Origin of the sequence: Dryocola baronae (assembly GCF_051297175.1) — a bacterium.
Taxonomy (GTDB): Bacteria; Pseudomonadota; Gammaproteobacteria; order Enterobacterales; family Enterobacteriaceae; genus Dryocola.
On record NZ_JBINNY010000001.1, the window covers coordinates 3246277 to 3707649 of the forward strand.

411 protein-coding genes, 12 tRNA genes, 3 other RNA genes, 8 pseudogenes and 1 riboswitch (2 of these 435 cut by a window edge) are annotated in these 461373 nt (G+C 56.5%); of the genes and pseudogenes, 186 read left to right on the forward strand and 248 right to left on the reverse strand.

Annotated elements, in window-relative coordinates:
* The 3 genes from lolA to lrp all read right to left on the reverse strand — a co-directional run.
* Positions 1–268, reverse strand: the beginning of a protein-coding gene (gene lolA / locus ACSPHG_RS15480; RefSeq protein WP_435954398.1) for an outer membrane lipoprotein periplasmic chaperone LolA. It extends 344 nt beyond the left edge of the window; the window shows 268 of its 612 coding nt (coding positions 1–268); its start codon is at positions 266–268; its stop codon lies beyond the left edge, outside the window.
* 160 nt (positions 269–428) lie between these two features.
* On the reverse strand, positions 429–4130 hold the full coding sequence (locus ACSPHG_RS15485) for a DNA translocase FtsK 4TM domain-containing protein (protein WP_435954399.1): 3702 nt from the start codon (positions 4128–4130) through the stop codon (positions 429–431).
* 120 nt (positions 4131–4250) lie between these two features.
* Complete coding sequence (gene lrp / locus ACSPHG_RS15490) at positions 4251–4745, reverse strand: leucine-responsive transcriptional regulator Lrp (protein WP_000228469.1); 495 nt, start codon at positions 4743–4745, stop codon at positions 4251–4253.
* Between the two features lie 504 nt (positions 4746–5249).
* Here lrp and trxB point away from each other — a divergent pair.
* The 5 genes from trxB (at position 5250) to infA (ending at position 11078) form a co-directional block, all read left to right on the forward strand.
* Complete coding sequence (gene trxB / locus ACSPHG_RS15495; protein WP_435954400.1) at positions 5250–6218, forward strand: thioredoxin-disulfide reductase; 969 nt, start codon at positions 5250–5252, stop codon at positions 6216–6218.
* Positions 6219–6330: 112 nt separating this feature from the next.
* Entirely contained in the window at positions 6331–8097 is a 1767-nt protein-coding gene (gene cydD / locus ACSPHG_RS15500) for a heme ABC transporter permease/ATP-binding protein CydD (RefSeq protein WP_435954401.1), read from the forward strand.
* The gene (gene cydC, locus ACSPHG_RS15505) at positions 8097–9818 is read left to right on the forward strand and encodes a heme ABC transporter ATP-binding protein/permease CydC (RefSeq protein ID WP_435954402.1); all 1722 of its coding nucleotides are present in this window, start codon (positions 8097–8099) and stop codon (positions 9816–9818) included. The genes cydD and cydC overlap by 1 nt, the downstream gene beginning before the upstream one ends.
* Positions 9819–9876: 58 nt before the next feature.
* Positions 9877–10575 carry a leucyl/phenylalanyl-tRNA--protein transferase gene (gene aat / locus ACSPHG_RS15510; protein ID WP_435954403.1) on the forward strand — a complete coding sequence of 233 codons (699 nt, stop codon included), beginning with the start codon at positions 9877–9879 and terminating at the stop codon, positions 10573–10575.
* Between the two features lie 284 nt (positions 10576–10859).
* Positions 10860–11078, forward strand: a complete 219-nt coding sequence (gene infA, locus ACSPHG_RS15515) for a translation initiation factor IF-1 (protein ID WP_002211347.1) — start codon at positions 10860–10862, stop codon at positions 11076–11078.
* A 109-nt stretch (positions 11079–11187) separates the two neighbouring features.
* Here the strand turns inward: infA and clpA are convergent, their stop codons facing one another.
* Together clpA and clpS are read right to left on the reverse strand one after the other, a co-directional pair.
* A complete protein-coding gene (clpA, locus tag ACSPHG_RS15520; protein WP_435954404.1) occupies positions 11188–13461 on the reverse strand; it encodes an ATP-dependent Clp protease ATP-binding subunit ClpA in 2274 nt (757 codons plus the stop codon).
* A 28-nt stretch (positions 13462–13489) separates the two neighbouring features.
* Positions 13490–13810: an ATP-dependent Clp protease adapter ClpS gene (gene clpS, locus ACSPHG_RS15525; protein ID WP_167608508.1), complete on the reverse strand. Its 321-nt coding sequence runs from the start codon at positions 13808–13810 to the stop codon at positions 13490–13492.
* A 323-nt stretch (positions 13811–14133) separates the two neighbouring features.
* Between clpS and cspD the strand changes: the two genes are divergently transcribed.
* Positions 14134–14358: a cold shock-like protein CspD gene (gene cspD / locus ACSPHG_RS15530; protein WP_435954405.1), complete on the forward strand. Its 225-nt coding sequence runs from the start codon at positions 14134–14136 to the stop codon at positions 14356–14358.
* An 83-nt stretch (positions 14359–14441) separates the two neighbouring features.
* Here cspD and macB read toward each other — a convergent pair whose 3' ends face one another.
* Positions 14442–16388 carry a macrolide ABC transporter ATP-binding protein/permease MacB gene (gene macB / locus ACSPHG_RS15535; RefSeq protein ID WP_435954406.1) on the reverse strand — a complete coding sequence of 649 codons (1947 nt, stop codon included), beginning with the start codon at positions 16386–16388 and terminating at the stop codon, positions 14442–14444.
* Entirely contained in the window at positions 16385–17500 is a 1116-nt protein-coding gene (gene macA / locus ACSPHG_RS15540; RefSeq protein WP_435954407.1) for a macrolide transporter subunit MacA, read from the reverse strand. Before macA ends, macB begins: the two co-directional genes overlap by 4 nt.
* 138 nt (positions 17501–17638) lie before the next feature.
* Between macA and ACSPHG_RS15545 the strand changes: the two genes are divergently transcribed.
* Positions 17639–18586, forward strand: a complete 948-nt coding sequence (locus ACSPHG_RS15545) for a VirK/YbjX family protein (protein WP_435954408.1) — start codon at positions 17639–17641, stop codon at positions 18584–18586.
* Here the strand turns inward: ACSPHG_RS15545 and ACSPHG_RS15550 are convergent.
* Positions 18583–20238 carry an ATP-dependent endonuclease gene (locus ACSPHG_RS15550; RefSeq protein WP_435954409.1) on the reverse strand — a complete coding sequence of 552 codons (1656 nt, stop codon included), beginning with the start codon at positions 20236–20238 and terminating at the stop codon, positions 18583–18585. The two genes, ACSPHG_RS15545 and ACSPHG_RS15550, sit on opposite strands and share 4 nt — an antisense overlap.
* A gap of 230 nt (positions 20239–20468) precedes the next feature.
* Between ACSPHG_RS15550 and ACSPHG_RS15555 the strand changes: the two genes are divergently transcribed.
* The 7 genes from ACSPHG_RS15555 to ACSPHG_RS15585 all read left to right on the forward strand — a co-directional run bounded on the left by ACSPHG_RS15555 (position 20469) and on the right by ACSPHG_RS15585 (position 29692).
* Entirely contained in the window at positions 20469–21368 is a 900-nt protein-coding gene (locus ACSPHG_RS15555; RefSeq protein WP_435954410.1) for a LysO family transporter, read from the forward strand.
* A 143-nt stretch (positions 21369–21511) separates the two neighbouring features.
* Entirely contained in the window at positions 21512–23164 is a 1653-nt protein-coding gene (gene hcp, locus ACSPHG_RS15560; RefSeq protein ID WP_435954411.1) for a hydroxylamine reductase, read from the forward strand.
* 9 nt (positions 23165–23173) lie between these two features.
* Positions 23174–24142: an NADH oxidoreductase gene (hcr, locus tag ACSPHG_RS15565; RefSeq protein ID WP_435954412.1), complete on the forward strand. Its 969-nt coding sequence runs from the start codon at positions 23174–23176 to the stop codon at positions 24140–24142.
* Positions 24143–24245: 103 nt separating this feature from the next.
* Positions 24246–25970 carry a ubiquinone-dependent pyruvate dehydrogenase gene (gene poxB, locus ACSPHG_RS15570; RefSeq protein ID WP_435954413.1) on the forward strand — a complete coding sequence of 575 codons (1725 nt, stop codon included), beginning with the start codon at positions 24246–24248 and terminating at the stop codon, positions 25968–25970.
* 153 nt (positions 25971–26123) lie between these two features.
* Entirely contained in the window at positions 26124–27125 is a 1002-nt protein-coding gene (gene ltaE, locus ACSPHG_RS15575) for a low-specificity L-threonine aldolase (RefSeq protein WP_435954414.1), read from the forward strand.
* A 16-nt stretch (positions 27126–27141) separates the two neighbouring features.
* Entirely contained in the window at positions 27142–28593 is a 1452-nt protein-coding gene (locus tag ACSPHG_RS15580) for an SDR family oxidoreductase (RefSeq protein WP_435954415.1), read from the forward strand.
* A gap of 88 nt (positions 28594–28681) precedes the next feature.
* On the forward strand, positions 28682–29692 hold the full coding sequence (locus ACSPHG_RS15585; RefSeq protein WP_435954416.1) for a 3-beta-hydroxysteroid dehydrogenase: 1011 nt from the start codon (positions 28682–28684) through the stop codon (positions 29690–29692).
* Between the two features lie 5 nt (positions 29693–29697).
* Here ACSPHG_RS15585 and ACSPHG_RS15590 read toward each other — a convergent pair whose 3' ends face one another.
* Together ACSPHG_RS15590 and ACSPHG_RS15595 are read right to left on the reverse strand one after the other, a co-directional pair.
* Positions 29698–30528, reverse strand: a complete 831-nt coding sequence (locus ACSPHG_RS15590; protein WP_435954417.1) for an N-acetylmuramoyl-L-alanine amidase — start codon at positions 30526–30528, stop codon at positions 29698–29700.
* Positions 30525–30848, reverse strand: coding sequence for a heavy metal-binding domain-containing protein (locus ACSPHG_RS15595; RefSeq protein ID WP_435954418.1), 324 nt, complete (start codon positions 30846–30848; stop codon positions 30525–30527). Before ACSPHG_RS15595 ends, ACSPHG_RS15590 begins: the two co-directional genes overlap by 4 nt.
* A 108-nt stretch (positions 30849–30956) precedes the next feature.
* On the opposite strand from ACSPHG_RS15595, the gene ACSPHG_RS15600 reads away from it, so the two are divergent.
* The 6 genes from ACSPHG_RS15600 (at position 30957) to artJ (ending at position 35480) form a co-directional block, all read left to right on the forward strand.
* Positions 30957–31484 carry a lipoprotein gene (locus ACSPHG_RS15600; protein ID WP_435954419.1) on the forward strand — a complete coding sequence of 176 codons (528 nt, stop codon included), beginning with the start codon at positions 30957–30959 and terminating at the stop codon, positions 31482–31484.
* Positions 31485–31721: 237 nt separating this feature from the next.
* Positions 31722–32450, forward strand: a complete 729-nt coding sequence (gene artP / locus ACSPHG_RS15605; protein WP_435954420.1) for an arginine ABC transporter ATP-binding protein ArtP — start codon at positions 31722–31724, stop codon at positions 32448–32450.
* A 20-nt stretch (positions 32451–32470) separates the two neighbouring features.
* Positions 32471–33202, forward strand: a complete 732-nt coding sequence (gene artI, locus ACSPHG_RS15610) for an arginine ABC transporter substrate-binding protein ArtI (protein WP_435954421.1) — start codon at positions 32471–32473, stop codon at positions 33200–33202.
* Between the two features lie 8 nt (positions 33203–33210).
* Positions 33211–33927 carry an arginine ABC transporter permease ArtQ gene (gene artQ, locus ACSPHG_RS15615; RefSeq protein WP_435954422.1) on the forward strand — a complete coding sequence of 239 codons (717 nt, stop codon included), beginning with the start codon at positions 33211–33213 and terminating at the stop codon, positions 33925–33927.
* On the forward strand, positions 33927–34595 hold the full coding sequence (artM, locus tag ACSPHG_RS15620) for an arginine ABC transporter permease ArtM (protein ID WP_435954423.1): 669 nt from the start codon (positions 33927–33929) through the stop codon (positions 34593–34595). Before artQ ends, artM begins: the two co-directional genes overlap by 1 nt.
* Positions 34596–34748: 153 nt before the next feature.
* Complete coding sequence (gene artJ, locus ACSPHG_RS15625) at positions 34749–35480, forward strand: arginine ABC transporter substrate-binding protein ArtJ (RefSeq protein ID WP_435954424.1); 732 nt, start codon at positions 34749–34751, stop codon at positions 35478–35480.
* Between the two features lie 472 nt (positions 35481–35952).
* Here the strand turns inward: artJ and rlmC are convergent, their stop codons facing one another.
* From rlmC to ACSPHG_RS15690, 13 genes are all read right to left on the reverse strand, one after another.
* The gene (rlmC, locus tag ACSPHG_RS15630) at positions 35953–37080 is read right to left on the reverse strand and encodes a 23S rRNA (uracil(747)-C(5))-methyltransferase RlmC (protein ID WP_435954425.1); all 1128 of its coding nucleotides are present in this window, start codon (positions 37078–37080) and stop codon (positions 35953–35955) included.
* Between the two features lie 48 nt (positions 37081–37128).
* Positions 37129–37617, reverse strand: a complete 489-nt coding sequence (locus tag ACSPHG_RS15635; protein ID WP_435956038.1) for a YbjO family protein — start codon at positions 37615–37617, stop codon at positions 37129–37131.
* Positions 37618–37679: 62 nt separating this feature from the next.
* Complete coding sequence (potI, locus tag ACSPHG_RS15640) at positions 37680–38525, reverse strand: putrescine ABC transporter permease PotI (RefSeq protein WP_435954426.1); 846 nt, start codon at positions 38523–38525, stop codon at positions 37680–37682.
* Complete coding sequence (gene potH, locus ACSPHG_RS15645; RefSeq protein WP_435954427.1) at positions 38522–39475, reverse strand: putrescine ABC transporter permease PotH; 954 nt, start codon at positions 39473–39475, stop codon at positions 38522–38524. The genes potI and potH overlap by 4 nt, the downstream gene beginning before the upstream one ends.
* A 9-nt stretch (positions 39476–39484) precedes the next feature.
* Entirely contained in the window at positions 39485–40615 is a 1131-nt protein-coding gene (gene potG, locus ACSPHG_RS15650; RefSeq protein ID WP_435954428.1) for a putrescine ABC transporter ATP-binding subunit PotG, read from the reverse strand.
* Positions 40616–40770: 155 nt separating this feature from the next.
* The gene (gene potF / locus ACSPHG_RS15655; protein WP_435954429.1) at positions 40771–41880 is read right to left on the reverse strand and encodes a spermidine/putrescine ABC transporter substrate-binding protein PotF; all 1110 of its coding nucleotides are present in this window, start codon (positions 41878–41880) and stop codon (positions 40771–40773) included.
* A 508-nt stretch (positions 41881–42388) separates the two neighbouring features.
* Entirely contained in the window at positions 42389–42868 is a 480-nt protein-coding gene (locus ACSPHG_RS15660; protein ID WP_435954430.1) for a YbjN domain-containing protein, read from the reverse strand.
* Positions 42869–42958: 90 nt separating this feature from the next.
* The gene (rimK, locus tag ACSPHG_RS15665; RefSeq protein WP_435954431.1) at positions 42959–43861 is read right to left on the reverse strand and encodes a 30S ribosomal protein S6--L-glutamate ligase; all 903 of its coding nucleotides are present in this window, start codon (positions 43859–43861) and stop codon (positions 42959–42961) included.
* Between the two features lie 64 nt (positions 43862–43925).
* Positions 43926–44843 carry a LysR family transcriptional regulator gene (locus tag ACSPHG_RS15670; RefSeq protein ID WP_435954432.1) on the reverse strand — a complete coding sequence of 306 codons (918 nt, stop codon included), beginning with the start codon at positions 44841–44843 and terminating at the stop codon, positions 43926–43928.
* Positions 44844–44909: 66 nt separating this feature from the next.
* Entirely contained in the window at positions 44910–46166 is a 1257-nt protein-coding gene (locus ACSPHG_RS15675) for a nucleoside permease (protein ID WP_435956039.1), read from the reverse strand.
* A 41-nt stretch (positions 46167–46207) separates the two neighbouring features.
* Complete coding sequence (gene xapA, locus ACSPHG_RS15680; protein ID WP_435954433.1) at positions 46208–47041, reverse strand: xanthosine phosphorylase; 834 nt, start codon at positions 47039–47041, stop codon at positions 46208–46210.
* Positions 47042–47194: 153 nt separating this feature from the next.
* Positions 47195–47917, reverse strand: coding sequence for an oxygen-insensitive NADPH nitroreductase (gene nfsA / locus ACSPHG_RS15685; protein ID WP_435954434.1), 723 nt, complete (start codon positions 47915–47917; stop codon positions 47195–47197).
* A complete protein-coding gene (locus tag ACSPHG_RS15690; protein ID WP_435954435.1) occupies positions 47901–48200 on the reverse strand; it encodes a YbjC family protein in 300 nt (99 codons plus the stop codon). The genes nfsA and ACSPHG_RS15690 overlap by 17 nt, the downstream gene beginning before the upstream one ends.
* Before the next feature lie 181 nt (positions 48201–48381).
* On the opposite strand from ACSPHG_RS15690, the gene ACSPHG_RS15695 reads away from it, so the two are divergent.
* Positions 48382–48654: a GrxA family glutaredoxin gene (locus ACSPHG_RS15695; RefSeq protein ID WP_435954436.1), complete on the forward strand. Its 273-nt coding sequence runs from the start codon at positions 48382–48384 to the stop codon at positions 48652–48654.
* Between the two features lie 99 nt (positions 48655–48753).
* On the opposite strand, the gene ACSPHG_RS15700 is transcribed toward ACSPHG_RS15695, so the two are convergent.
* Positions 48754–49122, reverse strand: coding sequence for an inner membrane protein YbjM (locus ACSPHG_RS15700; RefSeq protein WP_435954437.1), 369 nt, complete (start codon positions 49120–49122; stop codon positions 48754–48756).
* Positions 49123–49419: 297 nt separating this feature from the next.
* On the opposite strand from ACSPHG_RS15700, the gene ACSPHG_RS15705 reads away from it, so the two are divergent.
* Complete coding sequence (locus tag ACSPHG_RS15705; RefSeq protein WP_435954438.1) at positions 49420–51099, forward strand: aspartate:alanine antiporter; 1680 nt, start codon at positions 49420–49422, stop codon at positions 51097–51099.
* A 208-nt stretch (positions 51100–51307) separates the two neighbouring features.
* Here ACSPHG_RS15705 and ACSPHG_RS15710 read toward each other — a convergent pair whose 3' ends face one another.
* The gene (locus ACSPHG_RS15710; RefSeq protein WP_435954439.1) at positions 51308–51853 is read right to left on the reverse strand and encodes a TetR/AcrR family transcriptional regulator; all 546 of its coding nucleotides are present in this window, start codon (positions 51851–51853) and stop codon (positions 51308–51310) included.
* A gap of 102 nt (positions 51854–51955) precedes the next feature.
* Here ACSPHG_RS15710 and ACSPHG_RS15715 point away from each other — a divergent pair, with 102 nt between their 5' ends.
* Complete coding sequence (locus tag ACSPHG_RS15715) at positions 51956–53173, forward strand: MFS transporter (RefSeq protein ID WP_435954440.1); 1218 nt, start codon at positions 51956–51958, stop codon at positions 53171–53173.
* A gap of 13 nt (positions 53174–53186) precedes the next feature.
* Complete coding sequence (locus ACSPHG_RS15720) at positions 53187–54002, forward strand: Cof-type HAD-IIB family hydrolase (RefSeq protein WP_435954441.1); 816 nt, start codon at positions 53187–53189, stop codon at positions 54000–54002.
* Positions 54003–54130: 128 nt separating this feature from the next.
* On the opposite strand, the gene ACSPHG_RS15725 is transcribed toward ACSPHG_RS15720, so the two are convergent.
* The 6 genes from ACSPHG_RS15725 to mntR all read right to left on the reverse strand — a co-directional run bounded on the left by ACSPHG_RS15725 (position 54131) and on the right by mntR (position 61228).
* Entirely contained in the window at positions 54131–55165 is a 1035-nt protein-coding gene (locus tag ACSPHG_RS15725) for an aldo/keto reductase (RefSeq protein WP_435954442.1), read from the reverse strand.
* A gap of 120 nt (positions 55166–55285) precedes the next feature.
* Positions 55286–56815, reverse strand: a complete 1530-nt coding sequence (locus ACSPHG_RS15730) for an efflux transporter outer membrane subunit (RefSeq protein WP_435954443.1) — start codon at positions 56813–56815, stop codon at positions 55286–55288.
* A gap of 1 nt (position 56816) precedes the next feature.
* Complete coding sequence (locus ACSPHG_RS15735; protein ID WP_435954444.1) at positions 56817–58394, reverse strand: DHA2 family efflux MFS transporter permease subunit; 1578 nt, start codon at positions 58392–58394, stop codon at positions 56817–56819.
* Entirely contained in the window at positions 58391–59530 is a 1140-nt protein-coding gene (locus tag ACSPHG_RS15740; protein ID WP_435954445.1) for an HlyD family secretion protein, read from the reverse strand. Before ACSPHG_RS15740 ends, ACSPHG_RS15735 begins: the two co-directional genes overlap by 4 nt.
* 114 nt (positions 59531–59644) lie before the next feature.
* Entirely contained in the window at positions 59645–60757 is a 1113-nt protein-coding gene (locus ACSPHG_RS15745) for an SLC13 family permease (protein WP_435954446.1), read from the reverse strand.
* On the reverse strand, positions 60758–61228 hold the full coding sequence (gene mntR / locus ACSPHG_RS15750; RefSeq protein ID WP_435954447.1) for a manganese-binding transcriptional regulator MntR: 471 nt from the start codon (positions 61226–61228) through the stop codon (positions 60758–60760).
* A 190-nt stretch (positions 61229–61418) separates the two neighbouring features.
* Here mntR and mntS point away from each other — a divergent pair, with 190 nt between their 5' ends.
* The gene (mntS, locus tag ACSPHG_RS15755) at positions 61419–61547 is read left to right on the forward strand and encodes a manganase accumulation protein MntS (protein WP_435954448.1); all 129 of its coding nucleotides are present in this window, start codon (positions 61419–61421) and stop codon (positions 61545–61547) included.
* A 320-nt stretch (positions 61548–61867) separates the two neighbouring features.
* Positions 61868–63451 (forward strand): phosphoethanolamine transferase family protein, encoded by a 1584-nt coding sequence (locus ACSPHG_RS15760; RefSeq protein WP_435954449.1) that lies wholly within the window; start codon positions 61868–61870, stop codon positions 63449–63451.
* 236 nt (positions 63452–63687) lie between these two features.
* Here the strand turns inward: ACSPHG_RS15760 and ompX are convergent, their stop codons facing one another.
* A complete protein-coding gene (ompX, locus tag ACSPHG_RS15765) occupies positions 63688–64194 on the reverse strand; it encodes an outer membrane protein OmpX (RefSeq protein WP_435954450.1) in 507 nt (168 codons plus the stop codon).
* Positions 64195–64563: 369 nt separating this feature from the next.
* Between ompX and rhtA the strand changes: the two genes are divergently transcribed.
* The 6 genes from rhtA (at position 64564) to ybiO (ending at position 71486) form a co-directional block, all read left to right on the forward strand.
* A complete protein-coding gene (gene rhtA, locus ACSPHG_RS15770) occupies positions 64564–65451 on the forward strand; it encodes a threonine/homoserine exporter RhtA (RefSeq protein WP_435954451.1) in 888 nt (295 codons plus the stop codon).
* 308 nt (positions 65452–65759) lie between these two features.
* On the forward strand, positions 65760–66263 hold the full coding sequence (gene dps / locus ACSPHG_RS15775) for a DNA starvation/stationary phase protection protein Dps (RefSeq protein WP_435954452.1): 504 nt from the start codon (positions 65760–65762) through the stop codon (positions 66261–66263).
* Between the two features lie 363 nt (positions 66264–66626).
* Positions 66627–67373, forward strand: a complete 747-nt coding sequence (gene glnH, locus ACSPHG_RS15780; RefSeq protein ID WP_435954453.1) for a glutamine ABC transporter substrate-binding protein GlnH — start codon at positions 66627–66629, stop codon at positions 67371–67373.
* A gap of 283 nt (positions 67374–67656) precedes the next feature.
* Positions 67657–68316 (forward strand): glutamine ABC transporter permease GlnP, encoded by a 660-nt coding sequence (gene glnP, locus ACSPHG_RS15785; RefSeq protein WP_435954454.1) that lies wholly within the window; start codon positions 67657–67659, stop codon positions 68314–68316.
* Positions 68313–69035, forward strand: coding sequence for a glutamine ABC transporter ATP-binding protein GlnQ (gene glnQ, locus ACSPHG_RS15790; RefSeq protein WP_435954455.1), 723 nt, complete (start codon positions 68313–68315; stop codon positions 69033–69035). Before glnP ends, glnQ begins: the two co-directional genes overlap by 4 nt.
* A gap of 192 nt (positions 69036–69227) precedes the next feature.
* The gene (ybiO, locus tag ACSPHG_RS15795; protein WP_435954456.1) at positions 69228–71486 is read left to right on the forward strand and encodes a mechanosensitive channel protein; all 2259 of its coding nucleotides are present in this window, start codon (positions 69228–69230) and stop codon (positions 71484–71486) included.
* Here the strand turns inward: ybiO and rlmF are convergent, their stop codons facing one another.
* On the reverse strand, positions 71487–72425 hold the full coding sequence (gene rlmF / locus ACSPHG_RS15800) for a 23S rRNA (adenine(1618)-N(6))-methyltransferase RlmF (RefSeq protein ID WP_435954457.1): 939 nt from the start codon (positions 72423–72425) through the stop codon (positions 71487–71489). It abuts the gene before it with no gap.
* Between the two features lie 92 nt (positions 72426–72517).
* Between rlmF and ACSPHG_RS15805 the strand changes: the two genes are divergently transcribed.
* From ACSPHG_RS15805 to ybiJ, 6 genes are all read left to right on the forward strand, one after another.
* Positions 72518–73144 carry a flavin reductase family protein gene (locus tag ACSPHG_RS15805; protein WP_435954458.1) on the forward strand — a complete coding sequence of 209 codons (627 nt, stop codon included), beginning with the start codon at positions 72518–72520 and terminating at the stop codon, positions 73142–73144.
* A gap of 183 nt (positions 73145–73327) precedes the next feature.
* Positions 73328–73588: a DUF1471 family periplasmic protein McbA gene (mcbA, locus tag ACSPHG_RS15810; protein ID WP_435954459.1), complete on the forward strand. Its 261-nt coding sequence runs from the start codon at positions 73328–73330 to the stop codon at positions 73586–73588.
* Between the two features lie 345 nt (positions 73589–73933).
* Entirely contained in the window at positions 73934–74920 is a 987-nt protein-coding gene (locus ACSPHG_RS15815) for a TRAP transporter substrate-binding protein (protein ID WP_435954460.1), read from the forward strand.
* Positions 74921–74982: 62 nt separating this feature from the next.
* A complete protein-coding gene (locus ACSPHG_RS15820) occupies positions 74983–75480 on the forward strand; it encodes a TRAP transporter small permease (protein ID WP_435954461.1) in 498 nt (165 codons plus the stop codon).
* Positions 75480–76781: a TRAP transporter large permease gene (locus tag ACSPHG_RS15825; protein WP_435954462.1), complete on the forward strand. Its 1302-nt coding sequence runs from the start codon at positions 75480–75482 to the stop codon at positions 76779–76781. The genes ACSPHG_RS15820 and ACSPHG_RS15825 overlap by 1 nt, the downstream gene beginning before the upstream one ends.
* 777 nt (positions 76782–77558) lie before the next feature.
* Entirely contained in the window at positions 77559–77816 is a 258-nt protein-coding gene (gene ybiJ / locus ACSPHG_RS15830) for a DUF1471 family protein YbiJ (protein ID WP_435954463.1), read from the forward strand.
* 140 nt (positions 77817–77956) lie between these two features.
* On the opposite strand, the gene ybiB is transcribed toward ybiJ, so the two are convergent.
* Both ybiB and dinG read right to left on the reverse strand, forming a co-directional pair.
* Positions 77957–78925 (reverse strand): DNA-binding protein YbiB, encoded by a 969-nt coding sequence (gene ybiB, locus ACSPHG_RS15835; protein ID WP_435954464.1) that lies wholly within the window; start codon positions 78923–78925, stop codon positions 77957–77959.
* A gap of 10 nt (positions 78926–78935) precedes the next feature.
* Entirely contained in the window at positions 78936–81095 is a 2160-nt protein-coding gene (gene dinG / locus ACSPHG_RS15840) for an ATP-dependent DNA helicase DinG (protein WP_435956040.1), read from the reverse strand.
* 168 nt (positions 81096–81263) lie between these two features.
* Between dinG and ACSPHG_RS15845 the strand changes: the two genes are divergently transcribed.
* The 3 genes from ACSPHG_RS15845 (at position 81264) to ACSPHG_RS15855 (ending at position 83463) form a co-directional block, all read left to right on the forward strand.
* On the forward strand, positions 81264–82388 hold the full coding sequence (locus ACSPHG_RS15845; RefSeq protein ID WP_435954465.1) for a ribosomal protein uL16 3-hydroxylase: 1125 nt from the start codon (positions 81264–81266) through the stop codon (positions 82386–82388).
* A gap of 140 nt (positions 82389–82528) precedes the next feature.
* On the forward strand, positions 82529–83287 hold the full coding sequence (locus ACSPHG_RS15850; RefSeq protein WP_435954466.1) for a MerR family transcriptional regulator: 759 nt from the start codon (positions 82529–82531) through the stop codon (positions 83285–83287).
* A gap of 68 nt (positions 83288–83355) precedes the next feature.
* Positions 83356–83463, forward strand: coding sequence for a hypothetical protein (locus ACSPHG_RS15855; protein WP_435954467.1), 108 nt, complete (start codon positions 83356–83358; stop codon positions 83461–83463).
* Here the strand turns inward: ACSPHG_RS15855 and ACSPHG_RS15860 are convergent.
* The 5 genes from ACSPHG_RS15860 to bglX form a co-directional block, all read right to left on the reverse strand.
* Complete coding sequence (locus ACSPHG_RS15860) at positions 83444–84175, reverse strand: ABC transporter permease (protein WP_435954468.1); 732 nt, start codon at positions 84173–84175, stop codon at positions 83444–83446. The genes ACSPHG_RS15855 and ACSPHG_RS15860 overlap by 20 nt on opposite strands.
* The gene (locus tag ACSPHG_RS15865) at positions 84159–85103 is read right to left on the reverse strand and encodes an ABC transporter ATP-binding protein (RefSeq protein ID WP_435954469.1); all 945 of its coding nucleotides are present in this window, start codon (positions 85101–85103) and stop codon (positions 84159–84161) included. Before ACSPHG_RS15865 ends, ACSPHG_RS15860 begins: the two co-directional genes overlap by 17 nt.
* Positions 85100–86257, reverse strand: coding sequence for an ABC transporter permease (locus ACSPHG_RS15870; RefSeq protein WP_435954470.1), 1158 nt, complete (start codon positions 86255–86257; stop codon positions 85100–85102). Before ACSPHG_RS15870 ends, ACSPHG_RS15865 begins: the two co-directional genes overlap by 4 nt.
* A gap of 537 nt (positions 86258–86794) precedes the next feature.
* Positions 86795–87706, reverse strand: coding sequence for a glycine betaine ABC transporter substrate-binding protein OsmF (gene osmF / locus ACSPHG_RS15875; RefSeq protein ID WP_435954471.1), 912 nt, complete (start codon positions 87704–87706; stop codon positions 86795–86797).
* A gap of 242 nt (positions 87707–87948) precedes the next feature.
* Positions 87949–90246 (reverse strand): beta-glucosidase BglX, encoded by a 2298-nt coding sequence (bglX, locus tag ACSPHG_RS15880; protein ID WP_435954472.1) that lies wholly within the window; start codon positions 90244–90246, stop codon positions 87949–87951.
* A 200-nt stretch (positions 90247–90446) separates the two neighbouring features.
* On the opposite strand from bglX, the gene dld reads away from it, so the two are divergent.
* Both dld and ACSPHG_RS15890 read left to right on the forward strand, forming a co-directional pair.
* Positions 90447–92192, forward strand: coding sequence for a D-lactate dehydrogenase (gene dld / locus ACSPHG_RS15885; RefSeq protein WP_435954473.1), 1746 nt, complete (start codon positions 90447–90449; stop codon positions 92190–92192).
* Between the two features lie 116 nt (positions 92193–92308).
* On the forward strand, positions 92309–92860 hold the full coding sequence (locus ACSPHG_RS15890) for a GNAT family N-acetyltransferase (RefSeq protein ID WP_435954474.1): 552 nt from the start codon (positions 92309–92311) through the stop codon (positions 92858–92860).
* A 60-nt stretch (positions 92861–92920) separates the two neighbouring features.
* Here ACSPHG_RS15890 and ACSPHG_RS15895 read toward each other — a convergent pair whose 3' ends face one another.
* Genes ACSPHG_RS15895 through budA form a run of 3 tightly spaced genes read right to left on the reverse strand, consistent with a single transcriptional unit; the run spans position 92921 to position 96195 of the window.
* Positions 92921–93691 (reverse strand): (S)-acetoin forming diacetyl reductase, encoded by a 771-nt coding sequence (locus ACSPHG_RS15895; RefSeq protein WP_435954475.1) that lies wholly within the window; start codon positions 93689–93691, stop codon positions 92921–92923.
* Positions 93692–93711: 20 nt separating this feature from the next.
* Positions 93712–95391, reverse strand: a complete 1680-nt coding sequence (gene alsS / locus ACSPHG_RS15900) for an acetolactate synthase AlsS (protein WP_435954476.1) — start codon at positions 95389–95391, stop codon at positions 93712–93714.
* 21 nt (positions 95392–95412) lie between these two features.
* Entirely contained in the window at positions 95413–96195 is a 783-nt protein-coding gene (gene budA / locus ACSPHG_RS15905) for an acetolactate decarboxylase (protein ID WP_435954477.1), read from the reverse strand.
* 103 nt (positions 96196–96298) lie between these two features.
* Here budA and ACSPHG_RS15910 point away from each other — a divergent pair, with 103 nt between their 5' ends.
* Entirely contained in the window at positions 96299–97171 is an 873-nt protein-coding gene (locus tag ACSPHG_RS15910; protein WP_435954478.1) for a LysR family transcriptional regulator, read from the forward strand.
* Positions 97172–97230: 59 nt separating this feature from the next.
* Here the strand turns inward: ACSPHG_RS15910 and pbpG are convergent, their stop codons facing one another.
* The gene (gene pbpG / locus ACSPHG_RS15915; protein ID WP_435954479.1) at positions 97231–98172 is read right to left on the reverse strand and encodes a D-alanyl-D-alanine endopeptidase; all 942 of its coding nucleotides are present in this window, start codon (positions 98170–98172) and stop codon (positions 97231–97233) included.
* 196 nt (positions 98173–98368) lie between these two features.
* Positions 98369–98956, reverse strand: a complete 588-nt coding sequence (locus ACSPHG_RS15920) for a Yip1 family protein (RefSeq protein ID WP_435954480.1) — start codon at positions 98954–98956, stop codon at positions 98369–98371.
* A gap of 166 nt (positions 98957–99122) precedes the next feature.
* On the opposite strand from ACSPHG_RS15920, the gene ACSPHG_RS15925 reads away from it, so the two are divergent.
* Positions 99123–99692, forward strand: a complete 570-nt coding sequence (locus tag ACSPHG_RS15925; protein WP_435954481.1) for a DedA family protein — start codon at positions 99123–99125, stop codon at positions 99690–99692.
* On the opposite strand, the gene ACSPHG_RS15930 is transcribed toward ACSPHG_RS15925, so the two are convergent.
* Together ACSPHG_RS15930 and mdtQ are read right to left on the reverse strand one after the other, a co-directional pair.
* The gene (locus ACSPHG_RS15930; RefSeq protein WP_435954482.1) at positions 99689–100462 is read right to left on the reverse strand and encodes an SDR family oxidoreductase; all 774 of its coding nucleotides are present in this window, start codon (positions 100460–100462) and stop codon (positions 99689–99691) included. The two genes, ACSPHG_RS15925 and ACSPHG_RS15930, sit on opposite strands and share 4 nt — an antisense overlap.
* Before the next feature lie 57 nt (positions 100463–100519).
* The gene (gene mdtQ / locus ACSPHG_RS15935) at positions 100520–101962 is read right to left on the reverse strand and encodes a multidrug resistance outer membrane protein MdtQ (RefSeq protein WP_435954483.1); all 1443 of its coding nucleotides are present in this window, start codon (positions 101960–101962) and stop codon (positions 100520–100522) included.
* A 284-nt stretch (positions 101963–102246) separates the two neighbouring features.
* On the opposite strand from mdtQ, the gene ACSPHG_RS15940 reads away from it, so the two are divergent.
* From ACSPHG_RS15940 to ACSPHG_RS15950, 3 genes are all read left to right on the forward strand, one after another.
* Positions 102247–102984 carry a class I SAM-dependent methyltransferase gene (locus ACSPHG_RS15940; RefSeq protein ID WP_435954484.1) on the forward strand — a complete coding sequence of 246 codons (738 nt, stop codon included), beginning with the start codon at positions 102247–102249 and terminating at the stop codon, positions 102982–102984.
* A gap of 126 nt (positions 102985–103110) precedes the next feature.
* Positions 103111–103194: a small membrane protein YohP gene (gene yohP / locus ACSPHG_RS15945; protein ID WP_072011146.1), complete on the forward strand. Its 84-nt coding sequence runs from the start codon at positions 103111–103113 to the stop codon at positions 103192–103194.
* Between the two features lie 85 nt (positions 103195–103279).
* A complete protein-coding gene (locus ACSPHG_RS15950; protein ID WP_435954485.1) occupies positions 103280–104194 on the forward strand; it encodes a LysR family transcriptional regulator in 915 nt (304 codons plus the stop codon).
* Positions 104195–104853: 659 nt separating this feature from the next.
* Here the strand turns inward: ACSPHG_RS15950 and ACSPHG_RS15955 are convergent.
* The 7 genes from ACSPHG_RS15955 to rhlE all read right to left on the reverse strand — a co-directional run bounded on the left by ACSPHG_RS15955 (position 104854) and on the right by rhlE (position 114713).
* Complete coding sequence (locus tag ACSPHG_RS15955; protein ID WP_435954486.1) at positions 104854–106248, reverse strand: glycoside hydrolase family 1 protein; 1395 nt, start codon at positions 106246–106248, stop codon at positions 104854–104856.
* A gap of 14 nt (positions 106249–106262) precedes the next feature.
* Positions 106263–108131: a PTS beta-glucoside transporter subunit IIABC gene (bglF, locus tag ACSPHG_RS15960; protein ID WP_435954487.1), complete on the reverse strand. Its 1869-nt coding sequence runs from the start codon at positions 108129–108131 to the stop codon at positions 106263–106265.
* Positions 108132–108262: 131 nt separating this feature from the next.
* Positions 108263–109105 (reverse strand): transcriptional antiterminator BglG, encoded by an 843-nt coding sequence (bglG, locus tag ACSPHG_RS15965; RefSeq protein ID WP_435954488.1) that lies wholly within the window; start codon positions 109103–109105, stop codon positions 108263–108265.
* A gap of 151 nt (positions 109106–109256) precedes the next feature.
* The gene (locus tag ACSPHG_RS15970) at positions 109257–110426 is read right to left on the reverse strand and encodes an alpha/beta hydrolase-fold protein (protein ID WP_435956041.1); all 1170 of its coding nucleotides are present in this window, start codon (positions 110424–110426) and stop codon (positions 109257–109259) included.
* Positions 110427–110455: 29 nt separating this feature from the next.
* Entirely contained in the window at positions 110456–112015 is a 1560-nt protein-coding gene (locus ACSPHG_RS15975) for a carbohydrate porin (protein ID WP_435954489.1), read from the reverse strand.
* A 291-nt stretch (positions 112016–112306) separates the two neighbouring features.
* Positions 112307–113239, reverse strand: coding sequence for a tRNA dihydrouridine(16) synthase DusC (gene dusC, locus ACSPHG_RS15980; protein WP_435954490.1), 933 nt, complete (start codon positions 113237–113239; stop codon positions 112307–112309).
* Between the two features lie 100 nt (positions 113240–113339).
* Positions 113340–114713: an ATP-dependent RNA helicase RhlE gene (rhlE, locus tag ACSPHG_RS15985; protein ID WP_435954491.1), complete on the reverse strand. Its 1374-nt coding sequence runs from the start codon at positions 114711–114713 to the stop codon at positions 113340–113342.
* A gap of 250 nt (positions 114714–114963) precedes the next feature.
* Between rhlE and cecR the strand changes: the two genes are divergently transcribed.
* The 5 genes from cecR to ACSPHG_RS16010 are packed head-to-tail and all read left to right on the forward strand — an operon-like array spanning position 114964 to position 120630.
* Complete coding sequence (cecR, locus tag ACSPHG_RS15990) at positions 114964–115632, forward strand: transcriptional regulator CecR (RefSeq protein ID WP_435954492.1); 669 nt, start codon at positions 114964–114966, stop codon at positions 115630–115632.
* 13 nt (positions 115633–115645) lie between these two features.
* The gene (gene hlyD, locus ACSPHG_RS15995; RefSeq protein ID WP_435954493.1) at positions 115646–116653 is read left to right on the forward strand and encodes a secretion protein HlyD; all 1008 of its coding nucleotides are present in this window, start codon (positions 115646–115648) and stop codon (positions 116651–116653) included.
* A complete protein-coding gene (locus ACSPHG_RS16000; protein WP_435954494.1) occupies positions 116640–118391 on the forward strand; it encodes an ATP-binding cassette domain-containing protein in 1752 nt (583 codons plus the stop codon). Before hlyD ends, ACSPHG_RS16000 begins: the two co-directional genes overlap by 14 nt.
* Positions 118378–119514 (forward strand): ABC transporter permease, encoded by a 1137-nt coding sequence (locus ACSPHG_RS16005; RefSeq protein ID WP_435954495.1) that lies wholly within the window; start codon positions 118378–118380, stop codon positions 119512–119514. Before ACSPHG_RS16000 ends, ACSPHG_RS16005 begins: the two co-directional genes overlap by 14 nt.
* Positions 119515–119523: 9 nt before the next feature.
* Positions 119524–120630 (forward strand): ABC transporter permease, encoded by a 1107-nt coding sequence (locus ACSPHG_RS16010; protein ID WP_435954496.1) that lies wholly within the window; start codon positions 119524–119526, stop codon positions 120628–120630.
* Here the strand turns inward: ACSPHG_RS16010 and ACSPHG_RS16015 are convergent.
* Complete coding sequence (locus tag ACSPHG_RS16015; protein ID WP_435954497.1) at positions 120592–120999, reverse strand: YbhQ family protein; 408 nt, start codon at positions 120997–120999, stop codon at positions 120592–120594. The two genes, ACSPHG_RS16010 and ACSPHG_RS16015, sit on opposite strands and share 39 nt — an antisense overlap.
* Before the next feature lie 133 nt (positions 121000–121132).
* Between ACSPHG_RS16015 and ACSPHG_RS16020 the strand changes: the two genes are divergently transcribed.
* Genes ACSPHG_RS16020 through ACSPHG_RS16030 form a run of 3 tightly spaced genes read left to right on the forward strand, consistent with a single transcriptional unit; the run spans position 121133 to position 124103 of the window.
* Positions 121133–121894 carry an endonuclease/exonuclease/phosphatase family protein gene (locus tag ACSPHG_RS16020; RefSeq protein ID WP_435954498.1) on the forward strand — a complete coding sequence of 254 codons (762 nt, stop codon included), beginning with the start codon at positions 121133–121135 and terminating at the stop codon, positions 121892–121894.
* Complete coding sequence (clsB, locus tag ACSPHG_RS16025; RefSeq protein ID WP_435954499.1) at positions 121891–123135, forward strand: cardiolipin synthase ClsB; 1245 nt, start codon at positions 121891–121893, stop codon at positions 123133–123135. Before ACSPHG_RS16020 ends, clsB begins: the two co-directional genes overlap by 4 nt.
* Positions 123135–124103: a lysylphosphatidylglycerol synthase domain-containing protein gene (locus ACSPHG_RS16030; RefSeq protein ID WP_435954500.1), complete on the forward strand. Its 969-nt coding sequence runs from the start codon at positions 123135–123137 to the stop codon at positions 124101–124103. Before clsB ends, ACSPHG_RS16030 begins: the two co-directional genes overlap by 1 nt.
* 140 nt (positions 124104–124243) lie before the next feature.
* Here ACSPHG_RS16030 and ACSPHG_RS16035 read toward each other — a convergent pair whose 3' ends face one another.
* The 6 genes from ACSPHG_RS16035 to moaA all read right to left on the reverse strand — a co-directional run bounded on the left by ACSPHG_RS16035 (position 124244) and on the right by moaA (position 127764).
* Positions 124244–124954: a Bax inhibitor-1/YccA family protein gene (locus ACSPHG_RS16035; RefSeq protein ID WP_435954501.1), complete on the reverse strand. Its 711-nt coding sequence runs from the start codon at positions 124952–124954 to the stop codon at positions 124244–124246.
* 88 nt (positions 124955–125042) lie between these two features.
* A complete protein-coding gene (gene moaE / locus ACSPHG_RS16040) occupies positions 125043–125495 on the reverse strand; it encodes a molybdopterin synthase catalytic subunit MoaE (RefSeq protein ID WP_435954502.1) in 453 nt (150 codons plus the stop codon).
* Positions 125496–125499: 4 nt separating this feature from the next.
* Positions 125500–125745, reverse strand: coding sequence for a molybdopterin synthase sulfur carrier subunit (moaD, locus tag ACSPHG_RS16045; protein WP_435954503.1), 246 nt, complete (start codon positions 125743–125745; stop codon positions 125500–125502).
* Positions 125738–126235 carry a cyclic pyranopterin monophosphate synthase MoaC gene (moaC, locus tag ACSPHG_RS16050; RefSeq protein WP_435954504.1) on the reverse strand — a complete coding sequence of 166 codons (498 nt, stop codon included), beginning with the start codon at positions 126233–126235 and terminating at the stop codon, positions 125738–125740. The genes moaD and moaC overlap by 8 nt, the downstream gene beginning before the upstream one ends.
* 3 nt (positions 126236–126238) lie before the next feature.
* Positions 126239–126751, reverse strand: a complete 513-nt coding sequence (moaB, locus tag ACSPHG_RS16055) for a molybdenum cofactor biosynthesis protein B (protein WP_435954505.1) — start codon at positions 126749–126751, stop codon at positions 126239–126241.
* A 23-nt stretch (positions 126752–126774) separates the two neighbouring features.
* Positions 126775–127764 carry a GTP 3',8-cyclase MoaA gene (moaA, locus tag ACSPHG_RS16060; RefSeq protein ID WP_435954506.1) on the reverse strand — a complete coding sequence of 330 codons (990 nt, stop codon included), beginning with the start codon at positions 127762–127764 and terminating at the stop codon, positions 126775–126777.
* A riboswitch (molybdenum cofactor riboswitch) is annotated at positions 127752–127886 on the reverse strand. It overlaps the preceding gene by 13 nt.
* A gap of 203 nt (positions 127887–128089) precedes the next feature.
* Between moaA and yvcK the strand changes: the two genes are divergently transcribed.
* Complete coding sequence (gene yvcK / locus ACSPHG_RS16065) at positions 128090–128998, forward strand: uridine diphosphate-N-acetylglucosamine-binding protein YvcK (RefSeq protein WP_435954507.1); 909 nt, start codon at positions 128090–128092, stop codon at positions 128996–128998.
* A 127-nt stretch (positions 128999–129125) separates the two neighbouring features.
* Here yvcK and uvrB read toward each other — a convergent pair whose 3' ends face one another.
* A complete protein-coding gene (uvrB, locus tag ACSPHG_RS16070) occupies positions 129126–131141 on the reverse strand; it encodes an excinuclease ABC subunit UvrB (protein ID WP_435954508.1) in 2016 nt (671 codons plus the stop codon).
* Positions 131142–132013: 872 nt separating this feature from the next.
* On the opposite strand from uvrB, the gene ACSPHG_RS16075 reads away from it, so the two are divergent.
* Complete coding sequence (locus ACSPHG_RS16075; protein WP_435954509.1) at positions 132014–132724, forward strand: ABC transporter ATP-binding protein; 711 nt, start codon at positions 132014–132016, stop codon at positions 132722–132724.
* A 29-nt stretch (positions 132725–132753) separates the two neighbouring features.
* Here the strand turns inward: ACSPHG_RS16075 and ACSPHG_RS16080 are convergent, their stop codons facing one another.
* The 6 genes from ACSPHG_RS16080 to bioB form a co-directional block, all read right to left on the reverse strand.
* Positions 132754–133272 (reverse strand): helix-turn-helix transcriptional regulator, encoded by a 519-nt coding sequence (locus tag ACSPHG_RS16080; RefSeq protein ID WP_435954510.1) that lies wholly within the window; start codon positions 133270–133272, stop codon positions 132754–132756.
* Positions 133273–133287: 15 nt separating this feature from the next.
* Positions 133288–133548, reverse strand: a complete 261-nt coding sequence (locus tag ACSPHG_RS16085; protein ID WP_435954511.1) for a hypothetical protein — start codon at positions 133546–133548, stop codon at positions 133288–133290.
* Positions 133549–133720: 172 nt separating this feature from the next.
* Positions 133721–134404 (reverse strand): dethiobiotin synthase, encoded by a 684-nt coding sequence (gene bioD, locus ACSPHG_RS16090; RefSeq protein WP_435954512.1) that lies wholly within the window; start codon positions 134402–134404, stop codon positions 133721–133723.
* The gene (gene bioC, locus ACSPHG_RS16095; protein ID WP_435954513.1) at positions 134397–135155 is read right to left on the reverse strand and encodes a malonyl-ACP O-methyltransferase BioC; all 759 of its coding nucleotides are present in this window, start codon (positions 135153–135155) and stop codon (positions 134397–134399) included. Before bioC ends, bioD begins: the two co-directional genes overlap by 8 nt.
* Positions 135136–136290, reverse strand: a complete 1155-nt coding sequence (gene bioF, locus ACSPHG_RS16100) for an 8-amino-7-oxononanoate synthase (RefSeq protein ID WP_435954514.1) — start codon at positions 136288–136290, stop codon at positions 135136–135138. Before bioF ends, bioC begins: the two co-directional genes overlap by 20 nt.
* Positions 136287–137327, reverse strand: coding sequence for a biotin synthase BioB (gene bioB / locus ACSPHG_RS16105; protein WP_435954515.1), 1041 nt, complete (start codon positions 137325–137327; stop codon positions 136287–136289). The genes bioF and bioB overlap by 4 nt, the downstream gene beginning before the upstream one ends.
* Positions 137328–137416: 89 nt before the next feature.
* On the opposite strand from bioB, the gene bioA reads away from it, so the two are divergent.
* From bioA to ACSPHG_RS16125, 4 genes are all read left to right on the forward strand, one after another.
* Complete coding sequence (bioA, locus tag ACSPHG_RS16110; RefSeq protein ID WP_435954516.1) at positions 137417–138706, forward strand: adenosylmethionine--8-amino-7-oxononanoate transaminase; 1290 nt, start codon at positions 137417–137419, stop codon at positions 138704–138706.
* 71 nt (positions 138707–138777) lie between these two features.
* Positions 138778–139458: a type 1 glutamine amidotransferase domain-containing protein gene (locus ACSPHG_RS16115; RefSeq protein WP_435954517.1), complete on the forward strand. Its 681-nt coding sequence runs from the start codon at positions 138778–138780 to the stop codon at positions 139456–139458.
* 14 nt (positions 139459–139472) lie between these two features.
* Positions 139473–139949 carry a kinase inhibitor gene (locus ACSPHG_RS16120; protein WP_435954518.1) on the forward strand — a complete coding sequence of 159 codons (477 nt, stop codon included), beginning with the start codon at positions 139473–139475 and terminating at the stop codon, positions 139947–139949.
* A 114-nt stretch (positions 139950–140063) separates the two neighbouring features.
* On the forward strand, positions 140064–141362 hold the full coding sequence (locus ACSPHG_RS16125) for a putative acyl-CoA thioester hydrolase (protein WP_435954519.1): 1299 nt from the start codon (positions 140064–140066) through the stop codon (positions 141360–141362).
* Positions 141363–141422: 60 nt separating this feature from the next.
* Here ACSPHG_RS16125 and pgl read toward each other — a convergent pair whose 3' ends face one another.
* Positions 141423–142421 (reverse strand): 6-phosphogluconolactonase, encoded by a 999-nt coding sequence (gene pgl, locus ACSPHG_RS16130; protein ID WP_435954520.1) that lies wholly within the window; start codon positions 142419–142421, stop codon positions 141423–141425.
* Positions 142422–142562: 141 nt separating this feature from the next.
* On the opposite strand from pgl, the gene ACSPHG_RS16135 reads away from it, so the two are divergent.
* Complete coding sequence (locus ACSPHG_RS16135; protein ID WP_435954521.1) at positions 142563–143381, forward strand: pyridoxal phosphatase; 819 nt, start codon at positions 142563–142565, stop codon at positions 143379–143381.
* Positions 143382–143435: 54 nt separating this feature from the next.
* Here the strand turns inward: ACSPHG_RS16135 and modC are convergent, their stop codons facing one another.
* The 4 genes from modC to ACSPHG_RS16155 form a co-directional block, all read right to left on the reverse strand.
* Positions 143436–144494, reverse strand: a complete 1059-nt coding sequence (gene modC / locus ACSPHG_RS16140; RefSeq protein ID WP_435954522.1) for a molybdenum ABC transporter ATP-binding protein ModC — start codon at positions 144492–144494, stop codon at positions 143436–143438.
* Positions 144495–144497: 3 nt separating this feature from the next.
* Entirely contained in the window at positions 144498–145190 is a 693-nt protein-coding gene (modB, locus tag ACSPHG_RS16145; RefSeq protein WP_435954523.1) for a molybdate ABC transporter permease subunit, read from the reverse strand.
* Positions 145190–145963 (reverse strand): molybdate ABC transporter substrate-binding protein, encoded by a 774-nt coding sequence (gene modA / locus ACSPHG_RS16150; RefSeq protein WP_435954524.1) that lies wholly within the window; start codon positions 145961–145963, stop codon positions 145190–145192. The genes modB and modA overlap by 1 nt, the downstream gene beginning before the upstream one ends.
* 144 nt (positions 145964–146107) lie before the next feature.
* Positions 146108–146257, reverse strand: coding sequence for an AcrZ family multidrug efflux pump-associated protein (locus ACSPHG_RS16155; RefSeq protein ID WP_271122198.1), 150 nt, complete (start codon positions 146255–146257; stop codon positions 146108–146110).
* 129 nt (positions 146258–146386) lie between these two features.
* Here ACSPHG_RS16155 and modE point away from each other — a divergent pair, with 129 nt between their 5' ends.
* From modE to gpmA, 7 genes are all read left to right on the forward strand, one after another.
* The gene (modE, locus tag ACSPHG_RS16160) at positions 146387–147178 is read left to right on the forward strand and encodes a molybdenum-dependent transcriptional regulator (protein WP_435954525.1); all 792 of its coding nucleotides are present in this window, start codon (positions 146387–146389) and stop codon (positions 147176–147178) included.
* Positions 147179–147254: 76 nt separating this feature from the next.
* Positions 147255–148733 carry a molybdate ABC transporter ATP-binding protein ModF gene (gene modF, locus ACSPHG_RS16165; RefSeq protein ID WP_435954526.1) on the forward strand — a complete coding sequence of 493 codons (1479 nt, stop codon included), beginning with the start codon at positions 147255–147257 and terminating at the stop codon, positions 148731–148733.
* Positions 148734–148947: 214 nt separating this feature from the next.
* Positions 148948–149964 (forward strand): UDP-glucose 4-epimerase GalE, encoded by a 1017-nt coding sequence (galE, locus tag ACSPHG_RS16170; RefSeq protein WP_435954527.1) that lies wholly within the window; start codon positions 148948–148950, stop codon positions 149962–149964.
* Positions 149965–149973: 9 nt separating this feature from the next.
* On the forward strand, positions 149974–151020 hold the full coding sequence (galT, locus tag ACSPHG_RS16175) for a galactose-1-phosphate uridylyltransferase (protein WP_435954528.1): 1047 nt from the start codon (positions 149974–149976) through the stop codon (positions 151018–151020).
* Positions 151021–151022: 2 nt separating this feature from the next.
* On the forward strand, positions 151023–152171 hold the full coding sequence (gene galK / locus ACSPHG_RS16180) for a galactokinase (protein WP_435954529.1): 1149 nt from the start codon (positions 151023–151025) through the stop codon (positions 152169–152171).
* Positions 152165–153205: a galactose-1-epimerase gene (galM, locus tag ACSPHG_RS16185; RefSeq protein WP_435954530.1), complete on the forward strand. Its 1041-nt coding sequence runs from the start codon at positions 152165–152167 to the stop codon at positions 153203–153205. Before galK ends, galM begins: the two co-directional genes overlap by 7 nt.
* Before the next feature lie 209 nt (positions 153206–153414).
* Positions 153415–154167, forward strand: coding sequence for a 2,3-diphosphoglycerate-dependent phosphoglycerate mutase (gene gpmA, locus ACSPHG_RS16190; protein WP_435954531.1), 753 nt, complete (start codon positions 153415–153417; stop codon positions 154165–154167).
* An 82-nt stretch (positions 154168–154249) separates the two neighbouring features.
* On the opposite strand, the gene ACSPHG_RS16195 is transcribed toward gpmA, so the two are convergent.
* Together ACSPHG_RS16195 and aroG are read right to left on the reverse strand one after the other, a co-directional pair.
* Positions 154250–156127, reverse strand: coding sequence for a metallophosphoesterase family protein (locus ACSPHG_RS16195; protein WP_435954532.1), 1878 nt, complete (start codon positions 156125–156127; stop codon positions 154250–154252).
* Positions 156128–156288: 161 nt separating this feature from the next.
* Positions 156289–157341: a 3-deoxy-7-phosphoheptulonate synthase AroG gene (gene aroG, locus ACSPHG_RS16200; protein WP_435954533.1), complete on the reverse strand. Its 1053-nt coding sequence runs from the start codon at positions 157339–157341 to the stop codon at positions 156289–156291.
* A gap of 314 nt (positions 157342–157655) precedes the next feature.
* Between aroG and ACSPHG_RS16205 the strand changes: the two genes are divergently transcribed.
* Together ACSPHG_RS16205 and zitB are read left to right on the forward strand one after the other, a co-directional pair.
* A complete protein-coding gene (locus ACSPHG_RS16205; protein WP_435956043.1) occupies positions 157656–158033 on the forward strand; it encodes a YbgS-like family protein in 378 nt (125 codons plus the stop codon).
* 117 nt (positions 158034–158150) lie between these two features.
* Complete coding sequence (gene zitB, locus ACSPHG_RS16210) at positions 158151–159080, forward strand: CDF family zinc transporter ZitB (protein ID WP_435954534.1); 930 nt, start codon at positions 158151–158153, stop codon at positions 159078–159080.
* Here the strand turns inward: zitB and pnuC are convergent, their stop codons facing one another.
* From pnuC to cydA, 20 genes are all read right to left on the reverse strand, one after another.
* A complete protein-coding gene (pnuC, locus tag ACSPHG_RS16215; RefSeq protein ID WP_435954535.1) occupies positions 159081–159797 on the reverse strand; it encodes a nicotinamide riboside transporter PnuC in 717 nt (238 codons plus the stop codon). It abuts the gene before it with no gap.
* Between the two features lie 23 nt (positions 159798–159820).
* The gene (gene nadA, locus ACSPHG_RS16220; protein ID WP_435956044.1) at positions 159821–160882 is read right to left on the reverse strand and encodes a quinolinate synthase NadA; all 1062 of its coding nucleotides are present in this window, start codon (positions 160880–160882) and stop codon (positions 159821–159823) included.
* A 312-nt stretch (positions 160883–161194) separates the two neighbouring features.
* Positions 161195–161321: non-coding RNA, RtT sRNA (locus tag ACSPHG_RS16225), on the reverse strand.
* Positions 161322–161336: 15 nt separating this feature from the next.
* Positions 161337–161412 (reverse strand) — tRNA-Lys (locus tag ACSPHG_RS16230).
* Positions 161413–161459: 47 nt separating this feature from the next.
* Positions 161460–161586: non-coding RNA, RtT sRNA (locus tag ACSPHG_RS16235), on the reverse strand.
* Positions 161587–161601: 15 nt separating this feature from the next.
* Positions 161602–161677 (reverse strand) — tRNA-Lys (locus ACSPHG_RS16240).
* A gap of 46 nt (positions 161678–161723) precedes the next feature.
* Positions 161724–161850: non-coding RNA, RtT sRNA (locus ACSPHG_RS16245), on the reverse strand.
* Positions 161851–161865: 15 nt separating this feature from the next.
* Positions 161866–161941 (reverse strand) — tRNA-Lys (locus tag ACSPHG_RS16250).
* Between the two features lie 41 nt (positions 161942–161982).
* Positions 161983–162058 (reverse strand) — tRNA-Lys (locus tag ACSPHG_RS16255).
* 165 nt (positions 162059–162223) lie between these two features.
* Entirely contained in the window at positions 162224–163015 is a 792-nt protein-coding gene (cpoB, locus tag ACSPHG_RS16260) for a cell division protein CpoB (RefSeq protein WP_435954536.1), read from the reverse strand.
* 9 nt (positions 163016–163024) lie between these two features.
* A complete protein-coding gene (gene pal, locus ACSPHG_RS16265; protein ID WP_435954537.1) occupies positions 163025–163543 on the reverse strand; it encodes a peptidoglycan-associated lipoprotein Pal in 519 nt (172 codons plus the stop codon).
* 26 nt (positions 163544–163569) lie between these two features.
* Positions 163570–164862 carry a Tol-Pal system beta propeller repeat protein TolB gene (gene tolB / locus ACSPHG_RS16270; protein ID WP_435954538.1) on the reverse strand — a complete coding sequence of 431 codons (1293 nt, stop codon included), beginning with the start codon at positions 164860–164862 and terminating at the stop codon, positions 163570–163572.
* 131 nt (positions 164863–164993) lie between these two features.
* A complete protein-coding gene (gene tolA / locus ACSPHG_RS16275) occupies positions 164994–166271 on the reverse strand; it encodes a cell envelope integrity protein TolA (protein WP_435954539.1) in 1278 nt (425 codons plus the stop codon).
* Positions 166272–166299: 28 nt separating this feature from the next.
* Positions 166300–166725, reverse strand: a complete 426-nt coding sequence (gene tolR / locus ACSPHG_RS16280; protein WP_435954540.1) for a colicin uptake protein TolR — start codon at positions 166723–166725, stop codon at positions 166300–166302.
* 10 nt (positions 166726–166735) lie between these two features.
* Entirely contained in the window at positions 166736–167422 is a 687-nt protein-coding gene (gene tolQ / locus ACSPHG_RS16285; RefSeq protein WP_202303823.1) for a Tol-Pal system protein TolQ, read from the reverse strand.
* Positions 167419–167823, reverse strand: coding sequence for a tol-pal system-associated acyl-CoA thioesterase (gene ybgC / locus ACSPHG_RS16290; RefSeq protein ID WP_367594026.1), 405 nt, complete (start codon positions 167821–167823; stop codon positions 167419–167421). Before ybgC ends, tolQ begins: the two co-directional genes overlap by 4 nt.
* Before the next feature lie 147 nt (positions 167824–167970).
* Entirely contained in the window at positions 167971–168264 is a 294-nt protein-coding gene (gene ybgE / locus ACSPHG_RS16295; RefSeq protein ID WP_435954541.1) for a cyd operon protein YbgE, read from the reverse strand.
* On the reverse strand, positions 168264–168377 hold the full coding sequence (gene cydX, locus ACSPHG_RS16300) for a cytochrome bd-I oxidase subunit CydX (protein WP_064544874.1): 114 nt from the start codon (positions 168375–168377) through the stop codon (positions 168264–168266). The genes ybgE and cydX overlap by 1 nt, the downstream gene beginning before the upstream one ends.
* 14 nt (positions 168378–168391) lie before the next feature.
* Entirely contained in the window at positions 168392–169531 is a 1140-nt protein-coding gene (gene cydB / locus ACSPHG_RS16305; protein WP_435954542.1) for a cytochrome d ubiquinol oxidase subunit II, read from the reverse strand.
* Positions 169532–169546: 15 nt separating this feature from the next.
* Positions 169547–171115 carry a cytochrome ubiquinol oxidase subunit I gene (cydA, locus tag ACSPHG_RS16310; RefSeq protein ID WP_435954543.1) on the reverse strand — a complete coding sequence of 523 codons (1569 nt, stop codon included), beginning with the start codon at positions 171113–171115 and terminating at the stop codon, positions 169547–169549.
* 700 nt (positions 171116–171815) lie between these two features.
* Here cydA and ACSPHG_RS16315 point away from each other — a divergent pair.
* A complete protein-coding gene (locus ACSPHG_RS16315) occupies positions 171816–173372 on the forward strand; it encodes a phosphatidylinositol-specific phospholipase C domain-containing protein (protein ID WP_435954544.1) in 1557 nt (518 codons plus the stop codon).
* Positions 173373–173522: 150 nt separating this feature from the next.
* On the opposite strand, the gene sucD is transcribed toward ACSPHG_RS16315, so the two are convergent.
* The 8 genes from sucD to sdhC all read right to left on the reverse strand — a co-directional run bounded on the left by sucD (position 173523) and on the right by sdhC (position 183257).
* A complete protein-coding gene (gene sucD / locus ACSPHG_RS16320) occupies positions 173523–174395 on the reverse strand; it encodes a succinate--CoA ligase subunit alpha (protein ID WP_435954545.1) in 873 nt (290 codons plus the stop codon).
* Positions 174395–175561: an ADP-forming succinate--CoA ligase subunit beta gene (sucC, locus tag ACSPHG_RS16325; protein WP_435954546.1), complete on the reverse strand. Its 1167-nt coding sequence runs from the start codon at positions 175559–175561 to the stop codon at positions 174395–174397. The genes sucD and sucC overlap by 1 nt, the downstream gene beginning before the upstream one ends.
* Positions 175562–175690: 129 nt before the next feature.
* A complete protein-coding gene (odhB, locus tag ACSPHG_RS16330; RefSeq protein ID WP_435954547.1) occupies positions 175691–176917 on the reverse strand; it encodes a 2-oxoglutarate dehydrogenase complex dihydrolipoyllysine-residue succinyltransferase in 1227 nt (408 codons plus the stop codon).
* Positions 176918–176931: 14 nt separating this feature from the next.
* Positions 176932–179739, reverse strand: a complete 2808-nt coding sequence (sucA, locus tag ACSPHG_RS16335) for a 2-oxoglutarate dehydrogenase E1 component (protein WP_435954548.1) — start codon at positions 179737–179739, stop codon at positions 176932–176934.
* A 274-nt stretch (positions 179740–180013) separates the two neighbouring features.
* A complete protein-coding gene (locus tag ACSPHG_RS16340) occupies positions 180014–180730 on the reverse strand; it encodes a succinate dehydrogenase iron-sulfur subunit (protein WP_435954549.1) in 717 nt (238 codons plus the stop codon).
* 15 nt (positions 180731–180745) lie between these two features.
* Positions 180746–182512 carry a succinate dehydrogenase flavoprotein subunit gene (gene sdhA / locus ACSPHG_RS16345; protein ID WP_435954550.1) on the reverse strand — a complete coding sequence of 589 codons (1767 nt, stop codon included), beginning with the start codon at positions 182510–182512 and terminating at the stop codon, positions 180746–180748.
* A complete protein-coding gene (gene sdhD / locus ACSPHG_RS16350; protein ID WP_435954551.1) occupies positions 182512–182859 on the reverse strand; it encodes a succinate dehydrogenase membrane anchor subunit in 348 nt (115 codons plus the stop codon). Before sdhD ends, sdhA begins: the two co-directional genes overlap by 1 nt.
* Positions 182853–183257 carry a succinate dehydrogenase cytochrome b556 subunit gene (gene sdhC / locus ACSPHG_RS16355; protein WP_435954552.1) on the reverse strand — a complete coding sequence of 135 codons (405 nt, stop codon included), beginning with the start codon at positions 183255–183257 and terminating at the stop codon, positions 182853–182855. Before sdhC ends, sdhD begins: the two co-directional genes overlap by 7 nt.
* A gap of 278 nt (positions 183258–183535) precedes the next feature.
* On the opposite strand from sdhC, the gene ACSPHG_RS16360 reads away from it, so the two are divergent.
* Both ACSPHG_RS16360 and ACSPHG_RS16365 read left to right on the forward strand, forming a co-directional pair.
* Positions 183536–183661, forward strand: coding sequence for a hypothetical protein (locus ACSPHG_RS16360; RefSeq protein WP_435954553.1), 126 nt, complete (start codon positions 183536–183538; stop codon positions 183659–183661).
* Between the two features lie 241 nt (positions 183662–183902).
* Entirely contained in the window at positions 183903–185189 is a 1287-nt protein-coding gene (locus ACSPHG_RS16365) for a citrate synthase (protein WP_435954554.1), read from the forward strand.
* A gap of 103 nt (positions 185190–185292) precedes the next feature.
* On the opposite strand, the gene nei is transcribed toward ACSPHG_RS16365, so the two are convergent.
* The 7 genes from nei to ACSPHG_RS16400 all read right to left on the reverse strand — a co-directional run bounded on the left by nei (position 185293) and on the right by ACSPHG_RS16400 (position 191602).
* Positions 185293–186084, reverse strand: coding sequence for an endonuclease VIII (gene nei, locus ACSPHG_RS16370; RefSeq protein WP_435954555.1), 792 nt, complete (start codon positions 186082–186084; stop codon positions 185293–185295).
* 16 nt (positions 186085–186100) lie between these two features.
* Positions 186101–187033, reverse strand: a complete 933-nt coding sequence (pxpC, locus tag ACSPHG_RS16375; protein ID WP_435954556.1) for a 5-oxoprolinase subunit PxpC — start codon at positions 187031–187033, stop codon at positions 186101–186103.
* On the reverse strand, positions 187027–187683 hold the full coding sequence (pxpB, locus tag ACSPHG_RS16380) for a 5-oxoprolinase subunit PxpB (protein ID WP_435954557.1): 657 nt from the start codon (positions 187681–187683) through the stop codon (positions 187027–187029). The genes pxpC and pxpB overlap by 7 nt, the downstream gene beginning before the upstream one ends.
* A 20-nt stretch (positions 187684–187703) precedes the next feature.
* Positions 187704–188447, reverse strand: a complete 744-nt coding sequence (locus tag ACSPHG_RS16385; protein WP_435954558.1) for a type 2 GTP cyclohydrolase I — start codon at positions 188445–188447, stop codon at positions 187704–187706.
* On the reverse strand, positions 188416–189873 hold the full coding sequence (phrB, locus tag ACSPHG_RS16390) for a deoxyribodipyrimidine photo-lyase (protein ID WP_435954559.1): 1458 nt from the start codon (positions 189871–189873) through the stop codon (positions 188416–188418). Before phrB ends, ACSPHG_RS16385 begins: the two co-directional genes overlap by 32 nt.
* 13 nt (positions 189874–189886) lie before the next feature.
* Positions 189887–190843, reverse strand: coding sequence for a YbgA family protein (locus ACSPHG_RS16395; protein ID WP_435954560.1), 957 nt, complete (start codon positions 190841–190843; stop codon positions 189887–189889).
* Between the two features lie 552 nt (positions 190844–191395).
* A complete protein-coding gene (locus tag ACSPHG_RS16400) occupies positions 191396–191602 on the reverse strand; it encodes a YbfA family protein (protein WP_435954561.1) in 207 nt (68 codons plus the stop codon).
* A 312-nt stretch (positions 191603–191914) separates the two neighbouring features.
* Between ACSPHG_RS16400 and kdpF the strand changes: the two genes are divergently transcribed.
* The 6 genes from kdpF to kdpE are packed head-to-tail and all read left to right on the forward strand — an operon-like array spanning position 191915 to position 199714.
* Positions 191915–192004: a K(+)-transporting ATPase subunit F gene (gene kdpF / locus ACSPHG_RS16405; RefSeq protein ID WP_139878070.1), complete on the forward strand. Its 90-nt coding sequence runs from the start codon at positions 191915–191917 to the stop codon at positions 192002–192004.
* Complete coding sequence (kdpA, locus tag ACSPHG_RS16410; protein WP_435954562.1) at positions 192004–193692, forward strand: potassium-transporting ATPase subunit KdpA; 1689 nt, start codon at positions 192004–192006, stop codon at positions 193690–193692. Before kdpF ends, kdpA begins: the two co-directional genes overlap by 1 nt.
* A gap of 13 nt (positions 193693–193705) precedes the next feature.
* The gene (gene kdpB / locus ACSPHG_RS16415) at positions 193706–195754 is read left to right on the forward strand and encodes a potassium-transporting ATPase subunit KdpB (RefSeq protein WP_435954563.1); all 2049 of its coding nucleotides are present in this window, start codon (positions 193706–193708) and stop codon (positions 195752–195754) included.
* Positions 195755–195766: 12 nt separating this feature from the next.
* Positions 195767–196342 carry a potassium-transporting ATPase subunit KdpC gene (kdpC, locus tag ACSPHG_RS16420; RefSeq protein WP_435954564.1) on the forward strand — a complete coding sequence of 192 codons (576 nt, stop codon included), beginning with the start codon at positions 195767–195769 and terminating at the stop codon, positions 196340–196342.
* Between the two features lie 10 nt (positions 196343–196352).
* On the forward strand, positions 196353–199040 hold the full coding sequence (gene kdpD, locus ACSPHG_RS16425; protein WP_435954565.1) for a two-component system sensor histidine kinase KdpD: 2688 nt from the start codon (positions 196353–196355) through the stop codon (positions 199038–199040).
* Positions 199037–199714 carry a two-component system response regulator KdpE gene (kdpE, locus tag ACSPHG_RS16430; protein ID WP_435954566.1) on the forward strand — a complete coding sequence of 226 codons (678 nt, stop codon included), beginning with the start codon at positions 199037–199039 and terminating at the stop codon, positions 199712–199714. The genes kdpD and kdpE overlap by 4 nt, the downstream gene beginning before the upstream one ends.
* Positions 199715–199767: 53 nt before the next feature.
* Here the strand turns inward: kdpE and pgm are convergent, their stop codons facing one another.
* Together pgm and seqA are read right to left on the reverse strand one after the other, a co-directional pair.
* Entirely contained in the window at positions 199768–201411 is a 1644-nt protein-coding gene (pgm, locus tag ACSPHG_RS16435) for a phosphoglucomutase (alpha-D-glucose-1,6-bisphosphate-dependent) (RefSeq protein WP_435954567.1), read from the reverse strand.
* Between the two features lie 21 nt (positions 201412–201432).
* Positions 201433–201984: a replication initiation negative regulator SeqA gene (seqA, locus tag ACSPHG_RS16440; protein WP_435954568.1), complete on the reverse strand. Its 552-nt coding sequence runs from the start codon at positions 201982–201984 to the stop codon at positions 201433–201435.
* A gap of 185 nt (positions 201985–202169) precedes the next feature.
* On the opposite strand from seqA, the gene ybfF reads away from it, so the two are divergent.
* The 4 genes from ybfF to fur all read left to right on the forward strand — a co-directional run bounded on the left by ybfF (position 202170) and on the right by fur (position 204828).
* Entirely contained in the window at positions 202170–202946 is a 777-nt protein-coding gene (gene ybfF, locus ACSPHG_RS16445; protein WP_435954569.1) for an esterase, read from the forward strand.
* 135 nt (positions 202947–203081) lie between these two features.
* Positions 203082–203363: a LexA regulated protein gene (ybfE, locus tag ACSPHG_RS16450; protein ID WP_435954570.1), complete on the forward strand. Its 282-nt coding sequence runs from the start codon at positions 203082–203084 to the stop codon at positions 203361–203363.
* 181 nt (positions 203364–203544) lie between these two features.
* Positions 203545–204075 carry a flavodoxin FldA gene (fldA, locus tag ACSPHG_RS16455; protein WP_435954571.1) on the forward strand — a complete coding sequence of 177 codons (531 nt, stop codon included), beginning with the start codon at positions 203545–203547 and terminating at the stop codon, positions 204073–204075.
* A gap of 300 nt (positions 204076–204375) precedes the next feature.
* On the forward strand, positions 204376–204828 hold the full coding sequence (fur, locus tag ACSPHG_RS16460; RefSeq protein ID WP_435954572.1) for a ferric iron uptake transcriptional regulator: 453 nt from the start codon (positions 204376–204378) through the stop codon (positions 204826–204828).
* 84 nt (positions 204829–204912) lie between these two features.
* Here the strand turns inward: fur and chiQ are convergent, their stop codons facing one another.
* From chiQ to nagE, 4 genes are all read right to left on the reverse strand, one after another.
* Positions 204913–205239 (reverse strand): ChiQ/YbfN family lipoprotein, encoded by a 327-nt coding sequence (chiQ, locus tag ACSPHG_RS16465; protein WP_435954573.1) that lies wholly within the window; start codon positions 205237–205239, stop codon positions 204913–204915.
* 47 nt (positions 205240–205286) lie between these two features.
* Positions 205287–206684, reverse strand: coding sequence for a chitoporin ChiP (gene chiP, locus ACSPHG_RS16470; protein WP_435954574.1), 1398 nt, complete (start codon positions 206682–206684; stop codon positions 205287–205289).
* 459 nt (positions 206685–207143) lie between these two features.
* Positions 207144–208811 (reverse strand): glutamine--tRNA ligase, encoded by a 1668-nt coding sequence (glnS, locus tag ACSPHG_RS16475; RefSeq protein WP_435954575.1) that lies wholly within the window; start codon positions 208809–208811, stop codon positions 207144–207146.
* 188 nt (positions 208812–208999) lie between these two features.
* Positions 209000–210949, reverse strand: coding sequence for a PTS N-acetyl glucosamine transporter subunit IIABC (gene nagE / locus ACSPHG_RS16480; RefSeq protein WP_435954576.1), 1950 nt, complete (start codon positions 210947–210949; stop codon positions 209000–209002).
* Between the two features lie 334 nt (positions 210950–211283).
* Between nagE and nagB the strand changes: the two genes are divergently transcribed.
* From nagB to ACSPHG_RS16540, 12 genes are all read left to right on the forward strand, one after another.
* On the forward strand, positions 211284–212084 hold the full coding sequence (gene nagB / locus ACSPHG_RS16485) for a glucosamine-6-phosphate deaminase (RefSeq protein WP_435954577.1): 801 nt from the start codon (positions 211284–211286) through the stop codon (positions 212082–212084).
* A gap of 26 nt (positions 212085–212110) precedes the next feature.
* The gene (nagA, locus tag ACSPHG_RS16490) at positions 212111–213259 is read left to right on the forward strand and encodes an N-acetylglucosamine-6-phosphate deacetylase (protein WP_435954578.1); all 1149 of its coding nucleotides are present in this window, start codon (positions 212111–212113) and stop codon (positions 213257–213259) included.
* Positions 213260–213266: 7 nt separating this feature from the next.
* The gene (gene nagC / locus ACSPHG_RS16495) at positions 213267–214487 is read left to right on the forward strand and encodes a DNA-binding transcriptional regulator NagC (protein ID WP_435954579.1); all 1221 of its coding nucleotides are present in this window, start codon (positions 213267–213269) and stop codon (positions 214485–214487) included.
* Between the two features lie 62 nt (positions 214488–214549).
* Positions 214550–215302, forward strand: coding sequence for an HAD-IIA family hydrolase (locus ACSPHG_RS16500; RefSeq protein WP_435954580.1), 753 nt, complete (start codon positions 214550–214552; stop codon positions 215300–215302).
* 281 nt (positions 215303–215583) lie between these two features.
* Positions 215584–217248 carry an asparagine synthase B gene (asnB, locus tag ACSPHG_RS16505; protein ID WP_435954581.1) on the forward strand — a complete coding sequence of 555 codons (1665 nt, stop codon included), beginning with the start codon at positions 215584–215586 and terminating at the stop codon, positions 217246–217248.
* Positions 217249–217496: 248 nt separating this feature from the next.
* Positions 217497–217573: transfer RNA gene (locus ACSPHG_RS16510), tRNA-Met, on the forward strand.
* Between the two features lie 12 nt (positions 217574–217585).
* Positions 217586–217670: transfer RNA gene (locus ACSPHG_RS16515), tRNA-Leu, on the forward strand.
* Between the two features lie 23 nt (positions 217671–217693).
* Positions 217694–217768 (forward strand) — tRNA-Gln (locus ACSPHG_RS16520).
* Between the two features lie 39 nt (positions 217769–217807).
* A tRNA-Gln gene (locus ACSPHG_RS16525) sits at positions 217808–217882 on the forward strand.
* Positions 217883–217899: 17 nt separating this feature from the next.
* Positions 217900–217976, forward strand: a tRNA-Met gene (locus ACSPHG_RS16530).
* 6 nt (positions 217977–217982) lie between these two features.
* Positions 217983–218057: transfer RNA gene (locus ACSPHG_RS16535), tRNA-Gln, on the forward strand.
* Between the two features lie 41 nt (positions 218058–218098).
* Positions 218099–218173: transfer RNA gene (locus ACSPHG_RS16540), tRNA-Gln, on the forward strand.
* Positions 218174–218270: 97 nt separating this feature from the next.
* On the opposite strand, the gene ubiF is transcribed toward ACSPHG_RS16540, so the two are convergent.
* A complete protein-coding gene (ubiF, locus tag ACSPHG_RS16545) occupies positions 218271–219446 on the reverse strand; it encodes a 3-demethoxyubiquinol 3-hydroxylase (RefSeq protein WP_435954582.1) in 1176 nt (391 codons plus the stop codon).
* Between the two features lie 135 nt (positions 219447–219581).
* Between ubiF and miaB the strand changes: the two genes are divergently transcribed.
* The 9 genes from miaB to ACSPHG_RS16590 all read left to right on the forward strand — a co-directional run bounded on the left by miaB (position 219582) and on the right by ACSPHG_RS16590 (position 228896).
* Positions 219582–221009 carry a tRNA (N6-isopentenyl adenosine(37)-C2)-methylthiotransferase MiaB gene (gene miaB, locus ACSPHG_RS16550; protein ID WP_435954583.1) on the forward strand — a complete coding sequence of 476 codons (1428 nt, stop codon included), beginning with the start codon at positions 219582–219584 and terminating at the stop codon, positions 221007–221009.
* Positions 221010–221226: 217 nt separating this feature from the next.
* Positions 221227–222288: a PhoH family protein gene (locus tag ACSPHG_RS16555; RefSeq protein WP_435954584.1), complete on the forward strand. Its 1062-nt coding sequence runs from the start codon at positions 221227–221229 to the stop codon at positions 222286–222288.
* Entirely contained in the window at positions 222285–222752 is a 468-nt protein-coding gene (ybeY, locus tag ACSPHG_RS16560; protein ID WP_435954585.1) for an rRNA maturation RNase YbeY, read from the forward strand. The genes ACSPHG_RS16555 and ybeY overlap by 4 nt, the downstream gene beginning before the upstream one ends.
* Positions 222753–222849: 97 nt before the next feature.
* Positions 222850–223728, forward strand: coding sequence for a CNNM family magnesium/cobalt transport protein CorC (gene corC / locus ACSPHG_RS16565; RefSeq protein ID WP_435954586.1), 879 nt, complete (start codon positions 222850–222852; stop codon positions 223726–223728).
* Between the two features lie 7 nt (positions 223729–223735).
* The gene (gene lnt / locus ACSPHG_RS16570; protein WP_435954587.1) at positions 223736–225277 is read left to right on the forward strand and encodes an apolipoprotein N-acyltransferase; all 1542 of its coding nucleotides are present in this window, start codon (positions 223736–223738) and stop codon (positions 225275–225277) included.
* Between the two features lie 354 nt (positions 225278–225631).
* On the forward strand, positions 225632–226558 hold the full coding sequence (locus ACSPHG_RS16575; RefSeq protein ID WP_435954588.1) for an amino acid ABC transporter substrate-binding protein: 927 nt from the start codon (positions 225632–225634) through the stop codon (positions 226556–226558).
* A gap of 197 nt (positions 226559–226755) precedes the next feature.
* A complete protein-coding gene (gene gltJ / locus ACSPHG_RS16580) occupies positions 226756–227496 on the forward strand; it encodes a glutamate/aspartate ABC transporter permease GltJ (protein ID WP_435954589.1) in 741 nt (246 codons plus the stop codon).
* Positions 227497–228174 (forward strand): glutamate/aspartate ABC transporter permease GltK, encoded by a 678-nt coding sequence (gene gltK, locus ACSPHG_RS16585; protein ID WP_435954590.1) that lies wholly within the window; start codon positions 227497–227499, stop codon positions 228172–228174.
* On the forward strand, positions 228171–228896 hold the full coding sequence (locus ACSPHG_RS16590; protein WP_435954591.1) for an amino acid ABC transporter ATP-binding protein: 726 nt from the start codon (positions 228171–228173) through the stop codon (positions 228894–228896). The genes gltK and ACSPHG_RS16590 overlap by 4 nt, the downstream gene beginning before the upstream one ends.
* Before the next feature lie 44 nt (positions 228897–228940).
* Here ACSPHG_RS16590 and ACSPHG_RS16595 read toward each other — a convergent pair whose 3' ends face one another.
* Positions 228941–229423 carry a zinc ribbon-containing protein gene (locus ACSPHG_RS16595; RefSeq protein ID WP_435954592.1) on the reverse strand — a complete coding sequence of 161 codons (483 nt, stop codon included), beginning with the start codon at positions 229421–229423 and terminating at the stop codon, positions 228941–228943.
* A 254-nt stretch (positions 229424–229677) separates the two neighbouring features.
* On the opposite strand from ACSPHG_RS16595, the gene leuS reads away from it, so the two are divergent.
* From leuS to lipA, 15 genes are all read left to right on the forward strand, one after another.
* Positions 229678–232260, forward strand: a complete 2583-nt coding sequence (gene leuS / locus ACSPHG_RS16600; RefSeq protein WP_435954593.1) for a leucine--tRNA ligase — start codon at positions 229678–229680, stop codon at positions 232258–232260.
* 14 nt (positions 232261–232274) lie between these two features.
* Positions 232275–232895, forward strand: a complete 621-nt coding sequence (gene lptE / locus ACSPHG_RS16605) for an LPS assembly lipoprotein LptE (RefSeq protein ID WP_435954594.1) — start codon at positions 232275–232277, stop codon at positions 232893–232895.
* Positions 232892–233923 (forward strand): DNA polymerase III subunit delta, encoded by a 1032-nt coding sequence (gene holA, locus ACSPHG_RS16610; protein WP_435954595.1) that lies wholly within the window; start codon positions 232892–232894, stop codon positions 233921–233923. The genes lptE and holA overlap by 4 nt, the downstream gene beginning before the upstream one ends.
* Complete coding sequence (gene nadD / locus ACSPHG_RS16615) at positions 233916–234578, forward strand: nicotinate-nucleotide adenylyltransferase (RefSeq protein WP_435954596.1); 663 nt, start codon at positions 233916–233918, stop codon at positions 234576–234578. The genes holA and nadD overlap by 8 nt, the downstream gene beginning before the upstream one ends.
* A gap of 31 nt (positions 234579–234609) precedes the next feature.
* Entirely contained in the window at positions 234610–235236 is a 627-nt protein-coding gene (locus ACSPHG_RS16620; RefSeq protein ID WP_435954597.1) for an adenosylcobalamin/alpha-ribazole phosphatase, read from the forward strand.
* 244 nt (positions 235237–235480) lie between these two features.
* On the forward strand, positions 235481–235798 hold the full coding sequence (gene rsfS, locus ACSPHG_RS16625) for a ribosome silencing factor (protein WP_435954598.1): 318 nt from the start codon (positions 235481–235483) through the stop codon (positions 235796–235798).
* Between the two features lie 3 nt (positions 235799–235801).
* A complete protein-coding gene (gene rlmH, locus ACSPHG_RS16630) occupies positions 235802–236272 on the forward strand; it encodes a 23S rRNA (pseudouridine(1915)-N(3))-methyltransferase RlmH (protein ID WP_121267148.1) in 471 nt (156 codons plus the stop codon).
* A gap of 29 nt (positions 236273–236301) precedes the next feature.
* Positions 236302–238203 (forward strand): peptidoglycan DD-transpeptidase MrdA, encoded by a 1902-nt coding sequence (mrdA, locus tag ACSPHG_RS16635; protein WP_435954599.1) that lies wholly within the window; start codon positions 236302–236304, stop codon positions 238201–238203.
* Positions 238204–238205: 2 nt separating this feature from the next.
* The gene (gene mrdB / locus ACSPHG_RS16640; protein WP_435954600.1) at positions 238206–239318 is read left to right on the forward strand and encodes a peptidoglycan glycosyltransferase MrdB; all 1113 of its coding nucleotides are present in this window, start codon (positions 238206–238208) and stop codon (positions 239316–239318) included.
* Positions 239319–239329: 11 nt separating this feature from the next.
* Positions 239330–240472 (forward strand): endolytic peptidoglycan transglycosylase RlpA, encoded by a 1143-nt coding sequence (gene rlpA, locus ACSPHG_RS16645; RefSeq protein WP_435954601.1) that lies wholly within the window; start codon positions 239330–239332, stop codon positions 240470–240472.
* 143 nt (positions 240473–240615) lie between these two features.
* Entirely contained in the window at positions 240616–241827 is a 1212-nt protein-coding gene (gene dacA, locus ACSPHG_RS16650; RefSeq protein WP_435954602.1) for a D-alanyl-D-alanine carboxypeptidase DacA, read from the forward strand.
* A 127-nt stretch (positions 241828–241954) separates the two neighbouring features.
* The gene (ybeD, locus tag ACSPHG_RS16655; RefSeq protein ID WP_435954603.1) at positions 241955–242218 is read left to right on the forward strand and encodes a DUF493 family protein YbeD; all 264 of its coding nucleotides are present in this window, start codon (positions 241955–241957) and stop codon (positions 242216–242218) included.
* Between the two features lie 82 nt (positions 242219–242300).
* The gene (gene lipB, locus ACSPHG_RS16660; RefSeq protein ID WP_435954604.1) at positions 242301–242942 is read left to right on the forward strand and encodes a lipoyl(octanoyl) transferase LipB; all 642 of its coding nucleotides are present in this window, start codon (positions 242301–242303) and stop codon (positions 242940–242942) included.
* Between the two features lie 323 nt (positions 242943–243265).
* Complete coding sequence (locus ACSPHG_RS16665; RefSeq protein WP_435954605.1) at positions 243266–244195, forward strand: YbeF family transcriptional regulator; 930 nt, start codon at positions 243266–243268, stop codon at positions 244193–244195.
* Positions 244196–244431: 236 nt separating this feature from the next.
* Positions 244432–245397, forward strand: a complete 966-nt coding sequence (gene lipA / locus ACSPHG_RS16670) for a lipoyl synthase (protein WP_435954606.1) — start codon at positions 244432–244434, stop codon at positions 245395–245397.
* A gap of 98 nt (positions 245398–245495) precedes the next feature.
* Here lipA and tatE read toward each other — a convergent pair whose 3' ends face one another.
* Together tatE and ACSPHG_RS16680 are read right to left on the reverse strand one after the other, a co-directional pair.
* Positions 245496–245699 (reverse strand): twin-arginine translocase subunit TatE, encoded by a 204-nt coding sequence (gene tatE, locus ACSPHG_RS16675; RefSeq protein ID WP_435954607.1) that lies wholly within the window; start codon positions 245697–245699, stop codon positions 245496–245498.
* Positions 245700–245827: 128 nt separating this feature from the next.
* Positions 245828–246616: a deaminated glutathione amidase gene (locus tag ACSPHG_RS16680; protein WP_435954608.1), complete on the reverse strand. Its 789-nt coding sequence runs from the start codon at positions 246614–246616 to the stop codon at positions 245828–245830.
* 105 nt (positions 246617–246721) lie between these two features.
* Between ACSPHG_RS16680 and crcB the strand changes: the two genes are divergently transcribed.
* A complete protein-coding gene (gene crcB, locus ACSPHG_RS16685) occupies positions 246722–247105 on the forward strand; it encodes a fluoride efflux transporter CrcB (protein WP_435954609.1) in 384 nt (127 codons plus the stop codon).
* 219 nt (positions 247106–247324) lie between these two features.
* Here the strand turns inward: crcB and cspE are convergent, their stop codons facing one another.
* The 7 genes from cspE to ACSPHG_RS16720 all read right to left on the reverse strand — a co-directional run bounded on the left by cspE (position 247325) and on the right by ACSPHG_RS16720 (position 255162).
* Complete coding sequence (gene cspE / locus ACSPHG_RS16690) at positions 247325–247534, reverse strand: transcription antiterminator/RNA stability regulator CspE (protein WP_004100146.1); 210 nt, start codon at positions 247532–247534, stop codon at positions 247325–247327.
* 195 nt (positions 247535–247729) lie between these two features.
* Positions 247730–248299, reverse strand: a complete 570-nt coding sequence (gene pagP / locus ACSPHG_RS16695) for a lipid IV(A) palmitoyltransferase PagP (protein ID WP_435956045.1) — start codon at positions 248297–248299, stop codon at positions 247730–247732.
* A gap of 205 nt (positions 248300–248504) precedes the next feature.
* The gene (locus ACSPHG_RS16700; protein ID WP_435954610.1) at positions 248505–251624 is read right to left on the reverse strand and encodes an efflux RND transporter permease subunit; all 3120 of its coding nucleotides are present in this window, start codon (positions 251622–251624) and stop codon (positions 248505–248507) included.
* Positions 251621–253075 (reverse strand): efflux RND transporter periplasmic adaptor subunit, encoded by a 1455-nt coding sequence (locus tag ACSPHG_RS16705; protein WP_435954611.1) that lies wholly within the window; start codon positions 253073–253075, stop codon positions 251621–251623. The genes ACSPHG_RS16700 and ACSPHG_RS16705 overlap by 4 nt, the downstream gene beginning before the upstream one ends.
* The gene (locus ACSPHG_RS16710) at positions 253072–254328 is read right to left on the reverse strand and encodes a TolC family protein (RefSeq protein ID WP_435954612.1); all 1257 of its coding nucleotides are present in this window, start codon (positions 254326–254328) and stop codon (positions 253072–253074) included. The genes ACSPHG_RS16705 and ACSPHG_RS16710 overlap by 4 nt, the downstream gene beginning before the upstream one ends.
* Before the next feature lie 11 nt (positions 254329–254339).
* Positions 254340–254678, reverse strand: a complete 339-nt coding sequence (locus ACSPHG_RS16715) for a copper-binding protein (RefSeq protein WP_435954613.1) — start codon at positions 254676–254678, stop codon at positions 254340–254342.
* A 67-nt stretch (positions 254679–254745) separates the two neighbouring features.
* Entirely contained in the window at positions 254746–255162 is a 417-nt protein-coding gene (locus ACSPHG_RS16720; protein ID WP_435954614.1) for a DUF2946 domain-containing protein, read from the reverse strand.
* Between the two features lie 393 nt (positions 255163–255555).
* On the opposite strand from ACSPHG_RS16720, the gene dcuC reads away from it, so the two are divergent.
* Positions 255556–256932, forward strand: coding sequence for an anaerobic C4-dicarboxylate transporter DcuC (gene dcuC, locus ACSPHG_RS16725; protein WP_435954615.1), 1377 nt, complete (start codon positions 255556–255558; stop codon positions 256930–256932).
* A 37-nt stretch (positions 256933–256969) separates the two neighbouring features.
* On the opposite strand, the gene dpiA is transcribed toward dcuC, so the two are convergent.
* Complete coding sequence (dpiA, locus tag ACSPHG_RS16730) at positions 256970–257650, reverse strand: two-component response regulator DpiA (RefSeq protein ID WP_435954616.1); 681 nt, start codon at positions 257648–257650, stop codon at positions 256970–256972.
* Entirely contained in the window at positions 257619–259280 is a 1662-nt protein-coding gene (dpiB, locus tag ACSPHG_RS16735) for a sensor histidine kinase DpiB (RefSeq protein ID WP_435954617.1), read from the reverse strand. The genes dpiA and dpiB overlap by 32 nt, the downstream gene beginning before the upstream one ends.
* Before the next feature lie 364 nt (positions 259281–259644).
* On the opposite strand from dpiB, the gene citC reads away from it, so the two are divergent.
* From citC to rna, 8 genes are all read left to right on the forward strand, one after another.
* Positions 259645–260703 carry a [citrate (pro-3S)-lyase] ligase gene (citC, locus tag ACSPHG_RS16740; RefSeq protein ID WP_435954618.1) on the forward strand — a complete coding sequence of 353 codons (1059 nt, stop codon included), beginning with the start codon at positions 259645–259647 and terminating at the stop codon, positions 260701–260703.
* Complete coding sequence (citD, locus tag ACSPHG_RS16745) at positions 260700–260993, forward strand: citrate lyase acyl carrier protein (protein WP_435954619.1); 294 nt, start codon at positions 260700–260702, stop codon at positions 260991–260993. Before citC ends, citD begins: the two co-directional genes overlap by 4 nt.
* Positions 260993–261901: a citrate (pro-3S)-lyase subunit beta gene (gene citE / locus ACSPHG_RS16750; protein ID WP_435954620.1), complete on the forward strand. Its 909-nt coding sequence runs from the start codon at positions 260993–260995 to the stop codon at positions 261899–261901. The genes citD and citE overlap by 1 nt, the downstream gene beginning before the upstream one ends.
* A 9-nt stretch (positions 261902–261910) precedes the next feature.
* A complete protein-coding gene (gene citF, locus ACSPHG_RS16755) occupies positions 261911–263431 on the forward strand; it encodes a citrate lyase subunit alpha (RefSeq protein ID WP_435954621.1) in 1521 nt (506 codons plus the stop codon).
* 3 nt (positions 263432–263434) lie between these two features.
* The gene (gene citX / locus ACSPHG_RS16760) at positions 263435–263986 is read left to right on the forward strand and encodes a citrate lyase holo-[acyl-carrier protein] synthase (protein WP_435954622.1); all 552 of its coding nucleotides are present in this window, start codon (positions 263435–263437) and stop codon (positions 263984–263986) included.
* Positions 263958–264842: a triphosphoribosyl-dephospho-CoA synthase CitG gene (gene citG, locus ACSPHG_RS16765; protein WP_435954623.1), complete on the forward strand. Its 885-nt coding sequence runs from the start codon at positions 263958–263960 to the stop codon at positions 264840–264842. The genes citX and citG overlap by 29 nt, the downstream gene beginning before the upstream one ends.
* A 30-nt stretch (positions 264843–264872) precedes the next feature.
* On the forward strand, positions 264873–266336 hold the full coding sequence (locus tag ACSPHG_RS16770; protein WP_435954624.1) for an anion permease: 1464 nt from the start codon (positions 264873–264875) through the stop codon (positions 266334–266336).
* Positions 266337–266513: 177 nt separating this feature from the next.
* Positions 266514–267311, forward strand: coding sequence for a ribonuclease I (rna, locus tag ACSPHG_RS16775; RefSeq protein WP_435956046.1), 798 nt, complete (start codon positions 266514–266516; stop codon positions 267309–267311).
* A 50-nt stretch (positions 267312–267361) separates the two neighbouring features.
* Here the strand turns inward: rna and ACSPHG_RS16780 are convergent, their stop codons facing one another.
* A complete protein-coding gene (locus ACSPHG_RS16780) occupies positions 267362–267652 on the reverse strand; it encodes a hypothetical protein (protein ID WP_435954625.1) in 291 nt (96 codons plus the stop codon).
* Positions 267653–267995: 343 nt separating this feature from the next.
* On the opposite strand from ACSPHG_RS16780, the gene ACSPHG_RS16785 reads away from it, so the two are divergent.
* The 4 genes from ACSPHG_RS16785 to ACSPHG_RS16800 all read left to right on the forward strand — a co-directional run bounded on the left by ACSPHG_RS16785 (position 267996) and on the right by ACSPHG_RS16800 (position 272084).
* The gene (locus ACSPHG_RS16785) at positions 267996–269225 is read left to right on the forward strand and encodes a sensor histidine kinase (protein WP_435954626.1); all 1230 of its coding nucleotides are present in this window, start codon (positions 267996–267998) and stop codon (positions 269223–269225) included.
* 17 nt (positions 269226–269242) lie between these two features.
* Positions 269243–270307, forward strand: a complete 1065-nt coding sequence (locus tag ACSPHG_RS16790; RefSeq protein WP_435954627.1) for an AraC family transcriptional regulator — start codon at positions 269243–269245, stop codon at positions 270305–270307.
* 95 nt (positions 270308–270402) lie between these two features.
* A complete protein-coding gene (gene metK / locus ACSPHG_RS16795) occupies positions 270403–271551 on the forward strand; it encodes a methionine adenosyltransferase (protein ID WP_435954628.1) in 1149 nt (382 codons plus the stop codon).
* A gap of 53 nt (positions 271552–271604) precedes the next feature.
* Complete coding sequence (locus ACSPHG_RS16800; protein ID WP_435954629.1) at positions 271605–272084, forward strand: BMC domain-containing protein; 480 nt, start codon at positions 271605–271607, stop codon at positions 272082–272084.
* 300 nt (positions 272085–272384) lie between these two features.
* Here ACSPHG_RS16800 and ACSPHG_RS16805 read toward each other — a convergent pair whose 3' ends face one another.
* The 21 genes from ACSPHG_RS16805 to ACSPHG_RS16905 all read right to left on the reverse strand — a co-directional run bounded on the left by ACSPHG_RS16805 (position 272385) and on the right by ACSPHG_RS16905 (position 295074).
* Positions 272385–273563: a hypothetical protein gene (locus tag ACSPHG_RS16805; RefSeq protein ID WP_435954630.1), complete on the reverse strand. Its 1179-nt coding sequence runs from the start codon at positions 273561–273563 to the stop codon at positions 272385–272387.
* Between the two features lie 264 nt (positions 273564–273827).
* Complete coding sequence (gene pduF, locus ACSPHG_RS16810; RefSeq protein WP_435954631.1) at positions 273828–274637, reverse strand: propanediol diffusion facilitator PduF; 810 nt, start codon at positions 274635–274637, stop codon at positions 273828–273830.
* A gap of 50 nt (positions 274638–274687) precedes the next feature.
* Complete coding sequence (locus tag ACSPHG_RS16815) at positions 274688–275605, reverse strand: glycyl-radical enzyme activating protein (protein WP_435954632.1); 918 nt, start codon at positions 275603–275605, stop codon at positions 274688–274690.
* Positions 275606–275692: 87 nt separating this feature from the next.
* Entirely contained in the window at positions 275693–278242 is a 2550-nt protein-coding gene (gene grpM, locus ACSPHG_RS16820; protein WP_435954633.1) for a glycyl radical diol dehydratase GrpM, read from the reverse strand.
* Between the two features lie 111 nt (positions 278243–278353).
* A complete protein-coding gene (locus ACSPHG_RS16825; protein WP_435954634.1) occupies positions 278354–278656 on the reverse strand; it encodes a BMC domain-containing protein in 303 nt (100 codons plus the stop codon).
* Between the two features lie 20 nt (positions 278657–278676).
* Positions 278677–280188, reverse strand: coding sequence for an aldehyde dehydrogenase family protein (locus ACSPHG_RS16830; protein WP_435954635.1), 1512 nt, complete (start codon positions 280186–280188; stop codon positions 278677–278679).
* A 41-nt stretch (positions 280189–280229) separates the two neighbouring features.
* Positions 280230–281015 carry a propanediol utilization microcompartment protein PduB gene (gene pduB / locus ACSPHG_RS16835; RefSeq protein WP_435954636.1) on the reverse strand — a complete coding sequence of 262 codons (786 nt, stop codon included), beginning with the start codon at positions 281013–281015 and terminating at the stop codon, positions 280230–280232.
* A 21-nt stretch (positions 281016–281036) separates the two neighbouring features.
* Positions 281037–281318, reverse strand: a complete 282-nt coding sequence (gene grpH / locus ACSPHG_RS16840; RefSeq protein WP_435954637.1) for a propanediol utilization system shell hexameric protein GrpH — start codon at positions 281316–281318, stop codon at positions 281037–281039.
* 178 nt (positions 281319–281496) lie between these two features.
* On the reverse strand, positions 281497–282696 hold the full coding sequence (gene tdcD, locus ACSPHG_RS16845; RefSeq protein ID WP_435954638.1) for a propionate kinase: 1200 nt from the start codon (positions 282694–282696) through the stop codon (positions 281497–281499).
* 29 nt (positions 282697–282725) lie between these two features.
* Positions 282726–283235, reverse strand: a complete 510-nt coding sequence (locus ACSPHG_RS16850) for a GlcG/HbpS family heme-binding protein (protein ID WP_435954639.1) — start codon at positions 283233–283235, stop codon at positions 282726–282728.
* 25 nt (positions 283236–283260) lie between these two features.
* Positions 283261–283533: a EutN/CcmL family microcompartment protein gene (locus ACSPHG_RS16855; RefSeq protein ID WP_435954640.1), complete on the reverse strand. Its 273-nt coding sequence runs from the start codon at positions 283531–283533 to the stop codon at positions 283261–283263.
* An 8-nt stretch (positions 283534–283541) separates the two neighbouring features.
* A complete protein-coding gene (locus ACSPHG_RS16860) occupies positions 283542–284255 on the reverse strand; it encodes an HFCD family protein (RefSeq protein WP_435954641.1) in 714 nt (237 codons plus the stop codon).
* A 23-nt stretch (positions 284256–284278) separates the two neighbouring features.
* The gene (gene pduL / locus ACSPHG_RS16865) at positions 284279–284971 is read right to left on the reverse strand and encodes a phosphate propanoyltransferase (protein ID WP_435954642.1); all 693 of its coding nucleotides are present in this window, start codon (positions 284969–284971) and stop codon (positions 284279–284281) included.
* A gap of 46 nt (positions 284972–285017) precedes the next feature.
* The gene (locus ACSPHG_RS16870) at positions 285018–286148 is read right to left on the reverse strand and encodes a 1-propanol dehydrogenase PduQ (protein ID WP_435954643.1); all 1131 of its coding nucleotides are present in this window, start codon (positions 286146–286148) and stop codon (positions 285018–285020) included.
* A gap of 325 nt (positions 286149–286473) precedes the next feature.
* Positions 286474–288120: an alpha-glucosidase gene (locus ACSPHG_RS16875; RefSeq protein ID WP_435954644.1), complete on the reverse strand. Its 1647-nt coding sequence runs from the start codon at positions 288118–288120 to the stop codon at positions 286474–286476.
* A 2-nt stretch (positions 288121–288122) separates the two neighbouring features.
* Complete coding sequence (locus ACSPHG_RS16880) at positions 288123–289763, reverse strand: glycoside hydrolase family 13 protein (protein WP_435954645.1); 1641 nt, start codon at positions 289761–289763, stop codon at positions 288123–288125.
* 91 nt (positions 289764–289854) lie between these two features.
* Positions 289855–290943: an ABC transporter ATP-binding protein gene (locus ACSPHG_RS16885; RefSeq protein WP_435954646.1), complete on the reverse strand. Its 1089-nt coding sequence runs from the start codon at positions 290941–290943 to the stop codon at positions 289855–289857.
* A gap of 2 nt (positions 290944–290945) precedes the next feature.
* Entirely contained in the window at positions 290946–291791 is an 846-nt protein-coding gene (locus ACSPHG_RS16890) for a carbohydrate ABC transporter permease (RefSeq protein WP_435954647.1), read from the reverse strand.
* Positions 291791–292708, reverse strand: coding sequence for a carbohydrate ABC transporter permease (locus ACSPHG_RS16895; RefSeq protein ID WP_435954648.1), 918 nt, complete (start codon positions 292706–292708; stop codon positions 291791–291793). The genes ACSPHG_RS16890 and ACSPHG_RS16895 overlap by 1 nt, the downstream gene beginning before the upstream one ends.
* Positions 292709–293971, reverse strand: a complete 1263-nt coding sequence (locus ACSPHG_RS16900) for an ABC transporter substrate-binding protein (protein WP_435954649.1) — start codon at positions 293969–293971, stop codon at positions 292709–292711. It lies immediately after the preceding gene.
* Between the two features lie 272 nt (positions 293972–294243).
* On the reverse strand, positions 294244–295074 hold the full coding sequence (locus ACSPHG_RS16905) for an alpha/beta fold hydrolase (RefSeq protein WP_435954650.1): 831 nt from the start codon (positions 295072–295074) through the stop codon (positions 294244–294246).
* Positions 295075–295363: 289 nt separating this feature from the next.
* Here ACSPHG_RS16905 and ACSPHG_RS16910 point away from each other — a divergent pair, with 289 nt between their 5' ends.
* Together ACSPHG_RS16910 and rnk are read left to right on the forward strand one after the other, a co-directional pair.
* On the forward strand, positions 295364–296740 hold the full coding sequence (locus ACSPHG_RS16910; RefSeq protein ID WP_435954651.1) for a GntP family permease: 1377 nt from the start codon (positions 295364–295366) through the stop codon (positions 296738–296740).
* Between the two features lie 159 nt (positions 296741–296899).
* The gene (gene rnk / locus ACSPHG_RS16915) at positions 296900–297310 is read left to right on the forward strand and encodes a nucleoside diphosphate kinase regulator (protein ID WP_435954652.1); all 411 of its coding nucleotides are present in this window, start codon (positions 296900–296902) and stop codon (positions 297308–297310) included.
* A 456-nt stretch (positions 297311–297766) separates the two neighbouring features.
* Here the strand turns inward: rnk and lafU are convergent, their stop codons facing one another.
* The 12 genes from lafU to ACSPHG_RS16975 all read right to left on the reverse strand — a co-directional run bounded on the left by lafU (position 297767) and on the right by ACSPHG_RS16975 (position 308102).
* Positions 297767–298798: a putative lateral flagellar export/assembly protein LafU gene (gene lafU, locus ACSPHG_RS16920; protein WP_435954653.1), complete on the reverse strand. Its 1032-nt coding sequence runs from the start codon at positions 298796–298798 to the stop codon at positions 297767–297769.
* On the reverse strand, positions 298798–299664 hold the full coding sequence (gene motA, locus ACSPHG_RS16925; RefSeq protein ID WP_435954654.1) for a flagellar motor stator protein MotA: 867 nt from the start codon (positions 299662–299664) through the stop codon (positions 298798–298800). Before motA ends, lafU begins: the two co-directional genes overlap by 1 nt.
* Positions 299665–299713: 49 nt before the next feature.
* The gene (locus tag ACSPHG_RS16930; protein ID WP_435954655.1) at positions 299714–300427 is read right to left on the reverse strand and encodes a FliA/WhiG family RNA polymerase sigma factor; all 714 of its coding nucleotides are present in this window, start codon (positions 300425–300427) and stop codon (positions 299714–299716) included.
* 27 nt (positions 300428–300454) lie between these two features.
* Complete coding sequence (locus ACSPHG_RS16935; protein ID WP_435954656.1) at positions 300455–300925, reverse strand: flagellar basal body-associated FliL family protein; 471 nt, start codon at positions 300923–300925, stop codon at positions 300455–300457.
* A gap of 7 nt (positions 300926–300932) precedes the next feature.
* Positions 300933–301772, reverse strand: coding sequence for a flagellar hook-length control protein FliK (locus ACSPHG_RS16940; RefSeq protein ID WP_435954657.1), 840 nt, complete (start codon positions 301770–301772; stop codon positions 300933–300935).
* On the reverse strand, positions 301753–302157 hold the full coding sequence (locus ACSPHG_RS16945; RefSeq protein ID WP_435954658.1) for a hypothetical protein: 405 nt from the start codon (positions 302155–302157) through the stop codon (positions 301753–301755). Before ACSPHG_RS16945 ends, ACSPHG_RS16940 begins: the two co-directional genes overlap by 20 nt.
* Positions 302154–302471 carry a flagellar protein FliT gene (locus tag ACSPHG_RS16950; RefSeq protein ID WP_435954660.1) on the reverse strand — a complete coding sequence of 106 codons (318 nt, stop codon included), beginning with the start codon at positions 302469–302471 and terminating at the stop codon, positions 302154–302156. Before ACSPHG_RS16950 ends, ACSPHG_RS16945 begins: the two co-directional genes overlap by 4 nt.
* 3 nt (positions 302472–302474) lie before the next feature.
* The gene (gene fliS, locus ACSPHG_RS16955; protein ID WP_435954661.1) at positions 302475–302867 is read right to left on the reverse strand and encodes a flagellar export chaperone FliS; all 393 of its coding nucleotides are present in this window, start codon (positions 302865–302867) and stop codon (positions 302475–302477) included.
* Positions 302868–302898: 31 nt separating this feature from the next.
* Positions 302899–304221 carry a flagellar filament capping protein FliD gene (gene fliD / locus ACSPHG_RS16960; protein ID WP_435954662.1) on the reverse strand — a complete coding sequence of 441 codons (1323 nt, stop codon included), beginning with the start codon at positions 304219–304221 and terminating at the stop codon, positions 302899–302901.
* Positions 304222–304420: 199 nt separating this feature from the next.
* The gene (lafA, locus tag ACSPHG_RS16965; RefSeq protein ID WP_435954663.1) at positions 304421–305305 is read right to left on the reverse strand and encodes a lateral flagellin LafA; all 885 of its coding nucleotides are present in this window, start codon (positions 305303–305305) and stop codon (positions 304421–304423) included.
* A 582-nt stretch (positions 305306–305887) separates the two neighbouring features.
* Positions 305888–306772 carry a lateral flagellin LafA gene (gene lafA / locus ACSPHG_RS16970; RefSeq protein WP_435954664.1) on the reverse strand — a complete coding sequence of 295 codons (885 nt, stop codon included), beginning with the start codon at positions 306770–306772 and terminating at the stop codon, positions 305888–305890.
* 445 nt (positions 306773–307217) lie between these two features.
* Positions 307218–308102: a flagellin N-terminal helical domain-containing protein gene (locus ACSPHG_RS16975; protein ID WP_435954665.1), complete on the reverse strand. Its 885-nt coding sequence runs from the start codon at positions 308100–308102 to the stop codon at positions 307218–307220.
* A gap of 480 nt (positions 308103–308582) precedes the next feature.
* Between ACSPHG_RS16975 and ACSPHG_RS16980 the strand changes: the two genes are divergently transcribed.
* Positions 308583–309500 carry a winged helix-turn-helix domain-containing protein gene (locus tag ACSPHG_RS16980; RefSeq protein WP_435954666.1) on the forward strand — a complete coding sequence of 306 codons (918 nt, stop codon included), beginning with the start codon at positions 308583–308585 and terminating at the stop codon, positions 309498–309500.
* Positions 309478–309954, forward strand: coding sequence for a hypothetical protein (locus tag ACSPHG_RS16985; protein WP_435954667.1), 477 nt, complete (start codon positions 309478–309480; stop codon positions 309952–309954). Before ACSPHG_RS16980 ends, ACSPHG_RS16985 begins: the two co-directional genes overlap by 23 nt.
* On the opposite strand, the gene ACSPHG_RS16990 is transcribed toward ACSPHG_RS16985, so the two are convergent.
* The 12 genes and pseudogenes from ACSPHG_RS16990 to ACSPHG_RS17045 all read right to left on the reverse strand — a co-directional run bounded on the left by ACSPHG_RS16990 (position 309951) and on the right by ACSPHG_RS17045 (position 320139).
* Complete coding sequence (locus tag ACSPHG_RS16990; protein ID WP_435954668.1) at positions 309951–310985, reverse strand: flagellar hook-associated protein; 1035 nt, start codon at positions 310983–310985, stop codon at positions 309951–309953. The two genes, ACSPHG_RS16985 and ACSPHG_RS16990, sit on opposite strands and share 4 nt — an antisense overlap.
* Before the next feature lie 53 nt (positions 310986–311038).
* Positions 311039–311968 (reverse strand): flagellar hook-associated protein FlgL, encoded by a 930-nt coding sequence (flgL, locus tag ACSPHG_RS16995; RefSeq protein ID WP_435954669.1) that lies wholly within the window; start codon positions 311966–311968, stop codon positions 311039–311041.
* Between the two features lie 19 nt (positions 311969–311987).
* On the reverse strand, positions 311988–313361 hold the full coding sequence (flgK, locus tag ACSPHG_RS17000) for a flagellar hook-associated protein FlgK (protein WP_435954670.1): 1374 nt from the start codon (positions 313359–313361) through the stop codon (positions 311988–311990).
* 91 nt (positions 313362–313452) lie between these two features.
* The gene (locus tag ACSPHG_RS17005; RefSeq protein WP_435954671.1) at positions 313453–313770 is read right to left on the reverse strand and encodes a rod-binding protein; all 318 of its coding nucleotides are present in this window, start codon (positions 313768–313770) and stop codon (positions 313453–313455) included.
* Positions 313770–314864, reverse strand: a complete 1095-nt coding sequence (locus tag ACSPHG_RS17010) for a flagellar basal body P-ring protein FlgI (RefSeq protein ID WP_435956047.1) — start codon at positions 314862–314864, stop codon at positions 313770–313772. Before ACSPHG_RS17010 ends, ACSPHG_RS17005 begins: the two co-directional genes overlap by 1 nt.
* A 40-nt stretch (positions 314865–314904) precedes the next feature.
* A pseudogene (gene flgH, locus ACSPHG_RS17015) lies at positions 314905–315570 on the reverse strand (flagellar basal body L-ring protein FlgH).
* 142 nt (positions 315571–315712) lie between these two features.
* Positions 315713–316498: a flagellar basal-body rod protein FlgG gene (gene flgG / locus ACSPHG_RS17020; RefSeq protein WP_435954672.1), complete on the reverse strand. Its 786-nt coding sequence runs from the start codon at positions 316496–316498 to the stop codon at positions 315713–315715.
* Between the two features lie 17 nt (positions 316499–316515).
* On the reverse strand, positions 316516–317253 hold the full coding sequence (locus ACSPHG_RS17025; RefSeq protein ID WP_435954673.1) for a flagellar basal body rod protein FlgF: 738 nt from the start codon (positions 317251–317253) through the stop codon (positions 316516–316518).
* A 20-nt stretch (positions 317254–317273) separates the two neighbouring features.
* A complete protein-coding gene (gene flgE / locus ACSPHG_RS17030; protein ID WP_435954674.1) occupies positions 317274–318470 on the reverse strand; it encodes a flagellar hook protein FlgE in 1197 nt (398 codons plus the stop codon).
* Positions 318471–318515: 45 nt separating this feature from the next.
* Positions 318516–319361 carry a flagellar hook capping FlgD N-terminal domain-containing protein gene (locus ACSPHG_RS17035; RefSeq protein WP_435954675.1) on the reverse strand — a complete coding sequence of 282 codons (846 nt, stop codon included), beginning with the start codon at positions 319359–319361 and terminating at the stop codon, positions 318516–318518.
* On the reverse strand, positions 319361–319789 hold the full coding sequence (gene flgC / locus ACSPHG_RS17040) for a flagellar basal body rod protein FlgC (protein WP_435954676.1): 429 nt from the start codon (positions 319787–319789) through the stop codon (positions 319361–319363). Before flgC ends, ACSPHG_RS17035 begins: the two co-directional genes overlap by 1 nt.
* A gap of 2 nt (positions 319790–319791) precedes the next feature.
* Positions 319792–320139 (reverse strand): flagellar basal body protein, encoded by a 348-nt coding sequence (locus ACSPHG_RS17045; RefSeq protein ID WP_435954677.1) that lies wholly within the window; start codon positions 320137–320139, stop codon positions 319792–319794.
* A gap of 91 nt (positions 320140–320230) precedes the next feature.
* Between ACSPHG_RS17045 and flgA the strand changes: the two genes are divergently transcribed.
* The 5 genes from flgA (at position 320231) to ACSPHG_RS17070 (ending at position 325670) form a co-directional block, all read left to right on the forward strand.
* Positions 320231–321013, forward strand: coding sequence for a flagellar basal body P-ring formation chaperone FlgA (gene flgA, locus ACSPHG_RS17050; RefSeq protein WP_435954678.1), 783 nt, complete (start codon positions 320231–320233; stop codon positions 321011–321013).
* A 108-nt stretch (positions 321014–321121) separates the two neighbouring features.
* Positions 321122–321400 (forward strand): flagellar biosynthesis anti-sigma factor FlgM, encoded by a 279-nt coding sequence (gene flgM / locus ACSPHG_RS17055; RefSeq protein WP_435954679.1) that lies wholly within the window; start codon positions 321122–321124, stop codon positions 321398–321400.
* A 12-nt stretch (positions 321401–321412) separates the two neighbouring features.
* Entirely contained in the window at positions 321413–321847 is a 435-nt protein-coding gene (flgN, locus tag ACSPHG_RS17060) for a flagellar export chaperone FlgN (RefSeq protein ID WP_435954680.1), read from the forward strand.
* 294 nt (positions 321848–322141) lie between these two features.
* A complete protein-coding gene (locus tag ACSPHG_RS17065) occupies positions 322142–323068 on the forward strand; it encodes a lysine-N-methylase (protein ID WP_435954681.1) in 927 nt (308 codons plus the stop codon).
* Positions 323069–323108: 40 nt separating this feature from the next.
* Positions 323109–325670 (forward strand): glycosyltransferase, encoded by a 2562-nt coding sequence (locus ACSPHG_RS17070; protein WP_435954682.1) that lies wholly within the window; start codon positions 323109–323111, stop codon positions 325668–325670.
* Between the two features lie 91 nt (positions 325671–325761).
* Here ACSPHG_RS17070 and ACSPHG_RS17075 read toward each other — a convergent pair whose 3' ends face one another.
* The 8 genes from ACSPHG_RS17075 to ACSPHG_RS17110 all read right to left on the reverse strand — a co-directional run bounded on the left by ACSPHG_RS17075 (position 325762) and on the right by ACSPHG_RS17110 (position 334100).
* Positions 325762–326583, reverse strand: a complete 822-nt coding sequence (locus ACSPHG_RS17075) for an FKBP-type peptidyl-prolyl cis-trans isomerase N-terminal domain-containing protein (RefSeq protein ID WP_435954683.1) — start codon at positions 326581–326583, stop codon at positions 325762–325764.
* Positions 326584–326802: 219 nt separating this feature from the next.
* Positions 326803–327405, reverse strand: coding sequence for a fimbrial protein (locus tag ACSPHG_RS17080; RefSeq protein ID WP_435954684.1), 603 nt, complete (start codon positions 327403–327405; stop codon positions 326803–326805).
* Positions 327406–327415: 10 nt separating this feature from the next.
* The gene (locus ACSPHG_RS17085) at positions 327416–327973 is read right to left on the reverse strand and encodes a fimbrial protein (protein ID WP_435954685.1); all 558 of its coding nucleotides are present in this window, start codon (positions 327971–327973) and stop codon (positions 327416–327418) included.
* A 69-nt stretch (positions 327974–328042) separates the two neighbouring features.
* A complete protein-coding gene (locus ACSPHG_RS17090) occupies positions 328043–329155 on the reverse strand; it encodes a fimbrial protein (RefSeq protein WP_435954686.1) in 1113 nt (370 codons plus the stop codon).
* Positions 329148–329717, reverse strand: coding sequence for a fimbrial-like protein (locus tag ACSPHG_RS17095; protein ID WP_435954687.1), 570 nt, complete (start codon positions 329715–329717; stop codon positions 329148–329150). The genes ACSPHG_RS17090 and ACSPHG_RS17095 overlap by 8 nt, the downstream gene beginning before the upstream one ends.
* A 36-nt stretch (positions 329718–329753) precedes the next feature.
* Positions 329754–332594: an outer membrane usher protein gene (locus ACSPHG_RS17100; RefSeq protein ID WP_435954688.1), complete on the reverse strand. Its 2841-nt coding sequence runs from the start codon at positions 332592–332594 to the stop codon at positions 329754–329756.
* 60 nt (positions 332595–332654) lie between these two features.
* On the reverse strand, positions 332655–333392 hold the full coding sequence (locus ACSPHG_RS17105) for a fimbrial chaperone (RefSeq protein ID WP_435954689.1): 738 nt from the start codon (positions 333390–333392) through the stop codon (positions 332655–332657).
* 66 nt (positions 333393–333458) lie between these two features.
* Positions 333459–334100: a fimbrial protein gene (locus ACSPHG_RS17110; RefSeq protein ID WP_435954690.1), complete on the reverse strand. Its 642-nt coding sequence runs from the start codon at positions 334098–334100 to the stop codon at positions 333459–333461.
* A gap of 344 nt (positions 334101–334444) precedes the next feature.
* On the opposite strand from ACSPHG_RS17110, the gene ACSPHG_RS17115 reads away from it, so the two are divergent.
* The 3 genes from ACSPHG_RS17115 to ACSPHG_RS17125 all read left to right on the forward strand — a co-directional run bounded on the left by ACSPHG_RS17115 (position 334445) and on the right by ACSPHG_RS17125 (position 337066).
* Positions 334445–334699 (forward strand): hypothetical protein, encoded by a 255-nt coding sequence (locus ACSPHG_RS17115; protein WP_435954691.1) that lies wholly within the window; start codon positions 334445–334447, stop codon positions 334697–334699.
* A 100-nt stretch (positions 334700–334799) separates the two neighbouring features.
* Positions 334800–335738, forward strand: a complete 939-nt coding sequence (locus ACSPHG_RS17120; protein ID WP_435954692.1) for a LysR substrate-binding domain-containing protein — start codon at positions 334800–334802, stop codon at positions 335736–335738.
* A 260-nt stretch (positions 335739–335998) separates the two neighbouring features.
* On the forward strand, positions 335999–337066 hold the full coding sequence (locus tag ACSPHG_RS17125) for a glycosyltransferase family A protein (protein WP_435954693.1): 1068 nt from the start codon (positions 335999–336001) through the stop codon (positions 337064–337066).
* A 13-nt stretch (positions 337067–337079) separates the two neighbouring features.
* Here ACSPHG_RS17125 and ACSPHG_RS17130 read toward each other — a convergent pair whose 3' ends face one another.
* The 12 genes from ACSPHG_RS17130 to ACSPHG_RS17185 are packed head-to-tail and all read right to left on the reverse strand — an operon-like array spanning position 337080 to position 348523.
* Positions 337080–337727: a hypothetical protein gene (locus tag ACSPHG_RS17130; protein ID WP_435954694.1), complete on the reverse strand. Its 648-nt coding sequence runs from the start codon at positions 337725–337727 to the stop codon at positions 337080–337082.
* Between the two features lie 57 nt (positions 337728–337784).
* Entirely contained in the window at positions 337785–338507 is a 723-nt protein-coding gene (locus tag ACSPHG_RS17135) for a class I SAM-dependent methyltransferase (protein WP_435954695.1), read from the reverse strand.
* Positions 338497–340692 carry a glycosyltransferase family 9 protein gene (locus tag ACSPHG_RS17140; protein ID WP_435954696.1) on the reverse strand — a complete coding sequence of 732 codons (2196 nt, stop codon included), beginning with the start codon at positions 340690–340692 and terminating at the stop codon, positions 338497–338499. The genes ACSPHG_RS17135 and ACSPHG_RS17140 overlap by 11 nt, the downstream gene beginning before the upstream one ends.
* Before the next feature lie 59 nt (positions 340693–340751).
* The gene (locus tag ACSPHG_RS17145; RefSeq protein WP_435954697.1) at positions 340752–341531 is read right to left on the reverse strand and encodes an FkbM family methyltransferase; all 780 of its coding nucleotides are present in this window, start codon (positions 341529–341531) and stop codon (positions 340752–340754) included.
* A 23-nt stretch (positions 341532–341554) separates the two neighbouring features.
* Positions 341555–341947, reverse strand: a complete 393-nt coding sequence (locus ACSPHG_RS17150; protein WP_435954698.1) for an FAD synthase family protein — start codon at positions 341945–341947, stop codon at positions 341555–341557.
* A 4-nt stretch (positions 341948–341951) separates the two neighbouring features.
* Positions 341952–342395 (reverse strand): flagellar export protein FliJ, encoded by a 444-nt coding sequence (gene fliJ / locus ACSPHG_RS17155; protein WP_435954699.1) that lies wholly within the window; start codon positions 342393–342395, stop codon positions 341952–341954.
* Positions 342392–343735: a flagellar protein export ATPase FliI gene (gene fliI, locus ACSPHG_RS17160; protein ID WP_435954700.1), complete on the reverse strand. Its 1344-nt coding sequence runs from the start codon at positions 343733–343735 to the stop codon at positions 342392–342394. Before fliI ends, fliJ begins: the two co-directional genes overlap by 4 nt.
* Complete coding sequence (gene fliH / locus ACSPHG_RS17165) at positions 343725–344438, reverse strand: flagellar assembly protein FliH (RefSeq protein WP_435956048.1); 714 nt, start codon at positions 344436–344438, stop codon at positions 343725–343727. Before fliH ends, fliI begins: the two co-directional genes overlap by 11 nt.
* An 8-nt stretch (positions 344439–344446) precedes the next feature.
* Entirely contained in the window at positions 344447–345457 is a 1011-nt protein-coding gene (locus tag ACSPHG_RS17170; RefSeq protein ID WP_435954701.1) for a flagellar motor switch protein FliG, read from the reverse strand.
* On the reverse strand, positions 345435–347060 hold the full coding sequence (gene fliF / locus ACSPHG_RS17175) for a flagellar basal-body MS-ring/collar protein FliF (RefSeq protein WP_435956049.1): 1626 nt from the start codon (positions 347058–347060) through the stop codon (positions 345435–345437). Before fliF ends, ACSPHG_RS17170 begins: the two co-directional genes overlap by 23 nt.
* Before the next feature lie 58 nt (positions 347061–347118).
* On the reverse strand, positions 347119–347484 hold the full coding sequence (fliE, locus tag ACSPHG_RS17180) for a flagellar hook-basal body complex protein FliE (protein ID WP_435954702.1): 366 nt from the start codon (positions 347482–347484) through the stop codon (positions 347119–347121).
* A 43-nt stretch (positions 347485–347527) separates the two neighbouring features.
* A complete protein-coding gene (locus ACSPHG_RS17185) occupies positions 347528–348523 on the reverse strand; it encodes a sigma-54 interaction domain-containing protein (protein ID WP_435954703.1) in 996 nt (331 codons plus the stop codon).
* 464 nt (positions 348524–348987) lie between these two features.
* Between ACSPHG_RS17185 and ACSPHG_RS17190 the strand changes: the two genes are divergently transcribed.
* Genes ACSPHG_RS17190 through flhA form a run of 7 tightly spaced genes read left to right on the forward strand, consistent with a single transcriptional unit; the run spans position 348988 to position 355246 of the window.
* The gene (locus tag ACSPHG_RS17190; RefSeq protein ID WP_435954704.1) at positions 348988–349848 is read left to right on the forward strand and encodes a FliM/FliN family flagellar motor switch protein; all 861 of its coding nucleotides are present in this window, start codon (positions 348988–348990) and stop codon (positions 349846–349848) included.
* Positions 349841–350215 (forward strand): FliM/FliN family flagellar motor switch protein, encoded by a 375-nt coding sequence (locus ACSPHG_RS17195; protein ID WP_435954705.1) that lies wholly within the window; start codon positions 349841–349843, stop codon positions 350213–350215. The genes ACSPHG_RS17190 and ACSPHG_RS17195 overlap by 8 nt, the downstream gene beginning before the upstream one ends.
* Positions 350212–350970: a flagellar type III secretion system pore protein FliP gene (gene fliP / locus ACSPHG_RS17200; protein ID WP_435954706.1), complete on the forward strand. Its 759-nt coding sequence runs from the start codon at positions 350212–350214 to the stop codon at positions 350968–350970. Before ACSPHG_RS17195 ends, fliP begins: the two co-directional genes overlap by 4 nt.
* A 13-nt stretch (positions 350971–350983) precedes the next feature.
* On the forward strand, positions 350984–351256 hold the full coding sequence (locus ACSPHG_RS17205; protein WP_435954707.1) for a flagellar biosynthetic protein FliQ: 273 nt from the start codon (positions 350984–350986) through the stop codon (positions 351254–351256).
* A gap of 1 nt (position 351257) precedes the next feature.
* Entirely contained in the window at positions 351258–352037 is a 780-nt protein-coding gene (gene fliR / locus ACSPHG_RS17210; RefSeq protein WP_435954708.1) for a flagellar biosynthetic protein FliR, read from the forward strand.
* A complete protein-coding gene (gene flhB / locus ACSPHG_RS17215) occupies positions 352030–353169 on the forward strand; it encodes a flagellar biosynthesis protein FlhB (RefSeq protein ID WP_435954709.1) in 1140 nt (379 codons plus the stop codon). The genes fliR and flhB overlap by 8 nt, the downstream gene beginning before the upstream one ends.
* A complete protein-coding gene (flhA, locus tag ACSPHG_RS17220) occupies positions 353153–355246 on the forward strand; it encodes a flagellar biosynthesis protein FlhA (protein WP_435954710.1) in 2094 nt (697 codons plus the stop codon). Before flhB ends, flhA begins: the two co-directional genes overlap by 17 nt.
* 380 nt (positions 355247–355626) lie before the next feature.
* On the opposite strand, the pseudogene ACSPHG_RS17225 reads toward flhA, so the two are convergent.
* Positions 355627–356286, reverse strand: a pseudogene (locus ACSPHG_RS17225) (C40 family peptidase); the annotation flags it as partial.
* 403 nt (positions 356287–356689) lie between these two features.
* Here ACSPHG_RS17225 and ACSPHG_RS24285 point away from each other — a divergent pair.
* Positions 356690–356779: a hypothetical protein gene (locus tag ACSPHG_RS24285; RefSeq protein WP_494516572.1), complete on the forward strand. Its 90-nt coding sequence runs from the start codon at positions 356690–356692 to the stop codon at positions 356777–356779.
* Here ACSPHG_RS24285 and malI read toward each other — a convergent pair whose 3' ends face one another.
* From malI to folD, 5 genes are all read right to left on the reverse strand, one after another.
* Entirely contained in the window at positions 356780–357796 is a 1017-nt protein-coding gene (gene malI, locus ACSPHG_RS17230) for a Mal regulon transcriptional regulator MalI (RefSeq protein WP_435954711.1), read from the reverse strand.
* Positions 357797–358022: 226 nt separating this feature from the next.
* Positions 358023–359522, reverse strand: a complete 1500-nt coding sequence (locus ACSPHG_RS17235) for a PTS transporter subunit EIIC (RefSeq protein ID WP_435954712.1) — start codon at positions 359520–359522, stop codon at positions 358023–358025.
* Between the two features lie 349 nt (positions 359523–359871).
* Positions 359872–360399 (reverse strand): metal-dependent hydrolase, encoded by a 528-nt coding sequence (locus tag ACSPHG_RS17240; RefSeq protein WP_435954713.1) that lies wholly within the window; start codon positions 360397–360399, stop codon positions 359872–359874.
* Positions 360400–360459: 60 nt separating this feature from the next.
* The gene (gene ybcJ, locus ACSPHG_RS17245; RefSeq protein ID WP_121265615.1) at positions 360460–360672 is read right to left on the reverse strand and encodes a ribosome-associated protein YbcJ; all 213 of its coding nucleotides are present in this window, start codon (positions 360670–360672) and stop codon (positions 360460–360462) included.
* Position 360673: 1 nt separating this feature from the next.
* The gene (folD, locus tag ACSPHG_RS17250; RefSeq protein WP_435954714.1) at positions 360674–361540 is read right to left on the reverse strand and encodes a bifunctional methylenetetrahydrofolate dehydrogenase/methenyltetrahydrofolate cyclohydrolase FolD; all 867 of its coding nucleotides are present in this window, start codon (positions 361538–361540) and stop codon (positions 360674–360676) included.
* Positions 361541–361726: 186 nt separating this feature from the next.
* Between folD and ACSPHG_RS17255 the strand changes: the two genes are divergently transcribed.
* Positions 361727–361803: transfer RNA gene (locus ACSPHG_RS17255), tRNA-Arg, on the forward strand.
* A gap of 203 nt (positions 361804–362006) precedes the next feature.
* Here the strand turns inward: ACSPHG_RS17255 and ACSPHG_RS17260 are convergent.
* Together ACSPHG_RS17260 and ACSPHG_RS17265 are read right to left on the reverse strand one after the other, a co-directional pair.
* Entirely contained in the window at positions 362007–362342 is a 336-nt protein-coding gene (locus ACSPHG_RS17260; protein WP_435956050.1) for a tyrosine-type recombinase/integrase, read from the reverse strand.
* A 118-nt stretch (positions 362343–362460) separates the two neighbouring features.
* On the reverse strand, positions 362461–362937 hold the full coding sequence (locus tag ACSPHG_RS17265) for a hemagglutinin repeat-containing protein (RefSeq protein WP_435954715.1): 477 nt from the start codon (positions 362935–362937) through the stop codon (positions 362461–362463).
* On the opposite strand from ACSPHG_RS17265, the pseudogene ACSPHG_RS17270 reads away from it, so the two are divergent.
* Positions 362864–363103, forward strand: a pseudogene (locus ACSPHG_RS17270) (SymE family type I addiction module toxin); the annotation flags it as partial. The gene ACSPHG_RS17265 and the pseudogene ACSPHG_RS17270 sit on opposite strands and share 74 nt — an antisense overlap.
* Before the next feature lie 38 nt (positions 363104–363141).
* Here the strand turns inward: ACSPHG_RS17270 and ACSPHG_RS17275 are convergent.
* Both ACSPHG_RS17275 and ACSPHG_RS17280 read right to left on the reverse strand, forming a co-directional pair.
* Positions 363142–363405 (reverse strand): hypothetical protein, encoded by a 264-nt coding sequence (locus tag ACSPHG_RS17275; protein WP_435954716.1) that lies wholly within the window; start codon positions 363403–363405, stop codon positions 363142–363144.
* Positions 363389–364168: a VENN motif pre-toxin domain-containing protein gene (locus ACSPHG_RS17280; RefSeq protein ID WP_435954717.1), complete on the reverse strand. Its 780-nt coding sequence runs from the start codon at positions 364166–364168 to the stop codon at positions 363389–363391. Before ACSPHG_RS17280 ends, ACSPHG_RS17275 begins: the two co-directional genes overlap by 17 nt.
* Positions 364169–364428: 260 nt before the next feature.
* On the opposite strand from ACSPHG_RS17280, the pseudogene ACSPHG_RS17285 reads away from it, so the two are divergent.
* Positions 364429–364614, forward strand: a pseudogene (locus ACSPHG_RS17285) (SymE family type I addiction module toxin); the annotation flags it as partial.
* Between the two features lie 305 nt (positions 364615–364919).
* Here ACSPHG_RS17285 and ACSPHG_RS17290 read toward each other — a convergent pair.
* Positions 364920–375539: a hemagglutinin repeat-containing protein gene (locus ACSPHG_RS17290; protein WP_435954718.1), complete on the reverse strand. Its 10620-nt coding sequence runs from the start codon at positions 375537–375539 to the stop codon at positions 364920–364922.
* Between the two features lie 66 nt (positions 375540–375605).
* Entirely contained in the window at positions 375606–377336 is a 1731-nt protein-coding gene (locus tag ACSPHG_RS17295) for a ShlB/FhaC/HecB family hemolysin secretion/activation protein (protein WP_435954719.1), read from the reverse strand.
* 665 nt (positions 377337–378001) lie between these two features.
* On the opposite strand from ACSPHG_RS17295, the gene ACSPHG_RS17300 reads away from it, so the two are divergent.
* Both ACSPHG_RS17300 and ACSPHG_RS17305 read left to right on the forward strand, forming a co-directional pair.
* A complete protein-coding gene (locus ACSPHG_RS17300; protein ID WP_435954720.1) occupies positions 378002–378943 on the forward strand; it encodes a fatty acid desaturase family protein in 942 nt (313 codons plus the stop codon).
* Positions 378940–380256 (forward strand): B12-binding domain-containing radical SAM protein, encoded by a 1317-nt coding sequence (locus tag ACSPHG_RS17305; RefSeq protein WP_435954721.1) that lies wholly within the window; start codon positions 378940–378942, stop codon positions 380254–380256. The genes ACSPHG_RS17300 and ACSPHG_RS17305 overlap by 4 nt, the downstream gene beginning before the upstream one ends.
* Positions 380257–380871: 615 nt before the next feature.
* Here the strand turns inward: ACSPHG_RS17305 and ACSPHG_RS17310 are convergent.
* Genes ACSPHG_RS17310 through ACSPHG_RS17345 form a run of 8 tightly spaced genes read right to left on the reverse strand, consistent with a single transcriptional unit; the run spans position 380872 to position 390132 of the window.
* Positions 380872–381531 carry a phosphatase PAP2 family protein gene (locus tag ACSPHG_RS17310; RefSeq protein WP_435954722.1) on the reverse strand — a complete coding sequence of 220 codons (660 nt, stop codon included), beginning with the start codon at positions 381529–381531 and terminating at the stop codon, positions 380872–380874.
* Positions 381532–381540: 9 nt separating this feature from the next.
* Complete coding sequence (locus ACSPHG_RS17315; protein WP_435954723.1) at positions 381541–382884, reverse strand: B12-binding domain-containing radical SAM protein; 1344 nt, start codon at positions 382882–382884, stop codon at positions 381541–381543.
* The gene (locus ACSPHG_RS17320) at positions 382881–384191 is read right to left on the reverse strand and encodes a B12-binding domain-containing radical SAM protein (RefSeq protein WP_435954724.1); all 1311 of its coding nucleotides are present in this window, start codon (positions 384189–384191) and stop codon (positions 382881–382883) included. Before ACSPHG_RS17320 ends, ACSPHG_RS17315 begins: the two co-directional genes overlap by 4 nt.
* A complete protein-coding gene (locus tag ACSPHG_RS17325) occupies positions 384188–385213 on the reverse strand; it encodes an N-acetyltransferase (RefSeq protein ID WP_435956051.1) in 1026 nt (341 codons plus the stop codon). Before ACSPHG_RS17325 ends, ACSPHG_RS17320 begins: the two co-directional genes overlap by 4 nt.
* Positions 385213–386559: a B12-binding domain-containing radical SAM protein gene (locus ACSPHG_RS17330; protein WP_435954725.1), complete on the reverse strand. Its 1347-nt coding sequence runs from the start codon at positions 386557–386559 to the stop codon at positions 385213–385215. The genes ACSPHG_RS17325 and ACSPHG_RS17330 overlap by 1 nt, the downstream gene beginning before the upstream one ends.
* Positions 386560–386561: 2 nt before the next feature.
* Entirely contained in the window at positions 386562–387950 is a 1389-nt protein-coding gene (locus ACSPHG_RS17335; protein ID WP_435954726.1) for a B12-binding domain-containing radical SAM protein, read from the reverse strand.
* 9 nt (positions 387951–387959) lie between these two features.
* Entirely contained in the window at positions 387960–389486 is a 1527-nt protein-coding gene (locus tag ACSPHG_RS17340; RefSeq protein WP_435954727.1) for a GH3 family acyl-acid amido synthetase, read from the reverse strand.
* The gene (locus ACSPHG_RS17345) at positions 389479–390132 is read right to left on the reverse strand and encodes a hypothetical protein (RefSeq protein WP_435954728.1); all 654 of its coding nucleotides are present in this window, start codon (positions 390130–390132) and stop codon (positions 389479–389481) included. Before ACSPHG_RS17345 ends, ACSPHG_RS17340 begins: the two co-directional genes overlap by 8 nt.
* Before the next feature lie 606 nt (positions 390133–390738).
* On the opposite strand from ACSPHG_RS17345, the gene ACSPHG_RS17350 reads away from it, so the two are divergent.
* Entirely contained in the window at positions 390739–392328 is a 1590-nt protein-coding gene (locus ACSPHG_RS17350) for a fibronectin type III domain-containing protein (protein ID WP_435954729.1), read from the forward strand.
* A gap of 412 nt (positions 392329–392740) precedes the next feature.
* Positions 392741–393766 (forward strand): methyltransferase, encoded by a 1026-nt coding sequence (locus tag ACSPHG_RS17355; protein ID WP_435954730.1) that lies wholly within the window; start codon positions 392741–392743, stop codon positions 393764–393766.
* Between the two features lie 394 nt (positions 393767–394160).
* On the opposite strand, the gene ACSPHG_RS17360 is transcribed toward ACSPHG_RS17355, so the two are convergent.
* From ACSPHG_RS17360 to ACSPHG_RS17375, 4 genes are all read right to left on the reverse strand, one after another.
* A complete protein-coding gene (locus ACSPHG_RS17360; RefSeq protein ID WP_435954731.1) occupies positions 394161–396164 on the reverse strand; it encodes a TonB-dependent receptor domain-containing protein in 2004 nt (667 codons plus the stop codon).
* Between the two features lie 85 nt (positions 396165–396249).
* Positions 396250–397320 carry a 7-bladed beta-propeller protein YncE gene (gene yncE, locus ACSPHG_RS17365; RefSeq protein ID WP_435954732.1) on the reverse strand — a complete coding sequence of 357 codons (1071 nt, stop codon included), beginning with the start codon at positions 397318–397320 and terminating at the stop codon, positions 396250–396252.
* Between the two features lie 215 nt (positions 397321–397535).
* Positions 397536–399620: a beta-galactosidase gene (locus tag ACSPHG_RS17370; RefSeq protein WP_435954733.1), complete on the reverse strand. Its 2085-nt coding sequence runs from the start codon at positions 399618–399620 to the stop codon at positions 397536–397538.
* Positions 399621–399631: 11 nt separating this feature from the next.
* Positions 399632–400864, reverse strand: coding sequence for an oligosaccharide MFS transporter (locus ACSPHG_RS17375; protein WP_435954734.1), 1233 nt, complete (start codon positions 400862–400864; stop codon positions 399632–399634).
* 324 nt (positions 400865–401188) lie between these two features.
* Here ACSPHG_RS17375 and ACSPHG_RS17380 point away from each other — a divergent pair.
* Positions 401189–402181 (forward strand): annotated as a pseudogene (locus tag ACSPHG_RS17380) (LacI family DNA-binding transcriptional regulator); the annotation flags it as partial.
* 18 nt (positions 402182–402199) lie between these two features.
* Here ACSPHG_RS17380 and ACSPHG_RS17385 read toward each other — a convergent pair.
* The 8 genes and pseudogenes from ACSPHG_RS17385 to ACSPHG_RS17415 all read right to left on the reverse strand — a co-directional run bounded on the left by ACSPHG_RS17385 (position 402200) and on the right by ACSPHG_RS17415 (position 410678).
* The gene (locus ACSPHG_RS17385; RefSeq protein WP_435954735.1) at positions 402200–403588 is read right to left on the reverse strand and encodes an amidohydrolase family protein; all 1389 of its coding nucleotides are present in this window, start codon (positions 403586–403588) and stop codon (positions 402200–402202) included.
* Between the two features lie 11 nt (positions 403589–403599).
* The gene (locus tag ACSPHG_RS17390; protein WP_435954736.1) at positions 403600–404550 is read right to left on the reverse strand and encodes a carbamate kinase family protein; all 951 of its coding nucleotides are present in this window, start codon (positions 404548–404550) and stop codon (positions 403600–403602) included.
* Positions 404551–404665: 115 nt separating this feature from the next.
* Positions 404666–406213: a xanthine permease gene (locus tag ACSPHG_RS17395; RefSeq protein WP_435954737.1), complete on the reverse strand. Its 1548-nt coding sequence runs from the start codon at positions 406211–406213 to the stop codon at positions 404666–404668.
* A 10-nt stretch (positions 406214–406223) separates the two neighbouring features.
* A complete protein-coding gene (locus ACSPHG_RS17400) occupies positions 406224–407636 on the reverse strand; it encodes a YlbE family protein (protein ID WP_435954738.1) in 1413 nt (470 codons plus the stop codon).
* Entirely contained in the window at positions 407633–409180 is a 1548-nt protein-coding gene (gene fdrA / locus ACSPHG_RS17405) for an acyl-CoA synthetase FdrA (protein ID WP_435954739.1), read from the reverse strand. Before fdrA ends, ACSPHG_RS17400 begins: the two co-directional genes overlap by 4 nt.
* Entirely contained in the window at positions 409158–409706 is a 549-nt protein-coding gene (locus tag ACSPHG_RS17410) for an oxamate carbamoyltransferase subunit AllH family protein (protein WP_435954740.1), read from the reverse strand. Before ACSPHG_RS17410 ends, fdrA begins: the two co-directional genes overlap by 23 nt.
* Positions 409707–409772: 66 nt before the next feature.
* Positions 409773–409976, reverse strand: a pseudogene (locus ACSPHG_RS24290) (oxamate carbamoyltransferase subunit AllH family protein); the annotation flags it as partial.
* A gap of 96 nt (positions 409977–410072) precedes the next feature.
* On the reverse strand, positions 410073–410678 hold the full coding sequence (locus ACSPHG_RS17415; protein WP_435954741.1) for an ankyrin repeat domain-containing protein: 606 nt from the start codon (positions 410676–410678) through the stop codon (positions 410073–410075).
* Positions 410679–411228: 550 nt separating this feature from the next.
* Here ACSPHG_RS17415 and ACSPHG_RS17420 point away from each other — a divergent pair.
* A complete protein-coding gene (locus ACSPHG_RS17420) occupies positions 411229–412158 on the forward strand; it encodes a LysR substrate-binding domain-containing protein (RefSeq protein ID WP_435954742.1) in 930 nt (309 codons plus the stop codon).
* A gap of 1 nt (position 412159) precedes the next feature.
* Here the strand turns inward: ACSPHG_RS17420 and nlpA are convergent, their stop codons facing one another.
* Positions 412160–412978, reverse strand: coding sequence for a lipoprotein NlpA (nlpA, locus tag ACSPHG_RS17425; RefSeq protein WP_435954743.1), 819 nt, complete (start codon positions 412976–412978; stop codon positions 412160–412162).
* Positions 412979–413210: 232 nt separating this feature from the next.
* Between nlpA and ACSPHG_RS17430 the strand changes: the two genes are divergently transcribed.
* The gene (locus ACSPHG_RS17430) at positions 413211–413462 is read left to right on the forward strand and encodes a DUF1158 domain-containing protein (RefSeq protein WP_435954744.1); all 252 of its coding nucleotides are present in this window, start codon (positions 413211–413213) and stop codon (positions 413460–413462) included.
* A 54-nt stretch (positions 413463–413516) separates the two neighbouring features.
* On the opposite strand, the gene ACSPHG_RS17435 is transcribed toward ACSPHG_RS17430, so the two are convergent.
* Together ACSPHG_RS17435 and ACSPHG_RS17440 are read right to left on the reverse strand one after the other, a co-directional pair.
* The gene (locus ACSPHG_RS17435; protein ID WP_435954745.1) at positions 413517–414461 is read right to left on the reverse strand and encodes a hypothetical protein; all 945 of its coding nucleotides are present in this window, start codon (positions 414459–414461) and stop codon (positions 413517–413519) included.
* A 286-nt stretch (positions 414462–414747) separates the two neighbouring features.
* Positions 414748–415623, reverse strand: a complete 876-nt coding sequence (locus ACSPHG_RS17440) for an MBL fold metallo-hydrolase (RefSeq protein WP_435954746.1) — start codon at positions 415621–415623, stop codon at positions 414748–414750.
* A 106-nt stretch (positions 415624–415729) separates the two neighbouring features.
* On the opposite strand from ACSPHG_RS17440, the gene ACSPHG_RS17445 reads away from it, so the two are divergent.
* A complete protein-coding gene (locus ACSPHG_RS17445) occupies positions 415730–416644 on the forward strand; it encodes a LysR family transcriptional regulator (RefSeq protein WP_435954747.1) in 915 nt (304 codons plus the stop codon).
* A gap of 61 nt (positions 416645–416705) precedes the next feature.
* Here the strand turns inward: ACSPHG_RS17445 and ACSPHG_RS17450 are convergent, their stop codons facing one another.
* From ACSPHG_RS17450 to ACSPHG_RS17465, 4 genes are read right to left on the reverse strand one after another with little or no spacing between them, the layout of a single operon-like run.
* Positions 416706–417365 carry an alanine--tRNA ligase-related protein gene (locus tag ACSPHG_RS17450; RefSeq protein WP_435954748.1) on the reverse strand — a complete coding sequence of 220 codons (660 nt, stop codon included), beginning with the start codon at positions 417363–417365 and terminating at the stop codon, positions 416706–416708.
* Positions 417366–417378: 13 nt separating this feature from the next.
* Positions 417379–418311: a LysO family transporter gene (locus ACSPHG_RS17455; protein WP_435954749.1), complete on the reverse strand. Its 933-nt coding sequence runs from the start codon at positions 418309–418311 to the stop codon at positions 417379–417381.
* Entirely contained in the window at positions 418308–419510 is a 1203-nt protein-coding gene (gene lysA, locus ACSPHG_RS17460; protein WP_435954750.1) for a diaminopimelate decarboxylase, read from the reverse strand. Before lysA ends, ACSPHG_RS17455 begins: the two co-directional genes overlap by 4 nt.
* Before the next feature lies 1 nt (position 419511).
* The gene (locus tag ACSPHG_RS17465) at positions 419512–420522 is read right to left on the reverse strand and encodes a PLP-dependent cysteine synthase family protein (RefSeq protein ID WP_435954751.1); all 1011 of its coding nucleotides are present in this window, start codon (positions 420520–420522) and stop codon (positions 419512–419514) included.
* A gap of 425 nt (positions 420523–420947) precedes the next feature.
* On the opposite strand from ACSPHG_RS17465, the gene ACSPHG_RS17470 reads away from it, so the two are divergent.
* The 9 genes and pseudogenes from ACSPHG_RS17470 to ACSPHG_RS17510 form a co-directional block, all read left to right on the forward strand.
* Entirely contained in the window at positions 420948–422066 is a 1119-nt protein-coding gene (locus ACSPHG_RS17470) for a YbdK family carboxylate-amine ligase (protein WP_435954752.1), read from the forward strand.
* Between the two features lie 488 nt (positions 422067–422554).
* Positions 422555–425602, forward strand: a complete 3048-nt coding sequence (fdnG, locus tag ACSPHG_RS17475) for a formate dehydrogenase-N subunit alpha (protein WP_435954753.1) — start codon at positions 422555–422557, stop codon at positions 425600–425602.
* A gap of 11 nt (positions 425603–425613) precedes the next feature.
* A complete protein-coding gene (fdxH, locus tag ACSPHG_RS17480; protein WP_435954754.1) occupies positions 425614–426498 on the forward strand; it encodes a formate dehydrogenase subunit beta in 885 nt (294 codons plus the stop codon).
* Positions 426491–427147: a formate dehydrogenase-N subunit gamma gene (gene fdnI / locus ACSPHG_RS17485; protein WP_435954755.1), complete on the forward strand. Its 657-nt coding sequence runs from the start codon at positions 426491–426493 to the stop codon at positions 427145–427147. Before fdxH ends, fdnI begins: the two co-directional genes overlap by 8 nt.
* Positions 427148–427414: 267 nt before the next feature.
* Positions 427415–429580 (forward strand): type I secretion system permease/ATPase, encoded by a 2166-nt coding sequence (locus ACSPHG_RS17490; RefSeq protein WP_435954756.1) that lies wholly within the window; start codon positions 427415–427417, stop codon positions 429578–429580.
* Between the two features lie 25 nt (positions 429581–429605).
* Complete coding sequence (locus ACSPHG_RS17495) at positions 429606–430832, forward strand: HlyD family type I secretion periplasmic adaptor subunit (protein ID WP_435954757.1); 1227 nt, start codon at positions 429606–429608, stop codon at positions 430830–430832.
* Complete coding sequence (locus ACSPHG_RS17500) at positions 430832–432124, forward strand: TolC family protein (RefSeq protein ID WP_435954758.1); 1293 nt, start codon at positions 430832–430834, stop codon at positions 432122–432124. The genes ACSPHG_RS17495 and ACSPHG_RS17500 overlap by 1 nt, the downstream gene beginning before the upstream one ends.
* Before the next feature lie 90 nt (positions 432125–432214).
* Positions 432215–436015 carry an Ig-like domain-containing protein gene (locus ACSPHG_RS17505; protein WP_435954759.1) on the forward strand — a complete coding sequence of 1267 codons (3801 nt, stop codon included), beginning with the start codon at positions 432215–432217 and terminating at the stop codon, positions 436013–436015.
* A 146-nt stretch (positions 436016–436161) separates the two neighbouring features.
* Positions 436162–437139: pseudogene (locus ACSPHG_RS17510) on the forward strand (aldo/keto reductase); the annotation flags it as partial.
* Positions 437140–437182: 43 nt separating this feature from the next.
* Here the strand turns inward: ACSPHG_RS17510 and ACSPHG_RS17515 are convergent.
* Together ACSPHG_RS17515 and ACSPHG_RS17520 are read right to left on the reverse strand one after the other, a co-directional pair.
* Positions 437183–438430 carry a mechanosensitive ion channel family protein gene (locus ACSPHG_RS17515; protein ID WP_435954760.1) on the reverse strand — a complete coding sequence of 416 codons (1248 nt, stop codon included), beginning with the start codon at positions 438428–438430 and terminating at the stop codon, positions 437183–437185.
* A 698-nt stretch (positions 438431–439128) separates the two neighbouring features.
* Entirely contained in the window at positions 439129–440022 is an 894-nt protein-coding gene (locus ACSPHG_RS17520; protein ID WP_435954761.1) for a LysR family transcriptional regulator, read from the reverse strand.
* Between the two features lie 173 nt (positions 440023–440195).
* Between ACSPHG_RS17520 and ACSPHG_RS17525 the strand changes: the two genes are divergently transcribed.
* The 7 genes and pseudogenes from ACSPHG_RS17525 to lldD all read left to right on the forward strand — a co-directional run bounded on the left by ACSPHG_RS17525 (position 440196) and on the right by lldD (position 447767).
* Entirely contained in the window at positions 440196–440609 is a 414-nt protein-coding gene (locus ACSPHG_RS17525) for a (R)-mandelonitrile lyase (protein WP_435954762.1), read from the forward strand.
* A 15-nt stretch (positions 440610–440624) separates the two neighbouring features.
* Positions 440625–441680 (forward strand): NAD(P)-dependent alcohol dehydrogenase, encoded by a 1056-nt coding sequence (locus ACSPHG_RS17530; protein ID WP_435954763.1) that lies wholly within the window; start codon positions 440625–440627, stop codon positions 441678–441680.
* 182 nt (positions 441681–441862) lie between these two features.
* Positions 441863–442276 carry a DUF2946 domain-containing protein gene (locus tag ACSPHG_RS17535; protein ID WP_435954764.1) on the forward strand — a complete coding sequence of 138 codons (414 nt, stop codon included), beginning with the start codon at positions 441863–441865 and terminating at the stop codon, positions 442274–442276.
* A 42-nt stretch (positions 442277–442318) separates the two neighbouring features.
* Positions 442319–443671 (forward strand): annotated as a pseudogene (locus tag ACSPHG_RS17540) (PepSY-associated TM helix domain-containing protein); the annotation flags it as partial.
* Positions 443672–444148: 477 nt separating this feature from the next.
* Positions 444149–445804: an L-lactate permease gene (gene lldP / locus ACSPHG_RS17545; protein ID WP_435954765.1), complete on the forward strand. Its 1656-nt coding sequence runs from the start codon at positions 444149–444151 to the stop codon at positions 445802–445804.
* Positions 445801–446589, forward strand: a complete 789-nt coding sequence (gene lldR, locus ACSPHG_RS17550) for a transcriptional regulator LldR (protein ID WP_435954766.1) — start codon at positions 445801–445803, stop codon at positions 446587–446589. Before lldP ends, lldR begins: the two co-directional genes overlap by 4 nt.
* Positions 446586–447767, forward strand: coding sequence for an FMN-dependent L-lactate dehydrogenase LldD (gene lldD / locus ACSPHG_RS17555; RefSeq protein WP_435954767.1), 1182 nt, complete (start codon positions 446586–446588; stop codon positions 447765–447767). Before lldR ends, lldD begins: the two co-directional genes overlap by 4 nt.
* A gap of 60 nt (positions 447768–447827) precedes the next feature.
* Here lldD and ACSPHG_RS17560 read toward each other — a convergent pair whose 3' ends face one another.
* On the reverse strand, positions 447828–448256 hold the full coding sequence (locus tag ACSPHG_RS17560) for an OsmC family protein (protein ID WP_435954768.1): 429 nt from the start codon (positions 448254–448256) through the stop codon (positions 447828–447830).
* Positions 448257–448464: 208 nt separating this feature from the next.
* Between ACSPHG_RS17560 and ACSPHG_RS17565 the strand changes: the two genes are divergently transcribed.
* Genes ACSPHG_RS17565 through ACSPHG_RS17580 form a run of 4 tightly spaced genes read left to right on the forward strand, consistent with a single transcriptional unit; the run spans position 448465 to position 450460 of the window.
* The gene (locus ACSPHG_RS17565; protein ID WP_435954769.1) at positions 448465–448998 is read left to right on the forward strand and encodes a tetratricopeptide repeat protein; all 534 of its coding nucleotides are present in this window, start codon (positions 448465–448467) and stop codon (positions 448996–448998) included.
* Positions 448979–449512 (forward strand): RNA polymerase sigma factor, encoded by a 534-nt coding sequence (locus ACSPHG_RS17570; protein ID WP_435954770.1) that lies wholly within the window; start codon positions 448979–448981, stop codon positions 449510–449512. The genes ACSPHG_RS17565 and ACSPHG_RS17570 overlap by 20 nt, the downstream gene beginning before the upstream one ends.
* Positions 449512–450255 carry an anti-sigma factor family protein gene (locus ACSPHG_RS17575; protein ID WP_435954771.1) on the forward strand — a complete coding sequence of 248 codons (744 nt, stop codon included), beginning with the start codon at positions 449512–449514 and terminating at the stop codon, positions 450253–450255. The genes ACSPHG_RS17570 and ACSPHG_RS17575 overlap by 1 nt, the downstream gene beginning before the upstream one ends.
* Before the next feature lie 40 nt (positions 450256–450295).
* Positions 450296–450460: a hypothetical protein gene (locus tag ACSPHG_RS17580; protein WP_435954772.1), complete on the forward strand. Its 165-nt coding sequence runs from the start codon at positions 450296–450298 to the stop codon at positions 450458–450460.
* 68 nt (positions 450461–450528) lie between these two features.
* Here ACSPHG_RS17580 and ilvN read toward each other — a convergent pair whose 3' ends face one another.
* The 11 genes from ilvN to entC all read right to left on the reverse strand — a co-directional run.
* Positions 450529–450810, reverse strand: a complete 282-nt coding sequence (gene ilvN, locus ACSPHG_RS17585; RefSeq protein WP_435954773.1) for an acetolactate synthase small subunit — start codon at positions 450808–450810, stop codon at positions 450529–450531.
* 3 nt (positions 450811–450813) lie between these two features.
* Positions 450814–452499 carry an acetolactate synthase large subunit gene (gene ilvB, locus ACSPHG_RS17590; RefSeq protein WP_435954774.1) on the reverse strand — a complete coding sequence of 562 codons (1686 nt, stop codon included), beginning with the start codon at positions 452497–452499 and terminating at the stop codon, positions 450814–450816.
* Positions 452500–452605: 106 nt separating this feature from the next.
* A complete protein-coding gene (gene ivbL, locus ACSPHG_RS17595; protein ID WP_435954775.1) occupies positions 452606–452704 on the reverse strand; it encodes an ilvB operon leader peptide IvbL in 99 nt (32 codons plus the stop codon).
* A 119-nt stretch (positions 452705–452823) separates the two neighbouring features.
* Complete coding sequence (locus ACSPHG_RS17600) at positions 452824–453846, reverse strand: CobW family GTP-binding protein (RefSeq protein WP_435954776.1); 1023 nt, start codon at positions 453844–453846, stop codon at positions 452824–452826.
* Between the two features lie 15 nt (positions 453847–453861).
* Positions 453862–454059 (reverse strand): YbdD/YjiX family protein, encoded by a 198-nt coding sequence (locus tag ACSPHG_RS17605; protein ID WP_271122450.1) that lies wholly within the window; start codon positions 454057–454059, stop codon positions 453862–453864.
* A 128-nt stretch (positions 454060–454187) separates the two neighbouring features.
* Positions 454188–456293, reverse strand: a complete 2106-nt coding sequence (gene cstA, locus ACSPHG_RS17610; RefSeq protein ID WP_435954777.1) for a pyruvate/proton symporter CstA — start codon at positions 456291–456293, stop codon at positions 454188–454190.
* Positions 456294–456841: 548 nt separating this feature from the next.
* Positions 456842–457258 (reverse strand): hotdog fold thioesterase, encoded by a 417-nt coding sequence (locus ACSPHG_RS17615; RefSeq protein WP_435954778.1) that lies wholly within the window; start codon positions 457256–457258, stop codon positions 456842–456844.
* Position 457259: 1 nt separating this feature from the next.
* On the reverse strand, positions 457260–458012 hold the full coding sequence (gene dhbA, locus ACSPHG_RS17620) for a 2,3-dihydro-2,3-dihydroxybenzoate dehydrogenase (protein WP_435954779.1): 753 nt from the start codon (positions 458010–458012) through the stop codon (positions 457260–457262).
* Positions 458009–458869, reverse strand: coding sequence for an isochorismatase (locus ACSPHG_RS17625; RefSeq protein ID WP_435954780.1), 861 nt, complete (start codon positions 458867–458869; stop codon positions 458009–458011). The genes dhbA and ACSPHG_RS17625 overlap by 4 nt, the downstream gene beginning before the upstream one ends.
* Positions 458870–458883: 14 nt before the next feature.
* On the reverse strand, positions 458884–460500 hold the full coding sequence (locus ACSPHG_RS17630) for a (2,3-dihydroxybenzoyl)adenylate synthase (RefSeq protein ID WP_435954781.1): 1617 nt from the start codon (positions 460498–460500) through the stop codon (positions 458884–458886).
* Positions 460501–461373, reverse strand: partial view of an isochorismate synthase EntC gene (entC, locus tag ACSPHG_RS17635; protein WP_435954782.1) — the 3' portion only. It continues 309 nt past the right edge of the window; the window shows 873 of its 1182 coding nt (coding positions 310–1182); the start codon falls outside the window, past its right edge; it ends in the stop codon at positions 460501–460503.

Below are 461373 nucleotides of genomic sequence, written 5' to 3' on the forward strand. Positions count from 1 at the left end.
AAAACCACAGGGTCTTACCGTCAGATACCAGGATGCTTTCATCCGGCTGAGTCATGTGCCAGTTAAACAGATTAGGGCGCTTCACCCATAAATCACCCTGACCTTCCTGCACGGCCGCACCGCTGCCGTCAGTGACCTTTTGCGTGAAGCTTGCGTGGAAGCTACTCACCTTGTCCAGACGCCCTTTCAGGTCGCCTGCGGCATCAGCCCAAACGCTAGTGGTGGCAAATGTAGTCAACAAAGCACAGGCAATTACGATCTTTTTCATTATTTTCCCTTTGTATTCATCTACCAGCGCGGGTGCGCGTGGTACCTCTGTTGCTCACTCTAGTGCAGTGCGAAACCGGAACAACAGAAGAAAAACCTGATTTATTGGTTATTTACCCTTCTTTGCAAAAAAGCCGCAGAGGCGGCTCTTTCGCAGAAGTTTACTCGAACGGCGGCGGGGCCAAAACTTCACGGTTACCGTTATGCCCCTGCGGGCTCACGATCCCCTGCGCTTCCATTTGCTCAACGATTCGCGCCGCACGGTTGTAGCCGATACGGAACTGGCGCTGCACGCCGGAAATCGACGCTTTACGCTTTTCGACGACAAACGCAACGGCCTGATCGAACAGTGGATCAAGCTCTTCATCGCCGTCCAGGCCACCGCCTGCACCACCCTCGCCTTCGTTATCGGAGGTGATACCTGAAATGTACTGTGGACGACCACGTGCCTTCCAGTCCTGCACTACCGCGTGAACTTCCTGGTCACGGACAAAGGCACCGTGTACGCGAACCGGCGTGGTGGAGTTCGGCCCGGAATACAGCATATCACCCATACCAAGCAGAGATTCAGCGCCGCCCTGGTCAAGGATGGTGCGCGAGTCGATTTTGCTCGACACGGTGAAGGCGATACGCGTTGGGATGTTCGCTTTGATAAGACCGGTAATGACGTCGACAGAAGGACGCTGCGTAGCAAGCACAAGGTGGATGCCCGCTGCACGCGCTTTCTGCGCCAGTCGTGCAATCAGTTCTTCAACTTTTTTGCCCACGGTCATCATCAGGTCGGCGAACTCATCCACCAGAACCACGATATACGGCAGCTTTTCGAGCATAGGATGCGTCGCATCCATGCTGTCGCCCGGCTTCCAGAACGGATCCGGAATCGGACGCCCCATACGCTCGGCTTCCAGCACGCGTTCGTTGTAACCGGCGAGGTTACGCACGCCGAGCGCCGACATCAGTTTATAACGGCGTTCCATCTCATTGACGCTCCAGCGCAGCGCGTTGGCCGCGTCTTTCATGTCGGTGACCACTTCGGTCAACAGATGAGGAATGCCTTCATAGACCGACAGCTCGAGCATTTTCGGGTCGATCATGATGAACTTAACTTCTTCCGGCGTCGCCTTGTACAGAATGCTTAAGATCATAGCATTCACGCCCACCGACTTACCGGAGCCAGTGGTACCCGCAACGAGCAGGTGAGGCATTTTCGCAAGGTCGGCGACGACAGATTCCCCGCCGATATCCTTACCAAGCACCACGGTGAGAGGCGAGGTGCTTTCGCGGAATTTAGCGCAGTCGAGAACTTCACGCAGGTAAACGGTCTGGCGCTTTTTATTCGGTAATTCCAGGCCGACATACGGCTTGCCCGGAATAACCTCTACAACGCGCACGGCAACCGTAGACAATGAACGAGCCAGGTCACGCGACAGGTTTGATATACGAGCAGCCTTGACACCCGGTGCCAGATCGAGTTCGAAACGCGTAATAACCGGGCCCGGTGAATAATCCACAACGTCGGCTTTGATGCGGTAATCAGCCAGACGCGCCTCAACAAGACGCGCCATTTGTTCCAGCGCAAAAGTATCCACCGGCTCAACTTCAGCTGGCGGAGAGGTAAGCAGATCCAGCGACGGCAGCGGCGTGGTCGGTTTTTGCAGCGGCCGGTCGTCGCCATTACGCATCAGGAACGGATGGATTAGACTTTCCTGCGGCTGCTGAGGCTGCTGATAGGCCTGATGCTGCGAAGGTGCCTGATAGGCTTCTTGCGGAGCATAGCTTTGATGTGCAGCAGGCTGAGCGGGTACAGCAGGCGCTTGTTCCGGGACAGGGCTTGGCGTAAACAACGGCTCGCTTGGGCCATCGTCCACCAGCTCTTTCATCGGAGAAAAACCAAAATCGTCGAGCGAGAACGGTGCGTTGGAAGCAGGCGCGGTTTGCTCATAGCGCTGATGCTGCTGGGCGGCAAACTGGCGGGCCAGTTCGGCTTGCTCTGCCGCGTCTTCATCTTCCTGAGACGGCTGCTCTTCTGCGTACTCATCGCCATAACGCTGCTGCTGTTGCGCGGAGAACTGGCGTGCCAGCTCGTCCTGCTGCATTTCGTCCGCATTATCGTCGGCGTAATCGTCGCTGTAGTCGCCGTTTTGACGACGTTCCGCGCGAGCCTGTTCTTCCGCCATGCGCTGCGACGGCAGCTTAATGCCGTAGGAGGCAAGTTCACGACGGGTAGGTACACGTACGCGATTTGGACGCGGCAGCTGCGGCCCAATCCCCTCTTTCACCTGCGCGCGTGGCGCATCGCTAGCAATGCTAAATACAGGCGAAAACGCTGCCGCTGCGCCTGCTGCTTTTGCCGCTTCTTTGACAACGGGCGCAACCGAAGTTACATCCGGCGCAGGCATCTCTGTTGGCATAACTGGCGGCATTGATGGCGTTGAAGGCATTGACGGTACTGTTGGTGTAGCCTCTGCGCGCTCGTACGGATCGGGCTTAGGTTCAATTACCGGCTGATACCAGGCGGCTAGCTGTTCCCTTTCACGAGCACGCTGCGCTTCAACCTCTTCAAAATGATAGAGCGGCGGACGCGCAGGTTTACTCTCTTCGACGGGTTCAGGCTGATATTCAGGCTCTGCAACAGGCGCTGCGGGTTCAGACCAGTGGCTGGTCATTTCCTGAGGTACCTGCTGTGCGGCTGGCCGTGGCGCAGCGTAGTTTTCAGGTGCCGGGGCAATAACCGGGTCAGGCGTAACCGTCGTTGGCGCAGGTTCCCAGGCGATAGCCGGGCTGGTCTGCGTTTCAGGCGCTGGCGTTTGAACCGGCGGCGTTGATGCAGCCGAGGAAACTGGCGCAGCGTAGGATTGATTTACCATCGTCGCGGCTGTCGCAGCCGCAAGCGGTTCAACGATGGAAGGACCGCTTAATAACGGATCGTATTCCTCTGATTCCGGAAGCGTAGCTTTATTACCGGAGAACAGCACGTCGTCCGCGTCGGCCTCAACGCCGCGCGCGGTAAACAGGACGTCATCTTCGTCATCCATGCGCTTGCCGGAGAACAAAGCGGCGTCCGTTTTACGCGCGTTAGGGTTGGCGAATTTCTCTGAGATGCGCTGCTTGCGGGCCAGCGCACCGCGCAGGATACGTGCACGACGGGATTCACGTTTTTCCATTGCTGGTTCGTGTTCATCGTCAAGCAGTTCGTCTTGATGTTCTTCGTAATCGTACTCTTCGTCCTGCCAGGTGTTATCCCGACGGGTTCGATTGCTGGCAAACGTCAGCACGGTTAACACCGCGCCGCCGATCTTTTCGGCAATGCTCACCCAAGACCAGCCGGTGAACAGCGTCAAGCCAGCCGCCCAGACGCAAAGCAACGCGATCGTACCGCCGCTGCTATTCAGCAGCGGCATCATCGCCGTACTCAACAGGCTGCCAATCACGCCGCCGGAGGCGAAGTACCAGATATCGTCAGCATTAATGGCGGCTAGACCACAGGAGGTCAACACCATGGCCAGAACGCCTATCAGGCGCAGCGACACCGCAAAGTAGTCGATGTAATCTTCACTGCCCCGCTGCCGCCAGGTGAACCAGCAGGCACCGATGATAATCACCGGAATGGTATAGGCCATCACGCCAAAGATGAAAAACAGGGTATCCGCAAGCCATGCGCCGGGTGCACCACCCAAATTATGGATAGGTTCATGCCACGCCGTCTGTGACCAGCTTGGATCGGAAGGATTAAAACTCAGTAAGGCGACCATCAGGTAGATGGCAAAAATGGCAACAAGGATCAGCAGCGCCTCAAGTAAACGGCGCCCGCTGCTAAGTGTCTTTAATGTTACTTCTTTATCTTCGGTGTATTCCTGGCTCAAGTAGACTCTCCAGGTCCTTAAATATATAGAGAGCAACAGTGCCGGGAGGATCCCGGCACTGTTGCTGTATGGATTACCAGGAGTGTAACCAAAATACGCGGATTTTGCACCTGGCCCGTGTTAACGGGTCTTAATAACCAGACGATTACTCTGTTTCACTTCTTCCATGACGACGTAGGTACGGGTGTCGTTCACCCCCGGCAGTCGTAACAGGGTTTCGCCTAATAATTTGCGGTAAGCCGACATATCCGGCACGCGGGTTTTCAACAGGTAGTCGAAATCGCCGGAAACCAGGTGACACTCTTGAATTTCTTCAAGTTTTTGCACTGCGGCGTTAAATTGCTCAAACACATCCGGCGCGCCACGATTCAGAGTAATCTCAACAAAAACCAGAAGTGATGCATCCAGATAATGCGGGTTTAACAGCGCCGTGTAGCCCTGAATAAAACCCTGTCGTTCCAAACGACGTACGCGCTCAAGGCACGGCGTCGGTGAAAGCCCAACACGCTTCGAAAGCTCGACGTTAGAAATTCGCCCATCCTTTTGCAGCTCGTTGAGGATATTACGATCGATGCGGTCGAGATCTTTGCCAGGGCGCTTTTTGCTATCTACCATTATTATTGTCTCTCTCTGTTCCTTCCATCACCTGCCATAACCCGGGTCAACGTCACTGTTCCGGGTGTACGTGAGAAGACCGGTGCCAAACGGCTGCTATCGACATCACGCATGGCGTCTGTCCACACCATGCGTAGATTTCAATGGCCCGGTAAATTTGCATCAGGTATGCGCGACGTTATGAAAACAATCACACCAAATGTTTTTTCTTCCTCGAATGTTTTCGCAAATGCTTAGGGGATTGTCAAAGCAAAACATCGCTTTTTAGTGGAACGTGCCAGATATCAGGCGCACTTGACGATTATTCATCACTTTACCTCCGTGACTAATCCCTCTCACAGGTTGAGTATTTATGCGGTTTAAGCGCGGTTTCAGCACATTGATTGAGCAAGGCTATTACACATATCGTTCACACAATTCCCTAACACCCTCGCTACACCTTTTTTTAAGTCGCCAAATTCCCTACAATCCCCCGATTGTCAGCAAACGTTCAATGAGGAACTCATGAGCACGGCTAAACACAGTAAGTTGCTTATTCTGGGCTCCGGCCCTGCGGGCTACACCGCAGCGGTCTATGCTGCTCGCGCCAACCTGAAACCCGTCCTGATTACCGGTATGGAAAAAGGCGGCCAGCTCACCACCACCACCGAAGTCGAAAACTGGCCGGGCGACCCGCATGACCTGACCGGGCCACTGTTGATGGAGCGCATGCACGAGCACGCCGCCAAATTCGAAACCGAAATTCTTTTCGATCACATCAGCAAGGTCGATCTGCAAAACCGTCCGTTCCGCCTGACCGGCGATAGCGGTGAGTACACCTGCGACGCGCTGATTATCGCGACCGGTGCCTCCGCGCGTTACCTGGGCCTTCCTTCTGAAGAAGCGTTCAAAGGCCGCGGCGTTTCTGCCTGCGCAACCTGCGACGGTTTCTTCTACCGTAACCAGAAAGTTGCGGTCATCGGCGGCGGTAACACAGCGGTTGAAGAAGCGCTTTACCTGGCTAATATCGCCTCAGAAGTGCACCTCATTCACCGTCGTGACAGCTTCCGTGCGGAAAAAATCCTCATCAATCGTCTGATGGATAAAGTGGCAAACGGCAATATCGTTCTGCACACCAACAAAACGCTTGATGAAGTAACCGGAGACCAGATGGGCGTAAGCGGCCTGCGTCTGCGCGACACCCACAATACCGATGTGACTGAAGAATTGGCGGTTGCAGGCCTGTTTGTGGCAATCGGGCATAGTCCGAACACGGCTATTTTCGCCGACCAGCTGGAGCTGGAAAACGGCTACATCAAGGTGCAGTCCGGCATTCACGGCAACGCCACGCAGACCAGCATCCCTGGCGTGTTCGCGGCGGGCGACGTCATGGACCACATCTACCGCCAGGCAATCACCTCTGCCGGTACCGGCTGTATGGCAGCGCTTGACGCCGAGCGTTATCTCGACGGATTAGCCGAGCAAAACAAGTAAAATTGATCCAGACACAAAGGCGGCTTAATAGGTCGCCTTTCTTTTCTCCCCGTTGTAACATTGCCAGCAAATTTTGCCTGATAATTCCTTTATCTACCTGCACTGGCATGCCATGAATAAAACCCGTCAACAAGAACTTAGCCGCTGGCTAAAGCAGCAAAGCATTATCTCCCGCCGCTGGCTTGGGCTATCCCGTATTTTAGGGCTGGTGAGTGGTCTGTTGATTGTCGCCCAGGCATGGATACTCGCCCGCCTGCTCAATCATATGATCATGGAGAACATCCCTCGGGAAGCGCTGCTTCTGCCGTTTATTCTTCTGGTGCTCGTTTTTATCCTGCGCGCGTGGATCGTGTGGCTACGTGAAAAGGTCGGGTTCCATGCCGGGCAGCATATCCGCCAGGAAATCCGCCGTAAGGTGCTTAATCGCCTGCATCAGGCTGGGCCAGCATGGATTCAGGGCAAGCCGGTGGGCAGCTGGGCGACCCTTGTTCTCGAACAAATCGAGGACATGCATGATTACTACGCCCGCTACCTGCCGCAGATGTCGCTGGCGGTCATGGTGCCGGTGCTCATTCTCGTGGCGATTTTCCCCTCTAACTGGGCCGCAGCCCTTATTTTGCTCGGCACCGCCCCGCTTATTCCGCTGTTTATGGCAATGGTCGGCATGGGTGCGGCCGACGCTAACCGTCGTAACTTCCAGGCGTTGGCTCGCCTGAGCGGCCATTTTCTCGACCGCCTGCGCGGTATGGAAACGCTGCGACTTTTCAATCGTGGGGCGGCAGAAACGGAAAACATCCGCGCTGCCTCCCAGGATTTCCGCCAGCGCACCATGGAAGTGCTGCGCCTTGCGTTTCTCTCCTCGGGCGTGCTGGAATTCTTCGCTTCGCTTTCTATCGCGTTGGTCGCCGTCTACTTCGGATTCTCCTATCTGGGCGAGCTAAACTTCGGCCATTACGGCGCGGGCGTGACGCTTTTTGCAGGTTTCCTGACCCTGATCCTTGCGCCAGAGTTCTTCCTGCCGCTGCGGGATTTAGGCACTTTTTATCATGCTAAAGCGCAGGCCGTTGGTGCCGCAGATAGCCTGATGACCTTCCTCGACGCCCCGCTCCAGCAGAAAGAAAACGGCAATATTCAGCTCGCTGGTGCTACGTCTATCACCATCGAAGCGCGCAATCTGACCATCCTTTCTACGGAAGGCCAGCCTCTGGCCGGGCCGCTGACCTTTACCCTGGCTGCCGGACAGCGCGTTGTGCTGGTTGGTCAGAGCGGCGCGGGAAAAAGCTCGCTGCTTAACGTGTTATCCGGTTTTCTGCCTTATCAAGGCGAGCTGCTGGTCAACGGCGTTGAGCTATCGCAGCTCGACCCCGCCTGGTGGCGTGAGCAGCTAAACTGGGTGGGTCAAAATCCGCAGCTGCCAGCCGCAACGCTTCGCGAAAACGTACTGCTCGCCGCTCCAGAAGCTGGCGATGCGGCGCTGAAAAGCGTGCTCGACAAAGCGTCAGTGAGCGAGTTTCTCCCTCTGCTTGCGCAGGGCGTGGATACGCCGTTGGGCGATCAGGCCGCACGTTTGTCCGTTGGGCAAGCACAGCGTGTCGCCGTGGCTCGAGCGCTGCTGGTCCCGGGCCAGCTGCTGCTGTTGGATGAACCCGCCGCAAGTCTTGATGCGCACAGCGAACAGCGCGTTATGGAAGCGCTGGGCGAAGCGTCCCGCCAGCAGACCACCGTGATGGTGACTCACCAGCTCGATTACATTACCGACTGGGACGATATCTGGGTGATGCGAAAGGGTACCATCGTTCAGAAGGGGAATTACACAGAACTCGCCGCTCAGGATGGCCCGTTCGCCGAGCTGTTGGCTAATCGTCAGGAGGAAATCTGATGCGTGCATTACTGCCCTATCTGACGCTGTATCGTCGCCACATCTGGCTGCTTTCGCTAGGCGTGGTGCTGGCAATCGTTACGCTGCTCGCCAGCATCGGCCTGCTGACGCTATCCGGCTGGTTCCTTTCCGCTTCCGCCGTGGTCGGCGTGGCGGGGATTTACAGTTTTAACTATATGCTGCCCGCAGCAGGCGTGCGCGGCGCGGCAATTACCCGTACCGCGGGGCGTTACTTTGAGCGCCTCGTCAGCCATGACGCGACCTTCCGCGTGCTGCAACATCTGCGGATTTATACCTTCAGCAAGCTGCTGCCGCTCTCCCCTGCCGGGCTTGCGCGTTTTCGTCAGGGCGAATTACTTAATCGCTTGGTGGCGGACGTCGACACGCTCGACCACCTTTATCTGCGGGTGATTTCTCCGCTGGTCGGCGCGTTTGTCGTGATTGTGGTAGTGACCTTCGGCCTTAGCTTCCTGGACGTAACCCTTGCGCTAACGTTGGGTGGCATCCTTCTGGCCACCCTGGTATTTCTACCGCCCCTTTTCTACTACGCCGGGAAACCAGCGGGTGAAGCGCTAACGGTGCAGCGCGGGCAGTATCGTCAGCAGCTAACGGCCTGGCTGCAGGGCCATGCAGAACTCACCATTTTCGGCGCGGCTACTCGCTACCGCGCGCAGCTTGATAACACGGAAGAACGGTGGCAGGAAGCACAGCGCCGTCAGTCCGAGCTTACGGCACTGTCGCAGGCGGTGATGCTATTGATTGGCGGACTGGCGGTGGTTGTTATGCTGTGGATGGCCGCGGCTGGCGTCGGCGGCAACACCACGCCGGGCGCGCTGATTGCGCTCTTTGTTTTCTGCGCCCTGGCCGCCTTCGAAGCGCTGGCACCTGTCACCGGCGCGTTTCAGCATATGGGCCAGGTTATCGCTTCGGCGCTGCGCGTTACGGAAATCACCAGCCAGCGGCCTGAGGTCACATTTGAATCACGCCCGCAGGATGCCCTTACGCAGGTTGCTCTCGAAGTTAATCAACTCAGCTTCACCTATCCAAACCAGCAGCAGAAAGCGTTAAACGAGATTTCGCTATCCGTTACGGCCGGGCAGCACGTCGCCATTCTGGGCCGCACCGGCTGCGGGAAATCGACGTTACTGCAGCTGCTGACCCGAGCCTGGGACCCGCAGCAGGGCGAAATTTTCATTAATGGCCAGCCGATTCGCGAATTCGATGCGAGCACGCTGCGCGCGGCAACCAGCGTCGTCCCGCAGCGCGTCCACCTTTTCAGCGCTACCCTGCGTGATAACCTGCTGCTCGCCGCCCCCTCTGCAAGCGATGAGCAACTTAGCGCCATGCTTGAACGTGTGGGACTTGAGAAGCTTCTGCTGGATGCCGGGTTAAACAGCTGGCTGGGCGAAGGCGGTCGTCAGCTTTCCGGCGGCGAGCTGCGCCGTCTGGCTATCGCAAGGGCGCTGCTGCATGACGCTCCGCTGATGCTGCTCGATGAGCCAACCGAAGGGCTGGATGCCGAAACCGAACGGCAGATTTTGAACCTGCTGGCGGAAGTAACGGCAGGGAAAACGGTGCTGATGGTTACCCACCGTCTGCGGGGTCTGGCCCGATTTGACAGCATAATTGTGATGGATAACGGTGAAATAATTGAACGTGGTAATCACGCAGAACTCATGGCTACCGGCGGGCGTTATTACCAGTTTCGCCAGCGTCTATAAAGACCGTGCATAGTCTAGAATCAATCAATAAATAACGTCCTGGTGGAGTGTTAAAGTCATGCGCCTGATACAGCTTTCTCGTGACTCTATTGCCTTCCCTTCACCGGAAGGAGCGTTACGTGAACCTAACGGGTTACTGGCGCTTGGGGGAGATCTCAGTCCTGCTCGCCTGTTGATGGCCTATCAGCGGGGGATTTTTCCCTGGTTCTCGCCGGGCGATCCCATTCTGTGGTGGTCACCCGATCCGCGCGCCGTGCTTTTTCCAGAGCATTTTCACGTCAGCCGCAGCATGAAGCGATTTCACAACCGCTCCCCCTACCGCGTGACGCTAAACCACGCTTTCGAGCAGACGATCGCCGGCTGCGCTGACGATCGCAGTGAAGGCACCTGGATCACCCATGATATTGTCGAAGCCTACACGCGCCTGCATGAGCTAGGTTATGCACATTCTATAGAAGTCTGGGAAGGTGATGAATTAGTCGGCGGCATGTATGGCGTTATTCAGGGCGCGCTGTTTTGCGGCGAATCCATGTTTAGCCGCCGCGAAAATGCTTCCAAAACCGCCCTGCTGGTATTTTGTCAGCACTTCTTGCGACACGGCGGTAAGTTAATTGATTGCCAGGTTTTAAATAGTCATACCGCATCGCTAGGAGCGATTGAAATTCCCCGCCGCGATTATCTGCGTTATTTGGCGACTTTCCGACCAGAAGCCCTGGTTTCGCACTGTTGGGTGCCACAAACGCTGCCGCAGCAATAATGTTTACGGCACAATTCGGCTGAGGGTGTTATAATTATTCGCGCAGAGTGAACTCTGCCCATTACCCCGCCGCCGTTTGGGAATTGCAGTTAAAGGGAACGCCCTACCGTTTATCTCTTCGCACCCCTTGTCGTAAGCGCACTCCGTGCTGCTTTCGCGTGGTTGACGGGTAATGTGCAAAATGCACTTTGCTGGTGAATTCACCAACAATTCTTTACATGATACGTGAACTTCGGCATTATCTTGCCGGTTCAAACTATGGTAGTGATACCCCCGAGGATTAGATGGCCAAAGAAGACAATATTGAAATGCAGGGTACCGTTCTTGATACGTTACCTAACACCATGTTCCGCGTTGAGCTGGAAAACGGGCACGTGGTAACCGCTCATATCTCCGGTAAAATGCGCAAAAACTATATCCGCATCCTGACGGGCGACAAAGTCACTGTTGAGCTGACCCCGTACGACCTGAGCAAAGGCCGCATTGTCTTCCGTAGTCGTTAATAGTTTTTAATTCCGCAGCCTGTTCCACAGCGGCTGCGATGAAAAGCAAAGCTTCATTTAATAGAAAGGCCGGGTGATTACCCGGCCTTTTTTTACGTCCCTTTCACGGCTAGTGCGCCGCTTCCGGTTTGTGCTTTTGCGCGCTGGCAAAGTTATAGGTCAGCTGCTGCTGGGCTTTGTCCAGCGCAACGGTTACCTGCCCGCCATCCACAAGCGTTCCAAACAGCAGTTCGTTAGCCAGCGGTTTCTTCAGGTTGTCCTGAATGACTCGCGTCATTGGACGTGCGCCCATCGCCCGGTCGTAGCCTTTTTCGGCCAGCCAGTCACGTGCTTCCTGGCTAACTTCCAGGGAAACGCCTTTCTGATCCAACTGTACCTGCAGTTCGACGATAAACTTGTCGACCACCTGATGAATAACCTCGGTGGAGAGGTGGTTAAACCAGATAATGTTATCCAGACGGTTGCGGAATTCCGGGGTAAAGATCTTTTTGATCTCTTCCATCGCGTCGGTGCTGTTGTCCTGACGAATCAGGCCAATAGACTTACGCTCGGTTTCACGCACGCCTGCGTTGGTGGTCATCACCAGGATAACGTTGCGGAAGTCCGCCTTGCGCCCGTTGTTATCGGTCAGCGTGCCGTTATCCATCACCTGCAGCAGCAGGTTAAAGACGTCCGGGTGCGCTTTCTCGATTTCATCGAGCAGCAGAACCGCATGCGGATGCTTGATAACCGCGTCGGTCAGCAGGCCGCCCTGGTCAAAGCCAACATAACCCGGAGGCGCGCCAATCAGGCGGCTCACCGTGTGGCGTTCCATATACTCGGACATATCAAAACGCAGCAGCTCAATACCCAGCGATTTCGCCAGCTGCACCGTCACTTCCGTTTTACCGACGCCGGTTGGGCCAGCAAACAGGAATGAACCCACCGGTTTATGATCGTGACCCAGTCCGGCACGGCTCATTTTGATGGCTTCGGTTAACGCCTCAATGGCTTTATCCTGACCAAACACCAGCATTTTCAGACGGTCGCCCAGGTTCTTCAGCGTATCGCGATCGCTTGCGGACACGCTTTTTTCCGGGATGCGGGCGATGCGCGCCACAACGGTTTCGATATCCGCCACGTTGACGGTTTTCTTACGCTTGCTCACCGGCATCAGGCGGCTACGTGCGCCAGCCTCATCGATAACGTCGATGGCTTTATCCGGCAGATGACGGTCGTTGATGTATTTCACCGCAAGCTCAACCGCCGCACGAATCGCTTTCGCGGTATAGCGCACGTCGTGGTGAGCTTCGTACTTGGTTTTCAGCCCGTTGATAATCTGCACGGTCTCTTCGACGCTCGGCTCAGTAATATCGATCTTCTGGAAGCGACGCGCCAGGGCACGGTCTTTTTCGAAGATATTGCTGAATTCCTGATAGGTCGTGGAGCCGATAACACGGATCTTGCCGCCCGACAGCAGCGGTTTGATAAGGTTTGCAGCATCAACCTGGCCGCCAGACGCCGCGCCCGCACCGATGATGGTATGGATTTCATCGATAAACAGAATGCTGTTCTGGTCCTGCTCAAGCTGTTTGAGCAACGCCTTAAAGCGCTTCTCAAAATCACCGCGGTATTTCGTGCCCGCCAGCAGCGAGCCGATATCCAACGAATAAATGGTGCAGTCCGCCATGACTTCCGGAACGTCGCCCTGCACGATGCGCCAGGCGAGGCCTTCGGCAATCGCCGTTTTCCCCACGCCCGATTCACCCACCAGCAGCGGGTTGTTCTTGCGACGGCGGCACAGCACCTGAATGGCGCGCTCCAGCTCTTTGTCGCGGCCAATCAGCGGATCGATACCGCCCACGCGCGCAAGCTGGTTGAGATTGGTGGTGAAGTTTTCCATACGTTCCTCCCCGCCTGCTTGCTCTTCGTTGACCGGATTTTCTGAACCCGACGCCTGATTTGGCTCGTCTTTACGCGTGCCGTGGGAGATGAAGTTCACCACATCAAGACGGCTGACTTCGTGTTTACGCAGCAGATAGGCCGCCTGGGACTCCTGCTCGCTAAAGATAGCAACCAGCACGTTAGCGCCAGTTACTTCACTGCGGCCAGAGGACTGGACGTGGAATACCGCACGCTGCAGCACGCGCTGGAAGCTGAGCGTAGGTTGCGTATCGCGCTCTTCTTCACTGGCCGGCAGCACCGGTGTGGTCTGTTCGATGAAGGCTTCGAGTTCCTGACGTAGCGCCACCAGGTCCACGGTACACGCTTCCAGCGCTTCGCGGGCCGACGGGTTACTGAGCAAAGCCAGTAACAAATGCTCGACGGTCATAAACTCATGTCGGTGCTCGCGCGCTCTGGCGAAAGCCATGTTTAAACTGAGTTCCAGTTCTTGATTGAGCATAGGCACCTCCCCCAAATTTTTGCCTTCTTCAGGCTTGTTCTAGCGTACACAGCAAAGGATGCTCGTTCTCCCTGGCATATTGGTTCACCAACGCTACCTTGGTTTCCGCCACTTCTGCAGTAAAGATGCCACAGATGGCCTTACCCTGATAGTGAACCGTGAGCATCAATTGCGTGGCACGCTCTACATCATAAGAAAAGAACTTTTGCAGCACGTCAATAACAAATTCCATCGGCGTGTAGTCATCGTTCATTAACATAACTTTATACATAGAGGGGGGTTTTAGCGCTTCGCGCAGTTTATCGCCCACCAATTGGTCAAAGTCTAACCAGTCGTTCGTCTTACCCATTGCGAATCGTCATCATGTTTAACCGTCTGGGGTTATCCAGACGAGGCCCCTAGGTTGAGTGTAATACGCTTTTGGCAACAGCAGCGGATTGCGTTAAAAAGAGCTGTTTTTCACCGTGCGCGAGCTGCGTCACAATAATGCCAATAGCGTTAACTGCTTCAAATTTTTGACTGATTTTCGCCCTTTCCCCCCCGTTGAACGCTTGACGCAGTGATTAAATTATCTACATTGTACTGGCGTGAGTTGGCGAGGTTTTGAACAGCCCGCCCTTACCCACCGGTTCATTCCATCTCACTATTAAGATTTACGAAGGATGTAGAAGCATGGAGACGGGTACAGTTAAATGGTTCAATAACGCCAAAGGGTTCGGGTTCATCTGCCCTGAAGGTGGCGGCGAAGACATCTTCGCCCATTATTCCACCATCCAGATGGATGGTTACAGAACGCTCAAAGCCGGGCAAGTTGTCAGGTTTGATGTACATCAGGGGCCAAAAGGCAATCACGCCAGTCTAATACTCCCTATTGAAGCGGAAGCGGCGGTCGCTTAACCCCTGCATTTTATTGTGTACATCCTCAAGTCAAAATGCCAGCCCTTACGGCTGGCATTTTTATCGTAAGGTCACCACCATTACTACTCGCGGGCCAGCGCGTCAATAGGATTAAGTCGCGCTGCGTTGCGAGCGGGCAGCCAGCCGAACAGCACGCCGGTCGCCGTAGAGCAGGCAAATGCGGTAAGCAGCGCCATCGGCGAAAAGCCAATCTGCCAGCCCGGTAAAAACAGCTGCAGCGTAAAGGCAATCAGCAGCGACAGCGAAATCCCCAGCGCGCCGCCAACCAGACAAACCAGCACGGCCTCAATCAAAAACTGCTGCAGAACGTCGCTTGCGCGCGCGCCGACGGCCATACGAATGCCAATCTCTTTCGTGCGCTCCGTTACCGACACCAGCATGATATTCATCACGCCAATCCCACCGACCAGCAGCGAAATAACCGCCACCAGCGTCAGGAACAGCTGAAGAGTACGTGTGGTCTTTTCAGCCGTTTTCAACAGGCTGTCCATGTTATAGGTGAAAAAATCTTTCTTGCCGTGGCGCAGCTCGAGGATGCGATTAAGCTGCTGCTCCGCCTCGTGGCTGGCGTATCCGTCTTTGATGCGCACGGTAATCGAGTTGAGCCAGCTCTGCCCCATCACGCGGCTCGCCATGGTGTCGTACGGCAGCCAGACGCGCAGCACCTTGCTGCTGCCGAACATCGACTGCTTCTCTTCCGCCACGCCAATCACCGTCGCAGGCATGTTGCCTACCAGAATCACCTCCCCCACCACGTTGGCTTTATTCGGGAAGAGCTGCCGCTTGCTGTTGCTGTCCAGCACCACCACCTGCGCGCGCCCGGCAAGCTGCTCGTTGTTGAACGCCGTGCCCTGACTCATCGTCATGCCGTAGACGTTGAAATACTGGCTGTTAACGCCGTTGACGCTCGCGGCCGCATCCACGTTGCCATAGCGCAGGCGCAAATTGCTGGAGATAGACGGCGTTGCAGATTCCACCCATGGCTGCCGCTCGATGGCCGCAAGATCGGTATTTTTCAGCGACTGCTGGTACTGCGGGTCGTCGTCACCGAAGTCTTTACCGGGGTAAATGTCTATGGTGTTGGTACCGATGGCACGGATATCGGCCAGCACAAGCTGCTTGGCCGCATCGCCGACGATGACGATCGACACCACCGAGGCGATACCAATAATGATGCCCAGCATCGTTAATAGCGTACGCATCTTGTTGGCGGCGAGCGCCAGCCACGCCATGGCGAACGCCTCGCGGAAGCTGCTAAAAATCTGCTGCAAAGGCGAAACGCCGGGGCGGGATGAGGTCGCGCCCTTCGCCGCCGACGCCTGCTTCACCGCTGGCGGATTGCTGATAATTTCGCCATCGCGGATTTCAATAATGCGCTGCGCCTGGGCCGCCACCAGCGGGTCGTGCGTAACGATAATCACCGTATGCCCCTGCTCGCGCAGCTGCTTGAGCGTGGCCATCACCTCCTCGCCCGAATGGGTATCGAGCGCCCCGGTCGGCTCGTCGGCGAGGATCACCTGTCCACCGTTCATCAGCGCGCGTGCGATACTGACGCGCTGCTGCTGGCCGCCGGAAAGCTGCGAAGGCAGATAGTCCACCCGCTCCGCCAGCCCAAGACGCATTAACAGCGCGCGGGCACGCTGCTGGCGATAAACCCGCGCCGTGCCGGCATAGACGGCAGGAACTTCGACGTTCTGCGTCGCGTTGAGATGTGACAGCAGGTGGTAACGCTGGAAGATAAACCCGAAATGCTCGCGGCGCAGGGTCGCCAGCTCGTCGCTCGTCAGCGCCGCAACGTCCACGCCGGCCACGGAATAGCTGCCGCTCGACGGTTTATCGAGGCAGCCCAGAATATTCATCAGCGTCGATTTACCCGAACCGGATGCGCCAACGATCGCCACCATTTCACCGGCTTCGATGGTAATACTGACGCCCTTGAGCACCTCAATCTGCTCGTCGCCGGACGGATAGCTTCTGCGAATATCCTTCAGCTCAAGCAGCGCCGTCATTGCGCGCTCCCGGCAGGGATTCCACCGATAACGACTTCATCCCCTTCTTCCAGCCCGGTCAGCACCTGCACCTGAGTGTCGTTACGCATGCCGATAGTAATTTCGCGCTCGCGCGTTTCGCCGGTGCGCAGCACGGTAACCTTGTAGCGGTTATCGCCAATCGGTTCGCCCAGCGCCGCCAGCGGAACGGTCAGAACATCCTTTACGCCGCCGAGCTGAATGTGTACCTGCGCGGTCATTTCCAGACGCAGCACGCCCTGCGGGTTCGGCACTTCGAAACGGGCGTTATAGAAAATAGCGTCGTTGACCTTTTCAGGCGTCGGCAGAATATCCTTCAGCTTGCCCTCATAGCGCGTGAGCGGGTCGCCCAACACGGTAAACCAGGCTTTCTGGCCCGGCTTGAGGTGGATAACGTCAGCCTCGGAAACCTGCGCTTTCACCAGCATCGTGCTGAGGTCGGCCAGCGTCAGAATATTAGGCGCCTGCTGGGCGGCGATAACCGTCTGCCCCTGAAGCGTGGTGATGGCCGTCACTTCACCGGCCATCGGTGCCACGATGCGCGTGAAGTCGAGGTTCGTTTTCGCGGTATCAAGGGACGCCTGATTACGCTGAATCTGCGCATCGATGGTGCCAATTTGCGCGAGCTTAACGTCCAAATCCGTGGCTGCGGTATCCAGATCCTGACGGGAAACCGCCTGGGTTTTCGCCAGCGCCTGCTGGCGACTTAGGGTCACCTGCGCAAGTTTAGCCTGCGCCTGCGCCTGACGACGCTGGGCTCGCAGCTCCATTAACGTCGCTTCCACTTCTTTAATCTGGTTTTGCGCCTGCTCAGGATCGATAACCCCAAGCAGCTGATCTTTTTTCACCTTGTCGCCAATGTTCACCGACAGCGTTTTCAACTGCCCGCTAACCTGCGCCCCAACGTCAACCTTACGCAAGGCGTCCAGTTTGCCGGTCGCCAGCACGCTCTGCTCAAGCGAGCTCTTACGCACGATCATGGTCTGATAAGACGGCGTTGGCGCGTTGAGAAATTGCCACAGCCAAATCGCCAACATCACGACCAGCAGTAAAAGCAGCCAATAGCGTTTCTTTATCTTTCCCTTAAATATCATAGGTATCCTGAAAAAATGCACGGTTAAACAAAGTGTCAACAAACGTAAAATTCACGGCGTGGGGGTCAGCCTGATTGAACTTATGTTGAGGTTACGAATGGTGAAATATCCCTCTCCATCGTGAACCGAGAATTTATTATGTCGCAGATTGCCGTAAACCAACTGACAACAACAACGCCTAACAGCGGCTGGCAACTGTTTCTTTCATTAGCAAAGGGACTGCAGCAGCCCGGCGACGCGTGGCGCAATACGAGCTATCGCCGTAAGTTTATGCTTCGCTCTCTGGCCTCGCCTTTTACCACGGGCCGACTTCTGTCAACGCTCGCCCGTCAGCCGCTGCTCGACGAGCTGCTCCGCGTGCAGCCGGGCTTGCCCTGCCGCCTGCATCGCCCTTACCTGACGGCGAATTTTAACCGCAAGGATACACTGGATGCATTGTGTTTCCATTATCAAACGCTGATCCGTACCCTGCCAGAAATGGTACTGCGCCGCCATCTTTCGGCGAGCGGCGCGCGCCTTGCGCAGCTCGAGGGCAAAGACGGCTCGCGCTACTTCATCGATTTATGCGCCATGGCCAATCTGGATAAAGAAGGCGAAGCGACGGTTATCATGCTCAACGAGGAGGGCACGATTCTGGCGGAGCTGACCTTTACCCTCTGCCAGCATCGGGGCCAATCAACGCTGTTTATCGGCGGCCTGCAGGGCGCAAAATCCTGGGTGCCGCACGAGGCGATCCAGAGCGCAACCAAAGCCTGCCACGGCCTGTTCCCGAAACGCCTGGTGCTGGAAGCCGTCTGCATGCTGGCCCAGCATTTCGAAGTGCAGCAGATTTTGGCGGTCAGCAACGGCGCGCATATTTACCGCTGCTGGCGCTACCACAAGAAGAAAAAAGGCAAGCTGCATGCGGATTACGACAGCTTCTGGCAGTCGATGAACGGCGTGCTGCTGGCCGACGGCTATTTCAAAATGCCCAACGAGGTGGCGCGCAAGCCGCTTGAAGAGATCGCCAGCAAAAAGCGCGCCGAATACCGCCGCCGCTACGCGCTGCTCGACGGTATGGCCGAGCACGTCAACGCCCAGTTCTAATCCGCCCGGCCTCGCGCCAGCCACAGCACGCGCGAGAACATCTTGCGTAAAAGCGAAGGGACGGCCTCGACTCCGCGCCGTCCCGCCTCCATCGCCACCTCAATCGCCAGGTCAGGCTTAGAGGATCGGTGAATCGCCTTCACAATCACGCGGCGCATGTTCATCGGTACGTTTTCGGGGATCTGCGCCACGCGATGGTAAACGTCCGCGAACCCCTGCCGGTACATGAAATGTTCCATGTCCATTGCCGGTAGCGCGGTTAAATGCTCGCGCTCCTGATCCTTGTCGTTATCCAGCAGCCCGCGCACGGTGGCGGCGTATTTTTTACCCGCCTCGTCACCGTCAACCAGCACGTGCCACTGAATGCCCATTCTGCGGGCGAACTTGATAAGCGGCTTGAGGCCCGACTGCGCGAACTCGATAACCTTCACGCCCTCGGCGTCGAAATGGTGGCCGCACTGGCGCGCGAGCTCGTTCATCACCCACACCTCGGTTTCTCCCTCCACCAGCAGCCAGCATCGCGCAAAAAGCGACGAGGCGCGGTTAAAGCGAATATGAAAGGCGATACGGCGGCTGTCTTCCGCGTTCATACCGCCGGGGCCAAGCCGCCAGGCGGCAACCTTAGAAGATTCGCGCACCAGGCGGCAGACGTGTTCGACGGGCGTCAGCGACAGCAGCTCGCCGGAGTTGGTGGTGGTGATTTTTTGCAGCGGCAGCAGGTTAAGCAGATGCCAGGCGACGGACAGCATAATGGGGTGCAGCCGCGTTTCCGGGTCTTCGACCAGCAGCAGCGGGCGGGCGTCCTTATCCAGCCTCACCGCGCCTTTTGCCTGTAACAGGGTGGAAAACATGCCCAGCAGAATCATGCGGTGGGTGCGGCTGTTGGGCTTGTCGATCATCCGGTTGATGACGTCGAGATAGCGCCAGCTGCGCTGTTCGTCACTGGAGCGGCGGCGCATCAGGCGCTGATGCGCCACGGCCCCCTGCTCCGAAAAATAGTGTTCCAGCAGCTGCACCATGGCGGAAAGCCCCTGGCGCAGCTGGGAATCGGTAAGGTTTTGCGGGCGTGACACCAGCTCACGGGCGAGGAAATCGAGCTGGCGGGCCGTCATTTCCGTTTCCGGCATGTCCGGAATGTTGCCGTTGCGCAGGCGGCGCATAAAGCGCGCGTCCCGCAGCCGCAGAACCGGATTCAGGCGGGTAATCTGCCGGGCAACGGCGTCGATATCGTCCAATTCAACGGGTCGCCCCAAATCGTTGAGGAAGCTGCGCAGCGTCAGCACCGTTCCGTCCTCCGCCATTTCACCTTCCAGACGGTACATAATGCGATGATAGCCGTCGCTGCCCTCTATCCAAACCGGGGCGAGGCTGCGATAGCGGCGTCCAAGATGGTGGCCCGGAGCCGCTTCGCGGAAGGTCAGCACGATATGGAGATGGTGCTCGCGCCCGGGCATATCGCCCGGTGGGAAGTAAAAATCTTCCCGGTTAAAATGATAGAGAGACTCGTGCGGCGAAAGCAGCAGCGTCAGGGCGTCCAGCAGGCTCGATTTACCCCAGGCGTTTTCACCGATGAGCACGTTGTTTTGCTCAAGCATCAACGACAGTCGATTAATGCCACGAAATCCGACGACTTCTACTCGTTCGAGAAACATACATCCTCCAGAGAAACGTGCTGCCTGTCCTTTAGGAGCCATGGCTGGCTTTTAAACGAGTATAGCGGGAAGAAACTTGAGATCGTAGGAACTTACGTCGCAGAACCTGCTCTGAGATCTGCCCGCCCCTTTGCATAAAAACCCCAATATTTCGGAACTTTACTCACTCTCTTTCTTTGGGTAGTGTGACACGTGCCGTTTTTATTATTAGCTCAAGGATTTTGCGCCTCATGTTTTCGGGATTATTAATTATCTTAGTGCCGCTCGTCGTCGGCTACCTTATACCCCTACAGCAAGCCAGCCTTTTAAAACTCATCAACCGCCTGCTTAGCTGGATTGTGTATGTGATCCTGTTTTTCATGGGCATTAGCCTCGCGTTTCTCGACAACCTTGCGAGCAACCTGCTGGCGATATTCCACTACTCTGCGGTGAGCGTGGTGATTATCCTGCTGTGCAACGCCGCGGCGCTTTTATGGCTGGAGCGCTCGCGCCCGTGGCATCACGCCCACCGGCAGGAAAAGCTGCCGTCGCGTATCGCTATGGCGCTTGAATCCCTGAAGCTCTGCTTTGTGGTGGTCGCGGGCTTCCTGCTTGGCTTAACCGGCTGGGCGTTTCTGCAACACGCTACCGAAGCCAGCGAATACACGCTGATTTTCCTCCTGCTGCTGGTCGGTATTCAGCTGCGTAACAGCGGCATGACGCTCAGGCAAATCGTCCTCAACCGTCGCGGCATGATTATCGCCGTGGTCGTGGTGATGAGCTCGATGGTCGCCGGGGTGATTAACGCCTTTGTCCTCGACCTGCCGATCAAAACCGGGCTGGCGATGGCCTCGGGCTTCGGCTGGTACTCGCTCTCCGGCATCCTGATGACCGAATCCTACGGGCCGGTGATCGGCAGCGCGACCTTCTTTAATGACTTAATACGCGAGCTGCTGGCGATTATGCTGATCCCAGGCCTGGTAGCGAAAAGCCGCTCTACCGCGCTTGGCCTGTGTGGCGCGACGTCCATGGACTTCACCCTGCCGGTATTGCAGCGCAGCGGCGGGCTGGAAATTGTCCCGGCGGCCATCGTACACGGCTTTATTCTTAGCCTGCTCACCCCGCTGCTGATGGCATTCTTCGCCTCCTGATACCCCGTTGGCGGTAGGCTACTGCCGCCAACCTTGCGCTAAATCAATCTCCCTCTAAGTTGCGGTAAAAAACCCTTTTCTCACGCTGGCACGAGGCATAACCTTAAACATGTATATTAAATATAACTTTAAAAGGTACGATCATGTTTTGTGTGCAATGTGAACAAACAATCCGCACCCCAGCGGGCAACGGCTGCTCTTACGCGCAGGGGATGTGTGGCAAAACTGCCGAAACTTCCGACCTCCAGGACCTGCTGATTGCAACCCTGCAGGGGTTGTCCGCCTGGGCCGTGGCGGCTCGCGCTGCCGGCATTATCGACCACGAAGTGGACAGCTTCGCGCCGCGCGCGTTCTTCTCCACGCTCACCAACGTTAATTTCGACTCCCCGCGCATCGTGGGCTACGCGCGTGATGCCATCGCACTGCGCGAAAGCCTGAAGGCGCGCACGCTGGCGGTCAATCCAGATACGGTCGTCGACAGCCCAATGGCCGAACTGCAGCTGGCGAGCGACGACCTGGGCGATTTACAGCGCCAGGCGGCAGACTTTGCGCCAAACCGCGATAAGGCCGACATCGGCGAAGATATACTCGGCCTGCGCCTGCTGTGCCTGTATGGCCTAAAGGGCGCTGCGGCCTACATGGAGCACGCCCACGTGCTGGGCCAGTACGATGAGGACATTTACGCCCAGTACCACAAAATCATGGCGTGGCTCGGCACCTGGCCTGCGGACATGGGCGCGCTGCTCGACTGTTCTATGGAAATCGGCCAGATGAACTTCAAGGTGATGAGCATTCTCGACCACGGCGAAACCACCAAATACGGCCATCCAACGCCTGCGCAGGTCAACGTGCGCCCGGTCGCGGGTAAATGCATCCTGATTTCCGGCCACGACCTGAAAGACCTCTACAACCTGCTGGAGCAAACCGAAGGCACCGGTGTAAACGTCTTCACCCACGGCGAAATGCTGCCCGCGCACGGCTATCCAGAACTGCGCAAGTTCAAGCATCTGGTCGGAAACTACGGCAGCGGCTGGCAAAACCAGCAGACCGAGTTTGCCCGCTTCCCGGGCCCGGTGGTGATGACCTCTAACTGCATCATCAACCCTGAAGTCGGCTCCTACGCGGACCGCATCTGGACGCGCAGCATCGTCGGCTGGCCGGGCGTAAGCCATCTTGAAGGCGACGACTTCACCCCGGTTATTGCCCAGGCACAGATGATGGCGGGCTTCCCGTACAGCGAAATCGAACACCTGATCACCGTCGGCTTTGGCCGCCAGACCCTCTTAGGCGCGGCCGATACCCTGATTGACCTGGTGAGCCGTGAAAAACTGCGCCACATCTTCCTGGTGGGCGGATGCGACGGCGAACGCGGCGAGCGTAGCTACTTCACCGACTTCGCAACCAGCGTGCCGAAAGACTGCCTGATCCTGACGCTGGCCTGCGGCAAATACCGCTTCAACAAGCTGGACTTCGGCGATATCGAAGGCCTGCCGCGCCTGGTGGACGCCGGGCAGTGTAACGATGCCTACTCGGCGATTATTCTTGCGGTCACGCTCGCAGAAAAACTCGGCTGCGGCGTTAACGACCTGCCGTTGAGCCTTGTGCTTTCCTGGTTTGAGCAAAAGGCGATTGTTATCCTGCTGACCCTGCTGTCGCTGGGCGTGACCAACATCGCCACCGGCCCAACCGCGCCGGGCTTCCTGACGCCGAACCTGCTCGCCGTCCTCAACGAGAAATTTGGCCTACGCGCCATTACCACCGTTGAAGAAGACATTAAACAGCTGATGAGCGCGTAAGGAGCCGCCATGACCATGCCAACGCCGCTGTACCCGCACCGCTTACAGGTGCATCACATCCATCAGGAAACGCCGGACGTCTGGACGCTGTCGCTGATCGCTCACGACTTCTATCCCTACAAAGCCGGTCAGTACGCGCTGGTGAGCATTCGCAACAGCGAAGAAACGCTTCGCGCCTACACGCTCTCGTCCACGCCGGGGCTTAGCCCGTTCATCACGCTGACGGTGCGTCGTCTTGAGAACGGCGTTGGCTCCCGCTGGCTGACGCAGGACGTGAAGGTGGGCGACTATCTGTGGCTTTCCGAAGGCCAGGGGGAGTTTACCTGCGAGGATAAGGCCAGCGACCGCTTCCTGCTGATGGCGGCCGGGTGCGGCGTTACGCCGATAATGTCGATGCGCCGCTGGCTGGCAAAACATCGCCCGCAGGCGGACGTGCAGGTGATATTCAACGTGCGCTCGCCGCAGGACGTGATCTTTGCCGACGAGTGGCGCAACTACCCGGTCACGCTGGTCGCGGAAAACAACGCCACCCACGGGTTTATCGCCGGGCGCCTGACCCGCGAAATCCTCGAAGCCGTGCCGGACATTGCAACACGCACCGTCATGACCTGCGGCCCCGCCCCCTATATGGAGCTGGTGGAAAAAGAGGTGAAGGCGCTTGGCGTGAGCGAGTTTTATAGCGAGAAGTTTTTCACCCCCGTCGCAGCGCCGGTAGACAGCGGGCTGAAGTTCACCACGCTTAAGCCGATGCGCGAGTTCTACGCCCCGGTCGGCAGCACGCTGCTGGCGGCGATGGAAAGCAACGCCGTCCCGGTTAACGCCGCCTGCCGCGCCGGCGTTTGCGGAAGCTGCAAAACGAAAATTGAATCCGGGGAATACACCGTGAGCAGCACCATGACGCTGACCGAGGCGGAAATCGCCTGCGGCTACGTGCTGGCCTGCTCGTGCCACCCGCAGGGGGATTTGGTTCTCGCCTGATATAAATCGTGCCGCCCGGCCCCGGGTGGCACATTCTGCCCTCTCCCTTTCATTTCATTGACTAAGCTTGTTAACGGTAACTGAATCGTGACAAGGAGAACCGATGAAACAGACCGTAGCCGCCTATCTGGCAAAAACTCTCGAAAGCGCAGGTGTGAAACGCATCTGGGGCGTAACGGGCGATTCCCTCAACGGCATCAGCGACAGCCTCAACCGCATGGGTACCATCGACTGGATGCCGACCCGCCACGAAGAGGTCGCCGCCTTTGCCGCCGGTGCCGAAGCGCATTTAACCGGCGAACTTGCCGTCTGCGCGGGCTCGTGCGGGCCGGGGAACCTTCATTTAATTAACGGCCTGTTCGACTGCCACCGCAACCGCGTGCCGGTGCTGGCCATCGCCGCGCATATTCCCTCAAGCGAAATCGGCAGCGGCTATTTCCAGGAAACGCACCCCGAAGAGCTGTTCCGCGAATGCAGCCATTACTGCGAGCTGGTGTCATCCCCGGAGCAGATCCCGCAGGTGCTGGCGATCGCCATGCGCAAAGCCGTGCTGAACCGCGGCGTTTCCGTTGTGGTATTGCCGGGCGACGTGGCGCTTAAACCCGCGCCTGAAACGGCCACCACGCACTGGTATCCCGCTCCGCAGCCGGTCATCGTGCCGCAGCAGGAAGAGCTGAAAAAACTGGCGCAGCTGCTGCGCTACAACGATAACATCGCGCTGATGTGCGGCAGCGGCTGCGCGGGCGCGCACGAAGAGCTGGTGCAGTTCGCGGCGAAGCTCAAAGCGCCGATCGTTCACGCCCTGCGCGGGAAAGAACACGTCGAGTACGACAACCCGTATGACGTGGGCATGACCGGGCTGATCGGCTTCTCGTCGGGCTTCCACACCATGATGAACGCCGACACGCTGATCCTGCTCGGCACGCAGTTCCCCTATCGCGCCTTCTACCCGACGGACGCGAAAATCATCCAGATTGACATCAATCCCGGCAGCATCGGCGCGCACAGCAAGGTCGATATGGCGCTGGTCGGCGACATCAAAGCCACGCTCTCCGCCCTGCTGCCGCTGCTGGAAGAAAAAACCGACCGCACCTTCCTCGACAAAGCGCTGGATAACTACCGCGAAGCGCGCGAGGGGCTGGACGATTTGGCTAAGGCGAGCGACGAAGACAAGCCGATTCACCCGCAGTACGTCGCCCAGCAAATCAGCAAGTTTGCCGCCGATGACGCGATTTTCACCTGCGACGTGGGGACGCCAACCGTCTGGGCCGCGCGCTACCTTAAGATGAACGGCAGGCGCCGTCTTCTCGGCTCGTTCACCCACGGTTCGATGGCAAACGCCATGCCGCAGGCGCTGGGCGCGCAGGCCACCGCGCCGCAACGTCAGGTTGTTGCCATGTGCGGCGACGGCGGATTCAGCATGCTGATGGGCGATTTTCTCTCCGTGGTGCAGATGAAGCTGCCGATCAAAATCGTCGTCTTTAACAATAGCGTGCTGGGGTTTGTCGCCATGGAAATGAAGGCAGGCGGCTACCTGACGGACGGCACGGATCTGCACAATACCAACTTTGCCAATATCGCCACCGCGTGCGGGATTACCGGCATTCGCGTTGAGAAATCGGCGGATCTCGACAGCGCCCTACAGCGCGCCTTCAGCATAGACGGGCCGGTGCTTGTGGACGTGGTGGTCGCCAAAGAGGAGCTTGCCATGCCGCCGCAGATCAAGCTCGAGCAGGCAAAAGGCTTCAGCCTTTATATGCTGCGCGCGGTCATCAGCGGACGCGGGGACGAGGTTATCGAACTGGCGAAAACGAACTGGTTCCGGTAAAACGGTGGGTTAACCCTCAAATAAACTGAAGGTATTGTAGGGCGGATAAACGAAGTGCCATCCGCCATGGTGTCTGGCGCATCATCCGGTGGATGGCGCTCACGCTTATCCACCCTACAAAAAACCGTTTCCCACACTTTTCAGGAACCTACCGTGATTGATTTACGCAGCGACACCGTAACCCGCCCTTCAAAAGCGATGCTTGAGAAAATGATCGCCGCCCCCACCGGCGACGACGTTTACGGCGATGACCCGACGGTCAACGAACTCCAGGCCTACGCCGCCCGCATCAGCGGCAAAGAGGCCGCCCTGTTTATGCCCACCGGCACTCAGGCAAACTTAGTTGCGCTATTAAGCCACTGCGAGCGCGGCGAAGAGTACATCGTGGGCCAGCTTGCGCATAACTACCTCTACGAGGCGGGCGGCGCGGCGGTATTGGGCAGCATCCAGCCGCAGCCGATTGAGGCGAATCAGGACGGCACCCTGCCGCTCGATAAGGTAGCGGCGAAAATCAAGCCGGACGACATTCACTTCGCCCGCACCAGGCTGTTAAGCCTTGAAAACACGCACAACGGCAAAGTGCTGCCGCGCGAATATTTTCAGCAGGCGTGGGAATTTACCCGCAAGCACAACCTCGCCCTGCACGTCGACGGCGCGCGTATTTTCAACGCCGTGGTGGCCTACGGCTGCCAGCTTGAAGAGATCGTGCGCTACTGCGACTCCTTCACGATTTGCCTCTCCAAAGGGCTGGGCACGCCGGTTGGCTCGCTGCTGGTCGGTAGCCACGAATACATCAAGCGCGCGACGCGCTGGCGCAAAATGGTCGGCGGCGGCATGCGCCAGGCCGGTATTCTCGCCGCGGCCGGGCTGTACGCGCTGGAAAACAACGTGCAGCGCCTGCAGGAAGATCACGATAACGCGCACTGGCTGGCCGGTGAACTGCGTGAAATCGGCGTCGACGTGCAGCGCCAGGACACCAATATGGTGTTTGTCCGCGTTCCGGCTGAACGAACCGAATCGCTGGGCAAATTCATGCGCGAGCGCGGCGTATTGATGAGCGCCGGGCCGGTGACGCGCCTGGTCACGCACCTCGACGTCAGCCGCGCGCAGCTCGCCGAAGTGGTCAGCCACTGGCGCGCCTTCAACCAGCAGTAACTGAGGAACAGGGAAGATGACGCAGCCGCAGAGGATCCTGGTGCTCGGTGCCAGCGGTTATATAGGCCAGCACCTGGTGCCGGAATTATCACGCAGCGGCCATCAGGTGATGGCCGCCGCCCGCCGCGTCGACTGGCTGAAGAAGCAGCAGTGGCCGGGCGTGGAGTGCCGCCGCATAGACTTACAGTGGCCGCATCATCTTCCGGCGCTGCTCGCGGGCGTCGACACGCTTTACTATCTGGTTCACAGCATGGGCGACGGGCCGGATTTCGTAGCCCATGAACGCCAGGCGGCGCTTAACCTGCGCGATGCGCTGGCGGAAAATCCCGTCAGGCAAATCATCTTCCTCAGTTCCCTTCAGGCGTCGGACGGCGACCAAAGCTCCGATCACCTGCGCGCCCGCCAGATGACGGCGGATATCCTGCGTGAATCGGGGGTGCCGGTCACCGAACTGCGCGCCGGGATCATCATCGGCGCGGGGTCGGCCGCCTTCGAGGTGATGCGCGACATGGTGTATAACCTGCCGGTGCTCACGCCGCCGCGCTGGGTGCGATCGCGCACGACGCCTATCGCGCTTGAAAATCTGCTGTTCTACCTCGTTGCCCTGCTCGACCACCCCGCCCAGGAAAGCCGCGTGTTTGAGGCCGCAGGGCCGGAGGTGCTCAGCTATCAGCAGCAGTTTGAACGCTTTATGGCGATAAGCGGCCGCCATCGCCCGCTGATTCCAATCCCTCTACCCACCAGCTGGATCTCCGTCTGGTTTCTGAATGTGATCACCTCCGTTCCGCCGACGATCGCCAAGTCGCTGATCCAGGGGCTGAAGCACGATCTGTTAGCCGACGATCGCGAGCTGCGGGCGCTGATTCCCCAGCGGCTGCTGACCTTTGACGACGCCGTGCGCGCCACGCTTGCCGATGAAAACAAGCTCGCCAACTCGCAGGACTGGGGCTACGACGCGCAGGCGCACGCCCGCTGGCGGCCCGATTACGGCTATTTCCCGAAGCAGGCGGGCTGCAGGGTGCAAACCAGCGCCAGCCTGAGGGATTTATGGGCCGTGGTGAACCAGCTTGGCGGCGAAGAAGGCTACTTTTTTGGCAATATTCTCTGGCAGACGCGCGCGTTGATGGACCGCATGATTGGCCACAGGCTTGCGAAAGGGCGGCCCGCACACCCGATGCTGGAAGTGGGCGACGCGGTTGACAGCTGGAAAGTGATTATCGTCGAACCGCAAAAAGAGCTGGCGCTGCTGTTTGGCATGAAAGCGCCGGGGCTTGGGCGGCTGACCTTTACCCTGCAGGACGAAGGCGTGCATCGCACGCTGGACGTCCGCGCCTGGTGGCACCCTCACGGCACCGCCGGGCTGTTCTACTGGCTGGTGATGATCCCCGCGCATTTGTTCATTTTCAAAGGCATGGCGCGGCGAATCTGCCGTCTGGCCGAGCAATCTTCGCGCAAACAGGGTCTATAGTTCTTATTCTTACTCACAGGGCATTGCAAGCGTTGCCGTTTCACGGAAAAATGCCCGCGTTTATCTCAATCAAAATGAGTTGGTCTACATGAAGGTACTGGTCACGGGCGCCACCAGCGGCTTAGGCCGAAACGCGGTCGAATATCTGCGAGCCAAAGGTGTCAGCGTTCGCGCCACCGGCCGCAATGAAGCGATGGGCAGGCTGCTGGAAAAAATGGGCGCGGAGTTTGTGCATGCCGACCTGACGGAGCTGGTTTCCTCGCAGGCGAAGGTAATGCTGGCCAACGTCGACACGCTCTGGCACTGCTCGAGCTTTACCTCGCCGTGGGGCACGCAGGAGGCCTTCGACCTCGCCAACGTGCGCGCCACCCGTCGCCTGGGCGAATGGGCCGTGGCCTGGGGCGTGCGCAACTTCATCCATATCTCCTCGCCGTCGCTCTATTTTGATTATCACCACCATCGCAATATCAGCGAGGACTTCCGCCCGGTGCGCTTTGCCAACGAGTTTGCGCGCAGCAAAGCCGCCAGCGAAGAAGTGATTCAGCTGCTTGCGCAGGCGAACCCGCACACCCGCTTCACGATTTTGCGCCCGCAAAGCCTGTTCGGGCCGCATGATAAGGTCTTCTTCCCGCGTCTGGCACAGATGATGCGCCAGTACGGCAGCGTGCTGCTGCCGCGCGGCGGCGAGGCGATGGTCGATATGACCTATCTGGAAAACGCCGTCCACGCGATGTGGCTGGCCTCCGAACGCGAAAACCTGCCGTCCGGCCGAGCCTACAACATCACCAATATGGAACCGCGCCCGCTGCGCACCATCGTGCAGAAGCTGATCGACGATTTAGACATCACGTGCCGCATCCGCTCCGTGCCCTATCCGATGCTGGACATGATCGCGCGCGGCATGGAAAAGCTCGGCAACAAGTCGGCCCGCGAACCGGCGCTGACGCATTACGGCGTGTCGAAGCTGAATTTTGATTTGACGCTGGATACGACGCGTGCGGAAACCGAGTTAGGCTACCAGCCTATCGTCACGCTCGACGAGGGGATTCGCCGCACCGCGCTGTGGCTGAAAGACCACGGCACGTTGCATCATCGCTAAGCCCCTTAGCCCTGCCCGTACTTCTCCAGCAGGGCTTCCACAATAGCCTGACTCTGCGCGTCCGCCACGCCGTTATATAGCGCCGGGCGGAAGTGCATCTGGAAGGCGCCGATCACCCGCCGCTGCTCGGCCTCCGTCATGCCCGCCTGCACCTGATAACCGTAGCGCGAAAGTAAATCCAGCAGGCTGGCGGTGTCCACCGGCGCGTAAGGGTCGCGCCCGTTCAGGTAAAACGCCACGCGTGACGCATCCGGCCAGGCGCCAATGCCCTTTTCAGCCAGCTGCTGCCAGGGGAAGAGCGGGCCGGGGTCGACCTTGCGCTGCGGAGCAATATCCCCGTGGGCGACGACGTTCTGCGGCGCAATGTTATAGCGAACGATAATGTCCTTCGCGAGCTTCTCAAGCACGTCGATTTGCGGGGCGTTAAACGGATAAAACTGCAACACGTCCCCACGGCGCGTATAGCCTTTGTTTTCCAGCTCGATGCCGATCGACGTATCGTTGATGCGCGTGGCACCGCGCCAGAAGCTGACGCCCGCGTGCCAGGCCAGCTCGCTTTCCGGCACCAGCTGCCAGATAACCGGCTTGCCGCCGGCAAGCGGCGGTTTGTCGGGGATCAGATAGTGCGAGCTGACGTTTGCGTCCGTAAGCGTAGAGAGCGAACCGTGAAAATCATCGGCGGTGTAATGAATCACCAGCACCTTCACGCGCGGATAGGCCGCCTGGGCCTGACGGCGGGTGTCGATTTTATAGCTGCCCTTATCGACGATGCCCTGCTCGCTGGCGCAGCCCGTCAGCAGAGCCGCAACCAGCAGCGCGGTAAGACGGCCTTTCATCGACGGGTTTTCACCGCCGTCCCCGTGACGCTGACCATCAGCATACTGCTGTCTTTGCCCACGGTTTCATAATCGATATCAATGCCGACCACGGCGTTAGCGCCCAGGCCTTCCGCCTGTTCCTGCAATTCTCGGAAAGCGATTTCACGCGCCTTGCGCAGCTCTTTTTCATAGGCACCCGAGCGGCCGCCGACGATATCGCGTACCCCGGCAAAAAAATCGCGGAAAATATTCGCGCCAAGAATGGCTTCTCCGGTCACGACGCCGCAGTACTCGGTGATACTCTGCCCTTCAAGCGTAGGGGTGGTGGTAAATTGCATTGGCTTCTCCTCTTAGCTGGATCAATATCTTAGCGTCTTGCTCGCCACGCATTTTGACAACGATACGCTATGCTAAGGTAGTCCTCCTGAGAAAATAAGGAAATAAAAATGCGCAGCTCAGTTTTGGCTCTTCTTCCGTGCGCCATGCTCCTCACGGCCTGTACGAGCACCGTTAACCCAGCGTTTAAAGATATTGGCACCCGCAGCGGCCCGTGCATCGACGGCGGCCCGGATAGCGTCGCGCAGCAGTTTTACGACTACCAGATAGCCCATAAGTCGATGGGCACCAGCGGACTGACCGGCCTGCGTCCGTACCTTAGCGATTCGCTTTCGCAGCAGCTACAGAAAGCCAGCGCTTCGCCGAACGCGCAAAATGCATTTATGCGCAGCGATATATTCACCAGTAACGCACAGGGCGCGGACAGTGCAGAAGTCGCTTCGGCTTCCACCATTCCGAATACTGATGCACGAAATATTCCGCTACGCGTGAGGCTGACCAAAGGTAGCCAAACCTGGCTGGATGAGGTGCTGATGATTCGCGAAGGGCAATGCTGGGCCGTCGATGACGTTCGCTACCTCGGGGCCAATAGCCACGCGCCTTCCGGCAGCCTGCGTCAGGCCATTGAAACCAACTAATTGCTGTTTATTTGCACTCGCGGCGGGGTGAAAGTCATAACCCATATAAATAGTCTGGAGTTTTCACATAACTCCGCCATTTATTCTTACCCCCACCCCGCCCCGCTATTTTGTGCTAGTTTTAACAGTAGAACTTGGTTGTTTTTAAGTTTTAACGCACAAAGATTGCATAACTATTCTGTTAAAGGTAATCTTTGCGGCCTCAATTGCTATGTAACCGCAACGTAACCGCAACGAATGAGTATTCAACTAAACGGCATTAATTGCTTTTACGGCGCGCATCAGGCGCTGTTTGACATCACGCTAGAGTGTCCGCACGGCGAAACGCTGGTGCTGCTGGGTCCAAGCGGCGCGGGCAAGAGCTCGCTATTGCGCGTTCTCAACCTGCTTGAGATGCCTAAATCAGGTCAGCTCAACATCGCGGGCAATCATTTCGACTTCGTAAAAACGCCCGGCGAGAAGGCCATACGCGAGCTGCGTCAGAACGTGGGCATGGTGTTCCAGCAGTACAACCTCTGGCCGCATCTGACCGTCCTGCAAAACCTGATTGAAGCGCCCTGCCGCGTGCTGGGCTTAAGCAAGGATGCCGCTCGCGCTCGTGCTGACAAGCTGCTAGAACGCCTGCGCCTGAAACCTTATCAGGACCGCTATCCGCTGCACCTTTCCGGCGGCCAGCAACAGCGCGTAGCCATTGCGCGTGCGCTGATGATGGAGCCACAGATCCTGCTGTTTGATGAGCCAACCGCCGCGCTCGACCCTGAGATCACCGCGCAGATTGTAAGCATCATTCGCGAACTGGCAGAAACCAACATCACTCAGGTCATCGTGACCCATGAAGTGGAAGTGGCGCGTAAAACCGCCAGCCGCGTGGTGTATATGGAAAACGGCCATATCGTGGAACAAGGTGATGCGAGTTGCTTTGCCAACCCGCAAACCGAAGCCTTTAAATTCTACCTATCACACTGATGTTGAATGGGAAAATGACAATGAAAAAAGTTCTGCTTGCTACATTGCTCGCCGGTCTGAGCCTTTCTGCCACGGCTGCACAAACGATTCGTTTTGCCACGGAAGCGTCCTACCCTCCGTTTGAATCCATGGATGCCAACAACAAAATCGTTGGCTTCGACGTCGATTTAGCCAACGCGCTGTGTAAAGAAATTGATGCGACCTGCACCTTCTCCAACCAGTCGTTCGACAGCCTGATCCCAAGCCTGAAGTTCCGCCGCATCGACGCGGTAATGGCCGGTATGGACATCACGCCCGAGCGTGAAAAACAGGTTCTGTTCAGCAACCCGTACTACGACAACTCCGCCCTGTTCATCGGCCAGAAAGGCAAAGTTGCCGATATCGCGGCGCTGAAAGGCAAAAAAGTTGGCGTGCAGAACGGCACCACGCACCAGAAATTCATCATGGATAAACATCCGGAAATCACCACCGTGCCTTACGACAGCTACCAGAACGCCAAGCTGGATCTGCAAAATGGCCGTATCGACGCGGTATTCGGTGACACCGCGGTGGTAACCGAATGGCTGAAAGCCGAGCCGAAGCTTGCGCCTATCGGCGATAAAGTGACGGATAAAGGCTACTTCGGCACCGGTCTGGGCATCGCTGTTCGTCAGGGCAACACTGACCTGCAGGCGAAGTTCAACACCGCGCTTGAGAAAGTAAAGAAAGATGGGACTTACCAGACCATCTATGAAAAATGGTTCCAGAAGTAGTCGCCTGAATGAACGAAATGTTTCCATTAGCAAGCGCCGCCGGGATGACCGTCGGCCTTGCCGTTTGCGCACTGATTATCGGCCTTGCCCTGGCGATGCTTTTTGCCGTCTGGGAGTCCGCCAGGTGGCGTCCCGTGGCATGGATTGGCTCAGCGCTGGTCACCGTGCTGCGCGGCCTGCCTGAAATCCTGGTCGTCCTTTTTATCTACTTCGGCTCTTCTCAGCTGCTGCTCACCCTGTCGGACGGCTTTACCCTGAACCTTGGGTTTGCGCAAATTCCAGTGCAGATGCAGATTGAAAACTTCGACGTTAGCCCGTTCCTGTGCGGCGTCATTGCCCTTTCCCTGCTTTATTCCGCCTACGCTTCGCAGACGCTGCGCGGCGCGCTGAAAGCGGTGCCCGTCGGGCAGTGGGAATCCGGCCAGGCGCTGGGCCTGTCGAAAGTGGCGATCTTCTTCCGTCTGGTGATGCCGCAGATGTGGCGTCACGCGCTGCCGGGCCTCGGCAACCAGTGGCTGGTGCTGCTTAAGGATACCGCGCTGGTGTCGCTTATCAGCGTGAACGACCTGATGCTGCAAACCAAAAGCATTGCCACGCGCACCCAGGAGCCATTTACCTGGTACGTGATCGCCGCGGCAATCTATCTGGTCATTACGCTGGTCAGCCAGTACATCCTGAAGTTAATCGACGCGCGCGCCACGCGCTTTGAACGGAGGCCCGGCTGATGCTTGAGTATTTACCGGAGCTTCTGAAAGGGCTGCATACCAGCCTGACGCTGACCGCCGCTTCTATCGCCGTGGCGCTGGTTTTGTCGCTGATTTTCACCATCATTCTGACGCTCAAAACGCCGGTGCTGGTGTATATCGTTCGCGCCTACATCACGCTGTTCACCGGCACGCCGCTGCTGGTGCAGATCTTCCTCATCTATTACGGGCCGGGGCAGTTCCCGTCGATTCAGAACTACCCCGTCCTGTGGCACCTGCTCTCCGAGCCTTGGCTGTGCGCGCTGATTGCGCTTTCCCTGAACAGCGCCGCGTACACCACGCAGCTGTTCTACGGGGCTATCCGCGCCATCCCGGAAGGCCAGTGGCAGTCCTGCGGCGCGCTGGGGATGAGCAAGAAAGACACGCTGGCAATTTTGCTGCCTTATGCATTTAAACGCGCCCTGTCGTCATACTCCAACGAAGTCGTTTTGGTGTTCAAAAGCACCTCGCTTGCCTACACCATTACGCTGATGGAAGTGATGGGCTACGGGCAGCTGCTGTACGGACGCACCTACGACGTCATGGTGTTTGGCGCAGCGGGCCTCGTTTATCTGGTGGTCAACGGTATCCTGACCCTGCTGATGAGGCTTATCGAACGCCGCGCGCTGGTGTTTGAACGCCGTAACTGATAAGCCTTCGAAGGCGGGGATATTCCCCGCCTTTTTTCTATTCTGATAAATATAATTATACAAAATAATTGAATATAAATTCATTTACTGGCAAGGTTGTTTGACGTCGGGAAACGGCGAACATAACAAACACGACAGACGGGAGCAGCACATATGAAGAAGTTACTTTTGGCCGCCATGCTCGCTACGGCCGCGTTCAGCGCCACCGCCGCAGACAAGATCAACTTTGGCTCTTCGGCCACCTATCCGCCTTTTGAGTCGCTGGATGCCAGCAATCAGATCGTCGGTTTTGATATCGACCTCGCCAATGCTTTATGCAAACAGATGCAGGCCGACTGTACCTTTACCAACCACGCCTTCGACAGCCTGATCCCGTCTTTGAAATTTCGTAAATACGACGCGGTGATCTCCGGAATGGACATCACGCCCGAGCGCAGCAAGCAGGTCGCCTTTAGCGATCCGTACTACGCCAACTCCGCCGTGGTGATCGCCAAAAAAGGGGCGTTTACGTCTCTGGCCGATTTAAAAGGCAAACGCATCGGCATGGAAAACGGCACCACGCACCAGAAATACCTCCAGGATAAGCACCCGGAGATCAAAACGGTTTCCTATGACAGCTACCAGAACGCGATTATCGACCTGAAGAATGGCCGCATTGATGGGGTATTTGGCGACACGGCGGTGGTTAACGAATGGCTGAAAACCAACCCGCAGCTGGGAACGGTGGGCGAGCACGTGACCGATCCGCAGTATTTCGGCACCGGTCTGGGAATTGCGGTTCGCCCGGAAAACCAGGCGCTGCTGAAAAAGCTGAACGCCGCGCTGGCGGCTATTAAGGCTGACGGCACCTACCAGAAAATCAGCGATAAGTGGTTCCCGCAGTAAATCCTTTCGGCAATGGCGGATGGCGCTTCGCTTATCCGCCCTACAGCTGCCCTACGACCGCATGACAAAACATACGGCGGATGACGTTTCGCTTATCCGTCCTACGGCTGCCCTACGACCGCATGACAAAACATACGGCGGATGACGTTTCGCTTATCCGCCCTACAGCTGCCCTACGACCGCATGACAAAACATACGGCGAATGGCGCTTCGCTTATCCGCCCTACGGCTGCTCTACGACCGCATGACAAAACATACGGCGGATGACGTTTCGCTTATCCGTCCTACGGCTGCCCTACGACCGCATGACAAAACATACGGCGGATGACGCTTCGCTTATCCGTCCTACGGCTGCCCTACGACCGCATGACAAAACATACGGCGGATGACGTTTCGCTTATCCGTCCTATAATTGCCGGCTCAAACGTAGGTCGGATAAGCGTCAGCGCCATCCGACACTTCTCATTCCCGCTTAAACCCGCACCAGCAACGCCAAAACCTCATAATGCGCGGTATGCGGGAACATATCGAAAAGCTGAATCCGCTCGACCCGGTAACCCGACAGCGACGCAATATCCCGCGCCATGGTCTGCGCGTTGCAGCTTGAATAAACGATGTATTTTGGCGCAACGCCGTTCAGGTAATAGCACAGCGCCTGGCCGATGCCGCGCCTTGGCGGATTCACCAGCACCAGATCGGGAATGTCCTTTTGGTCAGTGGCAAACTGCGTGGAATCCAGCGCCTGGAAGTGAATATCGTTAAGGCCTAATTTCTCCGCCGACTGGCGCGCGCTGGCGATGGCCTCCGGCGCTATTTCAATTCCGGTCAGCTTCATTTCGGGCGTGGCGCAATGCAGGCCGAAGCCGCCCACGCCGCAGAATAAATCCCACATGTGCTTAACCGGCAGCTCGCCAACCCAGTCACGCGCGGTGGCATACAGCGACGCGGCAACCGTCGGGTTAGTCTGGAAGAAACTCTGCGGGCGAATATACAGCGGCACGCCGTTGAACTGCTCTTCCAGCGCGCGCCTTTCGGTGAGGGGGATTTCCTGCTCGCCTTCCATAATCGCCATATGGACCGGCTGAATATTTGCCGAGATAACTTTTAGCTGCGGCAGTTGCTCTTGCAGCCACGGCAGCGCTGCGCGCAGCTGTTCCAGCTTGCTTTCCGAGCGCAGCACAACGCGCAGCATCAGCCCGCCGTCGAGCTGGCTTTCGGTCAGCAGCAGGTACTTCAGCTCACCCCGCCTGCGCGCCACGTTATACGGTGTAAGACCCGCGCGGGCGATAAAAGGTTTAAGCGCCGCGAAAACCACCTGAAAAGAAGCCGGGTAAAGCGGGCAGTCGGTCAAATCTTCCGGGGTGCCGTCGCGGTGCAGCATACCGAGCAGCGGTTTTTCCACGCTGCCGCTGACCACCATTTTGGCCTTATTGCGAAACGCCTGCTCCGGGCCGCTAACGGGATCGCGCCACTCCTTCACCGCAACGTCGCCCAGCAGCCTGTGCAGGTCGTTCATTTTAGCGGCGAGCTGATCGGAAACCGGCTGTTCAATCCACTGACAGGAGCGGCAACGGCCAGCATCATAGAGTGCGCAATGCATAGTAAAACCCAGAGTAATAGCGAGGGCGCGGATTATAGCACCGCAAGCCTACTGAAGTTTGAAAAAAAGCCGGCTGCGGGACGGGACAAAAAGCAGAAACAGCACCAGCAGGTCCGGCAGCTTCTGCATCATCAGCGAGCGGAATATTTCGCGCTTCGACTCGCCGGGAATGCTGAACAGCTCGGGATAGCCCCAGCCCAGCGACGCGGCCCACAGGTAGCTGACGGCGATAACCTGCGTGGCGAGATACACCCAGCGCCCCCAGGTTCTGCCTTTGAGAATGACAAACGCGCAGCGTATCTCGACGCACAGCATCACCAGGCTGCCGAGGAAAATCAGCGTCAGCGGCCACGTCTGCACGCTGCGGTGCACGAAATCGAGCATGCCCCTCACGCCCAGCAGGTTAAGCAGCATCAGCAGATCCAGACAACGCGTTGTCAGAATAGCGATGGCCGCCACGCTCACAAGCGTAGGGACGTTTAATTTGGCCTGGTTATTACGTCGTTTCCTGAAAATTTGCTCAACCTCGCGTTCCATACGGCACAGTGCCGCGTCAGGCGCGGCACTGGAGGCAATAATCATTGCAGATTTTTCGCATTTCAGCCACGTCTTGCACGCTGGATATCGCGCAGTCGCTGCTTTTCTGCTCTCGCCATAAACCACCAGGCGATCAGGCCGATAACCCCGACCACGCCAAGAATGATCGACGCCAGCGCGTTAATTTCTGGATTCACCCCCATGCGCACGTTTGAGAACACCAGCATTGGCAGGGTTGTCGCGCCCGGGCCGGAAACAAAGCTCGCGATCACCAGGTCATCCAGCGACAGGGTAAAGGCCAGCAGCCAGCCGGAGATAATTGCCGGCGCAATCATCGGCACGGTTACCACAAAGAACACTTTCAGCGGCGTAGCGCCAAGATCCATCGCCGCCTCTTCAATGGAACGATCGAGTTCGCGCAGGCGTGAGCTAATCACCACCGAAACGTAGGCGGTACAGAACGTCACGTGGGCGAGCCAGATGGTCAGCATGCCGCGATCGCTCGGCCAGCCGATGGCGTGGCCCAGGGCTACAAACAGCAGCAGCAGCGACAGCCCGGTGATCACGTCAGGCATAACCAGCGGCGCGGTGAGCATAAACGCAAAGCCCGTCGAGCCGCGAAAAGTGCCAAAGCGCACCATCACCACGGCGGCAATCGTCCCCAGCACCACGGCCATGGTCGCCGCCGCGGCGGCAATCGTCAGGCTAAGCCCGACCGCGCTCATCATCGCGGAATCCTGGAACAGCTCCACGTACCAGCGCGTAGACCAGCCTGCCCAGACCGTCACCAGCTTCGAGCTGTTGAACGAGTAGATCACCAGCATCAGCATCGGCGCGTACAGGAAGGTAAAGCCGATAACCAAAATCGCGATTCGCCACGGGGAGCGCACTACCGGAAGGTTGTTCATGCGCTCTCCCCCGAGGCTCTATTCTGGTATTTGTGGAACCACATAATCGGCACAATCAGCAGCAACAGCATAACGATCGCCACGCTCGAGGCCACCGGCCAGTCGCGGTTGTTAAAGAACTCCTGCCACAGCACGCGGCCAATCATGATGCTGTCCGGCCCGCCGAGCAGTTCCGGGATCACAAACTCCCCTACCGCCGGGATAAACACCAGCATGGAACCCGCGATAATTCCGCCCTTGGTGAGCGGCACAATCACGCTGAAGAATGTTTTAAGCGGGCGCGCGCCCAGGTCCAGCGAGGCCTCCACCAGCGAGTAGTCGATACGCGTCAGCGCGGTATAAATCGGCAACACCATAAACGGCAAATAGGCGTACACAATGCCGATGTACACCGCGAGGTTGGTGTGCAGAATCGTCAGCGGCTGATCGATAACCCCCAGCCAGAGCAGCACGTTGTTGAGCACGCCGTTGTTTTTCAGGATCCCCATCCACGCGTAGACGCGGATAAGAAACGACGTCCACGACGGCAGAATCACCAGCAGCAGCAGGATGTTGCGCGTAGAAGGCTTGCTGTGCGCCACCGCCCACGCGAGCGGATAGCCCATCGCCAGGCAGCAAAGCGTCGAGACGGCGGCAACCTGCAGCGACTGCAGGTAGGCCTCCGCGTAGAGCGGATCGTCGGTGAGCTGGAAATAGTTGGCGAAATTCAACGCAAGCGTCAGACGATCGTCCGCCCACGTCCAAAGATCGGTATACGGCGGGATCGCCCGCGCCATCTCCGCAAAGCTAATCTTAAAGACGATGAGGAACGGCAGCATAAACAGCAGGATCAGCCACAGATACGGCAGCGCGATAACCAGCTTGCGGCCGTGCGCCATCTGCATGCGCGCGGGCCAGGCTTTCAGCCCGCTGGCCGCTGGCCGCGCCTGGCGTTCGGTAATCAGACTCATACGCCCTCCTTAAACCGTCAGCACCACGCAGCTGTCGGCATCCCAACAGAGGCGAACTTCATCTCCCCACGTCGGGGCACCCTTGCGAAAACGCCGATCGTTCTGCATCTGCGCGCTGATCATCTGCCCGCTCTTAAGCCGCACGTGATAAATCGACAGGTCGCCCAGATAGGCGATGTGCACCACCTCCCCCACCGCAAAGTTGAAGCCGTCGGCGGGCGGTTCGTCGCAGAGCATCACTTTTTCCGGGCGCAGCGCCACGTACACCGGCACGCCGTCGACCACCGAGGCATCCGGGTCGACCTTCAGCGGGTGAACAAGCCCAGGGCTGTCGATAACCAGACCGTCATCTTCGCGGGATTTAAGCAGCCCTTCGAACACGTTGACCGAACCGATAAACTCCGCGCTGTAGCGGGTGCTGGGGTGTTCGTAAATTTCCTCCGGCTCGCCGATTTGCACGAACTTGCCGCGGTTCATAATGGCGATGCGTCCGGCCATGGTCATCGCCTCTTCCTGGTCGTGCGTCACCATCACGCAGGTCACGCCGACGCGTTCCAGAATATCGACAACCTCAAGCTGCATGCGGTCGCGCAGCTTTTTATCCAGCGCGCCCATGGGTTCATCAAGCAGCAGCAGCTTGGGCCGTTTCGCCAGGCTGCGCGCCAGGGCCACGCGCTGTCGCTGGCCGCCGGAAAGCTGGTGCGGCCTGCGTTTGGCAAACTCCTGCATATGCACAAGCGTCAACATTTCCTGCACGCGCTGGGTGATTTCGGCCTTCGGAAGCTTGTCCTGCTTGAGGCCGAAGGCGATGTTCTGCTCAACGGTCATGTGCGGGAAAAGCGCGTAGGACTGGAACATCATATTGATCGGGCGCTGGTAGGGCGGGACGTGGGACAAATCCACGCCGTCGAGCACGATCTGCCCGGCGCTGGGCGCTTCGAAGCCCGCCAGCATGCGCAGCAGCGTCGATTTTCCGCAGCCGGACGGCCCGAGCAGCGCAAAAATTTCGCCTTTGTAAATAGTCAGGCTGACGTCGTCCACGGCGTGCTGACCGTCGAAGGATTTGGTCAGGTTGCGGATTTCCAGCAGCGGGGTCAGCGCTTTACTTTTCGCCTGCGGGCGGGGAGTGGCGTCGTTCAATTATGTTGCTCTCCGGCAAAAACAAATCGGGTACGGCCCGGTTGCCGTACTAATGACGCAACGCAGGCCATTTGGCCTGCGTCCGTATTGGGGCAGCTGCACCGTTGGGGTGCAACGCCCCGTTGCAAACCGCGCTAAGTCGCTAACGGGTTTACTTATTTCCCAGTTTTAACTTTAGTCCACGCGCGGGTGATTACGCGGTCAACCTTTGGAGATAACACCGTTTGTGTGAAGAGCTTCGCACGAACGTCCGCAGGCGGGTAAATCCCAGGGTTGTCACGCACTTCGGCACTCAGCAGCGGCGTCGCCTCTTTGTTAGCATTAGCGTAATAAACGTGGTTACTGATGTTTGCCACCACGTCCGGCTTCATCAGGTAGTTAAGGAACTGATACGCTTCTTCTTTGTTCTTCGCATCGGTTGGCATGGCGAACATATCGAAGTAAACCATCGCCCCTTCCTTAGGAATGGAATAAGCAATATTCACGCCATTTTTTGCTTCTTTGGCGCGATTAGCCGCCTGGAGAATATCGCCGGACCAGCCGATCGCCACGCAGATATCGCCGTTCGCCAAATCGTTAATGTACTGGGAGGAGTGGAAATAGCGGATTGAAGGTCGCAGCTTCATCAGCAGGTCGTTTGCCGCCCCGGTGTAATCGCCTGGATTAGCGCTGTTCGGATCTTTGCCGAGGTAGTGCAGCACGCTGGCGTAAACTTCGCTTGGCGCATCGAGGAACGACACGCCGCAGCTTTTCAGCTTTTCGAGGTTTTCAGGCTTGAAGATAAGATCCCAGCTGTCCACCGGCGCGTCTTTGCCCAGCGCGGCTTTGACCTTTTCGACGTTATAGCCGATGCCGGTAGTTACCATCATGTAGGGAATGCCGTATTTATTATCGTGGTCGTTTTGCGCCACCAGCTTAAGCATTTCCGGGTCGAGGTTTTTATAATTGGGCAGCTTGCTTTTATCGAGCGGCTGGAAAATACCGGCCTGCGCCTGACGCTCCAGGAACTGCGAGGAAGGCACAACCAGGTCGTACCCGGTGCTGCCGGCCATCAGCTTGCCTTCGAGCACTTCGTTAGAATCGAATACGTCGTACACCACCTTAATGCCGGTTTCTTTGGTGAAGTTCTCCAGCGTGTCCGGGGCAATATAATCAGACCAGTTATAGACGTGCAGCGTCTTTTGCTCTGCCGCAAGCGTGGTGGCAGACACCGCCATCAGCGCACCCGCAACCAAAGCCGACAACCATTTTTTATGGGCAAGCATATCTTCTTCCTTCTGAATAAAGGGAAAACCCCGCAGGCGCGGGCTAAATTTACTCAAAACAGCTTATAGGCGTGAAGTTCTCACATTCGAGACATGCAAGAATCATGCATCTCTATTCAATCCGCCGGAAAAAAACTTTAGGAAACTCAGCAGACGTTGCACGCTTTTGGCAGCCCCGCAAGAATAACTGTAGCCAGGGAATGCGAACAGAGCCCAGAGAGAAAAACGCCTTTTATCAATTTTTTAAGGATAAATGCTTAATGAGATCGCCAGAGACAGGCAGAAAGGAAGATGATGATGCTGATGTTAACGGGATATTACAGAATAATAGCGCGAAGAACGCAGCGGGCCTGGCGGCCACTGCGTCTTAATATTAAGTCATTCACCCTAAATAGTTTGAGTCACAGGTAGGCGGCAAGGGAGTGAACCCTCAGGAGCTTACTTAAGTAAGTGACTGAGGTGAGGGAGTGCAGCCAACACCCCTGTGGCTTGAAATATGACGGGTGAATTAATGAAGGAAGTGGGTTTGAATTTCTTCACCTACCGGCTCTTCTTCTTCCGAGATGAAAAGCAGCTGATTTGCGCAGGCTTCAAGAATCACCATGGAAATCTGCTCTTCGCTCTGCTTAACAAACGCCGCGAACTGATCGCGCGTAATGCCTACCGACGCCTGCAGCGACTGGCAGACGACCAGCTTCGGCAGATTATCATCCTGAATATCTAAGAAGGCTTTTACGGTCAGCGAGCTTGCGTTAATAGAAGAGAGATCGGAGGCAAGCGGCAGCAGCGCGGAAGGTTTGACTTCAGCCAGCGCCGAAAACAGCACGATATTATCAACCAGATCGATTTTGGCATCGTAAACACCTTCGAAATTCTGCATATGCGGCAAATGCAGCGCCTGGCAGGTATCGCACTCGAAAATAGTCACGCCAATTTCATCCAGCCAGCGGCGTAAGATGTCCAGAGTAGGGACAACGAGTGAATCCATAAATGCAGATGCCTCTTAATGATGATGAAAGTCGCGCCATAGCTTACGCAAAAATGGCGCTTCATTCTATGATTATGCGCCTGACGGCTGCTATCCGCCTATTTTCAGGCAAAAACCCGGCTGCGCCTGCCGCTCAATCCATTCAATCATGAGCGTCGCGATATCCACGCCGCTCGTCTTTTCAATGCCTTCCAGGCCCGGCGACGCGTTGACTTCCATAACCAACGGGCCACGATTCGCGCGCAGAATATCAACTCCTGCCACGTCCAGCCCGAGCGTTGCCGCTGCCTGAAGGGCGATCTCGCGTTCGCGCTCGGTAATAGTCACCTGGTTTGCCCGCCCGCCGCGGTGCAGGTTCGAGCGGAAATCGCCCGGTTTCGCCTGCCTCTCAATTGCCGCGACCACCTGATTCCCTACCACCAGGCAGCGAATATCCGCGCCCTTCGCCTCTTTAATATATTCCTGCACCAGAATATGCGCGTTCAGCCCGCGAAAGGCGTCAATGACGCTTTCCGCCGCCTGCCGGGTTTCCGCCAGCACCACGCCGATGCCCTGCGTGCCTTCCACCAGCTTCACCACCAGCGGCGCGCCGCCGACCATATCAATCAGGTCGCTGGTGTCGTCAGGGGAATGGGCAAAGCCGGTGACGGGCAAATCAATCCCCTGGCGGGCCAGCAGCTGCAGCGAGCGAAGCTTGTCGCGCGCGCGGGTGATGGCAACGGACTCGTTAAGCGGATAGCTGCCCAGCATTTCAAACTGGCGCAGCACGGCGGTACCGTAAAAGGTAATCGCCGAGCCGATGCGCGGGATCACCGCGTCATAGTGCGGCAGCTGTCGCCCTTTGTAATGCACCGACGGCGACAGCGGATTGATATTCATATAGCAGGAAAGCGGATCGATAATTTCCACCGCGTGGCCGCGCCGCGACGCCGCCTCGCGCAGGCGTTTACAAGAATAGAGCGTTCCATCCCGGGACAAAATGGCGATTTTCACCCTGCACCTCAGCGTTTCCAGTCCGATAATGACAGCGCGCCTATCATAGCACCGCCCCGGAATTTCAACGATGGGGCAATGTGTCCGGCGACTTTTTCAGCGCGTCAATGAGCTGCCGCGTGGTAGACGTAAGCCGGTTGGGATCGTACACCGCGTAGAGATCCGCCGGGATCGCCTTGGTCGGCGGGCGGAACACCACGCCGGGCCAGTTCATCTGCGCGTAGCTGTCGGCCATAATCGTCAGCCCAAGGCCGATGCTCACCAGCGCCAGCACCGTTTGCGGCTCGACCGCTTCGCGCACCACGCGCGGGGAAAACCCCGCTTCCCGGCAGACGCGCTGCAGGAACGTCCAGTCCGAGTGAATCGCCGTCATGGTCACGAAAGCCTCGTGGCGCAGCTGGCCGATATCAATCGAGTCCTGCCCGGCGAGAGGATGCTGCTCCGGCAGCGCGACCATAAACGTGGCGTCGTGGAGCTTTTCGCTTTGCAAACCGGCAGGCGGATTGGTTTCCATTCGCCAGATCCCCGCGTCGATGTCGTGCCTGTCCAGCAGGGCCAGCTGGTCGCCCGGCGATTTTTCACGAAAGAGAATGTCGATGGCCGGGTAGTCGGCAATAAACCGCTGTAGCCCCAGGCGCAGCCCGCCCCAAATGGCGGTGCCGACGATGCCAAGGTGAATGCGCCCGCCTTCCCCACGGCCAATCTGTTCGACGCGGGCAAAGGCCATGTTCGCGCTGGCGAGCAGCCGCTGCGTTTCCTGCAACAGCACTTCGCCGGCGTGCGTCAGCGCCACGCTGCGCGAATGCCGTATAAACAGCATCGTGCCAAGCTGGGATTCAAGTTCTTTGATGTGGAAGCTGAGCGGCGGCTGGGACATATTCAGCCTTGCGGCCGCTTTTCCAAAATGAAGTTCTTCCGCTACGGCCTGGAAATAACGCAGCAGCTTGAGGTCGGTGCGGTAGATGCGTTGTGAGTTAGTCATGGGGCTCCTTGATGCTGGAAGCCCCATAAGCTACCACTCCTGCCGCGTTGTGTAATGACCGGAGGGCTAATGTGCGAGCGGTGCCGAAGACTTTAGCTCGGGCTGATGGCGATACTGGAAGCTGAAGTGGAAAATCACCGCCAGCACCAGCGCGTAGGCTGCGAACACCAGCCAGATAGTCGTCCAGTCTTTTACGCCGTCGACCGTGAAATAATCCACGACGTAGCCGCTAAGAATCGCCCCCACGTATGCCCCAACGCCGTTAACCATCGTCATAAACAGCCCCTGCGCGCTGGCCCGAATACGCGAATCCACCTCCTGTTCGACGAACACCGAGCCGGAAATATTGAAGAAATCAAACGCGCAGCCGTACACCACCATGGAAAGCAGCAACAGCACGAAGCCGAAAGCCGACGGATCGCCCCAGGCAAACAGCGCAAAGCGCAGCACCCAGGCCACCATGCTCATCAGCATCACCTGCTTAATGCCGAACCGGCGCAGGAAGAAGGGGATCGTCAGGATAAAGGCAACTTCCGACATCTGCGAAACCGACAGCAGGATCGACGGATAGCGCACCACGAAGCTGTCGGCAAACTCCGGCTGGCGGGCAAAATCGTGCAGGAACGGGTTGCCGAAGGTATTGGTGATTTGCAGCACCGCGCCAAGCAGCATGGCAAACAGGAAGAACACCGCCATCCGCGGATTTTTAAACAGGACAAAGGCGTCCAGCCCAAGGCGGCTTACCCAGCTTCGCGAAGCCTGGCCTTTGGCGACCGGCGTGGTAGGGAGCGTCAGCGCATAAAGGGCCAGCGCCAGAGAAGCGCCCGCGGCGATATACAGCTGCACGTTGCTCAACTCAAAACGCATCAGGCTAACCGCCCACATCGCGGCGATAAACCCAACGGTGCCGAAAACGCGAATGGGAGGAAAATGGCTGACGGTATCCAGCCCCGCCTTCTCAAGGCTGGCGTAGGAGATGGTGTTAGAGAGCGCGATGGTCGGCATAAACGCCATGGCGTTGCCTAACATGACCCAGAACATTAGCCCCGGCTGGCCAATACTGGCCGCCCAGGCCAGCATCAGCGCGCACACCAGGTGGCACAGCGCATACACCCGGTTTGCGGGCAGCCACTTATCGGCGACGATCCCCACCAGCCCCGGCATCAGCAGCGCCGCGATGCCCTTGGTGCTGTAAACCATCCCCACGTCTGCGCCGCGAAAACCGAGGGTATTAATCATATAGGAGCCGAACGTCACCAGCCAGGCGCCCCAGATGAAGTACTGCAAAAACAACATGATTTTCAAGCGAGGTTGTATCGCCATAGAGTTAATCGCCATGTGTTTTACCCGGTGTTGTGTTTGCCTTAGGCGATTTTGCCGAGGAAGCCGCAGATCAGGTTAATGAAGTTCTGCCGTGAAAGCGCCGCCGCGGCCAGGGTCTGCGCATGGGATAGCTGCACGCTGCCCAACCCTTCCGCCAGGTTGGTGATGGCCGAAACGGCGACTACCTTCAGGCCGCAGTGGCGGGCACTTATCACTTCCGGCACAACGGACATGCCCACCACGTCGCCGCCGATGATTTGCATCATGCGGATTTCCGCAGCGGTTTCGAAGTTAGGGCCAGGGTATGAGACAAAGACGCCTTCGCTGAGCGGGAAGCCATGCTCGCCCGCCACCTGCTGAAGAATGCCGCGGTAGTCGGCGTCGTAGGCGTTGGCCAGCGAGAAGAAGCGTTCGCCGAAGCGTTCGTCGTTCGGGCCAACCGTTGGCGTGCCGGGCATGGTGTTGATGTGGTCGTTCAGAGCAACCAGGCTGCCCGGCCCAACCTCAGGGCGCAGCGAGCCCGCGGCGTTAGTCGAAAAGAGGATTTCACAGCCCAGCAGTTTGAAGGTGCGAATGGCGTTGGTCATTACCGACATGCCGCGCCCTTCGTAGAAGTGCCCGCGCCCTTTCATACAGGCCACGGGCACACCGGCCAGCGTGCCGACAACCAGCTCGCCGGCGTGCCCGTGCACGGTGCTTACCGGGAAACCAGGCAGCTCGTCATAGGGGAAAACGACGGGCTGTTCGATTTTATCCGCCAGTTCACCCAGCCCGGAACCGAGGATAAAGGCCACGCGCGGCACCAGGCCGTTGATTCGCGAGCGAATAATATCGGCGGCGTAGAAAGGGGAATTGTCCAGGGTAGTCATCGGCATCGGGTGCTCCTTGTCGTGCAGTCGAGGTAAGAGTGGGTTGATTTACCCTCTTCTTATACCGACTGAACCTGGCGCATAACCAATACCGTTTGGCCTAAAGATTGATAGCGAAAATGTATCGATAAGAAACGGCGGCAGATGCCGCCGGGGAATTTAGCGCGTCGCCCAACCCTGCTTGTGCAGATAGTCGAGGATAAACGGACGGCTTTCTTTGATGACCGTGCGGCGAATGTGGTCGCTCCAGGTGTCGCGTCGGGCGTTGCTGTCGCGGGAAAGGTAGTACTGCGCCATCTCTTCGTCGTACTCCGCCAGCAGCGCTTTATCGACCGGCTGGTAGTGGTTTTCATGAACCAGCATGGCGGCAGGCATACGCGGCTTCACGCCGTGATCCTGATCTGGCCAGCCAAGGCACAGGCCAAACAGCGGCAGGACGTGTTTTGGCAGCGCGAGCAGCTCTGTGACCGCTTCAATATTGTTACGAATCCCGCCGATGTAAACGCCGCCCAGGCCTAAAGATTCGGCGGCGGTAAAGGCGTTTTGCCCGATCATGGCGGTATCGACCGCGCCTAGCAGCAGCTGTTCCGCCAGGCCAAGCTGCGCTTCGGGGCAAATCTGCAGCAGGCGGTTGAAATCGGCGCAGAACACCCAAAACTCGGCGGCCTGCGCGACGTGGGGTTGGCCGCCGCTTAGCGTCACCAGCTTCTCGCGCATCGCTTTATCGGTGATACGGATAATAGAACTGCACTGCAGGAAGCTTGAACTGGAGGCCGACTGGGCGCTGGCGATAATCGCCGCACGCTGTTCGTCTGTGATGGGCTCATCGGTGAACCGGCGAATGGAGCGGTGTGCGCGGAGCAGATCAATGGTCGGCGTCATCTCGTGTTTCCTTTGTCTTATCTTTTTGCGGTTTATCTGTTGGCAACTGGCCTTTGGTCAACAGCGGAGCGAGGTTCTGTGCCATGGCCCAAACCATGATCGCCGCCGCCGGGACCATCAGCGCGATCCCCAAAAATACCATGACGATGGCGGCGCCCGCACTACCGATTGGTGCGGGTAACGTGACGTAACCGTGCAGCGAAAGGTATGAAAGCAGTAAGAAACCAATGCCGAAAACTTCCAGTATCAGTATCGGTTTGGGTAAGTCACCGAGTGAGCGCATCCGCTTGTCTCCATAGGCAATCAGCGTTCCAGTATACCCTGGATTACGCGCTTAACTTTGCTGAACCATTGGTGCGCTGTATCAAACTAACAGGCAGAGCCTTCTTTCCAAACCCGGCGCTAATCGGCATTATAGTCACCATTCGCCGGTTCGCATCGGCCAAAAAAACCAAGGAGATACCATGTTTGCAGTGATTTTTGGGCGCCCGGGCTGTCCTTATTGTGTTCGTGCTAAAGAGCTGGCTGAGAAACTGACCGCTGAACGTGATGATTTCAACTTCCGCTATGTGGACATCCACGCCGAGGGCATCACCAAGGCCGATCTGGAAAAAACCGTGGGTAAACCGGTTGAAACCGTACCGCAGATTTTCCTCGATCAAAAACACATTGGCGGCTGCACTGATTTCGAAGCTTACGCGAAAGAGCATCTGAGCCTGTTCCAGAACGCCCAGTAAGCGCGGCGCAAATAAAAAAACCGGCCTGTTTGAGCCGGTTTTTTTTTATTGTGTATCGGGGAAGACGCAGGCCCTCATCCGACAAAATATGAAATGCTTCTACTTAGATCGATTCCGCAGCATATTGAGCAGGATAAAACACAGCGACCCAAGCGAGGTCCAGAACACCGCGCTGCATAGCCAGGCGACCTCCTGCCAGAACGAACGGACCGGCGTCAGCGAAGTATGCACCAGCACCAGGCAAAGCGGCAGCGCGAGCATTGCGCCAGCCAGCGGGCCGACAATCTTCCCTTCTTTAGCAAAGAAGCTGGCAATCGCACCGGGGAGTACAAAGAACAGAAAGCCCAGCTCCATATGCCCGGTAGCAATAAAGCGGCCTGTCACTCGCAAGTGCAGCGACAGGAAAACCAGAATAAAGAGCACAAAGCAGCAGATTATCCCTAACCAGCGTTGTCCACGCCTGTACATACTTACTCCTTCTAGTCACCTGTATCGAACCCAAAAACCGTTACCCTTTGCGGCACAAAGAGACCCAAGTCTGATAAAGTTGCGGCTATCCATGCCAAAAATGTATGCCGTAATTAGCACAATATTCTTACTAGCCGTTAATCCACATTAAGATTAAACTAGCGGCCGTTGTTAGGGTGTTGCACGAGATATTTTGTGGATGGAGCAAAGCATTAATTCACTCGCTAATCGGCAAAAACCTTAACCCAAAAAACTTTCTCTTTCAACAGCTTACTGGTAAACAAGAAGTTAGCCTTCGTGAATATAAACGTCGCAGATTTGTTAAACGGGAATTACATCCTGTTATTATTTGTGGTGCTAACCTTAGGGTTGTGCCTGGGTAAATTACGCCTTGGTTCAATCCAACTGGGTAATTCCATTGGTGTTTTAGTGGTCTCTTTATTACTGGGACAACAGCACTTCGCCATTAACACCGACGCGCTAAATCTTGGATTTATGCTGTTCATTTTCTGCGTCGGCGTGGAAGCCGGACCAAACTTTTTCTCAATTTTCTTCCGCGACGGCAAAAACTACCTGATGCTGGCCCTGGTGATGGTCGGCAGCGCGATGCTGCTGGCGCTGGGCTTAGGCAAGCTGTTCGGCTGGGATATCGGCCTGACCGCCGGCATGCTGGCAGGGTCGATGACCTCTACGCCTGTGCTGGTCGGTGCCGGGGATACGCTGCGCCACGCGGGCATGTCCGGCGATACGCTGGCTTCATCCCTTGACCACCTGAGCCTCGGCTATGCCCTGACCTATCTTATCGGCCTGGTCAGCCTGATCATCGGCGCGCGCTACCTGCCGAAGCTCCAGCATCAGGATCTGCAAACCAGCGCCCAGCAAATCGCCCGCGAACGCGGCCTCGACACCGACGCCACGCGCAAAGTCTACCTGCCGGTTATCCGCGCCTACCGCGTTGGTTCAGAGCTGGTTGCCTGGGCGGACGGTAAAAACCTGCGCGAGCTGGGGATCTACCGCCAGACCGGCTGCTATATAGAACGCATTCGCCGCAACGGCATTCTGGCGAACCCGGACGGCGACGCGGTGCTGCAAAAAGGCGATGAAATCGCGCTTGTCGGCTACCCGGACGCCCACTCCCGCCTCGACCCAAGCTTCCGTAACGGCAAAGAGGTCTTCGACCGTGACCTGCTGGACATGCGCATCGTCACCGAAGAGATCGTGGTGAAAAACCACAACGCCGTTGGCCGCCGCCTCGGACAGCTGAAGCTGACCGACCACGGCTGCTTCCTGAACCGCGTGATCCGCAGCCAGATTGAAATGCCTATCGACGACAACATCGTGCTCAACAAGGGCGATGTGCTACAGGTCAGCGGCGACGCGCGACGCGTTAAAACCGTGGCGGATCGCATCGGCTTTATCTCCATCCACAGTCAGATTACCGACCTGCTCGCCTTCTGCGCCTTCTTTATCATTGGCCTGATGATTGGGATGATTACATTCCAGTTCAGCTCGTTTAGCTTCGGCGTTGGCAACGCGGCGGGCCTGCTGTTCGCCGGTATCATGCTCGGCTTCCTGCGCGCAAACCATCCCACCTTTGGCTATATCCCGCAGGGTGCGCTAAACATGGTGAAAGAATTTGGTCTGATGGTCTTTATGGCGGGCGTCGGCCTCAGCGCTGGCAGCGGCATCGGCCACGTCGGCGCGGTTGGCGGGCAGATGCTGATAGCCGGGCTGATTGTCAGCCTGGTGCCGGTGGTGATTTGCTTCCTGTTTGGCGCATACGTTCTGCGTATGAACCGCGCCCTGCTCTTCGGCGCGATGATGGGCGCTCGCACCTGCGCGCCCGCGATGGAAATCATCAGCGATGTCTCGCGCAGTAACATCCCAGCGCTAGGCTACGCAGGCACTTACGCCATCGCAAACGTATTGCTAACCCTGGCGGGGACGCTGATCGTCATCATATGGCCAGGTTTGTGATCTGTGCCTCAGACAAAGAAAAATAGATTTATTTTATGACGGGCAGAACTTTTTGCCCGGGCGCTAGTCTTAATTAGTGCCACTGCTTTTCTTTGATGTCCCCAATTTGTGGAGCCCATCAACCCCGCCTCTTTGGTTCAAGGTTGATGGGTTTTTTATTGCCTGAAATTCACAGTCTTTCAAATTTCTTCAGCGTTACCGTTTAAATCTATCCAACAATCTTCGCCACCATACAAGCGAGATCCTCCCGGCCGAGCGGCTTGCGGTCCGTAACGTAATGCAGCGTCATGCCTTCGATAAAGGCATCCAGCGTGCGGGCGGTGATCGGGTCGAAGAAGGCTTCCAGCGCCTGCTGGCTGCGCCACATCCAGTCCTGCATGATGGTTTTTAACTGCGGGTTACAGTTGGCATAGGCGTAAAGCTGGTACATCACCTGCAGGTTATAAGGCGTGGCGATGGTCTCGCCGCAGATCATGTCCACCACGGCTTCGCAGGCTTCTTCGGCGTTGCTTGCCTGTTCAAGGCGGGCGCGATAGCTGTCCGACATGCCCAGCGCAAACCTGGTGAAGGCTTCGCCGAGCAGCGATTCAATGCCGTCAAAATAGTAGGTCATCGACCCCAACGACACCCCCGCCGCGGCGGCGATTTTGCGGTGCGTAATTTTACCGATGCCGTGTTCTACCAGCATATCCAGCGTCGCCTGCAGGATGCGATCGCGCCGTTCGGGGTCGTTACGCCGTGGTGTTTTGCTCATGCTTGATCCTGTTAAAAGCCGCGTGTTCGCGATTATGTACAAATGTACACATTCTTGCTAGTGTAACTGACATCCGTCTTAAATAGCTAACTGGTCCTCTTCATGCCCGCCGCTCCGACTCAAAGAAAAGCCTTATTGCACCGCACCTGGGCATTGTTTGCCTTCTTCTTCCTGCCCGGCCTCGTAATGGCCTCGTGGGCCACGCGCACCCCGGCGATTCGCGACACGCTCAGCGTTTCCACCGCAGGGATGGGCATCGTGCTATTTGGGCTATCCGTCGGTTCGATGAGCGGCATTCTGTGTTCCGGCTGGCTGGTCAAGCGCTTCGGCACGCACAAAATTATCCGCAGCGGCATGACGCTAATGGTCGTCGGCATGCTGTGCATGAGCTTCGCGCTGTACCTCGCCTCCCCCGTGCTGTTCGCTCTTGGTCTTGCGATTATGGGGATGGGGCTGGGTTCCTCCGAGGTGGCGATGAACGTGGAGGGCGCGATTGTTGAAGGGCTGATGAAAAAAACCGTGCTGCCGATGATGCACGGCTTCTACAGCCTCGGCACGCTGGCGGGCGCGGGTATCGGCATGAGCCTGACCGCCGTTAACTTCGCCGCCTTTGGGCATTTACTGCTGATTGGCCTGCTGGTCATCGTGCCGATTGCAATCGCGATTCGCGCCATACCGCACGGCGTTGGCAAAGACGATCCTGCGGGCGATGCCGCAAATGCCGCGTCATCCCGCCAGCCGTTTTACAAAGATATTCAGCTGCTGATGATCGGCACCATCGTGCTGGCGATGGCATTTGCCGAAGGCTCCGCCAACGACTGGCTGCCGCTGCTGATGGTGGACGGACACGGTTTTAGCCCAACCTCCGGCTCGCTGATTTACGTCGGCTTCACGCTGGGTATGACCGTCGGGCGCTTTACCGGCGGCTGGTTTATCGACCGCTACAGCCGCGTGGCCGTGGTTCGCGCCTGCGCGCTGATGGGTATTCTGGGCATCGGGATGATCATCTTCATCGACAGCCCGCTGCTGGCGGGTATCTCGGTGATTTTGTGGGGGCTTGGCACCTCGCTCGGCTTCCCTTTGACGATTTCAGCGGCGGGCGATACCGGGCCGGATCCGGCGACGCGCGTCAGCGTCGTCGCGGCCTCAGGCTATGTCGCCTTCCTGGTAGGGCCGCCGCTGCTCGGCTTCCTCGGCGAACATTACGGCCTGCGGCTGGCGATGCTGGTCGTGCTGGCGCTGATGGTGGTGGCCCTGCTTATCGCCCGCGCGGTGGCAAAACCGGCGGCACAAACGCAATTAGCAAACGAGTATGATTAAAAAGGAACAGGCTATGGGAATTAAACTGATTGCCGTCGACATGGATGGCACCTTTCTCGACGACAGCAAAGGCTACAACCGCGCCCGTTTTGCCGGGCAGTATCAGCAGATGAAAGAGCAAGGGATTCGCTTTGTTGTCGCCAGCGGCAACCAGTACTACCAGCTGATTTCCTTCTTCCCGGAGATAGCAGACGAGATTTCATTCGTGGCCGATAATGGCGGCTGGGTGGTAAGCGAAGGCGAGGATATGTTCAACGGCGAGCTGACACGCCAGCAGTACAATACGGTTATCGACCACCTTTTGACATTGCCGCACGTGGATATCATCGCCTGCGGGAAGCGCAACGGCTACACGCTTAAAAGCTACGACGACGAGTTCAAGCAGCTTGCCGCCATGTACTACCACCGCCTCGAACACGTCGACAGCTTCTACAACCTGGACGACGTATTTTTCAAGTTCGCCCTGAACCTGCCGGACGAACTGCTGGACGAAACCATGGACTCCCTCTCCGCCCTTTTCGAAGGCATCGTGGTGCCGGTATCAAGCGGCCACGGCTCCATCGACCTGATTATTCCAGGCATCCACAAAGCCAACGGATTACGCATTTTGCAGGAGAAATGGGGCATTAAGGACAGCGAAGTGGTGACCTTCGGCGACGGCGGCAACGACATCGAGATGCTGCGCCAGGCCCGCTTCGGCTTTGCGATGGCGAACGCGCCGGAAAAAATCAAGCAGGTTGCCGCCTACCAGGCGGGCCACAACAACGCGCAGGCGGTTCTGGACGTGATTGATAAGGTGTTGAAGCGGGAAGCGCCTTTTAACTATTGATGCCGTAGTCCCCTCTCCCTTAGGGAGAGGGTTAGGGTGAGGGGAAAAATTCACCACCGAATAGACGTTAAGTTCAGGATGCCCTCACCCCGGCACTCTCCCCCAGGAGAGGGAGACACGAAACCTTACTACTTCAGCTGATTACGACGATACTCGCCCTGTCGTTCCAGCATCCAGCCGGGATATTCGCGCGGCAGCTCGCTCACCGCGTTCAGCTTTTGCAGCTCGTCGTCGGTGAAGCGGATTGCCGTGGCGGCGATATTGTCGTTCAGCTGATCCACCCGCTTCGCGCCGATAATCACGCTGCTGACCACCTCCTGATGCAGCAGCCACGCCAGCGCAACCTGGGCGACGGAAACCCCTTTGCCATCGGCGATTTCACGCATCACGTCAACGCAGTCGAACGCGCGCTCTTTATTGACCGGCGGGAAGTCGAACTCAATGCGGCGGCTGCCCTCTTCCGCCTTGCCGTCACGGTCATATTTACCGCTGAGCAGGCCACCCGCCAGCGGGCTCCAGACCATCAGCCCGACGCCTTCGCTTTGCAGCATCGGCACCAGCTCGCGCTCCAGGTCACGCCCGGCGATGGTGTAATAAGCCTGTAGCGAGGCAAAGCGCGCCAGCCCCAGCCGTTCGGAAATGCCCAGCGCCTTCATGATTTGCCACGCCGCCCAGTTAGACACGCCGATGTAGCGCACGTGCCCGTGCTGCACGAGCGTGTCCAGCGCGCGAAGGGTTTCTTCGATAGGCGTCGCCGGGTCGAAGCCGTGCAGCTGGTAGAGATCGATATGATCGAGCTGCATGCGTTGCAGGCTATCTTTAACGCTGTTGATGATGTGATAGCGCGATGAGCCGCGCGAGTTGACGCTTCCGGTGCCGGTTTCGCCAAATACCTTGGTGGCAACCACCACGTTTTCGCGTGGAACCTTCAAATTTTTAAGCGCCTGGCCGGTGATAATTTCCGAGCGCCCTTCCGAATAGACGTTCGCGGTATCAATGAAGTTGATGCCCGCATCCAGCGCGCCGCCGACCAGCTTTTCCGCGTCGGACTGCGCCAGGTTACCGATTTTGCCCCACATACCGCCCTCGCCACCGAAGGTCATGGTGCCAAGGCAAAGCTCTGAAACAAACAGCCCGGTGTTACCCAGTTTTTTATAACGCATAGCGGTGACCTCTTGTTCAGGGTTTGACAACTTTCTTAAACGGCCTGTCAGTTATACGCCCGCCGGTCAAAGGTAGAATGGGGGATTTCTACCCATTTCTTGCCTGATTCTGCAAAACCGCTAGCCGCGCGGCGCGTCTCCAAACACCGAATAGTCCGGCATATTCACCTGCTGATACGGCTCCCAGCCGCCGCCCAGCGCCTTGTAAAGCGCAACAAGATCGATGCTGCTTTGTACTCGCGCCTCGGCCCGCTGCTGTTCGGCCTTCGCCAGCTGCCGCTGGGCGTCCAGCACGTCAATGAAGGTGGCAATGCCCTTGCGATAGCTGTCGCTCGCCAGGTCAAAGGCGGTTTGCAACGACTCGGTGGTTTTTGCCAGCCCCGCCTCGCGCTGCTGGTCGGTGCGGTAGCTTACCAGCGCGTTCTCGACGTCCTGCAACGCGGTCAGCACGGTTTGCCGATATTGCAGTACAGCGCTACCCTGCTGGGCACGGGCAACCTTCACGCTGGAAACCAGGCGTCCACCCTGGAAGATCGGAATCGAAACCTGCGGGCCAAAGCTGTAGAAATGGCTGGCCCAGTCGAGGAGATAGCCGGATTCATCGTTACGTAAGCCAAGCTGGCCGGTCAGGGACAGCGATGGGAAAAGCTGCGCGACGGACACGCCGATCTGCGCGGTTGCCGCATGGAGGTTGGCTTCCGCCTCGCGTACGTCCGGGCGGCGGCGGGCAAGGTTTGCGGGAATGCCGACGGAAACAATATCCGGCAGCTTCGGCAGCGGCTGTTGGGCCGCCAGCTCCCGGTCGAGCGCGCCCGGCGGTTTACCCAGTAGCACCGCCAGCCCGTTCATCGCCTGGCGCTCCTGCGCCTGATACTGCGGCAGCTGCGCCTGTAAACTTCCAAGCTGGGCGCGGGCATTTTCCACGTCCATCTGCGGCGACAGCCCGCCCTTCTGGCGGTTTTCGGTGAGTTCGAGCGTCTGCTGCGCGGTATCGATTTGCGTTTGCAGCGTCTGCATTACGCTTTGTGCGCCGCGCAGCTGTAGCCACGCGCGCGCCACCTCCGCCTCAAGCGATACCAGCGCGTCGTTACGCTGTTCGATAGCCGCATCCTGCTGGGCCTTTGCCGCCTCAACCTGGCGACGCACCTTGCCCCACATGTCCAGCTCCCAGCTGGCGTCAAAGCTGCCCTGATAGAGCGTTATCGGCTTGGTTAACGGGTCGAGCGCGCCGTTAAGCTGCGGGTCGACATCGTTAAGACGGTCGTAAACGCCGTGCGATTTAAGCTCGCCATCCAGCCCCAACTGCTGCCGGGTGGCGCTCGCGCTGCCGTTGACGCTCGGGTAGAAGGCTCCCCCCGCCTGCGTGATTTGCTCCCGCGCCCCGGCGATGCGCAGCACGGTCTGCTGGAGCGTCAGGTTGCCCGCGATGGCGCGCTCAATCAGGCTATCCAACTGCGGCGAATTGAAGCTTCGCCACCAGCGCGGGTCGGTGGCGGTGGTCTGCGCGCGTGAGGTGACGCCGGGTTCATTCTGGCGGGCCGTATCGTTGAAGCTCGCCGGGGTTTGCGGTTTGGCAGGCTGATAGTCCGGCCCGACGGCGCAGCCCGCCACCAGCAGCGCAAGCGTAGACAGCCACATTCTCCTGTGCATATTAATGTGCTCCTGCAGCGCCTTCGCTCTTCACCGGCGAAAGCAGTAAACAAAAGGGGATCAGCAGCATGGCCACGACGCTCAAAATTGTGAACACGTCGATGTAGGCGAGGATGCGCGACTGTTCGATCATGGTTTTATACAGCTGCCCGGTGGCGATACTCATCGGGTCGCCGACCTGGGTCGTAAAGTCTCTTATCGCCCGCGCGCCGTTTTTAATCGCCTGCTGAAACTGTTCGTCAAACGGGTTCATGTGCGTGCTGAGGTTGGCGCTGTGCGCCTGCGCGCGCTCGGTTATCGCCGCCGTCGAGAGCGAAATACCAATGGAACCGGCAACGTTGCGGAACATGGTGAACAGCGCCGCCGAATCGGCGTTAAGCCTTCGCGGGATGGTGATAAAAGCGATGGTGGTCAGCGGCACGAACAGGAAGCCCAGCCCGAAGGACTGCGCGCTGCGGAACATCACCAGCGTTTCAAAATCGACGTTTGGCGTAAGGTTGCGCGACCAGAAGAACGACGCCGCAAGGCAGCTAAAGCCAAAGGCAATGATCCAGCGCGTTTGCACCACCGGCATCAGCTTTATCACCAGCGGAATCGTCAGCACGATAAGCACCGCGCCGGGGGAAAGTACCAGCCCCGACCACGTGGCGGTATAGCCCAAATCCTGCTGCGCCAGCTGCGGAATAACCACCGAGCTGCCGTACAGAATCATCGCCATCCCGGCCATTAACAGGCTGGAAACGGCGAAGTTTTTATCCTTCATACAGCGCAGATCTACTACCGGCTTTTTAGCGTACAGCAGCCAGAAAATCGCGCCGATGATGCCGATAAGCGTCAGCACCGCAAAGGTGCGGATAAAGTTCGAGTAGAACCAGTCGTCGTCCTCGCCGCGATCGAGCATCACCTGCAGGCAGCCAAGGCCGAGGGCGATAAGGCCGATGCCCGTCCAGTCAACGCTGAGCTTCTCTTCGGATTTTCGCTCCCACGGCGGGTCTTCCAGCAGCTGATAAATCGCCAGCACCGTCACGATGCCGACCGGAATATTGATGAAGAACACCCAGCGCCAGGAATAGTTGTCGGTGATCCAGCCGCCGAGCGTAGGGCCAAGCACCGGCGCGACGATAATCGCAATCGACGACAGCCCGAACGCCTTGCCGCGATCCTCCGGCTTGAAGTAGTCGAGCAAAACCGACTGCTGGGTTGGCTGCAGGCCGCCGCCGAAGAAGCCCTGCATCACGCGGAAGAGAATGATTTCCCACAGTTCGGTGGCGATGCCGCACAGAAACGAGCAGATGGTGAACATGACGATGCAGATCAAAAAGAACTGCTTGCGGCCGAACAGGCGGCTTAGGAAGGCGGAAATCGGCAGCACGATGCCGTTCGCCACCAGATAGGAGGTCAGTACCCAGGTCGATTCGTCGTAGCTTGAGGAGAGCGAGCCCGCAACGTGGGGAAGCGCCACGTTGACGATGGTGGTGTCGAGGATCTCCATGAACACCGCGAGCGTGACGACGATCGCCACGGCCCACGGGTTGCTGGCGGGCTTCCAGCTATCGTGATCGGCTACCTGCTCGCTCATTCGACGGTAACCTTCGGCTCAACGGACAGGCCCAGCGGCAGCGGATGGTTGGCGTCCAGCCCCTTATCGATGACGATTTTCACCGGCACGCGCTGGACGATCTTCACAAAGTTGCCGGTGGCGTTTTCCGCCGGGAAGGCCGAGAAGCGCGAGCCGCTGCCCTGCTGAATGCTGTCGATATGCCCTTCCAGCTCCATGTCAGGCCACGCGTCCACGCTCAGCTTCACCTTATTGCCGGGGCGCATCCTTTCAAGCTGGGACTCTTTGAAGTTTGCCGTCACCCAGATGTCCGGCGAGACAACGGAGAACAGCGCGGTGCCGGCCTGCACCAGCGAGCCGAGCTGGACGTTACGCAGCGTGACGAAACCATCGAACGGCGCGCGCACTTCGGTATAGGAAAGATTAAGCTCGGCGGTTTCGAGCTGGGCTTTTGCCTGATCGACCTGCCGCGCGCGTGCCTCAACGTTCGTTTCCTGCTGGCGGATCTGCAGCCTGACCTGGTTTGCCACCTCAAGCTGCGCCCGGGCATTGGCCGCGCCCGCTTCGGCGGAACGCAGCTGGGCGTTGGCGGTATCGATGTTTTGCTGCGAGGTGGCGCGTGGATCAACGCCGCGCTGGCGCTTGTAGTCCGCGCGGGCGTTGGCTAAATCGGCTTCGGCTTTGGCAACCTGCGCAAGCGCCTGATCGCGCTGGGCCGGGTACTGCACTTTTGCCAGATCCAGCTGCGCCTGCGCCTGATGCAGCTGAGCTTCGGCGAGGCCAACCTGCGCCTGCGCCTGGTCGCGCTGCGCTTTGGCATCACGCGGATCGATAACCACCAGCAGGTCGCCTTTTTTGACCCGCTGGTTATCACCAATGTGCAGTTCGGTAACGTAGCCCGCGACCTTCGGGGCGATGGTCACGGCGTTGCCTTCGGTAAAGGCATCGTCGGTGGTCTCTTCGTTGCGCGTCAAAAACCACCATACCGCCGCCACGATAACCATCACCACCACGACGATGCCCAAAATAATGAGCGGCTTTTTGCCGGGGCGCTTTTTCTCGTCGGTTTGGCTTTTGTCGTTTTGGTTATTGTCGTTCTGGCTATTCTCTTTTTGCTGCTCTTCGCCGCTGTCCGGCTTGTCGTTTTGATCTGCCATGGTTTTGCTAACTCGCCCTGCTACGCGTTATCTGCGTCACAAAAAATTTACCGTTAAGTAAATTTAGGAGGTAGCTATACATTTGCCAGGAAAAACTGACAATTGGTATTTATCCTAGGCCAGCAGCGCCAGCAGCCCGTAGCCGACAAGCGCCGCCCACAGCAGCATCGGCAGAGAATAGTAGTGGAAGCGCACCCAGATTCGCCTGTCGTTTGCCATGCGCAGCGCGATCAGGTTAGCGAGCGACCCCGGCAGCAGCCCGAAGCCGCCGATATTCACGGCGAAGGCGAGCAGCAGGGAAGCGGGAATGTAGTTGAGCAGCAGGATCGTCGACGGCACGTTGCTGATAATCTGCGACAGGCCAATCCCCAGCGCGTACAGCCCGCCCTGCGAAAGCTGGCCTACGCCGTGCAGCGCGTCCTCAAGCGCGGGCAGGCGTGTTAACAAATGCACGTCGACAAACATCACCATAAACACCAGCAGCAGGCTCCAGTCGATGCTGAGCAGCGTGCGCCGCGCCAGCACCACAAAGCCCAGCGCCACCAGCGTCAGACCCCAGATTTCCTGCTTCAGCTCGAGCGAAACGATAAATACCAGATACAGCGCGACGCTTGCGTAAACCAGGCGCGGCTGCCAGTCGTGGATTTTATCGTGGCCGTGGTAGTTGAGCGCTTTCTTTGGAAAGCAGAACCAGCACAGCACCAGCAGGCTTGCCACCATTGCCAGCGCCAGCGGCACCATTTGCCAGGTAAAGGCTGCGAAAGAGAGGCCCGAACGCCCCCACAGCAGGATGTTTTGCGGATTGCCGATCGGCGTAAGCAGCGAACCGGCGTTCACCGCCAGCGCCTCAAAGATAATCAGCCGGGTAACGGGAATGGCGCAGAGTTTCTTCAGCGTAATGGTCAACGGCACGATGATAAACAGCGCCACGTCGTTGGTAAGAAAAGTTGACAGCAGCGCCGCCGCGCTGACCATAAATATTGCCAGCTGGCGCTCCGTGCCGAATCGCTTGACCATTCGGCGGCCAAGCACGTCAAAATAGCCGCTTAGCTCCACGCCCTTGGTCAGCATCATCAGTCCCGTCAGGGTAATGATGGTGTGCCAGTCGATAGCCGCCGCCCATAAAGAAGGGCGAAACGGCACCGCGAGACACAGCGCCGCGCCGATAATCAGCAAGAGATGGAGAAAGCGGTCGCGCAGAAAGGGGCGAAAAAGCGTTTTCAGCATTTATTTGCCGTACCCGCGCTGTTCGCTGAAAAGACGAAACGCTTCCAGCGTCTCTTCGCTGACATGGTGCTCCACGCCTTCGGCATCGATACGCGCCGTTTCCGGGCTGATGCCGAGTGCTAAAAAGAAGTTCTCCACGATTTGATGGCGCTCGCGGCTGAACTGCGCCTGCTTTTCCCCTTCGGCGGTAAGAAAGACGCCGCGCCAAGGGATTTGTTCGATAAGGCCAAGCGTTGCCAGACGCTTGAGCATTTTGGCAACCGTCGGCTGCGACACGCCCAGACGCGCGGCCATATCCACCTGGCGCACTTCCCCCACCTCACGGATAAGATCGGAGATCAGTTCGACATAATCATCTATTAACTCGCGGCGGTGCGCTTCCCGCACCTGGCGAAACCCTTCAACATGCTCTTCAACGTTAAGTAATTGCGTCACTTTTTCGCTGTTCTTTTGACCTGCCTGACGGCTCATGGAGCTTCCTCATACAGTGGCGCGACGTCGTTCTTCGACGACGGAAGGCCCCATTGTAAACCACGCTCACGCATCCACAAAAAATTAACGAAATAGCAATAGCTATACAATATAGCCTATGCTATATCTGTATGTAATGCAGTCAGCCCTTAATGGATTAAGCGCCGCAGAATTAACGAGGAGGATAACAATGAACGAATTTAAAAGGTGCATGAGCGTGTTTACTCACTCCCCCTTCCAGGTGCGGCTAATGCTGCTGAATATGTTGTGTGATTGGGTTTCCGGTAAACCTAAGCAGGGCGAAGAACCGAAGCTGTAGGCACTTGCCCTGCCTTCACTTTTCTCAGCCAATTTATCCCTGTCTGTGTCATCATTTTGTAACAACCTTTTTCCATAATTCCCGTGAATAGGTTCATTTCCTGCACATTATCCCCACTATCTGTCGGTTTTGTAATCCGCCTCGCAAAACGGCCTTTGCTTATCGGTTGATCTTATTTTCGTTGCGCTCTATCTTCTTGCAGCCCTGCACATGAAGCGGCTCGCAGATGCGGTCCTTTCCCCTTCTTTTCCGCCTGTCAGGCAGGTTTTTGACCCTTGTCGCCAGGGTTCTCGCATGGCGTTTTGTTGATTTCGGTAAACATGAATTTAACGGCTAAAGATACCCTCACGGCTCGCGGTGTCGCGCTTAACCCGTGGACAGGATTTTACTTCCTGCAGTCCCTGCTTATTAACTTCGCATTAGGATATGAATTCAGCCTGCTTTACGCGGTGGCTTTCAGCTGCGTGCTGCTCCTGCTCTGGCGTCGCGCTCCGCGTTTCCAGAAAGGCTTCGTTGGGATATGCAGCCTGGTGGCGGCGATGTACTTCCCGTTCGGGCAGGCCTACGGCGCGCCAAACTTCAACACCCTGCTGGCGCTGCATTCGACCAACTTCGAAGAATCCACGGAGATCATGACCATATTTCCGTGGTACAGCTATCTGGTTTCCGTGTTTATCCTGGCGCTGGGTGTCATCGCCGTGCGCCGCAAAATCCCGGCAAAATCGGCCTGGAGCCATTTCGATAACTCCTGCCTCGCTATTAGCCTGGTGTGTTTTTTCGTTGCTCCCGTGCAAAACCTGGCCTACGGCGGCGTCTTTAAGTTTAAGGATACCGGCTACCCGGTGTTCCGCTTCGTTAAGGACGTAGTGGTCAACAACCAGGAAGTCATTGATGAACAGGCCAGAATGCAGGCGTTCGCCAAAATGAAGGACACCTGGAACGTGCTGGCGGTGCAGCCGAAGTACCACACGTATGTGGTGGTAATAGGCGAAAGCGCCCGCCGCGACGCGCTGGGGGCTTTTGGTGGCCACTGGAACAACACGCCTTTTGCCAGCTCGGTGAACGGCAGTTTATTTATGGATTACGTCGCCGCCAGCGGCTCAACGCAGAAGTCGCTGGGTATGACGCTGAACCGCGTTATCGACGGCAAACCGCAGTATCAGGATAATTTTGTGACGCTGGCGAACCGCGCTGGTTTCCAGACCTGGTGGTTCTCAAACCAGGGGCAGATCGGCGAATACGATACGGCCATCGCCAGCATCGCTAAACGCGCTGACGAAGTGCAGTTCCTGAAAAACGGTGATTTTGAAGCGGATAAAAATACCCAGGATGAAGCGCTGCTGAAAATGACCGCGCAGGTCTTTGCCACCCGCCGCACCACGCCGCAGCTGATCGTCCTGCACCTGATGGGCTCGCACCCGCAGGCCTGCGACCGCACGCAGGGGAAATATGACGAGTTCGTGCAGTCAAAAGAGACATCCTGCTATATCTACAGCATGACGCAAACCGACAACCTGCTTAAACAGCTTTATCAGCAGTTGCAAAACACCGGCGATAGCTTCTCGATGGTCTATTTCTCGGACCACGGTCTGGCCTTTAAAGAGCGCGGCACCAAGGTGCAGTATCTGGCCCACGACGATGCGTTTCAGCAGAATTTCCAGGTGCCGTTTATGGTTCTCTCAAGCGATGACAAAGCGCATCGGCGGATTCAGGCGCGCCGTTCGGCGAACGATTTCCTGAACTTTTTCTCGGCCTGGACGGGGATCAAAACCAAAGAGCTGACGCCGAAATACAAATTTATCTCGGAGCAGAAGGCGGGGCCAATCTGGATTACCAACTTCAAGCTGAAGAAGGTGGACTATACTCACCTGCAGACGGATATTTTTGAGACCAAAACCCGGTAGCGCGGTTGCTTACGTTTATCGACGTCGCCAAAGTGATTGTAGGGCGGATAAACGAAGTGCCATTCGCCGGTAAGCGTCGGGTGGCGGCTACGCCTTACCCTACCTACAAAAATGCAGCATTATGCAGTTTGTAGGGCAGAGCCGCGCCGGTCGACATTTACCCTGCGAAGCCAAAATCAGGGTAAAAAAAATCCGCCACGAGGGCGGATTTTTTATTTTCACCGTTAGCGGGTGAATTAGAAGCGGTAACCCACGCCTGCGATCCAGGTGCCAACATCAACGCTACGGATGCGGCTCTGCTCGTAGGAAACGTCAAGTGCAACGTTTTCCATTGGGTTGAACTGCAGGCCTGCGCCGTAAGAAACGCCGTAGTCGCTGGAGTTAGTATCGTTAGTTGCGCCGGTAGTCTGGAATTTACCGTAGCCTACACCCACAACACCGTAGATGCTTGCCCAGTCGTTCAGACGGTAAGCAGGACCAGCAGTGATGCCGTAGTATTGACCTTTGTTATAAACGCCATCTTCTGAGCGGTCTTTTTCGGTGTAGGTGAAGGAACCGATGTAGCCCAGTGGGGTATCATTTTCGTAACGATATTTCAGGTTGAAACCGTTAGCTTTGTTAGCAACGCCCTGCATATCGCTCTGAGCATAACCACCGGTTACGGTGCTAGTTGCTGCAGTTGCGGTACCTACGGAAACGGCCAGTACACAAGCCAGTGCTGAAAGACATGCAATTTTTTTCATAATCCACCTCAAATGTGCTTCAAGTAAGTCCTAAGTTTTAAATATAACAAATATGTGAAAGAAACTCTTCGTGAATCGTGTTGTCTAACGAACCTTTTCATGTAACACAACATTTCCACTACATGTTATGTCACTAAAAACTCACTAATTTATGCGGAAAACGCGCCAATTATTGGTGCCCTTAACAAATTCGTCATCCAGATAATTCTTAATTTTTCCTGAACAAAACGTATACAACTTGAGATAAATGGTACCCCAGAAGGTACAGATTTATCTCAATGAAAACTAAACCAGCCATAACTTATTCCTTTACACTGGGGCTGTTTTTCCTAACTTGACTCACCTCGACATAAACTGACAGGACGCAGGATGCCGTTAACTTCTCGTAAAATGCCGGTCTGGCTCCCCATCGCCGTATTGCTTATCGCTATGACGTCGATCCAAAGCGGCGCTTCGCTCGCCAAATCGCTCTTCCCGCTCGTTGGCGCACCCGGCGTTACCGCGCTGCGTCTGGCGCTCGGCACGCTGATTCTCGTCGTGGTGTTTAAGCCCTGGCGTTTACGCTTTAATGCCGAACAGCGCGTGCCGCTGGTTCTCTATGGCCTTGCGCTTGGCGGCATGAACTACCTTTTCTATTTATCTATTCAGACCATCCCGCTGGGCGTGGCCGTCGCGCTAGAATTTACCGGCCCGCTGGCGGTGGCGCTGTTTTCGTCGCGCCGCGCCATAGACTTTCTGTGGGTGATTCTGGCGGTGATGGGGCTGTGGTTCCTTCTGCCGCTGGGGCAAAGCATCGGTCACGTTGATTTGAAAGGCGCGGCGTTTGCGCTGGGCGCAGGAGCCTGCTGGGCGATGTATATCATCACCGGCCAAAAAGCGGGCGCGGATCACGGCCCGGCGACCGTAGCCGTGGGGTCGCTGATTGCCGCCGTGATATTCGTGCCGATTGGCGCACTCGAAGCCGGCAGCGCGCTGTGGCACTGGTCGCTTCTGCCGCTGGGGCTTGCGGTGGCGGTTCTCTCCACCGCCCTGCCCTATTCGCTTGAGATGATTGCCTTAACCCGCTTGCCAACGCGCACCTTCGGCACGTTAATGAGCATGGAGCCAGGCCTTGCGGCGCTCTCGGGCATGCTGTTCCTCGGCGAGCACCTTACGCTTGTGCAGTGGATGGCGCTGCTGTCAATCATTGCCGCTTCCGCAGGCTCAACGCTAACCCAAAAGCGCGAGACGCAAATTAAGAGCGTCGACATAAATTAATCCACGCCATTTAATTCCCCACGCACGGCCGCGCCGTGGGGAATAAACCCGCTATCAACCCCTTATATTCCCCTGCCATTTGCGAGTCATAATAAGAACTATTTTCTTTTAAGATTCACGCCATTTTAATTTTTATGAAATATCCTAAAAAACCTCCATAAAGCATTGATTGATAACAACTATGCAATTACCAATGTAGCCTCTCTATTTGTTTGATAGGTATTATCCTAACCGGCAAAGTCAAAAACCGGTGCTATACTTATTTCCGGTAACAAATCAGGAAACACACATCAAGAGGATGAAAGATTATGAGTACCGCTAAACTGGTAAAAACCAAATCTACAAATCTGCTGTATACCCGTAATGATGTAGCGGATAGCGAGAAAAAAGCCACCATCGAGCTGCTGAATCGTCAGGTAATCCAGTTCATTGATCTGTCTCTGATTACCAAACAGGCTCACTGGAACATGCGCGGTGCCAACTTTATTGCCGTTCACGAGATGCTTGACGGCTTCCGTACAGCACTGACTGACCATCTGGATACTATGGCAGAGCGCGCCGTGCAGCTTGGAGGCGTAGCGCTGGGTACCACTCAGGTTGTTAACAGCAAAACCGCGCTGAAAAGCTACCCGCTGGACATCCATACCGTTCAGGATCATCTGAAAGAGCTGGCCGATCGTTATGCCGTCGTCGCTAACGATGTGCGTAAAGCCATCGAAGAAGCGAAAGACGAAGATACCGCCGACATTTTCACCGCAGCGTCCCGCGATTTGGACAAGTTCCTGTGGTTCATCGAATCTAATATCGAATAATCGATAGTTGATTCTTATGCTTCCTCCCCCGCCCGGGGGAGGAACCTGCACTATTTTAGCGCATCAAATTGATTAACCCCGCCGCAAAAGTTGCACCCTTGTAATAATCACATCACACAATCGTTAATGAATGATTGTTTTGTCGCCTTATTTCGCGGTAAAACTACCCTCCGACCCGCCAGCCAAAAACATGCACCATAATGAAGCACCATAAGAGTGCATTATGACTGCCTTGCAACCTATATTGTGCAATGTTACAAAACCACATCCTTGCAAAACAATATGTTGTAAATCTGGCACGATTCTTTCATGGTGCGCAGGCTGATGCAGGGGATAGCCCCATGGATTAACAAAGGAAATGCTATGAAGTCGATTTTGAAAGTTTCACTGGCTGCACTCACCCTGGCTTTTGCGGTAACTTCCCACGCCGCTGAGAAGAAACTGGTTGTCGCGACCGACACCGCATTCGTTCCTTTCGAGTTTAAACAAGGCGATAAGTACGTTGGTTTCGACGTGGATTTATGGGCCGCCATCGCTAAAGAATTAAAACTGGACTATACCCTGAAGCCAATGGACTTCAGCGGCATCATCCCAGCTCTGCAAACCAAAAATATCGATCTGGCGCTGGCCGGTATCACCATCACTCCTGAACGTCAAAAGGCTATCGACTTCTCCGACGGCTACTACAAAAGCGGCCTGCTGGTGATGGTTAAAGCAAACAACAACGACATCAAAAGCGTGAAAGACCTCGATGGCAAAGTCATTGCGGTGAAGGGCGGCACGGGCTCCGTTGATTACGCGAAAGCCAACATCAAAACCAAAGACCTGCGTCAGTTCCCGAACATCGACAACGCGTACATGGAGCTGGGCACTAACCGCGCCGACGCGGTTCTGCACGACACGCCAAACATCCTGTACTTCATCAAAACCGCAGGTAACGGCCAGTTCAAAGCGGTAGGCGATTCTCTGGAAGCTCAGCAGTACGGCATCGCGTTCCCGAAAGGCAGCGACGACCTGCGCACGAAGGTTAACGGCGCGCTGAAAACCCTGAAAGAAAACGGCACCTACAACGAAATCTACAAAAAATGGTTCGGCACCGAGCCAAAATAATAAATCTATGCCCAAAATAATTTAAGTTGCATCACGACGGCAAGAGAGAAACAAATCTGCCTGGAGCAGATTTGAACGCTGCTTGCAGCGGCCCCGAAGGGGCGAGGCCCATGGACGGGTCGAGTAATCCCGATGAGCTTACATGAGTAAGTGATTCGGGTGAGCGAACGCAGCCAACAAAGATGCAGCCTGAAGTATGAAGGGCATAAAGTTTTACGTTTGACCTCAGGGGCGCCTTTCGCCCCTGCTATTTTTGAACCACGGTATACAACAGGAACACATCATGCAGTTTGACTGGAGCGCCATCTGGCCTGCAATTCCGCTCTTAATTGAGGGCGCCAAAATGACCCTGTGGATTTCGGTCCTCGGTCTTTGCGGTGGCCTGGTGATCGGATTGGTAGCGGGTTTTGCCCGCTCTTACGGCGGTTGGATCGCCAACCACATCGCCCTCGTATTCATTGAAGTGATTCGCGGTACGCCAATCGTTGTGCAGGTAATGTTTATTTACTTTGCGCTACCGATGGCCTTTAACGACCTGCGCATCGACCCGTTCAGCGCGGCCGTCGTCACCATTATGATCAACTCCGGCGCGTACATTGCGGAAATCACCCGCGGCGCGGTACTGTCGATTCATAAAGGATTCCGCGAAGCCGGTCTGGCGCTGGGCCTCTCCAGGCGCGAAACCATTCGCTACGTGATTATGCCGCTGGCGCTGCGCCGTATGCTGCCGCCGCTGGGTAATCAGTGGATTATCAGTATTAAAGACACCTCGCTGTTCATCGTTATCGGCGTGGCCGAGCTGACCCGTCAGGGGCAAGAAATTATCGCCGGTAACTTCCGTGCGCTGGAGATCTGGAGCGCCGTTGCGGTCTTCTATCTGATTATTACTTTGGTGCTGAGCTTTGTTCTGCGTCGCCTTGAAAGAAGGATGAAAATCCTGTGATTGAATTTAAAAACGTCTCCAAGCACTTTGGCAAAACCCAGGTGCTGCACAATATCGACCTGAACATTAAACAGGGTGAAGTGGTAGTGATTATTGGGCCGTCCGGCTCCGGTAAATCCACCCTGCTGCGCTGTATCAACAAGCTCGAAGACATCACCAGCGGCGAGCTTATCGTCGACGGTCTGAAGGTCAACGACCCGAAGGTCGACGAGCGCCTGATTCGCCAGGAAGCAGGCATGGTATTCCAGCAGTTTTACCTCTTCCCGCACCTCACGGCGCTTGAAAACGTGGCCTTTGGCCCGATTCGCGTGCGCGGTCTGAAGAAAGACGCAGCCGACAAGCTTGCGAAAGAGCTGCTGGCAAAAGTGGGCCTTGCGGAACGCGCGCACCACTATCCGTCCGAGCTTTCCGGCGGCCAGCAGCAGCGCGTGGCCATCGCCCGTGCGCTGGCGGTTAAACCCAAAATGATGCTGTTCGATGAGCCAACCTCTGCCCTTGACCCAGAGCTTCGTCACGAAGTGCTGAAGGTTATGCAGGACCTGGCCGAAGAAGGCATGACCATGGTTATCGTGACCCACGAAGTGGGCTTTGCGGCGAAAGTGGCTTCGCGCCTGATTTTCATCGACAAAGGCCGCGTCGCCGAAGATGGCAATCCGCAGGAGCTTATCGACAACCCGCCGAGCCAGCGCCTGCAGGAGTTCTTGCAGCACGTTTCGTGATTATTACGCGCCATCCTGACGGTGGATGGCGCGTTCGCTTATCCACCCTACTCAAGCCGTAGGTCGAGTAAGGCATAGCCGCCACCCGACGGTAATGCGCCACGTCCCCAGATTAATCCCGTTTTCCAACCCCTTGATCCTAACCCACTATACTTACCTCTTTGCCTGACTTTCTCAGCCTGGAGGAGCGCCGTGCCGTGGATCCTGTTACTGCTATGCAGTCTGCTTAGCTTTCAAACTCAAGCGGTGACGCTGCCCGCCGCCGCCGTTGCCGCATCTTCAACCCAAAGCACCGCAGCTCCTCCCGCCGAACCCAACATCGAAGAAAAGAAAAAAGCCTACTCGGCGCTGGCAGACGTGCTGGACAATGATAAATCGCGCACCGAGCTCATCGACCAGCTGCGCAAAGTCGCCGCCACGCCGCCGCCTGAACCTGTTCCCGCTATTACCCCGCCGGAAAAACTCAGCGAAGATAAAACGGTGCTGGAAAACGTCACCGACGTGAGCCGTCATTACGGCGGCGAGCTTGCCGAACGATTCGCCCAGCTACATCGCAATATTACCGGCGCGCCGCACAAGGCCTTCAACCAGCAAACCTTTTTTAATGCCCTGACCCACTTCACGATGCTTGCCGCGTCGGTGTTTGCTTTCTACCTGCTGGTGCGCCTGTGCATGACGCCGGTCTGGAAACGCATGGGCCAATGGGGCCGCAGAAAAAACCGCGACCGCTCAAGCTGGTTCCACCTGCCGCTAATGATCATCGGTGCCTTCGCGATTGATTTACTGCTGCTGGCGCTGACGCTGTTCGTCGGGCAAATCTTTAGCGACATGATGAACGCGGGCAGCCGCACCATCGCCCGCCAGCAGGGGCTGTTTCTCAACGCCTTTGCGCTGATCGAATTCTTTAAGGCGATTCTGCGGCTGATTTTCTGCCCGCGTTTCCCGGACCTGCGCCCCTTCCCGGTCAGCGACCAAAGCGCGAAGTACTGGAGCATCCGCCTGTCGGGCCTAAGCAGCCTGATAGGCTACGGTATTCTGGTCGCCGTGCCGATAATCTCAAACCAGGTCAACGTGCAGATTGGCGCGATGGCCAACGTGGTCATCATGCTGTGCATCACGCTCTGGGCGCTGTACCTCATTTTCCACAACAAGCGCCACATTCAGGAGAGCCTGATTCACCTCGCCGACCGTTCGATGGCCTTCTTCAGCCTGTTTATCCGCGCCTTTGCGCTGGTCTGGCACTGGCTGGCGAGCGCCTACTTCGTGGTGCTGTTCTTCTTTTCGCTCTTCGACCCCGGCAACAGCCTGAAGTGGATGATGGGCGCGTCGCTGCACAGCGTGGCAATTATCGGCATCGCGGCGTTTATCTCCGGGATGCTGTCGCGCTGGATTGCCAAAACCATCACGCTTTCGCCGCAGGTGCAGCGCAGCTATCCGGAGCTGCAAAAACGCATCAACAGCTGGATTTCCGCCTCGCTGAAAATGGCGCGCATTCTTACCGTTTGCATCGCCGTGATGCTGCTGCTTAACGCCTGGAGCCTGTTCGACATGTGGGCGTGGCTGACCAACGGCGCGGGGGAGAAAACCGTCGATATTATTATCCGCATCGTGCTGATCCTGTTCTTCTCGGCGGTCGGCTGGACGCTGCTGGCAAGCCTAATTGAAAACCGCCTGGCCTCCGATATTCACGGCCGCCCGATGCCAAGCGCAAGAACGCGCACGCTGCTGACGCTGTTCCGCAACGCGCTGGCGGTGGTGATTAGCACCATTACGATCATGATTCTGCTGTCAGAAATTGGCGTGAACATCGCGCCGCTGCTGGCGGGCGCGGGGGCATTAGGGCTGGCGGTGAGCTTCGGCTCGCAGACGCTGGTGAAGGATATTATTACCGGGGTGTTTATCCAGTTCGAGAACGGCATGAACACCGGCGACCTGGTGACCATCGGCCCGATTACCGGCAGCGTGGAGCGCATGTCGATTCGTTCCGTGGGCGTGCGCCAGGACACCGGCGCGTACCACATCATTCCGTGGTCATCGATCACCACCTTCGCCAACTTCGTGCGCGGCATCGGCTCGTTTGTGGCGAACTATGACGTCGACAGGCAGGAGGACGTGGACAAAGCCAACCGCATACTCAAAGAGGCGGTGGCAGAGCTGATGGCGCAGGAGGATATTCGCATGCTGACGATCGGCGAGCCGTCGTTTGCGGGCATCGTCGGCCTGACGAACCAGGCGTTTACCGTGCGCGTGTCGTTTACCACCCAGCCCCTAAAACAATGGACGGTGCGATTCGCGCTGGACGGGATGGTGAAAAAGCATTTCGACGCGGCGGGCATTCGCCCACCGGTGCAGACCGTGCAGGTCATGCAGCCCGGCCCGGACGCCGCTCAGACGCTCCAGGCCTCGGAGGCGGCAGCCGGAACGCTGCCACCGGCAAACCCTACCGTCTGATTACTTAAAGCGCGTGGCGGCCCAGCGGGCGCGCTGTGCGTCGTTCATAAAGGACCAGGCGATGAAGCGGCTCTGCTTCTGACCCTGGGCCATCTCTTTCTTCACCACCTTCTCAACGCCCGCCTCCTGCAACACGCGATAGATTGCAGGCAGGTTTTCGCCGCGCGACACCAGCGAGGTAAACCACATTACCTGGCGGCCAAACGCCTTGCTCTCGTTGATCATCTGGCTGACGAACGCCACTTCGCCGCCTTCACACCACAGCTCATGCTCGTGGCCGCCAAAGTTCAGCGCGCCCTTCTCATCCTGGCCGAGGTTGCGGCGCTTGCGCTCGCTGCCGCTACGGGCTGCTTCGGCGGAATCATGGAACGGCGGGTTGCACAGGGTGGCGTCGAAGGTTTCATTCTTATGGATGATGCCGGGGAAAATTGCGCCCGGCGTTTTCTGGCGACGCAGGCGAATCATGCGGCTCAGGCCCGGATTGGCGTCGATAATCATCGTGGCGCTGCGCAGCGCGTCGGCGTCAACCTCCGAGCCGGTGAAGCGCCAGCCGTACTCATGCTGCCCGATAAGCGGGTAGATGCAGTTGGCGCCCACGCCGACGTCCAGCACGGTCGCCTGCGACGGCACCTTGCCTTCGTTGCCTTCCGCGAGCAGATCGGCCAGATGGTGAATATAGTCCGCGCGGCCCGGCACCGGCGGGCAGAGAAAACCGTCGGGAATATCCCACTCTTTCACATCGTAAAAATGCGCCAGCAGAGCCTGATTCAGCGCCTTTACCGCCAGCGGATTGGCGAAATCCACCGTTTCCTCGCCGTGCGGGCACGTTTTAACAAAAGCGCTAAGCGCCGGGCAGCTTTGCTGGAGCGCGGCAAAATCATAGCGGTTACGGTGGCGGTTACGCGGGTGCAGGCCCGGTTTGGTGGCTGGGGTTTTCATCGGCGGCTTCTCCTTGTGTGGGCGCGTAAGATACTCTGTGAGGGCTGCGGGGTAAATACGCCGCGCCAATTTCACCAGTGATAAGGGGTAATATGTCTGCGAAAAGGTACTACTACGAACCCGCTGCCGGCCATGGCTTGCCGCACGACCCGCTGAACGCCATCGTTGGGCCGCGCCCGATTGGCTGGATTTCGTCCCTCAGCGCGCAGGGTCAGCGCAACCTGGCGCCCTACAGCTTTTTTAACTGCTTTAACTATCGCCCGCCGATCGTTGGTTTTGCCAGCAGCGGCTGGAAAGACAGCGTGCAGAATATCCTCGAAACAAAAGAGTTCGTCTGGAACCTCACCACCCGCGAGCTTGCGAAGCAGATGAACGAAACCTCGGCGACCCTGCCACGTGGCGAGGACGAATTTGCCCGCGCGGGCCTCACCGCCGCGCCCGGCCGCAAAGTCAAAGCAAGCCTGGTGGCGGAAAGCCCGGTTAACTTCGAATGCCGCCTTTCGCAGTGTGTTCAGCTCACCTCGGCAGACGGTGCGGCAATAGACACCTGGCTGGTGCTGGGTGAAGTCGTGGCGGTACACATTGACGAATCCCTGCTGGTTGACGGCATTTACCAGACCGCGCTGGCAAAACCGGTGCTGCGCGCGGGCGGCCCTTCCGCCTATTACACCATCGAAGAATCTCACCGTTTCGATCTGATTCGCCCCGACGCACGATAAATCAAACAAAATCAGCCACCTGTATGTGGCTGATTTGTCAGGGTTTCGTAAAGATTTATCGTTCAAAAAATGAGCATAAGTCAATCAAATTTTTGCGCCTTTTTATCATCTCATCCCACCTAAACTGAAAGTGTCGACATTGCATCCAAAGGTCGACCCCCAAAGGTTCATGAGGACGTGAAGATGAGAAAATTGCTTTATTTTTCAGCGGTTGTCACGCTTGCTGCGCTTCCCTTCGCTACCCTGGCAGCTCAGGAAATGATGGACAACCAAACGGGCCAGCTTCGTGCTGTCGGCACAGTTTCCGCCAACAACGCGCGCAACCTCGACGATTTGCAGGACAAACTGGCTGAAAAGGCCAAAGAGAAAGGAGCAACCGGCTTTGTTATCAACTCGGCGGGCGGTGACAACCATATGTACGGCACGGCCACAATCTATAAATAACCCACGGCATCAAACGATGACGCGCAATCCGATAAGCTAACGGTTTCCCGATCCGGAAACCGTTTTTTATTTCTCGCCTATTACGCTTTAATTATCGAATTAATAACTCGGTATTTCCTTTCTATATAAAGCAGAACACATTCCCCACCCAAATTATTAAATAAATAATATTGTTAAGGCCAATGAATTAATTCGAGCAAGGCCGTAAAAATTCAAATTATCAGGATAAATCTTAAAAGTGTGAAGTCGATATAGCGTAGTTATCGGACAAATATCATAAGCTGTCATACAGGAATTAATTATCGAAACTTTAAATCATTGCATTTTTGCAGGGAGCTTTACGCCATGAAACTTTCAACCCTTTCCCGCCATCTACTTTGTGCCTCTATTCTGGGTCTGTGCGCCAGCGGCGCGTATGCCGCCGAAAAAGTCACCCTGAAGCTTGCCCATAACCTTGAGCGGAGCCACGTTGTGCATCAGGCCTTTGAACAGCTGGCGAAAGATGTACAACAACTTTCAGACGGAAATATGCGCGTGCGTATATATCCAAGCAGCCAGATGGGCAGCGCCCGCGAAACCTTAGAATTACTGCAAAACGGCGCGCTGGATATGACCAAAGGATCCGCAAGCGATTTAGAATCTTTCGACAACACCTACGCCATATATAACCTGCCTTACCTTTTTAAAGACCAGAATCATTTCAACAAGGTGGTCTTTGGCGAAGCCGGTAAAGAAATTATGGACTCCACGAAAGATAAAGGCTTCTTCGGCATTTCCGCCTATGTCGCTGGCACCCGCAGCTTCTACGCGAAAAAACCTATTACCAAACCCGAAGATTTAAAAGGCCTGAAAATACGCGTTCAGGCAAGCCCAACCACGCTGAAAATGGTCGAACTGATGGGCGGCTCGCCGACGCCAATTTCATTCGGTGAAGTCTATAACGCTATGCAGCAGGGCGTGGTCGACGGCGCGGAAAACAACATCCCGTCCTGGGTACAGACGCGCCATATCGAAATCGCCAACGTGTTTTCCGAAGATGAACATACCTCCATTCCAGACTTCCTGGTTATCTCCACCAAAACCTGGAACAAGCTCACTCCCGAGCAGCAGGAAATCCTGACGAAGGCGGCGAAAAACTCCGAAGCCTACCAGCAAAAGCTGTGGGAAAAAGTGGACGCCGACTCCCGCGCGCAGGCTAAAGCGATGGGTGCCACTATTCTGACCGTCGATAAAGCCCCGTTCCGCGCCGTGGTTAAACCGCTTTACGACGACTTCGCGAAAGATCCTAAGCAGGCCGCTTTGCTTGCCAAATTCGAAGCCGCAGGCCAGTAGCCGCCGTCGCCATTTTTGGGCGGTTCACCCCGCCCACGTTTATCTTCTCAGGTATGTAAAACATGATACTTAAGCCCCTTAAGCTTGCGGTAGACCGGGCTATTGCCACTTTCTCCGTACTGGTGATGATAGCCCTGGTCGTCTGCGTGGTCTGGCAAGTTTTTAGCCGCTATGTCCTCAACCAGCCCAGCACGCTGACCGACGAGCTGGCCCGCTTTCTGATGATCTGGGTCGGCCTGCTTGGCGCGTCCTACACCGTCGGCGCGCAGCGCCACCTGTCGATAGATTTTCTCGCCATGACGCTGCCGGAAGGCAAAAAACCGCTGTTAGGCCTGATTATCAACTCGCTGATTCTGCTGTTTTCCGCGCTGGTTATCGTTAACGGCGGCCTGATGCTTATCGATAAAACTCTGGCAACCGGGCAGCTCTCCGCGGCAATGCAAATCCCGATGGGATACGTCTATTTCGTCCTGCCGCTCAGCGGCGGCATCATGATGTTCTATTCACTCTACTTTATCGTCACCGACGCGCTGTCGCTGACCCGCAAAGGGGCTAACTAATGGAAAGCTATATCGCCCTCACCCTCTTCGGCGCGTTTTTCGTGCTGGTGTTTATCGGCCTGCCCATTTCGTTTGCCATCGGCATCGCAACGGTTTCGTCGATGCTGCTGATGCTGCCGTGGGACGTGGCGGTGATCACCGTTTCGCAGCGCCTGGCCAACGGTCTGGATAACTTTGCTCTGCTGGCGATCCCGTTCTTTATCTTCGCGGGCACGCTGATGAACAGCGGCGGCATCGCCATCAGGCTTATCAACCTGGCGCAGATTATGGTAGGCCGCGTGCCGGGTTCTCTCGGCCACGTCAACGTGCTGGCGAACATGATGTTCGGCTCAATCTCCGGCTCGGCGGTGGCCGCGGCGGCGGCGGTCGGCGGCACGCTTTCGCCTATCCAGAATAAAGAAGGCTACGACCCGGCGTTTTCGACGGCGGTAAACGTTTCTTCCTGTATTACCGGGCTGCTGATCCCCCCTTCGAACGTGCTGATCGTCTTCTCCCTGACGGCGGGCGGCGTGTCCGTGGCGTCCCTGTTTATGGCGGGCTATCTGCCCGGCATTCTGATGGGGCTGTCCATCATGTTCGTCTGCTGGGTTATCGCCAAACGGCGCGGCTACCCGGTGTCGGCTCGTCCAACCTGCGCGCAGGCGGCCAAAGCGTTCTTTGACGCGCTGCCGAGCCTGCTGCTGGTGATCATCGTGATGGGCGGGATTCTGGGCGGGATCTTTACCGCAACCGAGGCGTCAGCCATCGCGGTGGTTTACACCTTTATTCTGTCGGTGCTGATTTACCGCGAGGTGAAATGGCGCGATCTGCCGAAGCTGATCCTCGAGTCGGTGGTGACCACGTCTATCGTGCTGCTGCTGATTGGCTTCTCGGTAGGCATGTCATGGGCAATGACCAACGCAGATATTCCCTACATGATCAGCGACGCGCTGATGGGGATTTCGGACAATCCGCTGATTATTCTGCTGCTGATTAACATTGTGCTGCTGATTGTCGGCATCTTTATGGACATGACGCCCGCAGTGCTGATCTTCACGCCAATCTTCCTGCCGATAGCGCAGGATCTCGGCATGGACCCGGTGCATTTCGGCATCATGATGGTGGCAAACCTCTGCGTCGGGCTGCTGACGCCGCCGGTGGGCAGCGCGCTGTTCGTCGGCTGTTCGATTACCGGGGTGAAGATTCAGCATCTCATCAAACCGCTGCTGCCGTTCTACGCCGCGCTGTTCGTGTCGCTGATGATGATTACCTATATTCCGCAGATTTCGCTGTTTGTGCCAAAGCTTTTAGGGTTGATGTAGTTGGTTTGCGGCGGGTGGCGCTTGCGCTTACCCGCCCTACGCCCAGTCCCGGAAATCGGATAACCCCGCAGGTCGGATAAGCAAGGCGCCATCCGACAACCAACCACTCCAACCCCGCAGGTCGGATAAGCGAAGCACCATCCGACAACCAACCACTCCAACCCCGCAGGTCGGATAAGCAAACCGCCATCCGACACCCCACCATCCCAGCCCCGTAGGTCGGATAAGCAAAGCGCCATCCGACAACCCAACAATCCCAGCCCCGTAGGTCGGATAAGCAAAGCGCCATCCGACACCCCACCATCCCAGCCCCGTAGGTCGGATAAGCAAGGCGCCATCCGACGCCCCACCATCCCAGCCCCGTAGGTCGGATAAGCGAAGCGCCATCCGACAACCCAACAATCCCAGCCCCGCAGGTCGGATAAGCAAAGCGCCATCCGACAACCAACCACTCCAACCCCGTAGGTCGGATAAGCGAAGCGCCATCCGACAACCAACCACTCCAACCCCGCAGGTCGGATAAGCAAGGCGCCATCCGACGCTTCCCCGCAAATAAAGTAGCAAAAAATGCTTTAAGCGAGACGGGAAAGGCAAACCAATTTCATCCGTGATAATTTCACCGCAAATCATCACTTATTTCAATGTGTTATATCGTATTCAATTTTTTTGAACAACGCTGTCAATTCTCTTCGATTTATTCTTCTGCTCAAAAGTGTGACCATAATCACATCGACGGAACAACGTCACCTTAACAGAATAACCTGCGAGAGATTAACTATGAAAACCATCAAATATGCTGTTGCCGCTATCGCCCTTTCACTTTCTTTTGGCGCATTCGCTGCACAATCCGTCAGCCCGGCTGAAGCACAGAATCTGAATAAAGTTGGCGTGGTGTCTGCACAAGGCGCAAGCACGCTGGACGGTCTGGAAGCGCAGCTGGCTTCTAAAGCGGAACAAGCGGGTGCAAAAGCCTACTCCATCACCTCTGCCAACACTAACGGCAAGATGAGCGGCACCGCTGTTATCTACAACTAAGATGTAGAGTAAAAGTTTTAACCCTGTGAGATGTATGACCCTCATTTGGAGCGCTGCTCCGACACTGCTTGATCCTTGATGTTACCCTTTTATGCCTGCGGCGCTTGCCGCAGGCTTTTTTTTGCCTGCAATTTGGGGGATCAGAAAGTCTGCTCGACGCGCGTAAGCCCTGCCTCAAGCGTTGGCGCATCGCCGGTGGCGACCAGGCAGCAGGCCATCTGGATTTTCAGCGACCGTGGAACCGGCTCTACGCCCGCCACGCAGCGTTCAATCCAGCGCGCGGTGACTTCGGGGTCTTTGGACGCGGGCAGCACGGCTTCGTCCTCGCTGATTTCCAGCTGACGCTCGCTGACGACTCGCGCGCCCTGGCCATCAATCAGGGTTATCTGCGGGCAGCGCTGCGGATTGGCGTACACTTCGCCTTCCGTACCGTGCATCAGCAGGCCGCGCCCGCCGATATCCGTAAAGAACTTCGCTACCTTCGGCACGTATTCCGGGTGGGACACGCTTGCAAGCCGCAGCGCGGCGTCCTCTGCAAACGGCGTGGCGAGTTTCGCGAGGGTATGCGCGCTGTTGCGCACGCCCATGCGCCAGCGCATCGCCAGCTGGTCTTCCATCGGCGGGCACAGCGCGCTAATCGGAATATAGACCGGATGATGGGCTTCGAGCTTTGCCTGGGCCTGGCCTGCAAACTTGGTCGCCTCAATGCCCATCAGGGTAAAAATAGTTTCGGTTAAAATGCGGGTCGGATCGTGGCTCACGCCGTGCACCACAACCGGGTAGCCCAGGCGGTTTAGCAGCATTGCCAGCAGCGGCGTAAGGTTTGCCTGCTTGCGCGCGCCGTTATACGAAGGGATAACAATCGGCATCGGCCTGTTAACCGGCGGCGTCAACGCGATGACGTGCTGCTTCATCGCCTCGTAGAAGCCCAGCATCTCCGCTTCGCCTTCGCCCTTGATGCGCAGGGCGATAAGCACGCCGCCGAGTTCAAGTTCCGGCACCTCACCCCTGAGCATATGGGCATACAGCCCGCGCGCGGTGTCAAAATCGAGATCCCTGGCGTGGTTCTTGCCGCGCCCAATTTCTTTGATGATCTTGCGATAGTCCATTTCAGCTCCCCTATTTTTTGCTCACACGTTTGCGCCGCACGGTCTTTTTGGGCGTGACATCAATTATTTTAGCCGCCGGTGCGGGCGGCTGGCTTATCGGAAACACCGGCAAAGCCCCCAGCAGGCGCTGGCCGTAATTTTTGGTCAGCAGTCGACGGTCGTAAATCACCACTTCACCATAGCAGCCGTGGCTACGGATCAAACGCCCGACCTGCTGGATAAGGTTAAAGGATGCGGCAGGTAAACTCTGTACTTCAAAAGGATAGCGCTTGAGGCTTTTCAGCCATTCGCCCTCGGTGACCACCACCGGGCTGTCCACCGGCGGGAAGGCGATTTTATGAATATGCACCTGGCTTAGCAGGTCGCCTTTTAAATCTAACCCTTCGGCAAAGGATTGCAGCCCGACCAGCACGCTGGTTTCCCCCTGCTCAACGCGCCTGCGGTGTAATTCAACCAGCTGATAGCGCGGCCTGTCGCCCTGCACCAGAAGCGTCAGGCGCAGATCGGTGACGTGGGTCAGGAACAGCTGCATGGCGCGGTTGCTGGCAAACAGCACCAGCATACCTTTGTGTTCGCCCTTCGCCAGTTCGGCGCGGAAGAACGCCGCCATCTCGGCAATGTGCTGCGGCTCGTTTTCCATCGTCGGCTCAACCGTCAGCTGCGGGATCACAAGCTTGCCCTGTTCAACGTGATTAAACGGCGAATCCAGCGCGATAAAACGATCGCCCGCCTTTTCACGCAGGCCGCTCATTTCCTGCAACCGGTCGAATTTGTTTAGCGAACGCAGCGTGGCGGAGGTCACGATCACGTGCGGCACGTTGCGCCAGACCAGCTTTTCCAGCTGATCGCTCACGCGGATGCCCACGCAGTGGAAGAACACGTGCGGCTGCCCTTCGCGCACTTCGCGCGTGACCCATTTTGACACCGGCGCGCCGGAGGCCTGGTCCATAGCGGAAAGCCGCCACAGCTTGCTTTGGGATTCAAAGTAGCCCAGCGCACGGTTCATCTGTAGCAAAGCGCGATGCACGCGCACCACGTCGTGGCTGCCGGTCTTTTCGCTGAGATCGCTTAGCAGCGCTTCGGCGAGGCTGCGCAGCCCTTCCATCAGCTTCGCCAGCCGCTGGCAGATGGCCATGATTTCTTCCGGCAGCACGCCCATCTCGAAGCGGTGCTCGCTTTCATAATCGCCGGGCATCCACAGCTTAACGATGCCGTAAAACGAGCTGAGCAGCTCGTGGATCTCGTCACAGTGGTTGGTCAGGCGTTCCGGCACGGTGAGCGGCGGCGGGCTTTTCGGGCGGAAGTGCGCCATGCAGGTTTCCACAAGCTTTGAGAACAGATCGAGCTGCAGACGGCTGTAGCCGGGCGTGATTTCGGCGCTCATCTCCAGCGCGTCGCGGGCGACGTCCGGCAGGTGGTGGCCCTCATCGAGCACCAGCAGCAGGTTTTTTGCCTCCGGCAGCACGGCGTCGCTTTCCATCGCCGCCATCACCAGCGCGTGGTTGGCGACCACGACCTCCGCCTCATCGATTTCGCGGCGGGCCACGAAGAACGGGCATTCGCGATACCAGTGGCAGTTGCGCCCGAGGCAGCTTGCCTTATCCGTGCTCATTCTGCGCCACAGATCGTCGTCGATGGCCTGGGCGTTATGGTCGCGTATGCCGTCCCATTTATAGGCGTCCAGCTCGGTTTTAAGCTTCGCGCAGCGCTGCTGTTCGTCCTTGCTGGCGGGGGCCATTTCATCGTCGAGGAAGGCGAGTAAATCCCCCTGCGCGAGGTTATCCGTCGCTAATGCGGCAAGGTTTCGCGGGCAGACGTAGCGCCCGCGCCCGAAGGCGGCGGTAAATTTGAGATCGGGAATAATTTTGCGCAGCAGCGGCAGATCTTTGCTGAAGATTTGATCCTGCAAAGCAACGTTGGCGGTGCTGACCACCAGCGTTTTTTGTTCCCCGCGCGCGATGGCGATGCCGGGAATAAGATAAGAGAGCGTTTTACCCACGCCGGTGGGAGCCTCAATCGCCAGGTGGCGACCCTCTTCGCCCGCGAGCGTTTTCGCCACTTCGGCAATCATCTGCCGCTGCGGTGGGCGCGGAATAAAGTCCGGGATCTGCTGCTGTAGCGCCTTATACCAGGCGGCGATTTGCGCTTTTTGCGCCGAGGACAAAGCCATGAACACCACTTTTACTGTATAAACAGCCACTATTGTCCCACTTTTCGCGCGCCGACGGCACCGTTTTTTGTTTTTAAGTCATCCACGCGGCCTTGACCAATGACAAAGCGGCGTCGCGCGCGCCCTCCTTATAATTGTGGCCGTTTGTCTTCCCACTGGTAGGAACCTATGGCTTATCAACTCACCTTAGACTGGCAAGAATTTTTAGAGAAATACTGGCAAAAACAGCCGGTTGTATTAAAAAACGCCTTCCCGGGCTTTATTGACCCGATTACCCCGGACGAACTGGCGGGCTTAGCCATGGAACCTGAGGTGGACAGCCGCCTCGTCAGCCATAGCGAAGACGGGCAGTGGCACGCCAGCAACGGGCCGTTTGAAGATTTCGACAATTTGGGCGAAACCGGCTGGTCGCTGCTGGCGCAGGCCGTTAACCACTGGCACGAGCCTTCCGCCGAGCTGGTGCGCCCGTTCCGCGTGCTGCCGGACTGGCGTCTGGACGACCTGATGATCTCCTTCTCCGTGCCGGGCGGCGGCGTAGGCCCGCACATCGACCAGTACGACGTGTTTATCATCCAGGGCATGGGCAGCCGCCGCTGGCGCGTGGGCGATAAGCTCCCGATGCGTCAGTTCTGCCCGCACCCGGCGCTGCTCCATGTCGATCCGTTCACGCCAATCATCGATGAAGACCTGGAGCCGGGCGACATTCTCTATATTCCGCCGGGCTTCCCGCACGACGGCTTCACCCATGAAACCGCGCTGAACTACTCGGTGGGCTTCCGTGGGCCAAACGGCCGCGATCTGATCAGCAGCTTTGCGGACTACGCGCTGGAAAACGACCTGGGCGGCGAGCACTACAGCGATCCGGATCTCACCCTACGCGACCATCCGGGCAAGGTCGAAAACTACGAGCTGGATCGCCTGCGCGACATGATGGTTGAAATGCTCAACCAGCCGGAAGATTTCAAAAACTGGTTCGGCCGCTTCGCCACCACGCCGCGCCACGAGCTGGACGTCGCGCCCGCGGAGCCGCCGTACGAACAGTCAGAAATCGTTGATGCGCTGGCGCAAGGTGACGCCCTGCTTCGCCTGAACGGCCTGCGCGTGCTGAACGTCGGTGAAAGCTTCTTCGTTAACAGCGAGCCGCTGGCTACCGCTAACGTCGCCGCCGCCGACGCGCTGTGCCGCTACGCTTCGATCGGCAAAGCCGAGCTGGGCGATGCGATTCACGACGAAGCGTTTATGGCCGTGCTGACCGATCTGGTCAATCAGGGCTACTGGTATTTCGAAGACTAATTGATAAAACAATGGCGGGGGCGCAAGGCTCCCGCCCTTTAACATTCCCTCCCGCAAAGAATAAATCAGCCAAATTTCGCAGTTTCAGCCGCACTGTCTACAGTTATACGGGGACTTCCCGTACTCGCTCTGGGGACATCATGGCGCTTTATACCATTGGAGAAGTGGCTGCGCTTTGCGATATCAATCCCGTCACGCTGCGTGCCTGGCAACGGCGCTACGGGCTGCTAAAACCACAACGCACCGACGGCGGACACCGGCTGTTTGACGATGCCGACATCGACCGAATACGCGAGATCAAACGCTGGATTGAAAACGGCGTGCAGGTGAGCAAGGTTAAAGCCCTGCTCAGCGGCGAAGAGCGGGATCTGGAAACCGGCTGGCGGGAGCGTCAGGAAGTGCTGCTGCGCCATCTGCAAAGCGGCAACCCCAACCGGCTGCGCGCCTGGATTGCGGACGTGGGGCGCGACTATCCTGCGGAAACCCTGGTCATGCAGCTCTACACGCCGCTGCGCCGCCGCCTGCAGTGCCAGCAGGTCACCCTCAACACCCTCTTAAGCCTGCTCGACGGCGCGCTTATCAACTATATCGCGCTGTGCCTGGCGTCGGCGCGCAAACGCAGCGGCAAAGACGCGCTGCTGGTCGGCTGGAACACTCAGGACGGCACAAGATTATGGATGGCGGCATGGATGGCGATACAGCAGGGCTGGCGCGTTGACGTGCTGGCAAACTCCGTGAGCAGCGTGCGCCCCGAACTCTTCCCGCAGCAGACGATTTTAGTGTGGTGCGGCGACGCCCCAACCGAGCAGCAGCTTAACCAGCTGGAAGAGTGGCGCTGCTCCGGCGTGCCCGTTTTTCCGCTCACCGGCAGCGGGCGCGACCCCGCCCGTATGACATAAGGCATTTAAAGGTTCATTAACAACCCTGCTTCGCTTTATAATCGCTCCCGTAACATTGGGAGCTAAAAATGAAATTGTCTAAAATTGCCATCGTCGGTGGCATGCTGGTGATGGCCATCGGCGGAATCGGCGGCGTAATGCTGGTGGGTTACATCGTTATCCTTCATGGCGCGTAACGTAGCGTTGCAGGCGTTCAAACAGGCGGTCGGTGACAATCGCCGCCAGCGCCACCAGTATCGCCCCCTGAATCACATACGCGGTGTTAAAGCCGCTCAGGCCGATGATAATCGGCGAGCCGAGCGTGCTGGCCCCGACGGTTGACGCAATGGTCGCCGTACCGATATTAATAATCACCGAAGTACGAATCCCCGCCAGAATCACCGGTGCCGCGAGCGGCAGCTCAACCTTGCGCAGCACCTGCCAGCGGCTCATGCCCGCGCCCAGCGCGATTTCACGCGTCGCCTCTGGCACCGCGCCGATGCCCGCCAGCGTCCCCTGCAATATCGGTAACAGGCCGTAAAGCACCAGCGCGATAATGGCGGGCTGCTGCCCGAACCCCATCACCGGAACGGCTATTGCCAGCACGGCAACGGGCGGGAAAGTTTGCCCGGCGGCGGTGATGGTTTCGACAAGCGATCGGAACTCCAGCCCGCCTTCGCGCGTGACCGCAATCCCTAACCCCACGCCAATTGCTACCGCCACCGCGCTTGAAACCGCCACCAGCGTAAGGTGCGCCAGGGCAAGCGAGGTAAAGGTATCCTGCTGATAGACGGGGCGCGCAAGCTCGGGGAACAGCCAGCTAAACAGCGCGAAGGTATGCGGCATCACAAACAGCAGCGCGATGAACAGGACTAACAGCCACAAAAGCGGATCACGGACGAGGCGCATGTTCACCCCGCACCAGGTCGCTGAAGTGAAGCACGCCGCACGGCACGCCTTGTTCATCCACCACCGGCAGCTGCTGGCACTGGCGGTCGACAAACAGCGACAGCGCCTCGCGCAGGCTGAGATCGGCCTGAATCGGCACGCCGTCGATGCGCTCGTCGGCCCTCAGGCTGTTGGCGACCTGGCGCAGCGACAGCAGCCGGATGCCCAGCTCGCTGCGGCCAAAGAACTCGCGCGCGAAGTCGTTGACCGGGTTGGTCAGCAGCTCGAGCGGCGTCCCCTGCTGGACGATTTGCCCGCCGTCCATCAATACGATGCGGTCTGCAAGGCGCAGGGCTTCTTCAATGTCGTGCGTGACCAGCACGATGGTGCGGCCCAGCAGATTGTGAATCCGCACGATTTCCTGCTGTAGCGCGGCGCGGGTTACCGGGTCGAGCGCGCCGAACGGCTCGTCCATCAGCAATACTTCCGGGTCGGCCGCCAGCGCTCTGGCAACGCCCACGCGCTGCTGCTGCCCCCCGGAAAGCTGGTGCGGGTAGCGGTCGCGAAACTGTGCGGCTTCAAGGCCCAGTAAATCCAGCAGCTCGTCAACGCGCGCCTCGATACGCGCCTTCGGCCATTTCAGCAGCTGCGGCACCGTGGCGATGTTCTGCGCCACGTTCCAGTGCGGAAACAGGCCGATGGACTGAATCGCATATCCCATTCTGCGGCGCAGGGCTTTGGTATCGAAGCTTCTGATCTCTTCCCCGGCGAAGCGAATGCGCCCTTCGTCGTGCTCCACCAGACGGTTAATCATCTTAAGCGTGGTGGATTTCCCCGAGCCGGAGGTGCCGATCAGCACCGTAAATTCGCCTTCCAGGATGTTCAGCGACAGATCTTTAACCGCCGCTTCCCCCTGGAAGTATTTCGTCACCTGGTCAAATTCGATCATGGCCGTTTCGCCTCAAGTAGGGAGATGAAAAGTTTAAATATAGCGTCGAGGATCACCGCCAGCGCGATGGTGGGGATCACGCCGAGCAGCACCAGGTCCAGCGCGCTGCTGAGCAGCCCCTGGAAGATAATCGCCCCGAAGCCGCCCGCGCCAATCAGCGCGGCGATAACCGCCATGCCGATAGTTTGCACGCAAACCACGCGCAGGCTGCGCAGCAGAACGGGCATCGCCAGCGGCACCTCGGCCTTCCAGAAGATTTGCCCACGCGACATCCCCATTCCCTCCGCGCTTTCGATGATATTTCGCGGCACCTGCTGCATCCCGGCGACAACGCCGCGCACCAGCGGTAACAGGGCGTAGAGCACCAGCGCGATTAACGCGGGCGTGACGCCAATCCCGCTCACCCCCATCGCGCCAAGCCACGGGAGCGCTTTCGAAAGCCCCGCCAGCGGCGCAATCAGCAGGCCAAACAGCGCCACCGAAGGCACGGTTTGAATCACGTTAAGCACGGAAAACACCGAAGGCTGCCAGCCGGGGCGCTGGTAGCAAAGCACGCCGAGCGGCACGCCAATCAGCAGCGCCGGAACGAGCGTGCCGAGCAGCAGCGCCAGGTGGCGGGTCAGCGCGTCGTCAAAAACGTCCTGCCGGTTGGCGTATTCTTTCAGCAGCGACAGCTCGGCGAAGAAGCCGCTCAGCAAAAGCGCGACCGGCACGATCCAGATTTGCACGTTGAGCAGCAGGCGCCAGAGCGCTTTCGGCGTCAGGCGGTTTATCGCATCAGCACAGATGAGCAGGCTTAACGCCAGCGCCAGCCATAGCCCGCTGCCGGGCGAGGTGCGCGCAACGCTGCTGCCCTGCTGCGCAAAAAAGAGGGCCGTTTTGCCCATCACCACCAGCGCTACGATAAACAGCGCTTCGCCAGCGAGCAGGGTCAGCACCAGCGGCAGACGATGCGTAGGGGCAAAAATCAGCGCGGTAAGTATGACGGTGGGAACGCAGAGCATGAGAAGCGCGTGGCCGGGCAGCGCGCCCAGCAGCAGAGGCTCCCCCGAGACCAGCCGGTTGGCGGCGTGATTAATAAAGGGCAGCAGCGCGCCCGCCACGACCAGCAGCAACACCAGTAGCAGCAGCACGCGATTATGAATCTTCAACAAACGCACATCCTGTCAGTATTTTTCGGGTGAATAAGCGAACGCGCCATCCACCGACTTGTCGGATGGCGGCGTGCGCCTTACCAGACCTACGAACGACCTGTAGGGTGGATAAGCGAGAGCGCCATCCACCGGCTTGTCGGATGGCGGCGTGCGCCTTACCCGACCTACGAACGACCTGTAGGGTGGATAAGCGAGCGCGCCATCCATCGGCTTGTCGGGTGGCGGCGTGCGCCTTACCCGACCTACGAACGACCTGTAGGGTGGATAAGCGAGCGCGCCATCCACCGGCTTGTCAGATGGCGGCGTGCGCCTTACCCGACCTACGAACGTCCTGTAAGGCGAATAAGCGAAGGCGCCATCCACCGGTTTGTCGGGTGGCGGCGTGCGCCTTACCCGACCTACGAACGACCTGTAGGGTGGATAAGCGAGCGCGCCATCCACCGGCTTGTCGGGTGGCGGCGTGCGCCTTACCCGACCTACGAACGACCTGTGGGGTGGATAAGCGAAAGCGCCATCCACCGCCTGGGATCGCCGCTATTACTTCACAAAACCTTTCTGCTTGAGGTAATCCGCCGCCACTTTTTTGGCATCCACGCCTTCAACGGCGATGCTGGCGTTAAGCTGCTGGAGGGTTTTCTCATCCAGCGAGCTAAACACCGGCTTCAGCCATTCATCCAGCTGCGGATAGGCTTTCAGCACCGCTTCACGCACGACGGGTGCCGGCGCGTAGATGGGCTGCACGCCCTTCGGATCGGACAGGGTTTGCAGGCCAAGCGCCGCAACCGGGCCGTCCGTACCGTAGGCCATCGCCGCGTTAACGCCGGAGGTCTGCTGCGCCGCCGCTTTAATGGTTACCGCCGTGTCGCCACCGGCCAACGAAAGCAGCTGCTTCTGGTCGAGCTTAAAGTCATAGGCTTTCTCAAACGCGGGCAGCGCGTCAGGGCGCTCGATAAACTCGGCCGAAGCCGCAAGCTTGAACTCGCCGCCTTTTTTCAGGTAAGCGCTGAGGTCGTCAAGCGAGGTGAGCTTGTTCTTTTCAGCCAGGTCTTTGCGCACCGCGATAGTCCAGGTGTTGTTGGCGGGCGCGGGCGTCAGCCAGACAAGATGGTTTTTCTCAGCGTCGAGCTGCTTCACCTTCTCATAGCCCTGCTGGGCGTTTTTCCACACCGGATCGTTATCATCCTTAAAGAAGAACGCGCCGTTGCCGGTATATTCCGGGTAGATATCCAGCTCGCCGGAGGTGATGGCCCCGCGCACTACGGGCGTGGTGCCAAGCTGCACTTTATTGACGGTTTTCACGCCGTGGCTTTCCAGCACCTGCAAAATAATGTTGCCCAGCAAAGAGCCTTCGGTATCGATTTTGGAGCCAACTTTGATCGGCTCGGCCGCCTGAGCGCCCGCCGCCAGCATCAATAATCCCGCCACGCCCCAACGCGCTGATAAATTCATGGTGCTACCTCGTTGTTGTTCTTTACTTGAAAATCATGGAGTCACAAAAAGAATAGCTGAGATTTAACAACCCGGGGAAAGCATAAAGGGGAATAAGATATAGAGAAGAATATTTGGTACGACCAAAGGCTGTCGGGTGGCGCAAGGCTTACCCGACCTACCGTTCACGCCGTTTGTAGGGTGGATAAGCGATAGCGCCATCCACCGCTGCGAGGAGGGACGGCGCTACGGGTTACGCTAGCTTACTTCAGTTCAAACTCGCCGCGCTTCACGCGGGCAGAGTCCAGCCCGATAAACACGTTGAATTTGCCCGGCTCGGCGTCGTACTTCATCTGCGCGTTCCAGAACTTCAGCCCCTCGATGTCAATTGGGAAGCTGACGGTCTGGGTTTCACCCGGCTTGAGCATCACCTTCTTAAAGCCTTTCAGCTCTTTGACCGGGCGGCTCATCGAGGCGGTAACGTCCTGCAGGTACATCTGCACCACGGTTTCACCCGCGCGGTCGCCGGTGTTTTTCACGTCCACGGTGGCTTCCACTTTGCCGTCGCGCGTCATCGTTGGCGCGGACATTTTCACGTCAGACACTGTGAAGGTGGTGTAGCTCAGGCCGTAGCCAAACGGATACAGCGGGCCGTTCGCTTCGTCGAAGTAGCGCGAGGTGTACTTGTTCGGTTTTTCCGGGTTGTACGGGCGGCCGGTGTTCAGGTGGCTGTAGTAGGTTGGGATCTGACCTACGGAGCGCGGGAAGGACATCGGCAGTTTGCCGGACGGGTTGTAGTCACCGAACAGCACGTCGGCCACGGCGTTGCCGCCCTCGGTGCCCGCGTACCAGGCTTCAAGCAGCGCGTCGGACTGCTGGTCTTCCTTCACCAGCGCCAGCGGACGACCGTTCATCAGCACCAGCACCAGCGGTTTGCCGGTCGCTTTCAGGGCGGCAATCAGATCGCGCTGGCTCTGCGGCAGCACCAGGTCGGTGCGGCTGGAGGCTTCATGCGCCATGCCCTGCGCCTCGCCCACTACCGCCACCACCACGTCGGCGTTCTTCGCGGCGCCTACCGCCTCATCAATCATCTCTTTCGGCGTGCGCGGGTCAACCTGCACCGCCGGTTCGTACTGGTTCAGGAAGTCAACGATGTCTTTCTGGTCGGTGACGTTCGCGCCTTTGACGTGAACCACTTTGGCCTGGTCGCCAACGGCGTTCTGAATGCCCTGCAGGACGGTCACGGTTTGATCCGCAACGCCCGCCGCAGACCAGCTGCCCATAACGTCACGCTTGCTGTCCGCCAGCGGGCCAACCACCGCAATGGTGCCGGACTTTTTCAGCGGCAGCGTTTGCAGGCGGTTTTTCAGCAGCACTAAGCTTTCGCGCGCCACGTCGCGGGCCTCTTTACGATGCAGGCGGCTCTCGGCGTTGGTGTCTTCCGGGTCAGACTCTTTCGGCCCAAGGTGGCTGTACGGGTCGTTAAATAGCCCCATGTCGTACTTCACGTTCAGCACGTGGCGGGTAGCGTCATCCAGCTCCGCCTGGGATACCTCGCCGCTTTTCACCAGCTCCGGCAGGTATTTGCTGTAGTACTCGTCGCTCATGCTCATGTTGATGCCGGAGTTAAGCGCCACGCGCACGGCGTCTTTCGGGTCGCTCGCCACGCCGTGCTTGATAAGCTCTTTGATGGCCCCATGGTCGGAAATGGTGATGCCTTTAAACTTCCAGTCGTCGCGCAGCAGGTCTTTTAGCAGCCAGCTGTTGGAGGTGGCAGGCGTGCCGTTGATGGAGTTCAGCGCCACCATCACCCCGCCGCTGCCCGCGTCCAGCGCGGCCTTGTACGGCGGCATATAGTCGTTGAACAGGCGCTGCGGGCTCATGTCCACGGTGTTGTACTCTTTACCGCCTTCCACCGCGCCGTAGGCCGCGAAGTGCTTCACGCTGGTCATCACCGAGTAGCGGTCCGCCGGGCTTTTGCCCTGCATCGCTTCTACCATGGTGCGGCCCATGATGGAGGTTAAATAAGTGTCTTCGCCAAAGCCCTCGGAGACGCGGCCCCAGCGCGGATCGCGCGAGACGTCGACCATCGGTGCCCAGGTCATGTTCAGGCCGTCGTCCGCCGCTTCATAGGCGGAAACGCGCCCGACGGTTTTCACCGCTTCAAGGTTGAAGGAAGACGCTAAGCCAAGGCTGATAGGGAAAACGGTACGCTGGCCGTGCACCACGTCGTAGGCGAAGAATAACGGGATTTTCAGGCGGCTCAGGCTCATCACCTGGTCTTGCATAATGCGGATGTCGTGGCGGGTCACGGTATTGAAGATGGCCCCAACCTGCCCGCTTTTGATCATTTCACGAATGGCTTCTTTTGGGTTGTCTGGCCCAACGCTAATTAACCGCAGCTGACCGATTTTTTCGTCGTTAGTCATTTTGGTCAGCAAATCCGAGACGAACGCGTCACGCGCTTCCGGGGTCAGCGGGTGCGGGCCAAACATTTCGGAGGCACAGGCCGGTTGCAGTGCGAGGCTAACCGCGATACCTACAGAACAGAGCCATTTCATGGGGTTTACTCTCTTGCTCAAGCCGCTCTCGGGGAGCAGCACATTGTGATAAGAGCAGCAGTGTGCCACAACGTTACGCGGGTAAGAAGAGCGGCTGCGGTGTTAAATGCTGATTTTTCGAGCGTTTCAGAAGAATCATTATGGTTTTGCGAGCTATGCTTGAAGACGAGAATTTTTGTGCCATCACAAGGAGTGGGACCATGTCCGTATCCGCACATTCTGACAGTCAAACCTTTATAAATGAACTGAACCGCCTGGTTGGCAGCCATCACGTATTGACCGACGCCGCAAAAACCGCCCGCTATCGTAAAGGCTTCCGCTCCGGCCAGGGCGAGGCGCTTGCCGTGGTATTCCCCGGATCGCTAATCGAGCTGTGGCGCGTGCTGAGCGCCTGCGTAGCCGCCGATAAAATCATTCTGATGCAGGCCGCCAACACCGGCCTGACCGAAGGCTCAACGCCGAGCGGCAACGACTACGACCGTCAAATCGTAATCATCAGCACCCTGCGTCTGGACAAGCTACAGCTGCTCGATAACGGCAAGCAGGTGCTCGCCTTCCCCGGCAGCACGCTGTATCAGCTTGAAAAAGCGCTCAAGCCGCTGGGGCGCGAGCCGCATTCGGTGATCGGTTCGTCGTGCATCGGCGCGTCGGTAATCGGCGGGATCTGTAACAACTCCGGGGGTTCCCTGGTGCAGCGCGGCCCGGCCTATACCGAAATGGCGCTCTACGCGCGGATTGACGAACAGGGCAAGCTGACGCTGGTAAACCACCTGGGGATTGATTTGGGCGCAACGCCCGAGCAGATCCTCGGCAAGCTGGACGACGAGCGCGTCAGGCCCGAGGACGTGCTGCACGATAACCGCCAGGCCTCCGACCACAACTATGCCGAGCGGGTGCGCGACGTAAACGCCGACACGCCCTCGCGCTTTAACGCCGACCCAAGCCGCCTGTTCGAAGCGTCCGGCTGCGCGGGCAAGCTGGCGGTGTTCGCCGTGCGCCTCGATACCTTTGTCGCGCAAAAGCACAGCGAAGTGTTTTACATCGGCACCAACCGGCCGGAAGTGCTGACCGAAATCCGCCGCTATATTCTGGCGAACTTCAAAAATCTGCCGGTGGCCGGAGAGTATATGCACCGGGATATCTACGACATCGCCGAGGTGTACGGTAAAGACACCTTTATGATGATCGACAAGATGGGCACCGACAAAATGCCGTTCTTCTTTACCGTGAAGGGCCGCGTGGACGCAGCGCTTGAGAAGGTGCCGTTTATCAAGCCGCACTTTACCGACCGCACGCTGCAACGCCTGAGCGCCGTTTTCCCGCGCCACCTGCCGCCGCGCATGAAGTCCTGGCGCGATAAATACGAACACCACCTGCTGCTGAAAATGTCCGGCGAAGGCATTGCCGAAGCGCGCGAATGGCTGGACAGCTACTTCCAGCAGGCCGAAGGCGCGTTCTTTGCCTGTACGCCGGCCGAAGGGGCAAAAGCCTTCCTGCACCGCTTTGCCGCCGCGGGCGCTGCCGTGCGTTACCACGCCGTACATGCCGACGAGGTGGAGGATATTCTCGCGCTGGATATCGCCCTGCGCCGCAACGACCGGGACTGGTTTGAGCACCTGCCACCGGAAATCAGCAGCCAGATCAGCCACAGCCTGTACTACGGCCACTTTATGTGCCACGTCTTCCACCAGGATTACATCGTCAAGAAAGGGGTAGACGTTCACGCGCTGAAGGAGCAAATGCTTGAATTGCTTCGTCTGCGCGGCGCGCAGTATCCGGCAGAGCATAACGTCGGTCATTTGTACGAAGCGCCAGAAACGTTAAAACAATTTTATAAGGCAAACGATCCAACCAACAGCATGAACCCGGGCATTGGCAAAACAACCAAGCACAAATGGTGGGGTGAGAGCGTTTGCAGCCATACAACCCCGCATGATAAACACTGATCCGACCTGTCAACGACCACGCCAGGGGCTATATTTCGCCTACTTTTCGTACTAGATTAGCGGGAATTCAGGGTGGGGGAGAGACTCCGCCCGCATCCCAGCTCAGAGGTTCGAAAATGTCAGTGGTCGAAACATTACCGTTTACACGCCTGGACATTGAGGAAGCGACGCCCGACGATCTCCCGGCCATCACGGCTATTTACGAATGGCATGTCCTCCACGGGCGCGGATCTTTTGAGGAAACGCCGCCCAGCGTGCAGCAAATGAGAGAACGTTTACACGCCGTTCGCGAGCAGGGTCTGCCCTGGCTGGTCGCTCGCTACGACGGTATCGCGGTGGGCTACTGCTACGCCACCGTTTACCGCCCCCGCCCCGCCTACCGCTTCACCATCGAAGATTCCGTCTATATCGACGCGAGCATGACGGGCCGCGGCATCGGCGGCGAGCTGCTGGGCGCGCTGATTACCCGCTGCGAACAGGGCCCGTGGCGTCAAATGGTGGCGATTATCGGCGACGGCGAAAAGAACACCGGCTCCTGTCGGCTGCATAAGCAGTTTGGCTTTGAGGTGGTGGGGAATTTACGCAGCGTGGGCTTCAAGCTTGGCGACTGGCGCGACACGCTGATCATGCAGCGCCCGCTCAACGACGGCGACTGGACGGCACCCTAAGATGTAAAAAAGCCTTTGGGATACCCCAAAGGCAAACATGTCAGAGCAGTTTTTATTGATTTAGTTGAACACCATCCCGCCGTCGATCAGCAGCGATTGTCCGGTCATATAGTCAGAATCCGGCCCGGCCAGGTAGGCCACGCAGGCCGCCACGTCTTCCGGTTCTGACAGACGCCCAAGCGTAATACGTTTCGCAAATTCAGCCGTTCCGTAGCCCAGCGGTTTCCCCGCCGCCTCGGACACCTGCCTGTCGATTTCCGCCCACATCGGCGTTTTGACGATCCCCGGACAGTAACCGTTTACGGTGATGCCGAGCGGCGCCAGGTCTTTGGCCGCGGTTTGCGTCAGCCCGCGCACCGCGAATTTGCTGGAGCTGTAAACCGCGAGTTCCGGGTTGCCCACGTGGCCCGCCTGCGAGCAGGCGTTAATGATTTTGCCGCCGTGGCCCTGCGCCCTGAAGGCTTTTACCGCCGCCTGGATCCCCCAAATCACGCCTTTAACATTGATGTTGTAGACTTTGTCGACGATCTCCGGAGTAATCTCTTCGATCGGCGTGGAAGGCGCTACGCCCGCGTTGTTGACGATCACGTTGAAGTCGCCCAGGTTCTGGCGCGCCTTCTCCACCGCTGCAAAGACCTGGTCGCGGTCAGATACGTCCACCGTGACGCCCAGCGCCTGGCCGCCGCTGCGGTTAATTTCATCGGCCACCTCTTTGGCCGTGGTGGCGTTATAGTCCGCTACCGCGACGGCAAAACCGTCTTTTGCCAGACGCAGCGCGATTGCCTTGCCGATCCCCTGACCGGCCCCGGTGACGAATGCTACTTTTTTCATCGTTATATCCCTTTGTTTATTCAAAGAATCTGGCTGAGGTGGAGCTGTCCCATCAGCAGCGGGTTATCGCTGTAGTCCACGGGAATCGCCACCACGGCCGGTCCGTCAACGTCCATCGCCGCGCGCAGCGTTGGCTCAAGCTCGGCGGCGCTTTCCACCGCAAAGCCTTTGGCTCCAAAGGCGTCGGCATAGGCTTTAAAATCGACCGGGCCGAAGTTCACGCCGGAAAGGCGCTGGTATTTTTTCTCTTCCTGGATAGCCACCATGTTGTAGGCGTTATCCACCCAGATGATGTGCAGCACATTTGCGCCGAGGCGAACCGCCGTTTCCAGCTCCATGCTGGACTGTAAAAAGCCGCCGTCGCCGGACACGGAAACCACCTTGCGCTGCGGATTAACCAACCACGCCCCGATGGCCCACGGCAGCGCCACGCCCATCGTCTGCTGGCCGTTGGAGATCATGATCTGGCGCGCGCGGAAGCTGTAGAGGTAGCGGGCGATCCAGATGTGGAAACTGCCCATGTCTACCGTCAGCGTGACGTCATCGTTCACGATGTCCTGCATCGCCCGCACGATGCGCAGCGGGTGCAGGGCGAACTGGTTAAGGTTAGCGCCCCGGCGGTTGAGCAGTTCGCGCTGGTGCTGTCTGTCGATGAGGATTTCGGACGCGCGCGGGCTGAGGATAAGCGGCTGATCGATCCGTTCCGCCAGCTTATCGAGCGTGCCCGCGATATCGCCAATCAGCTCGATATCCGGGGTGTAGTTGCGCTCTTCGTAGGCGGGCAGCACGTCGATATGCACAAGCGTTGCGCTGCCGGTGTTCCACATCGCCGGCTCGTATTCCACCGGGCTGTAGCCGATGCAGACAATCAGGTCCGCGAGGTGCAGAAGGCGGTCGCCCGCCTGGTTGTTGAACAGGCCGACGCGCCCGGCAAAACGGGTAAAGTGCTGCTGGTTGACCGCGCCCGCCGCCTGGTAGGTGCTGGTGACCGGGATATGGCTTTTCTCAAGCAGCTTATGAATCGCGCGGCTGTTTTCGGTCTGGCTCGCCATCAGGCCCAGCAGGAAGACGGGATTTTTGGCTTTGCCGATAAGCTCGGCGACTTTCTCAATCGCGCCGTCCGGCGCTGCGCCGGAGCGAATGACGCCGCCGGTGGCAAATATATTGCCGCTGGCCGGTTCATCGACGATATCCTGCGGCAGGCTGACAAAGGCGCTGCCGGGGCGGCCATGCTCGGCGGAACGGAACGCGTTGGACACCACTTCCGCAATAGCGTCAGAAGAAGAAACCTCCACCGAATATTTGGTGACCGGCTGGAACATCGACACGGTGTCCATGCTCTGGTGAACCTGTTTTGCCTTATCGGCACGCTTCACCGCGCCGCCCAGCGCGACGACCGGATCGCCTTCGCTGTTGGCGGTCGCCATGCCGGTTATCAGGTTTGAACAGCCCGGCCCGGACGTGACGAGGGCCACGCCCGCTTTGCCGGTGATGCGCCCCACCGCCGCCGCCATAAACGCCGCGTTCGCCTCGTGGCGCACGGGGATTATCTGAATGCTGGAATCGAGCAGCGAGTCAAAAACCTTGTCGATTTTCGCCCCTGGAATACCAAATACCTGTTTGACACCCTGTGCTTCAAGCTGGCCAACAACCATGTCGGCACCGTGCGCCCACTGACGCACGTTTTTTTGATGTTCCATGGTCTCTCCTTCAGATGTGCATTAGTTCTCAACCGCGCGGATCGCGGCATCAAGGTTTTCCGGGTGCAGGTTCGCCCCGAGGAAAGCGCTGTCCGCCGGAAGATCGATCATTAATTTGTGAATTTCGCCGAAGGTCAGTTCGCCGTTTTCCAGCTGATAGTCGAGCAGATGCCCCCCGCCCTGACGGTCGTCGGTAATAAAGTGTTCGTGATAGCCCGCCACGTTGATGCCCTGCATGTGCTGCGGGGTGCGGAAGCCCACCAGCACGCCCTCGCGCCCGTTAAAGCGGAAGACCGGCTGGTCGTCCAGCACGTCGGTCATCGCACGGTAAGGCGGCGTCTGGCGCGGCACGGTGCGGGTATGGGCGTGATGGAAATGGCCGTCGATACGCAGCGCGCAGAAGATATTGTCGGAGGGGATTTGCCTGTCGATAATGTCGTGCAGCTGCTGGCGGTTAATGCGGCGTTCAATGTGGACGCGGTAATGTGGCTTGAACCAGGTCATCACCGCGAAGGGGGTTTTCTGCTCCGGGCGGGCCTCCCTCGCGCTGCCGTCGGAACGCAGCTGATAGACCTCGCTGTTGAAGGCAATCATCTCGCCGTCCAGCTCGTTGAAGGTTCCGAGGCCGAAGTCACCGTGGGTCAGGAGATCCGCCATGGTAGTGGTGCCTTCGTAAACCCCGCTGAGCAGCGCGCTCATTAGCGAGGTCTGATATATCATGTTTTCTGGATTATTTCTGGCGAAGGATTGCACCATCTCGATGACGCTTTCCTCGCAGGAACAATGGGTTGAGTGAACCGCCATTTCTTCCTCACCTTTTGAATGTTAAGAAACGTTGATATTATGTTGACTCGATTCAGTTCACAGTTCCAATATAAAACCCCCACGGGTTTGAGACGTTTTTGATATGGAACTCCGCTATCTTCGCTATTTCGTGGCTGTCGCACAGACCAGGCACTTCACCCGCGCCGCCGAAATGTTAGGCATTTCACAGCCGCCGTTAAGCCAGCAGATCCAAAGGCTGGAGCGCGAGGTCGGCACGCCGCTGCTGCACCGTTTGACGAGGGGTGTGGAACTCACCGAGGCCGGCGAGGCGTTTTACCAGGATGCCTGCCAGATCCTGGCGCAAAGCGACGCGGCGCTGGAAAAGGCGCGGGGCATCGCGCGCGGGGTGAACGGCAAGCTGTCGCTGGGTATCGCCAGCTCCAACGCCTTTCATCGCGGCATTTTCTCACTGCTGGGCCAGTTTCAGACGGGCTATCCGGCCATCGACCTTAAGCAAAAGGAAGCCAACATGGCGGCGCTGATGCAGGAGCTGGAAGAAGGTTTGCTGGACGTGGCGTTCGTGCGCCTGCCCTGCGAAAGCAGCAAGCGCTTCAACCTGAAGCTTATCGATGAAGAGCCGATGGTGATCGCCCTGCATAAGGATCATCCGCTGGCGGCAGAGGGGGCGTTAGATCTCCAGGCGCTGCGCGACGTGCCGCCCGTGCTGTTTCCGCAGGAGGTCGCGCCCGGCCTGTACGAACTGGTGTTTAACGCCTGCCTGCGGGCGGGAATCAATATGAAAAGCAAGCGCCAGGCGTCGCAGATTTCCTCGTCGTTAAGCATGGTCGCGGCGGGATTTGGCTTTGCGCTGGTGCCCGCGTCGCTAACCTGCATCAGCTTGCCCAACGTGAGTTTTCACCCCCTGCGCGGCGGCGAGCTAAAAACGGATATCGCGCTGGCGTGGCGAAAGTTCGAACGTTCACCGGCGGTGAAGCGGTTTGTGGAGATGCTGTAGCTGAGGGATATGGGGGATGAAAGGAAGCGCCCTGATTCATTTCAGGGCGGCTAATCAAACTAGTCGTCCTGCGCGTTACCCGCCACGGAGTTACTCACCATCTGCGCGGCCTTCTGCTTTTTGTAGCTCAGGGCGGAAGACGGCACCGGCGTGACCTTCCCGGTTTCCATCCAGTTGCGCAGGCGGTTGGCGTCGGCGAAATGGGTGTATTTGCCGAACGCGTCCAGCACCACCAGTGATACCGGGCGATTGTTAATCACCGTGCGCATCACCAGGCAGTGCCCGGCGTTGTTGGTGAAGCCGGTTTTGGTCAGCTGGATATTCCAGTTATCGCGGTACACCAGGTGGTTGGTATTGCGGAACGGCAGCGTGTACGGCGGGTTGCTGAAGGTCGCCATATCTTCTTTGGTGGTGCTGAGCTGGCCGAGCAGCGGATACTTCTTAGAGGCGATCAGCATTTTGGTGAGGTCGCGCGCGGTGGAAACGTTGTCTATCGACAGCCCGGTCGGCTCCACGTAGCGGGTGTGGGTCATGCCGAGGGATTTCGCTTTCGCATTCATCGCGCGGATAAACGCGTCGTACCCGCCGGGGTAATGGTGCGCGAGGCTCGCCGCCGCGCGGTTTTCTGACGACATCAGCGCCAGCAGCATCATGTTTTTGCGGCTGATTTTGCTGTTCAGGCGCACGCGCGAATAAATCCCTTTCATTTCCGGCGTGTGGCTAATGTCCACGCTCAGCATCTCATCCATCGGCAGATGGGCGTCCAGCACCACCATCGCGGTCATCAGCTTGGTGATCGACGCAATCGGACGCACCAGATCCGGGTGGCTTGAGTACAACACTTTATTGGTTTGCAGATCGACAATCATGGCGCTGCCGGAAGCGATCTCTTGCCCGGTGCTGGCAGGGGTCACGGTTTTGCTCGCGAGAGCCTGCGGTGCCAGCGGCACGGCGATCATTAGGGCAAGGCTGAACAACGAAAGACGGAGTTTTTTCGGCATGGTGGCGCTTCTGTAATTATTCCGGAATGTAATGGTTACCGCCGCTTATGTTCACAAGGCAAATGGAAAAAGCGAGGCGCCAGCATAATACTCTGACGCCTCGCGGATCGGCTAGCGGAGAATCGTAATCAATTTGTAATACCCTCTAGCATTCGAGCTGCAGCCAACGCCCCTGCAACGCGAAGGATGACGGGCATTAAAATAGACGGTATCCATAACCCCATAAGATTACCGACAGCGCCAGCAGCACTTCCAGCACCAGCACGCCGATGGCGAGCGTTGAGCTGGAGAAGCTCATACCCTCTTCCTGATTGATGTTGAGGAATTCAGGCACGCCGACGTACAGCAGGTAGCCGGTGTAGACCAGCGCCGCAGCACCCACCGCCACACATAGCCAGACCAGCGGATATAGCGCCACTACGCCGCTTAAAAACAGCGGAGTAGCTACATATCCGGCAAACACCATACAGCGCGCAAGGGACGGACGTTTCGGATAGTTTCTTGCCATCCACCAGATTACGCGGCCCATGACGGCGACCCCCGCCAGCATGAGCGCGTAGAAGAGTACGCCGAGATAAAACCCGGTAAACATCGACAGTTGAACGAATGTGCCATCGCCGAAATTCCAGCCGATTTGCGTGGTGCCAATAAAGGCGCAGATCACCGGGATGGCCGCCATAATCAAAACATGGTGCGTATAGTGGTGCGAGACCGTTTCGTTCTCGCGCTTAATTTCCTGCATTTCACGATTGGGATGGGATAGCAATCCCCAGACATGGTTCATAGGGCCTCCTGTCATGCAAATCCACAGCGATAGCAGCACCCTAATTATAATGCACAGCGATAGATTGTTTTTTAATCAAGTGAATTTAAATGTGTCGTTTAGCTGCAGGCGAGCCGTGGGGTTGTATGCTTAAAGGGTATTTTCAAAAGGAGAGTCTTTAAGCCCGATGGATATCAACAGCTTAATTCAGCACTACGGATACGCGGCCCTGATTGTAGGGAGTATGGCGGAAGGGGAAACCATCACGCTGCTCGGCGGCGTGATTGCCCACCAGGGGCTACTTAAGTTCCCGCTGGTGGTCGCTTCGGTGGCGCTCGGCGGGATGATCGGCGACCAGCTGCTTTACCTCGTCGGCCGCCGCTACGGCGGGTCAATCCTCTCCCGCTTCAAAAAGCATCAGAAGAAAATCACCAAGGCGCAGAAGCTTATCAACCGCCACCCTTACCTGTTCGTGATAGGCACCCGCTTTATGTACGGCTTTCGCATCATCGGCCCAATTCTAATCGGCGCAAGCCACCTGCCGCCGAAGGTGTTTCTGCCGCTCAATATTCTGGGCGCGATAATCTGGGCGCTGCTGTTTACCACGCTCGGCTATGTGGGCGGCGAAGTGATTGCCCCGTGGCTGCACAACCTCGACCAGCACTTTAAGCGCTGGATCTGGCTGGTCGGCGTGGTTGCGCTGGTGTGGCTGATTCGCCTGTGGTTCAAACATCGCGCAGGCAAAGAGCAGGACTAGCCTTTGGGCTTGAAATGGGGGTTGGCGAACATAAAGCCCCCGTCGACGATAAACGACTGGCCGGTGGTGTAGCTTGCGCTGTCCGAGCACAGCCAGGCCACCAGGCCCGCCACCTCTGCGGTTTCGCCCGCGCGCCCGAGGGGGATCTGCGGGATTTTGTTCTTCGCGCTGTCCCCTTCCTTCATATTGTTCATCGGCGTGGCGATAGCCCCCGGCGCTACGGCGTTGACCAGAATGTTGTGGTGCACCAGCTCCATCGCCATGGATTTTGTTAGCCCGCCCAGCGCGTGCTTTGCCGCCGTGTAGGCGCAGGCTTCCGGCAGCGGGGTGTGTTCATGCACCGAGGTGATATTAACGATTCTGCCGCCCTGCCCCTGCTGAACCATGGCGCGCGCCGCCTTCTGCGAGCATAAAAACGCGCCGTCCACGTCGACGGTAAACAGCTTGCGCCACTCTTCAAGCGTCACGTCCAAGAAGGGATTTTTACTCATGGCGCCCGCGTTGTTAACCAGCGCGTCGATACGCCCGAAGCGGCCTATCAGCTCGTCGATGCCCGCAGCGCCGTCCGGCAGATTGCCTAAATCAAGCTGGACGATTTCGGCCCGCCGCCCCAGCCCGCGAACCTGGCGCGCGGTTTCCTCCGCGCCCTGCTCGTCGGAATGCCAGGTAATGCCCACGTCATAGCCCTGATCCGCCAGCATCAGCGCGCACTTCTTGCCGATGCCGGAATCCGCCGCCGTTACGATTACGACCTTATTTGCAGCACTCATCACCACCTCCCGGACCCGTTTTTTAACCTGAAAACTAAGTATAGGAGGTGTTGAACGTTAAGCCTTGCTGGCCCGGTAGCCGCCGCCAAGGGCGCTGATGAGCTGCACGTCCGCATTCAGCCACTGGCCGTGAAGCTGAATGGCCTTGGCCTGCTCCGCGTAGTCAGGCAACGTCGCAGCGCTTAACCGCGCGCCGGAGATAAGACCGGCGTTGAAGCGCGCCTGGGCAAGGGTTTTCAGCTTTTGCGTCCCCTGCATGACGGCGAGCTGATGCTGATTTTCCGCCGCCAGCGCCGCAAGCTGGCTTGCCGCCTTCTCGACGTCGTTGACCGCGCCGACCACCGCCTTGTTATAGCTGGCAATCGACAGGTTGCTTTGCGCGCGCATGATATCCAGATTGGCGTTCAGCCGCCCGCTGTCGAAGATCGGCAGCGTCAGGCCCGCCGTGGCGCCCATCTGCTGCGCCGATCCACGGAACAGATCGCTCAGGTGCAGAGCGTCGTTTTGCAGGAAGGCACCGAGGTTGACGTCCGGGTAAAACGCGGCTTTGGCGGCGTCCACGCCCTGCAGCGACGCTTCTATATACCAGTGCGCCTCCTGCAGGTCGGGGCGGCGAGCCAGAAGTTCATACCCAAGCGTGGCCGGAAGCTGCTCTTTGACCTCCGGCAGCGGCTGGCGTTTTAGCGCCGGGAGCGAATCATTGCCGGTGATGGCGACCAGCTGCGCTTTCACCACGTTCATGCGCCCGGCGAGGTCGTCGAGCTGCTGCTCGGTTTTGGCATAGTCGATGTGGTTTTCAACGCCTTCTATCGACGAATTGATGCCGTGGGCGTACAGCTCTTTGTCGGTGTTAACGATATTTTGCTCGGCCTGCAGCCTGTGCTGCAAAACGTCCTGCAACGCCAGCAGCGTTTGCATATCCCAGTACAGGCGCACCACGCCTGCGGTAATCACCTGCTCCGCCTGGGCCAGCTCCGCCTGCCTGGCTTTAATCACGCCGACCTTCGCTTCGACCTCCGCCCGGTTTTTCCCCCACAGATCCAGATCCCAGCCCGCCGTCAGCCCGAAGGTGCCGTTGGTGTACCACGGCCCGGTAGTGCCCGCCGCCGGGTCGGTAATGGCAAACGGCCCCATCAGCCCTTCGGAGGACATTTTCTGCCGCTCAACGTCGGCTGAAAAATCGATCTGCGGGCCGTCGTTCGCCTCGGCCATCCGCGCCTGCGCCTGGGCAAGACGGATGCGCTGCTGAACGACGGCGAGATCCGGCGAGCCTTTAAGCGCCTGGTCCACCAGCAGATTGAGCTGCGCATCATGATAATCGTGCCACCAGCCGGTGCCGGGCCAGCCGTGGGCAAGCGCCGTGGGAAGCGGATTATTCAGCCGCTGGGCCGGGGCCTTTTGCTCAAGCGGGGCATCGTCTTTGTGCATTGGCGCACAGGCGGATAAAACGCAGGACAGCGCAACGGCGAGCGCCGCCCGAGGGAAACGGGTGGAAATCATAGTTAGCCAGAATGGAATTGAAAAAGCGCAGATTACGCATCCGGAAACAGAAACCTTTAGGTAACTGTGGCAATCCACACCCGGCAAAGAATGGACACAGATGGCAATTTATTCATCATATGAATTAATAAATTACGATTAATCCCGCGATCAAATAATCACCGCAATATGATAACAATTTGATCCCGTTATTTAGCACTTCCCCTTTATTTGGTTTACCGTACTTGGGTATGGGCTTTTCCGACGGGAGAGGCCCGACGCAGGCAAAGCATACAGGAGTTGCTATGACACAAAATATCTACGACAACCCGGCGTTTTTTGAAGGCTACGCCACGCTCGACCGCTCGATTAAGGGGCTGGACGGCGCGCCGGAATGGGCCACGATTCAGACGCTGCTGCCGGATCTTAAGGGCAAGAACATCGTCGATTTAGGCTGCGGCTACGGCTGGTTCTGCCGCTACGCGCGCGACCAGGGCGCGGCGCGGGTTTTGGGGCTGGACGTTTCGGTAAAAATGCTCGAAAAAGCCGCCCAGATGACGAGCGGCACGGGCATTGAATACCGCCGCGAAGACCTTGAAAGGCTGACGCTTCCCGCGCAAAGCCTCGACCTTGCGTACAGCTCGCTGGCGCTGCACTATCTCGAGAACATTGCTACGCTGTTCGCCGCGCTGGAAAAAGCGCTGGTGCCCGGCGGCATGCTGGTGTTTTCGGCGGAGCACCCCATCTACACCGCGCCGCTACAGCAGGGCTGGCTTGCCGACCAGACGGGGCAAAAATCCTGGCCGGTGAATCACTATCAGCAGGAGGGCGAACGCATCAGCAACTGGTTTGCCGACGGCGTGAAAAAGCAGCATCGTAAACTTTCGACCTGGATCAACGCGCTCACCGCCGCCGGGTTCATTGTTGAAAAACTCGACGAATGGGGGCCGAGCGCCGAACAAATCGCGCAAAACCCGGCGCTCGACGAAGAAAAAGAGCGCCCGATGATTTTCCTGCTCGCCGCCCGCAAACCGCAGGCCTGATTAGCCTAAGCCCTTTCTTTCGCTCTTCTTTTTATCCTAATTTCCGCTTACGGGGAGGCAACTCCCCCCGCTTCGCGCATCCTTGCCTATACTGTTAAAACATCAGCTGAAAAACAGGGAGCATTCATGAAAATTATTCTTTGGGCAATTTTGATCATCTTTATTATTGGCTTACTGGTCGTCACCGGCGTCTTCAAAATGATCTTCTGATTTAACGGGGTGTCATTCCCGTGGCACCCCGGCTTGCAAACCCTCCCCCACCCTCTTATTATCACGCCAATTGATTGGAGTGATGATGACTATCAAAGAGAATGATTTTCGCAAGATCGATCTGAATTTGCTGATCGCCTTTGCGGTGCTGTTCCGCGAGCAGAGCGTTTCGCTGGCGGCAGATAAACTGCACCTCGGCCAGCCTGCGGTCAGCGGGTCGCTTGCTCGCCTGCGCGAAATGTTCGACGACCCGCTATTTATCCGCAGCGGCCACCGCATGCAGCCCACGGCCCGCGCCACCGAGCTGCACACCGAGCTGATGCCGCTCCTCGAGCAGCTGCAAAGCGCGCTGTTCCAACAGGCGGAATTCAACCCGGCAAACGCAAAAGCTACCGTGACGCTCGGCATGACCGACTGGATGGAAATGTGGCTGATGCCGCGCCTCGTCCCGGCCCTGCGCGCCGAAGCGCCGGGCGTGCGCCTGAACGTCGTGGCAAGCGATCCCTTCACCGACGCCCAGCGGCTCGAGGGCGGCGAGCTGGATATGGCGATTAGCGCCGTAAGCCAGTCCGCCCGCTGGATGGAGCGCGAGGTGTTAACGCAGATGGCGTTTATTGCCCTCTGGCACCCGTCGCAGCTCCAGCTTGACGCGCCGCTCACGCCGGAGCTTTACGCCGCGCAGCAGCACGTTATGGTGAGCTATCGCGAAGCCAGCGGCAGCCACATCGACACACAGCTCGGCAAGCAGGGGCACAAACGCGAGGTTTGCTACACGACGCCGCACTTTGCCGCCCTGCCCGGCCTGCTGATGCAGATGCCCGCGCTTGCGACGGTGCCGCAGGGGTTAAGCGAAGGCTGGCAGCAGACGTGGGGCTTAAAAAGCAGCCCGCTGCCGCTCGACGTCGCGCCGCTCGAAGTGGCGCTATCGTGGCACCAGCGCCATAACAGCGATGCGGCGCTAATGTGGGTGCGCGGGTTTATTAAGCGTCTGGTGGGATAATTGTCGGATGGCGCTTCGCTTATCCGACCTACGATTCCATTGCGGGATAATTGTCGGATGGCGCTTTGCTTATCCGACCTATGGTGCCATTGCGGGATAATTGCCGGATGGCGCTTCGCTTATCCGACCTACGGTGCCATTGCGGGATAATTGTCGGATGGCGCTTTGCTTATCCGACCTACGGTGCCATTGCGGGATAATTGTCGGATGGCGCTTTGCTTGTCCGACCTACGGTGCCATTGCGGGATAATTGTCGGATGGCGCTTTGCTTATCCGACCTACGGTGCCATTGCGGGATAATTGCCGGATGGCGCTTTGCTTATCCGACCTACGATTCCATTGCGGGATAATTGTCGGATGGCGCTTTGCTTGTCCGACCTACGGTGCCATTGCGGGATAATTGTCGGATGGCGCTTTGCTTATCCGACCTACGGTGCCATTGCAGGATAATTGCCGGATGGCGCTTTGCTTATCCGACCTACGGAGCCATTGCGGGATAATTGCCGGATGGCGCTTCGCTTATCCGACCTACGGTGCCATTGCGGGATAATTGCCGGATGGCGCTTTGCTTATCCGACCTACGGTTCCTACAATCCAAATACGATTCGAGGGTAATTTGTAGGGCGGATAAGCGTTAGCGCCATCCGCCGCCGGTTCCCTTACTCTTTCAAGCTCCCGCCGTTGGTGGCAATCACCTCTTTATACCAATAGAAGCTTTTCTTGCGCGAACGCGCCAGCGTGCCGTTGCCCTGGTCGTCGCGGTCAACGTAGATAAAGCCGTAGCGCTTGGACAGCTCCGCCTTCGAGGCGCTCACCAGATCGATTGGCCCCCAGCAGGTGTAGCCGAGCACCTGTACCCCGTCCTCAATCGCCTCGCGCACCTGCACCAGGTGGTCGTTGAGATAGCTGATGCGATAGTCGTCATGCACCGTGCCGTCGGCTTCGAGCTTGTCCCTGGCGCCGAGGCCGTTTTCCACGATAAACAGCGGTTTTTGATAGCGATCCCACAGCTCGTTGAGCAGGATGCGTAGGCCAATCGGGTCAATCTGCCAGCCCCATTCCGAGCTCGCCAGATGCGGGTTCGGCACCATGCTGAGGATATTGCCGCGCGCCTTCGCGTTCACCTCTTCATCCGCCGACACGCAGCCGGTCATGTAGTAGCTAAACGAGATAAAGTCGACGGTAGTTTTCAGCGCCTCGCGGTCGCTCTCGCTGATGTCCAGTTCGATGCCGTTATCCCGGAAGTAGCGCAGCATGTAGCCCGGGTATTCGCCGCGGCACTGAACGTCGCCGAAGAACAGCCAGGTGCGGTTCTCTTTAAGCGTTTCCAGCACGTCTTCCGGCCTGCACGTCAGCGGATAAACCAGGCCGCCGAGCAGCATATTGCCGATGCGCGCGTCCGGGATTATTTCGTGGCAGGCCTTTACCGCCAGGGCGCTTGCCACCAGTTGGTGATGAATCGCCTGGTAGATTTGCGCCCTGCTGCTGTCTTCCGGCAGGCCGACGCCGGTCATCGGCGCGTGCAGCGACATGTTGATTTCATTGAAGGTTAGCCACAGCTTCACCTTGTTCTTAAAGCGCGTGAAGACGGTGCGGGCATAGCGTTCGAAGAAAGTAATGACCTCGCGATTCCCCCAGCCGCCGTAATTTTTTACCAGCCCCCACGGCATTTCGTAGTGGGAAAGCGTCACCATCGGCGTGATGTTGTGCTTTGCCAGCTCGTCGAACAGGCGGTCGTAATAGGCGAGGCCCGCCTCGTTCGGCGTTTGCTCATCGCCCTGCGGGAAGATGCGCGTCCAGGCTATCGAGACGCGCAGGCAGCTGAAGCCCATTTCGGCAAACAGCGAGATATCTTCCGGGTAGCGATGGTAAAAATCGATCGCCACGTCTTTGATGCCCGTGTCACCCTCCCTGCGCTCGACGACCTCGCCGAACAGCCCGTGCGGCTGGACGTCGGAGGTGGAGATCCCCTTGCCGTCCTCCTGCCATGCGCCTTCTACCTGATTTGCGGCTACCGCGCCGCCCCATAGAAACGTCTCGGGAAATGCTTTCATGTCCTTCTCCTTTGCTAGCGGCGCACCGTCAGGAACGGCATGCCTGAATCAATAATGGCGCTTTGCGATACGCGCTCAACCGCCGCGTAATCGTCGCTGTTGCTGATAATCACCGGCGTGGCGAGATCGTAGCCCGCCGCCAGAATCGCCTGGCGGTCAAACTCGATAAGCAGGTCGCCCGGCTGAATTTTGTCGCCCGGCTTTACATGGGCGGTGAAGTGCTGGCCGTCGAGCTTCACGGTGTCGATGCCGACATGGATCAGCACTTCGATGCCGCTATCGCTGAGCAGGCCGATGGCATGGCGCGTCTGGAACAGCGAGGCAACCTCGCCGTGGAAAGGCGCGATAACCTGATTGCCGAGCGGAATAATGGCCGCCCCTAGCCCCAGCAGGCCGCTGGCGAAGGTGGCATCGGGCACCTGGTCCATCGCCAGAACGGTGCCGCTCATCGGCGCCAAAATGTCGTCATCGCCGGTTGGCGCAATCTCGCTCGCGCCCGCTTCGTGCGTTTGTGCACGCGGCAGGCCCGCAAACCACGTCAGGGTACAGGCTAGCACCAGCGACAGAACCGTACCGATAATCGCGCCCCAAACCGTGAGATCCACCCCGCTAGAAGGGATAATCTGCGCAAAGGTGAAGACGCTCACCAGGCCAAACGAGTAAACGCTGCTCTGGCAGTAGCCGATGATCACCCCGCCCACGGCACCGGCTATGCAGCCAAAAATAAACGGACGGCGGTTTGGCAGCGTGACGCCGTAGACCGCCGGTTCGGTGATGCCGAAGATCCCCGCCGTCACCGCCGAGCCGGCCAGCACTTTGAGCTTTTTATCGCGGGTGCGCAGCATAACGCCGAGCGCGGCCCCAACCTGCCCCATTACCGCCGGCAGCAGCAGCGGCACGAGGGTGTCGTAGCCCAGCACGCTCAGGTTGTTGATCATCAGCGGCACCAGCCCCCAGTGCAGGCCAAAAATCACGCATACCTGCCAGGCCGCGCCCATAAACCCGCCCGCGAGCCACGGCGCGAAGGCGTAAATGGCCTGATAGCCGTGCGCCAGCATTTGGCTGAGCCAGGTCGCCAGCGGGCCGATCAGCAGGAACGTCAGCGGCACGACGACGGCGAGGCAGACCAGCGGCGTAAAGAAGTTGCGCACCGCAGACGGCAGCAGCCTGTTGCAATGTTTCTCCAGCCAGCAGCTTGCCCACGCGGCGAAGATGATGGGCATCACCGACGAGCTGTAGTTGATAAAGGTGATGGGGATGCCGAGGAAATGCTCGGTCACCGCGCCCGCCTGGCCGCTCGCCTCAAAGGCCTGTAGCACCACGGGATGGGTAAGCGCGCCGCCAATCGCCATGGTGATAAACGGGCTGCCGCCAAACTTTTTCCCGGCGGTGTAGCCAAGCGCGAGCGGGAAAAAGTAGAACAGCGCGTCGCTTGCCGCAAACCACAGCCTGTAGGTGCCGCCGTCGGTCGTCAGCCAGCCGCAGACAACCGCGAGCGCGAGCAGCCCTTTGAGAATACCGGAGGCGGCCATCACGCCGAGGAACGGGGTGAAAATTGCCGAAACGATATCGATCAGCCGCCCGAGCAGGTTGGCCTTTTCTTCCGACTTCTGGCTTTGCTGCTGGCTCTCGTCCTTCAGCCCCGCCTCGGCGCAGACCGCGTTGTAGACGTCATGAACGTGGTTGCCGATCACCACCTGAAACTGCCCGCCGCTTTCTACCACCATGATGACGCCGGGGTTTTGCTTGAGCTTTGCGGCGTCAGCACGCTTCTGGTCCTTCAGCTTGAAACGCAGCCGCGTGGCGCAGTGCACCAGGCTGACAATGTTCTCGCGCCCGCCAATCTGCGCCAGAATATCCTTCGCAAGTTGTTGATACTCCATAGTTCCTTCCTTTCACTTATCGCCCGCGGGCGATGTGCGACTGAGTAAAATGCAAAAAAAAACCTGAGGGGCCGCCCCAAAAGGGGTGACCAACGCTCAGGTTTTGCCTGCCGAAGCAGTAGCAATCCTATTTATGAAGCCTTGCGGCTCTCTTTACGTACCCGCTCGATGTGGATGGCGAGGAACATAATTTCTTCTGTGGTTAACTCACGCTGATATTCAGCGCCTAAATGCTTATCGATCTTCTCCGCGCAGCGCCAGGCCTGCGGATAGTTGTCCTTTACGGCGGCGTGCAGCGTAGCGTCATCGTCGGCCACAACGTTGCGGCTCAGCATGCGTTGGGCGAAAAACTTCAGATGGGTGACGAACCGCTGATAGCTCAGGCTCTCTTCATCGTATTCCAGCCTCAGCTGGTACTTCACGATGTTAAGGATTTCCTGCATCACGCGCGTGACGTGCATGACCTCCGGCATTTCGCTGTTGAGCTGGGCGGTAACCAGATGCAGCGCGATAAACCCCGCCTCGTCTTCCGCCAGCCGCACCGCAAGGCGCTTTTCGATGATGTCGAGCGCCTCCTGGCCCAGCAAAAACTCTTTGGGATAAAGGCGCTTAATCTCCCAGAGCAGCACGTTGCGGATCGCCACGCCCTTCTTTTGCCGCTCGATGGCAAAATGGCAGTGGTCGGTCAACGAGACATAAAGGCTTTCCTGCAGCTTGCCCAAACGCTGGCGCGACAGCTCGATGATGCGGTCGCAGGTGGTCATCACCTCCAGCGGAATCTGGTTGAGCAGCTCGCTCAGGCGCGCCACCAGCTCGTCGCTTTGCAGGGCAAACACCTTTTCGATTTTGTCCGCATCAAGGCTGTCGCCAACGTGCTTCTGGAACCCCAGCCCGCGCCCCATGACCACCTGTTCGCGCTGGTATTCATCGAGAATCACCACCACGTTGTTATTGAGTATTTTGGCGATCTTCATCGTTACCCCAGAAACAAAAAAACCTGACCTCCGGCCTGGGCCAGAAAATCAGGTTTTGCCTGCCGAAGCAGTAACAATCCAATCCGGCTACTTTAGCAGTTTCGCCCCGCCTGTGGGCGAGGCGTTTTACAAAGCGTGACGGCGATCTCGCTTAGGATTTTGTGACAAACAGCTGCTGGACGAATTCAGCATAGGCCGGGCGCCAGACGTCCATTTCATGGCCGAGGCCGGGGTAAGACTTGTAGCTAAACTTCACGCCCTGTTTTTCCAGCTCGCTTTTCAGCCCCGCGATATCCTTGCCGGTCACGCCGTCCTTATCGCCCACCACCAGCGTAAAATTGTGCAGCTGGCTGTTGATGGCCTGCGGCTGCGCCAGCTGGCGGGAAACGGCCTCGTTCGGCACGGTGGTGGTGCTGACGCCGCTGAAGGTCGCCAGCCAGCCGAAGCTGTCCAGATGGCTCATGCCCGACACCAGCGCCTGGTAGCCGCCCTGAGAAAGCCCGGCCAGCGCCCTTCCCGCCGCGTCTTTGCGGACCGTAAAGCGGCTGTCGATCAGCGGAATAATATCTTCCATCAGCTCTTTATCGGCCGCCGCGGCGTTAAGCGGGTAGAAATCCTTGCGGCGTTCGGCGGGCGGGAAATTCTCCGCAACCGCCTGTTTGACGTCGGTTTCGGTATCCGGCACCACCACCAGCATCGGCTTGATTTTGCCTTCCGCCAGCAGGTTATCCATGATTTGCGGAATGCGCCCCTGCGTAATGGCCGACAGGCCGGTGTCGCCAAAGCCGTGATAGAAATAGAGCACCGGCAGCGGTTCGCCGTCCTGCCTGTAGCCCGGCGGCGTCCACACGTAAACCTGGCGTTCGGCGCTCAGCGCGTTGGAATGATAGGTTAACGTGCGCAGCTCGCCGTGCGGCACGGCGCGTTCGTCCAGTATCCCGCCGGGCACCAGAATCAGGCTGGTATTCACCTGGCGCTGAGGCTTGGTGAAGCGGCTGCCGGTGTCAATGCTGCGGAACCCGTCCACGTCAAAGAAGTATTCGTAGAGGTTTGGCGCGAGCTTTTCGCTCGTCCACGACCAGACGCCGGACTCGTCACGGCTCATATCGTGGGAAACCTGGCTGTCCGGCGTGCTGCCGGTGACCACCGACACGCGCTTTGCCGCAGGCGCGTACAGGCGGAAGGTGACGGAGTTATCGCCGTTCAGCGCCGTGATGTACTGGCTTACGGGCACCGTCGCGGCAGGCGTCGCGGGAAGCGCCGCCGCCTGCAATGCCGGAGCGCCCAGCAAACCTATAACTACCAGAGATAAATAACGCATTCTGATTTTCATTTTATTTCCCTTAAGTGTTACCACCACACTTCAGCCTGAGCGCCGATCGCCAGCTGATCTTTTTTCTCATCCGCAAAGCTGAAATTATCCAGCTCATTATTCAATGCATGAATATATGTAGCATAGAAACGGATTTCCGGACGGGACGTTAACATACTCGTATTCACCTTTAATGCGTGGTAGAGCGTCGTTTTATAGCCGGACTCGGTAAACTCGTCGCCAAACTGATTTTTATTTTGCTGGTTGAAATAGGCTAGCTCAACGCCGGTTTGATTGTATTTACTCCAGATATAAGCCGGGCGAATTACGGCGCGGAAGCTTTCAAAATCACTGTGCGCCCCGGTTTCATAGCTATAAACGTCCTCGCCGCTGGAATAAACCAGAGAGTTAGCAAGGATAATATCGTCGCGTAAATACATTTCCCCCTGCGAAACCAGGCGAATTGCCGTTCCGCCGGTATGGTCGCCATAATAGCGTCCGTTGAAGGAGGTATAGGGGCTGGAGCCGGAATAACGGGCAAAGCTGCTGGCCAGTGAATTATTGGCGACCAGGAAGCTAAATTCATTAAATCCGCCTGCGTCAAATTTCTGCTTCAGCGCGGTGCCCACCATCCAGGTATCTTTCCAGCGGTAGTAGCCGTTGTTATTTTCGTTGTCTTTCTGTTCGTCCGTCTGATTGGCCATGGCATAGCGGCCGTTGAGCATAAGCTCGGCCCCGTCCCAGAGCGGAATTTCCTTATAGCGGGCGTCGATGGTGTTGACGTTGAGCTTCTGCGACTGGCTCAAGTCGCGATTGTAGCCGTCCACGTCCTCACGCAGCAGCGCGATATCCAGCTTGCCGCCGCCCGCCTTCAGGTTCTCAATACCGATCCCGCCTGCGGCATCGGTGCGCTGGGTTTTCCAGTCCAGCATCTGTACTTCATACTTCGGTAGCTGATGTTTGCCCACCCACAGGTCGGCCTCTGGCGCAAAGGGCAGGAAGCCTTTTGCCGAAACATAGATATCTGAAAACTGGAGGAAATTCTCGTTGTTCTGGTTGTCACCGAACCAGCCCGCCGAGTATTGCTGGCCGACGTTACCGTCCATCAGCACCACGGCATACACCGATTTATCGCCTTCGCTATAAACCCGCTGCGACAGCTGCAGATCAAACCAGCTGGAGTATTCGTTGCCCAGGCGGCCCAGCGAGCCGATTGCCCAGGATTTCGGCGCGCCTTTGGTGGTGGTGGCCCAGCCGGAACGGAAGTAGCCGCTGTAGCTAAAGCCAATTTCGTCTTTGACGTATTTGCTGAAGTCTTTTAGCGGCATGGCGGCGGTCGCGCCGGTTACCGTGGAGGAGGAAACGACGACCTCGGTCGGCCGGGTGGTTTGCGAGGCTAAAACATCTGGCGCATCAATATTATTATTCCTGGCCTGAGATTTATAATATTTCAGCTCCTGCTTAGTTTCGCGCAGATCTTTTTCCAGCAGTTCGAGTCGCTGCTCAACGGTTAATTTACCGACCTGCTGTGCAAAAGTTGGAAAAGCGACCGGCGCTATTAGCGCCAGACCTAATAGATAGCGTGACTTAATATCCATATCAATACCCCGAAGGTAAGCGAGCAATAGGTAGTTAGATTCAGGCAATAGCTGGCCGCCACGATTTTTATCTCGCGTAAAGCCGTGCCTTTTATATTCATTAGGCGCAAAAACAAAAAAACCTGACCATCTCAGAAGAGATGAGTCAGGTTTTGCCTGCCGAAGCAGTAACAATCCAGTTGTATTTGCGATGCCGATAATAAGCATTACCAGAGCAATAGCAATGCCTGGTTAAATAGTCTGTGAGCCGCCTCTATTTTTTTAATGGCTTACTCTTAGCGGTTCATTTAATTAAAGGCCGTTAATTGCCTGACCAATTGCCGCCGAGCTTTTAAGCGTGCGGATCTCGGTGAACAGCTCCGTTGCCTCAACGTACTCTTTGCGCAAATAGCCCAGCCACTGTTTGATACGCGCAACGTGGTACATCCCCGTATCGCCCTGCTTTTCAAGCTGGCTGTATTTTTGCAGCAGCCTGACGACGTCCGGCCACGGCATGCGCGGTTCGTTGTATTTGATAACCCTGCTGAGGTTCGGCACGTTCAGCGCGCCGCGCCCGATCATCACCGCGTCGCAGCCGGTTGCCGCCATGCACGCCTGTGCGCTCTGCCAGTCCCAGATTTCACCGTTGGCGATGACCGGAATAGACAGACGCTGGTGGATTTCGCCGATGGCCGCCCAGTTAATCAGCTCGGCCCTGTAGCCGTCTTCTTTAGTGCGGCCGTGAACGACGAGCTCGGTTGCGCCCGCCTGCTGTACCGCGTCGGCGATTTCAAACTGGCGCGCGCCGCTATCCCAGCCGAGGCGAATTTTAACCGTCACCGGGAGTTGTGCAGGCACCGCTTCACGCATCGCTTTCGCGCCGCGATAAATCAGTTCAGGGTCTTTTAACAGCGTCGCCCCGCCGCCGCTGCCGTTAACCAGCTTAGAGGGGCAGCCGCAGTTGAGATCGACGCCCCAAGAGCCAAGCTCAACGGCTCTTGCGGCATTTTCAGCGAGCCACTGCGGGTACTGCCCCAGAAGCTGCACGCGCACCAACGTCCCCGAAGGGGTTCGGCTGTTATGCAGTAGTTCAGGGCAGAGTTTATGAAAGGATTTTACCGGTAAAAGCTGATCGACCACGCGAAGAAATTCGGTGATGCACAGGTCGTAGTCATTAACCTCGGTCAGCAGCTCTCGAACCAGCGAGTCGAGAACCCCTTCCATCGGCGCAAGAAGCACACGCATAAATTGTTCCGGTAAAAAGCTCGTAGGGTGGATAAGCGTAGCGCCATCCACCGAGAATGTCGGGTAGCGCTACGCTTACCCGACCTACGAGGACTGATTTTTAGTTAGATGCAGCCGGTTTGCGCGGTGCACGACGACGCCCGTTCGCGCCTGCCGGTTTTGCTGCGCCATCGCCCTGTGGGCGAGACTGGCGACGCGGTGCGCTGCTGCGGTCGGACGGCGCGCTGCTGCCGTTGCCGCCACGACGCTGGCCCTGACCCTGACCGCCGCCGTTGCCACGACCGCCGCCGCGCTGCTGTTGACGACCGTTAACGATCGGCTCGGCAGGAATGGACGGATCCACTTCGTAACCCGGAATCGCCATGCGCGGCACTTCGCGCTTGAGCAGGCGTTCGATGTCGCGCAGCAGTTTGTGTTCATCAACACAGACCAGCGACAGCGCTTCACCGGTAGCCGCAGCGCGGCCGGTACGGCCGATGCGGTGCACGTAGTCTTCCGGCACGTTTGGCAGCTCGTAGTTTACGACGTGCGGCAGCTCTTCGATATCCAGGCCGCGGGCCGCGATATCCGTTGCCACCAGCACGCGAATGCCGCCGGATTTGAAATCGGCCAGCGCGCGGGTACGAGCGCCCTGACTCTTGTTACCGTGGATAGCGGCGGCGGTGATGCCGTCTTTACCCAGCTGTTCAGCCAGATGGTTAGCACCGTGTTTGGTACGGGTGAAGACCAGCACCTGCTGCCAGTTGCCTTCGCCAATCATCTGCGACAGAAGTTCTCTTTTACGTTTCTTATCAACGAAATGAACGTGCTGAGTCACCTGCTCAGAAGCGGTGTTGCGGCGCGCCACGGAGACTTCTTCCGGGTTGTGCAGCAGCTTTTCAGCCAGGCCCTTGATGTCGTCAGAGAAGGTGGCGGAGAACAGCAGGTTCTGACGGCGGGCGGGCAGTTTTGCCAGCACGCGACGGATGTCGTGGATGAAGCCCATGTCCAGCATGCGGTCGGCTTCATCAAGGACGAGGATTTCTACCTGGTCGAGTTTGACGGCATTCTGGTGTTCCAGATCCAGCAGGCGGCCAGGGGTTGCCACCAGCACGTCAACGCCGCTGCGCAGCTTCATCATCTGCGGGTTAATGCTCACGCCGCCGAAAACCACCAGCGAGCGGATATCTAAATATTTGCTGTAGTCACGCACGTTTTCGCCGATTTGGGCGGCCAGCTCACGGGTTGGCGTGAGGATCAGGGCGCGCACCGGGCGACGGCCTTTGGCATGCGGCTGATTGTCTACCAGACGCTGCAGCAGCGGCAGGGTAAAACCTGCGGTTTTGCCGGTGCCGGTCTGGGCACTGGCCATCAGGTCGCGGCCTGCTAAAACTACCGGGATCGCCTGGCGTTGGATTGGGGTAGGCTCGCGATAGCCCTGCTCTTCCACCGCACGCAGAATATCGGCATTCAGGCCGAGAGAATCAAAAGACATAGGTACTCCAGAATCGCCCTGACCGCGAGGCGCGGTGTAGTTTCCAGGGGTTCATATGACGCCAGCATCCTGGCGAGTAGAGGGGCACAAACCACGGTGCCATAAGGGGCGCAGTGTAGCATCTTTTGTGATACTCCGCACAATTTCTCTTTTTGGGGCACATTCACAGAACAAATATTCGCCGCTAGACAGTCCGAGCCTTACGGCCTACTCTTAATCAATCGATTGATTAACTTTTTAAGAGGTCGGTATGCCCACCACGCCGACGCCCGTCACCTCACGCGGTGAACAGGCAAAAAACACCCTGATTAACGCCGCCATCGCGCAGTTTGGCGAATACGGACTGCACGCCACCACGCGCGATATCGCCGCCCTTGCCGGGCAAAACATCGCGGCCATCACCTATTACTTCGGCTCGAAGGAAGAGCTGTATATGGCCTGCGCCGGGTGGATCGCGGATTTTATCAACCACAACTTTCAGCCGCACGTGCAGGCCGCCGAGGCGATTCTTCGCAAGCCCGAGCCGGACAAAGCGGAAATCCGCGAGCTTATCCACACCGCCTGCACGCACATGATTAACCTGCTCACCGCCGACGAAACGTTGAACCTGAGCAAGTTTATCTCCCGCGAGCAGCTCTCCCCGACGCCCGCCTACCAGCTTATTCACGACCGGGTGATTGCGCCGATGCACGCCCACCTGACGAGCCTCGTGGGCCGCTATACCGGGCGTGACCCATTGGATACCGAAACCATTTTGCACACCCACGCGCTGCTCGGACAGGTGCTCGCCTTCCGGCTGGGGCGCGAAACGATTTTACTCCGCACCGGCTGGACCACCTTCGACCGGCCGGGCGTGCAGCAAATCAGCGGCGTGGTGCTAAGCCACGTCGATTTCATCCTGCAGGGATTGTCTAAGTGAGGAAGATCGTGCGATGAAGAACAAAAAGCCCCTTGTTGCCCTCATAGTGATAATCGCGCTGGTGGCCGCCTGCGTCGGCGGCTGGATGTGGTATCAAAGCGAACGAGAAAGGCCGCTGCAGCTGTTTGGCAACGTGGACATTCGCACCGTTAACCTGAGCTTCCGCGTCGGCGGGCGGCTTGCCGCGCTTCAGGTCGACGAAGGCGACGCCATCAAAGCCGGTGAAACGCTCGGCGAGCTGGACAAAGGGCCGTATCAGAACGCCTTACAGCAGGCCGAGGCCAACGTCGCGGCGGCGCAGGCGAAGTTTGACCTGGTTATTGCAGGCTACCGTGACGAAGAAATCGCCCAGGCCGCGGCGCAGGTGAATCAGGCGCAGGCCGCCTACGACTACGCGCAGAACTTCTACCAGCGCCAGCAGGGGCTGTGGGCAAGACGCGTGATTTCCGCCAACGATCTGGAAAACGCCCGCTCCTCAAGCGACCAGGCAAAGGCCACGCTGAAAGCCGCGCGCGACAAGCTGAGCCAGTATCGTACCGGTAACCGCCCGCAGGAAATCGCCCAGGCGCAGGCCAGCCTCCAGCAGGCCGAGGCGCAGCTTGCCCAGGCCCGCCTGGATTTACAGGACACCACGCTTATCGCCCCGTCTGACGGCACGCTGCTGACCCGCGCGGTAGAGCCTGGCAGCATGCTTAACGCGGGCAGCACGGTGTTAACCCTTTCCCTGACGCGCCCGGTCTGGGTGCGCGCCTACGTCAACGAAGTCAGCCTTAACCGCGCGACGCCCGGCACCGAAGTGCAGATCTACACCGACGGGCGTCCCGATAAGCCCTATCACGGCAAGATTGGCTTTGTCTCCCCTACCGCCGAGTTCACGCCTAAAACCGTGGAAACGCCCGACCTGCGCACCGATTTAGTCTATCGCCTGCGCATCATCGTCACCGACGCGGACGACTCCCTGCGCCAGGGGATGCCGGTCACCGTGAGCTTTAACGATGGAAACCAGCATGAGCCACGATGACAGCGGCATCATCCGCCTTCAGGGGCTGATGAAGAGCTTCCCGGAGCTGGAAAAACCGGCGGTGGCAAGCCTCGAGTGTGTAATCCACGCGGGGGAAGTCACCGGCCTGGTGGGGCCAGACGGCGCGGGCAAAACGACGCTAATGAGGATGCTGGCGGGCCTGCTGAAGCCGACGGAGGGCAGCGCAAGCGTCATCGGGCTAGACCCGATTACAGACGACCGCGCCCTGCACGCCGTTTTGGGATATATGCCGCAAAAATTCGGCCTGTACGAAGACCTGACGGTGATGGAAAACCTTAATCTCTATGCCGACCTGCGCGGCATTACGGGCGATGAGCGCGAGAAAACCTTCAGGCGCCTGCTGGAGTTTACCTCGCTTGGGCCATTCACCACGCGGCTGGCGGGCAAGCTGTCCGGCGGCATGAAGCAGAAGCTCGGCCTCGCCTGTACGCTGGTCGGCCAGCCCAGGGTGCTGCTGCTCGACGAGCCGGGCGTGGGCGTAGACCCGATATCGCGCCGCGAGCTGTGGCAGATGGTGCACGAGCTTGCGGGCGAAGGCATGCTGATTCTGTGGAGCACCTCCTATCTCGACGAGGCGGAACAGTGCCGCGACGTGCTGCTGATGAACGAGGGCGAGCTGCTTTACCACGGCGCGCCGAAGGAGCTGACGCGCAAAATGGCCGGACGCTCGCTGCTGGTCAGCAACGGTGACGAAAACAACCGTAAGCTGCTACAGCGGGCGCTGAAGCTGCCACAGATAAGCGACGGCGTGATTCAGGGCCGGTCGGTGCGCCTGATTCTGGCGAAGGATGCGACGGTCGACGAGTTGGCGCAGGCGCTAAACCTGCCGCCAGACCGCATCGCGCAGACCGACCCGCGCTTCGAAGACGCTTTTATCGACCTGCTGGGCGGCACCGGCACCCAGGAATCGCCGCTTGGGGAGATCCTGCATACCGTTGAAGGCAGCCACGACGAAACGGTGATCGAGGCAAAACAGCTTACCAAGAAATTCGGCGATTTCGCCGCGACCGACCACGTTGATTTTACCGTGCAGCGCGGCGAGATCTTCGGCCTGCTCGGGCCAAACGGCGCGGGCAAATCCACCACGTTCAAAATGATGTGCGGGCTGCTGGTGCCCACCTCCGGCAAGGCGCTGGTGCTGGATATGGATTTGAAAACCAGCTCCGGCAAGGCGCGCCAGCACCTTGGCTATATGGCGCAGAAGTTCTCGCTGTACGGCAACCTGACGGTGGCGCAGAACCTGCGCTTCTTCTCGGGCGTGTACGGCCTGCGCGGAAAGGCGCAGGAGGAGAAAATCCGCCGCATGAGCGAGGCGTTCAACCTCCAGCCGATCTTTAACAGCGCCACGGACTCTCTGCCGCTCGGCTTCAAACAGCGCCTGGCGCTGGCCTGCTCGCTGATGCACGAGCCGGATATTCTGTTTCTCGACGAGCCGACTTCGGGCGTTGACCCGATCACGCGCCGCGAATTCTGGCTGCACATCAACAGCATGGTGGAAAAAGGCGTGACGGTGATGGTCACCACGCACTTTATGGACGAAGCGGAATACTGCGACCGCATCGGCCTGGTGTATCGCGGCAAGCTTATCGCCAGCGGCACGCCGGACGACCTTAAGCAGCAGGCGGCCGACGACGAGCAGCCCGACCCGACCATGGAACAGGCGTTTATCACGCTGATAAACGCGTGGGATAAGGAGCACGAGCATGAGCGAACATAAAATTCTCTCCTGGCGACGGGTGCGCGCCCTGTGCGTAAAGGAAACGCGCCAAATTGTGCGCGACCCCAGCAGCTGGCTGATTGCGGTCGTGATCCCCCTTCTGCTGCTGTTTATCTTCGGCTACGGCATTAACCTGGATTCCAGCCGCCTGCACGTCGGGGTTTTGCTTGAACAGCAGAGCGAAGAGGCGCTGGATTTCGCCCATACCATCAGCGCATCGCCCTACATTCAGCCGACGATTAGCGACAACCGTCACGAGTTGATTCAACTGATGCAGGCCGGGAAAATTCGCGGCATGGTGGTCATTCCCACCGACTTCGCGCAGAACATGGCGCGCGCCGGTGCAAACGCGCCGCTACAGGTGATTACCGACGGCAGCGAGCCTAACACGGCAAACTTCGTGCAGGGCTATATAGAAGGCATCTGGCAGATCTGGCAGCAGCAGCGCGCAGAGGACCGGGGCGAAAGCTTCGAGCCGCTGATTGACGTGCAGCTGCGCTACTGGTTTAACCCCGCCGCCATCAGCCAGCACTTTATTATTCCCGGCGCGATAACCATCATCATGACCGTTATCGGCGCGATTTTGACGTCGCTGGTGGTGGCGCGTGAGTGGGAGCGCGGCACCATGGAGGCGCTGCTTTCAACCCAGGTGACGCGCACCGAGCTGCTGCTGTGCAAGCTGCTGCCCTATTACGTGCTGGGCATGCTGGCGATGCTGCTGTGTATGCTGGTTTCGGTGTTTATTCTCGGCGTGCCCTATCGCGGCTCGCTGCTGCTTTTGTTCCTGATAACCAGCCTGTTTTTGCTCAGCACGCTCGGTATGGGCCTGCTGATTTCGACCATCACGCGCAACCAGTTTAACGCCGCCCAGGTGGCGCTGAACGCGGCGTTTCTGCCGTCGATCATGCTGTCGGGCTTTATCTTCCAGATTGACAGCATGCCCGCCGTCATTCGCGCCGTGACCTACGTTATACCCGCCCGCTATTTCGTCAGCACGCTGCAAAGCCTGTTCCTGGCGGGCAATATCGCCACGGTGCTGGTGGTCAACGTGCTGTTTTTGATTGCTTCGGCGGTGATGTTTATCGGCCTCACGGCGCTGAAAACCAAGCGTCGCCTCGATTAAGGGAAAGCTATGTTTCATCGACTATGGACCTTGATTCGCAAAGAGCTACAGTCCCTGCTGCGGGAGCCGCAGACCCGCGCCATCCTGATCCTGCCCGTGGTGCTACAGGTGGTGCTGTTCCCGTTTGCCGCCACGCTTGAGGTGACTAATGCCACCATCGCCGTTTATAACGAGGACAACGGCAGCCATTCCGTGGAGCTGACGCAGCGCTTTGCGCGCGCTAAAGCCTTCAGCCACGTTCTGCTGCTAAAAAACCCGCAGGAAATCCAGCCGACGATCGATAACCAGAAGGCGCTGCTGCTGATTCGCTTCCCGGCGGACTTCTCGCGCGATCTGGCAAGCCTGCAGCCCGCGAAGCTGCAAATTATTCTCGACGGCCGCAACTCCAACAGCGCGCAAATTGCCGCCAACTACCTCCAGCAGATCGTGAAGAACTACCAGCTGGAGCTGATGACCGGGCAACCCAAGCCGAACAACAGCGAGCTGGTGGTGCGCAACTGGTATAACCCGAATCTCGACTATAAGTGGTTCGTGGTGCCGTCGCTTATCGCCATGATAACCACCATCGGCGTGATGATCGTGACGTCGCTTTCGGTCGCCCGCGAGCGCGAACAGGGCACGCTCGACCAGCTTCTGGTGTCACCGCTTGCCACCTGGCAAATCTTCGTCGGCAAGGCCGTTCCGGCGCAGATTGTCGCTATCGCCCAGGCCACCATCGTGCTGGGCGTGGGGATCTGGGGGTATAAAATCCCCTTCTCCGGCTCGGTGCTGCTGTTCTATTTCACGATGCTGATTTACGGGCTGTCGCTGGTGGGATTCGGGCTACTGATTTCCGCGCTGTGCTCGACCCAGCAGCAGGCGTTTATCGGGGTGTTTGTCTTTATGATGCCGGCGATTTTGCTGTCGGGATACGTATCGCCGGTGGAGAACATGCCGGTGTGGCTACAGAATTTGACCTGGGTTAACCCGATTCGCCACTTCACGGACATTACCAAGCAGATTTACCTGAAGGACGCGAGCTTTGACATCGTGTGGGGAAGCGTGTGGCCGCTGCTGGTGATTGCGGCCACGACGGGATCAGCGGCGTACTGGATGTTTCGTCGCAAAATCGCCTGACTTGTCTTTGGCGAGCAGGGAGTACACAGCGGGCCCGGCAATCATGACGAGGCCTGCTACCGCTATCAGTAAATTGCTTTCAACCACTCGGGACAGCAGCCACAGGGCGATCATCGCCGAGCCGAAATACCAGGTGGTGGTGAGTTCTTCGAGGAAGTCGCCGATGTCGCGCAGCCTGCCGCTGTGGAAGCGCTGGAAGACAAACATCAGGATGACCGTTGCGACATAAAGCAGGCACAGGCCTACGCCAACGGGAATTAGCGCCTTCATTTTCCAGCCTGCGACCAGTGCGACCACAACCATCAAATGCAGCATAATCTGCCAACAAGTCAGGCCGGTTTTCACCTGCACGCGCTGTTGCCACTTCATGTATTCACTCCCGGCATATATTTTCCTGTTCTTCAGAGTACGCCAGTGTACGGAAAATTCCGCATCCCGCCCTCTTTTTGTGACAAAGACTACACTTTATTTTCATCAGGATAACAAAAAGACCGGGAGCGGCATGACGCAACATACTCCGCGCTTTTCCTTTAAAGTGCTCACGATTAATACACACAAAGGCTTCACCACCTTTAACCGACGTTTTATTCTGCCGGAGCTACGCGACGCGGTGCGCACCGTAGGGGCAGATATCGTCTGCCTTCAGGAAGTTATGGGCGCACATGAGGCGCACTCCACGCGCTTCGAGAACTGGCCCGACACCAGCCACTATGAGTTTCTGGCCGATACCGTGTGGGACGACTTCGCCTACGGGCGCAACGCCGTTTACCCCGAAGGCCACCACGGCAACGCGGTGCTTTCGCGCCTGCCTATCACCCGGTTCGATAACCGCGACATATCCGTTGAAGGCCATGAAAAGCGCGGCATGCTGCACTGCCAGATCAACGTGCCCAACGAAAGCATTCACGTACACGTGATCTGCGTCCACCTTGGGCTGCACGAGCGGCACCGGCAGGAGCAATTGAAAATGCTATGCGATCTGGTGAACCAGCTCCCTGAAGGCGAGCCGGTGGTGGTCGCAGGTGATTTTAACGACTGGCGGCAAAAAGCCAACCATCTGTTAAAAAACCGCGCCGGTCTTGATGAAGTGTTTACCCGCGCACACGGCCGCCCTGCCCGCACCTTCCCGGCGGGCCTGCCGCTGCTGCGCCTCGACCGCATTTACGTTAAGCACGCGCGCGTTAGCTCGCCTGCCACTATCAACCTGCGTCAGTGGCGACGCCTGTCCGACCATGCCCCCCTTGCCGTGGAGATCCATATATGAAAAACAACTGGCGCGACGGCAACCGCATCGAACTGCTGGAAAACGGTGACCAGTATTTTCCGGCGGTCTTTGAGGCAATTAAAAATGCCCGCAGCAAAGTGATTCTCGAAACCTTTATCTGGTTTGAAGACGACGTGGGTAAACGGCTACACGAGGTGATTCTGGACGCGGCGCGACGCGGCGTGAGCGTGGAAGTCCTGCTCGACGGCTACGGCTCGCCGGATTTGAGCGACGGCTTTGTTAGCGAACTCACGACCGCCGGGGTGAAGTTCCGCTATTACGATCCGCGTCCGCTGATCTTCGGCATGCGCACCAACCTGTTCCGCCGCATGCACCGCAAGATAGTGGTGGTGGACGGCGAGCTGGCGTTCGTCGGCGGCATCAACTATTCCGCCGAGCACATGATCGACTACGGCCCGGAAGCGAAGCAGGATTATGCCGTCAGGGTGGAAGGCCCGGTGGTCGACGACATCTATCGGTACGTGATTTCCAACCTGCCTGGGCACGACGCCACCCGCCGCTGGTGGGGCAAGCGCCACAATCCGGCCCATGACAACCTGAAGCCGGGCGAGGCGCAGGCGCTGTTCGTCTGGCGCGATAATGACCAGCACCGCGACGATATCGAGCGCTACTACCTGAAAATGCTCAGCAACGCGAAGCAGGAGGTGATTATCGCCAACGCCTACTTCTTCCCAGGCTATCGTCTGCTGCACGCGATGCGCAGCGCCGCCCGCCGGGGCGTAAAGGTGAAGCTGGTGGTTCAGGGGGAACCGGATATGCCGATCGTCAAAGTGGGCGCGCGGCTGCTGTATAACTACCTGGTGAAATCCGGCGTTGAGGTATTTGAGTACACGCGCCGCCCGCTGCACGGCAAGGTCGCCATTATGGACGACCACTGGGCGACCGTCGGATCGAGCAACCTTGACCCGCTCAGCCTGTCGCTGAATCTCGAGGCAAATCTGATTATTTACGATAAGGCGTTCAACGCGACCCTGGGCGAGAACCTGAATACCCTTATCGCCCAAGACTGCCAGAAGGTAGACGAATCGATGCTGCCAAAACGCACCTGGTGGAACCTCGGGAAAAGCGTGCTGGCGTTCCACTTTTTGCGCCACTTCCCGGCGATGGTCGGCTGGCTGCCTGCGCACACCCCTCGCCTGTCGCTCGTAGAGCCGCCGGTACAGCCGGAGATGGAAACCCAGGACCGGGTGGATACGGATAATCAGGAGGTAAAATCCTGATGTCGCACGCGCACCCGAAATGGCGAAAGGCAAAGAAGATCCTCACCTGGCTGTTTTTCATCGCCGTGATTGCCCTGCTGGTGGTCTACGCCACTAAGGTTGACTGGCAGGAAGTCTGGAAGGTGATTCGCAACTATAACCGCATGGTGCTGCTAAGCGCGGTCGGGCTGGTGATCGTCAGCTATCTGCTTTACGGCTGCTACGATCTGCTGGCCCGCTCGTACTGCGGACACAAGCTCGCCAAACGCCAGGTGATGCTGGTTTCGTTTATCTGTTACGCCTTTAACCTGACGCTCAGCACCTGGGTCGGCGGCATCGGCATGCGCTACCGGCTTTATTCGCGCCTGGGGCTGCCCGGCAGCACCATCACGCGGATTTTTTCGCTGAGCATTTCCACCAACTGGCTGGGGTATATCCTGCTTGCCGGGGTGATTTTCACCATCGGCGTGGTTCAGTTGCCGAATCACTGGTACATCGACGAAGGCACGCTGCGCATTCTTGGCATCGTGCTGCTGGCGATTATCGCGGTCTATCTGTGGTTTTGCGCCTTTGCCAAACACCGCCACGCGACTATTCGCGGCCAGCGGCTGGTGCTGCCGTCGTTCAAATTCGCGCTGGCGCAGATGGCGATTTCCAGCGCCAACTGGATGGTGATGGGGGCAATTATCTGGCTGCTGATGGGGCAGGACGTGAACTATTTCTTCGTGCTGGGCGAGCTGCTGGTGAGCAGTATTGCCGGGGTTATCGTGCATATTCCGGCGGGCATCGGCGTGCTGGAAGCGGTGTTTATCGCGCTGCTGGCCGGGGAACACGTCAGCCACGGCACGATTATCGCCGCGCTGCTGGCCTATCGCCTGCTCTATTTCATCGCCCCGCTGCTGCTGGCGATCGTTTGCTATCTCTGGCTTGAGAGCCGGGCGAAGAAAATGCGGGCGAAGAACGAGCAAAAGATGGCGGGGAGTTCGTAAAGAAAAAGGTGGATGGCGCGTTCGCTCATCCACCTCACATTTCGGACATCGGTAGGTCGGGTAAGCGCAGCGCCACCCGACACCTCAACGGTCAGCTTTTGTAGGTCGGGTAAGCGCTAGCGCCACCCGACATCTGATAATCAGCGACGGTTGCCGAAAATCCGCAGCAGCATCAGGAACAGGTTGATGAAGTCCAGATACAGCGTCAGCGCGCCCAGGATGGAATACTTACGCATGTTTTGCGTATCGCGCACGTCAATCTGCTCGCCGATGTTTTTCAGCTTCTGCGTGTCGTACGCCGTCAGGCCGACGAACACGATCACCCCGATATAGGTCACCGCCCACATCAGCGCGCTGCTTTTCAGCCAGATGTTAACCAGCGAAGCCAGCACGATACCGATCAGCGCCATAAACAGCATGTTGCCTAAGCCGCTCAGGTCGCGCTTGGTGGTGTAGCCGTACAGGCTCATCGCGCCGAACATACCGCCCGCTACCACGAAGGTGCTGGCGATAGACGAATAGGTGTAGACGATGAAGATGCTGGAGAGCGTAAGCCCCGTCAGCGCGGAGTAAAGCATAAACAGCGTGGTGGCCATACCCGCGCTCAGGCGCTGCACCATGCCCGAAAGCACAAACACCAGCGCCAGCTGGGCGATAATCAAACCAAAGAAGGTGATTTTGCTGGAGAAGACAAACTCCATTACCGCCGGCGTGTTGGCGGCATACCAGGCGACAAACGCGGTCAGTAACAGCCCGCAGGTCATCCAGCCGTAAACCTGCGCCATGTAAGCCTGCAGGCCGGTACGCGCCTGCTGAACGATTGTGTCATTGGAGCGGGGGAATCGATCCATGATGCTACCTCTGTAAATTGCGTTAACCTGATTTCAGGCTTAAAAGCCTACCATGCTTAAGATTAACACAACTCCAACGGCGTGCCTCCTACCAGCGTTTGGCCGCCTGCTTATCGGTTTCCCGCGCTTCCACCCAGCGGTCGCCTTCCGGCGTCGCTTCGCGCTTCCAGAACGGCGCGCGGGTTTTCAGGTAATCCATTATAAACTGCGCCGCTTCGAACGCAGAGCTGCGGTGCGCGCCCGTCACGCCGACAAAAACGATTTCATCGCCCGGCCACAGTTCGCCGATGCGGTGAATGACGCTTACGCGCTGCAGGGGCCAGCGGGCGCGCGCCTCGGCAACGATTTCAGCCAGCGCTTTTTCCGTCATGCCGGGATAGTGTTCGAGGGTCAGCGCGCTCACGCTGTCGCCGAGATTGTGGTTGCGCACCTTGCCGGTAAAGGTCACGACCGCGCCGTCTTCATCGCACTGCGACAGCCACTGGTATTCGTCGCCCACGCTGAAGTTGTCATGGCTGACGCGGATGCGGGTGTTGTCCATGGCCTTAGCCTCCGGTAACCGGTGGGAAGAAAGCGACTTCGTCGCCGTCGGCAAGCTTGTGCTCAAAGCTTACCAGCGTCTGGTTTACCGCAGCCAGCAGCTTGCCGGACTCCAATGCCAGCGCCCAGCGGTCGCTTTTGGCCGCAAGCGTAGCCCGCAGCTGCTCAACGTCGTCGTAGCTGGCGTCCAGCTGTAGCCTGTCGCAGTCCACCAGCTCGCGGACCTGAGCAAAAAACAGGACGTTAATCATTGGCTTCCACCTTGCTTTCAACCGTAAAGTCGCCCGATTTTCCGCCGCTTTTCGCCAGCAGGCGAACCGGGCCAATCACCATATCTTTCTGCACGGCTTTACACATGTCGTAGATGGTTAGCGCAGCCACCGAGGCGGCGGTCAGCGCTTCCATTTCGACGCCGGTTTTGCCCGTCAGGCGGCAGACCGATTCGATGCGCACTCGGTTATGCTCCGGCTCGGCTTCCAGATTCACTTCGACCTTGCTCAGCAGCAGCGGATGGCAAAGCGGGATCAGCTCCCATGTGCGTTTGGCGGCCTGAATACCGGCAATGCGCGCCGTGGCGAACACGTCGCCCTTGTGGTGGCTGCCGCTGACTATCATGGCGAGCGTTTCGGCGCGCATAGTGACAAAAGCCTCCGCGCGCGCTTCGCGTACGGTTTCGGATTTGGCGGAAACGTCAACCATGTGCGCTTCGCCTGCGGCGTTAATGTGGGTCAGTTGCGACATAGCTTATTTCTTGATGTGTGGATGGAAGTTGCACGGGCGCAGGCGCGCGTCCAGCTGCTGCACGATGATGTTTTCCCATGCGGTACGGCAGGCCTTGGTCGACCCCGGCATGGCGAAAATCAGCGTCCGGTTGGCGATGCCCGCTACCGCGCGAGATTGCAGCGTGGAGGTGCCGATTTCTTCATAGGAGAGCATGCGGAATAGCTCGCCAAAGCCTTCTACCTCGCGGTCAAACAGCGGCAGCAGCGCCTCGGGCACCTGGTCACCGTCGGTAAAACCCGTGCCGCCGTTGATCAAGACAACCTGCACGTCGTCGCTTGCGATCCACTGGGAAACCTGGGCGCGAATGGCGTAACGGTTTTCCTTCACGATGGCTTTATCGACGATTTCGTGGCCCGCTTCAGTGGCCGACTCGCGCAGATAGTGGCCGGAGGTGTCATCCTCTTCGCCACGACGACTGGAGACAGTCAAAATGGCAATACGTGCCGGGATAAACGCTTCGCTTACCTGACTCATACTTCTTCTCCTTGTTTTTGACGCTATCCACCAATATAGGACAGGTTCTGAGTGATGCCGGTATGACCGTCATGCAGAAAATGGGTTTGTTTCTTTTGGGCGAGCGCCGAGGAAATGCGTGCTTCCAGCTCTTCGCTCTGCGCGTCAGACGCCAGCAGATCGCGCAGCGAGATGCCGCCGTCGCCGAACAGGCACAGGTGCAGATTGCCGATAGACGAGACGCGCAGGCGGTTGCAGGTTGCGCAAAAGTCTTTTTCATAGGGCATGATGAGGCCAATTTCACCCTCATAATCCGGATGACAAAAGACCTGCGCCGGGCCGTCGCTGCGGCCTCGGAGCTTCTGCACCCAGCCGCGCTGAAGGAGCTGGTCGCGGATAGTGGTGCCGGAAACATGATATTTACGGAACAGTTCGCCGCCGTCGCCCGTTTCCATCAGTTCGATAAAGCGTAGCTGAATGGGGCGCGGTTTGATCCAGGTGAGGAAGGTGTCCAGCTCGTGGCTGTTCACGCCGCGCATCAGGACGGTGTTGACCTTGACGCGCTCAAAACCGGCGGCAAAGGTGGCGTCGATGCCGTCCATCACCTGGCGGAATTTGTCCTGTCCGGTAATCGCGTGAAACTGGCGCGCATCGAGGCTGTCTACGCTGACGTTTACTGCGGTCAGGCCCGCATCCCGCCACTGCTGGATATCACGCGCGAGGCGATAGCCGTTGGTGGTGACGGCAAGCTGGCGAATAGACGGATTTTCACGAACGGCGGCGATAATATCGGGGAAGTCGCGGCGCAAAGAGGGTTCGCCCCCCGTCAGGCGTACTTTTTCAGTACCCAAGGCGGCAAAGGCGCGGGTGACACGGCGAATTTCATCGACGTTAAGAAAGCTTTTGTTTGCCACGCCGTGCGGCTTGTAGCCATCGGGCAGGCAGTAGTTGCAACGGAAATTGCAAACGTCGGTAATCGAAAGGCGCAAATAGAAAAACTTGCGCGCAAACGCATCGGTCAGTTGGGATGACATATACACCTTTCCAAATACGGGAGATGCAGGCATTTCTTTCTGCACCCTGGTGACCGGGGGGGTCACGGCCAAAGCACCTTATCTTGCGACTTAGGTTCAGAGGCTTAGTGTGTGTAACAGCGATAGTAGCGCGTGCCGGGTTCATTCGCCATAGCAGCTTTCGTTATATAAATCTATACATAACGAACTAATCGCTTAATTTCGCCACAGAGTACGCGAAAAGTGAACTTTTACCTTGATATACATCATTATCCCCGGTGCCAGAATCGTCTTTTAGAAACTTTTGCGCTACCTTAAGCCGGATAATTCGTCATAAGGAATAACTATGCGCAGTCGCACGTTTGCGGACCTGGATCGGGTGGTAGCCCTCGGCGGCGGCCACGGCCTTGGCCGCGTGATGTCCTCCCTTTCCACGTTAGGATCGCGCCTGACGGGGATCGTCACCACGACGGATAACGGGGGGTCGACAGGACGCATCAGGCGCTCCGAAGGCGGCATTGCCTGGGGCGATATGCGGAACTGTTTAAATCAGTTAATTACCGAACCGAGCGTCGCTTCGGCGATGTTTGAGTATCGTTTTGGCGGTAACGGCGAGCTTTCCGGGCATAACCTCGGAAACCTGATGTTAAAGGCGCTGGATCACCTGAGCGTGCGGCCTCTGGAAGCCATCAATCTTATTCGCAGCCTGCTAAAAGTGGACGCAATGCTGATTCCGATGTCCGAGCAGCCGGTCGATCTCATGGCAACCGATGCAGACGGGCATTTTATCTATGGCGAAGTGAATATCGACAATCTTGCTTCACCGCCGCAGGAGCTGATGCTTTACCCGAAATCCCACGCTACCCGCGAAGCGCTGGAAGCGATTGCCGAAGCGGATCTTATCCTGATCGGCCCGGGCAGTTTTTACACCAGCCTGATGCCGTTGCTGCTGCTGGAGGATATGGACCAGGCCCTGCGCCGCGCCCCTGCCCCGGTGGTTTACATCGGCAATCTGGGTCGCGAGCTGAGCGTAGCCGCCGCCAGCCTGACGCTAAAAGAGAAGCTGGAAATCATGGAGCAGCGCGTCGGAAAACGCATTATCGACGCGGTGGTCGTTGGGCCGCACGTGGACGTGTCCAGCGTGCAGGACCGGGTGGTGATTCAGGAACAGCTTGAGGCCAGCGATATTCCCTACCGCCACGATAGGGTTTTGCTACGCCAGGCTTTGGAGCAGGCGGTGCAGAGATTGGGATAAACGGTGGATGATGCCATTCACCGCAAGCGTCGGGTGGCGCTTCGCTTACCCGACCTACACATTGCACGAAGCCACATTTTCGTAGGTCGGGTAAGGCGCATGCCGCCACCCGACATCGACTCGCGCACTACGATGCCGCGATAAACAAATCCCGCAGCTGATGCAGCTGGTCGCGAACCTGTGCCGCCTCTTCGAACTCGAGGTTCTGAGCATGCTCCAGCATCTTCGCTTCAAGCTGATGGATTTTCTGCTGTAGCGCTTTCGGCGTCAGCAGCACCTCATCGTCTTCAATCACGCTGCGCGCTTTGCTTTTCAGGCGGCCTTTGGTTTTCGCCATCCCCTCGCCCAGCGCCAGAATATCAACCACGCGTTTGTTCAGGCCCTGCGGCGTAATGCCGTTTTCTTCGTTGTAGCGCTGCTGCTTCTCGCGGCGGCGCTCGGTTTCGCCAATCGCCTTCGCCATTGACGGGGTGATTTTGTCACCGTAGAGAATCGCCTTGCCGTTGATGTTACGCGCCGCGCGTCCGATGGTCTGAATCAACGAGCGTTCGGAACGAAGGAAGCCCTCTTTGTCGGCGTCCAGAATCGCCACCAGCGAGACTTCCGGCATATCCAGGCCTTCACGCAGCAGGTTGATGCCCACCAGCACATCGAACTCGCCGAGGCGCAAATCGCGGATGATCTCCATGCGTTCTACGGTGTCGATGTCCGAGTGCAGGTAGCGCACGCGTTCGCCGTGCTCTTCGAGGTATTCGGTGAGATCTTCCGCCATGCGTTTGGTCAGCGTGGTGACCAGCACGCGCTCGTTGATTTCTACGCGCTTGCGGATCTCCGACAGTAGGTCATCGACCTGGGTCGCCACCGGGCGCACTTCAATAATCGGGTCAAGCAGGCCCGTTGGGCGCACAACCTGGTCAACGATATCGTCGCCGGATTTTTCCAGCTCGTAGTTGCCGGGCGTCGCCGAGACGTAGATGGTCTGCGGTGCCAGCGCTTCGAACTCTTCAAATTTTAGCGGACGGTTATCGAGCGCCGACGGCAGGCGGAAGCCGTATTCCACCAGCGTTTCTTTACGCGCCCGGTCGCCTCGATACATGCCGCCAATCTGCGGAATGGTGACGTGCGATTCGTCCACCACCAGCAGGCCGTCAGCGGGAAGATAGTCAAAAAGCGTAGGCGGCGCTTCGCCCGGACCGCGCCCGGAAAGGAAGCGCGAGTAGTTTTCAACGCCCGAGCAGTAGCCCAGCTCGTTCATCATTTCTAAATCGAACTGGGTGCGCTGGGTCAGACGCTGCTCTTCCAGCAGCTTGTTGTTAGCCAGCAGCACCTTGCGGCGGTCGGCCAGCTCAACTTTGATCTCTTCCATCGCCTGCAAAATACGTTCGCGCGGCGTGACGTAGTGGGTTTTGGGGTAGACGGTAAAGCGCTGAATCGCCTGGTCGACCTGCCCGGTTAGCGGGTCAAACAGCGACAGGCGTTCAACCTCTTCGTCAAACAGCTCCACGCGCAGGGCCATGTCGTCCGACTCTGCCGGGAAGATGTCTATCACCTCGCCGCGCACGCGGAAGGTGCCGCGCTGGAAGGCCTGGTCGTTACGGCTGTATTGCAGCTCGGTCAGACGGCGCAGAATGGAGCGCTGATCGATGATCATCCCTTTGGTGAGATGCAGCATCATTTTCAGATAGAGATCCGGGTCGCCCAGGCCGTAGATGGCGGAAACGGACGCCACCACGATGACGTCACGGCGTTCGAGCAGCGCTTTGGTTGCCGAAAGGCGCATCTGCTCGATGTGTTCGTTAACCGAGGAGTCTTTTTCGATAAAGGTGTCCGAGCTTGGGACGTAGGCCTCGGGCTGGTAGTAGTCGTAGTAGGAAACGAAGAATTCCACGGCGTTGTCCGGGAAGAACTCCTTCATCTCACCATACAGCTGTGCCGCCAGCGTTTTGTTAGGGGCGAGCACCATGGTCGGGCGTTGCAAATCGGCAATCACGTTAGCCACGGTAAAGGTCTTACCTGACCCGGTTACCCCCAGCAACGTCTGGTGGGCGAGGCCGTCTTCCAGCCCCTCTTCCAGACGTTTAATGGCTGCTGGCTGATCGCCGGAGGGTTTGAATGCGGAATTAAGTTTGAACGCTTTACTCATGAATGGCTACCTGATGAAGAGACGAGCGGGCCGGACGATAATTTTACTCTGCATAGGGATTTTTGCCAGTAAAAAATACTGGATGAAAAACCAGTTACGTACAGAACAATCTCAGCTAGCCGGACAAATCCTCGCCGGGTTTGGACACAATTTCGTCAAAGACGGGATTTATCACTATCAGATGACGGTTATCCCCAGATTTTTTCAGCTTTTAACATTTGTCAAGCAGTGTAATAAAAGTGATACCTGCTTCTTTGACACTTTTCTTACACGGATTGATTTTATTTAACTATCTAATTTTAAAGAAATATTTCCAAAAGACCGGTTTCGCGTCAATTCGCGCGCAGGCCGCGCCCGCTCTCGCTTACCCATAGTTTTCTAACTCTAATGCACAAGGTTATCCACAGGAATAGTGGATAAGTCCATCCAGCCCTTTCGGGTAGCCGCCCGCAAAAGTCCCTGTTTTTGGTGTGCGAGCGCGGAAAAATTTTTTCCGCCTTTTTTTTTACTTATTTCCGGGGCAATTTCGCCTTAGTCACACCCATGATGCCGCTCACAAATCAAGCATATATCATGCCCTTTTCTTTACTTTATCTGCACCAAAAACGACAAAGCGGCAGCACCAGGCAAGTGCAGCGAAGCGGCAAGGTAGTAGGCCGCAGGTTTTAGGTCAGCCAAATTTATGAGGCGATTCTCAAAGTTAAGACATTACCGCGCCGCAGCCGGGAGATGGCAAGGGAATTGCAGATTACGTATTGAAAAACCTAACCCCTCCTTCGGGAGAGATGCAGGACGCCGTGGTGATAGGGGTTTATTGCCGGCCTGCGCCCGCGATGTGGAAGAGGTACTTAACCTGTCTTGAGGAGATGCACATGTTGAGTTTGCACGCCGTGAATCAGTTTTATGGTGAGAACCACATCTTATGGAATCTCGATCTTGAGCTGACCAAAGGAGAATGCACCTGCGTGCTGGGCGCGCCGGGAATGGGCAAGACCACGCTGGTGAACTGTATCACCGGCTATCTGCCGATAAGCAGCGGCAGCATAGTCTGGAATGAGGCGGGCCTGCCGCCCCAGGATTTGCTGAGCAAACCCGTTGAAGGACGAGCCGCGCTTGGCATGAGCTATGTCGCACAGGAGCGACGCATTTTCTCGCAGCTTTCCGTTGAGGAAAATTTGCAGATTGCGCTGCTGGCGGGCAACGAGCGGGCGCGCACCATTCCCGGTATGGTTTACGACCTTTTCCCCGAGCTGTACGCATTGCGCTACGCGCGCGGCGGCGAGCTGAACGGCGATCTCCAACAGCAGCTGGCGCTTGCCAGAGCGCTGGTCACCGAGCCAAAGCTGCTGATTCTGGATGAACCCACCTTTGGACACGGGCAGCGTTTTATCCATGAGCTGGGCGGCATTATTCGCAGGATTAACCGCGACTTTGGCCTGACGATTTTGCTTGTCGAACAGCGTTTGTCCTTCATTCGCCGCGTGGCGGACCGCTTCTGCCTGCTCCACCGCGGGCGAAACGTGGCCCAGGGCAACGTCGAGCTTCTTGACGACAGGCTGGTAGCAAACTGGATAACGCCATGACGATAGCGGCTCACCGCCAGCCCACGCTGCTATAGCGGCCCAATCTGGTTTTGCAGGTCTGCGTCGAGCGCCGCCAGCTCGCGCTGCAGGTTGCACTGCCGCGTGACCGCTGAAAGCTCCAGCAGCGGCAAAGGGATTTTGCTTACGCCGACCTCGCGCAGCCAGTGCAGCACTGAATCCAGATGCCAGATGGCGGTCTTACCGTCATGCACCGGCGCGGGAAAAGCCTCGCGGCTGACCATCACCTTGCGCATGTACTGCCTGGAAAAGCCAAGCAGTTCGGCAACGTCAGTCAGGCCAACCAGATCCGGCGTGACCTCCACCAGCGCGCTGCCGGGGATAATGCGCTTCACGTCGTGAATGGCGGATACCACGGCCTGCCTTGCGTTTTGCGCCTCGCGGGTAAAATTGAGGGCGATTCTGCCGGTGATGCCGATGCCAACCAGCGCATCGTCACAGCCGTTTTCCCCCAGCGCCTCTACCCATGATTCAGGCTGCTTGCCGTTGCGCGGCAGGGTAAAGATCAGTGTGAAGCTAAACTCCGACATTCTTTTCTCCTTGATTCAATGCTGTACTTGCCCCTGCGCGTTCTGGCCGCAGGCGTCCACCACCCGTCTGATTTGCCTGGCGTGATTCCAGGCGTTGCGCGGCGAGCGCCAGACGCAGCTGATGCAAAATTCCCCGCATCGACATGCGCTATCGTTCCACGGGCAGTAAATCTTACCCCAGCATTGCGCGCCGCCGGGCTTCACCCGCCAGCCGAGATATTCCGCATAACGTAATGCGGACTCAATTTCTTTATTGGGATGCACTCTGCGCGCCATTTATCCTCCTGATGACTATCTCACAAGCAGTTGTCACATGACAACAAAAGATGGCGATAATTTATCTTGTTCGTTTGTGAGGGGATAGCGGTAATTTTTGCGGATGCAGGATTTTGCGAGAGCGCCCGAAGCGGTTATCGGGCGTTGCATTGATGATAAGGGAAAATGCGGCCTACCCCGCAAGATGGGATAAATCGAGATAGTGCCCAAGCGGCGTGGTATCGGTAAGTTCTGGCTGCCAGGGGATCTCGCCGAGCATCGGGGCGGGGATAACGCTTTTCAGCGTTGCCAGGTACTCCTCGTGGCGCCTGCCCGCTGGCTGCACGTCGTTGGCAATCCAGCCCGCAAGCTTCAGCCCCGCGCTTTCCACCGCCTGGGCGGTGAGCATCGCGTGGTTAATGGAGCCAAGCTTCACGCCCACTACCAGAATGACCGGAAGCCGCTCCTTTACCACCCAATCGGCGAAGGTTGTGGAATCTGAAAGCGGCGTAAACCAACCGCCTGCCCCTTCGACCTGTAGCCAGTTACCCCGTTGCGTAAGGGCCTCAAGCCCGGCGGAAAGCGTGGCAAACTCTATGGGACGCCCTTCGTCCCGGCTAACGATATGCGGTGAAGTTGGCTCCATAAAGGCCAGCGGGTTGACCTGTTCGTAGCGCAGCTCAACGCTGCTGTTGCGCTGCAGCGCAAGGGCGTCGCTATTGCGGATGCCTTCAGGCGTCATTTCGCTGCCGGAAGCCACCGGCTTATAGCCCACGGCACGGTAGCCCGCCCGCGCCGCCGCCTGCAGCAGCGCGCAGCTTGCTACGGTTTTGCCTACTTCCGTATCGGTTCCGGTTACAAACCATTTTTTAATCACGTTCAATCACTCCTGAAACCAGTTGCCAGGTGAGCGGAAACGCGCCGTCGCGCTGCGGCCAGGCAAGGCTCAGCCGCTGTAACTGCTGGCGCGTCATGACCGAGCTTTTTCGCCCGTCATGCAGGTGCGTGGCCCCCACCCCTTTAAGCGTGCGCATCGCGCTCATTACATCCGGAAAATACTGCGTGACCGGCTCAACGTGCAGCGCCGCGCGCCATGACCGGCAGGCGGATTCAATCTCGTCCGTCGTTAAAAATTCGTTGGCGTGCGCTCTTTCATCCACCGCCCGCCACGCGTCGTGAAGCTCCGGGAGCGAACCTGCGGCAAGGGTGGTGAACGCCACGCAGCCGCCGGGTTTGGTCACGCGATAAAGCTCGCCAAGCCCCTGACGCAGGTCGTTACACCACTGAACCGCAAGGTTGCTCCAGGCGAGCGAAACCTGCTCGTCTGCCAGCGGCAGGGATTCGATATCCCCCTCCAGATAGCGGTCGGCCGCCCCCTGCTCGCGGGTAACGCTTAGCATTTTTGGCGACAGGTCCAGCGCCGTGACGTGGCTTCCCTGCGCCTTCCAGTAGCGGCTAAACCAGCCGGTTCCGCATCCGGCGTCCAGCACCTGCGCAAATTCACGCCCGGCGAGGCGGTTGATGAGACTGCTGCCGCTGGTGCGCTGAATCTCTGCAAAATCGTCGTAGGTTGCCGCCGCGCGGCCAAAGGCCTGGGCTACGGCGAGTTTATTTACCGGTTTCGTCATAAAGAGCCTCCAACAGCGCCGCGATGTCGTCGCGCGTGTGGTCGGCGGTCAGCGTCACGCGCAGCCGCGCGCTGCCCGCAGGAACGGTTGGCGGACGAATGGCGGTGAGCCAAAACCCGCGTTCGCGCATTCGGGCCGCAAGCTCGAGCGTACGGGCGTTCTCGCCAACAATCAGCGGCTGAATGGCCGTTTGCGAATCCCGCAGGCCAAGCGGGAGCCGCGCTGCGCCAAGGCGGAAGTCTGCAATGTTACGACGAAGCCGCTCGCGCCTTTCCTCGCCGCTGCGAATCACCCGTAACGCCGCCGATAGCGTGCAGGCCTGGGCCGGTGGCATCGCGGTGCTGTAAATCAGGTGACGCGCAAACTGCAGCAGATAATCCGCTACGTCCGCGCTGCATAAAACCGCCGCGCCGCTCACGCCAAAGGCTTTGCCGAAGGTGACGATGAGTATTTCTGGCTGAACCTGCTGCTGATAGCAGCTCCCGCGCCCCTCTTCGCCAAGCACGCCGATGCCGTGCGCGTCGTCCACCAGCAGCCAGCCCCCGGCGCGGCGCGTGGCAGCCGCGATGTCGCCAAGGGGAGCCTGGTCGCCGTCCATGCTGAACACGCCCTCGGTCACCACCAGCTGACCGCCTTCGCAGTCACCGGCAAGCAGCCCGTCGAGCGCCTGAACGTCGTTGTGTGCGAAACGACGCAGCTGCGCGGGGCTGAGCATTGCCGCTTCCAGCAGGGAGGCGTGGCTGAGCCTGTCGGCAATGATGCGATCCTGCTTTTGCGCAAGCGCGGCGATCGCGGCCTGATTCGCCGCAAAGCCGGAGATAAACAGCAGCGCGCGCGGGTAGCCGAGCCAGTCGCACAGCTCGTCTTCCAGCTGCTTATGAGCCTCGCCGTAGCCCGTTACGTGCCCGGAGCCGCCGCTGCCGACGCCGTATTCCTCCGCGCCCTTTTGCCAGGCGCGGATGACGTCGGGATGCTGGCTCAGGCCCAGATAGTCGTTGCTGGAAAAGTTCAGGTGCCGCCTGCCGCTGCTGACCAGAAAGCGCCCGCTGCCGCGTTCGTGGACCTGCCTTGTGCGAAAGCTGTCGTCGGCGCGTCGTTGGGCAAGCTGCTGCTCGATGCGCTGCTGCCAGGTCATACCGCCGCCGCGTTGTAATACTTGTCCGTGTCCGCCGTCAGAAGCTGGGAGGCGAGCCGCTGCTGCTGCTCGTTGTCGCCCGTCTCGGTCGTGGTTTGCTGCGGGTTGAGGCCCAGCTTGCGGAACAGCTGAACGTCCTTGTCTTCTTCCGGGTTCGGCGTGGTGAGCAGCTTGCAGCCGTAGAAAATCGAGTTCGCCCCGGCCATAAAGCACATTGCCTGGGTCTGCTCGCTCATCTGCTCGCGGCCCGCGGACAGGCGGACGAACGAGGTCGGCATCATGATGCGCGCGATGGCGATGGTGCGGATGAAGTCAAACGCGTCCACGTCGTCGTTTTCGGCAAGCGGCGTTCCTTTGACCTTCACCAGCATGTTGATCGGCACGCTTTCCGGCGGCGTAGGCAGGTTTGCCAGCTGGAGCAGCAGGCCCGCGCGATCCTTCACGGATTCGCCAAGCCCGACGATGCCGCCGGAACACACTTTTATGCCCGCATCGCGCACTTTATCGAGCGTGTCGAGGCGCTCCTGATAGGTTCGCGTGGTGATGATGTTGCCGTAGAATTCCGGCGAGGTGTCGAGGTTGTGGTTGTAGTAATCAAGCCCGGCCGCCGCCAGGCGCTGCGCCTGGGCGTCGGTTAGGGTGCCGAGCGTCATGCAGGTTTCCAGCCCCATTTCGCGCACGCCCTGCACCATCTGTTCGAGGTAGGGCATATCGCGATCGTTAGGGTTCTTCCAGGCGGCCCCCATGCAGAAGCGGGTCGAGCCCGCGTTGCGCGCCTTGCGGGCGGAATCCAGCACCTGCTCGACCTCCATCAGGCGTTCGGACGCAAGCCCCGTTTTGTAGCGCGCGCTCTGCGGACAGTATTTACAGTCTTCCGGACAGGCGCCGGTTTTGATCGACAGCAGCGTACTGACCTGTACGTGGCGCGGATCGAAGTGCTGACGGTGAATCTGCTGCGCTTCAAACAGCAGTTCGAGGAAAGGTTTTTCAAATAAAGCAGTGACCTGCGACATTGACCAGCGTGCGTGGTGAGCCATGGGGCGTCTCCAAAAGGGGTGTTGTTAGCCGTTGATTGACGTTATACTTGTAAACCTAAATGTTTTTAAAATGGTTTACAAGTCACGTTATGACGCCTGCTGATTTAACATTCGACCAACAACATATCTGGCATCCGTACACTTCCATGACCCGCCCGCTGCCGGTTTATCCGGTCGTTTCGGCATCCGGCTGCGAGCTAACCCTTGCCGACGGCACGCCGCTTGTAGACGGCATGTCATCGTGGTGGGCGGCGATCCACGGCTATAACCATCCGCGCCTTAACCAGGCGATAAAAACGCAGGTAGACCGGATGTCGCACGTGATGTTTGGCGGCATAACCCATCCTCCCGCCGTGGCGCTGTGCCGCAGGCTGGTGGCTATGACGCCCGACCCGCTCGAATGCGTTTTCCTGGCCGACTCCGGCTCCGTGGCGGTCGAAGTGGCGATGAAAATGGCGTTGCAGTACTGGCACGCAAAAGGCGAGCCGCGCCAGCGTTTTCTGACCTTCCGCAACGGCTATCACGGCGATACGTTCGGCGCGATGTCGGTGTGCGATCCGGATAATTCCATGCACAGCCTCTGGCAGGGCTATCTCCCGGAACACCTGTTCGCGCCCGCGCCGCAGTGCGGTTTTGGTGACGAGTGGGATGAGATGGATATCGTGCCCTTTGCGCGCCTGATGGCGGCCCACCGCCACGAAATTGCCGCCGTGATTCTGGAGCCTATAGTCCAGGGCGCGGGCGGCATGCGCTTTTACCATCCGGAGTGGCTGCGCAGGATCCGCCGCATGTGCGACCGCGAAGGCATTCTGCTTATCGCCGACGAAATCGCGACCGGTTTTGGCCGCACCGGCAGGCTGTTCGCCTGTGAGCATGCTGGCATCGCGCCGGATATCATGTGCCTGGGCAAGGCGCTGACCGGCGGCACCATGACCCTGTCGGCGACGCTCGCCACCCGCAGCGTGGCGGACACCATCAGCGACGGCGAGGCCGGGTGCTTCATGCACGGGCCGACGTTTATGGGCAATCCCCTCGCCTGCGCGGTCGCCGATGAGAGCCTGGCGATGCTGGAAGACGGCGGCTGGCAGCGGCAGGTGCAGGGCATTGAAAGCCAGTTAACCGCCGGGCTAGGCCCGCTGCGCGAGAGCGAACAGGTCGCGGACGTGCGCGTGCTGGGCGCAATTGGCGTTGTGGAAACCCGCCATCCGGTGGATATGGCCGCGTTGCAGGCTTTCTTTGTCGAAAAGGGCGTGTGGATCCGGCCCTTCGGCAGGCTGATTTACCTGATGCCGCCGTACGTCATCAGCCCGCCGCAGCTTGCAAAACTCATCGCCGCCGTGGCTGAAGCGGTCGAGAATCCGGCCTTTTTCAGAAGCTAGCCGCCAGCAGGCCGGGCGATGTTGCACTACACTTCGAGGATCATTTCACTCGCCTAACTCAGGAGATCCCGATGAAAATCCTCATGGTACTGACCTCGCACGACAGGCTGGGTGACACCGGCAAACCCACCGGCTTTTGGCTCGAGGAGTTTGCCGCGCCCTGGTACGTTTTCCATGACGCCGGGGTGGAAGTGACGCTGGCTTCGCCGAAAGGCGGCCAGCCGCCGCTCGATCCGAAAAGCGACGAGCCTGACTCGCAGACCGACGCCACCCGCCGCTTCCGCAGCGATGCCGATGCGCAGAAGCTGCTGGCGAATACCCACAGGCTGGACTCCGTAAAAGCCGAAGATTTCGACGCGGTGTTTTATCCCGGCGGCCACGGCCCGCTGTGGGATTTGGCCGAAGACCCGCATTCCATCAGGCTGATTGAGACTTTTTGGGCGGCCGGGAAACCCGTCGGCGCGGTGTGCCACGCGCCGGGCGTGCTGCGTAAGGTGAAAACGCCGGATGGCGAACTGCTGGTGAAGGGCAAACGCGTTACCGGCTTTACCAACAGCGAAGAAGAAGGCGTGGGCCTGACGGCTATCGTGCCTTTCCTGGTTGAAGACGAGCTGAAAAAAGCGGGCGGCCAGTTTGAACGCACCGACGACTGGGGCGAGTACGCGGTGACCGACGGTCATCTGGTGACCGGGCAAAACCCGGCGTCCTCGACCATCGCCGCCGAAGAGCTGCTAAAACTACTCGATCTTTAATTCAAGGAGCGGTTATGAAACTGATTAGTCAAGATATTCGGGAGGGGGAAAAGCTCCCTTCCCGCCACGTGTTCAACGGCATGGGCTACGAGGGGGATAATATTTCTCCGCATCTGGCGTGGGACGACGTGCCGCCTGGCACTAAAAGCTTCGTGGTGACCTGCTACGATCCGGACGCGCCAACCGGCTCCGGCTGGTGGCACTGGGTGGTGGCGAACCTGCCCGCCGATACGCGGGTTTTGCCGCAGGGAGCGGGTTCAGACCTGGCCGAGCTGCCGGAGCCTGCGGTGCAAACGCGCACCGATTTCGGTCAGGCTGGCTACGGCGGCGCCGCGCCGCCAAAGGGCGAATCGCACCGCTATATTTTCACCGTTCACGCGCTGGACGTTGAAAAGCTGGACGTCGATGAGAACGCGTCCGGCGCGATGGTCGGTTTTAACGTCCATTTCCACTCGTTGGGCAGTGCCTCTATTACCGCGATGTTCATCTAATCCCATCTTTTCTGAGGCCGATTTGCACAATCGGCTTCCCGTTTCGCTCAACTTAGTATAAAAATGCAGGCCTTAAGAACACCCCCTTTTTAACCGTATCGTCAGGAGTAACCCTTGAACACATTATCGGTTTCTCGCCGGGCCGCCGCGCTCGCTTTTGCCGTGGCTTTATCTGCCTGTAGCTCAACGCCGCCGGAAGACCGCCCGTCCACCCAGGTCGCTCCGGGCACCCAGTCCCGCCCGATTTTATCGACGGATGAAGCGCAGAACTTCGTTCAGGCGCGTTACTTCTCTTCTATGAATAAAGACGAAGCGCCGTGGACGCCATCCTCTATTCGCACGCCGCAGCAGCCTGACTTCGTGGTTGGCCCGGCGGGCGGCGAAGGTGTCACCCACACCACCATTCAGGCCGCCGTTGACGCCGCAATCACTAAACACAGCAGCTCGCGCCAGTACATTGCCATTCAGCCAGGCGAGTACGCGGGCACCGTGTATATCCCTGCGGCTTCCGGCAGCGTGACGCTGTACGGCACAACGAATAACGCCGCGGACGTGAAAATCACCATGCCGCTGGATTCCGAAACCGACGTAACGACGTGGCGTCGTTCGGTTAACCCATCGGGCAAATATATGCCGGGTAAGCCAGCCTGGTACATGTTTGATAGCTGCCAGAGCCGCCGTTCCGCAACCGTCGGCATCATGTGTTCCGCTGCCGTCTGGTCGCAGAACAACGGTTTGCAGCTGCAAAACCTGACCATCGCCAATACGCTGGGCGACAGCGTTGACGCGGGCAACCATCAGGCCGTGGCGCTGCGCACCGACGGCGATAAGGTTCAGCTGAACAACGTTCACCTGCTGGGCCGCCAGAACACCTTCTTCGTCACCAACAGCGACGTGCAGAACCGCCTGCTCGCTAACCGCCAGACGCGCACGCTGGTGACCAACAGCTACATTGAAGGTGATGTGGATGTGGTTGCGGGCCGTGGTGCCGTGGTGTTTGAGAACACCGATTTCCGCCTGGTGAACAGCCGCACCAAAGAAGGCTCCGTCTTCGCGCCTGCAACCTTACCGAACGTCTTCTACGGCTTCCTTGCGATGAACAGCCGCTTCACCGCCGCAGGTGACGCGCAGCTGGGCCGCGCGTGGGATGTGGAAGCCTCTGAGAACGGCTATACCGCCGGTCAGACGTCCAACGGCCAGGTTGTTATCCGCGATAGCGTCATCAACGAAGGCTTCAACAGCGCCAGGCCGTGGGGCGACGCCGCCGGTTCTAAACGTCCGTTCGCGGGCAATATCGGCGTGAAGGGCGAAAAAGGCGAGATTCAGCGCGACCTGAACGCAACCGACGCCAACCGCCTGTGGGAGTTCAACAACCGTGGCGTTGGCAGCCCGGTCGTTGCCGAAGGCAAGTAACGCCGCTGCAAAATAAAAAACCTCGCGATTGCGAGGTTTTTTTATGGCACGTTTGGCAAATCAGTGCGCGTGAACGACGACCCACATTGGGCCTTGTCCAACCGCATAACGCCCTTTCTCTTCCAGCAGACCCTGTACGCCGGTGATTTCGTACACCGCGATGTGGTGGGATTTCTGTCCGGCGGCAATCAGGTATTTACCGCTGTGATCGACGTTAAAGCCGCGCGGCTGGGTTTCGGTTGGCTGGTAGCCTTCGATGGCCAGCACGCTGCCGTCTTCAGAGACGCTAAAGACGGTGATGATGCTTGCGGTGCGGTCACAGGTGTAGAGATGGCGGCCATCCTGCGTGATGTGGATATCCGCAGCCCAGCGGGTATCGGAGAAGTCCGGCGGCATGATATCCAGCGTTTGCACGCATTCTATTTTGCCGTTCGGATCTTTAAGCTCCCAGACGTCCACGGAGCCGTTTAGCTCATTGACGCAGTACGCGTACTGCTGGTTCGGGTGGAACGCCATGTGGCGCGGGCCTGCGCCTTCTACGGTCGTCACTTCAGCCGGATTTTGTGCCACGAGCGCGCCGTCGTCAGACAGCGTGAACAGGCAGATGCGATCCTGTTTTAGCGCCGGTACCCACAGCGTGCGGTTGTCCGGGGAGATATTGGCCGAGTGGCAGCCTTCCAGACCTTCCACCACCGAGACTGTTTCACCCGGCAGGCCGTCGTTGGCAAGCGACACCACGCTCACGCTGCCGGAGTTGTAGGAGGCGCTGAACAGGAACTTGCCCTGATGGTCGGTTGAGATGTGCGTTGGGCTGCCCGGCAGCGCGGCGACGCCCGCTTCGGTCAGGGTGCCGTCATCCGGGGTGATGCGGTAAGCAATGACGCGAAACTCCGGGCGCACGCCAACGTACAGATAGCGTTTGTCCGGGCTGATGACCATCGGCTGGACCTGGCCTGGAACATCGACAACCTGCACCAGAGTGAGTTCGCCCTGCTGGTTGAGCGACCAGACGTGGATCTGCTGGCTTTCAGGGCTGGCGGTATAGACAGTTTGTTTCATGAAACGCGTTCCTCCCAACGTATCGAATAATAGTCACAAGGGTAGCCCCTTTTGCCGCTGTCGGTCGCTATTTTGAACAACGCGCCCGGGCGGTGTACCATCGGGTCAGACCTCATGACTTGAATTTGACTGGAATCCGAAATGACCTATCGAGTAATCGCCCTTGATCTGGACGGCACCCTGCTGACGCCACAAAAAACCATTCTTCCGGAATCGCTTATCGCGCTCGAGCGCGCCCGCGAGTCGGGCGTAAAAGTGGTGATCGTGACCGGCCGTCATCACGTAGCCATTCATCCTTTTTATCAGGCACTGGCTTTAGATACACCTGCAATTTGCTGTAATGGCACTTACTTGTATGATTATCATGCAAAAAAGGTGCTGAGTGCCGATCCACTTCTGCCGCAGCAGGCGGGGCAACTTATAGATTTGCTCAATGAGCATGACGTTCACGGCCTGATGTATGTCGATAACGCGATGCTGTACGAGCGCCCGACCGGCCACGTTGTCCGCACGGAAAACTGGGCCCGTTCGCTGCCGGAAGAACAGCGTCCGGTATTCCGCCAGGTAAACTCGCTGCGCGAGGCGGCAAACGAAGTCGACGCGATCTGGAAGTTTGCCCTCACCGATGAAGATATTCCCAAGCTGAATACCTTCACCAAAGCGGTTGAGGAGCAGCTTGGTCTTGCCTGCGAATGGTCGTGGCACGATCAGGTAGACGTGGCGCAGAGCGGCAACAGCAAGGGCAAACGCCTGGCGCAGTGGGTTGAGTCACAGGGTTTATCTATGAACCAGGTGATTGCTTTTGGCGATAACTACAACGACCTGAGCATGCTGGAAAGCGCCGGGCTGGGCGTGGCGATGGGCAATGCCGACGAGGCTATCAGGGCGCGCGCGGATTTGGTGATTGGCACCAATCTTGAGGCGGGCATTGCCGAGACAATTTACAAGCATTTGTTGTAGAGGCCGGGGCGGTGGATGGCGCTGGCGCTTATCCACCCTACGCTCCTCACAACATCACGTCGTTATCGACACGCTTTTAATCTGCGCATAGAGCCACTGGCCGGGCTTAACCGCCAGCTCGTCCCGCGCCCAGGGGCTAATGCGCGCCCACAGCGTTCTGCCGCCAACCTCAAGCTGCACCTCAACCTGTCCTTCATCGTCAAAGCACTGCGCCACTTTCGCTCGCAGGACGTTGCGAATGCTGCTGTTAACCGGCGGCTGCAGGATGAGCGACACGTCGGAGGCCTGAATGCGAATGCGCAGCGGAGCCTGTAGCGGCTTATCCAGTTTGTTCACCCACAGATGCTGATCGCCCAGCGCCAGCGCCGTCAGGGCGTAATGCGGGTGATGTTCCAGCACGGTCACCTTCAGCACGCTGCTCTGCTGCTCTTTCGGCAGCCACGGGTGCATAACGCTGCTGCCCCACACCTCTTCGAGATTGCCAAAGGCCATAACGTTCCCGCCGTCGAGCACCAGCACTTTGTCGGCAAGGTGAAGAATTTCTTCCAGCGAGTGGCTGACGTACAGCATGGGAATGTTTATTTCGCGCGCAAGGCGTTGCAGGTAAGGCAGCAGCTCGCGCTTGCGGGGGATATCCAGCGAGGCGAGCGGTTCGTCTAAAAGCAACAGCTCCGGCGAGGTGAGCAGCGCGCGCCCGATAGCCACGCGCTGTTTTTCGCCGCCGGAAAGGCTCCACGGAAAACGTTCCAGCAGATCTTCAATGCCCAGCAGCGCAACCAACTTGTCGAACTGCGCGGCCATGCTTTTTGCCATACCGTATTTGAGGTTGCCGCGCACGCGGTAGTGCGGGAACAGGCGCGCGTCCTGGAAAACGTAGCCGATACGGCGCTTTTCAGGTGCCAGAAAACGCTTATTTTCCGCGTCGCTCAGCACCCGATCGTTAAGCACAATCCTGCCCTGCTGCGGGCGCGTCAGGCCGCTAATCGCATTGATGAGCGAGGTTTTCCCCGCGCCGGATACGCCAAATACCGCGGTAATGCCCTGGCCTGGCAGGGTTTCATTAATTTCTAGCCGGTGGTCGCCCAGCGTCTGAACAAAATTGAGTTCCAGCATCGGTTACAGCGCCCCTATCCGTTTACGGCTCTGGCGAGCCAGCCATTCCGCCACCAACAGCGAACACAGCGCCAACACGATGGAAATGATGCACAGCCGCGCGGCAGCGCTTTCTCCGCCGGGGGTTTGGATCAGGGTATACATCGCGGAAGGAATGGTGCGCGTTTCGCCAGGAATGTTCGAAACGAAGGTGATGGTGGCGCCGAACTCGCCCAATGAACGGGCAAACGCCAGCACCGTACCGGCAATAATACCCGGTAGGGTAAGCGGCAAGGTGATGGTGCAAAACACGCGCCAGCGCCCCGCGCCCAGCGTTCTGGCGGCCTGCTCCAGCTTAATGTCCACGCCCTCCAGCGCCAGGCGAATCGCCCGCACCATTAACGGGAAGGACATGACCGCCGCCGCCAGCACCGCGCCGCGCCAGCTAAAGGCGAAGGTGATGCCAAACACATCGTAAATCCACGCGCCGAGAAAGCCGCGTCGGCCCATGGCAATCAGAAGCAAATAGCCGACCACAACGGGGGGAAGAACAAGCGGAAGATGGATAATGCTGTCGAGCAAGGCTTTGCCCGGAAAGCGGCATCGCACAAGCAGCCAGGCAAAGAAGATCCCAAAAGGCAAACTAAAAAGTACCGCGAGGGTCGAGACTTTCAGGCTCAGCAATACCGCCTGCCATTCGGGATCGGTCAATATCATTATTTGGTCGTAAATCCGTAACGTTGGAAGATAGCTGCCGCTTCCGGTCCTTTCAGATAGCTATAGAACGCGGTAACGGTTGGGTTATCGTGGCCTTTAACAATGGCGATAGGATATTCCACTTTCTGATGGGAGTCTTCCGGGAAGGTGCCCACCACTTTGACGCCTTTGCTGGCAACCGCATCGGAACCGTACACGATGCCAAGCGGCGCTTCGTCACGCTCAACCAGCGCCAGCGCACCGCGCACGTCTTCGGCCGGAGCCAGTTTCGGGGATAACGTTTCCCATGCGCCCAGCTTTTGCAGCGCTTCTTTGGCGTAGATACCGGCCGGTACGTGGTCCGGGTCGCCCACGGCTAAACGCCCGCCGTTCAGCAGCGCGGTCCAGTCGGTTTTGGCGTTGATGGTGATATCACCCTGCTTGCTGGCCTTAGGCGCAACGACGACAAGGCTGTTGCCGAGCAGCGTTTCGCGCGTGTCGGTTTTGATGACGTCTTTGCTCACCGCGTAATCCATCCATTTCTGATCGGCAGAAATAAATAAATCGGCGGGCGCACCGGCCTCAAGCTGGCGGGCAAGCGTAGAAGAAGAGGCAAAAGAGGACGCCACCTCCACCGTTTTGCCTTTCTGATACTGGGTAGCAATATCCTGCAGGGCGTTGGTTAAGGAAGCCGCGGCAAACACGGTGATTTTGCTGTTATCGGCAAAAGCCTGGCCTGCTACGCTTACGCTCAGCGCTGCGCCAAAGGCGAGACGAACCCACTGCTTGGTCATGTTTCACTCCATTCTGTTTCGTTATGTATGCAGTAATATAACGATAGTGAAAAGGAATATACAGAACTTATCGGCAGAAACCACAGGGGCTTTAAAAAAGGTGGGCTATACGCAAAAACGCCCGCAGAAGCGGGCGTTTGGAAATCAATGATGTTGTTTTGGCTGGTCGCGATGACCGACTTTAGAGAAGACGTTGAAGACTTCGCCCAATCCATAGATCAGACCGAGGATCACGGCCATCACAACTGGCACCATGATTACGGCAAAGGCCAAACTTTTCAATAACTCTAACATGATTGCCTCTAGTGAAAAGTAAGAGCGGCTATTCTAACGAGCTGTGAGAAAAACGCACCCCCCTTTTGTGCCATTTGCCCGCGTCGCCGCAATAGGGGAAAATGGTTCTTTTCCTTGTCCGGAGAGGTTATGCAGGCTGAAATCTTACTTACGCTGAAGCTACAGCAGCGGCTGTTCGCCGATCCACGTCGCATCGCGCTACTTAAACAAATACAGCATACCGGCTCAATTAGCCAGGGCGCGAAGCTCGCGGGTATCAGCTATAAAAGCGCCTGGGACGCCATCAACGAGATGAACCAGCTTACCGAAGATACGCTGGTGGAACGCGCAACCGGCGGCAAAGGCGGCGGCGGCGCTATCGTTACGCGCTACGGTGAACGCCTGATTCAGCTTTACGAGCTGCTGGCACAAATTCAGCAGAAAGCCTTCGACGTGCTGCGCGATGACGCCCTCCCCCTCGATAGCCTGCTGGCGGCCATTTCACGCTTTTCGCTGCAAACCAGCGCCCGCAACCAGCTTTTTGGCACGGTGCTGCACCGCGATAGCGAGAAGGTTCAGCAGCACGTAGATATTCTGCTGGCGGATGGCACAACGCGCCTGCAGGCGGCGGTCACACGCGGCAGCGCCGAACGCTTAAACCTGAGCGAAGGCAAAGAGGTGCTGGTGCTGATCAAAGCGCCGTGGGTCGAAATCACCAAAGACGCCGCGCGCGCGCGCCATGCGGATAACCGCCTGCCGGGCATCGTCAACAGCGTTCAGCAGGGCGCAGAACAAAGCGAAGTGCTGGTTCAGCTTCAGGACGGACAAACCCTGTGCGCGACCGTGCCTAATAGCGTGGTTGAACAGCAGGAGCTGGCGGAAGGTTCTGAAGTGGTAGCATTTTTTAATGCTGACCGGGTGATTATCGCCACGCTGTGCTGAATCTAACCTGTGAATTGACAACGGCGCGGGCAATCCGTCAATGTGAGGTTAATCACCGCACAAAATGGGATAAAACATGTCTGCGTTGCAAATTTCGCAAGGATCGTTTCGTCTTGGCGATACACAAACTCTTACTCTTAATGACCTGACCCTCCGCCTGGGCGAAAGCTGGGCGTTTGTTGGCGCGAACGGCAGCGGCAAATCCGCCCTTGCCCGCGCGCTTGCCGGTTCGCTACCGATAATCAAAGGCGAACGTTCTAGCTCGTTCTCACGTATTGCCCATCTCTCCTTTGAACGGCTTCAGAAGCTGGTCAGCGATGAGTGGCAGAGAAACAATACCGATCTGCTTAGCCCGGATGAAGACGATACGGGGCGCACAGCGGCAGAAATTATTCAGGAAGAGGTCAAGGACCCGGCGCGTTGCGATGAACTGGCAGCGCTGTTTGGTATTCAGCCGCTTCTCTCACGACGTTTTAAATATCTGTCCACCGGGGAAACTCGCAAAACGCTGCTTTGCCAGGCCCTGATGTCAAAACCAGATTTGCTGATCCTGGATGAGCCGTTTGATGGGCTTGACGTGAAGTCCCGCGAGCAGCTGGCCAGCCTGCTGGGCGAGCTGAGCGCAAACGGCTATACGCTGGTTTTAGTGCTCAATCGCTTTGATGAAATTCCTCACTTTGTTCAGCATGCGGGCGTGCTGGCAGACTGCACGCTAATTGAGGTCGGCGAAAGAGAAAAGCTTCTTCAGCAGGCGCTGATAGCACAGCTGGCGCACAGCGAGAAGCTTGCGGGCGTTGCGCTGCCGGAAGCGGACGACCCAAGCGCCCGATTTACTCTGCCCGGCGATGAGCCACGTATCGTCCTGCGAAATGGCGTGGTTGAATATAACGATCGGCCCATTCTGCACGAGCTAACCTGGACGGTAAGCCCCGGCGAGCACTGGCAGATTGTCGGCCCAAACGGTGCGGGTAAATCGACGCTGTTAAGCCTCGTCACCGGAGATCATCCGCAGGGTTACAGCAATGATTTAACGCTGTTTGGCCGTAGGCGCGGCAGCGGCGAAACCATCTGGGATATTAAAAAGCATATCGGCTACGTCAGCAGCAGTTTGCACCTGGAATATCGCGTCAGCACCTCGGTGCGCAACGTGATACTTTCCGGCTACTTTGATTCCATCGGCATATACCAAGCGGTATCGGATCGGCAGAAAAAGCTCACCGGGGAGTGGCTTAATATGCTCGGCATGAATAACGCCATAGCCGACGCGCCCTTCCATAGCCTTTCATGGGGACAGCAGCGCCTGGCGCTGATTGCGCGGGCGTTAGTGAAGCACCCCACGATGCTTATCCTGGACGAGCCGCTGCAGGGGCTAGACCCGCTTAACCGCCAGCTTGTTCGCCGCTTCGTCGATATATTGATCGGCGAAGGTGAAACCCAGCTGCTGTTCGTATCGCATCACGCTGAAGATGCGCCGGAATGTATCACCAGGCGGCTCAGCTTTGTGGCGGATGGCGACAGGTATCGCTACGAATTTGAAGAATTACCCCCTCGCTAAACCCCTATGTGGCGTAACGTTTTACGCCACGTCCTTACTTTCGGACAACCCGCAAGAGCATCGGCAGTCATTATTGATTTATAATGATTTTTCACCGTTTTTTATGCGATAAGCCACTTGGTGTAAACGATTCCACTAATTTATCGCATGTCACACTTTTTGCTTCTCTGATATGCTATGTTTAATACATACCATAGGCGTAATGGAGCGAAAAATGAGAGTTCTGGTAACGGGTGGTAGCGGTTACATAGGCAGTCATACCTGTGTGCAACTGCTGCAAAATGGTCATGAGGTTGTCATTCTCGATAATCTTTGTAACAGCAAGCGCAGCGTGCTGCCGGTCATCGAGCGTCTGGGCGGTAAGCATCCTCTGTTTATCGACGGCGATATCCGCGACGAAGCGCTGCTGGCAGAAATCTTCCATGACCATCAGGTTGACGCCGTTATCCACTTCGCAGGCCTTAAGGCGGTGGGTGAATCCGTTAACAAGCCGCTGGAATATTACGACAACAATGTTACCGGTACGCTGCGCCTGATTTCCGCTATGCGTGCAGCCAACGTCACCAATTTCATTTTTAGCTCTTCGGCGACCGTTTACGGCGATCAGCCGCAAATCCCTTATGTTGAAAGTTTCCCTACCGGCACCCCGGCCAGCCCTTACGGTCGCAGCAAGCTGATGGTGGAACAGATTCTGGCCGACCTGCAAAAAGCCCAGCCAAACTGGAGCGTGGCGCTGCTGCGCTACTTCAACCCGGTTGGCGCGCATCCGTCAGGCGATATGGGTGAAGACCCGCAGGGCATTCCAAACAACCTGATGCCGTATATCGCGCAGGTTGCCGTTGGCCGCCGTGATTCTCTGGCGGTATTCGGCAACGACTACCCTACCGAAGACGGCACCGGCGTGCGTGATTACATACACGTGATGGATCTGGCCGACGGCCACGTTGCCGCAATGCAAACGCTTCAGGGCAAACCCGGCGTGCACATTTATAACCTGGGCGCGGGCGTCGGCAGCAGCGTGCTGGACGTTATCAATGCCTTCAGCAAAGCCTGCGGCAAGCCGGTGAATTATCACTTCGCCCCTCGCCGCGACGGCGATCTGCCCGCCTACTGGGCCGACGCAGGTAAAGCAGATAGAGAACTCAACTGGCGTGTCAGCCGTACGCTGCAGGAAATGGCAGACGATACGTGGCGCTGGCAGTCCCGCCACCCTCAAGGCTATCCGGATTAAGGAAAAGTGATGGAGCAGTTTAACCCGGTGGATCATCCACATCGCCGTTTTAACCCGCTGACGGGTCAATGGATTTTGGTTTCTCCGCATCGTGCCAAGCGCCCCTGGCAAGGAGCGCAGGAAACGCCTTCGCAGGAAACGCTTCCGACCCACGATCCGGACTGTTTCTTGTGCCCGGGCAACACCCGCGTTACCGGCGACAAGAATCCGCAATATACCGGCACCTTCGTTTTTACAAACGATTTTGCCGCGCTGATGACCGACACCCCGGACGCCCCCGCAAGCGGCGATCCGCTGATGCGCTGCGAAAGCGCGCGCGGCACCAGCCGCGTCATCTGTTTCTCGCCCGATCACAGCAAAACGCTGCCGCAGCTCTCCGTTCCCGCCCTTGAAGAAGTGGTGAAAACCTGGCAGGAACAGACCGCCGATCTCGGTAAAACCTACCCGTGGGTACAGGTTTTTGAGAACAAAGGCGCCGCGATGGGCTGCTCTAACCCGCATCCGCACGGTCAGGTTTGGGCGAACAGTTTTCTGCCTAATGAGGTTGCGCGAGAAGACGTTTTACAGCGCGAATACTTTGCCGAGCAGGGTTCGCCTATGCTCGTCGATTACGCCCAGCGGGAACTGAAAGACGGTAGCCGTACCGTCGTTGAAACCGAACACTGGCTTGCCGTGGTGCCGTACTGGGCCGCGTGGCCGTTTGAAACGCTGCTGTTGCCGAAAGCTCACGTGCTGCGCATCACCGATTTGACCGCAGAGCAAAGCAGCGATCTGGCGCTGGCGCTGAAAAAGCTCACCAGCCGTTACGACAACCTTTTCCAGTGCTCCTTCCCCTATTCGATGGGCTGGCACGGCGCGCCGTTCAACGGCGAGGAAAACGGCCACTGGCAGCTTCACGCGCATTTTTATCCGCCACTCCTGCGCAGCGCGACGGTGCGTAAATTCATGGTCGGCTATGAAATGCTGGCTGAAACCCAACGAGATTTAACCGCTGAGCAAGCCGCAGAACGCCTTCGCGCGGTGTCCGACGTCCATTATCGCGAATCCGGAGAGTAACAATGAGTCTGAAAGATAAAACCCAGCAGATTTTCGCCGATACGTTTGGCTACCCTGCCCCGCTGACCATTCAGGCTCCGGGCCGCGTTAACCTGATTGGCGAGCACACCGACTATAACGACGGCTTTGTCCTGCCGTGCGCTATCGATTACCAGACGGTAATCAGCTGCGCAAAACGTGATGACCGCATGGTGCGCGTCATTGCCGCAGATTATGACAATGAAAGCGACGAGTTCTCCCTGGATAAGCCAATTCTTTCCCACGATACCCAGCAGTGGTCAAACTATGTGCGCGGCGTGGTGAAGCATCTGCAAAAACGCGACAACAGCTTTGGCGGTGCGGATCTGGTCATCAGCGGAAACGTGCCGCAGGGCGCGGGCCTCAGCTCTTCTGCCTCTTTGGAGGTGGCCGTTGGCAAGGTCTTCCAGCAGCTTTATCACCTGTCGCTGGACGGCGCGCAGCTGGCGTTAAACGGCCAGGAAGCTGAAAACCAGTTCGTCGGCTGTAACTGTGGGATTATGGACCAGCTGATTTCCGCACTGGGCAAGAAAGACCACGCGCTGCTGATTGACTGCCGTTCTCTTGGCACGAAAGCCGTGTCCATGCCAAAAGGCGTGGCCGTGGTGATCATCAACAGCAATTTCAAACGTACCCTGGTTGGCAGCGAATACAACACCCGTCGCCAGCAGTGCGAGACGGGCGCGCGCTTCTTTAGCCAGAAGGCCCTGCGCGACGTAGAGCTAGCAAAATTCAACGCCGTTGCACACGAACTAGATCCAATCGTTGCGAAGCGCGTGCGCCACGTTTTAACAGAAAACATTCGTACCGTTGAGGCCGCAGACGCGCTGGCAAAAGGCGACCTGCTGAGGATGGGCCAGCTGATGGCGGAATCACACGCGTCAATGCGCGATGATTTCGAAATCACCGTGCCGCAAATCGATACTCTGGTTGAGATCGTCAAAGCTACCATCGGCGATAAAGGCGGCGTTCGCATGACCGGCGGCGGTTTTGGCGGCTGCATCGTGGCGCTGATCCCAGAAGATTTGGTGCCAGCGGTAGAAAAAGCGGTGGCTGAACAATACGAAGCGAAAACCGGCATTAAAGAAACGTTTTACGTATGCAAAGCGTCAGAGGGGGCCGGGCAATGCTAAAAGAGACACCTCAGCTCGCGCCTGACGGTCAGCCGTACCGCATCTCCACCCTGCGTAACGGCGCGGGGATGGTCGTGACCATGATGGACTGGGGCGCGACGCTGCTGTCGTGCCGCGTGCCGATGAAAGACCATACGGTCAGAGAAACGCTGCTGGGCTGCGCGACGCCGGAAGACTACGTAAACCAGGCGGCCTATTTGGGCGCGACGGTGGGCCGCTACGCCAACCGCATCGCCAATAGCCAGTTCAGCCGCAATGGGGAAACTTTCACACTTATGGCAAACCAGGGCGTGAACCAGCTGCACGGCGGGCCGGAAGGCTTTGATAAACGCCGCTGGCGGATCGTGCGTCAGAACGAACAGGAAGTGCTGTACACGCTGGATTCTGCCGATGGCGATCAGGGTTTCCCCGGCGACTGCCGCGTAACGGCGCACTATTCACTGACCGAAGATAACCGCCTGTCTATCGAGTTCCGCGCGGGCGTTGATAAGCCCTGCCCGGTTAACCTGACAAATCACGCCTATTTCAACCTGGACGGCGCGCAGAACGACGTGCGTCAGCATCGCCTGCAGCTTTTTGCCGACAGCTACCTGCCGGTGGACGGCAACGGTATCCCGCAGGCGGGGCTGAAAAGCGTCGAAGGCACGAGCTTTGATTTCCGCCAGCCGAAAACCATCGCCGACGACTTCCTGAGCGAAGAAGACCAGGTGCTGGTGAAAGGTTACGATCATGCCTTCCTGCTACAAACTAAAGGCGATGCCGGTATTCCTGCGGCGCAGGTCTGGTCTAGCGATAGTCAGCTGCAAATGACTGTGTTTACCACCGCACCCGCGCTGCAGTTTTATACCGGGAATTATTTGGACGGCACACCCGCCCGCGAACAGGGAACCTATACGGCGTATCAGGGCCTGGCGCTGGAAAGCGAATTCCTGCCGGACAGCCCTAATCACCCGGAATGGCCGCAGCCGGACTGCTGGCTTACGCCTGGCGCAGAGTACCGCAGCCTGACGCAGTACCAGTTTATTCCGCAGTAGCCTTGTGCCCTCCCGCAACGGGAGGGCAATTCTTATCCTGATTGCTGAATATCCCGCCAAAACCCCACAAATAATAACCGAAGATTCACATCCACCTTACACTTCGCGCTCTTTTTCGCTATGTTAAACGTTTAGATTGCCGCAGGTCGCCCCACGGCAATATAATGATAATCGTTATCATTAATCGCAGGCTTATTAAGGAGTAAACTATGGCTGTTACTAAGCTGGTACTGGTTCGTCACGGCGAAAGCCAGTGGAACAACGAAAACCGTTTCACCGGTTGGTATGACGTTGATCTCTCTGAGAAGGGTAAAACCGAAGCGAAAGCGGCAGGTAAACTGCTGAAGGATGAAGGCTACTCCTTCGATTTTGCTTATACCTCCGTGCTGAAACGTGCCATCCACACGCTGTGGAACATCCTCGATGAACTGGACCAGGCCTGGCTGCCGGTTGAGAAATCCTGGAAGCTGAACGAGCGCCACTACGGCGCGCTGCAGGGTCTGAACAAAGCCGAAACCGCAGAAAAATACGGTGACGAGCAGGTTAAACAATGGCGTCGTGGCTTTGCCGTGACGCCGCCAGAGCTGACTCGTGATGACGAGCGCTTCCCGGGCCACGACCCGCGCTACGCGTCACTGACTGACAAAGAGCTGCCTACTACCGAAAGCCTGGCGCTGACGATTGACCGCGTTATCCCTTACTGGAACGAAACCATTCTGCCACGCATGAAAAGCGGCGAGCGCGTTATCGTTGCCGCGCACGGCAACTCCCTGCGCGCGCTGGTTAAATTCCTTGATAACCTGAGCGAAGAAGAAATTCTTGAGCTGAACATCCCGACCGGCGTGCCGTTGGTGTATGAGTTTGACGAGAACTTCAAGCCGTTGAAACGCTACTATCTGGGCAATGCTGACGAAATCGCAGCAAAAGCCGCAGCGGTTGCCAACCAGGGCAAAGCGAAGTAATTCGCCAGATGTGAAAAAGGCGTGGTTTAGACCACGCCTTTTATTTTAAATATCGTTAGTTTTACAAATTGCTACTCAACCTTTAGCACCACACCCACTTCAGATTGCGCGGTAGCGTGCCCCAGCTTTTCAAGCAAACGTTTTTGTAGTCATTTAATTTGGTGTCATACAAAAATCGCCCGTTTCTCGTCGCACCATGAACATTAATGTTACTCGCGGCACGTGGTATTTGTATCTGCACTGAGTTACCTAATGCCAGTCTATATTGTGTAGATGATTTACTACCATCTTCACGCGTATAGTTGACGTTATAAATACCTATATAGCCACCGCCATTTTTCAATGTAATAGTAAAGGCTTTCTGTTTATAAGGTGTTAAATCTGTAACAGGTACTTTTAAGTTGGCAACACTCAATAACTGTCTCTTTGAAAAATCATTATTGCGAACAGCATAAACATTCATCTGTCGAGAGATATTATTGACTTCAATAAACAAAAAATCGCCAAGGAAAGTAGCGCCACTATTAAAGGCTCTACCCGATCCTGCTAATTTATGGGTATGGCCATAAAATTCTGTAGTAGCTTCATATTTAGCGAAAAGTGCATCACCATTATTATAATTACCATTATGGGAAAGAACTACTATCGCTTTTCCTTTTTTACGAGCATCCGCCAGCTGCTCTTCATACCATTCCCGCCCAGAGATAACATGTACATTATAGCGGCGGGCTTGCTCAGCAACAAATCCAGAATAGTCTGTAGTGTAATCAAGATAGTTATTCAATTGAATAAATCTGATGCCTGATATATCAAAAGTATAAGAGAAGCTACCTGTATAATCTGTTGTCAACGATGGGAATTTATAACCTGAAATGGCTGTATAATCAACTGACTGTACGTTTTTGCGCGTTTTAATATGTTCAATAAGGTTGCGAATACTGCGGATGGCACAATTATTCTGATAACAATCATTAACATTATTTGCATAATCATGATTGCCCAAGCCATACCAATAATCATGATTGAGCGTTTTGAACGCCTCGTCCATCGTGTTCCACTGCCATCTGTGCCCAAAATCTGTAATATCTCCGTTAATAATTGTTCCTTTAAAAGCATCGCCATAAAGTGATTTAATACGATTAATTTCCTGGTACTGCTTCAATATGACAGGTTTGGCATTTTTTTCATCATCAACAGTATATGCAGTACGGGCATATTGTGGATCTGATGTAACTACATAATATTCTTTTGGATGGATAACCTTCCAGTACTTATTGCTTTTATTGTTCTCAGGATAATAAGCACTGATTTTTTTAGCATTCCCCGCAAATAACGATTCAAAATAATGCCTACCATCCGCCCAATCTGCGTAATGTATTTCACCAGGTGTGGTTTGCGCGCTCCATGTTTTTGGTGAACCAAGCGAACCGTAGTAATGCGGGGTAGTCGATACCTCTTGGTGGATTAAAGATGCATACTTTTGTTTTAGCGTCTGCAAAGACATCAAAGCATCTTCATAACTATCTGATTCGATGGAGTACTCGACTTTCTTTTCTTTGCCATCAACCTGCCAGACAATTTCACCTGACGTCGACATTACATCCTCAGGAGTAACAGCAGGTGCAGGAGTATTATAGGTAGAACCCGTTACAAGAGGATTTGGAACAACTTGACGTTGGGCTTCGGAGATTACCACCCGACTAGAGTCACTGGATATTTTTGATAGAGTTGCTCTGATGGTAATATCATTAACCGGCTGAGTCTTAACAGCTTGTTGTCCGTTCTGAAGGAGAGGAGGATATGTTGTATCGCTTCCGTTAGCGATTACCGCATACTGGCTGGTATCTTCTTTAATATCCTCACCATCGCTGACATAAGACATAACGCTGACCGCAGCGCCAAGAGGTAAGCTTTGGCCTAAAATCAACAATGCCGTAGTAGCCCTAAATATATTTTTCATTTTTGCCTCTAAATTCCATTTTGGAGAGGCAACAGTAACATTCCTTTGATTGTTGATTAACTGAATAGTAGTTTCAAATATACTTATATATAAACTAAATAAAAGGCCTGGCAAACCTTAATCGACATAATGATTTGTCAGACCTATTTTATTGGAGATAGTTAGCCGCGGCGCGTTATTACCGCATCGGCCAGCTGGCGTAGAATTGTTTCAGTGTCTTCCCAACCGATGCAGGCGTCGGTGACGCTTTTACCGTAGACCAGCGGTTCGCCGCTCTCGAGGTTTTGATTACCTTCTACCAGATGGCTTTCAATCATCACGCCGGTAATGGCCTTATCGCCCCCGGCGATTTGCTGGCAAACGTCCTTGCCTACTTCCATCTGCTTTTTAAACTGCTTGCTGCTGTTGGCATGGCTGAAATCAATCATGACCTGGGCTGGAAGACCGGCTTTCACGAGATCTTCTTTAACCTGCGCAACATGGGCCGCGCTGTAGTTGGGCTCTTTGCCGCCGCGCAGAATAATGTGGCAGTCGCCGTTACCGCTGGTATTGACGATAGCCGAGTGGCCCCATTTGGTCACCGACAGGAAGCAGTGTGGCGCGCCCGCAGCGTTGATGGCGTCGATGGCTACTTTCATCGTACCGTCGGTGCCGTTTTTGAAACCTACCGGGCAGGACAGGCCTGATGCCAGTTCACGGTGTACCTGAGATTCCGTGGTGCGCGCGCCGATTGCACCCCAGCTCATCAGGTCTGCCAGATACTGCGGAGTAATCATGTCGAGGAATTCACCGGCAGCAGGCAGGCCGGAGTCATTGATGTCCAGCAGCAGCTTGCGCGCAATGCGCAGGCCGTCGTTGATTTGGTAGCTGCTGTCCATGTGCGGATCGTTTATCAACCCCTTCCAACCAACGGTGGTACGCGGCTTTTCGAAGTAAACGCGCATGACCACCTCCAGCTCGCCCTGCAACTCCTCGCGCAGCGCCAGCAGGCGCGCGCCGTACTCTTTAGCGGCTTTAATATCGTGAATGGAGCACGGCCCGATGACAACCAGCAGGCGGTCATCGTTGCCTTTGAGGATCTTGTGTATGGCTTTGCGAGCGCCGGAAACCGTCTGGGCTGCTTTCTCAGTGGCCGGGAATTTCTCTAACAGCGCTACAGGTGGAAGGAGTTCGTTGATCTCTTTGATTCGTAAGTCGTCGTTCTGATAATTCATGTTATTTCCGGGATATTTTCTATTTTATGAAAGTTGCAATCCCTTCAATCTATATCTTCATGTCTGAAGTGTAAACGGCATTTTACACTTCAGACGGATTATTCCTGGAATTGTGTTTAAAAGCGCCAAAATCTGGCGAAAAGTGAGATCGACGCTACAATTTTTAATGTTAACGCTGAAAAAAGACATTTTTTCAAAATTGTATTCTGATCACATTTCAGTTGCCGATATCTTTTACTGCCAAACCCGGCTCGATCAGCATAGTTCGTTGCACTGTTGGAAAGTTATCCAGCAATAACAACCAGAACAGGAGCATACCAATGAATAAATTAGCCATGCTTTTCCTCACAGCTTCTCTTTCCGCCGCAAGCGGCGCAGCGCTGGCCGCAGATACCCCTGCCGGGGGTAACAACAATGGTCAGGCAAACTCAAGTGCCGAAGCGGGCCAGACGGCACCGGACGCGCATCAGAACCTCGCTCCGAAAGGGGTAGATAACAACGATGTGAATAAATCTGGCACCCTGCTGCATCCAAATGACAAAGGCAGCAGCGCGTCAGGTGAAGGGATGAGCGCTGAAGACGTACATAAAAACACAATGTGTAAAGACGGCCGCTGTCCGGATATCAACAAAAAGGTTGAAACCGGTACAGGCAATAGCGTCGATACAAAAACCGACGGTACTTCTCAGTAACCGGACGGTTGTCAAAACGGAGAGCTTCGGCTCTCCTTTTTTATCGCTAAATTTTCAATAACATGAATGTGATGGCAGTTATAATTAACCCACTAATGCAACGGCTAGCGGGAAACTATGGCTCATTCACATCAACCCTCATCTCACAACTCCAACGGTAAACGCCTGCTTTGGGCATTTGCGATCACCGCGCTGTTCATGGTGGCAGAGGTTATCGGCGGGATTCTTTCAGGATCGCTGGCGCTACTGGCCGATGCGGGACACATGCTCACCGATGCGGCCGCCCTACTGGTTGCGCTGGTCGCCGTTAATTTCGCTCGCCGCCCGCCTAACGCTCGTCATACTTTTGGCTGGCTGCGGTTAACCACCCTCGCCGCCTTTGTGAATGCTATCGCGCTGGTGGTGATCACCATTTTGATCGTCTGGGAAGCTATTCAGCGCTTTAACCATCCGCAGCCGGTTGCAGGATGGCCGATGCTGATCATCGCTTTCGCGGGCCTGCTCGCAAACATCGCTTCGTTCTGGATCCTGCATCGCGGCAGCGAAGAAAAGAATCTTAACGTCAGGGCTGCGGCGCTGCATGTTTTAGGGGATTTGCTTGGCTCGGTTGGGGCTATAGTCGCCGCGCTGGTGATTCTCTGGACCGGATGGACACCGATTGACCCGATTCTTTCCGTACTGGTTTCCTGCCTGGTGCTGCGCAGCGCGTGGAGTTTGCTTAAAGAGAGCGTGAATGAGCTGCTTGAAGGTGCGCCGAGCGCTATCGATATTGAGGCGATGAAGAGAAAGCTGTCGCGGGGCATTCCGGAAGTGCGTAACGTCCATCACGTACATGTCTGGCTGGTTGGCGAGAAGCCGCTAATGACGCTTCACGTGCAGGTGGTTCCCCCGCACGATCACGATGCGCTGCTTGGCCGCATTCATCACTTCCTGGAGCATGAATATCAGATTGAACACGCAACGGTGCAGATGGAATATCAGCCCTGCCATGGGCCAGACTGCGATCTAAACGAGCATGACCACCCGGGCCATGCTTATCACCATTGATTAGGAAAGCGCGTGTGAACCCCGCTCGCGCGCGCTTTTGATCCACATCCGGCTACCGTTCAGCGCGATGAATGTCAGAATGAGATATTCAAGCGACATCGCATATACGCCCTGTCGGGCAAAAATAACGACGCTGATAACGTTAATCACCACCCACAGCAGCCAGTTTTCAACGTATTTGCGCGTCATCAGGATCATCGCCACGATGGATAACACCATCATGCAGGAATCCCAGAACGGGAAGGCATCCGGCTGTAGTGCCGGCATAGTGACGTTCAGGCCAAGCGCCTGCATCACGGAAACGGCAATGCGCGTCAGGAAGGCGAACACCGGGTCGATAAACACGGTCATCAGGCCAATCGCGCCGACGCAAACGGCGAGCCAGGCCAGGGCTTTGGGCAGCGGCAGCCAGCGGATGCGCAGCGCAGCCTCATTGCCGCTGGTCTGTCTGGACCAGGCGTACCAGCCGTAAATGTTGGCTGCGAAGAAAAAGAGCTGCAGCAAAAGGCTGGCGTAGAGTTGAATCTGGAAAAAAATAATCGCAAAAAGGGTGACGTTAATTAACCCAAAAGCGTAATTAGCGATCTTCTCAAGGCTTGCGAGCCAGATGCACAGCAGCCCGGCAATCGTCCCCACCGCCTCGATCCACGATAAATCATAGCCTCCCGCGCCAATTGGAATGTGGACGAGAATGTTCTGCGTACTAAAGAAATCCATATTTTCTCCTGAGCGTAATGTCCTTACGCGTTGCCTTTTACCGTACGACGTAGTTCTGCAGCAAAGTCTAACATTCGGTTAAGCGGCACGAGAGCCCCTTCACGCAGCGCAGCATCCACATGAATCTCGTGAGCCGCTCCGCCCTGTTCAAGCCCGTCAGCGATAGCTTTGAGGCCGTTCATAGCCATCCAAGGGCAATGGGCACAGCTACGGCACGTTGCGCCTTCTCCCGCCGTGGGCGCTTCCAGCAGCTCCTTATCCGGGCACGCCTGCTGCATCTTATAGAAAATGCCCCGGTCCGTGGCGACGATAAGCTGCTGATGAGACAGCGTTTTTGCCGCAGCAATCAGCTGGCTCGTTGAGCCAACGGCATCGGCCATATCGACAACGGCCTGCGGCGACTCAGGGTGAACCAGAACCGCCGCATTAGGATAAAGCGCCTTCATGCGGGCCAGCGCCTGGGTTTTGAATTCGTCATGTACGATGCAGGCTCCCTGCCAGCACAGGACATCTGCGCCGGTCTGCTTCTGTACATAGCTGCCGAGATGACGGTCCGGAGCCCAGATGATTTTCTCGCCGAGGCTATCCAGATGTTCAATCAATTCAACGGCGATGCTGGATGTCACGACCCAGTCAGCGCGAGCTTTAACGGCTGCGGATGTATTAGCATAGACTACGACCGTACGGTCGGGGTGTTGCTCGCAGAAGGCATTGAACTCATCAATTGGACAGCCGAGATCCAATGAACATTCCGCGTTCAAGGTGGGCATCAGAATCGTTTTTTCGGGGCTGAGAATTTTTGCCGTTTCGCCCATGAAACGTACCCCGGCGACCAGCAAAGTCGAAGCGGGATGGTTGGCACCAAAGCGCGCCATTTCCAACGAGTCCGAAATACAGCCACCGGTCTCTTCCGCTAGCGCCTGAATTTCTGGATCGGTGTAGTAATGCGCGACCATCACCGCGTTGCGTTCTTTCAGCAGGCGTTTGATTTTTTCACGATAGAACTGTTTTTCGTCCACGCTTAATGGCACGGGCTTCGGCGGGAACGGATAAATGGCTGTTTCGGGATCGAACATCACGCTCATCATGCAATCTCGTTTTCTTAGCTTAACAAAATTAGCGGGATTCTGCTTCATATGAGCCAGATAGGGCCGCCATTGTTTTATATTCTAAACAAGATAGCGAATTTTAGGCGGGATGTCGTGGGGAATTTTCTTATGGGGCTGATGGTGAGGGCGCTCAGGAGTTTATATGTTGGGCGTCGCCATCTACCGCAAAATAGTCGAGTGTGTCGGTGGATGGCGCTCGTGCTTATCCACCCTACAAAAGCAGTACAGGGCTAAGAACTTCATAAATCCCAGATAGCAAAAAGGCGCCTTTAGGGCGCCTTAATACATTGGTGGGTCGTGCAGGATGATTCGGCCTTTGGCCTCACCCTTCGGGTCGTTGCTGAAGCAACGCTGTTTCGCTTACGCTCAACTCGAACCTGCTGCAGGTTCAAACCCTTCACGATTCACTTACTTCTAACCACTTAGGAAGTGGTGGGTCGTGCAGGATTCGAACCTGCGACCAATTGATTAAAAGTCAACTGCTCTACCAACTGAGCTAACGACCCGCTGTGCGGTTAATGCGTGTTCTCAATAAGGCAATCATCTAAAAAGATGGTGGGTCGTGCAGGATGATTCGGCCTTTGGCCTCACCCTTGGGGTCGTTGCTGAAGCAACGCTGTTTCGCTTACGCTCAACTCGAACCTGCTGCAGGTTCAAACCCTTCACGATTCACTTACTTCTAACCACTTAGAAAGTGGTGGGTCGTGCAGGATTCGAACCTGCGACCAATTGATTAAAAGTCAACTGCTCTACCAACTGAGCTAACGACCCGCTGTGCGGTTACTGAGTGTTTTCAAAGAGGCATTCATCTAAATGATGGTGGGTCGTGCAGGATGATTCGGCCTTTGGCCTCACCCTTCGGGTCGTTGGTGAAACAACGCTGTTTCGCTTACGCTCAACTCGAACCTGCTACAGGTTCAAACCCTTCACGATTCACTTACTTCTAACCACTTAGAAAGTGGTGGGTCGTGCAGGATTCGAACCTGCGACCAATTGATTAAAAGTCAACTGCTCTACCAACTGAGCTAACGACCCGCTATGCGGTTACTGCACTCTTTTAAACAAGACATCGAAATTGGTGGGTCGTGCAGGATTCGAACCTGCGACCAATTGATTAAAAGTCAACTGCTCTACCAACTGAGCTAACGACCCATTTTCGTGTCATTTCCGGTTAGATACATATCCCCCGGCAACGGCGGCATATATTACTGATTTAAGATTTTGACGCAACAAGAATTTTGATCCAGATCGCTTACCTGCTTAGTAATCGTGCGGCACGACCAGAAAAACAGCGATTATCTGGTCAAGCCGCAGACATTACATCGCATTCAGACGTTTTTGCGCCTGCTTTGCGCCATCGGTATTGGGGAACTGTTTGATCACCTGCTGATAGACGGCTTTCGCTTTCGCGGTATCGCCTTTATCCTGCATGATCAGCCCGACTTTATACATAGCGTCAGGCGCTTTCGGTGACTTCGGATAATTTTTCACCACGGAGGCAAAATAAAACGCCGCGTCATCCTTCTTACCTTTGTTGTAATTCAACTGCCCTAGCCAGTAATTCGCATTCGGCTGGTAGGTTGAATCCGGGTATTTCTTCACGAAGCTCTGAAAAGCAGCCATTGCTTCGTCCTGGCGCGCTTTGTCCTGCACCAGGGCGATTGCCGCATTGTAATCGCTGTTTGCGTCTCCGCCCTGCACAGGCGCAGCAGCAGGCGCGTTATTAGACGCACCGCTGTCTGGTGTTGCCGCAGCCGCACCCTGATCGCCACCGGTAGATTGCCCCGCCGCGGCACCGCCGTTACTGAGACCGTCTATCTGCAGCAAAATCTGCTTCTGACGCTCCACAACCTGATTGAGCTGATACTGGCTTTCCTGAATCTGACCACGCAGGGAGTCAATATCGTTTTGGTTGTCGGAGAGTTGCTGCTGGAGTTGGGTTAAAAGCTGACTGTGAGCATTAGAAATACGCTCGAGTTGAGTGACACGGTCTTCGACCGAGCCTGAGCCGACACTACTGATTGGCGCCTGAGCATTAGCGGCCCAAGGGGCCGCTATGCCAACCAGTAACGACAGACTCAACAAGTGATGTCTGAAGTTACTGCTCATGCAATTCTCTTAGTAAACCAGTACGGCACGACGGTTTTTAGCGTAAGCCGCTTCGTCATGACCCAGTACTGCAGGTTTTTCTTTACCGTAAGAAACGATGGAGATCTGGTCTGCAGAAACGCCTTTACCTTGCAGATACATCTTAACGGCGTTAGCACGACGTTCGCCCAGGGCGATGTTGTATTCTGGGGTACCGCGCTCATCCGCATGACCTTCTACGGTCACTTTGTAAGACGGGTTGCTACGCAGGAAGTTAGCGTGTGCATCCAGCATTGCAGCGAATTCAGAGCTCACATCGTATTTGTCCAGACCGAAGTATACGATGTTGTTCTGCTGAAGCTGTTGCATCTGCAGACGAGCCTGCTCTTCGGAAGACATGTTGCCTTGACCGTTAGCATCCATACCAGTGCCGGCACCCAGCATGCCTTCACCGCTGTCGTTGCTTGCATTCTTGTTAGAAGAACAAGCCGCGATAGCCATAACAGGCAGAGCAATCATCAGCCCTTTCAGCACTTTATTCAGTTGCATTTCTTTGATCCTTTAATATTTTATTATCACAGATACGGCGACCAGGCAGGAGATTTAACCTGACCATCGGTTGCCGGAAGACGCGCTTTGAAACGCCCATCTGTTGAAACCAAATTCAGCACGGATCCCATCCCCTGAGAAGAGCTGTAGATTACCATAGTGCCGTTAGGTGCCAGACTTGGCGTTTCATCCAGGAACGTTGACGATAAAGTTTGTACGCCACCCGCTACCAGATCCTGTTTGGCAATGTGTTGCTGGCCGCTTGCGGAGCTCACCATTACCATAAACTTACCGTCAGAACTCACGTCAGCATCCTGGTTCTGAGAACCTTCCCAGGAAATACGCTGTGGAGCCCCGCCGTTGATATTCACTTTATAAATTTGCGGACGACCGGCCTGATCGGAGGTGTAAGCCAGATTCTGGCTGTCCGGGAACCAGGTTGGCTCCGTGTTGTTGCTACGACCGTTGGTGATCTGGCTAATCTGACCAGAGCCAATGTCCATCACATACAGATTCAGGCTACCGGTTTTCGACAAAGCGAATGCCAGTTTGCTACCGTCTGGTGAGAACGCCGGTGCACCGTTATGCTGCGGGAAAGAAGCAACCTGACGCACAGCGCCACTCGCCAGCGTCTGGATAACCAGCGCAGAACGACCGCTTTCGAAGGTGACGTAAGCCAGTTTGCTACCGTCTGGAGACCAGGCCGGTGACATCAAAGGCTGCGGAGAACGGTGTACGACAAACTGGTTGTAGCCATCGTAATCGGATACGCGCAGTTCATACGGGAACTGGCCACCGTTGGTCTGCACGACATAAGCAATACGAGTGCGGAACGCACCTTTGATACCGGTCAGCTTCTCAAACACTTCATCGCTTGCGGTATGGCCAGCATAGCGCAGCCACTGTTTGTTCACCTTGTAAGAGTTCTGAGCCAGAACCGTACCCGGCGCGCCGGAGGTATCCACCAGTTGGTAAGCAACGGTATAGCTGCCGTCACCGTTTGGTGTTACCTGCCCAACGACTACAGCGTCAATACCCAGAGCGGTCCAGGCGGCTGGCTGCACTTCCTGGGCGGAGCCAGGCTGCTGCGGCAAGCGGGAACGATCCAGCGGGTTAAATTTGCCGCTGTTACGCAAGTCAGCTGCAACAATGCCGCCAACATCTTCAGGTGCCGCACCCGGACCCGCCCATTTAAACGGAGCCACGCCAATTGGACGTGCAGAATCCACACCCTGTGTGATTTCAATACGAACTTCTGCATGCAGCACCGCTGCCCACAGCATCAAGAAACTTAAAGCTACTCGAAATGCCTGCTTCATCATATCTCCCTTATCCAGGCGGAAAGCCCACGATAATTTAGCAGAATGTTAACAAACCCAAATACACAAAACTACCAAAACCCTTTGACACAGCTTAGTCAGGTTTTCCCCACTTACGCGGGGAAATGCCGTTAAGGTTTGAAGTCCAGTGGCGCGTTTTTAAAGACTTCATAAACGTCCTGGCTAGGTGGTTTTGGAATCTTAGCCAGACGGGCTGCCGCAACAGCTGCCTGACAAAGTGCCGGATCACCGCCTTCTGATTTGATATCGAGCAACATGCCATCCGGTGCCAGTTTGACACGCAGTGAGCAGGTTTTACCGGCAAAGGAAGGATCGTTGTAAAACTTACTTTCGATCGCCGACTTTATCTGGCCTGCATAGTTGTTGATATCGGCACCAGAAGCGCCATTGTTTTTATTATTCCCTTTACCGGCCGCGGCTGCGCTATCTCCCTTCGCTCCGCCGCCAGTTTTCGGTGCATTCTTACCCGAGCTCAGGTCGCCAAACAGATCGTCAACGCCCTGCGCTGCTGCTTTATCGGCAGCGGCTTTCTCAGCTGCAGCTTTTTTCTTAGCATCGGCAGCAGCTTTCTTATCCGCGGCGGCTTTTGCGGCTGCGGCCTTATCGGCTGCTGCTTTTTCAGAAGCGGCTTTCTCAGCGGCGGCTTTTTCGGCTGCAGCTGCTTTGGCAGCTTCCTTAGCTTCCTGTTTCGCAGCTTCCGCAGCGGCTTTCTTCTCAGCATCTTGCTGAGCTTTTTTCGCAGCGGCATCGGCAGCTTTCTTCTCAGCATCCTGCTGAGCTTTCTTCGCCGCCGCAGCGGCTTCTGCTGCCGCTTTCTTCTGGGCATCAGCAGCTTTTTTAGCCGCTTCTTCCGTGGCTTTTTTCTGTGCGTCAGCGGCGGCTTTCTTCGCTGCTTCTTCAGCGGCTTTTGCCTGAGCATCAGCCTGAGCTTTCGCGTCTGCTTTGGCTTTCGCCGCTGCCGCTTCGGCTTGCTTCTGCTGCTCCTGCGCTTCTTTAGCCGCTTCCTGCGCCTGTTTCTGCTGCTCAGCCTGCTGCTTGGCCTGTTCCTGCGCCTCCAGACGTTCTTTCTCCAGGGCCTTCAGGCGCTGCTGCTCAGCAGCCTGTTTTTCCTGAAGCTCTTCAGCCTGTTGTTGCGCCTGTTTCTCGCGCTGTTCAGCAGCACGTTTGCTGCTCGCCTGCTGTTGCTGCTCGCGGTTGTACTGCTGAACAACGGCGCCTGGGTCGACCATGACCGCGTCAATGGACGATCCACCGCCGCCACCCGCACTGGCGTCTATATGCTCGTCAAACGAACTCCATATCAGGATTGCAATCAGGATGATATGCAGGATCACTGAGACGATTATCGCGCGTTTGAGCTTATCGTTTTCTGTGGTTGCCTTTGACACTCTCGGTTCCCAAATATAGCGAGGTAGATCAGATTGGCTGCGTCATCAAGCCGACGGATTTCACGCCCGCGCTATGCAACAGGTTCAGTGCCTTAATAATTTCCTCGTAAGGAACATCTTTGGCACCGCCGATCAAAAAGACCGTTTTAGGGTTTGCCTGCAGGCGGCGTTGCGCTTCTGCAACAACCTGCTCGGACGGCAACTGGTCCATACGATCTTTCTCAACCACCACGCTGTACTGCCCTACCCCGGACACTTCAATAATGACCGGCGGCTCATCGTTGCTGCTCACCGTCTGCGAATCTGTCGCATCCGGCAGGTCAACCTCTACGCTCTGCGTGATGATGGGCGCTGTCGCCATAAAGATCAGCAGCAGAACCAAAAGCACGTCCAGCAGAGGTACGATGTTAATTTCTGACTTCAGTTCACGACGACCGCGTGTACGTCTGGCCATGACTTACCCCTTACTGCTTATCGCTGCTGGTAAAAGCCTGACGGTGCAGGATAGCCGTGAACTCTTCCATAAAGTTGTCGTAATTCAATTCCAGTTTGTTCACGCGCTGGTTCAGACGGTTGTACGCCATAACCGCTGGAATGGCGGCAAACAGACCGATCGCTGTCGCAATCAGTGCTTCTGCGATACCAGGCGCTACCATTTGCAGCGTCGCCTGTTTCACCGCACCCAGTGCGATAAAGGCATGCATGATCCCCCATACCGTACCAAACAGGCCGATATACGGGCTGATGGAACCCACGGTACCAAGAAAAGGAATATGAGTTTCAAGCGTTTCGAGCTCACGGCTCATAGAAATACGCATTGCTCGCGCGGCCCCATCAACCACCGCTTCCGGGGCATGGGTATTGGCGCGATGCAGGCGAGCAAACTCTTTGAACCCTGAATAGAAAATCTGTTCAGAACCCGCAAGGTTGTCACGGCGGCCCTGGCTTTCTTGATAAAGACGGGACAGTTCGATACCCGACCAGAACTTATCTTCAAACGCTTCCGCTTCGCGGGTGGCGGTATTGAGGATGCGCGTACGCTGAATGATGATTGCCCATGATGCAATGGAAAAACCAATCAAAATCAACATGATAAATTTGACCAGAAGGCTTGCCTTCAGGAACAAATCAAGGATATTCATGTCAGTCACTGCTTGAACTCCGCGACAATAGACTTGGGAAGCGCACGAGGCTTCATTGAGAGAAGATCAACGCAAACGATCAGGACCTCAGCTTCGTTGAGTACCCGGCCATCGGCATTGACTATTCGCTGCGTAAATACCATAGAGGTACCGCGCATCGAGGTAATTTCACTTTGGATTTCGAGTAAATCGTCGAGTCGGGCAGGCGCAAGATAATCGACTGTCATCCTGCGTACGACAAAGGCGATGCGCTCCGCCAACAAATCTTGTTGGTTAAAGTGGTGCTGGCGCAGCATCTCAGTGCGTGCTCTTTCATAAAAAGCAACATAACTGGCGTGATAAACCACACCACCGGCATCGGTATCTTCGTAGTAGACACGAACCGGCCATCGAAACAGCGTTGTACTCACTTTACATCCCGGTAATGCCATTAAACGTTGCTACTATACGCAAGAGCATAGGGGTTGGGAATGGGTTGTAGTAAACGTTAGGTAAAAATTTATGGGCTTGTTAAAGCCCATAAATTTTAGGTAAACGAGTTCGCGTTCAGGGAAGGGTCAGAAGAAGAAAAACAGCAGCCCGGCAAGCAGCACAAGCTGGGCGATTAAAGGGCAAAAAACACCCTGCCAAAGTACCTTTTTAGGCCGAAAACCTACACCGTGAATAACGCCGGCGCAAACGGCCCACATCATCAGAAAACCGTGCCAGATTTCCAGATCGCTGGTCTTCGCGGCAAAGCGCGTTGGGTCCCAGAACATACAACCTGCCAGGACCAGCGCCATGATCAAGGAAAGAGCCCTTAAAGGGCTCTTATCCATTACCGCATACAGCTTTGCGATAATTCCTTCCATCAGTGTTCTTCTTTCCCGGCTTTCGCAGCTTCTACGTGCTCAAGCGCAAGCGCGGTAATAATGCCAAAAGCACAGGCAAGAAGCGTCCCCAAAATCCATGCAAAGTACCACATAATCAGCTCCTTACTTAGTACAGAGAGTGGGTGTTGCTTTCGATGTCTTCTTTAGTAATACGCCCGAACATTTTCCAATAACACCAGGTGGTGTAGATAAGAATGATCGGTACGAATACCAGAGCAACGTAAGTCATAAGGTTCAGCGTCAGCTGGCTTGAGGTCGCATCCCACATTGTCAGGCTAGCGTTCAGCATAGTGCTTGAAGGCATAACGAACGGGAACATTGCGATGCCTGCGGTCAGGATCACGCAAGCCAGCGTCAAGGAGGAGAACAGGAAGGCCATCGCCCCTTTCTCCAGACGAGACATCAGCACGGTCAGCAACGGCAGCACAACGCCCAGCGCCGGGATGATCCACAGGAGTGGCATGTTGTTAAAGTTCACCATCCATGCACCAGCCTGACGAGCCACTTCTTTGGTCATCGGGTTAGAGGCAGCGTGATGATTCATTTCTGAAGTCACAACATAGCCGTCAATGCCATACATCACCCAGACACCCGCCAGCACGAAGCAAACCATCATCACCAGTGCTGCAATCTGTGCCGCAGCGCGTGCACGCAGATGGAGCTCACCTACGGTACGCATCTGCAGGTAGGTTGCACCCTGCGCGATAATCATGGAAACGCTAACCACGCCCGCCAGCAGGCCAAACGGATTAAGCAGCTGGAAGAAGTTGCCGGTGTAGTACAGGCGCATGTACTCATCCATATGGAAAGGTACGCCCTGCAACAGGTTACCGAACGCCACGCCAATCACCAGCGGTGGAACGAAGCTACCGATGAAGATGCCCCAGTCCCACATGTTGCGCCAGCGCATGTCTTCAATCTTCGAACGGTAGTCGAAACCAACCGGGCGGAAGAACAATGAAGCCAGCACGAGGATCATCGCAACATAGAAGCCGGAGAACGCGGCGGCGTAAACCATTGGCCATGCGGCAAACAGCGCACCACCCGCGGTGATGAGCCATACCTGGTTGCCGTCCCAGTGCGGCGCGATGGAGTTAACCATGATGCGGCGCTCAACGTCGCTACGACCAATCACGCGGGACAGCATCCCAACGCCCATGTCGAAGCCATCGGTGATGGCAAAACCAATCAGCAAGATGCCGACCAGCAGCCACCAGATAAAACGCAATACTTCATAATCGATCATTTGACGACTCCTGTCTTAGCGTGCCGGCTGAGAAGCCACGTTGGACTGCTCAAAGTGATAGCGACCTGTTTTCAGACTGCTCGGCCCAAGGCGAGCAAATTTGAACATCAGGAACAGCTCCGCCACCATAAACAGCGTGTACAGACCGCAAATCAGAATCATGGAGAACAGCAGATCGCCCACGGTCAGCGAGGAGTTTGCCACGGCCGTTGGTAATACCTCACCGATGGCCCAAGGCTGACGACCGTACTCGGCAACAAACCAGCCGGATTCAATCGCAATCCACGGCAGCGGGATGCCGTACAGCGCCGCGCGCAGCAACCATTTCTTCGAGCCGATTGCGTTACGGGTGACGGTCCAGAACGAGGCCGCAATGATAAACAGCATCAGGAAACCGCAGCCAACCATGATACGGAACGCGAAGTACAGCGGCGCTACGCGTGGGATAGAATCTTTGGTGGCTTTCTGAATCTGCTCTTCCGTCGCGTCGGTGACGTTCGGGGTATAGCGTTTCAGCAGCAGGCCGTAACCGAGGTCTTTCTTAATATTGTTGAAATCGTCACGCACGGTCTGGTCGGTTGACCCGCCGCGTAACTCTTCCAGCAGGCCGTAGGCCTTCATACCGTTACGGATACGCTCTTCGTGCTGCACCATCAGGTCTTTCAGACCGGTAACCTGCTTATCCACGGAGCGGGTAGCAATGATGCCCAGCGCGTAAGGGATTTGAATAGCGAAGCTGTTTTCCTGCTTATCCTGATTAGGAATACCAAACAGCGTAAAGGCTGCCGGAGCCGGTTGGGTTTCCCACTCGGCTTCAATTGCGGCCAGCTTGGTTTTCTGCACGTCGCCCATTTCGTAACCGGATTCATCACCCAGCACGATAACGGAAAGAATCGCCGCCATACCAAAGCTTGCTGCAATAGCAAAAGAGCGCTTCGCAAACGCGAAGTCACGGCCTTTGAGCATATAGTAGGAGCTGATACCGAGGATGAACATCGCGCCGCAAACGTAGCCGGATGCCACGGTATGCACGAATTTAACCTGAGCAACCGGGTTTAAGACCAGCTCGGAGAAGCTGACCATTTCCATACGCATGGTTTCGAAGTTGAAGTCTGATGCGATTGGGTTTTGCATCCAACCGTTCGCCACCAGAATCCACAGCGCAGAAAGGTTGGAGCCAAGCGCTACCAGCCAGGTGACTGCCATGTGCTGAACTTTACCCAGACGGTCCCAGCCGAAGAAGAACAGGCCGACAAAGGTGGATTCGAGGAAGAATGCCATCAGGCCTTCGATGGCCAGCGGCGCACCGAAAATATCGCCAACATAGTGGGAGTAGTAAGACCAGTTAGTCCCAAACTGGAACTCCATGGTCAAACCGGTGGCAACACCCAGAGCAAAGTTGATACCAAACAACTTGCCCCAGAACTTGGTCATATCTTTATAGATTTGTTTACCTGACAGAACGTAAACCGTTTCCATGATGGCCAGCAGAAACGCCATACCCAGCGTCAGCGGCACAAACAGGAAGTGGTACATCGCGGTCAAGGCAAACTGTAAGCGCGACAGTTCGACAATATCAAACATCTTGACTCCTTGCTCTTCGCATGAAGACTTCGACAATGGTTCGCCACCCGGCTCCCCACAACGCATGCCCTAATACAAAAACATTCGCTCCCAGACTACTTTCTACCGTCCATTCTTGAAATGTGACAGCAAAAGGGGAAAGGTTACAAATACGTTAATTAATGCACTCATAAAATTCGCAAATATATTACCTTGCAATCCCCTTACAATAAATAGGTATTTGCAAAGCCTTTTTTGCGTTTCTCGACAATGATCAACATATAGCGAAATTATCGCTATCCAGCTAGTTTGATCTGCCGCAATTTTCCATGTTTCCACACCAAGATGCCAGTATTAGATATTGATCTAACGCAGTTTATCTCGAGATTTGTTAATTTATGTTATGTCTAAGATGAGTAGTAAAACACTTGTTAACGACATGTTTATCAAAAGGCATCCAGGTTAAACGCAGAAAAACGGAAAAATAACTGCCCGTGATTATCCGCTGTTGCAGCCATTCCCCAGCAGCAACACACGGGTTGCCTTCGAGCCCCCTCGAAAAAACTCAGTGAAAAATCATCCACCAGCCTCGACTACGGAGGATATGAACAATTATAGGTCGGTCTAAATAAGTTAGATGCAGTTAAATATGTATTAAGTGTACGCGTAACTTGCCGCTGCATAGAATATTGCCCCGCATATATAAAAGGATGTTTATTGTATGTTCAAATATTTACTGCTCGGAAGTGCCCTATTTATTACGCCCGGCGCGATCGCCCATAATGACGACGCATATAGTCACGACCCGCAAAATATGAATTACACGCGAAATAGCTGGATGTCAGATATTGCAGATAATACTCCGATTTGGCAGCTCAGTATTCCCGGAACGCATGACTCAGGCTCACGACTTGGCGGAGACAGCGTTGCCAACCAGGTAATGACTATCGATCAGCAGTTAAATTCCGGCATTCGTTATCTGGATATTCGCGTTCGCCATATTGATAATGCTTTTGCGATACACCATAGCTTTGTTTATCAGAAATTAAATTTTGATGACGTCATGAGACAGGCCACTGCTTTTCTGACAGCCAACCCGCGTGAAATCGTATTTATGCGCGTGCGTGATGAATATGAAGGAACAAATAACACAAGGCAAATAAGCGAAACCTTCAGCGAATATATTAAGAAATATCGCCCCTGGGTTAAAGAGAGTTTGCGTAACCAGAATATTGCCAACACACCGGTTAAAGAATTACGCGGAAAGATCTACTTCCTGTTCGATAACGTTCGTCCTATGACGTCCTTTAACGTCGATGGAACGGAATTAAACCAGGTCGATATGCAGGATGATTTCAGCGTAACAACCAACTGGGACCTCTACGATAAATGGGGCAAGGTGAAAAACTTTGTCGAGAAAGAGAAAAGCGCACACGCATTTTCTATCAATCATTTAAGCGCCTCAGGCGGCTCCTTCCCCTATTTTATCGCTAGCGGTCATTCCAGTAGTGGCACCGGCGCACCGCGCCTCGCCACAGGTTTAACTACCCCGGGCTGGAAAAATCACTACCCTGACTTCCCCCGCGTTTCATGCTTTGTGGGTATCTGTACCATTGCTTTTGAAGGCACAAACACGCTGACGAAAAATTACCTGAACAAAAATAGCCTCCAGCGCACCGGGGTTATAGCCGCCGACTTCCCCGGTCAGGGTTTAATCGATGCAATCGTTAATAAGAACGTCTTTGCATCGCGGCAATACGTTGTCCAGGCCACAAATCAGTGCATGTCCGTTGCTGGCGGAAACGTTAACGATTCGGGACGCAGGATTATTGTTGAAGAGTGTAATAAAAACGCCTCCATCCAAAAAATCATCCATCAGGATAACCAGTTAATGATTGGCTCGCAGTGTGTTGATTTACTGTTTGGGCGTGCGGTGAAGAATACCCCACTTGTTATATGGCCTTGCGGCAACAGCGCCAATCAGAAATGGTACCGCGAGGGCAATATGTTCCGTAGCGCGATGCCGGGCACCAATCTTTGTATCGATCTTGGCGATGATCGCCGCAGTCTGGAGGTATTTGACTGCTGGCAACCCAGTACTGACCAACAGTTCTCTGCCATTGCGACAAGGAAATCAGCAAACGCAGCGGTTTCAATAAACAGCGATGAAGGATCTATCGTCGCGCCTGATTATACCAATGCACCGTTATTTATTCACCAGCAGAAAGGTACTATACCTGTCGTGACGATTAGCAAAACCACAGTAACTAAGCTGTGAATACATTTGCGTGGCGCTTAATTAAATGCGTATTTAACTGCCCAATTGTGTATTCATATTGAAATAAAAAAGGCCACCCAAAGGGTGGCCAACCATGTCGAACATTTATTATTAGTTCTACGGCTTCCCCGCTCTGACGGGGAAACGCGATTACTGCGGCAGAATCGCCTTCAGCGCATCGCCGATATCAGCGAGGCTGCGAACGGTTTTCACGCCTGCGGCTTCCAGCGCTGCGAACTTCTCATCCGCGGTGCCTTTACCCCCCGCGATGATGGCGCCCGCGTGGCCCATGCGCTTGCCTTTCGGCGCGGTTACACCAGCGATATAACCCACTACCGGCTTGGTTACATGGTCTTTGATGTAGGCCGCGGCTTCTTCTTCTGCGCTACCGCCGATTTCACCGATCATCACGATGGCTTCGGTTTTCGGATCTTCCTGGAACATCTTCAGGATATCGATAAAGTTAGAGCCTGGAATCGGGTCACCGCCGATGCCCACGCAGGTGGACTGGCCCAGACCGATATCGGTGGTCTGCTTAACGGCTTCATAGGTTAGCGTACCGGAGCGGGAAACGATGCCCACTTTGCCCGGCAGGTGAATATGACCCGGCATGATGCCAATTTTGCATTCGCCCGGCGTGATAACGCCTGGGCAGTTTGGCCCAATCATGCGCACGCCAGCTTCGTCAAGCTTCACCTTCACCGCCAGCATGTCCAGCGTCGGGATGCCTTCGGTGATGGTAATAATCAGCTTAATGCCCGCGTCGATAGCTTCCAGAATGGAGTCTTTGCAGAACGGCGCTGGCACATAAATAACAGATGCGGTCGCGCCCGTTGCTTCAACGGCTTCACGCACGGTGTTGAAGACCGGCAGGCCGAGGTGCTCGGTGCCGCCTTTACCTGGCGTTACGCCGCCAACCATTTGCGTACCGTATGCAATCGCCTGCTCGGAGTGGAAAGTCCCCTGGCTGCCGGTGAAACCCTGGCAAATTACCTTGGTGTTTTTATCGATCAAAATGGACATTATTTCCCCTCCACGGCAGCAACAACCTGCTGTGCTGCGTCTGTCAGACTTTTCGCTGCAATAATATTCAGGCCACTATCCGCCAGTTTCTTCGCGCCCAGCTCGGCGTTGTTGCCTTCCAGACGAACGACAACCGGCACGTTTACGCCCACTTCCGCTACGGCACCGATAATGCCGTCAGCGATCAGGTCACAACGGACGATACCGCCGAAAATGTTAACCAGAACCGCTTTCACTTTGTCGTCAGACAGAATGATTTTAAAGGCTTCGGTCACGCGCTCTTTGGTAGCACCTCCGCCAACGTCCAGGAAGTTCGCAGGCTCGCCGCCGTGCAGCTTAACGATGTCCATAGTGCCCATCGCAAGGCCCGCGCCGTTAACCATGCAGCCGATGTTGCCATCAAGCGCTACGTAGTTCAGCTCCCACTGCGCGGCCTGAGACTCACGCGCATCTTCCTGGCTTGGGTCGCGCATTTCGCGCAGCTCTGGCTGACGGAACAATGCGTTGCCATCGGCGCCCAGTTTGCCGTCGAGGCAAATCAGATCGCCCTGTTTGGTGATGACCAGCGGGTTGATTTCGATAAGCGCAAGGTCGCGCTCAAGGAAAATATTCGCCAGGCCCATAAAAATTTTGGTGAACTGCTGAACCTGTTTACCTTCCAGACCCAGTTTGAACGCCAGTTCACGGCCCTGATAAGGCATCGGACCGGTCAGCGGATCGAGCGCCACTTTGTGGATCAGGTGCGGGGTTTCTTCCGCCACTTTCTCGATTTCCACGCCGCCTTCGGTAGAAGCCATAAACACAACGCGACGGGAGCTACGGTCAACTACCGCGCCCAGATACAGCTCTTTATCAATGTCAGTCGCGGCTTCAACCAGAATCTGGTGAACCGGCTGGCCATTGGCGTCCGTTTGGTAGGTTACAAGACGTTTGCCAAGCCAGTGTTCAGCAAAGGCACGGATGTCTTCTTTGCTGTTAACCACTTTCACGCCGCCCGCTTTACCGCGGCCACCGGCATGAACCTGACATTTCACCACCCACGGACCTGCGCCAATTTTGGAAGCAGCTTCTTCCGCTTCACGCGGCGTGGTGCAGGCGTAACCGACAGGTGCCGGCAGGCCATACCTTGCAAACAACTGTTTCGCCTGATATTCGTGTAAGTTCATGAGTTCTATCCATCCTTCATCAAAACAGGTAGGTCAGCAGTCCACGTCGGATGACGCTTCGCTTATCCGACCTACCAGGCAGGTGATATTTGTAGGGCGGGTAAGCAACGCGCCACCCGCCAGAGGTTACTACACGTCCAGCAGCAGACGAGTTGGATCTTCCAGCAGCTCTTTAATCGCTACCAGGTAACCCACGGACTCGCGGCCATCGATCAGGCGGTGATCGTAAGAAAGCGCCAGGTACATCATCGGCAGGATCTCAACTTTACCGTCGACCGCCATCGGACGATCTTTAATGGCATGCATACCCAGAATCGCGCTCTGCGGCGGGTTAATGATCGGGGTAGACATCAGGGAACCGAACACGCCACCGTTGGTGATGGTGAAGTTGCCGCCGGTCAGGTCTTCAACGGTCAGCTTGCCGTCGCGCCCTTTCACGGCCAGTTCTTTAATGCGTTTCTCAATGTCAGCCATGCCGATGGTGTCGACATCGCGCAGCACAGGCGTTACCAGGCCACGCGGGGTAGATACCGCAATGCTGACGTCGAAGTAGTTGTGGTAAACCACGTCTTCGCCATCGATAGACGCGTTGACTTCCGGATAGCGTTTCAGCGCTTCAACTACCGCTTTGATGTAGAAGGACATAAAGCCCAGACGTACACCGTGGCGTTTTTCGAAGGCTTCACCGTACTGCTTGCGCAGCTCCATGATTGGCTTCATGTTCACTTCGTTGAAGGTCGTGAGCATGGCGGTGGAGTTTTTCGCTTCCAGCAGACGCTCCGCCACGCGTTTGCGCAGGCGAGTCATCGGCACGCGTTTTTCGCTGCGGCCAGCCAACGGCGCAACCGGTGCTTTGGTTTCTTCTGCCGCTTTGGCCTGAGCAGGCTGGGCCGCTTTCGCCTGGGTCAGATGCTTATCAACGTCTTCACGGGTAATACGGCCACCCACGCCGCTGCCTTTGATTGCATTGGCATCCAGAGAATGCTCGGCAATCAGGCGACGAATCGCTGGGCTCAGCGCGTCGTTGCTCTGCTCTTCCAGGGAAGCCTGCTGGCGCTGCGCTGGGGTGGACTCTTTGCTGTCCGCTTTCGCAGAGGTCTCTTTCCCGTTGCTGTTGCCTTCACGCAGGCGGCCAAGAATCTGGCGGGAGGTGACGGTCGTGCCTTCATCTTCCAGAACTGCATCCAGAACACCATCTGCCGACGCCGGTACTTCCAGTACCACTTTGTCAGTTTCGATTTCTACCAGCACTTCGTCGCGGGTAACGGTATCACCCGGTTTTTTATGCCATGTCGCAACGGTCGCATCGGCAACGGACTCAGGCAGGTCAGGAACGAGAATATCTACGCTACTCATTTTTTATCCTTTAATTAATCGACGTTCAGCGCGTCATTAACCAGATCTTGCTGCTGTTTCTGGTGAACGGACATATACCCTACCGCCGGAGAGGCGGAGGCCGGACGACCTGCGTAACGCAGGGCAGATCCGAATGGAATCACTTCGCGGAAGTGGTGTTGGCTGCAGTACCATGCGCCCTGGTTAAGCGGCTCTTCCTGGCACCACACGAAATCATGCACGTGAGCAAACGGCTTCAGCGCTTCCTGCACCGCCTGGTGCGGGAACGGATACAGCTGCTCGATGCGCACGATCGCGACATCTTTTTGATCGCGCTTGCGGCGCTGCTCAAGCAGGTCGTAATAGACCTTGCCGGAACACAGTACCACGCGCTTCACGCCTTTCGGATCCAGCTCGTCAACTTCGCCAATCGCAGGCAGGAAGCTGCCGTTTGCCAGCTCGTCGAGCGTTGAAACCGCCAGCGGGTGACGCAGCAGGGATTTCGGTGACATCACCACCAGCGGACGACGCATACCGCGCAGCGCCTGACGACGCAGCATGTGGTAAACCTGAGCCGGGGTAGAAGGCACGCAAACCTGCATGTTCTGCTCGGCGCACAGCTGGAGGTAGCGTTCCAGACGCGCGGAGGAGTGCTCCGGCCCCTGGCCTTCGTAGCCATGCGGCAGCAGCATCACCAGGCCACACATACGGCCCCATTTTTGCTCGCCGGAGCTGATGAACTGGTCGATAACCACCTGTGCGCCGTTCGCGAAGTCGCCAAACTGGGCTTCCCAAATGGTCAGCGTGCGCGGCTCGGCGGTGGCATAACCGTATTCAAAGGCCAGCACGGCTTCTTCCGACAGCACGGAGTCCCAGACTTTGAACTCGCCCTGGCTGTTATGCACGTGCTGCAGCGGCGTGTAGGTTGAACCGTTGGTCTGGTTGTGGATTACCGCGTGACGGTGGAAGAAAGTGCCGCGGCCGGCGTCTTCACCGGAAAGACGAACGGAAACGCCTTCGTCAACAAGCGTGGCGTAGGCCAGGTTTTCAGCCGCGCCCCAGTCGAACTTCTTGGCACCGTTCGCCATTTCCAGGCGGTCGCTGTAGATCTTCGCCACGCGGGACTGCATTTCAACGGATTCAGGCGCGGTGCTGATGCGTTTCGCCAGCTCCTGCAGACGCTTCATCTCGACCTTGTTCGGGTAGCTCTCATCCCACTCGTGGTTGAGGTACGGCGACCAGGTGAACGAATGCATGTTCATCGGGCGGTATTCTTCCACCACGCATTCACCGGCATCCAGCGCGTCGCGGTAGAGATTCACCATTTCGGTGGCATCTTCGAGCGTCGCCAGCTTTTCCTGCTCCAGACGGTCGGCGTAAATCTTACGCGGCGTCGGGTGCTTTTTGATTTTCTGGTACATCACCGGCTGCGTTGCGCTTGGCTCGTCGGCTTCGTTGTGGCCGTGACGACGATAGCAAACCAGGTCGATAAACACGTCGCGCTTGAAGGTGTTACGGAAGTCCAGCGCCAGACGGGTCACGAAGGCTACCGCTTCCGGATCGTCTGCATTAACGTGGAAAATCGGCGCCATCACCATCTTACCGATATCGGTACAGTACGGCGTGGAGCGCGCGTCCAGCGGGTTGGAGGTGGTGAAACCGATCTGGTTATTGATAACGATGCGAACGGTACCGCCCACTTCGTAACCGCGCGCTTTGGACATGTTCAGGGTTTCCTGAACTACGCCCTGCCCGGCAACCGCCGCGTCACCGTGAATGGTGATCGGCAGAACCTGGTTGCTGCCCGGTTTATCCAGCCTGTCCAGACGCGCGCGCACGGAACCGATAACCACCGGGCTTACGATTTCCAGGTGCGACGGGTTAAACGCCAGCGCCAGGTGAACCAGGCCGCCTTCGGTTTCTACGTCGGACGAGAAGCCCATGTGGTACTTCACGTCGCCGGTGCCGAGGTGTTCTTTATGCTTGCCCGCGAATTCGTCGAACAGATCCTGCGGTTTTTTGCCTAAAACGTTAATCAGCACGTTGAGGCGGCCACGGTGCGCCATCCCCAGAACCACTTCGCGCGTGCCGCTCTTGCCCGCATGGCGGATCATCTCTTTGAGCATTGGCACCAGCGCGTCGCCACCTTCCAGAGAGAAGCGTTTCGCGCCCGGGAATTTCGCCCCCAGGTAACGCTCCAGACCTTCAGCGGCGGTCAGCTCGCTCAGGAAGCGTTTTTTCTCTTCATTAGTAAAGGTGGAGTGACCGACAACGGATTCGATGCGCTGCTGGATCCAGCGCTTCTCTTCGGTGTTGGTGATGTGCATGTATTCTGCACCGATGGAGCCGCCGTAGGTTTGCTTCAGCGCCTCAATCAGATCGGCAAGCTTCATGGTTTCTTTGCCGCTGGCAAAAGATCCCACGTTAAAGGTTTCCTGAAGATCGGCGTCGGTCAGATTATGGAAGGCCGGGTCGAGATCGGGAACCGCGTCCTGTTTCCACAGGCCGAGCGGATCGAGATTAGCCGCCTGATGGCCACGGAAGCGCCACGCGTTGATAAGCTGCAGTACTTTGACCTGCTTAACATCGGTATCAGGGTCGGTAATCGCGGTGGAATAACGTGAGGCATCCTTCGCCAGACGACGGAAATAATCACGTGTTTTGGAATGGAATTGATCCGGTCTGGCTCCGGTTCCAGGAAGCTGCTGGAACATTGAGCGCCAGTGCGCATCAACAGAGTCAGGATCGGTTAAGAAGTCTTCATAGAGCTGCTCTATCCAGGACTGGTTTGCACCGGCCAGGTAAGAGGAATCCAGCCAGGCTTTCATTTCGCCGTTCTGCATCGTGATCCCTTAAGCATTTATCTGCTTATTTCGCCGTGGATTACTATAGCGTACGCGTGTGGTACACATTCCAGGGTTCACTTTCTGCGAGCCAGTTGCCGTGGTAATTCGGCTCGCGAAGGAACCTTTAAAAACTGTCTACATGGCAGTTTTTGAAGGTTTCCTGCACGGCTCCCGTGAAGGGAGCCAACCGGTGGAAGGCAATTCGTTTATTCACCCTACTTTTGCTTCGTAGGGCGGATAAGCCTGCGCCTTCCGCCATTTCTTTGACTTACTACGCGCTCTTCTGCAACAGCATCGACTTGATATGGCCGATAGCTTTCGTCGGGTTCAATCCCTTAGGACATACACTGACGCAGTTCATGATGCTGTGGCAGCGGAATACGCTGAAAGCGTCGCTCATGCCGTCAAGACGGCTGGCGGTTTCCGTGTCGCGGCTATCAATAAGGAATCGATAGGCTGCGAGCAAACCTGCCGGACCGATGAATTTGTCAGGGTTCCACCAGAATGATGGGCAGGAAGTGGAGCAGCAGGCACACAGAATGCACTCGTACAGACCATCCAGTTTTTCACGCTGCTCGGGCGACTGTAAGTGCTCGCGAGCCGGTGGATTTTGCCCATTATTCAACAGGTAAGGCTTAATCTTCTCATATTGGGCATAGAATTGCCCCATGTCTACCACCAGATCCCGCACAACCGGTAATCCGGGCAGCGGACGGATCACAATCTTCTGTTTTCCGTTGCCCAGCGCGGAAATTGGGGTGATGCACGCCAGGCCATTTTTGCCGTTCATGTTCACGCCGTCGGAGCCGCAAACGCCTTCACGACAGGAGCGGCGAAACGCCAGCGTCGGGTCTTTTTCTTTCAGCTGAATGAGCGCATCGAGCAACATCATGTCGCGCCCTTCTTCCCCTTCCAGGGTGTACTCCTGCATACGCGGAGCATCGTCTACGTCCGGGTTGTAGCGATAAATAGAGAATTCGAGTTTCATCACTTTGCTCCGCTATTAATAGGTACGCACTTTCGGCGGGAAGGCCGGACGCAGTTTCGGCTGCATGTTCACCTCGCGGCGGGTCATGCTTTCCGAGGCTGGCAGATACAGGCTGTGGCACAGCCAGTTCGCATCGTCACGGTCCGGATAGTCGAAGCGGCTATGCGCGCCACGGCTTTCCGTGCGGAAGTTAGCGGAAACGGCGGTCGCATAAGCGGTTTCCATCAGGTTATCCAACTCCAGGCACTCTACGCGCTGGGTGTTGAACTCGCTTGAGGTGTCGTCCAGGCGCGCATTTTTCAGGCGCTCGCGGATTTGCTTCAGCTGCTCAAGCCCTTTAGCCATCGCGTCGCCTTCGCGGAATACCGAGAAGTTGTGCTGCATGCATTCCTGCAGTGCCTTGCGGATGAGTACCGGGTCTTCGCCATCGCGGTTGCCGTTCCAGCGGTTCAGGCGTTCAAGCGCGGCATCAACCTGTTCTTCGGTTGCATCGCGCAGCTCGCCCTGTTCAGCGATGGACTCCAGCAGGTGCAGACCGGCCGCACGGCCAAAGACCACCAGATCGAGAAGCGAGTTGCCGCCGAGGCGGTTTGCACCATGTACGGATACGCAGGCGATTTCGCCAACGGCGAACAGTCCCGGGATAACCACGTCTTCGCCCTGCTCGTTCACGGTCAGCGCCTGTCCGGTCACTTTGGTCGGAATACCGCCCATCATATAGTGACAGGTTGGGATAACCGGGATCGGCTCTTTAACCGGGTCAACGTGTGCGAAAGTGCGGGACAACTCCAGAATGCCCGGCAGGCGGGATTCAAGAACTTCTTTACCTAAATGGTCGAGCTTCAGCTTAGCGTGCGGGCCCCACGGGCCGTCGCAGCCGCGGCCTTCGCGGATTTCGATCATGATGGAACGCGCCACCACGTCACGGCCCGCAAGGTCTTTCGCGTTCGGCGCATAGCGCTCCATGAAGCGCTCGCCGTGTTTGTTCAGCAGGTAACCGCCTTCACCGCGGCACCCTTCGGTGACCAGCACGCCCGCACCGGCAATACCGGTTGGGTGGAACTGCCACATTTCCATATCCTGAACCGGCACGCCCGCGCGCAGCGCCATACCAACACCGTCGCCGGTATTAATGTGGGCGTTTGTTGTGGACTGGTAAATACGGCCCGCGCCGCCGGTTGCCAACACGGTCGCTTTCGCTTTGAAGTAAACGACCTCACCGGTTTCGATGCACAGCGCGGTACAGCCCACGACTGCGCCATCGTCGTTTTTCACCAGGTCGAGCGCGTACCATTCAGAAAAAATCGTCGTTTTGTTTTTCAGGTTCTGCTGGTAGAGCGTGTGCAGCAGGGCGTGACCGGTACGGTCGGCCGCCGCAGCGGTTCGTGCCGCCTGCTCGCCGCCGAAGTTCTTCGACTGGCCGCCAAACGGACGCTGATAAATTTTGCCATCGTCCAGACGGGAGAACGGCAGGCCCATATGCTCAAGCTCAAGAATCGCTTCCGGGCCGGTTTTGCACATATATTCAATGGCGTCCTGGTCACCGATATAGTCGGAGCCTTTCACCGTGTCGTACATGTGCCATTCCCAGTTGTCTTCGTGGGTGTTACCCAGCGCTACGGTAATACCGCCCTGCGCGGACACGGTATGGGAACGGGTTGGGAATACTTTAGACAGCAAGGCACAGGTTTGGCCTGACTGGGAAATCTGCAGCGCGGCGCGCATACCTGCGCCACCGGCACCGATGACGACTGCATCAAACTCTCTGACTGGTAAATTCATTACACACCCCACACCACAACAAATCCATAAATGACGTAAACCAGCAGCGCCACAACGATAATCAGTTGCAGGCTCAAACGAAGGGCTACCGGTTTAACGTAGTCGGTCAACACCTGCCACATGCCAATCCAGGCATGGATCAAAATGGAGAACAATGTCAGCAGGGTGAACACTTTGGTGAAGGCGGAGGCGAAGAATCCACTCCAGACCTCGTAGGTTAACTCGCCGGTGACGGCGAAGAACCCGATCATATAGATGATGTACAGGGTGATAACGATGGCGGTGGCACGAACCAGCAAAAAGTCATGCACGCCATTGCGACCTAATGCGGAGGCATTGCTTACCATACGAGGACTCCTGCGAGAATAGAAAGCACGACAGTAATAACAAAGGAAATCATTGCGGATCGTTTGCCCGCTAACAGGGTCTCTTCCAGCACGCCTGTGTCCATCATGATGTGGCGAATACCCACAACAACGTGATAGGCCAGCGCGGTCAGAATGCCCCACATAATGAATTTAACAAAGAAGCTGCTCATCACGGATGAGGCAGTGAGAAAACCTTCTTGAGAGGAGAGTGACAAACCTAACAACCAAAGCAGGATGCCCACAGCCACAAAGGTGATCACGCCGGATACACGATGGAGGATGGAAGCGATAGCGGTGACGGGAAACCGGATCGTTGTCAGATCCAGGTTGACAGGTCTTTGTTTCTTCGCATTTTTTATCATGAATAGCGCCCACATGCTGTTCTTATTGTTTCCTTCCTCCGGATCTGCAGGCGGGGTCAGACAGCGTGAACTTTCTATAACTGTGCGTCATGCAAAAACAGCTACGTCCAGATGCCAAAAAACTGGCTACAACGCTGGGTGGCGCCCGGTGGCAAGGTATTCCGGAGACCTGGCGGCAGTATAGGCTCTTCACAAAATCATTACAATTAACCTACATATAGTTTGAAGGGTTTTGCTCGGAACAGTGACCACGATCACGATAACAACATTATTTTAAAATTTAATCATCTGATTTGACAAAACTTAAACATTCTTGTTACAAACAAGGCCAGAAAAGCCGTATAATTCGCAAAAGTTATAGGGTCAGCCTTTCACCTGAGAATAAGTTATGTAACAGTGTGATGGTATTGACCCAGTAGTCAGGACAGTTAATAGTGGTATACGGGTTTGAATGATGCTGACTGCTAACACCCTGATTTGCTTTAGTTTCGCCCTCGAAGCGAGAGTTACCTGCAAGCGCCCATCGCTCTGTACCCTGGTTTATCCTCTTAAAACAGAGCTGCGAGCCAAATAACAAACTGGTAACCCAATCACCGTGGGGTTTGAATGCAAATCGGGCACCCGGCAGTCTTATGAAATAAGGCGCTAAGGAGACCGTAAATGGCTGATAAAAAAGCAACCCTCACCTCACAGGGTGAAGATGCTATCGAACTGGATGTGCTACACGGCACGCTCGGTCAGGATGTAATTGATATCCGTAGTCTTGGTTCTAAAGGTGTGTTTACTTTTGATCCGGGTTTCACCTCCACTGCATCATGTGAATCAAAAATCACCTTCATCGACGGTGACGAAGGTATCCTGTTGCACCGTGGCTTCCCGATAGATCAACTGGCAACCCACTCCAGCTATCTCGAAGTGTGTTACATCCTGCTGTACGGTGAAAAACCAACGCAGGAAGAATTCGACGAGTTCAAAACCACCGTTACACGCCACACCATGATCCACGAGCAGATTACCCGTCTGTTCCACGGTTTCCGTCGTGACTCACACCCAATGGCCGTACTGTGCGGCGTGACCGGCGCACTGGCCGCGTTCTATCATGACTCCCTGGATGTGAATAACCCGCGTCACCGCGATATCGCCGCTTTCCGTCTGCTGTCCAAAATGCCGACCGTTGCCGCGATGTGCTACAAATATTCTATCGGCCAGCCGTTCGTCTACCCGCGTAACGACCTGTCTTATGCCGGTAACTTCCTGAATATGATGTTCTCCACGCCGTGCGAGGAGTACGTTGTAAACCCAATTCTGGAACGTGCCATGGATCGCATCCTGATCCTGCACGCTGACCACGAGCAAAACGCGTCAACCTCAACCGTCCGCACCGCAGGTTCTTCAGGCGCAAACCCATTCGCCTGTATCGCTGCCGGTATCGCGTCCCTGTGGGGACCGGCGCACGGCGGTGCTAACGAAGCCGCGCTGAAGATGCTTGAAGAGATCAGCAGCGTTGAACACATTCCGGAATTCATCCGTCGTGCGAAAGATAAAAATGACTCTTTCCGCCTGATGGGCTTTGGCCACCGCGTGTACAAGAACTACGACCCGCGCGCCACCGTAATGCGTGAAACCTGCCATGAAGTGCTGAAAGAGCTGAATCTGAAAGATAACAGCCTGCTGGAAGTGGCGATGGAGCTTGAACATATCGCGCTAAACGACCCGTACTTCATCGAGAAGAAACTCTACCCGAACGTGGACTTCTACTCCGGTATCATCCTGAAAGCGATGGGCATTCCATCATCCATGTTTACCGTGATCTTCGCGATGGCGCGTACCGTGGGCTGGATTGCGCACTGGAACGAAATGCACGACGACGGCATCAAAATTGCCCGTCCACGCCAGCTGTACACCGGCTACGACCAGCGTGATTTCAAATCAGATTTGAAAAAGTAGTCTGAATGTCGGATGGCGCTACGCTTATCCGACCTATGAATCTGCACTATCGTAGTTTCGTAGGTCGGATAAGCGTAGCGCCATCCGACGATAGGCTCGCTAACTACCGCTGGCAGTGCGGGCACCAATAAAACGGCCGTGAAGAAAGCATGATTTTATCGATCACGCCGCCGCACCTTTCGCACTTCTCCCCCGCCCGATGAAACACCTTGAAGCTGAATATCGAACCGTGATGCTTGTTTTCATCCACGCTGCCGCGCGTGTTATACGAAAGCCGTGGGATATCCAGCAGCGCGTTCGCCAGCCTGTCGAGCTGTTCTTCCGTTAAATCCTGCGCCTTGTGGCCTGCGGCAAGGCCCACGTGCCAGAGGATTTCAACCCGCAGATAGTTGCCTAATCCGGCTAAAAAAGCCTGATCCAGCAGCAGCCCGCTGAACTGTCGATTGCGAAAACGTTTGGATAACAGCCGTTCTTTGACCTGCTCTGCCGTCAGCGTCATATCCAACACGTCCGGCCCGACGCGCAGCAAAAACGGATGCGCGGCCAGCTGTTCGTCATTAAGCATTAGAATTTCGGACGCGCTGTAGAGCAAAATCGCTTTGTCCGCCGTCTGTAGCTTCACGCGCAAAACCCGCTTAGTTGGCGGCACCTGCCCTGCTTTCACCACTCGCCACACGCCGTAAAGCTGGTTGTGGCTGTAGAGCGTCTGCCCGTTAGAGAAGCGCGTGAGCAAAGCCTTGCCGCGCGTTTCGATGCGCTCCACTTTCTGCCCGATAAGCGCCTGTTCAAACGCCTTCAATTCAGGAAAGGCAAACCAGACGTCGGTCAATGGCTTATCTAAAACGGCGGCCTCGAGCTTATCCGCCGCGCGTCGTATTTCCGGTCCTTCAGGCATGACAACTCCCCGTTAATCAGTCGCCGTCGTTCAGCCGCCAGGCGAGCTGGTCGAGATAAATCTGCTCGTCGCGACGCGCCCTGAGCGCTTCCTCAAGCGTGCACTGCACGAAGTGAATCGGCTCGCCGAGGCGCAGCTGCGCGAGATGAAACATGTCGGCTTCGATAACGCAGGCAATGCGCGGATAGCCGCCGGTGGTCTGCGCATCGTTCATCAGCACGATCGGCTGGCCATTGTGCGGCACCTGCACCACGCCCGGTAGCAGACCGTGCGAGAGTAGCTCGCGGTCGGTGTTGCGCTCGAGCCGCTGCCCCTGAAAACGGTAGCCCATGCGGTTACTCTGCGGGCTAAGCTGCCAGGGAAGACGCCAGAAACTGTCCTGCACGGCCTGGCTAAATTCATGATATTCCGGCCCCGGCAGCGCGCGAATGCGGTTGCCCCACAGCAATTGCTTAACGCCGCGCGCCTCGCGGAAGTGGCGCTGCGAAGGCAAAAGCGGGATCGCATCGCCATCCTGCAACAGGCGGCCTTCAAAGCCGCCCACCTGCGCTTTAAGATCGGTGCTTGCCGACCCCATGAGCAGGGGAATATCCAGCCCGCCCGCCACGGCCAGGTAGCTGCGCATTCCCCTTTCAGGGGACTTGAGGCGCAGCTGCTGGCCCGCTTTTACCGGCAGACGCCAACCCGTCCAGACGGCATGACCGTCCAAATCCGCATGGCACGCCGCCCCGGTCAGGGCAAACCAGCCGTCCTGGGTGAACTCGACAATGCACTGCCCGAGGGTAATTTCCAGCGCGGCGCTTTCAGGTTCGTTGCCCACCAGCAGGTTAGCAATACGCAAAGCCGGGCCATCCAGCGCGCCGCAGCGGCTGACGCCAAGCTGCCGGTAGCCATATCGCCCGCCGTCCTGCACGGAAGTGTGCATACCGGCACGAATAATCTTTAGCACACGCCCTCCTTTTGAGGCACAAAGCGCACGGTATCCCCCGGCGCTAGCAGCGTCGGCGGTTCATTGGCAGGGTTGAACATTTTGAGCGAGGCCTGGCCAATAATCTGCCAGCCGCCCGGCGTCGCCAGCGGATAAATGCCGGTTTGACCGCCGCCGATGCCGACCGAACCCGCAGGTACCAGCAGGCGAGGCTCCGCGCGACGCGGCGTGTGCAGATCGGCCGCAAGACCGCCAAGATAGGCAAATCCCGGCTGGAAACCGAGAAAATAAACCACGTACTCCACGGTGGAATGCCGATCGACAACCTGCCGCGGCGTAAGCCCGGCGTGTTCGGCAACCACGTCAAGATCCGGCCCGACGTCGCCGCCGTAGATCACCGGGATCTCGATACGCCGGGACTCAGGAACGATCGCCTCGCTCTCCTCCCACCAGCGCTGGATCCGCTCGATGCCGTCCAGCGCAAGGCTATGGGGATCGCGCAACACAACCGTGATGTTATTCATGCCGGGAATGACTTCCCGCACCGCCTCCGCTTCTTCAAGCCTGCGGGTTAGCCCCCAAATACGCTGCTGGCTTTCAAGTGACACAGGCGGCTCCAGCTCCAGAACCACCGCGCTTTCACCAAGTAAATAACACCGCGCTCTCTGCACTTTTCCTCCTGAATACTGCGTTATGCCGGATTCGGAATATCAATAAAGGTGACGTCCAGATCCGTTTCGCTGTTCAGCCAGTCGCTTAGCGCCTGGATGCCGCCGCGTTCGGTCGCATGGTGCCCGGCCGCATAGAAATGCAGGCCCTGCTCACGCGCAGAATGAATGGTTTGTTCGGACACTTCGCCGGTAATAAATGCGTCAACGCCAAATCGCGCGGCGCTATCAATGAAGCTTTGCCCGCCGCCGGTGCACCAGGCAACGCGGCGAATCTGCTCGGGACCGGTATCGCCGCACCACAGCGGCGTGCGGCCCAGGCGCATCTCAATCCATGAAGCCAGTTCTACGCCAGAAAGCGGCGTGGAAAACTCGCCCCACGGCACCAGCGGCTCAACTTCGCCCTTGGTTTCAACGCCGAGAAGCGCGCCAAGCTGCGCGTTGTTACCGAGCTGCGGGTGGGCATCCAGCGGCAGATGCCAGCCGAAGAGGTTGATATCGTTGGCAAGCAAGGTTTTTAAGCGGTTGCGCTTCATTCCGCGAATCACCGGCGACTCCCCTTTCCAGAAATAGCCGTGGTGGACAATGACCGCATCGGCATTCTGACGCACGGCCTCGTCCAGCAGCGCCTGGCTTGCGGTGACGCCGGTGACGATTTTGCGGATCTCTTCGCGCCCTTCAACCTGCAGGCCGTTGGGCGCGTAATCGCTAATGGCGGCGCTGTTCAGCTTTTCGTTAATCAGACGTTCCAGTTCGCTGTTTTTCATTTTCTTTATTTTCCGGTTTTCGGGCCGCTTCATAGGCGGCAAGTGTGGCAAGACGTGCCTGCTTATGGTCAACAATCGGGCGCGGATAGTCCAGCGTCTGGCGCTGTTTATCGGCCCAAACCCACGGGGCATGAATATGTTTGCCCGGCACGGCTTTAAGCTCAGGCACCCAGCGGCAGATAAACTCGCCCTCCGCGTCAAAGCGCTCCCCCTGAGTGGTGGGATTGAAGATGCGAAAGTAAGGGGCTGCGTCCGTACCCGTGGACGCGGCCCACTGCCAGCCGCCGTTGTTCGCCGCAAGATCGCCGTCAATCAGCTGCGACATAAAATAGCGTTCGCCTTCCCGCCAGTCGATAAGCAGATCCTTCACCAAAAAGCTGGCGACGACCATGCGCAGGCGGTTATGCATCCAGCCGGTTGCGTTAAGCTGGCGCATGGCGGCATCCACTATCGGATAGCCGGTTTGCCCCTGCTGCCAGGCCGTAAACTGGGCTTCATCCTGCCGCCAGCGCACCTTGTCAGTCCACGGAATAAACGGCCGATAGCGGCACAGCTTTGGGTAAGCCACCAGCAGATGGCGATAGAACTCACGCCAGATCAGTTCGTTGAGCCACGTCGAACCGGCCCCGCCTTCCAGAACCTGCGGATGCTCCTGCAACAGACGATGCAGGCACTGGCGCGGCGAAATAACACCGATCGCTAAATAGGGCGACAGGCGGCTTGTGCCTTCCACCGCCGGGAAGTCGCGCCGTTCGGGATAGTCTGCCGCAGGCGTCAGGCAAAACTCCCGCAGCTTAGCGATAGCCGCGCGTTCCCCAACGGGAAACAATGTGGCATCGACCTCTTCGCGAGGATAATCAAACGGGAAACTTTCGCTGGCAGAAACGGCCTCGCCACGGGTGCGGGGAGCCGCGACGCACTCCGGCAAGCCCTCCTGCAAGCGCTTGATAAACGCCCGGCTAAACGGCGTGAACACCTTATACATTTCGTGATTGCCGGTGGTCACGCTGCCTGGCGACAGCAGCACGCCGTCATCAAACCCCTGGCATACAACGTCCTGCCCGAGGCTTTTCTCAAGCGCGGCATCGCGCTCGCGCTCGTTGAATTCGTACTGATAGTTGTAGAACAGCGCGTCGACGCCTTCACTTTCGCAGAACTGCCGGACGCAGGTGAGCGAGGCGGTAAAATCCGTCACCTGCCTGATGTGAAGCGCTATGCCACGCTCGGCAAGCGCGGCCCGTAGTGAATGAAGATGCTGCCAGATAAATTCAGCCTGCCGAGGGGACATGGCGTGCTGCCGCCACTGCTCGGACGTGACGATAAAAAGCCCGACAACCCGAGCGCCGGGGTCGCGGCACGCCGCCGCGAGCGCCAGGTTGTCATTGATGCGTAAATCATTGCGAAACCAGACCAGATGGGTGGCCATACAACTCCCTGAATTAATTGCCGTAACGCAGGCGTAAAGCTTCCGGATAGGGTTCAAAATAGCGCTGCTGCGCCAGATATTGGTCAGGATATTCTGACATATAGTGTTTTAACAGGGTGATGGGCGCCAGCAGCGGCTGTGTGCCCTGGCGATAGCGATCGATAAGCCCCGATAATTCCTGACGCTGTCGCGCGCTAAGCTGACGGCGGAAGTAGCCCTGAACGTGCATCAGCACGTTGGTGTGGTTGCGCCGCGTGGCCTGATTTTCCAGCAGCGACATTAAACGCTGGCGGTATTCGACAAAGAATTCTTCCAGCGAAGCCCAGTTTTCAATCCCCGCGACAAAGCGTCCTAGCTCGCGATACTGCGGCTGGGAGTGGGCCAGCAACAGCAGCTTATAGCGGCTGTGGAAGCCAATCAGCGCGCCCCTGCTCAGCCCGTTTTTACGCAGGTTATTAAGCTCGAAAAGCGTATAAATGCGCTCGACAAAATTCTCGCGAATGGCGGGATCGTGCAGCCGCCCGTCCTCTTCGACGGGCAGCCACGGCATCTGACGCTTCAGCTCGGCGGTGAAAATGCCGGTTCCGCTTTTACGATTATTGTTCCCTTCCGCCTCATAAACGCGAACCCGTTCCAGGCCGCAGCTGGGGGATTTGGCGCAAACGATATAGCCGCACAGATGCTCAAGCCCGGCGATTCGCCTGGCCGAGAACTGCTGCATCGCGTCGGTTAAATCCCCGTCGTTATGGTTGCTAAAGCGAAGCGCAATTTCACCGTCATCGACCTTAACCAGACGCAGCGCCGGTCGCGGCGTGGGCAAACCAATTGCCATCTCCGGGCATACCGGTTCAAAACGCACCCAGGGCGCCAGCTCGTTAACGGCAAAAGCCAGGCGCTTATGCCCGCCATCAAAGCGAACATTTTCCCCAAGTAAACAAGCACTGATGCCGATTGGAATGTTGTCGCTCATTGGACGCTCCTTATGGTTGAGCTTTAAGTGTAGCAAGTCGATGGAACAAAAAGGGCCACCCGTTAGGGTAGCCCTGGCATCACTTGACCAGCGTGTGGATTGTAATGGAGAAGGAGTTGCCTGATATCGTCATGCCCTCTTTCCCTGATACCGTCAACATACCAGTAACAACAAGAACAATACAAAACTGTCTCATCGTGCGGTCCTTGCATCAGACCGCTTCACTACAACATCACCGGCGATACCGCAGTGAATGCAAGCACTTGGCAGCGCATGCTTTTACGGCCATTGGTAATCCTTTCCAGAAACCGGTGCCCATTTGCGAGATGGCGAAAAGGGCCGTCGACATAATACCTGTAAATAAAAACAGGACAAGCGTGATTATCACTGAAAAAATTATTTACCTGAGTATTTGACAGGCAATCAAAATAGTATGAAAATCCGACGGCTTGGTAGCGCATGCTTATAGCATCGAACCGTTGGAAGGACCGCGAATCCAACCGACATAAAAAAACCGCCTTAACGGCGGTTTTTTTATGTCTTTCAGAAATCTCAGTAGAAATCGCAGGATGCGGCTTCGGCCTGAGCCATCCACACCGGCTTATCGCTGGTCTTCGACCACACGCGGTGCAGGTAGCTGTAAAAACGCGCGCGGTCTTTCCAGAACAGCATCACCGGCAGGGCCAGCACGCCAGCAACAACCGCGAAGGTGCGACGCAGGAAAACCTGATGCGCAGGATAATCTTTATATAAAGTCATAGGCTTCTCCCTTATTTTTGTGACCGGCAGCAAAAGCCGGAAAATCAGAACTTGTTATCTGGCTAAAATAGTATCGTATTGCCTGAAAGTTTACTACTCATCCGACCACTAAAATGCGCCCGTTTAGGTGACATTTACAATTCATCACGTAAATAAGTTACAAAACAGTTAAATAAATACTAACCATTAGTTAAATAATGGTTTTTGCCATTTTTATACTTTTTTTACACCCCGCCCCCCGACTTTTACGACATCTTTGCACCCGAATTTCTACTCTGCCTGCATATCCTTAAACACCTCTGGAGGTGGATTGTGAGTGCAGGACTGATTGCTGGCGTGGTGCTGGTGTTTGTGCTGTTGGGCTATCTGATTTACGCCCTGATTAATGCGGAGGCGTTCTGATGGCCGCATCCGGATTTTTATTGATTGCCAGCTTCTTACTGGTTCTGTTCATCCTGGCAAAACCGCTTGGCACCCTGCTTGCCCGATTAATCGAAGGCGAGCCGCTGCCCGTCGTTGGGCGGGTGGAACCATTACTTTGGGGAATGCTTGGCGGTAAAAACACGCAGGAAATGGGCTGGAAAACCTACCTGCTGGCGCTTCTGACGTTTAACACGCTGGGCGCGCTTCTGCTGTTTAGCATGCTGATGATGCAGGGGCATCTGCCGCTTAACCCGCAGGGGCTGCCCGGCCTGTCGTGGCATCTGGCGCTGAACACCGCCGTAAGCTTTGTGGCCAATACCAACTGGCAGTCCTACAGCGGTGAAACCACGCTGAGCTATTTCAACCAAATGGCGGGCCTGACCGTACAGAACTTCCTGTCTGCCGCCACCGGCATCGCGGTTGTGTTTGCGCTGATCCGCGCCTTCGCACGCCGTTCGGCCAGCACGCTCGGTAACGCCTGGGTCGATTTAACCCGCATCACTCTCTATGTTCTGCTGCCGATTTCATTGCTTATCGCCCTGTTCTTTATCAGCCAGGGGACGCTGCAAAACCTGGCGAGCTACCAGCCTTTTACTTCGCTTGAAGGGGTAAAACACGTGCTGCCGATGGGGCCAGTCGCCTCGCAGGAAGCGATAAAAATGCTGGGCACCAACGGCGGGGGCTTCTTCAACGCAAACTCCTCACACCCGTTTGAGAACCCAACGGCGCTGACCAACTTCGTACAGATGCTGGCGATTTTCCTGATCCCCGCCGCGCTGTGCTTCGCGTTTGGCGAAGCCGTGGGCGACAAGCGCCAGGGCCGCGCGATCCTGTGGGCGATGAGCATTATTTTCGTCGTCTGCGTGGCGATCGTGATGTGGGCGGAAACCAGCGGTAACGCGCATTTCAGCCAGCTCGGGGCGAACGGCAACGTCAACATGGAAGGGAAAGAAAGCCGCTTTGGCATTCTCGCCAGCAGCCTGTTCTCAGTTGTCACCACGGCGGCGTCCTGCGGGGCGGTTAACGCTATGCACGACTCCTTCACCGCGCTTGGCGGCATGATCCCAATGTGGCTGATGCAGATTGGCGAGGTGGTGTTCGGCGGCGTGGGGTCCGGGCTGTACGGCATGCTGCTGTTCGTTCTGCTGACGGTGTTTATCGCCGGGCTGATGATTGGCCGCTCGCCGGAATACCTCGGCAAGAAAATCGACGTGGCCGAAATGAAAATGACCGCGCTTGCGATCCTCGTCACCCCGGCCTTAGTGCTGCTCGGCACGGCGCTCGCCATGATGACCGACGCGGGCCGTGCGGGCATGTTAAACCCGGGCATTCACGGCTTTAGCGAAGTTCTGTATGCGGTATCTTCCGCCGCCAATAACAACGGCAGCGCGTTTGCAGGCCTGAGCGCTAACACGCCGTTCTGGAACGTTCTGCTCGCCGTGTGCATGTGGTTTGGCCGCTTTGCCGTGATCGTCCCGGTGATGGCTATCGCAGGCTCGCTGGTGACGAAAAAGTCCCAGACGGCAGGCATCGGCACGCTGCCGACGCACGGCCCGCTGTTTATCGGTTTGCTGATTGGCACCGTGCTGCTGGTTGGCGCTTTAACCTTTATCCCCGCCCTCGCATTAGGCCCGGTCGCGGAACACCTTTCTTTAGTGCATTTGTGATTAAGAGGCTTCCATGAGTCGCAAGCAACAGGCGCTGTTTGAATCAACGCTTATCCGTCAGGCGCTAATTGATTCCGTTAAAAAGCTCAGCCCGACCGTACAGTGGCATAACCCGGTGATGTTTATCGTCTGGATTGGCAGCGCGATCACCACCGGTCTTGCCGTGGCGATGTATTTCGGGGCGCTGTCCGGGGAAACCCTGTTCACCGCCGCCATCAGCCTCTGGCTGTGGTTTACCGTGCTGTTCGCAAACTTTGCCGAAGCGCTGGCCGAAGGGCGCAGCAAGGCACAGGCCAACAGCCTCAAGGGCGTCAAAAAAACCAGCTGGGCGCGCAAGCTGCGCGCACCCCAGCACGACGCGCAGATGGATCATGTTCCCGCTGCCGATTTGCGCAAGGGCGACATCGTGCTGGTGGAAGCCGGCGATATTATCCCCTGCGACGGCGAGGTGCTGGAAGGCGGCGCATCGGTAGATGAGAGCGCGATAACCGGCGAATCCGCGCCGGTTATCCGCGAATCCGGCGGCGACTTTGCCTCGGTCACCGGCGGCACGCGTATCCTCTCCGACTGGCTGGTTATCCAATGCAGCGTCAACCCGGGTGAAACCTTCCTCGACCGCATGATAGCGATGGTGGAAAGCGCGCAGCGCCGCAAGACGCCTAACGAGATCGCGCTGACCATTCTGCTGGTTGCGCTGACGATTGTTTTCCTGCTGGCTACCGCCACGCTCTGGCCGTTCTCGCAGTATGGCGGCGCGGCGGTGAGCGTCACCGTGCTGGTCGCGCTGCTGGTATGCCTGATCCCTACCACTATCGGCGGGCTGCTCTCGGCTATCGGCGTGGCGGGCATGAGCCGCATGCTGGGCGCGAACGTTATCGCCACCAGCGGGCGCGCGGTTGAAGCCGCGGGCGACGTTGACGTGCTGCTGCTGGATAAGACCGGCACCATTACGCTTGGCAACCGTCAGGCGTCAGATTTTCTCCCGGCTCCGGGCGTGGAGGAAAAAACGCTGGCGGACGCCGCTCAGCTTTCATCACTTGCTGACGAAACGCCGGAAGGCCGCAGCATCGTGGTGCTGGCGAAGCAGCGCTTCAACCTGCGCGAGCGGGACGTGCAGAATCTGCATGCCACCTTCGTCCCCTTCACCGCGCAAACGCGCATGAGCGGCATCAACATTCAGGACCGCATGATCCGTAAAGGCTCCGTGGATGCGATTCGCCGTCACGTTGAAGCCAACGGCGGCCATTTCCCGCCGCAGGTCGATAAATTAGTCGAAGGCGTCGCGCGCCAGGGCGGCACGCCGCTGGTGGTAGCAGAAGGCGCGAACGTGCTGGGCGTTATCGCGCTGAAGGATATTGTCAAAGGCGGCATTAAAGAACGCTTCGCCCAGCTGCGCCAGATGGGTATCAAAACGGTGATGATCACCGGGGATAACCGTCTGACCGCCGCGGCTATTGCCGCCGAAGCGGGCGTGGATGATTTCCTTGCTGAGGCGACGCCTGAAGCGAAGCTCGCGCTGATCCGCCAGTATCAGGCTGAAGGCCGCCTGGTGGCGATGACCGGCGACGGCACCAACGACGCCCCGGCGCTGGCGCAGGCGGACGTGGCGGTAGCCATGAACTCCGGTACGCAGGCGGCAAAAGAGGCGGGCAATATGGTGGATTTGGACTCGAACCCCACCAAGCTCATCGAAGTGGTGCATATCGGCAAGCAGATGCTAATGACGCGCGGCTCGCTCACCACTTTTAGCATCGCCAACGACGTTGCGAAGTATTTTGCGATCATTCCCGCAGCCTTTGCCGCAACCTATCCGCAGCTCAACGCGCTCAACGTGATGCACCTGCACTCCCCGGCCTCGGCCATTTTGAGCGCGGTGATCTTTAACGCGCTGATCATCATCTGCCTGATCCCGCTGGCGCTTAAGGGCATCAGCTATAAGCCGCTGAGCGCCGCGGCAATGCTGCGCCGTAACCTGTGGATTTATGGCCTGGGCGGGCTGGTCGTGCCGTTTATTGGTATCAAAATTATCGACCTGCTGTTAACGGTCTGCGGTCTGGTTTAAGAGGAAAAACAAATGGCTATCTTTCGTCCCGCTATACTGTTACTGATTTTACTGACGGTGATTACCGGCGGGCTTTACCCGTTATTGACCACGGTACTCGGCCAGTGGTGGTTCCCGGCGCAGTCCAACGGATCGCTAATTATTAAAAATGGCGAAGTCGTTGGCTCAAGCCTGATCGGCCAGGATTTCACCCAGCCAAAATATTTCCAGGGCCGCCCTTCTGCCACCGCAGAAACGCCTTATAATCCGCTGGCTTCCGGCGGCAGTAATCTCGCGGGCAGTAACCCGGAGCTGGATAAAGAAGTGAGCGCGCGGGTGAAAGCGCTGCGCGCCAATAATCCGCAGGCCAATCCTGCCGTTCCGGTCGAGCTGGTCACCGCGTCAGCCAGCGGACTGGACGGACAAATCTCGCCGCAGGCGGCGGTGTGGCAGATTCATCGCGTAGCCCAGGCTCGTCAACTTCCCATCGAACAAATTACGCGCCTGGTCGCGGATAACACCTCAACGCCGCTAGTAGGTTTTATCGGGCAACCTGTGGTAAACGTGTTGCAGCTTAATCTGGCGCTGGACGCCCTCCAGGCACCATAAAGGAACGGATATGACTGAGGAACCGCTGCGCCCTGACCCTGATAAACTGCTGGAGCAGGCAAGCCGCCCTCCGCGCGGCAGGCTGAAGGTATTTTTCGGCGCCTGCGCGGGGGTCGGAAAAACGTATGCCATGCTCCAGGAGGCGCAGCGCCTGCGCGCCCAGGGGCTGGATATTCTGGTCGGCGTAGTGGAAACGCACGGACGCAAGGAAACCGCGGCGCTGTTAAAAGGGCTGAACGTTCAGCCCGCAAAACGCATTCGCCATCGGGAACGCGTGGTGCAGGAGTTCGATTTAGACGCCGCCCTCGCCCGCAGCCCGGCCCTGATCCTGATGGACGAGCTGGCGCACAGCAACGCGCCGGGTTCGCGCCACCCCAAACGCTGGCAGGACGTTGAAGAGCTGCTGGACGCGGGCATCGATGTCTTTACCACGGTTAACGTTCAGCATCTTGAAAGCCTGAACGATATCGTCGGCGGCGTCACCGGCATTCAGGTGCGCGAAACCGTTCCCGACCCTATTTTTGATTCGGCCGATGAAGTCGTGCTGGTGGATTTGCCGCCGGACGACCTGCGCCAGCGCCTGCATGAAGGTAAAGTTTATATCGCAGGCCAGGCCGAACGCGCCATCGAACATTTCTTCCGTAAAGGTAATCTGATTGCCCTGCGCGAGCTGGCGCTGCGGCGCACCGCTGACCGGGTAGACGACCAGATGCGCGCCTGGCGGGATAATCAGGGCCAGGAAAAAGTCTGGCACACGCGTGACGCAATCCTGCTGTGCATCGGCCACAACACCGGCAACGAAAAGCTGGTGCGCACCGCCGCCCGCCTGGCGGCCAAGCTCGGCAGCGTGTGGCACGCGGTTTATGTCGAAACTCCGCAGCTGCACCGCCTGCCGGAATATCAGCGTCGCGCCATTCTCAGCGCGCTACGCCTGGCGCAGGAGCTGGGCGCTGAAACTGCTACCCTTGCCGATCCCGCTGAAGTCAAAGCCGTATTACGCTACGCCCGCGAGCATAACCTGGGAAAGATCGTTATCGGACGCCGGGCAAACCGCCGCTGGTGGGGCCGGGAATCCTTCGCGGACAAGCTCGCCAACCGCGCGCCGGACCTCGATCTGGTGATTGTCGCGCTGGATGAAAAGCCCCCTGTCACCAATGCGCGAGCGCCGGACACGCGCGGCATGGCGGAAAAATGGCGCGTCCAGCTGCGCGGCTGCGCCGTGGCGGTGCTGCTTTGCGCCATCCTCACCTTCGTTGCCAACCAGTGGCTGGTGGCCTTCGACGCCGCAAACCTGGTGATGCTTTACCTGCTCGGGGTGGTGATAGTTGCCCTGTTCTACGGGCGCTGGCCGTCGGTGCTGGCGACGGTTATCAACGTCATCAGTTTCGATCTGTTTTTCATCGCGCCGCGCGGCACGCTCGCCGTTTCGGACGTGCAGTATGTGCTGACCTTCGCCGTGATGCTCACCGTCGGGCTGGTTATCGGTAATCTCACCGCCGGGGTTCGCTACCAGGCGCGAATCGCGCGCTACCGAGAACAGCGCACCCGCCATCTTTATGAAATGTCGAAAGCGCTGGCGGCCGAAAGAACGCCGCAGGCTATCGCCGCCACCAGCGAGCTGTTTATCAATAACAGCTTCCACGCCCGCAGCCAGCTGCTGCTGCCCGATAGCCACGGCGTGCTGCAAAGCGCTAACCGGCAGGGTGAACCGGCAAACTGGGACGAGGCGATCGCGCGCTGGAGCTTTGACAAAGGCCAGCCTGCGGGCGCGGGCACGGACACGCTTCCCGGCGTGCCCTATCAGATTTTACCTTTGCGCACGACGGAAAAAACGCTCGGCCTGCTGGTGGTGGAGCCCAACAACCTGCGCCAGCTGATGATCCCCGAACAGCAGCGCCTGCTGGAGACGTTCACGCTGCTGGCGGCCACCGCGCTCGACAGGCTGCAGCTCACCGCCAGCGAAGAGCAGGCCCGGCTGTCCAGCGAGCGCGAGCAGCTGCGTAACTCGCTGCTGGCGGCGCTTTCCCACGATCTGCGCACGCCGCTGACGGTGCTGTTTGGCCAGGCAGAAATCTTGACGCTCGACCTTGCCTCGGAGGGGTCGAAGCACGCGCCGCAGGCCAATGAAATCCGCCAGCACGTGCTGAATACCACGCGGCTGGTGAACAACCTGCTGGATATGGCGCGTATCCAGTCCGGCGGTTTTAACCTGCGCAAAGAGTGGCTGACGCTCGAAGAAGTGGTCGGCAGCGCGTTGAAAATGCTGGAGCCGGGCCTTGGCGGGCGTCACATCGCGCTTTCGCTGCCGGACCCGCTGATGCTGATTCAGGTTGATGGCCCGCTGTTTGAACGCGTGCTGATTAACCTGCTTGAGAATGCGGTGAAGTATGCCGGTCATCACGCCGAGATTGGCATTCGTGCCATCAATCATGATGACAAACTCGATTTAGAAGTGTGGGACAACGGGCCAGGCATTCCGGCTGGTCAGGAGCAGCATATCTTTGCTAAATTTGCCCGAGGAAACAAAGAGTCTGCGATACCGGGCGTTGGGCTAGGATTAGCCATCTGTCAGGCGATCGTTGACGTCCACGGCGGGGAAATTTTTGCGGTGAACCGCCCGGAACGCGGGGCGAGCTTCCACGTGCTGCTGCCCCTGCCCCCACCGCCTGAGCTGGCTGAACTGAACGAGGCGCTGTGATAACGGTTCTGATAGTTGAAGATGAAAAAGAGATCCGCCGCTTTCTGCGCACCGCGCTGGAGGGCGAATCGCTGCGCGTGCACGACGCGGATACCTTACAGCGCGGCCTGCTTGAAGCGGCCACCCGCAAGCCCGACTTGGTTATTCTGGATCTTGGCCTGCCGGACGGCGACGGCATCGATTTTATCCGTGATTTTCGCCAGTGGAGCCAGACGCCGATTATCGTTCTGTCGGCGCGCAGCGATGAGGAAGCGAAAATCGCCGCGCTTGATGCCGGTGCCGACGACTATCTGAGTAAACCTTTTGGCATCGGCGAGCTACAGGCGCGCCTTCGCGTGGCGCTTCGCCGCCATGCAAGCCTCGCTAAGCCCGATCCCGTTTATCACTTCTCAACGATTACCGTCGATCTTGCCGCCCGGCGTATTACCCGCGGCGACGAAGAAATTCACCTCACGCCTATCGAGTTTCGCCTGTTGGCGATTCTGCTGAACAACCACGGTAAAGTGTTGACCCAGCGCCAGCTGCTAAACCAGGTCTGGGGCCCGAATGCCGTGGAGCACAGCCACTACCTGCGTATCTATATGGGCCATCTGCGCCAGAAGCTGGAAAACGATCCGGCGCGTCCCGCCCACCTGCTGACCGAAACGGGGATTGGCTATCGTTTTATGCTTTAGCCGAAAGTCAGACGTAAAAAAGGCGCCTTTCGGCGCCTTTTCTGTAGCAGTGGTTACTTCGCGTTCTTCAACACTTCGCTGACAATTTCGACCGCTTCTTTCTCGATTTGCAGGCGGTGTTCTTCGCCTAAGAAACTTTCGCAATAGATTTTGTACGCGTCTTCCGTGCCTGACGGACGCGCCGCAAACCAGCCGTTTTCGGTCATCACCTTCAGCCCGCCAATAGACGCGCCGTTACCCGGAGCCGCCGTTAAGCGCGCGGTGATTGGGTCACCGGCCAGGGTGTCTGCGCTCACCATTTCCGGCGAGAGCTTGGATAGCGCGGCTTTCTGCGCCGAGGTCGCCGGAGCCTGCAGACGGTTGTAGCTTGGCGCGCCGAAGCGGGCGGCCAGTTCGTCATAATGCTGCTGCGGGTTTTTGCCGGTCACCGCGGTGATTTCTGCCGCCAGCAGGCACATGATGATGCCGTCTTTGTCGGTAGACCACGGGGTGCCGTTAAAGCGCAGGAAGGATGCCCCGGCGCTTTCTTCGCCGCCGAAGCCGAAGCTGCCGTCAAACAGGCCGTCTACGAACCATTTGAAGCCAACCGGCACTTCCACCAGCTTGCGACCCAGGTCGTTAACCACGCGGTCGATCATCGCGGAGGAAACCAGGGTTTTACCCACCGCGACATCTTTGCCCCACTGCGGGCGATGCTGGAACAGGTAGTTGATCGCGACGGCCAGATAATGGTTCGGGTTCATCAGGCCCGCCGGAGTAACGATGCCGTGGCGGTCGTAATCCGGGTCGTTAGCAAAGGCCAGGTCGAACTTGTCACGAAGCGCCAGCAGGCCCGCCATTGCGCACTCGGAGGAGCAGTCCATGCGGATCGCGCCGTCTTTATCCAGGTGCATAAAGCGGAAGGTCTGATCGACCTGATCGTTCACGATGGTCAGATCGAGATTGTAGTGCTTCGCAATGCGCTGCCAGTATTCAATGCCGGAACCGCCGAGCGGGTCGACGCCCAGCTTGAGGCCCGCTTTCTGGATCGCGGCCATGTCGATGATGTCCACCAGCCCTTCGATGAACGGCTGCACCAGATCCTGTTCCTGTACGTGGCCGCTTGCCCACGCCTGGTCCAGAGAAAGGCGCTTCACGCCTTTCAGGCCGTCGGCCAGCAGCGCGTTGGCGCGTTCTTCAATGACTTTCGTCACGTTGGTATCAGCCGGGCCACCGTTAGGCGGGTTGTACTTAATGCCACCGTCATCCGGCGGGTTGTGCGAAGGCGTGATAACGATACCGTCCGCCTGAGCGCCGCCCTTTTTGTTGTGTACCAGAATGGCGTTGGAAACCGCAGGCGTTGGCGTGTAGCCGTTCGCCTGCTGGACAATGACATCCACACCGTTTGCCGCCAGCACTTCCAGCACGGAGATAAATGCAGGCTCGGACAGGGCGTGTGTGTCTTTGCCGACATAGCACGGGCCGGTGATGCCGTTTTTCGCACGATCTTCCGCAATAGCCTGCGCAATCGCCAGGATATGAGGTTCGTTAAAGCTATGACGTGCCGCACTGCCGCGGTGGCCGGAGGTACCGAATTTCACCGCATGTTCGCTATTGCCCGCTTCAGGTTTCAGCACGTAGTACTGGGCCGTAAGCTGGGCTACGTTGATCAAATCGCTCTGTTGCGCAGGTTGACCTGCACGGTTGTGGTTAGCCATTGGCCCTTCCTTTTGACGCAGTTAGATTGTGCCGCAAACCTTTTCAATCAATTCCGCCGGGAACTGCATTGATTGCATGATGTGTTCGATCATGCTGCATTTACGGCCCGTATTCGTATTGGTAATCACCCAGTATGGGGTACCCGGAACGTGTTTTGGCTTTGTCTGATTGCCGTTCGCCAGCAGCGTTTGTTCGTTACCGGCAAAGTAAACGCGGGTACGACCGTGCAAAGACTCGGTGGCTTCGCCAAAGGTTTTTGCATCCAGCTGATAGAGCGTAGAAAGCACCATCATGAAACGGTTAACGGCTTTCTTTTGTTCCGCGTACTCATCAGAGAGTAGCAACTCGCGAACGGCGCGCACGCGATCGCGAGCCCGATTCACAGGTTTCTCTTCTGGGGCTGGGGTCGCCGCAGGCTGTGCGGAAGTCGCGGTAGAGGGAGTCGCTGCGGAAGTCTGACCGGCGGTAAATTTCAACATGCGCCGTAAAATATCGGACGCGCTCTCGCCAATGTGCTGTGTGTGGCTTGCAATATAGCGATACAGCTCGTCATCAACTTCAATCGTTTTCATCTTCATCCAGTGCGATATCTTATTCTGAATTCAAGTCGTTGGGATTATAGGAGCAAATCCCAACAGCGGGTAGCGCCAAACAGGTGTCGCCTTATAAAGCCAGATTAAACTGAATGTTTGCGGCACTGCGGCAGGAATATGTTCATGATACCCTAACCGTACGAATCAAAAAAAAGAACTTTGCCATGAAATTAAACGCTCGCCTGCAAACTGCTCAACAATCGACTAGCAAACCCCCTATCGTCCTCATTCACGGCCTGTTTGGCAGCCTTGATAACCTTGGCGTACTCGCCCGCGATCTCGGTCAGGATCACACTTTGCTGCAAATCGATCTGCGAAATCACGGCCTGTCACCGCGCAGCGACGAGATGAATTATTCAGCAATGGCGCAGGACGTGGTGGAAACGCTTGATGAATATGGTTTTGAGAAAGCAATAATCATCGGGCATTCGATGGGCGGCAAGGTGGCGATGGCGTTAACGGCCATTGCGCCGCAGCGGATCGACAAACTGGTGATGATCGACATCGCGCCCGTTGACTATCAGGTGCGCCGTCACGACGAGATTTTTGCCGCGATTAACGCCGTGAGCGAGGCCGGTGCCAAAACGCGCCAGCAGGCCGCCGTTTTGATGCGCGAGCATATAAAGGAAGAAGGCGTAATCCAGTTCCTGCTAAAGTCCTTTGCCGACGGCGAGTGGAAATTCAACGTGCCGGTACTGTGGCAGCAATACGAAAAGATCGTCGGCTGGCAAACTATTCCGGCCTGGGATCACCCTGCGCTGTTTATCCGCGGCGGCGCATCACCTTATGTCGATGAAACGCACCGGGATGCGCTATTGGAGCAGTTTCCACAGGCCCGTGCTCACGTGGTCGCGGGCGCAGGACACTGGGTTCACGCCGAGAAACCTGAAGCCGTTTTACGCGCCATTCATCGTTTTATTGATGATTCCTCGGCAAACTGATTAAAAACAGACCGACTGGCCGCAAGAAGTGGCTAACGCGTTGGCGCGCCGTACATGCTGATGTATGATGGCGCGCTTAAATGCGACCTGAGCACTCTGCTCGCAGCATCCGAATTTCCTGTCAGTACTCTAATCATGGCAAAAGAACAAACGGACCGTACTACATTAGATCTGTTCGCGGACGAGCGTCGCCCGGGGCGGCCAAAAACCAATCCGCTTACGCGTGACGAGCAGCTGCGCATCAATAAGCGCAACCAGCTCAAACGCGATAAAGTACGCGGCCTGAAACGAGTAGAGCTAAAACTCAACAACGAAGCGGTAGATGCGCTTAATCATCTTGCTGAAGCCAGAAACATCAGCCGCAGCGAACTGATTGAAGAGATGTTGCTAGCGCAGCTAAAACAACACCTCAGCTGATCTTCTGCCTTCCATCCCTAACATTAAGTGAAAAGTGGGCGCGAATTGCGCCGTCATGTTGCAGTCTGTGCACAACGCTATGATAGCTGTTTCCGCACTGTAAGCTGTTCTGCTATGATTGCCCTATCTGTGGGCAACATTCAGCCACCATACCATTAAGTTTCAAGAGGTTATTTTACTCATGGCAATCGTAGGCATTTTCTTCGGCAGCGACACCGGTAACACCGAAAACATCGCAAAAATGATCCAAAAGCAGCTCGGTAAAGACGTGGCTGAAGTGCGCGACATTGCGAAGAGCAGCAAAGAAGACCTGGAAGGCTTCGACATTCTGCTGCTCGGTATCCCGACCTGGTACTACGGCGAAGCGCAGTGCGACTGGGATGACTTCTTCCCTACGCTTGAAGAAGTGGATTTCAACGGCAAACTGGTTGCGCTGTTTGGCTGCGGCGATCAGGAAGATTACGCAGAATATTTCTGTGATGCGCTCGGCACCATCCGCGACATCATCGAACCACGCGGCGCGGCGATTGTCGGCCACTGGCCTACTGCGGGCTACCACTTCGAAGCGTCCAAAGGTTTGGCAGACGACGACCACTTCGTAGGCCTTGCTATCGATGAAGACCGCCAGCCGGAACTGACCGCAGAGCGTGTTGAGAAATGGACAAAGCAGGTTGCTGAAGAGCTGAATCTGGCTGACATCATTAGCGCCTGATGCACTAGGGCGCAAGCAAATCACTTGCGCCTTATTGATAGGTATTATCAATGAAAATAATTGCTACAATTTTGTAACTTTTTTGTCTATCCCTGTACAATATCCCACAGGTCACCTTTGCTAGCCTGCCAGCAAACGGCGACTCCGCCACGATTTTTTAGCTGTGTTATGCTTCATACTTGCAGTTTCTATTTAGACGTGGCTGTACTATACCCACATGAGTTGGGTATATAATGAGACGCATTCACTTAACGCTCAAATGAGTTCGAGCAAAACGTTAAGCAACAGGACAATTTCCGCATGACTGACAACAATACTGCACTTAAGAAAGCCGGCCTGAAAGTCACGCTTCCACGATTAAAAATCCTTGAAGTGTTACAGGAACCGGTAAACCATCATGTCAGTGCGGAAGACTTATACAAGCGTCTGATTGATATGGGTGAAGAGATTGGTCTGGCGACGGTTTACCGCGTACTGAACCAGTTTGATGACGCAGGTATCGTTACCCGTCATAACTTCGAAGGTGGCAAGTCAGTCTTTGAACTGACCCAGCAGCACCATCACGATCACCTGATATGCCTGGACTGCGGCAAGGTTATTGAATTCAGCGATGACTCAATTGAAGCCCGCCAGCGTGAAATCGCCTCCCGTCATGGTATTCGTCTGACCAACCACAGTCTGTACCTTTACGGCCACTGCGCCGAAGGCGACTGCCGCACCGACGAAAACGCTCACGAAATCAGCGAAAAGTAATCCGCATACTGCCTTCCCTTTCGGGGGAAGACAAACAAAAAAACCGGTGATTAACTCACCGGTTTTTTTATGCCCCAAGTAACCTTACTTGTTGTTACTGCGGATCTCCTGCCAGATTTTATCGCACTTGGCTTTCACGGCCTGGTCGTTGCCCGTTTGGGTTGCCTGGATGCAGTTTTGGTAGTCCAGCGTGCGCACCGTCTCTTTCTGTGCAAATTCCTGATGCTTCTTGTCTTTCGCCAGCTCGTTGAGCATATTCTGGCAGCCCTTAACTTTGTCCGGGTTTCCTTCAGCACTGTTGATGCAGGCGCTGTAATCCTGCTTAAGCTGGGAGTCTTCCGGTGCCGTTTGTGGCTGCGCGCATGCCGTTAAGCCTAAAGCCATCGCGGCCATCAATATTACTTTTTTCATGCTCGATATCCTTAAGAAGACCGGGCAACGTAGCGCCCGGCGTCAAATCAGAAGATGGTGAACGGTGCGATAACGATGAACTTGACGTCGCGCTCATCCTGGAAGATGTTGCCGTAACCGCCGCCCCAGCTTGGGATATCGGAATGGTTGTCGTACTGAGTAAAGTGCAGTTTGAACAGCGTACCTTTCGCGCGGCCGTCCTGCACGGTGTACAGGGCGTCAAGACTGTAAGAGGACTCTTTCAGGCGACGGTCTGCATCGTAGTAGCCATCGGTCGTTGGGGTAGAGCTTGGTTTCGCATCCCAGGCATAAACGTAAGATGCGCCTACCGCCCAGCCAGCCAGGTTCCAGTTGCTAAGGTCATACATTGCGCCTGCGAATACCGCTTTTTCGCCGTTGGCGTTGAAGTCGGAGCGGTTATCCCACCACACGTCAAGACGACCGTTGGAGGAGGCGTAGGTTGGGGTCATACGCTGCAGGAAGTAGCCCTGCTGGCCGTCCGCCTTAACCATAGTTCCTTCTAAGCGCAGATCGACCTGGCCGATTTTGTAGCCAAGGGTCAGCGCCTGCAGCCACGCGGTGCCGTCGTAAATATCGTTCACGCCGCCGTTGGAGACTTTGTCCCGCGTACCGTAGAACTGATAGCTGGTGGTCAGAGGGCTGCCAGCGATATCAAACTTGTAGCTTGCTTTAGTGAAGTACTGGTCAATGTAGCCCTGCGCCTGACCGAATGCGGCTTCCAGCACCAGGTCATTTTTAAAGTCGTACTTCGCGCCAACGGAATGCAGGTAATCAACCTTGGTGTTCTTATCGTTCTGATAGAACTTATCCATTTCGAGGTGCCATGGGGATTTATATTCGTTAGTCCACATATAGGAGAAACTTAATGCGCCCGCGTCACCATAATCGAAGTTAGCCCCAGCTTCAGCCCCTTGATAGGTACCCGGCATAAAGCTCCAGTGCGGAGCTAATAAAGTCTGGCCGGTCGGCTGAATGTAGCCTGCGCGAGCCCAAACTGGACCGTATTTAAATTTTGCTGCGGCTTTATAAAGACTAATTCCACTCTTATCCCCGGAATAATCTTCGTCATAGGCTTTGTTTTTTGAAGAGAATGCAATTTCGTTCGGGTGACCGCTGTCGCCGTTCTCCGCCATTTCAATCGCGGTAAATGCCGCAATATCTAAACCGAACATGTCGGCCGCATAGCCAGACTGGAAGTCTAAGTTGGCGTTCCAGGTTGAGTGGGAAAGGTTGGTTTCGTATTTGTTAGTGTTTACATCTTTACGATCGCGCTCACGCTGCCAGTAATAAATACCGCCGGTAAGCGTTGAATCATCAATGAAGCCCGCACCCACTGCCTGTGGAACAACAACAATGCCTGACAGAGCTGTGACACCTGCAATTGCAAGCGCCAGCGCACTACGTTTGCCACTAAACGTACGCATATTGAAATCCTCTTTGACGTATAAATAATCACCCGGTGTTAAAGCACCTGACGGCGAAAAAAATTAAAATGCCTTACGGCCAATAGCGGTCATGAATATTTCCCGCATCACTGCTGTGCTTAAGACTATTTTTCGCGACGCGAATTATCAACGACTTTATCAGAGAGAATTCCCATATTATGACGAAGTGCACATAATCTATGAGTATTTGTAACAATTTGCTTTAGCAGCGTTTTATGCCATTAAATTAAAAATATTGAGCATAATCACGCAAATGAAAGCGCTCTCACGCTGGGTAATGAGAACCTTTCAACTTAGTGGTCAATAGCGGAGGATTATTACCAACGCAACAATGCGGCATTAATTCGCTTTAAAAATGTTCACAAACTTTTAACCAGCTGAACAATAAGCGAAAAAAAACGCCGCGTAAGGCGGCGTTCTTATTATCAGGCGAATGTATTAATCGCCGATTTTTGCCCATGTGTCACGCAGGCCAACGGTGCGGTTGAACACCAGTTTGGTAGCGGTTGCATAGCGGCTGTCGAGGCAGAAATAACCTTCGCGCTCAAACTGGTAGGCTTTGCCTTTTTCTGCATTTTGCAGGCTTGGCTCAACAAAACCCTGTTTGATAATCAGAGATTCCGGATTGATGGTCGCGAGGAAATCTTCCGCAGCGCCAGGGTTTGCGACGCTGAACAGACGGTCGTAGAGACGAATCTCTACCGGCAGCGCGTGAGCCGCGCTTACCCAGTGAATCACGCCCTTAACTTTACGGCCATCCGCCGGGTCTTTACTCAGCGTTTCCGGGTCGTAGGTGCAGTGCAGCGTGGTGATATTGCCTTCCGCATCTTTTTCTACGCGTTCAGCTTTGATCACGTAAGCGTTGCGCAGGCGAACTTCTTTGCCCAGCACCAGACGCTTGTACTGCTTGTTCGCTTCTTCGCGGAAGTCGGCACGGTCGATGTAGATCTCGCCGCTGAACGGCACCTGACGGCTGCCCATTTCGGGCTTGTTAGGATGATTTGGCATGGTGACCATCTCTTCCTCGCCCTGCGGATAGTTTTCGATAATAACCTTCACCGGATCCAGCACGGCCATCGCGCGCGGTGCGTTCTCATTCAGGTCGTCACGAATGCAGGATTCCAGGGAAGCCATTTCCACCGTGTTGTCCTGCTTGGTCACGCCAATGCGCTTGCAGAACTCACGAATAGACGCTGCGGTGTAACCACGGCGACGCAGACCGGAGATAGTCGGCATACGTGGGTCGTCCCAGCCTTCTACGATCTTCTCGGTAACCAGCAGGTTAAGCTTGCGCTTGGACATGATGGCGTATTCGAGATTCAGGCGTGAGAACTCGTACTGACGCGGATGAGCCGGAATGGTGATGTTATCTAACACCCAGTCGTACAGGCGACGGTTATCCTGGAATTCCAGCGTACACAGCGAGTGCGTAATACCTTCCAGCGCATCGGAAATGCAGTGGGTGAAGTCATACATCGGGTAGATGCACCACTTGCTGCCCGTCTGGTGGTGGTCGGCAAATTTGATACGGTAAATAACCGGATCGCGCATCACGATGAAAGGTGATGCCATGTCGATTTTTGCACGCAGGCAGGCGGTGCCTTCGGCAAATTCGCCGTTACGCATTTTCTCGAACAGCGCGAGGTTTTCCTCAACGCTACGATCGCGATACGGGCTGTTTTTGCCTGGAGCAGTTAGCGACCCGCGATATTCGCGGATTTGCTCTGGGGTCAGCTCGTCGACATACGCGAGGCCTTTACCGATCAGTTCAACAGCATAGTTAAACAGCTGGTCGAAGTAATCAGAGGAATAGCGCACGTTGCCAGACCAGTGGAAGCCCAGCCATTCGACGTCGTGCTTAATGGACTCGACGTATTCGATGTCTTCTTTTACCGGGTTGGTGTCATCGAAACGCAGATTGCACTGCCCCTGGTAATCCTGTGCGATACCAAAGTTCAGACAGATAGATTTTGCATGGCCGATGTGCAGATAGCCGTTTGGCTCCGGCGGAAAACGAGTGCAGATACGGTCATGCTTACCATTGGCCAGATCTTCATCGATAATCTGGCGAATAAAGTTAGTTGGGCGGGCTTCAGCCTCACTCATCGCGGATTCCTCAAGACAAAACTTTCGTTAACGGTGCATGATCTAATAAGCAGGCGCGGGAAACAACCTTTAGTTGAATAAAATGGGGCTACTGCGATGAAAGGGAAAGGAAGCCTTTTTGCGGGGAATAAAAAAGCGGCTGAGGAATTTCCCCAGCCGCTTAAGGCACAATGCTAACTCAGGAGCAATTATTTGCCTTTAATTTCATACAGAGGCGTTTGGCCCGCGACCACTGAACCCTGTGCCTGAAGAACCAGGCCGCTGAAGTCATCAATGTTGCTGCAAACAACCGGGCTAATCATGGAGCGCGCGTTAGCGTTCAGGAAATCAAGATCCATTTCCAGAATCGGCTGACCGGCGACCACTTCAGCCCCCTCTTCCACCAGGCGAGTAAAGCCTTTGCCGCCCAGCGCTACGGTATCAATGCCCATGTGGACAACGATTTCCGCGCCTTTCTCGGTTTCCAGGCAGAACGCGTGATTGGTGTTGAAGATTTTGACGATGGTACCGGCAGCCGGAGAGACAACGGTTTTTTCCGTTGGCTTAACCGCAACGCCGTCACCGACCGCTTTGCTGGCGAAGGCTTCATCAGGCACTTCTTCCAGCGCCACAACGTCACCGGTCACCGGAGAAACCAGCGCCGCAATGGTAACCGCGTTAGCAACAGCCTGAGGTTTTACCGCCGCAGGGGCTCCGCTTACCGCAGCGCCTGTTGCCATAGCGGCAATCGGGCCTTTAGCGATTTCTTTCTGCATTGCGCCAGCAACGGATTCCGCTTTCGCACCAACGATAACCTGTACCGTTTGTTTGTTCAGTTTAACTACGCCAGAAGCACCCAGGCGCTTACAGGCTGCATCGTTAACCAGCGCCGCATCAACAACGGACAGGCGTAAACGAGTAATACATGCATCGATAACTTTCAGGTTGGCAGAGCCGCCCACAGCGCCAACGTATTTACGTGCCAGCTCATTCAGGCCTTCTTCGGTATTGCTGTTCGCTTCTTCCAGCACAACGTCGTCGGAAGCGTCTTCACGGCCCGGCGTTTTCAGGTTGAACATACGGATAACCGCGGTGAACAGGACGAAGTAAACCGCAAAGGCAACCACACCCATAACCACCAGCATCCAGACGTTCTTACTCGCCGCCGGCAGGTTGTACATCAACACGTAGTCGATGGCACCTGCAGAGAAGGAGAAGCCAGCGTGAATCCCTAGCGCCGTTGCAATAAACAGGCTCAGGCCGGTCAGCAAGGCGTGAATGAGATACAGAACCGGCGCCAGGAACATGAACAGGAATTCAAGAGGCTCGGTAACACCGGTCAGGAACGCGGTCACCGCTACGGACAGCAGCATGCCGCCAACCATTGGACGACGTTCTTTCGGTGCTGCCAGATACATAGCCAGCGCCGCGCCAGGCAGGCCGAACATCATGATCGGGAAGAAGCCGGACATGAACATCCCCGCAGTGCCGTCACCCGCGTAGAAGCGGTTGATGTCACCGTGGAAGACCGCGCCCGCCGCGTTGGTGAACTCACCAATCTGGAACCATGCGATGGTGTTCAGAACCTGGTGCAGACCGGTTGGGATCAGCAGACGGTTAACGAAGCCGAAGACGCCCGCACCAAATGCACCCGCAGACACGATCCATTCACCACCCGCATGGATTGCAGACTGAACCGGCGGCCAGACATAGCCGAAGATTGCCGCAAGGATCAAACAGAAGAAGCCCGTCGCGATTGGCACGAAACGCTTGCCGCCAAAGAAGCTCAGGAAGTCTGGCAGTTTGATATCAGACCAGCGGTTATACACCGCACCGCCGACCAGGCCGGTAATGATACCGGACAGCACGCCCATGTTTACCGTTGGGTTAATGGTGACCATTGCTTTGGTCATAATGAACCAACCAACGGCACCGGCCAGCGCCGCAGCGCCCGCGTTATCTTTAGACCAGGTAGAAGCAACACCAATTGCGAATACCAGGGCCAGGTTATCGAAAATGGCACCGCCCGCCTGCGCGATGAACGGCATATTTAACAGATCAGGCTGCCCGAAGCGCAGCATCAGCGCTGCCACCGGCAGTACTGCAATCGGTAGCTGTAACGCCCTACCTAATCTTTGGAAAAAACCTAGAATATTCACTCTCTTCCCCCTTGAATCACCGTTAAAGGTTCATCATGACCGCTGTTTTTATTTAATAGACTTCAGTTGATTGATGCCGACATCTCACATCATCTGACGAAGTGTGAAAAAAATTAATTCGTATCGCAAATTAAACGCGCCTTTTTTGTGACTACAGTCACCAAATATCGCTATAACCCCCCCTACTGACTGGCTATCACCGAAAACTTATTTTATCATTCAAAAAATCGAGACAGACTGATCCCACATTCGCCAGTATAAAACTGGTTTACCCTTAGGGGGTGAGTATCAATCTGACTAAACCCGTTTTCTATTAACTCCTAAGAGGTGAATGATGAGACTGATTCCCCTGGCTACCCCGGCTCAGGTCGGCAAATGGGCAGCTCGCCATATTGTTAACCGCATTAACGCGTTTAAACCAACCGCCGATCGTCCGTTTGTACTTGGTTTGCCAACCGGCAGCACACCGCTCGAAGCTTATAAAGCGCTGATCGAGATGCACAAAGCGGGCCAGGTTAGCTTCAAAAACGTTGTGACCTTTAACATGGACGAATACGTCGGCCTGCCAAAGGATCACCCGGAAAGCTACCACACCTTCATGCATAAAAACTTCTTCGACCACGTTGATATCCCGGCAGAAAACATCAACCTGCTGAACGGCAACGCTGAAGATGTTGATGCAGAATGCCGCGCTTACGAAGAAAAAATTCGCTCCTACGGCAAAATCCACCTCTTTATGGGCGGCGTAGGCAACGACGGCCACATCGCGTTCAACGAACCCGCCTCTTCGCTGGCTTCCCGTACCCGTATTAAAACCCTGACGCATGACACCCGCGTGGCAAACTCCCGCTTCTTTGACGGCGACGTGAATCAGGTTCCAAAATACGCGCTGACCGTAGGCGTAGGCACCCTGCTTGACGCAGAAGAAGTGATGATTCTGGTGCTGGGCCACGTGAAGGCGCAGGCTCTGCAAGCGGCTGTTGAAGGCAACGTTAACCACATGTGGACCATCAGCTGCCTGCAGCTGCACCCGAAAGCGGTTGTCGTGTGCGACGAGCCGTCCACCATGGAGCTGAAAGTGAAAACGTTGAAGTACTTCAACGAGCTGGAAGCAGAAAATATTAAAGGTCTTTAAGCACTACTTTTTAACCGGGGGTAACTATGTTTGCATTAACCCACGGTCGGATTTATACCGGCCATGACATTCTGGATGACCACGCGATTGTTATCGCTGACGGCCTGATCGAACGCATTTGTCCGCGTTCAGAACTCCCTGCGGGGATCGAAACCCGCGACATGGGTGGTGCAGTCATCGCCCCCGGTTTTATTGATGTGCAGCTAAACGGCTGCGGCGGCGTACAGTTTAACGACACCGTCGAAGCCGTTACGGTTGAAACGCTGGAAATCATGCAGAAAGCCAACGAGCGCTCGGGCTGCACCAGCTATCTGCCAACCCTGATCACCGCAAGCGACGAGCTGATGATGCAGGGCGTGAAGGTCATGCGCGAATATTTGGCTAAAAACAGCCATCAGGCGCTCGGCCTGCACCTTGAGGGCCCATGGCTGAACATGGTGAAAAAGGGGACGCATAACCCGAACTTCGTGCGTAAACCAGACGCGAAGCTGGTCGATTTCCTCTGCGAGAATGCAGACGTTATTACTAAAGTTACTTTGGCCCCGGAAATGGTTGAGCCAGAAGTAATCAAAAAACTTGTCGCCGCAGGGATTATTGTCTCTGCGGGTCACTCCAACGCGACGGCTAAAGAAGCGAAGATCGGCTTCCGCGCCGGTATCACCTTCGCAACGCACCTCTTCAACGCTATGCCTTACATTACCGGCCGCGAACCGGGGCTTGCTGGTGCAATCTTCGATGAACCTGACGTTTACTGCGGTATCATTGCCGATGGCCTGCACGTGGACTATGCGAATATCCGCACCGCGAAACGCGTGAAAGGCGATAAGCTTTGCCTGGTCACCGACGCAACCGCACCGGCGGGTGCCAACATTGAACAGTTCATTTTTGCTGGTAAAACAATATACTACCGCGACGGTTTGTGTGTAGATGAGAATGGTACGCTGAGCGGTTCTGCCCTGACGATGATTGAAGGGGTTCGTAACCTGGTCGAGCACGCCAACATCGCGCTGGATGAAGTTCTGCGCATGGCGACTCTCTACCCGGCCCGCGCAATGGGCGTTGAAAAGCAGTTGGGTACCCTTGAGGCTGGCAAAGTTGCCAACCTGACTGCCTTTACCCGCGATTATAAAATCATCAAGACTATCGTTAATGGTAACGAGGTCGTAACTGAGTAAATAAGGCATGACGACTGGCGGACAGGCTCAAATAGGTAATGTCGATCTGGTAAAACAGCTGAACGGCGCGGCGGTCTACCGCCTGATTGACCAGCAGGGTCCAATCTCGCGCATTCAGATTGCCGAACTGAGCCAGCTTGCGCCTGCCAGCGTCACCAAAATTACTCGCCAGCTTATTGAGCGCGGCCTGATTAAAGAAGTCGATCAGCAGGCCTCCACCGGGGGCCGCCGCGCGATATCCATCATTACCGAAACACGCAATTTTCAGGCGATTGGCGTACGTCTTGGCCGCCATGACGCCACCATCACGCTGTTCGATCTTAGCGCCAAGCCGCTTGCGGAAGAGCATTACCCTCTTCCTGAACGCACCCAAGAAACCCTTGAGCATGCCCTGCTCAACGCGCTCGCGGGCTTCATCGAGCAGACGCAGCGCAAAATTCGCGAGCTGATTGCCATCTCGGTAATCCTTCCTGGACTTGTCGATCCGGAAAGCGGCGTGATTCGCTACATGCCCCACATTCAGGTGAACAACTGGTCGCTGGTTGAAAGCCTTGAAAAACGCTTTAACCTCCCCTGTTTTGTTGGTCATGATATCCGCAGCCTGGCGCTTGCCGAGCACTACTTTGGTGCAACCCACGACTGTGAAGACTCTATTTTGGTGCGCGTCCACCGCGGCACCGGAGCGGGTATTCTTTCCAACGGCAGAATTTTTATCGGCCGCAACGGTAACGTTGGCGAAATTGGCCACATCCAGGTTGATCCGCTGGGCGAGCGCTGCCACTGCGGTAATTTTGGCTGCCTGGAAACCATTGCCGCTAACGCCGCCATCGAAGGCCGCGTGCGCCATCTGCTTGAACAGGGCTATAACAGTCGCCTGACGGTTGATGACTGCGGCATCGTGGCAATTTGCAAAGCCGCCAATAAGGGTGATGCGCTGGCCTGCGAGGTGATAGAGCACGTGGGCCGCCACCTCGGTAAAGCCATTTCTATTGCGATTAACCTGTTTAATCCGCAAAAGGTCGTTATCGCCGGGGAAATCATTGAAGCAGAAAAAATCCTGCTCCCGGCCATCGAAAGTTGTATTAATACTCAGGTCTTACAAGCCTTCCGCAAAAACCTGCCCGTTGTGCGCTCGCGCCTGGACGACCGCTCCGCCATTGGCGCATTTGCCCTCGTCAAACGTTCGATGCTAAACGGCATGTTGCTCCAGCGTCTGCTGGAAAGTTAACGCGGCCTGCATTCGATTTACGCTATAGTTACGCCTTCTAAAAATATGAGCTTGAGCAGTCAATGACTATCCAGAATGTAATTTGTGATATCGACGGCGTGCTGATGCACGACAACGTCGCCGTGCCGGGTGCCAACGAATTCCTGGCCCGCATCCTTGAAAAAGGTTTACCGCTGGTCCTGCTGACCAACTACCCTTCGCAAACTGGGCAGGATTTGGCAAACCGCTTTGCCTCCGCCGGGGTAGACGTGCCGGACAGCGTGTTTTACACCTCCGCGATGGCAACGGCCGATTTTCTGCGTCGCCAGGAAGGCAAAAAAGCCTACGTCGTTGGCGAGGGCGCGCTGATTCATGAGCTGTATAAAGCCGGTTTCACCATCACTGACATCAATCCTGACTTCGTTATCGTTGGCGAAACGCGTTCCTACAACTGGGAAATGATGCACAAAGCCGCTTACTTCGTGGCTAACGGCGCACGGTTTATCGCCACCAACCCGGATACCCACGGTCGCGGCTACTATCCGGCCTGCGGCGCGCTATGTGCGGGTATCGAAAAAATCTCCGGCCGCAAACCGTTTTACGTCGGCAAGCCAAGCCCGTGGATCATCCGCGCGGCGCTCAACAAAATGCAGGCACATTCCGAACACACGGTGATTGTTGGCGACAACCTGCGCACCGATATTCTGGCGGGCTTCCAGGCCGGTCTGGAAACGATCCTCGTGCTTTCCGGCGTGTCCACGCTTAACGATATCGACGCAATGCCGTTCCGCCCGTCGTTCATCTACCCGTCCGTGGCCGAAATCGACATTATCTGATCGAACAAAGGGTGGATAGCACGCCTGCTTATCCACCATACCCATTTAAAAAAAATCACGAATTATTGCCGATCCGCTAATTTTTCTGCTCATCTCCTGACCTATTTTCAGTAATCCATAATCACTGTTGCGGTATTTGCGTCATGAATGCTAAAGCGCTTGCATTAACTTCACCGATTGCGCATTTTCTTTAGTAAGCAACGCAGCAACGCCGCTAAAAAATCAATAGGCAGCGCGGCATCACGATAAACCGCTCAGGTAAGTGTTACGGAGAAAGCTCTATGTGTTCTATTTTTGGTGTTCTGGATCTTAAAACCGACGCAGTCGAAATGCGTAAGAAGGCGCTGGAGTTATCCCGCCTGATGCGCCACCGCGGTCCGGATTGGTCGGGCGTTTACGCGAGTGACAAAGCGATCCTCGTCCACGAGCGCCTGTCTATTGTTGACGTTAACGCCGGCGCGCAGCCGCTCTACAACAAACAAAAAACGCATGCGCTAGCCGTTAACGGTGAGATCTACAATCATCAGGCTTTACGCGCTGAATACGGCGACCGCTACGAATTCCAGACCGGCTCCGACTGCGAAGTCATTCTCGCGCTGTATCAGGAAAAAGGGCCAGAGTTCCTCGACGACCTGCAGGGCATGTTCGCCTTCGTACTGTATGACAGCGAAAAAGACGCGTACCTGATTGGCCGTGACCATATCGGCATCATCCCTCTTTATATGGGCTACGACGAACACGGCAACATGTTCATCGCCTCTGAGATGAAGGCGCTGGTCCCGGTTTGCCGCACCATTAAAGAATTCCCTGCGGGCAGCTACCTGTGGAGCCAGGACGGCGAAATTCGCAGCTACTACCACCGTGACTGGTTTGACTACGATGCGGTAAAAGACAACGTTACCGACAAAAACGAACTGCGTCAGGCGCTGGAAGATTCCGTTAAGAGCCATCTGATGTCCGACGTGCCTTATGGCGTGCTGCTCTCCGGCGGCCTGGACTCCTCGGTTATCTCCGCCATCACAAAGAAATTTGCCGCTCGCCGCGTAGAGGATGAAGAGCGTAGCGAAGCCTGGTGGCCGCAGCTGCACTCCTTTGCGGTTGGCCTTGTGGGATCGCCGGATCTGAAAGCGGCGCAGGAGGTGGCAAACCACCTGGGTACCGTACACCATGAGATCCACTTCACCGTGCAGGAAGGCCTCGACGCCATCCGCGACGTTATCTACCATATTGAAACCTACGACGTGACCACCATCCGCGCGTCAACGCCTATGTACCTGATGTCGCGTAAGATCAAGGCGATGGGTATTAAAATGGTGCTATCCGGCGAAGGTTCTGACGAAGTGTTCGGCGGCTACCTCTACTTCCATAAAGCGCCAAACGATAAAGAGCTGCATGAGGAAACCGTGCGTAAGCTTCAGGCGCTGCATATGTTTGACTGCGCGCGCGCCAACAAAGCGATGTCTGCCTGGGGCGTTGAGGCTCGCGTTCCGTTCCTCGACAAGAAATTCCTCGACGTGGCGATGCGCATCAACCCGAAAGACAAAATGTGCGGCAACGGCAAAATGGAAAAGCATATCCTGCGCGAATGCTTTGAATCCTACCTGCCGGCGAGCGTGGCATGGCGTCAGAAAGAACAGTTCTCCGACGGCGTTGGCTACAGCTGGATTGATACGCTGAAAGAAGTGGCGGCGGGTCAGGTTACTGACCAACAACTGGAAACGGCAAGCTACCGTTTCCCATACAACACGCCGGGTTCAAAAGAAGCCTATCTCTACCGTGAGATCTTCGAAGAATTGTTCCCACTTCCGAGCGCTGCACAATGCGTTCCGGGCGGTCCATCCGTTGCCTGTTCATCGGCTAAAGCGATTGAATGGGATGAAGCGTTCAAAACGATGAACGATCCGTCAGGGCGTGCGGTCGGCGTTCACCAGTCCGCCTACAAATAAGCGGTTTTCACTCTAAAACGGGCCTGCGGGCCCGTTGTTGTTTGTACATGATAGTGTTCATTTTCCCGCTGTTTTTCACCGGATAAATCCACGAAATAACCGATTATTGTAGATATTTCCAGCAAGCTGTTCGCAAGCTGGTCAAACAGACAATTTCAGCCGCTTTTCGGGAAAAAATTTGTTGACGGTGTACGGTCAACTACGCATAATGCGCCCCGCAACGCCGATAAGGTGACGCGAAAAAAGAAGGCTACGTAGCTCAGCTGGTTAGAGCACATCACTCATAATGATGGGGTCACAGGTTCGAATCCCGTCGTAGCCACCATTCTTTTTTAGCGCGGGAGTGGCGAAATTGGTAGACGCACCAGATTTAGGTTCTGGCGCCGCAAGGTGTGCGAGTTCAAGTCTCGCCTCCCGCACCATTTAGCTTATAGCGTTGCACGGATGGGGTATCGCCAAGCGGTAAGGCACCGGTTTTTGATACCGGCATTCCCTGGTTCGAATCCAGGTACCCCAGCCACATTTTCTTCGAGATTTTTGCGTTTAACGCAGAAGTTATTGGGGTATCGCCAAGCGGTAAGGCACCGGTTTTTGATACCGGCATTCCCTGGTTCGAATCCAGGTACCCCAGCCATCGAAGAAAGCAGTATCGGCTACGTAGCTCAGCTGGTTAGAGCACATCACTCATAATGATGGGGTCACAGGTTCGAATCCCGTCGTAGCCACCATATTATTGGGGTATCGCCAAGCGGTAAGGCTCTGGTTTCTGATACCAGCATTCCGAGGTTCGAATCCTCGTACCCCAGCCATAAAAAAGACGTTTGCAGTTGTTGTGTGAACGCAACCCCGTTGGGGTATCGCCAAGCGGTAAGGCTCTGGTTTCTGATACCAGCATTCCGAGGTTCGAATCCTCGTACCCCAGCCAACATATAAAAAGCTCGCTTCGGCGAGCTTTTTGCTTTTCTGCGTTTATCCAAAGGTGGACAACGAAGCGTCATCCACCGGTGACTTCTAAAACTCCATCATAAACCTAACGCATACTTCAGCGCTTGACGCTTCAATACGCCGCTGCGCTCGGCCGCCATCAGCCCCAGATTACGCACAACGCGAAGCGGGCCGAGAGTGTTGCTGAATCCCGCATAAAACAGATCCATTCCACTTTGCATAAGGAAATTGTCGGCCTGACGGCGACTCTGATAGCGTTTCAGTATTCGGCCGTCCGACCAGTTCTCGCCATAGTTCCGCGCGCCGATCATCACGTCAAGTAGGGCATCCACGTCGCGATAGCCGAGGTTTACCCCCTGCCCCGCCAAAGGATGAATGGTATGCGCCGCATCGCCAATTAGCGCCAACCCCTGCTGGGTATATTGCAGCGCGTGGCGGCGCGTTAACGGGAAAGCACCGCTGGCAACGGGCGTTACCGAGCCAAGCCTTGAGGGAAACGTCGCGGCAATCGCTTTCTGCAACTGGGGCATCGTCATACTTTTAAGCTGGCGGATACGTGCCGGAGTGTCGTACCACACAAGCGAAGCCCAGTTATCGAACAGCGGTAAAAAGGCATGCGGCCCGGTCGGCGTAAAATGCTGCCAGGTGCTGTCGCCCGGGGCCTCTTCGCATTTGACGGTTATCAGCATGCAGGATTGGCGATAGTCCCACGCGTGAATGCCGATGCCCGCCCACTGCCTGACCTGGGAGTTCGCACCGTCTGCGCCAATCACCATCGGCACCGTCAACTGTTCGCCATCGGCAAAGTCCAGCGTCCAGCTTCCTTCCTTATTATGCATTTGCTTAAGCTTAGCCGGGCAACGCAGAGTAACATGAGGATGTGCCTGGAGCGCTTTCCAGAGCGCAAGCTGTAATACCTGGTTTTCCACCATATAGCCCAGCTCAGGCAGGCCAAGCTCGGCCGCGTTAAAGGAAACGTGGGCGCTTTCCCACTCCCAGGTTTCAAGCTGGCGCCAGGCATGAGCGCGCATCCCACGAATCGCGTCCCAGACGCCCAACGATTTAAGCAGCGCCACCGACGCGCTGCTGATTGCAGAGATACGCACATCGGGCTGGCTGTTAGGGTCAAATTCTGCAGGCGCCTGATGGTCGATTACCGCAACCTGAAAGCCGTTTTGTGCAAGCCCAAGTGCCGCCGCCGCACCGACCATCCCCCCGCCGATCACCGCGACGTCGATTGGTTGATTTGCCATGGTTATCCTGTCCTTTGATTGTCTACGCTAATTCTACCGGATTTTTGCCGGGGTTACGCAGGCTGGTCACACCCGCGTCAAAGCATTACAATACGCGCCCTGGATTGCGGGCCTACTTGAGCAATGGCAAAGTCGATGACAAAAAAACTCCATATTAAAACCTGGGGCTGTCAGATGAACGAATACGATTCATCAAAGATGGCCGATCTGCTGAACAGCACCCATGGCTATGTCCTTACGGACAACCCAAAAGAAGCGGACGTGTTGCTTTTAAACACCTGCTCTATTCGTGAAAAAGCCCAGGAAAAAGTATTCCACCTGCTAGGCCGCTGGAAACTCTTAAAACGTAAAAATCCCGATCTGATCATCGGCGTCGGCGGCTGCGTTGCCTCCCAGGAAGGTAAGCTTATTCGCAGCCGCGCCCATTACGTCGACATCGTTTTTGGCCCCCAAACGCTGCATCGCCTGCCGGAAATGATCAACCAGGTGCGCGGAACCCGCAGCCCGGTGGTTGACGTCAGCTTCCCGGAAATCGAAAAGTTCGACCGCCTGCCGGAGCCTCGCGCGGATGGCCCGACGGCATACGTTTCGATTATGGAAGGCTGCAACAAATACTGTACCTACTGCGTGGTGCCGTACACGCGCGGCGAAGAGGTTAGCCGCCCGTGCGACGACATTCTGTTTGAAGTCGCCCAGCTTGCGGCACAGGGCGTGCGCGAAATTCACCTGCTGGGGCAGAACGTCAACGCCTGGCGCGGCGCGTCCTACGACGGCGGCGTCTGTTCTTTTGCAGAGCTGCTGCGTCTGGTAGCAGCAATCGACGGCGTTGACCGTATTCGCTTTACCACCAGCCATCCGATTGAATTCACGGACGATATCATCGACGTTTACCGTGACACGCCGGAGCTGGTGAGCTTCCTGCACCTGCCGATTCAATGCGGCGCGGACCGCGTGCTGAACCTGATGGGCCGCTCCCACACGGCGCTGGAATATAAAGCGATTATTCGCAAGCTGCGCGCGGCGCGCCCGGATATCCAGATTAGCTCTGACTTTATCGTCGGCTTCCCTGGCGAAACGCAGCAGGACTTCGAACAAACCATGAAGGTGATTGCCGACGTGAATTTCGACGTTAGCTACAGCTTCGTCTTCTCCGCACGTCCCGGTACGCCTGCGGCAGATATGGTTGATGACGTGCCTGAAGAAGAGAAGCTTCAGCGCCTTTATATCCTCCAGGATCGTATCAACCAGCAGGCAATGGCGTGGAGCCGTAAAATGCTTGGTACCACCCAACGCGTGCTGGTGGAAGGCACGTCGCGCAGAAATATTATGGAGCTGACGGGTCGTTCCGAGAACAACCGTGGGGTTAACTTCGCAGGCACGCCGGATATGATCGGTAAGTTTGTTGATGTTGAAATCACCGAGGTGGCGACCAACAACTCTCTGCGCGGCAAAGTGGTGCGTACAGAAGATGAAATGGGCCTGCGCGTTGCCGAAGCGCCAGAAACAGTGATTGCCCGTACGCGTAAAGAGAATGAAATCGGCGTAGGGATTTATCAGCCTTAATTCTGCTCTCTCGCGCCCGTCGGCTCGCTAACACAGTGAACCGGCGGGCGTTTTCATTGTTTGCACTTGCATTCTGAATCAGCCACCCAAATATCAAAAACGAGGCTTGCGCCATTATCACTCGCCGTAAATAATCTCTTATGGCCTGTATAAACCAGCAGGCAGAGCGTTTATTCCGTTTAAAGACAACCGGCCCCATGTGACCCAGAGGATAAGTTTGAATATCGAAACACGTGAAATTACGCTGGAACCGGCAGACAATGCCCGTTTGCTGAGCCTGTGCGGCCCGTTTGATGACAACATCAAGCAGCTCGAACGTCGGCTGGGTATCGAAATCAACCGTCGTGACAATCACTTCAAGCTCACCGGGCGCGGCATTCTGGTGAACGCCGCCGCGGATATCCTGCGCAACCTGTATGTCGATACCGCGCCAATGCGCGGCGAAACGCAGGACATCGACCCGGAACAAATCCATCTCGCCATTAAAGAAATCCGCGTGCTGGAGCAGTCGGCTGAACACATTCCTGAATACGGCAAAGCGGTCAATATCAAGACCAAGCGCGGCGTGATCAAACCCCGCACGCCAAACCAGGCGCAGTACATTGCCAACGTGCTCGACCACGATATCACCTTCGGTATCGGCCCGGCGGGCACGGGTAAAACCTACCTGGCCGTTGCCGCTGCGGTGGACGCGCTGGAACGTCAGGATGTGCGCCGTATTCTGCTCACCCGCCCGGCCGTTGAAGCAGGTGAAAAACTCGGCTTTCTGCCAGGCGATCTCAGCCAGAAAGTAGACCCCTATCTGCGTCCGCTTTATGACGCGCTGTTCGAAATGCTCGGCTTTGAACGCGTTGAAAAGCTAATGGAGCGCAACGTTATCGAAGTTGCCCCGTTGGCCTACATGCGTGGCCGCACGCTCAACGACGCGTTTATCATCCTCGATGAAAGCCAGAACACCACCATTGAACAGATGAAGATGTTCCTGACGCGTATCGGCTTTAACTCCAAAGCGGTGATCACCGGCGACGTCACGCAGATTGACCTGCCGCGCAGCACCAAATCGGGCCTGCGCCACGCCATCGACGTGCTGGCTGAAGTCGATGAAATCAGCTTTAACTTCCTTAATAGCGAAGACGTGGTGCGCCACCCGGTGGTTGCCCGTATCGTTAACGCCTATGAAGCATGGGAAAGCGCCGAGCAAATCCGTAAGGACGAGCTTGCAGCGGAACGCAAGCGCGAAGCAATGGCAATCAATGCAGCCGCTCAGGAGAGCAAATGAGTCAGGTCATTCTGGATTTACAAGTCGCCTGTGAGGACACAGCAGGCCTGCCAACCCAAGCGCAGTTTCAGGGCTGGCTCGATGCCGTGATCCCGCAATTTCAAGAAGAATCAGAGGTGACGATTCGCCTGGTGGATGACGCAGAAAGCCACGATTTGAATCTGACCTACCGCGGTAAAGACAAATCCACCAACGTGCTGTCGTTCCCGTTCGAAGCCCCTCCGGGCATTGAGCTGCCGCTGCTTGGCGATCTGATTATCTGTCGCCAGGTGGTTGAGCACGAAGCCAAAGAGCAGGATAAACCGCTGGAGGCGCACTGGGCGCACATGGTTATTCACGGCAGCCTGCATCTGCTCGGTTACGACCACATTGAAGACGAAGAAGCCGAAGAGATGGAATCCCTGGAAACAGAGATAATGCTTGCTCTTGGGTATGTCGATCCGTACATTGCCGAGAAAGAGTAGTCACCCGGTGTAGCGATTCCAGGTGCAGCGATGCAGGCGGCGATTCATCAACCCGCCTGCTATTTATTCATTACGAAGAGGCCCAAAACTTAACGCCATGAGCGACGACAACTCACAAAACAGTGACACGCCTGCCAGTAAAAAGGGATTCTTTTCCCTGATTCTCAACCAGCTATTTCACGGTGAACCAAAAAACCGTGACGATCTGCTAGAGCTTATCCGTGATTCTGAGCAAAACGATCTGATCGATCAGGACACCCGCGACATGCTTGAAGGGGTGATGGATATCGCCGACCAGCGCGTCCGCGACATCATGATCCCTCGCTCGCAGATGGTGACGCTCAAACACAACCAGACGCTGGACGAATGCCTCGATGTCATCATCGATTCGGCACACTCCCGCTTCCCGGTGATCAGTGAAGACAAAGATCATATCGAAGGGATTTTGATGGCTAAGGATTTGCTGCCGTTTATGCGCAGCGATACCGAGCCATTTAGCATGGAAAAAGTGTTACGTCAGGCGGTTGTCGTGCCTGAAAGCAAGCGCGTTGACCGCATGCTTAAAGAGTTTCGTCAGCAGCGCTACCACATGGCGATTGTTATTGATGAGTTTGGCGGCGTTTCGGGCCTCGTTACCATCGAAGATATTCTCGAGCTGATCGTCGGGGAAATCGAAGATGAGTATGACGACGAAGAAGACAGCGATTTCCGCCAGCTCAGCCGCCACACCTGGACGGTGCGCGCGCTGGCCTCTATCGAAGATTTTAACGACACCTTCGACACCCATTTCAACGACGATGAAGTCGATACGATTGGCGGTCTGGTCATGCAGGCGTTTGGGCATCTGCCCGCGCGCGGCGAAACCATCGATATAGACGGTTATCAGTTCAAGGTCGCCATGGCCGACAGCCGTCGTATCATTCAGGTTCACGTCAGAATTCCGGACGATTCGCCGCAACCGAAACTGGAAGATTAATTCAAAGATGGCTACAGCCTTACTCCTTCAACGCCAGCGCGTGCGTCTGCTGCTGGCGCTGCTTTTTGGTGCCTGCGGAACGCTGGCCTTTTCGCCTTATGATTTCTGGCCTGCTGCTATTGTTTCTCTGGCGGGTCTTCAGGGGCTGACGCTTAATCGCCGCCCGATTCAAAGCGCGTGGATTGGCTTCTTCTGGGGGCTGGGCCTGTTTGGCAGCGGCATTAACTGGGTTTATGTCAGCATCGCGCAGTTTGGCGGCATGCCTGGCCCGGTTAACGTTTTCCTCGTGGTGCTGCTTGCCGCTTATCTTTCACTTTATACCGGTCTGTTCGGCGGCGTGCTGAGCAAGCTGTGGCCGAAAACGACCTGGTGGCGCGTGGCCATCGCCGCGCCGATGTTATGGCAGCTCACCGAGTTCCTGCGCGGCTGGGTATTAACCGGCTTCCCGTGGCTGCAGTTCGGCTACAGCCAGATCGACGGCCCGCTTAAGGGCATCGCGCCGATCATGGGCGTGGAATCCGTCACCTTCCTGCTTATGATCGTAAGCGGCCTGATTGTTTTCGCGCTGCATGAACGCAGCTGGCGCCCGGCCGTTATTGCAGCGGCTCTGCTGCTTGCACCGTGGCCGCTGCGCTCTATCCAGTGGTTCCAGCCGCTCAAAGAGCGTGCCGTTGATGTCGCCATGGTACAGGGGAATATTCCTCAGTCCCTGAAATGGGACCAGGATCAGTTGCTGAATACGCTGAAGATTTACCTCGATAAAACCCAGCCGCAGATGGGCAAAGCGCAGCTGATTATCTGGCCGGAATCCGCGATTCCCGATCTGGAAATCAATCAGCAGCAGTTCCTGACCATGATGGACGACCTGCTGCGTTCGAAGCACAGTTCGCTTATTACCGGCATCGTGGATGCGCGCCTCAATAAGCAGAACCGCTACGATACCTACAACACCATCATCACGCTGGGTGAAGGCAATCAATACAGCTACGGCAGCACCGACCGTTACAACAAAAACCATCTGGTGCCGTTCGGGGAGTTTGTGCCGCTGGAGTCGATTTTACGGCCTCTTGCGCCTTTCTTTGATTTGCCGATGTCGTCATTCAGCCGTGGCCCGTACCTTCAGCCGCAGCTGCTTGCCAACGGCATCAGGCTGACGCCCGCTATCTGCTATGAGATCATTCTTGGCGAGCAGGTGCGTGACAACTTCCGCCCGGATACCGATTTCCTGCTGACCATCTCCAACGACGCGTGGTTCGGTAAATCAATTGGCCCGTGGCAGCACTTCCAGATGGCACGCATGCGTTCGCTTGAGCTGGGCCGCCCGCTGCTGCGCAGCACCAACAATGGTGTCTCGGCGGTGATTAACGCCAGCGGCGACGTAGAGGCGATGATCCCGCAGTTCACCCGTGAAGTGTTGGAAGCAAAAGTCACCCCAACGACGGGCCTCACGCCATATGCCCGTTTCGGTAACTGGCCGCTGTGGATATTGACGCTGGTCTTCGGATTTAGCGCCGTATTGTTAAGCCTTCGCAGTCGTAAGAAGTTGTAATCCTCTTTTAAAGGCCAGCAAATCTGCTGGCCTTTTCATTTCTGGCACATCAATTGCTTTGTTATCCCTATAAAAACGCGAAACGATACGGCGATAACAACGTGCAATTTAACGCTGCACCAATAAACGACATCGCGAGCACCAACCTGGTGCAACGGCAGATATTTGCCTTTAAACGGTGCGGCGCACTTCGCAAAAATAAACATCTGCATAGCAATTTCTTTACATTAAGCTAGGTTAAATGTTAACAAAAGGCGAAGATTCACCCGTTTTTATCGCCAGACACAACAACAATACATAACACTCACATCGGGTATCGGTGCCGCCTCTGGCACTAAGATAAAGGAGTTGGAAATGCAATTGAGAAAACTTGCCACAGCTTTGTTGGTTATGGGAATGAGCGCAGGCATTGCGCACGCTGAAGACGCAAAACCTGCCGCTCCGGCCGGTGGCGCACAGCAAAGCACGCTGGATAAAATCAAAGCTAACGGCGTGATTGTTGTCGGCCACCGTGAATCCTCCGTACCGTTCTCTTATTACGATAACCAGCAAAAAGTCGTCGGCTACTCCCAGGACTACTCCAACGCCATTGTTGAAGCCGTAAAGAAACAGCTCAATAAGCCGGATCTGCAGGTTAAGCTGATCCCAATCACTTCCCAAAACCGTATTCCGCTGCTGCAAAACGGCACCTTCGATTTTGAGTGCGGCTCAACGACCAACAACGTTGAGCGCCAGAAGCAGGCAGCCTTCTCCGACACCATCTTCGTGGTGGGGACGCGCCTGCTGGTGAAAAAAGGCGGCCCGATTAAAGACTTCGCCGACCTGAAAGGCAAAGCGGTGGTGGTCACTTCCGGGACAACTTCCGAAGTGCTGCTGCACAAGCTCAACGAAGAGAAGAAAATGGACATGCGCATCATCAGCGCAAAAGACCACGGTGACTCCTTCCGTACGCTGGAAAGCGGCCGCGCGGTGGCCTTTATGATGGACGACGCCCTGCTGGCCGGTGAACGCGCTAAGGCGAAGAAACAGGACAACTGGGAAATTCTCGGCACTCCGCAATCCCGTGAAGCGTACGGCTGTATGCTGCGCAAAGACGATCCAGAGTTCAAAAAGCTGATGGATGACACCATTGCTAAAATTCAAACCTCGGGCGAAGCGGCCAAATGGTTTGATAAATGGTTCATGAACCCCATTCCACCGAAAAATATCAATATGAACTTCGCACTGTCTGACGACATGAAGGCGCTGTTCAAAGAGCCAAACGATAAAGCACTAAACTAATTAGAACCACAGGGGCCGGGTGACCCGCCCTCCCGATTGACGAACTGAAGCTCGGACAGACTATACGCTGGATGGCCGTTCCCCATCCGGCGTGAAGGTGCCCACTAAAACGCAGGCAAAGACCTGAAACAGGGCACAGGCTTCTCATCAATCTTCGAGGGTAGCAGCTGCTACCCTCTTTTTTCTCGGAGTAAGTTATGTCTATAGACTGGAACTGGGGAATATTTTTACAGCCCGCCCCGTTCGGCAACACCACCTATCTGGGCTGGATCTGGAACGGCTTCCAGGTCACCGTCGCCCTCTCCATCTGCGCATGGATCATCGCTTTTTTCGTCGGTTCTCTGTTCGGCATTCTTCGCACCGTTCCTAACCGCTTCCTCTCCGGCCTTGGCACGCTCTACGTTGAACTCTTCCGCAACGTTCCGCTGATCGTGCAGTTTTTTACCTGGTACCTGGTCGTGCCGGAACTGCTGCCCGAAAACCTCGGCATGTGGTTTAAGTCAGAGCTGGACCCGAACGTCCAGTTCTTCCTGTCGTCGATGATCTGCCTGGGGCTATTCACCGCTGCACGCGTCTGCGAGCAGGTGCGCGCCGCCATCCAGTCGCTGCCTCGCGGGCAGAAAAACGCTGCGCTTGCAATGGGCCTGACGCTGCCGCAGGCATACCGCTATGTGCTGCTACCAAACGCCTATCGTGTCATCGTGCCGCCGATGACCTCGGAAATGATGAACCTGGTGAAGAACTCGGCCATCGCCTCCACCATCGGACTTGTCGATATGGCCGCGCAGGCGGGGAAACTGCTTGATTACTCGGCGCATGCCTATGAGTCCTTCACCGCCATCACCCTCGCCTATGTGCTGATTAACGCCGTGATTATGCTGGTCATGCACCTGGTGGAACGCAAAGTACGCCTGCCTGGCAATATGGGAGGCAAATAAATGTACGATTTTGACTGGACCTCGATTCTACCCGCAATGCCGTACCTGATGCAGGGGCTGATTATTACCCTGAAAATCACGGTAACGGCGGTTATCTTCGGCATCGTATGGGGCACGCTGCTTGCCGTGATGCGCCTTTCGCCGATCAAGCCGGTGGCCTGGTTTGCCAGCGCTTACGTGAACGTGTTCCGCTCCGTGCCGCTGGTGATGGTGCTGCTGTGGTTCTACCTCGTCGTGCCGGGCTTTCTGCAAAAAGTGCTGGGGCTGTCGCCGCAAACCGACATTCGTCTGATATCCGCGATGGTGGCGTTCTCGATGTTCGAAGCGGCCTACTACTCGGAGATTATTCGCGCCGGGATCCAGAGCGTTTCCCGCGGGCAGTCCAACGCCGCGCTGGCGCTGGGCATGACGCACTGGCAGTCGATGAAGCTCATCATCCTGCCGCAGGCTTTCCGCGCCATGGTGCCGCTCCTGCTAACGCAGGGCATCGTTCTGTTCCAGGATACTTCTCTGGTTTACGTTTTGAGCCTCGCAGACTTCTTCCGCACCGCGTCCACCATCGGCGAACGTGACGGAACCCAGGTCGAGATGATCCTGTTTGCCGGTTTTGTGTATTTTATCATCAGTCTTAGCGCCTCGCTGTTGGTCAGCTACTTGAAGAAAAGGACAGTGTCATGATTTCCCTGAAAAACGTTTCGAAATGGTATGGTCACTTTCAGGTGCTCACCGACTGCTCAACGGAAGTGAAAAAGGGCGAAGTGGTTGTCGTATGCGGGCCGTCCGGCTCCGGTAAATCCACGCTTATCAAAACGGTAAACGGACTGGAGCCAGTGCAAAAAGGCGAGATCGTGGTTAACGGTATTCAGGTGAATAATAAGAAAACCAATCTGGCCGAACTGCGCTCGCACGTCGGCATGGTGTTTCAGCACTTCGAACTGTTCCCACATCTGTCGATTATTGAAAACCTGACGCTGGCGCAGGTGAAAGTCCTGAAGCGTAATAAAGAAGAGTCGCGCAAAAAGGGGCTTAAGCTGCTTGAGCGCGTTGGCCTGACGGCACATGCGGATAAATTCCCGGCCCAGCTTTCCGGCGGCCAGCAGCAGCGCGTGGCGATTGCGCGCGCGCTTTGTATGGACCCGGTCGCCATGCTGTTCGATGAACCGACTTCCGCACTCGATCCGGAAATGATCAATGAAGTGCTGGACGTTATGGTCGAGCTGGCGCATGAGGGTATGACGATGATGGTGGTGACGCACGAAATGGGCTTTGCCCGCAAGGTGGCGAACCGCGTGATATTTATGGATGAAGGCAAAATCGTTGAGGATTCCAATAAAGAAGACTTCTTTAATAATCCTCAGTCGGAACGTGCAAAAGACTTCCTGGCGAAAATCCTGCACTAATGAGTAGAGGCGGGTGGCATTCACGCTGCCCGCCACAAAAAACCCTAAGGTTCGAAAGGCCGGCGATGGAACTGGTTGTGCCCGCATTTTGGGCAAACGGGTAACACGTCGGGTGTGTAAACGGCGAGGTGGAAATGGCAGTTCTCACAGACCAGATTCCCAAGCCCCACCACTTCTCCGCTGTGATACACCCCGTGATGGTTAAGATCCTGGAAAACTTCCCGCCACTCTAGCTGCGTTTTATCGGTAATATCCGCCAACTCCTGCCAGAGGCTCTCTTTGATGACGCGCATAAAAACGCTGTCGGTAAAATCTTCCTGGCTTTCATTGTAGCTGCGGGCAAACTCCTCCAGATCGCGACGAACGGCGCGCGTGACCTCGTCCACTTCTGTTCGGGTTAGCTCCCCGGTTTCGTTCATGTGTTTGCGCGCGCTGGCGACCAGTTCGTCGATATCGCGCTCCCCATTGCGTAACCGTTCGGTGAGCGAGGCCACCAGTTCACGGTAAAATTGAGCAACCTTGTTCATCGTCTGTCTGCCTCCTTGAGGTGATTCCTGCATTTGTAGGCCTTGTAACCTACTCTAATAGTAGACCTTAATCGGACATCACTTTGTTAGTTTGCCCACAGGCAAGGTAAAAAACTGCAAACGAGAAATGGGCTTGAGAGGTATCGAAAGGCTGTTTTGCCACGGTCTAATCAGCTATGCTATGCGGATCTGAAACCTAACACGTTACCGGCTACGACATGTAGTCGTCTTTCATTACAGGACCACTGGCTGCCATGCAAGAGCAATACCGCCCGGAAGAGATAGAATCCAACGTCCAGCAACACTGGCAAGAGAAGCGTACCTTTGAAGTTACCGAAGACGAAGGCAAAGAGAAGTACTACTGCCTGTCGATGCTCCCCTATCCTTCTGGCCGACTACATATGGGCCACGTCCGCAACTACACCATCGGCGACGTTATCGCACGCTACCAGCGCATGCTGGGTAAAAACGTCCTACAGCCTATCGGCTGGGATGCGTTCGGTCTGCCTGCAGAGGGTGCAGCGGTAAAAAACAATACCGCGCCTGCGCCGTGGACGTACGACAACATCAATTATATGAAGAACCAGCTTAAGACGCTGGGCTTTGGCTATGACTGGAGCCGCGAGCTGGCAACCTGCACCCCGGAATACTACCGTTGGGAACAGCAGTTCTTCACCCAGCTGTACAACAAAGGGCTGGTATATAAGAAAACTTCCGCCGTTAACTGGTGCCCGAATGACCAAACCGTTCTGGCGAACGAACAGGTTATCGACGGCTGCTGCTGGCGCTGCGACACCAAAGTTGAGCGTAAAGAAATCCCGCAGTGGTTTATCAAAATCACCGCTTACGCCGACGAACTGTTGAACGATCTGGACACGCTGGACCATTGGCCGGATCAGGTCAAAACCATGCAGCGCAACTGGATTGGCCGCTCCGAAGGCGTGGAAATCACCTTCGACGTGGAAAACAGCGCGGAAAAACTGACCGTTTACACTACTCGCCCGGACACCTTCATGGGTGTGACATATCTGGCGGTTGCCGCAGGTCACCCTCTGGCACAGCAGGCTGCGGTAAATAACCCAGCGCTGGCCGAGTTCATCGACGAGTGCCGTAACACCAAGGTTGCCGAAGCAGAAATGGCAACCATGGAGAAAAAAGGCGTAGCCACCGGCATTAACGCTATTCATCCGCTGACCGGTGAAACCGTACCGGTTTGGGCAGCAAACTTCGTGCTGATGGAATACGGTACGGGTGCCGTGATGGCGGTGCCTGGCCACGACCAGCGCGACTGGGAATTTGCGACCAAATATGGCCTGCAAATCAAACCCGTCATTCTGAACGCTGACGGCAGCGAACCTGAGCTGTCTGCGGCAGCCATGACCGAAAAAGGCACGTTGTTTAACTCAGGCGAATTCGACGGCCTGGACTTCCAGGCGGGCTTCAACGCGATTGCCGATAAGCTGGCCGAAAAAGGCGTCGGCGTTCGTAAGGTCAACTACCGTCTGCGCGACTGGGGCGTATCCCGTCAACGCTACTGGGGCGCACCAATCCCAATGGTCACCCTGGAAGACGGTACCGTGATGCCAACGCCAGAAGACCAACTGCCGGTTATCCTGCCGGAAGATGTGGTGATGGACGGCATCAGCAGCCCAATCAAAGCTGACCCTGAGTGGGCGAAAACCACCGTCGACGGCAAACCTGCGCTGCGCGAAACCGACACCTTCGACACCTTTATGGAGTCGTCCTGGTACTACGCGCGCTACACCTGCCCGCAGTACGACAAAGGCATGCTGGATTCCAAAGCGGCTAACTACTGGCTGCCGGTTGATATCTACATTGGTGGTATCGAGCACGCCATCATGCACCTGCTGTACTTCCGCTTCTTCCATAAGCTGATGCGCGACGCGGGCATGGTGACCTCCAACGAGCCAGCTAAACAGCTGCTTTGCCAGGGCATGGTGTTGGCTGACGCCTTCTACTACACCGGCGTTAACGGCGAGCGTAACTGGGTTTCCCCGGTTGATGCCATCGTTGAACGCGATGAGAAAGGCCGCATTGTAAAAGCCTCTGACGCGCAGGGCCATGAACTGGTCTATGCTGGCATGAGCAAAATGTCGAAGTCGAAGAACAACGGCATCGACCCGCAGGTGATGGTTGAGCGCTACGGCGCGGACACCGTTCGCCTGTTTATGATGTTTGCGTCCCCGGCGGATATGACCCTTGAGTGGCAGGAATCCGGCGTGGAAGGGGCTAACCGCTTCCTGAAACGCGTCTGGCGTCTGGCCTTTGAGCACACCAGCCGTGGCGCTGCGCCAGAGCTGGACATCGCAGCCCTGAACGATGATCAAAAAGCTCTGCGTCGCGACGTTCACAAAACTATCGCGAAAGTCACCGATGATATCGGTCGTCGTCAGACCTTCAACACGGCGATCGCTGCCATCATGGAGCTGATGAACAAGCTGGCGAAAGCCCCGCAGGAAGACGCTCAGGATCGCGCATTAATGAACGAAGCGCTGCTGGCCGTTGTACGCATGCTTTATCCGTTCACCCCGCACGTCTGCTTCGATATGTGGCAGTCTCTGGGTGGTGCAGGCGATATCGACAACGCGCCTTGGCCGCAGGCGGATGAATCAGCGATGGTTGAAGACTCTGTGCTGGTTGTTGTGCAGGTTAACGGCAAGGTACGTGGCAAAATCACCGTTCCGGCTGATGCTACCGAGGCTCAGGTCCGTGAACGTGCAGGCCAGGAACACCTGGTCGCAAAATATCTCGACGGCGTAACCGTGCGTAAAGTGATTTACGTACCGGGTAAACTGCTCAACCTGGTTGTGGGCTAAGCGCAGGAGGAACCGTGCGACATCCCTTTATTACCTTGTTAGTTACGATGGCGGTGCTGGTCACCGCTGGATGTGGTTTTCACCTGCGTGGCAACACGCAGGTTCCCGATCAGCTCAAAACGATGATCTTAAACTCAGGCGATCCTAACGGGCCGCTGACGCGTGAAATCCGTTCTCAGCTGCGTCTTAACGGCGTAACGCTGGTGGATGACACGGGTACCGGCGTGCGCAAAGATATCCCTTCACTGCGCATACTGGGCAGCACCGTAGGTAAGGACACGGCCTCGATCTTCCAGGACGGTCGTACTGCGGAATACCAGATGGTGATGACGGTGAGTGCTCAGGTTCTGATCCCAGGCCATGACATCTACCCAATCAGCACAAAAGTGTATAAGTCCTTCTTCGATAACCCGCTGACGGCGCTGGCGAAAGATGCCGAGCAGGATCTGCTTATCAAAGAGATGTACACCACAGCGGCGCAACAGCTGATCCGTAAGCTCCTCTCCGTCCAGGCTGCCGACGTAGCCGAGACAAAAGAAGCTGAAAAAACGGCGTCTGAAAGCACGCCTGCAACAACCGAAGCAACTTCTGGCCGCGTGTCCACCACGCTGTCGGCGACTGCCGGTAGCCAATGATTCGTCTGTATCCTGAACAACTCCGCGCGCAGCTCAACGAAGGGCTGCGCGCGGCGTATCTGCTGCTCGGCAACGATCCCTTATTGTTGCAGGAAAGCCAGGATGCGGTTCGCCAAACGGCGATCGCACACGGTTTTGAAGAACACCATACGGTGCAAATCGATGCCTCCACTGACTGGCAGACTCTTTTTTCTATTTGTCAGGCGCTGAGTCTTTTCTCCAGCCGCCAGACCCTTCTTCTTCAGCTCCCTGATAACGGCCCCAATGCGGCTATTAACAGCCAGTTGGAAACGCTCGTCGGCCTGCTGCATGACGATATCCTGCTGCTGGTACGCGGCAATAAGCTCACAAAAGCGCAGGAGAACGCGGCATGGTTAAGCCCGCTTGCGGACCGCAGCGTCGTGGTCACCTGCCAGACGCCTGAACAGGCTCAGCTTCCACGCTGGGTCGCACAGCGCGCCAAACAGATGAACCTTACGCTAGACGATGCGGCAAACCAGCTGCTGTGCTACTGCTATGAAGGCAATCTGCTGGCGCTTTCCCAGGCGCTGGAAAGGCTTTCGCTCATCTGGCCGGACGGCAAGCTCACCCTGCCGCGCGTTGAACAAGCGGTAAGCGATGCGGCCCACTTCACCCCGTTTCACTGGGTGGATGCCATTCTCGCAGGGAAAAGCAAACGCGCCCTGCATATCCTGCAGCAGCTCAGACTTGAAGCGAGCGAGCCGGTCATTCTGCTGCGCACTATCCAGCGCGAGCTGATGCAGCTGGTTAATCTAAAGCGTCAGTCTGCGCACACTCCGCTGCGTACGCTTTTCGATCAGCAGCGCGTCTGGCAGAACCGCCGCGCCATGGTAACCGAAGCCCTGAACCGCCTGTCGGCCGTTCAGCTCTACCAGGCCGTGCGCCTGCTCAGCCAGATTGAAATCACCTTAAAGCAGGATTACGGTCAGTCGGTATGGGCCGAGCTTGAGGGCCTCTCTTTGCTGCTCTGCCATAAGGCGCTGCCGGAAATCTTTATTGATGGCTAGCCCGGTGCTTCCGCTGTGCGCCATTTACGGCGGTACGTTTGACCCGATTCATTTCGGTCACCTGATGCCCGTCGAGGCGCTGGCAAAACAGGTTGCCCTGCATCAGGTCACCATCATGCCTAACAACGTCCCGCCGCACCGCCCCCAGCCCGAAGCGAACAGCCAGCAGCGTAAAACCATGGTGGAGCTTGCCATTGCCGGCAACCCGCTTTTTAGGATTGACGATCGCGAACTGAAACGTTCAACGCCTTCCTACACGGTAGAAACGCTGGAGCAGATGCGCGATGAGCAGGGTCCGCTGCAGCCTCTGGCATTCATCATCGGCCAGGATTCTCTGCTGAGCCTGCAGCGCTGGCACCGTTGGGAAAGCCTGCTTGGTTTATGCCATCTGCTGGTTTGCCAGCGCCCCGGCTACGCTATAGCAATGGATACTGCCGAGCAGCAACGCTGGCTGGATGCACATAGCACAGCCGACGTGGCTGAGCTGCACGCGACGTCCGCTGGAAAAATCTTTCTGGCACAAACGCCGATGTACGATATTTCGGCAACCGCGATTCGCCAGCGTCTTCTGAAAAACCTACCGTGCGACGATCTTGTCCCCGCCCCAGTTCTTGAATTTATTCACCGGCAGCGGCTTTATAGCAAGGCATCTTAAGTGATGCTGCCAGCCAAACTGTGGGGATGAGATGAAACTCTGGTTAGTGCGCCACGGGCAAACCCAGGCGAACGTCGACGGTGTTTACAGCGGCATTTCCGAAACTGAGCTGACTGAAAAGGGCATAAGCCAGGCACACGCCGTTGGGCAAATGCTGCGCGAGGTTGAGTTCGATAAGGTGATTTGCAGCGAGCTGGGGCGTGCGCAGCATACGGCCCGGCTGATTCTGCAGGATCGCTCCATCCCCGTTAGCATCGATTCGTGCCTAAACGAAATGAACTTTGGCGACTGGGAAATGCGCCATCACCGCGATCTTCAACGCGACGACGCGCAGAACTATGCGGCGTGGTGCAGCGACTGGCAGAACGTCATTCCCCCCCATGGCGAGGGCTTCCAAAAATTTACCCACCGCGTCGGCGAATTCTGCAAAGCCATAAAAGCAGACAATCGTGACGCGAATGTTCTGATAGTCAGTCATCAGGGCGTGCTGAGCTTATTCATCGCTACTCTGCTCAACATGCCGCCCGCCTCGCTTTGGCACTTTGCTATCGAGCAGGGAACATGGAGCGCGGTGGAGATTTCTGACGGCTTTGCCACGCTAAAAACACTCAATAACCGCGCGCAATGCCCGCCGCAGGAAAAACCTCAGCAGAGTTAAAGTTGTCAGCCATTGACACCGCACCTCAGGCTGTTATGCTCCGCTGCCATAATTTCCTGCCCGTAAGCATGACTTTTCGAAAATAGTTTTACAAAAATGGCGATGCAAATCAGGCCGTCCGGTGGGATGATAGCCCACTTTGAGCGCCTCGCCGCCGATTTTCGGCAGGCTCAGTCAGCCTGTCAGGTATAATGGCTATCCATACGGGCCACATCGAACACTTTTATTCTCCCAGGGGGAACACTTGCAGGGTAAAGCACTCCAGGATTTCATCGTCGATAAGCTCGACGACCTCAAAGGCCAGGACATCATCGCAATTGATGTTCAGGGCAAATCTAGCATCACCGATTGCATGATCATCTGTACCGGCACCTCAAACCGCCACGTGATGTCCATCGCTGAACACGTTGTTGAATCTTCCCGTAAAGAAGGTATCGACGCGCTGGGCGTGAAAGGCATTAACGCGACCGACTGGGTCGTGGTCGACCTGGGCGAAGTTATCGTCCACGTTATGCAGGAAGAAAGCCGTCAGCTGTACGAACTGGAAAAACTCTGGAGTTAATGAGTGAAGCTGCAACTGGTGGCGGTGGGAACCAAAATGCCGGACTGGGTACAAACCGGTTTTACCGAGTACCTGCGTCGTTTTCCTAAAGACATGCCGTTCGAACTCGTTGAGATCCCGGCAGGAAAACGCAGTAAAAATGCCGATATCAAACGTATTCTCGACAAAGAAGGCGAAATGATGTTGGCGGCTGCTGGCAAAGGCAACCGCATCGTCACACTGGATATCCCCGGTCAGCCGTGGGATACCCCGCATCTTGCTACCCAGCTCGAGCGCTGGAAGCAGGATGGACGTGATGTCAGTTTGTTGATTGGTGGCCCGGAAGGGCTGGCTCCGGCGTGTAAAGCCGCAGCGGAACAGAGTTGGTCGCTTTCTACGCTGACCCTCCCCCATCCGCTAGTACGTGTACTGGTAGCAGAAAGCCTTTACCGTGCGTGGAGCATCACCACCAATCATCCCTATCACCGTGAGTAAACATCGACCCTGGTAGAACAAAACTGCGGATGAAATTACAGAATTCTTTTCGCGACTATTCGGCTGAGTCTGCGCTCTTTGTGCGCCGGGCGCTGGTCGCTTTTGTTGGTATCTTGCTGTTAACCGGCGTGCTTATCGCCAACCTTTATAATCTGCAGATCGTCCGTTTTACCGACTACCAGACCCGCTCGAACGAAAACCGCATCAAGCTGGTGCCGATTGCGCCAAGCCGCGGAATCATTTATGACCGTAACGGCACGCCGCTGGCGCTGAACCGCACGATTTATCAGGTCGAAATGATGCCTGAAAAAGTCGATGACGTGCAGGCCACGCTTGAAGCGTTAAAAACGGTCGTCGATCTGACCGACGACGATATCGCCAACTTCAAGAAGGAGCGTTCGCGCTCGCATCGCTTCACCTCCATTCCGGTCAAGACCAACCTGACGGAAGTACAGGTTGCGCGTTTTGCCGTCAACCAGTACCGCTTCCCTGGCGTAGAAGTTAAAGGCTATAAGCGCCGCTTCTACCCGTATGGCTCCGCGCTGACTCACGTGATCGGCTATGTCTCTAAAATCAACGATAAAGACGTTGAGCGCCTCGATAAAGAAGGCAAGACGGCCAACTATGCCGCCACGCACGATATCGGCAAGCTGGGTATCGAACGCTACTACGAAGAGGTGCTGCACGGCCAAACCGGCTACGAAGAGGTTGAAGTCAACAACCGTGGCCGCGTCATTCGTCAGTTAAAAGAGGTGCCGCCGCAGGCAGGGCACGATATTTACCTGACCATCGATCTGAAATTACAGAATTATATTGAAACCCTGCTGGCAGGAAGCCGTGCCGCAGTCGTTGTTACGGACCCGCGCACCGGCGGCATTATGGCGCTGGTTTCAATGCCGAGCTATAACCCAAACCTTTTCGTGGACGGTATCTCGTCAAAAGACTATTCCGGCCTGCTAAACGATCCGAACACGCCGCTGATTAACCGCGCCACGCAGGGCGTCTACCCGCCAGCGTCGACGGTTAAACCTTATATGGCCGTCTCCGCGCTCAGCGCCGGGGTTATTAACCGCAACACCTCCCTGTTCGACCCAGGCTGGTGGCAGCTTCCAGGATCAGAGAAGCGCTATCGCGACTGGAAAAAATGGGGCCACGGCCGCCTGAACGTCACAAAATCCCTCGAAGAATCTGCGGATACCTTCTTCTACCAGGTCGCATACGACATGGGCATCGATCGTATCGGCGAGTGGATGAACAAGTTTGGTTACGGGCACTTCACGGGCATCGACCTTTCTGAAGAGCGCTCGGGCAACATGCCGACCCGCGAGTGGAAGCAAAAACGCTTTAAGAAACCGTGGTACCAGGGCGACACCATCCCGGTTGGCATCGGCCAGGGCTATTGGACGGCAACGCCGATTCAGATGAGCAAGGCGATGATGATCCTGATTAACGACGGTATCGTGCGCGTCCCTCACCTGCTGATGAGCACGGTCGAAAATGGAAAACAGGTACCCTGGACGCAGCCGGTTCAGCCTCCGGTTGGCGATATTCATTCCGGCTATTGGGAAATAGCCAAAGACGGCATGTACGGCGTAGCGAATCGCCCTAACGGGACTGCGCACAAGTACTTTGCTAACGCTCCTTACAAGGTTGCCGCGAAATCCGGTACTGCGCAGGTGTTCGGTCTAAAAGCGAACGAAACCTATAACGCCCACAAGATTGCCGAGCGCCTGCGTGATCATAAATTAATGACCGCATTTGCGCCGTACGATCACCCGCAGTATGCCGTGACCATCATTCTGGAAAACGGCGGCGTCGGCCCGGCGGTAGGTACGATTATGCGTCAAATCCTCGACCACCTGATGCTCGGGGATAACAACACGGATTTGCCGGCTGAGGCTCCTGCCGCGCCTGGCTCTGAGGATCAATAAGCATGACTGATAATCCGAATAAAAAGTCGATATGGGATAAAATCCATATCGACCCTATTTTCCTGGTCACTATCCTCGCCCTGCTGGTGTTCAGCGCGTTGGTCGTATGGAGCGCAAGCGGCCAGGACATGGGGATGATGGAACGTAAAATCGGCCAGATCCTGATGGGCCTGATGGCGATGATCGTCATGGCGCAAATCCCGCCGCGCGTCTACGAAGGCTGGGCACCGTATCTTTATATCGTCTGTATTATCCTGCTGGTTGCCGTCGACGCCTTTGGCGCGATTTCCAAGGGCGCGCAGCGCTGGCTGGACTTAGGCATCGTGCGCTTCCAGCCGTCGGAGATTGCTAAAATCGCCGTTCCGCTGATGGTCGCGCGCTTTATCAACCGTGACGTCTGCCCGCCGACGCTGAAGAATACCGGCATCGCCCTGATTCTTATCTTTATGCCAACCCTGCTGGTCGCCGCCCAGCCGGACCTCGGAACCTCAATTCTGGTTGCCGCGTCCGGCCTGTTCGTGCTCTTCCTTTCCGGGATGAGCTGGCGGCTTATCGGCATTGCCGTGCTGCTCGTCGCCGCGTTTATCCCGATTCTGTGGTTCTTCCTGATGCACGACTACCAGCGCGCGCGCGTGATGATGCTGCTCGACCCGGAAACCGATCCGCTCGGCGCGGGTTATCATATTATCCAGTCTAAAATTGCCATTGGTTCCGGCGGCCTGCGGGGCAAAGGGTGGCTGCACGGCACCCAGTCGCAGCTTGAGTTTCTCCCCGAACGCCACACGGACTTTATCTTTGCCGTACTTGCGGAAGAGCTGGGCCTTGTTGGCGTGCTGGTTCTGCTCGCGCTTTACCTGCTGCTCATCATGCGCGGTTTGTACATAGCTGCCCGTGCGCAAACAACATTTGGCAGGGTTATGGCTGGCGGATTAATGCTAATTTTATTCGTATATGTATTTGTTAATATTGGCATGGTTAGTGGTATCTTACCGGTGGTCGGCGTGCCGTTACCGCTGGTGAGTTACGGGGGCTCGGCCCTGATCGTACTGATGGCCGGGTTTGGTATCGTTATGTCGATACATACCCACAGGAAGATGTTGTCGAAAAGCGTGTAACGAGGTGCGCAATGGTTAAGCATTGGCTAGGTGTCTGTGTCGCAGCTGTCATTTTGGCAGGCTGTACGTCGGGTGACGACGCGCAGCAGCAGGTGAACCAGCAGCCGCAACCGGCCGTCTGTAATGGTCCGGTAGTAGAAATTAGCGGCGCAGAACCGCGCTATGAACCGTTGAATCCTTCGGTAAACCAGGATTATCAAAACAACGGCAAGAGCTACAAAATTGTGCAGAACCCGGCCAGCTTTAGCCAGGCGGGCCTTGCTGCTATTTATGATGCAGAACCGGGCAGCAATTTGACCGCGTCGGGGGAACCCTTTGACGCTGCGGCGCTGACCGCCGCGCATCCTACGCTGCCAATCCCAAGCTACGCGCGTATTACCAATCTCGCCAATGGCCGAATGCTTGTGGTTCGCATTAACGACCGTGGGCCGTACGGCACCGACCGGGTGATTTCCCTTTCCCGCGCTTCGGCAGACCGCCTGAATACCTCGAACAATACCAAAGTCCGCATCGATCCCATTCTGGTCGCGCAGGACGGCACGATGTCCGGCCCCGGCACGGCGTGCACCACGATTGCCAAACAGACCTACGCCCTGCCCGCGCGTCCGGATTTAAACACCGGCATGGGCAGCGCAACTACCGCACCGGTTGATGCCCCACAGGGCAACGTGCGGGCAATTGACAACGCTTCACTAAAAAGCGAAGACCCAACCGGCGCGCCGGTGAACAGCAGCGGGTTCCTGGGTGCACCAACGACGCTTGCTGCAGGTGTGGTCGAATCCACTGAACCAGCCGCGGCACCAGCCCCAGCGGTGACCGCGCCAGTTGAACAAACGGCAACAGCTCCGGCTGCGCCGGTAACGGCTCCAGGCTCGGTGCAGGGTAACGTTCAGGCTGCGGCTCCGGCAGCAAATACGGCTTCAGGAAGCTATGTCGTGCAGGTCGGCGCTGTAAGCGATCAGGACCGCGCCAACCAGTGGCAGCAGAAGCTTAGCCAGCAGTTTGGCGTACCGGGTGCCGTTAAGTACAACGGGACTATTTTCCGCGTACAGCTTGGCCCGTTCAGCAGCCGTAGCGACGCCGCAGCGCTGCAACAACGCCTGATGAACGAAGCGCAGCAGCAGTCATTTATCACTAACGCCCCTGCTATGTAATAAGTCTTTGCTGGTGTCCGTAACGCGTAAACTTGTGTAAGTCTCATTAACAAATGATGCACAAAGACGGATGCCAGCAAAAATCCCTTTTGCTATAGTAAGGCACTTTTTTTAATTCCATCACGGATGTCGTTGTTCTTATCATGAATACAGCCCTTCCTGTACGTTTTGTTAAGCGCCTGGCGCTCTCTACGGCCATCACCCTTGCGGCTTTGGCTTCCGCTCAAGCTGACGACCTGAATATTAAAACGATGATCCCAGGCGTCCCGCAGATTGATGCGGAAGCGTACATCCTGATCGATTACAACTCAGGAAAAGTGCTGGCTGAATCCAACGCTGACGCTCGCCGCGATCCGGCAAGCCTCACCAAAATGATGACCAGCTACGTAATTGGTCAGGCGATGAAAGCGGGCAAGTTCGATGAGAACGCCGTGGTCACCGTCGGTAACGACGCGTGGGCAACCGGTAACCCGGTCTTCAAAGGGTCATCGCTGATGTTCTTAAAGCCTGGCATGCAGGTGCCGGTATCGCAGCTGATTCGCGGTATCAACCTCCAGTCCGGTAACGATGCCTGCGTGGCAATGGCCGATTTTGTGGCCGGTAGCCAGGACGCGTTCGTTGGCCTGATGAACAGCTACGTTTCCGCGCTGGGCCTGAAAAACACCCACTTCCAGACCGTTCACGGTCTTGACGCCGCCGGGCAGTTCAGCTCCGCGCGCGACATGGCGCTGATTGGCCAGGCACTGATTCGCGACGTGCCGAACGAATACAACATCTATAAAGAGAAAGAATTCACCTTCAACAATATCCGCCAGATGAACCGTAACGGTCTGCTGTGGGATAAAAGCCTGAATGTCGACGGCATCAAAACCGGCCACACCGATGCGGCAGGCTACAACCTGGTGGCTTCAGCTACCGAAGGCCAGATGCGCCTGATCTCCGCCGTGATGGGCGGTCACACCTACAAAGGGCGTGAAACAGAAAGCAAAAAGCTGCTGACGTGGGGCTTCCGCTTCTTTGAAACCGTTTCTCCGCTCAAGGCCGGGAAAGAATTTGCCTCAGAGCCCGCGTGGTTCGGCGATAACGACCGCGTATCGCTTGGCGTAGACAAAGACGTCTATCTGACCATCCCACGTGGCCGTATGAAAGATCTCAAGGCCAGCTACGTGCTGAACGCGCCGGAGCTTCACGCGCCGCTGCAGAAAAATCAGGTTGTTGGCACCATCAACTTCCAGCTCGATGGCAAAACCATCGAACAGCGCCCGCTGGTCGTTCTGCAAGAGATGCCTGAAGGCAATTTCTTTAGCCGAATCATTGATTACATCAAGCTGATGTTCCACCACTGGTTTGGTTAATAATTGAACACTTGAAAGTTGCAATGACGCCCCCATATACTGTTCATCATTGCAAAGTACTATCACTGCAACTCCCGCACTCCGCTGCGGGAGTTATTATTTTAAATGCCGTAACGCTGGAGCTACCATGAAAACCAATCTGAAAGAACTGCTCGAATTCCCTACTCCGTTTACTTACAAAGTGATGGGTCTGGCGAAGCCGGAGCTGGTTGATATGGTCGTTGAGGTGGTGCAGCGCCACGCCCCTGGTGACTACACGCCGCAGGTCAAACCAAGCAGCAAAGGGAACTACCACTCCGTATCCATCACGATTACCGCTACGCATATCGAGCAGGTTGAAACCCTGTACGAAGAGCTGGGGAATATCGAAATCGTTCGTATGGTGTTGTAATCCCTGACCCGGCCATGGCCGGGTTTTTTCTACCCGCTGTGATATAATTTCCCCACTCTTTACTCCTGCCGTGGACAGTATTTTGTCTCAAGAAACTATTCTCATTCGCCAGCTTGGCCTCCAGCCCTACGAACCCGTTTCACAAGCCATGCACGACTTCACCGACACCCGCGATGAAACTACGCCTGATGAAATTTGGTTGGTAGAGCATGAACGCGTGTTTACCCAGGGTCAGGCGGGCAAAGCCGAGCACGTGCTGGTTCCCGGCGATATCCCGGTGATTCAAAGCGACCGTGGCGGCCAGGTGACATACCATGGGCCGGGCCAGCAGGTCATGTATGTTTTGCTGGATCTGCGCCGCAGAAAGCTTGGCGTGCGTGAGCTGGTCACCATCCTTGAGCAAACGGTGGTGAATACCCTTTCTGAGTTCAATATTGAAGCTTATCCACGTGCGGACGCCCCCGGCGTTTACGTCGATGGCCGCAAAATCTGTTCACTCGGTCTGAGGATCCGCAAGGGCTGCTCATTCCACGGGCTGGCGCTGAACATTGATATGGACCTTACGCCATTTTTACGCATCAACCCCTGTGGCTACGCGGGGCTGGAAATGACGCAGGTTAAAAACCTTTATCCTGATGCTACGATGGAAAGTATTTCCCCTATTCTTATCAAGAAATTCATTAGCCTTTTGAATAATCCCGCATTTGAATATTCACCAAATTAATTTCACTATCTTTAGGCCGGATACTTTCACCCCGGCCTGCTGCCATAAAGCTTTTCATTCTGATTTTAAGGCAGTTGTTTATTTATTTTTTCTTAAAATCTTACTACTATTAACAATTATTTACGGATACGTTTAGTAAGACATTCATGTCGTTTGTACTACCCTGGAGAAAAAATGGACTTTCCGGGTTACAGATACATCATCTTAAAGTGTGGAGCTTGCTAGACTCATTCATGTAATAACATTTGCCAAGATGACATTCATGCAGTGAATGATTGTGAGATTAAGCATGAATAACAACATAACAATAGAGATATAGAGTCATGGATCGCGACGACAATAATAACCATCCTATTTTTAAGACATTGCGCAATGTCGATCTCAACCTGCTGACAATTTTTGAAGCGGTGTATGTGCATAAAGGCATCGTGAATGCGGCAAAAGTCCTAAACTTAACCCCTTCAGCAATTAGTCAATCCATTCAGAAGCTGCGTTTAATCTTCCCTGACCCTCTTTTTATACGTAAAGGCCAGGGCGTTGCCCCAACCGCTTACGCCGCACATTTACACGAATATATTAGTCAGGGCCTTGAGTCCATACTCAGCGCGCTGGATATTAATAATACGCTGGATAAACAAAGAACTATCACCATTGCAACGCACCCCACCCTCGGGGCGTTAATTATTCCAGATATTTACTCTGTCATTCAGCGCGTGAATCCTAAGCTGCTTATTCGTAATATTCCGATTACCGATGGTGAAAGCCAGCTAACGCAGTTCCAGAGCGATCTGCTTATCGATTTAAGCCACCATTCTGGCCGCAGTATTGCAACGCAAAAGCTTTATGAGGATAAAATAGTCGCCGTTTGCCGTCGCGATCACCCAAGCGCACAAACGCATCAAACCCTGGAAGATATGCGATCGCTGGGCCAAACGTTCCTGATTCTGCAAGACGATCTCCTGCGTGACGTGCGGCAGATCGTGTCAGATTTCTTCCCGCAGCGGCAAATCACGTTCAGCAGCTTCAATTTTGTCACCGTCGCCGCGGTGCTGGGCAGCAGCGATTTAATTGGCTTTATGCCGTCCCGTGTCTACAACATGTTCAAAGACACGTTTAATCTACGTGAAATCAACGCCGACCTGTTTGCCAGTTCAACACTTGAATTCAACCTTCACTACAACAAACTCAGCATGCGCGATGCCGTGCTGCAAGAAATTATCGAAGCGGTGAAGTCAGAGTTTCAGGCCCGCTAGTCAGATTGACCTCTTGCCCAGCCGGTAGGAGGTCTTTAAGACAGCCGTTAACCTGTAAAGCATACAAAACAACAACTCATTTACAATTCTTTCCCCATTTCCTGCTCTGCCCGGCTGATTTCTCCCCACCAGTGATGATATACTCCGTGGCGAAATTCAAAAATAGTTGATAAATAAAACACTAACTTGAATTCAATCTGACTGACTTCGTTATCCGCAACTGGAACACGCACCATATGAGTAAACCCATTGTAATGGAACGCGGCGTCAAGTACCGCGACGCCGATAAAATGGCTCTGATCCCGGTTAAAAACGTGGTGACAGAGCGCCAGGAGCTGTTAAGAAAGCCAGAATGGATGAAGATCAAACTTCCTTCTGACTCTACCCGTATTCAGGGTATTAAAGCGGCAATGCGTAAAAACGGCCTGCATTCCGTGTGCGAAGAAGCCTCCTGCCCGAACCTGGCGGAATGCTTTAACCACGGCACCGCGACCTTTATGATCCTTGGTGCAATTTGTACTCGCCGTTGCCCATTCTGTGACGTTGCCCATGGTCGCCCCGTCGCGCCAGATGCTAACGAACCGGTTAAACTCGCCCAGACTATCGCCGATATGGCGCTGCGCTATGTGGTTATCACCTCCGTAGACCGCGACGATTTACGCGACGGCGGTGCGCAGCACTTTGCAGACTGCATCTCAGCAATCCGCGAAAAAAACCCAACCATTAAAATCGAAACGCTGGTACCTGACTTCCGTGGCCGTATGGATCGCGCTTTAGAGATCCTGACCGCAACGCCGCCAGACGTGTTCAACCACAACCTGGAAAACGTGCCGCGTATTTACCGCAAAGTGCGTCCGGGCGCGGACTACAGCTGGTCGCTGAAACTGCTGGAACGCTTTAAAGAAGCGCATCCGGACATCCCGACCAAATCCGGGTTGATGGTTGGCCTGGGTGAAACGAACGAAGAAATCATCGAGGTGATGCGCGATTTACGTCGTCATGGCGTAACGATGCTGACGCTTGGTCAGTATTTGCAGCCAAGCCGCCACCACCTGCCGGTTCAGCGTTACGTAAGCCCGGACGAGTTTGAAGAAATGAAAGCCGAAGCGCTGGCGATGGGCTTTACCCATGCGGCATGCGGCCCGTTTGTTCGCTCCTCCTATCACGCCGACCTGCAGGCGAAAGGCATGGAAGTGAAGTAATAGCGTTACAAAACGTTACATATAACGCGATACGCAATAAAAAACCGGCCTCTGAGAGCCGGTTTTTTTGTATCTCTGCTGGCGCAGACAGTCAGAAATCAGTCTTTGTGCGAAATACGATCCGCTTGAGCTTCTGTGCCGGAGGCTGGCTTGGCGCTGGTTTCATCTTCGTTCATGGCTTTCTTAAAGCCCTTGATAGCCGCGCCGAGATCGCCGCCTAACGAGCGCAACTTCTTGGTACCAAATAACAATACAATCAGTGCGCCGACTACCAGCAGCTTGGTGATGCTAATCTCTCCCATACCTACCTTCTTTTGTCATACGTGCCGTGGCTACGGCGAAAAATAAACTGAGCTAATTAACGGTCATTTACCCGCGCGACACAATAGCAATCTGTAACAAGGTGAATCAAGCGCTGCTTAAAAAAACATCATTTCAGATGCGGCGCGGCAAACCGTCGATTCTCAAGAACGGGCAGCATTGCCCTCACCTGCGAAACGCGTTCGCCGCTGAGCTGCGCGAAAATCAGCTCCGGCGCTTCAGCCGCTCCGGCAATTGTGACGCCTAACGGATCGATAACCCTGCTTTGGCCAATGTTTCTATGGCCACATTCTCCGGATGCTACCACATAACAGGTCGTATCAAGGGCGCGCGCGGTCAATAATGTCGACCAATGCAGCTCTTTATGTGGCCCACGCAGCCAGGCTGCGGGAAGAACCAGCGCTTGCGCACCCGCCAGCGCCAGGCTCAGCGCCATTTCGGGAAAGCGCAGATCGTAGCAGGTCATCAGGCCGATCTTCATTCCAGCCACCTCAATCAGCGGCGCAAGCTGGTTTCCGGCGTCCACCAGGCGTGACTCCTGCATGCTGAAGGCATCGTAAAGGTGGATTTTCTGGTAACGCGCCAGCACTTCGCCGCCGCGCAAAACCAGTAAAGTATTCGCGGCTCTCCCCTCGGCGGTGCGAATATGCAAGGTCAAAACCGTGGTGAGTGCATTCCTGCGGCTCTCTTCCAACAGCATCTGGAGATACTCGCCGTTATCACTTTGCGCCGACTTTACCGACATGTCCGGGTCATTATCATCCCTTGCCAACAGCGCTTCCGGCAAAACCAGCAGGTCAGATTCAGCCGCAGCCGCCTTTGCCATCAGCGCAATACAGGCTGCTGCGTTCTCCTGCCAAACCTTCCCCATGGCAAACTGCCCCACGGCAACTTTCATTAGCCTACCTCTCCCCATCGCGATTAATTTCAGTATATCGGGTGTAAAACAGAATGCGCGAGCGCTACACTCCGTAGCCTGCAAACTTTTGAACGGGACAATGCTGTGTTACAGATCCTATTAGCGGTATTTATCGGCGGCGGAACCGGCAGCGTTGCGCGCTGGTTCCTGAGCATGAAGTTAAACCCTGTTCATGGCGCGATTCCCCTCGGCACGCTGACCGCAAACCTGATAGGCGCGTTTATCATCGGCATGGGGCTGGCCCTGTTTAGCAGGCTCACCCATCTCGACCCGGTGTGGAAGCTGCTGATTACCACCGGCTTTTGCGGCGGTCTGACCACCTTTTCCACCTTCTCCGCCGAAGTGGTTTTCCTGCTTCAGGACGGGCGACTTGCCTGGGCGGCGCTGAACGTGCTGCTAAACCTGCTCGGGTCGTTTGTGATGACCGCGCTCGCATTCTGGCTCGTCTCCCTCGCGGCCGGCCACTAAAATCGCGGCGTTAAGGTTGGCTTAATTTTTGTCTGCCACTATCCCGAAAGATGATTAAGGGGTAGAACAAATGGCGATGAAAGAGCAGATTGTCGGTTGGGTAGCGGTGATGATGAGCGTGCTGGTCGTGGCATGCTTTTTAAAAGTGTATCTGTTTCCCTGATCGGCAGACGAAAAAAAACCCGCCTTGGCGGGTTTTTATATTCTGCTTGTAGCGCCTTAGATAGGCATTACGTTTGCAGCAGAAGGGCCTTTGGCACCGTTAGTGATTTCAAATTCAACGCGCTGGCCTTCAGCCAGGGTTTTGAAACCATTGCTCTGGATTGCAGAGAAGTGTACGAACACATCTTTGCTGCCATCTTCCGGAGTAATGAAACCAAAGCCTTTGGACTCATTAAACCACTTAACGTTACCTTTAATCTTAGACATCAAAATTACCTTTACATGAAAAATAGACACAAATGCTGTGTCGGACATCAGTACAACAATTGTGATGCGTTTTGTCCAGTACCCGAATGAGAAAAAGTGACAAAAGTCTCTAATTTTTTTATCAATCTCAGATTACCCTTTGTTTTTTAAAGGGTACAAAAATGAGCCGATTTCAGACCCTATCACCGCTCCCTTTTAGAACTGAAAACGCATCCACGCGAAGTACACATTCCCGTTGTTATAGGTGCCAGGAATGTAGGTCATCTGGAAGGTTGCCGGGCCGTAACCAACGGAAGCCAAAGGCAGCAGCACCGGTACTGGAATGTACTTCCAGTTATCTCGGGCGGTTGCGCCGACGGTGTAGCCTAGCCCCATGTGAAAATTATCGTCGGCAAGCGGACGCCAGGTTTTCTCCCAGCCGTAGCCGCCGATCGGCTCCCACTTGTTATAGGAGTCTTTAAACGCCATCAGGTACAGGCCGTGCCAGTTACCTTTATCATCCCAGCGCGACTGACCGAAACCTGCTCCCCAGGGGCGTTCGTTATAGCGATCCGTCTTCTCTTTATCGTAGGCAAAGCGCGCATGCCAGGTAATGGCCGGGACGTACAAATCGTAGTGCTCAGGCTCATTCCACGTTTGCGAAATATTCGAAGTCAGCGTATCCCAATTTTTGCTGAAAAACCCCTGCTCGGCCGCATAGCTGCCAGGCATCGTCACCAAAGAGGTGAGAAATAAAACTAAAAAAAGTAAATTCTTATTTGACAGGTTCACAATCAATACCAGGTTAAAATTCGATACATAGCTTAACCAATTTTATCTTAATGAAACCTAAATCGTCCCCGGGTTAATTCTTAAAACCCGGTGAGTTTTGTAAAACAGCTTAAAGGTGAAATGGCTTAGTGGGCTATTATCGTTATAAAAAAGTTAAACCTCCGTAATCATTGACTGAATACGGAGGTAATGATTGTGATTATTTATGCTTTTTCAATAATACATATAGCGCAGGAATAACTAGCATCGAAAGCAGCGGCGCGGTCACCATGCCGCCTATCATCGGCGCGGCGATTCTGCGCATCACCTCCGACCCGGTGCCGTCACCCCACATGATCGGCAACAGGCCAGCCATAATCGTCGCCACCGTCATGACTTTCGGGCGCACGCGTAATACTGCGCCTTCATGAATGGCCCGCATTAACATTGCATTTCCGCCTTCGGGATCGAGACGTTTATGCTTCGCAAGGGCATGATTTAAATACAGCACCATAATAACGCCGAATTCGGCCGCCACCCCCGCAAGCGCAATAAACCCTACCGCACCGGCGACGGATAAATTATATCCCAACAGATAAAGCAGCCATACGCCGCCTATTAATGAGAAAGGTAAAGTCCCCATAATCAATAAGGCATCGCTAACGCGAGAAAATGTTACATACAGCAATACAAATATGATTAATAGGGTGAAGGGAAGAACAATCTTTAATTTCTCGGTGGCGCGCTCAAGATATTCAAACTGTCCTGACCAGGAAAGGGAAACGCCTTCCGGCAATTTCACCTGCTTCGCCACCACCTTTTGCATCTCCTGAACGGCTGATTTCAAATCGCGCCCGCGCAGATCAACGTAGATCCAGTTGGAAAGACGGGCGTTCTCGCTTTTCAGCATCGGCGGGCCGTCGGTAATCGCGATATCCGCCAGCTCCGAAAGCGCAATCTGGCTGCCGTTCGCCGTAATCACCGGCAGATCCCGCAGCTTCTGCACGTTATCCCGCATCTCTCGCGGATAGCGCACGTTAATAGGATAGCGCTCGCGCCCTTCTATCGTTTCACCGATATTTTGACCGCCGATCGCCGTCGCCACCAGCGACTGTAGCTCCTTAACCGAAACGCCGTAGCGCGCCGCTTTTCGCCTGTCGATATTAATATCCACGTAGCGCCCGCCCGCCAGGCGTTCGGCCAACGCGGACGTTACGCCGGGCACCTGCTGCACGACGCGCTCAATCTGCTCGGCGACCTGCTCAATCGCGGCAATATTATTGCCGTTCACCTTAATCCCCACCGGGCTCTTAATCCCGGTAGCGAGCATATCCAGGCGATTGCGGATCGGCGGCACCCACACGTTGGCGATTCCCGGCACTTTCACCACGCTGTCCAGCTCGCTCACCAGCTTGTCCATCGTCATGCCCGCACGCCACTGGTCACGCGGCTTGAAGCGGATGGTCGTTTCGATCATCGTCAGCGGCGCCGGATCGGTCGCGGTTTCCGCACGGCCAGCCTTGCCGAACACGGTCGCCACCTCCGGCACGGTCTTAATTAGCCGGTCGGTCTGTTGCAGCAGCCGGCCCGCCTCGCGCGCGGAAATCCCCGGCAGCGTCGAAGGCATATAGAGAAGATCGCCCTCATCCAGCGGCGGCATAAATTCGCTGCCGAGGCGGCTTAGCGGCCAAAGCGTAGCGACGAGCAAAGCCCCGGCCACCACCAGCGTCGTCTTAGGCCGCGCCAGCACCCTGTCCAGCAGCGGTTCATAGGCCGCAATCAGCCAGCGATTTATCGGGTTGGCCTTCTCATCGGGGATTTTTCCACGAATAAAATAGCCCATCAGCACCGGCACCAGCGTAATGCCAAGTCCGGCGGCGACCGCCATGGCATAGGTTTTGGTGAACGCCAGCGGCGAGAACATGCGCCCTTCCTGCGCCTCCAGCGAAAACACCGGAATAAACGACAGCGTGATGATCAGCAGGCTACAGAACAGCGCCGGGCCAACCTCCACCGCCGCCTGCTCCGAAATCCGCCAGTAGTCCGCGTTGCCCGGTTTCTTATCGGGATTGTCGTGCCGCCACTGCTCCAGTACCTTATGCATATTCTCGATCATCACGATCGCCGCATCGACCATCGCGCCGATGGCAATCGCGATCCCGCCGAGCGACATAATATTGGCGTTCACCCCCTGATAATGCATAACGATAAACGCTCCGAGAATGCCCAGCGGCAGGGTAATCATCGCCACCAGCGCCGACCGGAAGTGGAACAGGAACAGCGTACAGATCAGCGCAACGACAACGAACTCCTCGATAAGCTTATGGGAAAGGGTTTCAATCGCGTTTTCAATAAGATGCGAGCGGTCGTAAACGGGTACGATCTCCACCCCGGCGGGCAGGCTTTTGCTCAGCTGGCGCAGCTTCTCCTTCACGGCATCGATCGTTTCCAGCGCGTTTTTGCCGTAGCGCATAACGATTATGCCCCCGGCCACCTCCCCTTCACCGTTATACTCCGCCACCCCACGGCGGATCTCCGGCCCAAGCCGCAGCGTCGCCACGTCCGCCAGCATCACAGGCACGCCTTCACGAGTGGTAATCACCACCTTTTTGAAATCTTCGAGATTCTTGAGATAGCCCGCCGTGCGCACCATGTATTCGGCTTCGCCCATCTCGATAACGGAGCCGCCGCCCTCCTGGTTTGCGCTTTGCACCGCGCTAATCACCTGCTCGTGCGTGATATTTAGAGCGCGCATGCGCTGCGGGTCGAGCACAATCTGATACTGGCGCACCATCCCGCCAACGCTCGCCACTTCCGAAACGTTGGGCACGGTTTTCAGCTCGAACTTCAGCGTCCAGTCCTGCAGCGCCCGCAGCTCGGCGAGACTGTGCCTGCCGGTTCTGTCCACCAGCGCGTATTCATAAACCCAGCCCACGCCCGTCGCGTCCGGGCCTAAGGTAGCTTTGGTCTCCGGCGGCAGCTGCGACTGCACCTGGCTTAAATACTCCAACACGCGGGAACGCGCCCAGTACGGATCGGTGCCGTCCTCAAACAGGATGTAGACGTACGAATCGCCAAACATCGAAAACCCGCGCACCGTTTTCGCCCCCGGCACCGAAAGCATGGTGGTGGTCAGCGGATACGTCACCTGATCCTCAACGACCTGCGGCGCTTTCCCCGGATAGCTCACGCGCACAATCACCTGCACGTCGGAGAGATCCGGCAGGGCGTCGAGCGGCGCGCGCTGCAAAGACCAAAGCCCCCACGCGGCCATACCCAGCGCCGCCAGCAGCACCAGCAGGCGGTTTTTAAGCGACCAACGAATCACTGCGGCAATCATTTCATCGCCCCCGCCGTCGGCATCAGATGGGTGATAACCGCCCCTTCTTCCTCATCCATCGTGAAGCTAAACATCACGCTGTCGCCCACCTTCACGCCCTGCGCGTCGGCAGGCGTTTTCAGCGCGAAATCCATGGTCATCGCGCCCCACTTCAGGGCTGGAATCGGCTTATGGGCAAGCGTCACGGACGCCTCGTCCATCGCCTTCACCACGCCCTCGCTTTGATATTCGGCCTGTTGTGCGACGGCAGGTTTCTCCTGCGGCAGCGCGCTGCGCAGGCTGGCTTCCGAATCGATCAGGAACTGGCCGGACGTCACCACCCTGTCGCCCTCTTTCAGGCCGTCCTTCACCTCAACCCAGCCGTCTTCCGTCGCGCCAGTCTGCACGTTTACCGGGCTGAAATAGCCGTCGCCGGTCGCCACCAGCACGCGGCTTGCGTTCCCGGTTTCAATAAGCGCCTCCTCGGGAATGGCCAGCACCGCCGCGCGTGGCCGCACGTTTGCCTGCTTCACGTTGAGATACATGCCCGGCTTCAGCAACGCCAGCGGATTATCCAGCACGATGCGCGCCCTGAGGGTGCGCGTGGTGGTTTCCATATTGGGTAAGAGTTCGCTCACGCGCCCGTGGAACGCCTCGCCCGGCCAGCTATCGGAGCGGGCGATAATCTCGCTGCCGACCTGCAGGGCCTGAACCTGCGACTGGGGATAATCGATAACAATCCACACCGACTGCAGGCTTGCGATCTCGAACAGCGGCGCGTTAGCCGCAACCTGCGAGCCTTCGCGCACGTCCAGCTTATTGATGTAGCCCGCCTGCTTCGCCCGCACGGTAACGCGCGTCTGCGGCCTGCCGCTGCGCTCGACCTGGCGAATCACCTCCGCGGGCATAAACTGCAGCTGCAAACGCTCCCGCGCGGCGGCGGTTAGCGCGCCGTCGCCGAGCTTGCGCACGGCCAGATATTCCTGCTGCGCCGCCGTCCACTCCGGTATCCAAAGCTGCGCCAGCGCCTCGCCGCTTTTCACAAACTGCTGCGGCGCGTTCACGAACAGCTTTTCAACCAGGCCGCTGGCGCTGGCGGGCACGATTTGCAGATTGCGCTCGTCGGTAGCGACGGTGGCGAACGCGTCAAACTGATAGCTCAGCGCCCGGCGTTCGGCGGCGGCGGTTTTGATCCCCAGATTCTGCTGCTGCCGTGCGCTAACGTGAACGCCGCCCTGGTCGGTCTGCTCGTCGGCGTAGCGCGGCACCAGATCCATATCCATAAACGGCGACCTGCCCGGCCTGTCGAAGCGCTGGCCCGGCGTCATCGGGTCGTACCAGTAAAGCACCTTGCGTTCAGGCTCCGGCGCGGCGGTCGTCACCGGCTGATGCTGAATACCTGTGTAGTATCCCGCGCCGGCCGCGGCGATAACTGCCGCCGCCAGCAGGGAAAGCCGTAAAGAAGTTTTCATAGTGAAGTGTCCTGTGGCGTCAGATAGCGGATGGCAGCCCAGGCTTTCGCCACGGCTTTTTCAGCGGTATTGGCGGTGAGCTCGGCGTCCAGCAACGTGCGGCGAGCGTCGAGCAGGTCGGCAAGCGTCGAGCGCCCGGCGCGATACTGCGCTGCAAGCAGTGAAAGACGCTGGCGCTGGAGCGGCAGGATCTCCTGCTGCTGGCGCTGCCAGAGAGTCTGCGCCGCCCGGTATTCCGCTACCAGGCTCCGCACCAGGGCAACGTGCTCGCGCTTTGCCAGCGCCAGCTGGTCGTTGGCCTCCATCGAACGGGACACGTCCGCCGAATAGTCCTTGTCCTGACGGTGGGACGTAAATACAGGCAGGTCGACGGTAAACATAACGCCCGCCATATCGTCATAGCCCTCGGCGCGGCGCGCGTAATAAACCTCAACGCCGACGTCCGGCTTCGCCGCCACCGCCGACTGCGCGGAACGCGCCTTCGCCACGTCGGCCTCGCGGGCCGCTTCGATAACTTCTGGATGCTGCGTTATGCCCTCTTCGAGCAGCGCCGGTTCGGCGGGTAAACGCTGATAGCGGGGCAACGTCCCGCTCACAGAGTCAATCTGTTCGCCGGTGAGCTGCAACAGGCGGGTCTGCGCAAGCGTAACGTCACGCTCGGCAAGCGTCACTTTGTCCCGCATGCCCAGCAGCGCCATGCGGATATCCACCACGCTTGACGCGGGCGAGCTGCCGCTGGCAACGGTAGCCTTCTGCACGTCGGTCTGGCGTTCGGTTTCAGCAACCAGCAGGCGCGCGGCGGCCAGCGCCCTGGTCGATAAAGCCAAATCAAGCCAGGCCTGCGCCGTGGATTTTTGCAGCGCGGCGCGGATCGCCTCCGCTTTCGCCCTGCTGCTTGCAGACTGGGCAAGAATGGTTTCCGCCTTGCGGTCGCGTTTATCCTGGCTGACGTAATCCTGCATGATGCCAACGCGCTGCATGGTCATGCCTTCGCGGGTGAAACGCTGGCCGTTGCTGCCCTGCACCGGCACGTTTTCAATGCCGAATTTCAGCTTCGGGTCGGGCAGCTCGCGGGCGGAATCGGCCATCGCGCCCAGGGCATTGCTCTGGTTACGGTTTGCCGACAGTTCGGCGGAGTAATGTTCGGCGGCGGCAAGAGACTGTTGCAGGCTAAGCTCTGCCGCCTCGGCGGCAGAAACGGACGCTGCGAACAGCACTCCGCCGAGCCACAGGCTCAGGGAATGTTGCTTCATGATGACCTCGATTACTTAGTCGGCGTAACCGAGTTGAGCCGGTATCCGTCAGCCTGCTGGCTAAAGGTGAAATCAACCGCATCGCCCGCTTTAACCTGCGGCAACGTACCTGCGGACGGCAGACCAAAAGTCATCGTCATCGCCGGCCAGTTCAGCGCGGGAACGGGTTTATGGGCAATAGAGAGGGAGGTGGCGGTCACCTTTTTCACCACGCCGTGGCTTTGGTAAACCTCACCGGCAGGCAAATCGTGATGCGTCGACATAACGTGCGGCATGTCGTGGGAAGCGGCGTGGGCCACGGAAACGGACAGAGCAAAAGCCGCCAGCAGGCGAGTAAAAATCGTAGACATAAAAAATCTCCAGAACACAGGTCAAAGTGAGGGGCGAAAGCGCCCAAAAGCCGTGACGGTGCTGGAGTTATTCTCTAAAGCGACAAAACCGAATGGTGGCCGGAGGGCCGGTTGCGGGCGGGGTAAGGCGGGAAACGGACGTTACCGCAGGCGCGCAGTCAGGGACTATCAGTGCCAGGGTATCTGCTACCGGCAGCGCGGCCACATCGCTGTGCCCGTTGTCCTTTTGCATCACGTCCGGCACGCAGTGCTTCTCGCACAGCGGGCCATTCATCTTCGCCATATCAGGGTCGGTATGCGCCATCAGCAAATGTTCGCCATGCTGGATGCTCACCGCCTGGGCGCTGAAATCAATCGGGCAATCGTGCGAGGCCACCGCCACCTGGCTGTTGACGAAAAGCCAGCCAAACGCCAACAGCAGCATCAAAAGATGCTTTCTGAAAAAGCGTAAACGGCTCGTCGACCAGGAAGTGGATTGCAGCATACAAACCCCGAAAAAGATAAGGCGGAAGTATAGGCTTGAGTTTCTTATATTTTAAAGGTTTTTTAGATTGCTTTACGTTCGGCATTTTAATTAACAAACTGGCAATATAAATTTAATTTCATTACTAACAACATCGCTATTTAATCGCTATTTCCGCCGAATATTCATAACTACAATCAATAAGTAAATGTCATAATTGCAGGGCTGCTTGCAAAAGTGCCACGTCTGATGAGGGGAGTTGGGGAAAGTTGACGCTCATCAGAAAAAAGCGTTCACCACTCAGGCACATTCGTACCGCTTTGCAGATCCCTGCAAAGGTCACTATTGTTTATTTCTCAGGCATTCGGTTGCGATCGCGCCCGGTTAAACGCGGCGTTCGCAGCGGGGGACATTATGCTTACTTTTCTGGAACTGCTTATTGGGGTCGTGGTTATTGTTGGTGTAGCCCGCTACATCATCAAAGGCTACTCCGCCACCGGGGTATTATTCGTCGGTGGCTTATTATTACTGATCGTCAGCGCGCTAATGGGCCATCAGGTATTACCGGCCAGCGCTGAAAGCACCGGCTACACCGCCACGGATATTGTCGAATACGTAAAAATCCTGCTGATGAGCCGCGGCGGCGACCTCGGCATGATGATTATGATGCTGTGTGGCTTTGCCGCTTACATGACGCATATCGGCGCCAACGACATGGTGGTGAAACTTGCCTCCAAGCCGCTGAAATTTATCAACTCGCCTTACATCCTGATGATTGCCGCCTATTTCGTGGCCTGCCTGATGTCGCTTGCGGTCTCTTCCGCCACCGGCCTCGGCGTGCTGCTGATGGCAACGCTGTTCCCGGTGATGGTCAACGTCGGCATCAGCCGGGGCGCTGCGGCGGCGATTTGCGCCTCTCCGGCCGCGATTATCCTTTCGCCAACCTCAGGCGACGTGGTGCTGGCCGCCAAAGCGGCGGAAATGTCGCTGGTCGATTTTGCCTTTAAAACCACGGTGCCGATTTCTATCGCCGCGATTATCGCTATGGCGATCGCCCACTTTTTCTGGCAGCGCTACCTCGACAAAAAAGAGCACATTAACCACGAGATGCTCGACGTCAGCGAAATCCAGACCACCGCGCCGTCGTTCTACGCCATTCTGCCCTTTACGCCGATTATCGGCGTGCTGATTTTCGACGGTAAATGGGGGCCGCAGCTGCACATCATCACGATTCTGGTGATCTGTATCCTGATTGCGGCAGTCATCGAATTCTGCCGCAGCTTCAACACCCAAAACGTGTTTTCCGGGCTGGAAGTGTGCTATCGCGGCATGGCCGACGCGTTCGCCAACGTGGTTATGCTGCTGGTCGCGGCGGGCGTTTTCGCCCAGGGCCTGAGCACCATCGGCTTTATCCAAAGCCTTATTTCCATCGCCACCTCGTTCGGCTCCGCGAGCATCATCCTGATGCTGGTACTGGTGATCCTCACCATGCTGGCGGCGATGACCACCGGCTCCGGCAACGCGCCGTTTTACGCGTTCGTTGAGATGATCCCGAAACTCGCGCACTCCTCCGGCATCAACCCGGCTTACCTGGCGATTCCTATGCTGCAGGCCTCTAACCTGGGCCGCACCATTTCGCCAGTTTCCGGCGTGGTTGTCGCGGTGGCGGGGATGGCGAAAATCTCCCCGTTCGAAGTGGTGAAGCGCACCTCCGTGCCGATTGGCGTCGGCCTGCTGGTGGTGATTATCGCCACGGAAATTTTGGTGCCGTCGGCGGCATTACTGCCTTAAGCCAATGGTCGGGTGGCGCAGCACTCGCCCGACCCCATCACAACGCCCGATAAATACGCTGCGGGCGTCCTACCTTGCCGTAAATAATCTCCGCCATAATCTGCTGCTGCCCGGCGGCAAACTCCAGATAGCGTCTTGCCGTAGTGCGGCTTAGCTTCAGTTCCTGCGCCACCGTTTCGGCGGTATGCCGCGCCTGCGCGTCGGCAAACAGCCCCTGCACTTTCGCAAGCGTCAGCGCGTCGATTCCGGCGGGCAGCGCCTCCTTGCTTTCGCCGCGCGCGTAGGCGTTGAACATATCGTCAATCTGCCGCTGGCTGGCGCTGTCATGGTTTGCCAGCATCAGCATGCGCTGCTGGTAGCGCTCCAGCGTCTGCTCGAGCCGCTCGTAGGAAACGGGCTTCACGAGATAGTCAAACACCCCGCAGCGCACCGCCTCCGAAACCGTGTCCATGTCGCTCGCCGCCGTGGTAAAGACCACGCCGCACGGATTGCGCGCCTGGGTTAGCTCGTGCAGCAGCGTAATCCCCAGCCCGTCCGGCAAATAGTTATCCAGCAGGATAAGCGAAGGCTTAAAGCGCGCGATCATCACCCGCGCCTGGGCTAAATTCCCCGCCAGCCAAACCTGCCCGCAGCCGCGAAAATGGCGGATAAACTCCGCGTGCATCTCGGCAAGCGGCGTCTCATCTTCAACTATCAAAATCGTCAGAGGTTGTACCATGGGTCACTTTCACTTTCGGAATAAAAACGGAAAATAGAGCGCCGCAGGGCGCGTTGTCTTCAAGCGTTATCACGCCGCCGCAGCGCCCTACGTAGCTGGCAATCAAATACAGGCCGATGCCGTGCTCGCCGGCCTCGTCGGCCTTGGTGCTTACGCCCCGATTGAATATCACTTCGCGCAGGGCCTCCGGCACGCCGGAACCCTGGTCGGCCACTTCGATAATCACCTCCGTGCCCTCATCGCTAAGATAAAGCTCGATGGTTTTATTGCCGACCGGATGGGCGAGGCTCGCGTCAAAAGCGTTATCCAGCAGGTTGCCGACTATCGCGGCAAACTCCGTGCTGTCCAGCCCCAGCGGTAACTCACGCAGCTGGCTGCCTTCAACAATTTTTAGCGTCAGGCCAAGCTCGCGGGCGCGCTGCGCCTTGCCAAACAGCAGCCCGGCGACCTGCCGGTCGTCAAACGAGCCGCGCAGGGTATCAATCAGCTCCTGCTGCGCCTGCGACTCGCCCTTCACCATCTCCATCACCCGGTCGTACTCTTTCATCTGCAAAAGGCCGCTTATCGTCGACATCCAGTTAAGGTGCTCGTGGCGCACGGTGCGCAGGCTTTCAACATACTGTTTGATCTGCGTAAGCTGGGCGTTAAGCGCGCTGATTTCATCCTTGCTGCGGAAGCTGATAATCGCGCCGAGCAGCTCGTTGCCCGAGCGGATTGCCCCCCGGTTGGCTATCACGCTCAGCCCGTTAAAGGTGCACATCACATCCTGACGCTTCTCTTCTATTTCCTCGGTAAAAAACGCCGCAGGCTGCACCACCTCCGCAACAGGCTTGCCCAGCCACTGCCGCCCCGGCGAGCTAAGGCCCAGCATCCTGCGGGCGTTGCGGTTGATGGCGGTGATAAGCCCGTCCGGATCGACGGCGATCAGCCCCTCAAACACCGAGCCAAACAGCGCCTCCTGCTGGCGCACCACCCGCGCAATCTGCCGAGGCTCCATGCCCAGCATCTGGCGGCGAATATGGTCAGCAAACAGCCATGAAAGCAGCATGATAACGATAAGGATGACGACAAAAACTCCGGCCATCGGCAGCAGGAAATCCAGCCGCCAGCTGTCAATTTTGCTCACCAGATAGCCCAATGACACCACGCCGATCACCCTTCCGCCCTCGTCGAAAATCGGCGTTTTGGCGCGCATCGCCATGCCTATCGACCCCTTGCCGGTAATAAAGTAGCTCTCGCCCTTCTCCAGCGCCCCGGGCTTGGTCCACTCCATCGGCAGGCCGATTTTCGCAGGGTTTGGGTGATAAAGACGAATGGAATGGCTGTCGCCAATCACCACGTAATCGAAGTCGGAGCCGGTGGCCAGCTTATTGGCGATGCGCCTCAGGCGCGGGGTGTCTCTGTCTTTAACCGCCGCAACCACGCCGTCGGTGGAGGCGATAATTTTGGCCTGGTTCATCGCCATATCGCGGACGTGATTGGTTAAATAATCTTCGAAGCTGGCGGAAAGATATTTACCCAGCCCGGCCACTAATAAAAGGGAGACCAGCAGAAGCAGCAGGAAAATTCTTAGCGGGAAGGCCATCCGGCGAAAAAAACGAAATTCCTTAACATCTCTTTTACCTAACATGGCTAATTCCCTTTGCAGGCGCGTTCATTTCATTTTGCGCCGGTAAAATGTAATGGATTTGTTTACAACACGTCCACCCGCCGCTGCCGAATCCGTTAAGGATTGCACAAATTAAATCAATTAACGAAATAAAAACCGACGGCAAAATTCGGCGGAAATTAATTAAGTAAATAAAAACCATAAAGTCTATTTAAATCAGGCAACCCTTTGTGAAATAAGTCAAAAATAACAAAACAAATACTTCGTACCATCGCCGCACGGCTCAAATATTAAATCACCGGCCCGTCAATTGTTATTGTTTTGCAACAAATCGCCAACAGGCGAGCTGCTTGCCCGACGTCGAAAATAAAGGGAAGTCCTGAACATGTTTGCTCAAACCGTATTTGCCCGAGTCAGGCGCGCTGAAAATAAGAAAATAGCCGCTATCACTCAATTCCTGCGCGAAAACGATCTGAGTATTGATACCACCGTCGAAGTCTTTATTACCGTCACCCGCGACGACCGGCTGATTGCCTGCGGCGGTATCGCCGGAAATATTATTAAATGCGTCGCCATCAGCGAATCCGCGCGCGGCGAAGGGCTGGCGCTGACGCTCGCCACCGAATTAATCAACCTCGCCTACGAAAGGCAGTGCACCCACCTTTTTATCTACACCAAAAGCCAGAACGAGGCGCTGTTTAGGCAGTGCGGCTTTTATACCCTCGCCTGCGTGCCGGGCGTGATGGTGCTGATGGAAAACAGCGCCACCCGGCTTGAGCGCTACGCGAGCTACCTCACCACCCTGCGCCACGACGGCGACAAAATCGGCTGCATCGTGATGAACGCTAACCCGTTCACGCGCGGCCACCGCTACCTGATTCAAAAGGCGGCCCAGCAGTGCGACTGGCTGCACGTCTTCCTGGTCAAGGAAGACACCTCGCGCTTCCCCTATGAAGACCGGCTGGCGCTGGTGCGCGCGGGCACCGACGACATCCCCGGCGTGACGGTGCATCGCGGCTCGGAGTACATGATCTCCCGTGCCACCTTCCCCTGCTACTTCATCAAAGAGCAGAGCGTGATCAACCACTGCTACACCGAAATTGACCTGCAAATCTTCCGCCAGCACCTCGCCCCGGCGCTGGGCATCACCCACCGCTTCGTCGGCACCGAACCCTACTGCAAGGTGACCTCCGGCTACAACCGCGATATGCGCCGACTCCTTGCCGACCCTGCGGTCTGCGCGCCGCCCATTGAGCTGGTGGAAATTGAGCGCCTCCAGTACCAGGGCATGGCGATCTCCGCCTCCTGGGTGCGCCAGCTGCTGGTGAAGAAAGACCTTGCGACCATCGAGCTGCTGGTTCCGGAAGCGACCAGAGCCTACCTGCAAAACATGCTCGACGCGGGCAGGCAACAGATACCCCTAACCGTAACAGGTGAACAATGAAAATTACCCACCCAGCCGTTGCCGGCACCCTCGAATCGGGCGACGTGATGGTGCGAATCGCGCCCATCGACGCCCAGGAAATCGACCTGCAAATCAGCAGCAGCGTTGAAAAGCAGTTTGGCGAGGCGATTCGCGCCACCGTTCTGCAAACGCTCTCGCGCTACAACGTGCAGGGCGTGCAGCTAATCGTTGACGACAAAGGCGCGCTCGACTGCATTCTGCGCGCCCGCCTCGAAACGCTGCTGGTTCGCGCAGGCGACGTCGCCTCCCTGCCGTGGGAGGACTGCTAATGACTGCCGCCATCGCCCAGGCGCGTAAATCCCGCACCCGCCGCAGCATGCTGTTCGTGCCGGGGGCTAACGCCGCTATGGTCAGCAATGCCTTTATCTATCGTGCCGACGCGCTGATGTTCGACCTCGAAGACTCGGTGATTCTGCGCGAAAAAGACGCCGCGCGCCGCCTGGTCTACCACGCCCTGCAGCACCCGCTTTATCAGGATGTTGAAACCATCGTGCGCGTAAACGCCCTCGAATCCGAATACGGCCTGGCCGACCTGGAAGCCGTGGTGCGCGGCGGCGTGGACATCGTGCGCCTGCCGAAAACCGACACCGCGCAGGACGTTATCGACATCGAAAACGAAATCGCCCGCATCGAAGCGCAGTGCGGCCGCGAGGTCGGCAGCACCGGCCTGCTGGCGGCGATTGAATCCGCGCAGGGCATCACCCAGGCGGTGGCGATTGCCCACGCCTCGCCGCGCCTGATCGGCATCGCGCTGGGCGCGGAAGACTACGTGCGCAACCTGCGTACCGAACGCTCGCCCGACGGCGTAGAGCTGCTCTTCGCCCGCTGCTCCATCCTGCAGGCGGCCCGCGCGGCGGGGATTCAGGCGTTCGATACCGTCTACTCCGACGCCAATAACGAGGCCGGTTTCCTGCACGAGGCGGCGCACATCAAACAGCTCGGCTTCGACGGCAAGTCGCTTATCAACCCGCGCCAGATTGACCTGCTGCACAACCTCTACGCCCCGACGCGCAAAGAGGTCGAGCACGCCCAGCTGGTGGTGGAAGCCGCCGAAGCCTCCGCGCTGGAAGGGCGCGGCGTAGTCTCGCTCAACGGCAAAATGGTCGACAGCCCGGTTATCGAACGCGCGCGCCTGGTGCTGTCACGCGCGGCCCTCTCCGGCCTTCGTGAAGAATAAGGACAGAACATGACTCAGAATCAACGATTGGCACGCGTAGAATCCTGGCGCCGCCTTACGGAAAGCGACAGCCCGCTTTATCAGGCCGCCTCCAAACTGAATTTGCAGGCGCAAAAGCCGCGCGACAAAAAGCTCTGCGCAAACCTCGAAGAGGCGATTCGCCGCTCCGGGCTGCACGACGGCATGACTATCTCCTTCCACCACGCCTTTCGCGGCGGCGACCTGACGCTCAACCTGGTGATGGACGCCATCGCCAGAATGGGCTTCAAAAACCTCACGCTTGCCTCAAGCTCGCTCAGCGACTGCCACGCGCCGCTGGTCGAACACATCCGCAATAACGTGGTCAGCCGCATTTACACCTCCGGCCTGCGCGGCCCGCTGGCGGAAGAGATCTCGCGCGGCCTGCTGGCCGAACCGGTGCAAATCCACTCCCACGGCGGGCGCGTGCAGCTGGTAGAAAGCGGCGAGCTGAACATCGACGTGGCGTTTCTGGGCGTGCCGTCCTGCGATCCGTTCGGCAACGCCAACGGCTACACCGGCAAAGCCTGCTGCGGCTCGCTGGGCTACGCCAAAGTTGATGCCGAAAACGCCCGCCGGGTGGTGCTGCTCACCGAGGTGCTGCTGCCCTATCCGCACAATCCGGCGAGCATTGCGCAGGATCGGGTGGATTTGATCGTGCAGATCGAACGGGTGGGCGATGCCGACAAGATCGGCGCGGACGCCACGCGCATGACCTCCAACCCGCGCGAGCTGCTGATCGCCCGCAGCGCCGCCGACGTGGTGGTGAACTCCGGCTACTTCAGGGAAGGCTTCTCGCTGCAAACCGGCACCGGCGGCGCGTCGCTTGCGGTCACCCGTTTTCTGGAAGACAAAATGCGCAGCCGGGACATTCACGCCGCGTTCGCGCTCGGCGGCATCACCTCGACGATGGTCGACCTGCACGAAAAGGGCCTGATAAAAAAGCTGCTCGACGTGCAGAGCTTTGACCGCGCCGCCGCCGAATCGCTGGCGCGCAACCCAAACCACATCGAAATCAGCGCTAACCAGTACGCCAACTGGGGTTCGAAGGGCGCCTCGGTTGACCGGCTCGACGTGGTGGTGCTGAGCGCGCTGGAAATCGACACCCGCTTTAACGTCAACGTGCTGACCGGCTCCGACGGCGTGCTGCGCGGCGCGTCCGGCGGCCACTGCGATACGGCGGTAGCCGCCGCCCTGTCGATCATCGTCGCCCCGCTGGTGCGCGGGCGCATCCCGACGCTGGTGGATGAAGTCACCACCTGCGTCACCCCCGGCTCAAGCGTGGATATCCTCGTCACCGACCACGGCATCGCCGTTAACCCGGCGCGCCCGGAGCTGGCCGACCGGCTGCGGGAAGCGGGCATGAACGTGGTGTCCATCGACTGGCTGCGCGAACGCGCACAAACGCTTACCGGCAGGCCGCAGCCGATTGAATTTACCGACCGCGTCATCGCCGTGGTGCGCTACCGCGACGGCTCGGTTATCGACGTTGTTCATCAGGTGAAGGAGTAAACCATGCCTCTTTATCTTTCTTCGGCAGCCAACATGCCCATCACGGTGGCGCAAATGGTCGCCAGCCGCGACGCGCGCCAGGCCCGCCAGCAGGAGTGGCTGGCGAAATACGGCATCAGCCTGATCTCCTTCACCGTGGTCGCGCCCGGCCCGGTGAAGGACAGCCAGCTCACGCGCCGCATCTTCAACCACGGCCTGCGGGCGCTGCGTCACGAGCTGGAAGCGCAGGGCTGGGAAATCAAAAAGCAGTGCTGCGCCGGGCTTGCCACCGGCGCGGAAGGACTATTAGCGGTGAACGCCCCGGCTGACAGCCTCAAGCAGGCCGCTATCGCCCTCGAGCAGTCGCACCCGCTCGGCAGGCTGTGGGATATCGACGTGCTCACGCCGCAGGGGAAAATCCTGTCGCGCGGCGACTTCGCCCTGCCCGCCCGTCGCTGCCTCCTGTGCGAAGAAAACGCCGCCGTTTGCGCCCGAGAACGCGCCCACCCGCTTGCCGAGCTGCTGAACCGCATGGAGGCGCTGCTGCATGATGCCGATAACGCTGTCCCGGCCTGACGCCGCCTTTATAGCCAGCATCAGCGATCTCGCCTGGCGCGCGATGCTCGCCGAGGTCAACCTGTCGCCGAAGCCGGGGCTGGTTGACCGCGTCAACTGCGGCGCGCACAAAGACATGGCGCTTGAGGATTTTTACCACAGCGCGGACGCCATCCGCCCGTGGCTGGCGCGCTTCGTCGAATGCGGGGCCAGCGGCGCGGCGCTGCCCGCAGGCGAGGTTTTGCCAGAGCTGCGCCCGCTTGGCCTCGCCTGTGAAAAAGCCATGTTCCGCGCCACCGCGGGCGTCAACACGCACAAGGGCAGCATTTTTTCCCTCGGGCTGCTGTGCGCCGCCGTCGGGCGTCTGCATCGGCTCTGTCGGCCCGTTTCGCCTGAAAACGTCTGCGCGACCGCCGCCGCGTTTTGCCAGGGGCTAACCCGCCGCGAGCTCGAGCAGCAAAACACGCAGCAGACGGCGGGCCAGCGGCTTTATCGCCAGCTCGGCCTCACCGGCGCGCGCGGGGAGGCCGAGGCGGGCTATCCGCTGGTGCTGAACCTCGCCCTGCCGCACTACCGCAAAAGGCTTGCGCAGGGCACCGACCCTGAGCTGGCCCTGCTCGACACCCTGCTGGTGCTGATGGCGCACAACGGCGACACCAACGTTGCCTCACGCGGGGGCGTTGACGGGCTGGCCTGGCTACAGCAAAAGGCCCGCACGCTGCTACACGCGGGCGGCATTCGTCGCCCGGCGGACTTACGGCACCTGCACGACTTCGACACGCAGTGCATCAGCCGCAATCTCAGCCCCGGCGGCAGCGCCGACCTGCTGATCGTCACCCGTTTTCTACACGAACTTTCACCCTACAAACCTACATAAATTAAAAAAATCCAGACTGGAGAATCAGTTATGTCTGTTTCAAAAGATAAAATATGGAAGTTGCTGGCCCCGCTGATCGTGCTGGCGGTAATGCTGCTAATACCGGTGCCCGACGGCATGCCGCCGCAGGCATGGCACTACTTCGCGGTGTTTGTGGCGATGATCGTCGGGATGATCCTCGAACCGATCCCGGCGACGGCAATAAGCTTTATCGCCGTGACGATCTGCGTTATCGGCAGCAACTATCTGCTGTTTGACGCAGCCGAGCTTGCCGACCCGGCCTTCGACGCCGGGAAACAGGCGCTGAAATGGGGGCTGGCGGGCTTCTCCAGCACCACCGTCTGGCTGGTGTTCGGCGCGTTTATCTTCGCGCTGGGCTACGAGGTCACCGGCCTTGGCCGCCGCATCGCGCTGTTTATGGTGAAGTTCATGGGCAAGCGCACCCTGACGCTCGGCTACGCAATCGTCATCATCGACATCATGCTGGCCCCCTTTACGCCGTCCAACACCGCGCGCACCGGCGGCACCGTCTTCCCGGTAATTAAAAACCTGCCGCCGCTGTTTAAATCCTTCCCGAACGACCCGTCCTCAAAACGCATCGGCGGCTACCTGATGTGGATGATGGTGATCAGTACCAGCCTTAGCTCGTCGATGTTCGTCACCGGGGCGGCCCCGAACGTGCTGGGCCTGGAGTTCGTCAGCAAAATCGCGGGCGTGCACATCAGCTGGCTGCAATGGTTCCTGAGCTTCCTGCCGGTGGGCATCATCCTGCTGATCGTCGCGCCCTGGCTGTCTTACGTGCTCTACAAGCCTGAAATCACCCACAGCGAAGAGGTTTCCGGCTGGGCGGGCGAAGCGCTTAAAGAGATGGGCAGCCTGACGGGCAAAGAGAAAACGCTGATTGGCCTGGTGCTGCTAAGCCTCGGTCTGTGGGTGTTTGGTGGGGACGTTATCGACGCCACCGCCGTTGGCCTGCTGGCGGTTTCCCTGATGCTGGCGCTGCACGTCGTGCCGTGGAAAGACATCACCAAATACAACAGCGCGTGGAACACGCTGGTCAACCTCGCCACGCTCGTGGTGATGGCCAACGGCCTGACCCGCTCGGGCTTTATCGACTGGTTCGCCAACACCATGAGCACGCATCTGGAAGGCTTCTCGCCGAGCGCCACCGTCGTCGTGCTGGTGCTGGTGTTCTACTTCGCCCACTACCTGTTCGCCAGCCTGTCGGCGCACACCGCGACCATGCTGCCGGTGATCCTCGCCGTCGGCAAAGGCATACCGGGCGTGCCGATGGAACATCTGTGCATTCTGCTGGTGCTGTCCATCGGCATCATGGGCTGCCTGACACCGTACGCCACCGGGCCGGGCGTAATCATCTACGGCTGCGGCTACGTGAAGTCGAAAGACTACTGGCGGCTGGGGGCAATCTTTGGGGTTATCTATATCTCGCTGCTTCTGCTGGTCGGCTGGCCGATTCTGGCGATGTGGAGCTAGCGTAAAGCGTGGTGGATGGCGCTTTCGCTTATCCACCCAATAAATGAATCCACCGCAGGTCGGGTAAGGCGAAGCCGCCACCCGACGTTTTCCCCCGACAATCCCTCATCCGCCCACCCCGCTTTTTGTGGTTTAATAAATGACTTCTGGAATTTATTAACTATGGAATCCCCTGCCATGTGGCGAAACGCGCTCATTCTTACCACCACGCTTGCGGCCAGCCTGCTTGCCCACGCCGCCCCGTTACAGCCTAAACAATACGGCGATTTTGACAGCTACGTGCTGGCGCTCTCGTGGCAAACCGGCTTCTGCCAGAGCATGCACGAGCGCAACCGCAACGAGCCCGTCGAATGCAAACTTCAGCAGGAGCAGGCGGACAAGCGCGCATTTCTCACGGTACACGGCCTGTGGCCGAGCCTGCCAAAATCCGTTTCCGCGCGCGGCGTGGATAACAAGCGATGGATGCGCTACGGCTGCGCGACCCGCCCGGTGCCCAACATGGCGGAAGCTCGCGGCTCTCGAAAATGCAGCTCGCCCGCACCGGGCCTGTCATCGGATATCGCCAGTCAACTCTCCGGCGTGATGCCGGGCGCGGGCGGCCAGTCGTGCCTTGAACGCTATGAATACGCCAAGCACGGCGCGTGCTTCGGCTTCGACCCGAACGCCTATTTCGGCACCATGGTGCGCCTGAACACCGAATTCAAACAGAGCGCTTTTGGGCAATTTTTAGCAGACAACTACGGCAAGTTCGTCACGCGCAAGGCGTTCAACAAGGCGCTGGAAAAAAGCTGGGGAAGCGACGCGGTGAAGGCGGTCAAGCTGACCTGTAACGGCAATCCGGCCTACCTCACCGAAATGCAGATCTCGCTTTCGGCGGCAAAAATCAACGATTCTCTGAACGGCAGCGCCTTTGCCACGCAGAGAAATCCAGGCAACTGCGGGAAGCAGTTTCGCCTGGATGCGGTAGGTTATTGATTAACCCGTAACGCGGGCGTTATTGGCGACCGGGCAGGTGACGGCAGGGACTACGAGTCATGTTCCGCCCTCCACTCTTCAATCATCTCTTCGGTCACCTCTTTTTTATAACAAATCGGCGAATATCCCCCCTCTTTGCTCCACGCGCTGCGGCCGCCACACTGGCGACCGTTGCGCATGCTGTTGTAAGGACAAGGGCAGTTGCCGGGGTAAGACTCAATAGAAGCATCGATAATCTGCTGCCTGATATCATCTTTACTTTGCGCAGCATTTAAGCTGCCGGTCACTAAAAATAGCGCGGCTAAAACAGGTAAAAAGAGTGAAATCGCTTTGCGCGGCATGGATAGCACATCCTTATGAACAAGTTTAAAAATTTCGAAAAAAAATCATACGCCTGCGACTTACCCAGCAATAAGGAGAACATCACATAATTAATCACTTCAATTAAACTTAAGCATTCTTAAACTTTTAATAACCTTATTCGTCGTCTTTCATGCCCACCGTCGATGTAAATAAACTGTTAGAGCAATGGTTAACAGTAAGTTTCAATCAACATAACTTGACTATTATTAACGATACTTTTAGAAACCAATCCCCCGCTGTGACCCCATTCAATTTTTATCATCATTTTTTCATGTATATTTTTGGCATAAATTTGCTTAAATTTCAGCGTGGAATGCCAATGTGAATAATAACTATAAATTACATGAATTCCTTGATGTCAAAAGACTCCAGACACTTCAGGATAATTTCAGTAAATCCATGATGATTGCGCTGGTGGTGGTCGATCAGGATGGAGTTCCCGTCACGCGCCCTAGCGGATTCTCTGATTTTTGCGCACGCTCTCGCCAAAACCCCTCTCTCGCGCATCACTGTTATGAAAGCGATAACGCTGGCGGCCGGGCGGCGATGGAAGCCCTCAAGCCGGTGGTTTACCGCTGCTATTGCGGCTTCGTTGAATTTGCCGTGCCGATTATGATTAATAACCACTATCTCGGCGCTTTTATTTCTGGCCAGGTTAAGGTCGAAGAAGAGAAAGAGCAGGTCATTCCCTATATTCTTAATAACAGCCAGGTGTGGCAGGAAAATCCCTGGCTGATAGACCTGCATCAAAATACGCGCCGTATGCCTTACGACAGGTTCGAATCCACCGCGTCAACGTTACTGCACGTTTCTTCTTATCTGGTCGAACAGGCGCACGCTAATAATATCCAGCGTGAGCTGCACATCAAAGATGTTGAACTCACCAACGAATTACGCAAGCGGGTCGAAATAGAACGTTCGTTACACGAGGCCGAATTTAAGGCCCTGTCCTATCAAATTAATCCCCATTTTTTATTTAACGTTTTAAATACCATTGGCCGCCTGGCGTATCTTGAAGGGGCGGAGCGCACTGAAAATATGGTGCATGACTTCTCGGACATGATGCGCTATCTGCTGCGTAAAAATAACCACGGGCTGATTACCCTCAACCATGAAATTAATTACGTAAAAAGTTATATGTCGATACAAAAAGTCAGGATGAGCGATCGTTTTGACTATCGCTGTGAGATCCCCGAAAAGTACCACGGCGTGGTTTGCCCCTTCCTGATTCTACAGCCGCTGGTGGAAAACTTTTTCAACTACGTGGTCGAGCCGCGAGATACCAGTAGCCGCCTGCTGATCGGCGCAAGCGATGACGGTAAGGACGTAATTCTGGAAATTACGGATAACGGCGACGGCATCTCAAAAGAAGATATTGCCAGCATTTTATCCGGCGACCATAACCGTCAGAAGGGCAGCATTGGCATTAATAATATTCAGAATCGCCTCCGGTTATTATTCGGTGAAAGCTACGGGCTGGAAATCATTAGCCCACATAAACCAAGAATGGGCACCACCATCAAGCTGCGATTTCCTATGCGGCAAGCCTGACCGAGAGGAGAACACGTATGTACAATATTGTGATTGTGGAAGATGAGCTGATTGAATCCGAAGCACTGCGCAGGATCATTTCGCAATGCGTGGATAATGCCGTCATTCACGAGGCCGCGACCGGTAGAATAGCCATACAGCTTATCGATAGCCTACAGCAAATAGATATGATGTTTGTCGATATCAATATTCCGTTACCCAACGGCAACCAGGTTATTGAATATCTAAAAACGAAAAATACCGACACGAAGGTGGTTGTCACCACCGCCAATGACGATTTTGATATCGTCCGCAGCATGCTCAATCTCAAGGTCGATGATTATCTGCTCAAGCCTGTTAAACAAAGCATTCTCACCGACACGATCAAAAAAACGCTCGACGTTAATGAGGTAGACGTCGCCGCAGCGAAAGCCTTAAAAGAAAAGATTATCGCTATGATTGAACGCTGCGACTACGCCCGCTGGCACGCTTTTCTTTTCAAAACGTTGGATGATGCGTGCACCAAAAAATCGCTTACCGCCGATCGGCGAAAAGACGTCACCGACATGCTCGAGCTACTCCATCAGTACATCACAACGCTTGGCGACAGGCTTATTCCAACGGCCACGAAAACCGCTGCGCTGACCCAGGATATTAACCAGCATGGGCTAACGGAAAGCGGCTATTACCGAATTATGACCAGCCTGCTTGCCATCAGCGAAGAGGTATTCGACCACGCGTTTAAGGCTTATAGCGGCAATATGGATTTTACCGCGCGGGCGAAATACCACATCGAAAAGAATATCCTTAATAACCTCACGCTCGACGATATCGCGGCAAAATCCTTCGTCAGCCCCTGCTATTTAAGCCGGGCCTTTAAAAAAAATACCGGCATCGGTTTTTCAAACTATATTGCCAGCCGAAAAATCAGCATCGCAAAATCCCTGCTGCAGTTTAGCGATCTTAAGGTCAATACCATCGCTCTGGAACTCTCCTGGCAGGACGCAAACTACTTCTGCCGTATCTTTAAGAAAGAGACCGGCATGGCTCCGTCCGATTTCCGCAAGATAATCTCTCCGGCGCCGTGCAATAACGCCCGGTAGGGCAAAAAAGTCCACTATGCCCGCAAGATTGTTCACGGCCGCGGCTTACACCGCCCTTTAAGATAGGGGAATCCTCAAGCCACGCGGGTATTGCTGTGGACGATTATCTGTTTACCTCTGAATCGGTCGCCGAGGGCCACCCGGATAAAATGGCCGACCAGATAGCCGACGCCATTCTGGACGCGTATCTGTTACAGGACCCCTGGGCAAAAGTCGCCTGCGAATGCATGGTGAAAACCGGCATCGCTATCGTGGCGGGCGAGATTACCTCCGATGCTTCGGTCGACGTGGAGTCCATCGTCCGCAGCACGATCAAAGCCATCGGCTATGACCACTCCCGGCTCGGGTTCGATGCCGCTACCTGCGGCGTGCTGAATATCCTGGGCAGGCAATCCACGGATATTTCGCGTGGCATAGCAGGCTCTGCTCCAGAATTACTGGGCGCGGGCGATCAGGGGATCACCTTCGGCTACGCCTGCGACGAAACGCCGGAAGCCATGCCCGCAACGCTTGTTTATGCACACCGGCTGATGCAGCGGCAGGCCGCGCTCAGAAAATCGGGCCGCCTCCCCTTCCTGCTCCCCGATGCGAAAAGCCAGCTCACGCTGGGCTATCGCAACGGCAGGGTGAGCTATGCCGATACGGTCGTCGTTTCGACCCAGCACAGTCCGGATATCCCTCTCCCCGCGCTGCGAGAGGCGGTGATTGAAGAGATTGTCAGGCCGGTTATCCCGGCGGGCTGGATAACGCCAAAAACACGGTTCCTGATTAACCCCGCCGGTCAGTTCGTCACCGGCGGCCCGGTGGGCGACTGCGGTCTGACGGGAAGAAAAATCATCGTCGATACCTATGGCGCCGCCGCCCGCCACGGCGGCGGCGCATTCTCAGGAAAAGATCCCTCAAAGGTTGACCGTTCCGCCGCCTACGCGGCGCGCTACGTCGCGAAGAATATCGTTGCAGCGGGCCTTGCCGCGCGCTGCGAAGTCCAGCTCGCTTGGGCTATCGGCGTTGCGAAACCCGTTTCCGTGCGTATCAACACCTTCGGCGGCTCTCGACTTACCGCGCAGCGGCTTGAGCAGCTGGTGATGCGTCATTTCGATCTCAGCGTTTACGGCATTATTCAGATGCTTGATCTGCTGGTTCCCCGCTACAAACAAACCGCCTGCTACGGCCATTTTGGCCGCGACATCTTCCCCTGGGAAAAAACGGATAAGGCAGCGGCGCTGCGCGACGATGCCCGCTAAACAAGATTCGGCAGGCAGGCGCAACATCATCAATACACTTACAGGAGAAGGTTATGTCCGGGCAAAGTTTAGGATTAATTGAAACCGTCGGGCTGGCTGCTGCGGTAGTCGCCGCGGATGCCGCGATGAAATCGGCCAACGTCAATCTGGTGGGCTACGAGCTGACAAAAGGCGGCGGCATGGTCACCGTCAAATTTGAAGGCGAAGTAGGCGCTATCAACGCCGCCGTCGCCGCGGGCATCGGCGCGGTCAGCAGTCCCGGCCAGGTGTATGCCCATAAAGTGATTGCCCGCACCGCAGAGTATATCGACACGTTTATCCGTTCCGCCGACACCGTGGGGGTTGAAGCTCCTGAACCAGAAGCCGCTCCGCAGGCGGCAGGACGTGAAATCCCCGTTGTGAACGTGGAAGAAAGCCTGCCGGAATCTTCGTGCATGGGTTCCTCACAAACCTCTGAACCCGAGAAAACCCAGCCGCCGCAGCCGGAAACCGACAAGAAAGGCCCGCGCTCAGGCGGTAATAAAAAGCGCTGACGTAAAGCGCGCGCAGAAGGTGCATTTTATGGAGGCATTTCTGCACTTTTTAGCTTCCGATATCAAAAATTTCCGCAGGACGTGAAACCTTTCGACATGTCCCATAGCCGTAAGATGATTGAAGACATGGGCATTAATATTGACGATGAAATACGTGACGAAGATTTATGATCAAAATACTGCTGGCAGAAAGTAACGGGTAGAAAACTCAAACTTTCCCGTGGTTTCAGGCAATCTACGACCGCAAAAAAACGAACCCCACCTAACGGTGGGGTTCGCCGCATGCCAAAAATATAGGATTTACTCAGACTGGAGTTTTAAAGGATGTGCACCATTATAATTAACATCAACACGAACCAACGTCGCGTCAAGCAGACCGTGCTGGTTTAACCCATCTTTTAAAGCGAGGTAAATGGTTGCGTAGTTATCATGGCCTGACACAAACTCCTCCGCTTTGAACACCTCGTTCCATTCTCTGGCCTGGGCTTCATCTTTAGGCTTAATGACGCAAGAGGCTAACGCGGTCTCTTTTTCCCACTCAACTTTGACATTCTGATTATTCACGGCAATACCGTTGCTGCTCATACCTGTCGGGCAACCATTCATCGTTAGCGGATAGACCTGTTTATCAAAATCATATTTGGAAGGCATAGTACCGACGAGGAAGTTATTCATCACCGGACCACCGGAAAGGGTATCCAGTTTAACATTGAGTTTGCCGCCAATCACTGAAACAAATTTTATGTATTTAATCTTTTTATAGTTATTTAATTTTTCATGCATCGCAGGAATTTCAGCTTTTTCGATATCCTTTTTCTTAAACTCATCCTGCTCGTTATAATAAGCAGCGCTAGTTAGAGAGAGCATATCTTTGTCGCTCTTGTTTTCTGCGCGAGCGAGATACAGCCAGGTCAAATCCTCATCGCTAATGAATTTATATTGATCGAGAGAGACGGACGTCACCTCTTTTTTGATGGCTTCATCCTTATTTTTCTGCTCTTCCTGCTGTTTCTTTAGCGCATCAATAGCTTCCTGCTGCTCTTTGCTTGGCTTGCCCATTTCAACGCGTTCCATAGTATCCATCATCCCATAGCCATAGTTAGAACGGGTCGATGCCACTTCTTTACCGTCTTTGTCGATGCTTACCGCAACCGATTGATTTTTGACTTCGAAGCGGGATGTCATCGGCGCTAATGGCTGGATGCTGATATCAAAAGAGCAGACCTTCGTATGGTTTTTTTCATCCGCCGAGGTTTCTTTAATATTGCGTAATTCAATATGGTTGCGTTTGATAAAATCATCTTTGTCAGTGAATTTATACTGAGGATCGTTATTAGTGGAAAAAAGATTCTCACCAATTTGGTCAACGATGGATTTGGAGAACGCATCAGAATTACAATCCGGCTGTTTATCTCCGCAGCCAACCAACGCGGTTGAGGCCAGCGCTATTAACGATGCTGCGAGCAGTGTTTTCTTCATAAACCCTTCTTGATATCGAATATTAAAAGAAAATATTATTTATATTATATTTCGCTCGCCTTGCGATAAAGAACGAACGAGCGCGGGAAAGTTTATCATTATTACTATGTGGTTATCCCAGCCGATAATGGTAGTTGACAATGCCGAATCCAAAATCATCGCCGGTTCAAAGCAAAAAAAAACGAACCCCACCAAAGAGTGGGGTTCGCCGTCCGTTTTGCCGCCATCTTCGGATGGCGTTTTGTTATCTCATTTCAAACCCTGCTATACCTTTTCATCTTCCAGCTTACAGCTATTACAAGGAAGATTGCCGCTAATGCAGAAGCGATAGATAGCCGCACCAAGGCAGGTGCCAATGACGGGTGCCAGCAGCGGTACGATGAAGTAAGGAATATCGCGGCCGCCGGTCATGGAAATCTCACCCCAGCCGGCAAAAAAGGTAAACAGCTTGGGGCCGAAGTCACGGGCTGGATTCATGGCAAAGCCCGTCAGCGGGCCGGTAGATGCGCCGATCACCGCCACGAGAATACCAATCAACAGCGGGCCAAGAGGGCCACGCGGCACGCCGTTGCCATCATCGGTGAGCGCCATAATCAGCCCCATCAGAATCGAGCTGATAATTATCTCAACGAACGCGGCCTGCCAGACGCTAATCGCCGCCGCCGGGAAGGTGCTGAAAATACTGGCCAGCTGCAGGCTTTCTACGCTGCCGCGCACCATATGATGCACGCTTTCAAAGTCGGTGAATAAATTGTGGTACAGCATGTAGGCCAACGCCGCCCCGCCGAAGGCACCGGCAATTTGGGCGATGCTGTAGGGAATCACCTTGCGCGCGGGGAAGCAGGCAAACAGCCACAGCGCAATGGTGATTGCCGGGTTGAGATGCGCGCCGGAAATCCCGGCGGTTAAATAGACGGCCAGCGAAATGCCCAGCCCCCAGACGATACATATTTCCCACAGGCCAAAGCTCGCCCCGGCCACTGTTACAGCTGCAAGGCAGCTGATACCAAAAAATAAAAACAGTCCGGTGCCAAGAAATTCCGCAATACACTGAGCTTTAAGTGAATCGTTCATAGGGTTACCCGATTATTAATATGATTGATAAGATATTTTCAACAGCAATATCAGCCACCGACGTGGCAATTAAAACCTAAGGACTCAACAACCCGCTTTAACGATGCCATTTTCGCATCGGCAATACTTTGCGCATCGCCCATCGGATAAATACGCCCAAGCAGGCTATATTTATTTTCCCCGTAGGTGTGATAGGGCAACAAATGTAGGGTATCGACATTCAGCATCAGGCGGGCAAATTCGGCAATGCTGTGAATTTCCTCCTCGCTATCGTTGACGCCGGGAATAACGGGAATGCGCACGATGACTTTGGTGAGAAATGAAATACGAATCAGGTTCTCAAGAATACGCGTGTTATCCACGCCGGTATGGCTCACATGCACCGCCGGGTTAATCGCCTTGATATCGGTCAGCGCGAGGTCGACATACGGAAACACCGCGTCTATCACTTCAGGCGTGGTGAACCCGGTGGTTTCGATAGCGGTATGCCAGCCCTTTTCCTTACAGGCTTTAAGCAGCTCACGGGCAAATTCCGGCTGCGCCAGCGGCTCGCCGCCGGACAGCGTAATGCCCCCGCCCGAACGCCGGTAAAGATTTTCCTCTTTTTGCAGCTCGCGCATTACTTCGGCGACGGTCATCCGTTTGCCTTTCATTTCCAGCGCCTGGGTCGGGCAAACCTGCGTACATTCCCCGCACTGAATACAACGCTCGCGATCGATAAAATAAGGATTGTCGACGGATATCGCGCGCTGCCTGCAAATATCGATACACTTGCCGCAGCGGATACAATCGTTCTTTTTAAAAATTAATTCTGGCTGTGGACGTTGTGATTCAGGATTACTGCACCATTTACACGATAGCGGGCACCCTTTTAAAAAAGGAATCGTTCGAATACCCGGCCCGTCGTGCAAAGAGTAGCGTTGAATATTAAATAACACGCCTTCCGTTTCGTAATCGACTTTATTCATAACATCACTCGCAGATAACGCAGCGGTTATCGAGAATTTAATAAGGGGCCATGCTCTGCGGCATGGCCCTTTGACGATAGCGATGAATTACAGCTGCTGTTCGGTACGGCTGATAATGTCATCCTGCACTTCTTTCGCTAACACCACGAACTGCGCGCTGTAGCCCGCCACGCGAACCACCAGATCCTGGTGCTGCTGCGGATTTTTTTGCGCTTCAATCAGGGTATTACGGTCGATGACGTTGAACTGAACGTGCATACCTTTCTTATCGAAGTAGTTTCTGACCAGGCCGCTAAAGTGGCGTAGCCCGTTTTCCCCGGCAAGCGATGACGGCAGGAATTTCTGGTTATACAGCGTGCCGTTAGAGGCGATAAAGTGGTCAAGCTTCGCCACCGAGTTTGCTGCCGCGGTTGGCCCAAGGGTGTCTTTACCCTGGCGTGGCGACACGCCGTCCGCCAGCGGCTCTTTCGCCAGGCGTCCGTCCGGCAGCGCGCTGACATCCTTACCAAACAGCACGTTAGCCGACACGGGATAAATACCCGCCTGGAACTGGCCGCCGCGCGGGTTAGTGTACTTTTCGACTTCCTGGCAATAAATCAGCGCGCACCGGCGGGCCACCATATCCACCTCGTCGATATCGTTACCAAAGCACGGGGTGTTTTCCAGAATATGGCGGATCTCTTCGAAGCGCGATGCGTTACCCGGCGCGGAAGGCGCCGCCGTGCCGCTGGAAAGCTGGCGATAAACTTCATTTTTGATCGCGGAAGGATCGAGCGAACCGTGCTGCTCGATGATGCGTTTCACCACTTCGTAGATCTCCTGCTCGCCGAGCGAAGATTTCGCCGCAGCGCTATGCGGGGCTGCGCCATCCGCGTGGCCAAAGTTGGCGTCCAGCGCGCTTTTCAGCTCGTTTAACGTCAGCTTGCGGTCTTCAAACACCTGCTTCTGAATGGCGTAAACCGAATCGCCGGTATCGGCGATGCCGAACGCCTGCGGGCCGGTGAAGTTATAGATTGCCCCACCTTCCTGCAAAGATTTACCGCGACCGATACAGTCGTCCACCAGCGCGGACAGGAACGGCAGCGGGCAGCGTTCGCCGTGGGCGATATCCACGCTGTTACAGGCCTCAACCAGCTGGTGAACAAAATGCGCCATCTGCTTTTTAAAGGCGGCGAAGAAATCATCCATGCTGGTGTACTGGGTCATTTCACCCGTGACCGGCCCCAGCTGTTTACTGCCGGAACGCCCGTTATTCAGGGTGATTTCCAGCACTTTGGCAACGTTAAAGAACGCCGCGTCGTGCCAGCCTTCGGTGCGATGCGGGGCCTGCGGCTCCACGCAGCCGATAATGCAGTAATCGCGCGCGTCGTGCAGCGACACGCCGCGGTTTTGCAGCGCCGGGATAATCACCTCGTCGTTGTACATCGCCGGAACGCCCAGGCCCATGCGCACCAGTTCACAGGCGCGGTACAGGAACGCATCCGGCGTGCCCTGCCAGACGCGAATAGAGAACGATGGCTGCGGCAGGCGAACGTGAGCCGTCGCCTCCATGCACATATAGCTCAGCGGGTTAGTGGCGTCGCGGCCGTCTTCCGTCTGCCCGCCCACGCACAGGTTCTGGAACACGGCGTAGCCTGCAAAGGCCTGGGCCGACACTTCATCACGCGTTTTGTTGATGTCGTTAAGCTTGATCCAGCAGCAGTCCACCAGCTCCTGAGCAAACTCCGGGGAGATGGATTTATCGGCCGCCAGATACGGGTACATGTACTGATCGAAACGCCCAGGGGAGATTGAATGGCCGCTGGACTCGATCTGCAGCATGCTCTGAATAAACCAGAACGTCTGGCAGGCTTCCCAGAAGCTGGTCGCGCCGTGTTCAGGAACGCGGGTACAGTTCTGCGCGATCTGTTCCAGCTCGCGCCTGCGCGTCGGGTTACTTTCAAGCTGCGCCTGGCGGGTCGCCTCCTGCGCGTAGCGATGCGCGAAGTTAATTGCCGCGTTATAGCTGATGATCACCGCGTGGTAGAACTGCTCTTTTTTAATGTAGCCCGGCTCGGTGCGATCCAACGCCTCCAGCGCGCGGGTCACTTCGTTAATAATGCCGCGAAAGCCGATTTTCAGCACCTTGCCGTAATCAACGCTGACGTGCCCCACGCCGCCATAGAAATAGTTGCCGACGGTAAATACCCCGCCCGCCATGCTTTCTTTAGTGCCTTCGGACATATACGAAGCGGCCAGCGAACTGGTGGTTTTACCCGGCCAGTATTTAAAGGCCTCGTGCAAATCTTCGGCGGTTTTTTTCGGGATAATAAAAGGATCGGCAACACGATGTTCCATGGTGTCGAATTCTTTTTCTACCCAGTCATAGGAAAATTCAGGGCATATTTCCGTTGAGCGCGGGTTAATCGTTACCGCACCGACGATTAATTCATCCGGGCGAATCGTTACCGGCAGTTCATTAAAAATCTTTTCGACCACTTTTGCCCTGCGCATAATAGCGGGCAGCTGCTCGCTTTCTTTATAGGCTTCGGTTGCCAGCACCGCGCGCTCTGATTCCACATAAGGCTTGGCATGCAGAATCATATTCTTGAGTCTTACAACACGATCGGTCGGATTAGAAAAACCTTTCTCTAACATAATAGAACTCCCGAAATTAATTATTTAACCTTGCGGCAGCGCAGGGTACGCGTAGCGAATAATGCTGACGCCAGGCCGATTAATAAATTGCTGTGATATTTATGCGTTGTGCTAAATAAATGCCCCGTCGTCACTCTCGATTATTCGCATCGCTTCATGAACGGCGGCAACTTCACCGAAAATAGCCAGGGTAGTCACGTGCTGCGGGCAGCTGCCATGGATTTCGGACACCGCCACGTGCGCGCTTTTAGAGGCGACGTCGGCGTAGTAATAGAGGTCGGGTACCGGCAGCATCACAAGCCCAATGGCGTCGATACGTACCAGGTCCAGCCGGGAACGAAACTCTCCCGGCATCCGGCGTTTCAGCATGGCAAGCGTTTCTGGCGTCGGCGCGTTTATGATGCGTATTTTCATCCCCGGATCCCCTTACCTGTTTAGCGAACGTTCAGCGCTTCGACCATGACGCAGCGGCGGTTTCTTGCGAAAGCGCGGGCCGACGTCAGCCCTTCACCGGTTGGCCCGGCGATGGTAAAGGTTGCATGCCCTTCCCCGCCCACGCCCAGCCCGGCATAAGATGGCCCGTTCTTCACAAAAATCGTGGTCTGGATGAGCCGCGCCATTTTGGTGAGCTTATCGACGTTGGTAGAGTGCATCATCGCGGTATGGCGATTGCCGTGCTCAACCTTCACCGCCAGCTCGATGGCCTCGTCCACGTTGTCTACCCGCACAACCGGCAGGACGGGCATCATGAGCTCGTGCACCACAAACGGATGGTTTTTTTCGGTTTCGACCAGGATAACTTTTGTCTCTGCGGGGGCGTCCACGCCCAGCTGTTGCAGGATATAGCGCGCGTCTTTGCCGACGAACGCCGTATTCGGGCCGCTGCCTTTTTCATTGAGCACCAGCGCCTGCAGCTGCTGGATAAGCCTTTTGTCGCACAGCAAGTAAGCGCCGCTCTTCTTCATGCAGTGAATCAGATAGTCCGCCACCTGATTGACGACGATCACCTCTTTTTCGGCGACGCACGGCAGGTTGTTATCAAAGCTGCATCCCTTAATGATGTCGCGGGCGGCCTTTTCGATATCGGCAGTCTCGTCCACCACCGCAGGCGGGTTGCCCGCACCGGCGCCGATCGCTTTTTTACCCGACGACATCACGGTTTTCACGATGGCCGGGCCGCCGGTCGCCACCAGCATATTGATGCGCGGATCGTTGATTAACGCGTTGGTGTTATCGATGGAGGGTTTGGTCACCGTCACCACCATATTGGCGGGCGCGCCCAGTTCGGCCAGCCTGCGGTTAATCAATTCGACGACGTGCAAAGAAACCTTGCGTGAACGCGGGTGCGGGCTGAACACGACGGTGTTGCCCGCCGCCAGCATGCCGATGCTGTTGTTGATAATCGTTTCCGTCGGGTTGGTGGTTGGCGTAATAGAACCAATCACCCCGTAGGCAGAATATTCCGTCAGCATCAGGCCGCTGTCGCCGCTTTGCGCCCCGGTGGTAAGGTCTTCAAGGCCCGGCGTTTTGAGTGCCGCAACGCGGTTTTTAATCAGCTTGTCTTCGTAATTCCCCATGCCGGTTTCTTCCACGGCCATGCGGGAAATCGCCTGCAGCACCTCTTCTTGCAGGAACACCTCGCGAATGCCCTGGATGAAGCTAGCGCGGTCCTGCATCGAGCAGTGTCGATACTGAATTTGCGCCAGCACGGCGGCGGTAATCGCCTCGTCCATGGTGTCAAACGCGCCGTTACCCGCAGCACCAGCAGGCGTCGCAACCGCCGCACCGCTTTGCTGCGCAAGCGCTCTGGCAATAATGGCGTCCAGGCCGTCGGCATTCGGCGTAGCGCCTGCGGCCGACGCCGCCTGCGGGGCGACGTCCGGCGCGGTTTTCGTGTATTTGCTCAGCACGGCGGAGACCGCCTGAGCAATTTCGATATCATTCATGCTGTTGATTCCTTACTTCACATCGCTTCACACGGTAACCGTTAGATATACGGCCGGGTCGTAGATTTGATAGGTGCAGGGTCAAGCGTTGCGAGCAGCGTCAGGCCCACTTCGCGCGCGGCGATAACCGCCTGTCGAACCGCGCCGGAATCACCCGCAAAGGTGAAAATCACTTCGTTACTGAAGCTTGTGCCCTTGGCGGGGCTTGCATAGCCGATAGGCTCGATAACCGCCGCCTTCGCGGCCGCATCCGCGATCACCACGCCGATAGCCGCAGGTGAAGCACAGGTCATGCCGAATGACTTACCGACCGGCGCACCGAACGCCGTATGCAGCGCGTGGCTGGCGCGAGCGGTGTACTGAAATTCGAGGTGGCCTGCCGGCGATCCGTAAACGTCACCCATGGTGCGTTCAATTTCCGACAGGGCCACCTCAATGGCGCGACGAACGTCGGAAACATCGGCGGCACCAAAAATAATCAGGCAGCCGTGTCCGCCGCCGCCTTCGGTATCGCGAGCCAGCTCAATGGACAATATTTCGCTATTCGTCGCTTTAACCGCTTCGTCAGCGGCGAAAATATGCGGACCGGCACCGGTACGCGCGCCGAGAATACCGATAGAGCGATATTTCTTGTCGATATTCATCACGTCATGCAGCTGATTATCGACATTGGCAATTACCAGACCAATCGTATGACCGAGGGCGGTGCCAACAAATTCCGTTAAGCCGCAGCCGATGAAACTGGCGGCGGTTTTACCCTGGGCTTTTTCTTCGGTCGGCGTTTTCATTACTTCAGATATAATCTGCTCAACAAGATTATCTCTCATGGTCAGTATCCTCTGGCGTTATTAACCGACGGCTTTTGGCAGAATTTTTTCCACTTCAAGATGCGGGCGTGGAATAACGTGAACGGAAACCAGTTCGCCCAATTTATTTGCCGCCGCCGAGCCTGCATCGGTCGCGGCCTTTACCGCGCCTACATCGCCGCGCACCATAACGGTAACCAGACCTGAACCAATTTTTTCGTAGCCCACAAGGGTCACGTTAGCGGATTTAACCATGGTGTCTGCGGCTTCAATTGCGGAAACCAGACCTTTCGTTTCAACCATACCCAGCGCTTCTTGTTGCATAACGACCTCATCTATTCCATTGGATAGCTAATAAACGCAGGAATAAAAGCGAGCGGCTTTTTCCTGCGGGTAAAATATTCACGCATCATGATAATAAGGACTGCGGGATAAAATGTTTTGCCCGCCAGCTCGACTATCTTGTTATCCCGTCGATGAATCGGACAATAAAATCCACCTGTCAGGCCAGCGCGACGGAAAGCGCCGCAGCGTCCAGCGCAATCATCTTTTCTTCGTTGGTTGGAATCACCGCCACCGTCGGCGTATTTGGCTGGGAAATAACGCCGCCACGTCCGCCGCAGATTTTTTCATTTTGATGTTCATCGAGCCGCAGGCCGAATACGCCAAGCCGTTTCACGGTCAGCTCGCGGACCAGCGCCGAGTTCTCCCCGATGCCGCCGGTGAAAATCAGCGCGTCCAGGCGCTTGAGCGAGGCAAGGTGCGCCCCCAGGTGACGGGCAAGGCGGTGCACCATCACGTCGATAGCAAGCGTGGCCCGCTGGTGGCCTTGGCTTCGCGCCTCCTGCAACGTGCGGCAGTCGCTGGACAGCCCCGACAGGCCGAACAGCCCGGATTCGTTGTTGACCATTTTGTACAGCGCTTCAATAGGCTGGCCGGTGACGCTTGCGATATACGCCGCCGCGCCGAAATCCAGATCGCCGCAGCGCGTGCCCATCACCAGGCCTTCAAGGGGCGTCATCCCCATCGAGGTATCGACGCTTTGGCCGTTGCTCACCGCGCAAACCGACGAGCCGTTCCCCAGGTGAGCAATCAGAATCCCGTGGTCCGCAGGGTCGAGATTGAGCAGGCCAACCGCCTCGGCGGCAACGTAGCGGTGCGACGTGCCGTGAAAGCCATAGCGCCTGACCTGATAGCGCTCCTGATAGTCGAGCGGGATCGCATAGGTGTAGGCCTCCGGCGGCAGGGTCTGATGAAACGCGGTATCGAACACGGCCGCCTGGGGAATATCGGGCAGCAGCACGAGGGCCGCTTCGATGCCGGTCAGATTGGCCGGGTTGTGCAGCGGCGCAAGCGCCGAGAGCGCGCGGATTTTTTCAATCACCGCAGCGTTCAGCAGAACCGACTGCTTAAACGCGCTGCCGCCGTGGGCAACGCGGTGGCCGATAGCCTTCACGGCCGGTAAAAGCTGCCGTTCATCAAGCTCGGCAAACAGCGCCTTCAGGGCGCAAAGGTGGCTGGTTTGTGGCAAAGAGCGGGTCGTTTTCCCGGCGTGGTCTTTGAACGTCATGCTGGCATCGTCCAGCCCAAGCCGTTCAGCCAGCCCGGAAAGCACCGGCTCGCCCGCGTCAAAAGGGATCAGCGAAAATTTAAGAGAAGATGAACCGCAGTTAATGACTAAAACCAGTGGAGCGAAGGACATGGTGACCCCTGTTCGGTAAACCAGATGAATTATTGAGTAAATGAGAGCGTGAAGCGCGCGGCGCTGAACCGCTCGAGGGCGCGGCGGGCGATAGCCATATCCTGCTCGACGCTGCCGCCGCTGATGCCAATCGCCCCCAGCAGGACGCCTGCCGACCAGCAGGGCAGACCGCCGCCGACGCAGCAAATGCCCTTCTCATGCTGGAGGCCAAAAAGCTCCGCGCCGGGCTGCACCCGCAGCGCCAGCTCGTGGGTCGCCATTTTCAGCGCAACCGCCGTCCAGGCCTTTTGCGGGGCGAGGCCGTGGCTGACCAGCAGGGCGTTATCCATGCTGAAGAAATAGCGCTGCTGCCCGCCGGCATCGACCAGGCTAAATACGATGGGTACGCCGCAGGCCCTGGCCTCCTCGCAGGCGTATCGCCCAAGCGCTACGGCATCTTCCAGGCTAAGCGACAGGCGGCGCGCCGGTAGATGGTGCGAAATGGCCTCGTCGATCCAGCGATCGAGCGGTACGTCGAACGGTTTGCCGGGCGCTGACATAGCGAATCCTTACAGGTAAACGGGGTTAGTTACCGTTGATATCCAGGGAATCCACGATGCCGACGACGGCGGCATCAATGACCGAATGTTCCTTGCTGTTGCTCATGCGTGCCGAGCTGCCGGTGGTGACGATGACGATTTCACCGTTGCCCGCCCCGACGCAATCTACCGCCACCTGGGCCGTTCCCGTCGGCTGATAGCTTTCATTTAGCCGGGCGACAACCAGCAGCTTGGCGCCGTTTAGCGAGGCGTGTTTGGTGGTTGAAACCAGCGCGCCGGTGACTTTTGCCAGATACATGTTTCCCCCTATCCTTTTATGACGGTGATGTTCTGCTGACGGATTTCATCCTGCGCGGCTGGCGTAATCAGCGTAGCGCTATCGATTTGCAAGGCCTCCGCCGCCGGGTGAAGCCGAATATCTGCGAGCGTAATAAGGCGTTTATTGCCATCTGCTGGGCTAACGGCAGGTTTTTTACCGGCAATGACGATCCCGTACCGTTCGAGCGTGGAGGCGTACCCGGCCAGGCGAGCAAGCAGCGCGGGGGCAAAACCGGCGTCGGCCGTTTGCAGGCACTGCGGATTGAGCGTGGCAATAACCTTTTTTTGCTGTCCGAGCGCGTGAAACGCCCAGCGCCCCGCGAGGTTATCGACAATGCCAAGGGCGATTTTGCTCAGGCTGTTGGTGGATAAGGCGGGGAGATACAGGCTGGCGTAATCCTCATCGCCCGCCTGCGACCCCGACTCGTTGAAAAGCGCGCCCCGACAGCGGGCTTCGACGTCCCGCATACAGGCGGCCCGCAGGCCAGACAGGCTCGCGCTGTGCGAAAAAGAGACCAGCAGCCGGTAACCGGCCCTGTCCAAAGCAAGCAGGCTCAGCAAGGTTGCGGGCAGCGTGCTGGCGTCTTCACCGGTGATCACCACGCGGACTTTTTGGCGCGCGTCATGCTCCACGCCGCGCCTTTGCGCCAGCACATCGGCGATAACCCTATCCAGCAGTTGAGACAGCGTCTGCGAGTCCATAGCGTTCCTCACCCCGTCGTCAATCAGCCGCGATCCGCAGGCGCAGATATCCGGCACACCACGTCGCCGTTACGCAGCCCGAAGCCGTTGGCCTCCTCCACGTCGATGTGCAGCTCAAGCACCGCATCGGCGCTGACGCGCACCACCACGTGGCTCAGCACACCCGCACGCAGGCCGTCCGCCTGAATGTTAATTTCCATTCCGTCGCGCAGGCCGTGCAGCTCCGCCTCCTGCGGTGAAATATGAATATGCCGCCAGGCAACGATGGTGCCGTGCGGTTTAACCACGCTGCCTTTTGGGCCAATGATTTCGATGCCCGGCGAGTCCTGTAAATCGCCGGACATCCGCACCGGCGCCTTCACGCCCAGCACGAAGCTGTCCGCGACGGAAATCTCCACCTGCGTCGAACCGCGCAGCGGCCCCAGCACGCGCACGTTGGCAATCGCGCCCTTTTGCGTACGCAGCGTCACCGTTTCTTCGGCGGCAAACTGGCCCGGCTGCTTCACGGCCTTCATCCGCGTGAGCGTAGAGCCATAGCCAAACAGCACGTCCATATCTTCACGGCAAAGGTGAACGTGGCGATTGGAAACGCCCACCGGAATAGTTAAAAGCTGGGGTTTATCAGCCCGCAGCGGCTGAGGCGTTTTACCGCCCGCCGCCAGCTCCTGCATAATTTGGCGAGTAATTAACTCCGCCTGCTGCTGGTAATTATTCATAACGACAACGACCCGATAAAATTAATAAATGACAAACTCATGTAATTTATCCCGCAATCTGCGAAAGCAGCCGGTCAATATCCGCCGCCGACGGCTGCCGCGGATTTGTTACCGTGCAGCCATCTGCAAGCGAGGCGTTAATTAACGGCTGACGTAACCGTTCGAAGGCCGCAATATCAACGCCCAGCGCGCCTAGCGTGGCGGGAATAGCGAACTGCTGGTTAAGCTGGCGTATTTTTTCAATCAGCTGCGCAATGGCTGTTGTTGAATCGGCCGCCTCAACGCCCATAATTCGTGCGCATCTGGCGTATCGCTCTATCGTCACCGGCGAGGCAAACGCGGCGTTATATTCGATAATTATCGGCAGCAGCATGGCGTTAATTTTGCCGTGCGGAATATGCAACATTCCGCCAACGGCGTGCGCCATGCCGTGGACCAGGCCTAAACCTGCGGAGTTAAAAGCCATCCCCGCCATGCAGGAGGCGTTATGCATATGCGTGCGCGGCAGGATGTTTTTCTCATCGCGATAAACCTGCGGCAAAAACCGCCAGGTCAGCGCAATCGCCTTTTCCGCCAGCGCGTCGCTGAAATCGTTGGCCCCGCTGGAAACAAGGGCCTCAATCGCATGCGTAAGCACGTCCATGCCGGTATCTACCGCCACATGGCGCGGCACGCTCAGCACCAGATGCGGATCGAGAATGGCGACGTCCGGCACCAGGTCTTCCGAAACGAGCGGGAGCTTGCGGCCATTTTCCGGGTCAGAAATAATCGCGTAGGAAGTCACCTCCGAGCCCGAGCCGCTGGTGGTTGGAATGGCAATCAGCTCAATTTTTTGCGCCTGTTTTTGCGACCGATAGTGCTGCTCAAGCGTCACCTTTATCCCCTTCGCGGCATCCAGCGAAGAGCCGCCGCCCAGGGCAATAATGACGTCGGGCTTGAAGGGTTTAAACAGCGCGGCACCGGCCTTTAAAATAGTTATATCCGGGTCGGGCTTCACCTCACCAAAAATAGCCACCGCCGCCTGGGGCATAGCGTTAATCAGGTAGCGCGTTTTTCCCGACGACACCATAAAATCATCGGTAACGATGGCGACCTTTTTATTATTCAGACGGTTTAACGACGCGATGGCGTCTTCACCAAAATAGATTTTCGGACTGGAAAAATAAGCGCTAGCCATGAATAAAAACACCTTGCAGGGATAATCGGCTTGTTTCGCACGGGCCGCAAAAAGATGTATTTAAGCTAGCATGGGGGTGTTTTCAGGCTGCTACGAATGCTTGTGCAGGTGGAGGATTATTTTGCCCTGTTGCCTGCAAGGCGGGCAAAAAAATGCAGCCTGCGGGATGTCGTCAGGCCCGTCCGTTAAAACGGGCCTGACGCTTACCCACCCAAAAAATTGATTAAAACGTAGGTCGGATAAGCGCAGCGCCATCCGACTTTTACTATCCGACTTTTACTATCCGACATTTACCTTCGGACGTTCACCACCCTATAGGGGCCACTCAAACCTTATAAACCCGAGCCTCCCACGGGTGCAGTCGATAAGGCTCATCCGCCTGGGCATAATTCCCCAGCACGCACTCCGCCCCGCTCAGATTCAGCTCGCTTTCCGGCCAGCGGGCGGATTTCGACGACATGTTGCACAGTACCAGGAACGCCTCCCCGTCCCCCTCGCGGCGGTAGGCGTAAATCTGCTCGCGATCGGGCAGCTCCAGCACGTAGCGGCCGTAGATCAGCGTGCGCTGATTTTTGCGCAGCTTAATCAGCGAACGGTAGAAGTTCAGCACCGAATCCGGGTCCTGATCCTGGCTTGCGACGTTGATGATTTCGTAGTTGGCGTTGACGTGGAACCACGGCTTCACCTCGCTGAAACCGGCGTTCGGCCAATTGTTCCACTGCATCGGCGTGCGGGAGTTGTCGCGGCCGGTATTGGTGAGAAACGCGATAATCTCCTCTTCGCTTTTGCCAAGCGCCGCCATTTCGCGCCACGTATTTTTCGCTGACACGTCATCAAAATCGTCCAGGCCGCCGAAGCGGGTGTTGGTCATGCCGATTTCCTGGCCCTGATAGATAAACGGCGTGCCCTGCATCAGGAAGTAGAGCGCGGCGATGCAGGTCGCACTTTCGCGCCAGTAGTGCTCGGTGTCGCCCCAGCGCGAGGTGATGCGCGTCAGGTCGTGGTTTTCGACGTACAGCGCGTTCCAGCCTTTGCCCTCCAGCGCCTCCTGCCAGGCGGTGAAGATTTTCTTCAGCACCTTCGGCTCCGGGCGCAGGCCCGCTTCCGGCTCCCACAGGCGCACGTGTTCGAACTGAAACACCATGCTCAGCCGGTTGCGGTGCTCACCCACCCACTCCTCGGCGTGGTCGGCGTACAGGCCGTTCATCTCGCCGACCGTCACGATGTCGTAATGCCTGAGCACGTTGCGGCTCATGTCGTCCACGTAGTCCAGCAGGCCGTCGTAGTTGAGGTGGCTTTTCATCGACGGGGCGTAGCGCAGCGCGTCAGGGTTGGGCACGTCGGCAAACAGCGGCTCTTTTTTCAGGTGGGCGATGGCGTCGATGCGGAAGCCGTCGATGCCCTTGTCCAGCCACCAGCGCATCATGTCGTACACCGCGCCGCGCACCTCGGGGTTTTCCCAGTTGAGATCCGGCTGGCGGCGGGTAAAGAGGTGCAGAAAATACTGCTCGGTCGTTGGGTCGAACTCCCAGGTGGAGCCTTTGAAAATCCCCTCCCAGTTGTTAGGCTCCGCGCCGTTTCTGCCGTCGCGCCAGATGTACCAGTCGCGTTTCGGGCTTTCGCGCGACGAGCGGGATTCCAGGAACCACGGGTGTTCGTCGGAGGTGTGGTTGACCACGAGGTCGATAATCAGCCGCATGCCGCGCGCGTGAACCTCCGCCAGCAGCCGGTCAAAGTCCGCCATGGTGCCAAACTCGGCCATGATCTCCTGATAGTCGCTGATGTCGTAGCCGTTATCGTCGTTGGGGGACTTGTACATCGGGCAGATCCAGATCAGATCGATGCCGAGGTCTTTGAGGTAGTCGAGCTTTTCGGTGATGCCGTTCAGGTCGCCAATGCCGTCACCGTTGCTGTCTTTAAAGCTGCGCGGATAAATCTGGTAGGCCACCGCCTCTTTCCACCAGTTCGCCATCGTTACCTCCCGATTAATAAAGCAAAAGATTCATAAGGTTGTAGCTCAAGGCTCACCGCCAGCGCGTCGCGCGGCGCGTAGTTGCTGATGAGGCATTCGCCGTGCCACTCCTGCATTTCCTGCGGGATTTCAAGGGTGACGCGCTCGCGGGTAAAGTTGTTGATCGCCAGCAGGCGCTGCTCGCCCAGCGAACGCTGCCAGGCAAACACCTGCGGATGCTCGGGCAAAACCTGCTCGAAGTCGCCGTAGACCAGAATCGGATGCCGCTTGCGCAGCGCCACCAGCTTCTGGTAGTGCCACAGAATCGAGTCCGGCTCGGCCAGGGCGGCGGCGACGTTGATTTCGCGGTAGTTCGGGTTGACGGCAATCCACGGCGTGCCGGTGGTGAACCCGGCGTTCGGGCTCGCGTCCCACTGCATCGGCGTGCGCGCGTTGTCGCGCCCGTTGGCGTGAATGCCGAGCATCATCTCTTCGTGGCTGACGCCCGCCGCCAGCCGCTCCTGATAAAGGTTCAGGCTTTCAATGTCGCGGTATTCGGCGATGTCCTCGAAGCGCACGTTGGTCATGCCGATCTCTTCACCCTGATAGATGTACGGCGTGCCCTTCAGGCAGTGCAGCGCGGTGCCGAGCATTTTGGCGGACGCCTCGCGGAACTCGCCCTCGTCACCGAATTTCGACACCGCGCGCGGCAGGTCGTGGTTGCTCCAGAACAGCGAGTTCCAGCCCTCGTGGGCCAGCGCCGTCTGCCATTTGTCGATGGTCGCCTTGAAGGCCGCAAGCGCAAACGGCCTGCTGCGCCACTTGCCCGCGTGCTCGTCCCAGAACTGCTTGATGTGGTCGAATTGGAAAACCATCGACAGCTCTTCGCGATCCGCGCCGCTGTAGAGCAGCGCGTCTTGCGGCGTGGCGCTCCAGGCTTCGCCCACCCTCACGTAGTCGCCCTTGCCGAAGGTGGCGCGGTTCATCTGGCGGATAAGCGCGTGCAGGTTTTTACCGTTCGCCATGATCTGTTCGTCCACCTCTTTGCCGATCAGATCGATAACGTCCATGCGAAAGCCGCCGATGCCCTTATCCAGCCAGCGGTTCATCATGGCATGCACCTCTTCGTGAACGCGCGGGTTCTTCCAGTTGAGATCCGGCTGGCGCCTGGAAAACTGGTGCAGATAATACTCGCCGCTCGCTTCGTCAAAGGCCCAGCCGCTGCCGCCAAAATAGGAGTGGAAGTCGTTAGGCGGGCCGCCGTCTGCCGCCGGTTTACGCCAGATATAGAAGTCGCGGTACGGGTTCGTCGGGGATTTAAGCGCGTCGATAAACCAGGGGTGTTCGTCGGACGTGTGGTTAACGACGAGATCCATCAGGATGTGGATGTCGCGGGCCTTCGCTTCGGCAATCAGGGTGTCCATCTCCGCGAGTGTGCCGAATTCGGCGGCGATGTCCTCGTAGTCGGAGATGTCGTAGCCGTTATCGTCCATCGGCGAGCGGTAGACCGGCGAGAGCCAAATCAGGTTGATGCCGAGCTGCTGCAGGTAATCGAGCCTGCCGATAATGCCGTTAATATCGCCGATGCCGTCGCCGTTGCTGTCCATAAAGCTGCGCGGGTAGATTTGGTACACCACCGCGTTGTGCCACCATTTTTTTTCCACCAGATCCCTCCTTTTTGTCGGGTGGCGCTGCGCTTACCCGACCTACGTCAGAGCCAGTTGTAGGGTGGATAAGCGCAGCGCCATCCACCGTTTATAAACGCGCAAACGCCTGACCTTCGCTATCAAACAAATAGCAGCTCTCCGGCGGCAGGCGCAGGCCGATGCGCTGGTCGGGCTTGATTTCGAGTCTTTCAGTATGGCGCATCACCAGCGGTTCGCTACCGTAGCCGCTGTTTACGTAGAGCAGCGTTTCGTTGCCCATGTGCTCAACGAACAGCACCTCACCCTCCACGTCCGCGTGGGCAAGCTCGGTGAGCTGTAGATGTTCCGGGCGAATGCCCAGCCGCACCGCCTGCCCGTCGCCGTGGCCCCGTATCGGCAGGCTGATGTTCTGGCGGTTCTCAAGCATCACCTCGCAGCCCTGCTCCGTTGCGCGCTCGAGCACGCCGGGGATCAGATTCATTTTTGGCGAGCCGATAAACTGCGCCACGAACACGTTCGCCGGGCGGTCGTAAAGCGCAAGCGGCGAACCGACCTGTTCGATCTGCCCCTGGTTTAGCACCACGATGCGGTCGGCGAGGGTCATCGCTTCGACCTGATCGTGGGTGACGTAAAGAATGGTCGCGTGGATGCGCTTGTGCAGCGCGGCGATTTCCATGCGCATCTGCACGCGCAGCGAGGCGTCGAGGTTGGAGAGCGGTTCGTCGAACAGAAACAGGCTCGGCTCGCGCACGATTGCCCGGCCTATCGCCACGCGCTGGCGCTGGCCGCCGGAAAGGTCTTTGGGCCGCCGGTCGAGCAGGTGTTCAAGCTGCAGGATACGCGCGCTTTCCCGCACCTTTTCGTCGATTTTGTTTTCCGGCAGCTTCGCCATTTCCAGCGCGAACGCCATGTTCTGGTAGACCGTCATGTGCGGGTACAGCGCGTAGGACTGGAACACCATGCCGATGCCGCGTTCGGACGGCGAATCGTCGTTGACGCACACGCCGTCGATGCGCATTTCGCCGCCGCTTATCTCCTCAAGCCCCGCCACCATGCGCAGCAGCGTGGACTTGCCGCAGCCCGACGGCCCGACGACGACCACGAACTCGCCGTTGTTGACCGTCAAATCCAGCGGCTTGATCACCTCGGACGAGGTGCCGTAGCTTTTGTGAATTTTATCGAGTACCAGTTGCCCCATAGTTAGCCCTTAATCGCTCCGCTGGTCAGCCCGCTGACGATGCGTTTCTGGAAGATAAGCACCAGCACGATAATCGGCAGCGTCACCACCACCGACGCCGCCATAATGCTGCCCCACGGCAGTTCAAAGGTGGACGCGCCGCTGAACATGCTGATCGCCACCGGCACCGTGCGTTTATCGCCGGAGATAATAAACGTCAGCGCGAACATGAATTCGTTCCACGCGCCGATAAACGCCAGCAGCCCGGTGGTCACCAGCGCGGGTGCCAGAATCGGGGCGAAAACGCGGCGGATAATCGTCCCGGTTTTCGCGCCGTCGACGATGGCCGCCTCCTCAAGCTCCACCGGAATCGACTTCATAAAGGTGGTCAGCACCCAGACGGTAAACGGCAGCGAAAACGTGGTGTAGGAGAGGATCAGCGCGCCCAGCGAATCGTACAGTCCCAGGAAGCGCACCAGCTCGAACATGCCGGTCAGCACCGCCACCTGCGGGAACATCGACACGCACAGAATGGTGAACAGCAGGAATTTACGGCCGCGAAACGGCACGCGCGCCAGCGCAAAAGAGGCGGTCACCGACACCAGCAGGCAGATGCCGACGGTAATCGTCGCCACCAGCACCGAGTTCAGCAGGCTGCGGGCGATGCCGTTATCCACCAGCGCGACCACATAGTTATGCCAGTGATAGCCGCTCGGCAGGTAGGCCGGTAAAAACAGCTCCTGGCCGGTGCGCAGCGAGGTGAGAATGGCGTAATAAAACGGGAACACGCAGAACAAAACGGCAAAGGTCGCGCCGAGATAAATCACCAGATTGTGGCCCAGCCTGCGCTGCCGACGGGTCGTTTTCATCACCGCTTCTCCTTTTCGTTCAGGCGCGAGACGCGGATAAAGCAGGCGGCAATGCCCGCCACCATCATAAATACCAGCACCGATGCCGCCGAGCCGACGCCCATATCCTGATAGGAAATAATCTGCTCGCGGGCGTAGCCGGAAACGGACATCGTCGCCTCGCTGTTGGAGGTGAGCACGAAGATCAGATCGAAGATGCGCATCGCGTCCATCACGCGGAAGATGAGCGCGACGATCATCGCGGGCAGGATCAGCGGCAGCGTGATGCGCTTAAAGCGCTGCCAGGCGCTGGCACCGTCCACGCGGGCCGCCTCGTAGAGATCGCCAGGGATAAGCTGAAGCGCCGCCAGCAGCATCAGCGCCATAAACGGCGTCGTTTTCCAGACGTCGGCGATCACTACCGCCCACATGGAGAGCGACGGCTCGGCGATCCACGCCAGATGCGACTGGTAGCCGAAGATCTTCGCCAGCAGATCGTTCACCACGCCGTACTGGTCGTGGAACATCCAGCCCCACATTTTGGCGCTGACGATGGTCGGAATCGCCCACGGCACCAGAATCGCGGTGCGCACCAGCGCCTGGCCGCGAAACTTTTCGTTCATCAGCAGCGCCAGCAGCATGCCGAGCAGCAGCTCAAGCCCTACGGAAACCACCGTGAACCACAGCGTGTTGCCGACGGCCTGCCACCAGAGCGGGTCGACCAGCACGCCGCTGGCCTCGCCGCCGTTTTTGGCATAGTAGTTAGCCAGCCCCACCATTTCGTACTCGGACGGGTTGTCGAGCATCGCGTTGGTAAAGCTGAAGAAGAAGGTGCGCACCAGCGGCCATCCTGCCGCCAGCGCAAGGAGAATAAGCGCGGGCGCCACCAGTATCCACGCGATACGGCGGCGGCGCTGTTGATAGCCGAGGCGGGCCAATTAGTGCCAGTCCTTACCCTTCACGCGTTCCAGGCGTTTTTGCAGATCCGCCACGGCGGCTTTACCGTCGCTGGCCCCGTTGAGCACCTTGAAGGTCACGTTAAAAATGGCGTTAGACACGCGCGGGTACTGGCCTTTGGTGGCCGTGGCCGGGCGCGGGACCGCGTTGGCGAAGATCTCTTTAAACATCGTCAGATGCGGCGCGGTTTCCAGCACGGCCTTGTCTTCATAAAGCGCGGAGCGGGTTGGGGCGAAGCCTAAGAACTTAAGCTGCATTTTCTGCGAGTCGGCGTCGGTGAGGATTTTCAGCAGCGCGATGGCCGCGTCTTTGTTTTTGGTGTTGGCGTTAACCGACCACTGCCAGCCGCCCAGCGCGTTGGCCGATTTGCCATCCGGCCCGGCGGGCAGCGGCGCGACGCCCACTTTGCCCTTCAGCGGGCTGTCTGCGCCCTGCGAAAGCAGATAGGCGTAAGGCCAGTTGCGCATAAACAGCGCGTCGCCGTTCTGGAACACGGCGCGGGACTCTTCCTCTTTGTAGCCCAGCGCACCCTTCGGCGTGATTTTGCCAATCCAGCCCGCGACCATATCCAGCGCCGCCGCGGCCTTAGGGTTGTTGATGGTCACGTTCCCTTTTTCGTCGATGAAGGTGCCGCCGCCGTAGGAATCAATCCACTCCAGCGCGTTACAGGTTAGCCCTTCGTACGATTTGCCCTGGAAGATCATCCCCCAGAAGTTTTTGTGCCCGGCCTTGCGCTCCTCTTCCTGGATCTTTGTCGCGATGCGCGTCAGGTCGGCCCAGGTTTTCGGCGGCTGTTCGCCGTATTTTTCCAGCAGGTCTTTGCGGTAATAAAGCACGCCGGTATCGAGATAGGCGGGCACCGCCTTCACCTTGCCGTTCACCGTGTCGTTCGCCCACGGGCCGGGGAAGAAATCGCCCTTCATGTCGGCAACCGCGTCGGTTAAATCGAGGGTTTGCCTGTCGAGCAACCCCACCCAGATGGTGTCGGACTGGAAGAGATCCACCGCTTTTTCATCTTTGGCGGCAAATAGCTGCTGGAGCAGCGCGAGCTTTTCGTCGGACGCCGCCGGGAACTCGATAAACTCCAGCTTGTTGCTGGTTTGCTTTTCAAAACGGTCTTTGACGTAGTTGCAGTATTCCTTACCGCCGGGGGAGATCGGGCATTCCATACGCAGGGTATCGGCAAGCGCGGCGTTTGAAACACCCGCGAGCGCTAAGGTAAGACTTAACGTCAGCTTTTTCATTATGTCCTCTTGGGTTCAGACGTAATCGGAGGTGGTGTAAAAATAACCACACCATTCCCAAAGCTAGTTAAGAACGAGGCCGAGCGGCAAGTTAGCCACCTAACCTTTGTGCGAATTCCGGAGGTAACGCACGTAAATATATTTTTTATGAATGTTTGGCGCAGAACGCGCTATGCGGGGGGAGCGGGTAACGGCGGCGGGTGGCGCTGCGCTTACCCGCCCTACGTTCGACATGCCGTAGGTCGGATAAGCGCAGCGCCATCCGACAAAAATTAACCTTTCAAAAACGCCAGCAGGTCAGCGTTAATCTGGTCTTTTTCGGTGGTGCAGATGCCGTGCGAGCCGCCAGGGTAGACCTTGAGCTGCGCGTTCGGCAGGATTTCTGCGGTCACCTTCCCGCAGGTTTCGAACGGCACTATCTGGTCGTCGTCGCCGTGGATAACCAGCGTGGGAACGGTCATTTTCTTCAGGTCTTCGCGCAGGTCGGTTTCCGAAAACGCTTTGATGCAGTCGTATAGCGCCTTGATGCCGCCCTGCATGCCCTGCGCGACGAAGCTTTCGCGCACGCCTTCGGAGATTTTCGCACCGTCGCGGTTGTAGCCGTAAAACGCCAGCGTCAGCTCTTTGAAGAAGTCCGCACGGTTGGTGCGCACGCCTTCGCGGATGCCGTCGAACACCTCAAGCGGCACGCCGTTCGGGTTGAAGTCGGTTTTCACCATGATGGGCGGAACCGCGCCAATTAACACCGCTTTCGCCACGCGATCCGTGCCGTGGCGGCCAATATAGCGCGCGACTTCGCCGCCGCCGGTCGAATGCCCAACGTGAACCGCATCCTTCAGGTTGAGATGCGCCGTTAGCTCCGCTAAATCGTCGGCATACTGGTCCATGTTGTGGCCTTCCCAGCTTTGCGACGAGCGCCCGTGGCCGCGGCGGTCGTGGGCAATTACCCGAAAGCCGTGCTGGCCGAGGAAGAACATCTGGTCTTCAAACGCGTCTGCCGTTAACGGCCAGCCGTGGCTGAAAACGACGGGCTGCCCTTCGCCCCAGTCTTTAAAGTAGAGCGAGCTGCCGTCTTTTAACGTGAGTTTGTCGTAATGGCTCATGATATCTCCTGCAAAGGGGGAAACCGAGATGGGCACGCGTACGAAACGTGCTCATAAAGGGTAATGCAAAATTCCCCCCATGCAGGTTTATTTCCGGCGGGCAATTCGCTGGATCTCGTTTTAGGCGCTTTATTTCGATACTTTGAGCCTGGTCGCAAAATGTTAACAAATATGACAGGCCACATTCCCGAAGGCGCAATGTTACCGATATCATGTTACCGGTATCAAAAAAGCGGTGAATGACGCATTGCGGTTTTTCACCTGAAAATTCGGCCCGAGGATAATTATTATGACCGAAATGACCGTCAGTTACGGAGCGGGAACTCTGCTAGGGATTGCAGCCTGTTCAGTCCTTCTTCTGCTCGTTCTTATCATGCGCTTTAAGGTGCATGCTTTCTTAGCCTTAACCCTTGTGAGCGTCGTGGTGGCGCTGGTCACCGGCGTGCCGTTCGATAAAATCGTGCCGACTATTCTGGGCGGTTTTGGCAGCACGCTGGCGGGCGTTGCCCTGCTGGTTGGCCTGGGCGCGATGATTGGCCGCCTGCTGGAGATTTCCGGCGGCGCAAAAGTGCTGGCGGATACGCTGGTCGGCACCTTCGGATCGCACCGCGCGCCGTTCGCGCTTGGCGTGGCCTCGCTGCTGTTCGGCTTCCCGATCTTCTTTGACGCGGGCCTGGTGGTGATGCTGCCGATTATTTTCAGCGTCGCCAAGCAGTTCGGCGGTTCTACGCTTAAGTACGCGCTGCCCGCCGCCGGTGCCTTTGCGGTGATGCACGCCCTGCTGCCGCCGCATCCCGGCCCGGTTGCCGCCAGCGAACTGCTGGGTGCCAACATCGGCCTGCTGGTGGTGGTCGGCCTGATTATCGCCCTGCCGACCTGGTATCTGGGTGCCTATCTGTTCGGCCTGTACGCCGGTAAGAAGTTTGACGTGCCGCTGCCGACCTCTTTCCTCGGCAAGGTTGAGGTGGACGAAAACCACCAGCCGCCGTCGTTCGGCATGGTGCTGTCCATCCTGCTGATGCCGCTGGTGCTGATTTTCCTCGATACCGGGCTGAACACCGCCACCGTGCTGGGCTGGGTGAGCGCCGATAATATCGTGGTGCAGTTCCTGCGCATGCTGGGCAAAACCCCTATCGCGCTGCTGATCACCGTGTTCTTTGCGCTGATCGTGTTTAGCGGCAAGCACAGCCGCCAGCATCTGGAAAAAGTGTGCGACGGCGCGCTTGGCCCTATCTGCGGGATTATTCTGGTCACCGGCGCGGGCGGCATGTTCGGCGGCGTTCTGCGCGCAAGCGGCATCGGCGATGCGCTGGCGGGCGTGCTGTCCGACACCGGCATGCCGGTCATCGTTGCGGCGTTCGTTATCTCCACCGCGCTGCGCGTGGCGCAGGGTTCTGCCACGGTTGCGCTGACCACCACCGCCGCTCTGGTTTCGCCGATGGTGGCCGCGACGACCGGCCTGAGCCAGTTCGACCTGTGCTTTATCGTCATTGCGATTGCCGGCGGTGCGACGGTGCTGTCGCACGTGAACGACTCCGGCTTCTGGCTGGTGGGCCGTTTCCTTGAGATGGACGAGAAAACCACGCTGAAAACCTGGACGGTGATGGAGACACTGATAGGTACTATCGCCTTCCTGTTTGCGCTGGTAGGCAGTATCATCCTCTAATCGCCTGGTGAGATGGGCCTGTGACCTGAGTCACTTTTAACCAGCGGTTAAGCCCGGTATCATCAGTGAAGACCAGACCCTCATCGTTTACGGTGAGGGTTTTTCTTTGTACGGCCTAAGCCATGCACATGAGTGCCAGTTTTTTACACGGAGAGAATTATGTCCAGACCTGCCATCATCATTAATGACCTCGACGCCGAGCGCCTCGACCGCCTGCTGGAGAAGTCGGAGTATGCCAACCTGCCGGTTGCGGTTGCGCTAAACGCAGAGCTGGATCGTGCCGAGATGTGCAGCCCGGAAAACATGCCTGCGGATGTCGTTACCATGAACAGCCGCGTGAAGTTCCGCGATCTGAACTCCGGCGAGGAACATGTCCGCACGCTGGTTTACCCGGCCAATCTGACGGACAGCGTGAATCAGCTTTCGGTTATGGCACCGGTAGGCGCTGCCCTGCTCGGCCTGCGCGTTGGCGACAGCATCAACTGGACGCTGCCAAACGGCAACCAGACCAACATTGAAGTGCTCGCCCTTGAGTATCAGCCAGAGGCGGCGGGCGATTTCCACCGTTAAGCGTTTGGCCTCGGCGGATTGTGTCGGATGGCGCTTCGCTTATCCGACCTACCAATGCAATGCATCGTGGAAAAGTTAAACACCGTCCACCGATTGCGAAACCTAGGGTGGATAAGCGAAGCGCCATCCACCGATTGTGAAACGTAGGGTGGATAAGCGAAGCGCCATCCACCGATTGTGAAACGTAGGGTGGATAAGCGAAGCGCCATCCACCGATTGCGAAACCTAGGGTGGATAAGCGAAGCGCCGTCCACCGATTGTGAAACGTAGGGTGGATAAGCGAAGCGCCATCCACCGACTGCGAAACGTAGGGTGGATAAGCGAAGCGCCATCCACCGATTGCGAAACGTAGGGTGGATAAGCGAAGCGCCATCCACCGATTGCGAAACGTAGGGTGGATAAGCGAAGCGCCATCCACCACATGGGTTGCAGGGTGGATACCCTCCACCCCAACACTCAACCGTGCTTTTTCTCACCGCCGAAGTCAGGCAGCTTAACCACCGGCTTTTTCCCCGCGTCCAGCTGGCTGGCTAGCGGTTTCACCACCTTCTCACCCTGCGCGCCGAAGAACTGGTACAGCGTGTCGGACGCCGACTGGGTGAGCACCATAATCTCAATGCGGCGGTTGTCCGCGCCTTCCGGATTTTTAGCATCCAGCAGCATCTGGTCGGCCATCGCGCTGACCTGCATCACCTTGTTGGTCGGCATGCCCGCCTGCTCCATCACGCGTCTTGCGGACAGCGCACGGTCGCCGGAAAGGTTCCAGTTGTTGTAGGCGTTCTGCCTGTACTGCATGGAATCCGTGTGGCCGGTAATAATGATTTTATTATCCAGCGAATCGAACACCGGCGTCAGGTCGGTCAGCAGCGAGCGGAAGAACGGCATGATGTTCGCGCTGCCGCGTTCGAACATGCTGCGGTTCTGGTTATCCTTCACGAGGATGCGCAGCCCCTGCGGCACAATCTCCATCTCGAGGTTGCTTTCCATGTGCGCCTTCAGCGCGATGTCGTTGATGCTGGTCGCCAGTTCGCCCAGCTCGCGGGTGGATTTCTGCTTCAAGAGCGCCATTTTCTGCGTGGTGCTGATGGCCTTCTGCGCCGAGTCCTCGTCAACGGTAGGTTCGGTGTGCGTGTTGGCTTCCTTCGCGGTGAGCAAATCCAGCTCTTTGATATGGTTGCTGTTGCCGCCCTGCTTGGAGCCGTGGCTGCCCATACCTTTAACGATGACCTTGCGGCCAATGTTATTTAACGGCGTCATGCCGCCCGCAAAGACCGACTGCCCGTGAAGGGCCGCGACGATATTTTCGCGGTCCTGCTTGCTGACGCTGTTCACGATCCACAGCGTCATGAACAGCGCCATCATGGCGAGGGTAAAGTCGGCAAACGCCACTTTCCAGGCGCCGCCGTGGTGGCCGCCGTGGTTCTTTTTGATCTGCCGCCGGATGATCGTGGTGTGATTACCACCCCGGTCGCGTTTATTCGGCCGCATTACTCTTCATTCTCCAGCATCGCGTTAACCCAGGCGTCCAGATTGGCAAAGGTCGGTTTAGACGCCAGGTGAAGCAGCTTGCGTCCGGCGTCAACGGCCAGCAGCGTCGGTTTGCCGCCCGCCTGGGCGACCAGCACGGTGCGCACGCATTCCAACAGCGAATGTTCGGCACGCGCCTGCTGTTCCATGGAGTTCGCCAGCGGATCCATAAAGCAGTAGCAGAAGAACACGCCGAGGAACGTGCCCACCAGCGCCGCCGCTACCTTCAGGCCGATTAGCGCGATGGAACCGTCGATGGACTGCATGGTGATGATGATCCCCAGCACCGCCGCGCAGATGCCGAAGCCCGGCATCGCTTCTGCGGTACGCTGCAGCGAACGGGACGGCGCCATCAGCTCGCCTTCGATGGTTTCCAGCTCCTGGTCGAGGATCCCTTCCAGCTCGTGGGCGTCGATTTTCCCCATCGCCATCAGGCGGAAGTTATCGGCAATAAACATCACCAGGCGCTTTTGTTTTAAAACCTGGGGGAATTTCTGGAAAATGGTGCTCTCTTCCGGCTGTTCGATATGCTGGTCGAGCATGCGCAGGCCGCCGTTTTGTACGGTTTCCAGCAGTTCATACAGGCACATTAAAAGCTGGCGCTGGAATTCCGCGCCGAGGCTATTTTTACTCATCACGCCTTTAATCTGGTGAAGAATTTCTTTTAAGACGTGCATCGGGTTACCGATAATCATCGCCCCGAAGCCCGCGCCTAAAATAATAACGATTTCCGCAGGCTGCCAGATTGCGACAATTTGCCCACCGGCTTCGTAATAGCCACCAAATACACAGCCGAGCACGACCAATAAACCTAAAAGCTTTTGCATATAAACCTCTATGACCCGCACGGCGGGTACTCAATTCAAGATAAATTAATTAACGTTGCGCGAAATACTCTTTGAGTTTCTCGGCAATTTTTTTGTTCATTTGGCAGATACGTGCCTCCGTTAGCCCCAGCACCAACGCGATCTCTTTTAGGTTCATATCCTGCTGATAATAGAGAAAGAGTATCTGCTGTTCTTTTTCCGTAAGCGTGGTCAGCGCCTTGCTCAGCATGTGCTGAGTAATCATCTGATCTTCGAGCTTACGCCCCTGTAGAGGCAAAACGCTGTGCTCGTCGCCGAGCAGTTCATCCAGACTTGCCAGCGTGTTTGCTCCTTCAAGGTCAAGGTATTCCCGGTAATCCTCTGCCGTAACGCCTTCGGCAATCAGCTCGGCAAGTTCGGGTTCCCGGCCAAGCGTCTTGCGCAAATCACGAATTAAATCGCTGATTTGGTGATACTTCTGCCGCAGCTGGCGCGGACGCCAGTCCAGGCTGCGCAGTTCGTCTAAGATTGCGCCGCGAATGCGGTGGACGGCATAGCCCCCGAAGCCTGCATCGGGGGCGCCGTAGCGACGAATCGCCTCAAGCAGTCCTATGAGGGCAATCTGTTCCATGTCCTGTTTGTCCATCACGCTGTTGCACTGTGGGGCAAGCTGGCGTACCACCTTGCGCACCAGCGGCAGATAGGCCTGTAAATATTGGCTCTCCTGCGCGGGGGTCAAAGACGGTAGCGTCTGGAATTCCTGCGAGTCATAGGCTAATTGCATCGTATTATTTCCGCATATTTTCCAGCATTACTGGAAGACAACTTTCTTCACTAACACATCGTTATAGGGAATAGTCACTTCACGATTGCTTAGCTCTTTTGCTAATGAATCCGTCAGCAGCTTGCGCAGCTCGCTAATTTTCAGCGTGCGCGCCTCTTCATATTTCATGTCCGCCAGAGTGGCGACAATAATACTTTGATAAAGCGGCTCGTCGGCCAGCGCCTTTTTAGAGGCAACGTCGTTATCCACCACCAGCGCTAATTCAACCAGCATGTAGTGATCGTCATTATCAACATCGTGCAAAGTGACAACGGAATCAGAAAGAGAAACGAAAATATTCTGGCTCTCTTTTTTCACCTTGGCTTTTTCCGCCGCTTTACTGTCGGCTGAGGCCGGTGCGGACGATTTCATAAAATAGATCGCCCCCGCTGCGGCACCGCCGCCAACGATCGCCGCGAGCAAGACAACCAATAAGCCGATTAAAATTGTTTTTTTCATAGTCTGATTACACTTTTATCAGAACGGATTCGTTCTGGTTTCCATTGTTTTCTTCACTCTCAAGCTCGGCGGCGGATACGATCTGCTGCTGTTGCTGGGAGCGCCCTTGATTTCCCTGCTGGGACTGCTGCTGGGAACGCCCGTCGGATGACACCTGCACGTCCACCTGCATAAAGTTTTGCTGCGTCAGATGCTGGCGCAGGTTGTCGCTAAGCTGCGAGAGCGTGCGGCTGACGTCGGCCTGGGACGCGTCGATGTGCACCACCAGCTTGCCCGCATCCAGCTGAATAGAGATGTTCAGCTTGCCGAGCGCGGGCGGGTCAAGACGGATGGTCGAGATTTGCTGATGCTCGTTAAGCTGGAACTGGATGCGGTCTTTCAGCAGGCCGGTAAGCTGTTCGCCCCACTCTTCGCCCTGGGTATTGAGCTTAAAAGTCGTTTCCGGCACGCTGGCGGCGTTATCGACGGTGGCTGCGTGCTTCACAAACGTGGTGTTCAGCAGCATTGCCGACAGATTGCCCTTTTGCGCCTCCGGCTTTTCGGCAGGCTTATCGGCGGCGGCAATACGCGGCGCAACGCGGCTTGCTTTCTCACGCGGCGCGGCGTCCACCTTTAGATTCTGCGGAGCGGCATGCGCGACGGCCTGCGGCGCAACGGCACGCAGATTCTGCGCGGCGCTTTGCACCAGCTGGGCCTGCTGGGCGGGCGTGCCGGTATCCTGCGCGGGTGCGGACGCCATCAGCGAAGCGAGCACGGCCTGAAGCTTCGGCGACAGCTTGTTGGCTGAATCACCGGCGGTCAGATTGCCGATCTGCGCTTTCACCTCGTCAGCCGTCTTGTTCGACACGCTGGCAAAAAAAACCGCTCTGCTTTTGCGCAAGCGGCGCCGGCTGGCCCTGCGTCAGCGACAGCGCCTGAAGCAGTTTGCCGGACGCGTTCGGCGTGCTGAGCTGCATACGCGCGGCAGGTTCAGCCGGTGCGCCCTGGTTCAGAAATAGCGACAGCAGCATCTGCATCTGCGCGCTTTGGTCATCGTCGCCGCTTTTGGCAGCCGGATCGTGCGCCGGGGATTTTGCCGCATGCACGCGCTGGCCGATGGCGTCTAACGCCATTTCCGGAAGCGTAAAGTTCAAGCGGCCCGTGGCCTGCTCGCCCGCCGCGCCGTTTGCCTGCACGGGGGTTTCCGACAGCGCCTGCAACAGGCCGCCTGCGGCCAGTGAAATGTCTTTCATGATTGCTCCGAAACCAGGTTCACCATTGAGTAAGCCAGCATGCCTTCACTGCGGTCGCGATGGCTTGCCATGCGATTTTGCAGCAGCGCGGCACGCTGTCTGCGTCGTTCGAGGATCTGCTGAAAACCGTTGTGCAACGTCTGCTTCATCTCATCGAGGGCGGCCTGCGACGTTTCCTGCGCGCGGTATTGCGCAAAAACCTGCATCAGCCGCTGGTGAAGCGCGGGCATTTTGCGCCAGCGCTGCTTGTCCAGCGCTTCGTTCATGGCGTCCAGTAGCCCAAGCAGCTGCTGGCGTAGTTCATCGCTGCTCATCGCTTATCCCAGCTTCTTGGCAAGCCCTTCCCACCCTTCGCGCAGGTTGGTCAGGATGAGGATCACTTCATCGATTTTTTCAACCGAGAGCTGGCCGCTGGCCTCGTAGAGGCGGTAAACGCAGTGGTCGTAAAGACGCGCCAGGTTCAGCACCACGTCGCCGCCGGTTTCAAACTCCAGCGAGCTGGTCAGGGCGTTCAAAATGTCGATGCTTTTGTTGATGCTTTGCGCTTTGCGTTCGTAGCGCTTGCTTTCGATGTGGCTTTTGGCGCGTTCCAGCTCATCGAGCAGCCCGGCATAAAGCACCAGCACGAGATCCAGCGGTGAGGCAGAGGCCGTACGAGAGGCCAAATCCATCTCTTTGTACTGGGAATAGCCGTTTTCTTGAGCGTACATAATTTAATTAACCCTTTGTTTCTTTAGCCTTTTAGGCGAAGGCGGCCATACTCATGGTCATGCTTTCAATTTCCACCATCGTCGCGGTGAACTCGTTGAGATAGCGGTCGTAGGAGGTTTTGTAAGTCTTTTTCAGCTCGTCGGCTTCGCTGGCAATCTGATCGGTGCGATCGTCGATGGTCGCCTGGCGCTGCATGATGATGCCGTTGTTGTCGTCGAGGTAGGTGTCGAGCACGTCGTCGATCTGCTCGCTCATGCTGCCGGGGCCGACAAAAATGTTGTTTAGCCCGTCCGGGTTTTTCTCCATCTCGTCGTCAAACTTTTCGGAATCGACCTGCAGGTGCCCGTCTTTATCCAGCGTGATGCCGTAATCGATGATCGACACGCCGTCAAAGGAGTTGTGGGTGATGTTGCGGATCTGGCTTTGCAGCGCCGAGATACCTGAGTCGCCCGCAAAAGGGCCGCCAGCAATGTCGTTGGCAGCGTCACCGTTTTTCGTCAGATCGGCTAAGTCATCGACCAGCGAGTTATAGGCGTCGACAAAGGTGTTCACCTTTTCCTCGGTGGCCCCTTCATCGTTCTTCACGGTGATGGTCATCGGCTTGCCGTCCTCGGAAGGTTCGGTGAAGGTCATCGACACGCCGGGGATCACATCGTCAAAGGTGTTGGTGCTGTTGGTGATTTCGATGCCGTCGTCCGGAGAGCTGCCGAGATAGATAATCGCGTCCTGGGACGTCGAGAGGTTTTTCGGGCTGTTCATCTCCGTGGCGAAGGCCGAATTCGCATCGATGCCGCTGGCGGACACGCTAAAGCTGCTCGCCGCGCCCGTTTCATCGCTGGTCAACATCAGCGTCGTGGAGCCGTTGGTCTTAACGATGGAGGCGGTAACGCCGGGGTTGTCCTCGGAGTCGTTAATTGCATCCGCCAGTTCGCCCACGCTTACCGCCCCGTCGCCGTCCTCGTCGGACTGGGAAAGGTCGATATCCATTTCGCTATCGCCCATCGTGATGCTGAACGTGCCGCTGCTCGGGATATCCCCGTCGGCAAACGAATAGGTGGTCTGCTGCGCGGTCGCAATCTGGTCGACGAAGAAGGTATACGTCCCGGTCTGCGCCTCGGAGTTCGCGGTGATGGTCGCCGTGTCCTGGTTTGAGGACGCGGTATTAACGATTGGCCCGTCGGTCGAGCTGTCCAGGGCGTCAACCGCCGTCTGGAAGCTGCTTAACGCATTTTCTAAATCGTCCAAACCGCTGGACTGGGCGTTAAGATCTTGTTGCTGACGTGCAAGCTGTCCGGCCCGTGAGGAGACATCCAGAATGGCAAGCTCTTTCGCTATCGTTCTTGGATTAATCATTGTGTGTACTCCGTTCAGGTTTCATGGCTGATAATTAGCAATTCGCGTGCCAACTATTTTATTGTTTAATTTCAATGAATTAAAAACAGAGGGAAACGTTTTTTCCGCTTTCCCGGAAGGAAGTTTTCGTCCTTTCCCGGATCGGGGGCTAAAAAAAACCACCGCCTGGGCGGTGGTCTTCTTTGACGCGTAAAGCCGATTACTGCAGCAGGCTGGACACCATGCCGGACATGCTGTTGGACTGCTTGAGCATGGTGATACTGGTCTGCATCAGAACCTGCTCTTTGGACATGTTGGACGCTTCCGTCGCGTAATCGGTATCCATGATGTTGCCGATTGCGGTCGTGGTGTTGTCCTGCATGCTCTGCAGGTTGTTGGCGGTATCGCCCAGACGGTTGATGGACGCACCCAGAGTAGACTGGATTTTGCCCACGTCGGTCATCACGCCCTGAATAGCGCTGATGGTGGCGTTCGCAGAAGACGCGGTCATCAGTTCGGTGCCGCTTGCCGCCGTGTTGGACGCCTGGTCGCTGGTGAAGGACGCGCTCAGAGAAGACAGGTCGGTCGTCAGCTTGGACAGGCTGCTGGAGATGTCCACGTTCATGGTGTCAGAAGACTCTGAACCCACCTGGAAGGTCACGCCGCCGCCGGAGAACAGGCCGGACGCGCCGTTGAACAGGTTGGTGCCGCCGTAGGTGGTGTTCTGCATCATGTCGGACATCTGCTGGCCCAGTTCGTCGAACTCGGACTGCATCGCCTGACGGTCGTCATCGCTGTACGTTCCGTTAGCTGCCTGCGTTGACAGGTCTTTCATGCGGCCCAGGATGTCGGTCATTTCGTCGAAGGTGCCGTCAGCGGTCTGTAGCATGGCGGTGGCGTCTGCGATGTTACGCTGTGCCACGCCCATGCCGTCTGACTGCGCCTGCAGGCGGTTTGCAATCTGTTTGCCCGCGGCATCGTCCGCAGAAGAGTTAATGCGGCTACCGGTTGCAAGGCGCTCCATAGACTGGCTCAGGGAGGCGTTGCTGGTGTTCAGGGCGTTCACTGCCGCCATGGAAGATGCGTTGGTGTTGATAGATAACATGTACTGCTCCTTGAATGTTGTTTGGATGCTCTCAATCGAGATATCTCAGTAAAGCGACCCTGCGGCGGAAAAATTAAACCGGCGCGACGATTTTTTTGAGAAATTTTTAGGCGATGGTCGGGTAGTGGTTTTTGGGGTTGTGGGGTTGTGGGGTGTCGGGTGGGTTATCGGGTGTCGGGTGGGTTATCGGGTGTCGGGTGTCGGGAGGGATTGTCGGGTGGCGGCTGCGCCTTACCCGACCTACTGGATCCGCGGTAAATGGTTTTGTAGGGTGGATAAGCGAAGCGCCATCCACCATTTTGTCGGGTGGCGGCTGCGCCTTACCCGACCTACGGGATACGCGGTTAATGGTTTTGTAGGGTGGATAAGCGAAGCGCCATCCACCATTTTGTCGGGTGGCGGCTGCGCCTTACCCGACCTACGGGATACGCGGTTAACGGTTTTGTAGGGTGGATAAGCGAAGCGCCATCCACCATTTTGTCGGGTGAATAAGGCGCAAGCCGCCATCCACCGCAACGCTTTCCGCAGGCAAAAAAAAACCACCGCCCCCCAGCGATGGTTTTTTGCGACTTAAAAAGTCGATTACTGCAGCAGGCTGGATACCATGCCGGACATGCTGTTGGACTGCTTCAGCATGGTGATACTGGTCTGCATCAGAACCTGCTCTTTCGACATGTTGGACGCTTCCGTCGCGTAATCGGTGTCCATGATGTTGCCGATAGCGGTCGCGGTGTTGTCCTGCATGCTCTGCAGGTTGTTGGCGGTATCGCCCAGACGGTTGATGGACGCACCCAGAGTAGACTGGATTTTGCCCACGTCGGTCATCACGCCCTGAATAGCGCTGATGGTGGCGTTCGCAGAAGACGCGGTCATCAGTTCGGTGCCGCTTGCCGCCGTGTTGGACGCCTGGTCGCTGGTGAACGACGCGCTCAGGGAAGACAGGTCGGACGTCAGGTTAGACAGGCTGCTGGAGATGTCCACGTTCATGGTGTCAGAAGACTCTGAACCCACCTGGAAGGTCACGCCGCCGCCGGAGAACAGGCCGGACGCGCCGTTGAACAGGTTGGTGCCGCCGTAGGTGGTGTTCTGCATCATGTCGGACATCTGCTGGCCCAGTTCGTCGAACTCGGACTGCATCGCCTGACGGTCGTCATCGCTGTACGTTCCGTTAGCTGCCTGCGTTGACAGGTCTTTCATGCGGCCCAGGATGTCGGTCATTTCGTCGAAGGTGCCGTCAGCGGTCTGTAGCATGGCGGTGGCGTCTGCGATGTTACGCTGTGCCACGCCCATGCCGTCTGACTGCGCCTGCAGGCGGTTTGCAATCTGTTTGCCCGCGGCATCGTCCGCAGAAGAGTTAATGCGGCTACCGGTTGCAAGGCGCTCCATAGACTGGCTCAGGGAGGCGTTGCTGGTGTTCAGGGCGTTCACTGCCGCCATGGAAGATGCGTTGGTGTTGATAGATAACATGTACTGCTCCTTGAATGTTGTTTGGATGCTCTCAATCGAGATATCTCAGTAAAGCGACCCTGCGGTGGAAAAATTAAACCGGCGCGACGTTTTTTTTGAGAAATTTTTAGGCGAGGGTCGGCTGGCGGTTTTTGGGGGTGTGGGGTTGGGATTGTTGGTTGGGATTGTCGGGTGGCGGCTACGCCTTACCCGACCTACGGGATCCGCGGTTAACGGTTTTGTAGGGTGGATAAGCGAAGCGCCATCCACCATTTTGTCGGGTGGCGGCTGCGCCTTACCCGACCTACGGGATCCGCGGTTAACGGTTTTGTAGGGTGGATAAGCGAAGCGCCATCCACCATTTTGTCGGGTGGCGGCTACGCCTTACCCGACCTACGGGATCCGCGGTTAATGGTTTTGTAGGGTGGATAAGGCGCAAGCCGCCATCCACCAAAAAGCGACACAGCTACTGCAACAGGCTGGAAACCATGCTCGACATGCTGTTGGACTGCTTGAGCATGGTGATACTTGTCTGCATCAGCACCTGCTCTCTCGACATGTTCGACGCTTCCGCCGCGTAGTCGGTATCCATAATGTTGCCGATGGCGATGGCCGTGTTGTCCTGCATGTTTTGCAGGTTGTTCGCCGTGTCGCTCAGGCGGTTAACGGACGCGCCCAGCGTTGACTGGATTTTGCCCACGTCGGTCATCGCGCCCTGAATGGCGCTGATGGTGGCGTTCGCCGAAGACGCGGTCATCAGCTCTGTGCCGCTTGCGCTAACGTTGGACGCCTGATCGCTGGTGAACGACGCGCTTAAAGATGAAAGATCGCGGGTGAGGTTCGTCACGCTTGCGGAGATATCCACCTTCATGGTGTCGCTGGACTCCGAGCCGACCTGGAAGGTTACGCCGCCGCCGGAGAACAGGCCGGACGCGCCGTTGAACAGGTTGGTGCCGCCGTAGGTGGTGTTCTGCATCATGTCGGACATCTGCTGGCCCAGCTCGTCGAACTCGGACTGCATCGCCTGGCGGTCGTCGTCGCTGTAGGTGCCGTTCGCCGCCTGCGTGGAGAGATCTTTCATGCGCCCGAGGATGTCGTTCATTTCATCGAAGCTGCCGTCTGCGGTTTGCAGCATGGCGGTGGCGTCGGCGATGTTGCGCTGCGCCACCGCCATGCCGTCGGACTGGGTTTGCAGGCGCGTTGCAATTTGTTTACCCGCCGCGTCGTCCGCCGCGGAGTTAATGCGCTGCCCCGTCGCCAGGCGCTCCATAGACTGGCTCAGCGACGTGTTGCTATTGGTAAGCGCGGTGACGGCCGCCATCGAGGCCGCGTTGGTATTAATAGACAGCATGAATGTTTTCCTTCCATAGAGAAGAGATGATCGTGCGGGAAAAAAGCGGTTTATCCGCCGCTAAAATTAAGCCCGGCGGCAAAAAATCCTCCGCGTTGATAATTTTTAACCTTCATCATGGTGAATAAAAAAATCAAAAATACATAAAATTAACATCTATCTTATTGATTAATCGTGCCTTAAACCCCCGGATAAGCGCCCTACCCGGCAGCACACAATAATTTACACATTGAGAATAATCTTAGATTGATAGTCGTATTCGCTTTCGTTAAATTCCCCTGCCGCTTCCCTCTGTAGAAATCTTCAACGGCTGATAAATATTGGTTTTTTATGATTCCCCATCACTAATTTGTGTCCGCAACGTTTTTTTATGTGCCAGAATCAACTCAGCCTGGCACATCAGATTGGACGAGATTTTTCTTAGGCGTTTTCACCGTATAAAACCATTAGAAACGTTGGCTTTTGAATAAGATAAAAACTATGACGATAAGCATTAATAACTGGAAGCTTGAGCCTTCGCTTAACGCCCTGGTACACGTAGAAACAGGCGAGGTTCAGCGACTGGGAGAGTTTCATTTCATTCTTCTGGAAACCCTGGTAAAGCACGCTGGCGAAGTGGTTCCGCGCGCGACGTTGATCAATGAGGTGTGGAAAAACCGGGTGGTGGGCAACAACAGCCTGCCGACGGCAATCTACGCCCTGCGCGTGGCGCTGGGCGACGACGGCAGGCAGCAGGAAGTCATCAAAACCATTCCAAAAAAAGGCTACCTGTTCAGCAAGGAATCCATCGTTGTGCTTGACGACGAGCCTGCGACAGCGCCTCTTTTAGCAGAAGAAAACGCGGCGCCTGAAGCCGTAACGGATGAAGAAAACGCGCCGGGCGTCGAGCAGACTGCCCCAGCGCCTGGCGAAGCTGCGCATTCCCGCAGGCCGGAGAAGAAAAAAAGCAGGGCTGCCGCCGTGACGGTGCTTGTTCTGCTCGTCATCGCGGTTTGCGGCTGGCTGCTGCGCCCCTATTTTGTCAAAGCGCCGCAGTCTATCGCCATTAATGAAAGCAGCCTGACCATTGAAGAAGTTGAGCAGCCGTACCCGACCATTAAAATTTATCATGTGCAGCACAGAGGCGCGGAACGCGGCTTACCGACGCTCGCAAAAAGCGCGCCGATGTTATTTACCTCGCTTAATCAGCTGCTCGCCGCACGTCATTCCAGCATGACGATTTACTATTACAGCTCGGTGCAGAAGATATCGATAGATTTGCTGGTGAAAAACCAGTGCCAGACGGAATACCAGCTGATGATGAATATCAACAACTGGCTGCCGGATATCACAAAATTAGACAAGCTCATTAATCAGGAAGTAGAGAGGACGCTGAATGAAATGCCCGTCTGCCGCTAATTGGCTTCTGGCGCTGGCCTTTATTGCGCCCGCCGTGCCGTTTTCCGCGGCGCAGGCCGCAATAACCCGCACCCAGGTGGGGATTTACGATCTCGCGGCGGGGAAAAGTCATATTTACAACCTGAATGTTACCCCGACGCCGGACGGCGGCACGCTCACCCTTTCGCGCTCCGGCGACGGCAGCACCCAGCTGTCGGCCTATATCACCCCCTGCGCCCGCCCCGAAGGGGGAACGAGCGGCAGAGCGCTGGTGAAAATGAAAGAGGATAAGGGCGCGGATATCGACCCGGAGCTGGTGCCGTTCATCCAATACGCGGGCAGCAACAACCTGCGCATATCGTTAAAATCACTGTCCGATACGCGCCAGATTGTGCTGTTTGAAGACAGCGATACGCTGATGGTAGATGAGAAAACCCTGCCGCATAGCGATGCGGCAAAGTGTCAGCAGGATTAACGTAGCAGGCCGCGCACCGTGAGTTTTGACAGGTTGGCCTGGCCGTTTACCGCCTGCACCAGCACGTCATAGTTATGGGTGGCGCGGTCAAGAGAGGTGGAAAGCGCGCCGGACGCCTGCACCGCGCTTTGCGTTTCCGGGAAGCGCGACATGCCGTCGATAAGCTGACGGGCCTTTTCCTGCTGCGCGGCGAGCTGCTCGCGCTGTGCGCCAAGCTGATGCAGCGTATCCTGCACCGCGCCCTGCGCGGCACTCCAGTTTCCGGTCGATAACGCTTCCGACAGCCTGTCCGCAGCGGCAGGCTCCGCCGCCACGTTCAGCCTGGTTTTACCGTTCGCCGGAAATTCACGCCCCTCGCCCTGCACGGAAAACGACTGCGCAAGCTGCGGCCACTGGCTCTCTTTGGCGGTAAACGTCACGCCTTCGCGCCCTTTGCGTACCTGAACGCCGACGCGGCGCAGCGCGTTGTTAACCTGCGTGGAGTACTGGCGGCTATCGGTATCTTCATTAACCGAAACGGCGGAAAGCTGGGTTTTACGTCCGTCATGCACGCTAAACAGCAGCGACTCTGGCTGCACGTCTTCGTTCAGGATCCCGTCCAGCCCCGGCGCGCGGAAGGACACCTGCGCCTCGCCCTGTAATACCGGCATCAGCTGGCGGTCAACCGACCCGCCGGTGAGTTTGGTGCGGTTATTGAGCAGGTTTTGCAGAGCGGTCGCCTGCTGCTGCGCGCCGCTGCCGTCGCGCCCGCGCCTGCTGCCGCCCGTTGACGCGTGGCGATAGTCCAGCAGCTTTTGCTCAAGATTGCTGAGGTAGCTGTCCGCCTGTTGCAGCGTGGTCAGCTGGTCGTTGAGCTGTACGCTGTAGCGCTGCGGGCGCGTGGTGAGCAGGGGTGACGCCGGATACTCGTGGGCGTAGAGGTTCTCTTTTGGCTTCGCGGGGGCTGAGCTTACCACCCCCTGAGGTTTTACGGTCGTTGGGGCAAGCCCGCCGGTATTGGTAAGCGTCGAAGTGTGTAATCCAACCTGCATGGAGTATCCGCTGATGTATGCCCGTGCCGGTAGGCCACGGGCGGGGTAAATGATTAAATCACGCTAAAGAGATTCAGCTGGCTAACCTTGGAATAGGTTTTCATCGTGGCTTCCATCGCCATTTCCAGGCCGGTGAAGGTAATGCTCGCCGGGCCGTAATCCAGATCGCCAAGTTGACCGATCAGCTCGTCGTTTGACGTGGAGACGCCGGTCTGCGCATCGCTCAGCATGCTCATGGTGTTTTGACTTTCGCCGAGGCTCGCAATGGCCGAGTTCAGCGAATCCGCCGTGGCGTCAATCTCGTCGATAGAATTCTGAATATCCGTCTGAACCTGCGGGTCAGTGGTGTCCAGATTCGGATCCTGCAGCTCGTTGGCCAGATCGTTGAGATTGTTAAACACGTCCAGGCCCTGGCCGAAGATTTCCCCCGCCGAGACATTGGTATCAATCTCTACGCCGTTAGACACGGTGGCGGTACGGTGATCTTCGTTGCCCTGGTAGACATATTCGTCGCCCTGGCCGTCGCCGTCGGTATCCTGATAAACGATAGGCTGCTGGTCGTTGACGGTGCCGCCAAAAATATAGTGACCGTCTTCATCCTGATAATTCAGGGCAGCTACCATTGATGTCGTCAATGATTGGATATCTTGCCCTAAACTCGCCAGCGAATCTGAGGTATTAGTGCCGTTGGCGGCCTGCAGCAGGTCGTCGCGGATGGCGAGCAGGTTGTTGTTCACGCCGTCCAGCACGCTTTCCTGCTGGCTCATGCTCGAAGAAACCGACTTGATGTTGGTCTGATACTGATCGATAGCCGACTGCTGGCGATCGAGCTGGGTAATACGCGATGCGGCAATCGGATCGTCCGACGGCAAAATAATGCGCTGGCCCGTCGCCATCTGTTCAACGACGTGCTCGAGGTCGCCGGACAGATTGGTAAAGCTGTTGGTCATCGACGTATAGGATTGTTGAGTACTGACACGCATGGGAGTCTCTTCCGCTTAATTAAAACATCTGGAGAACGGAGTCAAAAATGTCCGCACCGGTAGAAATAACCTTCAGGTTGGCCTGATAAACCTGGGTGTAGGTAATCAGGTTCACCGCCTCTTCATCCATGCTCACGCCGCTGACGCTCGCCTGCTGGTTTTGCGCTTCGCTGTAGACGTTGCTCGCCGACTCCGCTTCGGTCTGGTTCTGGCGGCTGTAAATCCCGATGTTGCTGATGATGCTGGTGCAGGCGTCGCCCACCGAGACACTGCCCAGGTTGTCGATATCCATCGGCTCGCTTGAGATGCCGATCAGCGCCTGCAGGTTGTCGCTGTTGCCCGTTTCCCCCGGCGCGCTGGAGAACGCCAGCTCGTCTTCGGTGATATCCGGGTTGACCATCAGCGGGCCGTCCGGGTTGGACGCGTCGTAGATAAACAGCGGCGCGCCCGGATTGCCGTTCATGTCGTACCCGGCGGCGAGCTGGCTGTTTACCGCGTTGGTAAACTGTTCGGCGATGCTGTTAACGGTGTCGTTCAGCGGGCTTAACACTTTGTTTTGATAGTCAAACAGCGCGCCCAGCGAGCCGCCGGTATCGGTGGTCATATTGCTGGTGGTGCCCGCAAACGTCAGCGTCATGCTCTGCGAGCCGTCGGGATTGTCCTGAAGCTCAATCGTCGAACAGCTCTGCCCGCTCACCAGCGGCTGGCCGTTTTTCAGGGCGATGTTGTAGTTGCCCTCGTCGTCGACGTTAACCTGCACGTCCATCATCGAGCTAAGCTGATCGACCATCTGGTCGCGCGCGTCGTACAGCGCCGAGGCGTTATCGCCGTTGGCCTCCGCTTCGGCGATCTGCTGGTTATAGCTGGCGATGCCGGAGGTCAGGCTGTTGATCTGCGACACCGTGGCCGATTCCTGGCTGGCTATCTGGCTGCTCTGCGAGTCAATGTAGTCGCAGGTGTTGTTAAAGCGCAGCGACAGCGCGCTCGCTTCGCTGATGACCTGCTCGCGCAGCGCGGAGTCATCCGGATTGGTGGTGGCTTCGTTGAGGGCGGCAAAAAAGTTGTCAAAGCCGCCGCTCAGGCTGCTGTTCTCGTCGCTCAGCACGCCCTCAAGCTGGGTCAGATACTGCTGCTGGGTGCTGTAATAGCCGTTGTCGCTTGCCGCATACCACACCTGGTTGACGAGGTACTGGTTCGACACGCGGCAGATGCTGTCCACCTGCACGCCGTTCCCGGCGGTATTGCCGGAACCGCCGCTTGCGCCGATGGTGCTGGTCATCGCGACCTGGCGGGTGTAGCCCGGCGTCATGGCGTTGGCGGTGTTCTGCGCCGTCACGTTCAGCTGCACCTGAGCGGCGTTCGCCCCGCTGTAGCCGATGTTAATCATATCCATTTACTGCTCCTCGCCGGGCTTAGGTCCGGCTGATAAATTACCTGGTTGCGCCTATACAGCGGCGCAGATGTTCGGTTTCTTAAACGCGGCGTCAGCTCGGGTCGGTGTTGTGCGGCGAAAGCTGTTTGACGATCATTTCCGCAATGCCGATGCCGTGGTGCTGCGACAGCTGGTTGCACAGCGTGTCGTCGTAAAAGCCCTGCATCATGCGCACCGAGTCGCTGTTAAACGGGTTGTCCTTGGAGTCGAAAAGCTCGTTCACCTTGCGCATTTCTTTCATCATGTTGCGCATGAAAATCGCTTCGAACTGCTGGGAGGCCTTCTCCAAATCCTGCTGGCGGATTTTGGCCTCGCTCTGGCCGTCGCCTACCGGGCTTGCCTGTGCGCCCACGCCTGCAAGTTTGTCCATTAGATCACCTCCAGATCGGCATCCAGCGCGCCCGCTTCGTGCAGCGCCTGTAGGATCGACATGACGTCGTCAGGCGACGCGCCGAGGCCGTTCAGCACGTTGACCAGCGTTTTCAGGCTGGTGGATTCCGGCAGCGTGATCATCTGCGCCTTCGGATGGTTGACGTTGATGTTGCTCTGCGGCGAGGCCACCGTGCGCCCGCCCGACAGGGCACCAGGCTGGCTGACGTTGGTGTTTTCTGAGATCGACACCGTCAGGCTGCCGTGGGAAACCGCGGCGGCGTGCAGCTGAATGCCCTCGCCCATGACCACCGTGCCGGTGCGGGCGTTGAACACCACGCGGGCGCGAATACGTTCGGCGCTGACCTGCACGTCCTCAAGCTGGGACATAAACGCCACGCGCGCGCCGGGGCTGTTTGGCGCGGTCACGTCAACGTTGGTGGAGCTTTTCGCCGTGGCGATGCCGCCGCCGAAGGCCTGGTTAATGGCGTTGGCGATGTTATTGGCGTCTTTGAAGCTCGGGCGCTTGAGGTTCAGCGTGATGGCGTTGGTCATGTTGAAATCGCTGGGGATTTCGCGCTCCACCGACGCCCCGTTGGGAATAAGGCCAGCGGTTGGCGTGTTCACCGTGACGCTCGAACCGCTCGCCCCGGAGGCGCTCATGCCGCCGATAACCACGCTACCCTGCGCTAAAGCGTAAACCTCGCCGTCGGCACCGTGGAGCTGGGTCAGCAGCAGCGTGCCGCCGCGCAGGCTCTTCGCATCCCCAATAGAGGAAACGGTGACGTCGATCGACTGCCCGCGCGCGTACATCGGCGGCAGCGTCGCGCTCACCGCAACGGCGGCGACGTTTTTCACTTTCGGATCAATTTTGCTGGGCAGCTGGACGCCAAACTGGCGCAGCATGTTGGTGATGGTCTGGTTGGTGAACTTCACCTGGTTTTTGTCGCCGGTGCCGTCAAGCCCTACCACCAGGCTGTAGCCGACGAGCTGGTTACCACGCACGCCCTGGATATCCACCAGCGATTCCAGGGTTTGCGCCTGCACCGGCACGAGAGGGCCGATACCGAGCGTGCAAAGAAGCGCGCTAAGCAGAATGTTGCGGCGGTTAAAACAGAACATAAAAACTCCGGGGTTAAATCGGGAACAGTGGATGGTTGAACAAACGCGTCAGCCAGCCCGCCGAGTTGGAATCGCTAAGCGCGCCGCGTCCGGCATAGGAAATACGCGCGTCGCCGATGCGCTGGGAGGAAACGGTGTTGTCGTTCTGAATATCATCAGCACGCACCAGGCCGCTCAGGCGAATGTATTCGTCGCCCTGGTTCAGGGTGAGCCACTTCTCGCCGCGAATTTCCAGCACGCCGTTCGGCATCACCTGGTGGACGGAAACGGTGATTGAGCCGCGCAGGCTGTTTTGCTGCTGCTAGCTTGCGCCGCCGTCGAAGTTGCGGTTGGCGGCAGCCGAGCTTTCGAGGTTGTTTTCGGGGTGGCCGAAGAAGGTCGGCACGCCGATATCCACGCTGCTGTTTTTGCCGAAGTTGGTCTTCGCCTGTTTGCTCGACTGGGTGGATTCTTCAAGGATCACCGTCAGAATATCGCCCACCCGGTAAGCCCGGCGGTCGGCGGTTAATGACCAGTTGTACCTTGTTTCAAACACGCCCCCCGCGCGACCGTCCGGGGTCGGCGTGGCCTCAAGCTTAGGAGGCGCGTAGGCTTCATCGTCTTTCTTCACCAGCAGCGCCTGCGATTCGCAGCCGGCCAGCAGGGGAATTAAGGTCATTAACCACAGATATTTTTTCACGTTGATTCCGGGTAGAGATTTATTTGGGTTTTGTCGGGCGGTTTAATCGTCGGGTGGCGCTTACGCTTACCCGACCTACGTTTTGCGTTGTAGGGTGGATAAGCGAAACGCGATCCACCCCTTTCACCGCTCAACCGTGCAATTAAATGTTCTGGTTGATGTACTGCAACATGTCGTCGGCGGCGGACACCATCTTGGCGTTCATCTCGTAGGCGCGCTGCACGGTGATCATCGCCACCATTTCGTTGACGATATCGACGTTGGAGCCTTCGAGCGCGCCGGACTTCAGGGTGCCGAGCGCGTCTTCGCCCGGCGTACCTTCGGTCGGCTGACCGCTGGCGGCGGTTTCCAGATACAGGTTGTCGCCTTCGGCCTGCAGGCCCGCCGGGTTGGTGAAGTTCACAAGCGTGATCTGCCCAAGCTCGGTCGGGTCGGTTTCGCCAGGCATCGTCGCGGTGATGGTGCCGTCTTCACCGAAAGTGATGTCCGTGGCGTTCGCCGGGACGTCAATTTCTGGCTGAAGCGGCAGGCCCTGCGCGTTGGTCAGCACGCCGTCGGCGTTGACCTGCAGGTTGCCGTCACGGGAGTAAGCCGTGTCGCCGTTGGCCTTCTGCACCTGGAAAAAACCCTGCCCCATAATGGCGACGTTAAGCGGGTTATCCGTGGTTTCGATGTTGCCTTCGGTGAAGGTTTTTTGCGTCCCGGCGATACGCACGCCGCTGCCGTACTGCACGCCCGTTGGCGAAACGTTGTTCTGATCCAACATGCCGCCCGGCGCGCGCTGGGTCTGATAAAACAGATCCTGGAACATCACGCGATCGCGCTTGAACCCGTTGGTGTTCACGTTGGCGATGTTGTTGGCGATGGCGCTCATTTCGGCGTCTTCTGCCGATAAGCCGGTTTTACTGATCCATAGTGCTGAGTTCATAAGACGTTAATTCCCAATCAGGAGCCTTGTAGTAGTCGGTTGCCCGAATCGCTGAGCTGCTCGGCCGCTTTCATCATTTTGATCTGCGCTTCGAACTGGCGGTTGAGCGAAATGGACGCCAGCATTTCCGACACCGCGGAAACGTTGCTGCCTTCCAGAAAACCGCCGCTGACCTTGATGTTTTCATCTACCGCCGCGGGCTGGCCGTCGGCGGTGATCATCATGCCCTGCGCGTTCTTGGCGAGGTTTTGCACCGGAATGTTCACAAGCTTCAGGCGGTCAACGTCCATGGTGGCGGTCACGTCGCCGTCGTCAGGCGTGACCGACAGCGTGCCGTCGCTGCCGAAAGAGGCAATCGAGTTCGGCGGCAGCACGATGGGGCCGTTGTCGCCCAGCACCGGGCGGCCGTCGATGGTCAGCTGCCCCTGGTCGTCCTGCTGAATGTTGCCGTTACGGGTGTAAACCTCGGAGCCGTCGGCGTCCTGCACGGCGATATAGCCCTGGCCTTCCAGCGCAACGTCGAGCGGGCGACCGGTTTTTTCCGCCGCGGCGGTGCTGTCATTGACGCCGCTTTTGGTTTCCTGGGTCAGCACGCGGGAGGAAAAGCCGCTTCCGCCGATATCGTTGCTCTGCGACATTTCCATCTCGGCGCGAAAGCCCGAGGTGTTGACGTTCGCCAGGTTGTTGGCGCTTATCTGCTGCTGCATTAACGAGTGGGTCGCCCCGCTCATCGCGGTATAAATTAAGTGATCCATGTCGGTTTCTTTTTAGCCCGTTACATCGCCTGGAACAGCGCCTGATCCAGCTGGCTGCTGGCGGAAATCACCTTGGTGTCCGCCTGATAGTTGCGCTGGGCGCTCATCAGCTCCACCAGCTCATTGGTGATATCAACGTTGGAGCCTTCCACCATGCCGGAAGAGAGCGTGCCGAAGGAGCCGGTGCCCGGTGCGCCAATCAGCGGCGTGCCGGACGCGCCGGTTTGCTGCCACGCCGTGCCGCTTACCGCTTCGAGGCCGTTTTCGTCCGGGAAGGTTGCCAGCACGACCTGGCCCTGCATCATGCGTTCGCCGTTGCTGTAGGTGGCGTAGACTTTGCCGTCGTCGTCGACCTGCACGCCGTTCTGCTCGGCGGAGGCATAGCCGGTGGCGGTGTTGGTGGTGACCGAGAACTCAGAGCCGAACTGGGTACAGGTGCTGTAGTCCAGCGTCATATCGATAGGCGCGGCACCCGGCACGTCAAAGCTCAGGTCAACCGGCGTGGTTGGGCTGGTGAGTTTGCCGCTGTTCGGGTCGAAGGAAAGCGTGCTGGCGCTGGTTTGCGCGGTGCCGTCGAAGGAGTAATGCACCTGCCAGGTGTTGTCCGCCGTTTTGGTGAAGTATTGGCAAACGGAGTGTTCGTTGCCCAGCGAATCGTAAACGGTGGTGGTGTAGGTGTCGTTGTAGGACGCGCTGTTGTTCGGGTCGAACGGCACGGCGGTGGTGTCGATAGCCTCATCGCTGGCGTCGAAGTTTGCGCCGAAGGTCAGGCTGTCGGTCGCTTCCGCCGGGATGTTGCCGGTCTGGATTTGCAGGTCGGTAACCGTACCGGTTTCCAGCGTGCCGCTGGCGTCAACCGGGTAGCCCTGCAAAAAGTCGCCGGTGGAGTTGACGATGTAGCCGTCTTTGTTGGTGCTGAAGTTACCCGCGCGGGTATAGCAAACGTTGCCCGCGCTGTCGCAGGTCACGAAGAACCCGGCGTTATTGATCGCCAGATCCAGCGCGTTGCCGGTCGATACCATCGAACCGCCGCGGGAAATACTCTGCGCGGTGCCGCTCACGCTCACGCCCATCGCCTGGGAACCGGCGTACATCGCCGAGAACTGGGTGGTCATCGATTTGTAACCCACGGTGCCGGAGTTGGCGATGTTGTTACTGATGCTGTCGAGCTGTTCGTTGACGGCGTTCAGACCCGTCGCTGCAATTTCATAACTCATAAACTTTTTGTTCCTGTGCGAGTAGCTTGCTTGAATTTCAAATAATTAGGCGTCAACGGGTGGCGTATCGCCGCCGGTATCGTCGCCGCCGGTATCGTCGCCGCCGGAGTCGTTGCCGCCGTCGTCCGGCACAACCGGCGTGTCGGGCACGCCAAACTGGCTGATCATGGTGAACGGCACTTCGCCAACGCCGGTAACGTTGAGCACCGGCGTGCTGCCGTCCAGAGGAATGCGCACGTCGTTGACCACGCCCTGCACCTCAACCGGAACCTCTTCTTCCCCGGTGTTGGTCACCACGGAAACCTGGTATTCACCCGGTGGAATGCCGTAATCGGCGGGGTCGATGTCGAACGACACCTGCCCCGGCGACTGCGGGCCAAGCGGGATGTCGTAGTCGTCACCGGCGTCGTCGGTCAGATGGATATCCACCGTGGTACAGGCGTCATCCAGGGTGATGCGGCCGTGGATCGCGCTGTCGCCAACGTCGAGCGTGGTGGCCTGCACCATGATCGGATCGCCGACCAGGTTGCCGAGCGCCATCACCTGCAGGTTGCTCATCAGCACCGAGTCGGTGTTCATCTGTACCGACATTTCCTCGGACATCGCCACCTGCGCCATAGAGGAAAGCTGCGACACGTACTCCGTGGGATCGGTCGGGTCAGTCGGATCCTGGTTCTGAATTTCTGCCACCAGCAGCGTCAAAAAGGTGTCCGCCATGGACGTCGAACCGGTGTCCGCCGTGCCGCTGCTGTCATCGCCGACGTTATTGCTGGCGTTGGTGTCCGACGTATCGGTCGCCGCGCCCAAATTGTTGCTGGCCGGGGCCTGGGTGTTATCAGCCGGAGCGCTTGCCCCAAGCTGCGAATGCATTACGGCTGCCGCGCTGGTCATCAGACTTCTCCAAGTTTCAGCAGGCTTTGCTGCATGCTTTTGACGTTGTTGAGCACGTCAACGTTGGTTTCGAAATCGCGCGAGGCGGACATCATGTCGGCCATCTGCTCTACCACGTTGATATCCGGGTAGTAGACGTAGCCGTCTTTGTCCGCCAGCGGGTGGTGCGGTTCGTAGCGACGAACGGCGTTGCCGCTCTGCACCACGTCCTGCACGCGAACGCTGGCCCCGTCGATATCGTGGTGGCCGCTTTGAATCAGGCTGTTGTTGTAGACGGCCGCAAAAACCGGGCTGCGCGCCTTGTACGCCGTGGCTTCGCTCGCCGCCGGCGACTCCGCGTTGGCGATGTTACTGGCAACGGTATTCAGACGAACCGTCTGGGCGGTCATCGCCGAGCCAGAGATCTGATAGATGTCAGAAAAAGACATAGTTACTTCCCTTCAATGGCCGTTCTCAGCCCGCTGATTTGCAGGTTGAGGAACGCCAGACTGCTTTGATAATCCATACTATTTTGGGAAAAACGCGCCTGTTCGGTATTCAGCTCGACGGTATTACCGTCCTGCGAAGGCTCCATTGGGACGCGATATTTCACCTCGGGCTCCGCCCAGGAATTTGTTTGATTTGCTCGTTGCATCTCAGCGGCAAAATCAATATCTTTAGCCTTGAAATTTGGCGTATCGACGTTTGCCAGATTTGCGGTGAGAAGCTCGGTCCTCTCAAGACGTAACTTCACCGCCTGCGGATGTACACCTAATGCCTGTTGAAAACTAATACTCATATCTCGCGACGCTCCTTCAATGAATCCTCTCGGATACGCTTTCTTAGCAATCTCCGTGCCAGTTTTTTAAGTCATTGAAAGGTATGATGTTATGAGTAATTTATTCGCCGAAAGGAAAACCCGTTTCCTCAGGAAGCTTTGCCTCCCGGAAACCCTCGCGATGCTGTTTATTTGCCTTCCGCTTGCCGCGCACAGCGCTTCGGTTCCGCCGCAGCAAAGCGCCCGCGAGCAGGTCAACGGCCAAATCATCGCCAAAGTGTCAAAATCGCTTGATGCGCTCGCCAAACAGCAGCAGTGGCAGGATTACCGCTACAAGCTGAACCTGTTTATTCCGCCGATGGTGGCCAACCTTCCGGCCTGCGGCGAACCGCTGAAGATCGTGGCCGCGCCCTTTTCCGTAAAAACCCTCAATCACCTGAACGTCAGCGCGAGCTGCTCGGGGGCCGCGCCGTGGCACGTGATTGTGACCGTCAAGCCGGACGTGTACGTGCCGGTGGTAATGCCTAAAGAGGAAGTGGCGCGGGGCGAAGCGCTGAGCGCCGACGCGCTGATCCTGAAAAAATTCAACATCAGCAACCAGCGCGGCGAGCTGTTCTATCAGATAAAGGACGCGGTGGGGCTAAGCGCAAAACGCACGCTCATGGCCTACAAGCCGATTTCAAGCGCACAGCTGCAAATGCCGATGCTGGTCAAGCGCGATGAGGCGGTGACCATCGTTTCGCAGTTCGGGGACATTTCTGCCCAGACGGCGGGGGTGGCGCTGAAAAACGGCCATAAGGGCGACGTGATAAAAGTGCGCAACGACAACAGCCAGCGCATCGTTACCGCCGCGGTGGAAGATGCCGGGGTTGTGAAGGTGACGGCCGTAGAGTAAGGCGCGCGGGCCCTGCGGAAATTATTTTGCCGGGGGGTTTAAGTTTTCCGATCCCGCTGCCGCTTTCACAGGATAAGAGAAATTTATTGGCTCACGCCCGAGGTCAGCATGAAGATTGGACAAATGCCTTCACCCCAGCGCGCTGCGAATACCCAGCAGCAAAATAAAACCGATAAAGCCGCACCGGGCAAGGCTGCGCCTGCCCAGAGCGCCGATGACATTACCCAAAACGGGCTGCAAACCGCTCAGCTAACGCTGAACAACGACAGCCAGGGCGATGTGGATTACGACAGGGTGGCCCAGATGCAGGCGGTACTGGCCGCAGGCACGATGTCGGTAGATACCGACGAACTGGCCTCCTCGATGTTGAGCTTTTTCCAGAAATAATGAGCAACCGAGATGAGCAAGCAACTCGAGCAGGTTAAAAGCCTGCTGCGCGGTATTCGTACCGATGAAGAAGGCTACCAGCAGCTGAGAAGGCTGCTGGAGCAACAAAGACTGTGCATGATCAAACGCGACAGCGAAGCGTTAACCACCGTCAATGAAAGCATTAACCAGAGCTATGAGCAGCTCAGCCTCGGCACGCGCGAGCGCCGCAATACGCTGGTTGCGCTCGGCGTCACCGCCGACAGCGCGGGCATTAACCTGGTGTTTAACTGGCTGCCGCCGTTGCAGAAGCAGGCGGCAAAAGACTGGTGGCAGCTGCTGGAGCGCCAGGCCGAAAGCTGCAAAGCGTACAACGAAAAGAATGGCGATCTGCTGACCCGCCAGTATGAGTTCGTGCAGGCTTTCCTGGGCACCGAGCCGGACTTTATTTACCAGCGCCATATTTAGGTTTCTGCGGCGGGATTTCCCCCTCACCCTAACCCTCTCCCTCAGGGAGAGGGGATAGATCGAATCCGGATTTCTCCCTCTCCTGAGGGAGAGGGGATCAATTGGTTTTCTCCCTCTCCTGGGGGAGAGGGCCGGGGTGAGGGCGTCCGTCCTGACCAATAAACTTAACACCGGAAACTCCCCTTCCCCAAAACGCACCGAACTCCCACATCCCATTGAAAAACATAAACAATCAAAACTGGCACGAATATTGCCAATAACCCCGCATCGGTAATTAAATAGCAAGAGAACACTATGAGCCAGATTGAATGTTACGAACCCGAGTTCGTTCGTCAGTATCTTCAGCAGCACCCTGAATCCACCCACGCGCTTGCCGTTAGCTGGCGGCACGAAACCCGCCGCAGCCTGCTGCTTGACGACCCGCGCTGCTGCGAAGCGGTGCTCGGATCGCCCGAGGCGTTTGTGCTGCACGTAGAGATGATTGACGCGAACGACGAGGCGAAGGCGCTGCCGGAAGGCATGCAGGCGCTAAACCAGGCGGCGCTGGATATCGTCACGCTTGCGGACATCGGCATCGAGCTGCGCCTTTACGCGCTGGGCGTGCTGCTTTCCATGGCGCAGAAATCCCCGAACGACGTGGCGATGATTAAACGCCTGCCCGCCGAGCTTGCGGCGCACGCGGCAACCGGCACGCTGCAGGAGATGTTTGCCCAGCTGCCGCCGCTTCCGCTGGCGCAGCGTCAGCTGATCACCGCGCTGGGCGGCTATTCGCTGGAGTGGGATAACCTCGTCGACTGCTCGCGCAAAATGAGCCTGCCGCTGCAGGTTAACCTGCTGGCCTTGCAGGACAGCAACAGCGAAGCGCTGATGCAGCAGCAGCTTGCGGAAATCTGGGACGCGCAGGGCCAGCAGGCGTTTGCCGAACGGCCATGGCTGTGGACCAACTATCTGGTGTACCGCCTGTACCACGACACCTTCCCGCAGCACGATAGCCTGTCCCTGACGCAGAATTATCTTGAGCTAGTAAGCGATTACTTCCTGCTGCGCACCCTGTTCAGCCTGTGGGTTCTCGACGGTACGCAGCTTGTGGCAGAACAGATTTTCAGCCTGTTTAGCCTGTTCGAAGCCTGGCGCCACGCGCACCCGGCCGAGCGCGAATCGCTGCACCAGACGCCGCTTGAAGACGAGCTGCTGGCCGCATTTTCCCTGCTGACTCGCTGAGCCGGTTTTATTCACTTTCACCAGGCGCCCGCCGTAAGCTATGTCTGACTCAAACGCAAAACCAAACCTGATTAACCAGTTGCTGAACACCGTCACCCCGGCAACCGGACGCGAAAAACCTTTCGTCAGCGTGGTGACGCCTACCTGGAACCGGGCGGCGTTTTTGCCCTATCTGCTGTATATGTTCCGCTATCAGGACTACCCGGCAGACCGGCGCGAGCTGGTGATTCTGGACGACTCGCCGGAAAGCAACCTGGCGACCATTAACGCCCTGACGCGCAATAACCCGCAGGGCCAGAACATCCGCTATATTCACCACCCGGAGCGGCTGTCGCTGGGCGCGAAGCGCAATAAGCTCAACGAGCTGGCGCAGGGGGAATACATCGTCTGCATGGACGACGATGACTACTATCCGCCGGATAAAATCTCCTACACCATCGAGATGATGCAGCGCCACCGGGCGCTGATTTCCGGCTCTGACCAGATCCCCATCTGGTATAGCCATATCAACCGCGTGTTCAAAACGCACCGCTTCGGCGATAACAATATTCTTAACGGCACCTTCTGCTACCACCGTAACTACCTGAAGAAGCACCGTTACGACGACGAGTGCAATCTGGGTGAAGAGCAAGCGTTCACTAACAACTTCAGCGTTACGCCGCTTCAGCTGCCGGGCGAGCGCACCATTCTGTGCGTCTCCCACAGCCACAACACCTTTGATAAGGACTTCGTGCTCGGCAGCAGCGAGGCAACCGGCGAAAGCGTGACCGACCGGGTGCGCGACCCGATGCTGCTTTCCTGGTATCAAAGCCTGCACAACGCCACCGCCAGCCAGCCGGTGCAGTGGCAGCACATCGAAAAAATCGTCGTGATCAACCGCGACGCGCGCGCCGACCGCTGGCAGCAGATGCAGGACGAGCTGCAACAGCTTCAGGTGCCCGCCGACAAAATCATCCGCTTTAGCGCCTGCGAAAACGAAGACGGCGCGCTGGGCCGCAGCCTTTCCCATCAGCGGGTGCTGGAGATGGCGAGCCGTGAAGGCTGGGCCAACTACCTGCTGCTCGAAGACGACGCGCTGCTGCTCAAGCAGCAAAAGCACGTCAACGCCTTCAACCAGCTGCTTAACGCCCTGCCGCATTTTGCCTGGGAAGTGGTGCTGCTGGGCGGCCAGGTGAAAGAAGGCCAGACGATGAAGAGCCTGCCGGGGATAATTCGCGCCAACGACTGCGAAAAAGTGTGTGCTTACCTCGTGAATCGCCCTTACTACGCCACGCTTCACGGCCAGATGGCGCAGGACCCGTCGAGGGTGCTGGAGTCGCGCTGGCAGGCGATTCAGGCGCAGGGCAAATGGCTGTCGTTCTACCCGAGCATCAGCTATCAGCGGGCGGGCTTTAGCGACATTGAAGGCAAAGAGACCGACAACATTCATTTTTACTTCAACAAAATCAACAAGAACCATATCGCGGAAAAGAACAAGGAAAAGCAGGTTCCCATCAGCAACCAGCTGGGGAAAACCATCGGCTTCTATATGGAAACCGCCTTCCACTACCAGCTCTACAAGCCGTTTATCGGCAGGCTGCTGGACGCGGGCTACCGCTGCGACCTGCTGATTAGCGACGTCGTGCCGAAGGCGCTGCTCGACGAGATGTGCCAGCTTCTGCCGCAGATTGACGATAAGCGTATAAGCGGCAGCCGTCTGACCGAGGCTAAAAACCGCAAGCAGCAGTACGCGTGCCTGGTGAGTCCTTACTACACGCCGATGCTAAACGGCCTCGGCGCGGTGCAGGTCAGAACGATGTACGGGCTGGCGAAGGAGTCGTGGAACCACGCCTGGTGGAACGCCTTCTACCACCATATTCTCTGCTACGGCGAATACAGCCGGCAGGCGCTGGATATCAACGGCAACGCGCACGTCGTCGGCAACCCGCGCTTCGATAAATGGCACCGTCAGGATATCAACGCGGCCGCGCTCGACGAGCTGAAGCTGGACGCCAAAAAGCCGACGCTGCTCTACGCGCCAACCTTCGGCGCGCTAAGCTCGATCCCGCACTGGGCGGAGCAGCTTGGCCGCATGAGCCGCGACTACAACGTGATTATCAAGCTGCATCACGGCACCCAGTGCCGGGGCGAAGAGGCGCAGATGCTGGCGCACGCCCAGCGCCACCTGAAGAAGCGCGTCACCCGCCACGACCTGACGCTGCCGCTGCTCCAGCGCGCGGACTACGTGCTGACGGACAACAGCGGGTTTATCTTCGACGCGATTCACGCGGGCAAAAAGGTGATTCTGCTGGAGTGGGAGGGCATGGACGAGCTGGTGTCGGGCGACACGACCTACAGCAACCCCTTTAGCGCCGAGCAGCAGATTCGTACCCTGCTGCCGACGGTGAGCGATATGGCGCGGCTGCGCGACTGCCTGTCGGACAAGTTTGACTGGCAGGCGCTGGAAGCCCCGCTTGCGGAGGTCCGCCGCCATTACTGCGACGCCTTCCAGGACGGTAACGCCGGGGAACGCGCGGCGAAGGTGATTATCGAGGCGCTGGAAAACCCGCAGCCGCCGGAGAAAAACACCCTGCTGCACAGCCTGCGCAAGAAACTGTTTTGACGGGGAATTGAGATAGCACAAGGGGAACGCTAAGCGTTCCCCTTTTTTTGCATTGGTGGATGGCGCTTCGCTTATCCACCCTACGAATATATTACGGCTTGTTCACGTTGATTACCGACACGGTGTAAATCAGCACCGTTTCCGTCGGGGACTTCGCAACCTTCTCGTCCCCGCTTTTGACGCTGCCGCGCGGCAGCAGCAGGGTAACCTGCCCGCCTTTACGAATCAGCTTGACCGCATCGCCCAGCACCGGCGGCATTTTGCCCACCTGGAACACTTCGTTAGCCCCTTCAACCTGCGGGCCGTCGACGACCGTACCGTCGGTTAGCGTGCCTTTGTAGGTGATCTCAACCGTATCGCTGTCCTTCAGCGCGTCGCCTTCGCCTTTGTTATCGATGATATACAGCAGGCCTTTGCTGGTTTTCTTCGCCCCTTCGCGCCTGGCAAAGTTCTCGACGAAGGTTGCGTCGGCAAGCTCTTTTTTGGCCTCTTCCGCCCTGCTGAGCACGGCAATCTGCTCATCGACGGCGGTAAGCGTGGCCTGAATGTCCTGCTCGCTCATTTTCAACGTTTTGCTGAACGAATCGCGCAGGCCGAGCATCAGCAGATCGCGATTGAGGGTCATATGCAGCGCTTTTTGCCGCTCGATGTTTCCCTGAATGTAGTGCGCCATCGCCACGCCGGTGGCGTAGGAGCGCTTTTGCTCTTCGCTGTCGAGGGAGAATTCAGGTTCCGGTGAAGCAATAGGCGTAATGGTTTCGGATTGGGTATTTGCCCCTGGTACCGGTTCAGCTAGTATCACCGTAGCGGGCTCGGTCGGCAGCCCATCCAACAGCTCGGAAACGGTCTTTTTGGCCCCAGCGGAAACTGCTGGCGTTTCCGCTGGTTTTGCGGCCTCAGGCTCTTTAGACAAAGCACTCGCTGGTTCTGCAGGTTTTTTTGGCGTTGCAGCGGGAGCAGACGACGCTCGGGCTGGCGTTACAGTGTCCGTTACCGTTTCAGCAGCCATCCCTGAAAATGAATAAAGGGAAGCCAAAACAACGCTCGATACAGCAATATTCTTTCCGTAGAGTTTAAACATAGTTTTCCTTAACTATTAGGTTCGCTATAATTCCTGAAAAATTTTGATAGTTTAATTGTACGTTGCCGTAAATGTTAACGGCACCATAAATGAACCTTCCTGCAAAGTTTCAGCTCCATCAGCTTTTCTCAACATGAACTGCAGCCAACGGGTTCTCCCACTCGAGTCTTCTGGAATTGAAATAGGTGTAGAACCAGTACATGATAATTCCGAACCTGGCACGATGGAGTCGGGATCGGTCCCATCAGTGGTTTTAGTATAAAGGTCAAGAACGATATTTTTGTCACCACCTGCAGCCTGGTTTACAAAACCAGTTCCATCGCAAACGCCAGGAGTAACGTTATAAATTACAGGTGAACCTGATGATTGATGACAGTTTCCGGTGCCAATTTTATACCAACGATTTCCCTGTGACGTTACTACCTTAGTCACCTTAACTCCTGCTTTAATTTGCGAAGCATAGATATCACCCAAATCCACCGAATTTACAACTCGACCGCCAGTATCATAAACATATATCGAACACGACCCCTGTTGAATAGTGGCAGAAATATCAGCCTGCAAGCTTGACGTGCCACTTATAGCAGCGCTAACACTCGGGCATATTGTGTTTAATATCGCAAAAAACATACAGGTCGCAAAATTTATTTTCATAAAGATACCTTTATTGATATTCAAAACTGAACACGGCTTGGGTCGAAAATGTCCCTGTATATTGACTGACACTTCCATCTGCCAATAGGTCTTTTAAAGTAACTCGAAGCGCAAGTTTCTTACTCGCTATTTCATCAGCAGTCCAGAGTATTTTATCACTGTCATTTACAGGATTTATAACAAAATTAGAGTCTGGCGCTGAGACTCTTGAAATACTCGCCCCAACATTAGTGCTAGAGGTTGGTGAGGAATTAGGGGACTTCAAATAGTGGTTATCTTCAGCTAGTGGCGTACCGGTAACAGACGTTTTGATAGTTGCACCCGATGAACACTCTATAATCTCAAGGCTAAAATCCGTGAAAACCTTACCCGCAGCAAGCTCATCTGCGCCAAATACACCACCGTCGTTAGTACCACTACTAATAGTGATGTTTGTCGGGCTATTATTTGTGCCCACTAATTTCATTTCACATGTTGTAGCAATAATATTTGCTGAAACAGTTAGCGAAGTCGATGTGACATCCGCAATAGACTGGAAAGGAAATAGACCAAGAGATAGGCCCATCATTACGGCCCCTCTCCATTGAGATAATATCTTATTTATTGACATAAGCACCCTCATAAATTTAAGTTGGCATTATTCATAAGTAATATTAAAAGTCATGGTGGCTTCAAATTTTTCACCGGCCTTAATTTGTTGCCCATCGTTCACTTTATGTAGAAAAGCTCTTAGCTCCAGCAGATAGCTTGAATCCGTGACGGCTACCAAGTTTGTCCCCGAATACTCGGCAAAAGAGGTGCTGTCATTGGGTTTAAACGTAATATTGCCCGCGCCGCCGATCCGCACGCCGAGGCCGCTACCACCGCTACCGGGGTTCGGGCCAATATAATATTGATCGTAAACCGTATTCGAGGTTGTCACCGAAACAACGACAGCGCGCACGCCGCTACAGCCCGATAGCCCAATCTCAAAAGGAACGGTACGATCGTTCATTTCGTTCAAATCGCTGACGTGATAATCTCCAAGATTAAGCACGGAGCCAGAGACATTGCCGGCCGGAGCAATTATTGCGCTGGTGCAGGTGGGTGAACTCATCAACATGCCCAGTGAATTCTGCCCGCTTTTCAAATTCACGCTACGTGATTCTTGTGTCGCATCCCCCAGATTAAAGCTGGCGAGCGTTGCCATAGAAACTACGGGGCGCTCTTTCACCCCAGTCTTATATTCCGGCAGCTGATAAAGCTTCGCTATATAGCGCCACGTTGCCCCATCAAGCTGGCTTGAGGAATATCCACCCAAACTTTGCCAGCTAGCGGAAGTACCGGGACGAACATATACGCTGATGCCGGTGTTTGATACCGCCTGAAGCGTATAGGCAATACCGGGAACCGAAGTCGCGAATAAAGGCGTACTTTCCCCCTGCGCGCTTTTAACTTCCCCAGCAGAAGCGGAAACCACACCATTTTTATACCATAAGGTCGTTGAACCACCGTTACTCCCCGACTCACAAACGGAGCCGGTGTGCCCAAACGCGTAGCCTTCGCCTTTACCAATCTGCGTTGCCTGAGACACGCTTCCCTGAGCGTCTATTTTTCCTATGCCATTCAGGCTTAATATCTGGTCACCCGTGCCGCTGTTAAAATAACAGTTTGCCTCCGCGGCTTTCGCCATCGGCAGCGTTAATAAACAGGAGGCAAGCACCGTGATTACAAATAATAGCTCGGCATGGCGCTTCATAAACTTAATCATACATTACTCCCACCAGCACGCTTGATTTCACCTGCCCCGGCGTGACGTCACCCAGCGCCTGGTACCGTGCGACAAAATCGTAGGGTTTTTGAAATTCGTCCGGCGACTGTCCGTTAATGTCATAGGTGATATCGGATGTCCCGTCGGCATTTAAAACATTCATCTGAGCATCTGCAGAAAATACAGTAATTCCGACGCCAACGGCGCCGCCGTTTTCCGGTAACAGTTCATTCATAAATACCTGATTGCTCTGCGGTGGGAATACGCCACCCTGCGGCTCAAATGATATATGCAGCACTTTTCTATCAAGACTCCCCGGCTGACCACAATTATTCACCAGCACCGAAAACGTGGTTCCACCGTTATACTGCTGCGGTGTTAAATTATTAACATCAAAATAACTTTTCGTTACCGCATCCAGGGTCACCGTATTATTTGCGACCGTAACAGAGCAGGTATTGCTGATAACATTCGCAGAAACGTTGAAGGCTGTACTTGCCACATCACAATAGGCAACCGATGAACATAAAAGCAGGCTCAATAATAGATATTTTACTTGCATATTTTTATTGACTCCCTGTCAAATGTAATATTCATCTTATTTAACTTCCGCCAGCGGAATGCACTTCACATCATCAAGAATGATAGTGGCGCGCATGGCGCTGGTGCTGGTTTGCAAATCGTAAGTTGCAATACAGCTTTGATCTGCTGTCGCGCCCCAAACCACTTTAATTTTTCCGCTCGCGTCAATACCGCGAACAAATGCCTGGCCTGCCTGGCCGACGGAACCGACTTCACGCCCGTCCAGGGTGGTGACCGTTGCGCCCAGAGGAATAAAGCCCTTGTCGATACGGTGCAGATTCATCAGCACCGACTGCCCCTCTACGGTGTCGAACTTCACGCGCACCACGGAGCCCGCTCTTGGAACGACCTTACTGCTGGTATTCTCCACTTCAACATCGGCGTCCATATCGCTGATATCGATGCCGACATCATTTTCACGATAGGGCGATAACCCCGTGCTTACGGCATAGCCGCGTGAATCAATACGGCCAAAGCCGCTACTCGCCTTGGCGCCACGCGCGCCTGGCGCATTCAGGATCACAATGCTGTCCGTATCACTGATACTTTCCGACGACCAGGTTACCCCGCCCGAATGCAAAACAACGCCGCCGCTGTTGCTCAGAGAGAACTGGCGGCCGTGATTATTATCGGCAGAAACTGAAGCGCTCAGCGGACCATACTGTGAGTTGTAGGTTCCAAAGCCGCCTATCTGCCCAAGATTTTTGTCATCTTTAACAACATTGTATGCCGTGTTAATGCCGTAGCTGACCCTGCCATCATTGGAAAGGCCGTTGGTGGACAGGTTCGTCTGCGCCCCGCCTTTCATATCGCTGCTCACGCTGGCATTCAGCGTGTCGAAAAGTGGGCGCTCCGGTGAGCCCAAATTGCCGCCAAATAGCCTTTGCAGCGGAATGCTGAAGTTGACGTATACGCTGTCATCCTTGTTTCCATCTCGATCGTAGCTGCGCTGAAGGTTAATACTGTATGTGCCCCAGCTTCCCATCGAGCCGCTGTAGCCGCCGGTAAACTGGGTTGTCAGCTTGTCCACGCCCCAGTAGTCCTGCCAGCTGCCGCTCAGAAAAAGGGATCCATAGTTATCCTCCGGCGTTCCGAGCGGCTGAGAGAGGCTCAACTGGACCTGGCTGCGTAGCCCGCGATAGTCGTCACGGTCTTTGAGCACGCCATTTTTGACGTCGTCAATCATCTGTACGGCGTCGCTCAGCGTCAGGTAATCGCTTGTCGAATAACGGTATGCCGCCACGTTAAACGAGGTGTTAGTCGACTCGATAAGCTTGCTGTAGGTCACACGTAAGCTCTGGCCTTTCATATTGTCGGCATTCGGTACCATCGCCGAGGACTGCGTGATATCCAAAGCAAAGGCGCCGATCGGGGTATTCATTGCCAGGCCAAGAAGCCCGGCATAGAAACCGCTGTTGGTTGCCTGTACGCCAGCGTAGCCGGTAAAGGTGTTATTGATGCCGTGATAATAGTTTCCCTGAACCATATACGGTTTGGTGAACAGGTTATCCTGGCTAAACTGGCCCGCTGCAATTTCCCAGCGGCTGGTCCCGGGCCGCTGCATCTGTACCACGGAGGTAAATGGCACGGTGAAATAACGTTTGCTGCCGTCGGCCTCTTCAATGGTGACGTCAAGCCCGGTACCGGAACTCCCCGGCGCAAGATCGGTTATCTCAAAAGGGCCGGGCGGAACCGTGGTTTGTGAAAGCGTATTGCCGTTCTGCTTCACGGTAACCTTGGCGTTAGTCTTTGCGACGCCGCGAATAATCGGCGCGTAGCCGTTCATTGAGCTTGGCTGCATGCGGTCATCGCTGTAAAGGCGCACACCATTAAGACTGACCGAGTCAAAGCTGTCGCCGCTGGTGTAGCTGTTCCCGGCAATCATCTGCGCTTTTAGCGCCGTGATATCCCGCTGAACGTAGATATTCTGGCTGTTATATTTCGCGCCGGATACTTCGTCCCAGTTAACAGAGCCCTGCGAGCGGAAATGCCAGGCGCCGATGTTTAAGCCGTACTTCAGCCCGGCAAAAGCACTTTGCGAAACGGTTCCGTTGCTATCGGTACGGTAATAGTTTGCGTCATAGGAGACCATCGCGGCATTAACGCCGTCCTCCCACAGGGAAGGATCGACATATCCCTGCGGCTGAAACTTAATGTATTTCTGCGGAATACTGATATCGAGACGTTGATCCCCGTTGTCATATTTCAGACTCGCATCGGGGATAAATTTCTTGATATCAATACAACGCTTTGCGGCCGTTTCTTCGTCGTCATTCTCATCCGGCTTATACCACTCGGAATAATCCACACCCATGATATTGAGCAGTTTGGTCGTGATGCATGGCGAAGCCTGCTCCGTGCCGTTTTCAATAAAGTCGACGTTAGTGGTAGCCAGCTGCTTATCATTGATATACAGCATCACCTTATAGGTACCCGGCGGCGTCGGGTTACCTTTAGAGAAGCGCTTTAAATCCACACTCGAACTGCCCGGCATCAGAAACTGATCGCTAAACTCAACGGCGTCGGAGCTTTCATCAGACTCAACCGGGCTTGCAGACGGGTTATTTTCCACAACCGCTTCAGGCGATTTTGTGGTTTCAACTTTCTGCTGCTGTGCCTGTACCGGTGCAGACGTGTTGTCCTGAGCTGTTAGATTAGCCACTGTTTCTGCTACGGCCACTGCAGGCGGCGCAATAGCATCAGCGTTATTTTGCTGCACCTGTTCTGGTGCAGACGTATTGTCCTGGGCCGTTACGCTACCCGTTGTTTCTGGCCCATCCGCCATCGCCGGCAAAGCCGTGAATGCACACAGACCGATGGCAACAATAATCTGTGATGAAGACGGTTTAAAGTCCATAATAATAACCACGACTGGCGAATAGTGATGAATAAATTGGCATCCCGCCAATTTATGAAATTACAGCTGAACATCTTTTTTAATAGAGCCACCATAATCATTAATTGCGCTGTAGCTTATTTTCGCACCTGACACCTGCGATTTAAGCCCTTTGACATCCATTGATAAAGATGACTGAGGTGCAATCATGCCTGTGGTAATCTGGTATTCTTGGCCGTTTGCTGACACATGGCCCCCGCCCAGAGAGATATAGAACGGGCTGTCATTAGTTGCTTTGGCTTTTATTACCGAGCCACTTTGTTCCAGCGTCCATTTCAGATTCTGTGCAGCAATGGCCGGGTCGCCTTTCACCGCGGTTGGGCGATAAAACATTTTTATGCGCGAACGGAAGGCCAACTGCATCTGATTTTGGCTGTCACTGTTTTTATCTTTAGGCGGCACTTCCAGCACGTTAAACCAGAAGACGGTCTCTTTGTCCTGCGGGAGCGTATTGCCTACGGAACTGATGCGCACCGTCTGGCCACGCTGAGGATTCATGCGGAATACAGGCGGAGTGACCACGAACGGCACCTTCATTTCCTGCGGGTTAACGGTTTCACGCCCGTCGTCCAACCAGGTTTGCACCAACAGCGGCGTTGCTCCTTTATTATCCAGACGAACGGTAATATCATTCGCTTTTTCTGGATACACAATACGTGTCCCAGAAATAACCACAGCTGCATTACTCATTAATGGCGATAATAAAACCGCAGCGAAAAAAGCAGATTTAACCATTAAAGAAAAAGAATTATTTCTCATAAAAACCTCTAATAAAAGCAAGCCATCATGCGATGGCTTGCCTGGATATTACTGCCCTGTCAGATATTACTCATAATCAATAGTAAAGTTGACGAAGGCGTTCACGCGGCCAGGTTTGATTGGGTTCGCATCCACACTCCAGCTTGATGACGGAACATAACCTGCTTTAAAGCTGAAACCATACTGCGTCGCAGTATCAGACTTCATGCCATCAAATTCTTGTGCAATATTATCCCCACCGATTAGCACCTGGTCAGTGCTAGTTGCAGTGTTGTTATAAATTGCAATGGCCACGTTTTCCGCGGTAGAGCCATCAGAACTGGTAGATGGGATTAATGTGCTGTTAATCAGGTCAACACCCTGCGCATTACCCGTGTTAGTGAACTTGAACTTGGCTTTGTCAACAGCTGTATCATCGTCTGCCCCAGCCGATGGACACTCAATCATGATCTGGAACGGTGTAAGGCCTACGGCTGACGCGAGGGTTGCTTGTTCGACGTCAGTTCTCAGAACCGGATCCATAGTCACAATTGCACTGTGCGCCGTACCACCGTTACCCATGGTAACGGTACAGGTTGCGTCAGTGACCGAACCATTGAAAGTGACGGTACCATTATCACTTGGAACAGTGATTGCAAAAGCAGAAACACTCGCCAAGCTCAGCGCAAGAACAGAAACCTTTAATACATTACTCATTACGTTAGACATAGAAGATCCTTCTAATTTGCAAATTAAAAAACGCTCATTTATTACCAAAGTCCTAAAGGGAAAATCACAATTAAAATATATAAATCAATATATTTACTTTGTTCTATCCTTTGGTGTAAACACATTATGCTGACGTATACATCCAAACGCGATAGCCAAAACCGAATGCATCTTTCGGTTTTTCAACATTCACCTTTTATTTCATTAAAATCATATGGATAGATAGGAGGTCAGCATGGTAAGAAACTATCATTCGAAATTCACCGCTGCATTTCCCATAAAAATTCGATATGTTTGAGTTATATTTAACTAAGTAAATAATCCAACTGACGAGGGAAAGGCACATGCTTTTGATTCTGGAAGATGAGTCTAGCTATAAAGAGTTCATGACCACAATTTACATAATGTCCGCAGCCGAAGGTACAACGCAATACCTCTCGGATAAAAATTTAAAAAAGAAAATAGACGAAATAAAACCAGATATTTTCCCAGCGGTTTGCTTAATTGATAATGATACGCCAAACCCGCCTATGGATGAGGTGTTCTTCTTTTCAGAAAACGCCTTACGCAAAAAAATAAAACCAAAGAATATTCAATAAGCTTCGTGTTTTTATTTCTTCGCCACATCAGTTTTCACATCAAAGTTTAGCTATCATCAAAGCTCTTATGCCGTAGAAACATCTCAAAAGAGAGTAGGATATGAACACAAAAAAAAGCATGACCAGTGTTTTTAACATAAACAAAGAATTCGACTTAAACTTACTCACTATCTTTGAGGCGGTTTACCATAACTACAGCGTGACTAAAGCCGCTGAGGAACTTGACCTTGCGCCGTCAAGCGTAAGCCAGGAAGTGAATAAATTACGCACGTTCTTTGATGATTCATTGTTTATTCGTAAGGGCAAGCAGTTAGTCCCCACCACCGTTGCGACAAATATCCACAATATAATTGAAGAAAGCTACACCACGCTGGTCACGCAGCTTAAAGGCCTATCAAACTCGGGGACTTATAGAAATATCGTTATTAATGCCGCTCCCTATATCGCTATGAGGGTGCTGCCCAACGTATCGGCATGCGCTTCAACGATCGTGCCTGACTGTAAAATTATTCATACCAGCCATCATAATATGATGGAGAGCGTAAGCGACGCGTTAACCTACCGCGAAGCGGATATCATTTTTGATTTTAAATCAAACTCTAATCCTTCTTTGATTTCGCATGAAATATTTGTAGAAGAAGTTGTGCTTATCTGTAGCCGTACCCATCCTCGATACGGTGAGGCTGACAACATTAGCATCGAACAAATGAAAGAGGAAAAATACGCAACCACCTCCAGCGATTACGACAACATGTTAACGAACAAAAAGTTAATCGATGATATTCTGGAAAACAGAACCATTATCATGACCAGCCCTTCGTTTATGTCCCTTGCGGGTGTTGTGGAATCGTCAGATTATCTTTCCATCATGCCCGTCTCGTTTTATGAGAAATTTAAAACCGCGTTTAATTTGAAGATGCTTAAGACGGACATTCCCTTGCCCGTGTATCCGGTTTATATGATTTACCATAAGTCATCTCTTCGTCATCCTCAGTTTTCCAGGATCATCGACTCTTTAAGAAAATGCTACAACTGCTAACGACCGTCCTTCAATTTTTCACCGGCAGAAATGAGTGTTGAAGGAACAACATCCGGTCTTCTAAGGGTCTGGTTCTGATATTTCTGCCTCGGTGTGTATTTTGCCTCGCGTACCACTAAAGAGTTATGCGCTGATTTTCAAAGAATAATTTTAATTTTATCTATTTATAAGCCCCATGGTTACCCCCTTCTCGTACCATCGCATGACCCAACCATTTTGCTGAATCTACGCAAGAAAATCCGTTGCTCTGAGGTCAACTCATGGAACTGCCGCTCGTCAGCGTGATTGTTACCCACTTCAATCATGCAAAACATATTGCCGCCGCGCTGGACTGCGTCTATGCGCAAACATGGAAAAATACCGAAGTGATCGTGGTGGACGATCGGTCCGACAGGGACGCGCTGCGCGCCATTAAGGAATATAAAAAACGCTACGGCTTCACCTACGTTGACTGTAAAACGCATTCTGCGGACGCCGTGCCCGCGCGCGAAGACAGGCCGTTAATCGAGGCGATGAGGCGTGCGCGCGGCAAGTATATTTCCATCGTCGATTCAGAAGATCTGGCCACCGCCGACAAGCTTGCCCACCAGGTCAAGCTCATGGAGCAGCACCCGGAATGCACGCTCTGCTACGGGGATATAAAAAAGCTGGAGCACAACGGCGAGATCGCCCCCTGGTCAAACTATTTTGCCAGCGGCCATCTTTTTGACCATCTGTTAATCGACGGCAATTTTACGCTGTATATCGGCACGCTTATTCGCGCCTCGTCTTTTAAAAGAATTGCAGTGACCTGCGCGGATCTCACGGGGGACGATTGGGATATTTTCCTGCGGCTGGCGAAGCTCGGGCCGTTTATTGCGGACAGGCGAACCGTCGCCGTGCACCGCAGCGACGAGGGCGAAGCCCAGCACGATAACGCGCTGATTTATCACCGCCGCATGCGGGTACTTGAAAGCTGGAAAAACGAGGCCGCCTGGCCGCAGGCGATGGATGCCTGCTGGCAGTTTTACCTTTCAGAACAGCGCCTTTCCCGCGAGGAAATCCTCGGCCTGCTGAAAGCGCGCCCGAGGGACGCCCTGCTGCATTTTTTAAGATTTCAGCACGCGTCGCAGGATAAAGATCTTCCGCAGGCTTTGCGGGTGCTTTTTCAGGCCATCAGCCACTGCGACAGCCGCCTGAAAATTTTCCCGCTGCTTTATTCCCTGGCGCTGCGGCTGGACGGCGCGAACGATATAAAAAGAACGCTTTTACAGGATATGAAAAGGCGGCTGCCGTACGCCGAAAAGCTGGACTGCTATCGGCAGGCTGCCGCGATGGTTAACGGCTAAGGAGTCGAAGCGGCTAAAGGCCGAAGCACTTCTCTGTTGCGAGAAGCAGTTCGTGGACGGGCAGCAGCACCTGGTGGTTTTTCTTCAGCAGTGCGTGCTTGTTAATCAGGGAAGCGATGTCATCTTTTACCGCCCTACGCCGCCCCACCCTGTACAGCTCGGAAAGGTAGATCGTTTCGTGCAGCGTGAAGCTCGCTTTCACCTTCAGAAACTCGCTGCCGCCGTCGTCATAGACCGCAACAATATAGCGATTGTCCGGGAGCGTGGCGGTCAGCTCGACCAGGTTGGTCTGCTTGTCGACGTAGACATGCTGCGAGCCGGCCACGTCTTCCCCAAGCGTTGCGGTAAGCTGGGCGTAACCGTCATGCTCGCCGAAGAACACCACGTAAAAACCCACGGCCAGCAGGCATTCCAGCCAGTAGGTGGAAAGCAGGCCGATAAAGTCGTCAGCCTCCTGCGGCGTAATCGTCTTTTCCGATAACACAATCAGCTGATTGATAAGGCCTTTAAGCGCCGCCGTTTCATTTAACTGCGCCATGTTATGAATAAATAACGCTTTGATGGCATCAATGCAGCTATCGTTTTTAAATCGGGCTAAATCCAGGCTGAGCTTTTTTAGCGTCTGAATAAACGCGACCTTCTGTTCAATACTTGCTGGCATTTAAGTTTACCTTTTGAATACGTTGAGATAATAGTTTTAACCAGAGGCGACCGTGATTCACGGCAGCCTAAACGCCAGGTGAAGGCCTTCAGACATATGGTAAACGCGCATATTGAACCTGTTGAAGAGAATATCCAGCGCCTTCCTGGAATAATAGGTGACGTGCCCGCCGCGCGGAAGAATATACCAGTCGTGCATGCCCTGCTTTTCACGGCCGTTATTATTCAGCGTGGTGAAAAAGCATTTCCCGTCCCGCTCGTCCAGCAGGTCGTTGATTAAAGACACCGTTTTTAGCGGATCGGGCGTGTGCTCCATCACTTCAAAATTCACGATGAAGTCGAATTTTTCCGTCGGCATGTCGCCGCTCGGGTAGAAAGGGTCCCAGCCGGTGGCGGTAATGCCTCTCTCTTTTAGCAGGTTAACTAACCTGTTGCTGCCGCAGCCGAAATCGAGCATTTTCCACGACGCCAGATCGGCAAAGTTCTCAATCAGAAAGTCGGCGTTCTGCTGCGGCCTTTTTTGCGGGAAGTCAGGGTCGATGTGAATATAGTCGTCGTTATAGACGTGGGTCGCAAAATCCTCTTCCGTCCAGTCGTCAAACGCGTTGGTGTAAATTAGCCCGCACGCCGGGCAGCGATGATAGTAAATCGCATAACCGCTGAGCGGCATATTCAGGTTATGTCGACCGTGAATATCATTGAAGTCAATCACGCCGTACAGCGGCGCCTGCGCGTGACAAATCTTACAGGTCGAATTGGCGTTAACTTTTTTAATCTTCATTTCCCTGCCTTATATAGTTGTCTGATGAGATAAACCGGCTGATTTCTTTAAACAGGCTTTGCGCGGAATAATTATTGATACAGGAATAGCGCGCCTGCTCGCCCTGGATATCGCCGAGCGGGCACCATTTATTCAACCGCTTTACCTGAATCGTCGAATTAAGCACCTTCTTGCAGAACTGGGTGTCGGTGGAAAGCTGCATACAGTGCCCGTAGCGGCACTTAAGGTTTACGCACAGCGCGTTCCAGCCCAGCTTGCCGTGGCGGAAGGCAATGCGCCTGTTCCCCGGCACGATGGTGTAAAGCGAAACGATGGCGATGTCGGACGCGCCCGCAAGCGCCACGGGGCCGGAGTCCGTCGCCACCAGCAGCTGGCACTTTCTCATCAGGTAGATGGATTCAATAATCGAGAACCGATCCACGGCGTCAACCACGGCGGGATTAGCAAAGGCGTGAACCTGCGTTTCGGCATATTTGTTGTTGGTGTTGCCAATCGCCACCACCCGCCAGCCCGTGCGGATAAAGTCCTCCGCCAGGCTGTTCCAGTTCTCTGACGACCAGGTGCGGTTGGGGTCACCGATATTGGCGTGCAGCAGCACGACGTTTTCACCGGCCAGCCCGTGCTCGGCGATAAACGCGTCGACGCGGGCGCGTTCCTCCGCCGCGATGGTGACGTCCATATCCAGGTCTTCCGGCACCGGCGTCAGGCCAACCGTTTTCACGCACGCCGCAATCTGGTGTTCGGGCGCAACGATATGCTCGAAATCGCAGAAATAAACCGCTTTTGATATTTCGGTCTGACGATAGATCGTCAGCGCGTGATCCTTTCTATCTTCCAGCGTCAGCACCTCATCGATATAGGGATTGTGTCGCGCCAGCCCGGCATAGCGCTGATGGGTGAGGAAGATAATTTTATTGCTAATCGCCCTGCGCAGGCCCTTGATGGCGGCAAGCGCAAACATGCAGTCGCCGAGGGACGAACTCATGGTGATCAGCACGTCGCTTTCGTCAGATTTGCTCAGCAGGGCATCCGTTTCATTGCCGAAGATAAAGCGGTCGGCGAATCCCGCGCGCGTCAGCAGGCGGTGAAACTTCCGCGTGGTGGCATAGCGCATATTTTCATGCAGCATGATGTTGACCAGGCGATGCGCCGGGAAGGCCAGCATATAAATGTCCGGGAAGCCGCCGATTTTTTCCGGCAGCGCGGCCAGAGCGTGCAGCACGAAGAGCGAACATTCCTGCTCGACGGCGATTGACGGGTGGCGCGCCTTCGCGTCAGCGGACTCATCGGTACAGCCTTCGACGTTCGCCGTCTGGACAACGATATTGCCGTAGCCGCTCATTTCGTCGAGCGTAACCAGCCGGTCGCAAAAGCGGTCGAAATAGCGCGGCGCATGGTTTTTTAAGCCCGCAAAGCGCAGCTGGTTTTCCGGGGTGTTGATGCAGGAATAGTTCATCAGAATGGTGTCCGATGAAGTGTATTTTTCTATTTTCTTGAAAAGATCGTGGCTGCCGCCTAATGCCTTAATCAGCATCAGCTGGACTTTACGCTCGCATTTCTTCACGCATTCGAAATCTATTTCCAGCGTATTGGCAAGCAGCGCCTGTCGGCAGCTTTTATTATTTATGCCCGCAATGAAATCCGCGCGCACAAGATGGTAGGTCGTTGCGAACAGCTCGTGAAAAACATAGAAAAGTATTTTATGGTCGGGGCGCAGCAGGAAACGAATACTAACGTCCTTCATCAGGCGATGCAGCTCGTCGCGTAAACCGGCAAGGGTATTTTTATTGGCCTCGAGCAGAAGCTCGCGGTTAACAAGGTCTTCGATGTCGCTGTCCCAGACGTGGAGACTGAGCTTTTCTTTCAGCGGCGAAAGGTGCCTGATGGCCTCCAGCGCCAGCATCGACACGCCGTAAGCGTTTGTTGGGAAATGAATTTCCAACCCTGAAAGGGAATGCCTGCCGATGATATTCAGCAGCCCGGCGAGGATTTTTTCGTGGCACTCGAGGGTTGCGATATAGGGTAGGACAATCGCCTGATGCTGTTCCAGAAACGCAACGTCCAGCCGTTTTGCATAAGGGCAAATAAATATTGCGTGCTCGTTCTGCCCGCGCGTGGCAAAGAAATTCAGCAGCTGCTGCTCTAAGGTGAATAAAGTTTGCGAAAAATATAATTTAATTTTCATTAACGATAATCTTCAGGAAGTAATTTTAAGATGAATATTCACGGTTAAAGCAGGCGCTTTTAGCGGCCCGGCGGGGTTAAAATCGTCATGTCTTCTTTCTTCAGCCCGAGCTTCGCCATAACGGCGTCGGTCATGCATAAAATATCGCACGGCCCGTACTGGCAGATGTTATAGCTGGCGGAAAGCGACGTGACTTTATTAAGGATGCTGTTAACGTCCGACTTGAGCGTTTCGATTTGAATAACCGGCAGGCTTTGCTGGATGGTTTCTCTTGCGCCGTCCAGCACGCTCAGCTCCATGCCTTCAACGTCTATTTTGATAAAGCAGACTTTTTCAAAGCTGAAGTCATCTATTCTCACCTGGCGCACCACTTCTTTTGAGGCGCCCCGCTCCTGATGCAGCTTTTCTTTTTGGGTTTCGCCAAATTCGATGCTGCCAAAGTTCATCACTTTGTTGTAATCAAAGCTCGGGATCGGAATATCGTCGTGGGAGTTGCCCACGCAGGCGTGGTGAACAAACAGGTTTTCCAGGCTGTTGAGCACGGTCGATCCGCAGATCATATACGCGAGGATCCTCTGGCCTTCGAAGGCGTGAGCCTGCCCGCCCTTCGCCGCCAGCGTTCTGGCGCAGCTTAGCGCGTAGGAGCCGAAGTTCGCGCCGATATCCAGCATCACGCTGCCGTTTTCCGCCAGGCGGCAAATCTTTTGCGCCACGTCAATTTGCTGATGGTCGAGCGCGGCACCGGTCTTCACCAGCGCCGTGGTTTGGTTGATGTCGTAGCGGTTGATTAACATGTCGCCGTGAATCGTCGGCACTTTGATGGTGTAGGGAATAGCCATGAATGTTTACTCGTTAATGAGGTTTAAATAGACCTGACGACTTCAATGATCGAGGTGGTGGATATCGAGGGCGTGCGCGCCAAATAGGTGACGGTGCAAATATCGGCCAGGGCGTCAAAGCGCCCGCACCAGTCGTCGCCCATCACCAGCACGTCGGCGTCAAAGCCGCGGATGTACTCGCGCTTTTTCTCGAGGCTTTCTTCAAGAAACACCGCGTCGACGCATTTCAACCCGGCGACGATGTCGAGCCGCGCCTGCTGCGGGTAAATCGGATTGCGCCCTTTCTTGCTAAAGTTGAGGGCGTCTGAAGAAACGCCGACCACCAGCCGCTCGCCCAGCGCCCGCGCACGGTTCAGGATGCTCAGGTGCCCGACGTGGAAGACGTCAAAGGTGCCGAAGGTGATGACCGTTTTCATGCCGCTAGCCCCGGTTCAGCCGCTGGCGCAGCCAGCACTGGGTGGCAATTTCGTCCAGCGTTTTCTGATCGCGCACGTCCTGCTCCCGCGCCTCGGCTTCGCGCTGGTCTTCAAGCGTCATGGCAACAATTTTTTCTTCACAGGCGGCCTTCACGAGGTTCTTTTGCAGGCGGTTTTCTTTGATTTTCGCCAGCGTCTTTTCCTGCTCCTGCCATTCGATAACGCGCTGCAGGCTGCCCTTGTAGCCCGCGACGTTTTTCAGCACCTCGACCGAGGGATTGACCAGGCCACCGGCACCGGTTTTTTGAATCAGATAGCCCAGCGCCTTGATGTTGTTTTCATAGCGAACGCCGAGCTGCTTCTGCTGCGCCAGCTTCACCGTGGAATCTTTTACCGATTTGTCGCGCAGGCGCTGCAGCTGGGCGAGCGTATTGATCGTCTGACTCATTTTTTAGCGTCCGTTGTTTTTGCCACCGGGAAGAGCGCGCCGAGCTGGGACTGCACGCGCTCAAGCGGCGCGGCTTCGTGGGTGTCCTGGCGCAGAAAGCGCTCGATGGCCGGGAAGATTTTGACGGCTTTATCCACCGCCGGATCGGCCCCGGCCACGTAGCCGCCCAGCGGAATCAAAGGCTTGATGTCCATGTAGACGGCGTAATTTTGTTTGAGAAGGCGCGCCGACTGCTGATGCTCGCGCGGGACGATCTGCGTCATGCAGCGGCTGATGGACTGGCCGATATCGATGGCCGGGTAGTGCCCGGCCTCCGCCAGCTTGCGGGTCAGCACGATGTGGCCGTCCAGCACGGCGCGGGCGCAGTCAACGATCGGGTCCTGCTGATCGTCGCCTTCCGCCAGCACGGTATAAATCGCCGTCATCGAGCCCTGGCTTTCGCTGTTGCCCGCGCTTTCAACCAGGCGCGGAATAATGCCAAACGCCGAGGGCGGATAGCCTTTGGTGGCGGGCGGCTCGCCGAGCGAAAGGGCGATTTCACGCTGCGCCATCGCGTAGCGCGTCAGCGAATCCACCAGCAACAGGACGTCGAAACCCTGGTCGCGGAAATAGGCGGCGATCGAGTGGCAAAGCTCGGTGGCCTTCAGGCGCATCAGCGGGGATTCGTCCGCCGGAGCGGCAACGACGATGGATTTTGCCAGCCCTTCCGCGCCCAGCGAGTGGTCGATAAACTCTTTTACCTCGCGCCCGCGCTCGCCGATCAGCCCGACGACAACGATCTGCGCCCGGGTCTGACGGGTGATCATCCCCAGCAGCACGCTTTTACCCACGCCGCTGCCCGCCATCAGCCCCACGCGCTGGCCCTTGCCGATGGTCAGCAGGCTGTTGATGGCTTTTACGCCCACGTCCAGCGGTTCCGCCACCGGCTGGCGAGTAAGCGGGTTAATCGACGGCGCGTGCGGCGGCAGTACGTGCGTGCCGCCAAGCTTGCCCTTACCGTCGATAGGCTCGCCGAGGCCGCTTACCACGCGGCCCAGCCAGCACTGGCCAATCATCACTTCCTGCGCCTTGTCTTCCGGGAAAACGCGCGCGCCGGCCATCAGCCCGGTAGGCTGCTTGAACGGCATCAGGTAGGTGATGTCGCGGTTAAACCCCACGGCCTGGGCGTCGATAAGCTCGCGTCCCGCGCTTTCGATACGACAAAGCTGCCCGGTAACCAGCGGGCAGCCAACGCTTTCCAGCAAAATGCCGTTCACGCGCACCAGCCGCCCGGCAACGCGGGCGACGGGGATAGATTCAATGGATCGCAGGGCGGCATCGAGGAGCGTGTTACTGCTCATCTTTTTCTTCCGGCGACAGGGTTTCTTTCAGCACCGTCATGCACTGCTCGAGGCGGTGCTCGCAGCCGACGTCAAGCTCCGAGGTGTCGGTAACGATTCGGCATTCGCCGGGCGGCAGGTCGGCGGACGGCGCAAGCCCCCACTCTTTGACCTTCGCCGGAGCAACGTTTTGAATGCGGTTGAACTCTTCGGTGCTGAGGTAAACGTGCATAGATTCCGGCGTCGCGGGAATGGCGGCAATCGCCTCTTCCACCAGCGCCAGCAGCTGGGTCGGCTGGAGCGCCAGCTCGCAGCGAATTACCTGCCGCGTCACCTTTTCCACCAGCTGCAAGAGGTCTTCCTGCTGCTTGCGCTGGATGTGCGCCAGGTAATCGTTAACCTGCACGGCAATCGCCTCCAGCGGCTGGGCGGCATGGGTAAACTGCGCAAGGCCTTCTTTCTGGCCCGCGAGGCTGCCTTCGGCATAGCCCGCGCGATAGCCTTCGTCCTGGCCCTTCTGCAGCCCTTCCTGGAAGCCTTCGTCGTGGCCTTCTTTCATGCCCTGCTCAAAGCCTTTCTGCACGCCTTCCTGGAAACCGTCCATCAGCTGGCGCTGGAAGTCCGCCGCCGAGATGCCCGGCGTCAGCAGTTCGCTCGGCTTTAAGGCATGGCGAGGGGGAAAGCGATGCACCCGATAGCGTCCGCGTAAAGTATCCATAACGATTCCCCCGGTTACGCCGTCTGCTCGGCAAAGAGCTGCAGCTGAATGTCGCCCGCTTCTTCAAGATCGCGCGCGATAGACATAATTTCGCGGCGGATCTGTTCGATACGGCTGATAGGGATCGGCCCAAGGCGCGAGGTAATGGTTTCGAGCTGCTGCGCCTGGCGTTTTGGCATCACGGCCAGGATTGAGCGGCGAAGCTGCACTTCGGTGCCCTTGAGCGCCACGGCCCAGTCTTCCATCGGCACTTCGTCGAGCAGGCGACGGCGCACCTCTTCGTTCTGGCGGCCGAGGATAAAGAAGTCGTACATTTCGTCCTGCAGTTGCTCGAGCACGCCTTCGTCCAGCTCGCGCATCTGTTCAAGGATCTGCTGCTGGTTGCCCTGAATGCGGTTGACGATGTCCGCCGCCTGCTTGATGCCTTTGACCTTCGAACCGTGTTCGGACAGCACCGAGAGGCCGCGTTCGATCAGGCGATCAAGCTCGTCAACCACGTCGCGGTTAACGTCGCTGAGCTTCGCGATGCGGTAAAGAATTTCGTTCTGCGCCGACTCGTTGAGGTACGACAGCACGATGGCGGCAATTTCCGGCGTCAGAAACGCGAGGAATACCGCCTGCAGCTGAAGGTGCTCTTCGGAGATAAGCGTCGCCAGCTGGCGGGCTTCCACCCACTGCAGGCGCGCCATGCGCGAGCGAATTTCATCGCCATAGATGCCGTTGATCACGCTGCTGGCGATTTCGCCGCCGAGCGCCTTATTCAGAATCCCCTGTAGCATCGAGCGCGACGCGCCGTTGATGCCGCTCTGCTCGCGGAATTCGTCAAAGAAATTGTTGATCACCTTGCGGGCCTGGCTGGTTTTCACCCCGGACAGGCGCGCCATGTTTTCGCTCAGGCGCACCACCTCTTCGCGGCTGAGTTTCTGCATCACGGTCGCGGCGGCTTCTTCACCCAGGCACAGCAGCAGAATCGCGGCCTGCTCCAGATAGCTGCCGGTGGTTTTATTTGTTGTCAATTCGCTCATTGCTGGTTATCCACTGTCTGATGACTTCGGCTACGCGATCGGTGTCGCTGATCGCCAGTTTTTGTAAGAACTCAAGCTTGGTTTCAAGGCCCGAACTCTGTGCTGGCAGCGCTTCGTCGCCCGGGAAGGAAGGGATTTCGACGGCTTTACGCTCGTCCTCTTCGCCGCCGCTGGCCGAAACCTGCAACACCGGATGGTCGTCATCCGCATGGGTTAAAACCGGCGCCGGAGCGCGTTTCGGCAGATTGCTGATGTGCTTCATCAGCGGGCGAACCACCAGCAGCAGAACCAGCAGCGCAAGCAGGCCGATGCCGCCCATGCGTGCCCAGGCCAGAATGCTGTCGTTCTGCCACCATTTGATCGGCACGATGACCGGTTTTTCAATCGGCATGAAGCTGAGCATCGAAACGGAAAGCTTGTCGCCGCGATCGGTGTCGATGCCCGCCGCGTTGTTGAGCATGGTGGTGATCTGCGCGATCTGATCGGCCTTCCAGCCCTTGACCGACGCGGCGTTCTGGTTAAGCACCACGGCCACGTTCAGGTGCTTCAGCTCAAAGCCCGGATGCTGGATATGCTGCACGTCGCGGTCGTAGGAATATTCGCGCTTGCTTTCGCTATGTTCGGAAAGGGCTGCGGGATTTGACGTGCTGCCGGTCTGCTCGCCCGTTGCCGGAGGCTGATTAGGATCGGCGGCGGCAGGCGGACGGTTGCTCAGCGAGCCGGGAATGCCGATGGCAAGCTGGTCGGTATTTTTGTCGACCGAGGTCTGCTCGCGGTTGACCTTCGGCGCGTCGCCCAGGTGTTCCTGGGTTTCGTCGATGGTGCTGAGATCCAGCTCCGGCATCACGCTGATGCGGAAGTTGTCGCGGCCCACCAGCGAAGTCAGGACGTTGGCAATGCTGGCGCTGGTTTTATCCTGAATATTTTTCAGCAGTTCGTTGTTCTTTTGCGTGGTGGCGGAAACGCGCGCCTCTTCGCCAACGCCTGCCGACAGCAGGTTGCCGCTCTGGTCGACAACGCTAATCTGCGAGGGCTTCAGCCCCGGCACGCTGCCGCTGACCAGGTGAATAATCGCGTCCACCTGTTCGGCTTTCAGGGTGCTGCCGTAGTGCAGGCGCAGCATTACCGACGCGCTGTTCTGCGGCGTGTCGCTAATCACAAACGAGCTTTCTTCGTTGAGCGCCAGGTGAACGCGGGCGTCCTCAACGGCGTCGAGGGACATGATGCTTTTCGCCATCTCCCCTTCCAGACTGCGCTTGTAGCGAATGCCCTGCACGAACTGGCTGCTGCCGAGCACTTCGTCTTTGTCCATCAGCTCGTAGCCTTCCGGGCTTAACGCCTGCACGCCTTTGCCCGCCAGCGTCATGCGGATTTTGGACAGATCGTCCTCTTTGACGAGGATTTGGCCGGAGGCGGGATCGATGCGGTAGTCGGCCTTTTCGCCGTCGAGCACGGTAATAATCTGTGAAACCGGCAGATGTTCCTGCGCGCCGTACAGCGCGGTATAGCCGCTGTTGCTGTGCCACAGGGTGCCGACAATTGCGGCGGTTGCCAGCACGGCGGCACCGGCCAGAATCGCCCATTTTTTATTACCGGCAAACATCGGCGACAGCGATGCAAGCGGGCCGGATAAACGTTCGGAGAGGTTAATAGTCTTCATATTAGATCGACATATTCATCAGGTCGTTAACGCCCGAAGCCACTTTGTTTCGCACCTGAACAAGGGCGGAGAAAGACAGCGACGCCTGCTGGCCTGCGAGCATCGCGCCTACCAGATCGTCGCTTTTGCCGGTATCCACGTCGTTTTGCTTCGCGTCGGCAACGCGCTGAAACTCATCGATATGGTTCAGCGCGTTGCCCATGACCTGGTGGAATGAAACATCGGACGCGGGCGTGAAGCTCGACGCGGACGGCGCGAAGGCCTGTGCGGGAAGCACGGGGCCGTCGGCAATGCTTTTCATCCGGTTCATTTCCTGCATCATGCTGAGCTGCGCGGTGCTGCCGGTGAGGTTAGTTATCGTATTCATGTCATGCTCTTTATCGATAAAAGATGGCTGGGGGGAACTCAGGCTATGGGCAAACTTCGATGCCCTGTTTGCGCATTGAGGCCAGGCGATAGCGCAGCGCGCGCGGCGTAATGCCGAGTAAGTCGGCAATCTTGGTTTTATTACCCTGATATTTGCGCATCAGCTCGGCGATATACTGGTACTGCGCGTGGCGGCCGTGCTGCTTGAGGTTTTCAGCAAGGTCATCACAAATAAGCGGCGACGCAGGCATGGGTTTATAAGACTCAATGTAGGGCGCGCTTTTTTCCATCATTGGAATGCCCAACACCGAGGCGTGAATAACCCCTTCCTGATTGAGGATCATGCCGCGCTGAATAGTGTTTTCTAACTGGCGAACGTTGCCCGGCCAGTGGTAGGCAAGCAGCGCGTTCTTGGCTCTTTCCGACAGGGAAATATTTTTACCAATCATTTTTGCGTATTTCTGAATAAAGGACTCGGCCAGCGGCAGAATATCCCCCACGCGCTCGCGCAGCGGCGGCATGGTAATCGGCACGACGGAAATACGGTAAAAAAGATCTTCGCGGAACCGCCCGGCGGCGACTTCGCTTTCAAGATTTTTATTGGTGCAGGCGATCAGACGGAAATTAAGTTTAATCGCCCGATTGCTGCCGAGTCTTTCAACCTGGTGTTCCTGAAGCACGCGTAAAAGCTTTGCCTGAAGCGCCAGCGTCATATCACCAATTTCATCTAATAACAGCGTACCGTTATTTGCCATTTCCAGTTTCCCTGGCACGGCATTGGTTGCACCGGTAAATGCGCCTTTTTCATAGCCGAACAACGTTGACTCAAGCATCGTTTCAGGAATGGCCGCACAGTTAATGCCAATAAATGGCGCATCGCTCTCCTCATTAAAAGCAGCAGAGTGGATGAACTTAGCAATGCATTCTTTACCTGCTCCCGTTTCACCCTGAATCAGGACGGGAATATTAAAACCAGCAACGCGTTTAGCTAATGAAAGCACTTTCATGCTGGCGGACGCTTCGGCAATCAGAGTCGACATGTTTTTCTCACATTTACGGGCAGAGATTGATAATTGAAGAGAACCGGATATCAATACAAAAATTCAAATGAGTTAAGATGATTCTCAAAACATGTCGTCATATTACCATTGCGAGAAAAAGAGCCTATTTATAAATGGATTAAAAAAATATTATCCTTTAAAAACAGTTAGTTGACTAAGTATAAGCGAGGAGAGCCTCTTGTATCAAGGGGCATGAGGTTTCATGAGGAAATATAAATAATGTATTAATAATAACTTACGGCGTTTGTACCATTGCCATCATCTGACGATTCCGGTTAAATGGCCCCACTGATTTATGTGACGCGCAACACGCTTTCCCACGTAAATTAAGAAGCGACAAAGTTAAGCAAAAAATTAAATGCTACGCGGTTTTTTTTAACCTGATGAGAAGTGCATCGCAAAAAAAAACCTCCTTTATCCGGTTTAGAACAGAGAACGGTAATATGCTGAAATACAGCCAACTCCGTGGAGTATTCAAGCTTGAAGGTAACAGGCTTGGGCGTCCTTACCACCGACTTCCGAATATGTTCATCAGTAAGTTTGAAATCATCGAATCGCGGGTTGGAAACTATTTCCTGAGAAAGCATCGTTCGAGCGTAAACTTAAAGAAGATTTCCTGTGAGATGGACGTCCACAAGAAAAACACCGACCTGTTAATGTCGTCGGTGGGCAGCCTTGCCTTCGATATCGATCGCCCGCTGTTGTTAACCATTTTGAATAATTTTTACGGCTTAGAAGAGAATATTGAAGAAAACGGTAAAAAAGACGTTTTGCTGACTAAAACGGAAATTCGTTTACGTAACCGTCTGGCTTTAGATATTTGCGGCATGTTGTTTAATGAAGAAACGCTTGGCCTGCCGCTAAAAATAAAGTCCGACAGCAGCAACGTGCTAAGCCAGTGGGCCTATCAGATTACGTTTAGCCTGAATGATGAAGGCAACAGTAACTTTTATATCCTGCTGGATAACGCGCATACCGATTTCATTCTTAACGCGCTACGCAAAAAAGAAAAAACCAAACAGAACGAGCCGCAGGCCAACCGTTTGGAACAGCAAAAAAGCGTCGTTAAGCAGATCATTAATACCCTGCCGCTGAGTTTGAACGTCAAGATTGCGGAAATGGGGATGAATGTGGCCGATCTCACGGCTATTAAACCTGGCGATATTTTGCCTATTTCGTTGCCAGACAAGTTCCCCGTGTTCATCGGCCAGTCGGAGCTGTTTAACGCGCTGATTGTCGAAGATCACGACAGGCTTTTTATCTCTGAAATTTTGGAAAATATCCCTGAGAAGTCCTATGAATAATCAAGAAGATTTACTCGAACAAGGTTTTGAATTAGCAAACAACGACGAAGGCAAAGAGCAGAAGAAGGCTCCCGCCGCCGCGGCTAGTTCGACGAAAAACAACCCGCTGGCCGACTCCATGTCGCTGCTTAAGCGTATCCCCGTCACCCTGACGCTTGAAGTCTCCTCCGTGGAGGTGATGCTCGCCGACCTGCTGAACATCGATGACGATACCGTTATCGAAATGAACAAGCTGGCCGGTGAACCGCTGGATATCAAGGTCAACAACATCCTGCTCGGCAAGGCCGAGGTGGTGGTGGTGAACGAAAAGTATGGCCTGCGGGTCATCGAATTTAACGCCCGTGATATTAACGAACTGACGCAATGAAACTCTCTACCTTCTTACTAGCCCTGGCGGGAGGTTCCCTGCTGGTCCTCTCCCCGGCGGCTTTTGCTCAGGGAGGAGACATTTCGTTATTGAGCGTTGTGCAACACGGCGGCACTCAGGAATACAGCGTTAAGATTCAGGTTCTGATTCTGATGACCCTGGTGGGCCTGCTGCCCACCATGCTGCTGATGATGACCTGTTTTACGCGCTTCATTATCGTGCTTTCGCTGCTGCGCCAGGCGCTCGGCCTGCAGCAAACGCCGCCAAACCGCATTCTTATCGGCATCGCGCTTGCGCTAACCATGCTGGTGATGCGCCCGGTGTGGCTCAATATTTACGACCACGCCGTGGTGCCTTTCGAGCAGGATCAAATCACCCTGCCGCAGGCGTTAGACACGGCGTCCACGCCGCTGAAGCGCTTTATGCTGGCGCAGACTAACAAAAAGGCGATGGCGCAAATCATGACCATCGCCAATGCCAAAGGCGACGCCGCCCAGCAGGATCTGTCGATCATCGTTCCGGCCTACGTGCTGAGCGAGCTGAAAACCGCCTTCCAGATCGGCTTTATGATTTACATCCCCTTCCTGGTTATCGACCTGATTGTGGCAAGCGTGCTGATGGCGATGGGCATGATGATGCTCTCCCCGCTTATCGTTTCGCTGCCGTTCAAGCTGATGGTCTTCGTGTTAATCGACGGCTGGTCGCTGACCGTGGGGACGTTGACCACCAGCATACGCGGCCTCGGTCTCGGCTAATAAGGGGCAGATTATGTTAACAGTTGATATGGCGGCAGATATCGTCGCCAGCGGCATTAAGGTCGTCATCATTCTGGTATCGGTGCTGGTCGTACCCAGCCTGCTGGTCGGGCTGTGCGTGAGTATTTTCCAGGCCGTGACGCAAATTAACGAGCAAACGCTGAGCTTCCTGCCGCGCCTGATCGTCACGCTGGTGGTGCTTGGCATCTGCGGGAAATGGATGATCGTGCAGCTAAGCGACCTGTGCACGCATCTTTTCGCGCAGGCAGCCATGCTGGTGATATAACATGCAACAAACTGATATCACACAATTTATCGACCTGGTACTCGGCCTGTGGTATCCGTTTGTGCGCATTATGGCGTTCCTGCGCGCCTGCCCGGTGTTCGACAGCAAGGCGCTGACCAACCGCGTGCGCATTATTCTGGCGATGTCCCTCGCCATTATCATCACGCCGCTGGTGCAGCACCCGGTTCCCCACGAGCTGATGTCGATGACCACGGTGATCCTGACCGTGGAGCAGATCCTGTGGGGCGCGCTGTTCGGCCTGATGCTGCAGTTTATGTTTCTGGTATTGCAGCTCGCCGGGCAGATCCTCTCCTTTAATATGGGGATGAGCATGGCGGTGATGAACGACCCGACCAGCGGCGCATCCACCACCGTGCTTGCCGAATTTATCTATTTCTACGCCGCTATTTTGTTCTTTGCGATGGACGGGCACCTGCTGCTGGTCAGCATTCTGGTGAAGAGCTTCACCTACTGGCCGATTGGCAATGCGTTAACCACGCAAACGCTGGGCACCGTCACGCTTGCCCTGAGCTGGGTGTTTACCTCCGCCGTGCTGCTGGCGCTGCCGACGACGTTTATCATGCTGGTCGTTCAGGGCGGCTTTGGCCTGCTCAACCGCGTGTCCCCGGCGCTAAACCTTTATTCGCTCGGCTTCCCGATCAATATGCTGGCGGGCCTGGTCTGCTTTGCGGGCCTGCTCTACAACCTGCCCGACCACTATCTGCACCTGGCTAACTTTGTGCTGAGCCAGTTCGACGCGCTGAGGGTGACCCATGGCTGAAGGCTCAAGCTCGGAAAAAACGGAAAAGCCCTCGGCGCAGAAACGCCGCAAGGCGCGCGAAGACGGGCAGATCCCCCGCTCAAAAGATATGGCGCTCGCCGCAAGCCTGCTGGCGGCCTTTTTCGTGCTGGTGAACAGCTTCCCCTGGTATCTCGAATTTATCCGCGAGGGGTTTATCACCGTTCACCAATACGCGCAGAACATTAACGATCCCGACATCCTCGGCCAGTTTTTACAGCATAACCTGCTTATTTTGCTGAAGTTCGCGCTGACGCTGGTGCCCATGCCGCTGGCGGCGCTGGCGGCGTCTTTAGTGCCCGGCGGCTGGCTGTTCGTGCCGAAGAGGATCTTACCGGACTTCAGCAAGCTGAATCCTATCTCCGGCTTCGGCAAGCTGTTTTCATCCGATCACGTGACGGATACCGGCAAGATGATCCTGAAAAGTATCGTCGTGCTGATCGTGCTTTGGTGCACCCTGCACAACAATTTTGGGCTGTTCCTGGGTTTACAGGAGCGCCACTTTAACGCCGCGGTGACCAGCGGCCTGTCGCTTTACCGCAGCGTGATGATGAACTTCGTCATGCTGTTCGTCCTGTTTGCGCTGTTCGATATCCCTATCGCTAAACATATGTTTACTAAGGGATTGAAGATGACCAAGCAGGAAGTCAAAGAGGAATACAAGAACCAGGAAGGTAGCCCGGAGCTGAAGGCGAAGGTACGCCGCCTGCAGCGCCAGATGGCGATGGGGCAGATTCGCCGTGTGGTGCCGAAAGCCGACGTGGTGATCACCAACCCGACCCACTTCGCCGTTGCCCTGCAGTATGACCGCTCGCGCGCCCCCGCGCCTTACGTGGTCGCTAAAGGGGCCGATGAAGTGGCGCTGTATATCCGCGAGGTTGCCAAAGAGCACGGCATCGAAATCGTTGAGTTTCCGAAGCTTGCCCGCTCGGTTTATTACACCACGCAGATTAACCAGCAAATCCCTTTTCAGCTTTTCCGGGCGATTGCCCACGTGCTGACCTATGTGCTGCAGCTGAAGTCCTGGCGCGCCGGTCAGCAGGAAAAACCCGCTTTGAATCGACATATTTCCATCCCTAAAGAGGTGCTTAAACAGGATGCAGAAAACAATTAAACAAACGCTGTCCGCGCTGCGAGCCGGACATCTCGGCGTTCCTCTGGTGCTCCTGTGCATCCTGGCGATGGTTATTCTGCCGCTGCCGCCGATGCTGCTGGACGTTTTGTTCACCTTCAACATCGTGCTGGCGGTGCTGGTGCTGCTGGTCAGCGTGTCGACCAAGCGCCCGCTCGAGTTCAGCCTGTTCCCGACGGTGCTGCTAATCACCACGCTGATGCGCCTGACGCTGAACGTGGCCTCTACGCGCGTGGTTCTGCTGTTCGGCCACGAGGGCGTCGGTGCCGCCGGTAAGGTGATCGAATCCTTCGGCCAGGTGGTGATCGGCGGCAACTTTGTCGTCGGCTTCGTGGTGTTTATCATCCTGATGATCATCAACTTTATCGTGGTCACCAAGGGTGCCGAGCGTATTTCCGAAGTGTCGGCGCGCTTTACCCTCGACGCGATGCCCGGCAAGCAGATGGCGATCGACGCCGACCTGAACGCCGGGCTTATCAACCAGTCACAGGCGCAGGCTCGCCGTAAAGAGGTGACCAGCGAGGCCGACTTCTACGGCGCGATGGACGGGGCCTCGAAGTTTGTGCGCGGCGACGCCATCGCCGGGATGATGATCCTCGCCATCAACCTGATTGGCGGCGTGTGCATCGGTATCTTTAAATACAACCTGAGCGCCGACGCGGCCTTCTCGCAGTACGTGCTGATGACCATCGGTGACGGCCTGGTTGCGCAGATCCCTTCCCTGCTGCTGTCTACCGCAGCGGCGATTATCGTCACCCGCGTCAGCGACAGCGGTGATATTTCCAGCGCGATTAAATCCCAGCTGCTCGCCACCCCTTCGGTGATTTATACCGCCGCAGGCGTGATGTTCGTGCTGGCCATCGTGCCGGGCATGCCGCATATGCCGTTCCTGCTGTTTACCGCCCTGCTGGCCTTTGCCGCCTGGCGTCAGAGCAAGCAGCCGAAGGCCGCAGAAGCCGAGGAGAAAAACCTCACCACGCTCACCAAAACGCTGACCGAAAACACCGAGCAGCAGGTGAGCTGGGAGACTATCCCGCTGATTGAGCCGATAAGCCTGAGCCTGGGCTACAAGCTGGTGTCGCTGGTGGATAAAGCCAAGGGCAGCCCGCTGACCCAGCGTATTCGCGGCGTGCGGCAGGTGATTTCCGATAACAACGGCATGCTGCTGCCGGAAATACGTATCAGGGAAAACTTCCGCCTCAAGCCCACGCAGTACGCCATTTATATCAACGGCATCAAAGCCGACGGCGGCGATATTCCGGCGGACAAGCTGATGGCCCTGCCGTCGAGCGAAACCTACGGTGAGATCGACGGCGTGCTCGGCCACGACCCGGCCTACGGTATGCCGGTGACCTGGATCCAGCCGGCTCAGAAAGCGAAGGCGCTGAATCTCGGCTACCAGGTTATCGACTGCGCGAGCGTGATTGCCACCCACCTGAACAAGGTGGTGCAGAACTATATTCCCGACCTGTTTAACTACGACGACGTGACCCAGCTGCACAACCGCCTGGCGTCGCTATCGCCGAAGCTTGCCGAAGATCTCAACACCGCGCTGAACTACAGCCAGGTGCTGAAGGTTTATCGCGGGCTGCTTGCGGAGCGGGTTTCGCTGCGCGATATCGTGACGATTGCCACCGTGCTGGTCGCCAGCAGCGCAATTTCGAAAGACATTATTCTGCTGGTTGCCGACGTGCGCCTGGCCCTGCGGCGCAGCATTACGCATAACTTCGTGCGTAATAAAGAGCTTGCGGTGTACACGCTCAATAACGATCTGGAAAACCTGCTGATGGGCGTGGTTAATCAGGCGCAGCAGGCGGGCAAAGTGATGCTCGACAGCGTGCCGGTTGACCCGAATATGCTCAACCAGTTCCAGGAAAACATGCCGCAGGTGCACGAGCAGATGAAGGCCGCCGGGAAAGAGCCGGTGCTGCTGGTTGCCCCGCAGCTGCGTCCGCTGCTGGCACGCTACGCACGCCTGTTTGCGCCGGGGCTTAACGTCCTGTCGTATAACGAAGTGCCCGACGAGCTGGAGCTGAAAATACTTGGCTCGCTGAGCTAATCTCTGAGCAATTCGCCGCGCGCGTCTGGTGCCGTTTTTATAAGTAAAACCAGACGCCGCGCGGGTTCGAAATTAACGCTATTTGATATTTTTTATTTAAGATTTAACGCAGGATTGCCGCTTTAAACATTGGATTATTTAGCTTAGGGAAATAAAGCTATGAAGGATAAGAAGTCGCGCTTGAGGAATAAAAGCCTAATGGAGGTACCGTCGTATATCTCTATGGAGGAGTTTATAAAGAAGTACGACGCGTCTGCCAGGTCAACTCCCCGACTCGGGAATCACCAACCAAACGCGCCGATTAACGCCATCGATATGTTATTTATCGCTTTCCTGACCGTTACGTTAATTACGCTAGTGCTGATATTAGCCTAAGCAACCTAGAGCACCGTATTCTCCGTCAGAATACGTTTGCTCCCCAGGAAATGCTCCTGCCAGAAATCATCCGCCAGATAGCTAATTCGAATATTCTCGCCGGTGCGCGGGGATTCAATAAAACGCCCGTCCCCCAGATAAACGCCAACGTGGTCGGCTTTATTGCGCGTGTGGATATGGAAGAACAGCAGGTCGCCGCGCTGTAAATCGTTATCGGCAACGTCAACCGCCCGGCGAAAGTGGTACATCTCGTTGGCGGTGCGCGGGAGCTTGGCGGACAGCAGTTTGTTGTAGGCAAAATAGACCAGGCCGCTACAGTCAAACCCCTGCTGCGGCGAGGTTCCACCCCAGACATACGGCTTGCCCAGTTGGTGCTGCAGGCGGCTAATCACCTGATCCGTTACGCTCTGCAAATGCGCATTGTCCACGAGGCTGGTGCCGTCCTGCAGGTGCAGGGTGTGGGAGCGATAAGGCGTGGCGAACCATTCCGGATGCTGTTCTATATAGACCCGATTCTGCGCCCGCAGCGCGGCCTTGCTGCGCGCATCGCCCTCCACTACGGGAAGAGCGCGTAGCCGTTTGTCTTTCGCCTGCGCCAGCAGCAGCGCTCGATTGCGCATCCGCTGCTGGGCGGCGTAGCTCAGCAGCCGCGGTTGCGCCTGCGCCGTTTTTTTCGCTTTAGGGAGGGTATGCGTTTTTCGTGCGGATCTGCCCGTACTGTGAGAAGCATGGGCAGTAAGCGGCAATATGCCGCTGGCGGCAATGATCGCCACCGCGAGAGTAGTTTTAAAATACGACATGACACTTCACTTTTTAATACGATGTCTGAGACGGGGCGAAACGAATATATTGATTAAAATTAATACCACGAATGGACATCACAAAAGTTAAATTGTCTATTATTTAAATATTATTCATTTATAATCAGTCAGTTACTTTAGCCGTTAAATTTAAGCCCGGGCGCGAATTTGCCGCGCGCGGCGGCGCTCAATCACACTTTTTTATCATTTCGAGCTGGTCAATTTTCAACCAGACTGGCTGAATTAGCCGCGTTCAAAGGGAAACGACATGGACGATGCCCTTGCCATATCCCTGGGGTTTTTGCTGATCGTAGTAGTGCTTATCGTGGCGGTGTTGTTTCTGGAGCGCAGATGGTAGCTATGCGGATTCCCGCAGCACCAGCTCGCCGGAAATAATGATTTTCTGCGCGGGCAGCGTTGGGTTTTTAATTTTGTTGACGATAAGGGTTGCCGCCTGGCGGCCCGTTTCGTCGCTTGCGGCGGAGACATAGCTGAACAGCGGCGAGGTCAGGTTGATGTGCATCATGTCCTCAAAGCCGATAAGCGATACCTGCTGCGTCAGGAATACGTCTTTACCCACGGTGCGCCCGACCTGCTGGATGCCGCTCAGGCAGCCGATAATCGCCGGAGGTGAATGGCACAGAATCGCGGTGATCTTGCTGTTGTTTTCCAGCAGCCTGCGGGTGGCGAGCGCTGCGGCCAGGGTGTCGTTATCACAGGCGGGCGCCCAGTCATCGCGATAGAGCAGGTCGTACTGTTTAAGCGCCCCACGGTAGCCGAGCAGCCTTTCCTCACGAATCAAACATTCGGCGGTGCCGCCCAGATAGGCGATATTGCGGTGGCCGCGTTCAATCAGGTAGCGCGTTGCCTGGTTCCCCGCCTGCCGGTTATCGCGCCCGATGATGTCCCTGGTGCAGGTGACGGAAGATTCGGAGATAACCACGGTGGGCAGCGGGCATTCGGTGATAAGCGCGGGAACGGACGACGAGCGGTGGTTGGCATCAAGATAAATCACCCCCGCCACGCCCTGCTGGGTAAAGGAGGTCAGGCACTGGCGCAGCTGCTGGTGTTCATCTTGCGGCTGGCCGAGAAACACCATGTAACCCTGCTTTTCGAGCTGCTGCACCACGCTTGCCGTGACCTTGACCGAAAAGGAGTCGTTAAAGTCGCGGATGATCAGGCCAATCAGATTCGAGGTGTTCGAACGCAGGTTCGCCGCCGCCGTGTTATGAACGTAGCCCAGCTCCCTGATGGCGTCGTTGACCCTGTCGATGGTGGCTTCGGAGATTTTCCCCTTCTGGCGCAACACCAGCGACACCGTTGACACGGAGACGCCGGCAAGCCTTGCCACATCGATGATATTGACCTTTTTCATTCCATACCCGTATGCCAAAATTCCTTGTTATCAATACCATAAAGGTGACTGATGACAAACCTCATACTTACACAATATGAGCCTTTGACGCCGAAAAATAACAAGGAAAATCAATTCATTGATTTTCGTCTGATAATGACAAAGCAGGAAAAACCACGATTTTTCGTTCTTTGTCAGCAATCTGAAGCCCCCGTTAAATATACCGGGGGCTTTGCAGTTTGCCGTATTACTTGCCGATCATCGTGGACATGGTCTGCGCGATAAACTGCGCCCTTGCGCCGAATATCACCTGTATCCCCGAGTCGCCGACAAATACCACGCCCCGCGCGCCGAGATTATTAAGGCCGTCTTTATCCACCTTCGCGCTCTTATCCACCTCAAGGCGCAGGCGGGTAATACATGACCCCACGGAGTTGATGTTTTCCGCGCCGCCCAACAGGCCGATGATATCCCCGGCAAGCTCGGTATCGGTTTTGTCGTTGGCGTTGGCCGTGACGTCCGCGCGGCCCGGCGTTTTCACGTCGAAGCGGCGAATCACGAAGCGGAAGGTGAAGTAGTAAATTAGCGCCATCGGCACGCCGACGATGACCGCCATCAGGAAGTTCGTCTGGTAGCCGTTAAACGACGGCAGGATGCCGAACGAGATGTAGTCGATCATACCGGCAGAGAACGATTTGGCGATATGCGCATGCAGCAGATACATACACATGTACGACAGCCCGGCCATGATGGCGTTAAAGACGTAGAGAATCGGGGCCACGAAGATAAAGGTAAACTCAACCGGCTCGGTGATGCCCGTCAGGAAACAGGTCAGCGCCGCGGAGAATAAAATGCCGGAGGCGATTTTCTTATTTTTGGTGTTCGCTTCGTGATACATCGCCAGACACGCGGCGGGCAGCGCGAAGAGCATCAGCGGGAATTCACCCTGCATGAACTTACCGGCGTTGTGGTAGCTGTCGCTGCTGAAGGATTTCACACCCTCTTCCAGCATTTTGAACCAGATGGTCTGGTCGCCGTGGATCACCTGGCCCGCGCTGGTGGTGTATTCCCCAAACGAATACCAGAAGGACGGATACCAGATGTGGTGCAGGCCGAGCGGGATAAGCGCGCGTTCAACCAGGCCGAAAATAAAGGTAGAAAGCGCCTGGTTATCGCCGTTAACAATCACCGACAGCGAATCAATACCCGACTGAATGTAGGACCAGACCCACGGCAGCGCCATGCCCAGCAGGAAGGAGAGGAACGCCGTCGCGATGGCGACAAAACGCTTACCGGAGAAGAAGCCGAGGAATTCCGGCAGCTGCATGGTGTGGAATTTGTTGTAGCACCACGCCGCCAGAATCCCGGAAATCAGGCCGCCGAAAACGCCCATTTGCAGCGTCGGAATGCCGACGACCATGGCGTATTTCCCGCCCGCCGCCGCCATTTCCGGCGTGATGTGCAGCACGGTGCCGATGGTCACGTTAATGATAAACACCGAAACCGCCGCAGAGAGCGCGGCAATCCCCGACTCCGCCGCCAGACCCACGGCAGAACCGATGGCGAACAGCATCGGCAGGTTGTCGAAAATCACCCCGCCCGCGTTCATCATCAGCGGTAAATGGAATTTATCGCCAAAGGCCAGTAACAGACCCGCAGCGGGCAGCAGCGAGATTGGCAGCATTAAAGCGCGGCCTATCATCGACAGCTTAGATAACGATTTGGTAACACTCGATAAAATACTCATGGACAATCCCCCGGTGTTGACGCTGCCATCGCGTTTAGTGAAATTACGCGTTTTTATGGTAAGTAGAACGTTCTACTAGAACGTTCTACTCATAGTGACGAAAGGTTATTTCCTCGGCAACTAAAATCTGAGTTGTAGCCATACTGTTATCGAATATTTGAAGTCGCGCAGGTTTTAACCTGGGATTAGTGGGGGGATTACTGCATAAACGAGCGGTAGCTGTAGAGCGGATAAGCGCATGCGCCAGCGTGCAACTGCGGTGGGCGGCGGCGCTACGCTACAAGAGCCAAATCGCAGGCAACAAAAAACCGCCCGGAAGGCGGTTCTTAGGCCGAAAACGCGATAAAACCTAACGCAGGTTCTTGCGCATCACGTACAGCAAAAATGCCAGTATCGCGCCGGGGAGCCAGACCCACATCAATTCCGACAGGATAACCGCCTGCCCGCGCGGCTGGAGATAGCTTGATAGCGCGAAAGGCGCCACGCGAATTACCTGCCAGGGCGCGAAAAATCGTTCATCCGACCACGGCCAGAGCCAGCCGACGCCCTTGCCGCCGGTGGTAACCGAATCCAGCAGGCTGTGGGACAGCAGCGACACGGTAAGGAACAGCCAGACGCGGATAACGCCCGCCCGGAACCAGCGATAGCCGAACAAGCACAGCAGCGGCACCACAAACGCAAACAGCAGCGAATGGGTAAATCCACGGTGCCCGAAGGCGTTACCGTAGGCCACGCCGAATTTAAACGCCAGCACGTCCACATCCGGCAGCATAGCCAGCACGATACCGCCGAGCAGCAAACGAGGGGGGATAATTTTTTTGCCGAGACCTAAGCCCAAACAGAGCGGAACGGCGGCGTGGGTGATGATAGTGGGCATGATGTGATTCTCGATCCATTCCCCTCTCCCGAGGGAGAGGGTTAGGGTGAGGGAAAGGAATTACGCCTGAACGGTGATGCTCAGGCTTTCAAAGCTCACCGTCTGGCCCGCAACGATTTTGCAGCGCTTGCGGGTTTCAACTTCGCCATCCACCTTCACCAGGCCTTCGGCAATCACCGCTTTCGCCTGCGCGCCGCTTTCACACCAGCCTTCCAGCTTAAGCAGATCGCACAGTTCAACGTGGGGGTGTTTTCCTAATGAGAAGGTCGCCATTTTACTCTCCATCGACATCATGATATTCCTCGCAGGCCTGCAAGGTATTCTGGATAAGAGTGGCGACGGTCATTGGGCCAACGCCACCCGGAACCGGCGTAATATACGAGGCTTTGACCGCAGCTTCATCATAATTTACGTCGCCGACCACTTTCCCGTTCTCAAGGCGGTTGATACCGACATCCACCACAATCGCGCCTTCTTTGATCCACTCGCCCGGAATAAAGCCCGGCTTGCCGACCGCGACAATCACTAAATCGGCGTTTTCGACATGGTGACGCAGGTTTTTCGTGAAACGGTGCGTAACGGTTGTGGTGCAGCCTGCCAGCAGCAGCTCCATGCTCATCGGGCGACCAACGATGTTGGATGCGCCAATCACCACGGCGTTCAGGCCATAGGTATCGATGTTGTAACGCTCAAGCAGCGTCACGATACCGCGCGGCGTGCAGGGACGCAGACGCGGCGAACGCTGGCACAGGCGGCCCACGTTATACGGATGGAAACCGTCAACGTCTTTATCCGGGTCGATGCGCTCGAGCACCTTCACGTTATCGATACCGGCAGGCAGCGGAAGCTGCACCAGGATGCCGTCGATCGCGCTGTCTGCGTTGAGCGTATCGATAAGCTCAAGCAGCTCGGCTTCAGAGGTGGTATCGGGCAAATCATAGGAGCGGGAAATGAACCCCACCTCTTCGCAGGCTTTACGCTTGCTGCCGACATAAATTTGCGATGCAGGGTTCTCGCCAACCAGCACAACGGCCAAACCAGGGGCACGTTTTCCAGCGGCAATTCGGGCACGAACTTTTTCAGCAACTTCAAGCCGTACCTGCTGCGCAATCGTTTTACCGTCAATAATCTTTGCTGCCATCAGTCAGATAATTCCGTCTGTAATCAAAAAGGAGGGGATTGTTGCTATTTTGTCAGAAGCCAGGCGCGCTGTCAGGCTTTGTTGGGGTTTTATGCTCAAATGTCCGGCAGGTGATTGAAAAGCCATTGACTCAAAAGGCGCTGACCGTATAATCCGAGTCCGCAACGCTCCCGCAAGGGACTCAGTGCGCCCTTAGCTCAGTTGGATAGAGCAACGGCCTTCTAAGCCGTAGGTCACAGGTTCGAGCCCTGTAGGGCGTACCATTTACATCAATGTGTTACGATGCTTTTCTTCCCGCCTGACTGTCTCCCTGTGTCGTTTTTGTATCGTTAAAAAAATCATGGGTTTTTCTTGCGTGTTTTCTTTAATGGTTCGGCGCTAAATGCGCATAACGCTTCACCAGTTCTATTGATTTCCAGCCGCCCATTTCTTGCTGCATATACAGCGGAAGACCAGCCTGTACAAGCTAACTGGCCCACATATTCCGCAAATCATGAAACCGAAAATTCTTTATTCCGGCCCGCTTCAGGCTGCTATTCCAAGCCTTATAATTATCGACGCGCAGCGGCCTTGTTTCGGTCAGAATCTGTCTACTGCTTAGTCTCTTTTCTTTGCTGTGAACAAACACCAGCGCCGAATGCCTGCCGATTTGCTTACGCAGCACACGGCAAGCTGTGTCGTTCAGCGCCACACCCAACGAGCTACCTGATTTATCCTGGACCGGGAACAGATGACTTGCGATTACTCGCCTCGCCAGTTCGCCACCACCGGCACCTAACCTAACGGCTGCAATCGGACTGATGCTGGCGTCGTTGGCATAATGAGCATGCCAACGATTACTTCACAAGATAAACAAATAAAAAACTCAACAGTTCATCACTTCAATAAATTTTAGATCACCCCTCTTTTTTTTGCCTCGTTCAATATAAGCTCAGGAACGTTTTCCACATCAGATATCTTCCTATTATTAACAATAATCTGGCTTGCCCCCTTGTAACCTGGCTGCCTGATATCGTGATGTCGCCGCTTTGCGCGGCGTTATTCTTGCCGGTCGCCGTTATCGACAGGTTTTGTCCGGCCGTCAGCGTGCTGCCCTGCGACTGGCGGCTGTCGGTGCGCGTTTCACTCTTCGACGACTGGCTGCCATAGGACGCGGTGATGCCGATGGTGTTGGTGGCACCTTTTGCAGCCTTAGGATCGTCTGCGCCACGGTTCGTGGCGGCGTTTGACGCATTCGCCGCCTCGGTCAGGGCGTTGTCGTGCACATAGGCCTGCGCGGCCTGAACCCCGGACAGCGCAGCCTTGGTGTTCTGCAGCGCGCTGGCCGGGTTTATACCGGGTATGCCGATCCGGATCAGAGTGATGCCCGACTGTACTGTTATCACCGCCCAGAACACCCGAGAACTATAGGGCTGCGTCGAAGTCTTAAGCTTCGTCCACGTCAATAAAAAGAAGATGAACCAGTGGCTCAAGAATCTTCCGGGGGCGCTCAACGATACCGGCGATATTCCGACGATCAGACGTGATCGCTACTACTGCTTGATCCGCAGCGAAGACGACTAAAAAGTAAAAATCCCGGCTCGAGGGCCAGGATCTGCGCTTTACACAGGATCCGATGGAGAAGATTTTCGGGCTTTAAGCTCATCTATTTTTGCGAACAACCATGCTCCAAAAGCTGATGCCGTTCCTGCAATAATACTGGCAACTAAAACATGCTCCACATCTGACTGCCTAATACTGATTTCATGGTGAATTATAAATTTCACAGCTATCAGAGCTAGAGAGAAAAATATTAAACAGCAAAAGACCATATATGTAATGCTTAGAAGAAGTAAGCCTACAGTAAGTTTATTTTTTCTTTTCATTTACTTCTTCCTTAACTGTATTACTAATAAATTCCCCACCAACAGAACCGATCACTTCACCAACGAAACCTGTGTATTGCCCCACTACAGGGTCAAATATAGGCGGTGCAATAAGGTCAACTGTTGTACCAAACACCCATCCAGCCCCAGTACCAGTACCAGTACCAGTCAGGGCCCCGTTATCTGGGCCATCAGTAAATAATGTTCCTCCTAGTGCGATTCCTGCGTTCGACCATACACTGCGTCTCGGTGCTAGGGCACCCGTAATTCCGGAAGATATGCTTTCCTTATAATCCCAGGACTTGTTTTCATTCCCCGGTTGGCTCAGGTCGAACCACTGATAAGTACCATTGGCTATTTCCGCAAGAACTGCACCACCCACAACTTTACCCACCGATGCCGCTGGCCCTAAATAAGCGGCTCCCGCTATCAACATACCGTCTTTGTACCCATTAACGATAACTTTCGTAACATTGGCCCCCTCCGGTAAATCACCTTTCGCCTGCTTATCCAGCCCGGCCTGAGTCTGCTCTGGTGTCAGATTATTATCCATGGCGTACTGATTCCAGGAGGCCGCCGCTTGTCCGTAGTCCATCATCCCCGATGTCAGGCTAAGCGCATTATTCTCAACCGCATTCTTACCCGCCTGCGCTGCCGTCACGGCGCCTGCAGTATCGCCTGTCGCCATGCCGCCCGCAAGCCCGGCGGCCAGCTCGCTCAGCGCGCTTACCTGCTGTTTCTCACTCTCGCTCAGCTGCTCCACCTTCCTGCCCGGGAACAGCTGGCCGGCAATGTAACGGGCCGCCAGCTCGCCCCACCGGCACCAAGCCCCCCGGCTACCGCCGACTGGTTGTTCAGCTGCGCGGTCACCGCCCCCAGCACCGCGTGCGCCATAGCGTTCGCCGCGACGTTCACCTCTCCGTCGGTGGTGGTCAGGTTCCTGATTTCCGTCGCCAGATACGGTGACGCCCCGCTCGCCAGCGCACCGGCCAGGTTATTCCCCGCCAGCGCAGTCAGCTGAAGGTTCGGGTGATGCCCGGTTGCCTGGTGCTGACCGCCGAAGAGCCGTTACCCTTACCTCCGCCCGAACCTGAGACAATGCAGACGCTGAGGAAGGTCTGTAAACTTTCAGGCCGAAAGCAACAGCAGATCCTTGAGTTTATCGAAGTGATCACGACGAAGCGGCCACCTGCCGGGAAGTGGGTTTAATGGCTGAGTGACAAGTAAGAGGATCCCGGCTCGATGGCCGGGATTTTTGTGCTATCTGTTTCGACTTTGTCTGTAACGCTGGTAATAAATCCACCAACAACCAGAACCAGCAAGGACACCACAGAACAAGCCTGCTTTTATTGATTTCATAAAATCAATATTTGAAAAACTAAACTTTCCGCCGTAATACAATGAATAAAAGAACTCAGTTCCAATTTGAACGAGCATAAACCATAGCGTAAATATAAGCATTAGAGCTAAGTTGAGATATAAAAAAGTAAATAGCCACTTAACTTTATTCATCCTCATTTCTTAGCCTCCGAATGGTCTTTAACCCATTTACCTGCCTGATCATTCGAAAATTCAGTTGCCCCGGAACCAAATATATTTCCAGCAATTCCCGGCAACGGATCTGTCGGTATAGGCTTCGATATCCCCATACCAACATCAACCCAAATCCAGTCTTTCCAAGGTTTCATTGGGTTTAATACTTTATCCAAAGGCAGCTCAACCAGTTTACCAACACCATACCCTAGTCCCGACGCCGCTCCGCTGATTACACCGCCTTTCAGTGGATCATCACCTTTCAGATAGCTTGATGTCGCTCCACTGGCCGCATTCACGCCCATTGTCCCCCCCAGTCCTGTACCTGCGGTTAATGCCCCTGTCCAGTAACCCAGAATCACATCATTCGGGTTCACTTCGCCGTTAATCAGCCAGCCAATACCCGCATTCGCTCCCGCCCCAATAAGGCTTGTCGTCCCTGCCGCTGCCGGTAATAACGGCCAGACCATCGCACTTCCCATTGCAGCTACTGCCGTTTCACATGACACAGGTGTCCCACCGCTACAGGCTTCCCTGATGGCTTCCTGCGTACCGGATTCATAATTCGCTGTGGTACCCGGTTTTTGTTTATTTGCCGCTGCAAGAACACTCCCCAGCGCATTATTCTCAACCGCATTCTTACCCGCCTGCGCTGCCGTCACGGCGCCTGCAGTATCCCCCGTCGCCATGCCGCCCGCAAGTCCGGCTGCCAGCTCGCTCAGCGCGCTTACCTGCTGTTTCTCACTCTCGCTCAGCTGCTCCACCTTCCTGCCCGGGAACAGCTGGCCGGCAATGTAGCGGGCCGCCAGCTCGCCCCCACCGGCACCAAGCCCCCCGGCTACCGCCGACTGGTTGTTCAGCTGCGCGGTCACCGCCCCCAGCACAGCGTGCGCCATCGCGTTTGCAGCGACGTTCACCTCTCCGTCGGTGGTGGTCAGGTTCCTGATTTCCGTCGCCAGATACGGTGACGCCCCGCTCGCCAGCGCGCCGGCCAGGTTATTCCCCGCCAGCGCCGTCAGCGCCCCCGTCACCGCCTGCGCCGCCTTCTGCAGGTCGCTGCCGGTGCCGTACTGCTGCATCGCATTGTTGTAGGCCCGCTGCATCACCGCAGCCTCGCTCACCGGTTCCCCCTCTTTCGCCAGCTGCTCCCGGGCCTGCGACAGCGCACCCGGGTCCGTCTGCGCCCGCAGCCCCGCGATTTCTCCCTGCGTGCGGATGACGTCCATCGCCTGACCGGCGATTTCACCGATAAGCTGCGCCTGCCTGAGCCGGCTCTGCTCCTTCTCCTTGTTAAAGATTGGGCTGATGCTGCCGTCGTTGGCGTGGTCCGTGTCCCGGTTGAGCGTCGTCACATCCTGCTGCTGCCTGTCCGTATCCCGGATAACCAGCGCGCCCTCGCTGACGCCCGCAAGCGTCGTTCCCTCCGCGTGACCGCTGTTATTCGCCCCCGACAGCATGCCGCCCGCCATGTTGGTCATCAGGTCCTTGCCCGCCGGCCCGCCGGTGCTCAGGGAGCCGCCGCTGTGCCGGGCGCTGTAGTCGGCCTCGTTGTGAATGTCGCTCCAGCCCAGCGTGCCGGTGTCGAGGCGGTTCAGATCCCCGTCCGCGGTGCTCGCTATCACCGCGCCGTCGAGCTGCGTGTGCTCTCCGACCTTAACGTCATACCCGCCCTTGCCCGCAAACAGCCCGGTCTGCTCTTTGACGCTGTCAAAGTCGCTCCTGAGCTTGTCCCTGCTCACGCTCACGCTGGCCGAGCCGGTCATCGAGCCAAAGGTGAAGCTGCCCCCCGCGCTGGCGTTCTGCTGTTTCGCGTCATAGCGGTCGCTGTCCCGCTCGCTTTCAAGCGTCAGGTTGCGCCCCGCATCAACGGTCACTTTTTCTCCGCTGGCCTGCGCCCCCTTCAGGGTGGTGTCGCGGCCGCTTGTCATGCTGAGCTGGCTGCCCGCATCGAGCGTGGTCTCGGTGTGGGTCAGGCCATTGCCATTCTCGTGGCCCTTACCGCCGTTCACCCCGGCAGAGAGGGTGAAGCCATAGCCGCCCGACCCCGCACCGATGCCCACGCCGATGTTGCCGCCCTGGCTCTCGTTTTTACCGACCGTACTTTCGGTATTCTGCGCGGACCGCAGGGTAATATCCCGCGCCGCATCAAGCATCAGGTCCTTGCCCGCTTTAAGCTGGCTGCCTGATATCGTGATGTCGCCGCTTTGCGTGGCGTTATTCTTGCCGGTCGCCGTTATCGACAGGTTTTGTCCGGCCGTCAGCGTGCTGCCCTGCGACCGGCGGCTGTCGGTGCGCGTTTCACTCTTCGACGACTGGCTGCCATAGGACGCGGTGATGCCGATGGTGTTGGTGGCACCTTTTGCAGCCTTAGGATCGTCTGCGCCACGGTTCGTGGCGGCGTTTGACGCATTCGCCGCCTCGGTCAGGGCGTTGTCGTGCGCATAGGCCTGCGCGGCCTGAACGCCGGACAGCGCAGCCTTGGTGTTCTGCAGCGCGCTGACGCGACCGTCACTTTCTTTTCTGGCCTGCTGCGCCGTGCTTACCGCGGTGTTAAGCGCGCTGCCCACCGTTCCCGAAAGCGCCACGCTCAGCCCGCTCTGCTTCTGCTCGAACTTTTCAGTACGGGTGCGCTGGTCATATCCTGGGTCAACGATCACGCTGTCACCCGTAAGATTCAGATCTTTGGCAGCGACCAGGTCAGCGCCGCCGACGTGCAGCTGGTTGCCCGCCGTGATGGTGACGTTGCCCTGGCTGCTACCAATGGTGCTGACGCTCTGGCTCTGGGTGGTGCCTTTCTCGTCGATTTCATGCTTACTCGACTGCTTGCCTACCGTGAAGCCAATGCCGCCGCTGCTCATCAGGCCGCTTTTTTTCTTTTCTTCCAGCAGGTAGTGCGACTCGGTTTCGGTGGCCGCAACGATATCGACATTGTGGCCTGCCTGCAGGGTAACGTCGTGGTCGGCGGCAATCGACGACCCTTTCACCGTCAGGTCGTTGCCCGCGCTCACGCTGACGCTCTCCCCGCTGAGCAGGGTGCCTTTCTCACGCGTTATGCGATCCTCGCTAACCGTATGGCTGCTGCTGTTGCTCAGGACGCCTTTTTTCTGCGTGCGCTCTTCGCTGTATTGGGATTCGCTTTCGCTTGCGGTGTTGAGCATGACATCTTTTTTGGCCTGCAGCGCGATGGCACCCTGCTCGCTGTGAAGCGTGCTGCCGGTGACCGTCACATCACCCTCGCGTCCAATCACCGTCACGCCCTGTTTGCCGCTGAAAGTGCTGCCCGTGCTGGTAATAAGTTCCGTTTCAACTTCGCGTTGACGACGGGTTTTCCCCTCACGTTTGTTTTCACTGTCGAGGTCATACGTGCGGCTGCGCGCGTCTGTAATGGTGACGTCCTGCGCGCTCACGCCAATGCGGCCGTCTTTACTGTCAACCTGTGCCCCCTCGGCCAGCAGGTCGTTTCCTGCGAGCAGGGTCACGCCCCGGTTACCGCTCAGGGTGCTGAGTACCAGGCGCTCCTCCTCACGGTCGCCGCTTACCGATGAGGTGCGGCTTCCAGCCTGAAGATGGGAGGTGTTAGTGGTGGTATCAGCCTTGATGCTGATATCCCCTCCGGCCTGCACGCCCAGCTGGCCTCCGGCCTGGACCTGGCTGCCCGTGAGCGCCACGTCATGCCCAGCCGAAAGGATGAGATTGCCACCGGCGCTCAGCGTACTTCCCTGCGCCTGCTGCCATTCGCCGCTGACCTGCGCCATACGCTTGCCTGCATCCTCCATCCCCGCGCTGGTGCGGTTGCCCATCGAGCCGGAGATAACCTCAATGTCAGCGCGGTGGCTGCTTTTGGCCGTGGTAATGGTCAGGTCGTTGCGCGCGCTTAGGCTGAGGGCGTTAGTCGCGTCCAGCTTCGCGCCCGCAAGCGTAATGTCGGTGCCACGCAGGCTAATGTCGCCAGCGCTCAGGGTCGCCTGGCGCAGCGCGTCCTGCAGATTGGTGCTTATCGACAGCGTGTCGGCCTGCACGTCAATGCTGCCAGCCTTGACGTCACCGCCCTGATGCAGGAACTGCCCGGCGTCGACGGAAAGAGCCTTGTCGGCAAAGAGATTACCGGCGTTGATAATGCTCCCCGCCGAGAGTTGTAGATTGCCGCCGCCGATCACCGCGCCGTCCCCGGTCAGGCGCAGCGTGTTCTGCGCAAGGTACACCTTTGGCACCCAAACCGTTTGCGGGCCGTCGGCCGTTTGCACCTTTTCGCTGACCAACCAGACGATGTCCTGCTGCAGCGCGGCAATCTGTTCCGGCGTCAGCGCCACGCCCGGCAGCAGATGGAAGTCCTGCGCCACGCTTGCACCATTGCTCATCAGCTGCTGGTACTGCGCCATCGCGTCTTCGCCCTTGACGGACGGTTTACCGGTAAGTTGCAGCACCTGCTCACGCACCAGGCGCTGCTCGTAAAAACCGTCCCCCAAACGTTTGTGCACCTGCGCCGGATCGTAACCCACCTGGTCGAGCAGATAATCGCTGCTGATGAACTTATCACGGCGGGTAAAGCGTTCATCGGTGACCACCAGGAACGGACTGCTGGCCGACGTATGCTGCGCAAACAGGCCATTGTCGGGAACGCTTGTCGCCACGCTGATCAGGTGTTGCATCTGGGTCAGCGCCAGTTCAGAAGGCAGCAGCGGACGACCCAACGGCGATGCCGGGATAGAGCCGGACGGCGTAAGCTGGCCCCCTGCCGCAAGCGCTGCGTTGCCGCTATGGTAGTCAACGCCATCCACCGTAAAGGCCAGCGGGTTGCGCGCAAGTTCTGCGCGCTCGGCATCCACGGCGTTCAATGCGGCCTCAAGCTGGCTGATTTGTGCCTGGTTCACCGTCGTGTTGGTGATGCTGGCACCGTTGATACTGACATTGCCGTTGCCGGTAATAATGCCGTCAACGGTGGCAAGAGCCGTGGTTTCGTCATAGTTGAACGTCGGATACCAGTGACGGGTGCTCTTGTCGTAGTGGTCAACGATAAACTCCTGACGACGCTCGTTGACCGAATAACCCCGATTGTCGACGCTGCCACCGCCGTCCTGGGTCAGATTACCGTTCGCCGTAATGACGCTGGCGTCATTGAGCAATTGCCCGGTGATGCGCAGCAGCATATTGCCGCCCGCCAGGATGCGCGCGCCGATACCTTCACTGACCAGCGCATCACGCGTGACGGTGCCGGTCGCGGTGCGTTCGCGCAGAGTGCTGTAGTCGGTAATGTACGGCGCGCTGTCGATATCAATGTGCCGCTCCGGATCCCACTGATCAAGACGTCCCCGGTCATGTTCGCGCCAGAACGTATTCTGATAAGGCGTGGGCACGTCGTTTTGACGGAACCCGCGGGTTTCATAGAACGTCATCGCGTAGGTGCCGTCGGCGTTGGGGGTAAGCGCCAGGTAGTTCACCCACAGTTCGGTCAGCTGGCCTTTGTTGTCTTTCACACGCACCTGCGCGCGTTTGCCGGAGGCATCGATAGCCAGCAGCGTGCCGTAGCGGTTATTTTGCACCGCCGCGTCATCCTGGAAGGTGAGCTGCTGGGTGGTCGGCGCCATGGCGCTCTTATCCGTAATCACCCCCGAGCCGAAAGAACGCCAGTAAAGGTTATAGCGATGCCAGGTGTAGTCGCTCGTTTGCGCATCGCGCTGGATCTCAAGCCCTTCGCGCAGGTTGTCCAGACGGCGTGCCTCGATGGAAATATCGCCGTCGGCTTCTATGTAGCTCGCCCGGTTCTGAATCAGATCGTTGCTAAGCAGGGACAGGCCGCCGCCGCTGTACAGCAGGGAGCCGTCGGTGTTTCCCAGGCGCTCAACGGTATGCAGCCTAAGGTTCTGGGTCGCTGCTATCACCGCCCGCGCCCCATGGTTGTCAATCGTGCGCCCGCGCACGTCGATCTCGTCCCCCATCAGCGTCGCGGCGTTGTCGAGCGTGTCGACGCTGAGCGTCATCGTGTCCGCCTCGATACGCCCGGTGTTCACCAGGGCACCGCCGGTCGTTAGCTCTAGCGCTTTGCTCACCAGCGTCGCCGGGTTGGTGATACCCGCGGCGTTGAGAACCAGGTTGCCCGGCAACAGCCAGTCCGCGAGATTATTAAAGACGCCGCTGAGGGAGAAGGTGACCGTGCCGTTGCTGCTGACGGTTTCGCCCGTGCTATGGGTGTAATCCTGCTGCGCGGTCAGGGTTAGCGCCTTCAGGCCAAGCAGGGTACCGTTTTGATTTTCCAGAGTGCGGGTATGCAGTGTCAGAGCGCCAGCGCTTTCCAGCCGCCCGCCCTGGTTGAGCAGGGCAAGCGGTGAATGGGTCGGCAACAGTCCGGCATTGATGCTGAGATCGCCATTAGCCAAAATGCGCCCCTGGCGGTTGTCCAGCTGCGACACCGCCGAAAGGTCGAGGGTCCCGGCGCTTTGCAGTCGGCCCGCTGCGTTGTCGATTTCGCGCGCGGTGATGCGGGTGTGCGCAGTGCCCAATATCAGCCCGCCGTCGCGGTTGTTGAGGTGGTCCGTTTGTACGTCAAGCGACGCCTGGCTGCTGAGCGTCCCCTGATTACTGTTGTCGAGCGAGCCCGCGTTTAGCGCCAGCCCCTGCGTTGCGACCAGCTGGCCGCCCTGGTTATTCACCCGGGTGGCTTCAAGCGACAGCGACGCGCCGCTGTGTGCTTTGCCCTGCTGGTTATTAATCGTGTCGATGCGATAGATGCCCGTGCCCTGACTAATGAGCGTACCGCCAGCGTTGTCCAACCGTGCCGTCGTTAGGCCAATGCCGCCGCGGCTGCTGAACACGCCCCGTTGGTTATTGATGTTTCCCGCCGTCAGCTGCAAATCGCCGTTGCTACGTACCGCGCCGCCGGTATTGTCAAGCATGCCGAGAATGCGCAGCGTAAGCGCCTGCTGGCCGTCTATCGTCCCGCCAGCGTTGTTAAGCGCCTGTGCGTTAAGCGACAGGTCCTGGCCGCTTTGCAGCCTGCCGCTACGGTTATCCAGCCCGCCGTTCAGATCGAGGCGCAGCAGCTTTTGACTATACAACTGTCCGCTCTGGGTATTGTTGAGGCTTTGGGCCGCAACGTTCAGCGCATCACCCGCCAGCCACTGGCCACCGGCGTTGTTTATCGCGCCGGTAAAGGCTTGTGGAGTCGAGCCATGGACAGCAAGCTGCCCCTGCGCTGAAACCTTGCCGTCGCGGTTATCAATATCCCGCGCAACGCGCAGCGCCAGATTTGCCGCCGACTGCAGGATGCCTTTAGCATTGCCCAGCCAGTTCGTCGTAAGCTGCGCATCCTGCTGGCTTTGCACGCTGCCCTGCGCGTTGTCAAAACCGTCGGCGACGGCGTGCCAGCCGCCCTGGCTGCCCATCCAGCCACCGGCATTGATAATGTCCTGCGCCTCAAGGTTCTGAGACAGCTGGCTGAAAATGCGACCCTGGCCGTTATCCAGCTTCGCGGTGAACTGCATGTCCAGGCTATCCAACGCGTTGATCGTTCCCTGGGCATTCAGCAGGTTTGCGGCGCGCACCCACGAGCTTCCGATGCCGGTAAAGGTGCCGCCCCGGTTGTCCCATTCCCCCGCGAGGCGCAGGGACAGCGCGTTTTGGCTGAAAATCAGCCCTGACCGTCGGTTGGTCAGTCGGCCGCCCTGGAGAGACAGATCGCCACCGCTTTGCAGCAGCCCGCCGTCGTTATCAAACAGGCTGGCCGCGCCTGCGTTGACGACGAGGGCCTGCTGCGCGGTCAGTTTACCGTTGCCGTTAAGGATATCTCCCGCACCGTTGTAGGTCAGGTCTCCACCGGACTGTAGCCTGCCGCCCGTATTATCGAGCGTGCGCGCTGCGGCGGTCACCTGCCGACCGCCCTGAGCGGTACCGTCACGGTTATCCCAGTCGCCTCCGGCGCTCACGGAAAGGACATTACCGGCCTCAAGCCAGCCGCCGACATTATTCAGCCCCTGCTGCGACGTCAGGCTGACCTCGTTTTGGGCGACGACATTGCCCTGGGCGTTATCTACTTTTCCGGTCTTGAGCCTCAGCGACTCGCCGCTGATTTCACCGTTACCGTTCGTCAGTAGCCCCGACGCTGTAAGGTTTAGCTGCTCGCCGCCCAGCAGTTTGCCCGAGTCGTTGCGCATATCCCGCGCCGTTACGCTAGCCTGCCCGCCTGCCGTAAGGGTGCCGCCGCGGTTGTTGAGATCGCCGGCGGTGAGTACCGCCAATGTGTTACCTGCGCCAATTAGCCCTTGGGCATTATCCAGCCCCTTACGGGCATGCAGATCCAGCGTCTGCTGGCCAATCACCTTACCCAGCGTGTTATCGAGGTCGTCGGCGCTTACGGTCAGCGTCGTGCCGCTTATTTCACCGGCACGGTTGGAGGCGTGTCCTGCGGCATTCAGCGTTAGCTGCTGGCCTGACAGCAGCTTGCCGTCGTCGTTGTTGACGGCATTCGCCGCCACCGTCAGTGACGTTTCGCCCTGCGCCGTGCCGCCCCGGTTGTCCCAGTCGCCGGTGCGAATATCAAGGCTCTTGCCCGCCCCGACGAGGCCGCGCTGGTTGTCCAGCCGGTCCGCCGTCAGTCCGAGGTCGCCCTGGCTTATGACCTGCCCCTCGGTATTATTCAAATGTCCGGCCGTCAGGGTGAGCTGGCCTCCGCTCAGGGTGCCGGACTGGTTGTTCACGCTGCCGCCCGCGCGGAGAGTAAGATCGCGACCGGCCAGCAGGTTACCCCCCGCGTTGTTGACCGCGCCGGAGGTCTGCACCGCCAGCGCCGCCTGGGTTTTTACCGTACCGTCCTGATTATCCAGGCTGCCAGCGTCAAGCCGAAGGTCGCCGTTGCTGCCCAGTTCCCCGCCCGCATTGTCAAGCAGGCCGTCGATCCGCCATTGCTGCGCCGCGTTATCGAGCGCCAGCAGGTGCCCGTGCCGGTTGGTCAACGCCGCCGCGCTGAAACTGAGCTGACGGCTTTCGATGGTGCCGTCGCTGTTGTCAAGCCGCCCCGTCAGCGTGAAGCGGCTTTCGCCACCTCCCGTCTGCGACCAGGCGGCCTGTTGATTGAATAGATTATTCGCATCGACGGCCCAGCGGCCCGCTTTAACCTGCGCCTGCCGCGCATCGATATCACCGGCGGTGTTAATGGTGAACCGTTCGCTATCAACGGCGGAGCGTCGCAGCGCCACGCCGCCTTCCCGGGCGGCGAGCGAGGCCTGTTTGGCGGCCACCCTGGCGTCACTGAGATCAACCCGGCGTCCGCTCGCGCTGACGTCTTTTTTACTCAGCAGGCTGCCGCTCGCCCGAATATCACCCTGGCTTTCCAGGCGCAGGCTGGCGTCGCGTACAATCTGACTGTTGACGTCGCTGCCCGCCAGCAGGTGCCCGCTGCTCTCTATGCCACGGGCGGCGTTGAGGTGCACATCACCCGCAGCGGCCAGCGTGCCGGTCTGCGTCAGCGTGCCCTCGCGGCTCTGCACGGAAAGTTGCCCGCCGCCGTGTAATTTACCCTGATAGTCGATCGCGTCTTTGGCCGCCAGGCTGATATCGCCGCCAGCCTGCGTGGCGGCATTTTGCGCATCCGATTGCCAGCTGAGCTTGCCTTCACTGCTCACGGTTAGCGTCTTACCCGCGTGAACCTGCGCGTTCTGATTGCGCACGCCCACGCCAGCTTCGGTACCTATCATGCTGATACTGCCGCTGTACATGCCGCCCATTTGGCCCATGTCTATTGCAAGCAGGGGTTTAGCGCCGCCGTCGTCCGACAGCGGTTTCGACGTTTTTCCGTCCGCGCTTACACGGTTACGACCGGCTACGACCGACACCCCCTCTTTCGCCCAGACGCCAGCATTGACCTCCACCGCACGGGCAAGGATGTCGACGTATTCTGTATCATGACGAGCGTCAGCGTTGAGTCCGCCGCCGTCGATGCGCACCACGCCGCGCTCAACCTGGTATCCCGCCACGCTGCCGTCCGCGTTCATTAGCGGCTTGCCGGTGGTCAGCGCCATACGCCCTGCGTTGATAGTGCCGCAGCCGTTGCACACAATACCGGCAGGGTTAGCCACTATCACCTGCGCCTTGCCACCGGCCACCTCAAGGAAGCCCCGCAGCTGGCTGGGATTGTTGCTGTTCACTTCATTGAGGATCACCCGCGCAGGCGCAGCGTTGGGATTAAGATTGGGGTTACCCTGGATCATCCCTGCCATCTGGGTGGACGTCATCACAGCCGAGTTGTTAAGGATGGCGCCCTTTCGATCGACGTCGAACTGCTGATACTGGTTATGCGATACCCCGGCCTGATTGGGGGCGGCGATATTGACCTGTGGCAAACCGTTCTGGGTGGCGATTACTTCCGGCCGCTGTCCGGGCGCGGCTCTGCCGTCCGCCACAATGCCGTCGGCCATGGCTGGCCCGGCAAACAAGGCAAGCCCCAGCAGCCACGCCGAGCGCCGCACGGTCACCCATAAACGGCTTACGTCGGTAATTCCTGCGCCCTGGCGCTGCCCGGGCTCAGTGCTGCAGCTGCGGGCCAGCTCGGATACGACGCGCAGCTCTCCGTGGGTGCGGCTAAAGATTAGGCGATAACAATGTTTGTTCATGGGGTCGTCCTTGAGAAAAGCCAGTCCATTCTGTCTGTATCAATAAAAGGGGATCGCACTCGGGTATTAGATTTCCAGATTGAGGCTGAAACCTGCCGTGGCACCCGAAGTGTGGAAGCCTGCTGGCTTATAGAGAGGGAGTCCGGCATAGAGGTCGTAGCTCAATCGGCTCCATAGCGCTCCGCGCACGCCAACCGCGCTGCCCGCCAGCTGTTTGCCAACCAGGGATTTAGTACCCGGGCCGTCTACCCTGCCGTAATCGGCAGCGAGGTAAAGCTCATGGCCACGCGCGAATACGTTCCAGGCAATTTCGTTACGCCAGATCAGGCCTTTCTCGCCGGACAGCACCTGTTCGCCGTCAAAGCCGCGCACGGTGTAACGTCCTGCAATCGCCATGCGCTCCTGGGGGGTCAGCGCGTTCGGGCTCCACTGTCCGCGAAGGCTGGTGTTAATTCGCAAGGGTTGCTCACCCAGGGTAAAGGGCTGGTTGAAGCCCAGGTCACCGAGCAACATTCCCGTACGCGCGCTCCCTTCATGACGCGCTTCTTCCGGGGCAGGCAGGGCGTTGAACGCACCCGTTCCGCGCCGCCAGTTGATATTTGCGTCAAGTGTTGCGGTCCCAAGATAGCTGCGCTGGTTAAGCCCCAGCTCCCAACCGGCGGTGCGGCGCTTCTGCTGGTCGATATTAATGTCGTTTACGGCGTTGGTTGAATGCTTGCGGTAGCCGCGCAGGTTCAACGTTGTTTTGTGCGACCGATCGCGGTACAGCAGCCGGGACACCGTCAGCTGAACGTTGTCACTTTTACCGCTGTAGCGCAGCACTTCGTTAGCGTTGGGGATGTTCTGATGGTAGGTATAGTCATTGTAATTGGCTGCAATACCCCAATAACCCACCGGGAAAAAGTAGTTCAGCGTGTGCGAGCGGTTGCCGAACGGCCCATGCTGGAGCACGTCCTTACCGACGTTGGCATAAAAGAGGTCGTTCTGCGCAAAGGGCGCATCGAGAGCCAGCGTCGCGGAGCCGAGATAGCGCCCGGTACTTTTAGAGCCGCTGTCGTCCAGCCCCAGGCTGAGCCGCACCGGGCGGGATTCCTGCCAGCTAACCAGCAGGTCGCTGGTGGCATCATGCCTGCCGGGGACAATTTTGATGTCAGCTGTAGCGTTGGGCACCCGCCGGAAATTCTCCAGCCCCTGTTCGACGTCGCGTAAATTCAAAATATCGCCCGACGAGTCGGGAATGGCGTTCCAGAGCCGTCCGCGCCACGAAACGGATTCCTCAAAGCGAACGTCGCCGACGCGTCCAGGCTGCAGGGTCAGCGTCAGGACGCCCTTTGTCAGATCCTGCTCCTGTGCCATGACGCGGGTGGTGACGTAGCCTTTCGCCAGGATGGCGTTTTGCACCTTATTGATGGCGAGGACAATGCCCTGCCCGCCCAGACAGCGCCCTATCGCGTCATCGGCTGCGCCGAGCGCCCACTGAAAGCGCTCGCCGGACTCGCCGATAAGGGCAAGCCGGTTAATGGTAAAACACGGGCTTTCGTGGGCCGGATAATCAGGAAGCACAGCGTCGGAACGGGTAAGACGCGCGTCCGTTTGCGGCGCATTTTGCTTTTGCAGCGCGCGCTCGCGCTCCTGTTGGCGCAGCTGTTCCCTGGCATCGAGCGTTGCCGCCCCTTGCTCGAGAATGTCGTTCTGGCTGGCAGCAAATACCGGGAAAGATAGGGATAATAGCGTTCCTGCGATAACGGGAACCAGGTTTTTTGGCTGATGCCAAAATGGTATAGAAGTCCTTTTCATGAAAATCCGTTTCATAAAATGTAAATATGTGTAACCAGACGTTAATTATTCACTCGGCGGTTTATAAAGCAAGAGAATTTTGCGGGGAGCGAAGAATAGGAAACAAACTGAAGTATGAATTATCAAATTTAATACTATTAAGGCGTTCTTTTCGGGATTACGACACGCTACATTCAATAAAATAATTGAACGCATGAATAAATGAAAGGCCTCTAATAATTTAAATAAATATGTCGCCACTTAATAACATACCTTACCTGCTCATTTGGATTAAACACGACATTCTGTTAGCCCTCTTTTACCTTCATTTATATTTTGGGAATTATCACGGCATTATATGCATAAGCTCTCTTTTAAAATTCGGCGGGGGAATCAATTGCACCAGCGCATTGTAAAAATAAAGCCAACGTAAGAAAAACACAACTCAAATACAGAAAAACTCGATTATTATTACCCTGAGACATTCTAACCAGAAAAAATTGAAACTTTGAACTAACCTCATTGAACAGTCCATTTTTAATCATTGCATTACCCCAACCATTGTTGACTCTGATCAACTAAAAGAAAAGTATTATATTCATATAATTGATTTTTTGGTAATTGAGATAAAAATAATATAGCATCTGACCACAATTAATTCTCTGTATGACCGTTCAGGATGAACGATGATGAAATCCTTAATTAATACCGGTTTACTAGTTTTGTCTCTCACATTATCAGGGAGTTGTCTGTGGGTGGTAAGCCATGCTCCATGGTATTGGGCAATCACTGGTATTTGGTTTTTCGCACTTATTAATAATATGCCCTTTGCCATCATGCATGAGGCGGTACATGGTGTAGCTGCCGAAAGCCGTTGGGCAAACCGGCTGATAGGTGTAATCGCTGGCTGGGCATTCCCAATGTCGTTTCTGTTGCAACGCAAAGCGCATCTCGATCATCATAACCACAATCGCACTGACAGAGAGCTGTATGATTACTTTCTGCCGAACCAACTCCGCTGGCTACGTAATAGCTGGCTCTATCTGGGGAATTTATTTGGGTTCTACTATTTTTGCGTCGTTCTTGGGAATGCTATTTGGTTGGTGGCGTGGTGGTTTTATCGTTCCACTTTCTTCGTAAAAAGAGTGGCTCCCGTGCTTGGGTTTGGCTCGCAGGTCGCAGAATTAGCCGCTTTACCTGTGTTTGCTGTTTGGTGTGAATTAGCGCTGGCATTTACCTGGCAGGCGATACTTTTCTGGTTACTTGACCTCAATATTCTGGCGTATACAGCCTGTCTATGGGGGTTTGCACTGCACTGGTCGGCACTGCAATATGTCAATCACGCCTGGAGCCGCCGTGATGTAAAAAACGGTGCCTGGAATTTAAAAGTGCTGCCGCTATCTCGCTGGCTGGCGTTGAACTATCACTTCCATCTAGCACATCATCAACACCCTGCCGCCCCCTGGTATGAGCTGCCTTCTCTAGTGGACGATCAGCCGCGTCCGACATTCTGGCGTATCTGGTTTAGTCTCTGGCGCAATGGTGTGCGCCCGGCACCGCCTATGGGCGCCCCCGCTAACTTCGATTTACTCAATTCTTGTGAGCTTCACGCTAGGAAAGTACTATGAAAATCCTACTGATTTTACCTTTCGATCGAACCTATCGCCGACAAGGTTATTTTTCCACGTCTATAAGCTATGCCCCGTTGACGCTTACAACGCTCGCGGCATTGATTCCAGAAGAGCTAAATGCCCATGTCGACATTGTGGACGAAGGTGTTAGCCGTCCGCAAAGAGATGGTGATTACGATATTGTCGCTATTACGGCGACGGCATCCTCTTCGTCCCGCGCCTACTATCTATGTTCTTACTGGCGCGCGCGCGGTGCACATGTGGTCATAGGAGGGGCGCACGCAACGTTGCAACCGGATGAAGCCGCGCTCCACGCAAACACCGTGGTTGTAGGTCTAGCAGAACAGACATGGCCGCAATTTCTTTATGATTTCGCCGCAGGGCAGCCGCAGCACATCTATTACCACCAGCCTTCTCGAGCATGTTTATCCATGCCTATTCCCCGCCGCGAATTACAGGCGCCAAAAGGCTATATGGGGATCCCTACAATTGTCGCTAATCGCGGCTGTCGTTTGGGGTGCGAATTTTGTTCTATCCAGCAGCAATGGGGAAAAAAGGGTACAGCACGTCCGATTGATGAAGTCATCAATGAAATCCGCACCCATGGTGCAAAGCGCTGGATATTTCTCGATCCGAATCTCTATTCCGACCGCAACTATGCTCTTGAGCTCTTCAACGCACTGATGCCATTAAAGATCCGTTGGTCTGGTTTATCTACGCTGAATATTGTTGACGACGGTGAGGTCTTCGCCGCCCTGCACCGTAGCGGCTGCGAGGGGCTATTGTTGGGATTGGAAAACCTCAGCCAACTGACCATGCGTGAAATAGGTAAACCCTGCAATAAAGTCAGTGAATACAGACGTCAAATCGAAGCTCTGCGTAAAAATAACATCGCGAGCTTGGGTTGTTTCGTACTAGGTTTTGATGATGATACTGAAGAAAGTATCCGCCAGACGGTAGCAGAAATCCCTTCACTGGGTCTGGATTTAGTCCGTTTTTCCGTACTCACCCCTCTGCCGGGCACACAACTGCATCAAAATATGCTCAATGAAGATCGAATTATTAGCCACGACCTCAGTCTTTATGACAACGAACATGTGGTTTTCCGTCCTAAAAATCTTCAACCTGAATGCCTGCAAGCCTTATTACATGAAGCCTGGCGTGAAACCTACCGCACTAGCGCTATTTTAAAGCGTGCATTTATTCGCCCTGGTTCTCGATGGGTGCGCCTTGCGGCAAATATTGGTTTTCGGATATATGCCAGGAAACTCCGCCGCGAGCAGCCTGAAGAATTTAATCCCAATAGCTAAGTCGGCCTGATTTTCTAAAACACATGGATGAGAAAAAGACGATAAATGGATAACATGCTAAAGAATTTAATATGCTGTAGATGTATCGTACAGTCAGAACTATGCGTGCATTGTTGTGCTCTGTTATATTGGCTGCGGGTGCCAACGTGGCTACTTCTATTCCAAAGAGCAACTTAGATTTTTTTGCAATAAGCGTTTTTTCTCACTTCAGAGGAAAATGCCGCAGTGCTGAAAAATCTGGCAAAGAAAGGCTATTTCTTCATCATCTACAAACATTCAAACCGCATATTTAAATGGACAAGCAATTTCTCTGGCGTAACTGGTCTTATTAGTCCTGGTTATGTAGATACTTCGACTGATCAAACATTAAAAACTCTTTTAAAACCGAGCCAGATAAGAGGAGAGTGTCGGGAGGTGAGTTATCGCAGCCACTTGAAGGTGGTTTTATACTGGAAACAATATATGCATCCCTTTCCTCAGATGTACTCTTCAGACAGTAAGGTTACCGAACACTTATCGAGGAGGAGTCGAAAAAGCGATGCTTCAATCCCCCTTCCTCCATGACGTAATTCTTGATGAATCGCTTCCTCTGAGCTATCAGCAATAGCGTTGAGACTAACCAGCGCCAAGAGTACGGCCCATATTCTTTTCATAAACATTCCCTGTGAAATAAAAGATAGATAGCGATAATAATCCACCGCTAATCACATCCAGCAAATGATGTTGATGCACAAACAGCGTGGAAAGGACAATCAGAACCAACCAACCGTATAGCGTCTTCGCAAACCATCCTACAGATTTCCGGGTGACGGCCAGTACAACGGTGCAAGACCAGGCAACATGCAGCGACGGGACCAGATTGTGAGGTTTATCAAGGGTTAGTAATTTTTCGAATAGCGCGCGATAAAGCGGGTCAGATGGCAGTTGCCGCACGAAGCCAAGCCGTGCTGGAAACAGCAAAAAAATTAGCGCCGCAATTGTTGTTATGGCCATTAATTCAAGAGCCATTCGCTTCTGCTCACGCTTGTTAAGAAAAAAGACCGGCACCAAAATAATTAAATACATAGAGAGATAGGCCCAGATAAAAATGGGAAGAAATGGAATAAACAGTTCGGCGGGGATCCAGAGCGCCAGCGTATCCTGCCGGGTGGTGGTAAAGGTATTTATCGCGGGATAAAGGCCGAAAAAGCACGTTGACACCGGCAGCATCCACAATAAATAACTTTTAAGTCGAGAACGAAGAGTTTCAGTCTCAGTAATCCGAATTAGCTTCATAAACGCCCTCTACTTTAGGCCAAAGCGCATACAATGTTTCTTATGCACTTCTTTGCGAAACAGCAGCGTATAGCGATATAAGGCCGCGATGCGCGATAAGGACTGGAACGTCATACGTAAATCGGAGAAACGCCTTACTATTGAAGGCAGGCTATTAAACTGGCTACGCGCCTGGTGACATAATTCAGTGAGCCGATCGGGTGACATACCCTGTGGAATATACGCCGCCTGGTTAAAGCGGTACTCGGGATGCAGCCACCATTTCCCATCAAAAAGCAGCCGGTCTTGCTGTTGGAGCTGCTGGTAAAGTGGCGTATTAGGGTAAGGCATCAGGATGTTATAGGCTGCAAAAGCAAAACGATTTTTTAGGGCAAACTCAACGGTTTGCTCAATAGTTTGTGGTGTATCGCCGTCATATCCGAGGGTGAAAGCGGCCCAGGTTTGCAGGCCGAAGTCACGCAATGCCGCAATCTCGTCACGGTATGTGTTGAAGCCGTACATGTTAGGTGATTTTTTCGCATCACGTAAATTTTGAGGAGTGATGGATTCGAAGCCCATAACGTTTCCCCAACAGCCGCTTTTTTGCAGCAGATTCATCAGCGGGCGGTTTTTCGTCAGGTCCAGGCTTGCTTGGCTTATCCAGTTTATCTTCAAAGGGATTAGTGCATGGCACAGTTCCGCCAGCGCGTGCTGGTCAGAGGCAATATTGTCGTCGACAAAAAAGACAAACCGGTGCCCCTGGCTTTCTATTTCGCGAACCACATCGTCTATTTTTCGCAGGTAGCTGCGTCGTCCAAAATATTGGCTAACGGCACAAAAGCTGCAGGCAAAGCGGCAACCGCGAGAGAACTGCAGTAGTGAAATGGGTAAATAACCTTTACCCGCAAAAAGATCACGGCGTGGCAATATAGCACGCTGACAGGCGTCGATTTGGGCGATACCCACCGATGCATCATAACGAGCTTTCAGTTTTCCATGACGGACATCTTCTATCATCTCTGCCCAGCGGCTTTCGGCGTCGCCGATGAAAATGCTGTCTGCATACAGCGCCGCTTCCTCTGGCAATAGGGAAACATGCATGCCGCCGAGAATCACTTTTACACCGCGCTGGCGGTACTGCGCTGCAATCTCATAAGCCCGCCGGGCAGTGAAGGTCTCTACCGTAATGGCAACGAGATCGGTCGCGGCATCGTAATCGATCGCCTCCATGCGATCGTCATAAAGTGCAACTTCTACATCATCAGCAGTAAGTGACGCAAGAATGCCTAGCATCAGTGGTTCCATACGGCCTTCATCCACGTACAGGCTGTGCTCCCTACGTCCAATATTGGGTTTAATAAGCGTCACTTTCATCTTTTCTCTCCCAGATGTTTTCCCTGTTTGCGCACTATTTCCCTATGCGATACCAAATTAGCCAGCAGCGCGATAAATGCATTTTTCCAGTGTCGCTTTTTATTAAATCGCAATAGTCGCCGGAGCACTGATGGATAGCTATAAAAGTGTTTTTTTGCCTGAAAGCAGAGTTCCGTTAGCTGTTGTGCGGTCATCCCTTTGGGCTTAAAGATGGGGTCCCCGTAACAATAATCAGGATCAATCCACCACTTCGGGGAAATAAGTCGTTCTTCTTCCTGTAAGCGCTGATATAACGCGGTGCCGGGCGTTGGGATCAGCAGGTTAAAGTTAGCCACTTCGATATGGTTTTTCTGTGCAAAGCTTAGGCACTGGAGAATAGTTTCCGGAGTATCATCGTCGTAGCCGAAGATAAAAGTCCCGTAAACACAAATTCCTCGAGCGTGCAGCGCCTGAATAACCTGGCGGTAATCACCCGCAGCATGATTCCATGACTTTCCCATCTGGCGCAGATTACCTGGACTCATGCTTTCAAAGCCAATCAGCGCGAACCCGCAACCGGCCTCAGCCAGTTTATCGAGCAGCGTTTCACTGCGAGCAACATCAATGCTTATCTGGCAGCCCCAGCGTCGCCGGAGCGGCGTAAGTATGGTCAGCAGGGCTTCAAGCTTCTTGCGGTTAACGAAGAGATTATCGTCTATAAAAGCGATGAAGCGTCCGGCAGGCAGGCTCTCAATTTCAGCAGCCACCTGCTCCACTGGGCGAGTCCGCACTCCGTCTGGATAAAATGCCTGAATAGAGCAAAAGTTGCAGGCAAATCGGCAGCCGCGAGAGTACTGGACCAGCGCCATCGGAGCATAGCGTTTGCCAGCAAAAATAGAACGATCGAGCGGATAGTCATCCAGCGAGCGTTCCCTGGAGCCTTGGTAGCGCTGCTGCAGCTGTTGCCTCTCCAGATCGCGCAACAGTTGCTTCCAGACACTTTCGGCATCCCCTATAACAATACTGTCGGCATGTTCTAACGCTTCTTCGGGCATAAACGTGACGTGAAATCCCCCCATCACCACTTTTTTGCCCTGCTGGCGATAGCGATCCGCCAACTGATAACTACGGCGCGCGGTAAACGTCTCGACGGAAATGGCGATCAGATCCGCATCGGGCAAGCTTTGTGGCAATGATTCCAGACGCTCATCGTAAAATGCGACAGTATGATCGGTTGAGAGCGCCGCAAGAATCCCCATCGACAGCGGCGTCATGGCATCTTTGGTGCGGTAATCCCCCATATTGGGGTACAGCAGAACAATATTCACAACAGAGCGACCTCGGGCCAGACTGGGCGTGTATCCCAAACGGGATGGCTTGTTAAATTCACACCATATAAGCAGGTGCGATAAATCATCGGCCGCGTTCGAGCAATAAGCTCTGTCGTGGAGGCATCTTCGGCAGGTAGGCCAAGCGTCATTACTCTTGTTGTGCAAAGAGTTAAAGCATCTTCAATCAGAAAGGACATTTTTTCATTATCATCGCAGGCGAAAAAAGCCAAAAAGCTTTGATCAAGCGGCTGCCCTATTTTGGGTAGCGGCATCAGGCCCTTAAGTGCCGCATAGGCATTCCACAGCGGGCGGAGTGCGTGCAGACAAGGAGAATAGCGCATTGCAATTACCTGCTTAAATGCCTGCTGGTTCCACAGAACCGCGCAGGCACGCATCCCCTGCGCGTCAGAAAACCCAAGGACCGGCACCCCCGATAAGTGCAACCATTGAACGCTTAGGCGCGGGGCAAGCTGACGAGAGGCCGCGATACGGTTGTAAAAATCAACCACCTTCGGATAGGCGTCTTCGGGCAGGATTCGCCATAGACCGTGGTGCTTCCCGCGCTTACGGTTCATTGCCAGCGTTAACATCTCCCCCAGCGGCTGATAGCCGGGTAAGCCAGCAACGCCTCTTTCCAGCAAACGCCGTGCGGCCGAATTATCTGCCGCAATGCTGGTATAGCAATGCTCGGGGGGCGAAAACTGGTGCAGAAAATCAAACCCTGCCTTCAGGACGCGAATGCGATGGCGGTAGCAAGGCGTGACGCGCAGGCTTCCCAGATACCCCAGCGGCTGCGGCTCGCCGTTGGCGAACCCGGCATGTTTTGTCAGTTGGCACATTCCAACGGCGCGGCTCCCCTCAAGCGCAATAACGGGATGCTCCTCACCAAAGTTGTGCTGCAGGCTAAAAAAATCTGGCCGACGAGTGAGGACCAGATCGATGTTGCCGCTCATCGCATTTTCTTCCAGAAGCTGTAATAAGCTGGCGTTGTCTTTCGCCGTTGCCGAAATCACCTCCATCACATAACTTCCAGCAGTTTTCCCCGCCAGCGCTCGTCGCCCAACGGATAGCCATTACGGCTGCTGATTTCGTTGTGATGCATCATGTTGATCGGGAAATAGTTACGGAACATGAAAAAGTCACTGCGGTTATGCCAGCTACGCTGAAAAATCGATCGCCAGCTGTAGAAATCGCGGCGGGCTTCCAGACAGCCTTCGGTGACCTGCTGTGGCGTGAGGTGGGCCGGTAAAAATGGCAAATCGTTATAGCGATAGTTGTCATCAAGCCACCAGCGTTCAAATCGCAGTCGACCTTCCTGCTCCAGACGGGTATAGAGCGGCGTGCCGGGGAAAGGAGTCATATGATTGAATGCCGCAATGTACATTCCCTGCTCGCGGGCATACTGCACGGCGTCACCAAACGACTCCGGCGTGTCATGGTCGTAACCAAAAACAAACGTGCCATACACGGCGATCCCGTGCTTACGCAGGTTTGCCAGAGCATTGTCAAAGCCACCTTTCATCGTATTAACCTGCTTATTCATCTGACGCAGGTTATCTTCGATCAGTGATTCAAAACCAATTAGCACGCCACGGCAGCCGGCCTGGGACAGCTGGCGAACGAAACTTTCGTCATGAGCGGCATTAATACTCATCTGCGTCACCCAGCGCACTCCGGCGTGCGCCAGCTCTGGGAGAATTTCACGGCTTTCGCGCAGGCTACCTGCGAAATTATCATCGACAAAAAAGAACATTTTTTTTTGTGATTTTAATTGCTGTAACTCGGCGAGCACATTATCGATATCCCGCCTGCGGTACTTGCGCTGATAAAACGTCTGTACAGCGCAAAACTCGCATGGAAAGCGGCATCCTCGTCCCGTTTCAATCAGCCCGATAGGCAGATAACGCTTGCCCTCGAATAAGCTACGGTCAACTCTCACCTGGCGCAGATCTGTCTGCTGACCATGGTAGCGGCGCTTTAGTACGCCGTGACGAAGATCGTCGATCGCTTCTTGCCAGATTGCCTCGGCTTCCCCCGTGACCAACGCATCCGCAAAGCGTGCGACCTCATCAGGCACCAGCGTGGCGTGAAAGCCCCCCATAATGACCTTTACGCCACGTTTGCGGTACTCGCTGGCTATCTGATAGGCACGCCTTGCGGTGTAGGTTTCAACGGAGATCGCCACCGCATCTGTTGGTTCGTTATAGGGAATGAGCTCCAGGCGATCGTCATAAAAGCGTGTTTCTACATCGCCAGGCGTCAGGCCTTTCAATGCAGCGACAGGCAGCGGCTCCATTTGCCAGGAACGCAGATAGGCTTCGCCCTCCCGATGGCCAATAGCGGGGTGAATAAACGTCAGTCTCATTTTTAAACCTTCCTTGTTGGAGCGTATTCAATCGGCCAGTCGCAGGTATAAAACTGATGCAGATGATGAGCATAGAAGCGATAGCCCAGGTTCGCGGTGAGTGCGAGAGGGCGGAAGTTTTTCGCCTGCCATAACCGCTTCGCGATACTGCTGTAGCGGTAGACTTTCTTCCAGGCGTATTCGTGGCCCATTTCAAGCTCATGAACGCTCATTAGCTTGGGTTCAAACACCACATGTTGGGCATCATATAAAGACCAGTCTTTCGTCAGAATGCGTTGTTCTTGCTCAAGTCGATGGAACAGCGGTGTGCCGGGGAACGGCGTCAGCACTGAAAAACGAGGCAGGTCGATACCCGCGTCAATCGCCAGGTCGACGGTACGTTCAAAGACATCGTGAGTATCGTGATCCAAACCGAAAACAAAACATCCCTGAATCGAAATCCCCAGTCGATGAAGGTCGCCAATTAGCGTTTTATAATCCACCGATCCGTTAAACTTTTTACCAGCATCTTTCAGGCTTCCGTCGCTCACGGTTTCTAGCCCTAACAGCAATCCTTTGCATCCGCTTCGCGCCATCAACTCCATCAGTTCATGATTATGGGCAATCAGCACGGTAGACAAACCAAACCACTGAATTTTCAGTGGGATCAGAGCGGTAAATAGTGCTTTGGCATAACCTATATCTGACACCAGATTTAGATCGACAAAAATCAGCTTGCGCTTGCCGGTGCGGGCAACAAACTGGCGAATATCGTTGATCACCCACTCAACCGGATGCTGAAACTGTTTTCGACCCCATGCGCTTGGGGCCACGCAAAACTCGCAGTTATGCGCGCAGGAGCGTGTTGCTTCGAACACCGCCTGGGTAAGGAAATTTTTGCTGTCAAAAAGTTCGCGTTCAGGAAAAGGCAGGTCAGGCACTGCCAGTTGAAAATCAGCCTCCTGCCGATAGCTGGCCTTCATCCTGCCGGCCAAAAAATCCACTAGCAGCTGCGGCCAGCTTTGCTCGGCATAACCGATGCAAACAGCATCAGCATTTAGTGCAGCTTCTTCTGGAAGCAGCGTGACATGCGGCCCACCTAGCACCACGCTTATCCCTCTGGCGCGAAATCCAGCGGCCAGCTCATAGGTTCTTGGCGCGTTGCCGGTGATCACCGTCATGCCAATTAAATCGGCGTCCAGATCGTGCGGAATATCATGGATGCTTTCATCGATCAGCGTGATCTCCACGGGTAAATCTTTTGGCACCAAAGCGGCCAGCGTCGTAAGCGTTAGCGGCTGGTAACGCAAGGAACGTTTGAATATCCCGCCTCTGCTGCGGTACAGCGGCCCTTTGGGGGAAATCAACACCAGTTTCATTTTGCGCTGCGGGGTAAACACTGAAGGTTCCATGTCGAAGTTCTATTCCTGAATGTGAAAGATTTCGTGCCAGCCGTCGTCAGTCAGAAGTACCGGGAGTTTGATATCACCGGGACTTTTTCCCTTTCCATATTGCCAGTGCAAATAACGCTCAACAGGCTGATGGGCAAAAATTGGACGAAGAGGATGGATCTGAAGCAGATTTCTGGCGTAGGCATACTGCGGGTTTTGGCAAAGCTGCCGTTCAACTTCTGGCAGCAGTGGGACGTTGTGTCCGCGATGCTGCTCATCTAGTAAAAGGACGTAACCGAGGCGTTTGCGATCCGGAACAAGCGTGGCAAATCCCTTGAGCTGGCTCAGACAACGAGTAACAAAAGGCTCATTCAGTTTTTCACCCACCAGATCGCTGCACACGCCATCACGCCCCAAAAAACGCAGCGTTATCTTGCCGGGCTGAGCGCCAATGCACTTAACGCGATCGCCCGTAGAGTAGCGATACAGCCCGCTGTTCGTAGTAACAATCACGCTGTATTCATCGTTAACGACTATTTCATGAGCAAGGAAAATTGTTCCATCAGCGCGCAAAAACTCATAAAAATTACTGTCAAGACATAGGCGAGCCCGATCGCTCCCATCTGGAACCGTAATAATGGCTTCCGTTGAAAGCAGCCCTTTAGGCTGTAAATAGACACCGGGAAACTGGTGCTGCACCGCATTCGCCAGCGGCTGCGATGAAGCATCGGCCCAGCAGCTGATGACATTCAGTCTCGGCCATAAAATATACGTATTTTTCTGATGCAGATATGCGTGATAACGGTGAAGAGCGCTGTTATCCGCGCAAAGTTGATGCCCGGCAACATTGCCTCCATGTGCCAAAAGCTCAACCAGCTCGTACTGTTTTTCGTGAAGAGCGGTGAGCAGTGAGGTCAGGAAGCTAGGACTCCACACGGAAATCAATCGGAGGTCATAACAACGAATCAGGAAATACAGGGTCAGCAACTGCCAGTGCCCCATATCCTTTACCGACCCCAGGCTCATTGGCACCGCGCTCAATTGCGCAAATGCCGCAAGGTTTTCCTCACCCAGGTAAAGCGCATCGCCAGCCCCGATGAGGATCCCGCTGGGCGTCATCTGACTTTCAGCCGCAGCAGGGCTGAGCGCCCAGTAGACCTTGCCCTCGTTCAGTTGAAACTGTGCGATTAGGGCACTTAGCCAGCCGATAAGCTCATGACGAAAATCAGCGAGCCCCCGAGCGGTATAAGGAATAAGTTTTCCGCCGCTGTGGCTACCGCCGGTTTTTTCAAAAGCGACGAGAGGTTCGCCACAGAGGACACCCTCCCCTCCGTTAGCCATTTGTTCAATCCAAGGGGCTAACGTTTCGTATTCAACGATGGGAACCTGGCGCTGAAAATCCGCGACCGAATTAATAGTCGAAAATCCGTGATGTGCGCCATAGAGGGTATTTTTATTAATTTGCAAGCAGGACATTAGCCAACGTTCTTGCCGCGTGGACGCCGATTCAAAGGTAGAAGAAGTCGGTTGCCGAAAATGGTGCCAGGGATTATTCATTGCGAAACTCAACGTGTGGCTTCTCAAAAAATGACCGACAGCGGTCGCTTAAATTATCCGGAGATATTTCGCATAAACAAACGAGTTCGTGACCACGACTATAGTTTGGATTTTTCTGCAAAAAGAAGGCAACTTCAGGCTTTGTTTGCAGCGTTGGCACAATATCCGCCAATGGGGCTTTAAGATATCCGAAATGCTCAGGGCATTCGACTACGCCCGTTTCTGGGTTATACAGCGATCCGAATTTTTGCTGCGCCAGTGAGTCAGCCAGGTGCTTAAGTTCTGGCTCTGGCGTATTCCAGTTCGGATGAAATTTTTTGGTGAAAACCTTGAGATATTTGTACGTCCTAATCCCTTTAACCAGCAATAACCAGTAAAGTATCAAACTTGGGTTATCTTGCTTTAGCAGAGCCATCCTCATGATCCAGGTTTTGTATAGCACCTGTTGCTTCCAGTGTTCTGGAATCACGATGGTATCGCCGGAATAAATAATGGTGGTATTTTCGTTGCATGAATATTGCAGCGTTGTAAACCCAACAAGATCGTTTTGATAGGTTAAAAATAGCACCTCGTCTTTATTATCCAGATCGGCGTAAAATTTTAGTTCATCACTGCCAGAATAAGAGTCAAAATATATCTCTGCCATTCTCTTTCGCGTGATTTTAGAAAGCGTTGGTACCTTTTGAAAATATGTATGATATCCCACCACCTATAACCTCCACTGCCGGATTATTCCCTGCAAAAAACATGGTTTTACTAAGCTTAATCGTTTTTAAAAACAGGTCAACACGATGAAAAGTATTAAATAATTCTAAGGCAAGCCAAATACAGCTTCCCACCGCACCCGGTCTGGATTTCCAGGCTTGACATGCGCGGCGTGAGATTACTCTTTCAGATATTCCTTCTCAGAAAAACCATACGCCATGAAAATATAACAACCGTTATTCATTTTTAATTTGTATTTATGAATTCGATAACTCAAAGCCAACAAGCAGTCACATGTCTTGCAGTTTGGTGTGTACGACCTATGTGAAAATTGCCCGTCAGCTTGATGCCACCAAATCCCCACCTCAATCTCATTTTTTTATCGCCGATGATAAAACTCTGCCCCAATCAAAAACCCTCATCTTATTTTAGCGCCCCTCACCCGGCGTCATTTCTTCGGCGTTGAGACTTGTTGATTATCGATTTGCACGTCCTGGCTCTACCGTTGTGGGGTTTTTAAACTCCCATACGAAAAAGGAAATGCATTATGTCTACAAATATCAACGTAAAAATGAACGCGGAATGGAACGGTGCAGGCGCATGGTCCGGCGCGCTTGAATTTGAAATGGTCAACAATACGGGTTCCACCTTAGTAAACCCGGAAATCAAAATTCAGCTTGGGCAGCTTTTCATTGCGTCGATGAATACCGGCTTCGAATTCGCGCAGGCCGGGGATGTTCTGACCGGCCATCTGCTGTCCCATTTGGCGAACGTCGCCAGCGGCGAAACGATCCGCTTTTCCGTCGGGGCAAGCTTCCCGAACGGCGGCAACCTGAGCAAGCTGCCCGTCGCCTACTGGGTTAACGGCATGAACATCAACGGTACCGACACCGACGATAGCACCGATACCGACGACAGCACCGACAGCACCGACAGCAATCCAGACGTCGTTGCGCCATCCGTCCCGGCAAATATTCAGACCAGCAATATCGCCGATACCTCGCTGTCGCTCTCCTGGAACGCCTCCACGGACGACGTTAACGTTGCCGGTTATAAAGTGAAGTACACCCCGGCAGGCGGCGTTAGCCAGACGGTGAACGTTACCGGAACAGCCTGCTCCCTGAGCGGCCTGACGGCCAACACCGAGTACAGCTGCTGCGTGGCCGCCTTCGACGGCAGCAACAATCTGTCGGCTTACTCGTCCGCGGTGGCCGCTAAAACCCTGGCTCCGGCCGCAAGCTCAATCATTTTTGCTCCTTACGTGGATGTGACCATCAGCGCCGACTGGGGAACCAACCCTCCGGGCATCAATACCCGCTTTGTGAACAACGCGCTGGCGCTGGGCGTGAAAAGCTGCCACCTCGCGTTCCTGGTGCAGGACAACGCCACCAAGCAGCTGGTGTGGGGCAACGCCTACTTCCCTTATAACGCGATCAAACCGATTTGCGACAGCATCCATGCCGCTGGCGCCGAGCCTATCGTTGCCTTTGGCGGCGCGAGCGGCGTCGATCCTTCCGTATCGCGCACCCAGGCCGAAATGACCAAAATCTATCTCGACCTGAACAAAGATTTTGGCATCAAACATATCGATTTCGATTTCGAAACCGCCGGCTATTACAACTACAAAGTGGCCTTCCCGGCCGCGCTGGAAGCGAAAAAGCAGAACCCGGCGCTGTGGTTTAGCCTGACGCTGCCCGTCACGCCGCAGGGCTTAAACGCCGAAGGTATTGCGATGATCTCTTATGCCAAACAGATTGGCCTGCCGCTGAACGTGCAGATTATGGCGATGGACTACGGCCCATCCGGCATTGATATGGGCGATACGGCAATCAGCGCCATCGAAGGCACCAAAGCCAATCTGGCCGCTATTTACCCGGAAAAAACCGCAGCCGAGCTGTACAAACTGATTGGCGTCATTCCTATGATCGGTCAGAACGACGTGGCCGGTGAGATGTTCACCTTCCAGGACGCGGTACAGACCGCGCAGTATGCGAAGCAGAAAGGCCTAAACCTTATTTCCATGTGGTCGCTGGTGCGCGACTTCCCAGGGATGTCGGATCTGTCGACCTGCACCCAGAACCCGGCGCAAACCAAGGACTACGAATACGCCACCACCATTATGAACGCGTTAAAATAACGCGCTAAAATTACAGGCCCGAAAAGTTTAACGCGGGCCTTTTATTGCGTGTGATATATTAACCGTTCAGGTGGCAATATTCCGGTACATTGCGAAGAATATTACACTTAAACCCCACGCCGTTGATTTAATAACGGAATTGATTTTTAACTGCGAGCAAACAGGCTATTTCCTGCATCATATATTACGACATCACTTAACTATCAAAGCATTGCAATTAATTAACAACAATTCTCCTCCGTCTGCTCGGCAATAATTACTGCCAGATAACTATCTTTCTATCCTCCCTTAAGAATTGAATTAATACCTTTTCAAGGCCACTCTGTTGCGGAATAAATTTTGCCGTCGGCAGAATCTTATTTAACCGCTGCAACTCTATTATTAATAATAGTATCCGAGAGGGAGTATTAGCATGAAAGCTCTTGCATCTGGTCAGACGGAAAACGAAAAAGCTGCACTGTATTTATTGGATCAGGCCATGGGATATGCCTTCCAGGGCGCGCTACGGGCCGTCGCGCTGCTGGGCGTTGCCGACCACCTGAAGGATGGGCCACAAACTATCGAGGCGCTCGGTAAAAAATTAGGCGTGGACGCCCAGCAGCTCCACCGCGTCATGCGATTGCTGGCGACCAGAGAAATATTTACCGAAACGGAGCCGGGTACATTCGCACTCACGCCACCCGCCGAATATCTTTGCGTTAGCGCAAAACATCCGCTGCGCGAAGCCGTGCTGATGATTACCGATGAAACCTTCTGGCGACCTTTAGGGGAACTGGTGGAAAACGTGCGCGGTCGTTCGGCCTTCAAACAAATCTACGGCATGTCCTTCTTTGAATATTGGTCGAAGAGCCACGAGCAGGATTATGATTTCCACTCCGGCATGTCGTCGATGTCGGAGGTGGAAAATATACTGCTGGTTCGCAGCTACGATTTCCCTAAAAACGCCACGGTTGTGGATATCGCAGGCGGCATGGGCGGCCTGTTATTACAGGTTCTACGCGCCAACCCAACGCTGCACGGTATTTTATTCGACCAGCAGCACGTATTAGTCAGAAACCGTCTCGACGAACTCGGCGACCCATCGCGCTGGCGGCTCCAGGCGGGAAGCTTCTTCGAAGCCTGCCCGGCGGCCGATATCTATCTGCTGAAGTACATCACCCACGACTGGGCCGATGAAAACGCCGCGTTAATCCTCAGCAACTGCCGCAGGGCGATGAATCCGGGCGGAAAAGTGCTGGTGATGGACCCGGTTCTGCCCGAAGGCAATGCCCGCCACCCCGGCAAAGAAATGGATATCCTGCTGATGGCAAGCTTTGAAGGCGGCAGGGAACGTACCGAAAGCGAGCTAAAACAGCTGTTCGCAGGCGCGGGCCTGAAAATAAACCGCATTATTGAAACGGGCTGCTTAATTTCGATTGTCGAAGCCGTGGCGGTTTAATCGCCGTTCCGATTATTCGCCCGGTAAAAAGGTGGATGGCGCTCGCGCTTATCCACCCTACAAAACCGCGCCCGTAGGTCGGGTAAGGCGCAAGCCGCAACCCGACAGCCCACCCACAATCACCGGGCCGTAGGTCGGGTAAGGCGCAGCCGCCACCCGACAGCCCACCCACAATCACCGGGCCGTAGGTCGGGTAAGGCGCAGCCGCAACCCGACAGCCCACCCACAATCACCGGGCCGTAGGTCGGGTAAGGCGCAAGCCGCCACCCGACAACCCACTCACAATCACCGGCCCGTAGGTCGGGTAAGGCGTAAGCCGCCACCCGACAGCCCACCCACAATCACCGCGCCCGTAGGTCGGGTAAGGCGCAAGCCGCCACCCGACACGCCTCTCTTAAAACTCCACCCGTGCCCCAAGGTTATAACGGCGGCCTTCGACCAGGCCGTAATCGCCCCATCGGCTAACGCGCTGCGGATCGGCGTCAAACAGGTTATACACGCCCGCCAGAAGCTGGGTGTTTTTGTTGAGCTGATAGCGCGCGCCGAGGTCGACCATCGTATAGGTGTCGTAATCGTTATGATCCCCGGTATCGCGGTTGCTGCCGCGATAGTTCGCCCGGCTCCACAGGTCCAGCGCCTCGGTGGCAGACCAGGTGACCGACACGTTCGCCATATGCGTGGGGAAATCGTTCAGCGCATAGCCCTTATTGACGCCCGTTTTCTGCTCGCTGTGGTTGTAGGTGTAGTTGGCGTTGGCCTTCACCGTCTCGGTTACCTGCCAGTCGGCGTTCAGCTCCAGCCCGTACACGTCCGCCTTGCCAACGTTAAAGTACTTGCTGATGGAATCCGCCTTGTAGCCGTTCATCTGGCACTGGTTGGTCGCCGTGGTTTCGCAGACGGTTTCCTCGGAGATCTTGTCTTTGAACTGGGTGTAGAACACCGTGCCGTCCAGCGCCAGCTTCTCGCCGACCCAGTACAGGCCCAGCTCGGAGTTGACGCTCTTCTCCGGCTTCAGCTCGTCGTTGCCAATGGTCAGGAACGGATACGGCGGCAGTGAGCCACGCGGCGTCACGAAGTCGGAAGACGTTTCGCGCAGCTCCGGCTTTTTGTAGCCCGCAGACACGCCGCCCTTCAGCGCCCAGGCGTCGGCCATCGCCCAGTTACCATAGAGTTTTGGCGTGATATGGGTGCCAAAATAGTTATCGCGATCGAGGCGCGCGGAGGTGGTCAGCGTGAAGTCGCCCATCTGCCAGCCGTCCTCGGCAAACACCGCCCAGCCGTCGCGGCTGATCTTGCTCACCGGCTCCACGCCCGGCGCTTCCTTGCTGGATATCGCGAACTGGTCGTTAAGCTCTTCGCGGGTGAAGTTCGCGCCCACCGTCAGCTTGTGGCTGTCGAAGGTGAAAGTGGTCTGGCTGTTGGCAACGTAGTTCTCCGTTTCGATGTACTGCGGATCGTGGCTGTTTAGCGTGTACTTCGAGCGGCCCTTCTCGTAGTTAAGGTAGTTTTTGGTAGCTATGGTGTCTTCGGCGTACCAGCCGCTGTGGCTGAGGGTGACGGCATCGCGGTCAAACGTCCACATCCACGGCGCCTCGTCGCGATTTTTCTTCTGCTTGCCGGTCACCACGTTCAGGTCAAACAGGTTGGTTTCGTTGGCGGCGAGGCCAATGGTCATATCAACAGATTTGCGGTCGTTTTTGCTGAAATAGTTGTCGCGCTCGTCATCACGGCGGTTGAGCCAGTCGGCGGCGACGCTCACGCCCAGCACGTCCGGCACGATTGGCCCCATGGCGAAGAGGTTCATCTGGTTGGTATTGCCGAAGGCGCTGTCCTCCTGCAGGAAGGTATTTGCCGCCAGCGCGCCGGTCCAGTCGTTAACGCCGTAAGGCTTTTTGGTGATGACGTTCACCACGCCGCCCAGCGCGTCGGAGCCATAGAGCGACGACATCGGGCCGCGAATCACCTCGATACGCTCGATGGCCTCCATCGGCGGCAGGAAGTTCACCTCCGCGCCAATGTCCTGGCCGTAAGGGCGCGATTCGCCGGTATTTTGCTTCACGCCGTTGACCATGTAGGCGGTGTAGCTGGAATCCATGCCGCGCATCATGATATCGCCGGAAACCATATTGCTGGAGCCGTTGCCGACGTTCACGCCCGGCAGATCCTGAATAGCCTCGGCAACGTTGCGGTTAGGTTTTTCCTCAAGCTGCCTGCGGTCGATAACGGAGATCGTCGCCGGGGCTTCTTTTTTCTGCTGAGAAAAGCCCGCGGCGGTTACCACCATCTGATCCTCTGATTCGCTAAGCGGCGTGTTATTTTCCTCGGCCTGCGCGGGAAGCAACGTTCCCCCGGCGAGCGAGACGATTCCTGCCAATGCCAAACGCTTATGAGTTCTCATTTTATAATTACCTGAGATATTGAAAAAAGCCTGCCGGCCCTGTGAATTTTCACCACAGGGCTTTATTTGTGCTTAAGAATAAAAATTAGATTTTATCGAGGTCGATCTTAATAACGTAATCCGGCTTTTTGCCGATATCCTTTTCGCCCTGCTTGACGCTTGCATACAGCGTGCGGCCATCCGGCGAGAGCGCAAGGCTGTTGGGCAGCGCGGCCGTAGCTATGCTGGCCTTCACCTTGTAGGTTTCGCTGTCGACAATGCTTATCAGCTGCGCGTTGCGATGGGTAATGTAGATTTCACCGCGCGCCGGGCTAAACAATACCGCGAGGGAGTTAATCACTTTTATACGGTCAATTAACTTTCCGTCCTTAAGTGAAATAACCAGCACGTCGGGTAAGTCAGGGTCGGTAATAAAAGCGCGGTCGTTTTTAGTATCCAGCGCAATATTTAAGAAGAAGTGTTTTTTCTGCGGCTCAACCTTCACGCGGGACAGCACTTTATAATCGCTGGCGTCGAGGGTAATGACTTCACCGATGCCGTTGACGCCGTAAATACGCCCCTTCTCTTCGTCTACCGCAAGCCCGGTTGGGTACTCGCCGACGTTTTCAATCGTGGCGACGTGCTGCTGTTTGCGCGTGTCGATAACCCAAATCACGCCTTTTTGCGCCACGCCGGAAACGTAAAGCCGGTGGCGTTTTTTATCGAGCGCCATCTCGCGGGTATGGACGATCTCTTCCGGGTTGCTGATGTCGCTCAGCTGCACGGTCTTCATTTCTTTGCCGGTTTTTGTATCGATCGCCGAAACCGAGCCTTCTAGGGTGTTGCCGATATAAAGGATGTGGTTTGCCTCATCCAGCACGGTGGCAAAGGCGCGTCGGTCGGTGGCGATGCTACCGCTTTTCGCGAGCGTGTCCGGGTTAAGCTTGTAGACCAGCCCGTGGGTTTTATCTTTATCAAATGAGGGCGCGGAGGCCGCGTAAAGCACGTTCTGCCCGGCATCGTAGGCCAGCTCGTAAACCCCGTGACCGGTCGGCACGGCGAGGAAATCTTTCTCAGGAAGCGGCGCGGCGGTGACGGAGAGCGAAGCCAGCAGCACGGCGGCGGTGAAGGTAGCAATGCCCGTTTTCTTGTAGAGGTACAGCCCAGGTTTTTTCATTTACTTATATTCACAGTAATTTACGTAATGTGAATGATAATGATTTTCAATTGCATTATCAATGTAAATGTAACATTGCAGATACCACAATTAACCACCTGTTTTTGCTAAGTTAATAACGCCACCCTGCGGAAAAATCAGAATGGCGCTGAAATAATTTCTACATAATTTCTATCGATTTGGTGAATAACCCAGCATCCGAATGTCGGGCAGGCTTACCGCCGCCCGACGTTAAAAGACTCACCGCGTTTAGCCAGAAATACCTCCACGCCAAAAGCGGGCAGCGCATACAGATGCCCGCTCAGCGCGTCGGGGTCAAGCTGGGGTGCCAGCGAGCGGCTTTCTTCCGCCAGATCGAGCGTAACGGCCCGGTCGCCGTAGTTTTGCACGAAGATATAGTCTTCACCCTCGGCGCTCCTTGCCGTTGCCACCGCCCCCTGCGGAAGCTGCATGCTGGTACAGGCCTGCAGCCCGTGCGCATCCGCGATATGCCGGTAGAAATCCGCGAGGAAATCACCGCCGGTTCTTGCCGCCAGATAGTATGCCTGCCCCTTGCCGTAACGGTTGCGGGTCACGGCTGGCCTGCCGCGATAGAAGTCCTGCTGGTAGACGCCCAGCACTTCCGCAGTTTCCGCGTGGATCAGGTCGCACAGTTCGACGCAGGCGTACTCGCGGCTCGGGCCGTTCCAACCGGCTATTTGCATGCTCAGCAGGTTCGTTTCGCCTTCGTACAGGCCGTCGATCTCTTCCGACCAGACGCCCAGCACCTCGCGCAGCGGGCCGGGGAAACCGCCGGTGTAGCAAAGGTCGTCCTCGTTGACGATGCCCGACCAGTAGGTCGAAATAAATATCCCGCCCGCCGCCACGAAGGCGTTTATCCGCTCGGCGAATTCGGCGTTCACCATATAAAGCATTGGGGCAACGATCGTGCGGTAGCGGCTGATATCAGCGCTGCGCGAAACGATATCAACCGGGATATTTTGCTGCCATAGCGCCTGATAGTGCCCTTGCACCGTCTCTTCGAATTTTATACCGCAGTTGCGCGGCCCCGCCGAATCGTTCACCGCCCAGCGATTGTCCCAGTCGTAGACTATCGCCACTTCGGCACGGTAGTCAGCGCCTGCTGCAGCGGCAAGCTTTTCAAGCGCCGCCCCTACCTGCTTCACGTCCTGGCCCACACGGGTATTGATATGCCCAACGTGATCGACCACCGCGCCGTGGAATTTTTCGATGGAGCCACGGCTTTTGCGCCACTGAAAATACTGCACCGAGTCCGACCCGTGCGCCACCGCCTGCAGGGCGGAAAGCCGGTGCATCCCCGGCTTCTTCAGCTTGCTCACCGCCTGCCAGCTTGTCGTGCCGGGCGTGGATTCCATCAGCAAAAACGGCAGGCCCGGCTTCAGGCTGCGCATCAGGTCAAAGGTAAAGGCGGTATAAGAGGCAAGCGCCTGCTGGCCGCGCGTCTGGTGCCATTCCGGGTAGCTGTCCCACGAGATGAAGTCCACCTCCTGCGCCAGCCGCCAGTAGTCGTAATCGTTAAAAACCCCGTGGAAGTTGGTCGTGGCGGGCAGCGCCGGGTTAAAGCGCTTAACGGCCTGCACCTCATGGCGGCAAAACAGCGCCACCTGCTCGGAAACAAAGCGCCGCCAGTCCAGGTTAAGCGCGTGAACCGACTGCTCGCCGAGCGGCCCCGGCGAATGGAGCTGGCTCCAGCTGGAATAGTCGTGGCTCCAGAACGCGCTCCACCAGCGGGCGTTGAGGTTTTCGAGCGTTTGATATTTGTTTTTCAGCCAGTCGCGGAAGCTCTGCTGGCAGTGCTCGCAGTGGCACTCGCCGCCGTATTCGTTAGAGATATGCCAGGCCAGCACCGCCGGGTGATGGGCGTAGCGCCGGGCAAGCTGCTCGTTGATACTCTTCGTCAGCCGCCGATACGCCGGGGACGAATAGCAGTGGTTATGCCGCTCGCCGTGCAGGTTTTTCGTCCGGTCTTTATTGGTGCGCAGCACCTCGGGATAGTTTTCCGATACCCAGGCCGGTCTTGCCCCGCTGGGCGTCGCCAGAAAAACGTATATTCCGCTGGCATAGAGTTTATCCAGCACGTTATCCAGCCAGGCAAATTCATACTGCCCTTCGCGCGGCTCAAGCTTAGCCCAGCTAAATATCCCCACCGACATCACGTTGCATTTTGTCTCCTTCATCATCGCGATGTCCTGCTCCAGTATTTCCGGCCTGTCCAGCCACTGGTCGGGATTGTAATCTGCGCCGTGTAAAAAATTGAGTTTAGGGAATAACTTACTCATAACCGCCTCCGTTAAGCTAAAGACTCTCTCTCCTGAGAAAGGTTAATAACCCGGTCTTTTCGGTTTCTAAGAGAGAACGCTGAAAACAGCGTAAAGAGCCCGGAAATAATGCCAAGAATGATGTAAGCGTTGGCAAAACCAATGGTGTCGTACAAATAGCCGACCGCCGGGGAATACACCGTGGTGGCAATGGATGCGGCAAACAGCACCAGCAGATAAATCGTGGAAGATAATTTCTGGTCGAAGTTCTGGGCGATAAATTTAAATACGGCGATAAGAATCAGCGGCTTTTCAATCGCGTGCATCATCTTCACCGCCGCTATCCAGACCGGCCCGAGCGGAATGGCGGAACCAAGAATGCGTACCGACATGATCGTACCGGCGATCACCAGCGCCCACTTCGCGCCGACGCGATTTACAAACCACGGCATCAGGCCAAGAAATAGCGTTTCAAAACAGACCTGCACGGAGGCGAGCGTGCCGTACCACTTGTTCCCCACGTCCACGCTTGAGAACTGTAGCGAGAAATACTGCGCGAACTGCTGGTCGTAGGTGTCGTAGATTTGCGTCACGAACAGCGTGAAAATAATCAGCATCCAGAACTGCTTATTTTTCGCCAGCTCAAAGACGTGTACCGCTTTTAGCGAAGATGTCATTTTTTCTTCTTCAAGCGTGACCTCGATTTTCGTCAGCATAAAACAGACGGCGGCAAGCACGATGGCAATACTCGCCAGCCAAAATGAAAGATTCGGGTTATCGTTAATATTGCGCCCGACGATATAGGCCGCAGCGGCCCAGCCTAATGACCCCCACATTCTCACGCGGCCGTATTCAAAAGAATAACGGCGGGATATTTTGTCGATATAGGAGTCAATGACGCCGCAGCCCGAGTTAAAGATAATCCCCAGATAAATCCCGCCGAGAATCGCCCCCAGCCAGAACGAGCTGACCAGCAGCGGCGCGTAGACGTAAATAAAGAACGGCCCGATGGGCAATAGCAGCGCAATAATCCAGAAAATAAGCGATTTTTTTGTGCCGAACTTATCGGAAATAAAGCCAAAAAAGGGCTGCATGGTCAGGGCGATAAATGCGTTTATCGCGTACAGCCAGCCGGTTTTGGTGGCGCTAATGCCGAGGTGCTGGGTCGTCCAGATAACGAAAAAGGCCATCGTCGACGACCAGGCAAATAAATAGAGAAAGTCGAAAATGCTTAAAAGAAGGTAGTTCCTTTTGCCGGTAACCATCTTTGTTCTTCCTTATCAAGGAACATAGGTCGGTGCTTCGCCAGGGATTCAGCGAACAGCGTTCTTTGGGTGGTAGCTGGCTGTGGTTTGTCGGGTTGGTTTGCACTGTCGCAAAATGTACGACGTTCACATCAGTAGCTTACATACAATACCTGACAAATCGTTCAAACAACCGCCGCTGTCATAAACTGGAATCGGCATCACATAACCCGCTTTTTCATCGCCCCAAAGGGTGAACAAGATCTCAAAAAACGCACATGTGAACGTATGACATTTTGCTATCATGGAGGCATAAACCACGGGCGAAACCGAGAAGGAACGAGGGTGAATAAAAACAGAAACGCGACGCTTGAGGACGTTGCCCGCCGCGCGGGGGTGTCATACCAGACCGTGTCACGCGTCTTAAACAAGTCGGTAAACGTGGCGGATAAAACCCGCCTTCGCGTAGAGCAGGCCATCGAAGAGCTGCGCTACGTGCCCAATCGCCTTGCCCAGCAGCTCGTCGGCAAGCGCACGCAAACGCTGGGGCTTATCACCACCTCCCTCGCCCTGCATGCCCCCTCGCAGATCGCCGCCTCGGTAAAAAAGCACGCCCACCAGGCCGGTTTTCAGGTGCTGATTTCGATGATTGACGGCGGCGACGCCGAAGCCATCCAGCGGTCGATCAACGACTTCAAATCGCAGGTGGTCGATAAAATCGTCATTAACGTGCCGCTGGAAACCGGGACGGCCCGGCAGATAGCCCGCGACAACGAGGACGTTACCTGTCTTTTTCTCGACGTGGCCCCTGATAGCGACGTATTTCACGTCATTTTCGATCCGGAAAACGGCACGCGGGAAAGCGTGAAGCGCCTGTGCGAGCTGGGGCATACGCGCATCGCCCTGATGCCCGGCCCGCAGCACGCCATCTCCGCGCAGCTTCGCCTGGCGAGCTGGTTGAGCAGCCTTGCGCAGCACGGCCTTACGCCAGCGGCGGTGATTTTCGGCGACTGGGATGCGCAGAGCGGCTGTGCGGGCGCGCAAAAGTTGATTGATGAGGCGACGCCGTTCACCGCCCTGCTGGTCGGAAACGATCAGATGGCGCTCGGCGCGCTGAGCGCCCTGCACCAGGCGCGGATAGCGGTGCCCGAGCGGGTGTCGATTATCGGCTACGATGACAGCTATGAAAGCGCCTATTTTATTCCCGCGCTGACCACGGTGCGGCTGGATCTGGACGCCCAGGGCAAAGAGGCGGTAGCGAAAGTGCTGGCCGCACAGCCGGGAAAAACGCCCGCCAGCACTATACTCCCGGCGGAGTTTGTGCAGCGGGGTTCAACTGCCGAAGCAAAATAGAGTTCAGCTCGCCACGCTTCCCCACACCATTTCGCCGTTGTGGAACGTAGCGGTGCGCGGTGAAATGCGCGCCACGGCTTCCGCCGAGCAGGAGGCATCCACCAGCACAAAGCTGGCGTCGTCCTGCGCCTTCGGCCACGCGCGTTCGCCCTTATCGTTAAGCGGCAGCACGTTGCCGGTGGCGATAGCCAGCGAGCGCGACAGGGAAAGCTCGCTCGGGCGCACGTACAGCTGCGCGTAGAGGTTCGCCTTTTCCAGCATGTCGCCCAAGCCATACGGCGACCAGTGGTCGATCACGCTGTCGGTGCCCGTCATCACAAACACGCCCTTTTCCTGAAGCTGCTTAAGCGGCATGTGCAGCGTGCCGATGGGCACGGTGGAGGCGAGCGTAATCCGCTGCGCCGCCATGCGCGCGCCGATATCGTCAACCTGCTTTTCGTCCATCATCGCCAGCGCGAAGCCGTGGCTAATGGTCAGCTTGCCCTTCAGCTGCGGCGTTTTCTCCACGGTTTCAACCATGTAGTTCACCGCCGCGATGCCCGCCGGGCTGGTTTCGTGCAGGTGGATATCCACGCCCTTGTCGTAGTCGAGAGCAATCTGAAACATGGCGTCGAGTGACTTTTCCATCGCCCCGTCGACGTTCGTCGGGTCCAGCCCGCCGACGTAGTGAGCGCCCGCCAGCATCGCGTCGCGCATCAGCGCCACGGAGTTGGAGTGCAGCAGCCCGTGCTGTGGAAAGGCGACGATTTCGCAGCTAAAGCCGCTCTTACGGCGTTCGAGCACCGCCTGTAGATTTTCGAGATTTTTCAGCCCGGACACCGGCTCCACGTTGCAGTGGCTGCGGGCGATGGTCGAGCCTTTCGACTGAATCAGGTCAATAAGCTTTTCGGCGCGCTGCTGGGTGTACGGCTGGAGTTCGGGCAGCAGCTTCTGCTCGAGGGCAATCATGTCCATGATGGTGGTGCCTTCCGGGCGGGAATGCACGCGCCACGGGCCGCCGTAAAAGGTTTTGTCGAGGTGGATGTGCATGTCGCGCATGGCGGGAAGCAGCAGTTTGCCGCCCGCGTCGTAGCGGGCAAGCGTAGCGTCCGGATGCTGCCCGTTATTCAGCAGCGCGGCGATTTTACCGTCTTTGATTTCCAGCGTTTTCAGCTCGGTTTCGGTGCCGACGACGTTCTGACCGTCGCGGCGGAACCCGGCCTCCAGCAGCACGTTGTCGAGATAATAGTGTGTTTCTTTGATGGCGCTCATGCGGCCGTCCGTTTCACAGGTTGCGGATGCGGGCTTTGCAGCATACGCCATCGAGCCGGTGGCACCAAAAATCGCACAGGCCGCCGCGACCCTGCCGCCGCCGCTCAGAAACTCACGGCGGCTTTTTTCTGCGTTGTTCATCGGATTCTCCGTCAGTCATTCACAATGTGGGTGCCCGTCTCGCCGCGCAGGGCTTCGGGGAGTTTTTCAGGCGTGGTGATAATCACCCGCCTGCCGCCGTGGCGCAGAAACGCGAGGCTGGCGGTGATTTTCGGCAGCATGCTTCCCGGCGGGAAATGCCCTTCGGCGCTGTATTTCTCCATTTCCCTGACGGTCACTTCATCCAGCGCGCGCTGTTCCGGTTTACCGAAGTGGACGCACACTTTCTCGACGCCCGTAGTGATAACCAGGATGTCAGCGCTTACTTCGCGGGCGAGCAGCGCGGTAGAGAGATCTTTATCGATAACCGCGTCCACGCTGCGATAGTCGCCCTGCTCGTCGCGGATAACCGGAATCCCGCCGCCGCCCGCGCCGATCACCACGAAGCCCTGTTTAATCAGCGCGCCGATGGCGTCGGCCTCCACGATGCGTTTTGGCTCGGGCGAGGCCACCACGCGCCGGTAGCCGCGCCCGGAATCCTCAACGAAATGCCAGTCGGGATGGGCGATTTTCAGCGCCGCGCACTGCGCTTCGCTAAAGAACGCGCCGATGGGCTTTGTGGGGTGCGCAAAGCCGGGGTCGTTTTTGTCCACCTCAACCTGGGTGATAACCGTGACCGCTCTTTTATCGCGGCTCGCGCCAAAGCCGTTGTTGAGCGCCTGCTGAATCAGGTAGCCGATGCCGCCCTGGGTATCCGCCACGCAGCTGGCGAGCGGGGTCAACGGCAGGCCTTCTTTCTCATGGGCGATTTCCGCGCGGCGCAGATCCAGCCCCACCTGCGGGCCGTTGCCGTGGGTCAACACGATGTCGTAGTCCGACGCGAGCATCGCAAGCACCGACTCCGCCACCTCTTTCACCGCCGCCCGCTGGTGTTCCACCGACTGGCTGGCGTTATCCTTGATGATGCTGTTGCCGCCGATGGCGACCACGACGAGTTGTTTCATGTTGATTCCTTCCGAAAAGCGAGGTGACCCCTCGGTGGATGGCGCTAACGCTTATCCACCCCACTATTCTTGTGCTTTTGTAGGGCGGATAAGCAACGCGCCATCCGCCGCGTCTTTAACTCTCTGAAACCGGAGCCACGCCCGCCGCTGCCGCCTCGCGCCTGTCGAGCAGGTGCTTGACCACAAACATGCCGCCCATCATCAGGTACGCGGTGACGAACATCAGCGAGCTGCCCTGGGCGAAGCCCACCGCCGGCGAATGAATCACGCCGAACAGCGCCAGCAGCGCCCCGACGGCGGCGGCAACCGCGCCGCGCAGCGGCTTGTTGATAATCGCGAAGATGGCGACGCAGCCCCACAGCATGCTGGCGAGCGGCGCGCCGTTGCCCAGATGCACCAGCCCCTGGTAGAACACGCCTTTGCCAGCCAGCGCTTCAGGGCCGATTTTCGCCGCCGACGTGCCCGCCGCCGCCATCACGCTGTTAACCATGGTCAGCGCCCAGTTGGCAATCCACGGGAACAGGCAGATGAAGATCACCGGCACCTCAATCTTCGGCGTTTCGCGCACCACCTGATTTGCGGTCACCACGCCGATAAACACCAGAATCGGCACGATGGCGGTCATCGGGATAATCGCCAGCATGAACGCTCCCAGCCCGAACAGCGGCACGATAAACATGGTGATGCCCGACGCCAGCGTGTAGCCGATGCTCGCGCCCATTGCCTTCCAGCCCGCGTGGCCGACGTACACCGTCACCGGGAACGGGTTGCCCATCAGGCAGCCAAGCGTCGAGGCCAGGCCGTTGGTGAGCATCACCTTGCGGGTGTTGTACTCGTCCCCTGCCGCGTGGGCGCTCTCGATGTTTTCCAGGTCAAAAATGTAGTTGGCAAGCCCGAGCGGCACCGCCGAGGCCAGATAAGGCAGCGCGTGCGGCAGCCCCTGCAGGAAGCTGTCGACGTGAATCGCAGGCGGGTTAAAGCCGAACGACGACATCGAGGCTTTGATGGCTTCCGGGCTTTGCAGGCCGGAAATCCACGCCAGCGCCGTCCCGGCAACCAGCAGCAGCAGGCCGGTGGGAATGCGGGCGAAAATCGGCTTCTTGCCAAACCAGTTGATGAAAATCAGCAGCAGAACGATGAACGACACGGTCGGCGCTTCAAACGCCTGCAGCATCGGGTTCATCGCCAGCAGCAGCAGGCCCAAGCCCGACAGGCACGACAGCAGCACGGTGCGCGGGATCATCTTGCGGATGGTTTCGCCGAGGAACGAGCCGCCCACCAGAATCATCGCCTCAACGAAGCACCACACCAGGCCAATCTGGATGGCAAACTCCGCGTCGCCGGTCTGCTGATAAACCGGCATCAGCACCAGGAACGTCACGGTGAAAATGGACGGCGCGCTTGGCCCGGAAGGCAGCGCGGTCACGTCTTTACGCCCCGTTTCCTTCGCCAGCTGCAGCCCGAACCAGGCATAACAAACGCTCGCCACCAGAACCGCCAGCCCGAAGGCTGGCGCAATGCGCCCGTAGACAATTTCCGTCGGGATACCCACCACGAAGATCAGCAGACCCATCATGGTGAGCAGGTTGGTGAGGTTGTTGGTCATCAGCCCAAAGTAGGCCGCCCAGTCCCCTCTTTTCCACTCTAGTTTTACGTTTGACATGGCCGATTCCTTACAAGGAGTAACGTTCGCTGAACGCGTGCAGAGCCTTCTCAAAACACTCAAACGGCGGGTGAACGATCCCGGCACCGATCATGCCGATCCCCGCGTCTTTGTGAGCAATAGCGGTGTTGATGACCGGCAGAATGCCCGTGTCGCCCACCCGCGTAATATCAATCGCCGTCGGAATGCCCATAAACGACAGCAGCGGAATGGTGACGTTGGGGTTTTCGCCGAGCGTTATCTCGCGCATCTGGCGGGAGAAATTTACCGCCTCGTCTACCGTGCCGCCGACCAGCGCGACAATCGCCGGCGCGGTTGCCATCGCAAAGCCGCCGATGCCGTAGGTTTCGGTGATCGCGCTGTCGCCGATGTCCAGCCCCGAGTCTTCAGGCCGGTAGCCTGCAAACATCGGGCCAATCACCTGCTGCGCCGGGCCGGTAAACCACTGCCCCGGCAGGCCGCTCACCCGCAGGCCAAACTCGTAGCCGTTGCGCGCCATGGTGGTGACCACCGTGCTGTATTCGATACCGTGGGCGGCGTCCATCGCGGCTTTGCACATCGCCATCCACGTCGGGCCGGAGAAGTAGTCGCTGCTCGCCACGAAGTCGAACACCTCTTTTTGCTGCGCGACGGAGAAGCCGGTCTGGATGATCCACGGCGTCAGCGCCTGAATCAGCAGCGTGGTGCCCGCGTTGTTGCGGTTGTGGCACTCGTCGCCCATGTGCAGCGCCTGGGCCAGCATCAGCCGCAGGTCGATTTCCCCGGCAAGCTTCATGGCGTCGCGCAGCATCGGGCCGAGCACGTCGCGCATCCAGTTCAGGCGGTCAATCACGCTCTGGTCGTTGGCCCCCATGCGCAGGATCTTCGCCATCTGCTCGCTCATGTTGGTGTAGGCGCGGTTGCCGTAGGGTTTGTTTTCGACGATGTGCATAAACATCGAGGCGGAGGTGACGCCCGCCATCGATCCCACGCAGTCGTGCTCGTGGCACGGCGAGAAAATAATGTCGCCGGAAGCGGCAAGGTCAGCCGCCTCGTCCAGCGTTTTCGCCAGCCCTTCGAACACCAGCGCCCCGGTCACCGCGCCCTTCATCGCACCGCACATGTTCGCCCAGCTAACCGGCGGCCCGGCGTGCAGGATGGTGTTGCGCGTCATGCCCGGCACCACGTTAATGGCCTGGTCGTAGCCCACCAGCACCGGGTGCGACTGGATAATCCGCTCGAGGGCGATTTTGTTGGCGGCGGCGACTTTTTCCGCAAGCGCGGGCGTTGCAATGCGGTCGAGGCACTTCACCACGTCCAGATTGCCGAGGCCCGGCGGCGTCCAGTCGAGCTGGGTCACCGGGACATGCTGTTTTTTCAGGTCTTCGCTGAACATGGCGATGCCGACGTTAATCACGTTTAGCGGCTGGGTGAACAGGCTCATTGTGCTTCCTCCTTGCTGACAAACTCGCGTGCCAGTAAACCGGTGTTGGTGCTGCTGCTGGCCCAGATAACGCCCGCGTCGGTGAGCATCTGGCACTGGGCGGCAAGCGATGGGGTATCGAGATCCGTGCCGAGCACGTAGCCTAGAATTTCCAAGTGGCGGCCTTCGCGCGCCGCAATGGCCTTCGCCTCTTTGATGGCGTCGAGCGTGGAGCCAACCGGGTCTTCGTGCGCGCCGTAGCCGAGCACGAAGTCCATGGCGATGACGCCCACCTGCGGATCGCGGGCCTCCTGCAACAGGCGGCTGATGCGGTTGGTCGGGTCGATCATCGGGTGCGGCCTGCCGTTGGTGAAGTCGTCGTCGCCGAAGTCGAGGAAGGTGTGGGCCTCGCTCACGTTCAGATCTTTCAGGCGATACGCCGGGTCAGGCTGGATATTGCTGTAGACGTCCGGGTATTTTTCCAGCGCCGCGAACATCGCTTCGTCGCACAGCGTGCCGCCGCAGAACAGGCCGCGAATGTACTTTTGCTCAGGCTTAAGGCGGGCGCGGACTTCTTTAATCAGCGGCCAGTTAAGCGGGTGGAGATCGAGCGACTCTTTCTTCACGCCGGTCAGCAGCACCGCCTTGAGCGCCGCCTCTTTGGTGCCGCGCGCAAACTGCAGGCCGTCCACGTCCGGCTGCGGCTCGCCGCGCCCCAGGAAGCAGACGACGACCGGCTTGCGGCAGGCCTTCGCCCGCTCCAGCACTTTGTGAGCGACCGCAGGCGCTGGCGGCTTAGAGATAAGCGCAATCACCTCGGTTTGCGCGTCGTCTTCCAGCATTTGGATGGCGTCGAGCATCATGATGCCGCCGATCTTCTCGCTGAGATCGCGCCCGCCGGTGCCGATAAGCTGCGACACGCCGCCGCCGAACTCGTGGATGCGCACGCTAAGCTCCTGGCTGCCGGTACCGCTCGCGCCCACGATGCCGATGGAGCCACGGCGCACGGCGTTGGCGAAGCACAGCCCCGCGCCGTTAATAATGGCGGTGCCGCAGTCCGGCCCCATCATCAGCAGCCCTTTTTCATGGGCGAGCCGCTTGAGCGCCAGCTCGTCGTCAAGCGAAACGTTGTCGGAGAACAGCATCACGTTAAGATCGTTTTCCAGCGCCTGGCGCGCCTCGCGGGCGGCAAACGCGCCGTTCACGGAGATCACCGCCAGGTTGCTTTCCGGGATATGGGCGCGCGCGCTTGAGAGCGTGGCGTAACGCGCCTCGTGGCGGCCGCCCTGCTCTTTGCGGATGAACAGGCCTTCTATCGCCTCGAGCGTCGCCTCGTTGGCCTCGTCGCTTGCGCCCTTGATAACGATCATCAGGTCGCCGCTTTTCGCCTGTTCAAGCTCGTCCGTCAGCAGGCCGAGGTTTTTCAGCACGCCCTTGTTCATCTCCGTCGCCATCGCCACGAACGCCTGCTCCACGCCGTCGAGCTGGTTAGCTTTGGTGGACACCGACATCAGCGATACCGAGTCAAAGTAGGTGTTCTTTTTAATCACAATCCTGGTTGACATCATTTCCTCCTAAATACGCGGTCAAAGCGAGGGCGTCCGCCATGCCGTAAAGCATGTCGCTGCCGGAGCTGGACCCGATTTGTTTAATTTCGTTGATGGTCTGATGAATATTTTCACCGTCGCCAACGGTCAGCTGATAAATAAAGCGGTGAATCACTTCCCGGTAACGCTGAAAAATAGCCTCACGCAGCGTTATCGCACTCAGCAGAGTGGTTTTTTCCTTGCCATTTTCCTGCGCCGCAAGCAGCGCTTCGCGATATTTGCAGGCCGGACTGCCTTGCATAAATAAAATAACGCTCAGACCGGTAAGATAATCATCCCCGCTGGGCGTAAGCCCAATGCCTAATCCCATAAGATTAACCGCCGCGTTTTCGAGCGCGGTATAATCCTCATGCTTTAACGCGTTTAATAATGCCTGGCGATGCAGATGCAACAGGCGACTTATTTCCCGATAAAAGATGTTCTCGCCCTGATAATAAAATAGTGACGCGTGGTCTTTTATATTCTCTTTGATAATCCCGGCCACGCGTTGCCAGCGGCGCGTGCCGTTAAAAATAATCGCTTCGGGCTGCCATGGCCGGCAGTTTGCAAAATCGACGTACTTGTCGCTTCCGACGGCAATGCCGCATGTACTAAAGGTGACCCGTTCGCCGGGCCGAAAAAGCGTGTTGCAGTGTTCAAGCGCTAAACGGCAGCTGTTTGGGGCGTTGTCACAGGCGGCGCTAAGCAGGGTGTAAAGCGCGTTGCGTTGCGGCAGAAACAGATTTACCGCCCGGGTAAAAACCTGCTCTACCACGCCCGACGCCCCTGCGGGAAAGCCCGTCCCGTCTGCCGTTAGCGCGATGACGCACCGCAGATTGGCGAGTGATGCGATAGCGCGCCTCCGGGTTTATCAGGCTCCGGCCTGGATCAGCAGCTCGGCGATTTCGCGGTAGCCCTTTTCACGCGCCAGCTCAAGCGGCTTTTTGCCGTATTTATCGGTCATGTGCGGGTTGGCGCCGTGGTCTAAAAGCAGCTTGACGATTTCCTGCTGCTTCGCGCCGCCGTCGTTTAATACGATGGCCTCCAGCAGCGGCGTCCAGCCGACGAAATTCGTGTGGTTGACGTTAATATCGGTATGGGTCAGCAATTCACGCACGATTTCAACGTGGCCTTTTTCTGACGCCGGGGTAATTCCCACGCCGCCAAAGCGGGATAATACATTCAGGTCGGGATTGGCGGGTAATATCAGACGCAGCAACGTTAAATCATTATTCAGGCAGCTTAATAAGAAAGGATTGAAGCAGGTTTCGTCCTGCTTATTAATGTCCGCCCCGGCAGAAATTAAAAATTCAACGCACTCATACTGTTTATGCAGGCTGGCAAGCGTAATAGCCGTTCTTTTCTGGCGGTTCGTGGCGTTAATATCCACGCCTTTCGCAAGACAATTTTTCAGGCCTTCCAGATTACCGTCCTGCGCCGCCTGTAAAAATTCGGCGAGTAATTCATTCTGAGACATGTGGCTTTCTCCCTGGTGCTATTTCCGATGACCTGAGAATAGCAACAGTGCACGGCGAATAACATCCGTTTAAAAATCATTCATCGTTAAGGGAGGGATTGTTGATCTATACTCAACAATCGAAGCAGAACGTGCTTTAGCGCAATCTTTTTCCTATGAAAAGTGGCCTTTTGCGCCGTAACAGGCTCTGCTGGCGATAAGCGCTCGAGCCTTGGCGCGCGCGGGCTGAAACCAATGAGCAGAAGTGTGATTCTCTTCAAATGAGATGTAACCGCAGTGTTAAATTCTGTTCAAGACTGCGGGGGCTGTCATAAGGTTTACAAATGCATTCAACAATAGGAGTGTCGGATGGCGCTGCGCTTATCCGACCTACGTTTTGGTTAGCAATTCATTTCGTAGGTCGGATAAGCCTCGCGCCATCCGACCTGGATTTTGGTTAGCAATTCATTTTGTAGGTCGGATAAGCCTGGCGCCATCCGACCTGGATTTTGATTAGCAACTCATTTCGTAGGTCGGATAAGCCTCGCGCCATCCGACATGAGGCAAACACATGAACTCCATCTTCACCGAAGAAAACCTCCACGCCTTCACCACGGCGGCGCGATTCTCAAGCTTTAGCAAAGCCGCCGAAGAGCTGGGCGTGACCACCTCCGCCATCAGCTACACCATCAAGCGCATCGAAACCTATCTCGACGTGGTACTGTTCGTGCGCAACACGCGCAGCATCGAACTTACGGAGTCCGGCTACTACTTCTACCGCAAGGCCACCGACCTGCTGCACGACTTCCACGCCATCAAACGCGGAATAGACACCATTTCGCAGGGTATCGAAGTCAAGGTGCGCATCTGCATCAACCACCTTCTGTACACCCCGCGCCACACCGCGAAGCTGCTGCAAATCCTTAAAAAACAATTCCCAACCTGCCAAATCACCGTCACCACCGAGGTCTACAACGGCGTGTGGGATTCGATCATCAATAACCAGGCGAATATCGCCATCGGCGCGCCGGATACGCTGCTGGACGGCGGCGGCATCGACTACACCGAGATCGGCGCGATCCGCTGGCAGTTCGCCATCGCCCCCAGCCACCCGCTGGCGTTTGTGCAGGAGCCGATCCCCGAAAGCCAGCTGCGCCTGTACCCGAACATTATGGTGGAGGACACGGCGCTAACGCTGAACAAAAAGGTTGGCTGGCTGCTCCACGGCCAGGAGGCGATTCGCGTGCCGGACTTCAACACCAAGTGCCAGTGCCAGATTCTGGGGGAAGGGATTGGTTTTTTACCGGATTACATGGTGCGCGAGGCTCAGGAAAACGGCCTACTGGTGACGCGGCAGATAAGCAACCCGCGCCAGGATTCACGCATGCTGCTGGCAACCCAGCACGCGGCAACCGGGCAGGTAACGCAGTGGATCAAACAGCAGTTTGCCGCCGACGGTCTGCTGACGGCGGTTTATCAGGACTTGCTGTATCGGGTTTAGATCACCAGCCCGGCACCGCGCCGCCGTTAAAGATTTTCTCCGCCGCTTTTGCTACCTCGGGCGACTGGTAGGATTCGAGAAACTCCTTCACGCTCTGCGCGTCTTTATTGTCCTCACGCGCGACCAGAATGTTCACGTACGGCGAGTTTTTATCTTCAATAAACACGCTGTCGTGCACCGGCGACAGCCCGGTCTGCTGGATGTAGGTGGTGCTGATAATCGCCACGTCGACCTTCGGGTCGTCAAGCACGCGGGCCAGCTGCGCGCCTTCCAGCTCCATAATGTTCAGGTGACGCGGGTTGGCGGTGATATCCGGCGACGTCGGCAGCAGGCCGGTGCCCTCTTTGAGCGTTATCAGCTTCTCTTTTTGCAGCAGAAGAAGCGCGCGGCCCAGGTTGGTCGGGTCGTTAGGGATGGCAACGGTTGCACCGTCCTTCAGTTCGGAAACGTTTTTGATTTTTTTCGAATAGCCAGCCATCGGGAAGACGAAGGTATTGCCTACCGCGACAAGCCTGTAGCCGTGGGCCTTATTATCCTGCTCGAGGAAAGGGCGATGTTGAAACACGTTGGCGTCCAGCTCGCCGTGGCTGGTGGCGTCGTTCGGCAGCAGCGAGCCGCTAAAGCCCACCAGCTCGACGTCGAGATCGAACTTTTCTTTGGCTACCTTCTTGGCCACTTCCGCGACATCCTGCTCCGCGCCGTTGATCACACCGACCTTGATATGCTTCGCGCTGCTGCTCTGCCCGTCGCACCCGGCCAGCAACAGCCCTGCAAGCAGTACCGCTGCTCCGCTGCGAAAATGAGGTATCGTCAATTTCATTTTTATTCCTTGTTAAGCCACCGCCAACCAAAAGGAATCTGACTATAGCAGCACGTTTGCGGCGCTTTAAAATGAAAAAAAATCATCATGAAAAGGGGGATTTGTAGGGCGGATTAGCGTTAGCGCCATCCGCCGAAATAGGCCAACAACGGGCAGATTTGCGCCCTGCCCCAATTTCACCGACAATGCCCGCGTTTAACTTTACCTTAACAACGAACCGGGTTACCTCACGATGAAACACCCTCTTGAAGCCCTGATGAGCGCGGGCGGCGTTTTACTGCTGGCGTTCCTGTCCTGCCTGCTGCTCCCCGCCCCGCGGCTCACCCTGCAGCTGGCGCACCAGCTGATGGAAACCTTCCACCTGCTCGATTTAAACCAGCTTTACACCATTATCTTCTGCGTGTGGTTCCTGCTGCTGGGCGTTATCGAATTTTTCGTGATTCGCTTCGTGTGGCGCAGGTGGTTTTCCATCGATCGTGAATAAGTCATATCTCTGCCGCTGGGTTAGGTTTTGAAGCCTAACCCATTTGCAGCAGCCTTATTTATCGGAGAACCATTTAGGCATATCAATACTGCTGGTGACCTGCCGCGTGATTCCTGTACTGTTTTCGCCACAGCGTATTTTGGCAAAACCCCACTTACCTTCACGATCCGAAAAATAAGAAATATACTTATCATCATCCTGCTGAAAATAACGTTCCCGGCCATAATTATAGTTTTTATTATGACAGCTAAAAGTATTACTCCACTCCTTATTAGTAGCATAATCGAGTATTAGCACTTGAAATTTCGTGAACCATCCGGTAGCAAGCAACACTAAAAATGTCCCCCCTATCAGGATTGCACTGAGATTGAGAAGATAGCCAGTACTCATATTTTTAAGTTGAGTAAAATAGAAGGCGAAGGAGAAGAGCTGTATCACAAAAAGCATCCAGACGGCGAACCACGTCCAGCCAAGCCAAAGCTGAATTAAAGGCGACTCATCAATTTTTAAGCCGCTGCTTTTTAAGAAATAGCTGGCGATATAGGTGGTGGAGACAACATAAATTAGCGGCGTTGCGACACCAAAGAAGAACTGCAAAGCCTGGCCGGCAAGGCTATTGCTCTGTTTTAATTCAAAAAAAGTCAGTATGGCGCATAAGACGACCATCAGCAAAAATACCGCTAATAGGCCACGTGAAGCCCATACCCACTCGAAATTAAGCGCCAACATTGCCAACAAAAAGATAAACCATGCGATACGGGAGATCGCCTCGCTATATAAACGCAAAGGCTGCGTCACGGTAGGAATGAACACTTTTATAACTTGTGATTTTAACCACGGCCAATCATAGGCAAAACACGTGAAGATAAATAACACTAAACAGGAAGTACCAAGAATATATTTCTTCCCTACCATATCTATGCCGGGAAAAAAGATAGCCATAAAATAAACCAGGATCATCAAACCATAAAATATTATATTTTTTCGTGCCATCGTCATTGGCTTTTCCTTGTTAAAGAAGATGCATAAACCTAAATAGAATTGCTATCGGTTTTATGCGCCTGCAAGAACAATGAAATCTAACCAATACGCTGTCTCATGACCAGCCACGATTTTTAGTAGCCACCCTGAGGATATTAAATGAAATAATCGACTTCTTAATGTAAGAGCGCTGGCGTGAACCCGCTGTACTGATGCTGGGAAACAGGCCGCTATAAGGGACCGCGCTCGGCCCCTTGCACCTTTGCGCGTTCCAATCAGCACAGGCTCGGCTAATAAAAGCCGCCTATTGCGGCCACTTCATTTCGCCTTTTAATACCTTCGCGCTCAGCTCGAGGCTGGATTCGTCCTTCAGGTTCGGATACTGCTTTTTCATCGCGGCGATCAGCTCCGCCGAATCCTTCGCTTGCGGCAACGCGCTTTCAAGCGCCGTCAGGTAGTTCTGCGTGAAGGTTACGGACTCAAGCGTCTGCGCCGCGCCCGGTAAGAAATGCCCCGGCACCACCACCTGCGGTTCCAGCGCTTTGATCCCTTCCAGCGTTTGCTGCCAGTCGGCGCGCGATTGGACGGTTTGCGTGTCGGCAATCCACGGATGAATATTGTTCCCCGCCACCGGCACGCCGCCGACGACCGCCTTCAGCGAAGGTATCCACACGTAGGTGCGATCCGCCGTTGGGCCTTTCACTTCAATTTGCTGCCCGTCCACGGTGAAGCTTTTCCCCTCCATCGGCTGCGGCACAATCGCCTTGCCCGGCGCGTTATCTTTCAAAATCGGCCCCCAGTACGCCAGCTTGCCGTCTTTTGAGGACTCAATCGCCTTTACGGTTTCCGGCGTGGCGATGATTTTCACCAGCGGGAAGGCGGCCTTGATGACGTCCAGGCCGAAGTAGAAATCCGGGTCGGAATGGCTGATGTAAACGGTGGTCAGCCTTTTGCCGGTGGCCTTGATTTTCTTCACCAGCTGCTCGGCGTCGTTGCGCTGGAACTGGGCGTCAATCAGCACCACTTCATGCGCGCCGCTGACGATCTCGGAAGAAACCGGGAAAACGCTGCGCTCGCCGGGGTTATACACCTCCATCTTCAGCGGTTCCGCCGCGTTGGCAACGGCGCTAAGGCCGAAAACGCTGGTGAAGGTCAGGGTCAGTAACGAGGGTTTAAACATGGCAGGTGTCCTTAATGGGTCATAACGTTGCGGACATCTTACGTTGCATAAATCAGGACAAAAACCGGATAATAAGCAACTATTCATTGCGTAAATCGAGCGAATCATGGATCGCATTACCGCTGCCAGAGTCTTTGTCACCATCGTTGAGCGCGGCAGCATGATCGCCGCCGCCGAGCGGCTTGAGATGTCGCGGGCGATGGTTACCCGCTATCTCGCACAGATGGAAGAATGGGCCGGGGCGCGGCTTCTGCACCGCACCACGCGCAGGCTCAGCCTGACGGACGCGGGCGAACGCACGCTGCTGCTTTCGCGCAAAATGCTCGCCGTTGCGGAAGCTATCGATACGGTGGAACAGCGGCCAAACGATGAGATTCGCGGCCTGCTGCGCATTACCTGCTCCCAGTCGCTGGGGCAAACGGCGCTGGCGGGCGCGGTGACGCAGTACCTAAAGCACCACCCGCTCGTTGCCGTCGATTTGCAGATGAACAACCGCACGGTGAATCTGGTCGAAGAACGCATCGACCTTGCGCTGCGCATCACCAACGAGCTGGACCCCAATCTGATCGCCCGCCCGCTTTCCACCTGCGCGTCCGTTGTGTGCGCCTCGCCGGAATACCTGGCAGCTCGCGGCACCCCGCTGCTTCCGGAAGATCTTTCCGACCATAACTGCCTGACCTATTCGTGGTTCGGCAAAAGCCTGTGGCATTTTGACCACCGGGGCGAGAAATCGGCGGTGGCGGTGAGCGGCAACCTCAGCGCCAATGAGTCCGTGGTTTTGCTCGCCGGTACGCTACAGGGCGCGGGCATTTCGCTTCAGCCTTATTATTCCGCAGCACCTCTGCTGGCAAAGGGCGAGCTGGTTGAGATACTGCCGAACTACACGCCGCAGGCCATGGGCATCTACGGCATTTATACCTCCCGTAAACAGATGCCCGCCACGCTGCGTTCGATGCTCGATTTCCTGGTGGAGTGGTTCGCAACGGACGAGCGCTGGCTGGCGACGCTGCGGCGAGCGTGAGCCAGGTGTTAAGAATGTTTTCCTCCCGGGCGAAGGGCCGGGAGGAAAATAAAACGGTCAGTCAGGCTAACCTGGTTTCAATTCTGTTTATTCCCTTTCCTTTATTTTTTCGCGTTAACACTACATCCCCCACTTCACGGGTGTTACTGACGTGAGTTCCGCAACAGGGCATTTCAATATCTGCACATTGCCATATTCTCAATCCATTTCGTTGGGTAAATATTATAGGGTGCCCGTGAGAGAGGAATTCATTGACATCCTTCTGAAGGGAGATTAACTCCTGCGGCTCGATGTTCTTTGAGAAAGAATAGTCGGTACGATCTTTCTCGTGGTTAACAAACGATCCTTCAGCAGATAAAAAACCAGACAGCTTACTGACAAAATACTCAACAATATGACTCGCGGTATGCAATCGCATGGTATTAAGCCTTATGTCTTTATCTATTTTTCCTGATACCTGCTGCCCAATTTCAAAACCTTCTGTGCAGATAACATGCTTGATAGGTGCCGAAAAGTCGATCTCTTCAGTTTTTTCATCATAAAAATAAACAGCTGTCACAGGAATGTTGTCAATATATCCCACATCATAATTTTGATTACCCGAAAAGGGATAAAATAACGTTTTGTCTAAAACGATATAATCATCACCTATAGCAGTGATAACCGCGTTAAAGTGATAATCATACGGGGTTTCATCAAATAACCTTTCACTGGTCAACATAATTCAATCCTTGTCAGAGGGAGTAAAAGAATGGTATTAAAAAAGGCACTATAAATGTGATAATCCCTCCAGAGAGCAAAGCTACTGGAACATAACCAACGCCACAGTGTTTTTCTATAATAGGTAGCGTGACATCCATCGCCGTAGCCCCCGCCACCCCAATAGCAATATTTGCATTTCCTAGTCTTGATAGCGTGGGTATCAATAGCAGCGCGATGAGCTCACGAACCAGATCGCAGAGAAAAGCCACCGAACCCAAAACAGGGTTACCCATTTTGGTAAAGAGTATTCCCGAAAGCGTATACCAACCGAACCCTGAACTCACAGCCAGACTTTGGGTTAAATCAAGAGAAATAAATATTGATGCTATGGCTGCTCCTACGTATGACGCAAGTACAGTAACTAAGGTCATCACTATATTGTTCTTATTCAGGAAAATAGTCTTAACGCTGAGGCCCGAAAATGAAAGCTTGATGGCAATCACAAAAATCAAAAGATAGAGCAGCCCTGATATAAGGTAATCATAATCCAAACCTGGCATTATTTCATAATAACCAGCAATAAACCCTATAATGACTAATCCAACTAAAAGCAAGGGATCCTTGACATATTCGGTGATATCAAATGATACTTGAGTATCTTTTTCACTGCCGCTTGAATTGCTTTCACGGCAAGTTCTGACGTGGAAAATTTTAAGCGCAATAGCAATCGCTAACGATGAGGCAACCGCTATGCTTATCGCATTTAAGCCGACAGAATATAGCTCATCGAAAATACCTGGAATTAGACCAATGGTAACCCCCATCAAAACTAACAATGCATAAAGGCAGAAGTTTGAAATGAAGTTCACCTTGGTAATGTTAACATTTTTTACAACTTGCCTCATATTAAACCCAATAACAAATGCTATTAGTATCGGAAACAAATTTGATAATGCAGTAATCATTTTCTACCCTGAATATGAGTGGTGATAATATCTTCGATACTCTCGGCCCTACGTATTAATTGAGTATTACCTGTTGAGTCAATAAGATATTCCGCTGGACGGCATCGAGAGTTAAAGTTGGAGCTCATGGCGTAACCATATGCACCGGTATCTTTTATACAAATCAAATCCCCACGTTTCGTTTTTGCCAACATACGTTGCCTGGCAAAGACATCGCCAGACTGACAAAGGTTTCCGACCACATCATAAAGATATGTTGGTCCTTCATTGGAAGTGATGTTTACAATCTCGTGCCAGGCATTGTAAAGAAAGCAGCGAGCAAAATGATTAAAGCCGGTGTCAAGGCCAATGTATTTACGCATAATTCCATTTTTAACCGAACAAACTCTGGCGATGAGAGATCCGGAACTAGCAACAAGATAGCGTCCTGGTTCAAGAATAAATTTGACATCATTCCCTATACCACTTGACTCACGCAATTGATTAAACGATGAAAAAATATTATCTAAGTCAAAACTTTGGCCATTTTTGTAATCAAAACCAAACCCACCACCAAAATTAATACTCTTAAGGGATGTGAATTTTTTGGAAAGTTCAACCATTATTTTTGCATTGGCAATATAACTATCTGGAGAGAGATCACCCGAACCGATATGAGAGTGGATCCCTGTAATTGAAATTGATGCCGCTGCACATATTTCTATTGCTTTATCAATTTCATAAAGCGATACACCAAATTTTGACAATTCTCCATTAGTGACAACGCTGTCTGAATGACCACTGCCTACACCCGAATTCACTCTAAGATGTATAGAGTAGCCGCTATATCGCTGTGCTAAAAATTCAATTGCGTCAATTGAGCCGACTACTAAATTTAATTTATTGCTTACAGCATAGTCTATTTCTTTATCTGTTAGACAATCGGCATTATAGTAAATTTTATTACTATCTGTACCAATCAACTGAGCAATCTGTAGTTCTTCTATGGAACATGCATCGATACCAATGCCTGAACCAATAATTATTTTTAAAATTTCTGGATTTGAATTGGCTTTCATTGCATACAAAATTTCATACAACGGATTAGGAAAACGCTCCCTCAGTAAATTAATTTTTTCTTTAATAGCAATTTCGGAATATAAATAAAAAGGAGTTTCAGTGTTATTGGCTAAAATCTGGGCCGTGCGAATGATTTCCATATTATCTCATAGCCTGTAATTTTGATATATAGCGTTCGCCTGCATCGGGAGAGATACACATAATTCTCGAGTTTTCTCTTTCCTGCAAAAGACGCATAGCCACAGCTATCACAGCTCTACTAGATAACCCAACATCAAGAACATACTTTTGACGAAGGTGATCACAAACAGAAAATGCCTCACTATCCGTTACTGTATATAATTTATCTGCAGCAGTGCGGTTTAGTATTCCCGGTATAAAATTAGAACCCACCCCCTCTATTTTCCATGCTGATGGGAAGTACTCTCCTTCATTAAAATATGATTGATATATCGATCCAACCGGATCGGCGACAACAAACGTAGCTTTACTACCTTTTTCGTGAAAATATTTTTTTATGCCCATTAATGTTCCGCCAGAACCTACACCACATATTATAGTGTCAGCTTCACTTCCTCCTTGCTGCCAAAGTTCAGGTGCGGTACCCAAGTAATGAGCCATAGTGTTGGAAGAGTTATAAAACTGGTCACAAAAGAAGCGCCCATTTTGTTGCGAATATCGACGGGCTACATTTACATAGTGTTCAGCAGAGTCGCAGGGCGTTTCTGATGACATAATAATGACATTAGCGCCATAATATTTAAGTAACGCTAGTTTTTCTCTGCTGATCTTATCGTGGGTAATAATTGTAACCTTGTAACCCTTACATCGACCGATCCATGCAATACCAATTCCCGTATTCCCCGAAGTGGCCTCAACCAGTTCATCACCTGGCTTTATCGAATTATTATTTTCTGCATCAATAATTATCTTCAATGCTGTGCGATCTTTAATTGAGCCGCCGGGATTGTAGGATTCAAGCTTAACTCTAACATCTGCTCTTGGATAAATATCCTCGAGTATATGTACTACAGGCGTATTACCAATTAAAGACAACGTGTCGTTATGGTCTTTTTTCTCCACTAGCATCTTATCTCTTCCTAATCCTTTAGTGATGATTAAGATATAACGACAACTTAAATTTTCAGTCAATGAGACAATAACGCCTAAAAATAACGCGATAAATTTATAACAGTTGAATAATTTAAAAAATCAGCCTAATAATCCAAGATATATGCATGCCATGGTGTTTTTAACCATAAAAAAAAGAAAAACAGTCAGATAAACATACTAATAAAATAAAACCAATAATAAGACACTCTAATATCTTGCGAGCGCCACCTGTAATAACGCCCGAAAGAGGAATATATCAATATATATGCCTTAGCAATACCAAAAGACAATCAATCTACACGACAAATACAATAAGAGAATGAACATTTACTTCGTTGGCTCAAATATAACCGTGATTTTTAGAGGAGTGGTTCGCAACGGACGAGCGCTGGCTGGCGACGCTGCGGCGAGCGTGAGCCAGCTATACTGGTGACAGGAAACCCTCCGTAATAAAGGACAGCGCCATGCCCCTGACACCTTTTGAGCATTCCGACCCGTATACGCTCGGCGTTGAGCTGGAAATGCAGATCGTAAGCCCGCCGACTTACGACCTGAGTCAGGACTCGTCGCGCCTGATAAAAGATCTCAAGGGGCGCGTCAGCGTCGGGGAAGTCAAACACGACATCACCGAAAGTATGCTGGAGATCGCAACCGGCGTGTGCAAAAACCTCGACGAAGCCAGCACCCAGCTTCACGACCTGCGCCACCGCGTGCTGCAGGCCGCCGGTAATCACCACCTGGCGATCTGCGGCGGCGGCACGCACCCGTGGCAGAAATGGCAGCGGCAGGAGGTTTGCCAGAGCGAACGCTACAACCGCACGCTTGAGCTGTTCGGCTACCTGATGAAAGAGGCCACGGTGTTCGGCCAGCACGTCCACGTCGGCTGCGCCAGCCCGGAAGATGCGATTTATCTGCTGCACGGCCTGTCGCGCTTCGTGCCGCACTTCATCGCGCTGGCGGCCTCCTCCCCTTATATTCAGGGCTTCGACACCACCTACGCCTCATCGCGGCTGAACATCTTTTCGGCCTTCCCGGATAACGGCCCCGCGCCCTTTGTCGGCGACTGGCATGAGTTTGAATGGATGTACCAGCGTCTGGAAACCAGCGGCATCGTGGAATCCGTGAAGGATCTGCACTGGGATATTCGCCCCAGCCCGAAGTTCGGCACCGTCGAGGTGCGGGTGATGGACACGCCGCTGACGCTTTCCCGAGCGGTCAACGTCGCCGGGTTTATCCAGGCGCTGGCCCACTGGCTGCTGACGGAACGCCCGTTCGTGCCGCGTTCGGAAGACTATCTGCTCTATCGCTTTAACCGTTTCCAGGCCTGTCGCTTCGGGCTGGAAGGCAGGTTAACCGACGTGCGCACCGGCGAGCAGCGCACCCTCGCCGAAGACATTCTGCCGCTGCTCGATACGCTGGCCCCCTACGCGGACGAGCTAAAATGCAGCGATGCGCTGGACGATATCAGCGGCTACGTGCGGAAAAACGAAAGCGACACCCGGCAGATTCGCGAGTTTATTCTCAGCGGCGGGCTGCTAACGGAGCTGGTGAAAGAGCACTGCGAGATGTGGGCGGCGAAGTGACGCGTTGCGCCTGTTGCTAAATGTCGGATGGCGCTAACGCTTATCCGACCTACGGATGAGGCGCGGTGAATTTTGTCGGATGGCGCTGCGCTTATCCGACCTACGGATGCGGCGCGATGAATTTTGTCGGATGGCGCTAACGCTTATCCGACCTACGGAGCCTGGATTTGTAGGGTGGGTAAGCGCAAGCGCCACCCACCACAATTGTTTGATGGCGCTTGCGCTTATCAAACCTACGCTAATTCCGACCTACGCGTCCTGGATTTGTAGGGCGGGCAAATGCGGTGCCGCCCGCCGATTCCATATCGCACAACTTATACCCACCCGGCAAAAACCTTATCCCAATAATGGTTATTAATCATTCAGCTAACCTACCCATTAAGAGGTGTTTCTCTACCCAATCCTTAGCGACTTGATTTCACTCAATATACCACCCGCCTCAGTTGTTATTTTCGCCGCCGTAAATACGTCATAACAATGAGGTTACGATGGACGTCAGTCGCAGAAAGTTTTTTAAAATCTGTGCCGGCGGAATGGCAGGAACGACAGCGGCCATGCTGGGCTTTGCCCCGACCGCTGCGCTTGCGGAGGTGCGCAACTACAAGCTGCTGCGCGCCAAAGAAACCCGCAATACCTGTACCTACTGTTCCGTGGGATGTGGATTGTTGATGTACAGCCTGGGTGACGGCGCAAAGAACGCCAAATCCACTATTTTCCATATTGAAGGCGACCCGGATCACCCGGTCAGCCGCGGCGCGCTCTGCCCGAAAGGGGCTGGCCTGCTGGACTATATCCACAGCGACACCCGCCTGCGCTACCCGGAATACCGTGCGCCAGGCTCCGATAAGTGGCAGCGCATCAGCTGGGATGACGCATTTGAGCGCATCGCCCGCCTGATGAAGGACGACCGCGACGCGAACTTCGTTGAGAAAAACGAGCAGAACGTCACGGTGAACCGCTGGCTCTCCACCGGCATGCTGTGCGCGTCGGCGGCCAGCAATGAAACCGGCATGTTGACCCAAAAATTTGCCCGCTCGCTGGGCATGCTGGCAGTTGATAACCAGGCGCGCGTCTGACACGGACCAACGGTAGCAAGTCTTGCTCCAACATTTGGTCGCGGTGCGATGACCAACCACTGGGTTGATATCAAAAACGCCAACGTTGTGATGGTGATGGGCGGCAACGCCGCTGAAGCGCATCCGGTGGGATTCCGCTGGGCGATGGAAGCCAAAAACAACAACGACGCCACGCTTATCGTGGTCGATCCGCGCTTTACCCGCACCGCATCGGTTGCGGATATCTACGCGCCGATCCGCTCCGGCACCGACATTACCTTCCTGTCGGGCGTTATCCTCTACCTGATTTCCAACAACAAAATCAACGCCGAATACGTCAAGCATTACACCAACGCCTCGCTGCTGGTGCGCGACGACTTCAGCTTTGATGACGGCCTGTTCAGCGGCTACGACGCCGACAAACGTCAATACGACAAAACCACCTGGAACTATCAGTTCGACGAGAACGGTTTTGCGAAGCGCGACGAAACGCTCCAACATCCGCGCTGCGTGTGGAACCTGCTCAAAGAGCACGTTTCCCGCTACACGCCGGACGTTGTGGAACACATCTGCGGCACCCCGCAGGCGGACTTCGTCAAGGTGTGCGAAGTGCTCGCCTCAACCAGCGCCGCGGATCGTACAACCACCTTCCTCTATGCGCTGGGCTGGACGCAGCACACCGTGGGCGCGCAGAACATCCGCACCATGGCGATGATCCAGCTGCTGCTCGGCAACATGGGCATGGCGGGCGGCGGCGTAAATGCCCTGCGCGGCCACTCCAACATTCAGGGTCTGACCGACATCGGCCTGCTGTCCACCAGCCTGCCGGGCTACCTGACGCTGCCGTCAGAAAAGCAAACGGATCTGCAAACCTATCTGGCGGCCAACACGCCAAAAGCCACGCTGCCGGGCCAGGTGAACTACTGGGGCAACTATCCGAAGTTCTTCGTAAGCCTGATGAAGGCGTTCTACGGCGACGATGCCACCCGTGAAAACAACTGGGGCTTCGACTGGCTGCCGAAGTGGGATCAGTCCTACGACGTGCTGAAGTATTTCGACATGATGGACCGCAACAAGGTAACCGGCTACATCTGTCAGGGCTTCAACCCGGTGGCGTCCTTCCCGGACAAAAACAAGGTTGTCGCAAGCCTCAGCAAGCTGAAATACCTGGTGATTATCGATCCGTTAGTGACCGAAACCTCCAACTTCTGGCAGAACCACGGCGAGATGAACGACGTCGATCCGGCGAATATTCAGACCGAAGTCTTCCGCCTGCCGTCCACCTGCTTTGCGGAAGAAGACGGCTCCATTGCCAACTCCGGCCGCTGGCTACAGTGGCACTGGAAAGGCGCGGACGCACCGGGCGAAGCGCGCAACGACGGCGAGATCCTCGCGGGCCTCTACCATCGCATGCGCGAAATGTACCGCGCAGAAGGCGGTAAAGGTGCCGAACCGCTGCTGAAAATGGGCTGGCATTACGACATGCCGGATAGTCCGGAGTCCGAGGAGGTCGCCAAAGAGAGCAACGGCTACGCGCTCGAAGATCTCTACGATCCGAACGGCAACCTGCTGGCGAAAAAAGGCCAGCTGCTGGATTCGTTTGCGCTTCTGCGCGACGACGGCACCACCGCCTCCGCCTGCTGGATCTACGCCGGAAGCTGGACGTCGAAAGGCAACCAGATGGCGAATCGCGATAACGCAGATCCGTCTGGCCTTGGCAACACGCTGGGCTGGGCCTGGGCGTGGCCGATGAACCGCCGCATCATTTACAACCGCGCTTCCGCCGATCCGCAGGGTAAACCGTGGGACGCTAAGCGCATGTTGATCAAATGGAACGGCGCGAAGTGGGTCGGCAACGATATTCCGGACTACAACACCGCGCCTCCGGGCAGCGGCGTCGGGCCGTTTATCATGCAGCCGGAGGGCTTAGGCCGCCTGTTTGCCATCGACAAAATGGCCGAAGGGCCGTTCCCGGAGCACTACGAGCCGTTCGAAACGCCGCTGGGCACCAACCCGCTGCACCCGAACGTTGTCTCGAACCCGGCGGCGCGCCTGTACGAAGCCGACGCGAAGCGCATGGGCAAGCGCGAACAGTTCCCATACGTGGGCACCACGTACCGCCTGACCGAGCACTTCCACACCTGGACCAAGCACTCGCGGCTCAACGCCATCGTGCAGCCGGAACAGTTCGTGGAAATCAGCGAGAAGCTGGCGCAGGCCAAGGGCATCGCCAACGGCGACCGTGTGAAGGTCAGCAGCAAGCGCGGGTTTATTCGCGCGGTGGCGGTGGTTACCCAGCGCGTGCGCACGCTGAACGCGGGCGGCCAGGAGGTGGAAACCATCGGTATTCCGCTGCACTGGGGCTTTGAGGGCACGGCGCGCAAGGGCTACCTCGCGAACACCCTTACGCCGTCGGTCGGCGACGCCAACTCGCAGACGCCGGAGTACAAGGCGTTTCTGGTCAACATTGAGAAGGCGTAAGGAGCGAACTCATGTCCATGCAATCTCAGGATATTATTAAGCGCTCGGCAACCAACGCCATGACGCCACCGCCCCAGGCGCGTGACTACAGGGAAGAGGTCGCCAAGCTCATCGATGTGTCCAACTGTATTGGCTGCAAAGCCTGTCAGGTCGCCTGCTCGGAGTGGAACGACATCCGCGACGAGGTGGGCCACTGCGTCGGGGTGTACGACAACCCCGCCGACCTGAGCGCCAAATCCTGGACGCTGATGCGCTTTAGCGAAACGACGCAAAACGGCAGGCTGGAGTGGCTTATCCGCAAGGATGGCTGCATGCACTGCGCGGACCCAGGCTGCCTGAAGGCCTGCCCGTCCGCCGGGGCGATTATTCAGTACGCCAACGGCATCGTTGATTTTCAGTCGGAACACTGTATCGGCTGCGGCTACTGCATTGCCGGCTGCCCGTTCAACATTCCGCGCCTGAACAAAGACGATAACCGCGTCTACAAATGCACCCTGTGCGTTGACCGCGTAAGCGTGGGCCAGGAACCGGCCTGCGTGAAAACCTGCCCAACCGGTGCCATCCACTTTGGCACAAAGAAGGAGATGCTCGAGGTCGCCGACGAACGCGTCGGCAAGCTGAAAAAGCGCGGCTACGAGCACGCGGGCGTCTACAACCCGCAGGGCGTGGGCGGCACGCACGTGATGTACGTTCTGCATCACGCCGACCAGCCGGAGCTGTACCACAACCTGCCAAAAGACCCGCAGATCGATACGCCAATCAGCCTGTGGAAAGGCTTGCTCAAACCGCTGTCGGCGGCGGGCTTTATCGCCACCTTTGCCGGGCTGATTTTCCACTACGTGGGCGTTGGGCCGAACGAAGAGGTGGATGAAGACGAGGAGGAACATCATGACTAAGCAGAGCAAGATGATTGTCAGGACGAAATTTATCGACCGCGCCTGTCACTGGACGGTGGTCATTTGCTTCTTCCTGGTGTCGCTCTCCGGCATCGCGCTGTTCTTCCCGACGCTGCAATGGCTGACGGAAACCTTCGGCACGCCGCAGATGGGCCGCATCCTGCACCCGTTCTTCGGCGTGCTGATCTTCGTGGCGCTGATGTTTATGTTCGTGCGCTTCGTGCATCACAACATTCCCGATAAACACGATATTCCGTGGGTAAAAGGCATTGTTGAGGTGCTCAAAGGCAACGAGCACAAGGTGGCGAAGGTTGGCAAATATAACGCCGGTCAAAAGATGATGTTCTGGACCATCATGAGCATGATTTTCGTGCTGCTGGTGACCGGCGTCATCATCTGGCGTCCGTACTTTGCCGACTTCTTCCCGATGAAGCTCGTGCGCTACAGCCTGCTCATCCACGCCACCACGGCGATTATTTTGATCCATGCCATCCTCATCCATATGTATATGGCGTTCTGGGTGAAAGGCTCAATTAAGGGCATGATCGTCGGCAAAGTCAGCCGCCGCTGGGCGAAGAAGCACCACCCGCGCTGGTATCGTGAAGTGGAAGCGGTAGAAGCGAAAAAAGAAAGTACCGAAGGATTGTAATAATTAAAAGGTGAACGATTACCCGGATCGTTCACCTTTATTAACATTCATTTTCCAGCTCTGGAAGCTATTTCGCAAAAACGCCTTAAGAACGTCCATTTAATTTATTTTAACTTGCCTCCAATTATTCTTTCCCGTAAATTCCGCGCAGCCTCACCCCCGTTAATAATTCATAAAATAAATATCAAAAGAACAACGCATCATTTAATTAAACACCCTAAACCTTTTTCATTCTTAATTTATATATTTAAGTAATAGAAATTTAATATGAATAAAGCCAGTACCGCCGCTATTCCTGCCCCGACCGCCGACGGTAGAAATTCGCTGCTAAAAACGCTGCTGTGGATTTGCAAATATCACGGAAAAACCATTAGTGAAACTGCTTTCTGCGCGGGTTTACCGTTAAAAGGCGAAATGACCGTCGGCCAGGGTATTCAGGCTTTGGCCCGGCACGGTTTTAATGCCGGAACGGTCGCCCGTTCGGCGCGGGAAATATCGCCATTATTATTACCCGCCGTTGCGCTGAAAAATGACGGCCAGGCGACGTTAATATTGGCGAAAGAACAAAATCAACGCGGCGAAGAAAAGCTAAAAATAGCCAGCGCGGAAAATAACTTTTTCGCGGAGTGGGTTGATGCCGAAACGCTGCGGGAAAGCCACTCCGGCTATATATTGCTGGTAAGCAAACTGCCCGCTGGCGATAACCGGCTTGGCGACGTCACCCCTTCGCCCGTCGGGCACTGGCTGTGGAGCACGCTGTGGAACTACCGCAGCTTTTATCTGAACGCCGCCTTCGCCGCGCTGCTGGTCAACGTGCTGACGCTCGCCGGAACCTTTTTCACCATGAACGTCTACGACCGCGTGGTGCCCAACCAGGCCTACGTCACCCTGTGGTCGCTGGCGATTGGCGTGGGGCTTGCGACGTGCATGGAATTTCTGGCGCGTAATATTCGCGCCTTCCTGGTCGATGACGCGGGGAAAAAAGCCGATCTGGTCATTGGCTCACGCCTGTTCCGGCAGGTGATGGCGATGCGTATGGAGCACAAGCCCTCGTCGGCGGGCACCTTCGCCAACCAGATGCGCGAGTACGAATCCGTCCGCGAGTTCGCAAGCTCCGCAACGCTCGTCACCCTCAGCGACGTGCCGTTTATCTTCCTGTTTCTAATGATTATCTTCCTGATAGGAGGGCCGCTGGTGCTGGTTCCGCTGGCGCTGATCCCGCTGATTGTCATCATCAGCCTGCTTATCCAGTGGCCGCTGGCAAAAATCATGCGCGAAAACCTGCGCGAAAGCTCGCTGCGTCAGGGCGTACTGATCGAATCCATCGACGGGCTGGAATCCCTGAAGGCCGCCGGTGGCGAAGGACTGATGCAATACCGCTGGGAGCATTACAACGCCCTGCTTAGCGCCTCCTCGCTGAAATCCAGGCGTTATTCAACCCTTGCAACCAGCGCGATTACCGCCTTCCAGCAGATACAGACCGTGGCGCTGGTGTGCTGGGGCGTCTACCTGATCGGCGGCGGCACGCTTTCCATGGGGGCGTTAATCGGCTGCGTGATTCTATCCGGCCGGGTAATAGCGCCGCTTGGGCAGATTGTCGGCCTGGCGGTGCGCTTCCAGCAGGCCCGCGCCGCCATGACGTCTATCACCGCCATTTTCGACAAGCCCGTCGAGCACGATGCCAGCCGCAGCTATTTTTCCGCACCTACGCTGAGCGGCGCGCTGACGCTCAATAAAGTCTCCTTCGCCTGGCCCGCCCTTGAAGGCGTACAAAGCGATCCGGTGCTGGTTAACCTCTCGCTGGCGATTAGGCCCGGCGAGCGCATTGCGATTTTGGGCAAAATCGGCAGCGGCAAATCCACGCTGCTGCGCCTGATGGCGGGCCTTTATCAGCCCACGGAGGGGCAAATCCTGCTCGACGGGCTGGACGCGCGGCAAATCGCCCCGTCGGACTGGCGGCAGGCCGTTGGCTTCGTCGGCCAGGACGCAAGGCTGTTTCACGGCACGCTGCGCGACAACATCTGCATCGGCAGGCCGAACTGCACCGGCGAAGAGCTGCTCAACGTGGCTCGCCTTACCGGCCTCGACGGCCTGGCCATGCGCCATCCACAGGGTTACGACATGCCGATAGGCGAGCGCGGCGCGGGGCTGTCCGGCGGGCAGCAGCAGCTTGTGGTGCTTGCGCGCTGCCTGCTTAGCCAACCGGCGCTGCTGCTGATGGATGAACCCACCAGCGCCATGGATACCCAGACCGAAAAAGCGTTTCTTGATCGGCTTGCGCAGGCCACACGGCGGCAGACGCTGGTGGTCGTTACCCACCGCTATTCGCTGCTCGAAGGGGTCGACCGCATCATCGTGATGGACGACGGGAAAATCATGCTCGACGGGCCGAAGCAGGACGTGCTCGCGGCGCTGACCCGCAGCGGCAGCTAGCCGCATTGCCAGGAAAATCAACGGAATGAACATCAGAAAAAAACATCGGCCGCTCGGCGAGCAGGAGCTGGCCTTTGTGGAAGATTTACGGGCCGCCATGCTGGTGCAGTCCCCGCGCTCGTCCACGCGGGTGCTGGCGATAATGCTGCTGACGCTCGCCGTCGGCGCGGCGTGGGCCAGCCTTTGCAGCGTCGAGGAAATCGTTAAGGCGGAGGGCAAAATTATCCCGTCCAGCCGCGAACAGGTTATTCAAAGCCTTGAGGGCGGCATCATCGAAGAGATTCTGGTGCACGAGGGCGATCGTGTTGAAAAAGGCCAGGTGCTGCTGAAAATCGACGCCACGCGGGCGGGCGCTTCGTGGCGCGAAGGCCAGTCCAAAGGCGTCGCGCTGGAAGGTACGGTGGCAAGGCTGCGCGCCGAAGCGTTTGACCAGCCGCTTACCTTTCCGGATTCGGTAAAGGCGGTGCCGTCCATCGTGCGCGACGAAACTAACGCCTGGCGGGCGCGGCAAAAAGCCCTCAGCGAAGGCGTGTCCACGCTCTCCCGCAGCCTTGCGCTGGCTGAAAAAGAGATTGGCATGTCGCAGCCGCTGGTCAACGAAGGGCTGATGTCGGAAGTGGAGCTGCTGCGCATGAAGCGCCAGGCGAACGACATTCGTTTGCAGATAAACGAACGCCACAACCAGTACCGCGCCGAAGCCAACGCCGAGCTGGTGCGGCTGGAGTCAGAGCTTGCCCAGACCCGCGAATCGGTTATTGCCCGCCAGGATCTGATGCAGCGCACGACGCTTACCGCCCCGGTGAAGGGCATCGTCAAAAATATCCGCATGAACACGCCGGGCGGCGTCATTCAGCAGGGCGCAGACATTATGGAAATCGTCCCACTCGAAGAAGAACAGTGGGTGGAGGCCAAGGTGCGCCCGGCGGACGTCGCCTTTTTAAAGCCCGGCCTGCCGGTGATGGTCAAGCTCACCGCCTATGACTATGCGATCTACGGCGGGCTGGAAGGCACGCTTGAGTACATCAGCCCCGACACCCTCGAAGATGAAAAAAACCGCCAGCCGGGCGTCGACTCGTCGTTTTACCGCATCGTGGTGCGCTCGGAGCACCGGACGCTGACGGCGGGCAATAAAAGCTGGCCGATTATTCCCGGCATGGTGGCGTCGGTTGAAATTAAAACGGGGGAGAAAACCATCATGAGCTACCTGCTCAAGCCGGTGATGAAAGCCCGCGAAGCCTTCAGGGAACGATAATGCGCGTAATAGCTACGGTTTTACTTGCCCTGACGCTGGGTGCAGCCAATGCGGCCACGCCGCAGGACGAACAGGAAATCCGCGAGCGGCTCCGGCAATCGGTCGCGATAGCCCTGTCGCGGGATAACACGGTGCGGCAAAAGCAGGCCGAATGGGAGGCCGCCGCCCAGGACGTGGCGTCAAGCGAAGGGGAGCGCTGGCCGCAGGTAAACGTTTCATCCGCGTGGCTGCCGCTTTCGAACGCGAATAACGGCGGCGGCAATCGGGAAACGACCAGCCTAAACGCATCGCTCAGCCTGCCGCTATTCGACTGGGGCCGCCTGTCACACGCCATAGAAAACCGCCGCTACCGTGCGGTCATGGCCGGGGAAAGCTACCGCGCCGCCCTTGACGAGCTGGCGCTCAAGGTGAGTGAAAACCATCTCAACCTCGCCCGCAAACAGGCGGTGCTGGAGCTGGCGCAGGCCTACACGGCAAGAATGAACGAGCTGGTGGCGATGCTGGAACGCATCACGCAGGTTGACGCGGGCCGTAAAAGCGAACTCACGCAGGCCACGGCGCGGCTGCTGCAGGCCGAGCAGGCCCGCGACGACACGCAGTACGAAATTACCGCGCTTGCCGTCGAGCTGGAAAAATGGCTGGGCAGCCCTTCCCTTACGGTCATCGACAGTGCGCCGCGCTGGAAGCTTGCGGCCCCCAATTTAAAAAGCGCGCTGGCTAGCAGCGATAAAAGCCCGCTCATCGGCGAGCTGGAGGCCGCGTATCAGGCGCAGATGGCAAGCGTCGAAGAAGAAAAAGCCAAAGGGCTGCCCAACCTGAGCCTGGTTGCCAGCAAAACCCTGGCCGACCCCGGCGACGACAACCTCCAGGCCGGGGTACGCGTAAGCTGGGATGCCTTCAGCGGCTTTTCCGATACCGCGCGCGTCAGGGCCGCCGGGGCGCGCGCCGCGGCCTTAAAGGACGAGCTGGCGCAGCGTAAAAAAGACACCCGCTACGCCCTGAAATCACAGCATGAAACCGTTTTGCGGCTGGCCCATCGGGAGCAGGCGTGGCGGCAGCTGTCGGTGGAAAGCGACCAGATCCGCATGATGTTTTACAAACAGTGGTACCACCTCGGCAAGCGCACGCTGCTCGACGTGCTCATTGCGGAATCAGAACACTACAACAACCAGGTCAACGCGGTGACCAGCCGCTATGACCGTTACGTACAGATAATCACCCTGAGAAGAAACGCGGGCCAGCTGCTGAGCTGGCTTGAGCCCGGCCAGCCCGACGATGCGGCGCGGCCATAACAACACGAAGGAGGGCCAACGACAGGTTTACCCGCAGGCCTGGTTATCAACCTCGCCTTTCACTTAATTCATTACAACGGAAGTAATTTTATGCCAAATCGCTATACCAAAACCCCGAATCTCCCGACGCTGAGCACCCCTAAAATCAAGATGATGTATGACGACGCGGCCGGTTACATCTACCGCGACGGCGCGATGTGCCACGACGGCACCCCGACCTTCCGCGGCACCGCCGCTTCCGGCGCTATCGTCACCATCCTGATGGACGGCAAGGCAATCGGCACCGCCGAAGCAGACGACTACGGCGAATGGAGCTTCACGCCGAAATCCCACCTCGGCAACGGCGAACACGCCTTCACCGCTACCGCCGAGCTGCACGTGCCGGGCATGGGCACAATCCACAGCGCGCCGTCCCTGTCTTACGGCGTGTACATCAGCGCCTACGGGGAAGCGGAGCCAGAGCCTCAACCTGAACCACAGCCTGAACCTCAGCCTCAGCCTGAACCTCAGCCAGAGCCTCAACCTGAACCTCAGCCACAGCCACAGCCGGAGCCGGAAGATCAACCGAGCCTCAGCGCGCCTAAAATCGAGATGATGTATGACAACGCGGCCGGTTACATCTACCGCGACGGCGCGCTCTGCGACGACGGCACCCCGACCTTCCGTGGCACCGCCGCTTCCGGCGCTATCGTCACCGTCCTGATGGACGGCAAGGCAATCGGCACCGCCGAAGCAGACGACTACGGCGAATGGAGCTTCACGCCGAAATCCCACCTCGGCAACGGCGAACACGCCTTCACCGCTACCGCCGAGCTGCACGTGCCGGGCATGGGCACAATCCACAGCGCGCCGTCCCTGTCTTACGGCGTGTACATCAGCGCCTACGGGGAAGCGGAGCCAGAGCCTCAGCCTGAACCTCAGCCAGAGCCTCAACCTGAACCACAGCCTGAACCACAGCCACAGCCGGAGCCGGAAGATCAACCGAGCCTCAGCGCGCCAAAAATCGAGATGATGTATGACGACGCGGCCGGGTACATCTACCGCGACGGCGCGATGTGCCACGACGGCACCCCGACCTTCCGCGGCACCGCCGCTTCCGGCGCTATCGTCACCATCCTGATGGACGGCAAGGCAATCGGCACCGCCGAAGCAGACGACTACGGCGAATGGAGCTTCACGCCGAAATCCCACCTCGGCAACGGCGAACACGCCTTCACCGCTACCGCCGAGCTGCACGTCCCGGGCATGGGCACAATCCACAGCGCGCCGTCCCTGTCTTACGGCGTGTACATCAGCGCCTACGGGGAAGCGGAGCCAGAGCCTCAGCCACAGCCGGAGCCGGAAGATCAACCGTCCCTCAGCGCGCCAAAAATCGAGATGATGTATGACGACGCCGCCGGTTACATCTACCGCGACGGCGCGCTCTGCGACGACGGCACCCCGACCTTCCGTGGCACCGCCGCTTCCGGCGCTATCGTCACCGTCCTGATGGACGGCAAGGCAATCGGCACCGCCGAAGCAGACGACTACGGCGAATGGAGCTTCACGCCGAAATCCCACCTCGGCAACGGCGAACACGCCTTCACCGCTACCGCCGAGCTGCACGTCCCGGGCATGGGCACAATCCACAGCGCGCCGTCCCTGTCTTACGGCGTGTATATCAGCGCCTACGGGGAAGCGGAGCCAGAGCCTCAGCCCGAGCCACAGCCTGAACCTCAGCCTGAACCGGAAGATCAACCGTCCCTCAGCGCGCCAAAAATCGAAATGATGTATGACGATGCGGCCGGGTACATCTACCGCGACGGCGCGCTGTGCGACGACGGCACCCCAACCTTCCGCGGCACCGCCGCTTCCGGCGCTACCGTCACCGTCCTGATGGACGGCAAGGCCATCGGCACCACCGAAGCAGACGGCTACGGCGAGTGGAGCTTCACGCCGAAATCCCACCTCGGCAACGGCGAACACGCCTTCACCGCTACCGCCGAGCTGCACGTCCCGGGCATGGGCACCATCCACAGCGCGCCGTCCCTGTCTTACGCCGTGTACATCAGCGCCTACGGGGAGCCAGAGCCTCAACCTGAACCACAGCCTGAACCTCAGCCTGAACCGGAAGATCAACCGTCCCTCAGCGCGCCAAAAATCGAAATGATGTATGACGATGCGGCCGGGTACATCTACCGCGACGGCGCGCTGTGCGACGACGGCACCCCGACCTTCCGTGGCACCGCCGCTTCCGGCGCTACCGTCACCGTCCTGATGGACGGCAGGGCCATCGGCACCACCGAAGCAGACGGCTACGGCGAGTGGAGCTTCACGCCTGCATTCCAGCTTAGCAACGGCGAACACGCCTTCACCGCTACCGCCGAGCTGCACGTCCCGGGCATGGGCACCATCCACAGCGCGCCGTCCCTGTCTTACGGCGTGTATATCAGCGCCTACGGGGAAGCGGAGCCAGAGCCGCAGCCTGAACCTCAGCCAGAGCCTCAACCTGAACCTCTGCCACAGCCTGAACCGGAAGATCAACCGTCCCTCAGCGCGCCAAAAATCGAAATGATGTATGACGATGCGGCCGGGTACATCTACCGCGACGGCGCGCTCTGCGACGACGGCACCCCGACCTTCCGCGGCACCGCCACCGCTGGCGCTACCGTCATCGTCCTGATGGACGGCAAGGCCATCGGCACCACCGAAGCAGACGGCTACGGCGAATGGAGCTTCACGCCTGCATCCCACCTCGGCAACGGCGAGCACGCCTTCACCGCTACCGCCGAGCTGCACGTCCCGGGCATAGGCACAATCCACAGCGCGCCGTCGCTGTCTTACGGCGTGTACATCAGCGCCTACGGGGAAGCGGAGCCAGAGCCGCAGCCCGAGCCACAGCCTGAACCTCAGCCACAGCCGGAGCCGGAGCCGGAAGATCAACCGAGCCTCAGCGCGCCAAAAATCGAGATGATGTATGACGACGCCGCCGGGTACATCTACCGCGACGGCGCGCTGTGCGACGACGGCACCCCGACCTTCCGTGGCACCGCCGCTTCCGGCGCTACCGTCACCGTCCTGATGGACGGCAAGGCAATCGGCACCGCCGAAGCAGACGGCTACGGCGAATGGAGCTTTACGCCGAAATCCCACCTCGGCAACGGCGAACACGCCTTCACCGCTACCGCCGAGCTGCACGTCCCGGGCATGGGCACCATCCACAGCGCGCCGTCCCTGTCTTACGGCGTGTACATCAGCGCCTACGGGGAAGCGGAGCCAGAGCCAGAAACTCGGTATGATGAGACTCCTGCGATCGAGGTTCCGGTTGAGCCAACGACCCCGGGGCTGAACATTCCCGTTATCGTGGCCGTGGTGGGTAACGACCGCGACGTTTACCAGGGCGATACCACCAAAGACTCCACGCCAACCCTCTTTGGCGCGGGTAACCCAGGCCAAACCGTGGCGGTTTATGACAACGACAGGATGATTGGAAAGGCGGAGGTTAACGAAAACGGCGCGTGGAAACTGACGCCGTCCGAGCCGCTGTCCAACGGCGAACACACCTTCACGGTAAACGTGATAGACGATTATGGCGTTGTCACCAGCCCAACCTCGCACGGCTTCAGCCTGACTACCGCGTCCGGCGGCCTGCTGACTCACGAGATCAGCTTTGATTTCGACAGTCTGCAAGCGCCTGCACCTGGCCTGAACAGCAGCTGGAACGGCACCGCTTCCGATCTGCTGGTGAAGGATGAAGGCGAGCTGTTCAGCGATAAGCCATCTTCTGCCTCGGCGGATGAAGCGCTGAATACGCTCTCTGCCAGCACCGAAACCGCAGCGCCGACCGATTTCACATCGGCGTCATATCAGCAGACGGGCTTTGAAGAAACGCATTACGTCCAGGTAATGTAACCCCAAGCCCGGCCAGCGCGACCGGCCGGGCTTTTTACAATTTATGAGCTCAGCTCATAAGCTCATCTCGATTCCATCTATAGTCACCGCCCCCTGCCCCGCCTAAAGTTAACGCCGTCCTTATCCCTTTCATTACGGAGTTCACTATGCAAAAACGACAGTTAGGAAACAGCGGCTTAGAAGTTTCCGCCCTTGGCCTCGGCTGCATGGGGTTAAGCTTCGGCTACGGCCCGGCGACGGACAAACAGCAGGCGATCGGCCTTATCCGCTCGGCCGTTGACCAGGGCGTGACCTTCTTTGACACCGCCGAAATCTACGGCCCGTTCACCAACGAATCACTGCTCGGCGAAGCGCTGGCCCCGGTGCGCGATAAAGTCGTCATCGCCACCAAGTTCGGCTTCGACCTGCCCCAGCCGGATAACAGGCAGGTGCTGAACAGCCGCCCGGAACATATTCGCCAGGCGGTAGAAGGCTCGTTAAAACGCCTGAACATCGACACCATCGATCTGCTTTATCAGCATCGCGTTGACCCGAACGTGCCGATTGAGGACGTGGCGGGGACGGTAAAAGAGCTGATCGAGGAAGGGAAAGTCAAACACTTTGGCCTTTCGGAGGCCGGTGCGCAGACCATCCGCCGCGCCCACACGGTGCAGCCGATCACGGCGCTGCAAAGCGAATATTCGATGTGGTGGCGCGAGCCTGAGCGGGAAATTATCCCCACGCTGGAAGAGCTTGGCATCGGCTTCGTGCCGTTCAGCCCGCTGGGCAAAGGTTTTCTGACCGGCGCTATCAGCGACAGCACCACCTTCGACAGCAACGACTTCCGCAACGTGGTGCCGCGCTTCACGCAGGAAGCCCGCAGGGCGAATCAGGTGCTGGTGGATACGCTGGGCGACATCGCCCGCCAGAAGGATGCAACGCCCGCGCAAATCGCGCTGGCCTGGCTGCTGGCGCAGAAGCCGTGGATCGTGCCGATTCCCGGCACCACCAAGCTTCATCGCCTGCAGGAAAATCTCGCCGCGGCGGCGCTGACCCTGGGCGTTGAAGAGCTGAAGAATATTGAAGCCGCGCTGACCGCCATTGAGGTGCAGGGCGCACGTTACCCGGAAGCGCTGCAAAAAAAACGTCGGCAGATAAAAAAAGGGGCTGAATGTCAGCCCCTTATATTTAACGACTCATCTGCACCGAAAGAGAACGAATGTCGTTGCCGGTTGGCGACTGGTGAATGCGCAGGCCAAACTCGTCAACGACGGCGAAGATATGCTCGAAGATATCCGCCTGAATGGCCTCGTATTCCAGCCACATCACGGTGTTGGTGAAGGCGTAAACCTCAAGCGGCAGCCCTTCCGCGCCGGGTGCAAGCTGGCGCACCATCAGCGTCATGTCTTTGCGAATGCGCGGGTGGTTTTGCAAATACTCATTGAGATAGACCCGGAACGTGCCGACGTTGGTCATGCGGCGGGCGTTCAGCACCGATTCCGCGTCGCCGCTGTGCGCGCGGTTGTACTCCTCGATCTCACGGCTGCGCGAGTCCATATAGGGCCGCAAAAGCTTTGCTTTAATCAGCCGCTGCTGCTCTTCCTCGGACAGAAAATGGATGCTGGTGGTGTCGAGGTTGATGCTGCGCTTGATGCGACGCCCGCCGGACTGCGACATGCCGCTCCAGTTTTTGAACGCGTCCGATACCAGGGCGTAGGTAGGGATGGTGGTAATCGTGTTATCCCAGTTGCGGACTTTGACCGTCGTCAGGCCGATATCCGTGACCGCGCCGTCCGCGCCGTATTTTGGCATTTCCAGCCAGTCACCGAGCTTTAGCATGCGGTTTGCGGAAAGCTGAATCCCCGCCACCAGTCCCAGAATCGGGTCTTTAAACACCAGCATTAATACCGCCGCCATCGCACCCAGGCCGCTAATAAGGATTGCCGGAGACTGCCCGATAATCCGCGAAATCATCATAATACCGATGACGATCGCGCTGATTAACTTAACGCCCTGAAAGATACCTTTTAGCGGGATATTTGAAGCGATGGTAAGCTTTTGCGAGAAATTATAAATCACGTCCAGCAGGGAGAATAAGGACAGCAGCGAGTAAAGCATTATCCACAGCTGCGCGGCAATAATCAGAATGGTGCTGACGTCGCTGCCCTTTTGCAGCCAAAGCACCGCCTGAATATTAACGATAATACCCTGGAGCGTTAGCGCAAGCCGCTGAAAGAGTTTGTTTTCCGTGATGATTTTCAACCACAGATGCTCGCTGGTTGCGGCGCGTTTTTCAAAGCTGCGCAGCACGAGGCCGTGAAGAATAAAGTGCACCACCAGCGAAAATATAAAAATAATAGACAGAACCATAATTAGCGAGGTTGTCTGATTTACGACAATCCCGAAATTATTTAAAAATGCAGCCAACTCTTTCATGATATCTCCTTTAAATCAGGGCATATCATGCCGCGTCACGCCAGGCGCTGCAACCCTGGACATATATTTGAACAGGTTGAACTTACTTTACAATAATAGGGATTGAGGAATAACTGAAGGGTTGGATTTTGCTGGCTGTGCGGTAGTGAACGGCCTGATGCGAAAGACTGGATCAATTCATATTTCTAAGCTGCCTGTACGGCAGTGAACACGCTGCTCCGCCTGCTCCAGCGCCGCTATCATTTCTAAGCTGCCTGTACGGCAGTGAACACGACACAGGGGTTTACATCGAAGCGGCGCGTTTTCTAAGCAGCCTGCACGGCAATAAACTGAGTTTCTGGAATATAGGTGGGCCAACCTGATTCCTAAGCTGCCTGCACGGCAGTAAACACAGTAAAACAGACGGAACCAAAAGCGGCTTGTTTCTAAGCTGCCTGCACGGCAATAAACCAATTGCTGGCGCTTCAGCGGCTTTTGTCTCCTTTCTAAACTGCCTGCACGGCAATAAACATCGAGTGAGATCGTGCCACTGTGAGCGTAACTTTCTAAGCTGCCTGCACGGCAATAAACAGGAACATTACCCCGTTAACCCTATGTTTAAAAACCCTTAATTGCTTTTTACCTCGCTATACCCTTTTTTATCCCCTTATCAATCCACTCTTTTAAATCAATAACTTAACAAGCGCCTCAAAAAGGGTTCATCCCCTAAACCTCAGCGCCTCAACAAACAAAGAGAACGCGGTGGTGTGCTGTTTGCGGCTTGGATAATAAAGGTAATAGCCGGGGAACGGCTCGCACCACTCTTGCAGTACGCGCACCAGCTGTCCGTTCGCCAGCTCTTCCTGCACGGTGTCTTCTGGCACCATGGCGAGGCCAAGGCCTAGCTTTGCGACGTCGATGCGCTGGTGCAGGCTGTTAAAGGTCAGCTGTCCGTCGACGCGCACCCTCAGCTCGCGCCCTTCCTTTTCAAACTCCCAGGCGTAGATGCCGCCTAGCGTCGGCAGACGCATGTTGATACAGCGGAAACGTTGGAGATCCTGCGGCGTGGCGGGCGTGCCGTGGCGGGCCAGAAAATCAGGGGACCCGACTACCGCCATGCTGAAATCCGGGCCGATGCGCACCGCAATCATGTCTTTGGCGACCTGCTCGCCCAGGCGCACGCCCGCGTCAAAGCGCCCGCTGACGATATCCGTCAGCGCGTTGTCGACGCTCACCTCGACGTTGATATCCGGGTAGTCGGCCAGAAACGTTTTCAGCACCGGCCACAGTACGGACTGCATGCCGTGCTCCGCCGCGTTGATGCGAATGTTGCCCGCTGGCCGCTCGCGCATCTCGCTCAGCGCCAGCAGCTCGTTTTCCAGATCCGCAAAGCGCGGCGCGAGGCTGTTGACCAGTTTTTCGCCCACGTCCGTAGGCGCAACGCTGCGGGTGGTTCGCGTGAGCAGGCGCAGCTCGAGGCGTTCTTCAAGGCCGCGAATCGCATGGCTCAGGGCCGATTGGGAAACGCCCAGCTTCGCGGCAGCTTTGGTAAAACTGCGCTCGCGGGCGACCACCAGAAAAGAAATTAAGTCGTTGAAATTCTCTTTTAACATGCCGATTCAGCCCGCGTTGAGTGAAGGAAAACATCATTATAGGCTCATTTATGAATTGAATTCATAGCTCCTTGCGGGTTATGCCGACTAATCGCCCTCGGGGATGTTACCTATACTTCTGACTGACGTTGTTTTAAATAACCCCGGCAGCGCATGCCGAAGCGGAGGAAGAAGTGGAAGAAAAACTGAAAATTATCCCGGCGGGATCGCAGCCTTCTCAGACCGGCCCGGAGAACTACTTCACCGGCAGAGTACGCATCGATGCTCCTTTCCAGGCGATAGCGCCTGCTCGCGTTGGCGGCGCGGCGGTGACCTTTGAACCGGGCGCCCGCACGGCCTGGCATACCCATCCCCTCGGCCAGACGCTGATCGTTACCCAGGGTCGCGGCTGGCTGCAGGAATGGGGCGGTCATATTCGCGACATACATCAGGGCGATATTGTCTGGATCCCGGAAGGCGTCAAGCACTGGCACGGCGCAACGCCTGACAACGCCATGACGCACATCGCCATCGCCGAATCCCTCAACGGCAGCCCGGTAGAATGGCTGGAGCAGGTGACCGACGATCAGTACAAAAAAGATATCTAACCCAGGAGTAACAACATGACGATGAAAGTTCTCGGCTATGCGGCGCAAAGCGCTCAGGTTCCTCTGGCGCCGTTTGAATTTATGCGACGCGACCCGCGCCCGGATGACGTTGTCATCGAAGTTATGTACTGCGGAGTTTGCCACTCGGATTTACACCAGGCGCGCAACGACTGGGGGTTTAGCACCTATCCGCTGGTGCCGGGCCACGAAGTTATTGGCCGCGTCGCGTCGGTCGGCAGCAACGTTAGCAAGTTCAAGCCGGGCGACTACGCCGGGATTGGCTGCATGGTGGACTCCTGCCGCGTCTGCCACCCGTGCCAGGAGGGGCTTGAGCAGTATTGCGAAGAGGGCAACGTGCAGACCTACAACGGCGTTGACCGTCACGACCACCAGCCGACCTACGGCGGCTACTCGCAGGCGATTGTCGCCTCGCAGGATTTTGTTCTGAAAATGCCCGAGGGACTCGACCTGAAAGGTGCCGCCCCGCTGCTGTGCGCGGGCATTACCACCTGGTCCCCGCTGCGCCACTGGAACGTCGGCAAAGGCAGCAGGGTTGCGGTGATCGGGCTTGGCGGCCTCGGCCATATGGCGCTGAAGCTTGCCAACGCGCTGGGTGCCGAGGTGACGCTGTTCACCCGTTCGGCCAGCAAGGAGGAAGATGCCCGTCGGCTGGGCGCGCATCACGTCGTGCTGTCAACCGACGACGCGCAGATGGCGGGCGTGCAGAACCAATTCGATCTGATTATCGACACCGTCCCCTACGTTCACGACATCAACCCCTATATGCCGACCCTGACGCTGGACGGCACGCTGGTGTTCGTCGGCCTGCTGGGCGACGTGGAGCCGCCGGTGAGCACCCTGCCGCTGATCCTGGGCCGCCGTTCCGTCTCCGGCTCCGCTATCGGCGGTATTAAAGAAACCCAGGAGATGCTGGATTTTTGCGCCGAACACGGCATCGTGTCCGATATCGAAATGATTGATATTAAAGACATTAACGAGGCCTACGAGCGCCTGCTGAAAAGCGACGTGAAGTACCGCTTTGTGATTGATATGGCGACGCTGCGGGCGTAGTGAAATCCAAACCGGTGAATGGCGCTGCGCTTACCCAACCTACGAGACGTTGATTTGTAGGGCGGATAAGCGAAAGCGCCATCCGCCAGCTTTTATGCACGCAGCCTGAGAGTAATTTTTAACAATTCATTTCCACCAGGGTACAATCGCGCAACACACATTCAGCCCGGTGGACCGCACGGTTGTCATCCCTCTTTTCTCTGTCACGTCATAAATGGCCTTCGGCGATCGCCCTGCTTGCGATGCTGATGCTGTTTATCGCCCCGGTGATTTCTAAATCGCTGGAGCACAGGCGTATGGCGGAAATGGGCAACCACGGCGAACATCACATGATGATGGACATGGGGTCGATGGAGATGCCCACCTCCCCGCACCTGATGCCGGGGATGGGCGCGTCGCTGATGGACGATATCGCCTGCGGATACTGCCAGCTGCTGCTGCACATCCCGCTTATCGTCTGGCTTTTTATTCCGTTTATCTGGCTGGCTTGGCGTATTTCCCGCGCGCCGCCGCCCCCGGTTATTGCCGCCATTCTGGCGCAGCACGACGATGCCCAGGCCCTGCCCCGCGCCCCGCCCGTGGTGCCGTTTCGTTAAACCCCTTTTCTTTTAACGTTATGGCTATGCCACAGGATCGCTATGTCTATTCCTCAGCCCCGGCTCGCCCCGCGCGGCGCGCTGCTGACGCTTTTGCGTCGCCTGCATTTTTACATCGGCCTGTTCGTCGGCCCGTTCATCTTCATCGCCGCGCTCACCGGCACGCTCTACGTGCTGACGCCGCAGATTGAAAACGCGCTTTATCGCGAGGCGCTGCGCACCGAGGATGTCGGCCCGCAGCAGTCGCTTTCACAGCAGATTGCCGCCGCGCGTCGGTATATCGGCGAAGATGCCGCAATTTACGCGGTGCGTCCTGCTCCGCAGCCCGGCGATACCACCCGCGTGCAGTTTGTCGACCCGACGCTCGGGGAATCGGAATCCCGCGCCGTTTTTGTCTCCCCTTCAAGCCTTGCTATCAAAGGCGATATGCCGGTTTACGGCACCAGCGGCGTGCTGCCGCTGCGGACCTGGATCGACCAGTTTCACCGCGCGCTGCTGCTTGGTGACGTCGGCAGGCTTTACAGCGAGCTGGCCGCCTCGTGGCTTTGGATTGCCGCGCTCGGCGGCGTGGCGCTGTGGCTGACCTCGCGCCCGAAGAGAAAGCGCAAAGTGCGGCAATCCCCGCAGGCCAAAGCGCGGCACTGGCACATCACGCTGGGTGCCACGCTGCTGCTCGGGCTGCTGTTCTTCTCGGCGACGGGGCTGACCTGGTCGCAGTGGGCGGGCGGGAATATCGACAGGCTGCGCAGCGAGCTGGGCTGGATGACGCCGCAGGTGAACACGGCGCTCACGCCGCAAAGCGGCCACCAGCATCACGACCCCCACGCGGAACACCACGCCATGATGCCGGGAATGGCAATGCCGCCTGCGGTCGACAACGATACCTGGGACGGCGTTCTGCGCGCGGCCCGCGCGGCGGGCATAGCGTCGGACAAAATCGAAATCCGCCCCGCCCGCGCGGCGGATAAAGCCTGGACGGTGACCGAAATCGACCGCGCGTGGCCGACGCATGTTGATACCGCAGCGGTCGATCCGAACGGCTTTAAGGTCATCGACCGGGTGCATTTTGCCGACTTCCCGCTGATTGCCAAACTCACGCGCTGGGGCGTTGACGCCCACATGGGCGTGCTGTTCGGGCTGCCCAACCAGCTGCTGCTGGCGGCGTTTGGCCTGGGATTATGCGCGATGATTGTGCTCGGCTACCGGATGTGGTGGCTGCGCCGCCCGGCGATTTCCGCGAGCAGCCCGGTTCAGACCCTAAGCGCGGCCTGGCTTGCGCTGCCAATGCCGTGGCGCATCGCCGTGCTGCTGGCGAGCGCCGCGCTCGGCTGGTGCCTGCCGGTGATGGGCGTGAGCCTGCTGATGTTTATTGCTGCGGATATCGGGCGCTGGCGTTTGACGTCGATGAAGCCGCAGGTTTCCTAGCTTTCCCCCTCACCCTAACCCTCTCCCTCAAGGGAGAGGGGACTGGATCGGTTCTCCCCTCACGCTCGTTTTAATGCCTTCTCCTGGAGGGGAGTTTCCGGCGCCTGGTTTCTCCCTCTCCTGGGGGAGAGGGGACTGGATCGATTCTCCCCCTCGCGCTCGTTTTAACGCCCTCTCCTGGAGGGGAGTTTCCGGCGCCTGGTTTCTCCCTCTCCTGGGGGAGAGGGCCGGGGTGAGGGCGCCCACTCCCCAACCCCCTTCTCGATTGGTCCTACCAATCCCACCAAAAACGTGACCACTTTGTGCATAACGGCAAAAAAGCCAACATAAATATTGCCATCAATTAACACAAAGTTAACCATTAAACCTCAATTACCCTACATCGCCGAATTGGTCCTACCAATTGAGCGAAATAATAATAAGCACGTCACGTTCCGGAGATCCTGCATGCAAGTCTGGCAACAAGTCTACGATCCGGCGGGCAACATCTGGCTATCCAGCCTGGTCGCCGCCCTGCCCATACTGTTCTTCTTCTTCGCGCTGATTAAGCTGCGCATGAAGGGCTACATGGCCGCGACGCTGACGGTTGGCCTTGCGCTGCTCGTCGCGCTGTTCTTCTACCGCATGCCGGTTGACCGGGCGCTGGCGTCCGTGGTGTACGGCTTCTTCTACGGGCTGTGGCCGATTGCGTGGATAATCATCGCCGCCGTCTTCGTCTATAAAATCTCGGTGAAGACCGGCCAGTTCGACATCATCCGCTCCTCGATTCTGTCCATCACGCCCGACCAGCGCCTGCAAATGCTGATCGTCGGCTTCTCTTTCGGCGCGTTTCTCGAAGGGGCGGCGGGCTTTGGCGCGCCGGTCGCGATTACTGCCGCGCTGCTCGTCGGCCTCGGCTTTAACCCGCTTTACGCCGCCGGGCTGTGCCTGATTGTCAACACCGCGCCGGTTGCCTTTGGGGCGATGGGCATTCCCATTATCGTCGCGGGCCAGGTCACCGGGCTGGACAGCTTTCAGATCGGCCAAATGGTCGGCCGCCAGCTGCCGTTCCTGACGATTATCGTGCTGTTCTGGATCATGGCGATCATGGACGGCTGGCGCGGCGTCAAAGAAACCTGGCCCGCGGTGATGGTCGCCGGAGGCTCGTTTGCCGTCGCGCAGTATCTCAGCTCCAACTTCCTCGGCCCCGAACTGCCGGACATCATCTCCTCGCTGGTCTCTCTGGTCTGCCTGACCGCCTTCCTGCGCGTGTGGAAGCCGGTGCGCATCTTCCGCTTCGGCGACGTGGGCGCGTCGGTCACGGACCAGACGCTCGCCCGCAAAAACTACAGCCCCGGCCAGGTCGTGCGCGCGTGGATGCCGTTTATCTTCCTGACCGCCACCGTTACGCTGTGGAGCATTCCCCCGTTCAAGGCGCTGTTTGCGCCAGGCGGCGCGCTTGCCGACTGGGTGTTTAACTTCTCGGTGCCGTTCCTCGACAGGCTGGTCGCCAAAATGCCGCCGGTGGTCGCGCAAAGCATGGCCTACGCGGCGGTGTATAAATTCGACTGGCTGTCGGCCACCGGCACGGCGATTCTGGTAGCGGCGCTTATCTCCATCGTCTACCTGCGCATGAAGCCGAAAGCGGCCATCGACACCTTCGGCGAGACGATTCGGGAGCTGGCGCTGCCGATCTACTCCATCGGCATGGTGCTGGCATTCGCGTTTATCTCGAACTACTCCGGCCTGTCTGCAACGCTTGCCCTGGCGCTTTCCCACACCGGACACGCGTTTACCTTCTTCTCGCCGTTCCTCGGCTGGCTCGGCGTGTTCCTCACCGGCTCCGATACCTCGTCGAACGCGCTCTTTGCCGCGCTGCAGGCCACCACCGCGCAGCAGATTGGCGTGTCGGACCTGCTGCTGGTTGCCGCCAATACCACGGGCGGCGTGACCGGCAAGATGATTTCGCCGCAGTCCATCGCCATCGCCTGCGCCGCCGTGGGCCTGGTGGGCAAAGAGTCCGACCTGTTCCGCTTTACCGTTAAACACAGCCTGATCTTCACCTGCATGGTCGGGGTGATTACTACACTTCAGGCATACGTACTCACCTGGATGATTCCATGACACAAGCCCAGCCGCGCCTGGCCGACCACCTTGCCGAGCGCGTTAAGACATTGATTGATGAACGTAAGCTGGAGGCGGGCATGCGTTTGCCCGCCGAACGCCAGCTCGCCGCCGAGATGGGCGTCTCCCGCTCGTCGCTGCGCGAAGCCATTCAAAAGCTGATTAGCGAAGGCGTGCTCGTCAGCCGACGCGGCGGCGGCACCTTCGTGCGTTACGAAGTCCAGCCCTGGTCCGAGCAGCGCATCGTTCAGCCGCTGAAAACGCTGGTCGAAGACGACCCCAACTACCGCTACGACATCCTCGAAGCGCGGCACGCCATCGAGGCAAGCACCGCCTGGTACGCGGCGATGCGCGCCACGCCCGCCGACAAAGAGAAGCTCATCGCCTGCTTCGATGCCACCGTCGCCTTTAAAGAAAGCGACGACCCGGACCTGGCGGCCCAGGCGGACGTGCGCTTTCACTTAGCCATCGCCGAAGCCTCGCACAACGTCGTGCTGCTTCAGACCATGCGCGGCTTTTTCGACCTGCTACAGTCCTCCGTGATGCACAGCCGCCAGCGCATGTACACCGTGCCGAGCATTTTTGCCGGGCTGACCGAACAGCACAACGCGCTGCTGCAGGCGATTCTGGCGGGTGACCCAGAGCGGGCGCGCCGCGCCGCCAAAACACATCTCGGTTTTGTGCATTCCACCATCAAAACCCTGCACGAAGACGAAGCCCGGCAGGCGCGCATCACCCGCCTGCCGGATGAAAATACCGACGTAACAAGGGAAGAAAAACCATGATTATTTCCGCAGCATCCGACTACCGCGCCGCCGCCAAACGCGTCCTGCCGCCATTTCTGTTCCACTATATCGACGGCGGGGCGTATGCCGAACACACGCTGCGCCGCAACGTGGACGACCTGGCACAGGTGGCGTTGAAGCAGCGCGTGCTGAAGAACATGTCGGCGCTGAGCCTGGAAACCAAGCTGTTCAACGAAACGCTGTCGATGCCGGTGGCCCTGGCGCCGGTTGGGCTTTGCGGGATGTACGCCCGCCGCGGCGAAGTGCAGGCCGCAAAGGCCGCCGCGGCGAAAGGCATCCCCTTCACGCTTTCCACCGTTTCCGTCTGCCCGATTGAGGAAGTCGCGCCGGAAATCGACCGCCCGATGTGGTTCCAGCTTTATGTCCTGAAAGACCGGGGATTCATGCGCAACGCGCTGGAGCGCGCGAAGGCCGCCGGGTGTTCGACGCTGGTGTTTACCGTAGATATGCCCACGCCGGGCGCGCGCTATCGCGATGCGCATTCCGGCATGAGCGGCAGCAACGCGGCGATGCGCCGCTACTGGCAGGCGATTACGCATCCGCAGTGGGCGTGGGACGTCGGCGTCAACGGCCGCCCGCACGACCTGGGGAATATCTCCGCCTATCTGGGCAAGCCGACCGGCCTTGAGGACTACATCGGCTGGCTGGCGAACAACTTCGACCCGTCGATTTCCTGGAGCGATCTGGAGTGGATCCGCGAGTTCTGGGACGGCCCGATGATCATCAAAGGCATTCTCGACCCGCAGGACGCCAAAGACGCGGTGCGCTTCGGCGCTGACGGCATCGTGGTGTCGAACCACGGCGGCCGCCAGCTCGACGGCGTGCTGTCATCGTGCCGCGCCCTGCCCGCCATTGCCGACGCGGTCAAAGGCGATATCGCCATTCTTGCCGACAGCGGCATCCGCAACGGGCTGGACGTGGTACGCATGATCGCGCTGGGTGCAGACACGGTGCTGCTGGGCCGCGCCTATTTATACGCGCTTGCCACCCACGGGCAGGCGGGCGTCGCCAATCTGCTGAACCTGATTGAAAAAGAGATGCGCGTGGCAATGACGCTAACGGGGGCGAAAACCATCGCCGAGATTAGCCCGGACCTGCTGGTGCGCGAAGGGCTGAAGGACATTCTTTCGCCGCAAGGAATGGCGGTTGGATTTTAGAGGGGAAACGTTGTCTCCAGAGGGGTCTGGAGACAACTGCACTACGGATTTGCCGGCGGATTAGTTAAGTTTGTAATCCAGCGTGATCTCAGCTTTCAGCAGCTGCGATACGGGGCAACCCGCCTTGGCTTTCTGAATGATTGTGTCAAACGCGCCTTCTTCGATACCCGGCACTTTGACGGTGCTGTTAAGCGCGATTTTGGTAATCGCAAAGCCGCCGTCTTTCTTGTCCAGCGACACATCGGCGGTGGTATCAATGCTGTCCGGCGTATAGCCTTCTTCACCCAGCATCAAAGACAGCGCCATAGAGAAGCAGGCCGCGTGCGCCGCGCCAATCAGCTCTTCCGGGTTAGTCCCGGCGGCACCTTCAAAACGGGTATTAAAACCGTAGGGCTGCTGCTTCAACGCGCCGCTTTCGGTGGATACCGTGCCTTTGCCGCGTTTGATATCACCTTCCCAGTGAGCCTGCCCTTTCTTATGAATGGTCATCTATTCGCTCCTTTTTTATTTACACAAAGCGTAAGTATAGAAGCGGAATCGGAGCTTGCCCGCTAACTCGGAGCAATCCGGGGAAAACCAAAGGCGCATCAAGAGGGCTTATCGGCTTTAGGCGTTGCTCCAAAAGCCGCAAAAATAAATCGAATAAATCTGCATCCTCAGGTGTTCACTGCATACCAAACACCGTGAGGGCTTTACCATGAATCGAATAACCCGTCTTTTGTTACCGGCCTTTGTCACTGGCCTCATGCTGCTTTCTGGCTCCGCTCAGGCAATGGGGGGAAGCAGCGACGAACCCGTTCCGCCAACCTGCGCTAAGGGACAGATCTATGACGCCAAAACCAAGACCTGCGTCGTTGAAAAAGGCGCGGCGGTAGGCGACGCATCACGCGCCAACTATGCTTATGCACTGGCAAAAGCGGGCCGCTATCAAGAGGCGCTGGATATGCTAAATACGCTCCAGGATCCGAATACGGCTGAAGCGCTGAACTACCGCGGTTACGCCACCCGCAAGCTGGGGCGCACTGACGAAGGGATCGGCTATTATTTAAAATCTGTAGCGCTCGATCCGAAATACCCTAAAGTTCGCGAATATCTGGGTGAAGCCTACATGATCAAAAACCGTCCCGATCTGGCCCGCGAACAGCTTGCCGCCATCAAAACCCTGTGCGGTACCGGCTGCGAAGAGTATCGCGATCTGTCAGCCGCTATCGATGGTCATCCTGAGTCCTGATCGGAGGCGAAAATCAGCAGCGAAGCGATACGCGCAATATCTTCCCCGCCTGTGGCGCTACGGGCTTGTGCTCTCACATCGGCGGGATATTGCAGACGATCTGGTTCAGGCGACCTGCGTCAGGGCGCTTGAGCGCGCGGCCCAGTTTGCCCATGGCAGCCGGTTAGATAGCTGGCTGTTTGCCATTCTGCACTCCATCTGGGTCAACGAAGTTCGGGCGCAGCTCATTCGGCGCGGGCAGGGTTTTGTCGATGTTGATGAGCTTGCGGGCGCGGGCAGCAACGACGACCTTCTCTGGTCAAACGACGTGATGAAACGCGTTATTCGTCTACCGGAAGCCCAGCGCGATGCGGTATTCCTGGTTTATGTGGAAGAGCTTTCTTACCGCGAGGCCGCTGAGATCCTCAAAGTGCCGCTCGGTACGATCATGAGCAGGCTCGCCACCGCTCGCCTGACGCTGGCTCAGGACCGGGCGCTTCAGCCTGATACGCTGCCTCTGAAAGGAGAAAAATAATGACGTTTCCCGTCAATACGGACGAACTGCTGGTGGCATATCTGGATAATGAACTGAGCGCCGAGCAGTACAGGGAGCTTGAAGAACGCCTGAGTGAGGACGAACGGCTGGCAGAACGACTGGCGCTGCTCCAGCGCAGCAGCCTGCCCTTCAAGACCGCCTTTGAACCGCTGCTGGAAGCCGCTCCGCAGGCTCATCTGCAAACGCATCTCACCAGCGTTCGCCCTGCTTTTTCAAGACGCGGGCTGATTGCCGCAGCGGTCAGTTTCCTGGCACTAGGCGCGATTGGCGACAGAGCGTTTATTCATTTCACCCTGCCGGAAGATAACTGGCGGGAGCGGGTAGCGCAGTACATGGCGCTTTACACGCCTGAGACACTGTCTGACACACCGACACCGCAGGCGCTTGAGTCGCAGTTACGCATCGCCAGCCAGCGGCTGGGCCTGACGCTGACTGCAGCCCGTTTAAGCCTGCCGCAGGCAGCGCTGAAAAATGCACGCGTGCTGGCCTACGAAGAGCAGCGTATCGCGCAGATTACCTGGCTCGATCCCAAAACTGGCCCGCTGGCGCTGTGCATTACGCAAGGCTCAGGTACAACATCAGAGCGGGAAAATGAACGTCGGCTGGGCATGAACATCGTCTATTGGGCCGACAAAAACCATCAGTTTATGGTGATTGGGCATAGTTCCTCCACGCAAATGAACGAGATAGCCGGGCGATTGCAGAGGGAAGTTAGGGCGTAGAAATGGCGGAAAGCGCTGGCTGTATCCGCCTGAAAATACCATGACGATTCATACGCCCCGTCTTCAACCTTCAATCCAGTCACTTTTAAAAGGCTTTGTCGCCGGTCACCCGCGTGGTTTTTTCGCTGAGGGCGTGAGCCGCAAAGAAGGTGGCCGCCAGAAATTCTTACTGTCACCTGTATATGCTGAAACCAAAAATAGCTGACCGTATTGGAATCAGGCGCGCAATTAAAAGAATGCGCGGTGGAGAGCGTCCCCTTCACCGCCTTAAAATCACTGCACCAAAGCCGTCAGCTTGCCGAACACGTCCGCGCCGTCGATGTCGCGCTTAATCTGCACCACGTCTTCGAGCTTATCTATTTGGCTGATCATCTGCTCAAGGCGCTGGTCGTCGGCGACCTGGAGCCAGATGCGGCTCCGATCGCCGCTGGGTAGCGGCAGGCACAGAATCCCTTCGACGTTAAAGGCGCGGCGGGCGAACAGGCCGCAGATGTGGGACATCACGCCCGGGTGGTTGCGCACCGTAAGTTCCAGAATAACGGTTAGTTGTTGCATGGCTTACTCTCCAATCATCTCAACGTTGGCAGCGCCCGGCGGCACCATCGGGAATACTTTTTCTTCGGCATCGATGCGGACGTGAATCAGGCACGGGCCGGGGCGTGAAATCGCCTCCTGCAGGGCGGCCTGCGGGTCTGCGGCGGCGTTTAAATCACAGGCTGCGAGGCCAAAACCTTCGGCAATTTTGAGGAAGTTGGTCTGCCCGGAATAGGTCGCGGCGAAGACGTTCTGCTCATAAAACAGCGTCTGCTGCTGGTGTACCAACCCCAGCGCCTGGTTATTTAGCAGAATGATTTTCACATCCAGGTTGTGCTCGGCGGCGGTGGCCATTTCCTGAATATTCATCATGATGCTGCCGTCGCCGGTGAAGCACAGCACCTTGCGCTGCGGTTCGGCCAGCGCCGCGCCCACGGCGGCAGGCAGGCCAAAGCCCATGGTGCCCAAACCGCCGGAGGTCAGCCACTGGCGGGGGCGGTTGAGCGGATAGGCCTGCGCCACCCACATCTGGTGCTGGCCCACGTCGGTGGTGATAACGGCTTCGTCGTCCACGCACGCGGCGGCGGCTTTAATCAGGCCGTAGGGCGTCAGCGGGTTATCTTCGCCGGGCATATTGAACGGGAATTCCTGCTGCAAACCGGCTACCTGCTGCCGCCAGGCCGCGCGCGGCTGGGCGTCGATTTTTGGCAGCAGCTGCTCGAGCACTTCGCCCACGTCGCCGCGAATGGCGATGTGCGCCTGTTTGATTTTGCCCAGCTCCGCGCGGTCGATATCCACGTGGATAATCTTCGCGTTCGGGCAGAACTGCTCGGTTTTGCCGATGGCGCGGTCGTCGAAGCGCGCGCCCATGACGATCAGCAAATCGGCTTCCTGCAGGATGTAGTTGGTGCTGCGCGCGCCGTGCATCCCCAGCATGCCCAGCGACAGCGGGTGTTTTGCCGGAAGGGTGCCGAGCGCCATCAGCGTCATGGTGGTCGGCAGGTTGGCTTTTTCAGCAAGCTGGCGTGCCGCGGCGTGGGCGTTGATGATACCGCCGCCGAGGTAAAGCACCGGGCGCTGCGCCTGGTTGATCATCGCTGCGGCATCGATAATTTGCTGCGCTTCAAAGCGCGGCGCGGGGGTCGGTTCAGAGACCGGCGGCAGCGCGGTGATGTCAATTTCAGCGGTCTGCACGTCTTTCGGAATGTCGATCCACACCGGGCCGGGGCGGCCTGATTCGGCTATGCGGAACGCGTCGCATATGACCTGCGGCAGCTCGGCGATATCGCGCACCAGGTAGTTGTGCTTGGTGATGGGAATAGAGATGCCGTAGGTGTCGACTTCCTGGAAGGCGTCGGTACCGATCATCGAGGCGGGTACCTGGCCGGTGATGCAAACCAGCGGGATGGAGTCCAGCCGCGCGTCGGCAATGGCGGTGACGAGGTTTGTGGCACCGGGGCCGCTACAGGCGAGACAGACCGCCGCTTTGCCCTGCGTTCGCGCCATGCCCTGCGCCATAAACCCTGCGCCCTGCTCGTGCCGCGCCAGAATATGGCGAATTTTTTTGCTCTGGCTCAACGCGTTGTAGAGCGGCAGAACGGTGCCGCCGGGAATACCGCTGACGGTAGTGATGCCGTGATGCTCAAGCATTTGCACGATCAGCTGTGCGCCGGTAATACGGGCCTGCGGTGGGTTTTCCGAAATTGCCATGCTCCAGTCCTTCTTATATGGCCGGTTCGCTTGGGCCTGGGGACTAAAACAAGAAACCCCGCCCGGTTTGCGCCGGCGGGGTTTGGAATCGAGTGTGATTCAGACCCTACGGCGCTATGCCGACGACCACCACCACACGCACGACGACTACCGCGGCTGGTAGCGCGGTAAGTAGTAGGTTAGCGTTGCGGGTAATAGGAGTCATTTGGGTCCTGAATAATTGAGTAACGTAAAGTTAACGTGAAAATCATACAAACACACTGCTTCGTTTCGCACAACGGTTTTATGCCGCTGGAATAAAAAACGTGCGAAAGATCACAACAATCAGATCGCCGTTGCAGAAAATTCACGGCGCAGTTCGTCAATCGGCAGGTAGCGCCCGATGATCACCAGCCGTGAGGCGCGCGGCTCCGTCGGCTGCCAGGCCGAACCGTAGTCGAAGCCGACCACTTTATGCACGCCCTGCACGATCAGCCGCTGCGGGTTATCGGCAATCGCCAGCACGCCCTTGTAGCGCAGCATGTCGTTGCCAAAGCGCGCGATGCAGCTTTCCATAAACGCGCCGATTTTTTTCAAATCCAACATGCCCGCGTCAAAAACATGCGCCTGAATGGCGTCGTCCCACGACTGCTTAACCGCCCCTTTGCGGAACGGCTGAAAGCGCGGGTTTTGCTGGCCCTCGGCGCGGATGATGTGGAAACCGCCGGGCAGACTGACGCCGTCCGTCAGCGCAAAGGCGTTGAGATCGAGCCACAGATCCGCCGGGCACTCGCCGTTTTCGATCGCGTAGATCTCAGCCTTGTTATTGATCCGATGGATTCTTTCCAGCGCCAGGGTTTTGGTGTCGTCATCCACGCGATCGGATTTGGTGAGCAGAATGCGATCCGCAAAACCGATCTGCGAGGCGGCGACCGGATGCTCGTCGAGCTGGCGGGAGATGTGCTCCGCGTCGGCAAGGGCAATGACCGCATCGAGGCGCAGCGCCTCGCGCAGGCTTTCGTCGACGAAGAAGGTTTGCACGATAGGAGCCGGGTCGGCAAGGCCGGTGGTTTCGACGATCAGCCGCTCGAAATTCAGCTCGCCCGCGGCGCGTTTATCCAGCATTTCGCCAAGCGCCGCAGTAAATTCGCCGCGTACGCTACAGCAGACGCAGCCGTTGCTCAGCTCGACGACGCTGACGTTTTCCCCGCCGCGCAGCAGCGCGCCGTCGATGTTGACCGCGCCAAATTCGTTTTCCAGGATTGCGACGGGCTGGCCGCCGTTATGGGCGAGGAAATAGTTGAGCAGCGTGGTTTTCCCAGCACCGAGAAAACCGGTTAATAACGTGACGGATACCGCATAATTCATCTCTTTTCCTTACTTTTAGCAGCAGCGAGCGCCGCCTTTGCCGCCGTAGCGCGCGTCCTGACGCTCGCGGAAAAACTCTTCGTAGCTCATCGGCGTCTGCTCCGGGTGAGTCAGCCGCATATGCTGCACGTAGTTGTCGTAATCAGGCACGCCAACCATCAGTTTGGCAGCCTGGCCGAGATATTTGCCTGCTTTCGCCAGGGTGTCGAACATACATCCTCCGGTCTATCGGTCCGTAGGTCGGATAAGCGTCAGCGCCATCCGACACACGCCATCCACCAATTTCGGTGGATGGCACTTCGTTTTTCCACCCTACGAACGCTGGGGTGAGGGGGAAGCTGTTAGTGCGCGCTCTTCGCCTGCGCCACGATATCCTCGTAGTTCTCCGGCATCTTCTCGTACGGCGTTTCGTTGGCAGTTGGCCTGTCTGACTTCAGCGCCTTCAGCGCCGTTTTAATCGAGAACAGGCCCAGCACGACGACCACCACCATGAAGAAGATGGTCAGACCGGCGTCCAGACGGTTGTTAAACACCAGCTGCGCAAGCTGCGACTGGGTGTACTGCGCCGGGATGTTGCCGCTGTCAATCATCGCCTGGAACTTGTTGGCGATGGCGAGGAAGCCGACCTTGGTATCCGGGCTGAACGCTTTCTGCCAGCCCGCCGTCAGGGTACAAATCAGCAGCCAGGCCGTTGGCAGCAGCGCCACCCAGGCGTATTTCTGCTTCTTCATCTTGAACAGCACCACCGCGCAGAGCATCAGCGCCATGCCCGCCAGCATCTGATTGGCGATGCCGAACAGCGGCCACAGGGTGTTGATGCCGCCGAGCGGGTCAACCACGCCCTGATGCAGGAAGTAGCCCCACGCCAGCACGCAAAGCGCGGTCGCCAGCAGGTTGGCGGGCAGCGAGTCGGTTCTCTTCAGCCCCGGCGAGATAACGCCCAGCAGGTCTTGCAGCATAAAGCGCGCCGCACGCGTGCCCGCGTCCACCGCCGTCAGAATAAACAGCGCTTCGAACAGGATCGCAAAGTGATACCAGAACGAGACGTCCATCAGGCCGCCCAGCGCGCCGTGGAGGATGTAGGCCATGCCCACCGCCAGCGTCGGCGCGCCGCCCGCGCGGGAAATAATGCTCTGCTCGCCCACCTCGTTGGCGATGTTGGTGAGGGTTTCCGGCGTGATCTGGAAGCCCCAGCTGCTGACCACGCTTGCCGCTGACGCCACCACGTCGGTGGTGCCCGCAGGAGCCAGCACCGCCATCGGGCTGTTCATCGCGAAGTAAACGCCTGGGTCAATCACGCAGGCCGCCACCAGCGCCATGATTGCCACAAACGACTCCATCAGCATGCCGCCGTAGCCGATAAAGCAGGCCTGGTTTTCGTTAGCCAGCATTTTCGGCGTGGTGCCGGAGGCGATCAGCGCGTGGAAGCCGGACACCGCGCCGCAGGCGATGGTGATAAACAGGAACGGGAACAGGTCGCCGCTCCACACCGGCCCGGTGCCGTCGATAAACTTGGTCAGCGACGGCATTTGCAGCGTTGGGCGCATGATCAGGATGCCGATCGCCAGCCCGATGATGGTGCCGATTTTCAGGAAGGTTGAGAGGTAGTCGCGCGGTGCCAGCAGCAGCCAGACCGGCAGCACGGCGGCCACAAAGCCGTAGCCCACCAGAATCCACGTCAGCTGAACGCCGGTATAGTCAAAGTACGGTGCCCAGGTTTCGCTCTGCGCCACCCAGCCGCCGGAAATAATGGCGAAGATCAGGAACACCAGGCCGATAATCGATACTTCGCCGATGCGCCCAGGGCGCAGATAGCGAATGTAAACGCCCATAAACAGCGCCAGCGGAATGGTGAACGCCACGGTGTAGGTGCCCCACGGGCTGTGGGTCAGCGCTTTCACCACGATCATCGCCAGCACGGCGAGGATAATCACCATAATCATAAAGCAGGCGATCAGCGCGATAACGCCCGCCGTATTGCCCATCTCCTCTTTCACCAGCTCGCCGAGCGAACGCCCGTCGCGGCGGGTGGAGACAAACAGCACCATAAAGTCCTGCACCGCCCCGGCCAGCACCACGCCCGCCAGCAGCCACAGCATGCCCGGCAGGTAGCCCATCTGCGCGGCAAGCACCGGGCCGACCAGCGGCCCCGCCCCGGCAATCGCGGCAAAATGGTGACCGAACAGCACTTTTTTGTCGGTCGGCACGTAGTCCAGCCCGTCGTTATGGCGCACGGCGGGCGTCATGCGGGTGGCGTCGACGGTTAAAACCCGTTTAGCGATAAACAGGCCGTAGTAGCGGTAGGCGATGAGATAAACGCAGACCGATGCCACCACGATCCACAGCGCGTTGATCTGTTCGCCCCGGTTGAGCGCGATGTAGCCGAGCGCGAACGCCCCGACGACCGCAAGCACAGCCCAAATGAGGTGTTTCCCTGGATTGTTCATAGTTGTTTTCCGTTTGTCAGGCCAGAAGCAGGAGGTGTTACATTTTGTTTCTAGAACAAACGGTTGGATTTAACAACTGCGGGACGGAGGATTAGCGCTGTTTGACCGGGTCTTTACATCAGCTTGTTAACGGGATCACTTTGTCATGTAAATATGCGGTAACGGATTGGTGTGGATTTGAGGGGATATGTCGGATGGCGCTGCGCTTATCCGACCTACGGGGAAATGCGGTTTGGGTGGAGATCGTCGCCTGGCGCTGCGCTTATCCGACCTACGGGGAAATACGGTTTGGGTGGAGATCGTCGGATGGCGCTGCGCTTATCCGACCTACGGGGGAATGCGGCTTGGGCGGATATGTCGGATGGCGCTGCGCTTATCCGACCTACGGGGAAATGCGGCTTGGGCGGATATGTCGGATGGCGCTGCGCTTATCCGACCTACGGGGAAATGCGGCTTGGGTGGATATGTCGGATGGCGCTGGCGCTTATCCGACCTACGAAGCGTGAAGTTGTAGGGTGGATAAGCGCAAGCGCCATCCACCACAAAGGCTACCCTAACGTCATCGTCGTTAACCGGCTCGTGCAGCACCGCTTGCCGCGCGCGTCGAAAATGGCGATCTCCCAGACCTGGGAAGATTTGCTCAGGTGCAGCGGTTTGCACACGCCGCGCACCGTGCCGGAGGCGACCGCGCGGTGGTGGCTGGCGCTGATTTCCGTGCCCACCACGCACTGCCCTTCTACCGTAGTCAGGTAGCCCGCCATCGACCCCAGCGTTTCCGCAAGCGCCGCAGACGCGCCGCCGTGCAGCAGGCCGAACGGCTGATGGGTGCGTTCATCCACCGGCATTTCCGCTTCGAGGCTATCGTCGTCGATGCGCGTAAAGGTGATGCCAAGCCGCGCCACCATGGTCTTTTCGCCCATGCGGTTAAGCTCGTCGAGGCCGACGTCGCGTTTCCAGATGCTCATGTCAGGCTCCCAACGTCGAGCCGCCGTCAATCACGATATCCTGCAGGGTGACGTGGCTGGCGTGGTTCGAGGCGAGGAACAAGATCGCGCTGGCGATCTCCTGCGGACGGGCGATTTTGCCCAGCGGGATGCCCGTTTTGAACTGCTCCGGGAAGCCCTTAATGCGCAGCTGCTCGGCGTCCGGGCTTTTCCACAGCGTGCGCTGCATGTCGGTATCGGTGGAACCGGGCGACACGATGTTGGCGCGCACGCCGAACGGGGCCAGCTCAAGGGCAACGGTCGTCGCCAGGCTTTTTAACGCGGCTTTCGACGCGCCGTAGGCGGACATGCCGGTGCGCGGAGCGTGCGCGGCGTCGGAGGCGACGGTCACAATCGCCCCGCTGCGCTGCTCGCGAAACTGCCCCATGGTAGCGCGGAACATATTAAACGCGCCGCCGACGTTGACGGCAAAGGTGTCCTGCCAGTCCTTCAGCGCCAGCTCGTCGGTTGCGCCCATGCGCAGAATGCCCGCCGCGTTGACCAGCACGTCAAGCTTCGGCGCAGCGGCCAGCAGGCGCCTCGCAACGTTCGCCACCTGGTCGGCATCCGCAACGTCCAGCTCTTGGGTGGTAAACGGATAATCTTCCAGCGGGAAGGCCAGGTCGAAGCCGACGACCGTCGCCCCCGCCTCGCAAAACGCCAGCGCGGTGTGGTAGCCAATACCCTTACCCGCGCCGGTTATCCAGACCTGCTTACCGCTAAAATCGATGTTCATGCCTGCGGCTCCCTGGACAGCAGCGCCCACCAGGCGTCGATGGTCGGGTTTTTCGCCAGCATCACGAAGTCGATATCGGCGTGGATTTTGCGCCATTTTGCCGCCAGCGCCATCATGCGCACCGAATCCAGGCCGTAATCAATCAGGTTTTCGTCGTCTTCCGGAATGTCGGACTCGTCCAGCAGCGGTAAAACCAGCTCGCGCAGCTGCTCTTTGCTCTGCGGCGCGGCTTCCGGCAGCAGGTCGCGGGTCATCACCACGCGCCCGGAGCGGCCCGCGGTGTATTTCAGCGCCATCATGTGCTCTTCACGGCTGAAGTCCGCCAGCGCGTCGGCGACCATAAACGGCTTGATGTCGCGCATGAACGCGTCGGTGGCGGTGGTCATGCAGCCGATGTGCGCGTAAACGCCGCAGATAATCAGCTGGTTACGCCCGGTTTCCTTCAGGCTTTGCTCCAGCGGCGAACGGATGAACGCGCTGTAGCGCCATTTGGTCAGCACGGTGTCGTGCTCGTCCGGGGCCAGGGCTGCGACAACCTTCTGCCGCTCCGGGTGTTTGTTCAGGCCCGGTCCCCACATGTCGTTTAGCAGGGCGCGGTCTTCGTCGCTCTGGTTGTTCGGCTGCGCGGTGTAGTAAACCGGGATGCCGTTGGCCTTGCAGTACGCGCGCAGGGCGGCAATGTTGTCGATGACCTGCTGAATCATCGGGCAGTTATCGCCCCAGAAATCGATGAAATATTCCTGCATGTCATGAATTAGCAGCGCAGCGCGTTCCGGCTCAAAGGCCCACTGCACCTTGCTTTCCGGGATGTCGGCAGCCGTCGGTAAGCTGTATGCGTTCAGTTTTGGAATAGCCATAATCTCTCCGTCAATCAGGAAGCCAGCTGCTTTTGGGCAATCAGCTGGCGCAAACGTTTTTTGTCCACTTTCCCCACCGGCGTGAGCGGCAGGCTTTCAACAATTTCGATACGGTCCGGCAGTTTGAAATCCGCGATGCCCAGCTCGCGCAGGTAGCGGCGAATTTCCACGGCGCGGAACGGGCGGCTGCCGACGATAAACGCGCAGCTTTTCTCGCCCAGCAGGCTGTCTTCCATGGAGACAAGCGCGGCGTGGACGATCTCTTCATGGCGCAGCAGCAGGTTTTCGATCTCTTCGGCGGCGATCTTCTCGCCGCCGCGGTTGATCTGATCTTTTTCACGGCCCTGCACGGTGATGTAGCCGTCTTCGGCAATGGAAATCAGATCGCCCGACGCGTAAAAACCGTTGGCGTCAAAGGCCTGGGCGTTGTGCTCCGGGCTGCGGTAGTAGCCGCGGAAGGTGTACGGGCCGCGCGTCATCAGGCGGCCCACTTCGCCGCGCGGGAGCGGGTTGCCGTGCTCGTCGGCGACCCAAACTTCGTCGTCCGGGCACATCGGCGTGCCCTGAGTTTTGAAGATATGGTCGTTGTCGTCGTCCAGGCGCGTGTAGTTCACCAGGCCTTCCGCCATGCCAAACACCTGCTGAAGCTGGCAGCCAATCTCCGCCGGAATGCGCGCCGCCAGCGCTTCGCTTAAGCGCGCGCCGCCAACCTGCAACAGCGTCAACGACGCAAGCGAGGCGTTGCTGCCCCACTCCCCGATGGCCTGTAGCCAGAGGCTGACGGCGGGCGGCACCAGCGCGGTTACGTTGATGCGGTGGCGTTCGATAAGCGGGAAGCACAGCGTGGCGCTCGGGTCATTCGCCAGCACCACGCGTCCGCCGCCGTAGAACGCGCCGAGCGATCCCGGCGAGCTTAACGCGTAGTTGTGCGCGGCGGGAATTGCGCATAAAAAGCGGGTATCTGCATCGAACCGGCAGATTTCTACGCTGCGGCGGATGCTGTAATAGTAGTCGTTGTGGGTGCGCGGGATGAGCTTCGGCGTGCCGGTACTGCCGCCGGAAAGCTGGAAGAACGCCACTTCGTCGGCGGCGCTTGGCGTGGCGACGAAGTTATCTTCCGGCTCGTTGATAAAAGCGGTGAGCGAGCGGTCGCGCTCGTTTTCGTTGAGCAGCACCGCCATGCGCAGCGAAGGGTTCTGTCGGCACAGGCTTTCCAGAAAGTCGTCGTGGGCAAACAGGCCGTGCTTGCGGTCGGCGATCAGCACCACCGGCTCGATCTGCTTCGCGTAGGCCTCAAGCTCGGTGCGCTGGTGGCTGAAAAGCGCGTTGACGGGCGCGACGCCAATCTTCAGCAGCGCGAACAGCGTGATGTACAGTTCGGCCACGTTGCCCAGCTGCACCAGCGCGGTTTCGCCGGTGCGCAGGCCGCGGCGCTGCAGCGCCGAAGCGAGGCGCGTTGCCGCCTGCTCCAGGTCGCGATAGCTAAAATGACGCTCGCCTTCGACGAGCGCGATGGCGTCGTTGTTGACGTGTCGGGTCAGGATGTCCGTGAGCGGCAGGTCGGCCCAGTAGCCCTTTTCGCGGTAGCGTGCGGCCAGATCCTCCGGCCAGCGGGTAAATTCAATCGCCATTTAGTTCAGTCCGAGTACGTTAAGCATGGTGGAAAGTTTTACGCCGGTTTCGCGCCACTCCGATTCCGGTGACGACGCGGGAACGATGCCCGCTCCGGCAAACAGGCGCACCCGTTTGCCCGCCACGCGCGCGCAGCGGATGGTGACCACCCATTCGCCGTTGCCTTCATCATCGCACCAGCCGACGATGCCGCCGAACAGCTCGCGGTCGAACGGCTCCAGCTCGGCAATCAGCCGCTGTGCGACGTCGTGCGGAAAGCCGCTCAGCGCCGGGGTTGGGTGCAGCAGGCAGGCAAGCGAGAGCGCGCTGTCTTTACCGTTTTTCACTTCGCCGTCGATCGGCGTGGCGAGGTGCCAGAGCGTCGGTGTGGTAATCAGCTCCGGCTTGTCCGGCACCGCCAGATAGCGGCTGCGCGGCTGGAGAACCGTCTTCATAGCGCTGGTGACGAGGCCGTGTTCGTGGCGGTCTTTGGCGGAGTTCATCAGCGCTTCGCCAATCGCTTTGTCCTTTGCCGCGTCCTGCCTGTCGCGACGGGCGGAACCCGCCAGCGGCAGCGAGCTGAAGCCGTCGCCGTTTTTACGCAGCAGCAGCTCCGGGCTTGCGCCCATCAGCGAGCCGCCGTCGGGCAGCGGGACGTGGAAGTTAAAGCTGGCGGGGTTCTGGGCAATCAGGCGGTTTAACAGCGCGTCGATATCCACGGCCGCGTCGGTTTCGATGTCGATCAGGCGCGACAGCACAACTTTGTCGATATCCGGCCGGCTGGTGGCTTTCGCGGCGTGTGCCACCATCGCCATAAATTTTTCCTGCTCGGGGATAGCTCTGCGGGCGGCAATGCCCGGCTGCGTCGCCGCTTTGTGCTGGCTCGCTTCCTG

What these genes read in the sequence shown, in the direction of transcription:
- bioA (WP_435954516.1), top strand. Translation starts at nt 137,417, where the DNA reads ATGACGCCTGCTGATTTAACATTCGACCAACAACATATCTGGCATCCG.
- galK (WP_435954529.1), top strand. Translation starts at nt 151,023, where the DNA reads ATGAGTCTGAAAGATAAAACCCAGCAGATTTTCGCCGATACGTTTGGC.
- ACSPHG_RS16075 (WP_435954509.1), top strand. Translation starts at nt 132,014, where the DNA reads ATGTTGAGTTTGCACGCCGTGAATCAGTTTTATGGTGAGAACCACATC.
- ACSPHG_RS17240 (WP_435954713.1), bottom strand. Translation starts at nt 360,399, where the DNA reads ATGCCCACTATCATCACCCACGCCGCCGTTCCGCTCTGTTTGGGCTTA.
- bglF (WP_435954487.1), bottom strand. Translation starts at nt 108,131, where the DNA reads ATGGAGTATCAACAACTTGCGAAGGATATTCTGGCGCAGATTGGCGGG.
- flgE (WP_435954674.1), bottom strand. Translation starts at nt 318,470, where the DNA reads ATGAGTTATGAAATTGCAGCGACGGGTCTGAACGCCGTCAACGAACAG.
- ACSPHG_RS15585 (WP_435954416.1), top strand. Translation starts at nt 28,682, where the DNA reads ATGAAGGTACTGGTCACGGGCGCCACCAGCGGCTTAGGCCGAAACGCG.
- modB (WP_435954523.1), bottom strand. Translation starts at nt 145,190, where the DNA reads ATGATATTGACCGATCCCGAATGGCAGGCGGTATTGCTGAGCCTGAAA.
- ACSPHG_RS16950 (WP_435954660.1), bottom strand. Translation starts at nt 302,471, where the DNA reads ATGAGCAGCGATGAACTACGCCAGCAGCTGCTTGGGCTACTGGACGCC.
- ACSPHG_RS17435 (WP_435954745.1), bottom strand. Translation starts at nt 414,461, where the DNA reads ATGACGATGGCACGAAAAAATATAATATTTTATGGTTTGATGATCCTG.
- flhB (WP_435954709.1), top strand. Translation starts at nt 352,030, where the DNA reads ATGGCTGAAGGCTCAAGCTCGGAAAAAACGGAAAAGCCCTCGGCGCAG.
- ACSPHG_RS16020 (WP_435954498.1), top strand. Translation starts at nt 121,133, where the DNA reads ATGACGCAACATACTCCGCGCTTTTCCTTTAAAGTGCTCACGATTAAT.
- ACSPHG_RS17120 (WP_435954692.1), top strand. Translation starts at nt 334,800, where the DNA reads ATGAACACAAAAAAAAGCATGACCAGTGTTTTTAACATAAACAAAGAA.
- ybfF (WP_435954569.1), top strand. Translation starts at nt 202,170, where the DNA reads ATGAAATTAAACGCTCGCCTGCAAACTGCTCAACAATCGACTAGCAAA.
- citG (WP_435954623.1), top strand. Translation starts at nt 263,958, where the DNA reads ATGATGCCGATAACGCTGTCCCGGCCTGACGCCGCCTTTATAGCCAGC.
- ACSPHG_RS17070 (WP_435954682.1), top strand. Translation starts at nt 323,109, where the DNA reads ATGTCTGACTCAAACGCAAAACCAAACCTGATTAACCAGTTGCTGAAC.
- poxB (WP_435954413.1), top strand. Translation starts at nt 24,246, where the DNA reads ATGAAACAGACCGTAGCCGCCTATCTGGCAAAAACTCTCGAAAGCGCA.
- ACSPHG_RS17520 (WP_435954761.1), bottom strand. Translation starts at nt 440,022, where the DNA reads ATGTTAAAAGAGAATTTCAACGACTTAATTTCTTTTCTGGTGGTCGCC.
- ACSPHG_RS15700 (WP_435954437.1), bottom strand. Translation starts at nt 49,122, where the DNA reads ATGTACAGGCGTGGACAACGCTGGTTAGGGATAATCTGCTGCTTTGTG.
- cydC (WP_435954402.1), top strand. Translation starts at nt 8,097, where the DNA reads ATGCGTGCATTACTGCCCTATCTGACGCTGTATCGTCGCCACATCTGG.
- ACSPHG_RS15970 (WP_435956041.1), bottom strand. Translation starts at nt 110,426, where the DNA reads ATGCGTTATTTATCTCTGGTAGTTATAGGTTTGCTGGGCGCTCCGGCA.
- fur (WP_435954572.1), top strand. Translation starts at nt 204,376, where the DNA reads ATGACTGACAACAATACTGCACTTAAGAAAGCCGGCCTGAAAGTCACG.
- ACSPHG_RS15710 (WP_435954439.1), bottom strand. Translation starts at nt 51,853, where the DNA reads ATGAGCAAAACACCACGGCGTAACGACCCCGAACGGCGCGATCGCATC.
- ACSPHG_RS15725 (WP_435954442.1), bottom strand. Translation starts at nt 55,165, where the DNA reads ATGCGTTATAAAAAACTGGGTAACACCGGGCTGTTTGTTTCAGAGCTT.
- lnt (WP_435954587.1), top strand. Translation starts at nt 223,736, where the DNA reads ATGGCTACAGCCTTACTCCTTCAACGCCAGCGCGTGCGTCTGCTGCTG.
- citC (WP_435954618.1), top strand. Translation starts at nt 259,645, where the DNA reads ATGTTTGCTCAAACCGTATTTGCCCGAGTCAGGCGCGCTGAAAATAAG.
- ACSPHG_RS17615 (WP_435954778.1), bottom strand. Translation starts at nt 457,258, where the DNA reads ATGAGCATCTGGAAACGCGACGTCGGCCTCGACGAGCTTAACCGCATG.
- grpH (WP_435954637.1), bottom strand. Translation starts at nt 281,318, where the DNA reads ATGCAACAAGAAGCGCTGGGTATGGTTGAAACGAAAGGTCTGGTTTCC.
- ybeD (WP_435954603.1), top strand. Translation starts at nt 241,955, where the DNA reads ATGAAAACCAATCTGAAAGAACTGCTCGAATTCCCTACTCCGTTTACT.
- ACSPHG_RS15865 (WP_435954469.1), bottom strand. Translation starts at nt 85,103, where the DNA reads ATGATCGAATTTGACCAGGTGACGAAATACTTCCAGGGGGAAGCGGCG.
- ACSPHG_RS16030 (WP_435954500.1), top strand. Translation starts at nt 123,135, where the DNA reads ATGTCGCACGCGCACCCGAAATGGCGAAAGGCAAAGAAGATCCTCACC.
- ACSPHG_RS17110 (WP_435954690.1), bottom strand. Translation starts at nt 334,100, where the DNA reads ATGTCTAACGTAATGAGTAATGTATTAAAGGTTTCTGTTCTTGCGCTG.
- ACSPHG_RS16825 (WP_435954634.1), bottom strand. Translation starts at nt 278,656, where the DNA reads ATGAAAATACGCATCATAAACGCGCCGACGCCAGAAACGCTTGCCATG.
- pgl (WP_435954520.1), bottom strand. Translation starts at nt 142,421, where the DNA reads ATGAAACAAACTGTCTATACCGCCAGCCCTGAAAGCCAGCAGATCCAC.
- pal (WP_435954537.1), bottom strand. Translation starts at nt 163,543, where the DNA reads ATGCAACTGAATAAAGTGCTGAAAGGGCTGATGATTGCTCTGCCTGTT.
- infA (WP_002211347.1), top strand. Translation starts at nt 10,860, where the DNA reads ATGGCCAAAGAAGACAATATTGAAATGCAGGGTACCGTTCTTGATACG.
- ACSPHG_RS16890 (WP_435954647.1), bottom strand. Translation starts at nt 291,791, where the DNA reads ATGAAAACGACCCGTCGGCAGCGCAGGCTGGGCCACAATCTGGTGATT.
- ACSPHG_RS16500 (WP_435954580.1), top strand. Translation starts at nt 214,550, where the DNA reads ATGACTATCCAGAATGTAATTTGTGATATCGACGGCGTGCTGATGCAC.
- ACSPHG_RS17310 (WP_435954722.1), bottom strand. Translation starts at nt 381,531, where the DNA reads ATGAAGCTAATTCGGATTACTGAGACTGAAACTCTTCGTTCTCGACTT.
- rlmC (WP_435954425.1), bottom strand. Translation starts at nt 37,080, where the DNA reads ATGCATTGCGCACTCTATGATGCTGGCCGTTGCCGCTCCTGTCAGTGG.
- ACSPHG_RS15595 (WP_435954418.1), bottom strand. Translation starts at nt 30,848, where the DNA reads ATGCAATTTACCACCACCCCTACGCTTGAAGGGCAGAGTATCACCGAG.
- ACSPHG_RS17005 (WP_435954671.1), bottom strand. Translation starts at nt 313,770, where the DNA reads ATGGACAAACTTGCAGGCGTGGGCGCACAGGCAAGCCCGGTAGGCGAC.
- ilvN (WP_435954773.1), bottom strand. Translation starts at nt 450,810, where the DNA reads ATGCAACAACTAACCGTTATTCTGGAACTTACGGTGCGCAACCACCCG.
- ACSPHG_RS16135 (WP_435954521.1), top strand. Translation starts at nt 142,563, where the DNA reads ATGACCTATCGAGTAATCGCCCTTGATCTGGACGGCACCCTGCTGACG.
- ybiJ (WP_435954463.1), top strand. Translation starts at nt 77,559, where the DNA reads ATGAAAACCATCAAATATGCTGTTGCCGCTATCGCCCTTTCACTTTCT.
- ACSPHG_RS15720 (WP_435954441.1), top strand. Translation starts at nt 53,187, where the DNA reads ATGGGAATTAAACTGATTGCCGTCGACATGGATGGCACCTTTCTCGAC.
- macA (WP_435954407.1), bottom strand. Translation starts at nt 17,500, where the DNA reads ATGATATTTAAGGGAAAGATAAAGAAACGCTATTGGCTGCTTTTACTG.
- cspE (WP_004100146.1), bottom strand. Translation starts at nt 247,534, where the DNA reads ATGTCTAAGATTAAAGGTAACGTTAAGTGGTTTAATGAGTCCAAAGGC.
- flgA (WP_435954678.1), top strand. Translation starts at nt 320,231, where the DNA reads ATGAGTAATTTATTCGCCGAAAGGAAAACCCGTTTCCTCAGGAAGCTT.
- ACSPHG_RS17315 (WP_435954723.1), bottom strand. Translation starts at nt 382,884, where the DNA reads ATGAAAGTGACGCTTATTAAACCCAATATTGGACGTAGGGAGCACAGC.
- citE (WP_435954620.1), top strand. Translation starts at nt 260,993, where the DNA reads ATGACTGCCGCCATCGCCCAGGCGCGTAAATCCCGCACCCGCCGCAGC.
- ACSPHG_RS17440 (WP_435954746.1), bottom strand. Translation starts at nt 415,623, where the DNA reads ATGTTTAAACCCTCGTTACTGACCCTGACCTTCACCAGCGTTTTCGGC.
- lysA (WP_435954750.1), bottom strand. Translation starts at nt 419,510, where the DNA reads ATGGAAATCATTCGCACGGCCCAGATTTTAGCCAATAACACTGAAACT.
- ACSPHG_RS17170 (WP_435954701.1), bottom strand. Translation starts at nt 345,457, where the DNA reads ATGAGCGAATTGACAACAAATAAAACCACCGGCAGCTATCTGGAGCAG.
- ACSPHG_RS16935 (WP_435954656.1), bottom strand. Translation starts at nt 300,925, where the DNA reads ATGAAAAAAACAATTTTAATCGGCTTATTGGTTGTCTTGCTCGCGGCG.
- ACSPHG_RS15545 (WP_435954408.1), top strand. Translation starts at nt 17,639, where the DNA reads ATGTCGCAGATTGCCGTAAACCAACTGACAACAACAACGCCTAACAGC.
- cstA (WP_435954777.1), bottom strand. Translation starts at nt 456,293, where the DNA reads ATGAACAATCCAGGGAAACACCTCATTTGGGCTGTGCTTGCGGTCGTC.
- ACSPHG_RS16990 (WP_435954668.1), bottom strand. Translation starts at nt 310,985, where the DNA reads ATGCAGGTTGGATTACACACTTCGACGCTTACCAATACCGGCGGGCTT.
- leuS (WP_435954593.1), top strand. Translation starts at nt 229,678, where the DNA reads ATGCAAGAGCAATACCGCCCGGAAGAGATAGAATCCAACGTCCAGCAA.
- uvrB (WP_435954508.1), bottom strand. Translation starts at nt 131,141, where the DNA reads ATGAGTAAAGCGTTCAAACTTAATTCCGCATTCAAACCCTCCGGCGAT.
- yncE (WP_435954732.1), bottom strand. Translation starts at nt 397,320, where the DNA reads ATGAAAAAACCTGGGCTGTACCTCTACAAGAAAACGGGCATTGCTACC.
- ACSPHG_RS16720 (WP_435954614.1), bottom strand. Translation starts at nt 255,162, where the DNA reads ATGCTGCAATCCACTTCCTGGTCGACGAGCCGTTTACGCTTTTTCAGA.
- ACSPHG_RS15950 (WP_435954485.1), top strand. Translation starts at nt 103,280, where the DNA reads ATGACTATCAAAGAGAATGATTTTCGCAAGATCGATCTGAATTTGCTG.
- ACSPHG_RS17115 (WP_435954691.1), top strand. Translation starts at nt 334,445, where the DNA reads ATGCTTTTGATTCTGGAAGATGAGTCTAGCTATAAAGAGTTCATGACC.
- lipA (WP_435954606.1), top strand. Translation starts at nt 244,432, where the DNA reads ATGAGTAAACCCATTGTAATGGAACGCGGCGTCAAGTACCGCGACGCC.
- tolB (WP_435954538.1), bottom strand. Translation starts at nt 164,862, where the DNA reads ATGAAGCAGGCATTTCGAGTAGCTTTAAGTTTCTTGATGCTGTGGGCA.
- flgN (WP_435954680.1), top strand. Translation starts at nt 321,413, where the DNA reads ATGAGCAAGCAACTCGAGCAGGTTAAAAGCCTGCTGCGCGGTATTCGT.
- hcr (WP_435954412.1), top strand. Translation starts at nt 23,174, where the DNA reads ATGACCATGCCAACGCCGCTGTACCCGCACCGCTTACAGGTGCATCAC.
- ACSPHG_RS17295 (WP_435954719.1), bottom strand. Translation starts at nt 377,336, where the DNA reads ATGAAAAGGACTTCTATACCATTTTGGCATCAGCCAAAAAACCTGGTT.
- nadD (WP_435954596.1), top strand. Translation starts at nt 233,916, where the DNA reads ATGGCTAGCCCGGTGCTTCCGCTGTGCGCCATTTACGGCGGTACGTTT.
- nagA (WP_435954578.1), top strand. Translation starts at nt 212,111, where the DNA reads ATGTTTGCATTAACCCACGGTCGGATTTATACCGGCCATGACATTCTG.
- modA (WP_435954524.1), bottom strand. Translation starts at nt 145,963, where the DNA reads ATGACCAAGCAGTGGGTTCGTCTCGCCTTTGGCGCAGCGCTGAGCGTA.
- kdpC (WP_435954564.1), top strand. Translation starts at nt 195,767, where the DNA reads ATGGCTATCTTTCGTCCCGCTATACTGTTACTGATTTTACTGACGGTG.
- lafU (WP_435954653.1), bottom strand. Translation starts at nt 298,798, where the DNA reads ATGCGGCCGAATAAACGCGACCGGGGTGGTAATCACACCACGATCATC.
- fliE (WP_435954702.1), bottom strand. Translation starts at nt 347,484, where the DNA reads ATGAATACGATAACTAACCTCACCGGCAGCACCGCGCAGCTCAGCATG.
- yvcK (WP_435954507.1), top strand. Translation starts at nt 128,090, where the DNA reads ATGCGCAGTCGCACGTTTGCGGACCTGGATCGGGTGGTAGCCCTCGGC.
- ACSPHG_RS16790 (WP_435954627.1), top strand. Translation starts at nt 269,243, where the DNA reads ATGTACAATATTGTGATTGTGGAAGATGAGCTGATTGAATCCGAAGCA.
- ACSPHG_RS17045 (WP_435954677.1), bottom strand. Translation starts at nt 320,139, where the DNA reads ATGAGTATTAGTTTTCAACAGGCATTAGGTGTACATCCGCAGGCGGTG.
- ACSPHG_RS16815 (WP_435954632.1), bottom strand. Translation starts at nt 275,605, where the DNA reads ATGAATAAAGTCGATTACGAAACGGAAGGCGTGTTATTTAATATTCAA.
- ACSPHG_RS17455 (WP_435954749.1), bottom strand. Translation starts at nt 418,311, where the DNA reads ATGATTACTGCATTATCAAATTTGTTTCCGATACTAATAGCATTTGTT.
- ACSPHG_RS16595 (WP_435954592.1), bottom strand. Translation starts at nt 229,423, where the DNA reads ATGAACAAGGTTGCTCAATTTTACCGTGAACTGGTGGCCTCGCTCACC.
- ACSPHG_RS17580 (WP_435954772.1), top strand. Translation starts at nt 450,296, where the DNA reads ATGACGATTCATACGCCCCGTCTTCAACCTTCAATCCAGTCACTTTTA.
- ACSPHG_RS17190 (WP_435954704.1), top strand. Translation starts at nt 348,988, where the DNA reads ATGCTGAAATACAGCCAACTCCGTGGAGTATTCAAGCTTGAAGGTAAC.
- ACSPHG_RS16805 (WP_435954630.1), bottom strand. Translation starts at nt 273,563, where the DNA reads ATGAAGAAAACACTGCTCGCAGCATCGTTAATAGCGCTGGCCTCAACC.
- ACSPHG_RS16850 (WP_435954639.1), bottom strand. Translation starts at nt 283,235, where the DNA reads ATGTCAGCGCCCGGCAAACCGTTCGACGTACCGCTCGATCGCTGGATC.
- ACSPHG_RS16855 (WP_435954640.1), bottom strand. Translation starts at nt 283,533, where the DNA reads ATGTATCTGGCAAAAGTCACCGGCGCGCTGGTTTCAACCACCAAACAC.
- ACSPHG_RS17140 (WP_435954696.1), bottom strand. Translation starts at nt 340,692, where the DNA reads ATGAAAATTAAATTATATTTTTCGCAAACTTTATTCACCTTAGAGCAG.
- ACSPHG_RS15550 (WP_435954409.1), bottom strand. Translation starts at nt 20,238, where the DNA reads ATGTTTCTCGAACGAGTAGAAGTCGTCGGATTTCGTGGCATTAATCGA.
- lafA (WP_435954664.1), bottom strand. Translation starts at nt 306,772, where the DNA reads ATGTTATCTATCAACACCAACGCATCTTCCATGGCGGCAGTGAACGCC.
- ybgE (WP_435954541.1), bottom strand. Translation starts at nt 168,264, where the DNA reads ATGGAAGGAATTATCGCAAAGCTGTATGCGGTAATGGATAAGAGCCCT.
- grpM (WP_435954633.1), bottom strand. Translation starts at nt 278,242, where the DNA reads ATGTTAGAGAAAGGTTTTTCTAATCCGACCGATCGTGTTGTAAGACTC.
- moaE (WP_435954502.1), bottom strand. Translation starts at nt 125,495, where the DNA reads ATGGACAACACCCGCATCCGCGTCAGCCATGACAACTTCAGCGTGGGC.
- lrp (WP_000228469.1), bottom strand. Translation starts at nt 4,745, where the DNA reads ATGGTAGATAGCAAAAAGCGCCCTGGCAAAGATCTCGACCGCATCGAT.
- ACSPHG_RS15740 (WP_435954445.1), bottom strand. Translation starts at nt 59,530, where the DNA reads ATGGCAGATCAAAACGACAAGCCGGACAGCGGCGAAGAGCAGCAAAAA.
- mcbA (WP_435954459.1), top strand. Translation starts at nt 73,328, where the DNA reads ATGAGAAAATTGCTTTATTTTTCAGCGGTTGTCACGCTTGCTGCGCTT.
- bioB (WP_435954515.1), bottom strand. Translation starts at nt 137,327, where the DNA reads ATGGCTCACCACGCACGCTGGTCAATGTCGCAGGTCACTGCTTTATTT.
- ACSPHG_RS17420 (WP_435954742.1), top strand. Translation starts at nt 411,229, where the DNA reads ATGAACTCCATCTTCACCGAAGAAAACCTCCACGCCTTCACCACGGCG.
- bglG (WP_435954488.1), bottom strand. Translation starts at nt 109,105, where the DNA reads ATGAAGATCGCCAAAATACTCAATAACAACGTGGTGGTGATTCTCGAT.
- fdxH (WP_435954754.1), top strand. Translation starts at nt 425,614, where the DNA reads ATGTCCATGCAATCTCAGGATATTATTAAGCGCTCGGCAACCAACGCC.
- flgL (WP_435954669.1), bottom strand. Translation starts at nt 311,968, where the DNA reads ATGCGTGTCAGTACTCAACAATCCTATACGTCGATGACCAACAGCTTT.
- ACSPHG_RS15955 (WP_435954486.1), bottom strand. Translation starts at nt 106,248, where the DNA reads ATGAAAGCATTTCCCGAGACGTTTCTATGGGGCGGCGCGGTAGCCGCA.
- cspD (WP_435954405.1), top strand. Translation starts at nt 14,134, where the DNA reads ATGGAGACGGGTACAGTTAAATGGTTCAATAACGCCAAAGGGTTCGGG.
- hcp (WP_435954411.1), top strand. Translation starts at nt 21,512, where the DNA reads ATGTTTTGTGTGCAATGTGAACAAACAATCCGCACCCCAGCGGGCAAC.
- dcuC (WP_435954615.1), top strand. Translation starts at nt 255,556, where the DNA reads ATGCTTACTTTTCTGGAACTGCTTATTGGGGTCGTGGTTATTGTTGGT.
- kdpB (WP_435954563.1), top strand. Translation starts at nt 193,706, where the DNA reads ATGAGTCGCAAGCAACAGGCGCTGTTTGAATCAACGCTTATCCGTCAG.
- ACSPHG_RS16770 (WP_435954624.1), top strand. Translation starts at nt 264,873, where the DNA reads ATGTCTGTTTCAAAAGATAAAATATGGAAGTTGCTGGCCCCGCTGATC.
- ACSPHG_RS16910 (WP_435954651.1), top strand. Translation starts at nt 295,364, where the DNA reads ATGACCGAAATGACCGTCAGTTACGGAGCGGGAACTCTGCTAGGGATT.
- glnS (WP_435954575.1), bottom strand. Translation starts at nt 208,811, where the DNA reads ATGAGTGAGGCTGAAGCCCGCCCAACTAACTTTATTCGCCAGATTATC.
- ACSPHG_RS17395 (WP_435954737.1), bottom strand. Translation starts at nt 406,213, where the DNA reads ATGTCAAACGTAAAACTAGAGTGGAAAAGAGGGGACTGGGCGGCCTAC.
- ACSPHG_RS15920 (WP_435954480.1), bottom strand. Translation starts at nt 98,956, where the DNA reads ATGAACCATGTCTGGGGATTGCTATCCCATCCCAATCGTGAAATGCAG.
- ybcJ (WP_121265615.1), bottom strand. Translation starts at nt 360,672, where the DNA reads ATGGCGACCTTCTCATTAGGAAAACACCCCCACGTTGAACTGTGCGAT.
- ACSPHG_RS16860 (WP_435954641.1), bottom strand. Translation starts at nt 284,255, where the DNA reads ATGGACTCGCAGACGCTGTCTCAACTGCTGGATAGGGTTATCGCCGAT.
- rna (WP_435956046.1), top strand. Translation starts at nt 266,514, where the DNA reads ATGTGGCGAAACGCGCTCATTCTTACCACCACGCTTGCGGCCAGCCTG.
- ACSPHG_RS15805 (WP_435954458.1), top strand. Translation starts at nt 72,518, where the DNA reads ATGTCTGCGAAAAGGTACTACTACGAACCCGCTGCCGGCCATGGCTTG.
- ACSPHG_RS17565 (WP_435954769.1), top strand. Translation starts at nt 448,465, where the DNA reads ATGAATCGAATAACCCGTCTTTTGTTACCGGCCTTTGTCACTGGCCTC.
- dpiA (WP_435954616.1), bottom strand. Translation starts at nt 257,650, where the DNA reads ATGGTACAACCTCTGACGATTTTGATAGTTGAAGATGAGACGCCGCTT.
- ACSPHG_RS15730 (WP_435954443.1), bottom strand. Translation starts at nt 56,815, where the DNA reads ATGCACAGGAGAATGTGGCTGTCTACGCTTGCGCTGCTGGTGGCGGGC.
- citF (WP_435954621.1), top strand. Translation starts at nt 261,911, where the DNA reads ATGACTCAGAATCAACGATTGGCACGCGTAGAATCCTGGCGCCGCCTT.
- potI (WP_435954426.1), bottom strand. Translation starts at nt 38,525, where the DNA reads ATGAACAACCTTCCGGTAGTGCGCTCCCCGTGGCGAATCGCGATTTTG.
- citX (WP_435954622.1), top strand. Translation starts at nt 263,435, where the DNA reads ATGCCTCTTTATCTTTCTTCGGCAGCCAACATGCCCATCACGGTGGCG.
- lldP (WP_435954765.1), top strand. Translation starts at nt 444,149, where the DNA reads ATGCAAGTCTGGCAACAAGTCTACGATCCGGCGGGCAACATCTGGCTA.
- ACSPHG_RS15555 (WP_435954410.1), top strand. Translation starts at nt 20,469, where the DNA reads ATGTTTTCGGGATTATTAATTATCTTAGTGCCGCTCGTCGTCGGCTAC.
- ACSPHG_RS16400 (WP_435954561.1), bottom strand. Translation starts at nt 191,602, where the DNA reads ATGACTTTATATAAAGATTATCCTGCGCATCAGGTTTTCCTGCGTCGC.
- ACSPHG_RS24285 (WP_494516572.1), top strand. Translation starts at nt 356,690, where the DNA reads ATGGACGATGCCCTTGCCATATCCCTGGGGTTTTTGCTGATCGTAGTA.
- ACSPHG_RS17340 (WP_435954727.1), bottom strand. Translation starts at nt 389,486, where the DNA reads ATGAATAATCCCTGGCACCATTTTCGGCAACCGACTTCTTCTACCTTT.
- ubiF (WP_435954582.1), bottom strand. Translation starts at nt 219,446, where the DNA reads ATGGCAAATCAACCAATCGACGTCGCGGTGATCGGCGGGGGGATGGTC.
- fliR (WP_435954708.1), top strand. Translation starts at nt 351,258, where the DNA reads ATGCAACAAACTGATATCACACAATTTATCGACCTGGTACTCGGCCTG.
- fliS (WP_435954661.1), bottom strand. Translation starts at nt 302,867, where the DNA reads ATGTACGCTCAAGAAAACGGCTATTCCCAGTACAAAGAGATGGATTTG.
- flhA (WP_435954710.1), top strand. Translation starts at nt 353,153, where the DNA reads ATGCAGAAAACAATTAAACAAACGCTGTCCGCGCTGCGAGCCGGACAT.
- ACSPHG_RS15580 (WP_435954415.1), top strand. Translation starts at nt 27,142, where the DNA reads ATGACGCAGCCGCAGAGGATCCTGGTGCTCGGTGCCAGCGGTTATATA.
- ACSPHG_RS15825 (WP_435954462.1), top strand. Translation starts at nt 75,480, where the DNA reads ATGGAAAGCTATATCGCCCTCACCCTCTTCGGCGCGTTTTTCGTGCTG.
- artJ (WP_435954424.1), top strand. Translation starts at nt 34,749, where the DNA reads ATGAAGAAGTTACTTTTGGCCGCCATGCTCGCTACGGCCGCGTTCAGC.
- ACSPHG_RS17500 (WP_435954758.1), top strand. Translation starts at nt 430,832, where the DNA reads ATGCGCGTAATAGCTACGGTTTTACTTGCCCTGACGCTGGGTGCAGCC.
- ACSPHG_RS17450 (WP_435954748.1), bottom strand. Translation starts at nt 417,365, where the DNA reads ATGTTGACCAGTGAAAGGTTATTTGATGAAACCCCGTATGATTATCAC.
- artI (WP_435954421.1), top strand. Translation starts at nt 32,471, where the DNA reads ATGAAAAAAGTTCTGCTTGCTACATTGCTCGCCGGTCTGAGCCTTTCT.
- ACSPHG_RS17205 (WP_435954707.1), top strand. Translation starts at nt 350,984, where the DNA reads ATGTTAACAGTTGATATGGCGGCAGATATCGTCGCCAGCGGCATTAAG.
- dacA (WP_435954602.1), top strand. Translation starts at nt 240,616, where the DNA reads ATGAATACAGCCCTTCCTGTACGTTTTGTTAAGCGCCTGGCGCTCTCT.
- ACSPHG_RS16710 (WP_435954612.1), bottom strand. Translation starts at nt 254,328, where the DNA reads ATGAAGCAACATTCCCTGAGCCTGTGGCTCGGCGGAGTGCTGTTCGCA.
- lafA (WP_435954663.1), bottom strand. Translation starts at nt 305,305, where the DNA reads ATGTTATCTATCAACACCAACGCATCTTCCATGGCGGCAGTGAACGCC.
- nfsA (WP_435954434.1), bottom strand. Translation starts at nt 47,917, where the DNA reads ATGACGCCGACCATTGATCTGCTCCGCGCACACCGCTCCATTCGCCGG.
- ACSPHG_RS17570 (WP_435954770.1), top strand. Translation starts at nt 448,979, where the DNA reads ATGGTCATCCTGAGTCCTGATCGGAGGCGAAAATCAGCAGCGAAGCGA.
- ACSPHG_RS16980 (WP_435954666.1), top strand. Translation starts at nt 308,583, where the DNA reads ATGACGATAAGCATTAATAACTGGAAGCTTGAGCCTTCGCTTAACGCC.
- ACSPHG_RS16680 (WP_435954608.1), bottom strand. Translation starts at nt 246,616, where the DNA reads ATGAAAGTTGCCGTGGGGCAGTTTGCCATGGGGAAGGTTTGGCAGGAG.
- ACSPHG_RS16085 (WP_435954511.1), bottom strand. Translation starts at nt 133,548, where the DNA reads ATGGCGCGCAGAGTGCATCCCAATAAAGAAATTGAGTCCGCATTACGT.
- ACSPHG_RS17375 (WP_435954734.1), bottom strand. Translation starts at nt 400,864, where the DNA reads ATGGTTACCGGCAAAAGGAACTACCTTCTTTTAAGCATTTTCGACTTT.
- artP (WP_435954420.1), top strand. Translation starts at nt 31,722, where the DNA reads ATGAGTATTCAACTAAACGGCATTAATTGCTTTTACGGCGCGCATCAG.
- holA (WP_435954595.1), top strand. Translation starts at nt 232,892, where the DNA reads ATGATTCGTCTGTATCCTGAACAACTCCGCGCGCAGCTCAACGAAGGG.
- mntR (WP_435954447.1), bottom strand. Translation starts at nt 61,228, where the DNA reads ATGAGCCGTCAGGCAGGTCAAAAGAACAGCGAAAAAGTGACGCAATTA.
- ACSPHG_RS17355 (WP_435954730.1), top strand. Translation starts at nt 392,741, where the DNA reads ATGAAAGCTCTTGCATCTGGTCAGACGGAAAACGAAAAAGCTGCACTG.
- sucD (WP_435954545.1), bottom strand. Translation starts at nt 174,395, where the DNA reads ATGTCCATTTTGATCGATAAAAACACCAAGGTAATTTGCCAGGGTTTC.
- ACSPHG_RS17495 (WP_435954757.1), top strand. Translation starts at nt 429,606, where the DNA reads ATGAACATCAGAAAAAAACATCGGCCGCTCGGCGAGCAGGAGCTGGCC.
- ACSPHG_RS17330 (WP_435954725.1), bottom strand. Translation starts at nt 386,559, where the DNA reads ATGAGACTGACGTTTATTCACCCCGCTATTGGCCATCGGGAGGGCGAA.
- ACSPHG_RS15675 (WP_435956039.1), bottom strand. Translation starts at nt 46,166, where the DNA reads ATGGCGATACAACCTCGCTTGAAAATCATGTTGTTTTTGCAGTACTTC.
- ACSPHG_RS15860 (WP_435954468.1), bottom strand. Translation starts at nt 84,175, where the DNA reads ATGCGCCTCGTCCGTGATCCGCTTTTGTGGCTGTTAGTCCTGTTCATC.
- dinG (WP_435956040.1), bottom strand. Translation starts at nt 81,095, where the DNA reads ATGGCTTTGTCCTCGGCGCAAAAAGCGCAAATCGCCGCCTGGTATAAG.
- ACSPHG_RS16900 (WP_435954649.1), bottom strand. Translation starts at nt 293,971, where the DNA reads ATGAAAAAGCTGACGTTAAGTCTTACCTTAGCGCTCGCGGGTGTTTCA.
- cydA (WP_435954543.1), bottom strand. Translation starts at nt 171,115, where the DNA reads ATGTTTGATATTGTCGAACTGTCGCGCTTACAGTTTGCCTTGACCGCG.
- rlmF (WP_435954457.1), bottom strand. Translation starts at nt 72,425, where the DNA reads ATGAAAACCCCAGCCACCAAACCGGGCCTGCACCCGCGTAACCGCCAC.
- ACSPHG_RS16010 (WP_435954496.1), top strand. Translation starts at nt 119,524, where the DNA reads ATGTTTCATCGACTATGGACCTTGATTCGCAAAGAGCTACAGTCCCTG.
- ACSPHG_RS17625 (WP_435954780.1), bottom strand. Translation starts at nt 458,869, where the DNA reads ATGGCTATTCCAAAACTGAACGCATACAGCTTACCGACGGCTGCCGAC.
- clpS (WP_167608508.1), bottom strand. Translation starts at nt 13,810, where the DNA reads ATGGGTAAGACGAACGACTGGTTAGACTTTGACCAATTGGTGGGCGAT.
- ACSPHG_RS17145 (WP_435954697.1), bottom strand. Translation starts at nt 341,531, where the DNA reads ATGGCTATTCCCTACACCATCAAAGTGCCGACGATTCACGGCGACATG.
- aat (WP_435954403.1), top strand. Translation starts at nt 9,877, where the DNA reads ATGCGCCTGATACAGCTTTCTCGTGACTCTATTGCCTTCCCTTCACCG.
- ACSPHG_RS15660 (WP_435954430.1), bottom strand. Translation starts at nt 42,868, where the DNA reads ATGGATTCACTCGTTGTCCCTACTCTGGACATCTTACGCCGCTGGCTG.
- ACSPHG_RS16665 (WP_435954605.1), top strand. Translation starts at nt 243,266, where the DNA reads ATGGATCGCGACGACAATAATAACCATCCTATTTTTAAGACATTGCGC.
- phrB (WP_435954559.1), bottom strand. Translation starts at nt 189,873, where the DNA reads ATGGCCACCCATCTGGTCTGGTTTCGCAATGATTTACGCATCAATGAC.
- glnH (WP_435954453.1), top strand. Translation starts at nt 66,627, where the DNA reads ATGAAGTCGATTTTGAAAGTTTCACTGGCTGCACTCACCCTGGCTTTT.
- trxB (WP_435954400.1), top strand. Translation starts at nt 5,250, where the DNA reads ATGAGCACGGCTAAACACAGTAAGTTGCTTATTCTGGGCTCCGGCCCT.
- bglX (WP_435954472.1), bottom strand. Translation starts at nt 90,246, where the DNA reads ATGAAATGGCTCTGTTCTGTAGGTATCGCGGTTAGCCTCGCACTGCAA.
- moaC (WP_435954504.1), bottom strand. Translation starts at nt 126,235, where the DNA reads ATGTCGCAACTGACCCACATTAACGCCGCAGGCGAAGCGCACATGGTT.
- ACSPHG_RS16590 (WP_435954591.1), top strand. Translation starts at nt 228,171, where the DNA reads ATGATTTCCCTGAAAAACGTTTCGAAATGGTATGGTCACTTTCAGGTG.
- nei (WP_435954555.1), bottom strand. Translation starts at nt 186,084, where the DNA reads ATGCCTGAAGGACCGGAAATACGACGCGCGGCGGATAAGCTCGAGGCC.
- fdnI (WP_435954755.1), top strand. Translation starts at nt 426,491, where the DNA reads ATGACTAAGCAGAGCAAGATGATTGTCAGGACGAAATTTATCGACCGC.
- modE (WP_435954525.1), top strand. Translation starts at nt 146,387, where the DNA reads ATGCAGGCTGAAATCTTACTTACGCTGAAGCTACAGCAGCGGCTGTTC.
- nadA (WP_435956044.1), bottom strand. Translation starts at nt 160,882, where the DNA reads ATGAGCGTGATGTTCGATCCCGAAACAGCCATTTATCCGTTCCCGCCG.
- potF (WP_435954429.1), bottom strand. Translation starts at nt 41,880, where the DNA reads ATGCTTGCCCATAAAAAATGGTTGTCGGCTTTGGTTGCGGGTGCGCTG.
- tdcD (WP_435954638.1), bottom strand. Translation starts at nt 282,696, where the DNA reads ATGTCCTTCGCTCCACTGGTTTTAGTCATTAACTGCGGTTCATCTTCT.
- ACSPHG_RS17370 (WP_435954733.1), bottom strand. Translation starts at nt 399,620, where the DNA reads ATGAGTAAGTTATTCCCTAAACTCAATTTTTTACACGGCGCAGATTAC.
- ACSPHG_RS16015 (WP_435954497.1), bottom strand. Translation starts at nt 120,999, where the DNA reads ATGAAGTGGCAACAGCGCGTGCAGGTGAAAACCGGCCTGACTTGTTGG.
- ACSPHG_RS16930 (WP_435954655.1), bottom strand. Translation starts at nt 300,427, where the DNA reads ATGCAATTAGCCTATGACTCGCAGGAATTCCAGACGCTACCGTCTTTG.
- zitB (WP_435954534.1), top strand. Translation starts at nt 158,151, where the DNA reads ATGGCTCATTCACATCAACCCTCATCTCACAACTCCAACGGTAAACGC.
- mrdA (WP_435954599.1), top strand. Translation starts at nt 236,302, where the DNA reads ATGAAATTACAGAATTCTTTTCGCGACTATTCGGCTGAGTCTGCGCTC.
- ACSPHG_RS17080 (WP_435954684.1), bottom strand. Translation starts at nt 327,405, where the DNA reads ATGAAAATAAATTTTGCGACCTGTATGTTTTTTGCGATATTAAACACA.
- ACSPHG_RS16780 (WP_435954625.1), bottom strand. Translation starts at nt 267,652, where the DNA reads ATGCCGCGCAAAGCGATTTCACTCTTTTTACCTGTTTTAGCCGCGCTA.
- sucC (WP_435954546.1), bottom strand. Translation starts at nt 175,561, where the DNA reads ATGAACTTACACGAATATCAGGCGAAACAGTTGTTTGCAAGGTATGGC.
- sdhC (WP_435954552.1), bottom strand. Translation starts at nt 183,257, where the DNA reads ATGTGGGCGCTATTCATGATAAAAAATGCGAAGAAACAAAGACCTGTC.
- fliI (WP_435954700.1), bottom strand. Translation starts at nt 343,735, where the DNA reads ATGAGCAGTAACACGCTCCTCGATGCCGCCCTGCGATCCATTGAATCT.
- hlyD (WP_435954493.1), top strand. Translation starts at nt 115,646, where the DNA reads ATGAAGAACAAAAAGCCCCTTGTTGCCCTCATAGTGATAATCGCGCTG.
- ACSPHG_RS17560 (WP_435954768.1), bottom strand. Translation starts at nt 448,256, where the DNA reads ATGACCATTCATAAGAAAGGGCAGGCTCACTGGGAAGGTGATATCAAA.
- galE (WP_435954527.1), top strand. Translation starts at nt 148,948, where the DNA reads ATGAGAGTTCTGGTAACGGGTGGTAGCGGTTACATAGGCAGTCATACC.
- pduF (WP_435954631.1), bottom strand. Translation starts at nt 274,637, where the DNA reads ATGAACGATTCACTTAAAGCTCAGTGTATTGCGGAATTTCTTGGCACC.
- mdtQ (WP_435954483.1), bottom strand. Translation starts at nt 101,962, where the DNA reads ATGATTTCCACCCGTTTCCCTCGGGCGGCGCTCGCCGTTGCGCTGTCC.
- corC (WP_435954586.1), top strand. Translation starts at nt 222,850, where the DNA reads ATGAGCGACGACAACTCACAAAACAGTGACACGCCTGCCAGTAAAAAG.
- seqA (WP_435954568.1), bottom strand. Translation starts at nt 201,984, where the DNA reads ATGAAAACGATTGAAGTTGATGACGAGCTGTATCGCTATATTGCAAGC.
- ACSPHG_RS16830 (WP_435954635.1), bottom strand. Translation starts at nt 280,188, where the DNA reads ATGAATGATATCGAAATTGCTCAGGCGGTCTCCGCCGTGCTGAGCAAA.
- ACSPHG_RS16905 (WP_435954650.1), bottom strand. Translation starts at nt 295,074, where the DNA reads ATGAGCCATTACGACAAACTCACGTTAAAAGACGGCAGCTCGCTCTAC.
- ACSPHG_RS17105 (WP_435954689.1), bottom strand. Translation starts at nt 333,392, where the DNA reads ATGAGAAATAATTCTTTTTCTTTAATGGTTAAATCTGCTTTTTTCGCT.
- bioC (WP_435954513.1), bottom strand. Translation starts at nt 135,155, where the DNA reads ATGACGAAACCGGTAAATAAACTCGCCGTAGCCCAGGCCTTTGGCCGC.
- ACSPHG_RS17235 (WP_435954712.1), bottom strand. Translation starts at nt 359,522, where the DNA reads ATGAGTATTTTATCGAGTGTTACCAAATCGTTATCTAAGCTGTCGATG.
- xapA (WP_435954433.1), bottom strand. Translation starts at nt 47,041, where the DNA reads ATGCCGATGACTACCCTGGACAATTCCCCTTTCTACGCCGCCGATATT.
- ACSPHG_RS15850 (WP_435954466.1), top strand. Translation starts at nt 82,529, where the DNA reads ATGGCGCTTTATACCATTGGAGAAGTGGCTGCGCTTTGCGATATCAAT.
- rnk (WP_435954652.1), top strand. Translation starts at nt 296,900, where the DNA reads ATGTCCAGACCTGCCATCATCATTAATGACCTCGACGCCGAGCGCCTC.
- ACSPHG_RS16975 (WP_435954665.1), bottom strand. Translation starts at nt 308,102, where the DNA reads ATGCTGTCTATTAATACCAACGCGGCCTCGATGGCGGCCGTCACCGCG.
- ACSPHG_RS17605 (WP_271122450.1), bottom strand. Translation starts at nt 454,059, where the DNA reads ATGTTCGACACCCTGGCGAAAGCAGGCAAATATCTCGGCCAGGCTGCC.
- ACSPHG_RS15745 (WP_435954446.1), bottom strand. Translation starts at nt 60,757, where the DNA reads ATGCTGAAAACGCTTTTTCGCCCCTTTCTGCGCGACCGCTTTCTCCAT.
- pduB (WP_435954636.1), bottom strand. Translation starts at nt 281,015, where the DNA reads ATGAGAGATAATCTTGTTGAGCAGATTATATCTGAAGTAATGAAAACG.
- ACSPHG_RS17290 (WP_435954718.1), bottom strand. Translation starts at nt 375,539, where the DNA reads ATGAACAAACATTGTTATCGCCTAATCTTTAGCCGCACCCACGGAGAG.
- dps (WP_435954452.1), top strand. Translation starts at nt 65,760, where the DNA reads ATGAGTACCGCTAAACTGGTAAAAACCAAATCTACAAATCTGCTGTAT.
- clpA (WP_435954404.1), bottom strand. Translation starts at nt 13,461, where the DNA reads ATGCTCAATCAAGAACTGGAACTCAGTTTAAACATGGCTTTCGCCAGA.
- sdhD (WP_435954551.1), bottom strand. Translation starts at nt 182,859, where the DNA reads ATGGTAAGCAATGCCTCCGCATTAGGTCGCAATGGCGTGCATGACTTT.
- ACSPHG_RS17415 (WP_435954741.1), bottom strand. Translation starts at nt 410,678, where the DNA reads ATGTCTCAGAATGAATTACTCGCCGAATTTTTACAGGCGGCGCAGGAC.
- ACSPHG_RS15930 (WP_435954482.1), bottom strand. Translation starts at nt 100,462, where the DNA reads ATGAGTGCTGCAAATAAGGTCGTAATCGTAACGGCGGCGGATTCCGGC.
- ACSPHG_RS17100 (WP_435954688.1), bottom strand. Translation starts at nt 332,594, where the DNA reads ATGGACTTTAAACCGTCTTCATCACAGATTATTGTTGCCATCGGTCTG.
- ACSPHG_RS17065 (WP_435954681.1), top strand. Translation starts at nt 322,142, where the DNA reads ATGAGCCAGATTGAATGTTACGAACCCGAGTTCGTTCGTCAGTATCTT.
- mntS (WP_435954448.1), top strand. Translation starts at nt 61,419, where the DNA reads ATGAACGAATTTAAAAGGTGCATGAGCGTGTTTACTCACTCCCCCTTC.
- cecR (WP_435954492.1), top strand. Translation starts at nt 114,964, where the DNA reads ATGCCCACCACGCCGACGCCCGTCACCTCACGCGGTGAACAGGCAAAA.
- ACSPHG_RS17390 (WP_435954736.1), bottom strand. Translation starts at nt 404,550, where the DNA reads ATGAAACAACTCGTCGTGGTCGCCATCGGCGGCAACAGCATCATCAAG.
- ACSPHG_RS15735 (WP_435954444.1), bottom strand. Translation starts at nt 58,394, where the DNA reads ATGAGCGAGCAGGTAGCCGATCACGATAGCTGGAAGCCCGCCAGCAAC.
- ACSPHG_RS16715 (WP_435954613.1), bottom strand. Translation starts at nt 254,678, where the DNA reads ATGTCTACGATTTTTACTCGCCTGCTGGCGGCTTTTGCTCTGTCCGTT.
- ACSPHG_RS17470 (WP_435954752.1), top strand. Translation starts at nt 420,948, where the DNA reads ATGCCCCTGACACCTTTTGAGCATTCCGACCCGTATACGCTCGGCGTT.
- ACSPHG_RS17400 (WP_435954738.1), bottom strand. Translation starts at nt 407,636, where the DNA reads ATGAGCCTGTTCACCCAGCCGCTAAACGTGATTAACGTCGGCATCGCC.
- ACSPHG_RS17515 (WP_435954760.1), bottom strand. Translation starts at nt 438,430, where the DNA reads ATGAAAGAGTTGGCTGCATTTTTAAATAATTTCGGGATTGTCGTAAAT.
- ACSPHG_RS17325 (WP_435956051.1), bottom strand. Translation starts at nt 385,213, where the DNA reads ATGGAGGTGATTTCGGCAACGGCGAAAGACAACGCCAGCTTATTACAG.
- aroG (WP_435954533.1), bottom strand. Translation starts at nt 157,341, where the DNA reads ATGAATTATCAGAACGACGACTTACGAATCAAAGAGATCAACGAACTC.
- ACSPHG_RS15815 (WP_435954460.1), top strand. Translation starts at nt 73,934, where the DNA reads ATGAAACTTTCAACCCTTTCCCGCCATCTACTTTGTGCCTCTATTCTG.
- ACSPHG_RS16985 (WP_435954667.1), top strand. Translation starts at nt 309,478, where the DNA reads ATGAAATGCCCGTCTGCCGCTAATTGGCTTCTGGCGCTGGCCTTTATT.
- ACSPHG_RS16195 (WP_435954532.1), bottom strand. Translation starts at nt 156,127, where the DNA reads ATGAAAAATATATTTAGGGCTACTACGGCATTGTTGATTTTAGGCCAA.
- ybfE (WP_435954570.1), top strand. Translation starts at nt 203,082, where the DNA reads ATGGCAAAAGAACAAACGGACCGTACTACATTAGATCTGTTCGCGGAC.
- ACSPHG_RS17385 (WP_435954735.1), bottom strand. Translation starts at nt 403,588, where the DNA reads ATGAACAACGCAGAAAAAAGCCGCCGTGAGTTTCTGAGCGGCGGCGGC.
- ACSPHG_RS15855 (WP_435954467.1), top strand. Translation starts at nt 83,356, where the DNA reads ATGAAATTGTCTAAAATTGCCATCGTCGGTGGCATGCTGGTGATGGCC.
- fliF (WP_435956049.1), bottom strand. Translation starts at nt 347,060, where the DNA reads ATGTTTGCCGGTAATAAAAAATGGGCGATTCTGGCCGGTGCCGCCGTG.
- flgG (WP_435954672.1), bottom strand. Translation starts at nt 316,498, where the DNA reads ATGAACTCAGCACTATGGATCAGTAAAACCGGCTTATCGGCAGAAGAC.
- rlpA (WP_435954601.1), top strand. Translation starts at nt 239,330, where the DNA reads ATGGTTAAGCATTGGCTAGGTGTCTGTGTCGCAGCTGTCATTTTGGCA.
- dhbA (WP_435954779.1), bottom strand. Translation starts at nt 458,012, where the DNA reads ATGAACATCGATTTTAGCGGTAAGCAGGTCTGGATAACCGGCGCGGGT.
- rhtA (WP_435954451.1), top strand. Translation starts at nt 64,564, where the DNA reads ATGCCGTTAACTTCTCGTAAAATGCCGGTCTGGCTCCCCATCGCCGTA.
- ybiB (WP_435954464.1), bottom strand. Translation starts at nt 78,925, where the DNA reads ATGGACTATCGCAAGATCATCAAAGAAATTGGGCGCGGCAAGAACCAC.
- ACSPHG_RS17530 (WP_435954763.1), top strand. Translation starts at nt 440,625, where the DNA reads ATGACGATGAAAGTTCTCGGCTATGCGGCGCAAAGCGCTCAGGTTCCT.
- ybeY (WP_435954585.1), top strand. Translation starts at nt 222,285, where the DNA reads ATGAGTCAGGTCATTCTGGATTTACAAGTCGCCTGTGAGGACACAGCA.
- flgM (WP_435954679.1), top strand. Translation starts at nt 321,122, where the DNA reads ATGAAGATTGGACAAATGCCTTCACCCCAGCGCGCTGCGAATACCCAG.
- ACSPHG_RS17125 (WP_435954693.1), top strand. Translation starts at nt 335,999, where the DNA reads ATGGAACTGCCGCTCGTCAGCGTGATTGTTACCCACTTCAATCATGCA.
- clsB (WP_435954499.1), top strand. Translation starts at nt 121,891, where the DNA reads ATGAAAAACAACTGGCGCGACGGCAACCGCATCGAACTGCTGGAAAAC.
- citD (WP_435954619.1), top strand. Translation starts at nt 260,700, where the DNA reads ATGAAAATTACCCACCCAGCCGTTGCCGGCACCCTCGAATCGGGCGAC.
- kdpD (WP_435954565.1), top strand. Translation starts at nt 196,353, where the DNA reads ATGACTGAGGAACCGCTGCGCCCTGACCCTGATAAACTGCTGGAGCAG.
- gltJ (WP_435954589.1), top strand. Translation starts at nt 226,756, where the DNA reads ATGTCTATAGACTGGAACTGGGGAATATTTTTACAGCCCGCCCCGTTC.
- cydX (WP_064544874.1), bottom strand. Translation starts at nt 168,377, where the DNA reads ATGTGGTACTTTGCATGGATTTTGGGGACGCTTCTTGCCTGTGCTTTT.
- fliJ (WP_435954699.1), bottom strand. Translation starts at nt 342,395, where the DNA reads ATGAGTCAGACGATCAATACGCTCGCCCAGCTGCAGCGCCTGCGCGAC.
- ACSPHG_RS17195 (WP_435954705.1), top strand. Translation starts at nt 349,841, where the DNA reads ATGAATAATCAAGAAGATTTACTCGAACAAGGTTTTGAATTAGCAAAC.
- ACSPHG_RS17135 (WP_435954695.1), bottom strand. Translation starts at nt 338,507, where the DNA reads ATGAAGATTAAAAAAGTTAACGCCAATTCGACCTGTAAGATTTGTCAC.
- ivbL (WP_435954775.1), bottom strand. Translation starts at nt 452,704, where the DNA reads ATGACTCCTATTACCCGCAACGCTAACCTACTACTTACCGCGCTACCA.
- cydB (WP_435954542.1), bottom strand. Translation starts at nt 169,531, where the DNA reads ATGATCGATTATGAAGTATTGCGTTTTATCTGGTGGCTGCTGGTCGGC.
- motA (WP_435954654.1), bottom strand. Translation starts at nt 299,664, where the DNA reads ATGCAAAAGCTTTTAGGTTTATTGGTCGTGCTCGGCTGTGTATTTGGT.
- cydD (WP_435954401.1), top strand. Translation starts at nt 6,331, where the DNA reads ATGAATAAAACCCGTCAACAAGAACTTAGCCGCTGGCTAAAGCAGCAA.
- ACSPHG_RS17490 (WP_435954756.1), top strand. Translation starts at nt 427,415, where the DNA reads ATGAATAAAGCCAGTACCGCCGCTATTCCTGCCCCGACCGCCGACGGT.
- ACSPHG_RS17095 (WP_435954687.1), bottom strand. Translation starts at nt 329,717, where the DNA reads ATGCAAGTAAAATATCTATTATTGAGCCTGCTTTTATGTTCATCGGTT.
- ACSPHG_RS16385 (WP_435954558.1), bottom strand. Translation starts at nt 188,447, where the DNA reads ATGAAAAACAGCGAACTGGAACGTCTGATTAACGAAAAGCTGAACAGC.
- tolR (WP_435954540.1), bottom strand. Translation starts at nt 166,725, where the DNA reads ATGGCCAGACGTACACGCGGTCGTCGTGAACTGAAGTCAGAAATTAAC.
- ACSPHG_RS16340 (WP_435954549.1), bottom strand. Translation starts at nt 180,730, where the DNA reads ATGAAACTCGAATTCTCTATTTATCGCTACAACCCGGACGTAGACGAT.
- bioF (WP_435954514.1), bottom strand. Translation starts at nt 136,290, where the DNA reads ATGACCTGGCAGCAGCGCATCGAGCAGCAGCTTGCCCAACGACGCGCC.
- lldR (WP_435954766.1), top strand. Translation starts at nt 445,801, where the DNA reads ATGACACAAGCCCAGCCGCGCCTGGCCGACCACCTTGCCGAGCGCGTT.
- chiQ (WP_435954573.1), bottom strand. Translation starts at nt 205,239, where the DNA reads ATGAAAAAAGTAATATTGATGGCCGCGATGGCTTTAGGCTTAACGGCA.
- dpiB (WP_435954617.1), bottom strand. Translation starts at nt 259,280, where the DNA reads ATGTTAGGTAAAAGAGATGTTAAGGAATTTCGTTTTTTTCGCCGGATG.
- ACSPHG_RS17430 (WP_435954744.1), top strand. Translation starts at nt 413,211, where the DNA reads ATGAAACACCCTCTTGAAGCCCTGATGAGCGCGGGCGGCGTTTTACTG.
- nlpA (WP_435954743.1), bottom strand. Translation starts at nt 412,978, where the DNA reads ATGAAATTGACGATACCTCATTTTCGCAGCGGAGCAGCGGTACTGCTT.
- ACSPHG_RS16080 (WP_435954510.1), bottom strand. Translation starts at nt 133,272, where the DNA reads ATGTCGGAGTTTAGCTTCACACTGATCTTTACCCTGCCGCGCAACGGC.
- nagC (WP_435954579.1), top strand. Translation starts at nt 213,267, where the DNA reads ATGACGACTGGCGGACAGGCTCAAATAGGTAATGTCGATCTGGTAAAA.
- gltK (WP_435954590.1), top strand. Translation starts at nt 227,497, where the DNA reads ATGTACGATTTTGACTGGACCTCGATTCTACCCGCAATGCCGTACCTG.
- macB (WP_435954406.1), bottom strand. Translation starts at nt 16,388, where the DNA reads ATGACGGCGCTGCTTGAGCTGAAGGATATTCGCAGAAGCTATCCGTCC.
- rhlE (WP_435954491.1), bottom strand. Translation starts at nt 114,713, where the DNA reads ATGTCTTTTGATTCTCTCGGCCTGAATGCCGATATTCTGCGTGCGGTG.
- ACSPHG_RS15690 (WP_435954435.1), bottom strand. Translation starts at nt 48,200, where the DNA reads ATGCGCTCACTCGGTGACTTACCCAAACCGATACTGATACTGGAAGTT.
- moaA (WP_435954506.1), bottom strand. Translation starts at nt 127,764, where the DNA reads ATGTCATCCCAACTGACCGATGCGTTTGCGCGCAAGTTTTTCTATTTG.
- ACSPHG_RS17575 (WP_435954771.1), top strand. Translation starts at nt 449,512, where the DNA reads ATGACGTTTCCCGTCAATACGGACGAACTGCTGGTGGCATATCTGGAT.
- ompX (WP_435954450.1), bottom strand. Translation starts at nt 64,194, where the DNA reads ATGAAAAAAATTGCATGTCTTTCAGCACTGGCTTGTGTACTGGCCGTT.
- potH (WP_435954427.1), bottom strand. Translation starts at nt 39,475, where the DNA reads ATGAGTCTGATTACCGAACGCCAGGCGCGGCCAGCGGCCAGCGGGCTG.
- ACSPHG_RS17150 (WP_435954698.1), bottom strand. Translation starts at nt 341,947, where the DNA reads ATGAAAACGGTCATCACCTTCGGCACCTTTGACGTCTTCCACGTCGGG.
- ACSPHG_RS16945 (WP_435954658.1), bottom strand. Translation starts at nt 302,157, where the DNA reads ATGAAAGACATTTCACTGGCCGCAGGCGGCCTGTTGCAGGCGCTGTCG.
- ACSPHG_RS17305 (WP_435954721.1), top strand. Translation starts at nt 378,940, where the DNA reads ATGAAAATCCTACTGATTTTACCTTTCGATCGAACCTATCGCCGACAA.
- ACSPHG_RS16000 (WP_435954494.1), top strand. Translation starts at nt 116,640, where the DNA reads ATGAGCCACGATGACAGCGGCATCATCCGCCTTCAGGGGCTGATGAAG.
- ACSPHG_RS16115 (WP_435954517.1), top strand. Translation starts at nt 138,778, where the DNA reads ATGAAAATCCTCATGGTACTGACCTCGCACGACAGGCTGGGTGACACC.
- yohP (WP_072011146.1), top strand. Translation starts at nt 103,111, where the DNA reads ATGAAAATTATTCTTTGGGCAATTTTGATCATCTTTATTATTGGCTTA.
- ACSPHG_RS17345 (WP_435954728.1), bottom strand. Translation starts at nt 390,132, where the DNA reads ATGGCAGAGATATATTTTGACTCTTATTCTGGCAGTGATGAACTAAAA.
- ACSPHG_RS17505 (WP_435954759.1), top strand. Translation starts at nt 432,215, where the DNA reads ATGCCAAATCGCTATACCAAAACCCCGAATCTCCCGACGCTGAGCACC.
- fldA (WP_435954571.1), top strand. Translation starts at nt 203,545, where the DNA reads ATGGCAATCGTAGGCATTTTCTTCGGCAGCGACACCGGTAACACCGAA.
- ACSPHG_RS16395 (WP_435954560.1), bottom strand. Translation starts at nt 190,843, where the DNA reads ATGAGCGACAACATTCCAATCGGCATCAGTGCTTGTTTACTTGGGGAA.
- miaB (WP_435954583.1), top strand. Translation starts at nt 219,582, where the DNA reads ATGACAAAAAAACTCCATATTAAAACCTGGGGCTGTCAGATGAACGAA.
- mrdB (WP_435954600.1), top strand. Translation starts at nt 238,206, where the DNA reads ATGACTGATAATCCGAATAAAAAGTCGATATGGGATAAAATCCATATC.
- ACSPHG_RS16885 (WP_435954646.1), bottom strand. Translation starts at nt 290,943, where the DNA reads ATGGGGCAACTGGTACTCGATAAAATTCACAAAAGCTACGGCACCTCG.
- flgK (WP_435954670.1), bottom strand. Translation starts at nt 313,361, where the DNA reads ATGGATATGATTAACATCGGCTACAGCGGGGCGAACGCCGCTCAGGTG.
- ACSPHG_RS15670 (WP_435954432.1), bottom strand. Translation starts at nt 44,843, where the DNA reads ATGACTAACTCACAACGCATCTACCGCACCGACCTCAAGCTGCTGCGT.
- ACSPHG_RS16155 (WP_271122198.1), bottom strand. Translation starts at nt 146,257, where the DNA reads ATGTTAGAGTTATTGAAAAGTTTGGCCTTTGCCGTAATCATGGTGCCA.
- ACSPHG_RS16315 (WP_435954544.1), top strand. Translation starts at nt 171,816, where the DNA reads ATGTTCAAATATTTACTGCTCGGAAGTGCCCTATTTATTACGCCCGGC.
- gpmA (WP_435954531.1), top strand. Translation starts at nt 153,415, where the DNA reads ATGGCTGTTACTAAGCTGGTACTGGTTCGTCACGGCGAAAGCCAGTGG.
- ACSPHG_RS17445 (WP_435954747.1), top strand. Translation starts at nt 415,730, where the DNA reads ATGGATCGCATTACCGCTGCCAGAGTCTTTGTCACCATCGTTGAGCGC.
- ACSPHG_RS17600 (WP_435954776.1), bottom strand. Translation starts at nt 453,846, where the DNA reads ATGAATTATGCGGTATCCGTCACGTTATTAACCGGTTTTCTCGGTGCT.
- ACSPHG_RS16120 (WP_435954518.1), top strand. Translation starts at nt 139,473, where the DNA reads ATGAAACTGATTAGTCAAGATATTCGGGAGGGGGAAAAGCTCCCTTCC.
- ACSPHG_RS15890 (WP_435954474.1), top strand. Translation starts at nt 92,309, where the DNA reads ATGTCAGTGGTCGAAACATTACCGTTTACACGCCTGGACATTGAGGAA.
- ACSPHG_RS15695 (WP_435954436.1), top strand. Translation starts at nt 48,382, where the DNA reads ATGTTTGCAGTGATTTTTGGGCGCCCGGGCTGTCCTTATTGTGTTCGT.
- ACSPHG_RS15975 (WP_435954489.1), bottom strand. Translation starts at nt 112,015, where the DNA reads ATGGATATTAAGTCACGCTATCTATTAGGTCTGGCGCTAATAGCGCCG.
- moaB (WP_435954505.1), bottom strand. Translation starts at nt 126,751, where the DNA reads ATGAGTCAGGTAAGCGAAGCGTTTATCCCGGCACGTATTGCCATTTTG.
- ACSPHG_RS17360 (WP_435954731.1), bottom strand. Translation starts at nt 396,164, where the DNA reads ATGAGAACTCATAAGCGTTTGGCATTGGCAGGAATCGTCTCGCTCGCC.
- budA (WP_435954477.1), bottom strand. Translation starts at nt 96,195, where the DNA reads ATGGCGGTTCACTCAACCCATTGTTCCTGCGAGGAAAGCGTCATCGAG.
- ACSPHG_RS17335 (WP_435954726.1), bottom strand. Translation starts at nt 387,950, where the DNA reads ATGGAACCTTCAGTGTTTACCCCGCAGCGCAAAATGAAACTGGTGTTG.
- ACSPHG_RS15940 (WP_435954484.1), top strand. Translation starts at nt 102,247, where the DNA reads ATGACACAAAATATCTACGACAACCCGGCGTTTTTTGAAGGCTACGCC.
- ACSPHG_RS15845 (WP_435954465.1), top strand. Translation starts at nt 81,264, where the DNA reads ATGGCTTATCAACTCACCTTAGACTGGCAAGAATTTTTAGAGAAATAC.
- ACSPHG_RS16700 (WP_435954610.1), bottom strand. Translation starts at nt 251,624, where the DNA reads ATGATTGCCGCAGTGATTCGTTGGTCGCTTAAAAACCGCCTGCTGGTG.
- fdrA (WP_435954739.1), bottom strand. Translation starts at nt 409,180, where the DNA reads ATGTCAACCAGGATTGTGATTAAAAAGAACACCTACTTTGACTCGGTA.
- sdhA (WP_435954550.1), bottom strand. Translation starts at nt 182,512, where the DNA reads ATGAATTTACCAGTCAGAGAGTTTGATGCAGTCGTCATCGGTGCCGGT.
- ACSPHG_RS16005 (WP_435954495.1), top strand. Translation starts at nt 118,378, where the DNA reads ATGAGCGAACATAAAATTCTCTCCTGGCGACGGGTGCGCGCCCTGTGC.
- chiP (WP_435954574.1), bottom strand. Translation starts at nt 206,684, where the DNA reads ATGCGTACGTTTAGTGGCAAACGTAGTGCGCTGGCGCTTGCAATTGCA.
- malI (WP_435954711.1), bottom strand. Translation starts at nt 357,796, where the DNA reads ATGAAAAAGGTCAATATCATCGATGTGGCAAGGCTTGCCGGCGTCTCC.
- asnB (WP_435954581.1), top strand. Translation starts at nt 215,584, where the DNA reads ATGTGTTCTATTTTTGGTGTTCTGGATCTTAAAACCGACGCAGTCGAA.
- ACSPHG_RS16875 (WP_435954644.1), bottom strand. Translation starts at nt 288,120, where the DNA reads ATGGCGAACTGGTGGAAAGAGGCGGTGGCCTACCAGATTTATCCGCGC.
- ACSPHG_RS17130 (WP_435954694.1), bottom strand. Translation starts at nt 337,727, where the DNA reads ATGCCAGCAAGTATTGAACAGAAGGTCGCGTTTATTCAGACGCTAAAA.
- tatE (WP_435954607.1), bottom strand. Translation starts at nt 245,699, where the DNA reads ATGGGAGAGATTAGCATCACCAAGCTGCTGGTAGTCGGCGCACTGATT.
- ACSPHG_RS15600 (WP_435954419.1), top strand. Translation starts at nt 30,957, where the DNA reads ATGCGCAGCTCAGTTTTGGCTCTTCTTCCGTGCGCCATGCTCCTCACG.
- ACSPHG_RS16035 (WP_435954501.1), bottom strand. Translation starts at nt 124,954, where the DNA reads ATGGATCGATTCCCCCGCTCCAATGACACAATCGTTCAGCAGGCGCGT.
- glnP (WP_435954454.1), top strand. Translation starts at nt 67,657, where the DNA reads ATGCAGTTTGACTGGAGCGCCATCTGGCCTGCAATTCCGCTCTTAATT.
- ACSPHG_RS17185 (WP_435954703.1), bottom strand. Translation starts at nt 348,523, where the DNA reads ATGTCGACTCTGATTGCCGAAGCGTCCGCCAGCATGAAAGTGCTTTCA.
- galM (WP_435954530.1), top strand. Translation starts at nt 152,165, where the DNA reads ATGCTAAAAGAGACACCTCAGCTCGCGCCTGACGGTCAGCCGTACCGC.
- dld (WP_435954473.1), top strand. Translation starts at nt 90,447, where the DNA reads ATGTCCGTATCCGCACATTCTGACAGTCAAACCTTTATAAATGAACTG.
- modF (WP_435954526.1), top strand. Translation starts at nt 147,255, where the DNA reads ATGTCTGCGTTGCAAATTTCGCAAGGATCGTTTCGTCTTGGCGATACA.
- ACSPHG_RS17300 (WP_435954720.1), top strand. Translation starts at nt 378,002, where the DNA reads ATGATGAAATCCTTAATTAATACCGGTTTACTAGTTTTGTCTCTCACA.
- alsS (WP_435954476.1), bottom strand. Translation starts at nt 95,391, where the DNA reads ATGGAACATCAAAAAAACGTGCGTCAGTGGGCGCACGGTGCCGACATG.
- ACSPHG_RS16575 (WP_435954588.1), top strand. Translation starts at nt 225,632, where the DNA reads ATGCAATTGAGAAAACTTGCCACAGCTTTGTTGGTTATGGGAATGAGC.
- pgm (WP_435954567.1), bottom strand. Translation starts at nt 201,411, where the DNA reads ATGGCTAACCACAACCGTGCAGGTCAACCTGCGCAACAGAGCGATTTG.
- lldD (WP_435954767.1), top strand. Translation starts at nt 446,586, where the DNA reads ATGATTATTTCCGCAGCATCCGACTACCGCGCCGCCGCCAAACGCGTC.
- ACSPHG_RS17085 (WP_435954685.1), bottom strand. Translation starts at nt 327,973, where the DNA reads ATGATGGGCCTATCTCTTGGTCTATTTCCTTTCCAGTCTATTGCGGAT.
- pnuC (WP_435954535.1), bottom strand. Translation starts at nt 159,797, where the DNA reads ATGGATTTCTTTAGTACGCAGAACATTCTCGTCCACATTCCAATTGGC.
- ACSPHG_RS16870 (WP_435954643.1), bottom strand. Translation starts at nt 286,148, where the DNA reads ATGGCTAGCGCTTATTTTTCCAGTCCGAAAATCTATTTTGGTGAAGAC.
- cpoB (WP_435954536.1), bottom strand. Translation starts at nt 163,015, where the DNA reads ATGAGCAGTAACTTCAGACATCACTTGTTGAGTCTGTCGTTACTGGTT.
- ACSPHG_RS17090 (WP_435954686.1), bottom strand. Translation starts at nt 329,155, where the DNA reads ATGATTAAGTTTATGAAGCGCCATGCCGAGCTATTATTTGTAATCACG.
- ACSPHG_RS16705 (WP_435954611.1), bottom strand. Translation starts at nt 253,075, where the DNA reads ATGAAAACTTCTTTACGGCTTTCCCTGCTGGCGGCGGCAGTTATCGCC.
- pduL (WP_435954642.1), bottom strand. Translation starts at nt 284,971, where the DNA reads ATGAATAATTACCAGCAGCAGGCGGAGTTAATTACTCGCCAAATTATG.
- artM (WP_435954423.1), top strand. Translation starts at nt 33,927, where the DNA reads ATGCTTGAGTATTTACCGGAGCTTCTGAAAGGGCTGCATACCAGCCTG.
- ACSPHG_RS17350 (WP_435954729.1), top strand. Translation starts at nt 390,739, where the DNA reads ATGTCTACAAATATCAACGTAAAAATGAACGCGGAATGGAACGGTGCA.
- osmF (WP_435954471.1), bottom strand. Translation starts at nt 87,706, where the DNA reads ATGAATTTATCAGCGCGTTGGGGCGTGGCGGGATTATTGATGCTGGCG.
- ACSPHG_RS15925 (WP_435954481.1), top strand. Translation starts at nt 99,123, where the DNA reads ATGGATATCAACAGCTTAATTCAGCACTACGGATACGCGGCCCTGATT.
- ACSPHG_RS15820 (WP_435954461.1), top strand. Translation starts at nt 74,983, where the DNA reads ATGATACTTAAGCCCCTTAAGCTTGCGGTAGACCGGGCTATTGCCACT.
- ACSPHG_RS15895 (WP_435954475.1), bottom strand. Translation starts at nt 93,691, where the DNA reads ATGAAAAAAGTAGCATTCGTCACCGGGGCCGGTCAGGGGATCGGCAAG.
- odhB (WP_435954547.1), bottom strand. Translation starts at nt 176,917, where the DNA reads ATGAGTAGCGTAGATATTCTCGTTCCTGACCTGCCTGAGTCCGTTGCC.
- fliP (WP_435954706.1), top strand. Translation starts at nt 350,212, where the DNA reads ATGAAACTCTCTACCTTCTTACTAGCCCTGGCGGGAGGTTCCCTGCTG.
- ACSPHG_RS15635 (WP_435956038.1), bottom strand. Translation starts at nt 37,617, where the DNA reads ATGGAACGCGAGGTTGAGCAAATTTTCAGGAAACGACGTAATAACCAG.
- ACSPHG_RS15760 (WP_435954449.1), top strand. Translation starts at nt 61,868, where the DNA reads ATGAATTTAACGGCTAAAGATACCCTCACGGCTCGCGGTGTCGCGCTT.
- dusC (WP_435954490.1), bottom strand. Translation starts at nt 113,239, where the DNA reads ATGCGTGTGCTTCTTGCGCCGATGGAAGGGGTTCTCGACTCGCTGGTT.
- ACSPHG_RS15590 (WP_435954417.1), bottom strand. Translation starts at nt 30,528, where the DNA reads ATGAAAGGCCGTCTTACCGCGCTGCTGGTTGCGGCTCTGCTGACGGGC.
- galT (WP_435954528.1), top strand. Translation starts at nt 149,974, where the DNA reads ATGGAGCAGTTTAACCCGGTGGATCATCCACATCGCCGTTTTAACCCG.
- flgC (WP_435954676.1), bottom strand. Translation starts at nt 319,789, where the DNA reads ATGTCTTTTTCTGACATCTATCAGATCTCTGGCTCGGCGATGACCGCC.
- kdpA (WP_435954562.1), top strand. Translation starts at nt 192,004, where the DNA reads ATGGCCGCATCCGGATTTTTATTGATTGCCAGCTTCTTACTGGTTCTG.
- ACSPHG_RS15910 (WP_435954478.1), top strand. Translation starts at nt 96,299, where the DNA reads ATGGAACTCCGCTATCTTCGCTATTTCGTGGCTGTCGCACAGACCAGG.
- moaD (WP_435954503.1), bottom strand. Translation starts at nt 125,745, where the DNA reads ATGATTAACGTCCTGTTTTTTGCTCAGGTCCGCGAGCTGGTGGACTGC.
- sucA (WP_435954548.1), bottom strand. Translation starts at nt 179,739, where the DNA reads ATGCAGAACGGCGAAATGAAAGCCTGGCTGGATTCCTCTTACCTGGCC.
- ACSPHG_RS15715 (WP_435954440.1), top strand. Translation starts at nt 51,956, where the DNA reads ATGCCCGCCGCTCCGACTCAAAGAAAAGCCTTATTGCACCGCACCTGG.
- ilvB (WP_435954774.1), bottom strand. Translation starts at nt 452,499, where the DNA reads ATGGCAATTTCGGAAAACCCACCGCAGGCCCGTATTACCGGCGCACAG.
- folD (WP_435954714.1), bottom strand. Translation starts at nt 361,540, where the DNA reads ATGGCAGCAAAGATTATTGACGGTAAAACGATTGCGCAGCAGGTACGG.
- pbpG (WP_435954479.1), bottom strand. Translation starts at nt 98,172, where the DNA reads ATGCCGAAAAAACTCCGTCTTTCGTTGTTCAGCCTTGCCCTAATGATC.
- ACSPHG_RS16620 (WP_435954597.1), top strand. Translation starts at nt 234,610, where the DNA reads ATGAAACTCTGGTTAGTGCGCCACGGGCAAACCCAGGCGAACGTCGAC.
- artQ (WP_435954422.1), top strand. Translation starts at nt 33,211, where the DNA reads ATGAACGAAATGTTTCCATTAGCAAGCGCCGCCGGGATGACCGTCGGC.
- ACSPHG_RS16800 (WP_435954629.1), top strand. Translation starts at nt 271,605, where the DNA reads ATGTCCGGGCAAAGTTTAGGATTAATTGAAACCGTCGGGCTGGCTGCT.
- ACSPHG_RS17035 (WP_435954675.1), bottom strand. Translation starts at nt 319,361, where the DNA reads ATGACCAGCGCGGCAGCCGTAATGCATTCGCAGCTTGGGGCAAGCGCT.
- nagB (WP_435954577.1), top strand. Translation starts at nt 211,284, where the DNA reads ATGAGACTGATTCCCCTGGCTACCCCGGCTCAGGTCGGCAAATGGGCA.
- ACSPHG_RS17630 (WP_435954781.1), bottom strand. Translation starts at nt 460,500, where the DNA reads ATGGCGATTGAATTTACCCGCTGGCCGGAGGATCTGGCCGCACGCTAC.
- fliD (WP_435954662.1), bottom strand. Translation starts at nt 304,221, where the DNA reads ATGATTAATCCAAGAACGATAGCGAAAGAGCTTGCCATTCTGGATGTC.
- ACSPHG_RS16365 (WP_435954554.1), top strand. Translation starts at nt 183,903, where the DNA reads ATGGCTGATAAAAAAGCAACCCTCACCTCACAGGGTGAAGATGCTATC.
- ACSPHG_RS17025 (WP_435954673.1), bottom strand. Translation starts at nt 317,253, where the DNA reads ATGGATCACTTAATTTATACCGCGATGAGCGGGGCGACCCACTCGTTA.
- modC (WP_435954522.1), bottom strand. Translation starts at nt 144,494, where the DNA reads ATGCTGGAACTCAATTTTGTTCAGACGCTGGGCGACCACCGGCTAGAA.
- ACSPHG_RS17275 (WP_435954716.1), bottom strand. Translation starts at nt 363,405, where the DNA reads ATGAAAAGAAAAAATAAACTTACTGTAGGCTTACTTCTTCTAAGCATT.